The sequence below is a fragment of the Streptomyces sp. SYP-A7185 genome (assembly GCF_046103685.1).
GTDB lineage: Bacteria > Actinomycetota > Actinomycetes > Streptomycetales > Streptomycetaceae > Streptomyces.
The window spans coordinates 857808-1319180 of record NZ_CP122310.1 but is presented as its reverse complement, the minus strand read 5'-3'; the positions used below and the strand labels follow the sequence as shown (position 1 = coordinate 1319180).

At 71.8% G+C, this 461373-nt stretch carries 385 protein-coding genes and 4 pseudogenes (2 of these 389 running past the window's edge); 224 read left to right on the top strand and 165 right to left on the bottom strand.

The features are described from left to right. Positions 1 to 733, bottom strand: partial view of an NAD(P)H-dependent oxidoreductase gene (locus QBL25_RS05620; protein WP_409055866.1) — the 5' portion only. It extends 80 nt beyond the left edge of the window; 733 of the gene's 813 nt are visible here — the first part of the coding sequence; it begins with the start codon at positions 731 to 733; its stop codon lies beyond the left edge, outside the window. Positions 734 to 830: 97 nt separating this feature from the next. On the opposite strand from QBL25_RS05620, the gene QBL25_RS05615 reads away from it, so the two are divergent. Continuing rightward, positions 831 to 1790, top strand: a complete 960-nt coding sequence (locus tag QBL25_RS05615; RefSeq protein WP_409055865.1) for a helix-turn-helix domain-containing protein — start codon at positions 831 to 833, stop codon at positions 1788 to 1790. Here the strand turns inward: QBL25_RS05615 and QBL25_RS05610 are convergent. Continuing rightward, positions 1787 to 2437, bottom strand: coding sequence for a TetR/AcrR family transcriptional regulator (locus tag QBL25_RS05610; RefSeq protein ID WP_409055864.1), 651 nt, complete (start codon positions 2435 to 2437; stop codon positions 1787 to 1789). The two genes, QBL25_RS05615 and QBL25_RS05610, sit on opposite strands and share 4 nt — an antisense overlap. Before the next feature lie 119 nt (positions 2438 to 2556). Continuing rightward, positions 2557 to 2706, bottom strand: coding sequence for a hypothetical protein (locus QBL25_RS05605; RefSeq protein ID WP_409055863.1), 150 nt, complete (start codon positions 2704 to 2706; stop codon positions 2557 to 2559). A gap of 127 nt (positions 2707 to 2833) precedes the next feature. Here QBL25_RS05605 and QBL25_RS05600 point away from each other — a divergent pair, with 127 nt between their 5' ends. Both QBL25_RS05600 and QBL25_RS05595 read left to right on the top strand, forming a co-directional pair. Next, positions 2834 to 3139, top strand: a complete 306-nt coding sequence (locus QBL25_RS05600) for a hypothetical protein (RefSeq protein WP_409055862.1) — start codon at positions 2834 to 2836, stop codon at positions 3137 to 3139. Between the two features lie 125 nt (positions 3140 to 3264). After that, a complete protein-coding gene (locus QBL25_RS05595) occupies positions 3265 to 3930 on the top strand; it encodes an SRPBCC family protein (RefSeq protein WP_409055861.1) in 666 nt (221 codons plus the stop codon). 80 nt (positions 3931 to 4010) lie between these two features. Here the strand turns inward: QBL25_RS05595 and QBL25_RS05590 are convergent, their stop codons facing one another. From QBL25_RS05590 to QBL25_RS05575, 4 genes are all read right to left on the bottom strand, one after another. Continuing rightward, positions 4011 to 4502, bottom strand: a complete 492-nt coding sequence (locus tag QBL25_RS05590) for a glutathione peroxidase (protein WP_409055860.1) — start codon at positions 4500 to 4502, stop codon at positions 4011 to 4013. 237 nt (positions 4503 to 4739) lie between these two features. Next, positions 4740 to 4928 (bottom strand): hypothetical protein, encoded by a 189-nt coding sequence (locus tag QBL25_RS05585; RefSeq protein ID WP_409055859.1) that lies wholly within the window; start codon positions 4926 to 4928, stop codon positions 4740 to 4742. 101 nt (positions 4929 to 5029) lie between these two features. Beyond that, positions 5030 to 5740, bottom strand: coding sequence for a hypothetical protein (locus QBL25_RS05580; protein ID WP_409055858.1), 711 nt, complete (start codon positions 5738 to 5740; stop codon positions 5030 to 5032). A gap of 103 nt (positions 5741 to 5843) precedes the next feature. Next, positions 5844 to 6308, bottom strand: coding sequence for a hypothetical protein (locus tag QBL25_RS05575; protein ID WP_409055857.1), 465 nt, complete (start codon positions 6306 to 6308; stop codon positions 5844 to 5846). Between QBL25_RS05575 and QBL25_RS05570 the strand changes: the two genes are divergently transcribed. Beyond that, a complete protein-coding gene (locus tag QBL25_RS05570) occupies positions 6307 to 6633 on the top strand; it encodes a hypothetical protein (protein ID WP_409055856.1) in 327 nt (108 codons plus the stop codon). The genes QBL25_RS05575 and QBL25_RS05570 overlap by 2 nt on opposite strands. Here QBL25_RS05570 and QBL25_RS05565 read toward each other — a convergent pair. Together QBL25_RS05565 and QBL25_RS05560 are read right to left on the bottom strand one after the other, a co-directional pair. Then, positions 6573 to 7424 (bottom strand): helix-turn-helix domain-containing protein, encoded by an 852-nt coding sequence (locus QBL25_RS05565; protein WP_409055855.1) that lies wholly within the window; start codon positions 7422 to 7424, stop codon positions 6573 to 6575. The genes QBL25_RS05570 and QBL25_RS05565 overlap by 61 nt on opposite strands. A 19-nt stretch (positions 7425 to 7443) precedes the next feature. After that, positions 7444 to 8190 (bottom strand): DUF6879 family protein, encoded by a 747-nt coding sequence (locus tag QBL25_RS05560; RefSeq protein WP_409062558.1) that lies wholly within the window; start codon positions 8188 to 8190, stop codon positions 7444 to 7446. Positions 8191 to 8358: 168 nt separating this feature from the next. Between QBL25_RS05560 and QBL25_RS05555 the strand changes: the two genes are divergently transcribed. The 5 genes from QBL25_RS05555 (at position 8359) to QBL25_RS05535 (ending at position 10549) form a co-directional block, all read left to right on the top strand. After that, positions 8359 to 8568, top strand: coding sequence for a hypothetical protein (locus QBL25_RS05555; protein WP_409055854.1), 210 nt, complete (start codon positions 8359 to 8361; stop codon positions 8566 to 8568). Next, positions 8565 to 8786: a hypothetical protein gene (locus tag QBL25_RS05550; RefSeq protein ID WP_409055853.1), complete on the top strand. Its 222-nt coding sequence runs from the start codon at positions 8565 to 8567 to the stop codon at positions 8784 to 8786. Before QBL25_RS05555 ends, QBL25_RS05550 begins: the two co-directional genes overlap by 4 nt. A gap of 180 nt (positions 8787 to 8966) precedes the next feature. Then, positions 8967 to 9161 (top strand): hypothetical protein, encoded by a 195-nt coding sequence (locus QBL25_RS05545; protein WP_409055852.1) that lies wholly within the window; start codon positions 8967 to 8969, stop codon positions 9159 to 9161. Between the two features lie 137 nt (positions 9162 to 9298). After that, positions 9299 to 9817 carry a hypothetical protein gene (locus QBL25_RS05540; RefSeq protein WP_409055851.1) on the top strand — a complete coding sequence of 173 codons (519 nt, stop codon included), beginning with the start codon at positions 9299 to 9301 and terminating at the stop codon, positions 9815 to 9817. A 72-nt stretch (positions 9818 to 9889) separates the two neighbouring features. Beyond that, entirely contained in the window at positions 9890 to 10549 is a 660-nt protein-coding gene (locus tag QBL25_RS05535) for a class I SAM-dependent methyltransferase (protein ID WP_409055850.1), read from the top strand. Positions 10550 to 10609: 60 nt separating this feature from the next. On the opposite strand, the gene QBL25_RS05530 is transcribed toward QBL25_RS05535, so the two are convergent. The 3 genes from QBL25_RS05530 to QBL25_RS05520 form a co-directional block, all read right to left on the bottom strand. Then, positions 10610 to 10798 carry a hypothetical protein gene (locus QBL25_RS05530; RefSeq protein WP_409055849.1) on the bottom strand — a complete coding sequence of 63 codons (189 nt, stop codon included), beginning with the start codon at positions 10796 to 10798 and terminating at the stop codon, positions 10610 to 10612. An 84-nt stretch (positions 10799 to 10882) separates the two neighbouring features. Continuing rightward, complete coding sequence (locus QBL25_RS05525; RefSeq protein WP_409055848.1) at positions 10883 to 11575, bottom strand: hypothetical protein; 693 nt, start codon at positions 11573 to 11575, stop codon at positions 10883 to 10885. A gap of 165 nt (positions 11576 to 11740) precedes the next feature. After that, positions 11741 to 12526 carry an ABC transporter permease gene (locus tag QBL25_RS05520; RefSeq protein ID WP_409055847.1) on the bottom strand — a complete coding sequence of 262 codons (786 nt, stop codon included), beginning with the start codon at positions 12524 to 12526 and terminating at the stop codon, positions 11741 to 11743. 213 nt (positions 12527 to 12739) lie between these two features. On the opposite strand from QBL25_RS05520, the gene QBL25_RS05515 reads away from it, so the two are divergent. The 3 genes from QBL25_RS05515 (at position 12740) to QBL25_RS05505 (ending at position 15367) form a co-directional block, all read left to right on the top strand. Beyond that, positions 12740 to 13825: an S-(hydroxymethyl)mycothiol dehydrogenase gene (locus QBL25_RS05515; protein ID WP_409055846.1), complete on the top strand. Its 1086-nt coding sequence runs from the start codon at positions 12740 to 12742 to the stop codon at positions 13823 to 13825. Continuing rightward, positions 13825 to 14454: an MBL fold metallo-hydrolase gene (locus QBL25_RS05510; RefSeq protein WP_409055845.1), complete on the top strand. Its 630-nt coding sequence runs from the start codon at positions 13825 to 13827 to the stop codon at positions 14452 to 14454. Before QBL25_RS05515 ends, QBL25_RS05510 begins: the two co-directional genes overlap by 1 nt. A gap of 193 nt (positions 14455 to 14647) precedes the next feature. Beyond that, the gene (locus tag QBL25_RS05505) at positions 14648 to 15367 is read left to right on the top strand and encodes a DUF2470 domain-containing protein (protein WP_409055844.1); all 720 of its coding nucleotides are present in this window, start codon (positions 14648 to 14650) and stop codon (positions 15365 to 15367) included. Here QBL25_RS05505 and QBL25_RS05500 read toward each other — a convergent pair. Beyond that, entirely contained in the window at positions 15338 to 15628 is a 291-nt protein-coding gene (locus tag QBL25_RS05500) for a DUF1232 domain-containing protein (protein ID WP_409055843.1), read from the bottom strand. The two genes, QBL25_RS05505 and QBL25_RS05500, sit on opposite strands and share 30 nt — an antisense overlap. 252 nt (positions 15629 to 15880) lie before the next feature. On the opposite strand from QBL25_RS05500, the gene QBL25_RS05495 reads away from it, so the two are divergent. Next, positions 15881 to 17080, top strand: a complete 1200-nt coding sequence (locus QBL25_RS05495; RefSeq protein WP_409055842.1) for an amidohydrolase family protein — start codon at positions 15881 to 15883, stop codon at positions 17078 to 17080. Beyond that, positions 17073 to 17654 carry an isochorismatase family protein gene (locus QBL25_RS05490; RefSeq protein ID WP_409055841.1) on the top strand — a complete coding sequence of 194 codons (582 nt, stop codon included), beginning with the start codon at positions 17073 to 17075 and terminating at the stop codon, positions 17652 to 17654. Before QBL25_RS05495 ends, QBL25_RS05490 begins: the two co-directional genes overlap by 8 nt. A 37-nt stretch (positions 17655 to 17691) precedes the next feature. Here the strand turns inward: QBL25_RS05490 and QBL25_RS05485 are convergent, their stop codons facing one another. From QBL25_RS05485 to QBL25_RS05470, 4 genes are all read right to left on the bottom strand, one after another. Then, complete coding sequence (locus QBL25_RS05485; protein ID WP_409055840.1) at positions 17692 to 18477, bottom strand: SDR family NAD(P)-dependent oxidoreductase; 786 nt, start codon at positions 18475 to 18477, stop codon at positions 17692 to 17694. Between the two features lie 17 nt (positions 18478 to 18494). Further along, positions 18495 to 19169 carry a TetR/AcrR family transcriptional regulator gene (locus QBL25_RS05480; RefSeq protein WP_409055839.1) on the bottom strand — a complete coding sequence of 225 codons (675 nt, stop codon included), beginning with the start codon at positions 19167 to 19169 and terminating at the stop codon, positions 18495 to 18497. Between the two features lie 79 nt (positions 19170 to 19248). Further along, positions 19249 to 20856, bottom strand: a complete 1608-nt coding sequence (locus QBL25_RS05475) for an alpha-amylase family glycosyl hydrolase (protein WP_409055838.1) — start codon at positions 20854 to 20856, stop codon at positions 19249 to 19251. Between the two features lie 123 nt (positions 20857 to 20979). Continuing rightward, on the bottom strand, positions 20980 to 22173 hold the full coding sequence (locus tag QBL25_RS05470; RefSeq protein WP_409055837.1) for a lactonase family protein: 1194 nt from the start codon (positions 22171 to 22173) through the stop codon (positions 20980 to 20982). Between the two features lie 989 nt (positions 22174 to 23162). Between QBL25_RS05470 and QBL25_RS05465 the strand changes: the two genes are divergently transcribed. Both QBL25_RS05465 and QBL25_RS05460 read left to right on the top strand, forming a co-directional pair. Next, positions 23163 to 23549: an STAS domain-containing protein gene (locus QBL25_RS05465; RefSeq protein ID WP_409055836.1), complete on the top strand. Its 387-nt coding sequence runs from the start codon at positions 23163 to 23165 to the stop codon at positions 23547 to 23549. A gap of 31 nt (positions 23550 to 23580) precedes the next feature. After that, positions 23581 to 24318 (top strand): L,D-transpeptidase, encoded by a 738-nt coding sequence (locus QBL25_RS05460; protein WP_409055835.1) that lies wholly within the window; start codon positions 23581 to 23583, stop codon positions 24316 to 24318. Between the two features lie 83 nt (positions 24319 to 24401). On the opposite strand, the gene QBL25_RS05455 is transcribed toward QBL25_RS05460, so the two are convergent. Then, positions 24402 to 26225, bottom strand: a complete 1824-nt coding sequence (locus QBL25_RS05455; protein ID WP_409055834.1) for a choice-of-anchor A family protein — start codon at positions 26223 to 26225, stop codon at positions 24402 to 24404. Between the two features lie 132 nt (positions 26226 to 26357). Next, positions 26358 to 26528: a 50S ribosomal protein L32 gene (gene rpmF, locus QBL25_RS05450; RefSeq protein ID WP_409055833.1), complete on the bottom strand. Its 171-nt coding sequence runs from the start codon at positions 26526 to 26528 to the stop codon at positions 26358 to 26360. Between the two features lie 161 nt (positions 26529 to 26689). Here rpmF and QBL25_RS05445 point away from each other — a divergent pair, with 161 nt between their 5' ends. From QBL25_RS05445 to QBL25_RS05435, 3 genes and pseudogenes are all read left to right on the top strand, one after another. Next, on the top strand, positions 26690 to 28198 hold the full coding sequence (locus QBL25_RS05445) for a membrane-associated oxidoreductase (RefSeq protein ID WP_409055832.1): 1509 nt from the start codon (positions 26690 to 26692) through the stop codon (positions 28196 to 28198). Between the two features lie 24 nt (positions 28199 to 28222). After that, positions 28223 to 28373 (top strand): annotated as a pseudogene (locus QBL25_RS05440) (carbohydrate ABC transporter permease); the annotation flags it as partial. Positions 28374 to 28407: 34 nt separating this feature from the next. Continuing rightward, positions 28408 to 29424, top strand: a complete 1017-nt coding sequence (locus tag QBL25_RS05435; RefSeq protein WP_409055831.1) for a hydroxyacid dehydrogenase — start codon at positions 28408 to 28410, stop codon at positions 29422 to 29424. A gap of 56 nt (positions 29425 to 29480) precedes the next feature. Here the strand turns inward: QBL25_RS05435 and QBL25_RS05430 are convergent, their stop codons facing one another. Together QBL25_RS05430 and QBL25_RS05425 are read right to left on the bottom strand one after the other, a co-directional pair. Next, the gene (locus QBL25_RS05430) at positions 29481 to 31133 is read right to left on the bottom strand and encodes an amidohydrolase (RefSeq protein WP_409055830.1); all 1653 of its coding nucleotides are present in this window, start codon (positions 31131 to 31133) and stop codon (positions 29481 to 29483) included. A gap of 59 nt (positions 31134 to 31192) precedes the next feature. After that, complete coding sequence (locus QBL25_RS05425) at positions 31193 to 32656, bottom strand: purine-cytosine permease family protein (protein WP_409055829.1); 1464 nt, start codon at positions 32654 to 32656, stop codon at positions 31193 to 31195. A gap of 214 nt (positions 32657 to 32870) precedes the next feature. On the opposite strand from QBL25_RS05425, the gene QBL25_RS05420 reads away from it, so the two are divergent. Then, on the top strand, positions 32871 to 33440 hold the full coding sequence (locus QBL25_RS05420; protein ID WP_409062557.1) for a TetR/AcrR family transcriptional regulator: 570 nt from the start codon (positions 32871 to 32873) through the stop codon (positions 33438 to 33440). A gap of 65 nt (positions 33441 to 33505) precedes the next feature. Continuing rightward, positions 33506 to 33823: a hypothetical protein gene (locus tag QBL25_RS05415; RefSeq protein ID WP_409055828.1), complete on the top strand. Its 318-nt coding sequence runs from the start codon at positions 33506 to 33508 to the stop codon at positions 33821 to 33823. Between the two features lie 10 nt (positions 33824 to 33833). Here the strand turns inward: QBL25_RS05415 and QBL25_RS05410 are convergent, their stop codons facing one another. Further along, on the bottom strand, positions 33834 to 34103 hold the full coding sequence (locus QBL25_RS05410; protein WP_409055827.1) for a hypothetical protein: 270 nt from the start codon (positions 34101 to 34103) through the stop codon (positions 33834 to 33836). A gap of 89 nt (positions 34104 to 34192) precedes the next feature. Beyond that, positions 34193 to 35623 (bottom strand): cytochrome P450, encoded by a 1431-nt coding sequence (locus tag QBL25_RS05405; protein WP_409055826.1) that lies wholly within the window; start codon positions 35621 to 35623, stop codon positions 34193 to 34195. 204 nt (positions 35624 to 35827) lie between these two features. On the opposite strand from QBL25_RS05405, the gene QBL25_RS05400 reads away from it, so the two are divergent. Further along, a complete protein-coding gene (locus QBL25_RS05400) occupies positions 35828 to 36439 on the top strand; it encodes a TetR/AcrR family transcriptional regulator (RefSeq protein WP_409055825.1) in 612 nt (203 codons plus the stop codon). A gap of 62 nt (positions 36440 to 36501) precedes the next feature. Here the strand turns inward: QBL25_RS05400 and QBL25_RS05395 are convergent, their stop codons facing one another. From QBL25_RS05395 to QBL25_RS05375, 5 genes are all read right to left on the bottom strand, one after another. Next, on the bottom strand, positions 36502 to 36693 hold the full coding sequence (locus QBL25_RS05395) for a DUF5999 family protein (protein ID WP_409055824.1): 192 nt from the start codon (positions 36691 to 36693) through the stop codon (positions 36502 to 36504). A gap of 122 nt (positions 36694 to 36815) precedes the next feature. After that, complete coding sequence (locus QBL25_RS05390) at positions 36816 to 37271, bottom strand: hypothetical protein (RefSeq protein WP_409055823.1); 456 nt, start codon at positions 37269 to 37271, stop codon at positions 36816 to 36818. Positions 37272 to 37276: 5 nt separating this feature from the next. After that, entirely contained in the window at positions 37277 to 37978 is a 702-nt protein-coding gene (locus QBL25_RS05385) for a hypothetical protein (protein WP_409055822.1), read from the bottom strand. A gap of 127 nt (positions 37979 to 38105) precedes the next feature. Further along, complete coding sequence (locus tag QBL25_RS05380) at positions 38106 to 39383, bottom strand: helix-turn-helix domain-containing protein (protein WP_409055821.1); 1278 nt, start codon at positions 39381 to 39383, stop codon at positions 38106 to 38108. A gap of 140 nt (positions 39384 to 39523) precedes the next feature. Next, a complete protein-coding gene (locus QBL25_RS05375) occupies positions 39524 to 40837 on the bottom strand; it encodes a lipase family protein (protein WP_409055820.1) in 1314 nt (437 codons plus the stop codon). A gap of 168 nt (positions 40838 to 41005) precedes the next feature. On the opposite strand from QBL25_RS05375, the gene QBL25_RS05370 reads away from it, so the two are divergent. Then, a complete protein-coding gene (locus QBL25_RS05370) occupies positions 41006 to 42367 on the top strand; it encodes an AMP-binding protein (RefSeq protein WP_409055819.1) in 1362 nt (453 codons plus the stop codon). Between the two features lie 150 nt (positions 42368 to 42517). Here QBL25_RS05370 and QBL25_RS05365 read toward each other — a convergent pair whose 3' ends face one another. Further along, complete coding sequence (locus QBL25_RS05365; RefSeq protein WP_409055818.1) at positions 42518 to 43966, bottom strand: MFS transporter; 1449 nt, start codon at positions 43964 to 43966, stop codon at positions 42518 to 42520. A 245-nt stretch (positions 43967 to 44211) separates the two neighbouring features. On the opposite strand from QBL25_RS05365, the gene QBL25_RS05360 reads away from it, so the two are divergent. The 3 genes from QBL25_RS05360 (at position 44212) to QBL25_RS05350 (ending at position 51199) form a co-directional block, all read left to right on the top strand. Continuing rightward, complete coding sequence (locus QBL25_RS05360) at positions 44212 to 45996, top strand: fatty acyl-AMP ligase (RefSeq protein WP_409055817.1); 1785 nt, start codon at positions 44212 to 44214, stop codon at positions 45994 to 45996. Next, on the top strand, positions 45993 to 50093 hold the full coding sequence (locus QBL25_RS05355; protein WP_409055816.1) for an acyltransferase domain-containing protein: 4101 nt from the start codon (positions 45993 to 45995) through the stop codon (positions 50091 to 50093). Before QBL25_RS05360 ends, QBL25_RS05355 begins: the two co-directional genes overlap by 4 nt. A gap of 71 nt (positions 50094 to 50164) precedes the next feature. Further along, positions 50165 to 51199 (top strand): alpha/beta hydrolase, encoded by a 1035-nt coding sequence (locus QBL25_RS05350; protein ID WP_409055815.1) that lies wholly within the window; start codon positions 50165 to 50167, stop codon positions 51197 to 51199. Here QBL25_RS05350 and QBL25_RS05345 read toward each other — a convergent pair. After that, positions 51141 to 52124 (bottom strand): acyl-CoA desaturase, encoded by a 984-nt coding sequence (locus QBL25_RS05345; protein WP_409055814.1) that lies wholly within the window; start codon positions 52122 to 52124, stop codon positions 51141 to 51143. The genes QBL25_RS05350 and QBL25_RS05345 overlap by 59 nt on opposite strands. 266 nt (positions 52125 to 52390) lie before the next feature. Here QBL25_RS05345 and ccrA point away from each other — a divergent pair, with 266 nt between their 5' ends. Beyond that, positions 52391 to 53665, top strand: coding sequence for a crotonyl-CoA carboxylase/reductase (gene ccrA, locus QBL25_RS05340; RefSeq protein WP_409055813.1), 1275 nt, complete (start codon positions 52391 to 52393; stop codon positions 53663 to 53665). An 88-nt stretch (positions 53666 to 53753) separates the two neighbouring features. Here the strand turns inward: ccrA and QBL25_RS05335 are convergent, their stop codons facing one another. The 3 genes from QBL25_RS05335 to QBL25_RS05325 all read right to left on the bottom strand — a co-directional run bounded on the left by QBL25_RS05335 (position 53754) and on the right by QBL25_RS05325 (position 57775). Beyond that, positions 53754 to 54188, bottom strand: a complete 435-nt coding sequence (locus tag QBL25_RS05335; RefSeq protein WP_409055812.1) for a hypothetical protein — start codon at positions 54186 to 54188, stop codon at positions 53754 to 53756. Continuing rightward, positions 54185 to 55498, bottom strand: a complete 1314-nt coding sequence (locus tag QBL25_RS05330) for a hypothetical protein (RefSeq protein WP_409055811.1) — start codon at positions 55496 to 55498, stop codon at positions 54185 to 54187. The genes QBL25_RS05335 and QBL25_RS05330 overlap by 4 nt, the downstream gene beginning before the upstream one ends. 102 nt (positions 55499 to 55600) lie before the next feature. Next, positions 55601 to 57775, bottom strand: a complete 2175-nt coding sequence (locus tag QBL25_RS05325; RefSeq protein WP_409055810.1) for an ATP-binding protein — start codon at positions 57773 to 57775, stop codon at positions 55601 to 55603. A gap of 389 nt (positions 57776 to 58164) precedes the next feature. On the opposite strand from QBL25_RS05325, the gene QBL25_RS05320 reads away from it, so the two are divergent. After that, the gene (locus QBL25_RS05320) at positions 58165 to 59964 is read left to right on the top strand and encodes an ABC transporter ATP-binding protein (protein ID WP_409062556.1); all 1800 of its coding nucleotides are present in this window, start codon (positions 58165 to 58167) and stop codon (positions 59962 to 59964) included. Positions 59965 to 60092: 128 nt separating this feature from the next. Further along, a complete protein-coding gene (locus tag QBL25_RS05315) occupies positions 60093 to 60644 on the top strand; it encodes a DinB family protein (protein WP_409055809.1) in 552 nt (183 codons plus the stop codon). 79 nt (positions 60645 to 60723) lie between these two features. Here QBL25_RS05315 and QBL25_RS05310 read toward each other — a convergent pair whose 3' ends face one another. Next, positions 60724 to 61389 (bottom strand): TetR/AcrR family transcriptional regulator, encoded by a 666-nt coding sequence (locus tag QBL25_RS05310; protein WP_409055808.1) that lies wholly within the window; start codon positions 61387 to 61389, stop codon positions 60724 to 60726. A 131-nt stretch (positions 61390 to 61520) separates the two neighbouring features. Between QBL25_RS05310 and QBL25_RS05305 the strand changes: the two genes are divergently transcribed. Both QBL25_RS05305 and QBL25_RS05300 read left to right on the top strand, forming a co-directional pair. After that, a complete protein-coding gene (locus tag QBL25_RS05305) occupies positions 61521 to 62081 on the top strand; it encodes an NAD(P)H-dependent oxidoreductase (protein WP_409055807.1) in 561 nt (186 codons plus the stop codon). Between the two features lie 138 nt (positions 62082 to 62219). After that, entirely contained in the window at positions 62220 to 62741 is a 522-nt protein-coding gene (locus QBL25_RS05300) for an SRPBCC domain-containing protein (RefSeq protein ID WP_409055806.1), read from the top strand. A 66-nt stretch (positions 62742 to 62807) separates the two neighbouring features. Here QBL25_RS05300 and QBL25_RS05295 read toward each other — a convergent pair whose 3' ends face one another. From QBL25_RS05295 to QBL25_RS05285, 3 genes are all read right to left on the bottom strand, one after another. Continuing rightward, a complete protein-coding gene (locus tag QBL25_RS05295; protein ID WP_409055805.1) occupies positions 62808 to 63497 on the bottom strand; it encodes a YoaK family protein in 690 nt (229 codons plus the stop codon). Positions 63498 to 63577: 80 nt separating this feature from the next. Beyond that, complete coding sequence (locus QBL25_RS05290) at positions 63578 to 65158, bottom strand: carboxylesterase/lipase family protein (RefSeq protein ID WP_409055804.1); 1581 nt, start codon at positions 65156 to 65158, stop codon at positions 63578 to 63580. Beyond that, complete coding sequence (locus QBL25_RS05285) at positions 65155 to 66159, bottom strand: MBL fold metallo-hydrolase (RefSeq protein WP_409062555.1); 1005 nt, start codon at positions 66157 to 66159, stop codon at positions 65155 to 65157. Before QBL25_RS05285 ends, QBL25_RS05290 begins: the two co-directional genes overlap by 4 nt. Positions 66160 to 66402: 243 nt before the next feature. Between QBL25_RS05285 and QBL25_RS05280 the strand changes: the two genes are divergently transcribed. Further along, the gene (locus tag QBL25_RS05280) at positions 66403 to 67335 is read left to right on the top strand and encodes a helix-turn-helix transcriptional regulator (protein WP_409055803.1); all 933 of its coding nucleotides are present in this window, start codon (positions 66403 to 66405) and stop codon (positions 67333 to 67335) included. Here QBL25_RS05280 and QBL25_RS05275 read toward each other — a convergent pair. Continuing rightward, complete coding sequence (locus QBL25_RS05275) at positions 67332 to 68636, bottom strand: ROK family protein (protein ID WP_409055802.1); 1305 nt, start codon at positions 68634 to 68636, stop codon at positions 67332 to 67334. The genes QBL25_RS05280 and QBL25_RS05275 overlap by 4 nt on opposite strands. A 192-nt stretch (positions 68637 to 68828) precedes the next feature. Between QBL25_RS05275 and QBL25_RS05270 the strand changes: the two genes are divergently transcribed. The 4 genes from QBL25_RS05270 to QBL25_RS05255 are packed head-to-tail and all read left to right on the top strand — an operon-like array spanning position 68829 to position 73480. Beyond that, positions 68829 to 70148: an ABC transporter substrate-binding protein gene (locus QBL25_RS05270; RefSeq protein ID WP_409055801.1), complete on the top strand. Its 1320-nt coding sequence runs from the start codon at positions 68829 to 68831 to the stop codon at positions 70146 to 70148. Beyond that, on the top strand, positions 70145 to 71173 hold the full coding sequence (locus QBL25_RS05265; protein WP_409055800.1) for a carbohydrate ABC transporter permease: 1029 nt from the start codon (positions 70145 to 70147) through the stop codon (positions 71171 to 71173). The genes QBL25_RS05270 and QBL25_RS05265 overlap by 4 nt, the downstream gene beginning before the upstream one ends. Further along, complete coding sequence (locus QBL25_RS05260; protein ID WP_409055799.1) at positions 71166 to 72062, top strand: carbohydrate ABC transporter permease; 897 nt, start codon at positions 71166 to 71168, stop codon at positions 72060 to 72062. The genes QBL25_RS05265 and QBL25_RS05260 overlap by 8 nt, the downstream gene beginning before the upstream one ends. 29 nt (positions 72063 to 72091) lie before the next feature. Further along, on the top strand, positions 72092 to 73480 hold the full coding sequence (locus tag QBL25_RS05255; RefSeq protein WP_409055798.1) for a GH1 family beta-glucosidase: 1389 nt from the start codon (positions 72092 to 72094) through the stop codon (positions 73478 to 73480). Between the two features lie 85 nt (positions 73481 to 73565). On the opposite strand, the gene QBL25_RS05250 is transcribed toward QBL25_RS05255, so the two are convergent. After that, entirely contained in the window at positions 73566 to 74012 is a 447-nt protein-coding gene (locus QBL25_RS05250) for an SPW repeat protein (protein WP_409055797.1), read from the bottom strand. 218 nt (positions 74013 to 74230) lie between these two features. On the opposite strand from QBL25_RS05250, the gene QBL25_RS05245 reads away from it, so the two are divergent. From QBL25_RS05245 to QBL25_RS05235, 3 genes are read left to right on the top strand one after another with little or no spacing between them, the layout of a single operon-like run. Further along, positions 74231 to 74911, top strand: a complete 681-nt coding sequence (locus QBL25_RS05245) for an ABC transporter permease (protein ID WP_409055796.1) — start codon at positions 74231 to 74233, stop codon at positions 74909 to 74911. After that, positions 74908 to 75588, top strand: a complete 681-nt coding sequence (locus QBL25_RS05240) for an ABC transporter permease (protein ID WP_409055795.1) — start codon at positions 74908 to 74910, stop codon at positions 75586 to 75588. The genes QBL25_RS05245 and QBL25_RS05240 overlap by 4 nt, the downstream gene beginning before the upstream one ends. Further along, a complete protein-coding gene (locus tag QBL25_RS05235) occupies positions 75585 to 76577 on the top strand; it encodes an ABC transporter substrate-binding protein (protein ID WP_409055794.1) in 993 nt (330 codons plus the stop codon). The genes QBL25_RS05240 and QBL25_RS05235 overlap by 4 nt, the downstream gene beginning before the upstream one ends. Before the next feature lie 48 nt (positions 76578 to 76625). Here QBL25_RS05235 and QBL25_RS05230 read toward each other — a convergent pair whose 3' ends face one another. The 8 genes from QBL25_RS05230 to QBL25_RS05195 all read right to left on the bottom strand — a co-directional run bounded on the left by QBL25_RS05230 (position 76626) and on the right by QBL25_RS05195 (position 89095). Continuing rightward, the gene (locus QBL25_RS05230; RefSeq protein WP_409055793.1) at positions 76626 to 77789 is read right to left on the bottom strand and encodes an ABC transporter ATP-binding protein; all 1164 of its coding nucleotides are present in this window, start codon (positions 77787 to 77789) and stop codon (positions 76626 to 76628) included. Positions 77790 to 77793: 4 nt separating this feature from the next. Next, positions 77794 to 78465: a lactate utilization protein C gene (locus QBL25_RS05225; RefSeq protein WP_409055792.1), complete on the bottom strand. Its 672-nt coding sequence runs from the start codon at positions 78463 to 78465 to the stop codon at positions 77794 to 77796. Continuing rightward, positions 78462 to 80039: a lactate utilization protein B gene (locus QBL25_RS05220; RefSeq protein ID WP_409055791.1), complete on the bottom strand. Its 1578-nt coding sequence runs from the start codon at positions 80037 to 80039 to the stop codon at positions 78462 to 78464. The genes QBL25_RS05225 and QBL25_RS05220 overlap by 4 nt, the downstream gene beginning before the upstream one ends. After that, positions 80036 to 80797, bottom strand: a complete 762-nt coding sequence (locus QBL25_RS05215) for a (Fe-S)-binding protein (RefSeq protein WP_409062554.1) — start codon at positions 80795 to 80797, stop codon at positions 80036 to 80038. Before QBL25_RS05215 ends, QBL25_RS05220 begins: the two co-directional genes overlap by 4 nt. Before the next feature lie 83 nt (positions 80798 to 80880). Continuing rightward, positions 80881 to 82410, bottom strand: coding sequence for a rhamnulokinase (locus QBL25_RS05210; RefSeq protein WP_409055790.1), 1530 nt, complete (start codon positions 82408 to 82410; stop codon positions 80881 to 80883). Between the two features lie 239 nt (positions 82411 to 82649). After that, a complete protein-coding gene (locus QBL25_RS05205; protein WP_409062553.1) occupies positions 82650 to 84689 on the bottom strand; it encodes a bifunctional aldolase/short-chain dehydrogenase in 2040 nt (679 codons plus the stop codon). A gap of 5 nt (positions 84690 to 84694) precedes the next feature. Beyond that, positions 84695 to 85864: an L-rhamnose isomerase gene (rhaI, locus tag QBL25_RS05200; RefSeq protein ID WP_409055789.1), complete on the bottom strand. Its 1170-nt coding sequence runs from the start codon at positions 85862 to 85864 to the stop codon at positions 84695 to 84697. Between the two features lie 33 nt (positions 85865 to 85897). Next, entirely contained in the window at positions 85898 to 89095 is a 3198-nt protein-coding gene (locus tag QBL25_RS05195) for an alpha-L-rhamnosidase (RefSeq protein WP_409055788.1), read from the bottom strand. A 287-nt stretch (positions 89096 to 89382) separates the two neighbouring features. Between QBL25_RS05195 and QBL25_RS05190 the strand changes: the two genes are divergently transcribed. The 8 genes from QBL25_RS05190 to QBL25_RS05155 all read left to right on the top strand — a co-directional run bounded on the left by QBL25_RS05190 (position 89383) and on the right by QBL25_RS05155 (position 98191). Beyond that, entirely contained in the window at positions 89383 to 90879 is a 1497-nt protein-coding gene (locus QBL25_RS05190) for a sugar ABC transporter ATP-binding protein (protein ID WP_409055787.1), read from the top strand. After that, complete coding sequence (locus tag QBL25_RS05185; RefSeq protein ID WP_409055786.1) at positions 90876 to 91916, top strand: ABC transporter permease; 1041 nt, start codon at positions 90876 to 90878, stop codon at positions 91914 to 91916. Before QBL25_RS05190 ends, QBL25_RS05185 begins: the two co-directional genes overlap by 4 nt. Then, positions 91909 to 92910, top strand: a complete 1002-nt coding sequence (locus QBL25_RS05180) for an ABC transporter permease (RefSeq protein ID WP_409055785.1) — start codon at positions 91909 to 91911, stop codon at positions 92908 to 92910. Before QBL25_RS05185 ends, QBL25_RS05180 begins: the two co-directional genes overlap by 8 nt. A 38-nt stretch (positions 92911 to 92948) precedes the next feature. After that, positions 92949 to 94040, top strand: coding sequence for a rhamnose ABC transporter substrate-binding protein (gene rhaS, locus QBL25_RS05175; RefSeq protein ID WP_409055784.1), 1092 nt, complete (start codon positions 92949 to 92951; stop codon positions 94038 to 94040). A 57-nt stretch (positions 94041 to 94097) separates the two neighbouring features. Continuing rightward, on the top strand, positions 94098 to 95114 hold the full coding sequence (locus QBL25_RS05170) for a LacI family DNA-binding transcriptional regulator (RefSeq protein ID WP_409055783.1): 1017 nt from the start codon (positions 94098 to 94100) through the stop codon (positions 95112 to 95114). A gap of 68 nt (positions 95115 to 95182) precedes the next feature. Continuing rightward, on the top strand, positions 95183 to 96490 hold the full coding sequence (locus QBL25_RS05165) for an alpha/beta fold hydrolase (RefSeq protein WP_409055782.1): 1308 nt from the start codon (positions 95183 to 95185) through the stop codon (positions 96488 to 96490). Between the two features lie 40 nt (positions 96491 to 96530). After that, positions 96531 to 97283, top strand: a complete 753-nt coding sequence (locus tag QBL25_RS05160; RefSeq protein ID WP_409055781.1) for a PIG-L deacetylase family protein — start codon at positions 96531 to 96533, stop codon at positions 97281 to 97283. A 74-nt stretch (positions 97284 to 97357) separates the two neighbouring features. Then, on the top strand, positions 97358 to 98191 hold the full coding sequence (locus QBL25_RS05155) for an enoyl-CoA hydratase/isomerase family protein (RefSeq protein ID WP_409055780.1): 834 nt from the start codon (positions 97358 to 97360) through the stop codon (positions 98189 to 98191). Positions 98192 to 98225: 34 nt separating this feature from the next. On the opposite strand, the gene QBL25_RS05150 is transcribed toward QBL25_RS05155, so the two are convergent. Then, entirely contained in the window at positions 98226 to 99149 is a 924-nt protein-coding gene (locus tag QBL25_RS05150; protein WP_409055779.1) for an SDR family oxidoreductase, read from the bottom strand. A 132-nt stretch (positions 99150 to 99281) separates the two neighbouring features. Between QBL25_RS05150 and QBL25_RS05145 the strand changes: the two genes are divergently transcribed. From QBL25_RS05145 to QBL25_RS05090, 12 genes are all read left to right on the top strand, one after another. Next, a complete protein-coding gene (locus QBL25_RS05145; RefSeq protein WP_409055778.1) occupies positions 99282 to 99977 on the top strand; it encodes a helix-turn-helix domain-containing protein in 696 nt (231 codons plus the stop codon). A gap of 79 nt (positions 99978 to 100056) precedes the next feature. Then, positions 100057 to 101025 carry an NADPH:quinone oxidoreductase family protein gene (locus QBL25_RS05140; protein WP_409055777.1) on the top strand — a complete coding sequence of 323 codons (969 nt, stop codon included), beginning with the start codon at positions 100057 to 100059 and terminating at the stop codon, positions 101023 to 101025. Then, positions 101022 to 102203 (top strand): acyl-CoA dehydrogenase family protein, encoded by a 1182-nt coding sequence (locus QBL25_RS05135; protein WP_409055776.1) that lies wholly within the window; start codon positions 101022 to 101024, stop codon positions 102201 to 102203. Before QBL25_RS05140 ends, QBL25_RS05135 begins: the two co-directional genes overlap by 4 nt. Further along, positions 102200 to 103327 (top strand): acyl-CoA dehydrogenase family protein, encoded by a 1128-nt coding sequence (locus tag QBL25_RS05130; protein WP_409055775.1) that lies wholly within the window; start codon positions 102200 to 102202, stop codon positions 103325 to 103327. Before QBL25_RS05135 ends, QBL25_RS05130 begins: the two co-directional genes overlap by 4 nt. A 124-nt stretch (positions 103328 to 103451) precedes the next feature. Continuing rightward, positions 103452 to 105047, top strand: a complete 1596-nt coding sequence (locus QBL25_RS05125; RefSeq protein WP_409055774.1) for an ABC transporter substrate-binding protein — start codon at positions 103452 to 103454, stop codon at positions 105045 to 105047. A 32-nt stretch (positions 105048 to 105079) separates the two neighbouring features. Then, positions 105080 to 106045 (top strand): ABC transporter permease, encoded by a 966-nt coding sequence (locus QBL25_RS05120; protein WP_409055773.1) that lies wholly within the window; start codon positions 105080 to 105082, stop codon positions 106043 to 106045. Next, positions 106038 to 106913, top strand: a complete 876-nt coding sequence (locus tag QBL25_RS05115) for an ABC transporter permease (RefSeq protein ID WP_409055772.1) — start codon at positions 106038 to 106040, stop codon at positions 106911 to 106913. The genes QBL25_RS05120 and QBL25_RS05115 overlap by 8 nt, the downstream gene beginning before the upstream one ends. A gap of 89 nt (positions 106914 to 107002) precedes the next feature. Then, complete coding sequence (locus QBL25_RS05110) at positions 107003 to 107917, top strand: ABC transporter ATP-binding protein (RefSeq protein ID WP_409062552.1); 915 nt, start codon at positions 107003 to 107005, stop codon at positions 107915 to 107917. Continuing rightward, positions 107910 to 108623 carry an ABC transporter ATP-binding protein gene (locus QBL25_RS05105; protein WP_409055771.1) on the top strand — a complete coding sequence of 238 codons (714 nt, stop codon included), beginning with the start codon at positions 107910 to 107912 and terminating at the stop codon, positions 108621 to 108623. The genes QBL25_RS05110 and QBL25_RS05105 overlap by 8 nt, the downstream gene beginning before the upstream one ends. 146 nt (positions 108624 to 108769) lie before the next feature. After that, complete coding sequence (locus tag QBL25_RS05100; RefSeq protein WP_409055770.1) at positions 108770 to 109627, top strand: phosphatidylinositol-specific phospholipase C/glycerophosphodiester phosphodiesterase family protein; 858 nt, start codon at positions 108770 to 108772, stop codon at positions 109625 to 109627. Between the two features lie 135 nt (positions 109628 to 109762). Beyond that, on the top strand, positions 109763 to 109957 hold the full coding sequence (locus QBL25_RS05095) for a hypothetical protein (RefSeq protein WP_160503040.1): 195 nt from the start codon (positions 109763 to 109765) through the stop codon (positions 109955 to 109957). An 85-nt stretch (positions 109958 to 110042) separates the two neighbouring features. Next, a complete protein-coding gene (locus QBL25_RS05090; protein ID WP_409055769.1) occupies positions 110043 to 111620 on the top strand; it encodes a hypothetical protein in 1578 nt (525 codons plus the stop codon). A gap of 19 nt (positions 111621 to 111639) precedes the next feature. Here QBL25_RS05090 and QBL25_RS05085 read toward each other — a convergent pair whose 3' ends face one another. The 5 genes from QBL25_RS05085 to QBL25_RS05065 all read right to left on the bottom strand — a co-directional run bounded on the left by QBL25_RS05085 (position 111640) and on the right by QBL25_RS05065 (position 115491). Beyond that, positions 111640 to 112563, bottom strand: a complete 924-nt coding sequence (locus tag QBL25_RS05085; RefSeq protein ID WP_409055768.1) for a hypothetical protein — start codon at positions 112561 to 112563, stop codon at positions 111640 to 111642. Next, positions 112560 to 113114, bottom strand: coding sequence for an RNA polymerase sigma factor (locus tag QBL25_RS05080; protein ID WP_409055767.1), 555 nt, complete (start codon positions 113112 to 113114; stop codon positions 112560 to 112562). Before QBL25_RS05080 ends, QBL25_RS05085 begins: the two co-directional genes overlap by 4 nt. 94 nt (positions 113115 to 113208) lie before the next feature. Then, entirely contained in the window at positions 113209 to 114393 is a 1185-nt protein-coding gene (locus QBL25_RS05075) for a phosphodiester glycosidase family protein (RefSeq protein ID WP_409062551.1), read from the bottom strand. Positions 114394 to 114592: 199 nt separating this feature from the next. After that, positions 114593 to 114949 carry a DUF779 domain-containing protein gene (locus QBL25_RS05070; RefSeq protein WP_409055766.1) on the bottom strand — a complete coding sequence of 119 codons (357 nt, stop codon included), beginning with the start codon at positions 114947 to 114949 and terminating at the stop codon, positions 114593 to 114595. 104 nt (positions 114950 to 115053) lie between these two features. Then, positions 115054 to 115491: an ATP-binding protein gene (locus QBL25_RS05065; protein WP_409055765.1), complete on the bottom strand. Its 438-nt coding sequence runs from the start codon at positions 115489 to 115491 to the stop codon at positions 115054 to 115056. A 213-nt stretch (positions 115492 to 115704) separates the two neighbouring features. On the opposite strand from QBL25_RS05065, the gene QBL25_RS05060 reads away from it, so the two are divergent. Both QBL25_RS05060 and QBL25_RS05055 read left to right on the top strand, forming a co-directional pair. Beyond that, positions 115705 to 116433: a TetR/AcrR family transcriptional regulator gene (locus QBL25_RS05060; protein ID WP_409055764.1), complete on the top strand. Its 729-nt coding sequence runs from the start codon at positions 115705 to 115707 to the stop codon at positions 116431 to 116433. Between the two features lie 50 nt (positions 116434 to 116483). Next, positions 116484 to 117626, top strand: coding sequence for an FAD-dependent oxidoreductase (locus tag QBL25_RS05055; protein ID WP_409055763.1), 1143 nt, complete (start codon positions 116484 to 116486; stop codon positions 117624 to 117626). A 51-nt stretch (positions 117627 to 117677) separates the two neighbouring features. Here QBL25_RS05055 and QBL25_RS05050 read toward each other — a convergent pair whose 3' ends face one another. Further along, positions 117678 to 118466, bottom strand: coding sequence for an SAM-dependent methyltransferase (locus QBL25_RS05050; protein ID WP_409055762.1), 789 nt, complete (start codon positions 118464 to 118466; stop codon positions 117678 to 117680). Between the two features lie 584 nt (positions 118467 to 119050). On the opposite strand from QBL25_RS05050, the gene QBL25_RS05045 reads away from it, so the two are divergent. The 16 genes from QBL25_RS05045 to QBL25_RS04970 all read left to right on the top strand — a co-directional run bounded on the left by QBL25_RS05045 (position 119051) and on the right by QBL25_RS04970 (position 167146). Beyond that, positions 119051 to 121948, top strand: coding sequence for an ATP-binding protein (locus QBL25_RS05045; protein WP_409055761.1), 2898 nt, complete (start codon positions 119051 to 119053; stop codon positions 121946 to 121948). A 342-nt stretch (positions 121949 to 122290) separates the two neighbouring features. After that, positions 122291 to 122944, top strand: coding sequence for a response regulator transcription factor (locus tag QBL25_RS05040; RefSeq protein ID WP_371749363.1), 654 nt, complete (start codon positions 122291 to 122293; stop codon positions 122942 to 122944). A 1-nt stretch (position 122945) separates the two neighbouring features. Next, complete coding sequence (locus QBL25_RS05035) at positions 122946 to 124235, top strand: sensor histidine kinase (RefSeq protein ID WP_409055760.1); 1290 nt, start codon at positions 122946 to 122948, stop codon at positions 124233 to 124235. 106 nt (positions 124236 to 124341) lie between these two features. Further along, complete coding sequence (gene aroF / locus QBL25_RS05030; RefSeq protein WP_409055759.1) at positions 124342 to 125397, top strand: 3-deoxy-7-phosphoheptulonate synthase; 1056 nt, start codon at positions 124342 to 124344, stop codon at positions 125395 to 125397. A gap of 385 nt (positions 125398 to 125782) precedes the next feature. Further along, on the top strand, positions 125783 to 126760 hold the full coding sequence (locus QBL25_RS05025) for a ParB N-terminal domain-containing protein (protein WP_409055758.1): 978 nt from the start codon (positions 125783 to 125785) through the stop codon (positions 126758 to 126760). A 345-nt stretch (positions 126761 to 127105) separates the two neighbouring features. Beyond that, positions 127106 to 129052, top strand: a complete 1947-nt coding sequence (locus tag QBL25_RS05020; protein WP_409055757.1) for an ABC transporter ATP-binding protein — start codon at positions 127106 to 127108, stop codon at positions 129050 to 129052. Between the two features lie 27 nt (positions 129053 to 129079). After that, complete coding sequence (locus tag QBL25_RS05015; protein WP_409055756.1) at positions 129080 to 135646, top strand: amino acid adenylation domain-containing protein; 6567 nt, start codon at positions 129080 to 129082, stop codon at positions 135644 to 135646. Beyond that, a complete protein-coding gene (locus QBL25_RS05010) occupies positions 135643 to 140280 on the top strand; it encodes an amino acid adenylation domain-containing protein (protein ID WP_409055755.1) in 4638 nt (1545 codons plus the stop codon). The genes QBL25_RS05015 and QBL25_RS05010 overlap by 4 nt, the downstream gene beginning before the upstream one ends. Before the next feature lie 97 nt (positions 140281 to 140377). After that, positions 140378 to 154558, top strand: coding sequence for an amino acid adenylation domain-containing protein (locus tag QBL25_RS05005; protein ID WP_409055754.1), 14181 nt, complete (start codon positions 140378 to 140380; stop codon positions 154556 to 154558). Between the two features lie 99 nt (positions 154559 to 154657). Then, positions 154658 to 161185: an amino acid adenylation domain-containing protein gene (locus QBL25_RS05000; protein ID WP_409055753.1), complete on the top strand. Its 6528-nt coding sequence runs from the start codon at positions 154658 to 154660 to the stop codon at positions 161183 to 161185. Positions 161186 to 161232: 47 nt separating this feature from the next. Further along, positions 161233 to 161460 carry an MbtH family protein gene (locus tag QBL25_RS04995; RefSeq protein WP_409055752.1) on the top strand — a complete coding sequence of 76 codons (228 nt, stop codon included), beginning with the start codon at positions 161233 to 161235 and terminating at the stop codon, positions 161458 to 161460. Then, entirely contained in the window at positions 161461 to 162747 is a 1287-nt protein-coding gene (locus QBL25_RS04990; protein ID WP_409055751.1) for a cation:proton antiporter, read from the top strand. Between the two features lie 69 nt (positions 162748 to 162816). Beyond that, the gene (locus QBL25_RS04985) at positions 162817 to 164346 is read left to right on the top strand and encodes a tryptophan 7-halogenase (RefSeq protein WP_409055750.1); all 1530 of its coding nucleotides are present in this window, start codon (positions 162817 to 162819) and stop codon (positions 164344 to 164346) included. A 49-nt stretch (positions 164347 to 164395) separates the two neighbouring features. Then, a complete protein-coding gene (locus QBL25_RS04980) occupies positions 164396 to 165568 on the top strand; it encodes a cytochrome P450 (protein WP_409055749.1) in 1173 nt (390 codons plus the stop codon). Positions 165569 to 165575: 7 nt separating this feature from the next. Continuing rightward, positions 165576 to 166856 carry a cytochrome P450 gene (locus tag QBL25_RS04975; protein ID WP_409055748.1) on the top strand — a complete coding sequence of 427 codons (1281 nt, stop codon included), beginning with the start codon at positions 165576 to 165578 and terminating at the stop codon, positions 166854 to 166856. Beyond that, on the top strand, positions 166853 to 167146 hold the full coding sequence (locus QBL25_RS04970) for a ferredoxin (protein ID WP_409055747.1): 294 nt from the start codon (positions 166853 to 166855) through the stop codon (positions 167144 to 167146). Before QBL25_RS04975 ends, QBL25_RS04970 begins: the two co-directional genes overlap by 4 nt. Before the next feature lie 103 nt (positions 167147 to 167249). On the opposite strand, the gene QBL25_RS04965 is transcribed toward QBL25_RS04970, so the two are convergent. After that, a complete protein-coding gene (locus QBL25_RS04965; RefSeq protein WP_409055746.1) occupies positions 167250 to 168368 on the bottom strand; it encodes an alpha-hydroxy acid oxidase in 1119 nt (372 codons plus the stop codon). Then, a complete protein-coding gene (gene hppD, locus QBL25_RS04960; protein WP_409055745.1) occupies positions 168355 to 169452 on the bottom strand; it encodes a 4-hydroxyphenylpyruvate dioxygenase in 1098 nt (365 codons plus the stop codon). The genes QBL25_RS04965 and hppD overlap by 14 nt, the downstream gene beginning before the upstream one ends. 180 nt (positions 169453 to 169632) lie before the next feature. Between hppD and QBL25_RS04955 the strand changes: the two genes are divergently transcribed. From QBL25_RS04955 to QBL25_RS04925, 7 genes and pseudogenes are all read left to right on the top strand, one after another. Then, complete coding sequence (locus tag QBL25_RS04955) at positions 169633 to 171009, top strand: PLP-dependent aminotransferase family protein (RefSeq protein ID WP_409055744.1); 1377 nt, start codon at positions 169633 to 169635, stop codon at positions 171007 to 171009. Next, positions 171006 to 171908 carry a prephenate dehydrogenase gene (locus QBL25_RS04950; RefSeq protein ID WP_409055743.1) on the top strand — a complete coding sequence of 301 codons (903 nt, stop codon included), beginning with the start codon at positions 171006 to 171008 and terminating at the stop codon, positions 171906 to 171908. The genes QBL25_RS04955 and QBL25_RS04950 overlap by 4 nt, the downstream gene beginning before the upstream one ends. A gap of 124 nt (positions 171909 to 172032) precedes the next feature. Further along, positions 172033 to 172605 (top strand): hypothetical protein, encoded by a 573-nt coding sequence (locus QBL25_RS04945; RefSeq protein ID WP_409055742.1) that lies wholly within the window; start codon positions 172033 to 172035, stop codon positions 172603 to 172605. Then, positions 172605 to 173990 carry a peptidoglycan-binding protein gene (locus QBL25_RS04940; protein ID WP_409055741.1) on the top strand — a complete coding sequence of 462 codons (1386 nt, stop codon included), beginning with the start codon at positions 172605 to 172607 and terminating at the stop codon, positions 173988 to 173990. The genes QBL25_RS04945 and QBL25_RS04940 overlap by 1 nt, the downstream gene beginning before the upstream one ends. Next, positions 173987 to 174706: an ABC transporter ATP-binding protein gene (locus QBL25_RS04935; protein ID WP_409055740.1), complete on the top strand. Its 720-nt coding sequence runs from the start codon at positions 173987 to 173989 to the stop codon at positions 174704 to 174706. The genes QBL25_RS04940 and QBL25_RS04935 overlap by 4 nt, the downstream gene beginning before the upstream one ends. An 89-nt stretch (positions 174707 to 174795) precedes the next feature. After that, complete coding sequence (locus QBL25_RS04930; protein ID WP_409062550.1) at positions 174796 to 175968, top strand: ABC transporter permease; 1173 nt, start codon at positions 174796 to 174798, stop codon at positions 175966 to 175968. Positions 175969 to 176232: 264 nt separating this feature from the next. Next, positions 176233 to 176664 (top strand): annotated as a pseudogene (locus QBL25_RS04925) (PPOX class F420-dependent oxidoreductase); the annotation flags it as partial. Between the two features lie 130 nt (positions 176665 to 176794). Here the strand turns inward: QBL25_RS04925 and QBL25_RS04920 are convergent. Then, complete coding sequence (locus QBL25_RS04920) at positions 176795 to 177649, bottom strand: LysR family transcriptional regulator (protein ID WP_409055739.1); 855 nt, start codon at positions 177647 to 177649, stop codon at positions 176795 to 176797. 103 nt (positions 177650 to 177752) lie between these two features. Between QBL25_RS04920 and QBL25_RS04915 the strand changes: the two genes are divergently transcribed. The 8 genes from QBL25_RS04915 (at position 177753) to QBL25_RS04880 (ending at position 182913) form a co-directional block, all read left to right on the top strand. Continuing rightward, positions 177753 to 178664: an EamA family transporter gene (locus tag QBL25_RS04915; protein WP_409055738.1), complete on the top strand. Its 912-nt coding sequence runs from the start codon at positions 177753 to 177755 to the stop codon at positions 178662 to 178664. A gap of 153 nt (positions 178665 to 178817) precedes the next feature. After that, on the top strand, positions 178818 to 179768 hold the full coding sequence (locus QBL25_RS04910; protein WP_409055737.1) for a DMT family transporter: 951 nt from the start codon (positions 178818 to 178820) through the stop codon (positions 179766 to 179768). 9 nt (positions 179769 to 179777) lie between these two features. Then, on the top strand, positions 179778 to 179996 hold the full coding sequence (locus QBL25_RS04905; RefSeq protein ID WP_409055736.1) for a hypothetical protein: 219 nt from the start codon (positions 179778 to 179780) through the stop codon (positions 179994 to 179996). A gap of 111 nt (positions 179997 to 180107) precedes the next feature. Further along, a complete protein-coding gene (locus QBL25_RS04900; RefSeq protein WP_409055735.1) occupies positions 180108 to 180611 on the top strand; it encodes a methylated-DNA--[protein]-cysteine S-methyltransferase in 504 nt (167 codons plus the stop codon). 25 nt (positions 180612 to 180636) lie between these two features. Continuing rightward, positions 180637 to 181374, top strand: coding sequence for a 2OG-Fe(II) oxygenase (locus QBL25_RS04895; protein WP_409055734.1), 738 nt, complete (start codon positions 180637 to 180639; stop codon positions 181372 to 181374). Continuing rightward, entirely contained in the window at positions 181371 to 181697 is a 327-nt protein-coding gene (locus QBL25_RS04890; protein ID WP_409055733.1) for an Ada metal-binding domain-containing protein, read from the top strand. Before QBL25_RS04895 ends, QBL25_RS04890 begins: the two co-directional genes overlap by 4 nt. Continuing rightward, positions 181694 to 182257 (top strand): hypothetical protein, encoded by a 564-nt coding sequence (locus QBL25_RS04885; protein WP_409055732.1) that lies wholly within the window; start codon positions 181694 to 181696, stop codon positions 182255 to 182257. The genes QBL25_RS04890 and QBL25_RS04885 overlap by 4 nt, the downstream gene beginning before the upstream one ends. Then, positions 182254 to 182913: an alpha-ketoglutarate-dependent dioxygenase AlkB family protein gene (locus QBL25_RS04880; protein ID WP_409055731.1), complete on the top strand. Its 660-nt coding sequence runs from the start codon at positions 182254 to 182256 to the stop codon at positions 182911 to 182913. Before QBL25_RS04885 ends, QBL25_RS04880 begins: the two co-directional genes overlap by 4 nt. Before the next feature lie 22 nt (positions 182914 to 182935). On the opposite strand, the gene QBL25_RS04875 is transcribed toward QBL25_RS04880, so the two are convergent. Continuing rightward, positions 182936 to 183556 (bottom strand): L-threonylcarbamoyladenylate synthase, encoded by a 621-nt coding sequence (locus QBL25_RS04875; protein ID WP_409055730.1) that lies wholly within the window; start codon positions 183554 to 183556, stop codon positions 182936 to 182938. A 102-nt stretch (positions 183557 to 183658) separates the two neighbouring features. Further along, positions 183659 to 184417 (bottom strand): PP2C family protein-serine/threonine phosphatase, encoded by a 759-nt coding sequence (locus tag QBL25_RS04870; RefSeq protein ID WP_409055729.1) that lies wholly within the window; start codon positions 184415 to 184417, stop codon positions 183659 to 183661. A 178-nt stretch (positions 184418 to 184595) separates the two neighbouring features. Here QBL25_RS04870 and QBL25_RS04865 point away from each other — a divergent pair, with 178 nt between their 5' ends. The 3 genes and pseudogenes from QBL25_RS04865 to QBL25_RS04855 all read left to right on the top strand — a co-directional run bounded on the left by QBL25_RS04865 (position 184596) and on the right by QBL25_RS04855 (position 187955). Beyond that, positions 184596 to 185552 carry an AraC family transcriptional regulator gene (locus tag QBL25_RS04865; RefSeq protein WP_409055728.1) on the top strand — a complete coding sequence of 319 codons (957 nt, stop codon included), beginning with the start codon at positions 184596 to 184598 and terminating at the stop codon, positions 185550 to 185552. 170 nt (positions 185553 to 185722) lie between these two features. Then, a pseudogene (locus QBL25_RS04860) lies at positions 185723 to 186289 on the top strand (dioxygenase); the annotation flags it as partial. Between the two features lie 148 nt (positions 186290 to 186437). Further along, positions 186438 to 187955 (top strand): FG-GAP-like repeat-containing protein, encoded by a 1518-nt coding sequence (locus QBL25_RS04855; protein WP_409055727.1) that lies wholly within the window; start codon positions 186438 to 186440, stop codon positions 187953 to 187955. 113 nt (positions 187956 to 188068) lie between these two features. Here QBL25_RS04855 and QBL25_RS04850 read toward each other — a convergent pair whose 3' ends face one another. Further along, a complete protein-coding gene (locus QBL25_RS04850; RefSeq protein WP_409055726.1) occupies positions 188069 to 188653 on the bottom strand; it encodes a TIGR04222 domain-containing membrane protein in 585 nt (194 codons plus the stop codon). A 227-nt stretch (positions 188654 to 188880) separates the two neighbouring features. Here QBL25_RS04850 and QBL25_RS04845 point away from each other — a divergent pair, with 227 nt between their 5' ends. The 3 genes from QBL25_RS04845 to QBL25_RS04835 all read left to right on the top strand — a co-directional run bounded on the left by QBL25_RS04845 (position 188881) and on the right by QBL25_RS04835 (position 191547). Beyond that, a complete protein-coding gene (locus tag QBL25_RS04845) occupies positions 188881 to 189873 on the top strand; it encodes an ArsR/SmtB family transcription factor (protein ID WP_409055725.1) in 993 nt (330 codons plus the stop codon). A gap of 250 nt (positions 189874 to 190123) precedes the next feature. Further along, the gene (locus QBL25_RS04840; RefSeq protein WP_409062549.1) at positions 190124 to 190753 is read left to right on the top strand and encodes a peptidoglycan-binding protein; all 630 of its coding nucleotides are present in this window, start codon (positions 190124 to 190126) and stop codon (positions 190751 to 190753) included. 83 nt (positions 190754 to 190836) lie between these two features. Then, complete coding sequence (locus QBL25_RS04835) at positions 190837 to 191547, top strand: C39 family peptidase (RefSeq protein WP_409055724.1); 711 nt, start codon at positions 190837 to 190839, stop codon at positions 191545 to 191547. 258 nt (positions 191548 to 191805) lie between these two features. Here the strand turns inward: QBL25_RS04835 and QBL25_RS04830 are convergent, their stop codons facing one another. Beyond that, on the bottom strand, positions 191806 to 192393 hold the full coding sequence (locus tag QBL25_RS04830; RefSeq protein WP_409055723.1) for an RNA polymerase sigma factor: 588 nt from the start codon (positions 192391 to 192393) through the stop codon (positions 191806 to 191808). A 154-nt stretch (positions 192394 to 192547) separates the two neighbouring features. Between QBL25_RS04830 and QBL25_RS04825 the strand changes: the two genes are divergently transcribed. Then, on the top strand, positions 192548 to 193690 hold the full coding sequence (locus QBL25_RS04825) for a MerR family transcriptional regulator (RefSeq protein ID WP_409055722.1): 1143 nt from the start codon (positions 192548 to 192550) through the stop codon (positions 193688 to 193690). Positions 193691 to 193757: 67 nt separating this feature from the next. On the opposite strand, the gene QBL25_RS04820 is transcribed toward QBL25_RS04825, so the two are convergent. The 3 genes from QBL25_RS04820 to QBL25_RS04810 are packed head-to-tail and all read right to left on the bottom strand — an operon-like array spanning position 193758 to position 195925. After that, positions 193758 to 194825: an iron-containing redox enzyme family protein gene (locus QBL25_RS04820; RefSeq protein WP_409055721.1), complete on the bottom strand. Its 1068-nt coding sequence runs from the start codon at positions 194823 to 194825 to the stop codon at positions 193758 to 193760. Beyond that, a complete protein-coding gene (locus QBL25_RS04815; protein WP_409055720.1) occupies positions 194815 to 195195 on the bottom strand; it encodes a CDGSH iron-sulfur domain-containing protein in 381 nt (126 codons plus the stop codon). The genes QBL25_RS04820 and QBL25_RS04815 overlap by 11 nt, the downstream gene beginning before the upstream one ends. Then, entirely contained in the window at positions 195179 to 195925 is a 747-nt protein-coding gene (locus QBL25_RS04810) for a HemK2/MTQ2 family protein methyltransferase (RefSeq protein WP_409055719.1), read from the bottom strand. The genes QBL25_RS04815 and QBL25_RS04810 overlap by 17 nt, the downstream gene beginning before the upstream one ends. A gap of 372 nt (positions 195926 to 196297) precedes the next feature. Here QBL25_RS04810 and QBL25_RS04805 point away from each other — a divergent pair, with 372 nt between their 5' ends. From QBL25_RS04805 to QBL25_RS04795, 3 genes are all read left to right on the top strand, one after another. After that, positions 196298 to 197602, top strand: a complete 1305-nt coding sequence (locus tag QBL25_RS04805; RefSeq protein ID WP_409055718.1) for an acetyl-CoA carboxylase biotin carboxylase subunit family protein — start codon at positions 196298 to 196300, stop codon at positions 197600 to 197602. 84 nt (positions 197603 to 197686) lie between these two features. After that, positions 197687 to 199774, top strand: coding sequence for a CocE/NonD family hydrolase (locus QBL25_RS04800; RefSeq protein ID WP_409055717.1), 2088 nt, complete (start codon positions 197687 to 197689; stop codon positions 199772 to 199774). 152 nt (positions 199775 to 199926) lie between these two features. Further along, positions 199927 to 200283, top strand: a complete 357-nt coding sequence (locus QBL25_RS04795; protein WP_409055716.1) for a PRC-barrel domain-containing protein — start codon at positions 199927 to 199929, stop codon at positions 200281 to 200283. 231 nt (positions 200284 to 200514) lie between these two features. Here the strand turns inward: QBL25_RS04795 and cpt are convergent, their stop codons facing one another. After that, positions 200515 to 201057, bottom strand: coding sequence for a chloramphenicol phosphotransferase CPT (cpt, locus tag QBL25_RS04790; RefSeq protein ID WP_409055715.1), 543 nt, complete (start codon positions 201055 to 201057; stop codon positions 200515 to 200517). 74 nt (positions 201058 to 201131) lie between these two features. Beyond that, a complete protein-coding gene (locus QBL25_RS04785; protein ID WP_409055714.1) occupies positions 201132 to 201545 on the bottom strand; it encodes a hypothetical protein in 414 nt (137 codons plus the stop codon). A gap of 261 nt (positions 201546 to 201806) precedes the next feature. On the opposite strand from QBL25_RS04785, the gene QBL25_RS04780 reads away from it, so the two are divergent. The 3 genes from QBL25_RS04780 (at position 201807) to QBL25_RS04770 (ending at position 204492) form a co-directional block, all read left to right on the top strand. Then, positions 201807 to 203030, top strand: a complete 1224-nt coding sequence (locus QBL25_RS04780; protein WP_409055713.1) for a 4-hydroxybenzoate 3-monooxygenase — start codon at positions 201807 to 201809, stop codon at positions 203028 to 203030. Between the two features lie 137 nt (positions 203031 to 203167). Beyond that, the gene (locus QBL25_RS04775; protein WP_409055712.1) at positions 203168 to 203716 is read left to right on the top strand and encodes an isochorismatase family cysteine hydrolase; all 549 of its coding nucleotides are present in this window, start codon (positions 203168 to 203170) and stop codon (positions 203714 to 203716) included. Beyond that, the gene (locus QBL25_RS04770; RefSeq protein WP_409055711.1) at positions 203713 to 204492 is read left to right on the top strand and encodes a uracil-DNA glycosylase; all 780 of its coding nucleotides are present in this window, start codon (positions 203713 to 203715) and stop codon (positions 204490 to 204492) included. The genes QBL25_RS04775 and QBL25_RS04770 overlap by 4 nt, the downstream gene beginning before the upstream one ends. Before the next feature lie 28 nt (positions 204493 to 204520). Here QBL25_RS04770 and QBL25_RS04765 read toward each other — a convergent pair whose 3' ends face one another. The 4 genes from QBL25_RS04765 to QBL25_RS04750 all read right to left on the bottom strand — a co-directional run bounded on the left by QBL25_RS04765 (position 204521) and on the right by QBL25_RS04750 (position 206781). Then, positions 204521 to 205207: a DUF6766 family protein gene (locus QBL25_RS04765; protein ID WP_409055710.1), complete on the bottom strand. Its 687-nt coding sequence runs from the start codon at positions 205205 to 205207 to the stop codon at positions 204521 to 204523. Between the two features lie 83 nt (positions 205208 to 205290). After that, positions 205291 to 205713: a hypothetical protein gene (locus QBL25_RS04760; protein WP_409055709.1), complete on the bottom strand. Its 423-nt coding sequence runs from the start codon at positions 205711 to 205713 to the stop codon at positions 205291 to 205293. 288 nt (positions 205714 to 206001) lie between these two features. Beyond that, positions 206002 to 206196, bottom strand: a complete 195-nt coding sequence (locus tag QBL25_RS04755) for a CsbD family protein (protein ID WP_409055708.1) — start codon at positions 206194 to 206196, stop codon at positions 206002 to 206004. 123 nt (positions 206197 to 206319) lie between these two features. Further along, entirely contained in the window at positions 206320 to 206781 is a 462-nt protein-coding gene (locus QBL25_RS04750) for a VOC family protein (RefSeq protein WP_409062548.1), read from the bottom strand. 112 nt (positions 206782 to 206893) lie between these two features. Here QBL25_RS04750 and QBL25_RS04745 point away from each other — a divergent pair, with 112 nt between their 5' ends. Then, positions 206894 to 207892, top strand: a complete 999-nt coding sequence (locus tag QBL25_RS04745; protein ID WP_409055707.1) for a helix-turn-helix transcriptional regulator — start codon at positions 206894 to 206896, stop codon at positions 207890 to 207892. Positions 207893 to 207934: 42 nt separating this feature from the next. On the opposite strand, the gene QBL25_RS04740 is transcribed toward QBL25_RS04745, so the two are convergent. Next, on the bottom strand, positions 207935 to 208945 hold the full coding sequence (locus tag QBL25_RS04740) for a hydroxyacid dehydrogenase (protein WP_409055706.1): 1011 nt from the start codon (positions 208943 to 208945) through the stop codon (positions 207935 to 207937). A gap of 549 nt (positions 208946 to 209494) precedes the next feature. Here QBL25_RS04740 and QBL25_RS04735 point away from each other — a divergent pair. The 8 genes from QBL25_RS04735 (at position 209495) to QBL25_RS04700 (ending at position 218358) form a co-directional block, all read left to right on the top strand. Further along, positions 209495 to 210823, top strand: coding sequence for an extracellular solute-binding protein (locus tag QBL25_RS04735; protein WP_409055705.1), 1329 nt, complete (start codon positions 209495 to 209497; stop codon positions 210821 to 210823). Next, the gene (locus QBL25_RS04730) at positions 210820 to 211794 is read left to right on the top strand and encodes a carbohydrate ABC transporter permease (protein ID WP_409055704.1); all 975 of its coding nucleotides are present in this window, start codon (positions 210820 to 210822) and stop codon (positions 211792 to 211794) included. The genes QBL25_RS04735 and QBL25_RS04730 overlap by 4 nt, the downstream gene beginning before the upstream one ends. After that, positions 211791 to 212741: a carbohydrate ABC transporter permease gene (locus tag QBL25_RS04725; RefSeq protein WP_409055703.1), complete on the top strand. Its 951-nt coding sequence runs from the start codon at positions 211791 to 211793 to the stop codon at positions 212739 to 212741. The genes QBL25_RS04730 and QBL25_RS04725 overlap by 4 nt, the downstream gene beginning before the upstream one ends. Positions 212742 to 212805: 64 nt before the next feature. Beyond that, on the top strand, positions 212806 to 214146 hold the full coding sequence (locus tag QBL25_RS04720; RefSeq protein WP_409055702.1) for an alpha-L-fucosidase: 1341 nt from the start codon (positions 212806 to 212808) through the stop codon (positions 214144 to 214146). A gap of 62 nt (positions 214147 to 214208) precedes the next feature. Next, positions 214209 to 215645: a chondroitinase-B domain-containing protein gene (locus tag QBL25_RS04715; protein ID WP_409055701.1), complete on the top strand. Its 1437-nt coding sequence runs from the start codon at positions 214209 to 214211 to the stop codon at positions 215643 to 215645. Further along, complete coding sequence (locus tag QBL25_RS04710; RefSeq protein WP_409055700.1) at positions 215642 to 216457, top strand: sugar phosphate isomerase/epimerase family protein; 816 nt, start codon at positions 215642 to 215644, stop codon at positions 216455 to 216457. Before QBL25_RS04715 ends, QBL25_RS04710 begins: the two co-directional genes overlap by 4 nt. A 14-nt stretch (positions 216458 to 216471) precedes the next feature. Beyond that, on the top strand, positions 216472 to 217137 hold the full coding sequence (locus QBL25_RS04705; RefSeq protein WP_409055699.1) for an SGNH/GDSL hydrolase family protein: 666 nt from the start codon (positions 216472 to 216474) through the stop codon (positions 217135 to 217137). 93 nt (positions 217138 to 217230) lie between these two features. Then, positions 217231 to 218358, top strand: a complete 1128-nt coding sequence (locus tag QBL25_RS04700) for a S1 family peptidase (RefSeq protein WP_409055698.1) — start codon at positions 217231 to 217233, stop codon at positions 218356 to 218358. Positions 218359 to 218470: 112 nt separating this feature from the next. Here the strand turns inward: QBL25_RS04700 and QBL25_RS04695 are convergent, their stop codons facing one another. Then, a complete protein-coding gene (locus QBL25_RS04695) occupies positions 218471 to 218998 on the bottom strand; it encodes an NUDIX domain-containing protein (RefSeq protein WP_409055697.1) in 528 nt (175 codons plus the stop codon). Between the two features lie 44 nt (positions 218999 to 219042). Further along, entirely contained in the window at positions 219043 to 220149 is a 1107-nt protein-coding gene (locus QBL25_RS04690) for an agmatine deiminase family protein (protein ID WP_409062547.1), read from the bottom strand. Between the two features lie 287 nt (positions 220150 to 220436). On the opposite strand from QBL25_RS04690, the gene QBL25_RS04685 reads away from it, so the two are divergent. Further along, positions 220437 to 221018 carry a TetR/AcrR family transcriptional regulator gene (locus QBL25_RS04685; RefSeq protein ID WP_409055696.1) on the top strand — a complete coding sequence of 194 codons (582 nt, stop codon included), beginning with the start codon at positions 220437 to 220439 and terminating at the stop codon, positions 221016 to 221018. Between the two features lie 99 nt (positions 221019 to 221117). Here QBL25_RS04685 and QBL25_RS04680 read toward each other — a convergent pair whose 3' ends face one another. After that, positions 221118 to 221678 (bottom strand): DinB family protein, encoded by a 561-nt coding sequence (locus QBL25_RS04680; RefSeq protein ID WP_409055695.1) that lies wholly within the window; start codon positions 221676 to 221678, stop codon positions 221118 to 221120. Between the two features lie 289 nt (positions 221679 to 221967). On the opposite strand from QBL25_RS04680, the gene QBL25_RS04675 reads away from it, so the two are divergent. The 6 genes from QBL25_RS04675 to QBL25_RS04650 all read left to right on the top strand — a co-directional run bounded on the left by QBL25_RS04675 (position 221968) and on the right by QBL25_RS04650 (position 232562). Beyond that, positions 221968 to 223239: an alginate lyase family protein gene (locus tag QBL25_RS04675; protein WP_409055694.1), complete on the top strand. Its 1272-nt coding sequence runs from the start codon at positions 221968 to 221970 to the stop codon at positions 223237 to 223239. 167 nt (positions 223240 to 223406) lie between these two features. Next, a complete protein-coding gene (locus QBL25_RS04670; protein WP_409055693.1) occupies positions 223407 to 224648 on the top strand; it encodes a serine hydrolase domain-containing protein in 1242 nt (413 codons plus the stop codon). Positions 224649 to 224905: 257 nt separating this feature from the next. After that, complete coding sequence (locus tag QBL25_RS04665) at positions 224906 to 228196, top strand: family 78 glycoside hydrolase catalytic domain (RefSeq protein WP_409055692.1); 3291 nt, start codon at positions 224906 to 224908, stop codon at positions 228194 to 228196. Positions 228197 to 228469: 273 nt separating this feature from the next. Then, the gene (locus QBL25_RS04660; RefSeq protein ID WP_409055691.1) at positions 228470 to 229975 is read left to right on the top strand and encodes a hypothetical protein; all 1506 of its coding nucleotides are present in this window, start codon (positions 228470 to 228472) and stop codon (positions 229973 to 229975) included. Between the two features lie 153 nt (positions 229976 to 230128). Then, positions 230129 to 231544 (top strand): NAD-dependent succinate-semialdehyde dehydrogenase, encoded by a 1416-nt coding sequence (locus QBL25_RS04655; RefSeq protein WP_409055690.1) that lies wholly within the window; start codon positions 230129 to 230131, stop codon positions 231542 to 231544. 190 nt (positions 231545 to 231734) lie between these two features. Beyond that, entirely contained in the window at positions 231735 to 232562 is an 828-nt protein-coding gene (locus tag QBL25_RS04650) for an aldo/keto reductase (RefSeq protein WP_409055689.1), read from the top strand. Positions 232563 to 232687: 125 nt separating this feature from the next. On the opposite strand, the gene QBL25_RS04645 is transcribed toward QBL25_RS04650, so the two are convergent. Next, positions 232688 to 235177 carry a SpoIIE family protein phosphatase gene (locus tag QBL25_RS04645; RefSeq protein WP_409055688.1) on the bottom strand — a complete coding sequence of 830 codons (2490 nt, stop codon included), beginning with the start codon at positions 235175 to 235177 and terminating at the stop codon, positions 232688 to 232690. A 203-nt stretch (positions 235178 to 235380) separates the two neighbouring features. On the opposite strand from QBL25_RS04645, the gene QBL25_RS04640 reads away from it, so the two are divergent. The 4 genes from QBL25_RS04640 (at position 235381) to QBL25_RS04625 (ending at position 238032) form a co-directional block, all read left to right on the top strand. After that, complete coding sequence (locus tag QBL25_RS04640) at positions 235381 to 236442, top strand: hypothetical protein (RefSeq protein ID WP_409055687.1); 1062 nt, start codon at positions 235381 to 235383, stop codon at positions 236440 to 236442. Positions 236443 to 236663: 221 nt separating this feature from the next. Beyond that, on the top strand, positions 236664 to 237038 hold the full coding sequence (locus QBL25_RS04635; protein WP_409055686.1) for a PadR family transcriptional regulator: 375 nt from the start codon (positions 236664 to 236666) through the stop codon (positions 237036 to 237038). Next, positions 237035 to 237634, top strand: a complete 600-nt coding sequence (locus tag QBL25_RS04630) for an HAAS signaling domain-containing protein (protein ID WP_409055685.1) — start codon at positions 237035 to 237037, stop codon at positions 237632 to 237634. The genes QBL25_RS04635 and QBL25_RS04630 overlap by 4 nt, the downstream gene beginning before the upstream one ends. Positions 237635 to 237894: 260 nt before the next feature. Further along, positions 237895 to 238032 carry a hypothetical protein gene (locus QBL25_RS04625; protein ID WP_409055684.1) on the top strand — a complete coding sequence of 46 codons (138 nt, stop codon included), beginning with the start codon at positions 237895 to 237897 and terminating at the stop codon, positions 238030 to 238032. Positions 238033 to 238158: 126 nt separating this feature from the next. On the opposite strand, the gene QBL25_RS04620 is transcribed toward QBL25_RS04625, so the two are convergent. Beyond that, complete coding sequence (locus QBL25_RS04620; RefSeq protein WP_409055683.1) at positions 238159 to 240096, bottom strand: SMI1/KNR4 family protein; 1938 nt, start codon at positions 240094 to 240096, stop codon at positions 238159 to 238161. Between the two features lie 261 nt (positions 240097 to 240357). Here QBL25_RS04620 and QBL25_RS04615 point away from each other — a divergent pair, with 261 nt between their 5' ends. Next, entirely contained in the window at positions 240358 to 241542 is a 1185-nt protein-coding gene (locus QBL25_RS04615) for a zinc-dependent alcohol dehydrogenase (protein ID WP_409055682.1), read from the top strand. A gap of 94 nt (positions 241543 to 241636) precedes the next feature. Here the strand turns inward: QBL25_RS04615 and QBL25_RS04610 are convergent, their stop codons facing one another. The 5 genes from QBL25_RS04610 to QBL25_RS04590 form a co-directional block, all read right to left on the bottom strand. Beyond that, positions 241637 to 242854, bottom strand: a complete 1218-nt coding sequence (locus tag QBL25_RS04610) for a cytochrome P450 (RefSeq protein WP_409055681.1) — start codon at positions 242852 to 242854, stop codon at positions 241637 to 241639. A gap of 93 nt (positions 242855 to 242947) precedes the next feature. Next, positions 242948 to 243151 carry a hypothetical protein gene (locus QBL25_RS04605; protein ID WP_409055680.1) on the bottom strand — a complete coding sequence of 68 codons (204 nt, stop codon included), beginning with the start codon at positions 243149 to 243151 and terminating at the stop codon, positions 242948 to 242950. 120 nt (positions 243152 to 243271) lie between these two features. Next, a complete protein-coding gene (locus QBL25_RS04600) occupies positions 243272 to 243598 on the bottom strand; it encodes a plasmid stabilization protein (RefSeq protein ID WP_409055679.1) in 327 nt (108 codons plus the stop codon). 141 nt (positions 243599 to 243739) lie between these two features. Then, entirely contained in the window at positions 243740 to 245350 is a 1611-nt protein-coding gene (locus QBL25_RS04595; protein ID WP_409055678.1) for a phytoene desaturase family protein, read from the bottom strand. Next, positions 245343 to 245807, bottom strand: coding sequence for an SRPBCC family protein (locus QBL25_RS04590; RefSeq protein ID WP_409055677.1), 465 nt, complete (start codon positions 245805 to 245807; stop codon positions 245343 to 245345). Before QBL25_RS04590 ends, QBL25_RS04595 begins: the two co-directional genes overlap by 8 nt. Positions 245808 to 246136: 329 nt before the next feature. Between QBL25_RS04590 and QBL25_RS04585 the strand changes: the two genes are divergently transcribed. From QBL25_RS04585 to QBL25_RS04550, 8 genes are all read left to right on the top strand, one after another. Further along, a complete protein-coding gene (locus QBL25_RS04585; protein WP_409055676.1) occupies positions 246137 to 247126 on the top strand; it encodes an SDR family NAD(P)-dependent oxidoreductase in 990 nt (329 codons plus the stop codon). 159 nt (positions 247127 to 247285) lie between these two features. Next, the gene (locus tag QBL25_RS04580; protein WP_409055675.1) at positions 247286 to 248764 is read left to right on the top strand and encodes an aminotransferase class I/II-fold pyridoxal phosphate-dependent enzyme; all 1479 of its coding nucleotides are present in this window, start codon (positions 247286 to 247288) and stop codon (positions 248762 to 248764) included. 174 nt (positions 248765 to 248938) lie between these two features. Next, the gene (locus QBL25_RS04575) at positions 248939 to 249613 is read left to right on the top strand and encodes an ANTAR domain-containing protein (protein WP_409055674.1); all 675 of its coding nucleotides are present in this window, start codon (positions 248939 to 248941) and stop codon (positions 249611 to 249613) included. 115 nt (positions 249614 to 249728) lie between these two features. After that, entirely contained in the window at positions 249729 to 250475 is a 747-nt protein-coding gene (locus QBL25_RS04570; RefSeq protein ID WP_409055673.1) for an ANTAR domain-containing protein, read from the top strand. Positions 250476 to 250570: 95 nt separating this feature from the next. Beyond that, positions 250571 to 252145, top strand: coding sequence for an MFS transporter (locus QBL25_RS04565; protein WP_409055672.1), 1575 nt, complete (start codon positions 250571 to 250573; stop codon positions 252143 to 252145). A gap of 264 nt (positions 252146 to 252409) precedes the next feature. Continuing rightward, positions 252410 to 253009, top strand: a complete 600-nt coding sequence (locus QBL25_RS04560; RefSeq protein ID WP_409055671.1) for a hypothetical protein — start codon at positions 252410 to 252412, stop codon at positions 253007 to 253009. Further along, complete coding sequence (locus QBL25_RS04555) at positions 253006 to 254184, top strand: zinc-dependent alcohol dehydrogenase (RefSeq protein ID WP_409055670.1); 1179 nt, start codon at positions 253006 to 253008, stop codon at positions 254182 to 254184. Before QBL25_RS04560 ends, QBL25_RS04555 begins: the two co-directional genes overlap by 4 nt. Positions 254185 to 254312: 128 nt before the next feature. Next, on the top strand, positions 254313 to 254468 hold the full coding sequence (locus tag QBL25_RS04550; protein ID WP_409055669.1) for a hypothetical protein: 156 nt from the start codon (positions 254313 to 254315) through the stop codon (positions 254466 to 254468). A gap of 33 nt (positions 254469 to 254501) precedes the next feature. Here the strand turns inward: QBL25_RS04550 and QBL25_RS04545 are convergent, their stop codons facing one another. Continuing rightward, positions 254502 to 255263 carry a ZIP family metal transporter gene (locus tag QBL25_RS04545; protein ID WP_409055668.1) on the bottom strand — a complete coding sequence of 254 codons (762 nt, stop codon included), beginning with the start codon at positions 255261 to 255263 and terminating at the stop codon, positions 254502 to 254504. Positions 255264 to 255492: 229 nt separating this feature from the next. Between QBL25_RS04545 and QBL25_RS04540 the strand changes: the two genes are divergently transcribed. The 4 genes from QBL25_RS04540 to QBL25_RS04525 all read left to right on the top strand — a co-directional run bounded on the left by QBL25_RS04540 (position 255493) and on the right by QBL25_RS04525 (position 260301). Continuing rightward, a complete protein-coding gene (locus QBL25_RS04540; RefSeq protein ID WP_409055667.1) occupies positions 255493 to 257151 on the top strand; it encodes a catalase in 1659 nt (552 codons plus the stop codon). 100 nt (positions 257152 to 257251) lie between these two features. Beyond that, positions 257252 to 257428: a DUF4383 domain-containing protein gene (locus QBL25_RS04535; RefSeq protein ID WP_409062546.1), complete on the top strand. Its 177-nt coding sequence runs from the start codon at positions 257252 to 257254 to the stop codon at positions 257426 to 257428. Between the two features lie 338 nt (positions 257429 to 257766). After that, positions 257767 to 258654 carry a carbon-nitrogen hydrolase family protein gene (locus tag QBL25_RS04530; protein WP_409055666.1) on the top strand — a complete coding sequence of 296 codons (888 nt, stop codon included), beginning with the start codon at positions 257767 to 257769 and terminating at the stop codon, positions 258652 to 258654. Between the two features lie 66 nt (positions 258655 to 258720). Further along, a complete protein-coding gene (locus QBL25_RS04525) occupies positions 258721 to 260301 on the top strand; it encodes a hypothetical protein (RefSeq protein ID WP_409055665.1) in 1581 nt (526 codons plus the stop codon). Positions 260302 to 260309: 8 nt separating this feature from the next. On the opposite strand, the gene QBL25_RS04520 is transcribed toward QBL25_RS04525, so the two are convergent. From QBL25_RS04520 to QBL25_RS04495, 6 genes are all read right to left on the bottom strand, one after another. Further along, positions 260310 to 260630 (bottom strand): DUF6415 family natural product biosynthesis protein, encoded by a 321-nt coding sequence (locus QBL25_RS04520; protein ID WP_409055664.1) that lies wholly within the window; start codon positions 260628 to 260630, stop codon positions 260310 to 260312. Positions 260631 to 260878: 248 nt separating this feature from the next. Further along, complete coding sequence (locus QBL25_RS04515; protein ID WP_409055663.1) at positions 260879 to 261091, bottom strand: hypothetical protein; 213 nt, start codon at positions 261089 to 261091, stop codon at positions 260879 to 260881. Positions 261092 to 262145: 1054 nt separating this feature from the next. Continuing rightward, positions 262146 to 262616: a GNAT family N-acetyltransferase gene (locus tag QBL25_RS04510; RefSeq protein WP_409055662.1), complete on the bottom strand. Its 471-nt coding sequence runs from the start codon at positions 262614 to 262616 to the stop codon at positions 262146 to 262148. A gap of 41 nt (positions 262617 to 262657) precedes the next feature. Further along, positions 262658 to 263989: a hypothetical protein gene (locus QBL25_RS04505; protein WP_409055661.1), complete on the bottom strand. Its 1332-nt coding sequence runs from the start codon at positions 263987 to 263989 to the stop codon at positions 262658 to 262660. A gap of 346 nt (positions 263990 to 264335) precedes the next feature. Next, positions 264336 to 265499, bottom strand: coding sequence for a helix-turn-helix domain-containing protein (locus QBL25_RS04500; protein ID WP_409055660.1), 1164 nt, complete (start codon positions 265497 to 265499; stop codon positions 264336 to 264338). A 6-nt stretch (positions 265500 to 265505) separates the two neighbouring features. Continuing rightward, on the bottom strand, positions 265506 to 265928 hold the full coding sequence (locus tag QBL25_RS04495) for an NUDIX hydrolase (RefSeq protein ID WP_409055659.1): 423 nt from the start codon (positions 265926 to 265928) through the stop codon (positions 265506 to 265508). Positions 265929 to 266099: 171 nt separating this feature from the next. On the opposite strand from QBL25_RS04495, the gene QBL25_RS04490 reads away from it, so the two are divergent. From QBL25_RS04490 to fxlM, 6 genes are all read left to right on the top strand, one after another. Beyond that, the gene (locus QBL25_RS04490) at positions 266100 to 266909 is read left to right on the top strand and encodes a TauD/TfdA family dioxygenase (protein WP_409055658.1); all 810 of its coding nucleotides are present in this window, start codon (positions 266100 to 266102) and stop codon (positions 266907 to 266909) included. Then, the gene (locus tag QBL25_RS04485; RefSeq protein WP_409055657.1) at positions 266906 to 267085 is read left to right on the top strand and encodes a hypothetical protein; all 180 of its coding nucleotides are present in this window, start codon (positions 266906 to 266908) and stop codon (positions 267083 to 267085) included. Before QBL25_RS04490 ends, QBL25_RS04485 begins: the two co-directional genes overlap by 4 nt. 208 nt (positions 267086 to 267293) lie before the next feature. Next, positions 267294 to 267440 carry a hypothetical protein gene (locus tag QBL25_RS04480; RefSeq protein ID WP_398153808.1) on the top strand — a complete coding sequence of 49 codons (147 nt, stop codon included), beginning with the start codon at positions 267294 to 267296 and terminating at the stop codon, positions 267438 to 267440. 84 nt (positions 267441 to 267524) lie between these two features. After that, entirely contained in the window at positions 267525 to 270632 is a 3108-nt protein-coding gene (locus QBL25_RS04475) for a lantibiotic dehydratase (protein WP_409055656.1), read from the top strand. Then, positions 270629 to 271807: a lanthionine synthetase C family protein gene (locus QBL25_RS04470; protein ID WP_409055655.1), complete on the top strand. Its 1179-nt coding sequence runs from the start codon at positions 270629 to 270631 to the stop codon at positions 271805 to 271807. Before QBL25_RS04475 ends, QBL25_RS04470 begins: the two co-directional genes overlap by 4 nt. A gap of 86 nt (positions 271808 to 271893) precedes the next feature. Next, a complete protein-coding gene (fxlM, locus tag QBL25_RS04465; RefSeq protein WP_409055654.1) occupies positions 271894 to 273120 on the top strand; it encodes a methyltransferase, FxLD system in 1227 nt (408 codons plus the stop codon). Positions 273121 to 273653: 533 nt separating this feature from the next. Here the strand turns inward: fxlM and QBL25_RS04460 are convergent. Then, entirely contained in the window at positions 273654 to 274895 is a 1242-nt protein-coding gene (locus QBL25_RS04460) for an IS256 family transposase (protein WP_409055653.1), read from the bottom strand. Positions 274896 to 275053: 158 nt separating this feature from the next. Here QBL25_RS04460 and QBL25_RS04455 point away from each other — a divergent pair. Beyond that, positions 275054 to 275284, top strand: a pseudogene (locus tag QBL25_RS04455) (integrase); the annotation flags it as partial. A 160-nt stretch (positions 275285 to 275444) separates the two neighbouring features. On the opposite strand, the gene QBL25_RS04450 reads toward QBL25_RS04455, so the two are convergent. The 8 genes from QBL25_RS04450 to xylB all read right to left on the bottom strand — a co-directional run bounded on the left by QBL25_RS04450 (position 275445) and on the right by xylB (position 286166). Next, the gene (locus QBL25_RS04450; RefSeq protein WP_409055652.1) at positions 275445 to 276968 is read right to left on the bottom strand and encodes an aldehyde dehydrogenase family protein; all 1524 of its coding nucleotides are present in this window, start codon (positions 276966 to 276968) and stop codon (positions 275445 to 275447) included. A 315-nt stretch (positions 276969 to 277283) separates the two neighbouring features. Next, the gene (locus tag QBL25_RS04445) at positions 277284 to 278540 is read right to left on the bottom strand and encodes a GAF domain-containing protein (protein WP_409055651.1); all 1257 of its coding nucleotides are present in this window, start codon (positions 278538 to 278540) and stop codon (positions 277284 to 277286) included. A 191-nt stretch (positions 278541 to 278731) separates the two neighbouring features. Next, positions 278732 to 279331, bottom strand: a complete 600-nt coding sequence (locus tag QBL25_RS04440) for an N-acetylmuramoyl-L-alanine amidase (protein ID WP_409055650.1) — start codon at positions 279329 to 279331, stop codon at positions 278732 to 278734. Between the two features lie 63 nt (positions 279332 to 279394). Beyond that, the gene (locus tag QBL25_RS04435; protein WP_409055649.1) at positions 279395 to 280408 is read right to left on the bottom strand and encodes an acetamidase/formamidase family protein; all 1014 of its coding nucleotides are present in this window, start codon (positions 280406 to 280408) and stop codon (positions 279395 to 279397) included. Between the two features lie 295 nt (positions 280409 to 280703). Then, a complete protein-coding gene (locus QBL25_RS04430) occupies positions 280704 to 282119 on the bottom strand; it encodes a tetratricopeptide repeat protein (protein WP_409055648.1) in 1416 nt (471 codons plus the stop codon). Between the two features lie 268 nt (positions 282120 to 282387). Beyond that, complete coding sequence (locus QBL25_RS04425; protein ID WP_409055647.1) at positions 282388 to 283326, bottom strand: MerR family transcriptional regulator; 939 nt, start codon at positions 283324 to 283326, stop codon at positions 282388 to 282390. 94 nt (positions 283327 to 283420) lie between these two features. Continuing rightward, on the bottom strand, positions 283421 to 284623 hold the full coding sequence (locus QBL25_RS04420) for an ROK family protein (protein WP_409055646.1): 1203 nt from the start codon (positions 284621 to 284623) through the stop codon (positions 283421 to 283423). Positions 284624 to 284702: 79 nt separating this feature from the next. Continuing rightward, positions 284703 to 286166 (bottom strand): xylulokinase, encoded by a 1464-nt coding sequence (gene xylB, locus QBL25_RS04415; protein ID WP_409055645.1) that lies wholly within the window; start codon positions 286164 to 286166, stop codon positions 284703 to 284705. A 192-nt stretch (positions 286167 to 286358) separates the two neighbouring features. Between xylB and xylA the strand changes: the two genes are divergently transcribed. Then, complete coding sequence (gene xylA, locus QBL25_RS04410) at positions 286359 to 287525, top strand: xylose isomerase (protein ID WP_409055644.1); 1167 nt, start codon at positions 286359 to 286361, stop codon at positions 287523 to 287525. A gap of 277 nt (positions 287526 to 287802) precedes the next feature. After that, on the top strand, positions 287803 to 288138 hold the full coding sequence (locus tag QBL25_RS04405) for a hypothetical protein (protein ID WP_409055643.1): 336 nt from the start codon (positions 287803 to 287805) through the stop codon (positions 288136 to 288138). A 121-nt stretch (positions 288139 to 288259) separates the two neighbouring features. Here QBL25_RS04405 and QBL25_RS04400 read toward each other — a convergent pair whose 3' ends face one another. The 3 genes from QBL25_RS04400 to QBL25_RS04390 all read right to left on the bottom strand — a co-directional run bounded on the left by QBL25_RS04400 (position 288260) and on the right by QBL25_RS04390 (position 294277). Further along, entirely contained in the window at positions 288260 to 289612 is a 1353-nt protein-coding gene (locus QBL25_RS04400; protein ID WP_409055642.1) for an esterase-like activity of phytase family protein, read from the bottom strand. Between the two features lie 466 nt (positions 289613 to 290078). After that, on the bottom strand, positions 290079 to 291407 hold the full coding sequence (locus tag QBL25_RS04395; protein ID WP_409055641.1) for an SWF or SNF family helicase: 1329 nt from the start codon (positions 291405 to 291407) through the stop codon (positions 290079 to 290081). After that, on the bottom strand, positions 291404 to 294277 hold the full coding sequence (locus tag QBL25_RS04390) for a DEAD/DEAH box helicase (protein ID WP_409055640.1): 2874 nt from the start codon (positions 294275 to 294277) through the stop codon (positions 291404 to 291406). The genes QBL25_RS04395 and QBL25_RS04390 overlap by 4 nt, the downstream gene beginning before the upstream one ends. Before the next feature lie 247 nt (positions 294278 to 294524). On the opposite strand from QBL25_RS04390, the gene QBL25_RS04385 reads away from it, so the two are divergent. The 3 genes from QBL25_RS04385 to QBL25_RS04375 all read left to right on the top strand — a co-directional run bounded on the left by QBL25_RS04385 (position 294525) and on the right by QBL25_RS04375 (position 299520). Continuing rightward, positions 294525 to 295580, top strand: a complete 1056-nt coding sequence (locus QBL25_RS04385; protein WP_409055639.1) for a fatty acid desaturase family protein — start codon at positions 294525 to 294527, stop codon at positions 295578 to 295580. Between the two features lie 141 nt (positions 295581 to 295721). Next, positions 295722 to 295904 (top strand): hypothetical protein, encoded by a 183-nt coding sequence (locus QBL25_RS04380; protein WP_383264082.1) that lies wholly within the window; start codon positions 295722 to 295724, stop codon positions 295902 to 295904. A gap of 196 nt (positions 295905 to 296100) precedes the next feature. Then, positions 296101 to 299520, top strand: coding sequence for a hypothetical protein (locus QBL25_RS04375; RefSeq protein ID WP_409055638.1), 3420 nt, complete (start codon positions 296101 to 296103; stop codon positions 299518 to 299520). A 51-nt stretch (positions 299521 to 299571) separates the two neighbouring features. On the opposite strand, the gene QBL25_RS04370 is transcribed toward QBL25_RS04375, so the two are convergent. Together QBL25_RS04370 and QBL25_RS04365 are read right to left on the bottom strand one after the other, a co-directional pair. Further along, positions 299572 to 300447 (bottom strand): hypothetical protein, encoded by an 876-nt coding sequence (locus tag QBL25_RS04370; RefSeq protein ID WP_409055637.1) that lies wholly within the window; start codon positions 300445 to 300447, stop codon positions 299572 to 299574. Positions 300448 to 300587: 140 nt separating this feature from the next. After that, complete coding sequence (locus QBL25_RS04365) at positions 300588 to 300866, bottom strand: hypothetical protein (RefSeq protein ID WP_409055636.1); 279 nt, start codon at positions 300864 to 300866, stop codon at positions 300588 to 300590. Between the two features lie 100 nt (positions 300867 to 300966). Between QBL25_RS04365 and QBL25_RS04360 the strand changes: the two genes are divergently transcribed. Further along, entirely contained in the window at positions 300967 to 301872 is a 906-nt protein-coding gene (locus QBL25_RS04360; RefSeq protein ID WP_409055635.1) for an oxygenase MpaB family protein, read from the top strand. On the opposite strand, the gene QBL25_RS04355 is transcribed toward QBL25_RS04360, so the two are convergent. After that, complete coding sequence (locus QBL25_RS04355) at positions 301861 to 302382, bottom strand: PadR family transcriptional regulator (RefSeq protein WP_409055634.1); 522 nt, start codon at positions 302380 to 302382, stop codon at positions 301861 to 301863. The two genes, QBL25_RS04360 and QBL25_RS04355, sit on opposite strands and share 12 nt — an antisense overlap. A 100-nt stretch (positions 302383 to 302482) precedes the next feature. Between QBL25_RS04355 and QBL25_RS04350 the strand changes: the two genes are divergently transcribed. Continuing rightward, complete coding sequence (locus QBL25_RS04350) at positions 302483 to 303238, top strand: alpha/beta fold hydrolase (protein WP_409055633.1); 756 nt, start codon at positions 302483 to 302485, stop codon at positions 303236 to 303238. 81 nt (positions 303239 to 303319) lie between these two features. Here QBL25_RS04350 and QBL25_RS04345 read toward each other — a convergent pair whose 3' ends face one another. Then, complete coding sequence (locus tag QBL25_RS04345; RefSeq protein ID WP_409055632.1) at positions 303320 to 303919, bottom strand: class I SAM-dependent methyltransferase; 600 nt, start codon at positions 303917 to 303919, stop codon at positions 303320 to 303322. A gap of 151 nt (positions 303920 to 304070) precedes the next feature. On the opposite strand from QBL25_RS04345, the gene QBL25_RS04340 reads away from it, so the two are divergent. From QBL25_RS04340 to QBL25_RS04320, 5 genes are all read left to right on the top strand, one after another. After that, positions 304071 to 304844: an MHYT domain-containing protein gene (locus tag QBL25_RS04340; RefSeq protein ID WP_409055631.1), complete on the top strand. Its 774-nt coding sequence runs from the start codon at positions 304071 to 304073 to the stop codon at positions 304842 to 304844. Positions 304845 to 304956: 112 nt separating this feature from the next. Beyond that, positions 304957 to 307527 carry a nitrate- and nitrite sensing domain-containing protein gene (locus tag QBL25_RS04335; protein ID WP_409055630.1) on the top strand — a complete coding sequence of 857 codons (2571 nt, stop codon included), beginning with the start codon at positions 304957 to 304959 and terminating at the stop codon, positions 307525 to 307527. Continuing rightward, positions 307524 to 307958 carry a roadblock/LC7 domain-containing protein gene (locus QBL25_RS04330; RefSeq protein WP_409055629.1) on the top strand — a complete coding sequence of 145 codons (435 nt, stop codon included), beginning with the start codon at positions 307524 to 307526 and terminating at the stop codon, positions 307956 to 307958. Before QBL25_RS04335 ends, QBL25_RS04330 begins: the two co-directional genes overlap by 4 nt. A 19-nt stretch (positions 307959 to 307977) precedes the next feature. Then, positions 307978 to 308391: a DUF742 domain-containing protein gene (locus QBL25_RS04325; protein WP_409055628.1), complete on the top strand. Its 414-nt coding sequence runs from the start codon at positions 307978 to 307980 to the stop codon at positions 308389 to 308391. Beyond that, positions 308372 to 308974: a GTP-binding protein gene (locus QBL25_RS04320; protein WP_409055627.1), complete on the top strand. Its 603-nt coding sequence runs from the start codon at positions 308372 to 308374 to the stop codon at positions 308972 to 308974. Before QBL25_RS04325 ends, QBL25_RS04320 begins: the two co-directional genes overlap by 20 nt. Positions 308975 to 308999: 25 nt before the next feature. Here the strand turns inward: QBL25_RS04320 and QBL25_RS04315 are convergent, their stop codons facing one another. Beyond that, positions 309000 to 309428 (bottom strand): PPOX class F420-dependent oxidoreductase, encoded by a 429-nt coding sequence (locus tag QBL25_RS04315; RefSeq protein WP_409055626.1) that lies wholly within the window; start codon positions 309426 to 309428, stop codon positions 309000 to 309002. A 93-nt stretch (positions 309429 to 309521) separates the two neighbouring features. Here QBL25_RS04315 and QBL25_RS04310 point away from each other — a divergent pair, with 93 nt between their 5' ends. Beyond that, entirely contained in the window at positions 309522 to 309935 is a 414-nt protein-coding gene (locus tag QBL25_RS04310) for a roadblock/LC7 domain-containing protein (protein WP_409055625.1), read from the top strand. 110 nt (positions 309936 to 310045) lie between these two features. Next, the gene (locus QBL25_RS04305; protein ID WP_409055624.1) at positions 310046 to 311104 is read left to right on the top strand and encodes a DUF6397 family protein; all 1059 of its coding nucleotides are present in this window, start codon (positions 310046 to 310048) and stop codon (positions 311102 to 311104) included. Positions 311105 to 311134: 30 nt separating this feature from the next. Here the strand turns inward: QBL25_RS04305 and QBL25_RS04300 are convergent, their stop codons facing one another. From QBL25_RS04300 to QBL25_RS04275, 6 genes are all read right to left on the bottom strand, one after another. Continuing rightward, positions 311135 to 311650, bottom strand: coding sequence for a tetratricopeptide repeat protein (locus QBL25_RS04300; protein ID WP_409055623.1), 516 nt, complete (start codon positions 311648 to 311650; stop codon positions 311135 to 311137). 171 nt (positions 311651 to 311821) lie between these two features. After that, the gene (locus tag QBL25_RS04295; protein ID WP_409055622.1) at positions 311822 to 312850 is read right to left on the bottom strand and encodes a LacI family DNA-binding transcriptional regulator; all 1029 of its coding nucleotides are present in this window, start codon (positions 312848 to 312850) and stop codon (positions 311822 to 311824) included. Further along, positions 312847 to 315270 (bottom strand): glycoside hydrolase family 2 protein, encoded by a 2424-nt coding sequence (locus tag QBL25_RS04290; protein ID WP_409055621.1) that lies wholly within the window; start codon positions 315268 to 315270, stop codon positions 312847 to 312849. The genes QBL25_RS04295 and QBL25_RS04290 overlap by 4 nt, the downstream gene beginning before the upstream one ends. 65 nt (positions 315271 to 315335) lie before the next feature. Beyond that, positions 315336 to 316169 (bottom strand): carbohydrate ABC transporter permease, encoded by an 834-nt coding sequence (locus tag QBL25_RS04285; protein ID WP_409055620.1) that lies wholly within the window; start codon positions 316167 to 316169, stop codon positions 315336 to 315338. Positions 316170 to 316207: 38 nt separating this feature from the next. Next, positions 316208 to 317170: a carbohydrate ABC transporter permease gene (locus QBL25_RS04280; protein WP_409055619.1), complete on the bottom strand. Its 963-nt coding sequence runs from the start codon at positions 317168 to 317170 to the stop codon at positions 316208 to 316210. Next, on the bottom strand, positions 317170 to 318453 hold the full coding sequence (locus tag QBL25_RS04275; RefSeq protein WP_409055618.1) for an ABC transporter substrate-binding protein: 1284 nt from the start codon (positions 318451 to 318453) through the stop codon (positions 317170 to 317172). Before QBL25_RS04275 ends, QBL25_RS04280 begins: the two co-directional genes overlap by 1 nt. Before the next feature lie 258 nt (positions 318454 to 318711). On the opposite strand from QBL25_RS04275, the gene QBL25_RS04270 reads away from it, so the two are divergent. The 3 genes from QBL25_RS04270 (at position 318712) to QBL25_RS04260 (ending at position 322706) form a co-directional block, all read left to right on the top strand. Beyond that, entirely contained in the window at positions 318712 to 319761 is a 1050-nt protein-coding gene (locus QBL25_RS04270; protein WP_409055617.1) for a glycosyl hydrolase, read from the top strand. A gap of 159 nt (positions 319762 to 319920) precedes the next feature. After that, positions 319921 to 321645, top strand: a complete 1725-nt coding sequence (locus QBL25_RS04265) for a carboxylesterase/lipase family protein (protein WP_409055616.1) — start codon at positions 319921 to 319923, stop codon at positions 321643 to 321645. Positions 321646 to 321728: 83 nt separating this feature from the next. Further along, the gene (locus QBL25_RS04260) at positions 321729 to 322706 is read left to right on the top strand and encodes a hypothetical protein (RefSeq protein ID WP_409055615.1); all 978 of its coding nucleotides are present in this window, start codon (positions 321729 to 321731) and stop codon (positions 322704 to 322706) included. A 127-nt stretch (positions 322707 to 322833) separates the two neighbouring features. On the opposite strand, the gene QBL25_RS04255 is transcribed toward QBL25_RS04260, so the two are convergent. Together QBL25_RS04255 and QBL25_RS04250 are read right to left on the bottom strand one after the other, a co-directional pair. Beyond that, positions 322834 to 323739, bottom strand: a complete 906-nt coding sequence (locus tag QBL25_RS04255; RefSeq protein ID WP_409055614.1) for an acyl-CoA thioesterase — start codon at positions 323737 to 323739, stop codon at positions 322834 to 322836. A 66-nt stretch (positions 323740 to 323805) separates the two neighbouring features. Continuing rightward, the gene (locus QBL25_RS04250; protein WP_409055613.1) at positions 323806 to 326319 is read right to left on the bottom strand and encodes a DEAD/DEAH box helicase; all 2514 of its coding nucleotides are present in this window, start codon (positions 326317 to 326319) and stop codon (positions 323806 to 323808) included. Positions 326320 to 326440: 121 nt separating this feature from the next. Between QBL25_RS04250 and QBL25_RS04245 the strand changes: the two genes are divergently transcribed. Beyond that, entirely contained in the window at positions 326441 to 327235 is a 795-nt protein-coding gene (locus tag QBL25_RS04245; protein WP_409055612.1) for a metal-dependent hydrolase, read from the top strand. A gap of 68 nt (positions 327236 to 327303) precedes the next feature. Here the strand turns inward: QBL25_RS04245 and QBL25_RS04240 are convergent, their stop codons facing one another. Both QBL25_RS04240 and QBL25_RS04235 read right to left on the bottom strand, forming a co-directional pair. Continuing rightward, a complete protein-coding gene (locus QBL25_RS04240) occupies positions 327304 to 329085 on the bottom strand; it encodes an ABC transporter ATP-binding protein (RefSeq protein ID WP_409055611.1) in 1782 nt (593 codons plus the stop codon). Next, entirely contained in the window at positions 329082 to 330995 is a 1914-nt protein-coding gene (locus QBL25_RS04235) for an ABC transporter transmembrane domain-containing protein (RefSeq protein WP_409055610.1), read from the bottom strand. Before QBL25_RS04235 ends, QBL25_RS04240 begins: the two co-directional genes overlap by 4 nt. A 264-nt stretch (positions 330996 to 331259) precedes the next feature. On the opposite strand from QBL25_RS04235, the gene QBL25_RS04230 reads away from it, so the two are divergent. Together QBL25_RS04230 and QBL25_RS04225 are read left to right on the top strand one after the other, a co-directional pair. Next, positions 331260 to 331988: a L,D-transpeptidase family protein gene (locus QBL25_RS04230; protein WP_409055609.1), complete on the top strand. Its 729-nt coding sequence runs from the start codon at positions 331260 to 331262 to the stop codon at positions 331986 to 331988. Between the two features lie 271 nt (positions 331989 to 332259). Beyond that, positions 332260 to 333696 carry a cation:dicarboxylate symporter family transporter gene (locus QBL25_RS04225; RefSeq protein WP_409055608.1) on the top strand — a complete coding sequence of 479 codons (1437 nt, stop codon included), beginning with the start codon at positions 332260 to 332262 and terminating at the stop codon, positions 333694 to 333696. On the opposite strand, the gene QBL25_RS04220 is transcribed toward QBL25_RS04225, so the two are convergent. The 3 genes from QBL25_RS04220 to QBL25_RS04210 form a co-directional block, all read right to left on the bottom strand. Further along, positions 333635 to 335110, bottom strand: coding sequence for a Gfo/Idh/MocA family protein (locus QBL25_RS04220; protein WP_409055607.1), 1476 nt, complete (start codon positions 335108 to 335110; stop codon positions 333635 to 333637). The genes QBL25_RS04225 and QBL25_RS04220 overlap by 62 nt on opposite strands. 154 nt (positions 335111 to 335264) lie before the next feature. Continuing rightward, complete coding sequence (locus tag QBL25_RS04215; RefSeq protein WP_409055606.1) at positions 335265 to 338183, bottom strand: FAD-binding and (Fe-S)-binding domain-containing protein; 2919 nt, start codon at positions 338181 to 338183, stop codon at positions 335265 to 335267. 53 nt (positions 338184 to 338236) lie between these two features. Next, a complete protein-coding gene (locus QBL25_RS04210; protein WP_409055605.1) occupies positions 338237 to 338680 on the bottom strand; it encodes a MarR family winged helix-turn-helix transcriptional regulator in 444 nt (147 codons plus the stop codon). Positions 338681 to 338851: 171 nt separating this feature from the next. On the opposite strand from QBL25_RS04210, the gene QBL25_RS04205 reads away from it, so the two are divergent. Both QBL25_RS04205 and mltG read left to right on the top strand, forming a co-directional pair. Further along, a complete protein-coding gene (locus QBL25_RS04205; RefSeq protein ID WP_409055604.1) occupies positions 338852 to 340669 on the top strand; it encodes an ABC transporter ATP-binding protein in 1818 nt (605 codons plus the stop codon). A 46-nt stretch (positions 340670 to 340715) separates the two neighbouring features. Continuing rightward, positions 340716 to 341567, top strand: coding sequence for an endolytic transglycosylase MltG (gene mltG, locus QBL25_RS04200; protein ID WP_409062545.1), 852 nt, complete (start codon positions 340716 to 340718; stop codon positions 341565 to 341567). Between the two features lie 133 nt (positions 341568 to 341700). Here the strand turns inward: mltG and QBL25_RS04195 are convergent, their stop codons facing one another. The 6 genes from QBL25_RS04195 to QBL25_RS04170 all read right to left on the bottom strand — a co-directional run bounded on the left by QBL25_RS04195 (position 341701) and on the right by QBL25_RS04170 (position 347117). Next, positions 341701 to 342810, bottom strand: a complete 1110-nt coding sequence (locus tag QBL25_RS04195; RefSeq protein ID WP_409055603.1) for an NAD(P)-binding domain-containing protein — start codon at positions 342808 to 342810, stop codon at positions 341701 to 341703. Between the two features lie 51 nt (positions 342811 to 342861). Then, on the bottom strand, positions 342862 to 344070 hold the full coding sequence (locus QBL25_RS04190; protein WP_409055602.1) for an LLM class flavin-dependent oxidoreductase: 1209 nt from the start codon (positions 344068 to 344070) through the stop codon (positions 342862 to 342864). A gap of 2 nt (positions 344071 to 344072) precedes the next feature. Continuing rightward, positions 344073 to 345116 (bottom strand): ABC transporter substrate-binding protein, encoded by a 1044-nt coding sequence (locus QBL25_RS04185; protein WP_409055601.1) that lies wholly within the window; start codon positions 345114 to 345116, stop codon positions 344073 to 344075. Between the two features lie 56 nt (positions 345117 to 345172). Continuing rightward, complete coding sequence (locus QBL25_RS04180; protein ID WP_409055600.1) at positions 345173 to 345997, bottom strand: ABC transporter ATP-binding protein; 825 nt, start codon at positions 345995 to 345997, stop codon at positions 345173 to 345175. Further along, positions 345970 to 346911 carry an ABC transporter permease gene (locus QBL25_RS04175; protein WP_409055599.1) on the bottom strand — a complete coding sequence of 314 codons (942 nt, stop codon included), beginning with the start codon at positions 346909 to 346911 and terminating at the stop codon, positions 345970 to 345972. Before QBL25_RS04175 ends, QBL25_RS04180 begins: the two co-directional genes overlap by 28 nt. Before the next feature lie 122 nt (positions 346912 to 347033). Then, on the bottom strand, positions 347034 to 347117 hold the full coding sequence (locus QBL25_RS04170) for a putative leader peptide (protein WP_349817350.1): 84 nt from the start codon (positions 347115 to 347117) through the stop codon (positions 347034 to 347036). Between the two features lie 100 nt (positions 347118 to 347217). Between QBL25_RS04170 and QBL25_RS04165 the strand changes: the two genes are divergently transcribed. Then, complete coding sequence (locus QBL25_RS04165) at positions 347218 to 347643, top strand: secondary thiamine-phosphate synthase enzyme YjbQ (RefSeq protein ID WP_409055598.1); 426 nt, start codon at positions 347218 to 347220, stop codon at positions 347641 to 347643. A 375-nt stretch (positions 347644 to 348018) separates the two neighbouring features. Here QBL25_RS04165 and QBL25_RS04160 read toward each other — a convergent pair whose 3' ends face one another. The 5 genes from QBL25_RS04160 to QBL25_RS04140 all read right to left on the bottom strand — a co-directional run bounded on the left by QBL25_RS04160 (position 348019) and on the right by QBL25_RS04140 (position 358606). Beyond that, positions 348019 to 349836: a hypothetical protein gene (locus QBL25_RS04160; protein WP_409055597.1), complete on the bottom strand. Its 1818-nt coding sequence runs from the start codon at positions 349834 to 349836 to the stop codon at positions 348019 to 348021. A gap of 289 nt (positions 349837 to 350125) precedes the next feature. Continuing rightward, complete coding sequence (locus QBL25_RS04155; protein ID WP_409055596.1) at positions 350126 to 351406, bottom strand: TIGR02679 family protein; 1281 nt, start codon at positions 351404 to 351406, stop codon at positions 350126 to 350128. Next, complete coding sequence (locus QBL25_RS04150) at positions 351403 to 355659, bottom strand: TIGR02680 family protein (protein ID WP_409055595.1); 4257 nt, start codon at positions 355657 to 355659, stop codon at positions 351403 to 351405. The genes QBL25_RS04155 and QBL25_RS04150 overlap by 4 nt, the downstream gene beginning before the upstream one ends. Further along, positions 355656 to 356957: a TIGR02678 family protein gene (locus QBL25_RS04145; RefSeq protein WP_409055594.1), complete on the bottom strand. Its 1302-nt coding sequence runs from the start codon at positions 356955 to 356957 to the stop codon at positions 355656 to 355658. The genes QBL25_RS04150 and QBL25_RS04145 overlap by 4 nt, the downstream gene beginning before the upstream one ends. A 20-nt stretch (positions 356958 to 356977) precedes the next feature. Beyond that, positions 356978 to 358606 (bottom strand): TIGR02677 family protein, encoded by a 1629-nt coding sequence (locus QBL25_RS04140; protein ID WP_409055593.1) that lies wholly within the window; start codon positions 358604 to 358606, stop codon positions 356978 to 356980. A 752-nt stretch (positions 358607 to 359358) separates the two neighbouring features. On the opposite strand from QBL25_RS04140, the gene QBL25_RS04135 reads away from it, so the two are divergent. The 9 genes from QBL25_RS04135 (at position 359359) to QBL25_RS04095 (ending at position 368305) form a co-directional block, all read left to right on the top strand. Beyond that, positions 359359 to 360120 carry a hypothetical protein gene (locus tag QBL25_RS04135; RefSeq protein ID WP_409062544.1) on the top strand — a complete coding sequence of 254 codons (762 nt, stop codon included), beginning with the start codon at positions 359359 to 359361 and terminating at the stop codon, positions 360118 to 360120. Positions 360121 to 360742: 622 nt separating this feature from the next. Next, on the top strand, positions 360743 to 361663 hold the full coding sequence (locus tag QBL25_RS04130) for a hypothetical protein (protein WP_409055592.1): 921 nt from the start codon (positions 360743 to 360745) through the stop codon (positions 361661 to 361663). Positions 361664 to 361990: 327 nt separating this feature from the next. Further along, complete coding sequence (locus tag QBL25_RS04125; RefSeq protein ID WP_409055591.1) at positions 361991 to 363667, top strand: MFS transporter; 1677 nt, start codon at positions 361991 to 361993, stop codon at positions 363665 to 363667. A gap of 284 nt (positions 363668 to 363951) precedes the next feature. After that, entirely contained in the window at positions 363952 to 364437 is a 486-nt protein-coding gene (locus tag QBL25_RS04120) for a MarR family winged helix-turn-helix transcriptional regulator (RefSeq protein ID WP_409055590.1), read from the top strand. Between the two features lie 264 nt (positions 364438 to 364701). After that, positions 364702 to 365712, top strand: coding sequence for an AvrD family protein (locus tag QBL25_RS04115; RefSeq protein ID WP_409055589.1), 1011 nt, complete (start codon positions 364702 to 364704; stop codon positions 365710 to 365712). A 163-nt stretch (positions 365713 to 365875) separates the two neighbouring features. Continuing rightward, positions 365876 to 366466, top strand: coding sequence for a hypothetical protein (locus QBL25_RS04110; protein WP_409055588.1), 591 nt, complete (start codon positions 365876 to 365878; stop codon positions 366464 to 366466). A gap of 4 nt (positions 366467 to 366470) precedes the next feature. Next, positions 366471 to 366692 (top strand): hypothetical protein, encoded by a 222-nt coding sequence (locus QBL25_RS04105; protein ID WP_409055587.1) that lies wholly within the window; start codon positions 366471 to 366473, stop codon positions 366690 to 366692. Then, positions 366692 to 367396: a 3-oxoacyl-ACP reductase FabG gene (fabG, locus tag QBL25_RS04100; protein WP_409055586.1), complete on the top strand. Its 705-nt coding sequence runs from the start codon at positions 366692 to 366694 to the stop codon at positions 367394 to 367396. The genes QBL25_RS04105 and fabG overlap by 1 nt, the downstream gene beginning before the upstream one ends. 87 nt (positions 367397 to 367483) lie before the next feature. Further along, the gene (locus tag QBL25_RS04095) at positions 367484 to 368305 is read left to right on the top strand and encodes an ATP-binding protein (protein ID WP_409055585.1); all 822 of its coding nucleotides are present in this window, start codon (positions 367484 to 367486) and stop codon (positions 368303 to 368305) included. Positions 368306 to 368393: 88 nt separating this feature from the next. Here QBL25_RS04095 and QBL25_RS04090 read toward each other — a convergent pair whose 3' ends face one another. Continuing rightward, positions 368394 to 370841, bottom strand: a complete 2448-nt coding sequence (locus QBL25_RS04090; RefSeq protein ID WP_409055584.1) for a tetratricopeptide repeat protein — start codon at positions 370839 to 370841, stop codon at positions 368394 to 368396. 267 nt (positions 370842 to 371108) lie between these two features. Here QBL25_RS04090 and QBL25_RS04085 point away from each other — a divergent pair, with 267 nt between their 5' ends. Together QBL25_RS04085 and QBL25_RS04080 are read left to right on the top strand one after the other, a co-directional pair. Then, positions 371109 to 371564: a carboxymuconolactone decarboxylase family protein gene (locus tag QBL25_RS04085; RefSeq protein WP_409062543.1), complete on the top strand. Its 456-nt coding sequence runs from the start codon at positions 371109 to 371111 to the stop codon at positions 371562 to 371564. A 109-nt stretch (positions 371565 to 371673) separates the two neighbouring features. Continuing rightward, positions 371674 to 372165: an iron chaperone gene (locus tag QBL25_RS04080; RefSeq protein WP_409055583.1), complete on the top strand. Its 492-nt coding sequence runs from the start codon at positions 371674 to 371676 to the stop codon at positions 372163 to 372165. 56 nt (positions 372166 to 372221) lie between these two features. Here the strand turns inward: QBL25_RS04080 and QBL25_RS04075 are convergent, their stop codons facing one another. The 3 genes from QBL25_RS04075 to QBL25_RS04065 all read right to left on the bottom strand — a co-directional run bounded on the left by QBL25_RS04075 (position 372222) and on the right by QBL25_RS04065 (position 375268). Beyond that, the gene (locus QBL25_RS04075; protein WP_409055582.1) at positions 372222 to 373250 is read right to left on the bottom strand and encodes a hypothetical protein; all 1029 of its coding nucleotides are present in this window, start codon (positions 373248 to 373250) and stop codon (positions 372222 to 372224) included. A 116-nt stretch (positions 373251 to 373366) separates the two neighbouring features. Continuing rightward, positions 373367 to 374008 carry an NAD(P)-dependent oxidoreductase gene (locus QBL25_RS04070; RefSeq protein ID WP_409055581.1) on the bottom strand — a complete coding sequence of 214 codons (642 nt, stop codon included), beginning with the start codon at positions 374006 to 374008 and terminating at the stop codon, positions 373367 to 373369. 78 nt (positions 374009 to 374086) lie between these two features. After that, positions 374087 to 375268: an MFS transporter gene (locus QBL25_RS04065; RefSeq protein WP_409055580.1), complete on the bottom strand. Its 1182-nt coding sequence runs from the start codon at positions 375266 to 375268 to the stop codon at positions 374087 to 374089. A gap of 114 nt (positions 375269 to 375382) precedes the next feature. Here QBL25_RS04065 and QBL25_RS04060 point away from each other — a divergent pair, with 114 nt between their 5' ends. From QBL25_RS04060 to QBL25_RS04050, 3 genes are all read left to right on the top strand, one after another. Then, complete coding sequence (locus QBL25_RS04060) at positions 375383 to 376297, top strand: LysR family transcriptional regulator (protein ID WP_409055579.1); 915 nt, start codon at positions 375383 to 375385, stop codon at positions 376295 to 376297. Between the two features lie 74 nt (positions 376298 to 376371). After that, on the top strand, positions 376372 to 376929 hold the full coding sequence (locus QBL25_RS04055; RefSeq protein WP_409055578.1) for a PadR family transcriptional regulator: 558 nt from the start codon (positions 376372 to 376374) through the stop codon (positions 376927 to 376929). Between the two features lie 126 nt (positions 376930 to 377055). After that, positions 377056 to 378777, top strand: a complete 1722-nt coding sequence (locus QBL25_RS04050; protein WP_409055577.1) for an acyl-CoA dehydrogenase family protein — start codon at positions 377056 to 377058, stop codon at positions 378775 to 378777. Between the two features lie 125 nt (positions 378778 to 378902). Here the strand turns inward: QBL25_RS04050 and QBL25_RS04045 are convergent, their stop codons facing one another. Further along, the gene (locus QBL25_RS04045) at positions 378903 to 379334 is read right to left on the bottom strand and encodes a VOC family protein (protein WP_409055576.1); all 432 of its coding nucleotides are present in this window, start codon (positions 379332 to 379334) and stop codon (positions 378903 to 378905) included. Between the two features lie 193 nt (positions 379335 to 379527). Then, on the bottom strand, positions 379528 to 379941 hold the full coding sequence (locus QBL25_RS04040) for a Fur family transcriptional regulator (protein ID WP_409055575.1): 414 nt from the start codon (positions 379939 to 379941) through the stop codon (positions 379528 to 379530). A 448-nt stretch (positions 379942 to 380389) separates the two neighbouring features. Between QBL25_RS04040 and katG the strand changes: the two genes are divergently transcribed. Together katG and QBL25_RS04030 are read left to right on the top strand one after the other, a co-directional pair. After that, positions 380390 to 382609 carry a catalase/peroxidase HPI gene (gene katG / locus QBL25_RS04035; protein ID WP_409055574.1) on the top strand — a complete coding sequence of 740 codons (2220 nt, stop codon included), beginning with the start codon at positions 380390 to 380392 and terminating at the stop codon, positions 382607 to 382609. A 158-nt stretch (positions 382610 to 382767) separates the two neighbouring features. Continuing rightward, a complete protein-coding gene (locus QBL25_RS04030) occupies positions 382768 to 383259 on the top strand; it encodes a hypothetical protein (RefSeq protein WP_409055573.1) in 492 nt (163 codons plus the stop codon). 16 nt (positions 383260 to 383275) lie between these two features. On the opposite strand, the gene QBL25_RS04025 is transcribed toward QBL25_RS04030, so the two are convergent. Genes QBL25_RS04025 through QBL25_RS04015 form a run of 3 tightly spaced genes read right to left on the bottom strand, consistent with a single transcriptional unit; the run spans position 383276 to position 384895 of the window. Then, the gene (locus tag QBL25_RS04025; protein WP_409055572.1) at positions 383276 to 384127 is read right to left on the bottom strand and encodes a helix-turn-helix domain-containing protein; all 852 of its coding nucleotides are present in this window, start codon (positions 384125 to 384127) and stop codon (positions 383276 to 383278) included. A gap of 26 nt (positions 384128 to 384153) precedes the next feature. Further along, positions 384154 to 384669: a DUF6879 family protein gene (locus QBL25_RS04020; protein ID WP_409055571.1), complete on the bottom strand. Its 516-nt coding sequence runs from the start codon at positions 384667 to 384669 to the stop codon at positions 384154 to 384156. Next, positions 384641 to 384895 (bottom strand): hypothetical protein, encoded by a 255-nt coding sequence (locus QBL25_RS04015; RefSeq protein WP_409055570.1) that lies wholly within the window; start codon positions 384893 to 384895, stop codon positions 384641 to 384643. The genes QBL25_RS04020 and QBL25_RS04015 overlap by 29 nt, the downstream gene beginning before the upstream one ends. A 207-nt stretch (positions 384896 to 385102) precedes the next feature. On the opposite strand from QBL25_RS04015, the gene QBL25_RS04010 reads away from it, so the two are divergent. The 3 genes from QBL25_RS04010 to QBL25_RS04000 all read left to right on the top strand — a co-directional run bounded on the left by QBL25_RS04010 (position 385103) and on the right by QBL25_RS04000 (position 386803). Continuing rightward, a complete protein-coding gene (locus QBL25_RS04010; protein WP_409055569.1) occupies positions 385103 to 385327 on the top strand; it encodes a hypothetical protein in 225 nt (74 codons plus the stop codon). A gap of 231 nt (positions 385328 to 385558) precedes the next feature. Further along, on the top strand, positions 385559 to 385696 hold the full coding sequence (locus tag QBL25_RS04005; protein WP_409055568.1) for a hypothetical protein: 138 nt from the start codon (positions 385559 to 385561) through the stop codon (positions 385694 to 385696). Between the two features lie 360 nt (positions 385697 to 386056). Next, the gene (locus QBL25_RS04000; protein WP_409055567.1) at positions 386057 to 386803 is read left to right on the top strand and encodes a cupin; all 747 of its coding nucleotides are present in this window, start codon (positions 386057 to 386059) and stop codon (positions 386801 to 386803) included. Between the two features lie 55 nt (positions 386804 to 386858). Here the strand turns inward: QBL25_RS04000 and QBL25_RS03995 are convergent, their stop codons facing one another. The 3 genes from QBL25_RS03995 to QBL25_RS03985 form a co-directional block, all read right to left on the bottom strand. Continuing rightward, positions 386859 to 387611 (bottom strand): class I SAM-dependent methyltransferase, encoded by a 753-nt coding sequence (locus tag QBL25_RS03995; protein ID WP_409055566.1) that lies wholly within the window; start codon positions 387609 to 387611, stop codon positions 386859 to 386861. A 76-nt stretch (positions 387612 to 387687) separates the two neighbouring features. Beyond that, positions 387688 to 390387 carry a discoidin domain-containing protein gene (locus QBL25_RS03990; RefSeq protein ID WP_409055565.1) on the bottom strand — a complete coding sequence of 900 codons (2700 nt, stop codon included), beginning with the start codon at positions 390385 to 390387 and terminating at the stop codon, positions 387688 to 387690. 178 nt (positions 390388 to 390565) lie between these two features. Next, on the bottom strand, positions 390566 to 391237 hold the full coding sequence (locus QBL25_RS03985; protein WP_409055564.1) for a GntR family transcriptional regulator: 672 nt from the start codon (positions 391235 to 391237) through the stop codon (positions 390566 to 390568). A 339-nt stretch (positions 391238 to 391576) separates the two neighbouring features. Here QBL25_RS03985 and QBL25_RS03980 point away from each other — a divergent pair, with 339 nt between their 5' ends. The 5 genes from QBL25_RS03980 (at position 391577) to QBL25_RS03960 (ending at position 402258) form a co-directional block, all read left to right on the top strand. Further along, complete coding sequence (locus QBL25_RS03980; RefSeq protein WP_409055563.1) at positions 391577 to 393916, top strand: collagenase; 2340 nt, start codon at positions 391577 to 391579, stop codon at positions 393914 to 393916. Between the two features lie 157 nt (positions 393917 to 394073). Next, positions 394074 to 394970 (top strand): alpha/beta hydrolase family protein, encoded by an 897-nt coding sequence (locus QBL25_RS03975; protein WP_409055562.1) that lies wholly within the window; start codon positions 394074 to 394076, stop codon positions 394968 to 394970. Positions 394971 to 395160: 190 nt separating this feature from the next. Continuing rightward, entirely contained in the window at positions 395161 to 397773 is a 2613-nt protein-coding gene (locus QBL25_RS03970; protein ID WP_409055561.1) for a LuxR C-terminal-related transcriptional regulator, read from the top strand. 75 nt (positions 397774 to 397848) lie between these two features. Continuing rightward, the gene (locus QBL25_RS03965; RefSeq protein ID WP_409055560.1) at positions 397849 to 399111 is read left to right on the top strand and encodes a PucR family transcriptional regulator; all 1263 of its coding nucleotides are present in this window, start codon (positions 397849 to 397851) and stop codon (positions 399109 to 399111) included. Between the two features lie 153 nt (positions 399112 to 399264). Then, on the top strand, positions 399265 to 402258 hold the full coding sequence (locus QBL25_RS03960; RefSeq protein ID WP_409055559.1) for an AfsR/SARP family transcriptional regulator: 2994 nt from the start codon (positions 399265 to 399267) through the stop codon (positions 402256 to 402258). A 668-nt stretch (positions 402259 to 402926) separates the two neighbouring features. Here the strand turns inward: QBL25_RS03960 and QBL25_RS03955 are convergent. From QBL25_RS03955 to QBL25_RS03905, 11 genes are all read right to left on the bottom strand, one after another. Then, on the bottom strand, positions 402927 to 403451 hold the full coding sequence (locus QBL25_RS03955; RefSeq protein ID WP_409055558.1) for a hypothetical protein: 525 nt from the start codon (positions 403449 to 403451) through the stop codon (positions 402927 to 402929). A gap of 25 nt (positions 403452 to 403476) precedes the next feature. Beyond that, positions 403477 to 404076 carry a hypothetical protein gene (locus tag QBL25_RS03950; RefSeq protein ID WP_409055557.1) on the bottom strand — a complete coding sequence of 200 codons (600 nt, stop codon included), beginning with the start codon at positions 404074 to 404076 and terminating at the stop codon, positions 403477 to 403479. 29 nt (positions 404077 to 404105) lie between these two features. Next, complete coding sequence (locus QBL25_RS03945) at positions 404106 to 404711, bottom strand: exonuclease domain-containing protein (protein WP_409055556.1); 606 nt, start codon at positions 404709 to 404711, stop codon at positions 404106 to 404108. Then, positions 404708 to 405886 carry a radical SAM protein gene (locus tag QBL25_RS03940; protein WP_409055555.1) on the bottom strand — a complete coding sequence of 393 codons (1179 nt, stop codon included), beginning with the start codon at positions 405884 to 405886 and terminating at the stop codon, positions 404708 to 404710. Before QBL25_RS03940 ends, QBL25_RS03945 begins: the two co-directional genes overlap by 4 nt. Before the next feature lie 16 nt (positions 405887 to 405902). Then, complete coding sequence (locus QBL25_RS03935) at positions 405903 to 406940, bottom strand: nucleoside-diphosphate kinase (protein ID WP_409055554.1); 1038 nt, start codon at positions 406938 to 406940, stop codon at positions 405903 to 405905. Then, positions 406937 to 407956, bottom strand: coding sequence for a thymidylate synthase (locus QBL25_RS03930; protein WP_409055553.1), 1020 nt, complete (start codon positions 407954 to 407956; stop codon positions 406937 to 406939). The genes QBL25_RS03935 and QBL25_RS03930 overlap by 4 nt, the downstream gene beginning before the upstream one ends. Positions 407957 to 408171: 215 nt before the next feature. After that, positions 408172 to 408717: a hypothetical protein gene (locus QBL25_RS03925; protein ID WP_409055552.1), complete on the bottom strand. Its 546-nt coding sequence runs from the start codon at positions 408715 to 408717 to the stop codon at positions 408172 to 408174. Then, on the bottom strand, positions 408714 to 408908 hold the full coding sequence (locus tag QBL25_RS03920; RefSeq protein ID WP_409055551.1) for a DUF5999 family protein: 195 nt from the start codon (positions 408906 to 408908) through the stop codon (positions 408714 to 408716). The genes QBL25_RS03925 and QBL25_RS03920 overlap by 4 nt, the downstream gene beginning before the upstream one ends. Positions 408909 to 408961: 53 nt before the next feature. Further along, complete coding sequence (locus QBL25_RS03915) at positions 408962 to 409444, bottom strand: DUF6302 family protein (protein WP_409055550.1); 483 nt, start codon at positions 409442 to 409444, stop codon at positions 408962 to 408964. Next, on the bottom strand, positions 409437 to 409841 hold the full coding sequence (locus QBL25_RS03910; protein ID WP_409055549.1) for a DUF6415 family natural product biosynthesis protein: 405 nt from the start codon (positions 409839 to 409841) through the stop codon (positions 409437 to 409439). The genes QBL25_RS03915 and QBL25_RS03910 overlap by 8 nt, the downstream gene beginning before the upstream one ends. Continuing rightward, on the bottom strand, positions 409838 to 410200 hold the full coding sequence (locus QBL25_RS03905; protein WP_409055548.1) for an ATP-binding protein: 363 nt from the start codon (positions 410198 to 410200) through the stop codon (positions 409838 to 409840). The genes QBL25_RS03910 and QBL25_RS03905 overlap by 4 nt, the downstream gene beginning before the upstream one ends. 412 nt (positions 410201 to 410612) lie before the next feature. Here QBL25_RS03905 and QBL25_RS03900 point away from each other — a divergent pair, with 412 nt between their 5' ends. Beyond that, positions 410613 to 411941, top strand: coding sequence for a DNA-binding protein (locus QBL25_RS03900; RefSeq protein ID WP_409055547.1), 1329 nt, complete (start codon positions 410613 to 410615; stop codon positions 411939 to 411941). A 1-nt stretch (position 411942) separates the two neighbouring features. On the opposite strand, the gene QBL25_RS03895 is transcribed toward QBL25_RS03900, so the two are convergent. After that, complete coding sequence (locus QBL25_RS03895) at positions 411943 to 412959, bottom strand: NAD-dependent epimerase/dehydratase family protein (RefSeq protein ID WP_409055546.1); 1017 nt, start codon at positions 412957 to 412959, stop codon at positions 411943 to 411945. A 222-nt stretch (positions 412960 to 413181) separates the two neighbouring features. Between QBL25_RS03895 and QBL25_RS03890 the strand changes: the two genes are divergently transcribed. The 3 genes from QBL25_RS03890 (at position 413182) to QBL25_RS03880 (ending at position 415724) form a co-directional block, all read left to right on the top strand. Further along, positions 413182 to 413583 (top strand): hypothetical protein, encoded by a 402-nt coding sequence (locus QBL25_RS03890; protein WP_409055545.1) that lies wholly within the window; start codon positions 413182 to 413184, stop codon positions 413581 to 413583. Positions 413584 to 413762: 179 nt separating this feature from the next. Further along, positions 413763 to 414284, top strand: coding sequence for a hypothetical protein (locus QBL25_RS03885; RefSeq protein ID WP_409055544.1), 522 nt, complete (start codon positions 413763 to 413765; stop codon positions 414282 to 414284). A gap of 462 nt (positions 414285 to 414746) precedes the next feature. Next, entirely contained in the window at positions 414747 to 415724 is a 978-nt protein-coding gene (locus tag QBL25_RS03880; protein WP_409055543.1) for a tyrosine-type recombinase/integrase, read from the top strand. Positions 415725 to 416081: 357 nt separating this feature from the next. On the opposite strand, the gene QBL25_RS03875 is transcribed toward QBL25_RS03880, so the two are convergent. Both QBL25_RS03875 and QBL25_RS03870 read right to left on the bottom strand, forming a co-directional pair. After that, positions 416082 to 417527: a glyceraldehyde-3-phosphate dehydrogenase gene (locus QBL25_RS03875; RefSeq protein ID WP_409055542.1), complete on the bottom strand. Its 1446-nt coding sequence runs from the start codon at positions 417525 to 417527 to the stop codon at positions 416082 to 416084. 127 nt (positions 417528 to 417654) lie between these two features. Then, entirely contained in the window at positions 417655 to 418605 is a 951-nt protein-coding gene (locus QBL25_RS03870) for an SMP-30/gluconolactonase/LRE family protein (RefSeq protein ID WP_409055541.1), read from the bottom strand. A 318-nt stretch (positions 418606 to 418923) separates the two neighbouring features. On the opposite strand from QBL25_RS03870, the gene QBL25_RS03865 reads away from it, so the two are divergent. Then, positions 418924 to 420288, top strand: a complete 1365-nt coding sequence (locus QBL25_RS03865; RefSeq protein ID WP_409055540.1) for an FAD-dependent oxidoreductase — start codon at positions 418924 to 418926, stop codon at positions 420286 to 420288. Between the two features lie 72 nt (positions 420289 to 420360). Here QBL25_RS03865 and QBL25_RS03860 read toward each other — a convergent pair whose 3' ends face one another. Further along, positions 420361 to 421557 (bottom strand): acyl-CoA dehydrogenase family protein, encoded by a 1197-nt coding sequence (locus QBL25_RS03860; RefSeq protein WP_409055539.1) that lies wholly within the window; start codon positions 421555 to 421557, stop codon positions 420361 to 420363. A gap of 80 nt (positions 421558 to 421637) precedes the next feature. Next, on the bottom strand, positions 421638 to 423203 hold the full coding sequence (locus QBL25_RS03855) for a class I adenylate-forming enzyme family protein (protein WP_409055538.1): 1566 nt from the start codon (positions 423201 to 423203) through the stop codon (positions 421638 to 421640). 175 nt (positions 423204 to 423378) lie between these two features. On the opposite strand from QBL25_RS03855, the gene QBL25_RS03850 reads away from it, so the two are divergent. Further along, positions 423379 to 423975: a TetR/AcrR family transcriptional regulator gene (locus tag QBL25_RS03850; protein ID WP_409055537.1), complete on the top strand. Its 597-nt coding sequence runs from the start codon at positions 423379 to 423381 to the stop codon at positions 423973 to 423975. On the opposite strand, the gene QBL25_RS03845 is transcribed toward QBL25_RS03850, so the two are convergent. After that, on the bottom strand, positions 423942 to 425423 hold the full coding sequence (locus QBL25_RS03845) for an MFS transporter (protein WP_409055536.1): 1482 nt from the start codon (positions 425421 to 425423) through the stop codon (positions 423942 to 423944). The genes QBL25_RS03850 and QBL25_RS03845 overlap by 34 nt on opposite strands. A 247-nt stretch (positions 425424 to 425670) precedes the next feature. Between QBL25_RS03845 and QBL25_RS03840 the strand changes: the two genes are divergently transcribed. The 8 genes from QBL25_RS03840 to QBL25_RS03805 all read left to right on the top strand — a co-directional run bounded on the left by QBL25_RS03840 (position 425671) and on the right by QBL25_RS03805 (position 434589). Next, on the top strand, positions 425671 to 426969 hold the full coding sequence (locus tag QBL25_RS03840; RefSeq protein WP_409055535.1) for a serine hydrolase domain-containing protein: 1299 nt from the start codon (positions 425671 to 425673) through the stop codon (positions 426967 to 426969). Positions 426970 to 427113: 144 nt separating this feature from the next. Next, complete coding sequence (locus QBL25_RS03835) at positions 427114 to 427872, top strand: class I SAM-dependent methyltransferase (RefSeq protein ID WP_409055534.1); 759 nt, start codon at positions 427114 to 427116, stop codon at positions 427870 to 427872. A gap of 103 nt (positions 427873 to 427975) precedes the next feature. Beyond that, complete coding sequence (locus QBL25_RS03830) at positions 427976 to 429079, top strand: FecCD family ABC transporter permease (protein WP_409055533.1); 1104 nt, start codon at positions 427976 to 427978, stop codon at positions 429077 to 429079. After that, entirely contained in the window at positions 429080 to 429895 is an 816-nt protein-coding gene (locus QBL25_RS03825) for an ABC transporter ATP-binding protein (protein WP_409055532.1), read from the top strand. It abuts the gene before it with no gap. Next, positions 429892 to 430899 carry an ABC transporter substrate-binding protein gene (locus QBL25_RS03820; RefSeq protein ID WP_409055531.1) on the top strand — a complete coding sequence of 336 codons (1008 nt, stop codon included), beginning with the start codon at positions 429892 to 429894 and terminating at the stop codon, positions 430897 to 430899. The genes QBL25_RS03825 and QBL25_RS03820 overlap by 4 nt, the downstream gene beginning before the upstream one ends. A 65-nt stretch (positions 430900 to 430964) precedes the next feature. After that, positions 430965 to 432029, top strand: a complete 1065-nt coding sequence (locus QBL25_RS03815) for a pyridoxal-phosphate dependent enzyme (protein WP_409062542.1) — start codon at positions 430965 to 430967, stop codon at positions 432027 to 432029. After that, positions 432026 to 433252, top strand: coding sequence for an ATP-grasp domain-containing protein (locus tag QBL25_RS03810; RefSeq protein ID WP_409055530.1), 1227 nt, complete (start codon positions 432026 to 432028; stop codon positions 433250 to 433252). The genes QBL25_RS03815 and QBL25_RS03810 overlap by 4 nt, the downstream gene beginning before the upstream one ends. Beyond that, positions 433249 to 434589: an MFS transporter gene (locus tag QBL25_RS03805; protein WP_409055529.1), complete on the top strand. Its 1341-nt coding sequence runs from the start codon at positions 433249 to 433251 to the stop codon at positions 434587 to 434589. The genes QBL25_RS03810 and QBL25_RS03805 overlap by 4 nt, the downstream gene beginning before the upstream one ends. On the opposite strand, the gene QBL25_RS03800 is transcribed toward QBL25_RS03805, so the two are convergent. Continuing rightward, positions 434492 to 434959, bottom strand: a complete 468-nt coding sequence (locus tag QBL25_RS03800) for a DUF1348 family protein (RefSeq protein ID WP_409055528.1) — start codon at positions 434957 to 434959, stop codon at positions 434492 to 434494. The genes QBL25_RS03805 and QBL25_RS03800 overlap by 98 nt on opposite strands. Before the next feature lie 167 nt (positions 434960 to 435126). Between QBL25_RS03800 and QBL25_RS03795 the strand changes: the two genes are divergently transcribed. Both QBL25_RS03795 and QBL25_RS03790 read left to right on the top strand, forming a co-directional pair. Continuing rightward, positions 435127 to 435678 carry a TetR/AcrR family transcriptional regulator gene (locus QBL25_RS03795; protein ID WP_409055527.1) on the top strand — a complete coding sequence of 184 codons (552 nt, stop codon included), beginning with the start codon at positions 435127 to 435129 and terminating at the stop codon, positions 435676 to 435678. 28 nt (positions 435679 to 435706) lie between these two features. Next, complete coding sequence (locus tag QBL25_RS03790; protein WP_409055526.1) at positions 435707 to 436135, top strand: nitroreductase/quinone reductase family protein; 429 nt, start codon at positions 435707 to 435709, stop codon at positions 436133 to 436135. 32 nt (positions 436136 to 436167) lie between these two features. Here the strand turns inward: QBL25_RS03790 and QBL25_RS03785 are convergent, their stop codons facing one another. Continuing rightward, the gene (locus QBL25_RS03785; protein ID WP_409055525.1) at positions 436168 to 437547 is read right to left on the bottom strand and encodes an alpha-amylase; all 1380 of its coding nucleotides are present in this window, start codon (positions 437545 to 437547) and stop codon (positions 436168 to 436170) included. Between the two features lie 431 nt (positions 437548 to 437978). On the opposite strand from QBL25_RS03785, the gene QBL25_RS03780 reads away from it, so the two are divergent. Both QBL25_RS03780 and QBL25_RS03775 read left to right on the top strand, forming a co-directional pair. After that, positions 437979 to 438893 carry an AurF N-oxygenase family protein gene (locus QBL25_RS03780; RefSeq protein WP_409055524.1) on the top strand — a complete coding sequence of 305 codons (915 nt, stop codon included), beginning with the start codon at positions 437979 to 437981 and terminating at the stop codon, positions 438891 to 438893. A gap of 23 nt (positions 438894 to 438916) precedes the next feature. Continuing rightward, the gene (locus QBL25_RS03775; RefSeq protein ID WP_409055523.1) at positions 438917 to 440461 is read left to right on the top strand and encodes an FAD-dependent oxidoreductase; all 1545 of its coding nucleotides are present in this window, start codon (positions 438917 to 438919) and stop codon (positions 440459 to 440461) included. A 6-nt stretch (positions 440462 to 440467) separates the two neighbouring features. Here QBL25_RS03775 and QBL25_RS03770 read toward each other — a convergent pair whose 3' ends face one another. Beyond that, positions 440468 to 440680, bottom strand: a complete 213-nt coding sequence (locus QBL25_RS03770) for a DUF4287 domain-containing protein (RefSeq protein WP_409055522.1) — start codon at positions 440678 to 440680, stop codon at positions 440468 to 440470. 509 nt (positions 440681 to 441189) lie between these two features. On the opposite strand from QBL25_RS03770, the gene QBL25_RS03765 reads away from it, so the two are divergent. The 3 genes from QBL25_RS03765 to QBL25_RS03755 all read left to right on the top strand — a co-directional run bounded on the left by QBL25_RS03765 (position 441190) and on the right by QBL25_RS03755 (position 446500). Beyond that, positions 441190 to 444243, top strand: coding sequence for an AfsR/SARP family transcriptional regulator (locus QBL25_RS03765; RefSeq protein ID WP_409055521.1), 3054 nt, complete (start codon positions 441190 to 441192; stop codon positions 444241 to 444243). Positions 444244 to 444565: 322 nt separating this feature from the next. Beyond that, positions 444566 to 445222, top strand: coding sequence for a M15 family metallopeptidase (locus QBL25_RS03760; RefSeq protein ID WP_409055520.1), 657 nt, complete (start codon positions 444566 to 444568; stop codon positions 445220 to 445222). A gap of 75 nt (positions 445223 to 445297) precedes the next feature. After that, positions 445298 to 446500 (top strand): diguanylate cyclase domain-containing protein, encoded by a 1203-nt coding sequence (locus QBL25_RS03755; protein WP_409055519.1) that lies wholly within the window; start codon positions 445298 to 445300, stop codon positions 446498 to 446500. 31 nt (positions 446501 to 446531) lie between these two features. Here QBL25_RS03755 and QBL25_RS03750 read toward each other — a convergent pair whose 3' ends face one another. After that, the gene (locus QBL25_RS03750) at positions 446532 to 447092 is read right to left on the bottom strand and encodes a DUF6069 family protein (protein ID WP_409055518.1); all 561 of its coding nucleotides are present in this window, start codon (positions 447090 to 447092) and stop codon (positions 446532 to 446534) included. A gap of 197 nt (positions 447093 to 447289) precedes the next feature. Between QBL25_RS03750 and QBL25_RS03745 the strand changes: the two genes are divergently transcribed. Then, complete coding sequence (locus QBL25_RS03745) at positions 447290 to 450079, top strand: AAA family ATPase (RefSeq protein ID WP_409055517.1); 2790 nt, start codon at positions 447290 to 447292, stop codon at positions 450077 to 450079. Between the two features lie 12 nt (positions 450080 to 450091). Here the strand turns inward: QBL25_RS03745 and QBL25_RS03740 are convergent, their stop codons facing one another. Beyond that, positions 450092 to 450268, bottom strand: a complete 177-nt coding sequence (locus QBL25_RS03740; RefSeq protein WP_409055516.1) for a hypothetical protein — start codon at positions 450266 to 450268, stop codon at positions 450092 to 450094. 273 nt (positions 450269 to 450541) lie between these two features. Between QBL25_RS03740 and QBL25_RS03735 the strand changes: the two genes are divergently transcribed. The 10 genes from QBL25_RS03735 to QBL25_RS03690 all read left to right on the top strand — a co-directional run bounded on the left by QBL25_RS03735 (position 450542) and on the right by QBL25_RS03690 (position 460479). Beyond that, complete coding sequence (locus QBL25_RS03735; protein ID WP_409055515.1) at positions 450542 to 451135, top strand: flavodoxin domain-containing protein; 594 nt, start codon at positions 450542 to 450544, stop codon at positions 451133 to 451135. After that, a complete protein-coding gene (locus tag QBL25_RS03730) occupies positions 451132 to 451329 on the top strand; it encodes a hypothetical protein (protein ID WP_409055514.1) in 198 nt (65 codons plus the stop codon). Before QBL25_RS03735 ends, QBL25_RS03730 begins: the two co-directional genes overlap by 4 nt. 170 nt (positions 451330 to 451499) lie before the next feature. Continuing rightward, on the top strand, positions 451500 to 453026 hold the full coding sequence (locus tag QBL25_RS03725; protein ID WP_409055513.1) for a PHB depolymerase family esterase: 1527 nt from the start codon (positions 451500 to 451502) through the stop codon (positions 453024 to 453026). A 111-nt stretch (positions 453027 to 453137) separates the two neighbouring features. Continuing rightward, the gene (locus tag QBL25_RS03720; RefSeq protein ID WP_409062541.1) at positions 453138 to 454580 is read left to right on the top strand and encodes a 3-hydroxybutyrate oligomer hydrolase family protein; all 1443 of its coding nucleotides are present in this window, start codon (positions 453138 to 453140) and stop codon (positions 454578 to 454580) included. A 238-nt stretch (positions 454581 to 454818) separates the two neighbouring features. Next, positions 454819 to 456420 (top strand): ATP-binding protein, encoded by a 1602-nt coding sequence (locus QBL25_RS03715; protein ID WP_409062540.1) that lies wholly within the window; start codon positions 454819 to 454821, stop codon positions 456418 to 456420. Further along, a complete protein-coding gene (locus tag QBL25_RS03710; RefSeq protein WP_409055512.1) occupies positions 456417 to 456863 on the top strand; it encodes a roadblock/LC7 domain-containing protein in 447 nt (148 codons plus the stop codon). The genes QBL25_RS03715 and QBL25_RS03710 overlap by 4 nt, the downstream gene beginning before the upstream one ends. After that, positions 456860 to 457222 carry a DUF742 domain-containing protein gene (locus tag QBL25_RS03705; RefSeq protein ID WP_409055511.1) on the top strand — a complete coding sequence of 121 codons (363 nt, stop codon included), beginning with the start codon at positions 456860 to 456862 and terminating at the stop codon, positions 457220 to 457222. The genes QBL25_RS03710 and QBL25_RS03705 overlap by 4 nt, the downstream gene beginning before the upstream one ends. Beyond that, positions 457200 to 457856: a GTP-binding protein gene (locus tag QBL25_RS03700; protein ID WP_409055510.1), complete on the top strand. Its 657-nt coding sequence runs from the start codon at positions 457200 to 457202 to the stop codon at positions 457854 to 457856. Before QBL25_RS03705 ends, QBL25_RS03700 begins: the two co-directional genes overlap by 23 nt. Further along, positions 457853 to 459154 carry a cytochrome P450 gene (locus QBL25_RS03695; RefSeq protein ID WP_409055509.1) on the top strand — a complete coding sequence of 434 codons (1302 nt, stop codon included), beginning with the start codon at positions 457853 to 457855 and terminating at the stop codon, positions 459152 to 459154. Before QBL25_RS03700 ends, QBL25_RS03695 begins: the two co-directional genes overlap by 4 nt. A 62-nt stretch (positions 459155 to 459216) precedes the next feature. Next, a complete protein-coding gene (locus tag QBL25_RS03690; RefSeq protein ID WP_409055508.1) occupies positions 459217 to 460479 on the top strand; it encodes a cytochrome P450 family protein in 1263 nt (420 codons plus the stop codon). A gap of 27 nt (positions 460480 to 460506) precedes the next feature. Here QBL25_RS03690 and QBL25_RS03685 read toward each other — a convergent pair whose 3' ends face one another. After that, positions 460507 to 460902 (bottom strand): SHOCT domain-containing protein, encoded by a 396-nt coding sequence (locus QBL25_RS03685; protein ID WP_409055507.1) that lies wholly within the window; start codon positions 460900 to 460902, stop codon positions 460507 to 460509. 132 nt (positions 460903 to 461034) lie between these two features. Beyond that, on the bottom strand, positions 461035 to 461373 hold the 3' portion of the coding sequence (locus QBL25_RS03680; protein ID WP_409055506.1) for a 2'-5' RNA ligase family protein. 210 nt of this gene lie beyond the right edge of the window; 339 of the gene's 549 nt are visible here — the last part of the coding sequence; the start codon falls outside the window, past its right edge; its stop codon occupies positions 461035 to 461037.

Below are 461373 nucleotides of genomic sequence, written 5' to 3'. Positions count from 1 at the left end.
CGTAGTCGCCGCCGACGAGGGAGCGGAACGGGACCGGTTCGTCGGTGAAGAGGCCGTGGAGGCGTCGCGCGTACTCCCGCTTGGCGGCGGCGAACTGATCCGCCGGCAGGTCGTTGGCCTCGTACGCCGCGAAGGGTTCCAGGGGAGCCATGCCGGTGAACCAGAACAGGCCGTGCTGAAGGGGGTGGAGGACATCGGTCAGGTGCCCGTGGATGCCCCGGTCCGAGAAGGACGACTCCCGGGCGCCGAGCGTGACGGACAACAGTGCCCGCCGTCCCGCGAGGGGGCCCTCGCTGTAGGGCGGCGGTACCTCGGGGCCGTACGCGAAGCCGCTGGTGAAGACGCGGTCGATCCAGCCCTTCAGGATCGCGGGCGCGGAGAACCACCACACCGGGAACTGGAGGATCACCGCGTCCGCCCAGCGCACCTTCTCCTGCTCGGCCGCGATGTCGGGCGCCAGCCGGTCCGCGAGCGTGTCGCGCTCGGAGGCGGCCATCACGTGCAGGCGCTCGTCCGCCGAGTGGCCGGGGAAGTCGTCGGCGTCCACCGCCGCCTTCCACTTCATCGCGTAGAGGTCGGACACCTGTACGTCGTGCCCGGCCGCCCGCAGTTCGTCGACCGCGAAGGCGGTCAGTGAAGCGTTGAGCGAGCGGGGTTCCGGATGGGCGCTGACGACGAGGATCTTCTTCCGTGGTGACGGGATGGCTTCGTTGGAGGGTGTGGGTTCGTTCATGGAGCCACGTTCTCCCGGCGCGGGCGAGGCAGCCAGCACCCTGTTCGACCGTCGGAACGCCGATCCTGGTACTGCGAGGGCCACGCATAATTGCTTCATGAGCGGCGCGAGCCAGACAGTGAACGGTGACGGGACCGGCGAGGAGATCGGCGACCGAACCGGCGACCGTATCGGCGGCCGAACCGGCGATCGAGTCGGCGACGGAATCGGCGACACCCGGCGGGCGCTGGGCGGATTTCTGCGCGCCCGCCGGGGACGCGTCGCACCGGAGAACGTCGGGATCGCCGGCGGGCGTCGCCGACGCGTGCGCGGGCTTCGGCGCGAGGAACTGGCCCAGCTCGCCGGGATCAGCGTCGACTACTACGTCCGGCTCGAACAGGGCCGGGCCACCCAGCCGTCCCCCGAAGTGCTCGACGCGCTCGCCCGCGCGCTCGGGCTCGACGCGGCGGAGCGCGGACACCTGGCCACCCTCGCCGCCGACCGGCGCGATCCCGCTCCCACGGCCCGGCTCAGCCCGCTGCTGCGGCGGATCCTGGACGCCATGGGGGAGTTCCCGGCCTTCGCGACGGACCACCGCCTCGACGTGGTCGCCTGGAACGGTCTCGGCGCCGAGTTGATGGGCGGCCTGGCCGCACCTCCGCGTCGGGACCGGAACAACGCCCGGTTCCTCTTCCTCGACCCCGCCTCGCGCGTCCTCCACCCCGAGTGGGAGGACAGGGCGGCGGAGGCGGTCGGCCAGCTGCGGGTGGCGTCGGGGCGGTATCCCGAGGACGCGGAACTGGTCGCCCTCATCGGCGAACTGGCCGCGCGGAGCGCCGACTTCCGGCGGATCTGGGACAGCGGCGAGGTCGTGATGTGCGCGGCGGGCCGCAAGCGCCTGCGGCACCCGGTGGCCGGGCTGCTCACGCTGGACTTCGAGACCCTGCACGTGCCGGCCGCGCCGGGCGAGACGGGCCTGGTGGTGCACGTGTTCAGCGCCGAGGAGGACAGCGCGGAGGCCGACGCGCTCGCGGGCCTCGCCCGGATCCTCTCGGAGGTCTCGGAGGATTCCGCCTAGGACCCGGCCAGCAGGTCCTCGAGTTCGGCCTCGAAGAGCAGCGCGGGGTCGAAGCCCATCCCGCTGAAGTGGCCGGAGAGCTCCAGGGACAGGACGCCGTGCATGCGCGTCCAGAAGGACACGGCCCGGTGCAGGGCGGCGGCCGGGGCGGGGTGGCCCTGGGCCCACTCCTTGTGGTCTTCCAGGTGGGCCCCGAACGGTGTCGCGGGGCCGTCCGGCACGAGCTGCGCGCAGGCGTCGAGCAGGGTCGCCATGATCTCGGACGAGATGCCGGTGATCTCCTCGGGCGCGTGGTAGCCGGGCACCGGGGTGCCGTAGATGAGGAAGTACCGCTGGGGGTGCTCCAAGGCCCAGCCGCGCAGGACGTGCGCGAGCCCGGCCAGGTCGGCGCCGTCGGCGGCGGCCGCGTGGACGGTGTCGGCGAGGCTTCGGTACGCGTCCCGGATGAGGTCGGTGATCAGCTCGTCGCGGCCGGCGAAGTAGCGGTAGAGCGCCGGGCCGCTCATGCCCATCTGCTTGGCGATCGCGTTGAGGGAGAGCGCGGACGCGCCCGCGGCGGCGATCTGCTCCCACGCACGTTCCTTGACCTCGGCACGCACCTGGGCGCGGTAGCGCTCGCGCGGGGTGTTCGTGTCCGCCTTCGCCATGGCCTGCCGACCTTCCGTCCCGTACGGCTACAAGCTCAAGATTTAGTTAGAGGCTATCACTGAACCCATTGACCGCTCCGTCTCGACTGCGTTATACCTTCTAACGACCGCGTGAGCTTCTAGCGAAATACGCGGCCACCGCCGCGACGGACGAGGGGGTAAGCCATGCCGACCACCACTGAGACGACGCCACCCAGCACGCCACCGAGCACGATGGCGACCACGTCACCGAGCACGATGGCGACGAGGGCGACTACGACACCCGCCACGACCACAACGGTCGAGTCAGTCGCAGCCGCAGCCGCAGCCGCAGCCGCAGCCGCAGGCTCAGCCCCAGCCCCAGCCCCAGGCCCGGGTCCGACCCGCACCGCCCGGGCCGGGAGCGTCCCGCGCTGGGTGACCGTCTCCGCCTGGGCCATCCCACTCATGGTGGTCGGCCAGTTCGCCCTCCTCGCGGGCTTTCCCGTCGTGCTCGCACTGGTCGGCGCCTTCCGCCGGGTCGCGGACCGGGCGGTACGGAGGGCGGCCGCCCTGGTCGCGGTGACGTTCGCGATCCCGCTCGTCGTGTGGCTGACGCGGCCCGACGGGGCGCAGAGCCTGTCCAAGGACATGCACCCCGGGTTCACCGGCCTGATCGTCGCGGCGTCCGCCGTCTTCCTCGTGGCGCTGCACAGGGCCCGCCGGAGCCTCCGGGAACGGTGAGGCCGCGGCGTGCGGGGAGCTTTCCCGAAGACTCCCGTTCGCTAGTCCTATCCGCCCCCCTTGATCCGATCGCCCAACAAGCCTTTGCGTAAAGGGCTTTCACTCACCAAGCTACGGAGAACGCCATGATTGCCACCGCCAAAACCGGTGTACGCGCCAATGTCCGCGCCGCCCTCTTCGCGGTCCCACTCGCCGTTGCCGTCGCCGGTGTGCTCGGGACCGCCGCCGTACCGGCAGGAGCCACCCCGCAGCCCGCAGCGCCGGACAAGTCCCTCACCTGCCGCGGTCAGGGCGTAGACCCCGAGGCCGTCGTCCGCCACAGGACCGAGACCGTGATCCACGCACCGCTGAGCACCATCTGGAAGCTGCAGACCGACGTGGAGCGCTGGCTTTCCTGGCAGAGCCCGGTCACGTCGGTGAAGCGCCTCGACCACGGCCCCTTCCGCAAGGGCTCGGCGTTCCGCTGGACCACGCCGATACCGCCCACCCCGGCGACGCCCGCCACCAGCCTGGACATCACCTCCACCGTCGAGCAGCTCAAGCGCGGCGCGTGCATCCGCTGGACCGGCCCCGCGATCGGCGAGGGGCTGCGCATCGACGGCGTCCACGTGTGGACCTTCACCAAGGTCAAGGGAGGTGTCCTGGTGCGCACCGAGGAGACGCACACCGGGGAGCAGGTCGAGGCGAACGTGCCGGCCGCGACCGAGATCCTCGCTCAAGGCCTCGAAGGCTGGCTGGACGCCCTGAAGACGACGGCGGAGGCCCGAGCCGGCCACCACCACGACCACTGAACGACGAAGGCGCGGCACACCGGCGATGGCCGGTGTGCCGCGCCCTGTTGATGCGCGTGCGATGAGCTGGTTGCGACGCGCTACTTCGGCAGGTTCGCCTCGATGGCGGCGACGACCTCGGGGGCGTCGGGCTCGGTCTGCGGCGAGAACCTTGCCACGACGTCGCCACTCGCGTTCGTGAGGAACTTCTCGAAGTTCCAGCGGATGTCGCCGGTGTGCCCCTCGGAGTCCGCCGTGCCCACGAGGTGCTGGTAGAGCGCGTGCCGGTCGTCGCCGTTCACGTCGACCTTCTCGGTCATCGGGAAGGTCACGCCGTACGTCGCCGAACAGAACTCGGCGATCTCCTCGGACGTACCGGGCTCCTGGCCCATGAACTGGTTGCAGGGCACGCCGAGGACCGTGAAGCCCCGGTCCGCGTACTTCTCGTGGAGGCGCTCAAGACCCGCGTACTGCGGCGTGAGCCCGCACTTGGAGGCGACATTGACGATCAGAACGGCCTTGCCCAGGTACTGGCCAAGCTCCGCCGACCCACCCTGAAGGGCACCGATCTCTGCATCTTCGTAGACAGACATGATCCGGAGCCTACGCCCCGCCAGCAGGCTCCACCGCTGCCCGCACCGCGGGTCCAACATCACAGAGAGGTGATCACCAGGACCGACACGACCGCGGCATTCGGTGCCGCGTCCGGCTGCGCAAGTGTCGGCCGTCGCGGTCGATCGTGACCCCGTCGGCCGGTAGGGCGGCGGGGTCACGGAGTCCGTGAGTGCATACGGACCCGCGAACGAGGGCTCACGGGGCCTTACCTGGCACTACTGCTGGTGCCTCCACAGTAGCCAGGCCGCTGCGCCGACCACGGCCTGCACGGCGGCATTCGCCGTGCCGTCGATGCCGAAGGCGGCGGTGTAACCAGCCACGTAACCCGTGGCGAGGGCCACGAGCACGATCTTCGGGCTACGGGGCCCGTCGCCTTCGGCCGCGACGGGCTGCATACTTAACATGAGTTGCCTCCTGGTGAAATCCGGGTGTGTGACTGTCCGCCGCTCCCCGCGGTTGCTTCCTACGGCGCGAGCGGGGGCGGCGGAATCCTATGGCGGTGTGGTTACTCGTCTCGTTCCACTTGTCGCTCGAGAAGCTGGGCAACTTTTTCTTCGAGCGTCGAGATTCGCTCTTCGACGGTGCGGTTCGTTGCTGAGGTCACCATGGTCGAGACGTCTGCCGGGTCCAGGCTGCTGATGACGTGAGCGACCAGGTCTGACTTCCCCGAGCCGGGAGGGCCGGTAACGACGAGGTACGGCTCATCGCCTTGCGTGTTCCCCCCCAGCACGTGCCGAGAGGTGAGGTTGGTTGAAGGCGATCGGCCCCAGAATCCAACGTCGTCGCCGGCAGCGTCACAGTCTCGGTACGTAAAGCCCGCGTTGGCGCCTGAACCGGCTTCACCCTCGACGACTGGTGACGTCACCTTCAAGTATGAGTAGTCAGCGGTGATCCGGCCCACGTGGCGCCAGGCCTGGTGGAGCTCCCGAAGCGGCAGGAGCCGAAGGCTGTCCTGCTTCTCCGAGAGGCGACCGACCTCACGGCCAAAGCGCTGCTGGGCTGCTGATCGTGAGACTCCGAGCTTTTCGCCGATCTGTTCCCAAGAAGTGCCCTGTGAGCGCTCGTAGTTCACGGCCTGCAGCATGACTTCATCGGCCTGGTCGCGGAGCTTCTTCGCCAGCTCCACCGTGAACCCCGGTCGGGCCTGAAGCGCATCCGAGTCCTCCGCAAGGGGGTTGGAGGCTGCTGCGTTGGAGTCAAGGGGGGCCGAAGGCATGCGCTGAGCCTCCTGGGTAACCGTCCGTCATGTCAAGCCGACCTGGACGATACGTAGGGGCGAAGAGTGTTGACTTTGCAAACCCGCTGTAGCTGAACACTCGTTATTGCTGCTCTTGACCTGCGTCTTTGCTCAACTCGGCCTGGCGGCGCGCTCCCCAGGTCACAACCTGGAAGGAACGTACGGGGCTGTCCAGTTGGCTAATGCCACGCAAAACGCGATGGCTGACGCGGCCGTCGATCTGATCGACGGCGGAGCGGGCGCCCGGGACGATCAAGATTTTCACGGCCATCCAGCCCGCGAACGCCAACACCGCCGTGTCCTCGCAGGCGCTCTTGGCGACTTTCACGCTGGACGACCCCGTTCTCGGCTCCGCGTCGTCCAACGAGTGCACGTCGGCTGCGGTGCCGCCCGCCACGACCGGGGTGGCTGCCGGTACGGCTGCCTGGTTCCGCTGTGCGAGCAGCACGCCGGGCACGGTCATCGACGCCAGCGTCACCGCGACCGGGTGCGGCGGGCAGTTGCAATTTAATCCCACCACTATCTCGAACGGGGTCTCGGTAGGCATGCTGATCCTGAGGGTCTGCGTCCCCAAGTGGGTGGGGGTGGATCCCACCGTGCCCGGCTTCACGCAGAAGGCGACGGCGGACGGCGGCGGCACGGAGGACAACACCGTCGTGCTGTTCTATCGGCGCGCGAGCATTGAGCCTGCCTCGTACACCGTCACCCTGGACGCCACCTTCGGCAACGACGCCGCGATCTCGATGCTCCGCCAGAACGGAGTGATCTCCAGCGGTGACCCGTCTCGATGCCGCTCTGGCGGCAGGCGAGATCAGCGAGTATTCAAGCTGCGCCTGGCTGCGTTGATCACGTTGTGCGCGTCTGCGCCGTAGACGGCGGACTCGCGCAGGGTGTTCCAGACCTTCCCGTACAGGGCCACGGTGTCGGCGTCGTCCAGCCACAGCTCTGCGTGCCAGTCCTCCGTGATGACAAGTCGGTCGTCCAGCACCCAGAAGCCATTGGCAGGGGCGACTTTGACAGAGGCCGTGAACGGGACGACCCCCAGGTCGACGGTATCCATCCCGATCATGGCGGTGAGCCTGTCCAGCTGGATCGCCAGGACCGGGGGCGGGCAGATCAGGGAGCGCAGTGCCGCTTCCCAGATCAGCACGCGAAACCGGTGGCCCCGCTCGGACAGCCATTCCTGCCGCCGCGCCCGCCCGCGGACGGCGTCCTCGACGTCGTCTGAGGACCCGTGCAGATGCGCGTAATGGCGAAGGACGTACCGGGCATAGTCCGCGGTCTGGAGCATGCCCGGGATGACCGCTTCTTCCCAGGCGTGGATCACGCTTGAGTGGTCGACCTCCGCATTCCAGCGTTGTTGCACCGGCCCGTGCCCCTCTGCGAGCTGCCGGCGCCATGAGCGGATGTGCGTTTCGAATCCGGCCAGGCGCGCGGCCAGCTCGGCGAAGGCCTCGGGGCAGCCGACGGCATCCGACAGTGCGCGCAGGTCTTCGCGGGTGGCCGTCTGCTTGCCGCCTTCGAGCTTGTAGATCTTGGAGTGCGGCCAGCCGAGCAGGCTGGCGAGCTGGGGACCGGTGAGCTTGCCCCCGGGGTGCTTCTTGCGCAGCTCCCTGAGGCGCGCTCCGAGGGCTTCCCTCGCCTGCTGGTAGTCGGTGCTCACCGGTCACGCTCGCTGCCACTCAGTCGTGGACCTGATCCACGAAGTCCGCGTACGGGATGGCGTGATGCACGGCGGCGTCACGCGCCATGGAGTACCGCACGACGTCGGCGGGCTCCGTGATGGTCTCGATGCTGGTCAGGTGATCGGAGTCATCGAAGTACAGGACGGTGACAAGCCGTGAGTCGAAGATCCAGAAGTCTTCTTCGAGTAGACCGATCCGCTGTGCCTCACTGCGTCGCAGGCAGCCGACGTCTTCGCCGACCGCCACGTTGACGGCGCCGTAGCCGAGCAGGAAGCGCTGTCCCTCGGTCGGTGGGTCGTCGACCACGCGGACGCGGCCGACCCGCTTGCCGCTGGCGGTCTGCCGTTTGATGTTGCTGTTCCATTCACTGTCCAGGTCCCACGCCACTTGGCCGGTCTTCAGGAAGGCCTCGAAGTCCAGGTCTTCGCGGTCGGAGGCGTAGCCGCGACGGGTTTCCAGGTGCCAGGCCGTGTGCTCGAACGTCTCGAAGAGACGCCTGAACTCTTCCGGCCTGATCGTTTCTGGCACGCGGTCCGTCTCCTTTGGTGCCCAGTTCGCGAGCAGTTGGCGCGGGACGACGACGGCGACGTCATCGGCGCCGAAGTGCTTCAGCTGCGCCAAGTCGGCGCGGTCGGTCAGCGGTGTCCCCTGGACGATGATCTCCCCCGTACCCAGGTCTTCGTGCAGGGCGGGGCAGCCGCCGTTCTTGCTGTCGGTTCCGGTGAAGCGCAGTCGCCTCATGATCGTGTCCTTTCGGCGGACGTTGATCAACCCAGGATGGCCGTGGGCCGGACCCCGGACCACAGGCTGGCGCCTGCCGCGTGAGAACACCAGAGAACATTTGGCCAATGCGCGAGAACATCCGAGAACATTCGCTTTTCCGGTGAACATGCCCTGCCTACCGTCCAGGCCATGGCCATTACGAACGAGTCGCAAGGCGTCGATCCGGACGCGGTAACCGAGTCGCTGCGTGCGGCCCTGAGTGACGTGGGCATCGTCCTGCCGTCGCTGGGGGTGGACCACGCGGCGCCGGCCCTGGGGCTTGTGGTCCTGGGCAGTGTCCGCGCCGATGTGGCCATACGGCTTGCCGATCACCTGCGGCGAGGGGGCCGTGAGACATGAAGGCGCAATACGACATCGGCGCCCTGGTCGTGGACGAGAGCCGCGGCACGTCGGGGCGGGTGATGGGGCACGAAGGCCCGTACGTCCAGCTGCGGCCTCCGGGAGGCGGGCGCGAGTGGGACGCCGACCCTGCTCACGTCCGCCCCGCGGACGAAAACGAATGCCTGCGGGCAAGCGTGGCCGAGCAGAGTCTCATCCAGCGGGGGCGATCGGCATGACGACCCAGGCGCTGCCCGATCCCACCGAGCTGAGCAACCGTCAGCTCACCGAGCAGGCCTGCGCGCTGTGCGGCTGTTCAAGGACAGGCTGCTGGGTACCGTGACGTTCCGGGACCGCCTCGGCAGGGAGTGCACCGCGGATCTGTGGGCGTGCGCGCCCGAGTGCGAGACGCCGCGGCGGTGACCAAGACCTGCCGCGTGTGCGACATGGACACGGATGAGCCCACCGCGGTCGCGCTGGAACACACGAACAGCTGCGGGGGACGGGTCGTCCACCTGTGTCCGCCGTGCCGCGCGGAGCAGGGACTGATCCCTCTCGACCAGCACCCCGAGGGCAGCGACGGCTTCCCGCTGTACGAGGTGAGCGCCCCTTAGACCGGGCGGTGGCGGGTGAGGGCGGTCCCCCCGAGCAATCCCCGTCGCCGTCCACCGCTACCCGTTCCGGCTCCCCCGCCTCCCCAGGCGGACAAGCCGGAACGGAGCAGAGTTCGTCGAGAAAGGAGCACCACACCATGACCGTCATGGCTGACACCGCGCCCGCCACGGCGCTGCGTGATCCGCGCACTTTGCTCGATGCGGTCCGCCCGCACGTCAAGGAGTGCACCTACAACGTGTTCGACGCGCCCGGTAACGAGGGTGATCTGTGGGACCGTGAGGTCGCATTGCTCATGCGCGACAACCTGCTGGCCCGCCCCTGGGCGGAGGAGATCCTCGGCAACGCGGTGATGTACCTGATGACCGCGATGGAGCGGCCCGACCTCCACATCGGGGTCGGCAAGATCGTGGACGTGGGAGTCCATCAGATCATCCTCGACTCGCCGGTGTATTTCGCCTTCTGCGATCTCTACAACACCCGTCGTGGCGGCGGCTACAAGCATCACGCACCGCTCGTGCAGCGGCGCACCGACGGCCTCGTGCTGCGTACCGTGGACGTCATTCGCGGCCAGGGGTTCGAGCCGAGCGAGGAGCTGTGGAGCGTGGACGGCGCCGACTGCTCGCCGTGCGACGACAAGGTCCCCGACAGCCACTGAATGCCACGCCGCCTGCCCCCGCACCGGAACGCGGGGGCAGGCTTACGCCCGACGACCGAAGGAACCAGGCCCGTGCCGGTGCCCCACGACATCGCCGCAGAGACCGAACTCTGGGACGCCTACGCTCAGTCCGCGTTCAAGGACGACATGGAGCCGGTGTTCAACTGGACGCAGTACGCCGGGCACGGCCCCGGGCCCGAGGTGCTGGGAGAGCCGTCCAGTGTTCTGGAGATCGGCTGTGGTACCGGCCGCGCGCTCGCCTGCCTGGCCGGCCAGGGCATCAGCGCGCGCGGCGTCGACTTGTCCCCGGTCATGGTCAAGAAGACCGGCGAGCGATGGGCGGACACCGGCGCGGAGTTCGTCTGCGGTGAGGTGCTCGATGTCCTGAGGGAGGACACCCGGACCTACGATGCCGTGTACTCGATCTTCGGCGCCGCGTGGTTCACCGATCCGTCCCGACTCTTCCCGCTCGTTCGCGAGCGCCTGGCGCCTGGCGGTGCGTTCGTGTTCAGCCAGCCCCCGGCGATCCCTGGTGCGTACGGCCCCCAGGGCATGTACAAGGGCGGCTTCGCGGGCAAGGCGATGTTCACCTATCGCTACAGCTACAAGCCCGTGGTGTGGGAGCGGCTGCTTCTGCGGGCCGGGTTCGCACATGCCGCCGTGCGCGTGATCGATGCGCCGACGCCCGGTCATATCGGCACGCTGCTCGCGCGAGCCGTGGCGGCGTCGTGACCGGCGGCCCGGCTCATCGCCGGTACCTGATGTCCGTCCCCATCCCGTAGACGGCGGGGTTCACCATCGCAGGTTCAGGGGGCCGAACTCGACGTAGAGGGGTGTGCCCAGTCTGAGGGTGCACACGCAGTCCGGTGTGCAGATCGCCAAGGCGCGAGCCAAGCCGCTCAGGCGGGCCTCGGCGATGACCGGTCGGCGCTGCTCCATCCGTACGTCCCACATCCTGCTGCTGGCCGAATCGGCGTGCATGGACGGATTCGTCGGTCGGCGCGTCTTGGCCAGGTGTGGCCTCGTCCGGGGTGCGATGGGGGTGCCGGGGGCTGCCGGGCGGTCTCAGCCCGTGGTCCAGCGGACCATGCCGAGGATGATGCCGGCGAGGGAGCCGAGAGCTGCGAGAAGTCCCATGGAAATGCTCAGGGCCTCGAACTTGCTCGTCTTCTCCGACTCGATCCGCTTGGTGTCTTCCTCGAGCTTTTCCAGTCGGCTCTGCAGCCTCTCCACGGCGAACATCTCTCGGAGGTGTTTCATCTCCTTCAAGAGGGACGTGTTCTCTTCCGCTTCCTTCTCGATCTTGTTCGAGAGATCCTTTTCCTTCTCCGCGCGTTCGTCCAGCACCTTGAGCAGACGCTCTTGCATCTCGGGATCCGTCACCGTGTTGATGACTTCCTGCCGCAAGTCCCGCACCTGCTCCGTAGGGCGCAGCGCGGTGATGCGCTCGAGGATCAGAGCCTTGCGTTCCAGCAGGATGGGCAGGACGCCTACCTCGATATGCGCTTCGGCTTCGTTGCGGACGATGACCGCACCCATGTTGGCGGTCATTTTCAGCTTCAGGACGCCGAACGACTCAGGGTGATCGATGGCGTGGTTGACGGTGACGAGTGTCGCCTGAAGCTCTTCCAGGTTCTGCGCTTCGATCTTCGCCCGGGTCAGTCCGAGCTTCTCCAGCTTCGGTTCGAACATCCGCTCCGCGGCCTGCTCGGTGGGATCGGTGTTGAACTGCCCTCGGTCTGCACGCCCCATGGCCATGTCCCCCTGACATTTCCTCTGTCGCGGCGCCAGCATGTCATCTGCCGTGCGAGGAGCCGGGGGCTTTGCGTGGTTCGCTGCGCAGTTCGCTGCCGTCGACCACCCCGGCCCGGTCCGGTTCAGGCGAGCGGCCCCGCCCGGTTCAGGCGCCCGGCCCCGGCCGGTTCAGTTGGTCGGCCCCGTTCGGTTCAGGTGGTTGGTGGCCACCAGTTCTACCGTGAGCGCCACCGCGAGCGCCTGGATCGCCAGTAGGGCGAACAGGACGAACAGTTGCACCGCTCCCGCCATGACGGGGGACGCGCCGCCCAGGAGCATGCCGACGAAGGCTCCCGGGAGCGTGACCAGGCCCACCGTGCGGGTCTGGTCGAGGCCGGGGAGCAGGGCGTCGGACGCGGCGGGGCGTATCACCTCCAGGCGGGCGTCCTTGGCCGGCAGGCCCAGCGCGAGGCCCGCCTCGAACTCGCCCTTCCGGGAGTGGAGTTCGTCCAGGGCGCGGCGCCCGCCCAGGACCGTCGCGGTCAGCGCGCCGCCGATCAGGATGCCCGTCACGGGAATCATGGCGATGCCGTTCACCGGCAGCAGCCCGGCCAGGGCGAGTCCCGCCACCACCGGGACGACCGGACCCGCGACGGGCAGCACCGCCCACCACCAGGTGCCGTTGGCGGTCATGCGGCGCCCGGCCGTACGCGTGGCGACCGCGATCATGAGGAGGAGGAAGGCGAAGAGCGCCACCACGTGCTGGATCACCCAGCCGATCAGCAGGGACACCACGCCCAGCTGTACGGCCGCCCGCGCCCCGGCCACCAGGATCTCCCGCGCCCTGCCGTACGAGCCGTCGGGCGACAGGCGGAATACGGCGGCGGCCCCGGCGGCGGCGAGCAGCAGGACGAGGAGCGCCACGCCGAGCGTCGCGTTGACCGGAAGCAGGGTCTGAGCAGCGAGATCGCGCACCCGCCCACCCTAGGGGCCAGAGATGCGCGCGGACCGGGGCGGGGTGCGACCGGTGATCGGAGTGGGGCGCGACCGGTGATCGGACTCGTGTGCCCCGGGTCGTCGAACGCGTGCGTCCTGGGTCGTCGTGAGCGGGCCCGGTCTGTGAGGATGCGGGAAGCACATGTGTTGCCGGACGAGCAAGCAACGCCGGAAGAAAGAAGGGCTGACCTCATGGCGCAGCAGGTACAGGGCGTGATCGCCCGCGCGAAGGGCGAGCCGGTACGGATCGAGACGATCGTCGTGCCGGACCCGGGGCCCGGAGAAGCCGTGGTGCGGGTACAGGCCTGCGGGGTCTGTCACACCGACCTGCACTACCGCGAGGGCGGCATCAACGACGACTTCCCCTTCCTCCTCGGCCATGAGGCGGCGGGCACCGTGGAGTCGGTCGGCGAGGGTGTCACGGAGGTCGCCCCCGGCGATTTCGTGGTCCTCAACTGGCGTGCGGTGTGCGGCCAGTGCCGGGCGTGCCTGCGCGGCCGCCCCCAGTACTGCTTCGACACCCATAACGCCCGGCAGAAGATGACCCTCCTGGACGGCACCGAACTCTCGCCGGCGCTCGGCATCGGCGCCTTCGCGGAGAAGACCCTCGTCGCCGCCGGGCAGTGCACCAAGGTCGACCCCGAGGCCTCGCCGGCCGCCGCGGGACTCCTGGGCTGCGGTGTCATGGCCGGCATCGGCGCCGCCATCAACACGGGCGAAGTGGGCCGCGGCGACTCGGTGGCCGTCATCGGCTGCGGCGGCGTGGGCAACGCGGCGGTCGTGGGTGCGCGGCTCGCCGGAGCCGCGAAGATCATCGCCGTCGACATCGACGACAAGAAGCTGGAGACCGCCAAGAGCCTGGGCGCCACGCACACCGTCAACTCCCGCTCGGCGGATCCGGTCGAGGCGGTGCGCGCGCTGACCGACGGCAACGGCGCCGACGTCGTCATCGAGGCGGTCGGCCGCCCGGAGACGTACGAGCAGGCCTTCTACGCGCGCGACCTGGCGGGCACGGTCGTCCTGGTCGGCGTGCCGACGCCGGAGATGCGCATCGACCTGCCGCTGCTCGACGTCTTCGGGCGCGGCGGCGCGCTCAAGTCGAGCTGGTACGGCGACTGCCTGCCCTCCCGCGATTTCCCGATGCTGATCGACCTCTACCGGCAGGGGCGTCTCGACCTGGACGCCTTCGTCACGGAGACGATCGAGCTGGCGGACGTGGAGAAGGCGTTCGAGCGGATGCACCACGGGGACGTCCTGCGTTCGGTGGTGGTCTTCTGATGGCGGCGCGCATCGACCACCTGGTCACCTCGGGCACGTTCTCCCTCGACGGGGGCACCTGGGACGTCGACAACAACGTATGGATCGTGGGTGACGACAGCGAGGTCGTCGTCATCGACGCGGCGCACGACGCGGACGCCATCGCGGCCGCGGTCGGCGAGCGGCGGGTCGTGGCGATCGTCTGCACGCACGCGCACGACGACCACATCGACGCGGCCCCGGCGCTCGCCGCCCGCACGGGCGCGCCGATCCTGCTGCACCCCGCCGACGCGGAGCTGTGGAAGATGACCCACCCCGACCGCGCTCCGGACGGTGAGCTCGCGGACGGCCAGGAGCTCACCGTGGCGGGCACGGTGCTGCGGGTGCTGCACACCCCGGGCCACTGCCGGGGAGCGGTCAGTCTCCACGCGCCGGAGCTGGGCACGGTCTTCACCGGCGACACGCTCTTCGCGGGCGGACCCGGAGCGACGGGCCGGTCGTTCAGCGACTTCCCGACGATCGTCGACTCGATCAGGGACCGGCTCCTCACGCTGCCTCCGGAGACGGTGGTGCGGACCGGCCACGGCGACAGCACGAGCGTCGGCGCGGAGGCGCCGCACCTGGAGGAGTGGATCGCCCGCGGTCACTGACCGCACCCGCGGACGGAAGCCGCCGGCCGCACCAACTGGCGTACGGCCGGCCTGCAACTGACGTACGTGACCGGGCCCGTGCCCGGTGGATCCGATTGGCCCCGCGTGGTTCGCCGCGCGGGGCCGTTCGCGTACTGGCCCTGTTCCGCGATCTCCGATAAGTTAGGCAAGGCTTACCTAATGGAGGTTGAGAATGGGTGTCCGTCACGCCAGCACGACCATGCCCACCGCAGCGGCCCGCGCCCGCTCCCTGCTCACCACCGCGTGGTCCTGCGCGGTGACCACGGAGATCGGCAGGGACGAACTCGTCGGCGCGCACAGCGTCACGCCGGAGGGCATCCTCCTGCTGTCACCGCCCCCGGAAAGCGCGCTGGCCACCGCGATGATCTGCGCGCCGCGCGGCGAACCCTCCACCCTGGTGGAGTTCGCCGACGTCGCCCCCGTACCGGTCAGGGACCGGATCCGGGCCCGGCTGTGGCTCTCGGGGTCACTGGTGCCCGACGGCGAGGGATTCATCTTCGCGCCGACCTGCGCCGTGCTGCACGACTCGACCGGGGGCCGCATCGGCATCGACCTCGACGAACTCGCCCTGGCCGCCCCCGACCCGCTCGCCGAGGCCGAGGCGCGGCTGCTCACCCACCTCGCCGACGCGCACGAGGACGCCGTCGAGCAGCTGACCCGGCTCGTGTGCGCGGACAGCCTGCACGGCGTCGTGCGCGTCCGCCCGCTGGCCATCGACCGCTACGCCCTGACGCTGCGCCTGGAGAAGGCCCGCAGCCAGGCGGACGTCCGGCTCGCCTTCGACGAGCCCGTCGAGGACGTCTCCCAGGTGACCGAGCGCATGCACGTCCTGCTCACGAAGGCCCGCCACCTGCGCCGCCCGCTACTGCGCCCCACGTCCCCCGACGCCTGACTTCACCGGCTTCATGGACCGCAGCGCGAGCAGGAGCACCCCGATGTCGTCCAGAAACACGGGATCCGGCAGCAGATCGGCCGGCAGGACGAGATAGGCGATGGCCCCCCAGAAGACCCACTGGCGCTCGACCGGCAGCCCCGCCGCACGCAGCGTGCGGCGCGTGCGGACCAGCCGTACGAGCAGCGCGATCGCGACCGCGAGTGTCGCGGCCACCAGAACCGCGGCGGCGACAAGGAGGACCGTGACTTCCGTGCTCATCAGACCCTGACCTCCGTCCTGCGATGTCCGTCGATGTCCTGCGACGTCCTGGGACGCCCTGCCGTGTCCCGTGCGGGCACTTCGCCCAGGCTATGGGTACCCGCTGGGCGCCGCGCGAACATGTAGTACCCCCGCGCGGTCCCTGTATGGCCCCGCAAGGCCCTCGCACGACGGACGTTCCGCCCTCCGATGAAGGACGATGGAGCCCGGCGCCACCGCCAGCTCCTCCAACTCCTTTCCGGAAGGGCAGAGATGAGCCAGACGAGCCAGACGCTGATCACGGCAGGGCGGGTCCTGACCGGACCGAACGGCCGCCACGTCCTGGACGGTGCCGTGCTGACCGAAGGCGCGGACATCGTGGCCGTGGGCACCCGGGCCGAGATCGAGCCCCTGGCGCACGGCGCGGCGCGGCGGTACGCGCTGCCCGACGCCACGGTGCTGCCCGGGCTCATCGACGCCCATGTCCACCTGGTCTTCGACGCGAGCAAGGACCCCGTGGCGGTCCTGGACGCGCACAGCGACACCACCCTGCTGGCGGCGATGGAGGAGCGGGCGCTCCGGTTCCTGCGCAGCGGCGTCACCACGGTGCGCGATCTGGGCGACCGGGGCCGCCTCACCCTGCGGCTGCGCGAGGAGATCGCCGCGGCCCGGGTGCCCGGCCCGCGGATCGTCGCCGCCACGACGCCGCTGACCACGAAAGGCGGCCACTGCTGGTTCCTGGGCGGCGAGGTCGAGGGCGAGGACGAGATCCGCGCCCTGGTCCGGCGCAACGCGGAGCTCGGCGCGGACGTCATCAAGGTCATGGCCACCGGCGGCGGCCTGACCCGGGGCGGCCCGGCCACCTGGCAGGCGCAGTTCGACGCCCCCCAGATCCGCCTCATCGTCCGCGAGGCGCACCGGGCGGGACTGCCGGTCGCCGCCCACGGGCACGGCACCGCCGGGATCGTGGCCGCCGTGATGGCGGGCGTCGACACCATCGAGCACTGCACGTGGATGACGCGCAAGGGCCTGGAACTGCGCGAGGACGTCCTGGACGCCATCGTCGCCAAGGGCATCCGCATCTGCCCCACCATCAGCCCGAACTGGCGGATGCTGCCGATGTTCTTCGGCGAGGAACGGGCCAGGGCGATGTTCGACCAGGTGCGCACGATGGCGGAACACGGCGCCCGGCTCATCGCGGGCACGGACGCGGGCGTCCAGCGCGCGGGGTGCGACGGACTGGCCCAGAGCCTGGGTTTCTACCAGCATCTGGGCATCGAGCCGCACCGCGTCGTCGACATGGCGACCGCGGAGGCCGCCGACGCCCTGGGCATCGCCGACCACGTCGGACGCCTGGCCGCGGGATACCGCGCGGACCTCATCGCCGTGCACGGCGACCCGCTCACGGACGTGACGGCCCTGGGGGAGGTACGGCTGATCATGGCGAACGGCACAATGGTGGACCATGAGTGAGAGAACGTCACACACCATGGTCCCCGTCCAGGCACTGATCGTGGTCGACATGCAGACCGCCTTCGTCACGGGCGACACCGCCGTCCCCGACGCGGCCCGCGTCCTGGACCGGACGACCGACCTGATCACCCGGGCCCGTGCCGCGGGCGCCCTGGTCGTCCAGCTGCAGAACGACGGCGGGCCGGGGGCCGACGACGAACCGGGCACCCCGGGCTGGGAGATTTACCTCCCCGTGGACCACGACCGGGGTGAGGTCGTCGTCCGCAAGACCGTCGACGACGGCTTCGAGGGGACGCGGCTGCGCGAGCTCCTCACCGAGGCCGGCGTGAGCGATCTCGCCCTCTGCGGGGTGATGTCGGAGATGTGCGTCTCGGCGACCGCGCGTACGGCCCTGGAGCTGGACTTCCGTGTGGTCCTGCCGCACGACGCGCACGCGACGCAGGACATCCCCGCCGCCGAGGGCATCAGCGACATGGTGCCGGCCGCGATGGTGTCCCGGGTCGCCGAATGGGCCCTCGGCGACGAGGTCGAGATCGTCGCGAGGGCCCGGGACGTCGACTTCACCAAGCCGTAGCCGCGGTGGCGAAGAGGAGGGGCGGCGGGAAGGGGGATCAGCGGGCGGTGTACGCGCCGTCCACCAGGTGGTAGCTGCCGTGGATGAACGAGGCGCGCTCCGAGAGCAGGAACACGATCAGCTCGGCGACCTCCTCGGAGTGACCGAGACGGCCGGCGGGGTGCAGGGAGACGAGGGCGTCGTACGCGTCCTTCTCCATGTTCTGGAGGAGCGGCGTCTCGATGAAGCCGGGGCCGACCGCGTTCACGCGGATGCCCTTGGCGGCGTACTCGGCGGCGGCCGTCTTGGTGAGGCCGACGACGCCGTGCTTGGCGGCGACGTAGGCGGGGGAGCCGGCGAAGCCGACGGAGCCGAGGATCGAGGCGACGTTCACGACGGCACCCGCGCCCGCGGCCTCCAGGACCGGGAGTTCGTAGCGCATCGAGTAGAAGACGCCGTCGAGGTTCGTGCGTATGACGCGGTTGTAGGCATCGATGTCGTACGCGCCGGTCGGCTTGCTCTCTCCGCCGATGCCCGCGTTGTTGACCGCCAGATCGAGCCCGCCGAACGTGTCGACGGCGAACTGCACGGCCGCCTCGACCGACGCGGGCTCGGTGACGTCCACGGCGACCGCCGCGGCCTTGACACCCTCGGCGAGGAGCTGGGCGGCGGCCTGCTCGGCGCCGTCGGCGTTGTGGTCGGCGATGACGACGTTCGCCCCGCCCGCGCCGAGGCGGCGGGCGGTGGCCAGGCCGATGCCGGAGGCCGCGCCCGTGATGAGCGCGGTCTTGCCCGCGAACTCGGTGGCGTAGTCGGGAACGGTGGTGACGGGGGTGGTGCTCATGGTGCTCTTCACTTTCCTCATCCGAAGTGGGGGGCCGCGAGGGCGGCCTCCCCGGTCAGGACGGCGTAGGCCTGCTCCACGTGTGCGGCGAGGTCTGCGTCGTGTCCGTGCCCGCCGCGCGCCCAGCTGCGCAGGGCCGCGGTCAGGACACCGGCGGCGGCGCCGACGACGACGGCCGGGCGCTGGTCCCGGACGGGGTCGGTGCCGAGCCGGTCGGCGATGATCCGGACGGACTCGTCCTGGGCGTCGACCCGGACGCGTTCGTACGCGGCGAACAGCGCGGGCTCCGTGTCGACGAGCGCGAGCAGGGCCCGCGTCCGGGACCGGCGGTGCAGACCCGGGGACTTAGGGTCGGTGAGCCAGTCCCGCACGGCCGCGCGGTAGGCGGCGAGCGGGGGCTCGTCGGCGGGCCGCAGGCGCAGGGCCGCGTTGATGCGGTCGCCGTCGGCGCGGGTGAAGTCGAGCGCCGCCGCCTCCTTGCCGCCGAAGTGGCGGCTGAAGGTGCGGCGCGTGACGTCGGCGCGCTCGGCGACGGCCTCGACGGTGACGGCCGCGAGGCCGTGCTCCAGGATCAGGTCGATGGCCGCGTCGGCGAGCGCCTCCCGGGTCTGCCGGGCCTTGCGCTGCCTGCGGTCCTCGCCGCCCCGGTCGGTGGCCGGTGCTCCTGTGTCGGATTCCGTCGCCTTGTTCATGTCTTCGACTGTACACCTGTCATGTCCCAGTGGGACACCTGTCCCGTCGGGACTCCATCTGGTCCGCTCGGTCGGGAAGTCAGGAGGCCGGGCTCGGTTCCAGGTCGAAGACGCCGTACCCGAAGCCGTGCGCCGTCACGACGCCGTGCTCGGCCACCACGCCTCTGGCCTCCAGGGCCCGGGGTCCCGCCTCGCCCACGACGCCGGTGGGGAAGGCCGCCGGTGTGCTGCGGGGATTGATCACCACGAGATGGCGTCCGCCCCTGACGTACACGAACGGATAGCCGTGATGCAGCACCTCCACCGAACCCTCCGGGCCCAGCCCTGGGGTCGCCCTGCGCAAGGCGATCAGCCGCCGCACGAGGTGCAGCAGCGAGGTCTCGTCGGCCCGCTGGGCGGCGACGGTGGGGCGGTGCGGGTCGGGGTCGACGGGAAGGTAGAGGCGGTCGGCCCGCGCGGTGGAGAAACCGGCGTTCGGGCCGTCGTCCCACTGCATGGGGGTGCGCGAGCCCGCCCTGTTGTAGCGCGGGCCGAGCACGCTGCCCTCGGTGTCGGGCAGACCGGGGACGTAGCGCATGCCGATCTCGTCGCCGTAGTAGATCGCCGGGAGCGTGGGCCAGGTGAGCTGGAAGGCGAACGCCGCCGGGAGCTGCTCGGCGGTGCGCGGACCGCAGTTGAGGCGGGAGAAGTCGTGGTTCGAGGTGGGCAGCGCGACGTGCCCGGCGCCGCCGATGGCCGCGCGCGCCGCTAGCCAGGCCTCGACGAAGGGACGCGGTGAGCCCTTGCCGCCCGGGTCGAAGAAGCAGTCGAGCGGGTCCCAGCCCTCGGCGGCGGTGCCCTCGCCGTTGTTCCACAGGGAGCGCAGGGGCCCGCCGTTGGTGGGGCCGCCGAACTGGAGGAAGAAGTCGGCGTGGAACCCGGCGGGCACGGACACCGCGGGGTCGCCCCACTCCGAGAGCAGCACCGCGTCCGGATGGGTGGTGTCCAGCCAGCCGCGCAGCTCGGTCCAGACCGTGGCCGTCGCCCTGCGGTCCGGGTCGTCCTTGACGAGGGAGTGCGCCATGTCGACGCGGAATCCGGCGAGGCCCAGGCGCAGCCAGTGGTCCATGATGGCGCGCAGCGCCGCCCGGTTGGCGCGGGGGCCTTCGGCGTCGACGGGCTGCCGCCACGGCTCGTCCGGATGCTCGCGCGCGTAACCGAAGTTGAGGGCGGGCTGCGAGTCGAAGAAGTTCGGCAGATACGCGCCGGGGCGGCTCCCCGGCGAGCGCACGAAACCGTCCGGACGGCCTTCGGGCGCCCAGATGTAGCGGTGGTCGTCCGGGTCGTCGGCCGACGCCGTGAACCACGGATGCCGGTCGGAGGTGTGCCCGGCCACCAGGTCGAGCAGTACCCGGATGCCGCGCCGCCCGGCCTCCTCCACCAGCGCGGCCAGGTCGTCGTTCGTGCCGTAGCGGGGCGCGACGGAGAAGTGGTCCGCGACGTCGTAGCCGGCGTCGCGGAACGGCGAGACGAAGCAGGGGTTGATCCAGACGGCGTCGACACCCAGCCAGGCGAGATGGTCCAGATGCCGGGTGATGCCCGCGAAGTCACCGATGCCGTCGCCGTCGGAGTCGGCGAAGGACTGCGGGTAGATCTGGTAGAAGACGGCGTCGGAGAGCCAGGCGGGGACGGGACGGAACGATGTCATGGGGCGGACGCGACCTTTCCTTCGGACGGCTCCGGCAGGTCCCCGGCCGGTCTCTCGCGTGACCGCTGACCGCTCACCGAGACCGGGCGCGAGGTGCACTGCCACCTCTGGCGTGACCGTTCCCTACGACGGAAGCGCGCACACCGCGAGAGGGGCGGTGAACGGCTCGCCCGTCAGCGTCAGTTGGCCGCTTTCGCCCACCTGGAACACGCTCACGGAACCCGACTTCTGGTTGGCCGCGAACAGCAGCCGCTGCGACGGCGAGAAGGCGATGTGCCGGGGGAAGTTGCCGCCGACGGGCACCGTGTCGAGCAGCCGCAGCCGGGCGCCGTCCGCCTCGATCGCGTACCGGGTCAGGCTGTTGTGCCCGCGGTTGGCGAGGAAGGCGAAGGTGCCCTCGCGCGTGACGGCCAACTGCGCCGGATAGCTGGTGCCTTCGCCCGTGCCGGTGGACTGCGGGGTGCCGGGGGTCAGCCGTCCGCTCGCGGGGTCGTAGGCGCAGACGACCACCGTGTTGTCGACCTCGTTGGCGAGGTAGGCGAAGCGCCCCGACGGGTGGAAGGTGAGATGGCGCGGGCCGGCGCCCGGCCGCAAGGTCGCGTACGAGACCCGGGTGAGCTTTCCCTTCTTCGTGTCGAGGCGGTAGCTGTAGACGGTGTCGGTGCCCAGGTCGACGGCGAGGACGTGCCCGCCGTCCGGGCTGGTGACGATCTGGTGGGCGTGCGGGCCTTCCTGGCCGGGGCCGGGGGGCGGGCTGGAGTGGGTGACGACGTCGCTCGGCTCGCCCAGTGCGCCGGATGCGTCGATGGGATGGACGGCCACACTCCCGGAGAGGTAGTTCGCGCTCAGCAGCCAGCGCCCGCCCGGGTGCACGGACAGATGGCACGGCCCGGCGCCACCCGTGCTCCGCGCCCCCAGGATCTTGGGTCCGGCGGAGGTGAGCGCGACCGCGGTCACGGCACCCCGCTCCTGCTCGTCGACGGCGTAGAGCGTCTTGCCCGACGGATGCAGGCAGAGGTAGGAGGGGTCGGGGACGCCGGTCAGGGTGCCGGTACCGGTGATCCGCCCGGTCTCGTCGTCGTACGTCGCCAGTCCGATGCCGGTGCCGCCGCCTTGCTGGGAGGTGTATGTGCCGAGGAAGAGCTGCCCGGTGCGGCGCGGCGGCCGCCGGGGGGTCAGGGCGGCCGTGGAGGCGTGCGCGGGCGCGGCGAAGGCCGTGGCAGCGGCGGTGGCGGCGACGGCTCCGATGAATCCGCGCCGTCCCCAGCCGTCCGCCTCGGACCGGCCGTCGGACCCGCTGTTCGTCCCTGCCGTCATGTCCGCTCCTCGTGTGTCGGTAGTGACGTCCGTGGCAGACAGAGTGATGCCCACCCTCCTCACGTTCAAGAGGCGCAACCCAAGTTGCACCCCGCGCAATGGAAGGAAGGCGTCCGTCGGGCCTCGCCTGGCCCGTCCGGCGGCCATGGAAGGCCCCCGCACCGCACCGGCACCGCGGAGGCGCACCCTCGGGCGGCGCACAGACGGCTCCCGTCCGAATGGTTCACGCCGTTTTCTCCGCCGGCTCGGGCCCCGGAAACGATCGCCACGGATGCCCCGACCGGTCGTGGCACCGGTTTCTCGCCCGGGGGTGCCGATGTCGCGGCCCTGGCTCGATCGGCGCGAGCGCCCTTGCGCGGCAGCCGTGCGCTTGACCTGTACACGCCCCTGATGTCCGGTTTCCGTGCCGCCGGGGCGGGCTCCTTCCCTTGCCGCGCTCCTCTCCGTGCCCCGCACGACGATCTACGCCACGGGTGTCCCGTTCGCCCTGCCGGTCCCGACCGCTTGCACGGCGACGGACGAAACCCCTGGTCGTCCCACCGGAGTCCGCATGGGGCGCGTGGTTCGCCTCCGGCGCGCGGACGGTCGCGCTCCGGCGCCCGCCCCGGGCGCCGCCCCGGCATCTCTCGCCCTCGGCACCGCCCACGCCGGACCGGTCACCGGGCCCCGGGCGCCGCGGAACCACTCCTGCCCGACAGGATGGCCAGGGCACCTACCGCCCGCCTCCCTCCGCCACGCCACCCGCGCGGCGCCGCACATGCGACATGAATCACGGAGAGTAATCGGCCTGGATGGACCGCGAATATGCGCCGCGCGGTGGCCGGGGATGCCTCCCGGAGGTATGAACTAGCCCTGAGCGGGCAAGATGTAGATGCCATTCGCGGTGCCGCCCCAGTCCCCGGCGGCGTCGGGCGCCGGCTTCAAGGCCGCGCCGCTCGCGTTGTCGTAACTCTTCGTATGCGGGGTGTAGGGAAAATGGGGGGTGGACCATGGGCACGCCCGACCCGGGCTTTGGGCTGCACCACCGGGTGGTCGACGGATCGATCGTTCTGACGTTCCACGGCGAACTGGACGCCTGGGCGGATCAGGAACTCTCGCCGCGCATAGCGGAGTTACTGGCCCAGCCGGACACGGACGTGGTGGTGGACCTGCGGCAAGTGACCTTCCTGGACGCCGGTGGCCTGCGGCTCCTGGTGCGCATCAAAGGCCGGACCCTCGCCAAGCGGCGCACCTTACGGCTCGTGCGCAGCAATCCGCGCGTCTGGCGGGTGCTGCGCATCACCCGCCTGGACCGCAGCTTCACGGTCCTCGACAGCATGCCCGCCGCCCTGGACACGCCCGACGACTGCGAGGGAAACCTGAACAGACCAGCCTAGAACGGGAGCAATCGGCAAATCTGATGACATGATGAGCCGACTTAGCGCCCCTTCCGGGTCTGGCCCCCGCAGCCGCCCCGCCGCCCCGCGCCCCGTCCCGCGGTCCCTCCTGATCGCGACCGCCCTGCTGCTCGCCCTGCCCGCCGCCCCCGCAGTCGCGGCATCCGCCCGCCCCGAGCCCCCGTGCACGGCGGGTACCGCGCCTTACCAGCGCCAGCTGGAGCGGGAGGTCCGCAGACCCGTCGACGGCGTCCAGTCACCCGAGGACTGCGCGGCCATCCGGCAACTGCAGCGGCGGCTCGGCATCTCGCCCGCCGACGGCAGCGCGTCACTGCGCACCTACCGGCTGGTGGTCGCCGACAAAGTGGGCCGTGACCCCGCCGCCCGCAAGGGCTGTCCCTCCCGGGCGTACCGCGTGGTCTGCGTGGACCTGACCCGGCAGATCCTCTGGGTGCAGGTGGGACAGCGCCTCGTCTTCGCGCCGGTGCCGGTGCGCAGCGGCCGGGACGGGCTGGAGACGCGGCGCGGCTGGCACCGGATCTACTGGAAGCACCGGGACCACTTCTCGACGATCTATCAGGTGCCGATGCCCTACGCCCAGTTCTTCGACGGCGGCCAGGCCCTGCACGGCACCCGGCACGACCTGTTCTCGTCCGGGTCCGGCGGCTGCGTGAACCTGACGGTGGCGGACTCGAGGAGGCTCTACCAGCTGCTGCACAAGGGCGACCGCGTCTACGTCTGGGGCACGAAGCCCGGCACCGGCGGCTGAGGGACGCTCAGCCGCCGGTACGCGGGCCTCGTCCGGGGGTCACTTGAGTCTCACTCGGGGGTCACCTGAGTCTCATCCGGGGCTCAGCTCCGGCCGCCCTTCCCTTTGCCCGAGTCGTCCCGCACGTTGCTGAGCCGGACGGTGACGCCGTCGGTGGCGTTGTCCTTCGTCAGCCGGTACGGGCCGGTGACCGCGGGGGAGGGGAGGCGGTAGCCGTCCGGCACGGCGGTCTCCTTGAGGTAGTAGGTGCCCAGGCGCAGGGCGTTGAAGTCGCAGCGGCCCCGGCCGTCCGTGGCGCAGCCCTGCCCCTTGCGGGTGTCCGGGTCCGCTCCCGAGGTCTGGAGGCCGGCCTTGCCGTTGGTCTCGCGCCACAGCTCGAACACGGCACCGGCCAGCGGGCGGCCGGTGGTGCGGTCCTTCTTGACGACATGCAGGGCGCCCAGCGTGTTCGGGCGGGGCTTCTTCGTGTTCTTCGCCGTCACCTTCACGCCGTCGGCCGCGTTGGCCGCGGTCACGACCAGCGGCCCGAAGGAGGCGGGGGAGGGCAGGTCGTATCCGCTCGGGGCCTTGGTCTCCACCCAGTAGTAGGTGCCCAGCGGCACCGAGCGTCGGCACTCGCCCTGCGCGTCCGTGGTGCACGGGGCGTCGACCTGAGTGTCGGGGTCGGCCCCTGAGGTCTGCACACCGGAGACACCGTTGGTCTCGCGCCAGAGCTGGAAGACCGCTCCGGACAGCGCCTTGCCGCTCTCCTCGTCCTCCTTGGCGATCTCGACCACGCCGTTGGCCGTCGGCGTGGACCCGCACTCGGGCAGGTCCCCCACGAAGGGGTAGTTGTGGAACTCCTGGCCGCCTCCGCCGCTCGCCGAGCTGGTGTGCGTGAGGGAGCCGGTCGTGAAGAAGCGGCCGTTGATGCCCGGCACGCTGACCGTCGTGTCCGACGCGTTCTGACCGATCAGGATGCTGCCCTGGAACTGCCCGGTGCCCTTGATCTGCACGTCGGTCGCGTCGGGGAAGTTCCACAGCAGGCGCTCGCGCAGCCCGTTGAGCGGGTCGGTCGCGTCGTCGATGCCGCCGCTGTAGGTGTTGATGACCCGCTGCGAGCCCAGCATGTTGACCAGGACCGTGGCCCCGTCCGGGATGTTCACGAACCGGACGCCCTCCTGCCCGCCGCTCGCGCCCGCCAGGTCGAAGTCGACGTTGAACACCTGGAGGGCCGACGTGCCGTCCCCGGTGAACACCGTCTCGCCGCTCCTGTGCTCGGCGGTCCCGGTCGGTGTACGCGTACCGGCCTCACCGTGCGCGTAGCACTGGCTGGCCGCGTTGAGCTGACCGCGCAGGGAGGCGTACGGCGCGGCGGCGTCCGGGTCCTGCACCACGTCCTGGGCCAGCACCGTGCCGCTCGTCGCGCCGGCGTGGCGCACGACGCCGTCCTCGGCGAGGAGCCGCTCCCCGTCGGCGACCGTGACGGATCCCCCGGTGGTGAGCCAGTCGGCGCCGACGTCGGGCGCGACCTTGGAGCCGACGCCCGCTTCGCCGATGTTGTAGATGGCGCTGGCGCCCGCCGCCTTGTCCTGGTCGAAATCGCCGAGGACGACGACGCGTCCCTCGGCCTCCGCGGCGCTTCCGCGCACCCGGAAGTCGCCGCCCGCGAAGACGTTGATCGCGTTGTCGCGGTACGTGACGGGGTCGTTCGTGACGGGCGGGTAGGGGCCCGGCGGGCAGGAGCCCGGTACGCAAGGGCCGAGCCCGCCGGGCAGCGGCGCGGCCGCGGCCCGGTCGGCGGAACCGTCCCCCGCCGACGCGAAGGCGTCCGCGGACACGGACAGCGGGACGGACGCGGCGACGAACGCACAGCTCACAGCGGTGAGCAGGCGTCCGGCGCGGTGCGTGCGGAACAGTCCGGGCATGGCGATGACCAGCTCCTCAGGTGATCGGAAAGACTCCTCGCCCGCAGCTTGCGACAGCCTCCCGCCGCACCCGGTGCGGCACACCCGCGTCCCCCTGGACGGCGGCCGAACTTCCACTCACACGGCGGTCGGTCAGCCCTCCGGACGCAGCAGCCCGCGCTCGTAGGCCTTGGCCAGCCGCTGGGGCACCAGGTGGACGGAGCCGTCGACGGTGACCGGCACGAGCTGCGGGGTGGCGGCCTTCCACTGGGCGCGGCGGTGACGGGTGTTGCTGCGGGACATCTTCCGCTTGGGTACGGCCATGGTTCGGGTCCTTTCTCGACGGTGCGACGCCGAGGCTATATGAAAATGGATCCCATTTCGAATTAGGGTCGGGATTGCTCCTGTGGCCGCCCGCGCCCCCGAGTGGCGTCGCCCACGCCCCTGGTTGACAGCCCGGACGCGCCCGCGACAGCATCCCGCCGATGGAGATCACCGACCTGACACCGGCGGAGCACCGCGTCTGGCAGGCGTTCACGTGCGGCGAGGGCGTCGACTTCCGCGCGGACCCCGGCGACGACGCGCGGGACGGCGCCTCCTGGGGGCCCGAACGGACCGTACGCGCCCAGGTGTTGCGCGCCCTGCTGCTCAACGGGCCCACGCGCGAGGGTGAGATAGCCGGCGTCAAGCTCACGGGCGCGCGCGTCACCGGGGTGCTCGACCTCCGGTACGGAACGGTCGAGCACCCCGTGCGCCTTCGGTCCTGCCACTTCGACGAGACGCCCGAGCTGTACGGCGCCCAGGTGCGCGCGCTGGTGCTGAGCGACTCGGTCCTGCCGGGCCTGACGGCGGGCACCCTCCGCGTGGAGCTGGTCCTGCGGATCACCTGCTGCCGGATCACGGGTCCCGTACGGCTCGCGGGCGCCCAGATCAACGGGGCGTTCTTCGCCAACGGGGCGGAGCTCGGCATCCGGCGCGACCCCGACGAGCCGAACGCCCCCGACCCCGTCCCCGAGGCGACGGAACCGGTGCTCCAGCTGAACCACGCGGTGATCGGCACCGACGTCTGGGCCGTCGGCCTGGTGGCCCACGGCCAGGTCAGGATCAACGGCGCCACCGTCGGCGGCCTGGTCAACCTCGACGACGCCGAACTGCACTCCCGCGCCCCCGACGAGTCCGCCCTGCACGCCGAGACCCTGTCCGTCGGCACCGATCTGCGGGCCATGCGGCTGCGGGCCCACGGCACGCTCAACCTCAGCGGCGCCAGGATCCCGCGGCACGTCAACCTCGCCCACGCCCGCATCTCCCACCCCGGCGGCACGGCCCTGCGCGCCAGCAGCTGCGTCGTGGGGGAGCTGTGGCTGCGAGAAGCCGCGCCGATCCAGGGCACGGTGAACCTGCGCCGCTCCCAGCTGGACCTGCTGCACGTCCCTCCGGAGGTGTGGCCGGGCGAGGTCAAACTGGACGGGCTCGTCTACCAGCGGCTCGCCCCGCACCTGCCCGCCGAGGCACGGCTGCCCCTCCTGGAACGCGACGCGGGCGGCTATCTCCCGCACGGCTACGAGCAGTTGGCCGCCGCCTACCGCACGGTGGGCGACGAGGCCGCCGCCCGCACCGTGCAACTGGCCAAGCTCCGCCGCCACCGGCGGACCCTGCCCCCGTACGCCAGGATCTGGGGGCACCTCCAGGACGTGACGGTGGGCTACGGCTACCGGCCCATGCGGGCCGCCGGATGGCTGCTGGTGCTGCTGCTCGCCGGTGCGCTCGCCTTCGCCCTGCACCGCCCGCGCCCGCTGAAGTCCGACGAGGCCCCGGGCTTCAACCCGGTCTTCTACACCCTGGACCTGCTCCTGCCGATCATCGGCTTCGGCCAGGAGGCCGCTTTCGCGCCGGGCGGCTGGTACCAGTGGCTGTCCTATCTGCTGATCGCCACCGGGTGGGTCCTCGTGACCACCGTGGCCGCCGGCATCACGCGCTCGCTCAGCCGCCAGTGACCGACATGGCCGACCCGGCCGCCCTTCCGGCCCGCCGCCATCTGGAACAACTTCTTCCTGCCGATGGTGATGCTCTCGGACGACAAGCTGTACCCGGTCCGCCGCGGCCTCTACACATGGAACCCTGCTCCAGCGCTTCTGGACGTCGGACCCGACCGCGGGTTCGGTCAAGTGAGCCCCGCGCGGGGCCAGGGGAAGGGAATGCGCTGATGAACAACAGCCACCGGCCGTGCGCCGCGCTCGCCATGGCCCGGGACGCGGCGAAGGCCGTGCTCGGCCCCGACGCCCTGGCCGCACTCGCCCGGGTCTGCGATCTGGAGCCGCACACCGTCCTGGACGACTTCAGCACCCAGCAGGCGAGAACCGTGCTGCGGGACGTGGAGGTCCTGGTCACCGGCTGGGGCTGTCCACCGCTGGACGCCGCCGCGCTCACGGCCGCACCCCGGCTGCGGGCCGTGGTGCACACCGCCGGTTCGGTACGCGGCCACATCACCCCGGAGTGCTGGGAGCGCGGCATCGAGGTGTCATCGGCGGCCGCGGCCAACGCCCTGCCCGTCGCCGAGTACACCGTCGCCATGATCCTGCTCAGCGGCAAGCGCGTCCTGGAACGCGCCCGCGCGTTCCGGACCAGCCGCCGCCGCGACGAGTGGCTCGGCCTGTCCGAGGGCGTGGGCAACTACGGCCGCACGGTCGGCATCCTGTCCGCCTCGATGGTCGGCCGCCGCGTCATCGAACTCCTGCGCCCCTACGACCTGAACGTCCTGCTGCACGACCCGTACGTCTGTGACGACGAGGCCCGGGCGCTCGGGGTGCGCCCGGTCGGCATCGAGGAGTTGTTCGCGGGCAGCGACGTCGTCAGCGTCCACACCCCGCTCCTGCCCGCCACCCGCGGCCTGGTCGGCCGTGGGCTGATCGCCGCCCTGCGCCACGAGGCGGTGCTCATCAACACGGCCCGCGGCGCGGTGCTCGACCAGGACGCCCTCACCGAGGCCGCGCTGGCCGGCCGCGTCCGCGCCGTCCTCGACGTCACCGACCCCGAAGTCCTGCCCCCCGACCACCCGTTGTGGGAGTGCGACCACGTCACCATCACCCCCCACCTCGCGGGCTCGCAGGGCAACGAGTGGGGGCGCCTCGCCGACCTCGCCGTCGCCGAGCTCGCCCGCTGGGCCGCGGGCGACGGTTTCGCCCACGCCGTACGACGCGAAAGGCTGGCCTACCTCGCCTGAGTCATCCCCGCCCTGCCCGCGGAGGAGCGAACACGGGTGCGGCGCGGCGTCCTTGGCTACTCCACCGCCACCACGCCGCCCACCACCACGACCTCGGCTTTCGTCCCGGGGATGTCCTCGGGGCGGACGCGCAGGATGTCGCGGGACAGGACGACGAAGTCGGCGAGCTTGCCGACCGTGAGCGAACCCCGCTCGTCCTCCAGGAAGTTGGCGTGGGCGGAGCCCATCGTGTATCCGTGGACGGCCGTCTCCACGTCGAGCGTCTCCTCGGGCTGCCAGGCCTCGCCGCCGGAGAGGGGACGGCGGGTCAGGGCGGTGTAGATGCCGGCCATGGGGTCCATCTCGGCGACGTTCCAGTCGCTGGAGAGCGCGAGGACGGCCCCCGCCTCGTGCAGGCTGCGCATCGGCCAGGCCTTGTGCCACCGGTCGGCGCCGATGTTCTCGGCCCAGTCCTGGCCCGGGCCGGCGATCTCGGGGGCGCAGTGGCGCGGCTGCATGCAGGCGACGACGCCGAGTTCGGCGAAGCGCGGTGTGTCGGCCGGGTCCAGGCACTCGACGTGGACGACCTGGTGGCGGGCGTCGCGCGGTCCGTTCAGGGCGCGGGCGTGCTCGACGGCGTCCAGGACCGTGCGGATGCCCCGGTCGCCGGTGGCGTGGACGAAGCACTGGAAGCCGCGGGCGTCCAGCTTGGCCAGCAGCTCCGCGAACTCGTCCGCCGGGTAGAACGTGTCGCCCCGGTGCCGTCCGCATCCCGCGTAGGGCTCCAGGAGCGCGGCCGTGCGCGGCTCGACGACGTCGTCGATGTACAGCTTGAGCGGCCCCACCCGCAGCCGGTCGTCCGCGAACCGCCGTGCGGCCTCCGCGAAGTCGTCCAGGTCCGCGTCGGACGTGCCGCGGGGATGGAAGAGCGCCGCCACGACGCGCGAGCGCAGCCGGCCCTCGGCGCGGGCGCGGGTGAACAGCTCCAGGTCGTCCAGGGAGTTCTGCGGTTCGACGACGGTGGTGATCCCGAAGCCGATCGCGTCGTCCAGGCTCTTGGCCAGGCGCCCGTACTGCCGGTCGGGCGAGGCCCAGGGCAGACCGAGTTCGCGCAGCGCCCGGTGGCCGTCGCGGGAGAGGCCCTTGACCGCGAAGTCCCTGATGAAACCGGTGGGTTCGCCGGTCTCCGGGTCGGTCTCGGCGCGGCCGAACGGCAGCGACGTACGGTCGCGGTCGACGCCGAGGCGGCGCAGGGCGGCGGTGTTGAGCCAGGCGGTGTGCACGTCGTAACTCAGGACGAAGGCCGGGATGTCGCCGGTGACGGGGTCGAGGTCGGCGGCGTTCGGCATGCGGCCGCCGGGGATGGCGGAGTAGTCGAACGCCTCGGCCTCGATCCACTCGGCCGCGGGGTGCTCGGCGCGCCAGGCGCGGATGCGGGCGTGGATGTCGTCGAGGGTGCGGGCCCCGGCGAGCTGGACGCAGGCGTCGTCGGAGCCGAGGCGCACGTGGTTGTGGGCGTCGATGAAGCCGGGCAGGACCAGGCGGCCGCCGCCCTCGACGACCCGGGTGTGCGCGCCGGTCCAGGAGTCCGCTTCCGCGTCGGGCCCGAGCCATGCGATGCGCCCGTCCAGGACGGCGAGCGCCTCGGCCGAGGGGAGGTCCGGGTCGACGGTGTGGATGCGGGCACCGCGCAGGACGAGGTCCGCGGGCCGGGGGGTGGTGCTGGTCATGAGAGGTGAACTCCTGGGGCGGTACGGGTGGGTCGTGCGGATACGGGAGAGGGGCGCCGTCAGGCGGAGGCGGCCGGGGCGGGGCCGGCGGGAGCGGGGCCGGCGGGGCCGGCGGGAGCGGACGGAACGCCGCGGCGGGCCAGCGCCCCGTAGAGGAGTCCGGCGACCACCGAGCCGAGCAGCGTGAGGTCACCGCCGCCGAGCGGCGCGACCAGCGGTCCGGTCCACAGCTCCGAGTCGCAGGTCAGCGCGGCGAAGGCCATCCCGGCGGCCAGGGCGGCCATCCCGGCGGGGTGGAAGCCCGCGCGGTACCAGTAGGCCCCCGAGGAGTCGGTCGTGTGCAGGGCCTTGGTGTCGTACCGGCAGCGCCGCAGCAGCATGTCGGCCAGGAACACCCCGCCCCACGGCGCGAACACGATGATCAGGAGCGAGAGGAAGCTGAGCAGCGAGTCGGTGAAGTCGGTCAGGAACAGCGCCCCGAGCGAGCCGAGCGCCGTCACGGCGACGCTGATGACGATGGCCTTCGCGCGGTTCCACGGGATGCCGAGCACCTGGAGGTTGAGACTGGAGGAGTAGAGCGTGAGGATCGAGTTGGTGACCGACCCGCCGAGCACGAGCAGCAGGAACACCGGCTGGAACCAGCCCGGCAGCAGCTTCTCCACCCCCGCGACCGCGTCGGTCATGTCGGCCTGTGTGGCGGCGGCGACGCCCGCGATGCCGAGCGCCACGGAGGAGACGAGGCCGCCGAGCGCGCCGCTGACGGTGATCGACCGCAGCGAGGTGTCCCGGGGCAGGTAGCGGGTGTAGTCGGCGGGCATGGGCAGATACGAGAACGGGCCCGCGAGCATCACCACGAACGCGAGCGTCCAGCCGGACAAGCCCGCCCCGCCGTGCGCGGGCGCCGTGAAGTCGGCGCCGGGCAGCACGAACAGGAGCAGCACCCCGAAGCCGGCGGCGAGCACGTAGGCCATCCAGCGCTCGGCGAGCTGCACGGTGGCGTGCCCCCACATGGCCACGGCGAAGGTCATCGCGAGGGTCACCGCGAGCGCGAGTGCGCGGGCCGTGTCGCCGCCCGCCCAGCCGAGGTCGGTGAAGAGGGCTTCCAGGGCGAGCGTGCCGACCACGGTGTTGACGATGGTGTAGCCGATGGAGACCACCCAGTTGAGCAGTCCGGCGGGGAAGTTCCCGAGGATTCCGAAGGCGGCACGCGAGATGACGAGGGTGGCGGTGCCGGTGCGGATGCCGCTGAGGCCGGCCGCGCTGATGACGAAGAAGGAGAGGCCGCCGATCACGACGACGGCGGTGGCCTGCCAGAAGCTGAGGCCGAAGCTCACGGCGAGGGCGCCGTTGATGACGTAGGTGAAGGTCAGATTGGAGCCGAACCAGAGCCAGAACAGATCCTTGGCGCTGCCGTGCCGGTCCTCGTCCGGGATCGGGTCGATGCCGTGGGTCTCGACGCGGAACACCTCGTCGCTGGTGACGCCCGTGCCGATGCCGGTGGAATCCGGGGCCTGTCGCGCCATGCGAGCACCTCACTCTCCGGCACCCAGACTTTGAATGCCGTTCTAGAAATTAGAACGGCATTCAAAATGCGCCACGAGTCGTGGGGCCGTCAAGACCCTGCGGGAAATCGGCCGCGGAGAGCGGGGATAGGGTCGGCGGGTGGAGCAGGACGCGGGGACCGGAACGGGAGCAGGCGTGGCACGACGGCGGGACGGGCAGGTCGCGCGGGACCGGATGCTGGAGGAGGCGATGACGGCGATCGCCGAGAACGGCCTCGCGGCGCTCACCATGTCCGCGCTCGCCGAGCGCCTCGGCACCAGCGGCGGCCACATCCTGTACTACTTCGGCAGCAAGGACCGCCTGCTCCTGGAGGCCCTGAGCTGGAGCGAGGCCGCGCTCACCGAGGAGCGGCGCGCACTGCTCGCGGGCCGGGCGGCGCCCGCCCGCAAGCTCGACCGGTACCTGCGGATGTATCTGCCCAAGGGGCCGCGCGACCCCCGCTGGATGCTGTGGATCGAGCTGTGGGCGCGGGCGGGTGCCAACGCGCCGCTGCGCACCGCCCAGGACGACCTGGACCGCGGCTGGCAGGCGGATCTGGAGGCCCTGCTCACCCAGGGCGCGGCCCAGCAGGCCTTCGCGGTGGACGACACCGCGGGCCGGGCCGGGGAACTCCTCGCCCTCCTGGACGGTCTGAGTACCCGTGTCGTGCTCGGGCAGCGCGGGGCGGACCGCAAGGGGGCCCTCGCCGCCGCGCGCTCGGCCGCCGAGCGGCTCGTGGGACGCCCCGAGGCGACCGGTACGTAGCCCGAGCGGCCGAACGGGCAGGTCTTCGAGGTCATGACGGAGCCGCGGCGTGGAAGCCTGCACCCATGACCGAAAGTGCGTACCTCTACATGGCGAACCCCCGGATCACGGTCCTGGGCGTCAACCCCGGCCGACCGCCCTTCCGCATCGTGGAGCTCGACGGCGAGGTGGTCGGCGAGGCCAGGGAACTCGTCGACGTCCTGGAGGTGGCCGCCCAGGCGGGTGTCGTCGTGCACGACGTGGACGACCCGGATCTGGTGCGCTGGGTGGGCGGCGACAAGTTCACCTGGAAACCGAAGCCGGAGACGCTGCCGAAGGAGCCCGCGGAGCACACGGAGCACACGGAGCCCACGGATCGATCGGAGTCCTCGGATCCCCTGTAGCCCCCAGAGCCTAGGAGGCGGAGGGGGCCGAACTCGCCGAAGCGGGGCATGCCCGGGGATCGGGCCGGTCGGGCTCGAGGTCGTAGATCCTGTTCAGGAGCTCGGCTTCGTTGCCCGTCAGGCCCGCGCGGCGCAGCGCCTCGTCCGCCTCCGCCATGGGCCCCGCGAGCAGCGAGGCCGCCGCGGCCGGCGAGGGGCCGGACAGGGCGGCGCGTGCGGTGTGCAGCAGCCGCAAGCAGGCCTGGGCGGCGGCCAGTTCCGGGGTCGGCGTGCTGGTCATGTCGAGAGCTCCTCTGCGCGTGGTCGGTCGGACCGATGGCTCGCACCGGTGGACCCTCCACTCTTGCGCACGGGTCTGACAATCGAGCTTTACGCCGCCCTGGCGCGGCGGGTGAGCCGCAGCGTCAGGCCCTCCGGCATGAGGGTCAGACGCTCGACGACCCGCAGGTCGTAGCCCGGATCGGCGTGCAGGTCGTAGCGGCGCAGGAGCAGGCCGAGGACCAACGTCGCCTCGTGCAGCGCGAACTGACGCCCGATGCAGGCCCGCGCGCCCGTGCCGAACGGCTTGAAGACGTGGGCGGGCCGCGCGCGTACCGCCGAAGGGGCGAACCGGTCGGGGTCGAACTCCTCGGGCCGCTCGCCCCACGCCGCCGGATCGCGGTGCAGCAGCGTGGCGAGGACGAGGGCCCAGGCCCCCTCGCGCATCGGGTGCACGCCGCCGATCGTCGTGTCGTGCAGCGCCTGGCGCGAGAAGCCGGGCGCGGTCGGCCACAGCCGCAGCGACTCGTCCAGGACGCGCCGCAGGTAGCGCAGCTTGGCGACCTGTTCGTACGCGGGCTCCTGCGCGTCGCCCCAGACCTGGTCGACCTCCGCCCGGGCGCGGGCCAGGACCTCGGGGGAGCGGGAGAGGTAGTGCAGCGCGAACGACAGGGCGCCCGAGGTCGTCTCGTGCCCGGCGACCAGGAAGGTGATGACCTGGCGGCGGATGTTCTCGGCGGAGAGCCGCTCGCCGGTCTCGGGGTGGGCGACCTCCAGCATCCGGTCGAGCAGATCCCCGTCGCCGCTGCCCGAGGCGGCGCGGCGGGCGGCGACCACGTCGTCGACGGTGCGGTTGAGGTAGGCCATGTCGGCGGCGTTGCGCCGGTTGGCGCCGCGCAGCAGCAGCGGGGCGAGCGCGGGCGGCACGACGTTGCGGCGCTGGGCGTGGGAGAGCGTGCCCACCATGGCCGTGACGAAGGGGTGCGGCCGCGAGCGCTCGAAGGACCCGAAGTCGTGCCCGAAGCCGGTGCGGGCGATGGTCTCCAGGGTCAGCTTCGTCATGTCGCCGGGCACGTCCACGGACCGGCCGCTCTCCTCGCGCGCGTCCCAGCGGGCGGTCAGCTGCCGGGCGACGTCCAGCATCAGCGGGTGGTAGCCGGCCATCGCGTCCCGGCTGAAGCCCGGCGCGAGGACGTCGTGCGCCAGTTGCCAGTTGGGCTCGTGGTTGTACGCGGTGAACAGGCCGTCGCCGGCCACCGGCCGCAGGTTCGCCACGCCCAGGCCCACGTGCTTGGCGAAGCGTGACTCGTCGGCCAGTTCGGCCGCGAGCTCGGCGCCCCAGACGAAGACGATCTCCTTGCCGAACGCCTTGCGGCGGAAGATGGGCCCCAGGCCGCTGCCGATGCGCATCGAGTCCTGCACCGGGGTGCGGACGTTGGCGCCCAGGAGGTCCCCGACCAGGGGCAGGCGGCGCGGCGGGTGCGGGATGAGGTCGAGGCGCGGCCAGCCGAGCTCGGCGCTGCGGAACCCCTTGGGAGGCACCGCACCGGATCCGGCGGAAGTGGCCCCGGCGGCCCCGGAGGACCCGGCCGATTCGGCACCCTTTGTCCCCTGCGATGTCTGCGACACCTGCGCCATGTGTGCCATCTCCCTTGAGCCGCAGACCCGTTGAGCCTGTTGTACGCGGATTCAATAAGGGCTTCAGTCTGGTCCCGCTGTTGAATCCGCGTCAAGTAAGGTGCTCCCATGGCCGCGAACCCGCAGGAACGCACGCGCCGCAGACTCAGCACCGAGGAGCGCAGGGAGCAGCTGCTCTCGGCGGGGGCGCGGCTCTTCGCCCAGAATCCGTACGACGACGTGTGGGTCGAGCGGGTGGCGGAGATCGCCGGTGTCTCACGCGGCCTGCTGTACCACTACTTCCCCACCAAGAGCGATTTCTTCGCCGCCGTGGTGCAGCGTGAGAGCCGGCGCATGCTGCGCCTGACGGCGGCCGTGCCCGGCATTCCCGTCCGCGAGCAGATCGGCACGGGCCTGGACACGTTCCTCGCGTACGTCGAATCGCACGCCGAGGGCTTCCGCGCCTTCCACCGGGCGGAGGAGACGGGGGACGCCACGGTCCGCAGGATCTACCGCGAGGGCCTGGCGGCCCACGAGGACCAGATCCTCCAGGCTCTGGCCGCCGACCCCGAGACGGCCTCCACCCCGCACGAACTGCCCGCCCTGCGCTTGGCCGTGCGCGGCTGGCTCGCCTTCATGGTGACCGTCTGCCTGGAGTGGCTGGAGGAGCCGGAACTGCTGCCCCGCGCACAGGTGCGGGACCTGTGCGCGAGGGCGCTGCTGGGCGCGATCGCGCCCTGAGGCGGCGGGCCCGGGAGGGGAGCGGGTGCCTGCCGGATCGCCGTGCGTCGGAACGCGCCGGCTCAGGCCGCCATCGCCAGCGGCCGCGCCGCGCCCACCACGCGTCCGTCCGGCAGCAGCTCGCCGCTGTCGTCGAAGACGATCGCGCCGTTGCACAGCAGGCTCCAGCCCTGTTCGGGGTGGTCGGTGAGGACGCGGGCCGCCAGGTGGTCGGGGCTGTCGGCGCTGGGGCAAGGGGGCTGGTGGGCGCACATGGTGTACCTCCTCGTGGGGGTCGCGAACCTGGTGCGCGGCCCGGTCTCTTCGGTTTCTCCTTGCGTGAGTGATGACTCCCGCAGGGGTCCCAACTCATCGCATCAAGAGGTTACTTGTGGCGTCAGGCGGGGGAAAAACCGGCCCGGAAGTGCGCCAGCAGTGTGGTACGCGGCGACGCGTCCCCGTCCCGCAGGCGGCCCGCCGCCCAGAGGAAGAAGTCGTCGGCGTCCGCGTCGATCCCGTCGTACGTCGGGTCGAACGGGCCGGCATCCGGCGCTGGGTAGGTCAGGTCGAGGGCCGGTCCTCGCGCGTCGTCCACGGTGAAGTGACGGGTGCCGTCGTCGGATCCTGACCACTGGCGGACCGTCACCGTGGCGCAGTCCCAGCGCCGCCGTCCGTACTGGAGCCAGAGGACCGGCTCCGGGTCCGACGGATCGGCGTACAGGGCCGCCGCCTCGACGCCCGTGCGGACGAAGCCGTGGCAGCGGCCGGACGCGGGGGGCGCGGGGGTCAGGAGTCCCGTGCGGGGATCGAGGGCCCACGTCCGGCCGTGGTGGGCGTAGTCCTGGAGCGGCATCGACGTCAGGCGCGCGGCGGGATGCCGAGTTCCCGGTCGACGGCGGCACTGGTGCGGGTCGACGCCTCGATGACCGCGGCCCAGCTGCCGTACTTGGCGAACTGCTGGTCGGCCGTCGGGCCCAGGGGGTTGCCGTACTTCTTCATGTTCCGCTCCTCCAGGGCCGCCACCGCCTCGGGGGTCATCCCGGCGCGGGTGATGTCCTTGGCCTCGTTGCGCATGTCCACGAGGACACGGGCGATCTCCTCGTCGGACCGGCCCTCCTCGTGCATACGGTCCGCCACGCGCTCCATGGTGTCCAGGAGGTCGTGGTAGCGCAGCCGCACCTCACGGGCCCGCTCCCGCTCCTCCGGGCTCATCTGCCGGATCAGGCAGACCGCGGTGTCCTTGCTGGTGCACGGCTCCTCGGCCGTGGGCGGCGGGGCCGGCAGGCTGGTGGCGGCGGGGGCGTGCACCGGGGTGTGGCGCACCGACGCGTCCGCGTGGGCGTGCGCAGGGGCGAGCAGGGTGCCGCTCAGGGTGGTGAGCAGGGGAAGCAGGAGCAGGACGACGAGGCGGGGCAGGATCCGCGGGGGGATCTTGGAGGTCCGCTGCGGGGGCGTGACCTCGGGCGCGACGGCGGTGGCGGGCGCCCCGGGAGTGAGGGGCGTGACGGGCGTGATGGGTACGACGGGTGCGACGGGTACGGCCATGGGATGGGCACGCACGTAAGAACTCTCCTTCGCCTGGGAGTTGGGGCGAAGGGGACATTACGGCGCGATAACGGTCATGGACGGCCGCCCTCGCGGCGCGTCCGGGTGACGTACGGATCAGGGCCCCGCGGTGCGCGCCCGCCTACCGCACGGCGTTCGCCTGATCCGCGGCCGGCCGCAGGCTCAACGCGTGCAGCGCGAGCTGCATCTCGAACTGGGCCACCGGATCGTGCAGCCGGTCGCCGAACACCTCGTCCAGCTGCCGCAGGCGGTAGCGGACCGTCTGCGGATGCACGGCGAGCCGCGTGGCGACCTCGCTCGCGTTGTGCCCGCACCGCAGCCAGCACAGCAGCGTCTCGGCGAGGCGTTCCCGCTGCGGCGAGCGCACCTCCTGGAGCGGCAGCAGATGCCGCTGCGCGAGCGCGTCGATCAGGGCCTCGTCCTGGAAGAGCAGCAGCGTCGCCAGATGGTCGGCGCAGTGCAGCAGACCCGGGCGGGGCAGGATGCCGCGCCGGGCGAGGCCCAGGGCATCCAGGGCCCAGCGCAGCGAACGCGCTCCTTCGTGCAGCGCGACCGTGGGGCCGACCACGGCGCGCAGGCCCTGTAACGCGGCGGCGATCGACCGGCCACGGCCCGGGCCCTCCGGGTCGGGCACCACGATGCAGCCGGGCTGCTCGGAGAAGCGGGCGAGGAACTCCGGCGGCACGATGGGGCCGACGGTCTCCGGGGTGAGGGCGTGGTCGATGACGACGACGGCCACCTCGCGCGGGATGGGCCACTGGGCGGCCTGCGCGAGATCGGCGATGGCCTCCGCCGACGCGGGAGGGTCCGCGGTCAGCAGGTCGATGAGGCGCGAGCGGCGCTGCTGCAATTCGCCCGCCGCGTGCAGCCGGGCCGCGGTGTAGCCCGCGGTGGTCGCCGCGGCCATCTCGTCCAGGTGCAGGAACAGCGCCTCGCCGAAGGCGGCCAGGACGGTGTGCGGCAGGAGATCGGCGTCGACGAGGGCGTTGACCCGGCGCCAGGTGACGCGCGCGCCCAGGCGCAGCGCGGACTGGAAGGAGTCGAGGCTGCGGCCTTCGTCGGCCTCGCCCCTGCCGATGTTCTGGTAGGTGGCCTTCACCGACTCCCAGTCGGTGTCCGGGTGGGCCATGCGGGCCAAGAACCCCTCAAGGGCCTGCTCCACACCGCGATTCACGACATGCATGTACGTGTCGTCGGTGGGGCGCGCGTACTCCGGTATCTCCGTGCGGATCGCCCGCACCACCTCCGCGGTGATGTCGTCGAGGAACGGTCTCACGTGATCGTGCAGGCCCGAGGGGAAGGCCCTGAACGCGGCGTACGACTCCTCTGCCGGGGTGCCCGCGGACGCGGGGGCGCCCGCCGGAGGTATGCCGGGGGGCAGCGTCGAACCGTTCACCATGGGGTGCTCCCTCTGCGCGCCGAGGACAAAGGTGTGTGGTGAGGACACCGCCACGGGTCCGTGGCGGCCCGTCGAGGACGGACAGACATGATGCTGCCTCCTGCCACCCGGGTGACAAGAGGCAGCGCGTGCGAACTAGCTCACGGCAGCAGGCAGTTGCCGAACTCCGGTCTGCCCTCGAAGCGGTCGCCCAGCCATCTGACCGTGTCGTCCTTGGCCAGTTGATCGGTCGTCAGGTGCTCGCCCGGATAGACCTTCCACTGGGTGGTGACGTTCGCCTTGCAGTAGGCCTTGCGCGTCGCGTCCTCGGTCTCGACCGGCACGACCTCCTCCAGCGCCCCGCGGTACTGCAACACCGGGAAGTCGATCTCGTACGTGGCTCCGGACCCCTTGCGGCCGATGCCGACGCCGAGCTTCTGCGCGTCGACGACCTGGCCCCAGGTCCTGCCGTCCGCGCCCCTGAGCGCGTAGAGCTGCTCCAGGCTCAGCCGGTCCTTGGTGTTGTCCTCGATCTTCTGGCCCGCGAGGGTCGAGATCGTGCCCGCCAGGCAGTGCGACCTGGCCTTCTTGATCGTCTCCTGGCCCTGGTCGTTCAGGAGTTCCTCGAACGGCATCCGCGGGTGCGCGGACGAAAGCCCGAGGACGGCGTCGACCAGGAAGCCCGCGAACGGCCCGCCGTTCAGCCCCTTGGCGACCACCCTCAGATCGCCGGGCACGCCGCCGGACGCGTCGCCGACGACGTTGAGCTCGGGGGTGTACGAGGCGGCGAGCTGCGCCGCCCACAGGCTGGCCGCACCGCCTTCGGAGTAGCCCCACAGACCGACCTTCGTCCTCGGGTCGAGGCCGCTGCCGGGGATCGCGGGCGCGCTGCGCGCGATGTCGAGGAGCGCGTGTCCGGCGTCGGTGCCCGAGACGTACGGGTGGGTCTGGCCGTCCAGATAGCCCGCGCCGTCCGTCGCGGCGACGGCGTAACCGGCCTTCAGGAGCGCGGCGACGTTCTCGCCCTCGTACTCGTCCTGGAAGGCGCCCGCCAGCTGCTTGGAGAACGCGCACTGCGGACCGAGCCCCAGGGTCCCGGGGTTGAAGGCCACGACGGGACGGCTGCCCCGCCCCTTCCACTCCGCGTCCGGCACGGCGACGGTGCCGGAGACCGCCACCGGCTTGCCCGTGTTGTCCTTCGAGCTGTACTGCACCTTCCAGGCGCGCATCGGGATGGCGCCCGGCACGTGGGGGAGCGCGGTCGCCCGGCAGGCGATGACGCTGCCGGGCCGGCTCGGGACCGACCCCGGCACCCGGTAGATCAGCTCGTCCGGTGCGTCGCACGCCGCCGACGCGTCCGGGGCCGCGGCGGCGCCCGCCGTCAGGGTCGGCACGCCGAGGCCGAGGCCCGCGAGGGCGACGCCGGCGGTCAGCGCCAGCAGTCTCTTCTTCCGTTTCGCTCGTGGCCTGCGCACGTGATGCTCCTTCGCTTCGAGGGTCGAGTCCGAGGGGGACAGCTGTGCACGCCGAGAAGTTACGGAGCGGTAACCAGGCGTCGATAGTCAGCGGAGCCACAGCCCGGCGGGCCCGAACTGTGCCCAGGGGACAAGTGGCGAGCCCCCCTCCTGCGCCACGATCAGGTCATGACCGAGCCACAGCTGACGGCCCCGGACCCGGCACCATGGCTCCGCTTCTACGCCGCCGGAGTGCCGCACCGCCTGCACGTCCCCGACGTCACGCTCCCCGGCCTGCTCGACGCGGCGGCCCGGCGTCACGGCCGCCGGTCCGGCTTCCGGGAGTTGCGGAGTGCCGTGGCCACGTGCGCCGAAACGCTGCGGGCGCGAGGGGTGCGGCACGGTGACCGCGTGGCGCTGGCGCTGCCCAACTGCCCCTGGTTCGCGGTGGCCTGGCATGCGGTGCTGCGCCTCGGGGCGGTCGTGGTGGCGATCGACCCGACGGCGTCCCGGCAGGCCTTGCGGCATCAACTGGCCGACTCCGGAGCCGTGGTGGTGATCGCGGGCGAGGCGGTGGGAGAGCGGCTCGGCGCGGTGCGGGGGGACACCTGCGTACGGGAGGTGGTCACCGTTCCCCTCGACGAGCAGGGGCCGCGTGCGAGCCGCGCCGGGAGGCCGCGCCGGTCGCGGCCAGGTGGTCCGCCGTATCCGGGGGACGGTCGCGGGCCGGCGCCGGGTGATCTCGCCGTCCTCGCGTACGTCGCCGCCGAGGGGCCCGCGGCGATGCTCACGCACGCCAACGTGGTCGCCGCCGCCCATCAACTGGTGCTGTGGCATCCGCAGCTGCGGGACGGGCGGGAGACCGCGCTGGCCGTCACGCCCCTGTGGCGTCCGCACGGGATGCTGTTCGGTCTGGCCGCCCCGCTGCTCACCGGAACGCGCGCCGTGCTCCTGCCGGCCGCCGGGCCGCAGGCGCTCCTGCGCACGGCACGCCGCCGGAAGGTGACCCTCCTGTCGGCCGAACCCGCCGACTGCCGGCGCCTGCTCCAGTGCCCGGCGCACGAGCTGGAGGCCCTCGCCTCGGTGCGGACCTGGCTGACCGGGACGCTGGACGCCGGGACCGCGGACGGGCTGCGGGACGCGGTCGACGCGGTACTCGTCGAGGGCTACGGCGTGCCGGAGGCCGCGGGCGCCGTCCTCGCCAACCCGCGCGGGGCCAACGCGCGCCCGGGCACGTCCGGCCTGCCCCTGCCCGGTACCGAGGTCCGCATCGGCCAGGAGGGCGCCCCCGGCCTGGCGTCGCCCGCGGGGCACGCAGGGGAACTCCTGGTCCGGGGGCCACAGGTGTGCGCGGGCTACTGGGGCGACCCGGCCGAGACGGGGCGGCGGCTGCTGCCGGGCGGGTGGCTGCGTACGGGCGCCGTCGCGGTCCTGAGCCCGGACGGCTATGTCACCGTCATCGGCGACACGGACCCCGACCGCTCCGGCGAGGGAACCCCGGCCCCGGCGTCGCATCCCCTCGCCCCGGACCCGGCGCCGGACCCCGCGTGACATCCCCTCGCCCCAAACCCCACAACGCACCCCCGCCAGGAGCGCGCCCGTCCGTGCACCGCTCGCCCGTGCCGCAATCGCCCGGTGCTTGGCGCTCGAACGCCTGCGCCTGCGCCTTGTCGGCCGCGTCCGGACGCGGGTACCAGTGCGTCACTGACGCACCGTGGGGCGGGTCCGCTGGGCCGCGGCGGGTGGCCCCGGCCGTCGGTGCCGGGCTGGGCGCCGCAGCGTCACGGCGGTGACCACGGCGCCCAGCAGGACGCAGGCGGCGGCCAGTTGCAGCCCCGTGTCGTAGCCGTCCAGGAAGGCGCTGCGCGGATCGGCGCCGTCCCGCAGAGCCGTGCGCTCCGTGCGGGTCAGCACCACGCCGACCAGGACGACCCCGAACACCCCGGAGATCTCACGGGCCGCGCTCACCAGACCCGAAGCCATGCCGGTGCGCGTCGCGGGGACATCGGCGACCGAACGTACCGTCAGGGGAGTCGTCAGGGCCGACCCCGCGCCGATCAGGAGCAGCCCCGGCTGGAGATCCCAGTACTGCGCGTGCAGTCCCGTCCCCGACACCCACACCAGGCCTGCCGCGACGAGCACGAGCCCCCCGGCGATCGACCAGTGCGCCCCCACCGCCTTCGCCGCGCGCTCGGCGAACGGCGTGGTCACCAGCAGCGCGCCCGCCAGCGGCAGGAAGGCCAGACCCGCCTTGGTGGGGGAGAAGCCGAGCACGTGCTGGAGATAGAGCGCGGTGAAGAAGAACACGCCGTTGACGCCGATGCCCCACAGGACCTGAGCCGCGGCGCCCCCGCTCAGCGAACGGTTGCGCAGCAGCCGAAGATCCACCAGCGGCAGGAACGTACGCGACTCCACGACGAGGAACGCGATCCCGGTGGCCGCCGCGAGCCAGAGGCACAGGGGCACCGGCGACGTGCTGAAACTGTGCTCGCCACCCCTGACCAGGCCGTACGTGAGGAGGAAGAGCGAGGTCGTGGACAGGACGACGCCCGGCAGGTCGAGGAGCGGCAGCAGGCCGCGGCGCACGGGTGCGACGGCGCGGGGCACCGCGGGCACCAGGAGCAGGGCGAGGACGCCGAAGGGGACGTTGAGCAGGAACACCCAGCTCCAGTCCCACCGCTCGGTGACGAAGCCGCCCACCACCGGGCCGAGCGCCAGGGCGACCGCGAGGGCCGCCGTCCACAGGCCGACCGCCATGGCGCGCCTGCGGGCGGGCAGATCCGCGGCGACCACCGCGAGCGAGGCGGGGATGACGAACGCCGCGCCCACGCCCTGCACGGTGCGTGCCGCGATGAGCGTGCCGCCGCTGTCCGCGAGGGCCGCGGCCAGGGACGCGGCGGTGAAGACGACGATGCCCGCCGCGAGGACCGCCCGGCGGCCCAGCAGATCCGTGAGCCGGCCGCCGGCCGGCAGGAGCGCGCCGAAACTCAGCACGTAACTGGTGGCGACCCACTCCAAGTCGGTGACGGTCAGGCCGAGTTCGCGCTGCACGGTCGGCAGCGCGACATTGATGACGGTGTTGTCCAGCGTCGTGATGAAACCGGCGAGGGCCAGCATCGCCAGAAGAGCGGTCAGCCTGCCCCGGCCCACGTGCGGCTCCCCTCGATCGCGATGCGGTTCCGCTGCCGGATTCTCCGGGCCCGCGGCGGGCGTCGCTGCTGCCCGTGACGCCGAATCGGGTGCGGCGCCTTGTCAGAGAAGTGACAGAGGGTGTCAGACGATCTGTCAGCAGCCCGTCTTACTCACGGGTCACACCCGGGCGGAACCTGGTGCACCGCTCGTCCAGGTCCCCGCGACGCCCGTCCCGGCCCCCGCGCCGTCCAGTTGGAGCCGCCATGTCCAGCCCTCAGACCTTCCCGCCCCCCGAAGGCCCGCTGCTGACCGACCACTTGGCGCACTGGGCTTCCGCACGGCCGCACCAGCGCGCCTTCACCCACGTGGAGTTCCCCGACGCGTCCTCGCCCGGTCTGCACCACACCCTCGGCTGGCAGGGCCTCGACGCCCGCGCCCGCGCGCTTGCCGGACGGGTCGCGGCGATCGCGGGTCCCGGCGAGCGGGCGGCCCTGCTGCTCCCGCAGGGCCTCGACTACGCGGCGGCGTTCCTCGGCTGCCTCTACGCGGGGGTGATCGCGGTGCCGCTCTTCAGCCCCGATCTCCCGGGCCACGAGGGCCGGCTTGCGGCCGTCCTCGCCGACTGCGAGCCCACCTGTGTGCTGGCCGACGCGCGAACGGCCCCCGGAGTGGAGCGGTTCATGTCCGGGCAGGGGCTGCCGCCGGTGCCCGTGGTCCCGGTGGACCGGCCGGACGGGACGTCCGCGGTCGCGCTGCCCGAGCGGCTTCAACCGGACGACATCGCCTACCTCCAGTACACCTCCGGCTCCACGCGCAGCCCGGCGGGCGTCGTGATCAGCCATGCCAACGTGGTGGCCAACGCCCGGCAGGCCATCGAGGCCTTCGCGGCCGACGCGGCGAGCAACACGACGGTCGGCTGGCTGCCGCTCTTCCACGACATGGGACTCGTCCTGAGCGTGGCCGCCCCCGTCGTCGGCGGCTTCCCCTCGGTCCTCATGGACCCCGTCGCGTTCCTGGAACACCCGGTGCGCTGGCTGCGACTGCTCGCCGCCTACCCCGGCACGATCAGCGCGGCCCCCAACTTCGCCTACGACTACTGCGCGAGCAGGGTCGACCGGGACGAGGCCGCCGAGCTGCGCCTCGACCGGGTCAAGGTCCTCATCAACGGCAGCGAACCCGTGCGCCCCGGCACGATCGACCGCTTCCGCGAGGCCTTCGCCGACGCGGGACTCGCGCCCGAGGCGCACTGCCCGGCCTACGGCCTGGCCGAGGCCACCGTGTTCGTGACGACCGACACCTTCGACGCGCCCCCCACCGTCCTGGCGTGCGATCCGCTCGCCCTGTCCGAAGGACGCCTCGACGTACGGGAGCCGGCCGACCCCGAGGCGACCCGGCTGGTCGCCTGCGGCACCCCGGCGGGGCAGGAGCTGCGCGTCGCCGACCCGGCCACCGGCGCCGCCCGCCAACCGGGCGAGGTCGGCGAGATCCTGCTGCGCGGCCCCAACGTCGGCCTGAGTTACTGGAAGCGCAGCGGCCTCTCGGACGAGGTGTTCGGCTTCCGCCCGCCCGAGGCCACCGGCGGGGACGACGAGCCGGGATGGCTGCGCACGGGCGACCTCGGCGCGCTCCACGACGGCCGCCTCCACGTCACGGGACGGCTCAAGGACCTGATCATCGTGGACGGCCGCAACCACTACCCCCAGGACATCGAGGAGACCGTGCAGTCCGCCGTCGACCTCGTGCGCCGCGACCGGCTCGCCGCGTTCAGCGCGCCCTGGACCGGCACGCAGACCGAGGTCCTGGTCGTCGTCGCCGAGCACCGGCGCGGCGCGCAGCCCACCGAACAAGAGCTGCTCGCGGCGCTGCGCACCGCCACCTCGGCGGTCTCGGCCCGGCACGGACTGCGCCTCGCCGAACTGCTGCTCATCCCGCCGGGCTCCTTGCCGAGAACGAGCAGCGGCAAGGTCGCGCGGGCGGCGGCCCGCGCGCGCCATCTGCTCGGCGCCTTCGGCGACAGCGGCCGGAGCGGCGCGGAGGGCACGCGATGACGGAGGCGGGGCAGGCGGAGATCCGGGCGGTGATCGTCGACAGCCTGAGCGCCTGGTACGGCCTGGGGGCCGACGAGATCACCGACGACCGCCCGCTGGCGGAGCTCGGCCTCACCTCCCGTGACGCGGTCGTCCTCACCGCACGCCTCAGCGACCTCGCGGGCACCCGGCTGCCCGCGACGCTGCTCTGGGAGGCGTCGACGATCGGCGCGCTCACCGAGCGGGTGGCGCGCGGCGAGGCGGACCACGGCGGCTCACCCGCCGAGCCGGTGGCCGCGGGCGTGCCCCCGGTGCACGGTGACGCCCGGGTCGCGGTCATCGGCATCGGCTGCCGTCTGCCCGGCGAGGTGACGTCACCCGCCGCCTTCTGGCGGCTGTTGAGCGAGGGCCGCGATGCCGTGGGCACGGTCGGCGACGACCGCTGGGCGCCCTTCGTGCGGGAGGGGCGCAGCCTGCCCGAGGACCTCAGCAGGCACGGCGGGTTCCTCGGGGACGGGAGCACCGACGGTGTGGCGGGCTTCGACGCCGAGTTCTTCGGCATCGGCGCGGACGAGGCCACCGCCATGGACCCGCAACAGCGCATGCTGTTGGAGGTCGCCCGCGAGGCCGTCGACCACGCGGCGCTGTCCGCACCCTCCCTCGCGGGCACCCCTACCGGCGTCTTCGTCGGCATCAGCGGCAACGAATACGCCCATCTGACCACCGCCGACCCGGAGTCGGTCGGCGCGTGGACCCCGCCGGGCGCGGCCCTGAGCATCGCCGCGAACCGCCTCTCCTACCTCCTGGACCTGCGCGGCCCGAGCATGGCCGTCGACACGGCGTGCTCCTCCTCGCTCGTCGCCGTGCACCACGCGGTACGCAGCCTCGGCGCGGGGGAGAGCGACCTGGCGCTCGCGGCGGGGGTGAACCTGCTGCTTGCCCCCGCGGTGACCCTGGGCTTCCAGCGGGCCGGAGCCCTGGCCGCCGACGGGCGCTGCAAGGCCTTCGACGCGTCGGCCGACGGCATGGTGCGCGGCGAGGGGTGCGGGGTCGTCGTCCTCAAGCGCCTCGCCGACGCCGAACGCGACGGCGACCGCGTCCTCGCGGTCATCGAGGCGACCGCCGTCAACTCGGACGGCCGTTCCAACGGACTCACCGCCCCCAGCGCGGACGCCCAGCGCACGCTCCTGGAGCAGTGCCACGCCGCCGCCTCCACCCTCGCCGCGGCCCCCGCCGCCACGCCCGCGTCCGTGGACTACGTCGAGGCACACGGCACGGGCACGGCCCTCGGCGACCCCATCGAGGCGTCCGCGCTGTCCGCCGCGCTCGGCGCGGCGCGCGGGCGGGCCGCCGACCAGCCGCTGCTCGTCGGCTCGGTGAAGACGAACATCGGCCACCTGGAGGCCGCGGCGGGCATCGCCGGCTTCATCAAGACCGTCCTCGCCCTGCACCACGACGAGATACCGCCCCAGCTGCACTTCACCGCACCGGGCCCGCACGCCGACCTCGACGCGCTCGGCCTGCGCGTCGTCACCGGACCCGAGCCGTGGCCGCGCTACGCGGGCACGGCGCGCGCGGGCGTCTCCGCGTTCGGCTTCGGCGGCACCAACGCCCATGTGGTCCTGGCCGAACACCGCCCGCCACGCGGACCACGCCCGACGGCCACCGCCCCGGCCGTGACCCTGCTCGACGGCGTCACCGAGGACCGCGTCCGCGCGTACGCCGGTGAGCTGGCCCAGTGGCTGACCGGACCGGACAGCCGTGCCGTCCGGCCGGCGGACCTGGCCCGCACCCTGTCCGCCCGCGCCGGGCGCGGGCGCCACCGGGCGGCGGTCGTCGCACGCGACCGCGAGGAGCTGACCACCGCGCTCGCCCGCCTGGCGGAGCAGGAGCCCGAGGGGCGGGTGGTGACGGGGGCGGCCGGCAGCGGGGGCGGTCCCGGGACGGTGTGGGTGTTCTCCGGCTACGGGTCGCAGTGGCCCGGCATGGGAAGTGAACTCCTGGCCGCGGAAACGGAGTTCGCCGCCGCCGTGGACCGCGTCGAACCGCTGCTGCGCGAGCACGCAGGCATCTCCCTGCGCGACTGCATGGCCCCCGGCGCCGACCTGACCTCGCCCGCGGTCGTCATGCCCGCGCTCTACGGCATGCAGGTCGCGCTCGCCGAGCTGTGGCGGTCCTACGGCTTCACGCCCGCGGCCGTGATCGGCCACTCCATGGGGGAGATCGCCGCGGCCGTCGCCTGCGGCGCCCTCGACGCGGCCACCGGCGCCCGTGTCGTCGCGATCCGCTCCCGGCTCCTCGCCGGGCTCACGGGCGGCGCCATGGCGGTGGTGGACCGCCCCGGCGCGCACATCGCCGCACTGGCCGCCGACTTCCGCACGCTCCAGGTCGCCGTGCACGCCTCCCCCGCGCAGAGCGTGGTCACCGGCTCCGCGGACGACGTGCGCAAACTCATCGACCACGTCACCGGCGAGGGCGGCTTCGCCCGCTCCCTGTCCGTCACCGGCGCCGGGCACTCGCCCCACGTCGACCCGCTGCTGGGGGAGTTCGCCCGCCAGCTCGGCACCCTGCGCCCCGCCCGCCCCGCCTGCCGCCGCTACTCCACCGTCCTCGCCGACCCGCGCGACCCGGCGCCCTGCGACACCGCCTACTGGGTGGCGAACCTGCGGCGTCCGGTCCGCTTCACGCAGGCGCTACGGGCCGCCGCCGACGACGGCCACCGGACGTTCGTCGAAGTGGCGCCGCATCCCACGCAGTTGCACCCGCTGACCGAGACCCTGCGGGCCGCGGACGCCGCCGGCGACGCGCTGATCCTGCCGACCCTGCGCCGCGGCACCGACGACGCGCTCACCTTCCGCACGTCCCTGGCCTCCCTCCTCGTACGAGACGCCGGTGCGCCCGCATCCCTCCGGGGCCTGCATCCGGGCGCCCGCGTCGTCGACGTGCCCTCGCCGCGCTGGCGCCACCGCCGCTTCTGGGCGGGGGAGTCGCCCGGCCCGCGCGCGACGCCTTGGCGCCCGGCGGTCCGCACCGGCGCCACGGGGCCGCTCGACCGGCTCCGCGGCTGTGTGGCCGACGTCATGGGCTACACCCCGGACCGCATCGACGCCGACACCCCGCTCACCGACCTGGGCCTCGACTCGCTCACCGCGGCGCGGATCCGGGCCGCGGTGGAGCGGGAGTTCGGGGTCGAGGTCGAGCCGGGGGCACTCCTGCGGCAGGCGACGCTGAGGGGGGTCGCGGAGCTGCTGCCGGACCGTTCCGAGGGGCGTGAGGGGGAAGCGAGGAGCGCCCCCGGACCGCAGACGCCCGCCGAAGGGCCCCTGCGGGTGCTCGCCGACACGGGGCACGGCATTCCCCTCTTCCTGGCCCATGCCGCCGGCGGATCGTCGCAGGTGTACGCCCGCCTCGCCGACCGGCTGGCCGGCTCCCGTCCCGTGTACGGCTTCGACCGGCTGAGCGCCCCGGAGGACGTCCGGCCCCGCGCGGCGGAGTTCGCGGCACGCGTCCGCGCGATCTCCCCCGGCGGGCCCTGGCTCCTGGGCGGCTGGTCCTACGGCGGACTCCTTGCCCAAGAGGCCGCGCGGCTGCTCACACCCCACGGAGCCGTCGGCGCCCTGGTGCTGCTCGACTCGGTCCTGCCGCTGCCCGTGCCCCCGGGCCTGACCCCGGTGGAGGAAGTCCACCGCCGCTACGCCGACTTCGCCGCTTATGTCGCCCGCACCTACCGCGCCCCGCTCTTGCTGCCGTACGAGGAACTGGCCCGCCTGGATGACGCCGAGCAGATCGCCCTCGTCATGAAACTCCTGGAACAGGCCGTCGAGCTGCCCCAGGCCGTCCTCGACCACCAGCGCACCTCGGCGCTGGACCTGCGCAGCGGCGAACGTCACCGGCCTGGCTCCTACGACGGACGGACGCTGCTCTACCGGGCGACCGAACCGGCCCCGCACACCGTGCGCGACGTCCGCTACGAACGCGAGGACGAGAGCCTCGGCTGGGACGCCCACTGCACCGACCTCACGGTGACGCCCCTGCCCGGGCACCACCTCTCGCTGCTCGACCCGCCGGTCGTGGACACCCTCGCGGAACACCTGACACGCGACCTGCCCGACGCCTGACGCCCACCTGCTCACGCACCCGCGCCTGCGCCCGCGCACCCGCCCGCCCGCCCGAGAAAGAGGAACCCCTGATGCCGCAGAAGCACCGCAGACCACGCAAGAAACTCGCCGCCGTCGCCGCGGCCACCGCGCTCCTCGCCACCGGCGGAGCCCTGGGCACCTCGACCGCCCTGGGCGCGCCCACCCCGTCCCCGGCCGCGGCTCCATCGGCTCCCCGGGCCGCCGAAGGGCCGCGGGTCGTCGGCGAGAAGTGGCTCGACGCGCGCACCGTCGACCTCACCGTGGACTCACCCGCCGTGGGCAAGCAGCTCCCCGTGCGGGTCATCCTGCCGGCCCGCTTCGCCGAGCAGCCGCAGCGCACCTGGCCCGTGCTCTATCTCCTCCAGGGCGCCCACGACGACTACACCTCCTGGACCCGCGAGACGGACGTCGAGGAGTTCCTGGCCGACAAGGACGTCATCACGGTGATCCCGGCGTCGGGCCCCACCGGCATCCCCACCGACTGGTGGAACCACGGCAGCGCCACCGCACCCGACTACGAGGCCTTCCAGGTGGAGGAGCTGAGCGGGCTGCTGCGCGACACCTACCGGGCGAACGGCACCCGCGCCGTCGCCGGAGTCTCCACCGGCGGCTACGGCGCCATGGCGTTCGCCGCCCGGCACCCCGGCACCTTCGGCGCGGCGGCCTCGTACAGCGGGGTCCTGGACACCACCGCCCTCGGCATGCCGACGGTCATGAACGCCATCGTCGCCCGGGAGCTCCAGCTCCCCTCGGCCCTGTGGGGCAGCCCCTTCCTGCACCGCGCGAACTGGAACCGCCACAACCCGGCGGCCCTCGCCGAGCACCTGGCGGGGACGCGGCTCTACGTCTCCCAGGGCAGCGGCATCCCCAGCAGCGACTTCGGCAACCTCGAAGGGGCGGTCCTGGAGGGCACGCTGTGGAACCAGGCGCACGGTTTCACCCGGCAGCTGGAGCGCGCCGGTGTCCCGGCGACGGTCAACTTCTACCGCGGCGGCTCGCACGCCTGGCCGTCCTGGCAGCGGGAGTTCAAGGCCTCCTGGCCGACGCTGGCGGCGGGCCTTGGGCTTCCCCCGCGGACGTCCTGACGTCCGCGGACAGACGGGCCAGCCTCCGCTCGTCCGGCCAGCGCACGGCGCTGGCCCAGGAGGCCAGCTCGAAGAGGCGGATCAGACGGGCGCTGGAGTCGAGCTGGCCGCGCAGCACGCCGTGCCGGGCGGACGTCGGGTCGGCGTGGTGGAGGTTGTGCCAGGACTCCCCGCCGGACAGCGGCGCGAGCCACCACACATTGCCCGAGCGGTCGCGTACGCGGAAGGGGCGGTCCCCGCTGATGTGGCAGATCGAGTTGATCGACCAGGTGACGTGGTGGAGCAGACCGATGCGGACCAGACCCGCCCAGAAGAAGGCGGACCACGCGGCGCCGGAATCCCAGGCGCCCTCGCCCCAGAGGCCTCCCGCCACGGCGGGCGCACCGAAGGAGAACAGCACGATCAGCGGCTGCCAGCGCGCCACCAGGACCAGGTCGCGGTCGGCCAGGAGGTCAGGGACGTACCGCTCCTTGTTGGTCTTGTCGTTGTTGAACGTCCAGCCGACGTGTGCCCACGCCATGCCCTTGAGCAAGGCGCGTAGCGAGGTGCCGAAGCGCCAGGGGGAGTGCGGGTCCCCGGGCTGGTCGGCGAACTGGTGGTGGCGGCGGTGATCGGCGCACCAGGTGATCGCGTCGCCCTCGACGGCCAGCGTCCCGGCCACGGCCAGCGCGATCTTGAGGGGGCGGGCGGCCTTGAACGCCTTGTGCGTGAACAGGCGGTGATAGCCGATGGTGATGCCGTGCACGGCGACGGCGTACATCACCGCGCCGATCACCAGGTCGTGCCAGGTGACGCCCCATCCCCACAGCACGACGACGGAAGCGATCACCGCGACAAAGGGAATTCCGACGAACACCCCCACGACGACCCGGTCGGCTGTGCCCATCCGTTCGCCCCAAGCGGCGTTCGCGCTCTCTTCTGCCATGGGATTCTCTCACCTTCCAGTGCGGGTGAGCCGGACATTAGCGACGGAATTGGCGAGGTCTCTACTCGGAAAGTGATGACAGGGGTGGTGGTCGATTAGCGATCCTGATGAATCGACGCCGATCGGCTTGTATGTGGAGAGCGTCGCGCGCACTGTATGAATCCGCGACCACCGGTATCCGCCGACCCGCATCCGCACCGATGTACCCCGCACCGGATCAATCTCGGTCATTGGCCCACCCATTGGAAAGTCGAGGGAGGAACCTCATGGATGTGCTCGCAGAGGCAGTCGTCGCGGGAGCCGGCGCGGACGAACTGCGCCGGCTTCCCGTGCCCGCCGAATTCACCGCCGCGCATCTGCGGAGGGAGGATGTGGAGAGTTTCACGGGGGTGGCGGACAAAGATGTCCGAAAGACGCTCCACGTCGGCTCCGTGCCCATGCCCGAACTCGCCCCCGACGAAGTCCTGGTGGCCGTCATGGCGAGCGGGATCAATTACAACACCGTGTGGTCCGCGATGTTCGAGCCATTATCCACCTTCTCCTTTCTGCGGCATTTCGGCGCGAAAGGAGGATGGGCCGCGCGGCACGATCAGCCGTATCACGTGGTGGGCTCGGACGCGGCCGGCGTGATCGTCCGTACCGGCTCCGGGGTGCGTCGCTGGAACATCGGCGACGAGGTCGTGGTCACCCCCGCCTACGTCGACGACGAGGAGCCGGCGACCCACGCCGACGGCATGCTCGGCGACGGCCAGCTGGCCTGGGGCTTCGAGACCAACTTCGGCGGCCTCGCCCACTACTGCGTGGCCCGCGCCAGCCAGCTCCTGCCCAAGTCGGACCGGCTGACCTGGGAGGAGGCGGCCGGCAACCCGCTGTGCGCGGGCACCGCCTACCGCATGCTGGTCAGCGACCGCGGGGCGCGGATGACCCAGGGCGACATCGTGCTGATCTGGGGCGCGGCGGGCGGTCTCGGCGCGTACGCGGCGCAGCTCGTCCGCAACGGCGGCGGCATCGCGGTGGGCGTGGTCGGCAGCGAGGAGAAGGCGGAGCGCGCCCGCGCCTTCGGCTGCCACGCGGTGATCAACCGGGCCGAGATCGGTCTGACCGGAGCCGCTCCGGCCGATCCGGCGGCCGTCGGCAAACGGCTCGGCAAGCGCATACGCGCCGCCGTGGGGGAGGACCCGCACATCGTGTTCGAGCACGTCGGGCGGGCGACCTTCGGCGTCTCGGTGTTCGTGGTCCGCCGGGGCGGCGCCGTCGTGACCTGCGGATCGAGCACCGGCTATCTCCACGAGTTCGACAACCGCTACCTCTGGATGCGCCTCAAGCGCGTCATCGGCAGCCACGGGGCCAACCTCCAGGAACAGGCCGCGGTGGCCCGCCTCCTGGACCTCGGGCACATCCGGCCCGCCCTGTCGGTGACGTACGACCTCCAGGACACCGCAGAGGCCGCCCGGCTCGTCCAGGCCAATCGCCACACGGGCAAGGTCGGCGTGCTCGCGCTCGCCCCGCGCACCGGTCTCGGGAAGAGGACCGCCGACTGACCGGGCCGGGCGTCCCGGCGTGCGCGTGGGCCCTCCCGCCCAGCGGAAGGGCCCACCTCGTCGCGCCGGTCGGTCCGCCGGCCCGGGCTCAGCGCACCGTCACGTAGACGACGGGCGAGATGGCGCCGCCGCCCACGATGCGCAGGGAGTTGCGGCCCTTGAGGCCCAGCTTGACCCGCATGTTGTACGCCCCGTTGCGCGCGGTGTACACCGACGCGGGAAGGGACACCCAGCGCTTGCCCTGCTTCTGCTGGAGCGTGACGCGCGTTCCGGCGCGCATGTGGTGGGCGACCCCGTAGATGCGGAAGTCGTGCCAGGCCCGCACGCCGGCCACGGTCGACTTGGCCGTGAGTGTCGGCCGCGGAGCCGCGGTCGCGGCGGGGGCCGGCGCGTCCCCACCGTGCGGGGTCACGGCGCCGACTCCCGCCACGGCGGGGCCCGCCAGCACGGCGAGGGCCGCGATGCCCGCCACCGACACGTACTTCACCGATGCGTACTTCAGCTTCAACCGGTCAACGGTCAACGTTCCTTCTCCATCTCTGTGGTGTTTCCTCGCCCGGCCGCTCGGCCGAGAAAGCTTTTCCAGCCGCCTGCGGGCCGCTCGCCCACTTGGAGCCCCCGCAGCTTGGCCAGGACCTCGGGGTCCTGGACGTCGAGCCAGTCCACGAACTGCCGGAAGGAGACGAGACGCACGTCCTTCTCTCCGGCCATCGCCTTGAGGGCTTCCTCGACGGCGTCCATGTAGATGCCGCCGTTCCACTCCTCGAAGTGGTTGCCGATGAAGTAAGGGGCGCGGTTCGTCTCGTACGCCCGCCGGAAACCGGCGAGGTAGGACCGGGTCGCCTGGCTGCGCCAGCCGGGATAGCGGTACGAGGGGGCACGGGTGGAGTTCTTCGACTGGTTGGCCAGGACGTTGTAGTCCATGGACAGGACCTCGAAGGAGTGCCCGGGGAACGGGATCTGCTGGAGCGGCAGATCCCACACCCCATGCCTTTTCTCCGGCCAGCGCTGCATGCCGCCGGGCGACGAGGAGTCGTAGCGCCAGCCCCGCTCGCGGGCGACCGGCAGCAGGTTGTTCTGGCCGAGCAGACAGGGTGTGCGGCCGCCGACGAGTTCCTTGTCGTAGTCGAAAGGCAGCGACGCCAGATCGGTCCAGCCGGTGTTCGTGCGCCATTCCTTCACGAAGGCGGTGGCCTGGTCGATCTCGCTGTGCCACTGCGCGGGCGTCCAGTTCGCGACGCTGCCGGTCCCCGTGCAGAAATGCCCGTTGAAGTGCGTGCCGATCTCATGGCCCTCGAGCCAGGCCCGGCGGACGTACGTCAGCGTCTCCCTGATGTGACCGTCGGTCAGATAGCCGATGTCGGACGCGCCGACCGCGTTGTTCGGCGGCCGGTAGAGCCGCTTCTTCGACTCGGGCAGGAGATAGAGCCCGGAGAGGAAGAACGTCATGCGCGCGTCGTGCTCCTCGGCCAGCTTGAGGAAACGCGGGAACAGACCGTTGCCGACCTCGCCCGCGCCGTCCCAGGAGAAGACCACGAACTGCGGAGGCGTCTCGCCCGGCTCCAGCGGTACGGGCTCGCTCGGCTGACGCGGCTGCTTGCCCGTGTACGCCGTCGAGCCGTCGCCGATCGGTCTCGCCTTCGTCTGCTCCCGCTGCGCGCCGTGCCCGCCGCCGCCTTCGCCCTCGCGCCCGTTCCCCTGCCTCCCGCCGGACGGCGACGAGGACGCGGAATCCTCGGCCGCGCGCTCCTTGCCGCCGCACCCGGCAAGACCCACGCCCGCCGTCACCGCAAGTCCCAGCCCCAGCGCGCGCCTTCGGCCGACCGAGTGCATGCTCGCTCCGTTCGCTCGCTTCCTGGATGAACCATGTGTAGACCGCAGGAAGATGAACGAATCAGATGATTAAGGTCTTTTACGGAATTTGACCCAAGTGCCTCAAGTCCCCGGCGGGTCCCACCCGCACGGAGGGGCCCACTCGACACCGCCGAACGCCGGGCCGTGTTCGATCGCGGTGATCAGCTGCGTGACCGGAGCGGTGCCGACCGGCCCCGCCACGGAGACGACCCCCGCGAGCGCCTTGTGCGCGCGGCGCCACGCCCGGCTGCGCCGACCGCGCAGATGCTCGACGAGCGCATGTGCGTACTGCGTCATGGCGCGCGTCCATATGTCGTGCCGGGTCTGTGTGCCGGCCGACGCACGGCGGACGCTGTGCAGCGCGTCGGCCGGTCGGACACGCACCTGCGCCACGGCGAGCTCCGCCCAGCTGACCGCGGCGGGCGGCCCGTGGTCGGCGTGGGTGGGGACGGTGTGGGCCGCTTCCCGCAGATGCTCGATGGCGCGTTCGGTCTCGCCGTTGCGCAGTGCGATGACGCCTTGTACGTGGGCGACCCGGCCGATGGTCGCGTCGTCGCCGGAGAGCATGGCCACGCGCCAGGCCCGGCCGAGAAGTTCCTCCGCCTCGGGTGCGTCCGTGCAGGCGGCGAGCCAGCCGGCCAGCCACAGGGCCTGCCCGCACCCCGGGGTGTCCGCCCGGCCCAGGGGGAGCAGCCGCCGCAGATGCTCGCGTCCCTCGGCGGCGTGCCCGCACACCGCCCACCAGAACCACAGGTCCACGACCATGCCGAGGGCGGTCGCGCCCTGATCGGCGGTGCGCGGACCCCGCTCCAGAGCGGTCCGCAGGTCCGGCTCCTCGTCGCGCAGCAGCAGGGTCGCCTGCTCGTGCCGTCCGGTGCTCCACAGCTGATGGGCGCGGGAGGCGACGGTGCGGTACCAGGTGAGGTGGCGGGTGGCCGCCGCGGCGGACTCGCCCACGGATTCGAGACGTTCGGCGCCGAAGCCGCGGGCGGCGGCCGGGAGCCGGTAGCGGGGTTGCAGCACACCGCCGGGGTCACGCACCGGTTCGAGCACCGAGGCCAGGACCAGGCGGGCCAGGCAGGACGCCACCAGCTCCGGGTCGAGCCCGCCGCCCGCGCACACGAACACGGCGGCGTCCTCGTCGAACTCGCCCGTGAAGACGCTGAGCCGCGCCCAGACGCTGCGCTCGGCCTGCCCGCACAACGCGTAACTCGCCCCCACGGCGGCCCGTAAGGACCGGTGCCGCCGCAAGGGGGCCTCCGGCCTGCCGAGCCACCCCTGGGTGGGCCGCAGCATCCGGGCGAGCTGCACGGGCGGATGCCGGTCGGTCTGCGCGGCGGCCAACTCCACCGCGAGCGGTACGCCTTCCAGCTGGGCGCAGATGTCGCTCACGGCGCGGAGTTCTGCTTCGTCGGGAGTGGGGGGAGGGGGGTCGTCCGGGGGGCCGCCTGGGGTTTCGCGCGGGGAGTCGGCTTGGGGTTCGACCGGGGCGCCGCTCTGGGTTTCACGCGGGGAGTCGGCTGGGGGCTTGCCCGATGACTCGACCGATGACTCACCCGGGGGCCCGCCCGAAGACTCGCCGGGGGACCCGCCCGAAGACCCTCTTGGGGGCCCGCCCGGTGGCGCAGCCGTGGTCGCCGACCAGGCGTCCTCCGCCCGTGCCCTGCGGCGGACACCGTGCGCCCGCTCCAGGAACAGCCGCACCGCGGGCCCAGGTTGATCCTCCGCTCCCGGCATGCCGACGGCCAGCGGCTTGAGGTGCAGCACCAACTCCTGCCCCAGGCCCAGCGGTTGCCGCCCCGTGGCGAGCATCCGCACGCCGGGCGCGCACAGCAGCAGAGCCTGCACGAGACGTACGCACTCCTCTCGTACGGGATCGAAGTCGTCGAGCACCACGAGCACGCGACGCTCTCGGAGCCGGGCAACGAGCTCCCGCTCCCCGAGCCGCTGCCGGCCTCTGTCAGGGGGCGGTCCCTGCTCGCCCCCGCCCGCTTCTCCGTCCATGGCATCGACCACCGCCCGCGCCGCCGACCGGCCTCGCGCGGGACCGCCGTCCCACCAGCGGACGATGACGACGCCGTCCGGCAGCTGGCCGCCCACGGCCGCCGCGGCGTGCGCCGCCAGGGTGCTCTTGCCGACGCCCGCGCCGCCCGTCACCGTCACCAGTCTGCTCTGGGCCAGCAGACGCCGCAGTGCCGCCAATTCCGCCGCCCGGCCCATCAGGCCACCCCCGTGCCCATGCACTCGCCCCGTCATCCCCTTCACGCTCGGGCCCTTCCACGCCGCGAGCCCTGCCGCCCGCCCCGCGCCACACTGCCGTGCAGAATCGTCACTGCAATGAATTCGACAGATCCTCTAACTCCGTGCCCCGGTCTGAGTTACGGGGCGGAGAACCGGTCGGTCGGTCGGGAAGAGCAGCGGGGCGGTCGGGCCCGCCGGGCGCATCGGGCGGGGCGGACCAGTCAGGCAGATCCGCCGTCCACGGCGTCCTGTCCGACGTGACCGAGAACGAGCCGCAGCAGCCGGGCCGCGACCAGCCGGCCCTCGATCAACCGGGCCTCGATACGCCGGGCCCCGATCAGTCCGCCGTCGAGCGACCGACCCCCGCGCGCGAGATCCCCGGGCGGCCGGCCCCCGCACGCGAGATCCCCGAGCGACCGACCCCAGGAAGCCCCGCCCCGGAGCGGCTCTCCGCCGGTGAGACCTGGCGGGCGCTGTACCGCTACTTCCGGCCCCACCGCTGGGTCGTCGCGCTCGGCGCCCTGTGCACGCTCATCGGCGCCGCGACCGGCCTCGCCCAGCCGCTGGCCGCGAAAGCCCTGGTGGACAGGCTCGGCAGCGACGACTCGATCGCCGGGATCATCCTCCTGCTCACCGCGCTCGTGGTGCTCGGCACCGCCATCGAATCCGTCGGCGCGTACGTCCTCGAACGCACCGCGGAATCCGTGGTGCTCGCGGCCCGCCGCACCCTGATCGGACGGCTGCTGCGGCTGCGCCTGCCGGAAGTGGAGCGCACCCAGCCCGGCGATCTGATGTCCCGGATCACCTCGGACACGACCCTGCTGCGCGCGGTCACCACGCAGTCCGTGGTGTCGGCCGTCGCGGGCGGACTGACCTTCGTCGCGACGATCGTGATGATGGGCCTCATGGACGCCGTCCTGCTCGGCGTCACCCTCGGCGTGATCGTGCTCATCGGCGGCGTGGTGGCCCTGGTGATGCCGAAGATCGCGCGGGCGACGGAGCGGGCCCAGGAAGCGGTCGGCACGATCTCGACCGCACTGGAGCGGGCGTTCGGCGCGTTCCGCACGCTCAAGGCGTCCGGCGCCGAGGAGCGTGAGACCGCCGCCGTGCAGGCCGCCGCGCGGGAGGCCTGGCGGCACGGCGTGCGGTCCGCCAAGTGGCAGGCCGCGGCGTGGAGTTCGGTCGGCTTCGCCGTCCAGGTCTCCTTCCTCGCCGTCCTGGGCATCGGCGGTGCCCGCGTCGCGTCCGGCGCCATCTCGGTCTCGACGCTCGTGGCCTTCCTGCTCTTCCTCTTCTACCTGATCGACCCGGTCTCCCGGCTCGTCGAGGGCGTCTCGCAGTACCAGGTCGGCTCCGCGGCCATCGCGCGGATCGTACGGGCCGAACGGCTGGAGACGGAGGACGTCGCCGGACCCGTACCGCACGCGGGACCGCACACGGGGCGGCCCACGGGACGGCAAGGTCCCGCCGCCGTCGCCTTCGAGGACGTGACCTTCCGCTACCGGGACGCCCTGCCCTACGTCCATCACGGCGTGAGCTTCGCGATTCCGGGCCCCGGCATGACGGCCTTCGTGGGCCCCTCGGGCGCGGGCAAGACCACCGTCTTCGGCCTGTTGGAGCGCTTCTACGACGCCACGGGTGGCCGCGTCCTGGTCGACGGCCGTGACGTGCGGGAGTGGCCGCTCGCCGAACTGCGTTCCGTCATCGGCTACGTGGAGCAGGACGCGCCCGTCCTGGCCGGGACCCTGCGCGAGAACCTCCTGTTCGGAGCGCCCGGCGCGTCCGACGCCGAGATCCGGGACGTTCTCGTACGCGCCCGGCTCGACACCCTGGTCGACCGGTTGCCGGACGGTCTGGAGACGCTGGTCGGACACCGCGGATCCCAGCTGTCGGGCGGCGAACGCCAGCGCGTGGCGATCGCGCGGGCCCTCCTGCGCAAGCCACGCCTCCTGCTCCTCGACGAGGCGACCTCGCAGCTGGACGCGGTGAACGAACTGGCCCTGCGGGACGTGGTCGCCGAGGTCTCCCGCGAGGTGACGGTCCTCGTGGTGGCGCACCGGCTCTCGACGGTCACGCTGGCCGACCGGATCGTGGTGATGGACGCGGGGCGGGTCCGCGCGTCCGGCACCCACGAGGAGCTGGTGGCGGGCGACCCCCTGTACGGGGAACTGGCGGCGACGCAGTTCCTCGCGACACCGGCGTGACCCCCGGGACTCGTGACCGCCAGAGCCTGCCTGCATGACCCCCAGGCCCTGACGGCGGGGGCGGCCGGGCCCTGCCGCCCCCGATAACGGCTGGCCCCGGACCTCACGCCCAGGGTTGGATGGCGGCCATGACCAGCGGACGCAGACGCGCGGAACTGTTCGTCGACGAAGAGCGGGACGGTCGGCTCGCCGGGCGCACCACCGGCGACGAGCGCCGCATGCTCGTCGACTTCCTCGCGGCCCAGCGCACGACGCTCGAACTGAAGTGTGCGGGCCTGGAAAGTGAGTTGGCCCGGCGGTCCGTGGAGCCTTCCACGCTCTCGCTGCTGGGCCTGGTCCGCCATCTCGCCGACGTGGAGCGCCGCTGGTTCCGCCGGGTCCTCGCCGGTCAGGACGTACCGCCGCTCTTCGGCTCGGACGCGCATCCCGACCAGGACTTCGACGGCGCCGTCCCCGAACCGGCCGTCATCGCCGCGGCCTGGGAGGCCTGGCGCACCGAGGTGGCGTTCGCCGACCGCCTCGTCGCCGAGGCGCCCGACCTCGACGTCGAGGGCGAGGACGGGTGGCGCGGCACGGTGTCGCTGCGCTGGGTGCTCCTCCACATGATCGAGGAGTACGCGCGCCACAACGGCCACGCGGACCTGCTGCGGGAGCGGATCGACGGCGCGATCGGCGTGTAGCGCCCCGCGAAGGCGCACCGGCTCTCCTGTGCGGGCCCCGTAGAGGCGGCGGGCCACGCGGTCAGGTGGATCAGGTGGATCAGGCCGGTGTGGGCGGGTGCGTCGCCAGCCGGGTGACGAGGTCGTGCCACGCGGCGTCCAGACGGTCCAGCGGAATGCCGCGCTCGACGGTCAGGTGGTGCACGAGCACGCTGTCGATGGAGCCGAGCAGCGTGTGCGCGAGGAGCTCGGCGTCGCCCGCGATGCCCGCCTGGCGCAGCAGCATCGTGACGTGCGTGACCCGCAGCCGGTTCGCCGGGACGCTGTAGGCGCGCAGCGGGTCGGTCCGCGAGGACAGGATCAGCTCCTGGTGGTCCCGCTCGTGGCGGATGACGGCGGGCCCGAAGGCGTGCAGGCGCTCCAGGGGTGGGGCGTCCGGGCCCAGCGGGGCCGGGCCGGAGAGGAAAGCGGCCTGGAGCTGCTGCTCGCGGTGGTCGAGCAGGGCCACGAGGAGCCCGGTGCGGTCGCCGAAGCGCCGGAAGACGGTCCCTTTGCCGACCCCGGCCGCCGCAGCCACCGCGTCCATGGTCAGCTGCGCGGCACCGCACCCCGCCATGAGCTGCGATGCGGCTTCCAGGAGCCGGGTGCGGTTGCGGGCCGCGTCGGCCCTGAGCGCCGGCGGTTCACCGACCGGGGTGAGAGAGAGTTCGGTCGGCCCGCCGGCTTTCTCGGGCGAGGGGAGGGGTGAGGGAACGGAGCCGTTCATGAATGCAGCGTAACGCTTCACGGCGATAAGTGGACCGCGGTCCGAATAGGTGGTACACATTTAAACGGACCTCGGTCCGCTTGATTCGCTTCCGTATGTGAGTCCCGTCCGCACTTTTCAGGAGTTCCGCCATGTCTGTACGCATCGTCGCCCTCGTCGGCAGCCTCCGCGCCGGCTCGCACAACCGTCAGCTCGCCGAGGCCGCCGCCAAGCACGCGCCCGCGGGCGTGGACATCGAGCTGTTCGAGGGCCTTGCGGACGTGCCGTTCTACAACGAGGACATCGACGTCGAGGGCGGCGTCCCGGCCGCCGCGGCCCGCCTGCGCGAGGCCGCCGCCGGCGCCGACGCCTTCCTGCTCTTCTCGCCCGAGTACAACGGCACCGTGCCCGCCGTGCTCAAGAACGCGATCGACTGGCTGTCCCGTCCGTACGGCGCCGGTGCGCTCTCCGGCAAGCCGGTCGCCGTCGTCGGCACCGCCTTCGGCCAGTACGGCGGCGTGTGGGCGCAGGACGACGCCCGTAAGGCCGCGGGCATCGCCGGCGGTGTGGTCGTCGAGGACGTCAAGCTGTCCATCCCCGGCTCCCTGACCCGTTTCGCCGAGCTCCACCCGGCCGACGACACCGAGGTGGTCACCTCCCTCACCGAGGTCGTCTCCCGCCTCAGCGAGCAGGCCACCCCGGCCGCCGCCTGACGCTTCCCAGAGGCCCGGCCGGTGTCATCCCGGCCGGGCCTCGTGCTGTCCCGCCCGGCGCGGTCGAGCCCCTGGCCCGAGGCGGCCGCTCCCGGCGGGGACCACGTCCCGGGCGGTCGGCGTCCTAGAGTGGGACGCATGTACTCGACACAGGTGTCCGGGCATGTGAACGCCCCGCGTGCGGCCGTCTACCGAGCGCTCGTCGACGCCGACGCCATCGCGCGATGGCGCGTCCCGGACGGCATGAGCAGCCGTGTGCACGCCTTCGACGCCCGCGAGGGCGGCCGGTTCCGAGTCTCGCTCACCTACGACGATCAGTCGGGCACCGGCAAGTCGGCCTCGCACACCGACACGTACCAGGGCCACTTCGCAAAGCTCGTACCGGACGAGCAGGTCGTCGAGGTGCTCGCCTTCGAGACCGAGGACGCCGCCTTGGGCACCACCATGACGATGACGACCACGCTCACCGACGCCGACGGCGGGACCGATGTCCTGATCGTGCACGAAGGGATCCCGGACAGCGTGCCCGCCGCCGACAACGAGACGGGAACGCGCATGGCGTTGGCGAACCTCGCCCGGCTCGTCGAGGGCGAGGCCGAGGCCGAGGCGCAAGCGGAGGTCTGGGCGGAGGCCAGGCACGACGGGCGGGACGCCCGGTAAGGGGTACGGCACGCGCGAGGTGCCGGGGGCGCAGGTGCGGCTCAGGCTCGGCGCGGCTCCAGTCCGTCAGGGCGTGCGGGGTGCGCTCGCGCCGGGCAGGGACGCCGCCAGCGTCACGGCGGCGAGCAGCACCAGTGCGGGCGCGAGCGCGGCGGCCGTGCCGTGGCGGAGCTGCAACAGCCCGCCCGCCAGAGCACCGGCGAACATCGCCGCGACGGACACGGCCCTGCGGACGGACGCGGGGCCGAGCCGGTCCGAGGCCAGACCCGTCAGCGTGCGGGTGAGGACGGTGGTGGTCAGATCCGGTACGGCGAGCTTGCCGACGACGGCGTTCTGGAGGCCCATGCCGAGCGCGAGCAGCACGATCAGAACGTGCTTGGCGTCGACGGCGAGGTCGAGCACCAGAGCCGCCGCCACCAGCACGGCGTGCGCCCCGACCAGCAGCGCGAACAGCCGCAGCGGCCGCGCGACCCGCGGCGCGATCCGCCCGCCGAGCCACGCGCCCGCCACGAACGCACCGGCCGCGAGGAGCGAAGCGGTCGCCGAGAGCTGTACGTCACCGGCGAGCGCGAAGCCCAGGAAGACCACGTTGCCGGTCATGTTGGCGACGAAGACGCGGTCGAGGCCCAGATAACTGACGGCGTCCACCAGACCGGTCACGAAGGTCAGCAGGACGAGGAGCGGGGGCAGCACGCCGTGGTGGCCCTCGGTCCCGGGGAAGAGGAAGGCGGCGGCCCGGTCGAGCGATGAGTTCATACCGTTCCTTCGGCAGACACGTGCCGACGCCCGACCCGCAGGCGCCCTCCGCCCCCGCCGGCACACTCACCTCACGCCGGTCACCGCCCCTGCCGCCCTCCCCGCACGCCGGTCACCGCCCGCTGCCAGGCCCGGCGCACGTCGCCGCGCAGGTCCTCGTGCACCGCCCAGCGGGGCCCGATGACCATCGTGGCCCGGCGCCGCGTGTCGTACGGCGCCCAGCCGGGGTCACCGGAACGCGCGAAACGCACCCACGCGGCCTGCATGCGTGACGCCAGGTCCGGCGGCACAGCGCCGGTGCCGAACGGCGTGTCGGGACCGTGTGGCCGGGCCGGACCGAGCCCGAAGACGAAGGGCAGCTCCACCGTGTGGGTGGCGCCGAGCAGCCCCCCGAAGGCCGGGGAGCGCCAGTCGAAGCGATAGCTGTACGTCGCGCCGGACGACCGCTCGGCATGCGCGTCGGCCAGGGCCCAGCTTCCCCGGCCGAACAGCGCGTCCCCCAGGACGGCGGACCGCAACTGCCCGGCAGAGGCCCCGGGGTGGGCCGTGCGGTAGGTGTCGACGAGCAGGTCGGGCTCGGGGTGGGAGCGCTCGGCCGCGGCCCGGACGTCGGCCGCCGTCGATGCGGCGTAGGCACCGGAGGGGACGAGGTAGAGGTTGCCCTCCTCGGCGTTCGTGCCGACGAGCAGATCGATGTCGGAGCCGCCGGTCCCGGCGGCGACCGCGTCGGCGGGCTGCCGGTCCGCGACCACGCTGAAGGGGCTGAGCCCCGCCAGCGGATCGTACGCGGACGCGGTCCGCAGCTCGATCCCGCCGAGTCCGGCCGCCACCTCCACCAGACGCGCGTCGGGCACGCCTTCGAAGGCCTGGGCATCAGGGGCGATGCCCAGGGCCGCCGCTGCCGCCTTCGTCACGCGGGCGGCCTGCTCGGGCGAGAAGGCGCCCAGACCGCTGCCGCTCTGCACGATGGCGCGCCGCACGAGGCCCCTGCTCTCCGGCGCGGCGACGACGGCTCCCGTGAGGGTGGCACCGGCGGACTGGCCGAACAGCGTGACCAGGTCGGGGTCGCCCCCGAACGCGGCGATGTTCTGCCGTACCCAGCGCAGGGCCGCGAGGACGTCGAGGAGGCCGCGGTTGCGCGGCGCTCCGGGCAGGTCGAGGAAACCGCCGATCCCCAGGCGGTAGTTGACGGTCACCAGAATCACGCCGCTGCGCGCGAAAGCGGTCCCGTCGTACAGGCTCGCCTTGGTCGATCCCGCCACGAAGCCCCCGCCGTGCACGAACACCATGACCGGCAGGGCGGCCTGCACGCGGGGTGCGGTGACATCGGGTGCCCAGACGTCGAGCGTGAGGTAGTCGTCGCCCGGGATCCAGCCGGGACCGAAGTAAGGCGACATGTCGATGGTGTCCAGGTTCCGCTCGGCCTGCGGCGCGGTCGGCCCCGCCACGGTCGCGTCCCGGACGCCGTTCCAGGGAGCATGCGGCCGCGGCGCGGCGAAGCGCCCGGTGCGGACCGGCGGCGCGGCGTACGGGATGCCGCGGAAGACGGTGAAACCCTCCCGCCGGGCTCCGGCGACCGCTCCTTGGGCCGTGTTCACCGTACGGATGTCGCTGTCGCTGTCGCTGTCGCTGTCACTGGCGCTGTGGCTCTCGGCGGTCATGCCGTCGTCACCCGGCTCTCGTTCCCGCGAGCTGCCGCCGCAGTGTCCGCAGCGTCCGCAGCGTCCGATGTCTTCGCTGTCCGCTCCGACTGCGCACGCGCGTACGGCGTGAACGGCGCCCACCCCTTGACGGCGAACCCACTCCCCGAGCGCGCCACCTCGGCGGCGCCGTGACCTCCCAGGTGCGCGGGGACGACGAGCGCGTTGTGGTCCGCGGCCCAGCCGAGGACACGGCGGCGCGTGATGCGTGCGCGGACGGGGTCCTCGCAGAAGCAGCTGTTGTGGTCCGGGGCGACGAGCTGGACGGGGCTGTGCAGCAGATCGCCGACGAAGACGGCGCGGTCCGTCCCGCTGACCAGGGTCAGCACGCTCGATCCCGGGGTGTGACCGGGCGCCGCGTCGAGGCGCAGCCGGGCGTCGATCCGGTGGCTTCCTTCCCACAGCTGCACCTGCCCCGCCTCCTGTACGGGGGCGACGCTGTCCTCGAAGACGTTCTGGTTGCCGCGGCCGAGCAGCGGCTCGTGGCCGTTCGCGGGGTTCCAGAAGTCGTAGTCGTCCTTGGGCAGCAGATAGGTGGCGTTCGGGAAGGTGGGAACCCAACTCCGCCCCTCCAGGCGGGTGTTCCAGCCCACGTGATCGACGTGCAGATGCGTGTTGATCACGATGTCGACGTCCTCGGGCGCGACTCCCGCCCGCGCCAGATCGGCCAGGAAGCCGGTACGCAGGTGGCTCCACACGGGGGAGTAGGGGCGCTCCTTGTGATTGCCGACGCCGGTGTCGACGAGGATGGTCTTGCCTTCGCTGCGCAGCAGCCAGCTCTGGACCGCGGAGTTGACGATGCCGGTGTGCGGATCGAGGAAGTGGGGCGCGTGCCAGGCGGTGTCCTCACGCCACGCGCTCTCAGGGACGGTGGGGAAGAACTGGCCGGGCGTCATGCCGACGGGGCCGTAGTACTCCTTGACGCGCGTGACGGTGACGTCGCCGAGCTCGATCTGCTCGATCTGCTCGCCTCGCTCAATCTGCTCGGTCCGTTCGGTCAGGTCGCGCCGTTCGCGCCGTTCGGGCTGCTCGGTCTCGTCCGTCTGACGTGTCGTGTTCATCTGTTCCATCGGGGTGCTCCATGGCCGGGAATCGGGGCTCAGGGACACCACCGTCGTCGCGTCCGCGCAGGTCGGCCAGACCCGCCGCTGCCTACCCCGGACAGGGTCAGGCTGCCGTGGGCGCGCCGATGCAGACTGGAGGGCATGAGTGAACGCGGACGACTGGGCGACTTCCTGTACGCGCGACGCGCCCAGCTGCGCCCCGCGGACGTCGGCCTGAAGGACTACGGCGACCGGCGCCGCGTGACCGGCCTGCGCAGGGAAGAGCTCGCGCTGCTCGCCGGGGTCAGCGCCTCGTACTACACGAGGCTGGAGCAGGGCCAGTCGGTCGGGGCGTCCCCGGAGATCCTGGACGCCGTCGCGCGGGCCCTCTGCCTCGACGCGGCGGAGCGCCGGCATCTGCACGACCTCGCCGACGCCGGCCGACGGCGGACCCCGGCCCGCAGGCCGCGGCCCGAGCAGGCGGGGACCACGACCCTGCATCTCCTGAGCACGCTGGAGGACGTCCCGGCCCTCGTCAGCGGCCGGCGCACCGACGTGCTCGCCTGGAACCGCCTGGGCCACGCGCTCTTCGCCGCGCACCTGAGCCCCGAAAGCCCCGAGACGCCGGCCGAGCGCCCAAACCTCGCCAGGATGCTCTTCCTCGATCCCCACACCCGCGCCCTGTACGCCGACTGGACGGCGAAGGCCAAGGCCGTCGTGGAGAATCTGCGGATGGTCGCCGGACGCCACCCCGACGACACGCTCCTGACCTCGCTCATCGGTGAACTGACCGTCAAAAGCCCGGAGTTCGCCGCGATGTGGACCGGTCACCGGGTGCACCCCTGCGACTTCGCCCGCTACGAGATGCGCCATCCCCTCGTCGGCACCCTCACCGTCACCCAGCAGAGCCTCCACCTTCCCCAGGCGCAGGACCAGCACCTGGTGCTCGCCGTCACCGAGCCGGACTCGCCGTCGAGGGAGGCCGTGACCCTCCTGCGGCAGGCCGTGACGGCCGATGGCGACCGCACCCGGCCCGACACGAGTCACCGCCGCCCGGGTCCCGCCTCCGCCCGCTCCCGGACAGGGACCTCTTAGGACGGCAGTCGCCCCTCCAACGCCGTCTGCCAGCCCGGCAGTTCCGCCTCGCGCACCGGTGCGGCCCGGCGTCCGCCGCGGGCGAAGAAGTCGGCCAGCGGCAGGGTCGCGGCGCCCACCGTCACCGCGTCCGGGCCCAGGCGGCCCAGGTCGATGGTGACCCGCCCCGCCGGGTAGGAGAGCGCGTAGGTGGGGATGTGGCGCTTCACCGCGGTCAGGAAGCGCTGCCCGAGCTGGAGCCCGGCCCAGCCGCCGACGAGGATCCGCTCCGGCTGGAAGAGGTTGATCAGGTCGGCGAGGCCCGCGCCCAGGTACTCGGCGGTCTCCTCCAGCACCGCGAGGGCCGTCGGATCGGCCGCGCCGCCGCCTTCCGGGTAGGCGGCGTCGAGCAGGGCGGTGAGCGCGCTCTCCTCGTCCGTGTCCGAGGGCGGGCGTCCACCCGCCTCCTGCCACCGTTCGAGCAGCGCCTCGGCCCCCGCGTACGCCTCCAGGCAGCCGAGGGCCCCGCACCGGCACCGCCTGCCCCGCACGCGCACGGTCAGATGCCCCCATTCGACGGCCCGGCCCTGCTCCACGTCCTCGGTGACGACGCACGCGCCGACACCCGAGCCGAACAGGACCACCACCGCGTTGTGCGTCCCGCGCCCGGCGCCGAACCACATCTCGGCCTGCCCGAGGGTCTTGGCGCCGTTGTCGATGAAGTACGGGACGGAGGAGGGGAGATGGGACGGCCCTCGTCCCGGCTCCCGGAGCAGGGATTCCAGCGGGACCGCGTTCCAGCCGATGGTCTGTCCGTGCACGACGGCGCCGAGTTCGCCGTCGCGCGCGACGATTCCCGGTACGCCGATCCCGACGCCGAGGAGCCCCTCCTCCGTGCAGCCCGCGGTGCCGAGCACCTCGCCGATCCCGTCGCGGATGAGTTCCGCGATGCCGCCGACGTCGTGGTCCTTCAAGGTCAACGGGCGCTCGGCGCGGGCCAGTTCGGACAGGGAGAGGTCGAAGAGTTCGACGCGTACGCGGGTCTCGCCGACGTCCACGCCGATCAGCCGGCCGCGCCCTGGCGCGACCCGCAGCAGGGTGCGCGGGCGGCCGCCGTCGGACTCCACGCTGCCCGCCTCCTCCACCCACCCCTCCGTCACCAGCTCGGCGACGACATTGCTGATGGAACCTGAACTCAGCCCGGTGGCGGGGCCGAGGGAGAAGCGGCTCATCGGTCCCTCGAAGTACAGCCGCTGCAGTACGGCGGCGCGGTTCTCCCGCCGCAGGTCGTGCACCGTACGCCCGTTGCGCTGCCCAGCCATGTGGTTCCTTCCGGCCTGCTCTGCCTCGAAGTTGGTTCTGTGTGACCCCTTGACGGTATCTTCCCCGCCGGTTTAACTCACGTCCTAAATTAAGTCATGAGGGCCTTCAAGAGTTGAACGCGGCGCCTGCTTCATCCGGCGCTGGGCCAGCCGTCCTCCCCATGACTCCCTCCGGAAGGGACACCTGGAGCCATGCGCAGATTCCGAGCCGCCGCCGTCGGCGCCGCCACTCTCTCGCTCGCCCTCACCGCCTCCGCCTGTGGCGGCGGCTCGACGACGGGCGGGGCCGGGTCCAACGACTCGCCGAAGACGCTGACTTACTGGGCGTCGAACCAAGGCCCCAACATCGAGGCGGACAAGAAGATCCTCCGGCCCGAACTCGACAAGTTCGAGAAGAAGACGGGCATCAAGGTGAAGCTCGAGGTCATCCCCTGGTCGGAGCTGCTCAACAGGATCCTGACCGCGACGACGTCGGGCCAGGGCCCCGACGTCCTGAACATCGGCAACACCTGGAGCGCGTCGTTGCAGGCCAGCGGGGCCCTGCTGCCCTGGGACGAGAAGAACTTCGCCAAGATCGGCGGCAAGGACCGCTTCGTGGAGTCCGCGCTCGGCTCGGCCGGCGCGCCGGACAAGGACCCGGCCGCCGTACCGCTGTACTCCATGGCGTACGCCCTCTACTACAACAAAAAGATGTTCGAGGAGGCCGGCATAGACAAGCCGCCCGCCACCTGGGACGAGCTGGTCGAGGACGGCAAGAAGATCTCCAAGGGCGGCAAGTGGGCCCTGGGCGCGGAGGGCGCGAACCTCTCCAACAACATCCACCAGGTCTTCGCCCTCGGCAAGCAGCACGGCGCCGACTTCTTCACCGAGGACGGCAAGGCCGACTTCACCTCCCCCGGCGCGGTCGCGGCCGTGAAGCAGTACGTCGACATGATGGGGAAGGACAAGATCGTCGCCCCCGGCAACGCCGAGTACGCGCAGAACCAGTCCCTGAGCGACTTCGCCAAGGACAAGACGGCGATGGTGCTGTGGCAAGCCGCCGCCACCACCTTCAAGTCGCAGGGCATGAGCGAGGACGAGTGGGGCGTGGCCCCCGTGCCCGTCCAGTCCGGCACGCCGGGCCAGGGCAAGGCCACCAACTCGATGGTCGCCGGCATCAACATGGCCGTCTTCAAGAACACCAAGAACATCGACGGCTCGCTGAAGTTCGTGAAGTTCATGACGAGCGACGCGGAACAGAAGATCCTCTGCTCGTCCTACGGCTCCGTGCCGCCCGTCAAGGCGGCCCAGGAGGACACCGCCTTCGACCGCCCCGAGCTGAAGGTCCTGCGCGACACCCTCGCCAAGAGCGCGGCGCCGCTGCCCCAGGTGCCCAACGAGTCGCAGTTCGAGACCGCGGTCGGCACCGCCGTCAAGAACCTCTTCGCGAACGCCGCCGCGGGCCGTGAGGTGACCACCGCGTCGGTCAAGGCCGAACTGGTCAAGGCTCAGCAGCAGATGTCCAAGCAGTGAGCGACACGTCCGTGACCACCAAGACCACGACCCTCGTGCAGGACGCCGGGGGCGCCGAGCAAGCGGAAGGGACCGCCCCGGAGACGGGGCGGGGCTCCCGGCCCCGCCGTCCGGGGCGGCTTCGCCGCATCGGGCTCCCGTACCTCCTGCTGCTCCCCGCCCTCCTGCTGGAGCTCCTCGTCCATCTGCTGCCGATCGTCGTCGGCATCACGATGAGCTTCAAGGAGCTCACCCAGTTCTTCATCCGCGACTGGGGCGCCGCGCCCTGGTCGGGCCTGGACAACTACAAGGTGTCGGTCGACTTCGACGCGCCGGTGGGCGAGGCGCTGCTGCACTCGTTCCTCGTCACCTGCGCGTTCACGGTGCTCTCGGTCGGCCTCTGCTGGCTGATCGGGACGACCGCCGCGATCTACCTCCAGGAGACGTTCAAGGGGCGGGGCTTCCTCCGGGCGCTCTTCCTCATCCCGTACGCCCTGCCCGTGTACGCGGCGGTGATCACCTGGGGCTTCATGTTCCAGCGTGACAACGGCCTCATCAACCACGTGCTGCACGACCAGCTGGGCCTCACCGACAGCGCGCCGTTCTGGCTCATCGGCGACAACAGCTTCTTCGCGCTGCTCACCGTGTCGGTGTGGAAGGGCTGGCCGTTCGCCTTCCTCATCATGATGGCGGGCCTCCAGAACATCCCCAGGGAGATGTACGAGGCGGCCGCCCTGGACGGCGCCGGCATGTGGCAGCAGATCCGCCGCATCACGCTGCCGTCCCTGCGCTCGGTCAACCAGGTCCTCGTGCTCGTCCTGTTCCTGTGGACGTTCAACGACTTCAACACGCCGTACGTCCTGTTCGGCAGGTCGGCGCCCGAGGCCGCGGACCTGGTCTCGATCCACATCTACCAGTCCTCGTTCGTCACCTGGAACTTCGGCACCGGTTCCGCCATGTCCGTCCTGCTGCTCCTGTTCCTGCTCGGGGTGACGGGCGTCTATCTGTGGGTCACTTCGCGCGAGAGGAAGTCCGCTCATGTCTAGCGTCCGCATGGCCGCGCGGCCCCGCACGGCCCGCAGGCCCCGGTCGCCGATGGCGGCGCCCCGCTCGTTCCTGTGGTCGCGGCGGATCTTCCTCGCGCTGCTCACCGGCTTCGTGCTCCTGCCGGTGTTCGTGATGGTGTCCAGCTCGCTCAAGCCCCTGGAAGACGTCTCGGGCAAGTTCCGCTGGATGCCGAGCGGCCTGACGATCCGTCCGTACATCGACATCTGGCAGACCGTCCCGCTGGCGAAGTACTTCATGAACTCGCTGGTCGTGGCGGGCGCGGCCACCGTCTGCTCGGTGGTGATCGCCGTCTTCGCGGCCTACGCGGTCAGCCGCTACCAGTTCCGCGGCAAGCGCGTCTTCACGGTGACGGTCCTGTCCACCCAGATGTTCCCCGGCATCCTGTTCCTGCTGCCGCTGTTCCTGATGTACGTCAACATCGGCAACGCCACGGGGATCGCCCTGTTCGGCTCGCGGGGCGGGCTCATCCTCACGTATCTGACCTTCTCGCTGCCGTTCTCGATCTGGATGCTGATCGGGTACTTCGAGTCGGTGCCGCGCGACCTGGACGAGGCGGCACTGGTGGACGGCTGCGGGCCGATCGGCGCGCTCTTCCGGGTGGTGGTGCCCGCCGCGATCCCCGGCATCGTCGCGGTCGCGGTCTACGCGTTCATGACCGCCTGGGGAGAAGTGCTCTTCGCCTCCGTCATGACGAACGAGGCCACCCGCACCCTGGCCATCGGCCTCCAGGGCTACTCCACCCAGAACGACGTCTACTGGAACCAGATCATGGCCGCGTCGCTGGTCGTGAGCGTGCCCGTGGTCGCGGGCTTCCTCCTGCTCCAGCGCTATCTGGTCGCCGGCCTCACCGCCGGAGCCGTCAAGTGACCCACCCCCCTGCCGCACCTGCCCTTGCCATGACCCCGTCTGAGAGGACGTCCGTGTCCGAGCTCATCGACCTTGCCGCACTTCCGCACGACTTCGCGTGGGGCACGGCCACATCGGCGTACCAGATCGAGGGGGCCGTCACCCAGGACGGCCGTTCCCCCTCGATCTGGGACACCTTCTCGCACACCCCCGGAAAGATCGACAACGACGACCACGGCGACGTGGCCTGCGACCACTACCACCGCTGGCGCGAGGACATCGCGCTGATGCGGCAACTGGGCACCAACGCCTACCGGCTGTCCCTCGCCTGGCCGCGGGTGGTGCCCGGCGGCGACGGCCCCGCCAACGCCAAGGGCCTGGACTTCTACGACCAGTTGATCGACGGCCTGCTCGAAGCGGGCATCACGCCGTCGGTGACCCTCTACCACTGGGACCTGCCCCAGGTCCTCCAGGACCGCGGCGGCTGGCCCGAGCGGGACACGACCGAGCACTTCGCGGCGTACGCCTCCCTCGCCGCCGAACGCTTCGGTGACCGCGTCACCCAGTGGGCCACGCTCAACGAACCCCTCTGCTCGGCCTGGATCGGCCACCTGGAGGGGCGCATGGCGCCGGGCCTGACCGACCTGACCGCCGCCGTGCGTGCCTCGTACCATCTGCTGCTCGGGCACGGTCTGGCCACCCAGGCGATCCGGGCCGCCGCGCCCGGCGCGCAGATCGGCATCGTCAACAACCTCTCCACGGTCGAGCCCGCGAGCGACCGGCCCGAGGACATCGCCGCCGCCCGCCGCGTGGACGGTCACACCAACCGCTGGTGGCTCGACCCGGTCCACGGCCGCGGCTTCCCCGCCGACATGCGGGAGGTCTACGGGATCGAACTCCCGGAGCACGCGGGCGACCTGGAGACCATCGCGCAGCCGCTGGACTGGCTGGGCCTGAACTACTACTTCCCGGCCGTCGTCTCCGACGACCCCGCGGGACCCGCGCCCTACGCCCACCAGGTGCGCCGCGAGGGCGTGCCCCGCACGGGCATGGACTGGGAGATCGACGCGAGCGGCATCGAGACGCTCCTGCTGCGCCTGACGAACGAGTACGGGGCCCGCAAGCTGTACGTCACCGAGAACGGCTCGTCCTACCCCGACGTCGTACGCCCCGACGGCACCGTCGACGACCCGGAGCGGACGGACTACCTGGTCGGCCATCTCGCCGCCTGCGCGAGCGCGGCCCGCAAGGGGGCGCCCCTGGCCGGGTACTACGCGTGGTCGCTCCTGGACAACTTCGAGTGGGCCTACGGCTACGACAAGCGGTTCGGCCTCGTCCACGTCGACTACGAGACGCAGCGCCGCACGGTCAAGGGCAGCGGGCTGCGCTATGCCGACATCATCCGCGGCCACCAGGGACGCGTGAGCCGCGCCGCCTAACCCACCGCGCGCCTTGACGGCGGCCTCCGGTTCTCCGCCGGACCGGGGGCCGCCGCGCCGGTGTGCTTCCGCCTTCCTTCCTGCGTCAGGTGGTCCCGGTCTTCCGGCCCTCCTTCGCCGCCGCGCCGGTGCACACGAGGCCCAGCAGGAGGGTGAGACCGCCGATGATGACGTTGGTGAGGATGACGCCCATGTCCGGGCTGGTGCCGACGATCCACGGCGACACGATCATCCACACGCCCATGGCGCACATCGCCCAGCTCAGGCTGTACATCCTGGCCGGGGCGACGGTGAACCCGAGACCCAGCAGGGCGATCGCAATGCCCATGATGAGGTTGTGGGTCGTGAGAACGGGCTGACTCGCGGTGAAGTGGACCACCCAGGGTGAGATGGCACAGAAAAGGCCCGTGAGGAACACGGGCCCGTCCACGAGTGCCACGTCGTGTCCACCGAGTACGCGGGCGTACCGATCCCGCATTTCCGATACATCAGGGTGAGCGGCTATGTCTCCCCTGTGTGAGACGTCGGCCATGAGACTCGTCTCCTCTGCTTCTGCTGCGTACAAGCCTGATCACCTCGCGCGGCGGGATGTCGCGCTCATCCAGTGTGCTCTTATTTTTTCCTTATGTGTAGGTCTGGGGCATATATCGTTTACCGAGGGTCGCGGAGAGGCCCCGGGACGACCGGTCCCACGCCCGTACGGGTCACCAGAACGCGCCGACCCCCGCCCTCGCCCGCTGGAATGGACAGGTGACCGCGCCCCCGGACGACTGCCTCGCGCGCAACGAGTGGATCTGCGGCGAGTATCTGAGCACCCGCCGCCAGATCATCGTCGACGCGGTCCTCCAGCACCTGGAGCTGACCGCCGTCTCCGTCCTGATCGCGCTGGTCATCGCGCTGCCGCTCGCCGTCGTCGCCCGCCGCTGGGCGCTGGCGGCCGGCCCCGTCCTCGCGCTGACCACCGTCCTCTACACGATCCCCTCGCTCGCCATGTTCTCGCTGCTGCTCCCCGTGTACGGGCTCTCCGCGTCCCTCGTGGTCGCGGGGCTCGTCCTGTACTCCCTGACGCTGCTCGTCCGCAACATCCTGGCCGGGCTGCGCGCCGTCCCGGAGGACACCCGGCAGGCCGCCCGCGGCATGGGATACGGGCCGATCCGGCTGCTGCTCACCGTCGAGCTGCCGCTCGCGCTGCCCGCCGCCATGGCCGGTCTGCGCATCGCCACCGTCTCCGCGGTCTCCCTCGTCACGGTCGGCGCGATCGTCGGCTTCGGCGGGCTCGGCAACCTCATCTACGCCGGCATGAACACCTACTTCAAGGCGCAGGTCCTGACCGCGTCCGTGCTGTGCGTCGTCATCGCCGTACTGGCCGATCTGCTGCTCCTGGGCGTGCAGCGGATCCTCACCCCGTGGACGAGGGCGGTCCGCTCATGAACACCATCAGCGATGCCTGGCAGTGGCTCACCGACTCGGCGCACTGGGCGGGCGACGACGGCATCTGGCACCGGCTCACCCAGCACCTCGTCCTCACCGTGGTCTGCCTGATCCTCAGCTGTCTGATCGCGCTGCCGGTCGCGCTCGTCCTCGGCCACCTCGGCAAGGGCGGCGCCCTCGCCGTCAACATCTCCAACGTCGGCCGCGCGGTGCCCACCTTCGCGGTCCTCGTGCTGCTGCTCCTGACCCCCATCGGGAAGTGGGGCGAGGGCCCCACCGTCGTCGCGCTCGTCCTGTTCGCCGTGCCGCCGCTGCTCACCAACGCGTACGTGGGGATGCGTGGGGTCGACCGCAGCGTCGTCCAGGCCGCGCGCGGCATGGGCATGACGGGACGGCAGATGCTGTGGCGGGTGGAACTGCCGCTCGCCATGCCGCTGGTCCTCAGCGGCGTACGGATCGCGGCCGTGCAGCTCGTGGCCACCGCCACGATCGCGGCCCTGGCCGGTGGCGGCGGCCTCGGCCGGATCATCACGGCCGGCTTCAACCTCGCCAGCACCCCGCAGGTGGTCGCGGGCGCCGTCCTGGTCGCCGTGTTCGCGCTGATCGTGGAGGGGCTCTTCGAGCTCGGCGAACGGCTCGCTCCCGGATGGGCGCGGGGGAGAGGGCGGACCGGATGAGGCGGCGCGCGGGTCGGGGCGAGGACCGGAGCGGAGGCCGGGGCGCGGTCCGCGGCGCGGCGATCGCGGGGCCCGTGCTGGCCGCGCTGCTGCTGGCCGGCTGTTCTTCGGGGCCGTCCCTGGAGACCCAGGGCGAGGTGACGGCACCCCCCGGGGACAGCCACCACCTGGTCGTCGGGTCCGCAGGATTCACCGAGAGCGACCTGCTCGCCCAGATGTACGCCCTGCTCCTGACAGAGGCCGGATACAGCGCGGAGATCCTCTCCGTGGCCAACCGCGAGCTGTACGAACCCGCCTTGGAATCCGGGCAGATCGACGTCGTCCCCGAGTACGCGGCGACGTTCGCGGACTGGCTGAACGCCAAGAAGAACGGCGCCGACGCGAAACCGGTCGGTTCGCCCGACCTGGACGCCACGATGAAGGCCCTGCGCGGCCTCGCCGCCCCGCGCGGCCTCACCGTCCTCGATCCCGGGAAGGCCGTCGACCAGAACGCGTTCGCCGTCACCGCCTCCTACGCCGAGCAGCACCGCCTGAAGACACTGAGCGACCTCGGCAAGTCGGGCCTGAAGGTGCGCCTGGCCGCCGGTGACGAATGCGTGCAGCGCCCGTACTGCGAACCCGGCCTGAAGAAGGTCTACGGCATCGACATCACCTCCGTCGATCCCAAGGGCGTGGGCACGACACAGGCCAAGAAGGCCGTGCAGAGCGGTCAGGACCAGATGGTCCTGACCACGTCGACGGACGCCACGCTCGACGACTTCGGCCTGGTCCTCCTCAAGGACGACAAGAAACTCCAGAACGCCGACTACATCGTCCCGGTCGTCAACCGCTCCCGCGCGGGCAGCGAAGGCGTCTCGAAGGCGCTCGGCCGCCTCAACTCCGTGCTGACGACGGCGGACCTGGCGTCCATGAACGAACAGGTGGACAGCCGGCGCCGCCTGCCGCAGGACGTGGCGCGCACGTACTTGGAGGACAAGGGGCTGCTGTGAGGCCCGCCGGGGCGGCGTGCGCGGCGGGGCGGCCCCCGCCGCGTGCGCTCAGGCGTCGGCCACCGAGTCGAACTCCACCTGGTCCCGGGCCACGCCCTGCGCGTCCGCGTCCACCGAGCGGCGCAGGGCCTCGTGCAGTTTCGCCGGGGTCAGCACGCCCAGGAAGCGGGCCCCGTCCAGGACGGCGACCCAGCCCGCGTCGTGCTGGAGCATCACGCCGAACGCCTGCTTGAGGGGGGCGCCCACCGGCACCCACGCCTTCATGCGGTGGGCCAGATCGCCGACCCTGCCGCCTTCCCCGGCCAGCGCCACCTCGTCGATGCCCACCCAGCCGTGCAGATCGCCGTCCGTGTCCAGGACGACGGCCCAGCGGGCGTCCTGCTCGCGCAGCCGGGCCGCGGCCTGCGCGGCGGACTCGTCGAGCCGTGCCACCACCGGCTGCTCCAGGTCGTCCGCCAGGATCTCGGTCACCGACAGACGCTTCAGACCCCGGTCGGCGCCCACGAACCCGGCGACGTACGGCGTCGCCGGGGTGCCGAGCACCGCCCCGGGAGTGTCGTACTGCTCGATGCGCCCCTGCCCGTACACCGCGATCCGGTCGCCGAGCCTGACCGCTTCCTCGATGTCGTGGGTGACCAGGAGGACCGTCTTGCGGACCGTCGCCTGCATGCGCAGGAACTCGTCCTGCAACTGCTCGCGCACCACCGGGTCGACCGCCCCGAACGGCTCGTCCATGAGCAGTACGGGCGGATCGGCCGCCAGGGCACGGGCCACGCCCACGCGCTGGCGCTGCCCGCCGGACAGCTGCTCGGGGTAGCGCGAGCCGTACGTCGTGGGATCGAGGCCCACCAGGTCGAGCAGCTCGGCCGCCCGCGCCCGTGCCTTCGCCTTCTTCCAGCCGACCAGCGCGGGCACGGTCGCCGTGTTGTCGAGGATCGTCCGGTGCGGGAAGAGCCCCACCTGCTGGATGACATAGCCGATCCGGCGGCGCAGGCGCACCGGGTCGACGTCCGCGATGTTCTCGCCGTTCACGAAGATGCGGCCCGCGGTCGGCTCGATGAGGCGGTTCACCATCATCATCGTGGTCGTCTTGCCGCACCCGGACGGTCCCACGAGCGTGACCAGCTCCCCCTGGGCGACCTCGAAGGACAGATCGTCCACGGCCATCGTGCCGTCCGGGTAGCGCTTGCTGACCTGTTCGAACCGGATCATGCACTCACGCTAACCGCGGCTCTTGCACTCCGCTCACCAGCACCACCTCCAGGGTGCGCGGGCCGTGCACGCCCTCCACCCGGTCCAGTTCGATGTCGCTGGTGGCGGACGGTCCCGAGATCCAGGTCAGCGGGCGCGCCGGATCGAGCCGTTCGAGTGCCCGCGGCACCGAGGAGACCACCTGGTCCGGGACGCGCACGACGCAGATGTGATGGTCGGGGACGAGCGTGATGCGCCGGCGGCCCTGGTCGGGGCCGCCGTCCAGGACGATCGTGCCGGTCTCGGCGACGGCGACCGCGCAGCCGGTGACCACGCCGTCGACCTCGTCGAGCTCGCGCGGGGTGCTCGCGGCCCGGTCCTCGACGCGGGTCGCGCCGGAGGCCTCCAGCCAGTGCGGGGGCAGGCCCGGCGGCACGAGCACGGTCCGCGCGCCGCGTGCCGCGAGCAGGCGGGCCAGCAGACCCGGCAGCTCCTCGTCCGCGCAGCGGTGCACCAGCGCGCGGTAGTCGGCGAGGTTCTCCGCGAGCAGGTCGACGGTCTGCCCGGTGGTGCGGTCGCCGTGCTCGCGGCGGTAGTCGCGGGGCACCGCCCGGTCGTAGGCGTACGTCTCCCGGTCGTCCGGGACGTCGGCCAGCGCCCGCCGGACACGGCCCAGGATCTGCTCCCTGCTGCTCACTGCCCGCCACCCCTCTGCGTCTTCTGTGGCCCCTGGGCCTGCTGTGTCTTCTGTGCCTTCTGCGTCTCTGGAGTCGGCTGAGGCTTCTGCGGGGGCTTCGGGTCGTGTGCCCGGCCGCCGTTCGTCCGCCGCCACCAGTCGCGGAACGGCTCCGCGGGCACCTGGGGGAGATCCCGCGTGCCGCTCCAGGCCCGCCCCGGCCCGGGGAGCGTGCGGGGATGGAGGCGCCGGGTCGCGGACGCGAGGCGCTGCCCGGCCCTCAGCGCTCCCGGTCGGCCGAACGCCCAGCCCGCCGCACGCATCGCCGCCCGCTCCGCGGCGTGCCCCTTCGCGGGCCGCAGCGTCGCCTTCGTGCCGTGTCGTGTCACTTCGCCGCCCTGGACCACGCGCTCGCGCAGGTGGACGAGGACCTCGGGGATGTCGATGGCCACCGGGCACACCTCGTAGCACGCGCCGCACAGGGACGACGCGTAGGGCAGGGAGGCGTCGATCTCGCTCTGGGTGCCGCGCAGTTGGGGGCTGAGGATCGCGCCGATGGGGCCGGGGTAGACCGAGCCGTACGCGTGGCCTCCGGCCCGTTCGTACACCGGGCAGACGTTCAGGCAGGCCGAGCAGCGGATGCAGCGCAGGGCCTGGCGGCCCACCTCGTCGGCGAGCGTGTCGCTGCGGCCGTTGTCCAGGAGCACGAGGTGGAAGGTGCGCGGCCCGTCCTGTTCGGAGGTGCCGGTCCACATCGAGGTGTACGGGTTCATCCGCTCGGCCGTCGAGGAGCGGGGGAGCGTCTGGAGGAAGACCTCCAGGTCCTGCCAGGTCGGCACGGTCTTCTCGATGCCGACCACCGAGATCAGCGTCTCGGGGAGCGTCAGGCACATGCGGCCGTTGCCCTCCGACTCGACCACGACCAGGGTGCCCGTCTCGGCGACCATGAAGTTCGCCCCGGAGACGCCGACCTTGGCGCGCAGGAACTTCTCCCGGAGATGGAGCCGGGCGGCCTCGGCGAGTTCGGCGGGGGTGTCGGTGAGTCCCTCCGGGGCGGGCCGGCCCCACTCGCTCATCTCGCGCGCGAAGATCTCGCGGATCTCGCCGCGGTTGCGGTGGATGGCCGGGACGAGGATGTGCGAGGGGCGGTCCTTGCCCAACTGCACGATGAGCTCGGCCAGGTCGGTCTCGTACGCGCGGATGCCCTCGGCCTCCAGCGCTTCGTTCAGACCGATTTCCTGGGTGGCCATCGACTTGACCTTGACCACCTCGGTCTCGCCGGTGTCCTTGACCAGCGCGGTCACGATGCGGTTCGCCTCGTCGGCGTCCGCGGCCCAGTGCACGGTGCCGCCCGCCGCCGTGACCGACTCCTCCAACCGGACCAGGTGGCGGTCGAGATGGCGCAGCGTCTCGTCCTTGATGCGCTTGCCCGCCTCGCGGAGCTGGGCCCAGTCGTCCAGCTCGGCGACGGCCCGGGCCCGTTTGTCGCGGATGGTGTGTGTCGCGTGCCGCAGATTGGCGCGCAGGGTCTGGTTCCCCACGGCCTCGCGGGCCGCCGTGGGGAAGGCGGGCATGCCGACGAACGTGCCGCTCATACGAGGGGCTCCTCTTCCGTGCTCGCGAGGATCTCCGCGATGTGGACCGGGCGCAGCCCGCTCTGGAGGCGGGACAGCGTGCCCCCGATGTGCATCAGACAGGAGTTGTCCGCCGCGCACAGCGTTTCGGCGCCCGTCGACTCGGCGTTGCGGACCTTGTCCGTGCCCATCGCGGACGAGACATCGGAGTTCTTCATGGCGAAGGTGCCGCCGAAACCGCAGCACTCGTCGGCGCCCGGGAGATCGATCAGCTCCAGACCCTTGACCGACCGGAGCAGGCGCGTGGGACGGTCACCCAGGCCCAGGCTGCGCAGGCCGTGGCAGGTCGGGTGGTAGGTCACCGTGTGCGGGTAGTACGCCCCGACGTCCGTCACCCCGAGGACGTCCACCAGGAACTCGGTGAGTTCGTACGTCTTGGGCACCACGGGTGCCAGCGTCGTCGCCAGGCCGTCGCCGCGGCCCTCGGCACGGGCCCGCTCTCCCATACGGGGGTACAGCTCGCGGACCATCGCGCCGCACGAACCGGACGGCGTCACGATCGCGTCGTACTCCTCCGAGCCGAAGACATCGGAGAAATGACGCGCCAGAGGCTCTGCCTGGTGGCGGTACCCCGTGTTGTAGTGCGCCTGCCCGCAGCAGGTCTGCGCCATCGGGAAGTCGACCTCAACTCCGAGCCTGGTCAGCAGTTTCACCACCGCGCGGCCCGTGTCGGGATAGAGCGTGTCGTTGACACAGGTCAGGAACAGGGCGACACGCATCGCGGGTTCCTCCTCGTCGATCATCGGATGGATGCAGCGTATGCGCTCTGCGCGCTGAGCGGGAGTCATGCCACCGGGACACGTCATGCCGCCGATACGCGTCGGGCCGCCGCGTCCCACGCCGCCCGCTGCGTCGGGTCCGTCGTCGGCTCGTAGCGCGTCAGGTGCTGGGTGCGGGCCAGCAGGGCGCGCATCTCGTGCCGGTCCCGCAGGAGGCCGTGCGCCCTCGCCTGTACGAGGACGTTGCCCAGCGCGGCCGCTTCCGCGGGTCCCGCGACCACGGGCAGCCCGCAGGCGTCCGCGGTCAGTTGGCACAGGAGCGCGTTGCGGGCGCCGCCGCCGACTATGTGGACCACCTCCACGGCGCGGTCCGCGAGGCGTCGGGCGTCCTCGATGGCCCGGCGGTGGGCCAGGGCCAGAGAGTCGAGGATGCAGCGCGTGGTCTCCGCGGGCGTGCGAGGGGCCGGCTGGCCGGTGGAGGCACAGGCCCGGGCTATGCGGCGCGGCATGTCGCCGGGAGGAAGGAAGGCGGGGTCCGCCGCGTCGACCAGGGAGCGGAGGGCGGGGACGCGGGACGCCTCGCGCAGGAGGCCCTCCAGGGTGGCGGCGCCGCCCGGGGAGCCCGGTCCCTGGCCGGATCCCGTGCCGGTCTCCCAGGTGCGCAGACACTCCTGGAGCAGCCACAGGCCCATGATGTTGCGCAGGTAGCGGATCGTGCCGTCGATGCCCAGCTCATTGGTGAAGTTGGCTTCGCGGCTCTCCTCCGTGCGGACGGGGGCGGTCAGTTCCAGGCCGGCCAGGGACCAGGTGCCCGTGCAGATGTAGGCGAAGTCGTCGCTCGTCGCGGGAACCGCGGCCACGGCCGACGCGGTGTCGTGCGAGGCGACGGTCGTCACGGGGAGCGGCGAGGTCAGACCGGTGGCGTCGAGGACGTGGGGGAGCAGGTGGCCCGCCGGCTCGCCCGGGCGCCGCAGCGGTGGGAACAGCCCCAGGTCGATGCCCAGGCGCGTCGCCGTCTCCTGCGACCAGGTGCCCGTGGCGGGGTCCATCAGCTGGGTGGTGGAGGCGTTGGTCAGCTCTGTGCCGCGTTCGCCCGTCAGCCAGTACGTGAGGAGGTCGGGGACGAGCAGGAGGTGCCGGGCGGCGGAGAGTTGGGCCGTGCGCCGGGCCGCGATCAGTTGGTACAGGGTGTTGAAGGGGGCGTACTGGATGCCGGTGGTGGCGTACAGCTCGGTGGGCGGCACCTTCGTCCACGCCGCGGCGGCCACGCCCTCCGTACGGGTGTCCCTGTAGTGCACCGGGTTCCCGAGGAGCGCGCCGTCCGCGTCCAGGAGGCCGTAGTCGACGGCCCAGCCGTCGATGCCGACGGACGTGAGGGGAGCGGTGGCGCCGGCGGCGCGCAGGCCGTCGAGGATGCCGGCGTACAGGGACAGGATGTCCCAGTGCAGGGTGCCTGCGACGCGGACGGGGCGGTTGGGGAACCGGTGGGTCTGGTGGAGGGTGAGGGTGTCGGGGCCTGCCTTTCCCACCATGACGCGTCCGCTGGAGGCGCCGAGATCGATCGCCGCGAAGTGGTGTTCCGCGGAGCGGGGCTTGGGGGTGGCGAGGTGCATGGTGGCTCGCAGGGGTTGGTGGACGGGTGCGGGTGTGCGTGTGGGGGCGTGTGCGGGTGCCGGTGTGAGTGCGCGGGTGGGGTGTGGACGCGGCGCGTCGGGCTGTCGGCCCCCGCCCGTCCGCCCATTCGCCCGTCCGCCCTCCGCCCAGCGCTGCGGAACTGCGGGACTGCGGGGCGGACGGGTGAAGGGCGGGGAAACCCGCTCGTCGCGGGGGCCATGCGCGCCGGAGGAGGCCGTTACCTGAGGAACGCTGCCGCGACGCCCGCGTCCACGGGTATGTGCAGGCCCGTCGTGTGGGTCAGGTCGCCCGCCGTCAGGGCGAAGACCGCGTTGGCCACGTGCTCGGGCAGCACCTCGCGCTTGAGGAGGGTCCGCTGGGCGTAGAACGCGCCGAGGTTCTCCTCCTCGATGCCGTACGTCGCCGCGCGCTGCGCTCCCCAGCCGCCCGCGAAGATTCCCGAGCCGCGGACCACGCCGTCCGGGTTGATGCCGTTGACCCGTATGCCGTGCTCGCCCAGCTCGGCCGCCAGCAGGCGGACCTGGTGGGCCTGGTCCGCCTTGGTGGCGGAGTACGCGATGTTGTTCGGGCCCGCGAACACCGCGTTCTTGGAGGTGATGTAGATGATGTCGCCGCCGAGCCCTTGGTCCCGCATGACGCGGGCCGCCTCGCGGGAGACGAGGAACGAGCCGCGGGCCATGATGTCGTGTTGCAGGTCCCAGTCCCGTGCCGTCGTGTCGAGGAGGGGCTTGGAGACGGAGATGCCCGCGTTGTTCACCACCAGGTCCACGCCGCCGAAGGCGAGGGCCGTGGCGGCGAAGGCGCTCGTGATCTGTTCCTCGGAGGTGACGTCCATGGGGATGGCCACGGCCTTGTCCGGGCCGCCCAGCTCCTGTGCCACGGCCGCCGCGTTCTCGGCGTTCAGGTCGGCCACCGCCACGCACGCGCCCTCCGCCACCAGGCGGTGCGCGATCGCCTTGCCGATGCCGCTGCCCGCGCCGGTCACCAGGGCGATGCGGGTGGCCAGCGGCTTGGGGCGCGGCAGGCGCCGGAGCTTTGCCTCCTCCAGAGGCCAGTACTCGATGCGGAACTTCTCCGACTCGTCGATCGGGGCGTAGCTGGAGACGGCCTCGGCGCCGCGCATGACGTTGATCGCGTTCACGTAGAACTCGCCGGCCACGCGGGCCGTCTGCTTGTCCTTGCCGAACGAGAACATCCCTACGCCCGGGACGAGGACGATGGCCGGGTCGGCGCCGCGCATCGCGGGGGAGGCCGGGTCGGCGTGGCGGGCGTAATAGGACCCGTACTCCTCGCGGTAGGCGGCGTGCAGCTCCTTGAGGCGGGTGATCGCCTCCGGCAGGGGAGTGGTGGGCGGCAGGTCCAGGACCAGCGGCCTGATCTTCGTGCGGAGGAAGTGGTCCGGGCAGGACGTGCCCAGGGCCGCCAGACGCGGGTGCTGTGTGGCGGCCAGGAAGTCGAGGACGGTGTCCGTGTCGGTGAAGTGGCCGACCTGGGGCCGGTCCCGCGAGGCCAGGGAGCGGATGTGCGGGGCCAGTTCGGCAGCTCGCCGGTGGCGTTCGGCGGTGGGCAGTGGGGCGTAGCCCGCGAGTGGGGGGCCGAAGGGGGCGGGCTTTCCGCGTGCGGCGAGGAAGGCCTCCGCCGTGCGGATGATGTGCAGCGAGTTGCGTTCGCACTCCTCGGCCGTGGCGCCCCAGGCGGTGATGCCGTGACCGCCCAGGACGCAGCCGATGGCGTCGGGGTGGGCCGCCTGTACCGCGGCGATGTCCAGGCCGAGCTGGAAGCCGGGGCGGCGCCAGGGCACCCAGGCCACCGTGGGGCCGAAGCACTCGGCCGTCAGCTTCTCGCCGTCGGCCGCGCAGGCCAGGGCGATACCCGAGTCCGGGTGGAGGTGGTCCACGTGCGGGGCGTCCACCAGAGCGTGCATCGCCGTGTCGATGGAGGGGGCGGCGCCGCCCTTGCCGTGCAGGCAGTAGTCGAAGGCGCCGACCATGTCGTCCTCGTGCTCCGGTCCCGCATACACCTCTTTCAGCGCGTGAAGGCGGTCAAGGCGCAGGACCGCGAGGCCTTCCTCGGTGAGGGTGCCCAGGTCGCCGCCCGAGCCCTTGACCCACATCAGGTCCGTGTCCGCGCCGGTGACCGGGTCGGGGGCCGTGCCCTTCGCCGAGGCGTTGCCGCCGGCGTAGTTCGTGTTGCGCGGGTCGGCGCCCAAGCGGTGGGCGCGGTCGAGGAGTTCCTTGATCCGTGCGTGCTGTGTCATGCCGCTCATGCCCCCCATCCGGCCTGCTCGCCGCCCACGCGGTCCTTGACGATCTGCTCCTGCCAGCCTGACTCCCGATAGGCCCTCATGGGATCAGGGTCGAGCCCCGAGTCCTCCCTGACTTCTGCCAGTAGGGGGCGGACGTCCGTGTTGAAGGCGTCCATCAAGGCCGCGTTGGCGGTCAGCACGTCGCCGGTCCGCTGGGCCTGTGCCAGCGCGTCCGCGTCGACGAGTAGGGCTTTGGCCGTGGCCTCCTGCACGTTCATCACCGAGCGGATGATCGCGGGGATCTTCGCCTCGATGTTGTGGCACTGGTCGAGCATGAACGCGATGCCGGAGGTCAGGCCGCCGCCGCGGACGACCTCGTACATGATCCGGAAGAGCTGGAAGGGGTCGGCGGCGCCCGCCATGAGGTCGTCGTCGGCGTAGAAGCGCGAGTTGAAGTCGAAGCCGCCCAGGCGGCCCTCGCGCAGGAGCGTGGCGACGATGAACTCGATGTTGGTGCCGGGCGCGTGGTGGCCGGTGTCGACGACGACCTGCGCCTTGGGCCCGAGCTTGAGGCAGTGCGCGTAGGCCGTGCCCCAGTCCGGGATGTCCGTCGCGTAGAAGGCGGGCTCGAAGAGCTTGTACTCGATCAGCATGCGCTGGTCGTCGCCGAGACGGTCGTAGACGGTCCGCAGGGCTTGCGAGAGGCGGCCCTGGCGGTCGGCCAGGTCGTCCTGGCCGGGGTAGTTGGTGCCGTCGGAGAACCACAGCTTCAGGTCCCGCGAACCCGTCGCGTCCATGATGTCCACGCACTCCAGCAGGTGGTCGAGCGCCTTGCGCCGCACCGCCGGGTCGGGGTTGGTGACCGAGCCGAGCTTGTAGTCGTCGTCCTGGAAGACGTTGGCGTTGATCGCGCCGAGCGTCACGCCGCGCGCGGCGGCGTACCGCGCGAGCGCCCCGTAGTCGTCGACCTTGTCCCAGGGGATGTGCAAGGCCACCTTGGGCGCCACGCCGGTGTGGGCGTGCACCCGGGCGGCGTCGTCCAGCTTCTCCCGGGTCGTGCGCGGGACACCTGGCTGCGCGAAGACCTTGAAGCGGGTACCGGAGTTGCCGTACGCCCAGGAAGGGGTCTCCAGGGCCTGGGTGGTGAGTGCCGCTTTCACGGCGTCCTTGCTGGTTCCGGCGGTCATCGCGCAGCCTTCCGAAAGAGCGGTCGTGGTGGGTCAGTTGGAGAACCGGTGCGTGCCGGAGCCGGCGGCGAAGACGGCGCAGCCGTCCTCCATCCGCAGGAACTCCGTCGCCCCGTGGGTCACTTGCGTGCGCTTGGCGGCGGGGATCCACACCTCCGCCGTGGTGTTGGCCGGCAGGGTGAGGGTGAGACGGAACCCTTCGGCGTCCGCCTTCCAGTGGGTGGTGACCGGGCCGTACCGCGCGTCGAAGGTGCCCTGTGCCTCGGTCACGCCGCCGCCGGGGCGCGGACGGACGGTGATCTTGCGGAAGCCCGGGGCGGCCGGTGCGATGCCCGCGATGTTGGCGTACATCCACTCGCCCACCGAGCCGTAGGCGTAGTGGTTGAAGGAGTTCATGCCCGCGTCCTGGAAGCTGCCGTCCGGTTTGATCGAGTCCCAGCGCTCCCACATCGTGGTGGCGCCCTTGTCGATCTGGTAGCCCCAGCTGGGGAAGGACCGCTGGACGAGGAGGCGGTAGGCGACGTCCGTGTGGCCGGTGGAGGTCAGGACGGGCAGCAGCCGGGGTGTGCCCAGGAAGCCCGTCGACAGGTGCCATTCCTTGGACTTGATGAGCTCCACGAGGCGGGCGGCGGCCGGTGCGCGGTGGTCGTCGGCGAGCAGGTCCATGGACAGGGCCAGGACGTACGCGGTCTGCGTGTCGCCCTTCACCCGCCCCTCGCCGCTCACGTACGCGGCGCGGAAGGCGTCACGGACGCTGCCGAAGAGCTTCCTGTACGGGGCCGGGTCCTTGCCCAGGGCTTCGGCGGTGCGGGCGACGAGGTCGGCGCTGTGGGCGAAGTAGGCGGTGCCGATGACGTCCTTGGGGGTCTCGTCCTGGATGTTGAGCCAGTCCCCGTACCCCTCGGCGGGACGCAGATATCCCGAGCTGTGCTTCTCCAGGTAGTCGAGCCATTTCAGCATCGAGGACCAGGACTGCTCCAGGACGCGCTGGTCGCCGTACGCCTGGTACAGCGCCCAGGGCACGGTCACTCCGGCGTCGCCCCAGCCGGCCACGCCCTTGCCGACCGTGCCGACGAAGGGCGCCACGTCGGTGAAGGCGCCGTCGTCTGCCTGTCCGTCGCGCAGGTCGTCGAGCCATTTGGTGAGGAAGCGCGCCGATTCCATCGTGTAGGCGGCGGTCGGCGCGAAGACGTTGATGTCGCCGGTCCAGCCGAGCCGCTCGTCGCGGGCGGGGGTGTCGGTGGGGACGGAGAGGAAGTTGCCGCGCTGCCCCCAGGTGATGTTGCTGTGGAGCTGGTTGAGCAGGGGGAGGTTCGTCTTGAAGTCCATCGTGAAGGGCGCCGACGTGTGGAGCACGCGGCCCTTCACGGCGTCGAGGGGCGGCTTGCCCGGGTAGCCCGTCACCTCCACGTACCGGAAGCCGTGGAAGGTGAAGCGCGGCTCGTAGGTCTCCTTGCCGCCGCCCTTGAGCGTGTAGGTGTCGGTGGCGCGGGCGGACCGCAGGTTGGTGGTGTAGACGGTGCCGTCGGGGTTGAGGACCTCCGCGTGGCGCAGTTGGACCTTCGTGCCGGCCTTCCCGGAGACGGTGAGGCGGACGGCCCCGACCATGTTCTGACCGAGGTCGAAGACGAACACGCCGGGCTTGGGCTCGCTCACCTCGCGGGCGGAGATCTCGCTCTCCACGCGCGTGTGCCCGTCGATCTGGGCCACGACGGCGGCCTTGACCTGGTCGACGGCGTCGGCGGCGATCCAGCGCGAGTCGTCGTACCCGGCACGGGTCCAGCCCGTGGTCTCCAGGCGGGCGTCGTAGTCCTCGCCCGACAGGAGGTCGGCGGCGGTGACCGGGCCCGTGGCGGCGCGCCAGTCGGTGGAGGACAGCACGCGGTCGGTGGAGCCGTCGGTGTAGGTGATCTCCAACTGGCCGAGGAACGCCGGCCGGTCGCCGTACTGGTGCGGGCCGAACATGCCGACGTTGCCCGCGTACCAGCCGACGGCCACGGTCACGCCAAGCGCGTTGGCGCCGGACTTGAGCTGCTTGGTCACGTCGTACGTCTGGTACTGGACGCGCTTGTCGTAGTCGGTCCAGCCGGGTGCCAGCCGGTCGTCGCCGACGCGTTCGCCGTTCAGCCAGGCGTCGTAGAGGCCGAGGGCCGTGGAGTACAGCCGGGCCCGGGCGACGGTCTTGCCCGGGCGCAGGCGGAACTCGTGGCGCAGCTGGGCGGCGGGGCAGTGGTTGACGGCGACCTTGCCCCAGGGGCCCGACCCCCAGGCGGCGAGGGCCTTGGCTTCCTTCCAGGAGCCGTCGTCGTACTCCACCGACCGCCAGTCGCCCGCGGGCTCCTGGTCGGTGGTCCGCCAGCTGCCGTCGGTTTTGACGGTGCGTACGCCGTCGGCGGTCGTCAGTTCGAGCAGGCCGAGCAGGCCGGCGGGTCCGGTCGTGGCGTTGGTGGCGGAGACGGCGATGACCGCGGTGCCGGAGCGCAGCTGGTCGGTCACGTCGACGACCACGGGGCGGCGCCAGTTGTCGGCCGCGCTGTCCGCTTCGGTGTGCGCCACCCACGTGCCGTTCACGTACGCGGTGAAGCCGTCGTCGGCCGTGATGACGAGCCGCGCGCGGGTGATTCCTTCGGGGACGTCGACGCGGCCGCGGAACCACCGGGTGGCGGCGGGCGCGCTGGTGGCGGGGTCGCCCTCGGGGAACCAGATCCACGAGGCGCCGTCCGGGGCGGGCGCGCCGACGAGCGAGGCGGGGGCGCCGATCCACCGCGCGGTCCAGTCCTTCGCGGCGGAGAGTCCGGTCTCCCACCAGGAGGCCTCACTCCACTGCGAGGCCTTGCCGGCGCCGTCCCAGACGCGCACGGACCAGTGGTAGCGCGTACGGGACGTGAGTTCGGGGCCCGCGTAGGGGACCAGGACGGAGTCGCCGGAGGCGACCTTGCCGCTGTCCCAGACGTCGGGCTCGGTGAGGCGGCCGGGGGAGGTGGCCACGCGTATCTGGTAGGCGCTCTGGGTCTGGCCTTCCTCGGTGGACGCCAGGGGCCAACTCAGCCTCGGGCGCGGCACGTCGAGACCGAGCGGATGTCTCACGTACTCCACGGTCGGTCTGGTCACGCGGAGGGCCCGGCTCCCCGCGGTGGGGGCGGCCTGGGCCGCGGGGACGGCCCCGGCGGCCATCGCCGTGCCCAGGGCGGCCGTGGCGGTGGTGCTGAGCAGGCGTCTTCTGCTGATCACAACTCGACTCCGTAACGACTCGACGATGAATCGTTTCACGAGAGGCGAAGCTAGGGAGCGCGCTGCCCGATGTCAAGAGCCCTTGAGCGCAGGGGCCTTGGCCCGGCAAGTCGCGACAGGAATTTCAAGTCACGCCCATTGACGCGGCAGTTGGCGCGGGTTTAGCTTCCCTGAAAATTGATTGAAACCTTTCACCCCGGGTGTCCGGCGGGTGACTCCCGATGACGCCCTCCCTTGATTCCCGCGGCCAGCAGCCGCATGCCCTTCGTGACCGATCGGTGCTACCTATGAGAGAGCCCCCCGTCCTTGCCGTGCAGGGCCTGAGCAAGTCCTTCGGGGCCGTGCGCGCCCTGCACGACGTCTCCCTGGAGCTGTACGCCGGTGAGGCGCACGCCCTCGCGGGCGAGAACGGCGCAGGGAAATCCACCCTCATCAAGACCCTCGCCGGGGTCCACCGGCCGGACGCGGGAGCGCTGTCGCTCGACGGGTCCCCGGTCGTCTTCAACGGCCCCAAGGACGCCAGGGACGCGGGCGTCGCCGTCATCTACCAGGAGCCGACGCTCTTTCCCGACCTCTCCGTCGCGGAGAACATCTTCATGGGGCGCCAGCCCCGCCGCTCGCTGGGCCGCGTCGACCACAAGGCCGTGCACGCCGCCGCCCAGGCGCTCTTCGAGCGCCTGGGCGTGGACCTCGACCCCGAGCAGCCCGCACGCGGCCTGTCCATCGCCGACCAGCAGATCGTCGAGATCGCCAAGGCGCTGTCCTTCGACGCCCGGGTCCTGATCATGGACGAGCCGACCGCGGCCCTCACCGGCAGCGAGGTGGCCCGCCTCTTCGGCGTCGTCCGCACCCTGCGCGAACAGGGCGCCGCCGTGCTGTTCATCTCGCACCGCCTGGAGGAGATCTTCGAGCTGTGCCAGCGCGTCACCACCCTGCGGGACGGCGGCCTGATCGCGAGCGAGCCGCTCGAAGGTCTGACCGAGGACGAGCTCGTGCGCCGCATGGTGGGCCGCGACCTCGACGAGCTCTACCCCAAGCAGGACACCCGGGTGGGCGAGATCGCGCTGAGCGTGCGCCGCCTGACCCGCGAGGGTGTCTTCACCGACGTCTCCTTCGACGTGCGGCGCGGCGAGATCGTCGGCCTCGCCGGGCTCGTGGGAGCCGGGCGCAGCGAGGTCGCGCGGGCCGTGTTCGGCGTGGACCGGTGGGACGCCGGCACGGTCGAGGTGCAGGGCAAGGCGCTGATCAACGGAGCGCCCAGCACCGCCATGGCGGCCGGACTCGCGCTGGTCCCCGAGGACCGGCGCGCCCAGGGCCTCGTGATGGACATGTCGATCGAGCGCAACATCGGGCTCACCGGCCTGCGCACCACGGTACGAGCGGGCCTCATGGACCGCGGTGCCGAACGCAGCCGCTCGCTCGACTGGGCGGTGCGCCTCCAGGTGAAGTACGCGCGCATCGCCGACGCCGTCGGCACCCTGTCCGGCGGCAACCAGCAGAAGGTCGTCCTCGCCAAGTGGCTGGCCACCCGGCCCCAGGTCCTGATCGTGGACGAGCCCACCCGGGGCATCGACGTCGGCACCAAGGCCGAGGTGCACCGGCTGCTGTCCGAACTCGCCGCGGACGGCGTCGCGGTCCTGATGATCTCCTCCGACCTGCCCGAGATCCTCGGCATGGCCGACCGGGTCCTCGTCATGCACGAAGGGCGGCTCACCGCCGAGATCCCGCGCGCGCGGGCCACCGAGGAGTCCGTGATGGCGGCCGCCACCGGGAGGACGGCATGAGCGTGACCACCCAGACCCCGGCACCCGCCGTGGACCCGGAGAAGGCCGGGGCGACCCGCCTGGTCGACCGCGTGTTCAAGATGCGCGAACTGGCCATCCTGCTGGTCTTCCTGGTGATGATCGGCATCACCCAGGCGGGCAACAGCGAGTTCCTCTCCGAGCAGGGCATCAAGGACCTGCTCCTGAACGCCACCATCCTCGTCCTGGTCGCGACCGGCCAGGCCCTGGTCGTCATCACGCGCAACGTCGACCTGTCGGTCGGCTCGACGCTGGGGATCAGCGCCTTCGCCGCCGGCACCTACCTCCAGGGCGGCGGCGACCCGACGGTCGCGATCCTCCTGGCGGTCGTACTCGGCGTCGGCTGCGGGCTGCTCAACGGGGCGCTGGTCAGCCTCGGCCAGGTGCCCGCGCTCGTCGTGACGCTCGGGACCCTCTACATCATCCGGGGCATCGACTCCATCTGGGTCGGCTCCCGGCAGATCACCGCCTCCGACCTGCCGGACGGCTTCGTCGACTTCGGCTCCGGCGGGATCTCCGCCGTGCCCTACCTGGCGCTGATCGCGCTCGCCGTCCTGGTCGCGGTCGCCTTCTACCTGCGGCACTTCGGCGGCGGACGCGAGCTCTACGCCCTCGGCTCCAACCCCGAGGCCGCCCGGCTCGCCGGCATCCCCGTGCGCAAGCGCATCCTCGCCGCCTACACCGCCTGCGGAGCGCTCGCCGGCCTGGCCGGGGCGCTCTACCTGGCCCGCTTCGGCAACGTCGACTCCGCCACCGGCAACGGCTACGAACTCACCGTCGTCAGCGCCGTCGTGGTCGGCGGCGTCGTCTTCACCGGCGGCTCCGGGAGCGTCTACGGCGCGGCACTCGGCGCACTGCTCCTGACCTCCATCAACAGCGTGCTTCCCGCGCTCGGCGTCAGCTCCGTGTGGGTGCTCGCCATCAACGGCGTCCTGCTCGTCCTGGCCATCGCCGTCGACCGGATCGTCGCCCTGCGCGTCGCCAAGGCCCTGAAGAAAAGGAACGCCCGCCATGGCTGACTCCACCCGGCCCACGCTCACGCGCGCCGTCCGCTGGGACACCGTCGTCGGCGCTCTCCTGGTCGTCCTCCTCCTGATGTCGTTCTCCTACGTCGACGGCTTCGGCAACGCGCTCAACCTCTCCTTCCTCATCGGCAACACGCTGCCCATCGCCCTGATCGCCCTGCCGATGACGCTGCTCGTCGTCTCCGGAGAGATCGATCTGTCGGTGGCCTCGACGGCGGGGCTCTCCGGGGCCGTGATGGGCGCGCTCTGGAACGCGGGCATGGCCATCGAGACGATCATCCCGCTCGTGCTCCTCCTCGGCGTCGTCTGCGGCCTGGTCAACGGCCTCCTGGTGACCCGCCTCGGGCTGCCCTCGCTCGCCGTGACCATCGGCACCATGGCCGCCTACCGGGGCATCGCACAGATCGTCCTCGGGTCGGACGCCGTGACCGACTTCCCCGTGCAGTACCTGGACTTCGCGGCCGGACGCATCGGCGACACCTTCCTGCCGTACGCCTTCCTGCCCTTCCTCGCGCTGCTCGCGATCGCCGTCGTCGTCCTGCACGCCACGCCCTTCGGGCGCTCGCTCTTCGCGATCGGCGCCAACGAGGAGGCGGCGCGCTTCGCCGGCATCCGCGTCAAGCGGCACAAGCTGTGGCTGTTCGTCGCCACGGGTCTCATGGCCTCGCTCACCGGCGTCTTCTGGGCCCTGCACTACGCCAGCGCCCGCTACGACAACGCCACCGGACTCGAACTCTCCGTCGTCGCCGCCGTCCTGCTGGGCGGCATCGACTTCGACGGCGGCAAGGGGACCCTCGGCGGGGCCATCGCCGGAGTCTTCCTGCTCGGCGCCCTCCAGAACGCGATGAGCCTGCTGAACGTCTCCGCGCAGTCCCAGATCGTCGTCACCGGCGTGCTGCTCGTGGTGTCCGTGCTCGGGCCGCGCGTGGCCCGCCAGATCGCCGTCGCCCGGGCGGGCCGCCGTGCCGCGGCCGCTCCCGCCCGCTGACCCCTCGTACCGTCGCACCAGTCCGAAAGGGACCAACGATGCTCTCTGTCCGCCGCTCCGCCCTCACCCGTGCCTGCGTGACCCTGGCAGCCGTCACCTCGCTGGCCCTGACCGCCACCGCCTGCGGAGGCACCACCAAGGAGTCCGCCAAGGACGACGACGCGGGCAAGGCCTCGAACGCCAAGGCCGACCCGAACGCGGCGACCAAGAAGGGGCTCACGGTCGCCTTCCTGCCCAAGCAGGTCAACAACCCCTACTTCACCGTCGCCGACAAGGGCGGCGAGAAGGCGCTCAAGGAGCTCGGATCCTCCTACAAGGAGACCGGCCCCAACAGCGCCACCGACACCAGCGGGCAGGTCTCCTACGTCAACACGCTGACCCAGCAGCAGGTCGACGCCATGGCCGTCTCCGCACAGGACCCCGGCGCCCTGTGCACCGCCCTCAAGCAGGCCATGAAGAACGACATCAAGGTCGTCACCTACGACTCGGACACCAACCCCGGCTGCCGGGACGTCTTCGTGTCGCAGTCCAGCGCCGAGGCGCTCGGCCGCACCCAGGTGGAACTGCTCGGCAAGCAGCTCGGCTACAAGGGCGACATCGCGATCCTGTCCGCCGCCCAGACCGCGACCAACCAGAACACCTGGATCGGCTACATGAAGAAGGAGCTGAAGAAGCCCAAGTACAAGAACATGAAGCTGGTCAAGACGGCCTACGGCAACGACGACGCCCAGCAGTCCTTCCAGCAGACCCAGGGCCTCCTCCAGGAGCACCCGAAGCTGGCCGGGATCATCTCCCCGACCACCGTCGGCATCAAGGCCGCCGCCCAGTACCTCTCCGGATCGAAGTACAAGGGCAAGGTCAGGCTGACGGGCCTGGGCACGCCCAACGACATGCGCCAGTACGTGAAGAACGGCACCGTCGAGGGCTTCGAACTGTGGGACCCGGCCAAGCTCGGCGCCCTCGCCGCGCACACCGCCGTGGCCCTCAAGTCCGGCCAGATCACCGGCAAGAAGGGCGAGACGTTCGAGGCGGGCGACCTCGGCAGCTTCACCATCGGCGACAAGGGAGTCGTCGATCTCGGTGAGCCGACCGTCTTCGACAAGAAGAACATCGACCAGTACAAATTCTGAGGGGATCGCACGCGGCGGCGCACGAGGCGCCGCACGCGCTACGGAACAAGGGGACGCATGGTCGGCATCAAAGACGTGGCCAAGCACGCCGGCGTGTCGGTGGGCACCGTGTCGAACGTGATCAACCGCCCGGACGTCGTCTCCGAGGAGACACGCCACCGGGTGCAGTCCGTGATCGACCGGCTCGGCTACGTCCGCAGCGAGTCCGCCCGGCAGCTGCGCGCGGGGCAGAGCCGCATCATGGCCCTGCTCGTGCTCGACATGGGCAACCCCTTCTTCGTGGACGTCGCGCGCGGCGCCGAGCGTGCCGCGCGCGACGCGGGGCTGCGCGTCATGATGTGCAACAGCGGACAGAGCCCCTCCGAAGAGGCCGAGTACCTGGCGCTCTGCGCCGAACAACGGGTGCGCGGCGTCCTGCTGACCCCGGCGGACGCCACGGGCCGCAACATCGAGGCCTTCCGCAGGCACGCCATCCCGTTCGTCCTGGTCGACCGCGTGGCCGAGGGCGCCACCGAGTGTTCCGTCTCCGTGGACGACGTCCTCGGCGGGGCGCTCGCGGTGCGCCACCTCGTCGACGCCGGACACCGCGGCATCGCGTACGTGAGCGGCCCGCCCGGACTCAACCAGGTCAAGGACCGCAGGCAAGGAGCGCTGCAAGCCCTGGCCGAGGCCGGGCTGCCGGCCTCGGCGCTGCGGGAGCTGCCCACCGAGCGCCTCGACGTGGCCGCCGGGCGCGACGCGGGCGCCCGGGTCCTGGGGCTCGCCCAGCGGCCCACCGCCGTGTTCTGCGCCAACGACCTGCTCGCGCTCGGGGTGCTCCAGGCGATGTACGCGGCCGGGGTGAGCGTGCCCGAGGACATCGCCATCGTCGGCTACGACGACATCGAGTTCGCCGCCGCGGCCGTCGTCCCGCTCACCTCGGTGCGCCAGCCCGCCATCAAGATGGGCGCGATGGCCGCGGAACTGCTCCTGGAGGAGACCGAGTCGGACACCGACCCCGCCGGGCACGAGCACCGGCGCGTGGTGCTCCAGCCGGAGCTCGTGGTGCGGCGCTCCAGCCTGACGCCCCGCTGACCGCGCCCGGGGCGGGTGTGCTGAACTGGGGCGAAGTGTCCCCTTCCGTATGTCGCCCAGGAGTCTCCTTGACCGCCACCGCCTCCTACCGTCAGCCCGGCGTCGTCCTCACCGACCACCGCTTCTCCGTGCCCCTCGACCACGACGATCCGGCGGGAGAGCGGATCGAGCTCTTCGCCCGCGAGGCCGTGGCGAGCGCGCACGCCGACGCGCACCTGCCGTGGCTGGTGTATCTCCAGGGCGGCCCGGGCTTCGGCGCCAACCGTTTCGTGGGCAAGGAGGCGTGGCTGGGCAGGGCCTTGCAGGACTACCGGGTGCTGCTCCTCGACCAGCGCGGAACCGGCAGCTCCACCCCGGCGACGCGCCAGACGCTCCCGCTGCGCGGCGGCCCCCGGGAGCAGGCCGACTACCTCACGCACTTCCGCGCCGACTCCATCGTCCGCGACTGCGAGCTGATCCGGCGCGAGCTGACCGGCGGCGCCCCCTGGACCGTCCTGGGCCAGAGCTTCGGCGGCTTCTGCGCGACCCACTACCTGTCGTCGGCCCCCGAAGGCCTGCACACCGCGATCATCACCGGCGGCCTGCCCGCGCTGGAGGGCCACGCGGACGACGTCTACCGCGCCGCCTACCCGCGCATGGAGCGCAAGAGCGCCGCCCACTACGCCCGCTATCCCCAGGACGTCGAGCGAGCCCGCCGCATCGCCGCCCACCTGGCCGAGCACGAGCCGGTCCTCAACGGCGGCTACCGGCTCACCGTCGAGGCGTTCCAGTCCCTGGGCATGCTGCTCGGCTCGGGCGACGGCAGCCACCGCCTGCACTTCCTGCTCGAAGACGCCTTCGTACGGACCCCGGCGGGACACCAGCTCTCCGACGCGTTCCAAGAAGGCGTACAGGCCGTCCTCTCGCACTGGGGCCACCCGCTCTTCGCCCTCCTCCACGAGAGCATCTACGGCCACGGCGAGCGGCCCACCGACTGGTCGGCGCAGCGGGTGCGCGGTGAGTTCCCGCAGTTCGACCCCGGCAAGGCGCTGGCCGGGGACGCGCCGCTGCTCTTCACCGGCGAAGCGGTCCAGCGCTGGCAGTTCGACTGCGACCCGGCGCTGCGCCCGCTGCGCGAGACCGCGGACATCCTCGCCGCCAGCACCGGCTGGGCGCCCCTGTACGACACGGCCCGCCTCGCCGCGAACGAGGTGCCGGCCGCCGCCGCGATCTACCACGACGACCTGTACGTCGACACCGGCCACTCGCTGCGCACCGCCCGCTCCATCCGCGGCCTGCGGACCTGGGTCACCGACGAGTACGAGCACGACGGCCTGCGGGTGGGCTCCCCGCGCGTCCTCGACCGGCTCCTCGCCCTCGCCCGGGGGGAGGTCTGAGGCCCTCGGTGCGCGGGCCCCGCGCGGCTAGGCTGCGGGCATGACAGAGCCGTTGAACGAGAACGACCAGCTCACGCCCATGCCGGAGGACTGGCAGCGGGCCCTGGCCGTCGTCGCCCACCCCGACGACCTGGAGTACGGCTGCTCGGCCGCGATCGCCGGCTGGACGGACGGCGGACGCGAGGTCGCCTATCTGCTGGCCAGCCGGGGTGAGGCGGGCATCGACACCCTCGACCCCGCCATCTGCGCCCCGCTGCGCGAGCGCGAGCAGCGGGCGAGCGCGGCCGTCGTGGGGGTGTCGACCGTGGAGTTCCTCGACCACAAGGACGGCGTGATCGAGTACGGGACGGCGCTGCGCCGCGACATCGCCGCCGCGGTCCGCAGGCACCGGCCCGAACTCGTGATCACCCTCAACCACCGCGACACCTGGGGCGGCGTCGCCTGGAACACCCCCGACCACGTCGCCGTCGGCCGCGCCACCCTCGACGCCGTCGCGGACGCGGGCAACCGCTGGATCTTCCCCGAGCTGATCGAGGAGGACGCCCTGGAGCCCTGGGACGGGGTGCGCTGGGTGGCCGTCGCCGGATCCTCCTCGCCCACGCACGCGGCGGACGCGACGGCCGGCCTCGAACGCTCGGTGCGCTCGCTCCTCGAACACCGCACCTACATCGAGGTGCTGACCCAGGAGGACCCCGAGAAGTACTGCCGTGAGTTCCTCACCGGCACCGCGCAACGCGTGGCACCGCGCTTCGGCGGAAAGCCCGCGGTGTCCTTCGAGGTCTTCAGCCGCTGAGCCCGCGCCCCTATGCTGACGATGCGTCAGATGACTGACGCATCGTCAGAAGCGTGGGCAGGAGCTGGTGCTGGATGATCGACACCATCGGCACGGACATCCCCGAGGGCGAGGAGCGGCTGCGGCTCGACGTCGAGGACGGCCTGGGCGTCCTCACCCTCTGCCATCCGCGCAAGCTCAACGCGTGGAGCTGGGAGTCCACGCGTCAGCTGGGCATCATCGCCGACCGGATCCGCTTCGACGACACGATCAGGGCGGTGCTGCTGCGCGCGGAGGGACGGGCCTTTTGCGCCGGGATCGACGTCACCGCGCAGGGCGGCGCGATCGCAGGGCGGTCGGGTGCCGAGCGCACGCGCAACTACTACGAGGGGCTGCGCTGGGTCCACGAACGCTTCCGTGCCTTCGCCCGTCTTCCGCAGCCCGTCGTCGCCGCCGTACAGGGCTACTGCCTCGGTTTCGGCTTCGAACTCGCGCTCATGGCGGACGTGCGCATCGCTTCCGACGACGCGGTGTTCGCCCTGCCCGAGGCGCAGATCGGGGTCGCGGTGGACGCGGGCGGCGATCTGCGCATCGCGCGCGACGCGGGCGCGGGCTGGGCCAAGCTGCTCTCGCTCACCGGCCGCCGCATCGACGCGGCCACCGCCGAGCGGCTGCGGCTCGTCCAGCTCGTCACGCCCGTGGAGGGGCTGGCCAAGGCGGCTCGTGAGGTCGCCGCGGAGATCGCGGGGAACGCCCCGCTGGCCGTCCAGGGCATCAAGCGGGGCATCGACGCGTACGCCGACGCGGGGATGGACGCCGCCCTGGACCGGGTCGCGATGAACGCGGCGATCACGCTGACGTCGGAGGACTCGCGGGCCGGTTACGCGGCGAAGGCGCAGCGGCGGGAGGCGAGGTTCGAGGGAAAGTGACCCCGCACCCGTCGGCTACCCCGCGAAGGGCCCGCTACCCCGCGAAGGGCCCGCGCCCCATCTGCTCGCGTACCGTCGCCACCTCCGGGCTCACCAGGCCCCGCCGCTGCCAGTTCGCGCCGTCGACCACCAGGGTGTGCCCGGTGATGAAGCGGGCGTAGGGCGAGGCGAGGAAGGTCGCCGCCCAGCCCAGTTCACGCGGGGCGCCGACGCGCAGGGCGGGCTGACGCGCGTCCAACTGGCGCTCCTGCGATGCTCGTTCGGGGGCCGCCCGGTCGAGGTTGCCCCGGATGTCGGCGGTCATGTCCGCGTGCGGCATCAGCCCCGGCACCAGACCGTTGACCTGGATGCCGTACGGCCCCCACTCCACCGCCAGGCTCTCGACGAGGCTGTGCACGCCCGCCTTGGCCGCCGCGCTGTGCGCGAAGCCGGGGCCGCCCGTCCACGCGTACGACGCCCCGATGTTGATGACGGAGCCCGGTGTGCCCGCCGCGAGGTGGCGGCGGGCGAACTCCCGCGTCATGAAGAACGTCCCGGTCAGCGTGATGTCCACGACCGAGCGCCAGGCGTTGGGGGACATGTCCTCGGCGGGGACGGGGAAGTTCGCCGCCGCGTTGTTGACCAGGACACCCGGCAGTCCGTAGGCGTTCTGCGCCGCGTCGAAGACCTCGGCCACGCGGTCCGGGTCCCGGATGTCGCACGGCACGGCGGCCACCCGACCGCCGAGGGCGGCCAGCTCGTCCCGGGCCGCCTTCAGCCGTTCCTCCTTGCGGGCGGCGATCACCAGGTCCGCCCCGAGCCGCGCGAACTCCGCGGCGATCGCCTTGCCGAGGCCGCTGCCGCCGCCGGTCACCAGGACGACCGTGCCGTCGTACGTCCCTTCGGGCAGGGCGCTCGTGCCGGGCGGGGGAGGGGCCGGGAGTCCCGGTGGCGTGCCTTCGCGCGCGTGGTCCGTCATGGCGGCATCGATACCGCGTAACGCGCGAAAGCTCCATGCCCGTACGCGTGCGGGCCTCTCACCCCGCAGTGGCGGTGGCCCCCGTAGCAGTGCGTTATTGACAAACGGCTTTGCTGATCCTGCAATGGAGGCATGGCAGAGAAAAGCGCGCACAAGAAGGCAGAGAGCGGGGCGGCGGGCAAGACGGCAGGCAAGGGGGCGGGCAGCGCCGCGGACGTGGCCGAGAAGGGCGACGACGGCACGGATCTGGACGGCGTGCTGGCCGAGGTCGGCCCCCGGCTGCGCAGGATCCGCAAGGAGCGCGGGGCGACCCTCGCGGGTCTCGCCGCCGCCACCGGGATCTCCGTGAGCACGCTCTCGCGGCTGGAGTCAGGCCACCGCAAGCCCAGCCTCGAACTGCTGCTCCCCATCGCCCGCGCCCACCAGGTCCCCCTGGACGAGCTGGTCGGCGCCCCGCCCGTCGGCGACCCGCGGGTGCGGTCCAAGCCGATCGTCCGGCACGGCCGCACCATGTTCCCGCTGACCCGCCAGCCCGGCGGCCTCCAGGCGTACAAGGTCCTCGAACCCGCGCGCTCCGTGCGGCCCGATCCGCAGACCCATGAGGGGTACGAGTGGCTGTACGTCCTGTCGGGCAAGCTGCGGCTGGTGCTCGCCGATCACGACGTCGTCCTCACGGCCGGCGAGGCCGCGGAGTTCGACACGCGGCTCCCGCACTGGTTCGGCTCGACGGGGGAGGGGCCCGCGGAATTCCTCAGCCTGTTCGGACCGCAGGGCGAGCGGATGCACGTACGGGCGCGGCCCGCCGCGGGGAAGCGCGAATCGGACTGACGAGACGGTTCCCCCGCCTGCAAGCGACCGCTTAGTATGCGACGGAGCTCGGTCGACGAACGCCCAGTGGAGGCCCCGCATGCAGGCATGGCAAGTGCACCAGAACGGCGAACCGAGCGCGGTCATGCGCCTCGAAGAGGTGGACCGGCCGGTGCCCGGCGAGGGACAGCTGCTCCTCAAGGTCCGCGCCGCCAACATCAACTTCCCGGACGCCCTGCTCTGCCGCGGGCAATACCAGATCACGCCCCCGTTGCCGTTCACGCCCGGCGTGGAGGTCTGCGGCGAAACCGAGGACGGACGGCGCGTGATCGCCAACCCCGCCCTTCCGTACGGCGGATTCGCCGAGTACGCGCTCGCCGACGCGGCGGCCGTGCTGCCCGCGCCCGACGCCCTGGACGACGCCGAGGCCGCGGCGCTGCACATCGGCTACCAGACGGGCTGGTTCGGCCTGCACCGCAGGGCGCACCTCCAGGAGGGCGAGACCCTCCTGGTGCACGCGGCGGCCGGCGGCGTCGGCAGCGCGGCCGTCCAGCTCGGCAAGGCCGCGGGCGCCAAGGTCATCGGTGTCGTCGGCGGCGCCGCGAAGGCGGAGGTCGCCCGCGAACTGGGCTGCGACCTGGTCATCGACCGGCGTACGCAGAACGTGATCGGCGCCGTGAAGGAAGCCACCGGCGGCCGGGGCGCCGACGTCGTCTACGACCCCGTGGGCGGCGACGCGTACACCCAGTCCACGAAGTGCGTCGCCTTCGAGGGGCGGATCATCGTCGTCGGCTTCGCGAGCGGCGTCATCCCGACGCCCGCGCTCAACCACGCCCTGGTCAAGAACTACGCGGTGCTCGGCCTGCACTGGGGCCTGTACAACGCCAAGGACCCGCAGGCGATCCTGCGCTGCCACGAGGAGCTCACCCAGCTCGCCGCCAAGGGCGCCATCAAGCCGCTCATCAGCGAGCGCGTGCCGCTGGGCGAGGCGTCCGCCGCCGTCCAGCGCGTGGCCGACGGCATCACCACGGGGCGGGTGGCCGTGGTCCCCGCGGGAGGTGACGCATGACGGACGCCGCCGAACTGCGCCGCCGTACCCAGGAGTTCCTCGCCGCGCACCCGCCGGCCACCACGGAGCGCGCGGACTTCCTCAAGGCCCGCTTCGACGCCGGACTGGCCTGGGTGCACTACCCCGAAGGGCTCGGCGGGCTCGGTGCTCCCCGGTCCGCGCAGGCCGTCGTGGACGCCGAGCTGGAGGCCGCGGGCGCGCCCGACAACGACCCGCGCCGCATCGGGATCGGCCTGGGCATGGCGGCCCCGACGATCCTGCGCTTCGGCACCGAGGAGCAGAAGCGCAGCTTCCTGCGCCCGTTGTGGGTGGGCGACGAGGTGTGGTGCCAGCTCTTCAGCGAGCCGGGCGCCGGGTCCGACCTCGCGGCCCTGGGCACCCGAGCCGTCCGGGACGGCGACACCTGGGTGGTCAACGGGCAGAAGGTGTGGACGTCGGGCGCGCACGCCGCCCGCTGGGCCATCCTCATCGCCCGCACCGACCCCGAGGTGCCCAAGCACCGCGGCATCACCTACTTCGTCTGCGACATGACCGACCCGGGCGTCGAGGTGCGCCCGCTGCGCCAGATCACCGGCGAGGCCGAGTTCAACGAGGTCTTCCTCACCGATGTCCGCATCCCGGACGCGCACCGCCTCGGTGAGGTCGGCGACGGCTGGAAGGTCGCGCAGACCACCCTCATGAACGAGCGCGTGTCCATCGGCGGCGCCCGCATCCCGCGCGAGGGCGGGATGATCGGCCCGGTCGTCGAGGCCTGGCGCGAACGCCCCGAGTTGCGCACGCACGACCTGCACCAGCGCCTCCTCAAGCTGTGGGTGGACGCCGAGGTCGCCCGGCTGACCGGGGAGCGCCTGCGCCAGCAGCTCGTCGCGGGGCAGCCGGGTCCGGAGGGCTCCGGCATGAAACTCGGCTTCGCCCGCCTGAACCAGGAGATCAGCGGCCTGGAGGTGGAACTCCTGGGCGAAGAGGGGCTGTTGTACGAGGACTGGACGATGCGGCGGCCCGAGAAGGTCGACTTCGTCGCCCGTGACGCGGGCTACCGCTATCTGCGGGCCAAGGGCAACAGCATCGAGGGCGGCACCAACGAGGTGCTGCTCAACATCGTCGCCGAGCGTGTCCTCGGACTGCCCTCCGAGCCGCGCACCGACAAGGACGTCGCCTGGAAGGACCTCGCCCGATGAGTGCGCAGACCCCACGGATCGAGCAGCCCGCCCCGCGCGACCTGCTGTACTCCGAAGACGAAGAAGCGCTGCGCTCGGTCGTGCGCGGCCTGCTCGCCGACCACTGCGACGCCACCGCCGTGCTCACCCGCACCGAGTCCGCCGAGCCGCACGACCGCGAGCTGTGGAAGGCGCTCACGGACGGCATGGGGCTCGCGGGCCTGCTCGTGCCCGAGGAGCTCGGCGGCCAGGGCGCCACGCACCGCGAAGCCGCCGTCGTCCTGGAGGAGTTGGGCCGCGCGGTCGCGCCCGTCCCCTACCTGACCAGTGCCGTCATCGCCGTCGAGACGCTGCTCGCCTGCGACACCGACGAGGCGAGGGAACTCGTCGGCGCGCTCGCCTCGGGGCGCACGGTCGGGGTGCTCGCCGTGCCGCTGGTCACCGCCCCGGGCGGCGCCCTGCCCGTGCTGCGGGCGCAGGGCGGAACCCTGAGCGGCAGCGTCACCGGGGTCGCCGACGCGGTCGCCGCCGACGTGTTCCTCGTGCCGACGGGTGCGGGCCTCTTCGCGGTGGACGCCGAGGACGCCGGGGTGAGCGTCACGCCGCACACCTCGCTCGACCTCACCCGGCCGCTGGCCACGGTCACCTTCGAGGGGGCACGCGCGCGTGCCGTCGGACCGGAAGCCGAAGCCGCCGTGCGGCGGGGGCTGCGGGCGGGGGCCGGACTGCTGGCGTCCGAGCAGCTGGGCCTCGCCGACTGGTGTCTGACCGAGACCGTCCGGCACACGAAGGAACGGCACCAGTTCAACCGGCCCGTCGGGTCCTTCCAGGCGCTCAAGCACCGGCTGGCCCAGCTCTGGCTCGAAGTGGTCAACCTGCGCGCCGCCGCCCGCAACGCGGCCGACACCCTGGCCGCGGGCGGAAAGGACGCCGACGTCGCGGCGGCGCTCGCGCAGGCCTACGCGTCACCGGCCACGGTCCACGTCGCCGAGGAGGCCCTCCAGCTGCACGGCGGCATCGGCATGACGTGGGAGCACCCCGTGCACCTCTACCTCAAGCGCGCCAAGGCCGACTCGGTCGCGCTCGGCACGGTGGGGCGCCACCGGGTGGAGCTGGCGGCACGCGTGCACCTGCCGGCCCCCTGACCTCGACCGTCGATCCGGCCCCGTGATCCACTCGGTATGGACCACACGTTTTACCCACCCATTACATGAGGCATAATTGCGACCCGTTCGCAATAACGTTTGATCTTCAGTAGGGGTGTGGAGCATGAGGGCCCGATCGATACGGGGTACGGGCGCGGTGGCGGCGGCCGCCTCACTGGCGGTCGCCGCCTCGGCCTGTTCGGCGCCGGGCGACGGCAAGGACGCCGGCGGTGCCAAGGATTCCGCGGTCGTCGGCATCGCCTACGAACCCGACACCCTGAGCCCGCTCCTCGGCTACGGCAAGGACGGCAACTCCAAGATCTTCGACGGTCTGCTCACGCACGACGCCGACATGAAGCTCAAGCCCGCCCTCGCGGCCGCGCTGCCCAAGGTCGGCGACGACGGCAAGACCTACACGTTCAAGCTGCGCGAGGGCGTCAAGTTCAGCGACGGCAAGCCCTTCACGTCCAAGGACGTCGTCTTCACGTACGAGACGATCCTCGACAAGAAGACCAACAACGCCGCCAAGACCGAGCTGGACGCCGTCAAGGACGTCGAGGCCAAGGGCGACGACACCGTCGTCTTCCACCTCAAGTACCCCTACGCGCCGTTCGCCGAGCGCACCGTCCTGCCGATCGCCCCCGAGCACATAGCCGGCAAGCAGGACGTGAACACCGGGGAGTTCACCACCAAGCCGGTCGGCACGGGCCCGTACAAGCTGGTGAAGTGGTCCAAGGGCGAGAAGCTCACCTTCCGGGCCAACCCCGGCTACTGGGGCGGCGCGCCGAAGGTCAAGAACTTCACCATGGCGATCATCAAGGACGACGACATCCGCGCGACCCGGCTCGACGCCGGTGAGCTCGACGGCGCGATCCTGCCGCCCAACCTCGCCGCCAAGTACAAGAACGACGGCGACAAGAAGTCCTACGCCGCCCAGACCTTCGACTACCGCGTGGTGACCCTGCCCACCGGCAACAAGGTCGCGGGCGACACCGCCGTCCGGCGCGCGCTCGACACCGGCGTGGACCGCAAGGCCATGGTCGAATCGATCCTGGACGGCGCGGGCAAGGAGGCCTACGGGCCCGTCCCCACCGACAGCCCCTGGTTCACCAAGGGCACCGAGCGCAAGCACGACCTCGCCGCCGCCAAGAAGATCCTCGACAAGGCCGGCTGGAAGCCCGGCAAGGACGGCATCCGCGAGAAGGACGGCGTCAAGGCGACGTTCCCGCTCTGGTACCTCACCGGCGACAAGCTCCGCCAGGACCACGCGCTCGCCTACGCCTCCGACGCCAAGAAGCTCGGCATCAAGGTCGAGGTGCAGGCCGGCACCTGGGAGGTCATCGAGCCGCGCATGCCCAAGGACGCGGTCCTCGCGGGCGGCGGCTCCCCGGCCGACCCGGACTTCGACCAGTACACGCTCCTGAAGTCCTCGCTCGCCGGTGACGGCTTCAACAACATGGCCCACTACGACAACCCCAAGGTCGACAAGGCCCTGGACGAGGCCCGCGAGAGCGGCGACCACGCCGAGCGGCAGGCCGCGTACGACACCATCCAGCGCGAGCTGGTGAAGAACCCGGGCTACACCTTCCTCACGCACATCGACCACCTCTACGTCGTCGACAAGCGCTTCGGCGACCTGACCACCCAGACCGAGCCGCACGACCACGGCCTCGCGTCCGGCCCGTGGTGGAACGTCGAGGACTGGCAGCCGAAGCAGTGAAGTCTGCGCTCCACAAGCTCCCCTGGGGGCCCATGGCGCGCATGACGGGACGGCGGGCCCTGTTCGCCGTCCCGGTCCTGCTCGCCGTCACCTTCGGCGTCTTCGCGATCGCCGCCGCGTCCCCCTTCGACCCCGTCAAGGCGTACGCGGGCACGGCCGGGCTCACCGCGTCGCAGGAGAACCTCGACCAGCTGCGGGCCAACCTCGGCGTCGACCAGCCGCTCGTGCAGCGCTGGTGGGACTGGCTGACCTCCGCCGTGACCGGCGACCTCGGGGACTCCAGCACCCTGCGCCAGCCCGTCGCCGACGTCATCGGCGAGCGCATCGGCTGGTCCGTGCTGCTCGCCGCGACCGCGTTCCTGCTCGCGATCCTGGTCGGCACCACGCTCGGCGTCCTCGCCGCGCGCCGCCCCGGCGGCTGGCTCGACCGCGCCGTGACCTCGCTCGCCTACACCCTCGAAGCGGCCCCGCCGTTCTGGATCGGGCTGCTGGCCGTGTGGCTGTTCGCCCTGAAGCTCGGCGTGCTGCCCTCGGGCGGCCTCACGGACACCGCCAGCTCCACGGTGACCGCCGGGCAGGTCGCGAGCCACCTCGTGCTGCCCGCCGCCGTCCTGGCCATCTCGCAGCTGCCGTGGTTCGTCCTGTACGTGCGCCAAGGGGTCGGCGACGCGCTGGGCGACGACCCCGTCCGGGGCGCACGCGCGCGTGGCCTCGCCGAACGGACCGTGCTGCTCGGGCACGCGCTGCGTTCGGGCATGCTGCCGGTGCTCACGCTGATCGGCTCCCGGGTGCCCGAACTGATCACCGGGGCGCTGCTGGTGGAGACCGTCTTCAGCTGGCCCGGCATCGCCGCGGCCACCGTGTCGGCGGCGACCGCCGTGGACTTCCCGCTGCTGGCCGCGCTCACCGTCCTCGCCACGGCCGCCGTGCTCCTGGGCAACCTCCTGGCCGACCTGCTGTACGGCCTCGCCGACCCGAGGGTGGGATTCGATGGCTGACGTGACCTGGCGCGCCTCCCTCGGCGGCGCCTCCAAGAGCCGCTCCACGCGCGCGTGGCGGGTGCGTACCTCCGCCGTGATCGTCGCGGCGGTCGTCCTCGCCGTCCTGCTCGTGCCGCCGCTGGTGAACCTCGACGAACAGGCCGTCGACCTCGCGGCCAAGCTCCGGCCACCGTCCTGGGCGCATCCCTTCGGCACCGACGACGTCGGACGCGATCTCCTGGTGCGCTGCGTGTACGGGCTGCGGGTCTCGCTCCTGGTGGGCGTGGTGGCGGCTGTCGTCGCCACCGTCATCGGCACGGCGGTGGGCGCGCTCGCCGCCGCGTCGGGCGGCTGGGTCGACCGGATCGTCATGCGGCTCGTGGACGTCTTCTCGTCCGTGCCGCACCTGCTGCTCGGCATCTTCATCGTGGCGATGTTCCGCCCGGGCGTCTGGCCGGTGGTCGTCTCGGTGGCACTCACCCACTGGCTGTCCACCGCCCGCATCGTGCGCGCCGAGGTGCTCTCCCTGCGCTCGCGCCCGTACGTCGACGCGGCCATCTCCGGCGGTGCCTCGCGGCTGCGCGTGACCGTGCGCCATCTGCTGCCCGGGGTGCTCCCGCAGGCCGGACTCGCCGCCGTCCTGATGGTGCCGCACGCCATCTGGCACGAGTCAGCGCTGTCCTTCCTCGGACTCGGCCTGCCCACCCACCAGGCGAGCCTGGGCACCCTCGTGCAGAGCGCGCGCGGCTCACTGCTCGCCGGGGACTGGTGGCCGACCCTCTTCCCCGGCCTGTTCATCATCGTGCCCACGCTGGCGATCGCCGGCCTCGCGGGCGCCTGGCGGGAACGGATCAACCCCCGGCGCCGATCGGAGCTGATGCTGTGACCGAGCCCGCCTCGACCCCCTCGGCCCTCTCGACCCCCTCCCCTTCGTCCCCGGTGCTCTCCGTACGGGGCCTGTCCGTACGGTTCCGCATGCGCGGCGACACCTTCGTCTCCGCCGTCACCGACGCCACCTTCGACCTCGCGGCGGGGGAGTGCCTCGCCCTGGTCGGCGAGAGCGGCTGCGGCAAGTCCGTGCTCGCCTCGGCGCTCCTCGGGCTGCTCCCGCAGAACGCGCAGACGGCCGGATCCGCGCTCATCGGCGGCGCGGACCTCCTGGCCGCCGACGAGCGCACCCTGGCCCGCACGGTCCGGGGGCGGCGCGTCGGCCTGGTGCCGCAGAGCCCGGCCGCGCACCTGACGCCGGTGCGCACGGTCCGCTCCCAGCTGGAGGAGACCCTGCGGGAGCTGGTGGGCGTACGCCGCCCGCAGCTGCGCAAGGCCGCCGAGGACGCCGCCGAGCGCGCCGCGTTCCCGGCCGGGCACCTGGACCGCTACCCGCACGAGCTCTCCGGCGGCCTGGCCCAGCGCGCCGCCACCGCGCTCGCGCTCATCGGCGACGCGCCGCTGCTGCTCGCCGACGAACCGACCACGGGCCTGGACCGCGACCTCGTCGACCGCACGGTGGACGAACTGCGCAAGCACGTCGGCAAGGACCGCGCGCTGCTTCTGATCACCCACGACCTGGCGGCGGCCGAACGCATCGCGGACCGCGTCGCCGTCATGTACGCGAGCCGCATCGTCGAACTCGCCGACGCCGAGGACTTCTTCGGCACCCCCGGGCCCCGCCACCCCTACGCGCGCGGGCTTCTCGACGCCCTCCCGGAGCGGGAGTTCAGGCCCATCCCCGGCATGCCGCCCGAACTCTCCGCGCTGCCGGACGGATGCGCCTTCGCCGCGCGCTGCACCGCGGCGGACGAAGCCTGCGGGGCCGTGCCGCCGGCCGTGGACGGCGTCGCCTGCCACCATCCCCGTACGGCGGCCGTGCTGGAGGCACCCCGTGCTTGAACTCCTGTCCATCACCGCCGGATACGACCGCCGCGCCCCCGTCATGCGCGACGTGGACCTCACGCTCGCGCCCGGCGCATCCGTCGGCCTGCTCGGCCCCAGCGGCTGCGGCAAGTCCACCCTGGCCCGGGTCGCCGCCCTGCTGCACAAGCCCGACGCGGGCCGTGTCGTCATCGACGGCGAGCAAGCCCGCGGCTGGCGCCACCGCGCGCCCCGCGCCCAGCGCACCGCCTTCGGCGTCGTCTTCCAGCAGCCGCGCCTCTCCGCCGACCCCCGCCTGACCCTCACCCAGCTCATCGCCGAACCGCTCCGCGCGGCCGGACGGGGGAGCGAGGCCCCGGGCCGGGTCGAGGAGTTGGCGGTGACGGTCGGGCTCGGCGCGGACCTCCTTGGCCGCAGGCCGCACGAGGTCAGCGACGGCCAGCTCCAGCGCGCCTGCCTGGCCCGCGCCCTGGTGCTCCGCCCGCGCTGGCTGATCTGCGACGAGATGACGGCGATGCTCGACGCCTCGACGACGGCCGCCCTCGTGCACGCCGTGGAGGACTACCGGCGCGCGAGCGGCGCCGGGCTGCTCGCCGTCGGTCACGACCGCGTGCTCCTGGAACGGTGGTGCGAACGGACCGTGCACTGGGACGAGTTGGCCGGAAGCGGCCTGGCGGCGAGCGGCCGCGAGACAGCGGGCCGGCCCGCGCCCGAGGTGGCCTGAGGTGCCCCGCGGGAACGTGGTCCTGACGCGGTGAACGCAGGGCGTCGATAGCGCCAACTCCCGTCCCGAAGGGGTTTCTTGACGCGAGCATGGCCGCATACTCACTGAGGCCCGCCCGTCGTCCTCGCCCTTCTCCGGGAGTCTCCGTGGCACTCATCACCCGTCGTAGAGCCCTCACCCTCGGTGCCGCACTGGCCGGCACCGCAGCCGTCCCCGCGTACGCCCGGGCGGGCGAACGCGGGCACGGGCCCCGGCCCCTCGTCCGCGCCCACGCGCACAACGACTACGAGCACCCCCGGCCCCTGTTCGACGCGCTCGACCACCGCTTCGGCAGCGTCGAGGCCGACATCTACCTCGTCGACGGCCAGCTCCTGGTCGCACACGACCCGATCGACCTCGACCCCGCCCGCACCCTCGCGGCGCTCTACCTGGACCCCCTGGCGGCCCGCGTCCGCGCCCACCACGGCTCCGTCTACCGGGGATACCACCGCACCCCCTTCCAGCTCCTGATCGACATCAAGACCGAGGGCGCGGCGACCTACCTGGAGCTCGACCGGCAGCTGCGGCGCTACCGGCACCTGTTCACCACGTACGCCCACGGCAAGGTGCGCCGCGGACCGGTGACGGCCGTGATCTCCGGCGACCGGGCGGCCCGCGCGCCGATGGAGGCCCAGCGGGTGCGCCGCGCCTTCTACGACGGCCGGCTCGCCGATCTGGGTGGCGCGGCGCCCGCCTCGCTCATCCCGCTGATCAGCGACAACTGGACGCTCAACTTCAGCTGGCAGGGCGTCGGCCCGATGCCCGCCGCCGAGCGCGACAAGCTGCGCCGCATCGTCGCCACCGCCCACAAGCGCGGGCAGCGCGTCCGCTTCTGGGCGACGCCCGACCTGCCGGGCCCGGCCCGCGAGGCGGTGTGGGGCGAGCTCCTGGCCGCCGGGGTCGACCACCTGAACACGGACGACCTCGCGGGCCTGGAGGCGTTCCTCGTCGCCCACGGGCAGTAGGCCCCGGCCGGGCCGAAGCAACCCCCTGGCACATAACACCCGTTCGGAGGACATGCCGGTCGCCCGGACGGTCCCTCCGCTGCGCCACACTCGGCCCAGAGCCGCGGTGTGGACGTGGCGGAGGAGGTTGTCCCCATGGCCATTTCGGTCTCTGTCGTGCTGCTGCTGGTGATCCTGGCAGTGGTCTTCCTGCGCAACGGTGCGCTGAAGTTCTCGCACGCGCTGGTCTGCGCGCTGCTCGGTTTCTATCTGGCGAGTTCGAGCATGGCGCCGACCATTCACAACGGGGTCACGGCCGCCGCGGACATCGTCAGCGGCCTACAGCCCTGACCGCCCCGCCATGGTCATTGCGTGTTCATGAACAACTGTCACCTTTCCATGGACACTTCAAGGATCTGGCCCTAACTTCGGCCCCATGCCGCGTCGCAGAACCCTCAGCACCGCCCTCGCCCTGACCGCGCTCACGGTCTCGGCGGCGACCTTCGCCTCGCCCGCCGTCGCGGACGACATACCGAAGGCGCCGGGGCACCGGCTCGTCGCCCCGTACACCGGAGCACCCGCCGACGTCCGCCCGCTGCCCGGCGAACAGCCGCCCCAGCACCCCTACCTGGCCGCCAACGGCCGCAGTGGGATGCACGCGGACGCCGCAGGCAGCGGGACGTATCCCTGGAACGGGCCCCTGGGCAAGAATCCAGAGGTCGGCAGCGAGAAGATGGCGGCGCTCGGCGGTGAGTGCGCCACCGTCACCTTCGACAAGGCCGGCCGCATCGTCACCGTGTGCGGCACGTTCACCGGCTTCCTGGTCAAGCTGCTCGACCCGGACACGCTGACCACGCTCGCCGAGTACAAGCTCCCGCAGCGCCCCTCCACCGTCGAGGCCATCACGCGCCTGGACTTCTCGAAGATCTTCAAGGACACCTCGGGCGGCGCCTACTCCTACCTCGACGACCAGGACCGCCTCGTCCTCGCCGACTCCCGCCAGCACATCGTCCGCCTCGCGCACGAGCAGGCCGCGGACGGCAGTTGGCGGTTCGTCGTCGACAAGGACTGGGACCTGACGCCCCAGGTCCCGCACGACTGCGTGACCTGGGCCAATCTCTACCCCAGCGGCGAATGCGACCCGGTCACCTCGGTGATGCCCGACTGGGAGGGCCGCATCTGGTGGGTGACCCGGCAAGGACGCGTCGGCACCGTCGACCCCCGGTCCGGCGACATCCGCTCCATCCGGCTCGACGGCGAGGAGATCCAGAACTCCTTCTCCGTCGCCGAGGACGGCGTCTCGATCGTCTCCGACCACGCGCTCTACAGCTTCCGCGCCGGCGCCGACGGCACCCCGAAGGCCGTCTGGCGCCAGACCTACGACCGGGGGACCGGCACCAAACCCGGCTCGGTGAACCAGGGTTCGGGCACCACCCCCGACCTCTTCGGCCAGGGCGACGACTACGTGGCCATCACCGACAACGCCGACGACCGCATGAACGTCCTCGTCTACCGCCGGGGCGACGACGTCCCCGCCGACCAGCGGCTCGTCTGCAAGGTCCCCGTCTTCCGCTCCGGCGCGTCCACCACCGACAACTCGCTCATCACCTGGGGCAACAGCCTCGTCGTCGAGAACAACTACGGCTACGAGAACATCACCTCGCTCACCCTCGGCCGCAGCGTGGTGGGCGGCGTCAGCAGGATCGACGTACGCGAGGACGGCAGCGGCTGCGACACGGTCTGGGAGAGCGACGTCCGCGCCCCGTCCAACGTGCCCAAACTGTCCACCGCCAACGGGCTGCTGTACTTCTACACGAAGGAACCCAACAGCCTGGGCATCGACGCCTGGTACCTGACGGCCGTCGACTTCCGCACCGGCGCGACCAAGTGGAAGCGCCTCGCCGGCACGGGCGTCGCGTACGACAACAACTGGGCCCCGGTGACCCTGGGCCCGGACGGCACGGCCTACGTGGGCGTGTTCAACGGCCTGGTGGCGGTGCGGGACACCGAGTGACCACGCCCGCCGGGGACGATCAGCCGACGCGGGCCGCCGGGCCGACCTCGAGCCAGGTGTAGCGGTCCGCCGCAAGGTCCTGGCCACGGATCTTGTGGGTCGCCTCCAGGAGGAGGCCGGTGTCCGGGGCGACGACGTAGCGGTCGGTCGTCCGGAACGCCACGCCCTTCTCCGGACCGGTGCTGAACCCGGCCTTCCGCGTCATCTCGACCGCGACGCCCGGGCGCCCCTTGCTGTCCTTCACGTCACCGACCAGCCGCACGCCGGGCGTGTCCGCCAGGATCCGGAAGAGCGTGGCACGCAGCGCGGGGCTCGCGGGGGAGTCCTCCAAGAGGATCGTCACCTGGTCGAACCGGTTCTCGGCGTCCTTCGGGAAGAGCGCGGTCAGCGCCTTCTGGCCCGTGGGCAGCTGGTCGAGCGCGGGCCAGGTCAGCCACTTCTGGCCCACCGGCCACTTCTTGAGCTTGGAGTCCTTGCCCGCGGGCGGCCGGTGGACCGTGCCGTCCGCGTCGACCGACCAGATGCGGCCCGCGCGGTCGAAGAAGGTGGTGGCGGACCTCCGCCCGTCGTCCTGGTTCACCGTCTCCAGACGGACCTTCCAGTACGGGGTGCGGGCCGTCGGGGTGTCCGCCGCGACCTCCGCCATGTCGTTCAGGAACTGGGCGGCCGAGGCCGTGGCCGCCGGCTCGTCCCCGAGGTCGAGCACCGGGTACGCCACGGCGCCGGCGGCGATCGCGGCCACCGCGGCGGCGGCGACCAGCAGCCTGCGGCGGCGCGGGACGACGTGGCCGCGCAGCGGCACGACGACCGTGTCGCGCCGGGCCGCACTCGCCACCGCCTCCCGGGCCGACGCCACCACCTCGGGCGCGGGCGGCGCGACGCCACCCGCCGCGATCAGTTCGTCGGCTCCGGGAAAGTCGAGCAGGTCACCGTGTTCGGTCATGACAGGTCTCCGGTCAGTTTGAGGGGCGCGCTCGCGCGCAGCCGGGTACGGGCGCGGTGCAGCCGTGAGCGGGCCGTCCCCGCGGGGATGCCGACCGCTGCCGCGGCCTCTGCGGGCGTGAGCTGCTCCCAGGCGACCAGGAGCAGCAACTCGCGTTCGTCCGGCGGGAGGCCGGCCAGCAGCGCACGCAGCCGTGGGGCCACCGCGGCCGCGTCGAGGCGCGCGTCCACCGCCTCCCACGGGTCGTCGTCGCGGCCCTCGCCGGGCGGTGCGGCGCTCTGGTGGGCGAGCCCGCGCCAGTGCGCCGACAGCACGTTGCGCGCGACACCGAACAGCCAGGCACGCGCGGGCCCGCGGGCCGGGTCGAAACCCTGCCGGGCCGCGTAGGCCCGCAGCCACAGTTCGGCGAGCAGATCGTCGGCGGCCGCGGGGGCCCGGCGTGCGAAGTAGCCGTGCAGAGCCGTCGAGTGGCGCACCACCAGCGGTTCGAAGGCTGCCGGGTCCCGCGCCGTGCGGGCCAGCAGCTCCTCGTCGTCCAGGTCCGTGGTCACGGGACCTCCGTATCCGTACCGCCGGTCGGCGGTCTCACCCCCTACTTGTCGAGAACCCGGCCGAGCGTTCGCGCCCGCTCCGTCCTGAGGTCGGCTAGAGGACGGAGAACACGCCGATGCCGTTCGGTACCGGGCGTTCCACGCCGCCGCTGGGGTTGTTGCGTACGGTGACGGCGTCGGCGCCCGGCGGCCTGGCGACCAGAGTGGTGGACGCGGCCAGGGTGGAGGAGCCGCCGCCGTCCAGGCTGAAGCCCTCCCGCGCGCCCAGGCCGCGGAGCGTGTCCGCGACCTCGGCGATGGTCAGGCCCGTACGGAACTCGGGGGAGCCGTCCAGGGACAGGAGCAGGAGGCGCCTGCCGTCGTCGGAGATGCCGACGGCCGTCCGTACGGCGGAGGTGACGGAGTCGAGGCCGGGCAGCGGGACGCCGCCGCGCAGCACGGGGAAGCCGCCGAGCGCGAAGCGGAACGGCACGCGCGAGTGGGCCGCCACCAGGCGGTGGCTGACCTGCACCCGGTCGCCGATCGAGAGTTTGCGCAGCTCCTGGGCGCCCGCCTCGCGTCCGACGAGGACCGTGGTGCCCCGGGCCACCGGACCGCTGCCGGGCGTGCCTGCGGACTCCACGACACGGCCGCCGAGTACCGCCACCTCATGGGTGTCCGTGCTGCAGGGGGCGCCGCGGTTGGTGTCGGTGCCGCAGGTGGAGCGCACCCGCGAGGTGCTGCCCCAGTCGCTGGTGAACGCGCCGACGGAACCCACCGGGAGGGCGTACTGGTTGAGCCCGCCCAGCGGCAACCGGGACTGCGGGGTGCGCACTTCGCCGTCCAGGCGGAGGTCGTCCATGCGGGCCCGGCGGTCGACGCCCACGCCGAGCACCGCTTCCGTGGTCACGCCGGGAGGCATCGCGGGGCCGAAGCGCTGGCCGTCGGGCACCGCGCCCTTCAGGGCCCTGCCGCGGGCGATCGCCGGGCCGACGGGCGCGCCGGTGGGTTCGACGCCCGGATGCTGCGTCTCGGAGATGTTGAAGAAGTCGCCGTTGATGCCGCCGACCGCGCCCGCTCCGTCCGCGAGCGCGGAGACGACCGAACGTGCGCCCACGGCACCCGGATAGAGCAGTCCGACGGCCGTGCGCCGGTCGCTCAGGTCGACGTCGAGCACGTGGGCGCGGGCCGTGCCGCGGGAGGCGGGGATGTCGAAGTTCCAGTAATCGACGCCCGGCGAGATCCGCGACGCGGCCGCCTTGCCGTCCCCTTCCACGCCGCCGGCCGGTGCCGCTCCCATCAGAGCCGCACCGGCCAGCGTGCCCAATGCCGTCAGTACCGAGAGTGCGCCTCTCGCCGTTCTGAACCGTCCCACGATGCCGTTGTGCCGTGCTGCCACCCATGCCCCCTGAAGTCATTCCGGCCGACCGACCGCACCAGTCTGAGGGTCGGTCAGAAAGTGCACCAGAGGGCAGCGCCGGACGGGTACAGGCGTATGGCTAGCCGCCGACCAGACGGGAACGGATGAGGAAACGGACGCCCTCGGGGGCTTCGAGGGAGAAACCGCTGCCCCGGCCCGGCACCACGTCCACGATCAGCCGGGTGTGGCTCCACACGTCGTACTGGCTCTTCGACATCCAGAAGTCGACCGGCTCCGCCACGCCCTGAACGGCCAGGGACGCCAGCCGCACGTCGGAGCCGCCGGTGCGGAACTCGCCTTCCGGATAGCACATGGGCGCGCTGCCGTCGCAGCATCCGCCGGACTGATGGAACATCAGCGGGCCGTGGGCCTCCCGCAGCCGCCGCACCAGATCGGCGGCGGCAGGGGTCAGCTCCACGCGTGGGGTATCGGTCATGGGCTGCCGCTCCTTGGTCGCCGGGCCGCCGTCGAGGCGGGGGCCCAGTCAACCGCGGGATACGTTGCGAGGACGTTGCGGCCGGGGCCCGAGGTGGCGACCGGCTAGGCGAGGACCGCCCGCACGGACTTGCCGTGCCGGCCGCGCCCGACGACTTCCAGGCGCGCGGCGAGGTGGCGCACCATCGCAAGGCCACGGCCGCTGTCCCGCTCGGTGCTCGGCGCCAGCACGCGCGGCCCGTCGGGGCTGGAGTCGTGCACCTCGACGGTCACCTCGTCACCGGAGACCTGAAGGAGCAGGCGGCAGGGGCTGCGGCCATGCTTTGTGGCGTTGGCGACGAGTTCGGACACGATCAGCGTCGCGTCGTCCACCCGCTCGGCGTCCACTTCCGCCAGGTGCCGACGCGGCCGGGTCAGGAACGCGGAGGTCAACTTCCGCGCCCGACCCGCCGATGCGGCTTCCTGCGGAAGTGCGTACTCGACGCGGGCGACGTGCCGATGGACGCGCTTGGGAGCGCGTACGGCGTGCTGGTGCGCACGCATGGTGACTCACTTCCCTCCCCTGGGACGTCCGGCGTGCTGGTGACGGCTTCGCGCACCGGTGCCGCGCCTGTCGTGCGCGGCTGATCCTGCCCCACCGTGATGCCCGCCCTCGTTGATCCCCAATCAAGCTCCTGGAAGTGAGGCCGGACACTCGGTGACGAACGTGTTCGCTCCGAACGCGCTCGTAACGAACATGTTCGTTATGCTGGTCGTATGACCGCTCACCCCGAAGCCCCCCGCAGCCGCCGCGAACGCCCGGCGAAGCCCGCCCTGACCCGGGCCGGGATCGTCGCCGCCGCGGTGGAGATCATGCGCGCCGAGGGCCTGGGCAAGGTGACCATGCGCCGCCTCGCCCAGGAGCTCGACACGGGACCCGCGTCCCTGTACGTCTATGTCCGCAACACCGCCGAGCTGCACGCCGCGATCCTGGACGAGCTCCTCGGCACGGTCGAGGCGGCGCAGGACGGGGGCGGCTGGAGCGAGCGCCTGGAGGCGGTGCTCACCTCCTACACCTCGGTGCTCTTCCGCCACCGCGGGCTCGCCAAGGCCGCGCTGGTGGCCCGCCCCAGCGGGGAGCACTACCTGCGGCTCATCGAGACCCTGCTCGCCCTGCTCGACGAGGGCGGGGTCCCGCCGGGGCAGGCCGCCTGGGGCGTCGACCTGCTGCTTCAGTACGCCACCGCGACGGCCGCCGAGCACGCCCCGGACGAGCGGACCGGCAGCCGGGCGGGGGAGTGGGACGCGCTCTCCGGGGCCCTGAGGGGCGCCTCCGGGCAGAGCCACCCGCACGTGGCCGGGCTCTCCGCCGAGCTGCTGTCCGGCCGGCCCGAGGCCCGCCTCGCCTGGGGCTTCCGGGCGCTGATCGACGGCATCCTGCACACGCCCGTCCCGGCAGCCGACGGCATCGACGGCCCCGATGGCCCCGACGGCACTGACGGCTGAGTACGCCCCTCACCACGACCCCCACTCCCGTCACCCCAAGGAGCAGCGCCATGACCACGCACCAGCACCACCCCATCGCCATCGTGGGCGCGGGCCTCGGCGGCCTCACCCTCGCCCGCGTCCTGCACGTCCACGGCATCGAGGCCGCCCTCTTCGACCTGGAGGCCTCGCCGGCCGCCCGTGGCCAGGGCGGCATGCTCGACATCCACGAGGAGTCCGGGCAGGCCGCGCTGCACGCCGCCCGGCTGTACGAGGAGTTCCGCGCGCTCGCCCACCCCGGCGGCGAGGCCATGCGCGTCCTGGACAAGGACGCCGTGGTCCGCAGGGAGGAGGAGGACGACGGCGGCCGCGGCCGCCCCGAGGTCGAGCGCGGTCAGCTGCGGGACCTCCTGCTCGGCTCGCTGCCCGCGGGCTCGGTCCACTGGGGCGCCAAGGTCACCGCGGCGCGTCCGCTCGACGGCGCGCGCCACGAGGTGACCCTCGCCGACGGCTCCACCTTCACCACCGACCTGCTGATCGGCGCCGACGGCGCCTGGTCCCGCATCCGCCCGCTGGTCTCGGACGCCGCTCCCGCCTATGCCGGCATCTCCTTCGTCGAGGTGGACCTCCACGACGCCGACGTACGCCACCCGGACAGCGCCGCGGTCGTGGGCGGCGGCATGCTCTTCGCGCTCGGCGAAGGCAAGGGCTTCCTCGCCCACCGTGAGCCCGACGGCAGCCTCCACGTCTATACCGCGCTCAGGGTTCCCGAGGAGTGGATCTCGTCCATCGACTTCACCGCCGAGGACACCGGCCCCGCGAAGGCCGCCGTCCTCGAGCACTTCGCCGACTGGGACAAGAGCCTGCAAGCGCTGGTCGCCGACGCCGACGGCGCGCTGATCCCCCGCCGGATCCACGCCCTGCCGATCGGCCACCGCTGGGAGCGTGTCCCGGGCGTCACGCTGCTCGGCGACGCGGCGCACCTCATGTCCCCCTTCGCGGGGGAGGGCGCCAACCTCGCCATGCTCGACGGGGCCGAACTCGCCGGTGCCCTGGCGGCGCACCCCGGGGACACCGAAGCGGCCCTGGCCGCCTACGAGAGGGCGCTGTTCCCGCGCAGCGACAAGGCCGCCGCCGACTCCGCCGACGGCCTCGACCGCTGCTTCCGGCAGGACGCGCCGCAGAGCCTGCTCGACCTGTTCGCCGGCCACTAGCCCTTCCGGGGCACTGGCCCTTCCGAGCGACGGGCCCTCGCGGAACCCCGGTCAGGGAATGCGCGCCACGGCCGCGTAGATGGCGCTGCCCTTCGTGTCGTCCGGAGGCGTGGTGCCCTTGAACCACTCCGTGGCCGTCACCAGGCCCGGCTCCACCAGGTCGAGGCCGTCGAAGAAGCGGCTCACCTCGGCGCGGTCGCGGAAACCGAGCTTGATGCCGCCCTTCGCGTACTCGGCCGTGACCTGCTCGGCCAGCTCCGGGTAGATGTCGGACGAGGCGTGGGAGAGCACCAGGTGGCTGCCGGAGGGGAGCGCGCTCACCAGGGTGCGCACGATGCCGTACGGGTCCTGGTCCTCGGGCAGGAAGTGCATGAGCGCGATGAGGGAGAGGGCGATCGGGCGCTCGAAGTCGAGCAGGCCGCGGGCGTGTCCGAGGATCTCCAGCGGCTCGCGGACGTCCGACTGGATGTAGTCGGTCATGCCCTCGGGGCGGCTGACCAGCAGGGCCTCCGCGTGGCGCAGCACGATGGGGTCGTTGTCGGTGTAGACGACCCGCGCCGCAGGGACGATCTCCTGGACTATCTGGTGCAGGTTCGGCGCGGTGGGGATGCCGGTGCCGATGTCGAGGAACTGGTCCACGCCCTGGGAGGCGAGCCAGGCGGTCGCGCGGTTCATGAAGGCGCGGTTCTGCCGGGCGGCGTCCTTCGCCTCGGGCGGCAGCTTCTCGCCCACGGCTTCGTCGACGGGGTAGTTGTCCTTGCCGCCGAGCAGCCAGTCGTACACACGCGCGGGATGCGGCTTGCTGGTGTCGATCGTCGGCATGGGCTCACCTGCGGTCATGACGCACTCCGTTGCTCCTGCGGGACGCTTGGATCGCCGCAGTCTGCCACAGCAACATCACCTTGGGCACGGGGTGTTGAGAGCCAGGCCCGCGAGGTGTCGAGGCCTGCGCGTCCTGGGATGCCGAGCGCCGCAGCCCTCGGGATGCCGAGAGTCGCAACCCTCGGGGTGCCGAGAGTCGCGGATCCGGCTGCGCGCGGGCGGTGAATCAGTCACACCCCGTGTGACCGAGCCGCGCCGATCGCGCCAATTGTCCCGTCGCTTCACCCGTCACGGGCGTTCCCCGTCGCCTCCGCCGTCTCGTCGCGTGAGGCCCGCAGAGCCTTCCGGAATTCCGTCGGCTTCCGCACCATCGGCAATACGGCACGAGTTTCCCGCGGATATGGAACAGGGAAGTCCGCTCTTCGGCCAAGTGGCGCGTTCACGACGGTTATTCGACATCATTGAGTCAAATGACGCTGGTGGTTGATTTTCAGATATGGCAGAGTCTTCAAGTAAGTGGCCGGACAAGTCGAAAGATGAGAACCCACTGACCGTCCGGCCGCTCAGGGATCAGCCGTCAGGCGCGGGGGAGAAGTCGGCGCATGAACTTGGTGGACCGTGAGGAAGAGTTCTCGATCATGGACGGCATGCTCAGGGCCTGCGTGGCGGGGCATGGCGGAGTGCTATTGGTAAGTGGCGCGGTGGCCAGCGGGAAAACCGCGCTGTTACAGGCTTTCGGTGAACGCGCAACTGCCGCGGGCGCGTTGTTTTTGCAGGCCACGGCGGCGGAAGCGGAGAGCGACCTGCCCCTCGGCGTGATGGGGCAGCTGCTGCTCGGCGCGGATCTGCCCGGCGCCGACGCCCAGCGCGCGGCTCGCCTCGTGGACCTGATGGCGGTGGCCGCGCAGATTCGGCGCGCCGAGGGCGTGCTGCCCGCCGTCGTGATGAATGAGGTGCCCAAGCTCTGCGGGATTGTCCTCGAACAGGCCAGGGAAAGGCCGGTGGTGCTCAGCATCGACGACGTGCACCATGCCGACGGCCACTCCCTGGAATGCGTCCTGTACCTGGCCCGTCGACTCGACGCCAGCCGCATTCTGGTGGTCCTCGGAGAGAACAGCGGATTTCTGGCCGGAAATACGCGATTACACGTTGACTTGCTGCGTCTGCCGGGCTGCCGCAATATCAGGCTCGGGCCACTCGAGCGGCAGGGAGTGGCCGAAATGATCTCCGGATTCGGCAGCGAGGGGTGGGGGACGCGCCAGCTCGTGACGGATCTGCACCGCACGGGCGGCGGGAACCCGCTCCTCACCCGTGCGCTGATCGAGGACCGCCGCGCGTCGGAGAGCGGCGGCTGCGGCTCCGCGGCCCTGGTGCCGGGCGAGGCCTTCGCGCAAGCCGTCGCCACCGGCCTGTACCGCAGCGACGCGTCGACCCGGCACACTGCATGGGCCCTTGCGGTCGTCGGCCAGGACGTATCGCTGGCCGAGCTGGTGGAAGTCCTGGGAACCAGCCGGGAGTCGGTCCACCGCAGCCTGCGCGCCCTGAACGACGCGGGACTGCTCGACTCCGGCTGGTTCCGCCACGAGGCGGGCAGGGCCGCGGTCCTGCGGAGCATGGAGCCCGCACACCGCGCCCGTCTCGAGGCCCGCGTCGCCCAAGTGCTGCACGAGCACGGCGAGGCGGCGACCGTGGTGGTGCAGCATCTGATCGCGGCCGAGCCCATCGACGCCCCGTGGGCGCTGAGCACGCTCCTGGAAGCCGCCGAGCGGGCGCTCGCCGACGACGAGGTCGAGCTGGCCCTCACCTGCCTGCACGCCGCCCGCGACACCTGCACCGACGCCCGCCGGTCCGTGGCGATCAGAGAGGCGCTGACCCGGGCCGGCTGGCGGCTCAACCCGGCGACCGCCGCCCGGCATCTGCCCGAGCTCACCGCCGACGCGCTCGACGGGAACCTCACCGACCGGCAGACCGGCGAACTCGTCGGACACCTGCTCTGGTTCGGGCAGGTCGACCCGGCCCTGGAGATACTGGAGGCCGTCGAGCGCGACCCCACCGGCACCGAGGCCTGCGCGCATCCGGACACCGGAGCCGCGCGCCGGCTCGACTGCGTCCGCTCCTGGATGGCGTACGAATTCCCCGGGCTCCCCGGCTCCGCACGCGCCCGGGCCCGCCACCGCGACGCCGAGCGGCGCGTGCGCACCCCGGCGCGCAGCCCCCATCAGCGCGCGGCGACCCTGCTGAAGGCGGTGCTCGACGGGGCGGCCGAGGACGTGGTCGTCCGTGCGGAGCAGATCCTGCAGAGCACCCGCCTCGACGACGGCACGCTGACGGCACTCGTCGTCGCGCTGAACTCCCTGGTCCTGGCCGACCGCCTGGACACGGCCGCCCTGTGGTGCGACACCCTGTGCGCGGAGGCCACCGAGCGCCGGGCGCCCCTGTGGCAGGCGTTGCTGGCGGCGACCCGGGCGCGCGTCGAACTCCGGCTCGGAGCGCTCGGCGCCGCGGAGCGCTCGGCGCGCCTGGCGATGGCGCTCGTCCCGCCGGAGGGCTGGGGCGCGGCCGTCGTCTCGCCGCTCGCCACCGCGGTGTTCACCAACACCGCCATGGGACGCCTCGACGAGGCGGCGGCCCACCTGAGCGTGCCGGTACCGGAGACGGCGTTCCTCACCCCCGACGGGCTGCTCTACCTCCGGGCGCGCGGCCATTACTACCTCGCCGCCGGGCGCCCCTACGCCGCGCTCGACGACTTCCACACCTGCGGCGACCTCATGACCCGCTGGGACTTCGACCTGCCCGCGCTCGTCCCCTGGCGGACGGACGCGGCCGAGGCCCATCTGCTGCTCGGCGAGGACGAGCGGGCCAGGACGCTCGCGCAGGAGCAACTGGCCCTCGTCGGCCGGGGACGGCCCGGTCACGCCTGGACGCGAGGCGTCTCGCTGCGGGTCCTCGCGAGCGCGCTGCACCCGGCCCGCCGGCCCGTGCTCCTGGGTGAGGCCATCGAGACCCTGCGCGAGCGCGGCCACCGCGTGGAGCTGGCCCGCGCGACGGACGAGCTGGCCCGCGCCCATCGCGAGCTGGGCAACGGCGGGCAGGCGCGGGCCCTGGCCCGCAAGGCGCAGCAGCTGGGGCGCGAGTGCGGGGTCCCCGTCCCCCGGGCGCTGCCGGCGGCCGAGCCCGGCAACTCCCTGCCCGCCGAGCATCCGTGGCCCTCCGGCGCCCGCCGCAAGGCCGACGAGCTCAGCGACGCGGAGCTGCGCGTGGCGACCCTCGCGGCCCGCGGGCACACCAACCGGCAGATCGCCGACAAGCTGTTCATCACCATCAGCACCGTCGAGCAGCACCTCACGCGCGCCTACCGCAAACTCGCCGTCCAGCGCCGGGCGGACCTGGCGGCGGAACTCCGCCCCGTTCCCGTGCCCGTCGCGGGCTCCGGCAGGCGGGAGGGGCGCCGCGAGGAGCGGAAGGACGGCGGGGCCCGCGACCGGCTGCGGGTGGTGTAGGCGGTGCCGGAGGTGCAGGTCGCCGCGCGGGCTGATGACCACGGCCTGCATCTCCTCTCCCTGCCCCGGGGCGGTCGTTTCCGTATGCGCTTTCGTTTCTACGCGGCGTGCGGTCACACTGCGGTCCGCGAACCCGTGACCCGGAGGATCCGCCACCGCGGCGGTAGGCTTTCGACAGCAGCAGGTCGAACACGAGAGCGCGTCGACGGGGGGCCGTCGCCGGAGCTGTGACCGGTGTGTGACGTGGGATCGGGCAACGTGGTGCCGCATGATCAGCCTCTGCCGCGGCCCTGCCCGCGCTCCCTCCCCTCCGTCCGTGACGTGCCCGGCGAGGGGTGGGCGATGAGGGTACTGGTGGTCGAGGACCACGCCGAGCTCGCGCATTCGGTGGCGCGCGTGCTCCGCCGCGAGGGAATGGCGGTCGACGTCGTCTACGACGGCTCGGACGCGCTGGAACGCACCACGGTCGTCGACTACGACGTGGTCGTGCTCGACCGGGACCTCCCCGGGGTCCACGGGGACCAGGTCTGCGTCGCGCTGGCCGCCCAGCCGATGCACGCCCGCGTGCTGATGCTCACCGCGTCCGGCACGATCGCCCACCGCGTGGAGGGCTTCAGCCTCGGCGCGGACGACTACCTCCCCAAGCCCTTCGCGTACGCCGAACTCGTGGCCCGCATCCGCGCGCTCGCCCGGCGCTCGCAGCCGGCGCTGCCACCCATCCTCGTCCAGGGGGATCTGCGGCTCGACCCGGCCCAGCGGATCGCGTCGCGGGACGGGGTGCGCCTGGCGCTCACGCCCAAGGAGTTCGCCGTGCTCGAATACCTGCTCGCGGCCCAGGGCCGGGTCGTGTCGGCCGAGGAGCTCCTGGAGCGCGTGTGGGACGAGGCCGCCGACCCGTTCACCACGACGGTCAAGGCGACCATCAACCGGCTGCGCCCGAAGCTCGGCGACCCTCCCGTGATCGAGACCGTTCCCCGGGGCGGCTACCGGATTTGAGATGCCCATGCGCCTGTCCACGCTCTTCGCCCGGTCACCGGCGCTCGCCCGCCGACTGCTGCCACGGCGCGTCCGCGTCCGGCTGACCCTCCTGTACGGCGTGCTGTTCGTCGGCTCGGGCGTGGTCCTGCTGGCCATCACGAACCTGCTCGTGGCCCGCTCACCGGCCAACCTCGTCCTGGTGAAGAACCGGGGCGGCGAACCCGTGCTCGAACCCGGCGCCGACGGCCGCCTCTACCTCGGCTACCCCGAGAGCAACTCCTCGGTGCAGCTCAACGACATCACCCAGCAGCTGCGCGACCAGGCACTGCGCCAGCACGAGATCGAGATGGACCATCTCCTGGTCCAGTCGGGCATCGCGCTGGCGATCATGGCCGTCATCGCGATCGGCCTGGGCTGGGTGGTCGCCGGGCGCGTCCTGCGCCCGCTGCGCACGATGACGGGCACCATCCAGCGCATCTCGGCGCGCAACATGCACGAGCGGCTCGCCGTCGTCGGACCCGCCGACGAGCTCAAGGACCTCGCCGACACCGTCGACGGGCTCCTCGGCCGTCTGGAGACCGCCCTCGACTCCCACAAGCGCTTCGTCGCCAATGCCGCGCACGAGCTGCGCACGCCGCTCACCCTGGAGCACGCCCTCCTGGAGGAGTCCCTCATCGACCCGGGCGCCACCCGCGAGTCGTTCCGGTCCAACTTCGAGCGGCTCCTGGAGATCAGCAAACAGCAGGCCCGCCTCCTGGAGTCACTGCTCACCCTGTCCAGCAGCGAACGCGGCCTCGACCACCGCGAACCGCTCGACCTCGCGGTCATCGCCGAGGAGGTCGTGGAGGCCACCCGCGCGGAGACCGGCCGACGGGGGCTGCGCGTCGAGACCGCGATCGGCCCCGCCGACACCTCGGGCGACTCGGCGCTCGTCCAGCGCCTGGTGGCCAACCTCGTGGACAACGCGACCGGCTACAACACCCCCGGCGGGCGCGTGGAGGTCACCACCCGCACCGACGCCGGGCGGGCCGTGGTCGCCGTGGCCAACACCGGGCCCGAGGTGCCGCCGGACCAGGTGGAGCGGCTCTTCGAACCCTTCCAGCGGCTCGGCCGCACCGCGGGCGACGGCCATCACGGGCTCGGCCTCTCCATCGTCCGCGCCATCGCCACCGCCCACGACGCCCTGATCGCCGCCCGCGCCCGCCCCGGCGGCGGACTGGTCGTGGAGGTCTCCTTCCCGCCCCGCGCCGAAGCGCCCCAACACGTCCCGGACATTGCGCAGTTGGACGATGACCCGGTCGTCCGTTGAGCGCTCGACCGTGAACTCCTACCGTGGGTGCGGCGCCTGAAGGATCCCCCCGTCCCCAGGTGCCGCCGGACCGGGCGAAGCAGCCCCCAGCAACGGGAGGAACCCCATGGTCGTCGTGATGGCCCCCGAGGCCACGCAGCAGGACGTGGACGCCGTCGTCGCACGGGTGCGGGCGGCGGGCGGTGACGCCTTCGTCAGCCGCGGCGTGACCCGCACCATCGTCGGCCTGGTGGGCGACGTGGAGGCGTTCGAAGCCCTGAACCTGGCCGACCGCCGCGGCGTCCTCGACGTCGTACGGATCTCGGTGCCGTACAAGCTGGTCAGCCGGGAGCACCACCCCGACCGGTCCGTGATCCGGGTGGGCGGCGTGCCCATCGGACCGGACACCCTGACCGTGATCGCCGGACCGTGCGCGGTGGAGAGCCCCGAACAGACCCTGGCCGCCGCGCACCTGGCCAAGGCGGCCGGAGCCGCGCTGCTGCGCGGTGGGGCGTTCAAGCCGCGCACCTCCCCGTACGCCTACCAGGGGCTCGGCGAGAGGGGGCTGCGGATCCTCGCCGACGTGCGGGAGGAGACGGGGCTCCCGGTGGTCACCGAGGTCATCGACCCGGCCAGCGTCGAACTGGTCGCCCCCTACGCGGACATGCTCCAGATCGGCACCCGCAACATGCACAACTTCGCGCTCCTCCAGGCGGTCGGCGCGGCGGGGCGGCCGGTGCTGCTCAAGCGCGGCTTCGGGGCCACGATCGAGGAGTGGCTGATGGCCGCCGAGTACATCGCGCAGCGGGGCAACCTCGACATCGTGCTGTGCGAGCGCGGCATCCGCACCTTCGAGACCGCCACCCGCAACACCCTGGACATCAGCGCCGTGCCGGTCGTCCAGCGCCTCTCCCACCTGCCGGTGATCGTCGACCCCTCGCACTCGGGCGGGCGCCGCGACCTCGTCGCCCCGCTCACCCGCGCCGCCCTCGCCGTCGGCGCCGACGGCGTCATGATCGACGTACATCCCGATCCCGAAACGGCGCTGTGCGACGGCAACCAGGCCCTCACCCGGGCCGAGACCGGGGAGCTCGCGGACATCGTCCACGTCATGTCGCCGCTGATGGGTCGCACCCTCACCCGGCCCGCGGCGCGGGACCGGGCCGGCTCCGGCATCCGATAGGGGTGAATAGGGGTTTCGACACCTAGATCCATTCTGCTAGTGAGGGGTACCGGGCAGATAAACGCGTTGTTAGGGTGAGCGTGGTTCGGCCAGCGGGATTCCGCGCCACCTCAGGAACGGGGTGGAATCCCGACGGAGGGGAAGTGGCGCCGAGTGCGGGTGTAATTCTGCGACACGACGAGAGATGTGCGGCTCGGGCTCGTCACCGCGTGACGGTGATGTATTTCCGCGCACCTCGTCCTTCGCCCGGACACCGGGCGGACCAGTCTTCTGAGCGCGCATCACCTCTCACTTCATGGTCGATCTCTCCCGGATGACATGCCGTTCTTGACCGGCGGGTGGTCAAGTGCGTGCGGGAGACATCAGATCACTAGGGGGATTTCAGTTGGCAATACCCGGGCACGCGCAGATCGACCAACTCATGGTCGTCGAAGTGGAGATCGGTTCTCTCTCGACGGCCGACTCACCGCGGATCTCCGGAATAGACCAGGAACACGTGGAGGCGCTCGCAGTGGTGCAGAGCCCACTGCCGCCCATCACCGTGCACCGCTCGACCATGCGCGTCATCGACGGACTGCACCGGGTGCGAGCCGCCGAACTGCGGGGACAGCGCAAGATCGCGGTGAAGTTCTTCGAAGGGGACACGGCCGACGCCTTCGTCCTCGCCGTCGAGTCCAACGTCACGCACGGCCTGCCGCTGACCACGGCCGACCGGAAACGCGCCGCCGGGCGCATCATCGCCTCCCACCCGCAGTGGTCGGACCGCATGATCGCGTCCGTCAGCGGCATCGCCCCGGGGACCGTCGCGGAGATCCGCAGACGGGCCCCGGCCGAACAGGCCGGCGAAGCGAGCAGGATCGGCCACGACGGCCGGGTGCGCCCGGTCGACGGGACCGAGGGGCGCCGGGTGGCGAGCGAACTCATCGCCGAGAACCCCCAGCTGTCCCTGCGTCAGATCGCGCGCGTGGCGTCCATCTCCCCGGAGACGGTCCGCGACGTGCGCAACAGGATGATGCGCGGCGAGGACCCGCTGCCACGGCGCGCACAGCGCGGCCGCGACGTGCTCGTGAGCGCCCCGCGGAGCAGCGGCCCCACCGCCGTGCCCGACCGTGACCCGGGCCAGGACCGCGCCACGGTCCTCAAGCGCCTCAACGCGGACCCGGCGCTGCGCTTCAGCGAGACCGGCCGCACCCTGCTGCGCCTGCTCAACATCCACACGATCAGCGCCGAGGAATGGGACGAGATCATCGACAAGGCGCCGCCGCACTGCCGGCGGATCGTGGCCTACCTGGCGGGCGAGTGCGCGGAGATGTGGGCGGAGGTCGCCGTGCGCGTCCAGCGCAAGGTCGCCGAGACGGCCTAGGACACCGCGCACCGCGGGCGTCCAACCGGGCAGTCCGCCCGGTTGGACGCCCTTTCCGGAAGAACGCCCTCCCATATCCGGAGGAGCGCCTTTCCCGTGCCCAAAACAATTGGACATTCACCTGCCCAAGTGAGGCCTGGATGACGGGAATTCGCGAAGGTATCGTCCTGCGGGTGAGTGCATCTCACGACATTTCAAAGGGCCCCATTCCGTAATGCCGAGGCAGGAGGATTCCGTCGCGTGTTGATCACCCAAGGACCTGGTGGACCTACCGTCGGAGGGCCGCAATCAGGGGCCCAGAAGCAATCGCTCCGGCCGGGATCAGTACGCCGGGCGATGTCCTACATGAAGCCGCACAAGCTCGCTTTCGTCTTTCTGCTCCTGACCACCGCGGTGGATTCCGTCATCATCGTCTCGACGCCCCTGCTGCTCAAAAAGATCATCGACGACGGAATACTCAAGGACGACGCCGGGCTCATCGTGGCCGTCGCCGTCACCGTGGCGGTACTCGCCCTCGTCGACGCGGTCGCGCAACTCGTGCAGAGCTATTTCTCCGGGCGCATCGGGCAGGGCGTCAGCCACGATCTGCGGGTCGAGGCCTTCAAGCACGTACAGCGCCAGCCGATGGCGTTCTTCACCCGTACCCAGACGGGGCTGCTCGCCAGCCGCCTCAACGGCGACGTCATGCTCGCCCAGCAGGCCCTCACCACGATGCTGGTCTCGGCGACCAGCGTGCTGACCGTGGCCCTCGTCCTCACCGAGATGTTCTATCTGTCCTGGCTCATCAGCCTGATCGCCATCGCCATGCTGCCCGTGTTCATCGTCCCCGGCATCTACGTGGGGCGGCGCCTTCAGCACTACTCCCGGGCGCAGATGCAGGCCAACGGCGAACTGGGCGGCATCATCAACGAGCGCTTCAACGTGGGCGGGGCGATGCTCGCCAAGCTCTTCGGACGCCCGCGCGAGGAAGCCGCCGCGTTCGAGGCCCGGGCCGGCGAGGTGCGCCAGGTCGGGGTCGTCTGGACGGTGTACAGCAGGCTGTCGTTCATCTTCATGGCGCTGCTCGCGTCCCTGGCCACCGCCCTCGTCTACGGCGTCGGCGGCCATCTGGTGCTCGACGACGTGTTCCGCATCGGCACCCTGGTGGCCCTGGCCGCGCTGCTCGGCCGGCTCTACGGGCCCATCACCCAGCTGTCCAGCCTCCAGTCCAACGCGCTCACCGCGATGGTCAGCTTCGACCGGATCTTCGAGGTCCTCGACCTCAAGCCGCTCATCGAGGAGAAGCCGGACGCGCGCGCCCTCACCGCTCCGGGCGACGGACCCGCACCCGAGATCGAGTTCGACCAGGTCTCCTTCCGCTATCCGCGCGCCAGCGACGTGTCCCTGGCCTCGCTGGAGTCCAACGCGCTCTCGGCGGCCGAACGGGCCAAGGAGACGGCCGAGGTGCTCCACGGGATGACCTTCAGGGTGCCGGCGGGCAAACTCACGGCGCTCGTCGGCCCGTCGGGCGGCGGCAAGACCACCACCACCCATCTGGTGTCCCGGCTCTACGACCCGACGTCCGGCAGCGTCCGCATCGACGGCCACGACCTGCGGGACGTCAGCCTCGACTCGCTGCGCGACGTCGTCGGCGTGGTCAGCCAGGACGCGCACTTCTACCACGACACCATCCGCGTGAACCTCTCCTACGCACGCCCCGATGCCACGCAGCGCGATCTCCTGCGCGCCTGTGACGCGGCCCAGATCGGCGACCTGATCCGCTCGCTGCCCAGCGGCCTCGACACCGTGGTCGGCGACCGCGGCTACCGGCTCTCCGGCGGCGAGAAGCAGCGTCTGGCCCTGGCCAGGCTGCTCTTGAAGGCACCCTCGGTCGTGGTGCTCGACGAGGCCACCGCGCACCTGGACTCCGAGTCCGAGGCGGCCATCCAGCAGGCCCTGACCACCGCGCTGCGGGACAGGACCTCCCTGGTGATCGCCCACCGCCTGTCCACCATCCGCGAGGCGGACCAGATCCTCGTCATCGACGAGGGCGAGGTCCGCGAGAGCGGCACCCACGACGAACTCCTGGCCGCAGGAGGGCTCTACGCCGAGCTGTACCACACGCAGTTCAACCGCCCCGGCGCCAACGGAGCGGGCCCCGACGCCCACAAGGAGCGGGTCCTGCACGGTCCTGTCCTCGGCGGCGGCCCCGTCCTCGGCGGCGGCGGGCCCGTGCTCGGCGGCAGCGGTCCGCCGCCCGCGGTCGGCGGCGAGCACATCCTGCGCCTCGGCGCCGATCCGGACGAGCGCTGAACGCGCGTCTGCCTGAAGGGGGAGAAGGTGGAGTCGTCGGTGGTGGCGGAGCTGATCGCCGCACAGGTGGAGTCGTCGCCCGGTGCGGTGGCGGTCGAGGGCGAACGGACGCTGTCGTACGGGCAGTTGTGGGCGGAGTCGGGGCAGTGGGCGGCGCATCTGGCCGCCCTGGGCGTCGGCCGCGGCGATCGTGTCGCGGTGGTGGCGGAGCGGTCGGCGGACCTGGTGGTGCTGCTCCTGGGCGTGTGGCGGGCGGGCGCCGCCTACCTCCCCGTCGACGCGGGCTCTCCGCCGGGACGCATCGCCTTCCTCGTCGAGGACGCGGCACCCGCCCTCGTGCTGTGCACGCGGCAGAGCCGCAGCGCGCTCCCGGTCGGCGTCGCCGTGCAGGTCGTGGACGACCCGCGGGTGCGGGCGGCGGTCGCGGCCTGCGGCGGCCGTGCCGTCCAGGTGCCGGTGGGCGCTCAGGACATGGCGTACGTGATGTACACCTCGGGTTCGACCGGGGTGCCCAAGGGGGTGGCGGTGCCGCACGGGAGCGTCGCCGCCCTGGTGGGCGACGACGGCTGGGCGGTGGGTCCGGACGACGCGGTGCTCATGCACGCCCCGCACTCCTTCGACGTCACGCTGTTCGAGGTGTGGGTGCCGCTCGCCGCCGGTGGCCGCGTGGTGGTCGCCGGGCCGGGGGTGGTCGACGGCCGCCGGGTGCGCGAGCACGTGCGGCGCGGGGTGACCGCCCTGCACGTGACCGCGGGTTCGTTCCGCGTCATGGCCGAGGAGTCCCCGGACTGCTTCGCCGGACTGCGCGAGGTGCTGACCGGCGGGGACGTCGTGCCGCCCGGCTCGGTGGCCCGCGTGCGCGACGCCTGCCCGGACGTGGCCGTCCGCCACCTGTACGGGCCCACCGAGGCGACCCTGTGCGCGACCTGGCACCTCCTGGAGCCGGGCACCCAGGCGGCTCCCACGCTGCCGATCGGGCGACCGCTGCCCCGGCGGCGCACCTTCGTCCTGGACGCGGACCTGCGGCCGGTGCCCCAGGGCGGGACCGGGGAGCTGTACGTGGCGGGAGCGAGCCTGGCGCAGGGCTACTGGAGCCGGCCCGGTGCCACCGCGGAGCGCTTCGTGGCCTGCCCGTACGCGCCGGGGGAGCGGATGTACCGCACCGGAGACCTGGTGCGCGAGGCCGGGAACGGGGAGCTCCTGTTCGCCGGGCGTTCGGACGACCAGGTCAAAGTCCGTGGCTTTCGCGTGGAGTTGGGCGAGGTGGAGGCGGCCCTCGCCGCGCACCCCGCCGTGGCCCAGGCGGTCGTCGTCGCCCGCGCGGATGGGCGGGGCGAACGCCGCCTGGTCGGTTACGTCGTCCCCGCGGAAAGGCAAGGCCTGGACACCCCGGAAGACCTGGACACCCGAGGACCCTCCGGCACCCGAGGAGACCTGGCCGCCCGCACAGCCCCGGACACCCGGGCCCTGCGTGAGGCCGTCGCCGGAACACTGCCCGAGTACATGGTCCCGGCCGCGGTCCTCACCCTGGACCGCCTCCCGGTGACCCGCAACGGCAAGGTCGACCGCGACGCCCTGCCCGCACCCGACTTCGCGGCGAACGTCACCGGGCGCGCACCGCGTACCGAAGGCGAAACGCTTCTGTGCGCCCTGATGGCGGAGCTGCTCGGACTGGAACGCGTCGGGACGGACGACAGTTTCTTCGCACTGGGCGGCGACTCGATCATGGCGATGCAGCTGGCCGCACGGGCCCGCCACGGCCGGCTCTTCTTCAAGCCCGAGGACGTCTTCCAGCACCCGACACCGGCGGCCCTGGCCGCGATGGCCGACACCACCGGCGGCGGCCACGTCACCGGACCGCGCACGCACGCCTCCCTGACCGACCTGACGGCCGACCTCAGTCAGGACGAAGCCGACCGGCTGCGGGCCGAGGTGCCCGGCATGGAGGACGTGTGGCCCCTGTCGCCGTTGCAGGAAGGGCTGCTCTTCCACGCGACCTTCGCCGAGAGCGGTCCGGACGTGTACGCCAGCCAGCGCACGCTGACCCTCGACGGCCCCCTCGACGTGGACCGGCTGCGCGCGTCGTGGCAGGCCCTGCTCGCCCGCCACGCGGTGCTGCGCGCGAGCTTCCACCAGCGCGACTCGGGCGAGACGGTCCAGGTCATCACGTCCCGCGCCGAGGTGCGCTGGCGCGAGGCCGACCTGTCGCGGCTCGCGGAGGACGAGGTGTCCGCCGAGGTGGCACGCCTCGCCAAGGCCGAGCGGGCCGAGAAGTTCGATCTGCGGGTGGCACCGGCGCTGCGGCTGCTCCTGATCCGCCTGGGAGAGGGCAGGCACCGCCAGATCGTCACCGTCCACCACTCACTGGTGGACGGCTGGTCCACCGACGTCGTCTTCGGCGAGCTGTCCCAGGTGTACGCGGCGGGCGGCGACGGCAGCGCCCTGCCCGCCACGACGTCGTACCGGGAGTATCTGGACTGGCTCGGCCGCCAGGACGAGGAAGGCGCGGGGGAGGCCTGGCGCGCGGCGTTCACCGGCCTCGACGAGCCGACACTGATCGGGCCCGAGGGCGGCGCCGGTGCGCACATCGTGCCGGAGCCGATCCCCTTCGAGCTCTCCGAGGAACTCACCCGTGGGGTGGCGCGGTTGGCCCGTTCCCAGGGCGTGACCGTCAACACGGTCGTGCAGGGCGCGTGGGCGCAGCTCCTCGCCCGGCTCGTGGGGCGCACGGACGTGGTGTTCGGTACGCCGATGGCGGGCCGGCCCGCGGAGCTGCCGGGGGTCGAGTCGGCGGTCGGGCTGTTCCTCAACACCGTGCCCGTACGGGTGAGTCTGGCGGCGGACCAGTCGGTCGCCGGCATGCTCGCAGACCTGCGGGAGCGGCAGATCGCCCTGATGGCCCGGCAGCACCTGGGGCTGCGGGAGATACGGCAACTGGCCGGGCCCGGCGCCGTGTTCGACACGCTCGTGGTCTTCGAGAACCTCCCCGGGACACCGGCGGCGACCGGCACGGACCTGGCCATCCGTACCCTCGGGGAACCGGAGGACAGGGGCCATTATCCGTTGGCGCTGGTCGTGGTCCCCGACGCACGGCTGCGGGGGCTCCTCGTGCACCGCCCCGACGTGGTGGGGCGGGACAGGGCCGAGCGCGTGATCGCCTGGCTGCGGCGTGTCCTGGAGCAGATGGTGGCGGACCCGTCCGCGCCGGTGGGGCGGCTGGACGTCGCGCCCGAAGCCGAGGCGGCGCGCGGAACTTCGGCGCGGGAGCAGCAAGCGCCGGCCGCACCCGACCTGACCGCCCCGGACCTCTTCGCCCGGCAGGCGGTGGACACGCCCTTCGCGGTGGCGGTGGTGGACGGCACGCGCTCGCTCACGTATGGCGAAGTGAACGTACAAGCAGCGGCCCTGGCGCGGTACTTGGCGGGCAGGGGGGTGGGCTCGGAGACGCGCGTGGCCGTCCTGGCGGACCGCTCGGCGGAGCTGGTGACCGCGCTGATCGGAGTGTCGGCCGCGGGCGGCGTCTACGTCCCCGTGGACCCCGGGCTCCCCGCCGTGCGACTGCGCACGCTCCTGGACGACGTGGCCCCGCCGGTCCTGGTCTGCCTGCGCCAGACCCGCGACGCGGTGCCGGCCGACTACACCGGCCAACTGGTGGTCCTGGACGACCCGTCGGTCATCCGGGAGGTGTCCGGAGACGCGGACGGCGGCCCGGAGCAAGGCCTTGAACAGGGCGCGAAGGAGCGCGCACCGCTGACGGCGGCCAACGCGGCGTACGTGATCTACACGTCCGGGTCGACCGGCGTCCCCAAGGGCGCCGTCGTCCCCCACCGCGGCCTGCGCAACCTCGTCGACGACCGCATCGAGCGCTACCGCATCGGCCCTGACAGCGCGGTGCTCCAACTCGTCTCGCCGAGCTTCGACGTCTCCATGTCGGACATCTGGCCGGTCCTGTGCGCGGGCGGACGGCTGGTGCTCGCCCCGCCCGCGCGGCGCCACGCGACCGGCGAGGAACTGGTCGGCCTGATGCGCGCGCAGCGGGTGACGCACGTGGCGATGACGCCGACGCTCCTGGCGCAGCTGCCGCCGGAGGAACTGCCCGCGCTGCGCGTCCTGGTCATCGGCGGCGAACCGGTCTCCGACGAACTGCGCGGCCAGTGGTCGGCGAACCGCGAGATCTACAGCGAGTACGGGGTGACCGAGGCGACGGTCGCCTCGACGGTGAGCCGGGCCCTCGGCGCACACGACGAGCCGTCGATCGGCCGCCCGCTCGCCCGCACCTCCGCCCACGTCCTGGACGCGTTCCTGCGCCCGGTGCCCACGGGCACGGTGGGCGAGCTGTACGTGGCGGGCGCGGGCCTGGCACGCGGCTACCTGCGGCGGACGCAGCTGACGGCACGACGCTTCGTGGCCAGCCCGTTCGCGTCCGGCGAGCGCATGTACCGGACCGGGGACCTGGTGCGCAGGACCGGCACCGGCGACCTCGTCTACGCGGGCCGCGCCGACGCCCAGGTGAAGGTGCGCGGCTTCCGGGTGGAGCTGGGCGAGGTCGAGGCGGCCCTCGCCGGTCACCCCGCCGTCGACCGGGCCGTGGTGATCCTCCAGCCGGACGGGCGAGGGGAGCGCCGCCTGGTCGGCTATGTGGTCGGCACCGGCACCCGGTCAGGACCCGGCGCCGCCCCGCGGACACCGGACGGGCCGTCCGTACGCGACTACGCCGCGAAGGCCCTGCCGGACTACATGGTGCCCGCGGCCGTGCTCGCCCTCGACGCGCTGCCGGTCACGCCGAACGGCAAGGTCGACGTGCCCGCCCTGCCCGCCCCCGACTTCGCGGGGCAGGCGTCGGGCCGCGCCCCGCGAGGCGAGGCGGAGCAGCTCCTGTGCGCCCTGTTCGCCGACGTGCTCGGCCTGGAGCGGGTGGGGGCCGACGACGACTTCTTCCGGCTCGGCGGGGACTCCATCAGCTCGATGCAGCTGGTGAGCCGCGCCCGCCGATCGGGCGCCTCCTTCAGCGCCCAGGACGTGTTCGAGCACCGGTCACCGGAAGCCCTGGCCCGCGTGGTCAGGCTCGGTGCCGGGCAGGCGTCGGGCCCCGACACGGGCGAGGGCGAGGTGACCTGGACGCCGGTGATGCGCGCCCTGGGCGAGCGGGCTCTCGGCGGCGGCTTCACCCAGTGGATGGTGACGGGGACCCCCGCGGAGCTGCGCGCCGACGTCCTCGCGGCGGGCCTGGGCGCCGTACTGGACACGCACGCCATGCTGCGCGCCCGCGCCACGGCGGACGGCGACGCCGGACCGCGCCTGGTGGCGGGCGGGCCCGGGTCCGTGGACCCGGCACGCCTGATCACCCGGATCGACGCGACGGGGGTGGCGGCGGACGGCCTGGACGAGCTGGCGGGCCGCGCCGCACGCGAGGCGGCGGCGCGTCTTGACCCGTCCGCCGCGGTGATGGTCCAGGCCGTGTGGCTGGACGCGGGCCCGCGACGCGTCGGCCGGCTGGCCCTGGTGGTGCACCACATGGCGGTCGACGGCGTCTCCTGGCGGATCCTGGCCCCGGACCTGCGGGCCGCGTGCGAGAGCGCGGCCGCCGGACGGAAGCCGGAACTCGACCCCGTGGGCACGTCCTTCCTCCGCTGGTCCCGGCTCCTCGCGGCGGAAGCGACCGGCGCCGGCCGCGTCGCGGAACTCGGCGACTGGACCGCTCTCCTCGGCGACCGGGCGCGACCGCCGCTCGGCGCCCGCGCCCTCGACCCCGCACGGGACACGGCCGCGGGCATGCGCCACCGGACCTGGACCGTGCCGCCCCGGCAGTCGGCGACGCTCGCGGGAGCGACACCGGCGCTCTTCCACTGCGGCGTGCACGAAGTGCTCCTCGCCACGCTGGCCGGAGCGGTCGTCCGCGGCAGCGGGAGCGCCGACCGCACCGTCCTGATCGACGTCGAGGGACATGGCCGCAAACCGGTCGGCGGCGCGGATGTGCTGCGCACCGTCGGCTGGTTCACCGCTGTGCACCCCCTGCGCCTCGACCTGACCGGGGTCGACATGAGCGGCGCTGCGGCCGGCGGCCCAGCGGTGGGCACGCTCCTGAAGGCCGTCAAGGAACAGGCGCGGACCGTGCCCGGCGACGGCCTCGGATACGGGCTGCTGCGCCATCTGAACCCCGATACGGGACCGGTGCTCGCCGCCCTGCCGCGCCCGCAGATCAGCTTCAACTACATGGGCCGCTTCCCCGCGGCCGACACGGCCGACGCCGTCCGGCCCTGGCAGATGGCGGGCGAGGAGGCGATCGGCAGCTCCACCGACGACGCCATGCCCGCGACACACGCCCTGGAGGCCGGCGCGACGATCCGCGACACCGACGGCGGACCCGAGCTGACCCTGTCGCTGAGCTGGCACGGCGCGCTCCTCGACGAGGCGCGGGCCACACGCGTCGGCCACCACTGGCTCGGCCTGCTCGCGGGCCTGGCCGCACACACCACGGACCCGGCGGCGGGCGGCCACACGCCGTCCGACTTCCCCCTCATCGAGCTCGCCCAGGACGAGGTCGAGCAGTTCGAAGCGATGGCAGCAGAGCTCGAAGGAGGGCGTTCGCTGTGAAGACTCCCACCCCCGCCACGGGGCACGCGCCCGCGGACCACCGTCCGGCGGCCGGGCCCAAGGGCTCCGCGCTCGCCGAGGTGTGGCCGCTCTCGCCCCTCCAGGAAGGGCTGCTGTTCCACGCCGACTTCACCGGCCAGGGCCCCGACGTCTACACCGTGCAGAACATCCTGGCGGTCCAAGGGCCCCTGGACGCCGACCGCTTCCGCGCCTCCTGGGAGGCGCTCCTCGCCCGGCACGCGGCCCTGCGGGCGAGCTTCCAGCGCCGCAAGACGGGTGAGGCCGTACAGCTGATCACCCGCGAGGTCGTCCTGCCCTGGAGCCAGGCCGACGTCTCGCACCTGGCCGCACCCGAGGCGCGCGCCGAGATCGAACGCCTGGCCGCACGCGAACGCGCCCACCGGATCGACCCCGCGGCAGCGCCCCTGATGCGGCTGCTCCTGATCCGCGTCGGCGAGCGCGGGCACCGCCTGGTGATGACGAGCCACCACATCCTGATGGACGGCTGGTCGGCCCCCCTCCTCCTCGACGAACTCTCCGCGATCTACGCGGCGGGCGGCGACGCCTCGGGCCTCGCACCCGTCACCTCCTACCGGGAGTACCTGGCCTGGCTCGCCCGCCAGGACAAGGAAGCCGCCCGGGCCGCCTGGCAGGCGGAGTTGGCCGGAGCCGACGCACCGACGCTGGTCGTGGGCCCCGCGAACCCGACCCATGGCGACACACCGCCGCGGAAACGCTCCGCCCACCTGACCGGCGAGACGACCGGGGCGCTCGCCGCCCTGGCCCGCGCCCATGGTCTGACGACGAACACCGTGGTGCAGGGCGCCTGGGCGCTGGTCCTCGCGCGCCTGGCCGGGCGCACGGACGTGGTGTTCGGCGCGACCGTGGCGGGCCGCCCTCCGGAGCTGCCGGGCGCCGATTCCATGATCGGGCTGTTCATCAACACGCTGCCGGTCCGGGTCAGGGCCGACGGTGCGCGGCCGCTGCTGGACCTGCTGCGCGAGCTACAGGACCGCCAGTCCGCACTCCTGGCCCACCAGCACCTGGGCCTCGCGGAGATCCAGCAACTCGCGGGCCCCGGAGCCGGTTTCGACACGCTCCTCGTGTACGAGAACTACCCCCGGCCGCCCGGCCACGACCCCGCTCCCGACGCGCTCTCCCTCACCACCGAGGAGTCGCGCCAGGCGACCCACTACCCCCTGTCGGTCGGCGTCGTCCCCGGAGATCGGCTGCGGGTGGACGTGACGTACCGGCCCGACGTGGTGGACGAAGCGGTGGGCGACGCGCTGGCCGGACTGCTCGTGCGGGTGCTGCACCGCATCGTGGAGGACCCCGCGACGACGGTGGGAGGCCTCGGCGTGGCGCACGAGCCGCCGCCCCGCGTCAGGCCGCTGACACCCGCAGCCGAGGAGCCGGTCTCGGCGCAGGAGCCGGTGCCTCAGCTCATCGCGAGGCGGGTGGCGCAGGCGCCGGATGCGGTGGCCGTCCAGGGCGCACGCACGCTGTCGTACGGCGAGTTGTGGGCGGAGTCCGGCCGCTGGGCCCGGTACCTGGCAGGCAGGGGAGTGCGGCGTGGTGACCGTGTGGCGGTGCTGATGGAGCGGTCGCCGGATCTGGCGGCCGTGCTCCTGGGCATCTGGCGTGCGGGCGCCGCCCATGTACCGGTGGACGTCGGATGGCCTTCGGAGCGGGTGGCCTTCGTCCTGCGGGACGCGGCTGTCGCGCTGGTGGTGTGCACGGACGAGAGCCGCCGCACGCTGCCCGCGCACAGGGACGGGCGGCTCGCGGTCCTCGACGACCCACGGCTGCGGTCGGCGCTCGCGGCCCACGGAACCGACGCGCCGGACACCGCTGTGGTGGCGGCGCGGGACGTGGCGCACGTGATGTACACCTCGGGCTCGACCGGCGCCCCCAAGGGCGTCGCCGTGCCCCACGGGAGCGTCGCGTCCCTCGTGGCGGAGTCGCGCTGGGCGGTGGGCCCCACGGACGCGGTCCTCATGCACGCCCCGCACGCCTTCGACGTGTCGCTCTACGAACTGTGGGTCCCCCTGGCCGCCGGTGCCCGCGTCGTGATGGCCGGGCCCGGTGTCGTCGACGCCCAGCGGATGCGTGAGCACGTGACGGGCGGGGTCACGGCGGCCCACCTGACCGCCGGGTCCTTCCGGGTGCTCGCGGAGGAGTCCCCGGAAAGCTTCGCGGGCCTGCGCGAGGTCCTGACCGGCGGAGACGTGGTCCCGGCCGCGGCGGTGGCGAAGGTGCGCGAAGCGTGCCCCGAGGTCACCGTCCGGCACCTGTACGGGCCCACGGAGACCACGCTGTGCGCGACCTGGCATCTGCTGGCGCCGGGCGATGCCATGGGTCCCGTACTCCCGATCGGAAGCCCGCTGCCCCACCGCCGCACCCTCGTCCTGGACGCGTTCCTCCAGCCCTTGCCGCCGGGCATGACCGGCGAACTCTACGTGGCTGGGGCTGGGTTGGCGCAGGGCTACTGGGCCGCCCCCGGCGCGACCGCCGACCGGTTCGTGGCCTGCCCGTACGCGCCCGGCGAGCGGATGTACCGCACCGGCGACCTGGTGCGCGAAAGGAAGAACGGGGAGCTCGTCTTCGTCGGCCGCGCGGACACGCAGGTCAAAGTGCGCGGATACCGTGTGGAGCTGGGCGAGGTGGAGGCGGCCCTGAGCGCCCACCCGGCCGTGGCCCAGGCGGTCGTCGTCGCCCGCGCGGACGGCCCGGGGGAGCGCCGCCTCGTCGGCTACGTCGTCCCGGACGGCCGGACGGTGGACCCGCGGCAGCTGCGCGAGGACGTCACCCGTGTGCTGCCCGACTACATGGTGCCGGCCGTCGTGCTCGTCCTGGACGCCCTGCCGGTGACCCGCAACGGCAAGGTCGACCGCGCGGCCCTGCCCGCGCCCGACCTCGCCGGACGGGTCACGGGGCGTGAGCCGCGGACCGAGGCCGAGGAGACCCTGTGCGCTCTGTTCGCCGAGGTGCTCGGGATGGAGCGGGTGGGCGTCGAGGACAGCTTCTTCGAGCTGGGCGGCGACTCGATCATGTCGATGCAGCTCGCCGCGCGAGCCCGCCGCGCGGACCTGCTCTTCAAGGCGCAGGACGTCTTCGAGCACGAGACGCCCGCCGGGCTCGCAGCCGTCTGCCGGCGCCCGGACGAGACGCCGGCGGCACCCGACGTGGCCGTGGGTGAAGTGCCCTGGACGCCCGTGATGCGGGAACTCGGCCCGTCTGCCGCCCGCCCGAGGTTCGCCCAGTGGGCGATCGTCGGCGCCCCGTCCGGACTCCAACGACACGCCCTCGTGCCCGCGTTGAGCGCGCTCGTCGACACCCATGACGTACTCCGCTCCCGGGTGGTCGCGGACGAGAAGGGGCCGCGGCTCTTCGTCGAGGAGCGGGGCTCGCTGGACGTCGGCGCGCTGATCACGCGCGTGAACGCGACCTACGCGGTGGCGGGCACGCTCGACGACATCGCGGACGAGGCGGCGCAGGAGGCCGCGGACCGGCTCGATCCGTCGGCGGGCGTGCTGCTTCAGGTGGCCTGGGTGGACGCGGGCCCGGGCCGGACCGGCCGACTGGCCGTCGTGGTCCACCACTTGGCGGTCGACGGAGTCTCCTGGCGGATTCTGTTGCCGGACCTCCGTGCCGCGTGCGAGGCGGCGATCGCGGGGCGCGAGCCGCGACTCGACCCGGTGGGCACCTCCTTCCGGCACTGGTCGCGGCTGCTGGTCGAACAGGCTTCCCACGAGGTACGGGTCGCCGAACTCGACGGATGGGCGACCCTGTTGCAGCCAGGAGAGCCTCGGCTCACGGAGGGAGAGCTGACCCCGGTTCGGGACACCGCCGCGACCATGTGCCGCCGTTCTTGGACCGTGTCGTCCTCGCAGGCCGAGACGTTGACGGGCCGGACGCCGTCGGTCTTCCACTGTGGTGTGCACGAGGTGCTGCTGGCGTCGTTGGCCGGTGCCGTCGCCCTCTGGCGGCAGGACACGGATTCCGGAGTCCTGCTGGACGTGGAGGGGCATGGTCGGGTGGCGGCCGAGGGGGTGGATCTGTCGCGTACGGTCGGCTGGTTCACCGCTGTGCATCCGGTGCGGCTTGATGTGGGTGCGGTGGATGTACGTGAGGTGATGGCCGGGGGCACGGCGGCCGGGGCGTTGTTGAAGGCGGTGAAGGAGCAGGCGCGGGCGGTGCCGGGGGACGGGCTCGGGTTCGGCTTGCTGCGGCATCTGAACCCGGTCACGGCTCCGGTGCTGGCGGGGCTGCCGCGTCCGCAGATCGGCTTCAACTACCTGGGCCGCTTCACCGCCGACGCCTCGGGAACCTCGCTCGGCGGCTCGCTCGACCCGGCCATGCCCGCCACCCACACGATCGAGGCGGGCGCGGTCGTCGTCGACACGGCCGCGGGACCCAAGCTGACCCTCACGCTGAGCTGGGCCGCCGCGCTGCTCGACGAGACGGCCACGGAACGCCTTGGACGGCTCTGGCTCGACCTGCTCGGTGGTCTCGCCGCGCACACGACGGACCCCGGCGCGGGCGGCCACACCGCCTCCGACTTCCCGCTCCTCGACCTCGCGCAGGACGAGGTCGACGAGCTCGAAGCGGGCTTCGCCGACGGCATCCCGTGACCGCCGTGTCCCGCCGGCCCCGGCGTCCGCGCCGCACCCATCACCCAAAACCGCCACGTGAATCCGCCCGCAGCAACTCGCTCCGAGGAGAGAAGCGATGACCCGATCCCTTGTCGAGGACGTGTGGCCGCTGTCGCCCCTGCAAGAAGGGCTGCTCTTCCACGCCGCCTTCGACAGCGAGGGTCCCGACGTCTACCAGGGGCAGCGGCTGCTCGACCTGACCGGCCCGCTGGACGCCGACCGGCTGCGGGCGTCCTGGCAGGCGCTGCTGGCCCGGCACGCCGCCCTGCGGGCGAGCTTCCGCAGGCGGAAGACGGGTGAGGCGGTGCAGGTCATCGCGCGGGAGGTGGAGCTGCCGTGGTGCGCGGCCGATCTCTCCGGGCTCACGGAAGCCGATGCCCTGGCCGAGGCGGACCGGCTCGCGGGCCGGGAACGGGCCGAGCGCTTCGACCTGGCGACGGCTCCGCTGCTGCGGCTCCTGCTGATCAGGATCGGTGCGGAGCGCCACCGCCTGGTGGTCACCAGCCACCACGTCCTGATGGACGGCTGGTCGATGCCGGTCCTGCTCGGCGAGCTCTCCGCGGCCTACGCGGCGGGCGGCGACACCTCAGGACTGCCGCCGGTGACGTCCTACCGGGAGTACCTGGCCTGGCTCGGCCGGCAGGACAAGGAGGCGGCGCGGGCCGCCTGGCGGGCGGAGTTCGCGGGGGCGGAGGGGCCGACCCTCGTCGCGCCCGAGGACCCGGGCCGCACGCCCCTGCCCCCGGAGAGCCTGATCGAGGAGTTCCCCGCCGCACTGACCGCAGGCCTGCTGCGGTTCGCCCGTGGCCAGGGCCTGACGGTGAACACCGTCGTGCAGGGGGCGTGGGCGCTGGTCCTCGCGCGGCTCGCCGGGCGCACGGACGTGGTGTTCGGTGCCACCGTGGCGGGGCGGCCGATGGAACTGCCGGGCGTCGAGTCGATGGTCGGGCTGTTCATCAACACCCTGCCCGTGCGCGTCCGGCTCGACGCCGGGCAGCCGGTGGCCCGCATGCTGGCCGCACTCCAGGAGCGCCAATCGTCCTTGATGGAGCATCAACACCTCGGACTGCCCGAGGTGCAGGGGCTCGCCGACGCGTCGGGCGCGGGCTTCGACACCCTCGTGGTGTACGAGAACTACCCCAGCCCGCCCGCGGGGCCCCCGTCGCCCGACACCTTCGGCGTGCGGATCGCCGCCGGTCAGGAGACCGCGCACTATCCCTTCACGCTGGTGGTGGCGCCCGACGGGGACCGGATGCTCTGCAAGCTCGACTACCGCCCGGACCAGTTCGACCGCGAGACCGCGGAGTCGGTGTGCGCGTGGCTGGTGCGGGTCCTCGAACAGCTGGTGGAAGACCCGTCCGCCCCCGTGGGCCGGCTCGGTGTGCTCGCGGCGCCCGAGCGCGGCCTGGTCGTGGAGGGATGGGGCGGCACGGCGGGCGAGGTGCCGGGCGCACTGGTCCCGGAACTGATCGCCGGACGCGTGGCCGCGGCGCCGGACGCACGAGCCGTCGAGGGGGAACGGACGCTCTCGTACGGGGAGTTGTGGGCGGAGTCGGGCCGCTGGGCCCGCTACCTGACGGACGCGGGGGTGCGGCGCGGTGACCGCGTCGCGGTCGTGATGGAGCGGTCGGCCGAACTGCTGCCGCTGCTCCTGGGCGTGTGGCGGGCGGGCGCCGCCTATGTGCCCGTCGACGCGGGCTCGCCGCCGGAGCGCGTGCGTTTCGTGCTCGACGACTCGGCTCCGGCCGTCGTGCTGTGCACGGAGAAGACCCGGGCCGTCGTGCCGGACGAGGGCCCCGGACCGGTGGTGACCGACGACCCGCGCGTGCGGGACGCCGTGGCCGCCGCGTCGCCCGACGAGGGCGATAGGGGCGTTACGGGCGGCGCGGCCGGTCCGTCCGTGCTCGTGGGCGCGGACGACGTGGCGTACGTGATGTACACCTCGGGATCCACGGGTGTGCCGAAGGGCGTGGCCGTGTCGCACGGCAGCGTCGTGGCGCTGGTGGGGGAGCGCGGCTGGTCCGTCGGCCCGGATGACGCGGTCCTCATGCACGCCCCGCACGCCTTCGACGTGTCCCTCTTCGAGGTGTGGGTCCCGCTGGCGTCCGGGGGCCGCGTGGTCGTCGCGGGACCGGGCCCGGTCGATGCCGAGCAGGTGCGGCGGCACGTGGACCGAGGCGTGACCTCGGTGCATCTGACCGCCGGTTCGTTCCGCGTCCTCGCGGGGGAGTCACCGGCGTGCTTCACCGGCCTGCGCGAGGTCCTGACGGGCGGTGACGTGGTTCCGGTGGAGGCGGTCGCACGGGTGCGCGAGGCCTGCCCCGACGTGGTCGTCCGGCATCTGTACGGGCCGACCGAGGTCACCCTGTGTGCCACCTGGCGGCTCTGGGGGCCGCACGACGCCGTGGGGCCGGTCCTGCCCATCGGCCGCCCCCTGGGCAACCGGCGGGTGTTCGTCCTCGACGCGTTCCTCCAGCCGGTGCCCGCGGGCGTGACCGGGGAGCTGTACGTGGCGGGCGAGGGCCTGGCGCAGGGGTACTGGGGCCGCACCGAGCTGACGGCGGAACGCTTCGTGGCCTGCCCGTTCGTACCGGCCGGACGGATGTACCGCACCGGGGACCTGGTGCGCTGGTCCGACACCGGTGAACTGCTCTTCGTCGGCCGCGCGGACGCACAGGTCAAGGTGCGCGGGTTCCGCGTGGAGCTCGGCGAGGTGGAGGCGGCCCTGGCCACGCATCCCGCCGTGGCGCAGGCGGTGGTGGTCGCCCGCGAGGACGGCCCGGGCGAGCGCCGCCTGGTCGGTTACGTCGTGCCGAAGAGTCCGGCGGGCGTGGACCCCGGCCTCGTCCGCGCCCATGCGGCCAGGACGCTGCCCGACTACATGGTTCCGGCCGACGTGCTCCCGCTGGGCGAGCTCCCGGTCACCCGTAACGGCAAGGTCGACCACCGGGCTCTGCCCGCGCCCGACTTCGCGGCCCGGACCACGGACCGCGCGCCCCGTACGGAGACCGAGGCGGCCTTGTGCGGCCTGTTCGCCGAAGTGCTCGGCCTGGAACGGGTCGGGGTCGGGGACAGTTTCTTCGAGCTGGGCGGCGACTCGATCATGTCGATGCAACTGGTCGCACGGGCCCGTCGCGCCGGCCTCGTGATGACCCCCCGCCAGGTCTTCGACGAGAAGACCCCCGAGGGGTTGGCACGCGTCGCGGAGGCGCTGCGAGCAGGGGAGAGGGCGCGCGGCGGCGGTTCGCCGGGCGACGCGGGCGTGGGGGACGTGCCCTGGACGCCGGTGATGCGGGAGCTGGGGGAGCGCGGTCTGCGCGGCGGGTTCGCGCAGTGGGCGACCGTCGGCGCTCCGGCGGATCTCGGCCGGGACGTGCTCCTGGGCGGGCTCGGCGCCGTACTCGACGCGCACGACATGCTGCGGGCGCGGGTGGTGACGGAAGGCGACGGGCCCAAGTTGACGGTGACACCGCGCGGTTCGGTGTCCGTGGAGGGCCTGGTCGTGCGGGTCGACGCGAAGGCCGCGCCGACGGACTCGGTGAGTTCGGTTGATTCGCTGGACGGCGTCGCGGCGCGGGCGGCGCGCGAGGCGGTGGACAGGCTTGACCCGGCCGCCGGTGTGATGGTGCAGGCCGTGTGGGTGGATGCCGGTCCTGAGCGTGACGGACGGCTGGTCCTCGTGGTCCATCACCTCGTGGTGGACGGAGTCTCCTGGCGGATCCTGTTGCCGGACCTCCGTGCCGCGTGCGAGGCGGTGGCCGCGGGCCGCGCGCCTCAACTCGACCCGGTTCCGCACTCGTTCAAGCAGTGGGCCGACATCCAGATGGCGGACGCGAGCGGAGAGCGGCGGACGGCCGAACTCGCGCGGTGGACCGAACTGCTCGGTACTCAGTCCGAAGCGCCGCTGGGTGCAAGCGAGTTGGATCCGGTTCGGGACACCGCCGCGACCATGTGCCGCCGTTCTTGGACCGTGTCGTCCTCGCAGGCCGAGACCTTGACGGGCCGGACGCCGTCGGTTTTCCACTGTGGTGTGCATGAGGTGTTGTTGGCGTCGTTGGCGGGTGCTGTTGCTCTTTGGCGGCGGGACACGGATTCCGGGGTTCTGCTGGATGTGGAGGGGCATGGTCGGGTGGCGGCCGAGGGGGTGGATCTGTCGCGTACGGTCGGCTGGTTCACCGCTGTGCATCCGGTGCGGCTTGATGTGGGTGCGGTGGATGTACGTGAGGTGATGGCCGGGGGTGTGGCGGCCGGGGCGTTGTTGAAGGTGGTGAAGGAGCAGGCGCGGGCGGTGCCGGGGGACGGGCTCGGGTTCGGCTTGCTGCGGCATCTGAACCCGGATACCGCTGGGGTGCTGGCGGGGTTGGCGCGTCCGCAGATCGGCTTCAACTACCTGGGCCGCTTCACCGCCGACACGGCGACGGGCACGGTGGCCCCCTGGCACCTGGCGGGAAGCGAGGCGATCGGCGGCTTGATCGATCCCGGCACTCCAGCCCTGCACGCCCTCGAAGCGAGCGCGGTGGTCCAGGACACCGCCGAAGGCCCCGAGCTGACCCTCACGCTGAGCTGGCCCGGTGGGCTCTTCGACGACGCCGGCGCGGCGGAACTCGGCCGCCTGTGGGAGCAGGTCCTCGGCGGACTGGCCGCTCACACCGATGATCCCGCAGCAGGCGGGCACACCCCGTCCGACTTCTCCCTCATCGCCCTCACCCAGCGCAACGTGTCGGAGCTGGAGGCGGCGGTGCCGCAGCCGGCCGACGTATGGCCCCTGTCGCCGTTGCAGGAAGGGATGCTCTTCCACGCCACGTTCGACGAGGACGGCCCGGACGTCTACCAGAGCCAGCGGCTCATGGCGCTGGACGGGCCGCTGGACGTGCCCCGGCTGCGTGCCGCGTGGGAGGCGCTCGTGGACCGGCACGCGGCGCTGCGGGCGAGCTTCCACCGGCTCGGGTCCGGATCGGGCGAAGCCGTACAGGTCGTCGCCCGGCACTTGGAACTGCCCTGGCGCGAGGCCGACGTGTCGCGGCTGCCGGAGGCCGAAGCGCGGGCCGAGGCCGAACGCCTCGCCGAGCGCGACATGGCGGAGCGCTTCGACCTGACACGCGGGCCGCTGCTGCGCCTGCTGCTCGTCCGCTTCGGCGAGAACCGGCACCGACTCGCCGTCACCAGCCATCACATCCTGGTCGACGGCTGGTCCATGCCGGTCATCCTCGACGAGGTGTCCGCGCTGTACGCGGCGAGCGGCGACGCGAGGGACCTCAAGCCGACCGCCTCCTACCGCGACTACCTGGCCTGGCTGGAGCGGCAGGACAAGGAGGCCGCACGGGACGCCTGGCGGACGGAGCTCGCCGGTGCGGACGAACCGACGCTCGTCGCGCCCGCGGACCCCGGCCGGCCGCCGGTGATGCCGGAGGTCGGCTCGGCGGAGCTCGACCCGGACAAGACCCGGGCACTGGGCGCGTTGGCCCGGGCCCATGGGCTGACGGTGAACACGGTGGTGCAGGGTGCGTGGGCCCTCGTCCTCGCGCGGCTCGCCGGGCGCACGGACGTCGTGTTCGGCGGCACCGTGGCCGGGCGGCCCCCGGAACTGCCGGACGCCGAGTCGATGATCGGCCTGTTCATCAACACCCTGCCCGTCCGTGTGCGGCTCGACGCCGGGCAGCCGGTCCTGGAGCTGCTCGCCGGACTCCAGGAGCGCCAGTCCGCGCTCATCGCCCACCAGCACCTGGGCCTGTCGGAGATCCAGCAGCTGGCCGGCCCCGGCGCGGTCTTCGACACCATGCTGATGTTCGAGAACTACCCGCGGCAGTCGGCCGCCCTGACCGGCCCGGCCGGTGGCGCCACGGCCGACGACGTCACGATCACCCAGCTGCACACGCTGGCCGGGACGCACTATCCGCTGGCGGTCGGCGTCATCCCCGCCGAGCGGCTCCGCGTCCTGGTGACCTACCGGCCCGACCTGATCAGCAGGGAGAGCTCCGTCCGTACGGCACACCAGGTCGTCCGGATCCTGGAGCGGCTGGTGGCGGACCCGACGCTGTCGGTGGCGCGGGCAGACGTCCTGGACGCCGAGGACCGCACGGCGGTCGTGGAGGAGTGGAACGCCACGGGTGCGCGGACCCCTCGCGCGAGCGTGCCTGAACTGATCGCCGAGCGTGTGGCGTCGTCGCCGGACGCGGTGGCCGTCGAGGGGGAACGCGCCCTGTCGTACCGGGAGTTGTGGGCGGAGTCCGGACGGTGGGCCGACCGTCTGGCGCGGCTGGGTGTGGGCCGGGGAGACCGCGTGGCCGTCGTGATGCGGCGGTCGCCCGATCTGCCGTCCGTGCTCCTGGGCATCTGGCGTACCGGTGCCGCGTATGCGCCGGTGGACGTCGGGTGGCCGGTGGAGCGGATCGCCTTCGTCGTCGACGACGCGGCGCCGGCGGCAGTGGTGTGCACGACGGAGAGCCGGGCCTCGGTGCCGGACGGACTCACCACTCCTGTCCTGGTCCTGGACGACCCTCGATGGAGGACGGAGCGCGAAACCGACCGGCCGGTCGTGACACAGGCCCCCGAGGTCGTGACGCAGGCGCCTAGGGGCGTGCGGGACGCGGCGGCCGGTGCGGGCGCGGACGATGTGGCGTCGGTAGCCCACGACGCGTCGTACGGACCTCAAGACGTGGCGTACGTGATGTACACCTCGGGATCCACGGGCACCCCCAAGGGCGTCGCCGTGCCGCACGGGAGCGCGGCGGCGCTCGTGGGGGAGCGGGCCTGGTCGGTCGGGCCGGCCGACGCCGTGCTGATGCACGCACCGCATGCCTTCGACGTCTCCCTCTACGAGATGTGGGTCCCGCTGGCCGCCGGTGGCCGCGTGGTCATGGCCGAGCGCGGTGTGGTGGACGCCCAGCGGCTGCGCGAGCACGTGAAGCGCGGGGTGACGTCCGTCCATGCCACGGCCGGGCAGTTCAGGGCCCTGACGGAGGAGACCCCCGACTGCTTCGCCGGGCTGCGGGAGGTGCTGACCGGCGGTGACGTTGTCCCGGCCGGATCGGTGGCGCGGCTGCGGGACGCCTGCCCCGATGTCACCGTGCGCCATATGTACGGGCCGACCGAGGTGAGCCTCTGCGCGACCTGGCAGCTGCTGGAGCCGGGCGATGCCCTGGGCCCCGTCCTGCCGATCGGGCGCCCGATGAGCGGTCGGCGGACCTACGTCCTGGACGCGTTCCTGCAACCGGTGGCACCCGGTGTGACCGGTGAACTGTACGTGGCGGGGGCCGGGTTGGCGCAGGGCTACTGGCGCCGCCCGAGCCTGACCGGGGAGCGGTTCGTGGCCTGCCCCTACCTGCCCGGCGAGCGGATGTACCGCACCGGCGACCTGGTGCGCTGGATCGAGGACGGGCATCTGGTCTTCGTCGGGCGTGCGGACGCACAGGTCAAGATCCGTGGCTTCCGGGTGGAGCTGGGTGAGGTGGAGGCGGCCTTGGCCGCCCACCCCGCCGTGGCCCAGGCCGTCGTCGTCGCCCGCGAGGACCGGCAGGCGGAGCGTCGCCTGGTCGGGTACGTGGTCGCGGACGGCGGCGGCGCACAGCCGGACCCCGAAGCTGTCCGTGCCCACGTCGCCAGGACGCTGCCCGACTACATGGTCCCCGCCGTCGTCCTCACCCTGACGACCCTCCCGGTGACCCGTAACGGCAAGGTCGACCGTGCCGCCCTGCCCGCCCCCGACTTCGCGGGCAAGGCCACCGGGCGCGAGCCGCGCACGGGGCCCGAGGCGGTGCTGTGCGCGCTGACGGCCGAGCTGCTCGGCCTGGAGCGGGTGGGGCCCGACGACAGCTTCTTCGAGCTGGGCGGCGACTCGATCATGTCGATGCAACTGGTCGCCCGTGCCCGCCGCGCGAACCTGCTCCTCACGGCACAGGACGTCTTCGAGCACGAGACCCCCGCGGGCCTCGCGGCCGTGGCCCGGCGGGTGGATGCCGCGCCGGCCACTGCCGAAGCGGGCATCGGGGATGTGCCCTGGACGCCCGTGATGCGGGCACTGGGCGAGCGAGTGCTGCGCGGCAGGTTCGCGCAGTGGACGATCGTCGGCGCCCCGGCGGGGCTCGGCCAGGACGTGCTGGTGGGCGCCGTGGGGGCCGTGCTCGACACGCACGACATGCTGCGGGCCCGCGCCGTGGCAGGGGAGAGCGGCCGTCACGGGCCCCGGCTGACCGTAGGGCCGCGCGGCTCGGTCGACGCCGCGCCCCTGGTCACGCGGATCGACGCGACGGACGCGCCCGCCGACACCCTGGACGACCTCGCGGGCGAGGCGGCCCGGGCGGCCACCGAACGCCTGGATCCCGCGGCGGGCGTGCTGCTGCGTGCCGTCTGGGTGGACGCCGGTCCGCGGCGGACCGGCCGACTGGCCCTGGTCGTGCACCACCTGGTGGTCGACGGTCTGTCGTGGCGCGTCCTCGTCCCGGACCTGCGGACCGCGTGCGAGGCGTTGGCGGCCGGGCGGCGGCCGGAGCTCGACGCGGTGGGCACGTCCTTCAAGCAGTGGACGGACGTCCTGACCGAGCAGGCCGCCGGCGAGCCCCGGACCGCCGAGCTGGCGGGCTGGACCGCTCTCCTCGACACGGCCGAACTCCCGCTCGGCACACGGGACCTGGATCCGGAGCAGGACACCGCGGCCACCATGCGCCGCCGCTCCTGGACCGTGCCGACCCACCTCGCGGACACCCTGGCGGGCCGGACGCCCGCGGTGTTCCACTGCGGAGTGCGTGAGGTGCTCCTGGCGACGCTCGCGGGCGCGCTCACGCAGTGGCGCGGCCAGCCGGGCCCCGTACTCCTCGACGTCGAGGGGCACGGCAGGGAGCCGCTCGCGGGCGCCGAACTGTCGCGCACGGTCGGCTGGTTCACGGCCACCCACCCCGTACGCCTGGACGCGTCCGGGATCGACCTGGACGCTGCACGGACCGGCGGTCCGGCGGCAGGGGCGCTCCTGAAAGCCGTCAAAGAGCAGGCGCGGGCCATACCCGGCGGCGACGGGCTCGGATTCGGGCTCCTGCGCCACCTGAACCCCGACACCGCACCTGCCCTTGCAGACGTGCCGACCCCGCAGATCGGCTTCAACTACCTGGGGCGGTTCCCGGCGGAGGCAGCGGCGGGCCCCGTCGCCCCCTGGCAGCAGGCCGGGAGAGAGGCCATCGGCGGTTCGGTCGACCCGGACATGCCCGCGCTGCACGCCCTGGAGGCGGGCGCTGCCGTGCAGGACACCTCTGCGGGGCCGGAGTTGACGGTCACGCTGACGTGGCCCACCGGTGTGATCGGCGAGGCGGAGGCCGCTCGCCTCGCCCGGATCTGGCTCGACCTCCTCGCCGGTCTGGCGGCTCACACCACCGGCCCCGCCACCGACGCTCCCGTGGGCGGGCACACCCCGTCCGACTTCTCCCTCGTGGACCTCGCACAGCACGAGGTCGACGAACTCGAAGCCGCCGTGCCGGATGTGGTGGACGTATGGCCGCTCTCGCCGTTACAGGAAGGGCTGCTGTTCCACGCGGGGTTCGACGAGCAGGGGCCGGACCTCTACGAGGGGCTGCGCGTGCTCGACCTGGACGGCCCGCTGGACGTGGACCGGCTGCGGGCCTCCTGGGAAGCCATCCTCGCCCGGCACCCGATCCTGCGGGCGAGCTTCCACCGGCGTGCGTCGGGCCAGGCGGTGCAGACCATCGCGCGGGCGGTGGAACTCCCCTGGCGAGAAGTCGACTTGTCGGCACTCCCGGCTGCGGACGCCCGTGCCGAACTCGACCGGATCGCCGAGGAGGAGCGCGCCCGCCGACTGGACGTGACCGAAGCGCCCTTGCTGCGCCTGCTGCTGATCCGTCTCGGCGAGAACCGCCATGCCCAGATCGTCGTCAACCACCACCTCGTCACCGACGGCTGGTCGCTGCCCGTCCTCATCGCCGAGATGTCCGCGATCTACGCGGCCGGCGGCGACGGGCGGACCCTGCCCGTCGCGACCTCGTACCGGGAGTACCTGGCCTGGCTGGAACGCCAGGACAAGGAGGCGGCACGGGAGGCCTGGCGCAGGGAGTTCGCGGGCGCGGACGAACCGACGCTGACGGTGCCCGACGAGCTGTCCGCCGTGCCTGCCGTGCCCGACCGCGTGCCGTTCGAGTACGGCGAGGACCTCACCCGGAGCGTCGTCGAGCTGGCGCGCGGTCACGGCCTGACGGTGAACACCGTCGTGCAGGGCGCCTGGGCGCTGCTCCTGGCCCGGCTCGTCGGCCGCACCGACGTGGTCTTCGGCGCGACGGCCGCGGGCCGGCCCGCCGAGCTGCCGCGCGTGGAGTCGATGGTCGGCCTGTTCCTCAACACGCTCCCCGTACGCGTCGATCTGCGGGCGGAGCAGTCGGTCGCCGCCATGCTGACCGGCCTCCAGGAGCGGCAGGTCGCGCTCATGTCCCACCAGCACATCGGCCTCTCCGAGATCCGCGGGCTCGCGGGTCCCGGCGCCGCCTTCGACACGCTCGTCGTGTACGAGAACTACCCGCGCCCGCCGCTGGGCGAGCCCGCGCCCGACATCCTGTCCATCCGCCCCGGCGGCACACCGGAGGACACCGGTCACTACCCGCTGACGCTCATCGCGGTACCGGGCGACCGGCTGCACGGCGAGTTCATCTACCGGCCCGGCGTGTTCCACCGGGCCTGGGCCGAGGAGATGGTGGCGGCACTGGGCCATGTGCTCGAAGGGATGGCCGCCGATCCGTCGGCGCCCGTGGCACGGGTGGGGGTACTGGGCGCAGCGCGCCACGAACGCGTCGTCAGGCAGTGGAACCGCACGCGGGCCCCGGTGGCCCCGCGGACCTTGCCCGAGCTGCTGTGGCGACAGGTGGAGCGGTCGCCGGACGCCACCGCCCTGGTGTCGGGCGAGCGGACGCTGTCGTACGCGCAGGTGCAGACGGAGGCGGGCCGCTGGGCCCGGCATCTGATCGCGGCCGGTGTGGGCCCCGAGCGCCGGGTGGCCGTGCTGGTACCGGCCTCGGAGGCGACGGTGGTCTCCGTGCTCGCGGTGACGATGGCGGGCGGCGCCTTCGTGCCGGTCGACCCGGGATACCCGAGGGAGCGGGTGGCGTTCGTGCTCGCGGACGCGGACCCGGCGGTGGTGCTGTGCACGGGGCAGACGCGTTCCCTGGTGCCGCACGGGTTCACGGGCCGAGTGATCGTCCTCGACGATCCGGAGGTCCTGGCGGCCGTGGCCGGCCAGGACGCGGGACCCGTCGGTCAGGGTGAACGCAGCGGTCCGCTCGGTCCGGCCAACGCGGCCTACGTGATCTACACCTCCGGGTCGACCGGGACGCCGAAGGGTGTGGTCGTGCCGCACGCGGGACTGGCCAACCTGGCGCGGGCGCAGATCGAGCGGTTCGCGGTGGGCCCGGACGCGCGGGTGCTCCAGTTCGCCTCGCCGAGCTTCGACGCGTCGGTCTCCGAGCTGTGCATGGCGCTGCTGTCCGGAGGGGCGCTCGTGGTGGCGGGGCCGGACGCGCTGCCGCCGCAGGTTGCGCTGGGCCAGGCGGTCCGCGCGTGGGGCGCGACGCATGTGACGGTGCCTCCGAGCGTGCTGGCGGTGGAGGAGGAACTACCGCCGGAGCTGGTGACATTGGTGGTGGCCGGCGAGACGTGCCCCCCGGCGCTCGTGGACCGATGGGCCGCGGGACGGCGCATGGTGAACGCGTACGGGCCCACCGAGCTGACCGTGTGCGCGGCGATGAGCGCGCCTCTGTTGCCGGGCGGGCGGGGAGAGCCGGACGGGCCGGCGGAGGCGGCCGGGGAAGCTGAGACGGGCGGGGCAGGGAAGCCGGGTGGGCGAGCAGGCGGCGCCGCGGTGCCGATCGGCCGTCCGATGGCCAACGTCCAGGTGTTCGTCCTGGACCGCTTCCTCCGGCCCGTCCCGCCGGGTGCGCCGGGCGAGCTGTACGCGGCGGGCGCGGGAGTGGCCCGCGGGTACTGGGCGCGGCCCGGCCTGACCGCCGAGCGGTTCGTGGCGTGCCCGTACGCGCCCGGCGAGCGGATGTACCGCACCGGGGACCTCGTGCGCTGGACCGACGACGGTGAACTCGTCTTCGTCGGGCGCGCGGACGCGCAGGTGAAGGTGCGGGGCCACCGGATCGAACCGGGCGAGGTCGAGGCGGTCGTGGCCGCGCAGCCCGGGGTCGCCCAAGTGGTGGTCGTGGCGCGTGACGACCGGCGGGCCGGTGAGCACCGCCTGGTGGCGTACGTCGTCGTCGACCCGGCGCAGGCGTCGCGTACCGATGAACTCGTGGCCGCCCTGCGCGACGCCACGGCCGCGCGGTTGCCCGCCTTCATGGTCCCGTCGGCGTTCGTCCCCCTGGAGGCCCTGCCCCTCACCGCGCACGGGAAGGTGGACCGGCGCGCGCTGCCCGCCCCCGACTTCGCGGGGAAGGCCGCGGGACGCGAGGCGCGCACGGCGACCGAGGCGCTGCTGTGCGGCCTGTTCGCCGAGGTGCTCGGTCTGGAGCGGGTCGGCGTCACGGACAGCTTCTTCGAGCTGGGCGGCGACTCGATCTCGTCGATGCAGCTGTCCTCGCGCGCCCGGCGCTCCGGTCTCGTGGTGACGCCCCGGCAGGTCTTCGCGGAGAAGACCCCCGAGCGCCTGGCCACGGTGGCGGAGACGGCCGACGGGCACGGTGACGGTGCCGTCGAGGACATCGGCGTCGGCGAGGTGCCCTGGACCCCGGTGATGCGGGAGCTGGGTGAGTCCGCCCGCGGGCCGAGGTTCGCGCAGTGGGCCGTCGTCGGCGCCCCGGCCGGCCTCGGGCACGACGTGCTCCTGGCCGGTGTGGCCGCGCTCCTCGACACCCACGCCATGCTGCGCGCACGCGTGGTCACGGCGGACGGCGACAGCACCGGCGACAGCGTGGACCACGGCACGGACGGCGGCACCGATCGCGACTCTGATCGCGGCACCGTTCGCGGCACCGAGCCGCGTCTCGTCGTCGGCGAACCAGGGTCCGTGGACCCCGCCGGCCTGGTGACCCGAGTCGCCGCCGGGGACACGGCGGCCGGAGCACCCGGTGCGCTGGACGAGATCGCGGAACGGGCGGCGCAGGAGGCCGCCGAGCGTCTGGACCCGTCGGCGGGCGCGATGTTCCAGGTCGTGTGGGTGGACGCGGGCCCGGAGCGGATCGGCCGACTGGTCCTGATGGTCCATCACCTGGCCGTGGACGGCATGTCCTGGCGGATCCTGGTCCCCGACCTGGCCCGCGCCTGCGAGGCCGCCGCGGCGGGACAGGAGCCCGTGCTCGATCCGGTGGGGACGTCCTTCCGGCGCTGGGCGCACCTCCTGTCGGCCCAGGCCACCGGTCCGGAGCGGATGGCGGAACTCGACGCGTGGAAGGCCGTGCTCGACGGCGCAGAACCGCTCGTCGGCCGGCGCGCGCTCGACCCGGCGGTGGACACCGCCGAGACCACGCGCCGCGCGTCCTGGCAGGTCCCGCGGGAGGTGGCGGCCACGCTTGCGGGCCGGACCCCCGCGCTGTTCCACTGCGGGGTCCACGAGGTGCTCCTGGCGACGCTCGCCGGCGCCGTCACGCGCTGGCGCGGCGACGAGGGACCCGTGCTCCTGGACGTGGAGGGCCACGGCCGTGAACCGGTCGCGGGCGCCGAACTCTCCCGTACGGTCGGCTGGTTCACCAGCACGCACCCGCTCCGCCTCGCCGTCGCCGACGTGGATCTCGCCGAAGCCGCGGACGGCGGTCCGGCGGCCGGGGCACTCCTGAAGGCGGTCAAGGAACAGGCGCGGTCCCTACCCGGCGACGGTCTCGGATACGGCCTGCTGCGCCACCTGAACCCTGAGACGGGCCCCGTGCTCGCCGCGCTGCCCGGCCCGCAGATCGGCTTCAACTACCTGGGCCGGTTCACCGCGGGCGACCCGTCCCAGGGCCGTACGGCCGCGGCCTGGCAGCTGGCGGGGGACACGGCGATCGGCGGCTCGGCCGACCCGGACATGCCGTCCATGCACGCCCTGGAAGCGGGCGCGGCCATCGTGGACACTGCTGACGGGCCCGAGCTGACCGTCTCGCTCAGCTGGGCGGGCCGAGCCGTCGACAGTGCCGCGGCGCGACGCGTCGGACGGCTCTGGCTGGACCTGCTCGGCGGCCTCGCCGCCCACACCACCGATCCCACGGCCGGTGGACACACGCCCTCCGACTTCCCCCTCCTCGGCCTCGCGCAGAGCCAGATCGAGGAGCTCGAAGCCGGATTCAACCCGCTCTGAAGCCCTGAGGCCCCGGAACACCCCATCCCTGAAGCCCCGAAAGCCTGAGGCTCCGCGACGACGACGCCCCGAGACGACGAAGCTCCGAGGAGAGAAGAGATGACCCGATCACCGGTCGAGGACGTGTGGCCGCTGTCGCCGCTTCAGGAAGGGCTGCTCTTCCACGCCGCCTTCGACGACCAGGGTCCGGACGTGTACACCGTGCAGTCCGCGCTCGACGTCGACGGGCCCGTGGACCCGGGCCGGTTGCGGGCCTCTTGGGAGGCGCTCCTGGCCCGGCACGCCGCCCTGCGCGCCTGCTTCCGGCAGGTGAGCGGTGCCCAGATGGTGCAGGTCGTCGCCCGCGAGGTGGCGCTGCCCTGGCGCACGGAGGACGTGTCGGGCCTCGGCGGATCCGAACGGGCCGCCGCGCTGGAACGCCTGGCGGAGAGCGAGCGGGCCGAGCCCTTCGATCTGGCGGTGCCGCCCCTGCTGCGCCTGCTCCTGGTCCGCACCGGCGAGTACCGGCACCGCCTGGTCGTCACCAGCCACCACATCCTGATGGACGGCTGGTCCGCCCCGATCCTCATCGGTGAACTCTCCGCGATCTACGCGGCGGGCGGCGACGCCTCGCGTCTGGGCCGCACGACCTCCTACGGCGCGTACCTGAACTGGCTCGCCCGCCAGGACAAGGAAGCCGCGCGGGACGCCTGGCAGGCGGAGCTCGCGGGCACGGACGAACCGACGCTGGTGGCGCCGGCCGTCCCCGACCGGCTCCCGGTCTTCCCCGAGAACGTGGGCGAGGACCTCCCCGAGGAGGTCACGCGGGGCGTGGGGGAGCTGGCGCGTAGCCAGGGCCTGACGGTGAACACGGTGGTGCAGGGCGCGTGGGCGCTGGTGCTCGCGCGGCTCGCCGGGCGCACGGACGTGGTGTTCGGCGCGACGGTGGCGGGCCGACCTCCCGAGCTGCCGGGCGTGGAGTCGATGGTGGGGCTGCTGATCAATACGCTGCCCGTGCGGGTACGGCTCTCTGGCGATCAGCCGGTCCTTGAGATGTTGCGCGACGTGCAGGAACGCCAGTCCGCGCTGATGGCCCATCAGCACCTGGGCCTGTCACGGATCCAGAAGGCCGCGGGCCCGGGAGCGGGCTTCGACACGCTCCTGGTGTTCGAGAGCTTCCCCCAGCCTCCCGCCGACTCCGCGACGCCGGACGGCGAGCGTCTCTCGCTGCGCCCGGCGGGATTCACCCGCGAGGCGGCGCACTACCCGCTGACGCTGGTCGTCGGCCCCGGCACCCGCATGCACGTGAAGCTGGAGTACCGGCCCGACCTGTTCGACCGGCCGGTCGCCGCCGCGGCGCTCGCCGCGCTGGTGCGGGTCCTTGAGCAGATGGCCGCCGATCCCACCGCGCTGGTGGGACGCCTGGGGGCGATGGCGGCCGCCGGACACGGAGCTGCCCTGCGGCCCGCGCGCGAGGTGGTGCCGGACCTGATCGCCGGACGCGTCCTTGCGGCGCCGGACGCGGTGGCCGTCCAGGGCGAACGGAACCTCTCGTACGGGGAGTTGTGGGCGGAGTCCGGCCGCTGGGCCCAGTATCTGGCGGGCAGGGGCGTGCGGCGCGGCGACCGCGTCGCGGTCCTGACGGAGCGGTCGCCCGACCTGGTGGCGCTGCTCCTGGGCATCTGGCGGGCGGGCGCGGCCTATGTGCCCGTCGACGTGGGCTGGCCTGCGGAGCGGGTGGCGTTCGTGCTGGAGGACGCCTCCACGGTACGGGTGGTGTGCACGGCCGCGAGCCGTCATCTCGTCCCGGAGCCTGCCGCGGCCCGTCTGGTGGTCCTGGACGACCCGGGGGTGCGCTCGGCCCTCGCGGCCTGCCGGGCCGACAAGCCCGTCGTCCCGCCGGCGGCGCGGGACGTGGCGTACGTGATGTACACCTCGGGCTCGACCGGCACCCCCAAGGGCGTGGCGGTGCCGCACGGCGCCGTGGCGTCGCTGGTGGGGGAGCGCGGCTGGGGGACCGGCCCGACGGACGCCGTCCTGATGCACGCCCCGCACGCCTTCGACGCCTCGCTCTACGAGATCTGGGTCCCGCTGGCCGCCGGAGCCCGTGTGGTGGTCGCCGAACCCGGCGTGGTGGACGCCCAGCAGGTGCGCGCGCACGTGAAGGGCGGGGTCACGGCGGTGCATCTGACCGCGGGGGCGTTCCGGGTGCTCGCCGATGAGTGGCCCGACTGCTTCGCGGGGCTGCGGGAGGTGCTGACCGGCGGCGACGTCGTTCCGGCCGCGTCGGTGGCCCGCGTGCGGGAGGCCTGCCCGGACCTCACGGTCCGCCACTTGTACGGGCCGACGGAGACGACGCTGTGTGCGACCTGGCACGTGCTGAAGCCGGGCGACGCCCTGGGCCCCGTACTGCCGATCGGGGAGCCGCTGCCCGGGCGCCGGGCACTCGTCCTGGACGCGTTCCTCCGGCCCCTGCCGCCGGGGGTGACCGGCGAGCTGTACGTGGCGGGGCCCGGGTTGGCGCAGGGCTACTGGTACGGGCGAGGCCTGACCGCCGAGCGGTTCGTGGCCTGCCCCTACCTGCCCGGCGAGCGGATGTACCGCACCGGCGACCTGGTGCGCTGGACCGAGGAGGGGCATCTGGTCTTCGTCGGGCGCGCGGACGCACAGGTCAAGATCCGCGGCTTCCGGGTGGAGCTGGGTGAGGTGGAGGCGGCCTTGTCCGCCCACCCCGACGTGGCGCAGGCCGTGGTCGTCGCCCGCGAGGACGGTCCAGGGGAGCGCCGCCTCGTCGGCTACGTCGTCCCCGAGGGGACGCGCACCATCGACCCTCAGCACATCCGCGCCCACGCCGCCGCGACCCTGCCCGACTACATGGTCCCGGCCGCCGTACTGGCCCTGGGCGCCCTGCCCGTGACCCGCAACGGCAAGGTCGACCGGACGGCACTGCCCGCCCCCGACTTCGCCGAGCGCGTCTCCGGGCGCAAGCCCCAGACCGCGGCCGAGGAGACGCTGTGCCGCTTGTTCGCCGAGGTGCTGGAGCTGGAGCGGGTCGGGCCCGACGACAGCTTCTTCGATCTGGGCGGCGACTCGGGTCTGGCGATGCGTCTCGCGGGACGGGTCCGTGAGGAGTTCGACGCCGAGCTCGGCATCCGGCAGTTCTTCGGCTCGCCGACCCCGGTGGGCGTCGCCCGGCTGCTCGCCACGAAGGCGCGGCCCGTGCTGCAACCGGCCGAGCGCCGCGAAGAAGTCCCGCTCACCGCCGGGCAGTTCCGCACCTGGCTGATGTCCCGGCTGGACGAGAGGGCGGGAACCGACCGCATCCCGGTGGCGCTGCGGCTCGACGGCGAGCTGGATTGGGACGCGCTGCGGGCGGCCCTCGGCGACGTCGCCGCGCGCCACGAGATCCTGCGCACCACCTTCGGGGGAACGCGCGGCGGCGCCATGGCGCAGCGGGTCCTGGACGCCGCCGCGGCCCGTCCGGCCCCGTCCGTGGTGCGGGCGGCCGAGGCGCAGCTGCCGGACCTGCTGGCCGACCGTGCCGGGCAGGCGTTCGACCTCGGCCAGGAGGCGCCGTGGACGCAGACGCTCTTCCGCCTGGCGGACGGTGACCACGTCCTGCTCTTGGTGGTGCACCGGATCGCCGCCGACGAGACCTCGCTCGACGTCCTGGTCCGCGATCTGGCCACCGCGTACGGCGCACGCCGCGAGGGCCGGGTGCCCGAACGGGCCCCGCTGCCCCTCCAGTTCGCCGACTACGCGCTCTGGGAGCGCCGGCTCCTCCAGGGCGAGAAGGAACCCGAGAGCCTGGTCAACGACCAACTTTCCTACTGGCAGGACGCGTTGGCCGGCATCGACGCCGAGATCGAGCTGCCCGCCGACCGGCGGCGACCCGCCGTCGCCTCGCACCGGGCGGGAGCCGTCCCGCTGCGGCTCGGTCCCGAGGCCCACGGCCGCCTCGCCGACCTGGCCGAGGACGACGGCACGACGACGTTCATGGTGGTGCAGGCCGCTCTGGTGCTGCTGCTGGCACGCCTGGGCGCGGGCACCGACGTCACCATCGGCACGCGGATCCCGCGCCGGGACGAGTCCGGACTCGAAACGCTGGTGGGCCCCTTCGCGGGGGCGCTCGCCCTGCGTACGGACGCGAGCGGCGACCCCACGTTCCGCGAGCTGCTCGACCGGGTCCTGAGGAGCAACCAGGAGGCGCGCGAGCACCGGGACGTGCCCTTCGAACGCCTCGTGGACGCCCTGGAACTGCCGCCCTCGCTCGCACGCCACCCGGTGTTCCAAGTGCTCCTGGAGGTCGACGACAGCGTCGACGAGCCGTGGGACCCCTGGGAGCTGCCCGGTCTGCGCACCACACGCCTGGAGCTCGGCACCGAACCCACCGAGTTCGACCTGGCCTTCAGCCTCACCGAGCGCTACGAACCCGACGGTGACCTCGGCGGTGTCGACGGCCGGCTCCGTTACGCCACCGAACTGTTCGAGGAATCGACCGCTAAGGCGCTCGCCCAGCGGTTCATCGGCGTCCTGGAGCAGGTGACGGCCGATCCGGAGCGGCGGCTGAGCACGGTCGACGTACTGCTGGACGCCGACGAGGCCCGCCGCCTGGTGGCGGGCGCCGACGCCGCCGAGGCGGCTCGTCCGGAGCGCACCGTGGTGGAGATGCTGGCCGAGCGGACGGCCCGCACTCCGCACGCGGTCGCCGTCACGGATCCGCGGGGCTCCCTGACGTACGAGGAACTGGACCACGCGGCAAAACGCCTCGCCCGGCGGCTGACCGAGCGGGGAGCGGGCCCGGAGCGCGTCGTCCTGGTGGCGCAGCCGACCGGCAATGCTCTGGTCGTCGCGTTGCTGGGCGTGCTGAAATCCGGCGCTGCCGTCACCTTCGCCGACGATCCCGCACGTCCGCCGCGGCACGCCGAACTGGCGGCAGGCGCGCTCCTGGTCTGCTCCGGGCCGTACGCCGCGTCGCTGCCCGCCGACACCACGCTTCCGGTCGTGGTGCTCGACGAGCCGGTGCCGGAGGGGACCGGCAACGGGACCGGCAAGGATGCGGAGCTGGGCGGATCCGCGGGGCGCGCCCTGCCGGGGCACCCCGCGCTGGTCCTCGCGGGCGCCGTCCTGGAGCACCGCACGCTCGCCTCCCACACGGCGTACCGCATGCAGGCCTCCACGGCGTTGGGCGCGACACCGCTGCTGGACACCAGGGCCCCGTTCGCGGCGCTCGTGACGCCACTGCTCGCGGCGCTCTGCGCGGGAGGGAGCGTGCGGCTCGGCCTGCCCGGCGAGTTCGGGGCCCGGGAGGCCGCGCCCTGGGCCGTGACCACCCCCGACCTGCTCGATCCGGTCACCGAAGCCTTGGTCATGGACGTGGCAGGTGATCCGCGCGCCGTCGACCAGGTGCGCCACCGGCGGGAGAGCGCCCCCTCGGCCCCGCTGACGTGCGGCTACGGGGTGCCCGAGACGGGCGGCGTCTGGCTGGAGGACCGCACGCCAGCCGAGCCGGGAGCCGAGCCGGCTGCCGGGCGGGAACGAGCCGAGCAGGCCGCCGGGTGGGAGCCGCGCACCGGCACGCCGGTCCTGGACACCCGCGCCCTGGTGCTCGACGAACAGCTGCGTCCGGTGCCGCCGGGCGTCACGGGCGACCTCTACCTGGCGGGCGGCACGCTGGCCCGCGGGTACGCGGACGCCGCGGGGCGCACGGGGGAGCGGTTCGTCGCGTGCCCCTTCGGCGCTTCGGGAGAGCGCATGTTCCGTACCGGCGAACGGGCGAAGAAGACGAACGCCGGCCGTGTCGCCGTACTGCCCGAGGACCGGGCGGGGAAGCGGGACACCGGCACCGGACGGCGGCTGGGCAGGAACCGCGGCGATCTGGGCGTCCTGCTGTCCCTGCGGCCGGAGGGCGACCGGCCCCCGCTGTTCTGCCTGCACACGGGCATGGGCCTGAGCTGGACCTACGCGACGCTCCTGTCGCACCTTCCGCGGGACCTGCCGGTGTACGGCCTCCAGGCGCGCGGGATCGCGCGCCCCGAGCAACTGCCGGGCAGCATCGCCGAGATGGCGGCCGACTACGCGGACGAGATCCGCGCGGTCCAACCCGAGGGCCCCTACCACCTCCTGGGCTGGTCGATTGGCGGCACCCTCGCGCAGGCCGTGGCCTCCCGCCTGGAGGAACTGGGCCAAGAAGTGGCGCTCCTGGCGCTGCTCGACGCCTATCCCGGCAGCGGCGCGGCCAAATCGCGGTTCCGCGGCGAGGAGGAGGGAGAGACCTCGGAGGGCTACGGCGTGCTGCGTCAGGGGCCGGGCGCCGACGTGGCGTCCCTCTACCGGTCGTCGGGCATGAGCGAGCAGGCCCTCTCCAACCTGGAGACGGTCGTGCGCAACATGTCGGGCTTCGCGCCGGACCACACGCCCCGCACCTCCCGCGGGAACCTGCTGCTCTTCGTGGCCGCCGCCGACCGGACCGAGGACCGGACCGTGGCGGACGCCGTCGCGAGCTGGCGCCCCTTCGTCGAGGGCGACATCGAGACGCACGAAGTGCCCGTCGGCCATTACGACATGCTCAAACCCGAAGCCCTTACGCGCATCACGCGCGTCGTCACACAGAAACTCAACACAGGAAAGCAATCGAAACCGCAGTAACCGACACGGCAGCAACCGAAAAAGCAGCGACCGAAAAGGACTGAACGATGACCAATCCGTTCGACAACGAAGACGGCACCTTCCTTGTTCTCGTCAACGACGAGGGACAGCACTCCTTGTGGCCCGCGTTCGCCGAGATCCCCGAAGGCTGGACCACCGCGCACGGAGAAGGCACCCGGCAGGAATGCCTGGCCTACATCGAGGAGAACTGGACGGACATGCGACCCAAGAGCCTCGTCGCGGAGATGAACAGGAACGAGACGGCGGTGTCGTAGGTGGACACCGAAGCGCTGGTGACCGTGGCCATCGGCGACGTGGCGGTCATCGTCATCGTCTCGCGTCTCCTGGGGGCGCTGGCCCGCCGCTGCGGCCAGCCTGCGGTCATCGGCCAGATCGTCGCCGGTATCGCCCTGGGGCCGACGCTCCTGGGCCGGCTGCCGGGCGATCCGACCGCGCGGCTCTTCCCGCCGGACGTGCTGCCGTTTCTGACGGTGCTCTCCCAGATCGCCATCGTGATCTTCATGTTCGTCGTCGGGTACGAGATGGACTGGCGCCAGCTGCGCCAGGGAGGCAGGGCGGCGGCCACGGTGGCGCTGTGCGCGTTCCTGGTGCCCGCCGGTCTGGGCGTGGGTGCGGCCGGGCTGTTCCACGGGGCGTTCGACGCCGTCCAGCCGGGCCGGGCGGACGGCAGGGCGTTCTGGCTGTTCATGGCCGTGGCGGTGTCCGTCACCGCGCTGCCCGTGCTCGCGGCCATCGTCCGGGAAAGGGGCCTGGCGGGCACGCCCGAGGGCACGGTGGCGACCACGGCGGCCGGGCTCATGGACGTCGTGGCCTGGCTGGTCCTCGCCGCCGCGCTGGCCGGCACCGGACACGCCACCGGCCGGCCGTGGCAGCTGGCGCTGCTCCTGATCTGCCTGTTCGCCGCGGCCTTGTTCCTGCTGGTGCGCCCGGTGCTCGGCTGGTGGCTCCGGCGCTCCCGGGCGGTGATGTCCCACCAGCTCACGATCGCGCTCGGCCTCGCGCTCGGCAGCGCCTGGGTGACCGCGGAGCTCGGTCTGCACCCCGTGTTCGGCGGACTCCTGGCCGGGCTCGCCATGCCCCGCAGGGACGGCGTACCGGACGCGGACGTGCTGCGGCCCATGGAGCAGACCTCCGACCTGCTGCTCCCGCTGTTCTTCGTGACGACGGGGCTGTCCTTCAACATCGGCTCGCTGGACGGCGCGGGCGGCCTCCTGCTGCTGCTGATCCTCGCCGTGGCCGTCCTCGGCAAGCTCGGACCGGCGTACGCGGCCTCGCGGATCAGCGGCATGGACACCTGCCGTGCGGCGACCGTCGCCGCACTGGTGAACACCCGCGGCCTCACCGAACTGATCGTCCTGAACGTCGCGTTGAACGCGGGCATCATCGGACCGCCGCTTTTCACGGTCCTCGTCCTCATGGCCCTGGTGACCACTTTCATGACGGGGCCTCTGCTGTCCCTGATAAAGCGCGGGCACAAACAGGAAATCGCGCGCTCCCCGGAAAAGAAGACCGTTCCCGTACCGGCGGATGGACAGCCTTGACGGCCGAGCGGCGCGATTTCAGACTCAATTGAGCACCGGAAATCCGGAGCACCGAAAGGGGGAGGTGGGATGACCTTGCCGCATTCCGAGGAATTCGACGTGGTGGTGGTCGGCGGAGGGCCCGCCGGATCGACGCTGGCCGCCCTGGTGGCCATGCAGGGGCGGCGGGTCCTCGTCCTGGAGAAGGAGGTCTTCCCGCGCCATCAGATCGGTGAGTCGCTGCTGCCGTCCACCGTGCACGGCGTGTGCAGGCTGACCGGTGTCGCGGACGAACTGGCCAAGGCGGGCTTCCCGCGCAAGCGCGGCGGCACCTTCCGCTGGGGGGCCAACCCGGACCCCTGGACCTTCTCCTTCTCGGTCTCCCCGCGCATGAGCGGGCCGACGTCCTTCGCCTATCAGGTGGAGCGGTCGAAGTTCGACGACATCCTGCTCAAACACGCCCGCAAGCTGGGCGCCGAGGTGCGCGAAGGCTGCGCGGTCCTGGACGTCGTCGCCGACGACGAGCGGGTCAGGGGCGTCACGTACACCGACGCCGACGGCAGCGAACGCCGGGCGCTCGCCACGTTCGTCGTGGACGCCTCCGGCAACAAGAGCCGCATATACCAGCGGGTGGGCGGCACCCGCGAGTACTCGGAGTTCTTCCGCAGCCTCGCCCTGTTCGGCTACTTCGAAGGCGGCAAGCGCCTCCCGGAGCCCAACTCCGGCAACATCCTGTCGGTCGCGTTCCCGAGCGGCTGGTTCTGGTACATCCCCCTGAGCGACACCCTGACGAGCGTCGGCGCCGTGGTGCGGCGCGAGATGGCGGAGAAGATCCAGGGGGACCAGGAGAAGGCGCTTTTGGCGCTCGTGGACGAGTGCCCGCTCATCGGCGAATACCTCGCGGACGCCCGACGGGTGACCACTGGTCCGTACGGCCGGCTGCGCGTCCGCAAGGACTACTCGTACCACCAGACGACGTTCTCGCGCCCCGGCCTGGTCCTCGTCGGGGACGCGGCCTGCTTCGTCGACCCGGTGTTCTCCTCGGGCGTCCATCTGGCGACGTACAGCGCGCTGCTCGCGGCCCGCTCCATCAACAGCGTCCTGTCCGAACGCGTCGACGAGGACCGGGCGATGAAGGAGTTCGAGGCGCGCTACCGCCGCGAGTACGGCGTGTTCTACGAATTCCTCCTCTCCTTCTACGACATGCACCACGACGAGGACTCGTATTTCTGGCAGGCCAAGAAGGTCACCCATGCCGAGCGGCCCGAACTCCAGTCGTTCGTCGAGCTCATCGGCGGCGTCTCCTCCGGCGAGCGCGTCCTGACCGACGCCGAGATCCTCGCCAAGCGCTTCTCCTCCGGCTCCCAGGAGTTCGCCGCCGCGGTCGACGAACTCGCCGGCAGCCCGGACGGGAGCATGGTGCCGCTGTTCAAGTCCTCGGTGGTGCGCGAGGTCATGCAGGAAGGCGGCCAGGTCCAGATGCGCGCCCTCCTCGGGGAGGACGCCGAAGCGGAGGCCCCGCTGTTCGGCGGCGGTCTGGTGCCGTCACCCGACGGCATGTTCTGGCAGTTGCCCGCGACCACCCGGAGCGGACCCGCACAGGACGCGCACCCCGCCTGAAGGCCATCTGAAGACCACCTGAAGAACACTCGAAGAAGGAGGTCCGCGCATGGCGCGGCCGTCAGACCTCTCCATGCACAACCGCAGGGACCGGCTCGACCCGCTGCCCGAGTTGAGCGAACTCAGCGCGCGGGAACCGCTCTCCGAGATCGAACTCGTCGACGGTCCTGACGTGTCGACGGGCTGGCTCGTCACCGGCCACGACGAGGTGCGCGCGGTCCTGGGCGACGCGGAGCGGTTCAGCACGGCCCCGCCCGCGGGCGGCAGCAGGCCGGTCCAGGCGGGCAACCTCATCCAGTACGACCCGCCCGACCACTCGCGGCTGCGGCTGCTGCTCACGCCGGAGTTCACGGTCCGCCGGATGCGCGCCCTGGAACCCGCCGTCGAGTCCGTCGTGGCGGACTGCCTGGACTCCCTGGAGAAGGCCGGGCGGCCCGCCGACTTCATGCGGCACGTCGCCTGGCCCGTCCCGGGTCTCGTCATGTGCGAGCTGTTCGGCGTGCCGCGCGACGACCGCGCGGAGCTGGCGCGGCTGCTCAAGGTCAGCCGCCCCGCCTTCCGCGGCCGGCGGCTTCAGATGACCGCGGGCGCCGCCTATCTCGCGTACGTCGACCAGCTCGTGGCCCGGAACCGGCGCGCGCCCGGCGACGACCTCCTGGGCAGGCTGGTGCGCGCGCACGGCGACGACATCGACGACGACGAACTCGTGGGCCTCACGGCGTTCGTCATGGGATCGGGCGTCGAGAACATGGCCAGCATGTTCGGCCTCGGCGTCCTGGCGCTGCTCGAACACCCCGATCAGCTGGCCCTGCTGCGGACGTGCCCGCACCTGATCGACCAGGCGGTGGAGGAGTTCATCCGCTATCTGTCGATCATCCCGACCGCGTCGCCCCGGACCGCCCGCGAGGACGTCCCCCTGGCGGGCAAGGTCATCAAGGCCGGTGACCAGGTGGCCTGTTCGCTGTTCGCGGCCAACCGCGTCCGGCCCCCCGGCGCGCCACCGGACGTCCTCGACATCACCCGTGAGGCCACCGCCCACGTGGGGCTCGGCCACGGCATCCACTACTGCATCGGGGCCTCCCTGGTGCGGATGGAACTCAAGAGCGCCTATCTGGCGGTCCTGAACCGCTTTCCCGGGCTGCGCTCCGCCGTGCCGCCCCAGGAGATCCGCTTCCGGACGCAGGCGCCGTACGGCGTGGAGACACTGCCGGTCACTTGGTAGGAGAGTCATGACACCGACGACCGGGACGACAGAGACGAGCGGAACCACTGAGACGGCCGGGGCAGCGGGGGCGGCCGGGCCCGGCCTCGTCCACACCCGCCGCGCGCGCTTCGGCCCGGCCGCGGAGCTGCGCCGGCTGTCCGAGGGGCGCCCCGTCACCCGGATCGACGTGGGCCCCGGGACCGACGGCATGCCCGTCTGGCTGGTCACGGGCCACGCCGAGGTGCGCCAAGTCCTCGGCGACCACCGGCGGTTCTCCACCCGGCGCCGCTTCGGGCCGCGTGCGGCGGGCTCGTCGGCACCATCGGCGGGGAAGGGCGAAGGGCCGCGGCCCGACGAGCTGATCGGGCAGCTCATGGACTACGACCCGCCCGAGCACACCCGCCTCCGGGGCATCCTCACGCCCGAGTTCACCCTGCGCCGGATGCGCAGGATCGAGCCGGGCATCACCGGCATCGTCACCGAGCACCTCGACGCCATGGAGCGCACGGGCCCGCCCGCCGATCTGATCACGGCGTTCGCCTCGCCCGTCCCCGGCGCGGCCCTGTGCGAGCTGATCGGGATCCCCCGCGACGACCGCGGCGACTTCCTGCGCCGCTGCCACGCCTTCCTCGCCCCCGGCCGGGGACGGCAGCGGCGGGCGGCGGCCGGGGAATCGCTCTCGCGGTACGTCGCCGCGATGGTGGCCCGGCAGCGCACGGACCCCGACGACGGCTTCGTCGGCATGCTGGTCCGCGACCACGGCGACGCCGTCACGGACAAGGAACTGCGCGGCGTGTGCGTCCTGTTGGTGCTCGCGGGCCTCGACAACGTCTCCGGCATGCTCGGCCTCGGCACCCTGCTGCTGCTCGGCCACCCCGACCAGCTCGCCGCCGTGCGCGACGATCCCGGAGCGGTGGACGGCGCCGTCGAGGAGCTGCTGCGCCACCTGTCGGTGCCGCACGCCCCGACGCCCCGGACCGCCCTGGCGGACGTCACCGTCGGAGGGCAGCTCATCAGGGCGGGGGAGCACGTCCTGTGCTCGCTGCCGATGGCCAACCGCGACCCCGCGCTGCTCGCCGATCCCGACCGCTTCGACATCACGCGGGAGCCGGGCGCCCATCTCGCCTTCGGCCACGGCATCCACCACTGCCTGGGCGCGGCCCTGGCCCGGATGGAGCTGCGGATCGCCTACCCGGCGCTGCTGCGGCGCTTCCCCGGCCTGCGCCTGGCCGTGCCCGACGACGAGGTGCCGTTCCGTGTGCACGCGCTCGCCCACGGGGTGAAGCGGCTGCCGGTCACGTGGTGAACGACCCCCGGGCGGAGAGCCGCCCGGTCTCGGTGAACGCGGAGGAGAAGCAGATGGACGTACGGGTCGACCGGGACCGATGCGCGGGTTCAGGGCTGTGCCTGGCCCAGGTCCCCGCGGTCTTCGACCAGTCGGACGAGGACGGCAAGGTCCTGCTCACCACGCCCACGCCGGGCCCGCGGCTGACCGCCGCCGTACGCCTGGCGGCCGCCCGCTGCCCGTCCGGCGCGATCACCTTGCACGAGCACGAGCACGAGCAGGACCACGACCACGACACGGCCGGTCGCTGACGAAGAACGCCGTGAAACAGCGCAGAGGAAGTGCGCCGACGAAAGACGCTGACCCACGACGGATGGCCGCGGGGAAACGGCGGGTAGCGGCGCGCCCCACCGCTCACGCGCGGCGTGGCTCCCGTGCCGGCCGCACCGTCCGCAGTTCCCTCGCAGCCCCGACCCCGGCGCACCCCGCAAGGCCCAGCGCGTCACGGAGCTCGGCGGCCAGCAGATCGAGGACCTGCCGTACGCCGGACTCCCCGCCCGCGGCGAGCCCCCACACCGGCGGCCTTCCCACCAGGACCCCGTCCGCCCCCGACGCCAGCGCCTTGAGCACGTCCGTGCCGCTGCGGATGCCGCCGTCCACCCAGACCTCGCAGGCGCCGCCCACGGCCTCGGCCACCTCGGGCAGGGCCTCGATGCCGGGCAGCGCGCCGTCGAGCTGGCGGCCCCCGTGGTTCGACACCACCACGGCGTCCACTCCCAGGCCGGCCGCCCGCACCGCGTCCTCCGGGGCCAGGACGCCCTTCACCACCAGCGGCAGACGGGTGGCCGCCCGCAGTTCCTCCACGCAGGACCACGTCACCGCGGGCGAGAACGCCTGCGCGGTGTGGGCGGCCACCGCGGAGCCCCCGCTCGCCGGGGAGCGGTGCGCCGTCGAGGCCGCACCGCCGTCGAGATGCACCGCCCGTACATGACCGGGCAGCGCGAAGCCGTTGCGCACGTCCCGCAGCCGGCGGCCCATCCAGGGCACGTCCACGGTGAGCATCAGCGCCTCGCAGCCCGCGTCCTCCGCCCGGCGCGCCAGATCCAGGGAGCGCCGCCGCTCGCGCAGCCAGTACAGCTGGAACCACACCGAGCCGCCCACCGCCGTGACCTCCTCGACGGGCACACTGCTCAGCGTGGCCACCGTGAACGGCACCCCCGCCGTCTTGGCCGCCCGCGCGGTGGCCAACTCGCCCTCGGGGTGCGCCAGCCGGTGGTACGCGACCGGCGCGACCGCCACCGGCATGCGCACCGGACGGTTCAGGAGCGTCGCGTCCGTCGTGCATGCCGAGACGTCCCTGAGCACCCGGGAGGCGACGAAGATGCGGTCGAACGCCTCCCGGTTCGCGTCCAGGGACCGCTCACGGCCGCTGCCACCCGCGATGAAGTCCCACACCTCGGGTGACAGGGTCGCGGCCGCGGCGCGCTCGACGTCGCTCAGGTCGTGCGCGCCCGCCGGATCACCGGGCCACACGCTGCCCGGTCCGTTCCAGCTCCACGGCCTCGTACAGCGCCTTGATGTTGGAACTGCCGAACGTCTGGGCGCCCTGGCGCTCGATGACCTCGAAGAAGATCGTGCCCCGCGGGTGCGTCGACGCGGTGAAGATCTGGAAGAGCTGCCCGTCGTGGTCCTCGTCGACCAGGAGGTTCGTGGCGCGCAGTTCGTTCAGGGTGTGGGACTTGAGCCCGATCCGTTCGGAGAGCAGGTCGTAGTACGTCGACGGGGTCCGGAGGAAGGCGACACCGCGCGCGGACAGCGCGCGCACCGAGCGGACGGCGTCCTTGCTGGAGAAGGCCAGGTGCTGCACGCCGGCGCCGTGGTGGCTCTTGAGGAATTCGTCGATCTGCCCGGGCTGCGCCAGCGGGTCGGGCTCGATGAGCGTCAGTGTCACCGCGCCGGTGCCGGCGCTCTGCACGACCTTGGAGTCCATCGCCTGCGCGCCGACGACGATGTGCTCCTGGAAGACCTCACGGAATCCGAGGGCCTGCTGGTAGAAGCGGGCCGTCGCTCCGAGGTCTCCCGCGTTCAGGCACACGGCGATGTGGTCGATGTCGAGGAGTCCCACCTCGCTGGTGCGCGCCTGGCGCGAGCCGAGCGCGGGGACGAAGCCGGGCGGGAGGCCGGGGCCTTCCCCCGGGGCCCGTTCGACCAGTGTGTGCACGACGTCGCCGAAGCCGGCGACGGCCGCCGTGACCGCCGGGCCCTCGCCCGCGTGCCGTGTCGGCTGCCGCACAGGACGCGCGCCGCCGGCCACCGCGGTGGCGAAAGCCGCCGAGACGTCGGCGGTGCGCAGGGCGATGTCGGCCACGCCGTCGCCGTGCGTGGTCACGTATGTGGTGGCGGGGTGCCGTCCGGCGGTCGCCTCGGTGAGCACCAGGGTCATCCGCCCCTGGCGCAGGGCGATGCTGCGGTGCTCGGCGGATCCGCCGGTGCCGACGACCGTGAAGGCGTACTGGTCGGCCCAGGCGAATACGGCGGCCTCCAGGCCGTCGACGTACATCTCGACATAGTCGATCGCGAGGTCGTCAAAGGGAGCCGTTGCGGGTAAATCCGTCATCGGAGTCCTCGTGGGAAGGAGAATGTGGATTCTTCGCTCTCGCACCGCGTCTCGGAATATCCGGACAGGAATAGGGGCGAGGCTGAATTCGCTTTGCGGCACCTATGCTACGACCGCCGCCTTTGTGTCCGCACCTGTCAAGGCATTGCCGTCGATCTGTTGTCAGGAGACGCTGAAGTGATGGAAATCCTGCACCCCGAAATCGCCGTCGCGGAGTTGAACGCGGCCACGCTCCACGCGTCGCTCTCCGACGTGTCGATGGAGTCCATGAACCTCCTCAACCAGATCGCCGACACCTATCCGGACGCGATCTCGTTCGCGGCGGGCCGCCCCTACGAGGGCTTCTACGACGTGGACCAGATCCACGCGTACCTCCGCGTCTTCTGCGACCACCTGCGCACCCGGCTCGGGCTGAGCGAAACGGCCGCCGCACGCACGCTGTTCCAGTACGGCGCCACGAAGGGGATCATCGGCGACCTGGTGGCACGCAGCCTCGCGGTGGACGAGGGCATCGACGCCGCCCCCTCGTCCGTGGTCGTCACGGTCGGCTGCCAGGAGGCGATGTTCCTGCTCCTTCGCGCCCTGCGCGCCGACGACCGTGACGCCGTGCTCGCGCCGAGCCCGACCTATGTCGGCCTGACGGGGGCCGCGTTGCTCGCCGACATGCCGGTTCTGCCGGTGCGCACCGGGGAGCACGGCATCGACCTCGACGACCTGCTGGTCCAGCTGCGCCGGGCCCGCGCCGGGGGAAAGCGGGTGCGGGCCTGTTACGTGACGCCGGACTTCGCCAATCCGGTGGGTGTCAGCCTGCCGCTCGAGGACCGGCGGCGGCTGCTGGACATCGCCGCCGCCGAGGACCTGCTGCTCCTGGAGGACAACGCGTACGGCATCCTGGGCGGCGGCACCGAACGGCTGCCCACGCTGAAGGCCCTGGACCGCCACCGGCGCGTCGTCTATCTGGGCTCGTTCGCCAAGACCGTGATGCCGGGCGCCCGCGTCGGGTACGTGGTCGCCGACCAGCGGGTGACCGGCCGCGGCGGCGGCGCGGTGCAGCTGGCCGACGAGCTGTCGAAGCTCAAGAGCATGCTCACCGTGAACACCTCGCCGATCGCCCAGGCCGTGATCGGCGGCAAACTCCTCGCCCACGAGTGCAGTCTGGTCGCCGCCAACCAGCAGGAGACCGAGGTCTACCGCCGCAACCTGAACCAGGTCGTCGACGGCCTCGGCCGGCGCCTCGGCAGCCGTCCCGAGGTCACCTGGAACCGGCCCACCGGCGGGTTCTTCATCGTCGTCACCGTGCCGTTCACCGTCGACGACGCGCTCCTGGAACACGCCGCGCGCCACCACGGCGTGCTGTTCACGCCCATGCACCACTTCTACGGCTCCACGGCCGGGTTCCACCAACTGCGCCTGTCCATCAGCACGTTGACGCCCGACCGCATCGAGAAAGGCCTCGACGCGCTCGCCGCGATGATCGGCGAACAGCTGGACGGGGCCGCTCTGGACGGGCCCGGTGAGGACGGGCCGGGTCTGGACGGGGACGGTGAGGTCGCGTGACGATCCGCACCCTGACCGTCGTCGGCACCGGCCTGATCGGCACCTCGGTGGCCCTCGCGGCCCGGCTGCGCGGTGTGACCGTCTACCTCGCCGACCGCGACGCGTCCGCCGTCCACGCCGCCGCGGTGCTGGGCGCCGGCCGCCCCGAGCCGCCGCCGGCCCCCGTGGACCTGGCCGTCCTCGCGGTGCCGCCCAGCCAGATCGCCCCGGTCCTGGCCGAACTCCAGTCACGCGGGCAGGCGTCGAGCTACACCGACGTGGCCAGCGTGAAGGCGCTCGCCGAGCGGGAGATCCTGGACACCGCACCCGACCCCTCCCGCTACATCGGCGGCCACCCGCTGGCGGGCCGCGAGCGGTCGGGTCCGCTGGCCGCCCGCGCGGAACTGTTCCGGGACCGGCCCTGGGTGCTCACCCCGACGCGCCTCACCTCCCGGGCCGCCTTCGGCCGCGCCCTGGAACTGATCGCGCTGTGCGGCGCGGTGCCGCGCGTGATGCGGGCCCGCGCCCACGACGACGCGGTGGCACTGACCTCCCACGCCCCTCATCTGGTGGCCAGCCTGATGGCGGCGCGCCTGGGGGAGGGACCACCGGAGGCCGCCCAGCTGGCGGGGCAGGGCCTGCGCGACACCACGCGGATCGCCCGCGGTGACGCGCGGCTGTGGAGCGACATCGTCGAGTCGAACGCCGCCGCGGTGGCCGACATCCTCACCCGGCTCCAGGAAGACCTCTCCAGCGTCGTCGCCGCCCTGTACGACCTCGCCGACCGCGACCGGGGGCGGGAGCTGTCCGGCAAGAGCAGGCACACCCTGGTGGACCTCCTCGACCGCGGTGTCGCCGGGGCGGGGGGACTGGACGGGACGGCCGCCCCTGGACGGCCCACCCCTTGCCCGCCCCGGTGAAGTCGCCGTATCCGCAGGTGAGATGGGGTGCCGGCCGCGCCGACGGCCGGGGACCGGGCGAGCCTGTACGGGCGGCGCCGGTTGTATCCGCCGTGTGACCGGTCCCCGCGTAGAACTTGGCCCCATGTCCACCACACACAAACGCACCGCACAGACCCTGCTCGCGGCGTCGGCGCTCGTCGCCGGCGTCCTCCTCACCGGATGCTCCGGTGACTCGTCGGCCGCCTCGTCGGACGACCCGAAGAAACCCGACGCCTCACCCACCAGCCCCTTCGACCAGGCCCTCGCCTTCTCCCGGTGCATGCGCGAGAACGGCGTCACGGGCTTCCCCGACCCGCAGAAGGACGCGGGCGGCGGCATCGCGCTCACGCCGGGCGGCGACGTCGACCCCAACTCGCCGGAGTTCCAGTCCGCCACGGAGGCCTGCCGCGACAAGATGCCGCAGGGCGGCCAGCTCGGCGGCGGCGGAGGCGGCGGTGAGCCGCTGGACTCGGCCAAGGTCGCGGCCTGGGCGAAGTGCATGCGCGAGAACGGCCTGCCCAAGCTGCCCGACCCGGAGATCAACGGCGGCAACATGGCGCTCGACTTCGGCGCGAGCGGCATCGACCCCGGCAGCGACGCGTTCCAGAAGGCCAGGATCGCCTGCCAGGACAAGTGGCCCGGCGGCGGTCTCACCGGCTCCGGCGGCGGCGCCTGATGACCGCCCCGGACGAGACCCGTGAGAGGGAACGGGAAGCAGGCACAGGCAAGTTCGACGAGGCGAAGGAGCAGCCCCGCGGCGCGGGCGAGGGCTCCGGAGCCCTGGAACTCCACACGCCCGGCGAGGTCTCCGAGCGGGACCCCGGCGCGGTCGCCACCGCACGCGAGGAGACCCTCCCCGAGGAAGCCGCTCCCGCGCCCGGAGGCGGCGGAGGGGACGAAGAGCGCGGCGGAGACGAAGGCGGTTCGCCCCCGCAGGCCGGTGGCCGCAGGCGCCGCCCGCTGCGGACGTCGCTCATCGTGGCCGCCGCGATCGCTGTGGTCGCTGCGGCGGGCGTCGCCACCACCGGGGTCTTCGGGGACGACGGCTCGGCAACCGCGGGGGACGCGCCCGCCGGGCCGCCGAAGACCGCGACCGTGGAGCGGACCACGCTGACGCGCACCGAGACCGTGGACGGGAGCCTCGGCTACGGCGACGCGACCGCCGTACAGGCCCCGGCCGCCGGCAAGGCGGGCGCCGGGATCATCACCTGGGTGCCGGGCGACGGCGACACCGTCAAGCGCGGCGGGACCGCCTACCGGATCGCCGAGCAGAAGGTCCCGCTCCTGTACGGCTCCACCCCCTTCTACCGCCCGCTGACGCCGGGCACCGAGGGCAAGGACGTCGAGATGCTGGAGAAGAACCTCTCCGCGCTCGGCTTCACGGGCTTCACCGTCGACGACACGTACGACGCCGCGACCGCCGCGGCGGTACGGGACTGGCAGGACGACCTGGGGCGCCCGGAGACCGGGACCGTGCAGCCGTCGGACGCCGTGGTCGCCCCCGGCGCCCGGCGCGTGGCCGAGGTGAAGGCCACGGCGGGCGCGCCCGCGAACGGACCCGTCCTCACCTGGACCGGCACCGAACGCACCGTCACCGTCGACCTCGACGTGCAGTTCGAGGACCTGGTCGACCAGGGCACCAAGGCCACGGTCACCCTCCCCGACGACAGCACGGTCCAGGCCGAGGTGACCGACGTCGGCACTCCCACCACGCCCTCCCAGGACGACGGCTCCGGAGGGTCCGGCGCGGGCGGCCGCTCGGGCGGCGACGACAAACCGACCCTGCCCGTCGAGCTGAAGGTCAAGGACCAGAAGGGCCTGGGCCGCTACCAGGCGGCGGCCGTGGAGGTCTCCCTGAAGGCGGAGACCCGTAAGGACGTGCTCGTCGTTCCGGTCAACGCCCTGGTGGCGCAGCAGGGCGGCGGCTATGCCGTGCAGGTCGTCGCCGCGGACGGCGAGGTGACGACACGGAAGGTCAAGGCCGGCATGTTCGCCGACAGCATGGTCGAGGTGTCCGGAGCCGGCATCGGCGACGGCACGGTCGTGGGGGTCCCCAAGTGAGCGCCGCCGCCCACCCGGTGGTCGACCTGGCCAACGTCTCCAAGACCTATGGGGAGGTCGAGGCGCTCAAGGGCGCCGACCTCGTCATCCGGCGCGGGGAGCTGCTCGCCGTCGTCGGGCCCTCCGGTTCGGGCAAGTCCACGATGCTCAACATCATGGGCACCCTGGACCGCCCCACCACCGGGACCGTGCACATCGACGGGCACGACGTCGACCAGCTCAGCGACCGGGAGCTCTCCGCGCTGCGGGCGGGGACGATCGGCTTCGTCTTCCAGCAGTTCCATCTCGCCCCCGGCGTACCGGCGCTGGACAGCGTCGCCAACGGCCTGCTCTACAGCGGCAGACCGCGGGGCGAGCGGCGTGCCCTCGCCGAGCGCGCCCTGCGCCGGGTCGGCCTCGGCCACCGCCTGCACCACGAGCCGCACCAGCTCTCCGGCGGCGAGAAGCAGCGCGTCGCCATCGCCCGCGCGGTCCTCGGCGACCCGCCGCTGCTGCTCGCCGACGAGCCGACCGGGGCCCTCGACTCCCGTTCCGGGGCGGTGGTGATCGAGCTGCTGCACGAACTGCACCGGGCGGGGACCACGGTCGTGGTCATCACCCATGACCGGGACATCGCCGGCTCCCTGCCGCGCGAGGTCCGGATCAAGGACGGCCGCATCGAAGCCGACGTGGCCGAGGCGGCCGTGCCGCTGCTCCCCGAGGAGGCCCTGCGATGAGCCCGACCAAGGAGTCGCGTACGAGCGGGGAGCGGGGCACGGCCCACGAGCTGCCCCGCCCCGCGCCGCCGCGTCCCAAACCGGCCCGGATGGGCCCGGCCGACGTGCTGCGGGTGGGCGGGTCGGGGCTGCGCTCACGCCCCATGCGGGTGCTCCTCTCGGCGCTCGGCATCGCCATCGGCATCGCGGCCATGGTCGGTGTCGTGGGCATCTCCACCTCCAGCAGCGAGGACCTCGACCGGCGGCTCGCCGCCCTGGGCACGAACCTGTTGACGGTCTCCCCGGGCCAGTCGTTCACCGGGGACGCGGCTCATCTGCCCGCCTCGTCCGTCGACATGATCGGCAACATCAAGGACGTCGATTCGGTCTCCGCCATCGGCAAGACGAGCGCCAAGGTCTACCGCAACGACCACATCAAGAAGGAGGAGACCGGCGGCCTGAACGTCTACGCGGCCCGCACGGACCTGCCGAGGACGGCGGGCGCGCAGGTCGTCGACGGCCGCTGGCTGAACGCCGCGAACCAGCGCTATCCGGCCGTCGTGCTCGGCCCCAAGGCCGCCGAGCAGCTGGGAGTCTTCCGGGCCGGGCCCGGCACGAAGGTGTGGCTGGGCGGCCAGTGGTTCACCGTCGTGGGGATCCTCGCGCCCAACGAGCTCGTCCCCGACCTGGATTCGGCCGCGCTTGTCGGCTGGCCCGTCGCGGAGAAGGAGCTGGACTTCGACGGCTATCCGACCACGGTCTACACCCGCGCCGAGGAGTCGGCCGTCGGCGACGTGCAGTCGGTGCTCGGCGCCACCGCCAACCCACAGAACCCCAGCGAGGCCAACGTATCGCGCCCCTCCGACGTCCTGGAGGCCAAGGAGGCCACCGACGACACCCTCAGCGGCCTCCTCCTCGGCCTGGGCGCGGTCGCCCTGCTCGTCGGCGGGGTCGGCGTCGCCAACACCATGGTCATCTCGGTCCTGGAACGCCGCTCCGAGATCGGCCTGCGCCGCTCTCTCGGCGCCACGCGCGGCCAGATCCGTACGCAGTTCCTCTGCGAGGCCCTGCTGCTCTCGGCCCTCGGCGGTCTGGGCGGGGTCCTGCTCGGCATAGCCGTCACCTCCGGCTACTCGGCCTACCAGGGCTGGCCTTCGGTGGTGCCCGTCTGGGCGATGGCGGGCGGTGTCGGCGCGACCTTGGTCATCGGCGGGCTGGCCGGTTTCTATCCGGCCGTCCGCGCGGCTCGGCTGCCTCCCACGGAAGCACTGGCCACGACGTGAACGAAAGAGGTGCCTCATGAAGATGGGCCCCGTGCCGACGCGACCCCAGAAGGACGTGATGCCATAAACGACCGTGCCCCATGGACGCGGTGCCTTCGTCAGCCCAAATCCCCCGCGGGCGACGAGGGCATCGCTTTTCTCCGCGGCAAAAGCAGAATACGCACACTCCCTTCGATCGTAGCGAGCGAATTCGGCGAAGGCGGCTGTCCATTGAAGGAGAGGTTCCGCTGTCTGGACGGCTCGCTTCCCTCCTATTCTCGCCCCATGACTGAGCATTCAGGGAACGTCGGTGAAAGCGCCCTGCTCGATCTGCTCCAGGAGCAGCGCATCGGCACGCTGGTCACCCTCAAACGCGACGGCCGCCCGCAACTCTCCAACGTCGGCTACGCCTACGACCCCGAGGACCGCGTCATCCGCCTCATGGTCACCGACAGCCGCGCCAAGACGCGCAATCTGCGCCGCGATCCGCGCGCGAGCTTCCTCGTCACCGACGGCGCGGGCTTCTCCTACATGATCGCCGAGGGGGACGCCGAGCTGACGCCGGTCGCGACCGACCCGCACGACGCGGTCGCCGACGAACTGGCCCTGGTCTTCCGGGGGTTCCAGGGCGAGCACCCCGACTGGGAGGGCTTTCGCACCGCGATGGTGCGCGAGCGGCGCCTGGTGATCCGGCTGCACGTGCAGCACGTGTACGGAGCCGCCGGAAAGCGGATCCTCGCGGGGAGCGCCCCCGCGGGAGCCGGCAACGGCGGCCCGGTGCCGGCGGGCCGCCCCGGACTGCAGCTCGGCACGGACGGCCCGCCGCCGCACATGCGGTAGAGACGTCTCACGACGTGCGGTAGAGATCGGACAAGAGGGCCACCGACGCGTGCGTCATCGGGTGCGGGTCGTGGCGGCGCCAGATGAGATGTACGGCGATGGGATCGGCGCCCCGCAGCGGGCGGAACACGACCCCGTCGCGGCGGTACTGGTTGGCGGTGCTCTCCGGGGTGAGGCCGACGCAGCGGCCGGACGCGATGATGGCCAGCCAGTCGTCGATGTCCTGGGTGTACTCCACCGGGGGACGGGCCTCCTCGGGCCACAGCTCGGCGGTCGTGGTGCCGGTGCGCCGGTCGACGAGGAGCGTCCGCTCGCGTATGTCGGCCAGCGGGACGGAGCGCCGCTTGGCCCACGGATCGTCGTCGGCCAGGGCGCAGAAGCGCCGCTCGTGGCCGACCACGGCGCTGGCGAACCGGGTCTCGTCGAAGGTGGTGCGCACGACGGCGAGGTCACACAGGCCTTCGGCGAGGCCGCCGGTCGCCGAGTTCGTCCGGATCAGGTACAGCTCGACGTCGGGGTGGTCCGCGGCCCAGCGGCGCTGGAACTCCGCCGTGTGACGGCCCATCGCCGACCACGCGTGGCCGATGCGCAGCCGGGTGTGCCCGGTGGTCGCCTCACGGATGAGGTCGTCGGCCTCCGCGAGCAGGTGCCGGGCGCGGGCGAGCACCTGCACGCCCGCGGTCGTGGGCGTGATGCTCCGGCTGGTGCGGTGCAGCAGGCGCACCCCCAGGACGTCCTCAAGCCCGGCCAGGGTGCGCGAGACGGCGGCCTGGGAGACGCCCAGCTCGGCGGCGGCATCGGTGAAGCCGCCGGAGTCGACGATGGCGACCAGGCAGCGCAGATGCCGCAGTTCCAGATCCATGCCCGCAGTCTAGGGACCCCCGGATCGCATGGATAACCAAAACGCATGGATGAACACTCGCATGCATTTTTCGTATGCGTCCGGGTGACGCATCCTGCGGTGCATGCGAACGTCCCGGAACCCCGCCGTGCCCGCCGTCGTCCAGGGCGTCGAGGCCGCTCCGACCGCCCCGGCGGGCGGAGCCCGAAGCCGCCTGCCGGGCATGGCGCTGATGCTCGGCAGCGGCCTGTCCAACCAAGTGGGCGCCGCCACCGGCGCCTTGGCGTTCGGCGTCATCGGCCCCGCGGGCGTGGTGGCCGTCCGGCAGTGGGTCGCGGGAGCCGTGCTCCTCGCGGTGGGCAGGCCCCGGGTGCGCGCCTTCACCTGGCGCCAGTGGTGGCCGCTGCTGTGCCTCGCGGCGGTCTTCGCCACCATGAACCTCTCGCTGTACACCGCGATCGACCGCGTGGGCCTCGGTCTCGCGGTGACCCTGGAGTTCCTCGGCCCGCTCACGGTCGCGCTGGCCGCGTCCCGCCGTGCGGTGGACCTCGGGTGCGCGGTCGTGGCGGGTGCGGCGGTGGTCGCGCTGGCCCGTCCCCGGCCCAGCACGGACTACGCGGGCATCGCGCTCGGTCTGCTCGCCGCGGCCTGCTGGGCCTCGTACATCCTGCTCAACCGCACGGTGGGGGCCCGCTTTCCCGGTGTCGAGGGGCCGGCCGCCGCGGCGGGGGTCTCCGGGCTGCTCTATCTCCCGGTCGGCGTCGTGGTCCTGCTCCACCATCCGCCGACGGCCACGGCCCTGGCCTGCGCGGCCGCCGCAGGCGTGCTCTCCTCCGCGGTGCCGTTCCTGTCCGACCTGCTCGCCCTGCGCCGGGTCGACGCCCGCTTCTTCGGCATCTTCATGAGCGTCAACCCGGTCCTCGCGGCCCTGGTGGGCCTGGTGGTCCTGGGGCAGTCCCTGGGCTGGGTGGAGTGGCTGGCCGTCGCGGCGATCGTCTCGGCGAACGGCGTCAGCGTCATGGCGCCGCGCAGGTAGGGCACGGCTGGCGGCCCGGCGCGCCACGCACGCCGTATGTAGGCGCGCTCCGTATGTAGCTGCGCTTAACGAAAGTTCAGAACTTGTTGCTTGTCCTTTCAGGTCCGCGACGGCATCGTTCACCGACAACGGCCCCGACCAAGGAGAGCGACAGTGAACGGCGTCCCCGGAACCACCTGGGCAGCGGCAAGAGTGGGCGTGCTCGCCCTCCTGTGGGGGTCGACCTTCCTGTGGATCGAACTGGCCCTGGAGGGGCTGACCCCCGTGCAGGTCACGCTCCTGCGCTGCGCGCTGGGGGCGGCCACTTTGACGGTGGTGCTCTTCGGTACGCGCAAGCGCCTTCCCCGGGGCGGCGCGACGTGGAAGCACGTCTTCGTCGCCGCCTTCTTCTGCAACGCCCTGCCCTTCGGCCTCTTCAGCATCGGGCAGCAGAGCGTCGACTCCGGCGTCGCGGGGGCGCTGAACGCGACGACTCCGCTGTGGTCCGTCCTGATCGGCCTCGCCATCGGCACGGAACGAGGGCTGCGCCCCGTCCGCCTGGCCGGGCTCCTCCTCGGCTTCGCGGGTACGTCACTGATCTTCGCCCCGTGGCAGCAGTCGGGGCTGACGAGCTGGGGCGCCCTCGCGATCGTGGGGGCCGCGGCGAGTTACGCCGTCGGCTTCGCGTACATGGGGCACCATCTCGTCGGCAAGGGCGTGCCCACGCTGTCCCTCTCCGCCGCCCAGCTCATGGCGGCGACCGGTCTGACGGCCCTGGCCCTGCCGGCCGGCGGCCTCGAGCCGCTCCACGTCGATCCCACGGCCCTGATCGCCGTCGCCGTCCTGGGGATCTTCGCCACCGGCCTCACCTTCCACCTCACCTACCGGATCATCGCGGACGAGGGCGCGACCAACGCCGCGACCGTCGGCTACCTGCTGCCGGTGGTCTCCGTGGCCCTCGGCGCCCTCGTGCTGGACGAGGCCTTCAGCTTCCGGGTCGCCGCGGGCATGACCGTCGTCCTCGTCGGAGTGGGCATGACGCGCCACCGCGAACGCACCCCGCTCGCGCCCGTGCGGGCACCGGCAGTCGAGGATCGTCCGGCTGGACCGCGTGCGCGTGGGTAGGTTCCCCGCATGACTGATGTCGTGGATGCCGGCGAACTGCTGCGTCGAATCCAGCGGGCCCGGGACTGGGCCCAGCAGGAGGAGCGGCACTGGAAGACGCGGTCCGACAAGCTGGAGACGGAGGATCCGAACGAAGCCCTGGGGGCGGAGATCTTCGCCTCCGCCTATGAGGCGGTCCGCAAGGTCCTGGAGGAGGTCATCGAGCCAGGGGTCAACGACGGCGACTAGACCGTCAGCGCGGCGTCCGAATCCCGCCGGCGTCGGTGCTCTCACCACCCCACTGTTGAGGTGGAAGAAAACAGAGAGAACCCACGCAGGAAGAAGGACGAGGAGGTCGCCATGACCGTCCATGCCACCATCGCCAGCCCGCTCGGCCCGTTGCTGCTCGTGGGAGAGCCCACGGCCGACGGCGTCTCGCTGACGTCACTGTCCATGCCCGGGCAGAAGAACGCACCCTCCGTCCGCAGCGGCTGGGTCCGCGACGACGACCGCTTCTCGGGGATCGCCCGTCAGGTGTCCGCCTACTTCGCCGGTGAACTCACCGCGTTCGAGATCCGGTTCACCCCGGGCGGCACGGAATTCCAGCGGCGCGTCTGGAGCGCCCTGGAGGAGATCCCGTACGGCACGTCGACCACCTACGGCGCACTCGCCGGGCGGATCGGCGTGGACCGCGGCCGGATCCAGGCCCTGGGCGCCGCCGTCGGCGCCAACCCGCTGCTTCTGGTGCGCCCGTGCCACCGCGTCATCGGCGCCGACGGCTCCCTGCGGGGCTACGCGGGCGGCGTGGAGCGCAAGGTCCGCCTCCTCACCCACGAGGGTGCCCTGCAACCCACCCTCGTCTGACCCGCACCCCACCAAGGACCCCCTCATGACCGACACCACCACGCACCCGGCGGCCACCCGCGTCACCGAACGCGTCGCGGCACAGGACTGGGACGCGCTGGCCGCCGAACTGGACGAGCACGGCCACGCCCTCACCGGTCGGCTCCTTACCCCCGCGGCCTGCCGCGGCCTCGCCGCCCTGTACGACGACACCGACCGCTTCCGCTCCACCGTCGAGATGGCCCGCCACCGCTTCGGCTCCGGCCAGTACCGCTACTTCACCCACGAACTCCCCGACGTCGTAGCTGAGTTGCGCGAGGCCTTCTACCCCCGGCTGCTGCCCGTCGCCCGCGACTGGGCCGCGCGGCTCGACAAGGCCGCCCCCTGGCCCGACGGCCTGGGGGAGTGGGTGGAGATGTGCCACGCGGCCGGGCAGGCCAAGTCCGCGCAGATCCTGCTGCGTTACGGCCCCGGCGACTGGAACGCCCTGCACCGCGACGTCTTCGGCGACCTGCTCTTCCCGCTCCAGGTCGTCATCGGCCTCGACGTGCCGGGAGCCGACTTCACCGGCGGCGAGTTCCTCATGACCGAGCAGCGCCCCCGCGCCCAGTCGCGCGGATCGGCCACCACCCTGCCGCAGGGCCACGCACTGATCTTCACCACCCGTGACCGGCCCGTGGCCTCCCGGCGCGGCTGGTCGACCGCGCCGATGCGGCACGGCGTGAGCACCGTCCGCTCCGGACGCCGGCGCACCCTCGGCCTGGTCTTCCACGACGCGGCATGACGCCCTCGCCGGCGGTCGAGGGGGAGGGGTCGGACCCGCTTCCGGGCACCCCGCGCCCGTACACGCTGTGCGGCCCGGACGGAAAGCCGTACCCCGGCACCACACCGGGCGCCCTGGGCGGGCACCGCCGAGGGCGCTTGTACGGCCGCCTCGACTGCCCCTCCGCGCTGCGGGCGCTCGCCCGCGGCCCCTACGCCACCCACCGGGTGTTCTTCCCCGACGAGGCCACCGCGCGCGCGGCGGGATACCGCCCCTGTGCGGTCTGCCTGCCCGCTCAGTACGCTCGATGGAGAGCAGACCCAGAAAGCACCGGCACACCATGAGCATCCTCAAGGATCGGGAATCCTCCCGCTCGCCCCTCGTCGGCGCCGCCCAGGCGGCCGCCCACGCGGACCTTCCCGCGCCCGCCCCGCACACCGAAGCCGAACTGGCCGCCCTCATCGGCCTGATGACGCCGGCGAAAGCGCGGATCGACGCCGTCGCCCTCGGGCACGGCCGCGACACGGCCTCCCGCGCCACCGCCGCGGCCTTCGCCGCCGCGTGGACCGCCCGCGGCGGCACCGTCCTCACCACGGTGAGCTGGCCCGAGACCGCCGCGTCCTGGCTGCGCCCCGCGCTCCGGCTGACCGCGCAGGCCCCGGACGCCTGGGTCCTGGCCGCCGCACCCCTCGGCTTCGCCCAGCTGGCCCGCCGCCTGCGCCACTCCACCGACTGGACCCCGGCCCGCAGCTACGCCTTCGCCTCCTTGCGGGACTCCCGCCTCCCCGCGCTCGCCGGGGACGACGTCCTGCACGGTCTGCGCGGCGCCACCGCCGACGGCGCGACCTGGGACGTGCGCCGCCGCTGGGTCACCACGTACCTGCCTCCGGAGACGATCTCGTGAGCGCCCTGATCCCCCGCCCGCCCAGGGAGATCGCCCCCGGGGCGGTGCACGTGCCGCAGTGGCTCACCCTGGAGCAGCAGCGCGAACTCGTCACGGCCTGCCGTGCCTGGGCCACCGGACCGGTGCCGATGCGCCACACCACACTGCCGCGCGGCGGGGTGATGTCCGTGCAAACGGTGTGCCTGGGCTGGCACTGGCAGCCGTACCGCTACACGCGCACCGCCGGTGACGTGAACGGCCGGCCCGTCGCCGCGTTCCCGCACTGGATGGTCGAGCTGGGCCGCCGGGCGCTCACCGCGGCGTACGGCGACGCGTCGGCCGCGGCCGGGTACACGCCGGACACGGCGCTGATCAATTTCTACGACGGGCAGGCCAAGATGGGCATGCACCAGGACAAGGACGAGCGCTCCCCGGCCCCGGTGGTCTCGCTGTCCATCGGTGACACCTGCGTCTTTCGCGTGGGCAACACCGAGACGCGTACCAAGCCCTGGACCGACGTCGAACTGGCCTCGGGCGACCTGTTCGTCTTCGGCGGCCCCTCGCGGTACGTCTTCCACGGCGTGCCCAAGGTGTACGAGGGCACCGCGGACCCGGCCACCGGCCTGACCTCGGGCCGCCTGAACATCACGATGCGGGTCACCGGCCTGACCGACTGACCCGGGCCCGCGGGCCGCGCGGCTACTCGAAGCGCGAGACGTCGCCCGCGCCGCGGCGCACGATCACGGCCTCGCCGTCGGAGAAGTCGATGACCGTGGTCGGGCTCGTGCCGCAGTCGCCGGAGTCGAGCACGGCGTCCACGACGTGGTCGAGGCGCTCCTTGATCTCCCAGCCCTGGGTGAGCGGCTCCTCCTCGTCGGGCAGGAGCAGGGTGCTGGAGAGCAGCGGCTCGCCGAGCTCGGTCAGCAGGGCCTGGGTCACGACGTGGTCGGGGATCCGGACGCCGACCGTCTTCTTCTTCGGGTGCAGCAGCTGGCGCGGGACCTCCTTCGTCGCGGGCAGGATGAAGGTGTAGCTGCCCGGCGTCGCCGCCTTGATCGCGCGGAACACGTCGTTGTCGACGTGCACGAACTGGCCCAGCTGCGCGAAGTTCTGGCACACCAGGGTGAAGTGGTGGCGATCGTCGAGGTTCCGGATCTTGCGGATCCGGTCGAGGCCGTCGCGGTTGCCCAGCTGGCAGCCGAGCGCGAAACAGGAGTCCGTCGGATACGCGATCAGCGCACCGGAGCGGATGCTGTCGGCCACGGTGCTGATGCTGCGCGGCTGGGGGTTCTCGGGGTGCACGTCAAAATACTTCGCCATCCGGCGAGCGTACGTGATCGCATCAGCCGCCCCTTGCTTCTCGGCCGACGCAGCGCCACCCGCGGCCCTCGGCGTGCCCCCGGTGCTCCCCGGGCCGTGCGGCTAGTCGTCGTCGACGACGGTGATCAGCGCGAGCGTGATGTTGTCGGGGCCGCCCGCGTCGATCGCCGCCTTCCACAGCTCGAAGACGGCCCGGCCGCCGTCGTGGGCCGCGAGCAGCTCGTTCAGGGTGTCCTCGGGCACGGGATCGGTCAGGCCGTCGGAGCACACCAGGAAACGTTCACCCCCGACGAGCGGCAGCGTGCTGACGTGCGGCGTGACCGCGCTGAAGCGGGGCGCGCCGCCGAGCGACTGCGTGACGATCGAGGTGGTGCGCCGGCCGGGCGCGGGCGGCGGGCTGTCGTCGACGCTCACCTGACGGAGTGAACCGCCCCGGCCGCACCGGCTCACGTCGAGGACGCGGCTGTCGCCGACGTTGAACACCAGCAGCTCGTGCCCCAGGAGGACGACGCCCGCGACCGTGGTTCCCATGGTCGTCAGTTCCGGATCGCGCTCGGCGGCCGCATACACGGTGTGGTTGCAGGCGTTCAGCGCGTCCCGGACGGCTTCCTCGCTGTCCAGCACGGTGCCGATCGACGCCAGCTGCCGCACGACCAGGCCGCTGGCGACCTCGCCCCCCGGCTGGCCGCCGATCCCGTCGGCGACCGCCACGACGAGGGGGTTGCCGAGCGGGAAGCCCAGGGTCTGGGGGTTCTCGGTCACCGTCCCGCACAGCGTCCAGGGGCCGACGGCCAGGCTGTCCTCGTTGTGATCACGTACGAGCCCGGGGTGGCTCAGCGCGGTGACGGTGATGTGCGGCATCCGTGGACCCCCTCTCCGCTTCGGCAGGTGTGTTCGGCACCCCCCATTGTCACGCCGCGAGCCGCTTCCGGCTCAGTGGCGGCCCGTGGCCACCCCCTGCCCGCCCGTGACCGCCCGTGCCATGGTGGGGGCGTCGATTGGTCCGGACCAGCTTGCGGTCGTGGTGAGGAGCGTACGCATGCGCGGTACAACGGTCTTGCCCGGTGAGGGGAACAGCGGATGGCCCGGCGAGGAGGGCATGCCGACCCACCGCCTGGAAGTGCCCATGCCCAACACGCTGCCGTTCGCCATCGGCACGTTCGACACCATCGGGCCGATGTCGCGCGCCGCGTTCCCGCACCGCCACACCTTCCACGAGATCGTCCACGTCACCGGCGGCACCGGCAGCCACGTCGTCGACCTGGCGCGTTACGTCCTGCGCCCGCCGAACCTGTGCTTCATCGCTCCCGGCCAGGTCCACCACTGGGAGAACGCCACCGGTCTGGAGGGGCACGTCATCCTCTTCACCGACGACTTCCTCCTGGACCACCCCGCGGACCGTGAGGCCCTGCGCGGGCCGGGGCGGGGCTGCTGGCTCGAACTGCGGGACGAGGCCGCCGACCGGACGGCGCGTCTGGTCGCCGACCTGGACGGTGAGTACCGTGCGGGCGCCGAGGGTTTCCCGAGCGTGCTGCGGGCGCTGCTGCACGTCCTGGTGGTGCGGGCGGCGCGGCTGCCCGCCCGCCATCCGGCGGCGGCCCCGCCCGCCCCGCGCACACGGCCGGGCTCCGTCGCCGCCGACTTCATGGCCTTGCTCTCGGCCCCGGAGGATCCCCTGTGGTCCGTACGGGGGTGCGCGCGGCAGCTCGGCGTCTCCGAGAGCTACCTCAGCGAGACGGTGAAGGCGTCCACCGGCCGCACGCCCGGCGAGCTGATCCGCCAGGCGCGGATGCACGAGGCCAAACGCCTGCTGCTGCGCACGGAGTTGTCGGTCCGTCAGGTGGCAGGACGGGTCGGTTTCGCGGACCCCGCCTACTTCTGTCGCTTCTTCCGCCGCGAGACGGGCGCGAGCCCCGGGGACTTCCGGCACGGCCACGGCGATATTCACCACGACCACCGCCTTGAGTCCATCGCCCGCGCCCGGCCCTCCGCATAGCTTCGGAGCCGATCCGGAACCCACCCCACCCCCCAGGAGGAGCGATGGAGCGCGAGATCGGCACGAGCGCGGACGGCACACCCGACGACGGCGCGGCCGGCGGCACGAAGGGGCCCCGCGAGGGCGGGCCCAGCCGCAAGACCGTCCTGAGAGCGGCCGCGGCGGTGGGCATGGCGCTGCCCGTGGCCTTCATGGGCGTCCCCGCGCTGGCCCGCACCGCGAGCGAGCGGGGCATCGAACCGGAGGTGACGCCGGCCTGCGACGACGGCGACGACCCGACGCCGCCGCAGATGGAGGGGCCGTACTTCAAACCCAACTCGCCGCAGCGCACCTCGCTCCTCCAGCCCGGCACGCCGGGCGTGCGGCTCACGGTCACCGGCTATGTCTTCGGGCGCGCCTGCCGCCCGATATCCCGGGCTCTGCTGGACTTCTGGCAGGCCGACACCTACGGGACGTACGACAACGCGGGCTACCGCTTCCGGGGCCACCAGTTCACCGACGCGAACGGCGCCTTCCGGCTCACCACGATCGTGCCCGGCCTCTACCCGGGCCGCACCCGGCATCTGCACGTCAAGGTCCAGGCCCCGGGGCGCCCGGTCCTCACGACCCAGCTGTACTTCCCCGGTGAGCCGCGCAACAACACCGACGCGCTCTTCGACGCCCGGCTGCTGATGAACGTACGCACCGTGGGCAACACGAAGGAGGCGGACTTCGACTTCGTCCTGAACGTGCCGCAGTAACGGGTGGGACCTGTAGGGCCAGCGGGGCGCGAGGGGCGTCGTACAACCTTTGGCGGGCATGAGGGGTCAAGTGATCGGCGGCGTGAACCGGTGGTGAATTCCGCCGGGCAGCCAACCGACCGCACTCTGAACCGAGGGAACCCGTATGTCGCGAGCCAGTCGCAAAGCCCGTCGTGCCCTGCCCCTGATGGCGGCCTCCCTGCTCGTGGGCAGTGGCCTCTCGGCCCTGGCCCTCGGGCAGGGCATCGCCCAGGCGGCCACACCGGCCGCCGCCGACGCCGGGCGCGCGAGCGCCGCCGCGCAGGTGACGGATGACCTGAACGGCGACGGTTACGCCGACCTGGTCGTCGGCGCCCCGGGCGGCACGGTCTCCGGCAAGGCCAAGGCCGGGTACGTCGTGGTGACCTACGGCTCCGCCAACGGCCTCGACCCCGCCAAGAAGAAGATCATCAGCCGTTCCACGAGCGGCGTGCCCGGCGCGGCCACCGCCAAGCAGGAGTTCGGCAGGCACGTGACCAAGGCCGACCTGGACCAGGACGGACACGCGGACCTGGTCGTCGGCACCGGTGTCCCCGGCGGCGGCTCGGTGATCCTGTGGGGTTCCGCGAGCGGCCCGACCGGCGGCACCGCCGTCAGCACCTTCGGGTTCGCCCCGCAGGCCGGGGACTTCGACGGTGACGGCGTCACCGACCTCGCCCTGTTCGACCTGGTGGGCTCGCACGGCGACGACCCGGTCGCGCAGAAGGCCCGCCTGTGGAAGGGGCCCATGGCGCGGAGCGGCACCCCGGCCGCCACCCTCGACTTCATGGACAAGTCCGAGTGGTCGAGCTACGACAGCGACGAGCGCCCCTACCCGGGCTGCCGCGAGCGGCCCGAGGTCTGCGTCGACGGACCGCTCTCCGTGAAGGGCCCGGTCATCCCGAAGGCCGTCGGCGACATCAACGGCGACGGCCGCACGGACATCGCCGTCAACGACTACGCGGGCGACGGCCAGTGGGGCAACAGCGTCCTGTACGGCAGCCCGACCGGCTTCACGCGCGCTGACGCGCCGGGGTCCCGGGGAGCGATGGGCATCGGTGACATCAACGGCGACCACTACGACGACGTGGTCGTGGGCGGCAGCGATGAGGACGAGTCCGAGGTCGCGGTCGCCTACGGCTCGGCGGACGGCCTGAAGGGGGATGTCCAGAAGTTCGACCAGGACCTGCCCGGCATCCCCGGTGCCGAGGAGGAAGGCGACCGCTTCGGCAGCTCGCTCTCGGTCGCCGACGTGACGGGCGACGGCTACGCGGACATCGCGCTCGGCGTCGTGGGCGAGGACGTCAAGACGGTCGCCGACGCGGGTGCCGTCGTCCTCGTGCACGGCAGCGCGAACGGCGTCACCGGCACCGGCGCCCAGGCCTTCCACCAGGACACGGCGGGGATTCCGGGGGTCGCCGAGAAGGACGACCAGTTCGGCGAGGCCACGGCCCTGCTCGACGTCACCGGCGACGGCCGCCGCGACCTCGCGGTGTCCTCCGCCCGGGAGAACGCCCTGGCGGGTGCGATCTGGTCGCTGCGCGGCACGTCCACCGGACTGACCGCCACCGACTCCGTCGCCTTCGGCCCCAAGGACGTCGGGGCGCCGGACGCCGCGGCGCTCTTCGGGAGCACCCTGCGCTAGGAACTCCGGCTCAGGCAGAACCAGTTGCGCGTGGGCCCGTGGGTGAGGGGGATTGCTCCCTCGCCCACGGGCCTTTTGCGTTCCTCTTCCCTGCCCGTCGCCTCCGTGCCCCCTCAGTCGCCCCCGCCCCCGCCGCCTCCACAGCCGAAGCCGGAGTCCGCGTGGTCGGAATCCGTGAGGTGGTCCAGGGCGTTGCCCATGCGGACCATGGCCCGGCCGAGACCGGACGGGACCAACTGCGCCTCCATGACGCCCCGGCGGACCGTGCCCTTCGGCAGGACCTCGGGCCCCGCGAACACGTACGCCGGGAGGCTCGCCTCCTCCTGGGCCGCCTGGAGCCGCCGCTTGCCGGTCCGGGTCAGCTGGTGGCGGCCGCGGGTCACCAGACCCCACTCGGCGAGCCGGTCGCCGATCTCCTGCACCTCGGGCGCATCGCGCAGTTCGGCGCAGACGGACGCCGCGCTGCGCCCGGCCGGGCACGCCGTCATCAGGGCGCGCTCGACCGGCGGCCCGGGCAGTTCCCCGCCGACGGCGCGTATGCGCGACGCCCTGAGTTTGACCAGCTCACGCTCGGCCAGCGCGATCACCGCGCACTCCACCACGCGTCGTGGCCCGCCCGCCAGATACGCGACGTCGTACACGTCGAGGGCCCGGCGCGCTCCCGCCGCCGTCGTGGCCCGTTTGAAGGACAACCGCATGTCCTCACCCCCTTCGGACACCCCGTCTTTCGGCTGTGGTGCCCGACGGCGGGAGCGCACACCCCTGCCCCGCGTCTCTTCAGAGCAAAACTCGAGGGTCCCGGCCCCATCGGTCTCTCTTGACACTCTCTTGACAGCGACCGGCCCACGGCGATCGCCTGGAGCCCTGCCGCGCGCCGTCGCGGCGGCCATCGAACCGGGCACGGGGCACAGGGGGAGAGCGGGCCATGCTGCGGGTGTACTTCACGGCCGAGGACCTGGCGCGGGTGCGGGTCGCCTCCGGGCCGGACTTCCTCTGGGAGATCAGCAACAGCGTACAGACGCTCCAACGGCGTGACGGAGCGCGGGTGTTCGGGCAATGGCGCCGGTGGGCGAGGCCGCGTCTGTCGGACAGCTGCCGGCTGCTCTCACCGCTTCTGCCGCCGCACGGCTGTTCCCCGGATTTCCTCACCCCCACCCATGGGGCGGGCGAGACGCTCCATGCGGCGGTCGACACCCTCGTGCGCACGCCCCGGCCGCGGCTGCGCACCGACCTGACGCGGGTGGCCGCCTCACGGCCGCTGCCCGGCTGGACGGAGGCACTGGCGCAAGGCGACACCGACGCTCTGCGGCGGCTGGGCCGGGCGCTCCACACCTACCACCTGGAGGCGCTCGCGCCGTTCTGGCCCCGCATCCACGCCCAGATCGACGCCGACCGCATCCTCCGTCTGCACAGCCTTCTCGACGGCGGGACCGACGGGCTTCTGGCCGGGCTGGGTCCGCAACTGCGGTGGTGTCCGCCGGTGTTGGAGGCCGATTACCCCGTGGACCAGGAGCTGCGGCTCGACGGCCGGGGGCTCACCCTGCAACCGTCGTTCTTCTGCTGGCCCACGCCCGTCACGCTCGCCGACGGCGAACTGCCGCCCGTCCTGGTGTATCCCATCGACCACGCCGCGGACTGGACCGGCCCGGCGTCCCGGCCCACGCCTCCCGGCCTTCCCGGCGAGGGTGCTCTGGGGCCGCTCATCGGGCAGACCCGGGCCGCCGTCCTCAAGGCGGCCCGCACCGGCGCCTCCACGGTCGAGCTCGCGCGCCTCCTGGCGGTCACCCACCCGGCCATCAGTCAGCACGTCAAGGTGCTGCGCGCGGCCGGGCTGCTGACCACGGTCCGCGGGGCGGGACGGTCGCTCCATGTCGCGACGGCCGAGGGCCGCGCGCTGCTGCGCGGCTGCGGGCCGTAAGTCTGGGCTTTCATCGATTGCGTCTGGCATGGGCATGCAAGGAAGCTGACCGGGCTGTCGCACACGCATCCCCCCACCGCGCCGCGTCTCCGTCCCTCACCCCGTCCCACGCGCCGTTCGACGCGCGTCCACGTGTGAACTCCCGTGCATCACGGAGGGCTTGACGACGCGACGTCGATCCGATGAAGGAGTGGCGTTGCACCCTACTCGTACGTTCATCCGCCGCGCGGCCGTGGCCGCCTCACTCGCCGTGGCCGCGACCCTCTGCGCCGTGCCCGGCGTCGCCCAGGCCTCCACGCCCCCCACGGCGCCCGCGGCCTCCTCCACCGGGCACGGTCTGCGAGGGTTCCAGGAGCGCCACGGACTGCCCGCGACCGGTTCCGTGGACGGCCCGACCGCCGGAGCCCTGCGCCAGGCGTCCGACGCCGAACTGCACCGGACCTTCCGCACGGCGGCCGACCTCGGACCCGAGGAACTCGCCAATGCACGCACCGTCATCGGCGTCGGCAAGGGCGCGCAGATCCCCGAACAGGGCCTGGTCATCGCCCTGATGACGGCCATGCAGGAATCCAAGTTCGTCAACTACCTGACGCCGGTGGACCACGACTCCCTCGGAATCTTCCAGCAGCGCCCCAGCACCGGCTGGGGCACCCCCGAGCAGATCACCGATGTCGCCACCTCGTCCATGTCCTTCTACGGAGTGGCCCCCTTCGGCAACAACCCGGGTCTGATCCAGATCGACGGCTGGCAGACCATGCCACCGGGCGAGGTCTGCCAGGCCGTACAGGTCTCCGCCTTCCCCGACCGCTACGCGCAGTGGGAGCAGTTCGCCCGCGACCTGCTCGCCCAGGAAGGGCCCACGGTCCCGCCGATCCCGTGACGCACGGGAAAGCCCGCCACCACTCCAGGCCCGCACGTCCCGGCCGGACGTGCACTCCACCCCTCACCTCATCAGGAGACCCCATGCGCAAGAGACTCCTCTCCACAGCGATCGCCGTCGCCGCGGTCGGAGCCCTCCTCACCCCGGCCACCGCCCAGGCCGACGCCGCGCGCCCGCACGGTGTGTCGGTGCTGGGGCACGGCTCACGGGCCGGGACCGCGGTCGTCAGCGGCCTCAACGAGCCCGGCACCAAGCTGCGCGTCGACGGCGCGCGGACCCGCAGCGCCCACACGCTCCAGGTCGACTACCAGGTCCAGGAGACCGGCTACTGGTGCGGTCCCGCCGCCACCCGCATCGCGCTGTCCGCACGCATCGCCCCGCCCGGCCAGGGCGCGCTGGCCGCGCAGCTGGGCACCACCGAAGCGGGCACCGACCACATCAGCCAGGTGACCGGCGTGCTCAACGCCAACCTCGGCACCGGCTGGTACGAGACCAAGGAGATGCCGAACGACCCGCCCACCCAGGCCCAGAAGGACCTGCTGTGGAACGACGTCGTCCTGGACATCGACAACAACTACCCGCTGGTGACCAACATCGTGGCCCCGCCCGGCAACCAGCCGCCCGGCTACCCGTCGGACCAGACGATCTACCACTACTTCACGGTCATCGGCTACGACGACGCCAACCGCACCGTCCTCATCGCCGACCCGGCCTCCTTCGGCGGCAACCAGATCTACTGGCTCTCCTTCGATCAGCTCGCCACGCTGATCCCGCCGAAGGGATACGCGGCCTGAACAGACGACTGTGGGCGGCGCCACCGAACCATGCGCCGCCCACAGTCCGCTCGGTCGCCGTCTCGGGGACGGGCGGCGACAGCCTCAGCGGCACCGACTCCGCTGAGGCCGAACAGGAAAGCAGGGTCCGGGCGAACCTGCCGGCCTCGGGCTCGGCCGGTCACGACGGGGCACTGATTGCTTCCGTCGGGGCCGGGTGCGTGGATGCACCGGAGCCCGAGATTTCTCAGCGGCCGTCCCTCGGTCGGCGGCCGTCTCTCAGAGGTCGTCCTCGTCGACCTCCAGCCGCACCCGCAACGAGCTGAGCCCGCGCCGGGAATGACTCTTCACCGTGCCCAGCGGCCAGCCGGTGCGCTCGGCGATCTGCGGATGGGTCAGGTCCTCGTAGAACGCCAGGCGCAGCACCGTGCGCTGGGGCACCGGCAGCCTCGCCAACTCCTGTGAGATGAGGGTGCGGTCGACCGCCCGGTCCATCCCCTCGTGACCGCGGTGGTCCCTGGTCGCGTACAGGGCCTCCGCTCCGGCGACGAGCGCCGCTCGCCGGGTGCGCGCGTGGAGCGCGTCCGCGATCCGGTGCCGGGTGATGCCCGTCAACCAGCCCGCCAGACTGCCCCGTTCGGGGCGGTATCCGGCGCGACCGCGCCAGGCGGCGAAGAACACCTGCTGCGTGATGTCCTCCGCGTCGCGGCTGTCGCCGAGCGCGCGCTGGGCCAGGGCGTGCACCAGCGGCCCCCAGCGGCGGTAGACCGCCGCGAGGCTCGCTTCGTCGCCACCGGCGAGGCCCCTGGCCAGATCTGTGGTCCGCTCCCCGGGAGCGCGCACGGACTGCGGCACCAGTGTGCTCATCGACGCGTCGTCAGCTCCTTTGCCGATCACAATCGCCGTACGACCGAAGGGAAACGGGCATGCGCACCATGCCCCCCGGCCGCGATCCGGTCATCCTGGAAACACTCGTCGGCACCCGGCAACTCGCATCGGTTGTGCGTCGTATCGTGTCCGCATGAGCGAGGGGCGAGACCGCGATCAGGACGGCGAACCGGCTGGTACGGGAGTCACCACCGGCGCCCTGGCGCGGAGGCTGGGGGTGTCACCGACGACCTTGCGGACCTGGGACCGCAGGTACGGCCTGGGCCCCGCCCGGCGCGACGCCGGGCACCATCGCCGCTGGTCGGAGCAGGACATCGCCATGGTGGAGGAGATGGGCCGGCTCACCGCCTCGGGGATGCCGCCGGCCGAGGCCGCGCACAAGGCGCTGACACTGCTCGATCCTGACGCGGGCCCCGGAGCGAGCCGCGAACCGGAGCTCGATGGCACCGCCGGGCCCGGCGCCACCGAGGCGGCAGCCACCGGGTCGGGCGCCCCCGGGTCCGAGGCCTCCGAGACCGCGGCTTCCGAGTCCGCGGCTTCCGGTGCCGCCGTGCCCCGGCAGCGGCGTGCCGCGCGTCCCTCCGCGCCTTCGTCGCCCGACACGTTCGTCCGCCGCCGGCGTGGCCTCTCGCGGGCCGCCGTACGGCTCGACGCGCCCACCGTGCAGGATCTGCTGGCCGACGCGGTCGAGCACCACAGCCTGGTCACCGCGTGGCAGGAGGTGATGGTGCCGACGCTGCACGCGGTGGGACGCAAGTGGGAAGAGGCGGGCGACCGTTACGTGGAGGTCGAGCACATGCTGTCCTGGCACGTCTCCCGCACCCTGCACCGCTGTGCGGCGGCCCCCGCCGCACCGGCCCCGCAGAGCGCGCCCGCACCGGAAGCCCCCCTCGTGCTGGCCTGCGTCCCGGGCGAGCAGCACTCGCTGCCGCTGGAGGCGCTCAGCGCGGCGCTGGGTGAACTGGGCGTCCCGCAGCGCATGTTCGGCGCGGCCGTGCCGGTCGAGGCGGTCGCGTCCGCCGTGCGCAGGACGGGCCCCGCCGTCGTCGTGCTGTGGGCGCAGGCCCGCTCCACCGCGAGCGTCCCGCTGGCCCGGCACATCGCCGACACCCGCTGGGGGGTGCGGGGCGCCCGCGGCCGCCCGGTGGTCATGCTCGCCGGGCCCGGCTGGGCGGGAGCTGCGGTGCGCGGCGCGCTGCGGCCCAACAGCCTGCGCGAGGCCCTGACCCAGATCGGCAAGGTGCGGGCAGGGGCCGCCGCCGGCCCGGGGAAGTGACCCACGCCGGCGGCCCGTCACCGCCACCGGCGCCGACCGTCAACGCCCTGCCCTCCGCGTACCCCTGTCAGCTTGCTGTTGCCGTCAACGGCGTGCGCAGAGCGCTCCGTTCGTCGCGCCACGCGGCCAAGAGCCGTGCGCCGAGGCGGTCCTCCAGGAAGCCGGTGGCCTCGATGCCGAAGACCACATCGGACTCCAGGCCCGGTTCGCTCGCCAGGAGGCCGCCGATCACCTCGCGGCGCACCACCTGCTCATGGACCGCGTCGGCCTCCACGTGCTCGTCGTAGAACCGCTCGGCCGCCTGTCCCGCACCGCTCCTGCGCATCGCCTTGGCCAGCCGCCGCGAGCCCGGGGACGACGTCACCTCGACGGCGGCGAAGTGCCCGACGAGGGCGCCGCGCAGCGCCCGGTGCAGGCCGAAGAGGGACATCAGGTTGACCGTCGCGAGCGCCTCGCCCGGTGCGGCGTCGACGTAGTGTCCGTACGCCGTCTCCAGCGAGAGGTCCGCCATGAGGTCGGCGAAGAGCCGGGCATGGATGTCCTCGGCGCGGCCGGCTCCGAACTCGTCGAACTCGATGGCCACCATGCCCGCCTTGGCCCGGCCGTGCAGCCGGGGGATGACCCAGGCGTGCGGGTCGGCCTCCTTGAGGTGGTAGAGCGAGCGCGCCGCGGCGTACTCCCGCAGCTGCCACAGCTCGCCGTCGCGCTGGAGGTGGTGGCTGACGCTGTCGGGACGGTGGCCGACGGGCTCCACCAGGAGGTCGGCCAGGGCGCGTTCGGCGCTGTCCGTGGACCGGCAGTTGGCCCGCAGGGCGCCCAGGAAGCGCCCTTCGAGCGCGCGGCGCAGTCCCAGGAGTTCGGGGTCCCACTCCAGGTCCTCGCGCACGCCGTCGAAGCCCTGGTAATGCAACTCGTACAGCGTGTAGAGGGCGAGCTGGAGGTCGTCTCCGTAGGGGTCGGCGTCGTGCGTGTCGAGGGGCAGCGGGCCGGGGCTTCCCCCGGAGCGCAGGGTGTCGATCACGAGGCGGGAGAGCGGGCCGCGCGGTTCGGGCAGGGCGGGGCTCGCCCGGCGCGATTCGCGGAACCCGTCGGAGGCGCCCTGGGCTTCGGCGTGCTCGGTGCTCTCAGCTTTCACGGCGGTCTCTGTGCTCACTGCGTTCGCTGTGTTCGCTGTGTTCTCGGCGTGCTCGGTGTTCTTGGTGATCATCGGGTGCTTCCTCCCCCTTCGTGTGCTCGTCGTTTTCGGTGTCGGACCCGGCCGCCGCCGACGGGGTGGCGTCCTCGGCCTTCACCCGGCGGCGGTGGCTGGTGTCGCACCACGGATAGGTCCGGCTGCGCCGGCAGGTGCAGATCGCGGCGGTGAAGCGCCGCGAGGCGACGACCGTGCCGTCGTCCTTGACCACCTCGACGGGCCCCTCGACCAGCAGCGGCCCCTCGGGGTCGATGGTGACGCGGCGTGGCCGCGGGTCCCGTGCGGCAGGCTCGGGCTCAGGTGCGTTCGGCACGGATGACCACCAGCTCCTCCATGTCCCCGCCGTCCCCGCCGTCCCCGCCGTCCGCGCCCTCCGCGTCGTCACCGCTGTTCCCGCCGCTCAGGTCGTCGCCCAGCAGCCCTTGTTTGCGCAGGAACGCCCGGCGCGAGCGCAGGACCGGACCGAACGGGATCAGGGCGCGGTCGGCGACCGAGGTCTCCAGGCCCGCCTTCGACAGACGCCGCAGCGTGTCGTCGGTGCCGCACAGCGCCGAGTGGACCATGAGCAGCACACCCCCGGGGCGCAGGACGTCGGGAGCCGCGTCGCAGATGCGGTCGACCAGCGCGCGACCGTCCTGTCCAGCATCCCAGGACCGCGCCGCGCCATGGCGGGGCAGTCGGCAGGAGGGAGAGGGAACATACGGCGGATTGCTCGCCACGACGTCGTAGGACCGCCCGGGCACGGCTTCCGCGAGGTCGCCCCGCAGCACCGTGATGTGCTGTCGTGCGGCCAGCGCGTTGAGGCGGGCGGTCAGGACGGCGCGCCAGGCGATGTCCACCGCCGTCACCCGGGCACCGAGCCGCGCCGCGTGGACGGCCAGCGCGCCGCTGCCGGTGCCGAGGTCCAGTACGTCCGTGTCCGGACCGATGTCCTCGCGGCCCAGTGCGCGGGCGAGGAGGCCCGTGTCGTCCTGTGGCGCGTAGACGCCGGGGAGGGTCAGCAGGCGGCCCGGGGACGCACCCGCGGTCGTATCGGCGATCACCACGCACCTCCGGTCGTCTGGGGGCCGGCCGAATGGAATCCCTCCCTGCTCCGCCCTCCCACCACCCTCCGCTGTTCCGGCACGGGCCACCACTCGGGTGATGACACACAGTGACATGCCGTTCCGACTGCCTGCCGTCCTTGCCTCATGGGTTCCCTTGGTGCTCGGGGCTCGCTCCCGCGACTGTCGTGCGTCCCAGGTGCCCGTCGAATCCTGAACCACACGTAAGGGGCCCGCCGGGGTGATCAGGCGGGGGAGCGGGGCCGACGCGGCGGACGGGGTGGTGATTGCGCCACTGCGGCATGGGTACGCGGGCATCCCTGCCACGACAGCGCACCAGCTGCGGGCGCCCCCCAACGACGAAAGGACGTCATGCCGTACAACATCTTCGTTCTCGGTCTCGACGAGGCGAATCTACCGACGCTCCGTGCCGTGCCGGACGCCCAGGACTACGTCTTCCACCCCCTCCTCACCATCGAGGAACTCCAGGGCGGAGAGGTCTCGGTCCCCGGGCTGCTCGCCGAGGCCGAGCGGATCCTCGACGCGTTCGACGGCCACATCGACGCGATCGTGGGCTACTGGGACTTCCCCGTCAGCACGCTCGTGCCGATCCTCAGCGAGCGCTACGGGACGCGGAGCACCAGTCTGGACTCCGTGGTCAAGTGCGAGCACAAGTACTGGAGCCGTCTGGAACAGCAGCGGGTCACCGACGCGCATCCGCCGTTCGGCCGGGTGGACATGGAGAGCGCCGACCCCAAGCCGCCGGAGGGCATGGACTTCCCGATGTGGCTCAAGCCCGCGCTGTCCTACTCCTCGGAGCTGGCGTACGGCGTCGGGGACCAGGCCGAGTTCACCGAGGCGGCCGACCGCATCCGCGAGGGGATGGGGCGCATCGGCCGGCCCTTCGAGGACATACTCGGGCGCGTCGAGCTGCCTCCGGAGATGGCCGACGTGGGCGGCCAGGTGTGTCTGGCCGAGGGCGCGCTGAGCGGCATCCAGGTCGCGGTCGAGGGATACGTCCACGAGGGCGAGGTCACCGTCTACGGCATCCTCGACTCGATCCAGTACCCCGACTCGTCGTGTTTCCTGCGCCACCAGTACCCCTCCACGCTCCCCGAGCCCGTGCTCGAGCGGCTGCGGGACGTGTCGGAGCGCGTGATGCGTCAGATTGGCATGAACGCGGCAACCTTCAGCATCGAGTACTTCTACGACCCCCGCAACGACGCGATCAATCTGCTGGAGATCAACCCGCGCCACTCCCAGTCGCACGCGGAGATGTTCGAGTACGTCGACGGCGTGCCCAACCACCACTGCATGCTCAGCCTCGCCCTCGGCAAGAACCCCGAGCTGCCGCACCGCAAGGGCGAGTACGCCACGGCGGCCAAGTGGTACTACCGCTGGTTCGCCGATGCCACCGTGCACGACGTGCCCTCCCGCAAGGACATCGAGAGCATCGAGCGCCGCATCCCCGGAGTGCGCATCGACGTCCTGGTCGAGGAGGGGCAGCGCCTGTCGGAGGTGTCCGAACAGGACAGCTACAGCTACGAACTGGCGCACATCTTCACGGGCGGGGAGAGCGAGGAGGACATGCGGGCCAAGTACGACCAGTGCGTGGCCGCCCTCGGCCTCACGTTCGACGAGGCCGAACCGGGTAGTCGTGACATGAAGAACGACTGAACCATCGCACTACTGCACTACTGCACTACTGCACCACCGGCGGCTGAACCGAGAGCCGCCGCAACATGAAGGAGCGAACCCGGCTTGCGCTATGTGAGCGACCTTCCGTACGAGACCAAGGAAGAGGAGAACGTCACCATCCCCGTGGCGGACGGAACCCGCCTCGCGGCCCGCATCTGGCGGCCGACGTCCTCCGACCAGGACCCCGTCCCCGCGGTCCTGGAGTACATCCCCTACCGGCAGCGCGACCTGACCGCCGAGCGCGACTCCATCCACCACCCCTACATCGCCGGGCACGGCTACGCCTGCGTCCGCGTCGACCTGCGCGGCACCGGCGACTCCGAAGGAGTGCTCAAGGACGAGTACCTGGAGCAGGAGCAGACCGACGCCGAGGACGTCCTGGCCTGGCTCGCCGACCAGCCCTGGTGCGACGGCACCACCGGCATGATGGGCCTCTCCTGGGGAGCCTTCGCCGCGCTCCAGGTCGCCGCGCGGCAGCCCGAGAGCCTGCGGGCCATCGTCATCGCGTCCTTCACCGACGACCGGTACGCCGACGACATGCACTACATGGGCGGCGCCCTCCTGTCGGACAACCTGGCCGAGGCGGGCACCATGTTCGCCTACGGCACCATGCCTCCCGACCCGGCCATGGTGGGGGACCGGTGGCGCGACATGTGGCACGAGCGCATGGAGGGCACCCGCCCCTGGGTGCTCGAATGGCTCAAGCACCAGCGGCGCGACGACTACTGGCGGCACGCCTCGGTCTGCGAGGACTACCGGGCCGTACGCTGCCCCGTCCTCGCGTCGAGCGGCTGGGCGGACGGCTACTCGAACGCCGTCACACGTCTCCTGGGCAACCTGGACGTGCCGCGCAAGGGGCTGATCGGTCCCTGGTCCCACAAGTTCCCGCACCTCGGCGAACCGGGCCCCGCCATCGGCTACCTCCAGGAGGTCGTCCGCTGGTGGGACCACTGGCTGAAGGGCGTCGACAACGGCGTCATGGACGGTCCGATGCTGCGGACGTGGATGCAGGACAGCGTGCCGCCCTCCACCTCGTACGAGGAGCGTCCGGGGCGCTGGGTGGGGGAGCCGTCCTGGCCGTCCCCGCACATCACTCCCGTCGTGCGGCGCCTCACGCGGCACGGGCTCTCCGCGCCGGTCACCGATGACCCCGCGATCTCCGAGGTCTCCGAGGAGGCCGCCGGATCGTCCGGAGCGCCTGATCCGGAGGGGACGGGCGAGGGTCTCTCAGTCCAGTCACCGCTGTCCGTGGGCCAGTTCGGCGGGAAGTGGGCTTCCTACAACGCGCCCCCCGACCTGCCCTACGACCAGCGTGAGGAGGACGGCGGCTCGCTGGTCTTCCAGACCGAGCCGCTGACCGAGCGCACGGAGATCCTCGGCTCGCCCTCCGTTGAACTCGACCTGAGCGTGAGCGAACCCGTCGCCATGGTCGCGGCCCGCCTGTCTGACGTCGCCCCCGACGGCAGCGCCACCCGCGTCAGCTACGGCCTGCTCAACCTCACCCGCAGCGAGGGGCAGGAGGATCCGCGCCCGCTCGAACCGGGGCGCCGCTACCGCGCGGTCATCCCGCTCAACGGCGTTGCCCAGGCCTTCCCGCCGGGCCACCGCATCCGCGTGTCGCTGTCCACCTCGTACTGGCCGCTGGCCTGGCCGCCGCCCAAGCCGGTGCTCCTGACCGTCTACGAGTCGTCCAGCACCCTGACGCTCCCGGTCCGCCCGATGACGGAGCCCGACGCGCTGCCGGAGCAGCCCTTCGGTGAGCCCGAGGGCACGCGGCCGCGCAGCCCCGTGCAGCTGGTCGCCCCCGAGGAACGCTGGCAGGTCAAGCGTGACCTGGTCGACTACGCGGCGGAGCTGGAGATCGTCAAGGACCGCGGGACGATGCGCCTCGAGGACATCGGCCTCGACGTCGGCCGCAGGGCCTACGAGCGCTACACCTCGATGGCCGAGGACTTCACCTCCGCCACCGGCGAGTCCGCCTGGACGATGTCCTTCCGGCGCGACGACTGGGACGTGCGGGTGGAGACCCGCACGGTCCTCAGCTGCGACGAGGAGCAGTTCCGGGTGGACGCCACCCTGGACGGTTACGAGGGGGACCGCAGGGTCTTCTCGCGCACGTGGAACGAGACCGTGCCCCGCGATCTGCTCTGACGCGGGGGACGGAAAGACCCCGCCTCGGTGAAGCGGCCGGAAGTTTCTGTTTGGCCCCTATCCGGCAGGGCACTCGGTGCGTTGGAGGTTGATCATCTCCTCCCGCTATGTGAATCCCTGCGGTTCAGGGAAAACCAATTGAGGAGTTCTCGATGAGCAACGACATGTGGAACTACGCCCCTACCGCCGGACACGGTCCGGACGCCGATCTGACCGGGTACAAGGTCGAGGCCGCGGACGGCCACATCGGCAAGGTCGACAAGCACTCGAACGAGGTCGCCGACCAGTACATCGTCGTCGACACGGGTGTGTGGATCTTCGGCAAGGAGGTGCTGCTGCCCGCGAGCACCGTCACCGCGATCGACCACGAGGCGCGGAAGATCCTGGTCTCGCGCACGAAGGACCAGATCAAGGACGCGCCCGAGTTCGACAAGGACAAGCACCTGGGCGACCCCGCCTACCGTGACCAGATCGGCGGCTACTACGGCGGTCTGGGCCCGGGTCACTGACCCGCGCCGGGGCGTGAGAACGCCGCCCCGATGACGGACGAGGTATGACACCGATGGCGTCCGAGGCATCAATTGCCTCGGGCGCCATCAGTCATTGATCGCTCCGATGCAGTGTGAACGGATGGGGCGTGGAGTGAGGCCCGGGGTGTATTTCGGCGGGTGAATTTCCCGGGCCCAATTCCCGGGGCGGACATATCCGCGGGCGTATCCGCGATGGCGCCCTCGGACCATTCAGACGGCGCGGGCCGCGATGGCCCGCGCGCACTCCAGGGACTCCGCGTGCGTCGTGTCGACCTCCAGGTCGTAGAGCACGCCGCGGTGGACCGCGTCGGCCTGCGAGGCGGCCATCCCGGCGACCCGGTCGCCCCGCGCGGTCTCCCGGCCCGCGGCCACCGCGCCGTCGCAGCGCACGCCGACCCACAGGACGCCCAGATCACCCAGGGCCTCGCGCCACCGCTCCTGGGAGGCCGGACCGCCCAGGAAGACCTCGTCGACGATCACCCGGGCTCCGCGGCGGGCCATCGTGGCGATGCCCTCGATCCACGCCGCCTCCAGCGCCCGGAACCCGGGGCCGACGGTCACCTCGCCGTCCGGGGCGACCTCGATTCCTCCCGATCCCTCGGAGGCGGTCCGCAGGGCGAGGGGGAGCGCGTCGACGAACGTGTCGCAGCCGAAGGTCAGCCACGGGTCCGGGAGCACCGCCTGCAGGCACCGCGCGATGCCGGACTTACCGGAGCTCGACCCGCCGTTGAGAACGATCACTTGAGTCGTCATCGCGCCACAGTAAGAGCGTCCGCGCGCCACCGGAAACGATTTCGGGCCGGCCGGGTCCGCCCGGCCCGTGCCGGTCAGCTCGTGCTGTCGTAGGGGCTGACACGGCGGTAGGCGGCGCGCGCGTGCAGGACGCGGCCGGCCGCCGTGCCGACGAGCGCCGCGACCAGCAGGCACGTGATCCACTCGGGATCGCGGTGCCCGGCCCAGGAGATCTCCCCTATGGGGTGGGTGGCGAAGACGTTCAGGAGCATCCAGCACACCAGGGCCGTCCCCGGTGCCGCGACGAAACGTCCCCGCACTCCCAGCAGCGCGGCCAGCACGGACAGGGCCGCGAGCGCGAGCCCCGTGCGGTCGAGGGCGCCGAGCAGATCGAGGACGGTCACCAGCGCGAAGGCACCGGCGTACGCGCCCGTCCAGATGAAGGGTGTGGCCACGGGTTCGGGAACGACCCGCACGCCCTTGGCGATGTACCGCCACTCCACCACCATCGATTCCTCCCCACCGCCGGCCCGCCGGGGCGCCGCTGCCCCGGGGACGTCCGTGACCGGCTCTTCCCGCAACGAGGCCGACGCGCCGGAGACCGGGCACGGGCGTGGCCTTCGGCAGATTGTCGCACCACATCGGACGACCTCCGTCCGCAGCGGTGCGGACCACGGCTGCGGCACCCTCGCGTCGCCGCGTACGACGACCGCGACCCGCTCCCTCGGGGGCGGTCTCCGATCTCGTCGTGTCCCCGTCATAATTCCCGGATGAACCTCGCCTCCCCTCCCGAGCCGTCCGCGTCGCGACGGCGTACCCGCGTCGTCGTCGTGGGAGCCGGCCCGGCGGGACTCACCGTCGCCAACATCCTGCGCGCCGCCTCCGTCGACTGCGTGGTCCTGGAGACGCAGAGCAGGCAGTTCATCGAACAGCGGCCGCGCGCGGGCTTCATCGAGGAGTGGGCCGTGCGCGCCCTGGAGCGCCGAGGGCTCGCCGACCGGCTCCTGGCCCACGCCCAGACGCACGCCGAGTGCGAGTTCCGCTGGGCCGGCGAGCGTCATCGGTTCGCGTACGGGGAGCTGTCCGGGCACCGTCATTTCGTCTACCCCCAGCCCCTGCTGGTGACGGATCTGGTGCGCGCCTACGCCGACCGGGCGGGCGGCGACATCCGCTTCGGCGTGCGCGACGTGGAACTGCACGGCATCGACACCGACACCCCCGCGGTGTCCTACACCGACCCCGACACCGGCGAGCGCATCCGTGTCGACTGCGACGCGATCGCGGGCTGCGACGGCGCGCGCGGCGTGACGCGCACCCACCTGGGGCCGGAGCGGGCCACCGTCGCCCGCCACGACTACGGCATCGGCTGGCTCGCCCTCCTCGCCCAGGCATCGCCGTCCTCCGATTGCGTCGTCTTCGGCCTCCATCCGCGCGGCTTCGCGGCCCACATGGCGCGCAGCCCCCAGGTCACCCGCTACTACCTGGAGTGCCCGCCCGGCGACGACCCCGCGAACTGGCCGCACGAGCGCGTCTGGGCGGAGCTGCACGCCCGCCTCGCGGTGGCAGGTGCCCCGCCGCTCACCGAGGGCCGGCTGATCGAGAAGCGCGTCCTGGACATGCACAACTACGTCGTGGAACCCATGTCCGGTGGGCGGCTGTACCTCGCGGGCGACGCCGCGCACCTCGCCGCCCCGATCGCCGCGAAGGGCATGAACCTGGCCCTGCACGACGCCCTGCTGCTCGGCGACGCCCTCGTCGCCTCCTGCGCCGACGGGGACGACAGCGGCCTGAGCGGCTACTCGGAGGCCTGTCTGCCGCGGGTGTGGCAGTACCAGGAGTTCTCCCAGTGGCTCTCGGAACTGCTGCACGGGGCGTCGTCGGGTGTCCCCTTCAAGGCGGGCACGGCATCCGCGCGGCTGCGCCGGATCCTCGGCTCGCCCGCCGCCGCGACCGCGTTCGCCGAGCTCTACATCGGCAAGGGCGCCGAGGTCTGAGGCCCGGCCCCGGACGCACGCGGGAGCATCTCGCCGACGTGGCCCGGCGCGCCGTCCATCTACGGGAGAAATCGTGCGTGATCGGGCCCCAGGCGGGGCACCCGAGGTTCCGGCCACCCGCATGATGAACTCGGAGCATGGTTGTGAAGGCTCTCATCGTTGTCGACATGATCAACATGTACGACCACCCCGACGCGGAAATCCTCCGCAGGTCGGTCAAGGAAGTGCTGCCCAACGTCCGCAGGCTGATCGAGCGCGCGCGGGCCGAGGGCGTCGCCGTGATCTACGTCAACGACAACTTCGGACAGTGGCGCTCGCACCACGACGAACTCCTCGACATCGTCCTCAGCGGCCCGCACGCCGACCTGGTCGCCCCGATCCGCCCCGACGACGAGTCGCTCTTCGTGGTGAAGGCCCGGCACTCGATCTTCTACGACACCCCTCTGGAATACCTCCTGCGCCAGCGCGGCATCGAGTCGGTGCTCCTCTGCGGCCAGGTGACCGAGCAGTGCATCCTCTACTCGGCGCTCGACGCCCACATCAGACACCTGGACGTCGTCGTCGCCGAGGACGCCTGCGCGAGCATCCACGGGGACCTCGCCGACGCCGCGATGCAGATGATGGAGCGGAACATGCAGGCACGCCTGGTCCGTTCCACGGACGACGCGCTCTTCGGGCCGGGATGAACCCGCTGGACGAACTGGACGCACGGATCGCGGGGTGCGCGGCCTGTCCCCGGCTCGTGGCCTGGCGCGAGGAGGTGGGCCGGGTCAAACGCGCCGCCTTCCAGGACTGGACGTACTGGGCCCGGCCCGTGCCCGGGTTCGGGCCGCCGGACGCCTCGATGGTCGTCATCGGGCTCGCGCCCGCTGCGCACGGCGGCAACCGTACGGGCCGGATGTTCACGGGCGACCGTTCCGGGGACGTGCTGTACAAGGCGATGTACGAACTGGGTCTCGCGTCGAGCCCGTTTGCGGTGTCGATGGACGACGGCCTGACTCTGCGCGGGGTGCGGGTGACGTCACCGGTGCACTGCGCGCCGCCGGAGAACAAGCCGACTCCCGGCGAGCGCGACATGTGCAGGCCGTGGCTGGTGCGCGAGCTGGAGCTCCTTGCCCCGCGGCTGCGGTCGGCGGTGATCCTCGGGGCGTTCGGCTGGCAGGCCGCCCTGCCCGCCTTCGCCGCGGGGGGATGGCGCGTGCCCAAGCCACGGCCGCGGTTCGCGCACGGCGCGCGGGTAACCCTGGAGCGAGCGGACACGCGGGTGACCGGCGGAGGTACGCGGGCCGCCGCTCCCGAAGCGTCCGGCCCGGGGTCCGTCACCCTGTACGGCTGCTTCCACGTCAGCCAGCGCAACACGTTCACGGGCCGGCTGACCCCCGACATGCTCAAGGACGTCCTGCGGGCGGCGGCCGGCGAGGCCGGCATCGCGCCGTACGCACCGGCGGACGAGCGGGCCTGACCGGCGGAACACATCCGGCCGGCGCGCCTCAGCCTCCCTCGACCCCGGTCGAGTCATGTGCCGAGCCGACAGGCTTCGACTCCGGTGAGCCGCGCTGGCGCAGATAGACGGAGAAGATGGCCATCGACCCGACGGCCAGGAGTTCGGACTGCCAGTTCTGGAGCGTGCGGTTCCAGAAGTCCGCGGCGCCCAGGTACTGGAACCAGCTGATCGGCGCCTGGAGGCCGCGCAGGTGTTCCTCGTTGTACGCGGCCACGCCGGTGACCGACTGCGCCAGCCAGGAGAACAGGAAGAACGTGCACATGAGGGTGCCCAGGGAGCGGGAGTACCAGGCCTGCCGCACCCCGCCCACGGCGGCCCAGCGCGGCGAGTCGGGCCGGGCGTACCGGCCGACCTTCTGGTCCTTGTCCGCCTCCGGACCCGCCTTGTCGAGCTCCTTGGACTCGGGCGATCCCCGCTGGAGCAGCCAGACCGTCCCGAAGATGTAGAGGAAGAACTGGAGGTACTCGGACTGCCAGTTCTCCGTCACGTCCACGGCGAAGTCGGAGGTGAGGAGGTAGCCGCCGAAGCTGACCGGTTGCAGTTGCTCGTCGAGCAGGTGGTTGTTGAAGTCGGCGTGCCCGGCGATCGCCTGTCCGGCCAGCGTCAGGAGGAAGCCCGCCCCGAAGACGAGGGTCAGCCCGTTCTCGCGCACGAAGCGCCCGCACCGCGTCATCGCTGCATCAGCCCCAGCGTGAGGCAGTAGACGAGGCCTCCGGCCACCATCAGGACATACAGCGTGAACAACGCCCGCACCCGTCAACCACCCTTGATCAGACACTGGTAGGGCAGATCCGGGCGCTCGGTGCAGCCCGTCGCCGTGATCTTCCACCCGCCCGGGAAGGACGACAGGAAGAGCGTGTCGTGGTCCGTCACGACACGGGCCTGCCGGCCGTACACGTCCACCACGCGCACGGCGTCCGCCGTGTCCGCCGCGGGCAGCCCCGCGTCGGACAGGGCGCGTGCGCAGGGCAGTTCGGCGTTCTGCTCCAGTTCTTCGCGGGTCCCGGGGGCCAGGGCGGCGCAGCCCCGCGCGCCGTGCGTCGTACGGAGGGTCTCCCGGAAGCCGAGCGCCGCAGCCGACGCGGCGTCCGCGCGCTCCTGGACGCTGCCGCAGCCGCTCAGGACGGCGGCCAGCACCGCCACCAGCGCGACCGGTCCCGCTCCGCGCACACCGGGCACCAGATCTGCTCTCCTTCGCGGCCGTCGGTCTCTGCGCCGCGGCATCGCGCGGTGCTCCGCGCGGCCACGACGTGTGCCGACGATGCCGCATGCCGGACCGGCGGGCGCCGCCCGCCCGTGCGACACGCTGGGGCGAGCGGACCGATTCAGCGCGGCGGCCTAGAGGCCCCCGGCGGCGGACCGATTCGGCGTGGGGGCCTGGAGCCCCGGCGGCGGATCGCGCGGGGAGCCGTCAGGACAGGCCGAAGCCCCCGCACGGGAGTGGGCGGGGGCTTCGGCGAAGTCAGGTCAGGCGTCGTCGCGGCGCTTCATGGCGTCCCGCGCGTCCTCGGCGCGGTCGCGGGCACCGCCCATGGCCTTCTTGGCCTCGCCCTTCGCCTGGTCCATCTTGCCTTCGGCCTGCTTGCCGCGGTCGCCGGTGACCTTGCCGGTCATCTCCTTGGCCTTGCCCTTCATCTTGTCCATGCCGCCCTTGTCAGCCATGACCACTCCTTTGTCGATGCAGCGCCCACCGGTGTCACACACGGTGTGGGCCTCTGCGTTCAACGTAAGCGGGACAAGGAGACCCCGCCCGTCCAGCCGTCACACACCGTCACGGCGGGGGAGTCAGTCGAGGCAGAACTCGTTGCCCTCGGGGTCGGTCATCACGATGAGTCCGGCGCCCATCGGCGGCGCGGGCTCCTCACGGCGCTGCCGCTTCGCCCCCAGCGCCACGAGGCGGTCGCACTCGGCCTCCAGTGCCGCCATGCGTGCCGCTCCTTCGAGGCCGGGAGCCGCACGGACGTCGAGATGGACGCGGTTCTTGGCGACCTTGTCCTCGGGGACCTGCTGGAAGAAGACGCGCGGACCGTTGCCCGCCGGGTCCTCGATCGCCGACCTCGTGTTGCGCTGGTCCTCCGGTACGCCGATGCGCGCGAGGAAGTCGTCCCAGGCAGCGAGCGGGTCGGCGCCCTCGGGCAGGTCCACCCCGGGCGGGCCGGGGTGGACGTACCCCAGCACGTCGCGCCAGAAGGACGACAGCGCTCGCGGGTCATGGGCGTCGAAGGTGATCTGGAGGTGGCGGCTCATCGGCTTGCTCCGTTCGTGCACGGTGGTGGTGTGCGGGTGGCGGTCGTTCATGGAGCCACCGTGCCATTCCTGGCGGACAGGATCGGTCCGCCTCTCTGGCAGGCTGAGCGACATGGACGAAGCGCGCGCGGACGAGCTGGGCACGACGGAGCGGGTGCTCACGCTCCTGGGCCTGTTGCAGCAACGCCAGGTGTGGTCCGGCCCCGAACTCGCCGCCCGTCTGGGGGTCACCTCGCGCACCGTGCGGCGCGACGTGGAACGGCTGCGCACGCTGGGCTATCCGGTGCACGCGGGCCAGGGCGTCGGCGGTGGCTACCGGCTCGGGCGGGGGCGTGACCTGCCGCCGCTGCTCCTGGACGACCAGGAGGCGATCGCCACCGCGGTCTCGCTGCTCGCCGGTGCGGGAGGCGCGGTCGCCGGGGCGGGGGACGCGGCGCTCCAGGCGCTGACCAAGCTCGACCAGGTGCTGCCCGCGCGGCTCCGGCACGAGGTGCGCGCGCTCTCCGGTTCCGTGGAGTTCTTCCCCGGCGGTCGCGCGTCCGTCGATCCCGAGGTGCTCATGACGCTGGCCAGGGCGTGCCGGGACGAGGTCGAGGCCGGTTTCGACTACCCCTCCCGGGGCGAGGTGTGCAGGCGCCGGGTCGAGCCCTACCGTCTGGTCGCCTCCGACCGGCGCTGGTACCTCCTGGCCTACGACCTCGACCGCCGGGCCTGGCGCAGCTTCCGCGTCGACCGGATGACCGACGCGGCCGCCCGGACCTTCCGCTTCCGCCCGCGTGAGGCGCCCGACGCGGCGGCGTACGTGCAAGAAGGCGTGGCCAGCCGCGTCTACGCGCACCAGGCACGCTTCCTGGTGCGCGCCCCGGCCGACACGGTGCGCGCACAGATTCCGGCGTCGGCGGCGGTCGTACACCCGCGGGGGAGCGGGCACTGTGAAGTGCTCAGCGGCGGCGAGCGCCTCGACGCCGTGCTCCTGCACATGCTGCTGCTGGGGCACGACTTCGAGGTGCTCGACCCTCCTGAGCTGGCCGAGCGCTGTCGCGTCCTGGCGCGCAGACTGCTCGCGGCCGGCACCACCCAATCGCCGCCGGCGGACGCCGACGCGCCCTGACCCGCGCCCGCCGGGCCGGACACGCGCCTTGGTCCGCGCCCGCTAGGCCAGGGACGCGGCCTGCGCGGGGTCGATCGCGTGCCGCAGGGGCTGGCCCCGCAGGAGACGCCCGAGTTCGTCGCGCACGAGGTGCCCGAGCCGGTGGCGTTCGGCCCCGAGCGCACCGGCGAGGTGCGGCGTCAGGACGGCGTTGGGGAGGGTGAACAGCGGCGAGTCGGCGGCCGGGGGCTCCGGGTGCGTGACGTCGAGGACGGCGGTGAGATCGGGCCGCGCGTGCAGGACCGCGGCCAGTGCCTCCTCGTCGATCAGCGCGCCGCGGGCCGTGTTGAGCAAAGTCGCCCCCGGCAGCAGGGAGTTCAGGAGGCGTGCTCCGACGGCGCCCCGCGTCTCGGGCAGGAGCGGCGCGTGGAGGCTGACGACGTGGCAGGTGGCGAAGAGCTCCTCGATGCCGACGAGCCGTACACCCATTTCCCGTGCGGTGTCCGGGCGGGTGAGGGGATCCGTGGCCAGGAGTTCCACGTCGAAGCGGCGCAGATGGGCCGCGACGAGCCGGCCGATGTGGCCCAGGCCCATCAGCCCCACGCGGGACCGGTAGGCGCCGGGGACCTCGGGGTCGTGCGGAAAGCGGCGGTCCGCGGTCACCTCGCGGCCGATGCGGTGGACCTGCTTCAGCCCGAGGAGGACCTGGGCGAGCGTGAACTCCGCGACCGGTACGGCGTTGGCCGCGGCCGCGGAGACGATCGGGATGCCTCTTTCCCAGAAGGCGGGCGTGGTCAAGTGCCGTACGGAGCCTGCCGCCACGAGCACGGCCCGCAGGTGGGGGGCGTGCGCGAGGAAGGCGGCGTCGAGGACGGGAGCGCCCCAGCCGGTGAGCAGGATCTCGGTGTCGCCCAGGAGGCCGGGACGCTCCGCGAGCTGCTGCCGGGTGAGCGGCGGGCCCTGCCGGTCCACGAGCAGGTCGATGCCGGCGAGCACTTCGGGCGGATAGACGTCGGGCCTGCGTTCCTCCTCCATGACCAGCAGGGCTGTCGGTCGGCGTGCGGTCTCGTCCATGGCGATGACGCTCCTCGGCTCTCGCGCCGACGTCCCGTCGGCGCGGCGGTCCAGACCCCCGGTGGTCGGCCGGGCGTGTGGGCGTGTGGGGAAAAGTCCGTCTGGGTGTCGAAGGTTGGCGCAGCTTGTTCGAAATTTCGAAAATTCGCCGCTCCGAGCGACGATACATCGGATGACTGCGGATGGCCGATGTGTCGGCGAGGAAAGGGGAGTTGGCCGCTTCCGAGCTGATGCCGGGCCGGTGCCGGGCTGCTGCGGGGCTGTCCGTACAGGGCGTGGGCGGTGCGTGTACGCACCGTGAACGCGGTGGATCGTTGCTCTGTACAGCAAGAACGCCGCGCCCCTGGGCGGGAGTTCGGCGTATCCGTCTCGATGGGGACGTGCTCGGCCGCAGGGTGGTGTACGGGGTGAGCGTGCGGCCGGTCCCGTGGGGGCCGCTTCGGGAAATTTTGTATTCATCGGAGTATTGACCGGGGATTTGCCGCGCCGTTAGCGTCCCCGGCAAGCGCTTACTAGGGGCGGCTGTGACGCAGTGAAACGGGAGTTGTGATGCAGAGATCACGGTGGATCGGTGCGGGGTTCCTCGCGTCGGCTCTGGTCCTCACCAGCTGTACTTCGGGTCCCGCGGGGGCGGACGTCGAGCAGGACTCCAAGGCGCCGCTCGAACTGTGGACCCGGACGACACCGGGCGGGCCGGGGGAGAAGGGCACGCTCGCACTGGCCGCCGCCTTCGAGAAGTCCACCGGCCTCAAGGTCGAAGTCACCGCCATCTTCGACGACTTCGAGACCAAGCTGCAGCAGCGGGCCGCGCAGAAGGATCTCCCCGACATCGTCATGAACGACGTGACGCAGCTCGGCGCCCTGCACGGGCAGGGCCTGCTCCGGGAGATCGACCTGGACAAGATCAAGAGCAGCGGCCAGATCACCGCGCAGGGCCTGGACTCCGGCAAGAGCCTGGACGGCAAGCAGTTCGGCCTGCCGTACTCCGCGCAGGCCACCGGGCTGCTCATCCGCAAGGACTGGCGCAAGAAGCTGAAGCTCGACGTCCCCCGGGACTGGGACGACTTCGCCGCGATGGCCAAGGCCTTCACCACCGAGGACCCGGACGGCGACGGAAAGAAGAACACCTACGGCCTCGCGGCCCCGCTGTCCACCAAACGCGGATACGCCTCCTGGTACTTCTCCAACTTCCTGTGGGCCGCGGGCGGGGACTTCATCGCCGACACCGGAGACGGCAAGTACCGCCCGGCCATGACCACCAAGAAGTCGGTGGAGGCCGTGCAGTGGTTCCGTGACCTCGGCTGCCGGGCCAAGGCCATCCAGCCCGGCGCGGTCACCATGGACACCCCGCCCACCAACGAGACGTTCGAGGCGGGACGGACCGGCATGTTCGCCGTCGGCCCCTACCTCCTGCCCCGCTTCGACGAGGTGCTCGGCAAGGACAAGTACGAGGTCGTGCCGATGCCCAAGGGCCCCGAGGACGCGACCGTGCTCGCCGAGGGCGGCTCCGTCTACCTGATGGCCGGCTCCGAGAACCGCGCGGGCCAGGACGCCTTCGCCGACTTCGCCGTCTCCGCCGAGGGGCAGCGCACCGGCATGCGCGGCGAGACCGGGTTCACCGTGCAGCTGCCCGTGAACAAGACGGTGGACGTCTCCAAGGTCCGCCCCGACCCCCGCTGGCAGACCTACGCCGAGGTGTACCGCTCCTCGGGCCGCTACGCCCCCTCCATCCCGAACTGGACGGCCGTGCGCCAGACCACCGCGGAGACCATCAACGCGCTGATGGCCGACTGCGGCCTGAACACCCGCAAGGAGCTGCGCGACCTCGACAAGCAGCTCGCCGGCCTCCTCAAGGAACAGGGAATCGCCGCGTCATGAGCCTCGACCAGGTGAGGCGCGCCCCGCTCGGCGGCGGCCGTGGCGCCTCCGGCCCACCCGGTCTCCCGGACGGCTCGCCCGCGGCGGACCGCCGAAGACACAGCCGCCGAGCCGGCCGGTGGTGGACCCCCTGGCTGTTCCTGGCCCCCGCGCTCCTGCTCTTCCTGTACTTCAAGTTCATCCCCATGGCCAACGCCCTGACGATGTCCTTCCAGGAGGTCCAGCCCTATCTGGGCAACCGGTGGGTCGGCACCCAGAACTACGCCACCGTGCTCGGCTCCGACGGCTTCCGCGAGGCCGCCTGGCACACCGTCGTCCTCGCCGCCGGACAGACCGCCGGTTCGATGCTCCTGGGTCTCGGGCTCGCGCTGCTGATGGAAGGACAGGGCCGCCGTCTCGGCTTCGTGCGCTCGGCGGCGTTCCTGCCGGTCGTGGTGCCGATCGCCGTCGTCGCCGAACTGTGGCGCATCATGTACCACCCCACCGGGGACGGGATGCTCAACTCCCTGCTCGGCCTGGTGGGCTTCGGCCCGTCCGGGTTCATCAACGACCCCGACTCGTCGCTCGCGTCCATCATGCTCACCGGCATCTGGCGCGGCGCCCCGTACGACATGATGATCTTCCTCGCCGGGCTCGCGAGCGTGGACCGCGGGCTGTACGAGGCCGCGAAGGTCGACGGCGCCTCCCGGTTCCAGCGGGTGTGGCACGTGACGGTGCCCGGGCTGCGGTCGGTGTTCTCGATCCTGTTCATCCTCGCCGCGATCCGCGGACTGCGGGTGTTCACCGAGGTGTTCCTCCTGACGAACGGCGGACCCGACGGTTCCACCGAGGTCGTCATGACCCTGATCTACAAGCTCGGCCTCGAACAGAACCGGCTCGGCGTCGGAGCCGCGGGCGCCGTCCTGCTGTTCGTGATGACGCTGATCCTGACGATCGTCGTCCATCTGGTGCGACGCAGGGAGAGCAAATGAAGGCGCCGACCAAGACCGCGCCCGCACGAATCAAGACCGCGCCCGGAAGGACCCGGGCCGCACCCGCACGGACCAAGGCCACGCCCGGACTGACCGAGACCGCCCTCGGCCTGACCGAGAGCAGGAGCACGGCAGGGCGGCTCCTGAAGGCCGTCACCTACCTCCTCGTCCTGATCGTCTTCGCGGGACCGCTGCTCGCCCTGCTGGTCAGCGCCTTCAGCAAGGTCAAGGACCCCACCCAGCTGAGCGTCATCCCCTCGGGCGCCACCCTGGACAACTTCAAGATCGCCTTCGATCAGGGCGTGCTCGCGTATCTGCTGAACTCGTTCTTCGTGGTCGGCTTCGGCCTGCTGCTCCAGGTGGCCGTCTCCGTCCTGGCCGGATACGCCCTCGCCCGCAAGGTCTTCCCCGGGATGACGGTGGCGCTCGTGGCGATCCTGGCCACGCTGATGCTGCCCGAGGAGATCCTCGCCCTGCCGCTGTCCCTGATCCTCGCGGACCTGCCGGTCCTGCACTTCAACCTCATCGGTACCCTCGCGGGCATGATCGTCCCGCTGGGCGCCTGGGGATTCTCCATCCTGGTGATGACCGAGTTCATGAAGGACGTGCCCAAGGAACTCGAAGAGGCGGCCCGCATCGACGGCGCCGGTGACCTGCGCATCTTCGCCCAGATCATCCTGCCGATGTGCAAGCCGGCGCTGGGCGTCATCGGGGTCTTCGGCTTCACGATGATCTGGGACCAGTACCTGCTGCCCCTGCTCGTCGCCACCGACTCCTCCTCCTACACCCTGCCGCTGGCGCTGCGCACCCTGCGGATCGACCCCGACGTCACCCCCGGAGTGGTCCTCGCCGCCGCGCTGCTCGCGCTGCTCCCCTCCGTGATCGTCTTCCTGTTCTTCCAGCGCTCCTTCGTGCACGGACTGTCCTCCGGCGCCCTGAAGGGATGACCGGAACCGGTCCGGCGCCGGCCGGCGCACGCCACCACCCGCCCACGACAAGGAGCGAGACACCATGACCCCGACCGCCGACACCCGGCCGTCGCACCCGCCCGCGCCCGCCCCGGCCCCGGCCACCGCCCCGGACACCACCTGGTTCACCACCGACCGGTTCGGCATGTTCGTCCACTGGGGCCTGTACTCCCTGGCCGCCCGCCACGAGTGGGTCAAGAACCGCGAGAAGCTCTCCGACGAGCAGTACCAGGTGTACTTCGACCACTTCGACCCCGACCGCTACGACCCTGTCCGGTGGGCGCGCACGGCCAGGGCCGCCGGGATGCGGTACGTGGTGCTCACCACCAAGCACCACGACGGCTTCTGCCTGTGGGACAGCGCCCTCACCGACTACAAGGCCACCAACACCCCCTGCGGCCGCGACCTCGTCCGGCCGTTCGTCGAGGCGTGCCGGGCCGAAGGGCTCAAGGTCGGCTTCTACTACTCGCTCATCGACTGGCACCACCCGTCGTTCCCCGTGGACGGCACCCACCCCCAGCGCGACGACGAGGAGTTCAAGGCCGCCACCGCCGCCCGCGACATCCGCGACTACCGGCGCTACCTCCACGGCCAGGTCCGCGAGCTCCTGACCGATTTCGGGCGCGTCGACTACCTCTTCTTCGACTTCTCCTACGCGGGCCGCCACTGGTGGGGCGGCAAGGGCGCCGACGACTGGGACGCGCCCAAGCTCCTGGAGATGATCCGCGAACTCCAGCCGCACGTCCTCGTCAACGACCGGACCGGCCTGCCCGGCGACTTCGTCACGCCCGAGCAGTACCAGCCCGCGGGCCCGATGACCAAGGACGGACGGCCCGTCGTCTGGGAGGCCTGCCAGACGCTCAACGGCAGCTGGGGCTACGACCGCGACAACCTCGACCACAAGAGCGCCGACCTGCTGGTGCGCATGCTCGTCGACGGCGTGTCCAAGGGCGGCAACCTGCTTCTCAACGTCGGTCCCACCGGCCGCGGCGACCTCGACCCGCGCGCCGTCGACACCCTCGCCGACCTCGGCCGCTGGACGGACCTGCACGAGCGGTCGATCCGCGGCTGCGGACCGTCCCCGTACACCGCGCCCGCCGACTGCCGCTACACCCAGCGCGGCGACCGGCTCTACGTCCACCTGTTCTCCTGGCCGCTGCGCCATCTGCACCTGCCGGGACTCGCGGGCCGGGTGCGCTACGCCCAGCTCCTGAACGACGCGTCGGAGATCACCCGGATCGAGATCGCCCCCGGCGAGCCCGCCCTCAACACCGAGATGGGCGGACAGCCCGCAGGCACCCTCACCCTCCAACTCCCGGTCCAGCGCCCCGACACACCCGTACCGGTGATCGAGCTGTTCCTGGACACCGCGGCCGTCGGCTGAAGCCGCGCGCTCTTCCCCTTCCCCGCACGCCCCATCCCCTCGTCACCCCCCACGGAGGCACCATGAAACGCCGCACCTTCCTCACCGGCACGGCCTTAGGAGCAGCGCTCACCGCCGTGCCGCTCGCCACCCTGCGCACGGCGAACGCAGCCGAGAAGGGGGCGACCCTTGCGGTCGGTTCCCTGAACGAGCTCCAGAAAGCGATCAACGGGGCCACACCCGGTGCCAAGATCGTCCTGGCCAACGGCACCTACACCGTCCCCTCCGGCACCTCCATCGACGTCTCAGGCAAGAACGGGACCCCGGACGCACCCATCACCATCTCCGCGGCCTCGCGCGGCGGCGCGGTGCTCCGCGGCGAGCGCGGCTTCACCTTCAGCGACTCCAGCAACATCACCGTCACCGGGTTCTCGTTCCGCCAGAGCACCACCCTGGAGATACCGGCGACCTGCTCGCGCATCCGGCTGACCCGCAACGACTTCCAACTCGCCGACGTCGAGGGCCTGCACTGGGTGATGGTGCGCGCCGACGACAGCAAGGTCGACCGCAACCACTTCCACGGCAAGACCACTCTCGGCGTTTTCCTGTGCGTCGAGGGCGCGGGCAGCACCGCCATGGCCCAGCGCGTGCACATCCTCAGAAACCACTTCTCCGACCACAGCTTCGCCGGTGCCAACGGAGGGGAGCCCATCCGCCTCGGCGTCAGCTCCCGGGCGCTGTCCGGCGCCCGCGCGGTCGTGGAGTACAACCTCTTCGAGCGCTGCGACGGCGACCCCGAGGCCATCTCCGTGAAGTCCTCGGACAACACCGTGCGGTACAACACGATCCGCGACAGCGCCGGCGGCATCGTCCTGCGCCACGGCAACCGCACCCGGGTGGAGGGAAACCACCTCCTCGGCGGCAAGGAGGGACTGCGCCTCTACGGCAACGACCACCTGGTCCTCAACAACTTCGTGGCGGGCCTGTCGGGGCGGGCCCTGGTGGTCGGCAGCGGCAGCACCCGCGACCACAACTCCGCGGAGACGCCCGAGCAGCGGCGCGGCAACGACGCCTGCGACCGCGCGGTGATCGTCCACAACACCCTGATCGGCAACGCCGGCACTCTGTCGGGCGAGACCCGCGACTACGAACCCCAGAAGGTGGTCATCGCCGACAACCTCCTGGTGGGGGACTCCGGCGACCTGGTCGCGATGGGCAAGACCACCGGCTTCACCTGGCAGAGCAACATCCTGTGGGGCGGTGCGGCCAACGGCAACATCCCCTCCGGCACCTTCACCCGGGTCGACCCGCTCCTGCGCGAGGACTCGGACGGGGTGTCCCGTCTCACGGCGGGCAGCCCCGCGATCGGCAAGGCGACCCTGGGCAGCCCTGCCGTGACCGACGACATCGACGGCCACCCCCGCGGCAGCACCCGGGACATCGGCGCCGACGAGTACGCGACGACAGCGCCGGTACGCCGTCCCCTCACGGCGGCGGACGTCGGCCCGAACGCGTCATGAGCGAGGGCGGCGAGACCGTGAGCAGGCCGGGGCTCTGCTCCGTCACCTTCCGGCAGCTGCCCGCCGCCGAGGTCGCGCGCCGCGCGGCCGACGCGGGGCTGGCCGCCGTGGAGTGGGGCGCGGACGTCCACGCGCCCGCGCGGGAGCGGGACACGGTCCGCGCCGTCCGTGACGTCTCCGACCGCTACGGGCTCGCCTGCTGCTCGTACGGTTCGTACTTCCGCGCCGGAGCGGGCGAGTTGGCCGGGTTCCCGGCGCTCGCCCGCGCCGCGGTGCTGCTCGGTGCGCCGCGGATGCGGGTCTGGGCGGGCGGCGCCGGATCGGACGAGGTCACGGCGTCCGAGCGGCAGGGGACCGTGCTCCGGCTGCGGGAGGCGGCCAGGATCGGGGCCGACCACGGCCTCGAACTCGGCCTGGAATTCCATGCGAAGACCCTCACCGACACCGTCGCGTCGACCCTGCGGCTGCTGGAGGAGGTGGGCGCGCCCCAGCTGCGCACGTACTGGCAGCCGCCGCAGGACGCTCCCGACGAGGCGGCGCTGGCCGGGCTCGCCGCGCTCGGCGACCGGGTCTGCGCGGTGCACGTCTTCTCCTGGTGGCCGGGGAACCACCGGCTGCCCCTGGCCGCTCGTACGGACCTGTGGACGGCGGTCTTCGACCACCTGGACGCACGGCACCTGCACCCCGACGCACTCCTGGAGTTCGTGCCCGGCAACGACCCCGCCCTGCTCGCCCGTGAGGCCGACACCCTGCACCGTACGGTGGCGCGCCGGCCACGCCGGTCGGCGAAACCGGTCGGGCGCCCGCACTGAGGAGCAGCACAGCCATGTCCCTCACGCCAGACGACACCCTCCTGTTCATCGGCGACTCGATCACCGACGCGGGCCGCGACCGCGCGGACCCCGCCTCGCTCGGCCACGGTTACGTGCAGCAGATCGCGCGCACCCTGCGCACCGGGTCGGAGGGCACCGGTCCCGGCCCCGAGATCATCAACCAGGGCGTCAACGGCCATCGCGTGTACGACCTGGAATCCCGCTGGACCACCGACGTCATCGACCGGCGGCCCACCGTGCTCACGGTCAAGATCGGCATCAACGACACCTGGCGGCGCTATGACCGCGTACTGCCCAGCCCGGTCGCCGAGTTCGAGGCGTGCCTGGAGCGCGTCCTCGCGCACACCAGACAGAAGCTGCCCGCCGCCCGCCTTGTCGTCATCACCCCCTTCCTCCTGCCGGTCACCTCGGACCAGGAAGGCTGGTACGAGGATCTGGCGCCGCGCACCGAGGCCGTCCTGCGCGCGGCGCGCGGCACTGGCGCCCAACTGGTGCGCGCCGACCAGCTGTTGCCAGCCGCCGCGGAGAAACACGGAGCGGCGGCACTGGCCCCGGACGGCGTCCATCCGAGTCCGCGCGGCCACCGGCTGATCGCCGAAGCGTGGCTCACCGAGATGAGGAAAGGCCACGAACATCGCGGTCGCCGCGGTATCCGATGAACGCACCTCGCGTCGCACCCGTATCTAGGGCCGGAGATGTTCCCGGCCCCCGGCCGGTGATCGGATGCGGAAACCCCCACAGGAGGCGACGAGTTGAGGCACAAGCGAATACCCAAGCGGAAGGCCGTGCTGGCAGGGGCCGCGGCCATGGGCATGGTCGCGACGGCCGTCCTGCTGCAACAGGCCAACGCCTCGCAGTCCGGTTCGGAGACGGCCTCGGGCTCCGCCGTCAAGAGGCTCAGCGCGGCCTCGGCGACGAAGCTGGTCGAGCCGCTGGCCTCGCAGCTCGGCGACGCCTACGCCGGGGCGTACTACGACGACGCCGAGCAACAGCTGGTCGTCAACGTCGTGGGCGACGACAACGCCGTGAACGTCCAGGTGAACAGAGCGGGAGCGGTCGCGCGGAACGTCGACAACAGCGCCGGCGAACTGGGCGCGGCGACCCGGACGCTGACCAGCAAGGCCACCATGGCGGGCACCGCGTGGGCCACGGACCCCAGGACCAACCAGATCGTGGTCACGGCCGACCGCACCGTCACCGGGGAACGCTGGGACAAGCTGGAGGCCACCGTCGAGTCGCTCGGCTCGGGCATGGCCCGCATCCAGAAGTCCGCGGGAGAGTTCAAGCCCTTCGCCGCGGGCGGTGACGCCATCTTCGGGGGCGGCGCGCGCTGCTCGCTCGGCTTCAACGTGACGACGGACGACGGAGCCCCCGGCTTCCTCACCGCGGGACACTGCGGGGTGGCCGCCGAGAGCTGGTCGGACGCGCAGGACGGGGCGGCCATCGGCACCGTGCAGGCCGCGACGTTCCCGGGCGACGGCGACTTCGCACTGGTCACGTACGACGATCCGGCGACCGAGGCCCCCAGCACGGTCGACACGGGTGACGGCCAGACGGTGGACATCGTGCAGGCCGCCGAGGCGGCGGTCGGCCAGGAGGTGTCCCGCATGGGCAGCACCACGGGCCTGCAGAGCGGCGTCGTCACCGGCCTCAACGCCACGGTGAACTACCCCGAGGGCACCGTCAGCGGCCTCATCCAGACCGATGTCTGCGCCGAACCGGGCGACAGCGGAGGCTCCCTGTTCACCGCCGACGGCAGCGCGATCGGCCTCACGTCCGGCGGCAGCGGCGACTGCACGGCGGGCGGCGAGACCTTCTTCCAGCCCGTGACCACGGCACTGGAAGCGGTCGGCGCCCAGATCGGCACCGGCGGCAACTGACCCCCCCTTGGCCGGTCGGCGGCGGCCGACCGGCCAAGACCCGGCGGCGCGGAGAGCGGCCGACGCGGAGAGCGGGAAAGGGCGGAGACGACGGGCAGGGAACGGAGAGAAATCAGAGCCAGACGTAGTTCCGGTCGGTGATCGCTTCCAGGGCGGCGTCCGGCACACCGGCCCGGGCGTGCGGCAGCCCGGACAGACCGCGGCCCACCGGAGGGAACAGCGCAAGCCCGCTCGCCTCGCGGTAGTCGACCCACTCGACCGTCCCCACGTCGTACGTGCCGTCGGGCAACTCGTCGTGCTCCTGCGTGGCCAAGGCCGCGCGGACGCTCTCGTCGACGTGGAAGCGGTAGACCATGTGCAGCTTGCGGGGAGGTGGCGTGGCTCCGGGCCGGGACACCATCTGGTCGATCACCCAGAGCAGCTCGCCGCCTTCGGCCCTGTCGACGTCCAGGGCCAGTTCCTCGTGCAGCTCGCGGCGCAGCGCGTCCACCAGGCCTTCGCCGGGCTCGGCGTTGCCGCCGGGCAGGCTGTGCACGACCGAGCCCGGGCGGGCGCGGCGGATGAGGGCGATCTCGTCACCGCAGAACACAAGCCCGGCAGTACGGATCTTGATCCGGGAGAACGGCGGCGGCACGGTCATGGGAGCGACTGTAACTGCCCCCCCTCCCCTCTCCCGCGCGGACCTCAGTCGACCGGCGTGCCCGGCTGGTCGTGGGTGGAGCAGTGGATGCCGCCACCACCGGAGGCGATGGTGTCGATGGCGATCGGCACGACGTCGCGCTTGGGGAAGTGCTCCTGGAGGATGCTCTTGGCGCGCTGGTCGGCCTTGCGGTCGCCGAACTTGGGCAGGAACACGGAGTCGTTGGCGACGTAGAAGTTCGCGTACGTCGACACGAAGTCGTCGCCCTCGCCGGTGATCTTGTCCAGGTCCGGCTGGGGCAGATCGATGACCTCGAAGGAGCGGCCCTTGGCGTCGGTCGCCTCGCTGAGCACGGCCTTGGCCTGATCGGCGGCGCGTGACCACGAGTCGGCGGGCGTGCCGGGGTAGGCCCGGTCGAGGAGCACCACGCCGGGCGCGGTGAACCGCACGAGACTGTCCACGTGCGCGTCGGTGATGTCCTCGCCGCGCACGCCGGCCAGCCAGATCACCTTCTTGATGCCCAGGGTCCGCTTGAGCTCGGCCTCGATCTCGTCGCGACTCTTGCCCCGATTGCGGTTGTCGTTGACGATCGAGCTCTCGGTGATGAGGAGGGTGCCCTCGCCGTCGGTCTCGAAGGAGCCGCCCTCGGCGACCAGAGGCGCCTTCCTGCGCGGGATGTCGTACGCCGGCAGGAGGGTGCGGCCCACCCGGCCGTCGTTCGTGTGCTCCTGCTTGCCGCCCCATCCGTTGAAGTTGAAGTCGACGCCGAGGACCTCACCGTCCTGCTCCACGAACACGGGCACGGTGTCGCGCGCCCACAGGTCGTCGACGGCGAGCGGGATGACCTCGACGTCGCGCCCGCAGGCCTTCTGGGCGGCCTTCTGCTGGTCGGGCCGGGCCAGCATCACGACGTACTCGTACTCCGCGACGGCACGGGCGATGCCCGCGATGTCCGCGCGCACGTAGGGGAGCTCCTCCGCCCATACGGACTCCAGAGCCGGCCACGCCATGAAGGTGCGCGCGTGACTCTCCCACTCGGCGCCCATGCGCAGCCCCTTGCCGGCCGTCCCCACGTCCGCTGCGGCCGTGGTGCTCCCCGCCGGCCGGTCCTCGGGGCCGCAGGCCGAGGCCCCGAGGACGGCGGCGCCGATTCCGGCGACCGCGCGGAGGGCCGAGCGGCGGGACGGGAGAGATGCGAGAGCCGTGAGAGCCGTGAGGGAGGAGCGAGACGGCACGAGGGGGTGGGGGGACACGGTGACTCCGATCATCGTGAGGGGGATCAAGCTATCCACCCGCGGAGCGGGACGCGACGCGGACGGTCCGAGGTCGACGGCGTAGCTCGACGCTGGCCTGACTCTGACACAAACTGAAAATTCAGTCAAAGAAGTCGGATGCCCGAGATCACCCGGCCGGGAGAAGCCCGGTAGGGTGCGGATCCATGGCGTCTCGCACCACTCAGATCCTCGAAGCGGCCGCACGGCTCATCGCCCGCCGTGGGGTCCGCGGCCTGCGCGTCGAAGAACTCGCCGCCGAGGCGGGCGTCTCGACCGGGTTGATCTACTACCACTTCAAGGACCGCACCGGGATCCTTCGGCACACCCTGGAGTTCATCAACGACCGGGCCGAGCGCTACACCACCGACCGCGCCGCCGGCGCCGCACCCCTGGCCCCGCGCGAGGAACTGGCCGAGACGCTCCTCCTCGAACTCCAGGACACCCAGATGGTCAGGGAGAACAGCACCGCCTGGGGCGAGCTGCGGGCGAGCGCCGTCTTCGACGAGGAACTGCGGGAGGACCTCGCCCGAGCGACCCTGGTGTGGGTGCAGGAGGTGGCGGCCCTCCTCGGCCAGGTGCGGCCCACGGCCCCGGCGCCCGCCCTGGCGGAGGCGGGGGAGCGGCTCACCGCACTGCTCGAAGGGCTCAGCATGCGCTGGCTCAGCGGCGGACTGCGGATCGACCACGCGCGCGACCTGCTGCGCGGAGCGATCGACGCCGAGCTGGCGCTGCTTCAGGAGAAGTGACCAGGGGGCGGGCCGATCCCGACCGCACTGAAAATTCCGTCAGGAAGGGCGGCCCGCACGCCCATCCCAGGTCCCGGACTCAGCCCTGCTTCCCTCGTCTCAGCCCATGCTCTTCGCGCCGTCCAGGGACTCACGGATGATGTCGGCGTGACCCGCGTGCTGGGCCGTCTCGGTGACGACGTGCATCAGCACGCGGCGAGCCGACCACTGCGCGTCGGCCTGGAACCACGGAGCCTTCGGCAGGGGCCACGTGACGTCCAGGTCGGGCAGTGTGGACACCAGTTGGTCCGTGCGGCGGGCGACCTCCTCGTAGCGGTCGAGCACGCCGTCCAGCGTCTCGCCCGGCAGCAGCCGGAAGCTGTCCGCCCGGCTGGCCCAGTCGGCCTCGGTCATGGACGTGAAGTCGCCCATCGTCGCCGGGCCGTCCAGGATGAAGTCCACCCAGGCCTTCTCGACCTCGGTGACGTGCTTGATCAGGCCGCCGATGCACAGCTCGCTGGCCGTGGTCCGCATCCCGGCCTGCTCGTCGGTGAGTTCACGGGCCGTGAAGCGCAGGAAGTGCCGGTGATGGGCGAGCGCGTCCAGCCATTCGGCACGCTCTCCCGTGACGGCCGGTACGTCGGTGTGCTCGGTCGTGAGGGTCGGCTCGTTCGCAGTCATGGTCTCCGCCTTCCGATGGTGCTGCCCTGCCGGACGGGGCGCTGTCCCGCCGGTCAGGAACACCTTAGGAGCCGTATAGGTCAGATCCCGTCCTATATGAGACGTCGGCTTCCGCGGGGTCTCGGAGCCGGACGCGGGCGAGTACCCAGCTGAACGCTCGCGTCTCACCCCGTCGCACCCGTTGCCCGGGAAGCTCGTGAGTTCTACGCTCGGCGGGTCCACATGGCGAACAGAGTTCATATATCTGTACGCACGGCTCGTGATTCGTCTCTCGTGACTGGAGTGTGTGATGCGCGCAAGATCCCGGATACGGTTCGGCGCCTTGCTCACCGCGGTGGCCGCCCTCGCCTCCGTCCTGACGCCGGCCGCGACCGCCTCGGCGCACGAGAAGGCTCCGCGGACCGCCGTACTCGACGGTGAACGGCTCCTGCGGACCAAACTCCGCCTCGACCGCGGCGATCCTCGATTGAAACGCGCGCTGGAGGACTTGACGGCTCGTGCCGACGCCTGGATCGGACAGGGCCCCTGGACGGTCGTCGACAAGCCGAAGCCCGCGCCCGGCGGGGACGTCCACGACTATCTGAGCCAGGCGCCCTACTGGTGGCCCACACGGCCGCCGACCGCCGACAATCCGTGGGGCTGCCCGTACGAACAGCGCGACGGGCAGCGCAATCCGGAGGTCGACACCGGGACCGACCGCCAGGACGTGGAGAAGGTCTTCGACTCGGCCTACGACCTCACCCTGGCCTGGTACTACACGGGAAAGAAGCGCTACGCCGAACAGGCCGCCTCCGTTCTGCGCACCTGGTTCCTCGACCCGGCGACGAAGATGAACCCGAACCTGGACCACGCGCAGTTCATCCCGTGCAAGTACGACGGCCGGGCCATCGGCATCATTGACTTCTCGCAGTCGTACACGAGCGTCGTGGACGCGATCGCGATCCTCGGCACGGGCGCGCCCGGCTGGTCGAAGAGCGACCGTTCCGCGATGACGAAGTGGAACAAGGATTTCCTCGGCTGGCTCGTCGACAGCGACTTCGGCAAGCAGGAGAGCGCAGCGCAGAACAACCACGGCACCTTCTACGACCTGCAGGTCGCCGCCCTGGCCTATGCCACGGGTGACACGGCGCTCGCGCGGCGGACCGTCCTCGACGCCCGTGCCCGGCGCATCGACCCCCAGATCGCGGGCGACGGCAGCCAGCCGCAGGAGCTGGCCCGGACGCGGAGCTGGCACTATTCGACGTTCGACCTGGTGGCCTACACCCGGCTCGCCGCCATCGGCCGGAACGTGGGCGTGGACCTCTGGAAGCACCAAGGCCCCGCCGGGCAGAGCTTGTTCAAGGCCGTCCACTACCTGCTGCCCGCGGCGACGGGAGCGGCGACGTGGCCGCACCCCGAGCTCGCATTCCACCGGTTCGCCGCGAGCGACGTCGTCCACGCGGCGGCCGACGCCGGGGACACGGCCGCTCGCAGGGCGGTTCCGAAGCTGCAGACGCCGCCCGGCGGTGACCTGTGGGCGCTGCGTCCCGCGGCCGAACAACTGGACTCGATCGCGGGCTGATGCCGAAGGGCCCGGCGCTCGGTCAAGAGCGCGGGAGTACCCGGGTACCGGGGGATAGCCCCACCCGGGCTCGGCAGGTAGCGGGATCGTTCCGGGCAAGCGCCTTCGGAAATGCTGGAGATCGGCGCAGATACCGCCGGTTTCCAAGATCCCGCAGGAGTAAGCACGTGCGTGAGCAGGTAGGGCAGAAGTCCCGTTCCAGTCGGTCCGGCGGGCAGCCGCAGCAGTCCCGGCAGTCCCGGCAGTTCTCCCGGCGGCGGGGCGGTCTGCGGGGAGCCGCACCGGCCGTGGCCGCGCTCGCCGTCGGTGTCATGGCCCTGGGCGCGCTGGCACCGCCCGCGGTGTCCGCCGCCGGGCCGGACACCGGCGGGCCGCACACCGTCGGCAGCGTCCAGCAGGGCCTGAACGGCCTGGTGAACTCCGACGGTCTGCCTGCCGCGCTGGCCAGCGTCACGGACGGCAGGGGGCACAACCGCACCTATACGGCAGGGGTCGGCGATGTGGCCACCGGCTCGGAGGTGCCCGGGGACGGACAAGTGCGGATCGGCAGCAACACCAAGGCGTTCACGGCGGTGGTCGTGCTGCAACTGGTCGGCGAGGGGAAGATCCGCCTCGACGCGCCGGTCGACCGCTACCTGCCGGGCCTCGTCCGCGGGAAGGGCAACGACGGGCGGCGCATCACCGTCCGCCACCTCCTGCAACAGACCAGCGGTCTGCCCAACTACACCAACTACCTGGGCGAGGACGTCCGGTACTTCGCGCCGCGCGAGCTCCTCGACCTCGCGCTCCAGCACGAGTCCCTCTCCCGCCCCGGAAAGAAGTGGGCGTACAGCAACACGAATTACGTCCTGGCAGGCCTGATCGTCGAGAAGGTCACCCGGCGCCCGCTCGCGGAGGAGCTGGACCGGCGCATCATCGAGCGCATCGGACTGCGCCACACCTACTTCCCCGCGCCCGGAGACGCCACGATCCGCGAACCCCACCCCCACGGCTACTACCGGAGTGCCGCCGGCGCGCCCCTCCAGGACATCACGGAGATCGACCCGTCCTGGGGCTGGGCGGCGGGCCAGCTGGTCTCCACCAACTCCGACCTCAACCGCTTCTACTCCGCGCTCCTCGGCGGTGGCCTCCTGCACAAGGCCCAGCTGGACCAGATGCGCGGCGCCACCCTCCCCGCCGAGGACACCTTCGGGCCGGGCGCCCGCTACGGCCTGGGACTCGTGAGCAAGCCCCTCCCGTGCGGCGACGGCCTCTACTGGGGGCATGGCGGCAGCTTCCCGGGCTACGAGACCCGGGGCGGAGCCACGGACGACGGCCGCGCGGTGAATGTCGCGGTGACCATGCAACTGGACGACGAGGCGGGCAGGGAGCGCGTCGACAAGGTCGTGGACGCGGGACTGTGCCGATGAACTGACCGTCCACACAACTGGCGCCCGACGTAACCCTAGTGATGGCTCGTCAGCTAGTTGCATGGGTGGCCCCGCCGTCCCTCGCCGAGCAGCCCTCGGTGAGGGGGCGGCGGGTCCCCTCGTCCGGTCGGTTCCGGATGGCCGTCCCTGCACACCCCTTGAGTTGCCCGCAGAGGGCGACCTAGGCTTGCCGGGCCTCGAATGAAACGTTTCATTCGTAGGTGAGGCACTCGGAATCACCATCCAAGGGACGTGTGATGAGCGAAGAGCGTGAATCGACGCGCGGCAGCGCGTGGAACCGGCGGGCCTTCCTGAGGACCTCCGCCATCGGTGCCGGAGTCGGCGTCATCGGCCTGAGCCAGGGCCAGGGTCTGGAGCCCGCCGCGGCGAACGAGCGCGGCGACCAGGGGAAGGAGGCAGGGCCCCTGAGAGTCGAGCGCACCACGGTCGAGTACGCGACGTCCCTCCTCGGTACGGACGTGGCCGAGCCACGGCTGAGCTGGGAACTGTCCGCCCCGGGCCAGGGCGCCGAGCAGAGCGCGTACCAGATCAGGGTCCAACTCGCCCCGGGCGGCGGCAAGAGCGAGAAGGTGGTGTGGGACTCCGGTCGTGTCTCCTCCTCGCGGACCCTCGGAGTCCCCTACGGCGGCCCGGCGTTGCGGCCCCGGACGCGGTATCACTGGCAAGTGCGGGTCTGGGACGGCGCGGGCCGGGCCTCCGCCTGGAGCACCTCGCGCTGGTGGGAGACCGCGCTGGCGAAGGACGCCTGGCGGGGGCACTGGATCGGTGCGGACGCCGCGCCCAAGCCGCCGGGCTTCGACGGCGCCTCGTGGATCTGGTCGCCGGGCTCCACCGTGGAGGACGCGCCGGCGGGAGCGCGATGGTTCCGGGGCGTGCTCGACCTGCCCGAGGGGACCGAGGTGTCCGCCGCTCAGGCCGTGGCCACCGCCGACGACGACTTCACCCTCTACGTGGACGGCGAGGAGGTGCTGCACGCCCCGGAGCAGACCGACGGCTGGCGGACCGCACGGCTGGCCGACGTGACCGAGCGCGTGCGGGGCGCCGGACGGCGTGTGGTGATCGCCGCCCGCGCGACGAACCGCGGCAACGCCTCGGTGAACCCCGGCGGCCTGCTCGTCCGGCTGCTCGTGCGGTCCGGCGGCACGGCCCATGAGGTGGTGACCGGGACCGGATGGAAGTGCGCGGAATCGGAGCAGGAGGGCTGGCAGGAGGCAGACTTCGACGACAGCGCCTGGCCCGAGGCGAAGGTGCTCGCGCCGTTCGGCGAGGGGCCCTGGGGCAGTGACGCGCAGGTCCCGGCGGTGGAGCGGCCCGCGCCGCTGCTGCGCCGGGGGTTCACCGTCCGCAAGGCCGTGACGCGTGCCCGTCTCTACGTCAGTGGACTGGCCTACTACGAGGCCCACCTCAACGGACGCCGAGTCGGCCGTCAGGTCCTTGACCCGGGCTTCACGGACTACGAGGAGACCGTCCTCTACGCCGTCCACGACGTGACGGACCAGATCCGCCGGGGCTCCAACGCGATCGGCGTCACGCTCGGCCGCGGCTTCTACGGCATGACGACACCGAACGTGTGGAACTGGCACAAGCCGCCGTGGCACGGGGAACCCCAGCTCCTCGGCCAGCTCGAGATCGACCACCCGGACGGTTCCCGCACCACCGTCGCGACGGACGGCTCATGGCGGATGACGCAGGGCCCGACCCGGACCAACTCCCTCTACGCGGGGGAGACGTACGACGCGCGCGAGCACCCCGGGGACTGGACCGAGCCCGGCTTCGACGACGGGACCTGGCAGCGGCCCGTACGCCGTGAGCCGCCGAAGGGAGGGCTGCGCGCGCAGCCGCACGACGCGATCGAGGTCATCGACACCGTGCGCCCGGTGGCGGTGACGGCACACGGCGAGGACTGGATCGTCGACATGGGACGCACCATGGCCGGGTGGACGCGGCTGCGCGTGCGGGCCGGCGCCGGCACGCTCGTCCGGCTCGCGCACGGCGAGAAACTCAAGGACGACGGCAGCGTGCACGCCGAGACGGGACACGTGCCCGGCCGCTTCCAGACCGACGAGTACATCTGTGCCGGTGGCGGCGCCGCCGAGGTGTGGGAACCCCGCTTCTCGTACAAGGGCTTTCGTTACGTGCAGATCAGCGGGCTGCCGGGCAAGCCCGACCCGGACGACGTGCTCGGCCGCCTGGTGCACACGCCCGTCGCCGACACCGGCACCTTCACGTGCTCCGAGCCCTTCTACGAGCGGCTCGAAAAGGCGATGCGGCGCACGATCCAGAACAACCTGCACGGCATTCCCACGGACACGCCGATGTACGAGAAGAACGGCTGGACCGGCGACGCGCAGGTCGGCGCGCCCGTCATGATGTACGCCCTCGGCATGCACCGGTTCCTGGGGAAGTGGCTCGACGACCTGAAGGACAGCCAGAACAGGGACGGCCAGCTCCCGGTGATCGTGCCGAGCGGAGGCTGGGGGTACGGCGATCTGGGTCCGTCCCCGGAGTGGACCACGGTCTACCCGTTCCTCGTGCGCGAGATGTACCGGGTCTACGGCGACGAGCGCGTCATCGACGACCATCTGCCGTCCCTGGTGACGTATGTGGACTGGGAGATCGACCGTCTGAAGGACGGCCTCGCGGTCACGGCCCTCGGCGACTATCTCTCGCCCGGCTATGGCGGCAACCCGCCCGAGGACACCCGGCTCACCGCCACGGCCTATCTCCACCGGGCTCTGACCGACACCGCCGAGCTGGCGCGCATCGCGGGTGACAACGATGTCCGGCAGCGTTTCCTGACGACGGCCGAAGCGCTGAAGAAGAGCCTCAACGCGACGTTCCTCGCCCCCGAGGGGCATTACCGCACGGCCAAGGACCCCGGCTACCGGCAGACCAGCAACTGCATACCGCTGGCCTTCGGTCTGGTGCCGCCCGGCGCACGGGCGAGCGTCACGGCCTCGCTCCTCGCGGACATCGAGAAGCGGGGCAACCACCTCAACACCGGCTGCCTCGGCACGAGCGTGCTCCTGCGCTGCCTGAGCGCCCAGGGCCACTCCGACGTGGCCCACGCCATCGCCACCCAGCGGACGTACCCGGGCTGGGGCCACTGGTTCGACCAGGGCGCCGACACCATGTGGGAGATGTGGCCCCTCGACTCCCGCTCCCGCGACCACTACTTCCAGGGCACGGTGGTGCAGTGGCTGTACGAGAACGTGGCCGGCCTGCGTCCCGGTGACGAGGGGTACCGCACCTTCACCGTGCGCCCCGACGCGCGGACCGGCGTCACCTGGGCGCGCACCGAGTTCCACACCGTGCGGGGACCGGCGGAGGTGTCCTGGTCCCGCGTCGACGAGACGGTACGCCTCACGGTGCGGGTCCCGGTGGGAGCGACGGCGGAGATCCACGTACCGGCGGCATCGCGCAAGGCGGTGGGGGCGCCGAAGGGCGCCGCGTTCGTGCGCACGGAACCGGGCTATGCGGTGTACCGGGCGCCGCACGGCACATGGAGCTTCAGCGGGCGTCCGTGATGTCCGCCCCCTGAGGTGGCGCGCCGCCCTGCGGGGGAGTGAGGAGAGCGCCACCGAAAGGCGCCTGACGGGTCGAAGGTCCGCGTCGGGCGCCTTTTCTCCTGCCCGCCCTGCCCTGGGCCCGCCCTCACCGTCCTCCCCTTGGCGGATCTCCGTGCTGCGCGTCCCGGCATCCCGGGTTAGCTTGACCACGTTTTTCCTATTTACGTCTTTCGTCCTGCCCTCCGTGGGCCGGAAGAAGAGCCCTGCTGCTGGTAGGGGGGAAGGCAGGCGATGGTCAAGACCTTGAGTGCCCCGCTCGTCGGACTGGAGAGCCGGGGTCCGACCCCGGCCGTCCGCATCCCGCGACGCACCGCGGGCCACGCCTGGCTCGCCGCCGTGGCGGTGGCCTTCACGGTGGCCCAACTGGTCCTCGTGCGGCCCGGAATGGGGCTCGGCTGGGACGAGGCGGTGTACGTCAGCCAGGTCAGCGGCGACACCCCGGCGGCGTTCTTCAGCGCGCCCCGCTCCCGGGGGATCTCCCTGCTGGTCGCGCCGATCGCCTCCTGGTCGTCGTCCACCTCGCTCCTGCGGGTGTATCTGGCCGTCCTGTCCGGCCTCGGCCTCTTCCTTGCGCTGCGCGTATGGCGGGGGCTCTTCCCCGAACGGGTGGTGGTCCTGGCGGGCGTCCTGTTCTCGACGCTCTGGGTGACCCTGTTCTACGGCCCGGAGGTCATGCCCAACTACTGGGTCGCGATCGGTGCCCTGGCCGCTGTCGGCTGCGTCCTGCGCGTCCAGGCCGACCACCGCGACCGGGCGGCGCTGTGGGGTGCGGGCGCGAGTGCGGCGCTGCTGGCGTGGATGCGGCCCACCGACGCCGTATGGGTGGTCCTCCCGCTCCTCGTGCTGCTGGTCTGCGGACGCCGGTGGCGGCGGCCGCGCCTCCTCGCGGCCCTCGTCGCGGGGCTCGGATCGGGAGCCGTGGGCTGGGTGGTCGAGGCGTACGTCAGCTTCGGCGGTCTGGGTGCGCGCCTGGACGACGCCTCCCGCATCCAGGGCGGCCTCGGCTGGAACGTCGCCGTCCTGGACCAGCTGCGCGGCCTGGGCGGCCAGACCCTGTGCCGCCCGTGCGACAGCCCGCTGCCCAACCCGGGGCTGGTCGCGTGGTGGTTCGCGGTGCCGCTGCTCGCCGCCGTGGGCCTCGCCGTCGCGGTCAAGGGCCGGCGCACCGCGCGCACGCTCCTGCCGCTGGCCTGCGCCACGACGGCGGGCATCCCGTACCTGTTCATGATCGGATACGCCGCGCCGCGCTTCCTGCTGCCCTTCTACGCGCTCGCCGCCCTCCCCGTCGCCGACGCCCTCGTCCATCTGGTCACCGGCGTGCGCCGGGCCTGGCGGCCGGTGGCGGTGACGCTGGCGGCGCTCGCCTTCGCCGGGCATCTGGCCGTGCAGTACGTGGTCCTGGAGGACACCGTGGCCCGCTCGACCGCGGGCCGCCAGGCGTGGGCCCGCACGGCGGCCGAGCTGCACCGGCTCGGCGTGCGGCCGCCCTGCGTGCTGAACGGGCACGAGGCGCTGCCGATCGCCTTCTACGCCGGGTGCTCCTCCGCCCAGATCCAGGGGCACAACGCCAGCACCACCCGGGAGGACTTCCTCCGGACCGCGCGGCGGACACCGACGGCCACCCTCACCACCGAAGGGGAGCGGACACCGGCGTACGCGCGTGACTGGCCCTCGCGTCGGTTCGGCGACCTGCGCCTCCATGTGGGTCCCGCGGCGCGGGCGGGCGGTGGCCGGTGACCTGCGCCGCTTGTTCTCGGCGAAGGTCCTTACGCGCCCTTTTTGGCATATGAACTGTTTGCGCTTCGCGAGGTCGGGTACCCCGGGATGGGGTCGGAACGCCACGTTCCGCCCGATGCCCTCATTGCCCTCATCCGTCGCTCTGGAGAGTTCATGTCAGATCAGCGCAAGAGTTCGTTTGCGACCGTGAGCCCGTACACGGGGGAGACCCTCGTGGAGTTCCCGGTCATCGAGGGCGAAGAAGTCGACGCCACGCTGGAGACGGCGGGCCGGGCCTTCGACGCGTGGCGACAGCGCCCGATCGAGGAGCGCGCCGCCCTCGTCGGGCGCGCGGCCGGCCTGATGAAGGACCGCAAGGAGGAGCTGGCTCAGCTCATCACCCTGGAGATGGGCAAGCTCATCTCCGAGGCCCGCGGAGAGGTGGACCTCGCCGCGTCGATCCTGGAGTACTACGCGCACAACGGGCCGGACTTCGCCGCCGCCGAGCCGCTCGACGTCGACGAGGGCGAGGCGTACCTCGTCAACGAGCCCCTCGGCGTCCTGCTGGGCGTCATGCCCTGGAACTTCCCGCTCTACCAGGTGGTCCGCTTCGCCGGGCCGAACCTCGTGCTCGGCAACACCGTCCTGGTCAAGCACGCCGGCATCTGCCCGCAGTCCGCGCTCGCCCTGGAGACGCTCTTCCGCGACGCGCAGGCCCCCGAGGGCGTCTACACGAACCTGTTCGTGAGCCACGAGGAGATCTCGCGGATCATCGACAGCCCGGTGGTCCGCGGTGCCTCCCTGACCGGCAGCGAAAAGGCGGGGGCCCAGGTCGCCGAGCGAGCCGGGCGGAACATGAAGCCCAGCCTCCTGGAGCTCGGCGGCAGCGACGTCTTCATCGTCCTGGACGGCGAGAATCTGGAGCGCACGATCGGCGCCGCGGCCGCGGGACGGTTGGCGAACACCGGCCAGAGCTGCGTGGCCTCGAAGCGGTTCATCGTCCTGGAGGACGTGTACGACGACTTCGTCGAGGGCCTGCGCCGCAAGTTCGAGGAGCTGCGGCCGGGCGACCCCGCGGACGAGGCGACCACCCTGGGCCCGCTCTCCTCCGAGCGGGCCGCGGCGGACCTGGCCGACCAGATCCGCGAGACGGTGGGCCAGGGCGCGGAACTGGTCACCGGCGGCCACCGGATCGACCGTCCGGGTGCCTTCGTCGAGCCCACGATCATCACCGGCGTCAAGCCGGGGATGCGCGCCTACGCCGAGGAGCTCTTCGGGCCCGCCGCGGTCGTCTACCGCGTGGCCGACGAGGACGAGGCCATCGCCCTGGCCAACGACAGCCAGTACGGGCTCGGCGGATCCGTGTTCTGCGCGGACGTGGAGCGGGGCCGCCGGGTGGCCGAGCGCGTGGAGACCGGCATGGTCTGGGTGAACCACCCGACCTCGACCCAGCCCGACCTGCCGTTCGGCGGCATCAAGCGCTCCGGCTACGGGCGGGAGCTCTCGAAGCTCGGCATGCAGGAGTTCGTGAACCGCAAGCTGGTCCGGGTCCTGCCGCCCGACGCGGAGCTGCGGGGGATCGCCGGCTGAACGCTGTCCCGCCGCGGACGCCCCCGGCGGGACAAACACTGACCATACGTGTGTTTTGCGGCCGAGTGAGCGGAGAGGCGTAGTGGCAGACAGCCCTTCGCACCAACAGGGATCCGCACCGGCAGAGCCCCCCTCGGCCCCCTTCACCCACAGATGAATGCCCGCGAAACCAGCGACGCAAGGAGCCACCGTGACCGCAGTACCCACCATCACCCTCAACAACGCCGTGCAGATTCCCCAGCTCGGCTTCGGCACCTTCCAGATCGAGCCGGAGGAGACGAAGGAGACGACGCTGGCCGCGCTGGAGGCCGGCTACCGCCACATCGACACCGCCGAGATGTACGGCAATGAGAAGGAGGTCGGCCAGGCGGTCCGTGACTCCGGCATCGACCGCGCCGACATCTTCGTGACCAGCAAGCTCAACAACGACGCCCACGCGCACGACGACGCCCTCAAGGCGTTCGACCGCACGATGGAGGACCTCGGCCTCGACTACCTGGACCTCTTCCTGATCCACTGGCCGCTACCCGGCAAGGGCGACTTCGTGGAGACCTGGAAGGCCCTGGAGGAGATCTACCGCTCGGGACGGTCCAAGGCCATCGGCGTCTCCAACTTCCAGCCGCACCACCTGCGCCGGCTGCTCCAGGGCAGCGACGTGGTCCCCGCGGTCAACCAGATCGAGGTGCACCCGTACCTCACCCAGGACGACGTCAGGGCCTTCGGCGCCGAGCACGACATCGCCACCGAGGCCTGGTCGCCCATCGCGCAGGGCAAGGTGCTCGACGACCCGACGATCAACCGCATCGCGCAGCGCGTGGGCAAGACGCCCGCCCAGGTGACCCTGCGCTGGCACATCCAGCGCGGCGACATCGTCTTCCCCAAGTCGGTGACCCAAAAGCGCATCGAGGAGAACTTCGACCTCTTCGACTTCGAGCTCAGCGAGGGCGACATCGGTGAGATCTCCGCCCTGAACCGCGACGAGCGCACCGGCCCGGACCCGGAAACCTTCAACGGCTGAGCACGGAGCGAGCAGCCGGCCGAAACACGCACAGGGCGCCTGACGGGCCAAGGCCGCGCCAGGCGCCCTCTGCCTGTCTCCAACTCCCCGGTCTCAAGTCGGAGTCGGAGTCGGGGTCGAGGCCATCACCCCGAGGCGGGGAAAGCCTGTTCGGTCCAGATGGTTTTGCCGGAGCGGGTGTAGCGCGTGCCCCAGCGCTGGACCAGTTGCGCGACGATGAACAGGCCGCGGCCCCCTTCGTCCTCGTCGCCGCTGTGGCGCAGGTGGGGGGAGGTGTGGCCTCTGTCCGCGACTTCGCACAGCAGGGTGCGGTCACGGATGAGGCGCAGTTGGATCGGCCCCTCGGCGTATCGGACCGCGTTGGTCACCAGCTCGCTGACGACGAGCTCCGTCGCGAAGACCAGGTCCTCCAGGCCCCAGTCGTGCAGCTGCTGGGTGGCCAGCTCCCGGGCGCGCCCGGGAGCGACCGGTTCCGCGGGCAGTTCCCACTCGGTGACCTGCGAGGCGTCCAGTTCGCGGGTACGGACGAGCAGCAGGGCGGTGTCGTCGGCCGTCGAGCCACTGGGCAGCAGCTGCGCCACGGCCCGGTCGCACAGCTCCTCGAGCGACGCGCGCCGGTTGCTGAGCACCTCGGCCAGGGTGTCGAGCCCGTGGTCGATGTCGCGGTCCCGCGCCTCGACCAGACCGTCGGTGAACAGAGCGAGCAGGCTGCCCACCGGCAGCTCGATCTCCAATGACTCGAACGGCAGCCCGCCCAGCCCCAGGGGCGGGCCGGCCGGCAGATCCGGGAACGTCGGTTGCCCGTCCGGGGTCACCACCGCCGGCGGCAGATGTCCGGCCCGGGCCATGACGCAGCGCCGCGACACCGGGTCGTAGACCGCGTAGAGGCAGGTCGCCCCGGTGGTCACGTCGGCGTAGGTCCCGTCGGGCGTGCCCAGTTCGCTGCGCTGCTCCTCGGCCGACTGGGCCACCAGGTCGTCGAGCCGGGAGAGCAGCTCGACGGGGTCCATGTCCATCTGGGCGAAGGCACGCACCGTCGTCCGCAGCCGGCCCATGGTGGCGGCGGCCTGGAGGCCGTGGCCGACCACGTCCCCGACCACGAGTCCGACACGGGTGCCGGACAGCGGGATGACGTCGAACCAGTCGCCGCCGACCCCCGTCACGTCGTCCGTGGGCAGGTAGCGGTGGGCCAGCTCGACCGCTGACTGCTCCGGCACGTGCCGCGGCAGCAACTGGCGCTGGAGGGCGAGCGACGCGGTGCGCTCGCGGGTGAAGCGGCGGGCGTTGTCGATGGACACGGCCGTACGGGCGACCAGCTCGTCGGCCAGGGCCACCTCGCCGCTGTCGAAGGCCGAGCCGCTGTCACGGACGAAGGTGACGAGGCCAAGAGTGTTGTTCCCGGCCCGCAACGGCACGACCAGGGCCGTGTCGTCGAGCACGAGACCGCCCGAGGAAAGGCTGCGGTACTGCGGCGAGCCGGGCGGGTACTCCACGGGGGCCGGGGGAGCGGCGCGACGGCGATCAGCGGCCCTGTCGGTCTCGTCCTGCCCGTCGGTCCCATCGGACCCGCCCATCCCGCCAGACCCGTCAGCAGCGGCGGGTCCGCAGCGCGAAAGCCGTCCCCCCGGCTCCGCCCGCTCGGCTTCCTCGGCCGAGCAGCGCGCGACCCGCACCAGAGAAGTCGCCGCCGCGCCGCTGGTGGCCGGCGCCTCGCCTTCCAGCACCGCCGCGGCCAGGTCGACGGTCACGGTGGTGGCGAAGTCCGGTACCGCGACCTCGGTGATCTTCTCGGCGGTGACCCGCACGTCGAGGGCGGTCCCGATGCCGCGGCCCGCCTCGACCAGCAGGGCCAGGCGCTGCTGGGCCTTGTAGCGATCGGTGATGTCGAACGCGTCCTCGCACACCCCGATGACGCGCCCGTCGGCGTCCTGGAGCCGGTAGTAGGCGCAGGACCAGAGGTGGTCCGTCTCCGGGTCGCTGGGCGGCTTTCCCTTGAAGTGCAGGTCCAGGAAGGGCTCGCCGGTCTCGAGCACGTGGCGCATGACCGCTTCGAGCGTGGGCGGATGCCCCTTGGACACGAATGTCCCACCGGAGTACAGCTGGTCGGCCCGAAGCCCCCGGAACTCGGCGAACGGCCGCCCTATCTCGCGTTCGTACGCCGCGTTGCACCAGCTCAGGCGCAGATCGGTGTCGTAGATGCCCAGGCCGACGGGCGACTGCGTGGCGAGGCCCTTCAACAGGGCCTGCCGGGATTCCCACAGCCGCAGATCCTTCAGCTCCGTCGCGACCAGGACGCGCGCCGCCGCGCCCGCGCCGGGCAGGGGGCACATCGCGGTGGCGACGACCAGCTCGTGCCCGTCCCGGTGCTGGGCCACATGGAGCTGGTTGCCCCGGAACTCGGGAGGCAGCGGGACGAAGGAGGGCGTCGGCCCGGGCGAGAGGAAGGAGTCCAGGGGCCGTCCCACGATCTCCTGCGGCTGATATCCCAGGAGCCGCTCGGCGGCGGGACTCCAGCCGATGACCGTGTCCTGGGCGTCGACGACCGCCGTGGCCGCCCTGGTGACATCGAGGGGCCCACGAAAATCAGCACCTTGCTCCGCGTTCAACGCCGTCATGCCGCCACACCAGCCCCGTTCATCCCCTACAGAATCCGCCGTCCCCGGGCCCGGCACAACCGCGGTACGCCCACTCAACGGAACCGTGACCCTCCGGCGACCGGGCGGCGGAGACATTTCACGCAGGAATGAAAGACGTTGCTTACGCCTCAGCCCCACCTCCACAGTGGTCCGGCAACAGACATCGCAAACCGGGGAGAACGATGAGACGTACGAATGGTGTGGGCCGCGCGCTGCTTCCGGCGTTATTGACGGCGGCGATGGCCGGGGTCGTCGCACCCACCGCGGTGGCCGCCGGACCAGCGGCCTGCGCGTGGACACCGGCCGGTCTGCCGCTGCCCACGGGCGCCCTCACCGGCGACGTGGAGGCGGCCGACGGAAGCGGTGGGTACGCGGGCACGATTTCGTACGGCGCGGATTCCGCGCGGGGCGGCCGCGCGGTGCTGTGGAAGAACGGAGAATTGACCGACTACGGCAATCTGGCCGATCCCGCTTACCAGAACTGGGTCGAAGTCACCGGGGTGAACGTGACCGGGACGGTCGCGGGAAATGCGTACCGTGACGCGGACGGATATCCCAGTGCCATCCACTCGCGTGGCGGCAAGATGGAGCGACTGCCCGAGCTTCCCCGGGCCGAGAGCTCGACGGCGGAAGGCATCAACGCGCGCGGCGACATCGTCGGAGGCGTCGAGGTCACGGTCAACGGAGAGCCGACCCGCAGGCCGGTCATCTGGCCCGCGGACAAGCCCGGGACCGTGGTGAAACTGACCGGCTTCGCCGGCAAGCGGGCCACGGCCACCGGTATCGACCAGGACGGCACCGTGCTGGTCGAGGTCGACGGCGACGACGGCCGGGTGCCGTACCTGTGGAAGGACGGCCGGGCGCGCAAACTGCCTCTGCCCGCCGGCGCCTACGACGTCATCAACCGCGGCATAGCGAACGGCCGGGTCATCGGGCAGGTCTCCTACGACTCGGGGGACACCTCACGCGGCGTGCTGTGGGACCGCGACGGCCTGCCACGCGTCGTGGCGGGGGCCGACGACGTCCGGGGCATCAACCGCGACGGTCAGATCGTCGGGCGCACGGACGACCCCAGCTGGCACGAATTCGGCGTGTGGCAGCAGACGACGCTGGGACACACGCTGCGCTACGCCCCCGACCGTGGGCTGGAACTGCGGGCCTCCGGTGACGACGGCACGATCGCCGGGGGCAGCTGGACGATCCCCGGCGGCCGCAACGTGCCGACGGTCTGGACCTGCCGCTGAGCACTGCGCAGCTGCGCGCCGCCTCCTTGTGAGCTCCTTGTGAGCGCCGGAGCGCGGCATCGGCCCGGTCACCCGGGCGCACTTTCAAAGCTCCATCGGACGGGCAGGCGCATGGCGCCTGCCCGTCCGATCGTTGCGGCGGCCGCGTGGCCATGGCTCCGCCACGAGAGCGGCAGGACCCCCCTTCCCGGCCACTTGTGCGACCAGGTATCTTGCATCGCATGGAACCAGGTGATTCGACCAAGCAGGCGAGGGCAGCCGCCCAGCTGCGCAAGGGCGTCCTGGAGTACTGCGTGCTCGCCCTGATGCGAGACCGCCCCCGATACGGCGTGGAGCTGCTCCACGCCCTGGAGGACTCCGGCGCCCTGGCCACCAGTCAGGGCACGGTCTACCCGCTCCTCTCCCGGCTCCGCCGGGACGACCTGGTCACCACCACCTGGCAGGAATCCGCCTCGGGACCACCGCGTCGCTATTACGCGCTCACCGACAGCGGCCGCGCCGCGCTCGATGAGTTCACCCGCGTCTGGCCCGGATTCCGCAATGCCGTCGACGCCTTCCTGACCGCCCCCACCCCCCCCACCGGAGACCTCGCATGAAGACCTCAGCCGATCCCATACGCGACTACCTCTCGGCCGTCGAGCGCGAGGCCTCCGCACTCCCCGCCGACCGTCGCCAAGAACTCCTGGCCGATCTCGCCGAGCACATCGAGGTGACGCGCGCGGAGCGCCCCGAGACCACGACCGGCGAGATCCTGGCGGAGCTGGGGGACCCCCGCACCATCGCGGCGACGGCGCTGGCCGAGTCGGGACACGCCGCGGCCGGGGCCCCGGCCCGGGGCGGCGCCGACGTGCCCGCCCCGCGCGGAAAGGTGCACCCGCTGGTCCCGCTCCTGATGCTCACCGTCCCCTTCCTGCTCGCGATGCTCCTCCCGGACATCCCCGCCGTGCAGTTCTGCAGCACGGTGTTCCGTGTCGTCGGCGCGGTGCTGCTGTGCACCTCGGTGCACTGGACCACCGTCCAGAAGACCACCGGCGTGCTGCTCGCCGCCGTTCTGCCGACGGTCGCCATCAGCGTCTGGATCGCCTCCAGTGCCGTCCCGGAGGGCAGTACCCCGGCCCTCGTGGCGAACCTGACGATGCTCGCCCTGCTCGTGGGCACGGCGGCCTGGCTCTGGCGGACCCGCCGCGCCTGAAAGCGCTGCTCCCCGCACCTCCTGGAGCGAGCATCCGCAACCGAGTGAATCTTGATCAGAACACCGCCAGGCGCTCACGCAGAGTGAACGGGCGCAGCCATTCTGTTCCAGGAACCATCCCTGCCTCAGAACGGAATCCTCCTATGCGCATGCGTCGTTCGCTCGGACTTCTGGCCGTCACGGCCGTCATCACGCTCGCCGGTGGTGCGGGTACCGCCTACGCAGAGTCAGCTCCGCCGGCGCTTGGCCACGTTCAGGCCATGGGCATGGAGGGTGAGGACACCCTTCAGGTGGTCGACAACGCCGAAGAGCGCATCGTGGTCGGGGACGTCGTGGTCGAGGGCCGCGCCATCCGCGGCACGTGTGGCGGCTCCGCCTGCGGGCCCGGCTGGCTCTGAGTCTGCCCCGCGCAACCACGCCGGGGACCTGAAGTCCCGGTAGGCGCACGCTTCCTGGCCGCCGCGACGCGGCGGCCAGGCACATTTCAGGGCGCAGCCGCACAGGGCAAGCTCATGCGGACGGCCCTATCCCCGGCTCATGCGGACGACCGCGTAGGTCTCGCCGTCCCGGGGCGGGCGCGTCCAGGAGCGGGTGAGGAACGTGTGCAGCCGCCCGTGCGCGATGGCATGACGCGGCAGCGATACGCCGAACTCCCGGGCCGCCGCCTCCAGAAGAGACCGTTCCGCATGCGCGCCGTCCGGCCGTGTTCCGTCCGCCAGGGCGCCGAAGAACCGGCTCGGCTCCAAAGCCCGCGGTATCTCCCCGCTCTGCACCAACTCCCCGTCCGCGTAAGTGAACGCGTACTGCTCGGCCCCGTCTCGCGCCACCGAAAGGTGGAAGGACGGCCGCCCGTGCCCTGCCCTCAGGTCGCTCCACACCACCACCGCGCGGGTGCCCGCCGCGGCCGCCGCGGCGGGGGAGACGAACCGCTGCCGGTGGAACGGGGCGGGATCGCCGTCGAAGGCGAAGCTCCAGCCGGGCCCGGCCCGGCCGACCGCCATGAGGGCCCTGTCGTCGAAGGACGAGAACTCCTTTTGGTTCTCCCGCGCCCTGCGGCGCGCATCCCACCAGGTCATCGGCGGGTTCAACCCGATGCTGCTCCCTTCCCCGCCCTCCCCGCCTTCGCCGTCCGTGAGGCGTCCGGCCAGGTCCCGGGGCTCCACGCCCTCCACCAGCACGAACCGATAGGACGTGCGGTTGTTGCCCGGGTCCGGCTCCGCGAGCCAGGCCAGACCGCCCGGGTCGAGCCCGGCCGCCGGTGCGACCGCCGCTCCTGACTGACCGCCCCTCGGCGTGGACAGCAGCTCACGCCCGCGCTCCGGCGTGAGCAGCGGCCCGAGCAGGGGATCGGCCACCCACCCCAGCGGCGCCAGCTGATCCGGACCCAGCGGCGCCCAGAAGCGCAGATGGCCCAGCAGCGTCCGCCAGGCCCCGTCCGTGTCCCCCCACCGCGCCAGCTCCCGCGCCCGCTCGACGGCTTCCCCGAAGGGGCCGGGAGCCGTGTACCGGTACGTGCCGTTCCTCATGTGGCTCAACGTGGTGTGGGCGATTCCCATCAGTTCGTCGTCGGCGCCCGGCAGCTGGTACGCCAGCGTGGAGTCGTCCCGGTACGCGTGCGCCGCGTGCTCGGCCAGCAGCGCCGGGAGCAGCTCGGAGGCGTACGTCGGGTCCACCGCGAGCCCGCCGAAGTGCCCGCCGGAGGGCTGGCCGAGCAGACGGCTCAGCTGGTCCTTGAGCCCCGCGGCCCGCGGTCTGCCGTACCCCGCGGCCTCGTCCAGCATCCGCGCCGCCTGCTCCCAGCCGCCCCGCAAAGCCTCCAGGCGCGCCTCCTCCACCAGCGCGTCCAGCTCGCGCGTCGTGGCGTTGGCGAACACCGGCGCCCCGCCTCCCCGGCCCGCCCGCAGACTGTGGAACTCGCGGTACACGTCCTGCATGAAGTCGTGGAAGTTCGCGAACCGCCGGGGCGACGCGGCCCGCCAGCTCGCCCACGTGTACACGGGCCACTCACCGTCCTGGTCCACGTCCTCGGGGTCCATCAGGACGTAGAGGGCGTCGGACGCGACGTCGAGCTGGAGCCCGCGCCGCCAGATGTCCGCCTCGCGCCGCTCCTCGGGCCCCGCGTCCTCGTCCATGTACTCCTCGAACATGGCGCCGAGCCCCGAGTCGTCGTTGTGCCAGCGGGCCTCCTCGGTGCCCGCGAGGAGCCACACGAACCCGCCCGCATGCCGCCAGCCGTCACTGACCTCGAGGAACGCGCGGTACGACGGCGGCATCCGGACGCCCAGACGCTTCTCCAAGGCCACGATCCGTTCCTCGGGCGCGGGCGGGAACCCCAGCCAACGAGCTTGCCGCGCGGCCTCGTTGTCCTCGTACTGCGTCTCGTCGTCCGGCAGGGAATCCGCCCACTCCCCGCTCCACCGGAGCAGGAAGGACCGCCAGTCGCATGCCGTGGTGTGCGTCATGCGTCCGATGCTGTCACCCACCACTGACAGCGCCCGCGCCCGCTCTCGCCGACCCCTCGCACCCGGGGGAGTACGGGTGCGGTTGCGCCGGCCTCTGCCTACGGTGGATGTGCGGGCCGAGCGGACGGCGGGGTACTGACCTCGCCTACTGCGAGCGGCCGGAGCGTGGCGGTGCGAACGCATGGCCGCGCGTACGCATGGCGTCGCCCTCACGGGAGACTCGCGAGGGGTCAAGCGTCGCGACTACCGGAGGAGATCCTGATGCGCGCCCTTACCTGGCACGGCAAGCGAGACGTCCGTGTGGAGACCGTCCCCGATCCCGAGCTGCGGGACCCGACCGATGTCATCGTGCGGGTGACGTCCACCGGCATCTGCGGTTCCGACCTGCATCTGTACGAGATCCTGGGCCCTTACCTGGATCCCGGCGACATCCTGGGCCACGAGCCGATGGGGATCATCGAGGAGGTCGGCGCGGACGTCACCGAACTGGCCCCGGGCGACCGTGTGGTGGTTCCGTTCAACGTCTCCTGCGGGCACTGCCACATGTGTGACCGGGGCCTGCACTCGCAGTGCGAGACCACGCAGGTCAAGGAGCGCGGCATGGGCGCTTCCCTCTTCGGATACACCAAGCTCTACGGGCAGGTGCCCGGCGGGCAGGCGGAACTCCTGCGGGTGCCGTTCGGCAACACCCTGCCCATCAAGGTGCCGGAAGGCCCCGCGGACGACCGCTTCGTCTTCCTCTCCGACGTGCTGCCCACCGCCTGGCAGGCCGTGGAGTACGCCGACATCCCGCCCGGCGGCACGGTGACCGTCCTCGGCCTTGGCCCGATCGGCATCATGGCCGCACGCATCGCCCTCCACCGCGGCGCGAGCCTCGTGGTGGGAGTGGACCTGGTGCCCGAGCGGCTCAGCCGTGCGCACGCGGACGGGGTCAAGGCCCTGGACCTGCGCCGCCACGGCAAAGACCTCGGCGACACGATCCGCGATCTGACGGACGGACGCGGTACGGACGCCGTCATCGACGCCGTCGGCATGGAGGCGCACGGCGCGCCGCTGGCGAAGGCCGCCCAGTGGGGCGTGGGCCTGCTGCCCGACGCGCTGGCCGAGAAGTTCATGGACCGGGCCGGCCTCGACCGGCTCAACGCCCTGTACTCGGCGATCGACATCGTCCGCCGCGGCGGCACCGTCTCCGTGGTCGGCGTCTACGGCGGCGCGGTCGACCCCCTGCCGCTGCTGACCATGTTCGACAAGCAGATCCAGCTGCGCATGGGCCAGGCGAACGTCAAGCACTGGGTGGGCGACATCCTGCCGCTCCTCACCGACGAGGACCCGCTGGGGGTCGACGACTTCGCCACCCACCACATGACCCTGGAAGAGGGCCCGAAGGCGTACCAGATGTTCCAGGACAAGGAAGACGGAATGATCAAGACACTGCTGAGGCCCTGAGCTTCACGGAGCCGGCAGCGGCGCTGGGGCGAGCCAACTGGGCTCGCCCCACCGCTGCTGCCGTCAGGTCCGTCCCGGGCGAAGGGGGTGTGCGCTATGGCAGCGGCGTCAGGACGAAGCCGCTGCGGGGTGCCGTCGGCATGCGTCGCAGGGGGATGGCGAGGTCCTGGTCGGGCACGTCGTAGCGCAGGGCGGCCAGCTTGGGGACGAGGGTTTCGAGGACCGTCAAGGTGACGTCCTCACCGGGGCAGCGATGGTTGGCGGCGGGGTCGCCGCCGCCCTGGGGCACCAGTTCGTCCCGCTCGGGCTCGCGGCCCACGAAGCGGCCGGGGTCGAAGGTGTAGGGCTCGGTCCAGAGCCGCGGGTCGTGGTTCTGCCCGTACAGATCGAGCAGGACCATGCTGCCCACGGGGATGTCCTGCCCGTCCCAGAGCAGATCGACCGCGGCCAGGCCGCCGATGAAGGGGGCGAAGGGGTAGAAGCGCCGGACCTCGTGGGCGAAGGCGCGTGCGTAGGCCCGGTCGCCGTCGGCGAGGAGCTTGCGATGCTCGGGCCAGCGGTGCAGCGCGTGCGCGGCGAAGGTCAGGAACCAGCTGACCGCCACCGTCGGGCGCAGCACGTTCAGGACCTCGACCGCCGCGGTCTTCGGATCCAGTGGATTCCCGTCGGCGTCACGGTGGGCGGCCACGGCCGCCAGGACCGAACCCTCGGGGGCCGCTTGTGCCCCGCTCCTGACCTCTTCGACGAGGTGGGCCAGCCGTGCCTCCTGACGGCTGCGGGCGCGGCGGGCCCTCAGGTGGCGGGGTCCGGCCGAGGCGAACCCGTCGACCATGGCCACGAGATCGCGGGCCATCTCCTCGGCCTCGCCGTCGTCGAAGGGGATGCCGGACCAGGCGCAGACCGCGCGGGTGAGCAGCAGGCTCGACTCGTCGAAGAGCACGACGTCGTCGCGGCGGGTCCACCGGTCCCGGGCGAGCTCCCACTCGACCGCGAGGCGGTCGGTCAGGGCGTCGAGGCCGCCCCGGTCCTTGAGCAGGGACATGAACAGGGATTTTCGGACCTGATGGGGCCGGCCGTCGAGCGTGTGCACGGCTCCGCGGCCGAAGAGCGTGTCGAGGACGGGCGCGGGCAGCGCGCCGTGCCGCTCGATGTGGCTCTCCTCGTAGAAGAAGCGCACGGCTTCGGGGCCGTGGATGGCCACGGCGTTCTTGCCCATGAGGCGGGTTTGCACCGGCTTGCCATGGCTACGGCGGCGCCGGTCGGGCAGCCACGCGTATCCCTGGGTCATCAATGCCAAGGTGCTGTCGAACACGTATGAACTCCGTCCTGCTGAACCGGGTGCTGAGACGCACGGGTATCCCGACGCTGACGTGCGGAAACGCACGAAGCCGGGAGAGGGCGGCCGTCAGGCGCCGGGGCGCTGGACGTCTTCTTGCGCGTCCTCGTCCGGGGACAGCGCGTCGGCCGCCTCGCCGTCCTTGCCGCGCCGTTCGCCGTCGTCAAGGACGGCCGTCTCGGCGTCCTCCGCCTCGTGCAGCACCTCCTCGGCGGCCGTGTCGGGGGTCTTGCCGTCCTGCGTGTGATGGTGCTTGTGGCTGGCGGTGCTCATGGGTCTCCTCACGTGTGCGGTGCCCGCCGAGTTATGTGTGCGCCCGGCGAGTCACGTGTGCGGGCCCGCCGGGCGGGACGGCGGGCCCACTTGCTTGCCGGCGGGTGCGGCGGCCGTCGGTCAGTGGCCGAGGGCCTTGGCCAGCTGCTGCTTGGTCATCGACGACCGTCCGTCGATGTTGCGCTTCTTGGCCTCCGCGTACAGCTGGTCCTTCGTCGGTCCCTGCGATCCGCTGTGCGAGCGTTCACCGCCGCGCTGCGACGCGGACTTCTTGTCCTGCGTGGAGGTCTTGCTCGCCGTCTTCGACTCTCCGGAGCGCGCCCGCTCCTTGTTCACGGTGCGAGCCGCGATCTCCTTCGCACGGCCCTCGGAGGTACCGCGCTTCTCCGCGCCTTCCTTGATGTGCTCGTACTGGCGCTCACGCTTCTTGCTGGAACCCTGCGGCATGACGTACTCCTTCCAGACCGTCCGCGGTCCACCGGACGGGCTGTCCGATGGGTGTGCGATGTGTGTCCGATGGGCTTTCGCGTACCCGTCGGCGGGTCTCTCATCCGGTCCCTCCGTCCAGCCCTTCTCGTGCCCCCCATGTCACCCTCGCCGGCGGCCGAGCGCACGCTGGGCGGCCACGGCGGCGGTGTGGACGGGGCCACGGGCGCGCAGGGCGGAGCGGGCGGCGTTGGCTCCCGGCGCGCCGTGCACGCCGCCGCCGGGATGCGCCGACGCCGAGGCCAGGTACAGGCCGGAGACCGGGGTTTCGGGGCGGCCGGTGCCCGGCGTGGGGCGGAAGAGGAGCTGCTGGTGCAGGGCGGCGGTCCCGCCGTTGATCGCACCGTCGTGCAGGTTGGCGTCGGCGGCCTGGAGGGTGGGCGGGGAGAGGATGCGACGGCCGCGGATCCGCTCGCGGAAGCCCGGTGCGTACCGCTCGACCTGTTCCTCCATCCGGTCGGCCATGGCCTCCGTCGCGCGCTTGTTCCACCGGTCGGTGATGCCGTCGTCGCCGGCGTCACCCCGCACCTCGTGCGGCACGTGGGTGTAGGCCCACGCGGACTCCGTGCCGGCGGGGGAGCGCGAGGGGTCCGCGGTGGTCATCTGGCCGAAGAGCAGGAACGGGCGATCGGGCACCTGACCGGTCGCCAGCTGGGCGGCGAAGCGGGTGAGGGCGTCGACGCCGTCGGCGATGTGGACGGTTCCGGCGCCCGCGGCCTCGGACGCGGTCCACGGAACGGGCCTGTCCAGGGCCCAGTCCACCTTGAACGTGGCGAAGTCCCAGGTGAAGCGGCGCAGGTCCTCGCGCACGCGCGAGGGCAGATGCTGTTCGCCGACCAGGTCGCGGTACAGATGGGGCGCCGAGACGTCGGCCAGCACGGCGTGCCGGGCCCGCTGCGCGTCGCCGTCGGCGGTACGCACGCCGAGCGCCCGGCCGCCGCGTACGACCACTTCGGTGACCCGCTGCCCGCAGCGCACGCTGCCGCCGCGGTCCCGCAACCGTGCCACCAGGGCATCGGTCAGCGCTCCGGCACCGCCGACGGGCACCGGGAAGCCGTGGCTCTGGCCGAGCATCGACATCAGCCAGCCGAACCCGCCGCTGCCCGCGGCCTCCGGGGCGAGGTCGGCGTGCAGGGCGTTGCCCGCGAGCAGCAGCCTGCCGCCCTCTCCGGTGAACTTCTCCACGCCGAGCCTGCGCACCGGAAGCAGCATCTCGCGCACGAACCGCAGTCCGCCCGCGGCCCGTACCCGCGCGGCGAGCGCGGCACCGGCACGCACGGGCGGGAACGGCGTGAAGAGCGCGTCCAGTACGGGACCGCCCACCTGCTCCCAGCCCCGGCACAGGTCCAGCCAGGCCTCCCCGTCGCCGGGCGCGAAGCTCTCCAGGTTCGCGGCCGTGGTCTCGGGGTCGCGATCGAGCACGGCGCACCGGCCGTCCGGCAGCGGGTGCGCCAGGACGTGCGGGGCATGGCTCCAGCGCAGGCCGTAGCGGTCAAGGCCGAGGGAGGCGACGATCGGCGAGGCGGCGGCCAGCGGATAGAACGCGCTGAACATGTCGCTCACGAACTCCGGGTCGACCCCGCGGTCGCTGCGCACCGCGCCGCCCGGCTCGTCCTGCTCCTCCAGGACCGTCACTTCCCATCCCGCGTCGGCCAGCAGGTTCGCGGCGACCAGGCCGTTGGGTCCGCTGCCGATCACCACCGCGTCAGACATGGACGGCGTCCCCGTCCCGCTCGGGCTGCGACTGTTCGACGACGCGGGCCAGCTGTGCCAGCAGGCGGCGGTGGCGCAGCTGCAACAGGGCGTCGAACGCGCTGTTGTGCAGGGCGCCGCCCACGCCGCGCAGCGGGTGCTCGTCCAGGATGACCAGCGTGTGCTCGCCCCACGGCCGGATGTCGAAGGCGATGCGTGCGGTGCCGAGCGGCCCGCTGTACGCCTCGAGCTCCAGAATGCGCGGAGGCTCGTGGCGGCGTACGACGGTGAACCCCTCGAACTCCTTGGGGCCGATGCGCACCGTGTAGTTGAGGGTGGAACCCGTCTTCGGCCAGTCGCCTTCGCCCGGGGACGTGGAGTGCGTGCCGGTCACCCATTCGTGGAAGCGGGACTCGTCTTCGAGCACCGCCCACAGGGCGTGCGGTGGGCGGCGGACGAGCTGGTGCCGTACTGCCATGGCTCCTCCAGAGGGTGTGCCGTGCGTCTGTTTGCCTGCATTGTTTTGCCTGAATTGCCGACGGCATTGCTTGAACTTCTGCCGGCGCGAGCGCCGTGTCGGCCGGGACCGCCTGTCCGCCCGTCCGTCTGACCGCCGCTGATCGTCGCGCGGGGATCGGGTGACCACCTGTGCCCGGTTTACACCCCCTTCCCCGGTGTGGACCTGATCGCCGACCGTCGCGTGTGGCGTCGCGCGGTGACGGGTACCCCAGCCGCACCGCCGCGCGGGAGCCGGGCGGGGCAGGGGCGAATCAACGCAGGGGCGAATCAACGAAGGGAGCCGCACCGGTGGCTGCTGACCTGGACAGGGTTGTCGTGATCACGGGGGCATCGAGCGGGGTCGGCCGCGCCAGCGCGCTGGCGTTCGCCGCACGCGGGTGTTCGCTCGTGCTCGCCGCGCGACGGGCGCAGGTGCTGGAGGAAGTCGCCGAGGAGTGCCGTACGCGCCACGGCGCCCGCACGCTGGTGGTGCCCACGGATGTGACGGACGCCGAAGCGGTCGACCATCTCGCGCAGCGGGCCGTCACCGCGTTCGGGCGGATCGACGTGTGGCTCAACGACGCCGCGGTGGCGGCCTTCGGAGCGCTGGAGGACATCCCGCGGGAGGTGTTCCGGCAGGTCGTCGACGTGAACGTGCTCGGCTGCGTGAACGGCGCGCGCGCCGCCCTCGCGGTGATGCGCGGGCAGCGCCACGGCACGATCGTCAACATGTCCTCCGTGGTCGGCGCCGCGGTCGTCCCGTACAACACTCCCTATGTGCTGTCCAAGGCGGCGGTACGGGCGCTGGGCGGCACCCTGCGCCAGGAGCTGCGGCTCGCGGGGCAGCACGGCATCCACGTCTGCACGGTGCTCCCGGCGACCATGGACACCCCCTTCTTCCGGGATGCGGCCAACTACTCGGGGCGGGCGGTGACCCCCATGGCCCCCGTGTACACCCCGGAGCGCGCCGCGAAGACCGTGGTGCGGCTTGCGGTGAAAGCGCGCAGGGAGGCATATGTGGGGCCCGCGGGCCAAGCCCTCGGGATCCTGTCGAAACTGACCCCGCCGCTCGTGGAGCGCGTACTGGCCCACCAGATGGACCGCGCGCACCTCTCCCGCGAGCACGCCGCCGAGCCCACCGACGGGAACGTCCTGGAGCCGTCCGCCGACCCGGCCTCGGTGGGCGGCGGCTGGCACGGCCACCGGCGCACCGCCCTGCGCAGGCTCGGCGCCGCGGGCCTCGTGGCGGGGCTGGGGGCCGGAGCCGTCTACGTACGCAAGGCGGGCGCCGCGGGCTAGGCAAACCCGGAAGAAGAGAACCTGGCGCAGGAAACCTGGAAACCCTGGAAACCCTGGAAACCCTGGAAACAAGGGAACCCGGAAGCGAGGGAGGGCGGCGGCAGGAGCCCCCCGGACAGCGGAGTGTTTCGCCCACCACACAAGGGAAATCCGAACAGCATGGATCATTCAGAAGCTCCTGTGCTCGACGCTCTCAGGGCCTATCAAGAACAGGAGCACCTGCCTTTCACTCCGCCCGGCCACAAGCAGGGCCGGGGTGCCGACCCACGCGTGCGGGCCGTGCTGGGTGACGCCCTCTTCGGCGCGGACGTGCTTGCCGTGTCCGGCCTGGACGACCGCACCATGTCGGAGGGAATTCTGGCGCGGGCGCAGGAACTGATGGCCGACGCGGTGGGCGCCGAGCACACCTTCTTCTCGACGTGCGGCAGCTCGCTTTCGGTCAAGGCCGCCATGCTGTCCGTCGCCGGGCCCCACGAAAAGCTGGTGGTGGGCCGCGACGCCCACAAATCGGTCATCTCAGGGCTGATCCTCGCCGGCATCCGCCCGGTGTGGGTCGACCCCCAGTGGGATCCCGAACTGCACCTGGCCCACCCTCCGTCCCCTGAGGCGTTCCGGGCCGCGCTGGACGAGCACCCCGATGCCCGGGGGGCGCTGCTCACCAGCCCCACGCCGTACGGCACCTGCGCGGACATGGCGGCCATCGCGACGCTGTGCCACGAGCGGGGCGTGCCGCTGATCGTGGACGAGGCGTGGGGGGCCCATCTGCCCTTCCACCCCGACTTGCCCACCTGGGCCATGGACGCCGGCGCCGACGTGTGCGTGACGTCGGTGCACAAGATGGGTGCCGGGCTCGAACAGGGGTCGGTCTTCCACCTCCAAGGCGATCTGGTCACCGCGCCGACCCTCGCCGCCTGCGCCGACCTGCTGCACACCACGAGCCCGTCCGTCCTCGTCTACGCCGCCCTCGACGGATGGCGGCGCCAGATGGTGGAGCAGGGCCGGGGGCTGCTGGACGAGGCCCTGGCGCGGGCTCGCCGCGTACGCGCGGCCATCGAGGACATCGAGGGCCTGCACGTCAACGACCGCGACGACTTCTGCGGTGAGGGGCGCGCCTTCGACCTGGACCCCTTCCAGATCTTCATCGACCTGGACGAGGTCAAGTTCAACGGCTACGACGCCGCCGACTGGATGCGCCGCCACCACCGGATCAACCTGCACACCTCCGACCACCGGCGCATCAACGCCCAGCTCACCCACGCCGACGACGACACGACGACCGCACGGCTCCTCGACGGTCTGCGCGACCTGGTCGCCCACGCCGACGAGCTGCCGCCCGCCCCGGACATCCGGGTCCCGGCCCCCGGTGACCTCCGCCTCCGGCAGGTGTCCCTCCCGCGTGACGCCTTCTTCGGTGAGGTCGAGCAGGTGCCCGCGGAACAGGCGGTCGGCAGGACGTGCGCGGAGATGCTCACGCCCTACCCGCCGGGGATCCCGGCGGCTCTGCCGGGCGAACGGCTCGACCAGGCCGTGGTGGACTACCTCCGGACCGGAGCCGATGCGGGGATGCTCATTCCCGACGCCGTCGACGCGACCATCGGCACGATCCGCGTGTCCGTGCACGACGTGGACGCTGACTGAGGCGTTGAGCCGCTGAGCTGCCGGGCCGCCTGCCCGGCCGCCGAGAGCAACTGACCGCCCGCATAACGGGGTTGTGCGCAGGGGCTGTCACCTGGCGGGCCCACGCCTACGCTGAGAGGGAGCAGTGGGCGCGGATTGTGCCGCGCGCGCCGCAGCGACGAAGGCGTGGGCGCGATGGGCTCCACGGTCCGGGAACTCCTGGACAGGCTGCACGCGGTGGCGGGTGAAGAGGGGCGCCGGGCGTGGGCCAAGGCCTGCGCGGATGCCCTGGGCCTCGGCGGGGTCGCCGTCACCTTGGGGCAGGAGCTGGTGTGGTTCAGCGACGCCGCCAGCGCACGCCTCGAAGACCTGCAGTTCGTCCTGGGGCAGGGCCCCGGCCTGCTGATGCAGGGCGAGGCGACGCTGCGCGAACTGCCCGACCTCGAACGGCTGCTGGACCGCCAGTGGCCGCAGTACGCCGCCGAGGCGGAGGAGCTCGGGGTCGCGGCCCTCTTCGTCTGGCCCGTGCACATCGGCACCGTGCAGATAGGCACGATGACCGGTTACCGGCGGACGGCGGGTCCGCTCACGCAGGAGCAGGCCGCGGAGGGCTGGCTGGTCGCCGACGCGCTCGCCCAGCACGTACTGAACCACTGGCCGACCGGCAACGGCAACGGCAACGGCCCCGGCCACGTGGGGGCCGTGGACCTGCACCGGGCCGAGGTGCACCAGGCCACGGGCGTGCTCAGCGAACGGCTCGGTGTGTCGCCGGCCGAAGCCCTGGACCGGCTGCGTGCCCGGGCCTTCGCGTCGGGGCTGCCCCTGGTGGACGCCGCCCACGCCCTCATCCGGCAGGAACTGCCGCGATGACCGCGATGACCGCGATGACCGCGATGACCGCGATGACCGCGATGACCGCGATGACATCGAGCAGCCCGGTCCGCCGCACGGGCCACGCTCCGCGCGGGAGCGAAGGAGTATGCCCATGAGCAGGGAACAGCACATCGCCCGCACTTTCGTGGAACTGGCCGACACCCTGGTGGACGACTTCGACGTCGTCGACTTCCTGCACCAGATGACGCTCCGCTGCCGGGAGCTCCTCGACGTCACCGACGCGGCGGTGTTCCTGGCGCACCCCGGCACGCAACTGCACACCCCCGCGCCCTGCGACCCCGGCCCCGCCCTGCTGCGCGTACTGGAAATCGCGTGCAGCGAAGGTCCCGCCGTGGACGCCCACGCGGCGGCGCAACCCGTCACCGAGCCCAGCCCGGCCGACGCGGAGGCACGCTGGCCGCAGTTCACCCTCCAGCTCCGGAACGCCGGCTACGGCCGTGCCACCGCGGTGCCGATGCGCTTACGCCAGGACAACGTCGGCAGCCTCCTGCTGCTGCACACGGGAGACGAGCCCTTGAACGCCGAGGATGCCGCCCTGGCCCAGGCGCTCGCCGACGCCGCCACCATCGGCCTGGTCCAGGCCCGCACCATCCGCCAGCAGCACACCGTCAACGAACAGCTCCACACCGCCTTGCAGAGCCGCATCGTCATCGAGCAGGCCAAAGGCGTCCTCGCGGCCCGCAGCAACATCACCCTCAACCAGGCGTTCGAGTCCCTGCGCCGCCATGCCCGGAACCACCGCATCCTGCTCAGCGAGGTCGCGCGCGACGTCATCGACACCGGCTTCACGCCCGCCACCGTGCCCGGGCGCCCCGGAGCCCCTGACCCGAACCGCTGATCGCGCGGCCGCGGGCGGGGCGGCGCGTCGCGCGGGGCTCCCGGCTCGGGCTCCTGGTGCTGCCGGATGCGGTGGTTCGTGGTGTTCTGTTGTGCATGGGTAGCTCCGAAGAGCACAGTTTCGCTGGTCAGGTGGGTTCACCCGGGCCCGGGTCCGGATCAGGCACGGGGAACGGGCCCGAAGCGGAGGCGGACAGCCGGCGCTGGTGGGCACTGGCCGTGATCGCGCTGGCGCAGCTGATGGTCGTCCTGGACGCGACCATCGTGAACATCGCCCTGCCCTCGGCGCAGCGGGAACTGGGCCTCACCAACGGCAACCGCCAGTGGGTCATCACCGCCTACACCTTGGCCTTCGGCGGTCTGCTGCTGCTCGGCGGCAGGATCGCCGACCTGGTGGGGCGCAAGCGGACGTTCATCGTCGGTCTTGTCGGCTTCGCCGCCGCCTCGGCCCTGGGCGGCGCGGCCACGGGCCCCGGCATGCTCTTCGCCTCCCGGGCCCTCCAAGGCGTGTTCGCGGCGGTTCTCGCCCCCTCGGCCCTGTCGCTCCTGACCACCACCTTCAGCGACGGCAAGGAGCGGGCGAAGGCATTCGGCATCTACGGAGCCATCGCGGGCGCCGGCGGCGCGCTGGGACTCCTCCTCGGCGGAATCCTCACCGAGTACCTGGACTGGCGCTGGTGCCTCTACGTCAACGTGCCCATCGCCGCGCTCGCCGTCTTCGGCGCCCTCTCCCTCCTCCACGACCGCGCCGGACACAGGGAAGCCAAGCTGGACATCCCCGGCGTGATCCTCGGCTGCGGTGGACTCATCGCCGTGGTGTACGGCCTCAGCGAGGCCGAGTCGCGCGGCTGGACGTCGGCCATGGTTCTCGCCCTGCTCGTCGGCGGCGCCGCTCTCCTGGCGGTGTTCACCTGGTGGCAGTCGCGCGCGGCGCATCCGCTGCTTCCGCTGCACATCGTCAAGGACCGCAACCGCGGCGGCTCGATGCTCACCATGGGCCTGGCCACGATCGGCATGTTCGGCGTGTTCCTGTTCATGACCTACTACCTTCAGAGCATCCTGGGGTACTCGCCGGTGAAGACCGGCTTCGCCTTCCTGCCCATGTCGCTCGCGATCATCATCGGGTCGACGCAGATCTCGGCCCGGCTGCTCCACCACGTGCCCCCGCGACTCCTGATGGGCCCCGGACTGCTGCTGGGAGCGGCCGGACTGTTCACGCTGACCTTCCTCGGCACCCATTCGAGTTACGCCGGGCACATCCTGCCCGGCATGCTGATGCTGGGCCTCGGCCTGGGCCTCACCTTCATGCCCGTCATGGCGACCGCCACGGCGGGAGTGGCCCCGAAGGACGCCGGCGTCACCTCGGCGACCGTCAACACCGCCCAGCAGGTGGGGGGTTCGGTCGGCACGGCCCTGCTCAACACCATCGCGACGACGAGCACCGCCACATACGTCACCTCCCACCTGGGGGAGGCGCAACGCACCGGGCAGCTGACGCCCCGGGCGAAGGCCGCGATCCTCGACTCCGGCGTGGTCCACGGCTTCACCGTCGCCACCGGCTGGGCCGCCCTGATCATGCTGGCCGCCTCCGCGGTCGCCTTCGTCCTGGTCAACGCCCGCGCCCCACGCCACCGCGAAACACCACCGGCCCCCGAGGCCACGTCGGTCTGAGCGGGAGCCGGGGGCGCGGCGGAAGTGATGCCGCCGGCATGACCACGGCGGGATGTCAGGGCCCCGGTCATCCCCGGGACGTTGGCCGGAACGCCGGGTTTTCCCCGACGGCGGCAGGGCACCCGTCAGCCTCCGTCGGACAAGGCGTGACGTACCCAAGGGGTGACGTACATGAGGAAAGCGCGGAGGACGAAGGCAAGGCGTTGGGGGAAGGCCGCCGGCATGACCGGGAAGGCCGCCGGTAGGACAGGGAAAGCCGCCGGCATGACAGGGAAAGCCGCCGGCATGACGGGGAAGGCCGCCGGTCTGACGGCGGCGATCAAGACCGTCGGCCCGAAGACGGCCGCGACGGCCGTGGGGACGAAGACGGCGACGAAGACCGCCGGGACGGGCGCGGCCGCGAAAGCCGTCAGCGCGTCGACGGCGACCGCGGTGGCCGCGGCAGGGGCCGCGGTGTATCTGCGGGCCAGGAAAGCGGCCCGCGCCGAGGGGACGCAGGAGGGCCCGTGGCACGTCGTGACGGTCGGGCGGCCGCGCGCCGAGCTGATGCCTGACGGCAAGCTGCCGCCCCCGCTGGACGGACTGGGGGACGGCGTCGAGATCCGGGCCGCCGACGCGCCCGGCGGACGCGGCACCGAGATCGCGGCCCGGCGAACGGCGCCGCGCGGAACCGCCGAAGGTCTGCGCTCCATGGCCGGCTCGTCGACGGACCAGCAGATCCGCGAGGCCCTGCGCGAGTTCAAGCAACTGACCGAGACGGGCGAGGTGTTGCGGACCGAAGGCCAGCCCGCCGGACGCCGGAAGCCGGGCGGTATGCCACTGGGCCTTGCCGCTCGCCGCGCACGCAAGGAGGGCCTGCTGTGAAGGCGTTGTGCTGGACCGGGGTCGGTGACCTGTCCGTCGAGACGGTCCCGGAACCGACGATCCTCAACGACCAGGACGCGATCGTGAAGGTCACCGCCAGCTCCGTGTGCGGCTCCGACCTCCATCTGATCAACGGGTACGTGCCCGCCATGCGCGCCGGAGACGTCATCGGCCACGAGTTCGTGGGCGAGATCGTCGAGACCGGGCCCGGAGTGCACCGGCACCAGGTCGGCGACCGCGTCGTGGTCTGCTCGATCCTCGGCTGCGGTCGCTGTCGGCCGTGCGAGGAGGGCTGGTGGTCGCTGTGCGAGAACTCCAACCCGCAACCGGCCTTCACCGAGGTCGCCTACGGCCAGCCGACCGCCGGCATCCTCGGCTACTCGCACGCGATGGGCGGCTTCGCCGGCAGCCACGCCGAGTACATCCGCGTACCCTTCGCCGATCAGGGCGCCTTCGCCGTGCCCGGGCAACTCACGGACCAACAGGCGGTGTTCGCCTCCGACGCGGTGCCGACCGGATGGATGGGCGCGGACCTCGGCGGGGTCACACCCGGTGACGTGGTGGCGGTCTGGGGCGCGGGCGGCGTGGGCCAGATGGCGGCGCGCGCCGCGTCGCTGCTCGGCGCCGAGAAGGTCATCGTCATCGACCGCCTGCCCGAGCGCCTGGCGCAGGCGGAGCAGTACTGCGGAGCCACCACCACCCTCGACTACTCCGAGGTCGATGTCGGCCCCGCCTTGCGGGAGTTGACCGGAGGACGCGGCCCCGACGTATGCATCGAGGCCGTGGGCATGGAAGCCCACAAGAAGGGACCGCAGTACGCCTACGACCGGTTCAAGCAGGCACTGCGGCTCCAGACGGACCGCTCGGTCTCGCTGCGCGAGGCCATCCACGCCTGCCGCAAGGGCGGCACGGTCTCCATCCTGGGCGTCTTCGGCGGCGTGCTCGACAAGTTCCCGCTCGGCGCGGCCATGAACAAGGGGCTGACCTTCCGCATGGGGCAGCAGCACGGCCAGCGCTACATCCCGATGCTGCTCGAACGCATGGCGGCGGGCGAGATCGACACCGGCCACCTGGCCACCCACCCCATGCCGCTCTCCGAAGGACCTGACGGCTACCGGATGTTCCAGGAGAAGAAGGACGGCTGCGTACGAGCCGTGTTCCTGCCCCATGGATGAGCGTACGGCGGCTTTCCGGGCACGGGGCGCCTGTGTTCGGGGCTCGGCGGACGGAGTGGCGAAGAGCACGGTGAAGGAGACCGCGGTGGGGGCGTGCCCGTGAGGGAACGTGCGATCGGGGCGAGCCCGTGAAGGAAAGGCGCGATCGGGGTGAGCCCGCGAAATGGGCCCCGATCGAGGCCGGCTTCCGCGGGCTCGCCCGCCTGCGCGGCGCTCCCGCGCTGCACCCGCTGGGACTGACCTGCACGGCCGAACTCGACGTCCTCGCGGCCTCAGGGACATGATCCAACCGGAGGGAGGGATGTCAGCAGGAGGTGTCAGGCCCGGGAGAGGGCGAAGGAGATCAGGAAGCCGCTGACGGTGACCAGGCCTACCGCCAGGTGGGCCCGGTCGAACGCCTCGGGAATCATCGTGTCGGACACCATGGCCAGGATGGCGCCGCCCGCCACTGCCGTCACGACGGCGACCGCGGCCTCGGAGAATCCCCCGACCACCGTGTAACCCAGGATCGCGGAGAGGGTACTGGCGGCGGCGATGCCGCCCCAGACACCGAACACGTAGCCCTTGCTCCGGCCGGCCTCCCGCATGCCGGCGGAACTGGACAGCCCCTCGGGGATGTTGCTGATGAACACCGCGGCCACGGTGGCGGTCCCGACCGCCCCGCCGTCGAGCAGTCCGACCCCGATCACCGCGGACTCCGGTACGCCGTCGAGCAGCGCGCCCAGCGCCAGAGCGAGACCCGAACCGGAGCTCTGCTCCTCGGAGGGCTGTGTCTGACCGCGGTGGTGCCCCGACCGTTTGCGATGACGGGCGCCCTTGCGGGCCAGCCAGACGTTACCCAGGGTGTAGGCCGCCGCTCCGGCCAGGGTTCCGCCGACCGCCGGACCGAGCCCGCCCTGCCGGTAGGCCTCGTCGACCAGCTCGAAGGAGACCGCGGCCAGCAGGACCCCGGCACCGAAAGCCATCACCAGGGCGATGACCTTGCGCGGCACGCGCAGCCGGTAGCCGACCGCGGCCCCCAGCAAGAGGGCCGAACCTCCCAGCAGCCCCCATCCTCCCGCCTGCACCACCACTGGCATACGGTCCGACCCCTCTCCTCGTCATCCCGCCGTCCCGACCGGACCGGTGGGCGGCGTACCTTCCGCCTCGCGAGTACCAGCAGCACGCCTTCTCACACGGCTCACCTCCGATGGCCGCTTTCGAGGGTGTGTTCGTGTCACGCGCGGGTACTCCGGCAGACCGTTCAGCCCGCCGCGTGCCCGGGCCGTCGCCGTGGGGCACGCACGCAGCGCGAGGAGCCGAGAGACAGTGACTGACACAGCGAGCACGGGATCACCGGCGGACGACCCCCGCCCGGTCCTCACCGACCGCCAGGGCCACCCGGTCTACGACAACCAGAACCAGCGCACGGTCGGCGCGAGGGGCCCGGCCACCCTCGAGAACTACCACTTCCTGGAGAAAATCAGCCACTTCGACCGGGAGCGCATACCCGAGCGCGTGGTCCACGCGCGCGGTGTCACCGCCTTCGGCCACTTCGAGGCGTACGGGAAGTGGGGCGACGAGCCGATCGACCGCTACACCCGGGCCAAACTGTTCCAGGAGCACGGCAAGCGCACCGATGTCGCCGTGCGGTTCTCCACGGTCATCGGCGGCCGTGACTCCTCCGAGGCGGCCCGCGACCCGCGCGGCTTCGCCGTGAAGTTCTATACGGAGGACGGCAACTGGGACCTCGTCGGCAACAACCTCGGCGTGTTCTTCATCCGGGACGCCGTGAAGTTCCCCGACGTCATCCACGCGCTCAAGCCGGACCCGGTCTCGCACGAACAGAAACCCGCCCGCATCTTCGACTTCATGTCGCAGACGCCCGAGTGCATGCACATGCTGGTGAACCTGTTCAGCCCGCGCGGCATCCCCGCGGACTACCGGCACATGCAGGGCTTCGGCGTGAACACCTACAAGTGGGTGAACGCCGACGGCGGCACCGTCCTCGTCAAGTACCACTGGATGCCCCGGCAGGGCGTCCGCAGCATGACGGAGGAGGACGCGGCCAACGTCCAGGCCGGCGAACTCGGCCATGCCACGAAGGACTTGTACGAGGCCATACGGCGCGGTGATCACCCGGAGTGGGAGCTGCTCGTCCAGATCATGGAGGACGGCGACCATCCGGAGCTGGACTTCGACCCGCTCGACGACACCAAGACGTGGCCGGAGCAGGAGTTCCCGCCCCGGGCGGTCGGCCGCCTGGTGCTCGACCGCACCGCCGACGACTACTTCGGCCAGAACGAACAGATCGCGTTCGGCACCGGCGTCCTGGTCGACGGCCTCGACTTCTCCGACGACAAGATGCTGGTCGGCCGGACCTTCTCGTACAGCGACACCCAGCGCTACCGAGTGGGCCCCAACTACCTGCAACTCCCCGTCAACCAGGCGAAGAACGCCGAGGTGCGCACCAACCAGCGCGACGGGGCCATGGCCTACGACAACCGGGCGGCCAACGAGAACCCGGAGGTCAACTACGAGCCCTCGATCACCGGCGGCCTGCGCGAGGGGCAGTACCCGACGCACGACGAACAAGGGCCGGAGATCCGGGGGCGTCTGACGCGTAAGCGGATCCCGCGCGCCAACGACTATCTGCAGGCCGGCCAGCGCTATCTGCTCCTGGAGGACTGGGAGCGGGACGACCTCGTACACAACTTCGTGGACCTGATCTCGCAGTGCGAACGGGCGGTCCAGGAGCGCATGGTCTGGCACTTCCTGCTGGTCGAGAACGATCTGGGGCTGCGTGTCGGCGAGGGACTGGGCATCGGCCCGTCCGACGTGTCACATCTGGAACCGCTGGCCGGCCAGACGCTGACGGACGAGGACCGCAAGCGCCTGGAACACCTGGGGGACAATCCGCCGCGTGACGTGTCCGGACTGACCATGACCCACTGCGTGCCGGACGAACGCCATGTGGTGACCAGGTGACACCGGGCGAGGGCAGTGCCGCAATGACCACGAACCATCGCAGCGCGCATGAGGCCCGTACGCCCGTCCAGCAGGGGACACCGTTGGTCCCGGAGGGGCCATCTACCTGGTGTTGTGGCTGTACGGCCTGTTCGTGGGCCACGACAGCAGCGCCAACTTCGTCCCGCTGAACACCCCGGACGACTGGCTGCACTTCGCACTGGGCCTCGGCATGATCGCGCTGGGCGCCCTGCTCACCCGCGACCGGGCTTCCGCTTCCGCTTCCGCGAGGAGGTGACACCGGCGCCGTCACTCGCACGCCCGGCACGCACCCGGTGCTGAACGCACAGCCGCGAAGCACAGCCAAGGATGCGCAGCCAAGGAAGCACAGCCCAAAGAGCGCAGTCATCGGCCGTGGCTGGAGGGATGGCGACATCCCTCCGGACACGGCTCCGTCATCTGCGGGTCGGCGCCGGTGCAGACGACGTGGCGTCCGACGGCCGCCGAAGGCCGTGCAGCCACAGGAAAGTCCTGCGGCTGCCGCAGGGATCAGGCGGGTTGTCCCGTGAACGGTGCGGTGATTGGCTCGTGCGCGTTCCCCCGTACGACTCGTTGCCCGGAAGGCGACCGCCGCCGATGACCGACCCCCTGCCGATCTGCCTCGTCCAGTCGGCCGCCCATCACCACGCCGACGTCGCGGCCCCGGACGCCTTCGAGGCGGAGGTCCGCCGCGTCACCCGCATCCACCCGGGCGCCCGCCTCCTGGCCTTCCCCGAGCTGCACCTGTGCGGTCACCGGCCTGACGAGGACCCGGCGACGGTGATGACGGCAGCGGCCCAGCCCTTGGACGGCCCGCGTGGCGCCCGGCTCGCCGCGCTCGCCCGCGAGTCCGGGGTGTGGCTCGTGCCCGGCAGCGTCTACGAGCGCGGCGACGACGGCCGGATCTACAACACCGTGCCGGTGTATTCGCCCGAGGGCGTACGGGTCGCCGCGTACCGGAAGATGTTTCCCTGGCGGCCCTACGAGACCACGGCCTGCGGCACCGAATTCGTCGTCTTCGACATCCCCGGGCACGGGCGCGTGGGCCTGTCCATCTGCTACGACGCGTGGTTCCCCGAAGTCACCCGGCATCTGGCGTGGCAGGGCGCCGACCTGGTCCTCAACCTGGTGCGCACGCCCACCGTCGACCGCGCCCAGGAAATCGTCCTGGCACGGGCCAACGCGATCGTGAACCAGGTCGCCATGGCGAGCGTCAACGCGGCACAGCCCGACGGCATCGGCCGCAGCGTCGTCGTCGACCCCGAGGGACGGATACGCGCCGAAGCCGAGTCGGCCACCGGGCAGATCGTGACGGACGTCCTCGACCTCACGGAGGCTCACCGGGTCCGCACCCACGGCACGGCGGGCCTCACCCGAGTCTGGGACCCTTTCGCCGAGGGGCAGGCACCACTCGAACTACCGCTGTACGAGGGCCGAATCGACCCGGCACGGTGGCGGCGAGGTCTCCCGGACGGCCCACGTTAGGAACGCCGCCGACGCCGCGCACTCCCTGTCCGCGCCGAAGGGATCATGGAACGATACGCTCCTGCGATGCGCCTGATACCCGACGATCCGTTCCCCGAGGTCGGCAGCCCGTACACCACCTGCGCAAGTGCGGACGGCCGCTGGATCGCCGTGAGTTGTCAGGCGAGCGGTCGTGGCGGCCTTGGCCGGATCGTCGTCTACAGAGCGAGCGATCTGGCCCTGTGGGACCAGATCATGCTGGAGCAGGGCGTCGAAGGGCTCGCCTTCCATCCCGCCGTGTCCGTGCTCGCCGTGGGCACGGAGGACGGCGACGAGTTCGACCGCCGGGGCGGGCTGCACCTGTACGAGCCGGAAACCCGGCGCCGGACCGACGTGGCCGTCGCCGAGGCCGGCGTCACCGCCCTGCGGTGGCGGGACGCGCGTCGCCTGGAGGTGACGTTCGCGCGGCCCGTCCTCGACTTCGAGGACCTGGGGCGGGAGACGTACACGCGATCCGTGGCCGAGTGCGACGACTGGCACGACGTCACCGCCGACACGCTCGCGGCACTGGTTTCCGGGCCGCGAAAGCCGGTCGACGTCGACTGGAGCGCCGTCAAAGGACCGGACATCGACCACCCTCGGCGCTACCTCGCCGATGTCGCCGCCCAGCAGGGCCGGGCCTGGACGCGGCGGCGCGGGGCGGAGGTCGTGGAGCTGCTGCGGGACGGCCGGATACTGGCCGCTCCGTACGGTGAGGTCCTGCTGGAGTGCTGGTCACCGGAGGGCACCCTGCTGTGGTCCGTGCCGGTGCCCGACGATCGGTGGCAGCGCAGCGGCTGCCGGCTGTACGTCACCCCGGACGAGGAGAGCGTGTGGATCACCGTCCTCGAAGGTGACAGCGGCGACCGGCGCACCCTGCTGCGTCGCTTCGCCCTCGCCGACGGCGAGCAACTGGCCGAGCTCCGCCTCGACTTCCCGGTGGCCATCGCCCGGCGCACGGATGGTGCCTGGGTGGCACGGGACTCCCGAGAGCTGTTCCCCGGGCCGCGCTGGCCGCCGTACGAGAGCGTCGTCCTCACGCCCTCCGGGCGGCAGCTGGCCACCCTGGCCTTGGGGGAGAGCGACAGTTCCTACGACTTTCCGGTACGACGCTCGCCCCACCTGCTGTTCCTCTACGGCGTCGGCGGCGGGGAGGTGCCGACGGAGATACTGCAAAAGTGGGTCGTGCGGGCGGATCCGGAGGGGATCGAGCGGCTGTTCCCGTTCGCCTGGGACGACTCCCTCGGCCCTCACCTGATCGGTGGCCCCGCCGTGTACGTCGACGACGAGGCCGGCCCCGGTCTCATCCACACCTGCACGGCGCGCGACGGCACCCACCTCGTACGCCGTGCCTACCCGAGCGGCGCCGTGATCTGGGCGCACCGCTTCGACGCGCGGGTCCCCGGGGTCGACGCGCACGCCGGCCTCGTGCACGCCGTGACCGGAGCCGGAGCCTGCGAACTGCTCACGCTACGAGCAACGGAGGGCACGGAGGTACGTCGCAGACCGCTCACCCTCGGCGGCCACACCTACACCCCGACCAGCCTGAGCACGGGCCCGAACGGAGACCTGGTGATAGGCACGGCGGAGGGACGCCTGATCAGCATGCAGTCGGATGGGCGAGAGTAGAGCGAGCCTCACGCACGATCACCCCCGAGACCCTCGAAGTGATCCACGAGGGCGTTCAGCACGCGGGCAAGCTTCTGCGCATGAGCGATAGCGGCGGGCAGCCCAGGACGGGGTTCCGTTCCCAGCTTCATCCTGGCTTCGCCGATGTACGCGAGAGCGCACGCACGGGGAACGGCATCCTCGGCAAGGCTCCGGGCTGCCGACTCCACCTCCGGGATGGTCAGCATGATGTGGCCTCGAAGCGTCAAGGTGGGGGCGTCGAGTTCTTCGGGGGCAGGCACGTCGGCCGCCTCCCCGATCAGCCGACGGGCGGTCGCGCGCAGGGTCACGACGTCAAGCGGAATCGGGCAGCGCCCCGGACCCGGGATTCTCTCCGGACCCGGACGTGGGTGTTCAGTGCTGCGGGAGACAGCGGGACGGCGCGCCATGGTCGGCTCCTGGCTGGTCGGCTAGCCGCCGGAGCACGCTGCTGGGGCCCGGCGGTCCTGCGTTCGCCGCTCTGCGGCAGGTGACGTCGAGTACCTGGCCAGCGGCAGCGCTCGACGTCACCTCAAACTGCTTGCGGCAGCTACGCGGGCTACTGCTGCAGGGGCCTCACCGGGTGGTGGGATTCGGACACCCGGCGGTAGCGGACACACCGCAGAGCGACCATGGCGATGACGAACGCGACCCATTCCGGGGCCTGCGGGGACTCGTGGATCAGCCAGAACAAGGCCGCGGCGATGACGAGGTCCGGGATGTCGGGCCGCCGGTACTCGATCCCCGAGCCTTTCCAGCTCTGTGATTCCATTCGGACATGCTCCTCATGGGGGCGACAGGGCGCTGACCTGCGCTTCTAGCGCCGAATCCGCGTGGATTGATAGGGCTGTATCGACTACGCCCCCCAAGGCGAATCGACAATGGCTGAATATGTGCGCTGTTGGTACCCCTCGGGCATGAGAGACGGGCCGCCGGTTGCGGGGCAGCGGTCGGCGCATTCCTCGCGGCGACGATATGGAAGACGATCTACCAGAACACGTCATGCAGGGCGGGAGGCCCCGTAGATCGATCACGACTCGATACGCGGCCTAGTAGAGGCATTGAGAGATCACATCCTCCGTCGCTGCCGAAGCGCGCCAACAGCAGGTCGGTGGCGGGCTTCCCGGGCCACTGCACGGAGAGACTGGTGGAGGGGCTCATGGGGAGGTGATATCGAGGTGCGGCCTCGCCGCACCTGCGAACGCCCCCTGCGCCTGCATCACTGCGCTGAGATCTGTGTTCCAGTCAAATTGGGGTAGGCCAGCGTCCCTTACCCATCCTTCAGCACACATGGACAGATTCACACACGCACGCTCCACTGTGTGCGCTGCGTTAGCCACTTCTTGCGGACCGTATAGCTCGATCACTGCCAACGTATCCCGCATACGTCTCAAGGTCTCGCTGATCTCGGCTTCCATGCGAGACCCATTCCGCCGGTAGCGGCGGCATCGCCGAACGCCGCCATGCTCGGCAACCCGCTCCCTCTCGAAGTTGAGATGGAAGGTCTGATCCCTCAACTCCAGCGTCAGGGCTAGGAACGCGGAGCAGGCCGCCCCTCTCCCTCCACGCACCCACTGCATGTGAGCGGTGTCCGCCTGATGCTTCGCTGCCGCCCGGGAGGCATCAGCTTGGGCTCGGGCGCTGCGAGCTTGTGCAAGTGCTCCAGCAAAGCCGAAGGCACCGCCGATCGCTGCGCCAGCCAACGCGGATAAGACTTCATTCATGCCGAACGATGTTGCCGCACGGCGACGGCATCGGGGCAAGGTTCGCCAAGGAGCAACCGCGGCAGGTGATGGTGAGCACCTGGCCGGCGCGCGTGCTCGCCGTCAGCACTCGGGCAGGACGGCGGACATCCGCATGCACGCCGGGTCGACCTCGAAGCCGAGGGTCCGGTAGAGACCGGCGGAGCCGCCCTTGGCGTACACCTCGAACAGAGTGCAGCCCCGGTCGCGGCACCAGTCGACCAGGGCTGACGTGACGGCCGTAGCGTACCCGCGCCGCCGGTAGGCGGGCTCGGTGGCTACCGCGTGGACCCGCCCGGCCAGCCCCTTCGGGTAGCGGGGGCCGGGCAAGACCCGGTAGGCCATACCGAGAGCCGAGGAGACCAGGCCCCGGCCGTCGGGGGCGTCGATGACGAACGCGGCGAACAGCGGATCGTTGGTCAGCCGCTCGCGCAGGTCCTCTGTCAGGACCGCCGTCCAATGGGCATCCACCGGGCGGGACAGGAGCAGAGTGCTGCGCATGCGGACCAGCTCCGCCGCATCGTCGGCCTTCGCCCGTCGCAGGTCGGGCGTCATCGGTTGAGTACCCGGTCAGCGTGAGTGCAGATCACGACCTTTCAGCTCGCGAGGCTCAGGGCGTCGGCGAGTTGCCCGATGCCAGGGGTGTCGGCGGGCAGTGTTCGGTAGAGGGCGAGCGCTCGCGTACGGGTGAGGCCGCTTCGGTATGAGGCGGGCAGTTGCCCGTACGCGGAGGCGGCGAGGCGGGCGGCGCTGGCTCGGTCGCCGTCGTGTGCGTGGCAGGAGGCCGTGTCGATGGTGATGAGCGCGCGCGTCATCAGTGACGGGGCTCGGGACAGCGCCAGTGCCTCCTTCTGCGTCTCGTAGGCGCGCTCGGTCTGGCCCAGGATGGTGAGGGCCTGGCTCATGTGGACGTGGTGCTTTTGCATCGGGTAGCCGAACCAGGTGTCGGCGTGCTGCTGCGGGGAGAGCCGGTCGGCCAGCGTCTCGACGTCGGCGATGGCGGCGAGGGCCTTGTCATTGTCGCCGCTGACGGCGTAGGCGCGGGAGGCGACGGCGGCGGCGAGCGCGGCGGCGGCGCTGGGCTTGTCCCCGGCCAGGTGGCGGGCCTGGTCGGCGAGCTTGGCGGCGGCCTGCGGGGCGCCGAAGTTCAGCGGCACCATCGCCTCGCGCCCCAGCACCCATGCGTGCAGAAGCTGATCACCGGACTTCTTCGCGGCCCGGGTCGCGGTGGCGAACCACCGGTGGGACTCGTGATGCTGGCCGAGGTCGTGAAGGATGATCGCGACCATCCCGGCCATCTGCCCGGTCACGTGGGACAGCGTCGTACGGTCCTTGTCGGTGTGCCGTTGGGCCAGGAGGGGCTTGAGTTCGTCGAAGTCGTCGAGGATGTCGGCGAGGACTTCGTTGGGGGCCTGGCCGTGATAGCCGTAGCTGTACCGCTCGGCGGTGGATTCCCAGAACCCGAGGTCGGAGCTGTGGTCGGCGGCGAGGGCGGCGTCAAGGTCGTTGCGGGTGGTCGTTAAAGCGGCGAGCCCGGAACCTGCCAGACCGGCAGCGAGCGCGCCGCGCAGAGCGTCACGGCGCTTCATCGGATCGTCTCCATCCTCCGTGTGCCATTGGTGAGTTGGGGCGGGTTGTCTCTCCCATGGCCTTGCTGTCAAGCCTAAGTCCCGGCCCGGAATTCGCAGCCCGTCGGCGACTTTCTCCAGGCCCTGGAGGGTGGTCACGCTGCCGTCGCCCTTGGCCAGGCGGCTGACGCGCTCGGGCCGGATGCCGCACGCCTCGCCGATCCGGTTGAAGCTGATGCCCGCCTCGCTGTGAGCGAGGTCGAAGACGGTTCCGATGTCGCGGCGGGCGAGCGCTCCTACGACGCGGGGGTCGGTCCTGAGGGCGGCGGGAAGCGCCGCCGGTGACTTCGGAAGATCCATGATGTGACCCTCCGTCGACGGCGGCACCCCCCTCGTATGTACCCACCGTAGGGGCCCCTTCATGGGGTTACCGCCTGTTGCCCGCCGTTCTTAACTGACCGTGCTGCCCGATCTTCGGTGCCATCAACCTCCGTGCGAAGGGCGGCAGTTGGATGTGTCCGACTTGCGACCCTGCGGACGGTGATCTCTCATGCAATCCACCACGGCTCTTGGCCGAAGCCAAGGCCAAGTGACGGGCAGCACCGCGGCCGGCCGTGTGCTGGCGAGCACCTGTGACGCAGTCCCACTGGGGCGGGGTGGCAGGTCCGTGTGTCGTCACAGGGCGCCACGCGGCCGTGGAGGGCGATCACGCGGCCATCTCCTGGCGCATGCGGTCGAGGGCCATTGCGGCGGCGTCGCGCACCTCGGGCAGGCGATGTGCGGCGGTGCGGATGATGCGCTGCAACTGGTGCGGGAGGCGCTGGCGGACGGCTTCGCCGAGCGCGCCGTGAAGGCACACGGCGGCCCCCGAGGCGTCGTCGCCGAACAGTCGTACATCGGCGACGGTGACGAGCTCGATCACACGCCACTGCGGCGCCACGGTCATCGTCGGGGCGGGTGCGTGGTCGGCGAGCTGTATGGCGGCGCGGGTGCGGCCGGTGGCGATCAGGCCGCGCAGTCGGATCTCGTGCAGGGAGTACGGGTTGAACAGGCTGGTGTGCTCGGCGTGGTCCAGGAGCTGGTCGGTCTCGCGCAGGACAGCGTCGAAGAGGGGCCCGTCGTGGAGGGCTCCGGCGGCGCGGGCGAGCAGGGGCAGGACGGCGGCGCGAGCTTCTCGGTTGGGAGCGATGGCGGCAGCGTGTTGGAGACGTCGTACGGCGGCGCCGGTCAGGCGGGCTTTGCGCAGCTCGTTGCCGTGCATGCGCAGCACATTGGCAGTGAACGCGGGGTCGTCGAAGTAGCGGGCGATTTCCAGGCTTTTGGCGGTCCAGCGGGCTGCGGTGGGCAGGCGCTCTTCGGGCAGGACATTGCCAAGGGCGACGCCGAGGCCGACGCGGGCCTGGGCGAGCAGGCGCAGGACATCGCGCTCGGCATGGCCGTCCTCGACGCGGGCCTCCAGCCGCGCCACCAGCGGCCAGAGTTCGGCGACGGCTTCGGAGGCGTGTCCGGACTGGCGGGCGATCTCGGCGAGGCGGACGGCGGAGGCGCCGAACTGGAGCATGGCCCGGTGGTCGGTGTCGGCCGGGTCGGTGACGCCGAGGATGTGCGCGGGAAGGCGCAGGCGCTCGGCGACGTGACGGCGGGCGTCAGTGTCGTTGACGGAGCGCTTGCCCAGTTCCATCGCGGAGACGGTCGTCTTGTCGTAGCCGAGGAGGGTTCCCAGCTCGGTCTGGTTCAGGCCGTTCACGGCCCGGTAGAACCGCAGGATGGCGCCCAGATCACGGGTCGCCAGGACCGTTTGGGCCTGTGGGGTGGCCCAGTGCCACAACGCGTGGTGGGCCGAGGGACGCCGCGCCAGCTCGCCGCCCATGGCCGATCAGCCTTGGCGCCGGTACCAGGCGGCGATGGACTGCTTGTAGCCGTCGGGCATCGTCAGGCCGGGTACCTCGTCGGCGGCGAACAGGCCGATCTCCTTGTGCTCGTGGCTCAGGGCCGGTGCGGCGTCGGGGGTCAGGACGGTGCACCCGTAGGTGATGATCACCACGCGGCGTTCCGGCAGCGTCTCGGGAAGCGGCTGGTAGATCCACACGTCCAGCAGCGGCCCAGCTTTCACGCTCCATCCGGACTCTTCGCTGATCTCCCGCGCGACGGTGACCTCGGGGGTGGGGTCGTCCGTCTCCAGGCGGCCGCCGGGCAGCTCCCACTCCTTACGCTCATTCTTCAGCAGCAGCACGCGCCCCCGTGTGTCCAGGGCGACGCCCTTGACGGAGACGGGCCAGGTGGGCGGTACGTACGCCATCGCAGTCCTCGAAAGTCGCGGCCGGTCGCGGGTGTTCGGAACGTAGCACGCCGTCACCAACTCGCCGCTGACGTGGGCGAATTGCCCGAGTCGACAATCTGTCGCTTTACCCGTCGGCCGATCACTCCGAACAGTTGGTGCACCACCACCTTGATGCGAAGGAGTTCCGCGATGCGCCATGCCTCCGCCCACCCAGGTGACGTGTTCGCCCGCCATCGCATCGACCCCCACCGGCCCGGCGCACCTGCGCGCATCGCGGCCCAGCTGCGCGAACACGGCCTGGTCACGGTCACCGGCCTTGCCTCGCGCACGGACGTCCTGGCACTGGCCAGCCGCATCATGACCGTCACCGAGCACCGGGATTCCGACTCCGACGGCATCACCACGATCCGCGACACCGGCCACCACGCCCACCGGGCAGGGTTCGCCGGGTTCGGTCACGGTGCCCTGGACCCGCACACCGAGCGCTCCGGAATCCCGTGCCCGCCGCGCCTGATGCTCCTGGTGTGCGGGCAGGTCGCCCAGGCGGGCGGGGAGTGCGTGCTCGTCGACGGCCGCGCCGTGCACGCCGACCTGACGGCCGTCTCGCACGAAGCGGTCACCGCGCTGGCGCAGCCGCGCAGCGCCTACTTCGGCGCCGGGGACGGGCACCCCAGCCAGGTCTTCACCGCCCACGCCGACCACACCATAGCGATGCGACTGCGCCTTGACGGGCTGGCCCGCTTCAGCCCGATCGTGCAGCCCTACCTGCCGCAGCTGCGGGCCGCGGTCACCCGCCACAAGGCCACGGTGCGGCTGGAGCCGGGGCAGGGCTATCTGCTGGACAACCGCCGCTGGCTGCACGCACGGACCGCGTTCACCGGCGACCGCGTGTGCTGGCGCGCGCTGGGACAGCCCCGCTTCCCGATGCCTGACGGCTTCACCCCCGACCCCGTGAGTGCCCTCCAGCGGCTCCCTTCCATCGCCGGGGCCGAGCGATGAGCCGCCACCGGTTACACGTCGACGGCGACTGCGTCGCGGCCGTGACGTGGTGGTCGGTGATCGCGGCCGGGCTCGCGCTGCTGGGCGTGAGCGTCCACCACGACGTGACCACCGAGGTCGCCCCCGCATCGGTGTCCGCCCCGGACACCGTGCCGGACGAGTCCGGCAGCGCCTAGAACGCTTCGGCCCCGGTAGCGCACCACCGCCGGAGGCCGGAGCCACCACCCGGCCGCGAGGTACCGCCCGCGGCAGGTGACGAGGAGCACCTGCGCCGGCCGGGTGCTCCGCGTCACCTCACAGACCGCCCTGCCCGGCACTGTGCCGCGTACGGCCCGCCAGCCGGGTCGGGGCTTGTTCCATCCATCCGAGAGAGAAGAGGAAGCGATGCGTACCACCGCCAAGGACAAGTCCGGGGACGTCTTCAACCTGGACGTGATCGTGACGACTGACAGCGCCGACCCGGATGAGGGCTGCGACACGAACGACGGCTGCGACCCCACCTGCGCCTCCTCCTGCAACAGCAGCGTCTGACGCGGTCCGTCACCGGCGGGGTCGGGCAAGCCCGGCCCCGCCGCACGCTCCACTGCCCGCTCGCTCTTCGCCTGGAGGAACGTCATGACGCCGCTGTACCGGCATACCGGGGTCGCCCTGCTGCGGTCCACGGCCATGCCGCTCACCAAGGCCCCAGCCCGCTGGCCCGACCTCGGCGACGAGGCCGACTGCCGCAGCTGGCTGTGCGAGGTATGGGCGCGGCCCGGTCTGCCCGACGTGATCGAACAGGCAAGTCCCGCGCTCGCCGCACGCGTCGGCACCATCTTGGACGGCCGCGCCGTGACCGGGCGCGGTGTCCGCCGCGCGGCGTCGGCCATCATGCGCTACCTGCTGCGGGCCACCGGCCGCCCTACTCCCTTTGGCCTGTTCGCCGGGGTCGCCCCCGTGACGGTGGGCGACGGCGCCCACGTCGTCTGGGGCGACGAGCACCGGCCCGTGGTACGTGTCGGCGCCGAGTGGCTGGCCAGCATCGTGGAACGGCTGGAAGGTTGCCCGGAGTTGCTGGACCGTCTGGAGGTGGTGTTCAGCAACGCCGCCGTACGGCGCGGCAGTCGGCTGGAGGCACCGCACGGCCCGAACCGGGTGACCATCAGCCACACCAGCGCCGTGCAGGCCGTATGGGACGCGATGACGGCCCCCGCCCGCTTCGGGGCGGTCCGCGACAAGGTCGCCGAGGAGTTCCCCGGCACCCCGCGTGAGCGGGTCCACGGCATGCTCGCCGAGCTCGTACGGCGCGGCTTCCTGATCACCTGCCTGCGTGCCCCGTTCACCGTCACCGACCCTTTGGCCCATGTCCTGGACCGTCTGCACGAAGCCGGAGCCCCGGCGATCACTCCGGTGGTCCCTCTGCTGCGGACGCTGGAGGCCGTCCACGCCGATGTCCGCCACCACAACGATGAGGCCACCAGCATTGCGGGACAGGCCCGGCTGCGCGCCGACCTCACCCGCCAGATGCGGGAGGTCTCCGAGGCCGGGCGCACCCCGCTGTCCATGGACCTGCGGCTTGACTGCCACGTGACGATCCCCGCCGCCGTGGCCGGGGAGCTGGAGCAGGCCGCGAGCATCCTTGCCCGGCTGACCCGCACGCCCACCGGACAACCTGCCTGGCGGGCTTTCCACGCGGCGTTCCTGGACCGGTACGGCACCGCAACGCCCGTGCCGCTGCTGGAGGTCCTCGACCCGGACACCGGGCTGGGATACCCGCCCGGCTACCCCGGCAGCACCCAGCCCGCGCCGACGGGCGAGGGGCCCGGGGAGCGGGACGAACGGCTCCTGGCCCTGGCCTGGCAGGCCCTCGCCGACGGCAGCCGCGAGATCGTCCTGACCGAGGAGACCATCACGCCGCTGGCCGGACCCGTCAGCTCGGACGCGCGGCGCATCCCGCCGCACGTCGAGGTGTCCGCCCGCATCCACGCCACCAGCACACAGGCCCTGGAGCGCGGGCAGTTCACGCTCACCGTCGCGCCCGCCCGCGCGGCGGGCACCCTCACCTCACGGTTCACCGCGACCGCTTCCGGCTCCGGCCTGGAAGAGGTCTACCGGTCTGCGCCGACCGCCACCGCCGGGGCGCTGCCCGTGCAGCTGTCCTTCCCGCCGCTGTACGCCCACGCCGAGAACGTGTGCCGTGTGCCCGCCTACCTGGACCACGTCCTGCCGCTCGGCGAGCACCGCGGCTTGTGCTCCGCAGCACCTGGCCGGCGCACGTGCTCTACAGCACACGGGAAGGACGAGGTAGTGCCCGAACTGCTCGCACTGGAAGACCTCGCGGTGACCGCGACCGGCACTGCGCTGCACCTGGTCAGCGTCTCCCGGGGCCGAGTGGTCGAACCGCAGGTCTTCCACGCCCTGGCCCTGGAGAAGCAGCCCCCGGCACTGGCACGGTTCCTCGCCCACCTGCCCCGCGCCTTCACCGCCGGATGGCACGAATTCGACTGGGGCCCGCACACCCAGCGCCTCCCGTATCTGCCACGGGTCCGCCACGGCCGCACGATCCTCGCCCCGGCCCGCTGGTACCTCACCGCCGCCGACCTGCCCGGCGCGAGCGCCGAGGGCGAGGCATGGGCCGGGGCGCTGGACCGGTGGCGCCGCCGGTGGCATCTGCCCACGGTGGTGGAGCTGCGCGACGCGGACCGCACGCTGCGCCTCAACCTCGACGAACGGGCCCACACCGCGCTCCTGCGCTCCCACCTGGCCCGTCACGAGTCGGCCCAGCTCACGGAGAACGCCCCGGCGACCGAGTACGGGTGGATGGGCGGCCACGCCCACGAGATCGCCCTGCCCCTGGTCACCACCCGCCCCCCTGCCCCGGCGCCGCTGCCCGCCGCGTCGTTGGTGACGGTCGGCCGCTACCGTGAGCAGCTGCCCGCAGCACCGGGGGCGGCGTGGCTGTACGCGAGGATTCCCGCCCACCCGGAACGGCAGTCCGAGATCCTCGCCGACTACCTGCCCGGCCTGCTGGCCACCCTGGACGGCGACCCGGCCTGGTGGTTCGTGCGCTACCGCAGCCCTCACGAAGCCGATCACCTGCGGCTGCGTATCCGCACCGGCCGGGGCGAGTTCGCGGCGCACGCGGCAGCCGTCAGCCGGTGGGCCGCAGCCCTGCGCGAGCACGGCATGTCCGCTGGCCTCACCCTCGACACCTACCGCCCCGAGACCGGCCGCTACGGCGGCCCCGAGGCCATGGAGGCCGCCGAGGCGGTGTTCTGCGCCGACTCCCACGCCGTCGCCGTCCAGCTCCGCTACCAGCCGCACCGGGACGAGTTCGACCCGGCCGCATTGGTCGCGCTCGACATGGTCGACATCTGCCGGGGCCTGCTCGGCAGTCACGAAGCGGTTCTGCGGTGGCTGGCCGCCCGGCCCGCGCCGGACGTCGTCGTGGACCGCACGATCGCCGCCCAGGTGACCGGCGCGGCCGGCACCGGGCAGTGGGGCGATCTGGGCCGGTGGCCCGAGCCGGTGTCCAAGGCACGGCAGGACCGTGCGAGCGCGCTGGATACCTACCGGCGTGCTCTGCCCTGTGGGGTGGACGTGGGGGCGGTGCTGGAGTCGCTGCTGCACATGCACCACAACCGGGCACTCGGCATCGACCGGGACCGCGAACGGGCCTGCCGTCGCATGGCCCGCCAAGCTGCCCTCACCGCGCGCGCCCTCCAGGCCGGGGCACCCCGGTGAAGGCGGCCACCGCACTCGCGCCCGTCTCCACCGAGGCGGGGCCGTGGTGGCACCAGTCCCTGGGCACCGGGGCGCCGGGCATCGCGCTGCGCCACATCGCCAACGCCCGCACTGGTGCGGGTGCGTGGGAGACAGCGCACCGGTGGGCGGCCGCCATGACCCGCCACCCGGTGAACGCCCACTCCGAGGTGGCCGGGCTCTTCCGGGGCGCCCCGGCCGTCGCCTTCGCCCTGCACACCGCCGACCACCCCGCCTACGCCCACGCTCTGACCGGCCTGGACCGCACGGTCAACGTCCTGGTCCGCGAACGCCTCGCACGCGCCCACCAGCGCATCGACACCGGACACCCCGCACCGCTGCGGGAGTTCGACCTCATCAGGGGCCTGACCGGTCTCGGGATCTACCTCCTGCACCGCCGCCCCAGCTGGCACCTACTGCGCGACGTCCTCGCCTACCTCGTACGCCTGGCCGAACCCCTGGACGGCGGGCAGATGCCGGGATGGTGGAGCGGTGACGGCCCCGAGGGGAGACCGTCGGACCAGTGGCCGCACGGGCACATCAACTTCGGGCTCGCCCACGGCATCGCCGGGCCCCTCGCGCTGCTCGCCGCAGCCCAGCGCCGAGCCATCGTCGTGACCGGCCAGGCGGAGGCGGTCAGCCGGATCATGGACGTCCTGGACCAGTGGCAGCAGGGCGAAGGCGCCACGGCGTGGTGGCCGGGCCTGATCACCCCCGCCCAGTGGCAGGCGGGCACGGCAACGAGCAGCGGCCCGCAACGCCCCTCGTGGTGCTACGGCACACCCGGCCTCGCCCGAGCCCAACAAGTCGCCGCCCTGGCCCTGGGCGACCCCGCACGCCAACAACGAGCTGAACGGGCACTCGCGGCGTGCATACGCGACGAGAAGCAGTTGTCGCAGCTCACGGCCGCCTCTGTGTGTCACGGCTGGGCCGGGCTCATACAGACCGTGCACCGGGCAGCCGCCGACGACTCCACCGGCGAACTCGCCGTCCTGCTCCCCGACGTGCACGCCCGCATGGGCCACTACCTCGACGTGCACGGCCTCCCGGAGCACGGTGGCCTCCTCGAAGGCGCCGACGGCATCCACCTGGCCAGCGCGAGCGTCAACACGCCGCCCGCCACCGACTGGGACGCCTGCCTCCTCCTGAACGGCTGACCCGTGCGGAACCAGCCGCCCCCACAAGCCAGCTCACTACGCTCGGCCCGCCGAACCGATGGACGGGCCACAAGGAAAGGACCCGCATGACCACCACCCCCACCGCTGCCAGCACGTCGCCCGAGGAGCTGCGCAACCGCATGGTGGACCGCATCCGCCAGGCCGGGCATGCCCGCGATCCGCGCGTGGAAGAGGCCATGCGGACCGTGCCCCGCCACGCGTTCGTCCCCGACGCCGACCTGGAGAACGCGTACGCCAACAAGGCCGTCATCACCAAGCGAGCCGAAGACGGCAAGGCCCTGAGCTGCGCGTCCGTGCCGACCGTGGTCGCGATGATGCTCGACCAGCTCGCCGTCCGCGAGGGACAGAGCCTTCTGGAGATCGGCGCGGGCACCGGTTACAACGCCGCCCTCCTCGCGCTCCTGGCGAGCAAGGGGGAAAGGGTCGTCACGATCGATCACGACGAGGAGGTGACGGCCGGGGCGCGCAAGAACCTGGACGCCACCGGCTACCACGACGTCACCGTGGTCACACGGGACGGCGCACTCGGCGCCCCGGAGCGGGCCCCGTACGACGGCGGGATCTTCACCGTCGGCGCGTGGGATCTTCCCTGGGACCTGCTGAACCAGTTCGCCGATGGGGCACGGCTGGTAGTGCCGCTGCGCTGGCGCGGCCAGACCCGCAGCGTCGCCTTCGTCCGCGACGGCGACGCGTGGCACTCGGACTCCGTGGAGCTGTGCGGGTTCGTGCCGATGATCGGGCAGGAAGGCGAACGCACCGCCACCCTCGACGAGGCCGGGGACGTCACGCTGCGGTGGGACGTAGACCAGGACATCGACCCCGCCCGCCTGCGCTGCGTCCTCGGCCAGCCCAAGACTGTCGCGTGGTCCGGGGCGACGCTCGGTTCCAATGAGTCGTTCGACGGGGTGTGGCTGCGGCTGACGGCCACCGAGGCAGGTACGTGCGGCATCGCCGCGACGCGTGCCGCCGTGGAGGCCGGGATCTGCACGCCCGCCACCACCGCGGTCCAAAGCCCGGCGATTGTGGAAGGCGACTCGCTCGCCTACTTCACCCAACGCCGCTTGGAGAGCGAGACCCCGCGCTGGGAGTTCGGGTCCATCGGCCAGGGCCCGGACGGCGAGCACCTCGCCGGGCGGCTGTGCGAGCGCATCCGCGAGTGGGGCCAGGACCACGAGGCCCGCCCGGCCATCACCCTGCACTCCTCGTTCACATCAGCCTCCGAACTGCCCAAAGGGCTGAAGATCGACAAGGGACACCTGCGTTTGACTCTCGCCCTTCCTGCCGGGTTGTAGCGGCCTGGCCCGCAGGAGGTGGCGGGGAGCACCTGGCTGGCGCGGGTGCATCCGGTCACCTGACTGTTTGGGGCTTCGCAGGGGTGCCTGAATGGTTGATCTCTAAAACAAATCGGATGTGACGCTGCCGTCATCAAGCCGACCCATCGAAACGTTCATCCACGAATGGGCGATGCCTCGGCTGCCTGGGGTCGTAGCTGGGACCTGCCGTGACAGCTCTCTCAGATGGTGGAACCGGTACTCGCAGCCCGCGTCTGAATCGCGTTGGGCTTGGTGCCAGAGGCGTCGAAAGGGCTGGCGTTGGAGCTGAGGCCAGATCGCACCCGCCCATTCCTCCCAAGTTTGGTCAGAAACCCAGCCTTGCTGACGGAGGTCAGCTTGGTCCTCACTGAGGCGCAAGTACAGCCGGATCGCCTGCTGCTCGGCACCTCGGAGCCGACGGCCTCGGTCGAGGCCACGTAAGGTCTCCACAGACATACGATCCACTAGGTCCCAGTACCGGCGGATAGATGGCGTCCCGCCGAGTGGTGTATTCAGTCGAGCTCGTGTGGTTCCGGTTTTGCGGGGGTCTGCCGCTGCGGGGTGGTCTGGTCTGCGAAGAGTTCGGCCATGGAGCCTTCGGAGAGGTAGCGGCGGTCGAAGACCTGCCACTCGTCGTGGAGTTCGGCCAGGACCGCGGTGGCGAGCCGGTCCAGGGCGGCCGGGTTGGGGAAGACCTGGACGACGTCGGCCCGGCGTTTGATCTCCCGGTTCAGCCGCTCCAGCGGATTCGTGCTCCAGATCTTCTTCCAGTGCGCCGGAGGGAAGTCCGCGAACGCCGTGATGTCAGCGGCCGCTCCCAGCAGCATGGACTTGACCTGCGGGAACTGCCGTCCGAGCATGTCCGCCACGACGTCGAGCTGGCTGCGGACCTGGTCGGCGGTGGTCTGCGCGAAGATCGTGCGGATGGTCGCCGCGACCATCTCCGCCGAGCCCTTCTCGATCACCGAGAACACGTCGCGGACGAAGTGCAGCCGGCACCGCTGCCAGGCCGAGCCGAGGAACACGGTGCGGATCGCGGCCACCAGACCGCTGTGGGAATCGGAGATCACCAGCTGGACGTTGTCCAGGCCGGGGGCCCGCAGACTGCGCAGGAACCTGGTCCAGAACGGCTTCGACTCGCTGTCGCCGACCATCACCCCCAGGATCTCGCGGTGCCCGCCGGCGGAGATCCCGGTCGCGATGACCACCGCCTGCGACACGATCCGGTGATTCACCCGGGCCTTGCAGTAGGTCGCATCCAGGAATACATAGGGGAACACGGTGTGATCCAGCGGCCGTTCCCTGAACGCGATCAGCTCTTCGTCGAGTGCGCCGCAGATCCTGGAGACCTCGGATTTCGAAATTCCGGAGTCCGCGCCCAGCGCCTTGACCAGGTCATCGACCGAACGCGTCGAGACACCGTGCACGTATGCCTCCATCACCACCGCGAACAGGGCCCGGTCGATCCGGCGCCGGCGTTCCAGCAGCGAGGGGAAGAAGGACCCGGTCCGCACCTTTGGGATCTTCAGGTCCAGGTCGCCGGCCTGCGATGTCAGCAGTCGGTCGCGGTGCCCGTTGCGCCAGGTGGTGCGCTCGCTCGTGTGCTCGCGCGGGGCGGCCCCGATGGCTTCGGTTGCCTCGGCCTCGATGAGTTCCTGCAGGATGCGCTCGCACAGCGCCCTGATCGACTCGACTCCATCGGCCGCGCGTAGTGACTCCAGCAGCCGCATCAGGTCAGACTGGGACAGGGCCATCGCGTCCTCCTCCGGTTGAACTGGCCGTTCACCAGGGAAACTTGCGCGATGGCCCGCCTCTGTTCAGGGAGCAGTCACTGTCAGCAGGCGCACGCCCCGAGCAGACAACCGCGCATTCCAACACCCGACCGCCTACACCACTCGGCGGGGCACCATCCGCCCTTGAGCTGGCGAAGCGCCCATACGATCTACGCCACGCAGGGATCTCGTTCTGGCTTGCCTCCGGTGTCGACCCAGCGGAGTGTGCGCGCCGCGCCGGGCAGAGCATCCAGGTCCTCTTTCGCTACTACGCCAAGTTTCTGGCCGAGGCGCGGAACCACGCCAACAGCCTGATCGAGGAGTCGATGCGAAGGTGGGAGGGGCAGGACCGCAGTGCAGAGGACACATGAGCCGGGCCTTGGCCCGGAAATGCCCCGGAACAGCTGGTCAGAGGTGGGATAGCAGTGGGAGATATCGGGAGTTACCTCGCGATCCACCCAACGGCTTAAGGTGCGCTCAGGGAGGGCGCCTGACAGGTGAAACACCTGTTCAGGCACCCTTTTCTAATGCCTAGAAGAACCCCAGCTTCTTCGGCGAATACGACACCAGAAGGTTCTTCGTCTGCTGGTAGTGCTCCAGCATCATCTTGTGTGTCTCGCGGCCGATGCCGGACTGCTTGTAGCCGCCGAAGGCCGCGTGGGCGGGGTAGGCGTGGTAGCAGTTCGTCCAGACCCGGCCCGCCTGGATCGCGCGGCCCGCGCGGTAGGCGGTGTTCATGTCGCGCGTCCACACTCCGGCGCCGAGGCCGTACAGCGTGTCGTTGGCTGTCTTGATGGCGTCGTCGAAGTCGTTGAACGACGCGACCGAGACGACCGGGCCGAAGATCTCCTCCTGGAAGATCCGCATGCGGTTGTCGCCCTCGAAGATCGTCGGCTGGACGTAGTAGCCGCCCGCCAGCTCCCCGTCGTACGTCACCCGCTGGCCACCCGTCAGGACCTTCGCGCCCTCCTGCTGGCCGATGTCCAGGTAGGAGAGAATCTTCTCCAGCTGGTCGTTGGAGGCCTGGGCTCCGATCATCGTGTCGGTGTCCAGCGGGTGCCCCGCCACGATCTGCTCGGTGCGGGCGACCGCCGCTTCCATGAACTCGCTGTAGTGGCCCCGCTGGACCAGGGCGCGGGACGGGCAGGTGCACACCTCGCCGTTATTGAGGGCGAACATCGTGAAGCCCTCGAGCGCCTTGTCGCGGAAGTCGTCGTTCGCGTCCCACACGTCGTCGAAGAAGATGTTCGGCGATTTGCCGCCCAGCTCCAGCGTCACCGGCTTGATGTTCTCCGAGGCGTACTGCATGATCAGCCGCCCCGTCGTGGTCTCCCCGGTGAAGGCGACCTTCGCGACGCGCGGGCTTGACGCGAGAGGCTTGCCCGCCTCGACGCCGAAGCCGTTGACGATGTTGACGACACCCGGCGGCAGCAGATCGGAGACCAGGCTCATCCAGTAGTGGATCGAGGCCGGGGTCTGTTCGGCGGGCTTGAGCACGACCGCGTTGCCCGCCGCGAGCGCAGGCGCCAGCTTCCACGTCGCCATCAGGATCGGGAAGTTCCACGGAATGATCTGCGCCACGACGCCGAGCGGCTCATGGAAGTGGTACGCGACGGTGTCCTCGTCCACCTCGCTCAACGATCCCTCCTGCGCCCGGATCACTCCCGCGAAGTAGCGGAAGTGATCGATGGCGAGCGGGATGTCGGCGGCCAGCGTCTCGCGCACCGGCTTGCCGTTCTCCCAGCTCTCGGCCACCGCGAGCTGTTCGAGGTTCGCCTCCATGCGGTCGGCGATCTTCCGCAGGATGTCCGCGCGTTCGGTGACCGAGGTGCGCCCCCACGCGGGAGCGGCGGCGTGCGCCGCGTCCAGGGCGCGCTCCACGTCCTCGGCCGTACCGCGGGCGATCTCGGTGAAGGGCTGCCCGTTGACCGGGCTCGGGTTCTCGAAGTACTGGCCGCGGGCCGGCGGGACGTACTCACCGCCGATGAAGTGGTCGTAGCGGGACTGGTAGGAGACGATTGCGCCGTCGGTGCCGGGCGCTGCGTAACGGGTCATCTTGCTGGCCTCCCGAGGAAGGCTGCCCGCCGTTGGGCAGCTCTCGCCCGGAGGTTAGGAGCACGGACGTTGCAGGTACGTTGCGGTCGCCGACCAGGCTGGGGCTCCATGGGGCGGCGTCTGCTCGGGGTGGGTAACGTGGATGAGCCGCCGTGCCGTGGTGCCGTAGTGGAGGAGGCCTGTTTTGGGCCGGGGGAGGGCTGTCGCTTCAGATCCACCAGTCAGGTCGATCATGCCAACCACGTCGGCCACGCCCGCCGTGTCAGTTGCGGGCCGCACCCTCGCGGGCCGGACCCCGTCGCCAGATGGACTTTCCTACCCCGCGTCCGTCAACTCCGCGTCCAACTGCCGCAGCCGGGCCAGGAGCGGCGGCGTCGGCCGTACCTGCGCCAGCGCCCGCCACACCGGCAGGTCATCCTCGCCCCACGGGGTGTGCACCCAGTCCGTCAGGAGGTCCGGGTCGCGGCGTGCGATGAGTGCGGCCCGCAGCTGATCGGCCAGCCTGCGCCGCAGCCGGGCGACTGCGGGCGCCTGTGAAGCGGGCAGGAGCGGACCCGCGTACGCGGCGGCGGCCGCGGTGACCGCTCCCGAACCGAGCCGTCGCTCCACCGCATCGACATCCGACTCGACCGGCACCGAGATCCTGTACGGGCGCGACCGCAGCAGCTCCGGCCCCAGAAGTCTCCGCAGCCGCGCCAGCTCCGCCCGCAGCGTCACGGGCGTCACTGACTCGTCCTCGTAGAGCGCGCACAGCAGCTCGTCGCCGGTGAGCCCTTCCGGGTGGCGGGCGAGAAGGACGAGGATCTCGCTGTGCCTGCGGCTGAGGCGGACCTTGCGTCCGCCGGTCAGCAGCAGCGCCTCGTCACGGCCGAGGGCGGTGAGCCCCACGGAGTCTCGGCTCTCCACCGGCGGCGACAGCAGGGCCAGCTGCGACTCCGCTGCCCGAGCCACTGCCTGCACGAAGGCGAGGCTGTGCGGGTGCGCGAGACCGTCACCCCCGGTGATGTCCACCGCTCCGAGCAGTCGCCCCGTCCGCGGGTCGTGCACCGGAGCCGCCGCGCAGGTCCACGGCTGCACGCGCCGGATGAAGTGCTCGGCCGCGAACACCTGCACCGGACGGTCCACCGCGACTGCCGTCCCGGGAGCATTGGTCCCCATCGCGGACTCCGCCCACCGCGCGCCCGGCACGAAGTTCATCCGTCCCGCCTTCTGCCGGGTGGCGGAATGACCCTCGACCCAGAGCAGCCTGCCGTGGGCGTCGCACACCGCGAGGAGGTGCTCACCGTCCATCGCGAACGTGCCCATCAGCTCGCGGAACAGCGGCATCACCCCGGCCAGCGGATGCTCGGCTCGGTACGAACCAAGATCCCCGTCGGTCAACTCCACTGCCGCGCCGGTGTCCTCGGGGCTGACCCGCGCCCTGGCCGAACGCCGCCACGAGTCGGCGACCACGGAGCGCACCGGCCGGGTGAGCGTCCCTGCCTCGGTGAACCTCTCGTGGGCACGTCGCAGCACCCGTACGCGCTCGGCAGGGTCGGCACCGGCCTCCAAAGCCACCCATGGTTCGGTCAACTCGGCCTCCCGGGACGGCGATGGGGTGCTGCCATCGTCGCCCCGTGAGCGTGCTCCGACAAGCACTGCGGCACGTGCCCTGACGATCGCTTCAGCAATCGCCACAGTGATCACTCGGCGACTACTCAGTGATCCCTCAGCGTTCCCCTCGCGGACCGCCCCCGCGAGGGCACAGCGTGGGGCGGTCGGCGTCAGGCGGAGTTGACCAGGCGGATGTAGCGCGTCCAGTTCCACAGCGGGCCCGGATCGGTATGGTCGCTGCCGGGCACTTGCACGTGCCCGATGATGTGCTCACGGTCCTTGGGAATGTCGTACGTCTCGCAGATCGCCGCCGTCAGCAGCGCCGACTGCTCGTACATCGCGTCGGTGAAGTACTCCGGTTTGTCCACCCATCCTTCGTGTTCGATGCCGATGCTTCGGGTGTTGTAGCTCCAGTTGCCGGCGTGCCAGCCGACGTTGCGCTCGCGCACGCACTGGGCGACATGGCCGTCCGTGGAGCGCACCACGTAGTGGGAGGAGACCTTCTTCGCCGGGTTCTGGAAGATGGCGAGCGTGTCGGCGTAGGTCTCCTGGGTGACGTGGATGATCACGTAGTCGACGGGATAGGTGGTGGGCCTGTTGGCCGCCGTGTAGTTGGACGTGCTGGCCGGAACCCACTCGGCGAGCGGATAGTCGACCGCCTGGGGCCGGGCGGCGGCGCGGGTGGCGGGGAGGAGTGCGGCGGGGACGGCGGCCAGGGCCGCTCCCTGCAACAGCGTTCGCCTGCTGGGGAATCGTCTTGCTCGATCCATGGCTGGCCTGCCTCTCGGTGGGGGGAACAGGTGGGGGAGCCGTGTTTCTCGTAGCCGTGCTTCTCAGTGGGGCAGCAGCGCGGCCGTCTCGCGCAGCCGGGCATGCACTCCCCGGTGAGTCTCGCGCGCGGGCAGCCACTCCTTGCGGAGCTTGGCCACGCACGTGTAGTTGGTGTCGCAGACATTGGCGAGCGGCGACTCGACGGTCTGGGTCGCGAACTGGTAGGCGTCGAGTTCACTGAAGCCGTAGTCCCGCACGAGCCAGTGCACCAGGTCGAGTTGGGATATTCGGAAGGCGTCCTCAAGAGGGCGCGCCGAGCCGGTGGAGATGATGTGGGTGTCGGACTCCAGACGTGGCCAGGGCGTGGAGATCCCCTTCAGGAGTTCGACGATCACGACTGTGTTCATCGCGCACTCGACGGCGACCCCGCAGGTTTCTCCCTCGCCCTGCCGTGCGTGTCCGTCGCCCAGGCTCAGGAGCGCGCCCTCCACGTTCACTCCGAGATAGCAGGTGACGCCTGCCCGCATCTCGGGCGTGTCCATGTTGCCGCCGTGCGCGTCGGGCAAGAGAGCCGAGCGCACTTCCAGGTTGGCCGGTGCGACGCCGACCGTGCCGTGCATCGGATCCATCGGCAGCGCGATCTCGAAGTCGCCGTCACGAGCGGTGAAGTGTGCGGTGCGCCGGATCCGGTCGAGCTGCCAGATCCAGACGGTCTCGGGCAGCGGAGGGTGCAGCGATGCGGTGGTGTGGGTGGAGGTGAGCGCGCCGAAGAGGGGGACCGTGGTGGACGCGGCCCAGTCGCGGGCCGGTTCGATCGACACGAAGTGCACGGCGACGGTGTCGCCCGGCTCCGCGCCCTCGACATGGAAGGGGCCTGTCTGTGGATTGAGGAAGGGGAACTGGCAGACCTCGGACACCAGGTCCTTCTCGGAGCGCACCTTCCCCGCGAAGCAGTCCTCGGTGTACAGGTCGAGCACTGTCCCCGGCGCGATCCGCGCTATGGGTGGCACGCCGCCGAAGGTCCACGCGTACTCATCCGGCTCGGGCCGCACGGTCAGGACGCGAGGCTGGCCCACGGCTGAACTGCTGCTTGCTCCCGACATCTGAATCCCCCGATCCGCGTGGACCCCTCACCACCGGCCGGCAACGTGGTCTCGCGTCAAATACGTTACGGCGAGAGCTGGTTGGGTCGGAAGGGCAGCGTCTGAATCTGTGTACAGCACCGTGATTGTGGATAACACCGTCACCCTTGTGGGTGCCAAGGAGAAGCTGCGAGGAGTGTGCTGACGTGGAGCTGCGAGGAGCGTGCCGAGGTGAGAGGGACGAGGTGGGTGCCAGGGTGAGAGTGCCGAGGAGACGAACAGATCACCATCAGCCCAGCGCGGCCGCACCGACGGCGGCCTGCTCCTCCGCACGGGCACGGGCGGCCACAGCCTGAGCCGGATCGCCGAGCCGGTCGGCCAGCCGGGCACGGGCCTGCCAGTTGTAGGGGCAGATGGGGCGCAGGCTGACGCGCTCGCTGAGCAGGGCGCGGGCCAGGTCGTGCCGGCCGGAACGGATGGCGGCCTCCACCAGCGTCCGCTGGACGGCGTCGCGCTGCGCGTGGCTGCCGCCGAAGGAGTGGAGACGGTAGCGGATCGGAGTCAGCAACTCGACCACGCGCTCGTACTGCCGCTGCCGGTAGGCGATGAGGGCGCGGCACACCGGCAGACCGATCTCGCGGGTCATCGCCCGGTTCGAGACCGAGGCGTCGGTCCGGGCGAGCCACTGCTCACGGTCCTTCACCAGTCGTTCGGCGTCGGAGAACCGCCCCGCGCCCACGTACGCCATCACGGCATGGACGTCGTTGAAGGCGTAGTAGGCGCCGACCTCGCGCCCGGCCCACGCCTGGGCGAGCGTCGCCCAGCGGGGCTCGACTTCGACGTCGGCGAGGAGCAGCCGCCACAGCAGGGCCGAGGCGTCCAGGAGCTCCATGGCGATCGCCTCGGACGCCTCGTTGTGCAGGGTGTTGTCGTAGACGCCGAGGACGCGCTCGATGCTGCCCGCCTCCAGCGCGTACAGGGCGTAGTGCCACGCGTTGTGCACGGAGAGGTAGTTGCCGTCGGCCCAGTCCTCGGTTCGCGCGTCCAGATAGCGGATCCCCTCGCCGAACAGCCCGCGCATCTCGTAGGTGTGGACGACGGCATGGATGCCCCACACGTCCCGCGGGTGGCGTTCGACCGCCTGTAGCCCGATCTCCTCGGCATGGCCGTAGTGCCCGGCCTCCTCGAGCCCGAACGCGTACATCCCCAGGAGCGGCCCGAAGTGCGGGTCTTCGCTGTCCCACCCGGAGAGCGCGCCTCCGATCCGGTCGCGCAGCCGCTGTGCGTCCCCGGTGAAGAAGTCGATCTGGTGACCGACTGCCAGTGCGAGGGCGTCTCGGGGGAACGCGATGCTGATCTCGGCGAGGATCTCCCCGGCCCGCAGCATGTCCCCGTCCAGCCAGGCCTGGGCAGCCGCCGCGTGCATCTGCTCGCGCGAGGAGAGCCCGCCGGGATCGACCGCGCGCCGGAAGGCGCTGAAGGAACGACGCGCGTCGGCCGCGTCCTTCTCTTCGGTTCCGAGCAGCCCGAGATAGGCGCCGAAGACGTGAGCCATCGCGGAATCCGGAGCGGCCGCCAGCATCGCCTGCGCTTCCCCGGCGACTTCGGGGCGGAAGAACAGCAGCGCGTCGAGCGCGCGCTCGTAGTGACGGGCTGCCTCGTCGCTCGTGCCACTCAGGATGTGGGCATGCCGATCCATCTCCATCGCTGTCCCCTCTTTCGCCGACCCTGTCCGGTCCATCGGAACTGCCCGGTTTCGGTTCGCTCTGTCCTGCCGCTCCAGTCTCGCGATTCTGCCCGTGGGATACGAGGACGACGCTCGGTTCACCGGATCGACATACTGCGCAGCGCCACGCGGGTGGTGAGGCCTCGCGACCCCGTCACATCCTGCGCCCCGGGGTTTCCACGCTCGCAGAGGCGCTGTGCCCGGTCGGTTCAGCGGGGCGGTTGGTCGATCGAGCTGGCGCGTGCCACTACCGGGGCAGGCGAGCGCGCAGGGCGCGGGCGGTCCAGTCGAGTATCGGCGCCAGGCTTTCGGGCGCCGGCCATCCATTGATGACCGCGAGGAGGAACAGGTAGCGGTCGCGCCGCGGGTCGTTCATGGATTCCATGCGGGACAGCAGGTGGCGCCGAAGGGAGTCGTCGTCGGGGAGGCCTCGTATGTGTGCGTAGTGCGCCGCGAGCGCCGTGACGATCGGTTCGGCCTCGGGCGAGGCCGGATCGGTGCCCGCCGCGAGGGCCGGGACGACCTGCGCGCGTACGGCCTCGGCGAGGATGCGGGGGAGGCCGGTGCGGTCGTCCGGGGCGCGGTTGACCGCCAGTTCTCTGGCCATGCCCTGCATGGTGGAGCGGAACCCCGGGTCCTGGAAAAGCTCGGCCAGTTCCACCCACGCCTCGACCTGCTCGGCCTCGGGGTTGTCCGGCAGTTCGGGAGTGAGGGAACGGGTGACCGCCGCGAAGGCCGGATGGTCTTCCAGGCCGTCGAACACGGAGCCCAGGAAGTCGTCGATCAGGTGTTGGCGTTCGTCTTCGGAGAGCTTGGCCAGCTTGTGCATGAGATCCAACTCCTCAGGGGTGGAGCCGCACCTGGCCACCGCCGTCAGGACCGCGCGCCGCAGGCGCAGCACGCGGATCTGCACCTCCAGCGCGTCCGCGTGGGCCGCCGCCACCTCGGGGAGCGAGATCTCCCGGTCCACGACCTTCCGGATGGTGGGGAGGTCGAGTCCCAGATCGCGCAGCGTGCGTACGAGGTCGAGGCGGGCGACGGCGTCCGTGCCGTACAGGCGGTAGCCGGCCGGGCTGCGGTCGGTGGGCGGCACGATCCCCGCATCGGAGTAGAAGCGGACGGTCTTGACCGTCAGGCCGGTCCGTCGCGCCAGGTCACCGATCGCGTAGAGCGTGTCGCCGTTCATGGCCCCACCTTCTTGTCTCCCCCTACTGGAGACTCAAGTCGTTTCGTCAGCCGTGCTCGGCTACCGAACCAGGGCCCTGACCCGGCAGCCGCCCCTACACCACCGCCCCCGCCGGATCATCGAGCACCCCTCGGACGACCGAGTGCGCCGCTCCCAGCAGCGGGCCGTCGGAGCCCAGTCCGGAGACGGCCACGGCGCATGCCGTGCCCGCCGTGCGCTGCCCCAGCTCGTCCTCCAAGGAGGGCAGCAGCCATGGTGCGAGCCTCGACAAGGCTCCGCCCAGCACCACCGATCGCGGGTCGAGCAGATTCACCGCGCCGGTGAGCGCCACGCCCAGCGCGGCTCCCGCACCGCGCAGCGCCTTGCGTACGTCCTCGTCGCCCTGCTCGGCGCGCTCCGCGAGAAGTCCGACGCGGTCCGCACCCGGATCGAGGCCCGCCGCGCGCAACACCGCCTCCTCGCCCGCGTACTGCTCCAGACAGCCACGGCCACCACAGGGGCACGCCGGACCGTCCGGCCACACCGGCACATGCCCCAACTCGCCCGCGAAGCCGCGGGTCCCGCGCAGCAGCTGCCCGTCGACGACCAGCGCGGCGCCGATGCCGATCTCCGCCGACACATGGAGGAAGTCCTGGGGCACCTCGTCGCCGAGCCACAGCTCGGCCAGTGCGCCGAAGTTGGCCTCGTTGTCCACCGTGAGGGGCAGACCGCCGGGGAGCAAGGCGTCGAGTTCGACGTCGTGCCAGCCGAGGTTGGGGGCGCGCACCACCACGCTCTTGGCGCGGGAGACCAGGCCCGGGACTGCGACGGCCAAGCCCGCCGGACGCAGCCCCGCCTCCTTGGCCTCGTCGCTCACCTGCCGCACCAGGGCGAGGAGTTCCCTCAGGACGGGTTGCGGGGCGCGTCCGCGGTTGTCTCCCTGTCGCACGGCACGCGCGCGTACCTCTCCGCGCAGATCGACCGCGCACACCGAGAGATGGTCGACGCCCACCTCGGCGCCGATGCCGGCCGGTCCGCTTCGGCTGACCGCGAGCGCGGAACCGGGGCGCCCCACTTTGCCGGGGCGCTCGGGCCCCAGCTCGTCCAGGAGCCCGGAGCGGATCAATTCGTCCACCAGGGTGGAGACGGCGGCACGTGTCAGCCCGATCCGGGTGGCCACGGCGGCACGGGACAGCGGCCCGTGCGCTGCGACCGCGTGCATGACGCGCGAGAGATTGCGGCGTCGCATCCCCCGCTGGGTGTCGGGCAGCGGAACTCCGGCGGTGCCCCGGCGCGCGTCGTGCGGTGGTGCGGTCATGCCCCCGTGAGTCCCTGTTCTTCCGTCTTCGTGGCCGTACGCGGCCGTACGTTCTCGCGGCCGTGCGTGGCGTCGGGCTTCATGGCCGTACGTCCTCGCGGGCCCTGGCGCCGAGCAGCGGCGCCGCGTCGGAGACTACCCCGGCGATGCGCGCGAGCGCCGAGTCGTCCCGCTCCACAGGAGGCAGCACGGGCCCTTCGGCCGTACCCCAGCGGCGCGCGACCGCCGCGGGGTCCTCGCCCGTGAGGAGGCCCGCTGCCTGTGCGGCGGCACCGAGCGCGACCAGTTCCTTGGCCTGGGGCACCTGGACGGCCCGCCCGGAGAGCCGGCGCACGGTGTCCTGCCAGGCCGTGCCCCGCGCCCCGCCGCCGATCAGCAGGAGCGGCGCCGAGCGGTCGGCGTCCGCGTCCAGGACGAGATCGAGGGCGCCCAGAAGGGAGTGCACGGCGCCGTCGTAGGCCGCCTGGAGCAGCTGCCCCGGCGTCGTGTCGTGCCGCAGCCCGTGCAGCAGCCCCGAGGCGTGCGGAAGGTCGGGGGTGCGCTCGCCGTCCAGGTAGGGCAGCAGGGTGACGTCGCCGCCCGCCTGCACCGCCTCACGGTCCAGGCTCAGCAGCGCGGCGACCCGGTCCACGGCCAGCGTGCAGTTGAGGGTGCAGGCCAGCGGCAGCCAGTCGCCGTGCGCGTCGGCGAAGCCGGCCACGGTGCCCGTCGGATCCGCCGGGCGCCGCGTGGAGACCGCGTACACCGTGCCCGATGTTCCCAGGCTCAGCACGGGGGTGCCGGGGCGCAGCCCGAGTCCGAGTGCCGCCGCCGCGTTGTCGCCGGTCCCGGGCGCGACCAGTGTGCCCTTGGAGAAGGGCAGTTCGCCGCTGCCGCGCACGGTGCCGGCGACCTCGCCGGGGCGGACCACGCGCGGCAGCAGCTGCGGGTCCAGGCCCACGAGCCCCAGGATCTCCTCGTCGTACGCCTCGGTCGCCGATGCCCACCATCCCGTTCCGGAGACGTCGCTCCGGTCGGTGGTGCCCGATCCGGTGAGGCGTTCGGTGAGGTAGTCGTGGGGGAGTCGTACGGCTGCGGTGGCGCGGGCCGCCGCGGGCTCGTTCTCGCTGAGCCAGGCCCACTTGGTCACCGTGAAGGAGGGCCCGGGCACGCTGCCGACCCGCTCGGCCCACGCCTTGGGACCCCCCAGGCGGTCCACCAGGGAGCGGGCCTGTTCGGCCGAGCGCACGTCGTTCCAGAGCATCGCGGGCCGCACCGGCCTGGAGTGCGCGTCCAGGGTGACGAGTCCGTGCTGCTGCCCGCCGACCGACACGGCGGCGGCTTCGCGCGCCGCGCCGCCGCACTGTTCCAGGGCCGCGCACAGGGCGCTCCACCACTGCTCGGGGTCGCTCTCGCGGGCGGCGCCCGAGCTGACGTCGTGCGGGGCCTGACCGCTGGCCACGACCCTGCCCGTGGCGGCGTCGACGACCAGGACCTTGGTGGACTGCGTGGAGCTGTCCACGCCGACGACGAGGGGTCCGTCGGCTGCTGGCGCTGATGACATCGGGGGTCTCCGTTCCCGCGGCTCTTTCCGGGTGTGCCCGGACTTCTTTCCGTCCGACCTTCCCAGGGATGCCTTCGGATACTAATTTGTTAAGCGCCATGACGAAATAGTCGCGGTAACCGCACATGAGCGGGCACGCACCCGTGCCCGCTCGGCCACACCGCCGTGCACCAGTCATCTAGGGAGCCGCACATGACGTACCAGCCCACTCCTGAGGACAAGTTCACCTTCGGCCTGTGGACCGTCGGCTGGCAGGGCAGGGACCCGTTCGGCGACGCGACCAGGGCGGCCATCGACCCGGCCGACTCCGTGCGGCAGCTGGCCGAACTGGGCGCCTACGGAGTGACCTTCCACGACGACGACCTGATCCCCTTCGGCGCCACGGACACCGAGCGCGAGTCGCACGTCAAGCGGTTCCGGCAGGCGCTCGACGCCACCGGCCTGGTCGTGCCGATGGCGACCACGAACCTCTTCACGCACCCCGTCTTCAAGGACGGCGGGTTCACCGCCAACGACCGGGACGTCCGCCGCTACGCGCTGCGCAAGACCATCCGCAACATCGACCTGGCGGTGGAGCTGGGTGCCCACACCTATGTCGCGTGGGGCGGCAGGGAAGGCGCGGAGTCCGGCGCCGCGAAGGACGTGAGCGTCGCGCTCGACCGCATGAAGGAGGCCTTCGACCTGCTCGGTGACTACGTGACGGAACAGGGGTACGACCTGCGCTTTGCGATCGAGCCCAAGCCGAACGAGCCGCGCGGCGACATCCTGCTGCCCACCGTCGGGCACGCCCTCGCCTTCATCGAGCGCCTGGAGCGGTCCGAACTGTTCGGCGTCAACCCCGAAGTGGGGCACGAGCAGATGGCCGGGCTCAACTTCCCGCACTCCATCGCCCAGGCCCTGTGGGCGGGCAAGCTGTTCCACATCGACCTCAACGGCCAGACGGGCATCAAGTACGACCAGGACCTGCGCTTCGGGGCGGGCGACCTGCGCAGCGCCTTCTGGCTGGTGGACCTCCTGGAGAGGGGCGGTTACGAAGGCCCGCGGCACTTCGACTTCAAGCCGCCGCGCACGGAGGACTACACGGGCGTGTGGGCGTCGGCCGCCGGCTGCATGCGCAACTACCTGATCCTGCGCGAGCGTGCGGCCGCGTTCCGTGCCGACCCGGAGGTCCAGGAAGCCCTGCGGGCCTCGCGTCTGGACGAGTTGGCCGTGCCGACCGCCGAGGACGGCCTTGCCGGGCTGCTCGCCGACCGCGGAGCCTTCGAGGACTTCGACGTGACGGCGGCCGCGGAGCGCGGCATGGCCTTCGAGCACCTCGACCAGCTGGCCATGGACCACCTCCTGGGGGCGCGAAGCTGACGGAGGCTCCCGCTCCGTTCTCACCCGGGAGGCGGCAACTTCCGCAAGGGGGTCGCGCCGTGACCCTTTCGAGGCGACTCTGGACGGTATGGCCATGCCGCCCGTACCTCCGCCGCCGCCCCCTCCGCCGGGTGACTCATCCCCTCCGGGCGATGGCGGTTACGGCCCGCCGGGAGGGGGCTACGGTCCGCCCGGGGGAGGGTATGGCCCGCCCCCGGGCGACGGATACGGGCCGCCACCGGGCGACGGGGGGTGGCCTCCTCCGGGAGGCGGTGGGATGCCCCCTGGTGGAGGCGGTTTCCCGCCCGCTCCGCCGCCGGGTGGGCCGTCCGGGCGGCGCGGCGGGCCCTTGGTCCTGCTCGCGGTGCTCCTCGCGATCGGAGTCGTCGTCGCGGTGGTCCTGGTGGCCACCAGCGGCGACGGTTCGGACGACAAGAAGGGCCCCTCCCAAAGCAGCGAGAGCTCCAACGGCACGCCCCGCCCGTCGCTGAGCATCCCCTCGCAGCTTCCGTCCGAGCTGCCCACGGAGCTGCCGTCCAACCTGCCCAGCGGCCTGCCGTCGGACTTCCCCAGTGACCTGCCGAGCGGCCTGGAGTCACTGGTGCCGCAATGAGCGGACGCCGCGGGCAAGGAAGCGCCCTACTGCTTCCTGCGGGCGGACGTCATCCGACCAGGGTCTTGATCGGCGTGTTGAACGGCTGACCGCGCGCTCGAAGGCCCGCCGGAGCGGCCTTTCAAAACCGCTGCGGGAGCCGTACGTAGGTCACGGTCGTCTCCACGTCACTGTCCACCAGGCGGCCCTCCTGGTCGAAGGCCTCCGCCCCGTCCGTCATGCCGAAGTCGTTGTCGTTGATCAGGGCCAGGGTGTGGCCGTTCACACGGGCCACGCCCTCGATCTTGTCGGGCACGCCGTCGACGGCGCCCAGGTCGACCAGGAGGCGCTTCTTCAGGACGGGCACTCCGGCGGCCGCCGGGTCGTCGAGCTGCTCCAGGGACGGCGTCGTGGCCGCGTTGTCCCACTGCTCGCCGAGGATGTCGGAGCGTTGGTCCAGCTTCACCGTGTGCAGCCGCGCGGCTTTGTCGGTGCGCTCCTCGACCAGAAGGCGGTCACGGCCCACGGCCACCACGGAGGAGATCTTCAGCTCGGACGTGTCGTCCTCGCCCGGATCGACGACGTCCACCGCGTCGAAGCGGTACGCGTACTCGGCGGTGACCGCCTGCTTCTTCGGCGAGAAGCGCAGGAGCCGCGTCGTGCGCGACGCGGCTCCCGCGTCCTCGTCCGGCAGGGACAGGGGGCTTTGGAGCGCCATCACCAGATCGCCGCCGGGAAGTTGGGCCAGGCCCTCGAAGCCGCGGTTTCCCTTGCGGTGCGCCAGGACACCGGGCAGCGCCTCGACGACCGGGTAGTCGGCGCCCGACAGCTTCAGGCCGCGGGGGACGTAGCGCTTGAGGACCTTCCCGCGCGCGGAGACGTGGACGAGCGAGGGGCCGTACTCGTCGACCAGCCAGAAACTGCCGTCGTGCGCCCGCACGATGCCCTCGGTGTCCAGGCCGTTGGGGTCATGGGCCAGCGGCGTCTTCGCGTCGTAGGTGTAGGGCGCCTCGTCGCGTCCCTTCTGGTTGGACAGGCCGGTGACGGGCTTTCCGGAGGAGGTCGTCAGGGCCAGGGCGTCGATGACCTTCACGGTGTCACCGGAGACGCGGATCTTCACGATCGCCGGGTCGAATCCCGGGACGGGGAAGGTGCGGCGCTTCTTGCCGTCCATCTTGATCTGGCCGTTGGGCCCGCGGTCGGTGACCGTCCAGAACTCGCCCTTGCGTCCCGCCGGGTAGATGTCGCTGCCGATGCCGCCGAGATCCACACCGCGGTCGTCGGTCACCGTGCCGGGCAGCAGGGAGTTGCTGAACGGGCCCAGCGGGACGTCGCCGAGCGTCGCCGTGGAGGTGATCCGAGGTGCCTTTGGCTTGGCGCCGGTCGGGGCGCCCGTGGCGGTACCGGTCACCGCGACGGCGGCGAGCAGGGCGATCGGCACCCCCACGGCGACGGAGCGGCGGACGCGACGCTGACGGGCGGCGTGCGGGGACATGGGTGCCTCCTGGGGCGCAAATGTGCGGTGACAGCGATCAGACTTCGCCGTCGCCGCGAACGGGAGGAGGCAGAGAGGTGAACGTGAGGGAGAGTGCTGACGGCGCCTCCCGCGAGGGGCAGGAGGCGCCGCCGTCACCCACGGGCCGGTCAGCGGCTGTCGGGCACCTGGCCCCTCGTCCCCCTTCGGCTGGATCGCGCTGACGTACTCCCTCACGGCGGGCCCTGCGGAACGGGGGAGACCAGTCGCGGTCGGCTCCCCGGAACCGATGTGATCCACACTCGCGGGTGTCATGCTCGCGCTCAATCGCTGAGCCGGGGGAGTGCCCGCGCCCGTGTTCCCGGCGCGCGTGTGAGCGGTGTGGCCACGCCGGTGGCCGCCGCGCGCGTTCCGGCCAGGTGCAAGAGCGCCCCCCCCAGGGGCCTTGGCCCGGTGCGGGGCGTGGCTCGCACCGGACCGGTCCGGTCTATTCGGCGCCGGTCACCACGGCCAGTGCCGTCGCGGGGTCGTGGGCGGCGGGGCCGGCGGGGGTCCAGCGCCCGCGTTCCTTGCGGTAGGGCCACCACCGGCCGTCGGCGCCGTGCCGCAGCTGGGCGTCGCTCCCGACCACGGTCCAGCGGTTGCGGGCGGCGCGCAGCTGCGGCCGCTCTCCGTCGTCCCAGGCCGCGTCCAGCGCCGCACGCGCGCGTGCCAGGGCGTCCGCCTCGGGCGTCCACTCCTCCTCCAGGGCGGACAGCGCGGCAGGGCCCCCGTACCCCCAGGCCCGGACGGCCAGCGCGAGGCCGTCCTTGCCGCGGCCCGCGGCGGTCGCCAGGCGTGCGGCCACCGGCGTGGGAGCCGCGGCGGCGAGGCGTACGGCATCCTCGTCCGGCGTCAACTCGTGCGCTATCGGCTGCCGCTCGTGCCCGGGCGAGAGCGCCTCGGCCAGCATCCGGTGTGCCTCCGCGGCGCCTTGCGCGGCCAGGAACTCCAGCGCCGTCACGTCCAGACCCGGCGCGGGCTCGGTCTCCGTGTCGAGGGACGGCGGCAGACCCGGCTCAGGCGGCAGCGGAGGCGGCTCGGGCAGCGGCGGCAGGAGAATCCCCTCCGCGTACGCCTCGGCGGCGTCCACGCCCTCCTGGGCCCCTTCCTGCTCCTCGGTGGGCGTCTCCACGGCCTCCGACCGGGCCACGCTGCGCACTTGCAGCTCGTCGAGCAGCTCGCGCTCGGCGCGGCCGCGCATGAGGAACAGGACGAACGGGTCCTGGTCCAGGAGCCGGGCCACCTGATAGCAGAGCGCGGCGGTGTGCCCGCAGTGGTCCCAGGCGTCGCAGTCGCACTGTGGTTCCAGGTCGCCGATGCCCGGCAGGAGTTCGACGCCTGCCGCCGCCGCGTCCTCCACGAGGTGCGGCGGCATCTCGCGGTCGAGCAGTGCCGCGATGTGCCCGGCGCGCTCGACGGCCATGTCCAAGAAGCGGTCCCATGCGTCCTCGCCGAGCCGTTGCAGCAGGACGTCGGAGCGGTGGGTGGTGCCGTCGCGGTTCTGGACGAGCGCGGTGATCCGGCCGGGGCGCACCGAGACCGCGCCCACGGCCCCCGCGCGCGCGAGCCTGCGCCCGGCCTTCAGCTGCTGAAGGTCCAGGGCCGTGTCCTCCAGGGCCTTGAGCCAGGCCTGGCCCCACCAGCTCTGCGCGAAGCCCCGCCCGTGCGTGGCCGGCAGCGCGGCGAAGGTGCGCTCGTGTTCCCCGGCGCCCTCCCCGCCGCTCCCGTCGCCGTAGGTCTCGCCGGGTGTCTCGTCGTACAGGTCGTCGTTCATCGCGTCCCCCCTCGCAGCTCCACCAGGTCGGCCAGTTCGGCGTCGGTCAGTTCCGTCAGCGCCGCCTCGCCGGAGCCGAGCACGGCGTCGGCCAACTCCCGCTTGCGCACCAGCATCTCCGCGATGCGGTCCTCGATCGTTCCCTCCGCGATCAGCCGGTGCACCTGCACCGGCTGCGTCTGCCCGATGCGGTACGCCCGGTCGGTGGCCTGTGCCTCGACGGCCGGGTTCCACCAGCGGTCGTAGTGCACGACGTGCTCGGCGCGCGTCAGGTTCAGGCCGGTCCCCGCTGCCTTCAACGACAGCAGGAAGACCGGGACGTCGCCGTCCTGGAAGCGCTCCACCATCGCCTCGCGCGCCGCGATGGGTGTCCCTCCGTGCAGGAACTGCGACGGGGTGCCGCGCGATGCCAGGTGCTGCTCGATGAGGCGCGCCATCTGGACGTACTGCGTGAAGATGAGCACGCTCGCGTCTTCGGACAAGATCGTGTCGAGCAGCTCGTCGAGCAGTTCCAGCTTTCCCGAACGGCCCGCGATCCGCGGCTTGTCCTCCTTGAGGTACTGCGCGGGATGGTTGCAGATCTGCTTGAGGCCGGTGAGCAGCTTGACGATCAGACCGCGCCGGGTGAAGCCGTCGGCGCCGGCGATCTCGGCGAGGGTCTCGCGCACCACCGCTTCGTACAGGCCCGTCTGTTCCGTGGTGAGCGACACCGCTCGGTCGGTCTCCGTCTTGGGCGGCAGCTCGGGTGCGATGCCCGGGTCGGACTTGCGCCTGCGCAGCAGGAAGGGCCGGACGAGTTGGCCGAGCCGCTCGGCGGCGGCCGGGTCCTTGCCGCTCTCGACGGCCTGGGCGTAGCGGGTGCGGAAGGTGCCGAGCTTGCCGAGCAGGCCCGGTGTCGTCCAGTCCAGGATGGCCCACAGCTCGGAGAGGTTGTTCTCCACGGGGGTGCCGGTGAGCGCCACGCGCGCGCGGGCGCCGATGGTCCGCAGCTGCTTGGCCGTGGCCGAGTACGGGTTCTTGACGTGCTGGGCCTCGTCGGCGACGACCATGCCCCACGGGGCGTTTCCCAGGCTGTGCGCGTCGAGGCGCATCGTGCCGTAGGTGGTGAGCACGAACTCCCCGTCGGCGAGGCCCTCCAGGCTGCGCTGAGCGCCGTGGAAGCGGCGTACGGGCGTGCCGGGGGCGAACTTCTCGATCTCGCGCTGCCAGTTGCCCATGAGGGAGGTGGGGCAGACGACGAGGGTGGGTCCCGCGGAGTCGCTGTCGGTCTGGCGGTGCAGATGCAGGGAGATGAGCGTGATGGTCTTGCCCAGGCCCATGTCGTCCGCGAGGCAGCCGCCCAGGCCCAGGGAGGTCATCAGGGCCAGCCAGTTCAGGCCGCGCAGCTGGTAGTCGCGCAGGTCCGCGGCGAGCGCCGCGGGCTGGCCGACGGGCTCGGTTCCCTCGGGGTCGGCGAGGCGTTCGCGCAAGGCGGCGAGCCAGCCGGTCGGCTGGACGTCCACGCGCCGCCCGGCCACTTCGGTGGTGCCGGTCAGGACGGCGCTCAGGGCGTCGATCGGCGTGACCTTGTGGTCTTGGTGCGCACGGGCGCGCCGGGCCTCTTCGGGGTCGATGAGCACCCACTGGTCGCGCAGCCGCACCACGGGCCGGTTGGCCTCGGCGAGGCGGTCGAGCTCCGCGCGGGTCAGCTCCTGACCGCCCAGCGCGAACCGCCAGTTGAAGGAGAGCAGCGCGTCGGCGGAGAGGTACGACGGGGCGTCCGAGGACGGCTTGTCGGGCTCCTTGGTGGTGTCGTCGTCGGGCGGGCCGATGACCGCGCGGGCGGTCAGCTCGCGCGCCAGCTCCCTGGGCCAGTGCACCTCCACGCCCGCGGTGGCGAGCATGCGGGCGCCCTCGCCCAGGAGCGAGGTGACCTCGTCGTCGGCGAGTTCGATCGCGTCGGGGACGGTGGCCGAGAGCAGGGGGGCCAGCGGCGGCCACGCGCGCGTGGCGCGTCGCAGGGCCAGCAGGGCGTCCATCCGCGACCGCGCCCCGAAGGACTGCCCCGAGGCGCCGGAGCCGGCCCAGGCCTCCGCGGCGTCGGCGACGAGCGAGGGGTCGCTGACGCTGTGCAGCTGGAGCACGGCGCGGAACGGCAGGCGGGTCCCGTCGGGGGTGTCCGACACCAGGCCGGGCACCTCGACGCGCAGCGAGATCCGTACGCCGGCGTCGTGCCCGGCGGCGACATCGGTGGCCCAGGGGCGCTGTTCGGGAATGTGCTGGGGCCGCGGAGAGGCGAAGGCCGGTGCGCCGGCGGCCAGCGAGGCGGCGGGGGAGCGCGGCAGCGTGTCGGCCACCGCGTCCAGGAACTGGCGCAACAGCCGCTCGGGTTCGGGCAGCCGCAGGGGCTCGGCGCCGCCCTCCAGGGGCAGCGCGTGGGCGGCGGGGGGCATCGCGGCGGCGAGATCGCGCAGACGGCGCAGATCGTCGGCGCCCAGAGGGCCGGCGCGCCATGCGTCGTGATCGCTGGGGGTGAGTCCGGGCAGCAGCAGTCCGCGCGCGGCGAGTTGCAGCGCCAGCAGACCCGCCGCGCCCCAAAAGGCGGCCGTCGGGTGTGCCCCTGCCGTCGCACGCGCGCGTGTCAGGACGGGCAGGGCCGTGCGCATCGGGAGAACGAGCGCGGACACGTCGCCGAGCTGCACCCCGTCGGCGCCGGGCAGCGCGATGGTCAGGTCCTCGACGCTGCCCGCGGAGCAGGAGGGCGGTGCGTCGCTCTCGGGGTGCCAGAAAGCGACCCGGCCGGCGCGTGCCGGGTCGGCGGAGACGAACAGGACGGAGCAGCGGGACAGTTCAGAGATCTCGGAAGGTGACGCGGCAGAGGGCCTGGGCACGGCGATGGCGCATTCCTCAAACTTGACTACTGGGTGTGGAGCGGCCGAGAGTACAGCACGCCGCACCGCAGACGTGAGCGATTCTGAAGTGATCCGCGTCACTGCGTTGCAGGGGTGTAGCTAACCCCCCTGTCCCACGGTGCTGACCCCCTCCCAAGAGGGGTGAAGGCGCCATGGATGCCCCAGGTCACGGGCTCATACGTTGATTCACCTCAGCCCGATCCAGTCAGAGACCGGAGACCTCACCATGTCCCAGGCCGCCGCAGCAGTCGCGGAACGTTCCCCCGGCACCACCCCACGGCAGCCCGCCGGGAGCGATTTCGCGCCTCTCCTGCGCACCGTCAAGGAGCAGGGGCTACTGGGCCGCCGCACCGGCTGGTACGCGCGCACCATCGCGATCAACACCCTGGCGCTGGCCGCCGTGGCGACGGGGATGTTTTTCCTCGGGGGCTCGTGGTGGGTGCTGCTCCTGGCGCCTGTCCTGGCCATGCTGTGCGCCCGCACGGCGTTCATAGGCCATGACGCGGGCCATTCGCAGATCACCGGCGACCGCGGGGTGAGCCGCGCCATCGGGCTCATCCACGGCAACCTCCTGCTGGGCATGAGCTCGGCGTGGTGGAACGACAAACACAACCGCCATCACGCCAACCCCAACCACCTCGACAAGGACCCCGACGTCGCCGCGGACGTCCTCGTCTGGACCAGCAAGCAGGCCGCGGTCCGCGTGGGATTCCGGCGCTGGCTCACCCGCAACCAGGCCTGGCTGTTCTTCCCGCTGACGCTGCTGCAGGGCCTGGCCATGAAGCTCTACGGCTTCCAGGACCTGCGCCGCCAAGCGCCGCGCGAGCGCCTGCTCGAGGGCTTCTTGCTGGTGGCGCACCTGGCCGGATACGTGACGCTGCTGCTCGTCACCATGCCGGTGAGCCACGCCCTCGTCTTCGCCGCCATCCACCAGGCGCTGTTCGGCCTGCACCTCGGCCTGGCCTTCGCCCCCAACCACAAGGGCATGGAGATGCCCGACCCCGACGGGGAACGCTGGGGCCACCTCAGCCGCCAGGTCCTCACCTCGCGCAACATCCGTGGCAGCGCGCTGACCGACTGGTTCCTGGGCGGACTCAACTACCAGATCGAGCACCACCTGTTCCCGAGCATGCCCCGCCCCAGCCTGCGGCGCGCCCAGCCCCTGGTCCGCGCCCACTGCGCCGAGCTGGGCATGCCGTACACGGAGGCCGGCTTCATCGACTCCTACCGGCAGGTACTGCGCCACATGTACGAGGTCGGCGAGCCGCTGCGGGTCGAGTAGCCGCCGCGAGGCGCGGTGCGGCTCAGGGTTTCGTCAGGGTCGCTCCTCAGGGATCTCTCAGGGAAGCATCTGGAACCGTGGGCGTCCCGAGCCCGTTTCTCAAGACAGAGAGCGGCAGCAGCCGCGAAGGAGGCGACACACATGTCGAAGAACGCGAAGATCGCCGCAGGAGGTGTGGCGGCCGGCATCATCCTGTTGATCTGGCTGCCCTGGTGGGCCGCCCTCCTGATCGTGCTGGGGGTCCCGGCCGCGGCCTATCTGACCCTCGACCCCGGACAGCGGCGCAGGCTGCGCCGCGTCTCCCGCAAGGAACTCGGCCGCTGACCCGGCACCCCGCAGCGGACACCCCGCCGGTGAGCGGATGCCGGGCACAGGGCGGCTGACGGCTCCTCTGCTCGCGGTCCCGCCTCTGCCCGGCGGTACCGCGAGCGGAAAACCTGTTGCGCCCCAGCAGTCCGGGCCTGACCATGGCGCACATGACTTCCCGAAAGGAGGCCCGGCGACACCACGGTGATCGCTGATGGCCGCACACGAGGCGTCGCAGACGCCCACCCCCCAGCCGCAGCCCGCGCCCCTGACATCCGCCTGGCTGAAGGCCCACTTCGACTCCCTGCCCTTCCCCGCCCGCATGAGCGCCCTCGCCCGCTACGCCCGCGCGCTCAGCGAGGACGCCTACGGCACACTCCGGACCGCTCTCGCCGCCGGCACTCCCGACGAGCGGCACACCGGCCTGTTCCTCGCCGTCGCCCGGCGCGATCTGACCACCGTCGCCGACGCCCTGGCCGATCCCCTCCTGCGCCGCCGCGCCCTGGCGGCCGCCATCCGGCTTCCGGTACCGCAAGCAGCCCTGGAACAACTCGCGCTGAGCGACGTCGGGGCAGCCCGGCTCGAGACCTTCCGCGTCTTGCGCCTGAGCCGACGGCGTGCCCTGGCAGCACGCCTGCTGCCCGAGGTCCACGAACGGTTCGGGCCCCGGGACGCCGCCCTGCTGCTGCCCGCCTGCCCCGCCGAGACGGTCGGCGCCTGGCTGCCCCGACTCGACCCACCCCCCGGCGTCCTGCACGCCCTGACCCGCACCGCACCGCTCGCCGTGGCCCATTTGCTCATCACCCGTACCGAGAGCCGCGTCGGCCGCGACCGCGCACGCCCCGCCCACCACCGCGCGCTCGCCGGCCTGGCCGCGGAACGCGACCTGGACGCGGGGCTGCTGCTTTTGGCCCGGACCCCGGAACTCCTGCCCCCGCCGGCGGCCCGTACGCTGCTGCGCCGGCCGGCCGCCGTCCTTGCCATCTTGCGCGCCGCCCCACCCGAACCCGACGGCTCTCCGCGCGCCCTGCAGATCTCGGCCGGGGTGCTGCCGCCCGCCACGACACGGGCCCTGCGCGCCCTTGCGCCCGCGGAGCTGACGGACCTCGCCCGCCACTGCCCCGCGACCCAGCCACGGCACCGCCGGCCCGGACGCCACACCATCGCTCCCGACGGCCTGCTGGCGCTGCTGCCCGCATCCGAACGACGCCGCCTGGTCGAGGAACGCACCGCCCGGCGCCGTTCGGTACGCAGCCTGCCCCTGGCCGCCCTCACGGCCCTGGAGCCGGCCGACAGGGCCGCGCTCGTCATGCCCTGGATGGAGCGCGTGTCCCGGCAGGAATGGACGGCGAGCCGCCTGGCCGTCGCCCTCCCGCTGGCCCTGGGAGAACCCATCCTGCGCGACATGGCGGGGCAGCACCGCCTCGACCACCGCCTGGTGGCCTGGCCCGCCCTGCTCGCCTGCGCGGAACTCGAAGCAGCACCGGCTGAGTTCGCACGGATCGCGCAGGACTGCGAGCGGGCCTGGCACGACCAGGAACCAGTACGCAGAGCCGCCCTCCAACAGCTGGCGGGCGCGCCACCGCGCCTGCTCGGGGCGCTGCCCGACCGGGTGCTGCGCGACGCGACGCTGACCACCGTCCAGTCCCGCGACTCGACCGACCACACCCTGGCCGCGGCGGAGCACCTGCTGCGCCGCGCGGCGGAGAGCGCGGCGGCCACCGGCCGGTTCGACCGTGCGACCCACGCGGCGCGACTGCTCTGCCATGTCGTGTCCGACCCGCGCTCATCCACCGCGGTCACCCCGCTGCGCGTCGGCGAGGACGCGGCACGCGCCCTCTGGTCGGCCGCCTCATCGGAGCCGCCGACCCACCCCGACCTCCACACGGCCCTGGCGGAACTCCTCGCGCCGCACCTCACCGCACTGCCGGACCTCGACACCTGGGTGCGGGCCCTGGCCCGGGAGTCCGAGGACCCGGACAGCGCGGCCCGCGCGGCGGCCGCCTGGGTCAGCCCCGCACCGCTGCGCGAGCGACGCACCGCCGAACTCATCCGCCAGGACGCGTCGTTCGCCACGGTGCCGCTCATCCTGCGCACCGTCACCACCCGGCGCACCGACCTGCTGGACGCCGTGCTGCTCGCCGCCCGGGAAGGGCTCACCGGGCGGGCCCGGCCCCGGGCCGGAGCCTGGGCCGCGGCGGTGCGGGCCGGTGTCACCGGCCGCTGGCTGCCCGCACAACGCCGCGCGTGGGACCAACACCACGCGCGTGTGGCCGCCGATGAACTGGCACCCCTGCGCACCCGCGCGGATGCGGCCGCCCAGGTGCGCCGACCAGAGCTCCTGACCACACTCGCCGCATCAGCGCCACAGCCCGTCGCTGCTGCCGCGATCGGCGCGCTGGGCGACCTCCTCGGCCCGGCGCACCAGGGCACGCCTCCTGCCACCGAGCCGTTGCTGGGCGCCCTGTTGCGGCACGCCGCGACGGGCGGCGTCCGGGGGCGAGCCGCCATGGCCTCCGTCCGCCGACTCCTGCAGGCGGTGCCGGACCCACAGGCGGCCGCGCTGCTCGCCCCCGTCGCCTGCGCACCGGATGCTCCCGTCGGCTCCCGCAAGGAAGCCGTGCGCGCCTTGGGCGCGCTCACCGGCGCCGCGGCGTTCGAGGCGCTGCTGGCCGCCTGGGACGCGCCGCGGCAACACCGTGACGTACGCGCCGTCCTGGCGCGCCACCTGCTGCCGGCGATCGACCGTCCCGCCGTCGCCGACCGCCTGGTCGGGGCGGCGGACGAGCCCGCCGTCCGCGAAGCGGTCGTCCACGCGCGCGTGGGGCCCGTGCGCGAGACGGCGGGGGAGGCCTACGCGGACTTCCTGGCCCGACTGGTGCGGGAGGGTGACGCGGAGACCGTGGTCGCCGCGTGCCGGGCCCTGCCCGCCTGGTTCACACCGCGATCGTCCGGTCCGATGCGGGCCGTGGCGGACGTCGTCACGGACCCGGGGCGCCCTCGGCGCGAAGGGGAGGTGGCCGCTCGGCAGTTGGCCTGGTTCCCCCCGGGGCCGGTCGGAGAACAGCTCCTGAAGGACACCGTCCGGCGGCTCCAGGAACTCGCCGGCACGCCGGATCCGACGGTGCGCGCCGGCATGCTCCGCCGCCTGTCCGGCCTGGGCGAGGCCCTGCGCGTCCCCCGAGGATCCGCCCAGACCCTCCGCGTGGCCGACGCCCTGGCCCTGTCCCTGCACGCCGTCGGCCTGTACGCCGATGAGGCGGCCCTGACCTGGGACACGTCGCTGACCGCCATGCGCCACGGCGAACACAGCGCGGCACGCTGGCAGCGGTTGCTGGACCTGGTCGAAGAACGCCCCCAACGACTGCCTCTGGGCGGCGGATTCAACCCCGATGTCCCCACGCCACGCGCGCGTGCGGCCTTCCTCGCGGCAACCCGGCTGCTGCGTGAGCGGGGCACCCCGGTGGCCGGAGTGATGGCGGTCGCGCTCGTCCGCGCCGGCGGCCGGGCGGCGTCGTGGGACGCGACCTGGCGCGGTGAACTGGAGGCCCTGCGCGGTCACGCGGACCACGACACCGCCCTGGCGGCGTTCCTGCTCACCGCCGACCTTCCCGTCGTCGAGCCGGCCCCCTGAGGGCACGCGTTCTTTCAGGGGGCCGGGCGAGGATCAGGGGCCTGAGGGGTGTCAGACGGGGCGCACGGCCATCTTGTCCAGCGCGTCGAGGAGCGAGGGGAGTTCGGGACCGCGACCCACCGGGAGCACCTCGCCGGGCTCCTCGTCCAAGAGCACGAACGCGATGTCGTCGGTTCTGGCGACCATGGACCAGCCAGGGCCGTCGGCCCGCAGGGTGCGGGCCTGCCCGGAGGCGAAGGAGGACCGCACGCGACCCAGGGGCGGGGGCGTACTCACGTACGCCCGTGCCTCCGCCAGCACGCGGCGCACACCTGTGAGCGGAGCCGGAGCACCGGCGGAGCCGGCCTGCTCGCCATCGCCGTCGGCCGTGGGAGCGTCGGCGCCCTCCGGGCCGGGTCCCTCGCCCTCCTCCGTGTCGTCGGTCAAGAAGTCGGCGTCGTCGATCTGCTCGCGCCACGCCGCCCACTGCAGCGCGATCTCGTCGGCGCCGAGCCTGCGCTGAGCGGGACCCCACGTGTCGGACTGCGGGGGTGACAGCGGCTGCTGGTCCGCTTCCTCGGGTTCGGGATCGTGGGGAGCGGGCACGTTGGGCGCCGCGACGGCGACCGCGAGCGGCCAGCCGGGCAGTGCGGCGACCACCGTGCGTTCGTCGGGCGACAGATCGTACTCCATGCCGCAGTCCCAGGAGGCGATGGCGACGGCCACGAGTGACACGTCGTCGACGACGACGGTCCACCGGGCGCCCTCGCCGTCCTGCCCGAGCACCAGGCCGTACCCGTCGGCGAGCGGCGCCAGCCCCAGGGCGTCGCACGCTTCCGGGTAGTCGTCACCGAGCACGCTGGGGAACTTCGCGGGTGTCAGCAGCACCGCGGTCAGTACGTACAGCGCGTCGTCCTCGGCGGCGACCACGTCGTCCGTTCCGGCCATGCCAGCCTCCCCATCGCTTCATCCGTCGGCGCACCCTAACCACAGGTCTGCGTGATCGTCGAGGGGGGCTGTGACCAGCAGGGGCTCTGGCGGTGGTTCTTTTGACCCCCCGCACACGGATGAGCCCACGCACCCGGACGTCAGGCGGCAGGCAGACCCAGGAGCGTGCGCGCCACGTCATCGGGTGTCTTGTCGCGTTCGCGGGCCAGGGTGATGACCGCGCGGCAGGCGAGCTCGCTGACCCCGAAGGACAGGGCCTCCGGGGAGACCCACCCCGTGGCCTCGTCGATGCGGTCCTGGTCGTCCTCGGCGCACGCCGCCACATAGGCGGCGGCCGCCTCGAAGAGATTGTGCGGACGCTCCGACTTGGCCCGTGCAGCCTCGTCCGTGCGCCACAGCTTGCGGAACTTGTCGAACATGTGGGCCACCTTCCCCCGGTTGTGGTTGCCGCTGACGATCTCTCATCTTCTCTACTCCAAAGTAGAGTTGGAGCTCCGGCGACAGAAGGGGGACCGTGCGGTGAAGCGCTATGACCGCCTCAAGGAGATCCGGCGTCTGGACCCCGAGAAGGACGCCCTGACCATCTACCGGCTCAGCGCGACCTACGAGTTTCCCTGGGACTACACCCGCGCTCTCGAGCTCGCGCTCTACCGCACGTACGCCGTTCCCAGCATCGGCCGGCTCCTCGCCCAGACGGCGGAACTGACGGAGCGCCCGCAGAAGCGATACGACGACACGGCCCTGCTCCTGGACACCGTCGTCGAACACGGATTCGGCACGGACGAGGGCCGCACCGCGATCCGCCGCATCAACCAGATGCACCGCAGCTACGCCATCAGCAACGACGACATGCGCTATGTGCTGTCCACGTTCGTGGTGGTGCCCAAGCGCTGGATCGATGCCTACGGGTGGCGCAGACTGTCGCGCCACGAGGCGACCGCGGCCGCCGTCTACTACCGCACCCTGGGCCGTCACATGGGGATCCAGGACATCCCGGAGTCCTACGACGCCTTCGAAGAGTGTCTCGACGCCTACGAAGAGGCCCACTTCGGGTGGGACGAAGGCGCGCGCAAGGTCTCCGACGCGACCCTGGCTCTCATGGCCTCCTGGTACCCGCGTCCTCTGGCGCCCCTGTTGCGCACCTCCACCCTCGCCCTGCTCGACGACCCCCTCCTGCGTGCCTTCCGCTACGAGCCGCCCCATCCCGCCACCCGCGTGCTGGTCAGGCGCGCGGTGCGGCTGCGCGGCCGTGCCGTGCGCCTGCTGCCGCCACGGCGCGCTGCGCACTACGCCCGGCAGAACCGGGAGATCAAGGGATATCCGACGGGGTATCGGGTCGGCGAGCTGGGCACGTTCCCGGTGCCCGGCGCCGGGGGCTGCCCGGTGATCCACACGGACCAGTCCGCGGCCTCGTCAGCGCAGTGAGCTCAGTGTCGTCCGCAGCCAGGCGAGTTCCGCACGGCTGGTGGCGCGGGCGATGGTGAGGATGCCGCGCCGGAACGGATCGTCCAGGTCCTCGGCGCGCAGCGGCTGCTCGCCCTCGTAGAAGAAGCTGGCCGGCTCCTCCAGGAACGCCAGACGGCGGTCGAGCACCGCGGCTTGGGCCGCCTTGTCGTCGAGGTGGCGGAGAAAGGCCAGAACCGTGAACCAGCGGTTCTCATCGGTGATGTCGGCCTGCTGCGGTTCCGTGAGCCTGCGCCGCAGCTCGCTCCTGCCCTCCGGGGTGAGGCTGAGGACATGGCGCGGGGCCGCCACCGAGCCGGGCTGCGTCTCGCGGGCCAGCAGGCCCGCCTTCTCCAGTCGTTTGATGGCCGGGTACAGCGTGCTCTCCGCTACCGGGCGCACGTGTCCGGTCAGTGCGGTGATGCGCTTGCGCAGCTCGTAGCCGTGCAGGGGCGTGTCGCAGAGGAATCCGAGGATGGCCAGTTCGAGCATGACGTGCATTCTGCCGCACCGGCGGTGTACCTCCTAGGCGGAATACATCGTGAGCGATGTATTCTCGGTCGGGAAGAGCAGCCGAAGAGGGGGAGGGGCGATGCGGCAGGCACGGTTCGACGCGCACGGCAGCTGTATCCGCTGGACGGAGAGCGAAGGAGTCGGCCCCGCGCGGGTCTATGTGCACGGCCTGGGTGCGGCGTCGAGCGTCTATCACGCGCACATCGCGGCCAGGCCCGAACTGGCCGGACGGCGTTCGCTGTTCGTCGACCTGCCTGGTCACGGCATCAGTGACCGGCCGGCGGACTTCGGGTACGCGCTGGAGGATCACGCCAACGCCCTGGCCGCGGCGCTGGACGCGGCCCAGGTGACCGGGGCCGAGATCGTCGCGCACAGCATGGGCGGATCCGTCGCCATCGTGCTCGCCCACCTCCGCGGCGACCTGGTGTCACGCCTCGTCCTCACCGAGGCGAACCTCGACCCCGACCCGGGCGCGACGGCGGGCAGCAGCGCGATCGCGGCCTACGAGGAGGAGGACTTCGTGACCGACGGCCACGCGCGCGTGCTCGACAAGGTCGGCCCCCTGTGGGCGGCCACCATGCGACTCGCCGATGCCCGTGCCCTGCATCGCAGCGCGAGCGCACTGGTGAGAGGGACACGGCCCACGATGCGCGCGATGCTCCTGAAGCTGCCCATGGAGCGCGTCTACGTGCAGGGCGCCCGAAGCGGGCAACTCCAGGGAGCGGACGAGTTGGCCGCCGCCGGGGTACGCGTGGTGAGCGTGCCGGAAGCGGGGCACAACGTCATGTTCGACAACCCGGAGGCGTTCGCCACGGCCGTCGCCGGCCGCCCGTGACCGTCACGATCGTTCGGGCCGGACCGTTGAGGGTCGTCAGGGGCTGGCCGGGTCGCTGCCGGATCCGATCCAGGAAACGGTCTAGCCCTCCCGAACGGCCAGGGCCAGGAATCGCGCGTCCTCGTCCACGTACGACGTCAGCTGCCAGCCCGCGCCGGCGAGCAGCGGGCGCAGGTTCGCCTCGGCCCGCAGGTCGTCCGCCGTGATCTGGCGGCCCTGTCGCGCCGCGAGCGCCGCCCGCCCGATGGGGTGGAAGAGGGCGAGGACCCCTCCGGGACGCACGACGCGCCGCAACTCCCGCAGGTTCTGTGCCGGATCGGGCAGATGCGAGATCAGGCCCGCGCCGAACACGGCATCGAGCGATGCGTCGCGCACCGGAAGCCGGGTCACGTCCGCGAGCAGGAGTTGCCCGGCACGGTCCCTGCCCGCGTCGGTGGCCGCCTTCAGCATGGCGGGCGTCAGATCGGCGCCCAGGACGATCCCGGCGGGCCCCACGACCTCCCTGAGCGCGGGCAGTGCGCGCCCGGTGCCGCAGCCGGCGTCCAGGACGCGGTCGCCCGGGCGCAGGCCGAGTGCGGACGCGGCGGCCCGGTAGGCGGGCCCGTCATCGGGGAAACGGTTGTCCCAGTCGGCCGCTCGGGCGGAGAAGAAATCACGGACACGCGTGTGGTCGTCGCTCATGTGGCCATGATTGCGCAACGACTCGCATGCGCGTTGGGGGCACACGTTCGAGCGTGACGCGATCGTTCAAGGTCCCGTCTCTGTCATCTTCCAACACCTTTCGAACTGCGCCCCCGTTGTGCGCCCCTGCCCGGACTAGCGTCCCGGAGCCATGGGACACCTGGACCACGCCACCTTCGGCTGGCTGACCCCCGTGCTGTCGTACGCGATGGCCTGCATCGGCGCCGCCCTCGGGCTGCGCTGCACCGTCCGTGCGCTCGGCGCCACGGGCACGTCACGCCGGAACTGGCTCATCACCGCGGCCTCCGCCATCGGCACGGGCATCTGGACCATGCACTTCGTGGCCATGCTCGGCTTCGGTGTCACCGGTACCGAGATCCACTACAACGTGCCCCTCACGATCCTGAGTCTCGTCGTCGCGATGGCCGTCGTCGGCGGCGGCGTCTTCGCCGTCGGCTACGGGCATGACCGCGGGCGCGCGCTCGCACTCGGCGGGCTCACCACCGGGCTCGGCGTGGCGAGCATGCACTACCTGGGCATGGCCGCGCTGCGGCTGCACGGCGACGTGCGCTACGACCCCGTTCTGGTCGGCCTCTCCGTCGTCATCGCCGTCGTCGCCGCGACCGCCGCCCTGTGGGCGGCACTCAACATCAAGTCGCCGCTCGCCGTCGCCGGCGCGTCCCTCGTCATGGGCGGGGCGGTGAGCAGCATGCACTACACCGGAATGCTGGCCGTCAGCGTGCGGGTCACCGAGCCGGGCGCGGCCCTGACCGGCGCGACGACCATGCAGTTCATCTTCCCCCTCGCGGTCGGACTCGGCTCCTACCTCTTCTTGACCTCGGCATTCGTCGCGCTCTCCCCCACCACGGGGGAGCGCGAGGCCTCCGTGGCCGCTCAGCGTCCGGCGGAGGGCGCCGCCGGATAGCGGCGCCCCCGGGCCCGGTCACCCGGGCCCGGGCCCGGTCCCGGCCGCCCGGCCCCGGTCACCCGCCACAGCCGGGCGGACGCACCCCGACATCTCACCGAGCGAGGAGGCCATGCGCACACCCCGTAGGACCCCCGACCCGGCCGACGGCACAGCGCCGCCGCAGCCCGGGGCCCCGGCACGCGGTCGACGCGCGCACGCGGGACCGCCCGCCGACGAACGGCCCGCCGCGCCAGCCGCCTCGGAGCCCGAAGCGCCGGCCATCCCCGCGGCGCGTGAGCGCGCGAAGCGGCTGCGCCCCCGCACCGTACGAGCCAAGATCGTGTGCCTGCTGATGGTGCCGGTCGTCTCCCTGCTGGGGTTGTGGGGGTACGCCACGGTGAGCACGGCCCAGGACGTGGCGCACCTGCGGCAGGTACAGCGCGTCGACACGCAGGTGCGCGGCCCCGTCGCCACCGCCGTCGCCGCACTGCAGGCCGAGCGCGTGACCGCCGTGCGCCACGCGACCCGACCCGCGCCCGACGCAGGCAGCGCACTCAAGAGGCAGGCGGACCGCACGGACCGCGCGGTGGCGAAATTGCGCCGGGGCGAGGGCCGGACGGTCGCCGAGGGCGCCGATCTGCCCGCCGGTGTGGCCTCCAGGCTCGAAACGTTCGTCTCGGCCGCCGAGGGCTTGCGCACGCTACGGGCCGACGTGCTCGACGGGAGCACCGGCTGGGACGCGACCTACGGCCAGTACACCAAGACCATCGCGGACGCCTTCGGGGTCGGCGGCGCGCTCACCGGCATCCAGGAGGCCGAAGCGGGTTCCGACGCGCGCGTGCTGCTCGAATTCTCCTGGTCCGCCGAGATGCTGGCGCGCGAGAACGCCCTCCTGTCCAGCGCCCGGCTCGACGGCTCCCTCGACGGCGAGCGACTGCGGCAGTTCACCGGCGCCGTGGAGACCCGGCGGACCCTGGCCAATGCGGCGGCGGACCTGCGCGGACCCGAACGAGCGGCCTGGCAGAGCCTCGTTGAGGGCAGCGCGTACGCCGACGTGCGCGCCGTCGAGGACAAGGTGCTCCTCGCGCCGCCGGGCAGCGAAGCCGCCGAAGCGTCATCGGCCGCGAAGTGGGACGGCTCCCACGCGGTCGTACGGGACGAGCTGCGCGCCATCGACGCCGGCGCGGGCCGCGGCGCCGTCGACCGGGCCGACCCCTTCACCCGCGGACTGCTCACCTCGGCGGGCGCCGCCGTGCTGCTCGGACTCGTGGCCGTGGCCGCCTCGCTGGTCATCTCCGTACGCATCGGGCGCGGCCTGGTCGTCGAACTGGTCAGCCTGCGCAACGGCGCTCTGGAGATCGCCCGCCACAAACTCCCGCACGCCATGCGCAGGCTACGGGCGGGCGAGGAGATCGACATCCACGCCGAAGCGCCACCAGGAGCGCCCGCGGAAGACGAGACGGGACAGGTCTCCGAGGCCCTTGGCACGGTGCACCGAGCCGCCCTGCACGCCGCCATCGAGCGCGCCGAACTCGCCAGCGGCATCTCGGGCGTCTTCGTCAACCTCGCCCGCCGGAGCCAGGTCCTCGTCCACCGCCAGCTCAGTCTCCTCGACAGCATGGAACGCAGGTCGGACGACCCGGACGAACTCAGTGACCTCTTCCGCCTCGACCACCTCACCACCCGCATGAGGCGACACGCCGAGAGCCTGATCATCCTCTCCGGAGCCGCACCCGGGCGCGCCTGGCGCCTGCCCATCTCCCTGACCAACGTCGTGCGTGCGGCCGTCTCCGAAATCGAGGACTACGCGCGCGTGGAGGTACGCCAACTTCCCACCGCCGCCGTCGCCGGCACGGCCGTCGCCGACCTCACCCACCTCTTGGCCGAACTGGTCGAGAACGCCGCCCAGTTCTCCCCGCCCCACACCAAGGTGCGGGTCAACGGCGAACCGGTCGGCAACGGCTACGCCCTGGAGATCGAGGACCGCGGTCTCGGCATGGGCCCGGAGAGCCTGGCCGAGGCCAACCACCGCATCGAGCAGTCCCAAGCGCTCGATCTGTTCGACAGCGACCAGCTGGGCCTCTTCGTCGTCAGCAGGCTCGCCGCACGACACGGGATCAAAGTGCACCTCAGTACGTCCCCCTACGGCGGTACCACCGCGGTCGTCCTCCTGCCCACCGCACTGCTGCAGAGCACCACGCCGGAAAGTCCCGGAGCCCACACCATGGAACGTGACCGCGAACAGATCGGGCACGCGCGCGTACCCGACGCCGTACCGATGAACGGCAACTCCGTGCCCGCCCAGGCCGCCCGCCCCGCGCTGGCCGCGACGACACAGAGCACGGCGGCGACGCCCCCGGGCGTCACCACCCTGCGCCCGCACAACCCCCCGGGCCCGGAACCCGAACGCCCGAACGCGGAACCCGTCAGGACCCCCGAGCCGTCGGACGATCTCCCGCGCCGAGTGCGCCAGACCCACCTGGCCCCCCAGCTGCGCGAGCGCCCCCACCCCGGCGCCAGCGGATCCGTGGACGTCCGCGCAGAGACCGAACGCAGCCCCGAAGCGGTACGCGACCGCATGACCGCCTACCGCGACGGCTGGACCCGCGGCGGCGGCCGACGGCCGGGCATCGTCGGCGCGGTCCCCGACCCCCCGGGGCCCGCACCGGCCAGCGACAGCACCGAAGGAGATCACTCATGATCCAGGACCAGAGCGTCACCGCCGGCCGGTCCGGCGAACTCGACTGGCTGCTCGACGACTTGGTGCTGCGCGTCGGCGAGGTGCGGCACGCCGTGGTGCTCTCCAACGACGGCCTCGCCGTCGGCGCCTCCACTGCCCTCACCCGGGAAGACGCCGAACACCTTGCCGCGGTCGCCTCCGGATTCCACAGCCTCGCCAAGGGCGCCGGACGGCACTTCGGAGCCGGGGGAGTGCGGCAGACCATGGTGGAGATGGACGACGGCTTCCTGTTCGTGGCGGCTGCGGGCGACGGCTCCTGCCTGGCCGTCCTCAGCTCCGTCACCGCCGACATCGGCTTGGTCGCCTACGAGATGGCGCGCCTGGTCAAACGGGTGGGCGAGCATCTCTACCTGCCCTCGCGTTTCGCGTCGCCGCCACCGGTCGTCGGCTGACCCAGGGCGGTCGACGCAGATGACCGAGGACAGAAGCGGCGCCGCGCGCGACGCGGGCAGCCAGTGGTACGACAACGAGGCCGGACCACTGGTCCGCCCCTATGCGATGACGGGCGGACGGACCCAACCGGGCCCCAGCGGAGTGCGGTTCGACCTGATCGCCCTCGTCACGCTGGACCGCAACGCCCCGGGCCCCGGAGACGACACCGCTCTCGGCCCGGAACACCGGTCCCTCATCGAACTGTGCCGCATCGAGACCCAGTCGGTCGCCGAGCTGGCGGCCGACGCCGATCTGCCCGTGGGCGTGGTCCGCGTACTGCTCGGCGACCTGCTGGAAATGGGCTGCGTGAAGGTGGACCGACCCGTGCCACCCGCACAACTTCCCGACGAGAACATCCTGCGAGAGGTGATCGATGGGCTCCGAGCACTCTGATGCCGACGGCGACACCACCGCCATGGCACTGAAGATTCTGGTCGCGGGCGGCTTCGGGGTGGGCAAGACCACCCTGGTCGGCGCGGTCAGCGAGATCCGCCCGCTGCGCACCGAGGAACTCCTCAGCGAGGCGGGCCAGTCGGTGGACGACACCGGCGGAGTCGACCGCAAGACCACGACGACCGTCGCCATGGACTTCGGCCGCATCACCATCAGGTCGGGCCTGTCGCTGTACCTCTTCGGTACGCCGGGCCAGGACCGCTTCTGGTTCCTGTGGGACGAGTTGTCCCAGGGCGCGCTCGGTGCCGTCGTCCTCGCGGACACCCGGCGGCTCGAGGACTGCTTCCCCGCCGTCGACTACTTCGAGCACCGGCACATCCCGTTCGTGGTGGCCGTCAACTGCTTCGCGACCGCGCGTACGTACGGTGCACATGAAGTGTCACGGGCCCTGGACCTCGACCGCGGCACCCCCGTGGTGCTGTGTGACGCACGGGACCGCGATTCGGGAAAGGAGGTGCTGATACGCCTGGTCGAGTACGCCGGGCGGATGCATACCGCCCGGCTGCTCGACACGGTGGGCTGAAGCGGGTCGCGGGAGCGAGGCGCCGTCAGTCGGCGACCGCGCCCTGCGCGATCACCTTGTCGATCTTGACGCGTACCAGCAGCTCGCCCGGTACGCCGTTGCGCTCGCCGAACTCCTCGGCGCGCCCCTCGCCCATGTAGCGCGCGCCGAGCCGGCCGGCCCAGTGGCGCACCTCGTCGAGGTCGTCGCTCAGCCGTGCCTGTCCCTGCAGGACCACGAACGCGAACGGAGGCTTGTCGTCGTCCACACATAGGGCGACACGCCCGTCTCGCGCCAGATTCCGCCCCTTGACGGTTTCCGCCCCGGTGTTGAACACCAGCTCGTCCCCGTCCAGCAGGAACCAGATTGGGGCGATATGGGGGCTTCCGTCTGCCCGAACGGTCGACAGTTTCGCGGTTCGGGTGCCCTTTGAGACGAACGCCCGCCACTGGTCCTCGGTCATCTTCTGTGCCATGTCCTCATCATGCTTGCCGGGGGGCCGATGGTGGGGAAGGCTGGCAGGTCAGTTCCTCCAGGCAGGGGGAACAGAAGGCGGGGAGACGGGAACATGGCGCAGAACACGGGCCTCGGCTGGCTGCTCGACGACTTGACCAAACGCATGGAGCCCGTGCGGCACGCTCTGGTGCTGTCCAACGACGGCCTCGTGACCGGTGCGAGCTCGGAACTGAAGCGCGAGGACGCGGAACATCTGGCGGCGGTCTCGTCGGGGCTGCACAGTCTGGCCAAGGGCTCGGGGCGGCACTTCCGGGCGGGCAGCGTGCGCCAGACGATGATCGAGTTCGACGACGCGGTGCTGTTCGTCACCGCGGCCGGCGACGGCAGTTGCCTGTGCGTCCTCAGCTCCGCGGAAGCGGACATCGGTCAGGTCGCGTACGAGATGACACTCCTCGTCAACCGAGTCGGCGAACACCTCGGCGTCGGCGCCCGCCAGCCGGAACGGACCCCGGTCGTGGACGTCTGACCAGCGGAAACGCGGGCCCGGCGAGAGTTATCCACAGGCTCGACGCGAGTTGCGGTGATCGCGCTACGGTTTTTCCCGAGAGCAAAGACGCCTCACGGGGGAGAACCACCATGACAGGTCACACGATCACGCAGGACAGCGCGGACACGGTAACGGGGACGGTCGCCACGGCAGTGGAGAGCGTCGACACGGCCGTGGGGACGTCGGTCACGCCGGGCCGCGCAGCCCGGGAACTGGGCGTGAAACGCGGCGAGTTCGAGCTCGCCGTGCTGCTGGGGCACGTCCGCACCATCAGTGACTCGGCCGGCGGTCGGCGCCGCGTCACACACGAGGAGATCGAGCGCGTCCGTGCGGGAAAGGGTTTTCCCGAGGCGTGGCTGGAGCGCGTCAGGGCCGTGGGGAACACGGAGGGCGCGGCTCTCATGGGCATCTCCACGGCCCGGTTCACCCGCCTCTCACGGGCCGGCTTCATCGTCCCGGTGAAGGTCTATCTGAACCGCTATCGCGCGGTGGTCTGGCTGTATCTGGCCGAAGAACTGAAGCGCTTCGCCGAGGCCGAGGCCCACGCCGGCCTGCTCACCGGTCGAGCCCCCGCCCCGATCCGCGCCCAGCTGGACGCGGGCATCGACCGCCGGGCACGGAACTGGCGAGGCCGCCAGGCGGGGGCGCTGCTGCGGCAGTCCGACGATCCCTGGGAGCGCGCCGCGATCGTGGCCGCACTGCTCGACCCGGTCCAGATCGCGGAGATCATCAAGGATCCGTACGAACGCGCCTACATGCGAAGGCTCATGCCCGAGGCTTTCGGCCAGGGCACCTCGGAGACACCGGCGGGACGGATCGTCCAGAAGATCATGACGGCGGACGACCCGGACGAGATCCGCTGGCTCCGGGCCCATCTCACCATCGGCCTCTCGCAGGCCCGAGGACAGCGCCCGGCGCCGCGACCCGCGCCGAAGTCCGAGTCCCATCCGATGCAGACGGTGCCGACGGCGCCCGAAACCGCCCCCGCCCCGCGCCGGGATCTCGAAGCCGAGCCGAGCCCGCACTCGGCGTCACTTCGCGAGGCGTCCGCCGCCGTCTTGTCCGACGACGATGGCGATGGCGACGGGGCTGGGCGGGCGCCGGAGCCGAGAGGTCTGCTCAAGTGGATGCGCCGCCGGGGAGCGTAGGGCAAAACTCGCCCCCCGCGGGTCGCTTCGCTACACCGTGGTGTCCAGGTCCTTGGCGTAGTGCTCGATCGCGGGGCGGTAGACGGCGAGGCCCGGGTCCTGGCTCGTGGTGGCGAGCAAGGTCAGCAGGATCTCCATCGCGTCGTGCGCCCGGCCGGTGTTGTAGAGAGCCATGGCCAGGAACGTCTTGAGCGCGGCATCGTCGGGAAACTCCGCCACCGCGTCGCTCAGGACCGCCACGGCTTCGGGATAGCGGCCCAGGACGCGATAGGTACTGCCCAGACCCAGCAGCGCGCCCCGGCGGTCATCAGGAGAAAGGCCCGCGGACTCGACCGCGCGGACGTAGTGCGGCACCGCCTCGGCCTCCAGGCCGAGTGCGTCGTGCACCCAGGCCGTCTGGTAGGCCACCTCGGCGTCCGAAGGGAACTGCTCGCACAGGGCGACCAGCCGCTCCCGGGCCTCCTCGCGTCGACCGCCCTCACGGAGCCGCACGGCCTCGGCCAGCAAGCGCTCACGCTGCCCCACCACGTCCTCGTCCCTCGTCAACGCCTGTTTCCTCTCTCGGCCGTACCCGACTTCGCGCCCTCCCCGAAACGATCGGAGGCACCCATGTCATCCTGCCTGAAACGAGTCCCCCGCGACTCGCACACCCCGGACACCTCGTACACGCCCACGGCCCGCACCCCGCACCACTCGCGCACTCCGCACGCGCCGTCCCTAGGGACGCACCGGGGGCGGGCCCGTGGAACCCCGGGGAGTCAGGGTGGGGGTGGGCACCTGGTGGGGTGCCACGCGCCCGCCGGACAAGACCTCGTAGAGGGTCCGGGCGACATCCGCTCCGAAGGCGTGGATGTCGTGGCTCATCGCGGAGAGCGTGGGATGGGTCAGTTTGCACAACTGCGAGTCGTCCCAGGCCAGCAGGGAGATGTCGGCGGGCACCCGCAGACCCATCTCGGCGGCTACGGACAGGCCGGCCACCGCCATGAGGTCGTTGTCGTAGATGATCGCCGTGGGGCGCTCGGCCGCGGTGAGCAGCGAGCGTGTGGCTCGGGCGCCCGCTTCCCCGGAGAAGTCCGTGGCCAGCTGACGGCCCGCGGGCAGGCCCAGGTCGGTCATGGCCGCGGTGAAGGCGGCGCCGCGGATGACGCTGTGGCCCAGCTCGGCGGTGCCGCCGACCCGGGCGATGGTTCGATGCCCCAAGGCCGCGAGATAGCGCACCGCTTCGGTGACGGCGGTGGTGTCGTCGGTCCACAGCGAGGTGAACGGTCCGGTGAGCGAGGGGTGGGCGACGGCGACCACGGGCATCCCCAGCTGGGAGAGCACGGGGACGCGCGGATCGTGCTCACGGAAGTCGACCAGGATCGAGCCGGCGATCTGCCCGGAGCGCCACCAGTGCCGCTGGAGCTCGATCTCCTCGTCCAGGCTCTTCACCAGGCGCAGGAGCAGCGCGCTCGACTGGTCGGACAGGACGCTTTCCAGGCCGGAGATGAACTCCATGTAGAAGGGTTCGAGGCCGAGTTGGCGTGCGGGGCGGCTGATCGCGAGCCCGATCGTGCCCGTTCCCTGCTTGTTGAGGGCGCGTGCCGAGCGGTTCGGTTCCCAGCCCATCGACTGGGCGACCTCCAGGATGCGGGCCCGTGTCGCCTCCGACACGCCCGGCTTGTTGTTGAACGCCAGCGAAACGGCCGCTCGTGACACCCCGGCACGGGCGGCGACGTCCCGGATGGTCAGTCTCGGTTCGCTCATGCGGGCTCCACCGCGAACAGGGCTGCCGTGACCGTGGCGAGGTGATCGGTGCCATCGGGGTCGGGGCTCCAGCCGCGTACGCCGATCGTCACGCTCTCGCCGGGCAGCAGGGTCACCAGGCCTTGGTCCGCCGTGGCCGTCGGCGCGAGCCGGTCGGCCTGGAGCAGCAGGTCACGCAGGAGCGTGCGGGCAGTCACCACGACGTCGACCCTATCCTCGTGCCGGACCACGTCCAGCTCGAAGGCGGGAACGGGGTAGGCGAAGTCCTTGTCCGGCACGGGAAGGTGTACGGCGCGCAGTCCGTCCGCGTCGGCGATCAGGAGTTCCTTGCCCGCCCCGGCATCGGGCAGCAGGTCGTCGGGGATCTCCACGCAGGCGACGGATCGCTCCGCGGCCCACACCAGGACGGTCGTCTCGGCCAGGGTGCGTCCGTCCGCCGTCATCCGCCGCAGCCGGACGTCGATGGCCCAGGACGCGGCGGACTGGTTGACGGCGGCCACGACGGGGCGGCCGGCCCGGGTCTGGACGGTGAGCAGGCGGTCCGCGTAGAGGCGGCGCAGCTCGTGGTACAGGGGCTTGAGGCGGCCGTCGCCGTCGATGGCGGACCAGGAGGTGACCGGCCAGCAGTCGTTGAGCTGCCAGACGACGGTGCCCGCGCAGCGCGGCCAGTGGGAGCGCCAGTGTTCGATCCCGGTGGCGATGGCGCGGGCCTGGTTGACCTGGGTGAGGTAGTGCCAGCGGTCGAAGTCGTCGGGGAGGGCGAAGTGGTGCTCGAGTCCGCGGTTCAGCTTGCCGTTTCCGTCGTCGGCCTTTTGGTGGTGGAGCATGCCGGGCGAGTCGGGCCGCAGCTGCTCGCCGGGCAGGGCGCGTCGCACGGTGGTGTGGGCGGGCGGCGCTTGCCAGCCGAACTCGGCGACGAAGCGGGGCACGGTGTCGAGGTAGTCGGTGTAGTCGGTGCGGTTCCACACCTCCCAGGAGTGCGTGGTGCCGTGGCGGGGGTCGTTCGGGTGGTGGTCCCAGGTTCCGGACCAGGGGCTGCCGGCCCAGTAGGGGCGGGTGGGGTCGGTCTCGGCGACGATGCGGGGGAGCAGGCCCAGGTAGTAGCCCTCGCCCCAGGACTCGCCGGCGAGTTGTTCCTCCCACTGCCAGTCGCGAAAGCCCCAGAGGTTTTCGTTGTTCCCGTTCCACAGGACCAGGGAGGGGTGGGGCATGAGACGGGTGACGTTCTCGCGGGCCTCGGCCTCGATCTCGGAGCGCAGGGGCTGTTCCTCCGGGTAGGCGGCGCAGGCGAAGAGGAAGTCCTGCCAGACCATGAGGCCCAGTTCGTCGCAGAGGTCGTAGAAGGCGTCGGCCTCGTAGATGCCGCCGCCCCAGATGCGGATGAGGTCGATTCCCGCGTCGGCGGCCTGGGTGAGACGGGTGCGATAGCGCTCGGGGGTCACGCGGGAGGGGAAGACGTCGTCCGGGATCCAGTTGACTCCGCGGGCGAAGAGCCGCTCGCCGTTGACGGCCAAGGTGAAGCCGGTGCCGTGTTCGTCGGGCGTGGTGTCGAGGGTGACGGTGCGGAAGCCGAGCTTGCGCTCCCAGCGGTCGAGGTTCTGCCCTGCTTCGTCGAGCAGCTGGAGCTGGGTCTCGTGCAGGATCTGCTCGCCGTATCCGCGGGGCCACCACAGGTCCACGTCCGGTACCTCGACGGTCAGGGTGGCGCTGTCGCCCTCGAAGGTGACGGTCGCGGTGTGCTCGCCGATGTGGGCGCGGGCGGTGAGCGGGCCGCTGCGGGTGCGTTCGACCTCGATGCGCAGTTCGGCGCGGCCGGTGGTGCCGTCGACGGTGACCAGCGGGCGGACCTGGGCGAGCCGTGCGGTCGACCAGTGTTCCAGGCGCACGGGCCGCCACATGCCGGCCGTGACCAGGGTCGGCCCCCAGTCCCAGCCGAAGGAGCAGGCCATCTTGCGGATGAACTGGAAAGGCTCCGGATAGGAGTTGGGGCGGTCGCCCAGGGATAGGCGTACGGCTTCCGCCTCGGTGTAGGCGGAGGTGAAGTGGACCGACAGAGAGGTCTCGGCGCCGGTGTTGGCCTGCGGGAGTCGGCGGGTGATGTCGAAGCGGTAGCCGCGGTGCATGTTGCGGGTGCGGCCGATGACCGTCCCGGCCAGGGTGATCTCGGCGACGGTGTCGAGGCCGTCGAAGACCAGGTCGGTGCGCTCGTGGGAGGTCTCGCGCGGGCCGAGCACGGTGTCATAGGTCCAGTCGGTGCGGCCGATCCAGTCGACCTGCCGTTCGTTCTGGTTCAGGAAGGGGTCGGGGATGCGGCCTGCGGCCAGCAGGTCGGTGTGGACGCACCCGGGGACCTGGGCGGGTATCGCGGAGGTGTCGTGCCGCAGGGTCCAGCCTTCGGTCAGGGTGGTGACGTCCTTCATGAACCGTGCTCCATTCAAGGCGGTCGGGGGGTGTTGCACGTGCGGGTGCGGGTCGATCGGTGGGCTCATGACTTGACGGCCCCGTCGACGAGGGCGTTCTCCATGCGGCGTTGCAGGGCGATGTACACGGCGTAGACCGGGGCGAGGGTGATGAGGCAGGCGGCGGCGAGGGTGCCGTACTGGATCATCGTGGCGGAGGTGAGGGAGGGCAGCGCGACCTGGACGGTGCGCAGTTCGGGGTCCGGGCCGAGGATGACGAGGCTGAAGAGGTATTCGTTCCAGAAACCGAGGAAGTTGAGGATCGCCACGGTGATCACGCCGGGTGCCGACATGGGGACGTAGATGCGCCACAGGACCGTCCAGCGTCCGGCGCCGTCCATCATGGCGCTCTCCTCCAGTTCGGCCGGGATGGTGCGCATGAACTGGGTGAGCAGGATGACCGAGAGGGGCAGGGCGGTGGCGGGCAGGAAGAGGATCAGGAACGCCTGCATCTGAAACATGCCCAGCTCGATGGCCAGCAGCACGGTGGGCACCAGGGCGGCGAAGGCGGGGATGAGGAAGCCGAGGCCGAAGATCCGCTCCATGACGGCCGCGGTGCGTCCGCTGCTGCGGGCCAGGCCGTAGGCGGCGGGGAAGGCGAGGGCCAGGGTGATGGCTTCGGCGCCGGCGGTGATGAGCAGGGAGTTGCCCAGGGCGGGGCCCAGCGAGGCCAGGTCCCAGGCGTCGGTGAAGTTCTCGACGAGCCAGTTGCCGGGCAGGGCGAAGGGGTGGTCGAAGACTTCGGGGTTGTTCTTGAGGGAGGTGGTGAGGAGGTAGTAGAGCGGCAGGATGAGGAGCAGGGCGTAGAGCCAGGCCAGGATGTGGCCGGTCAGCGGGCCGCTGCTGCGGCGGGATGCCATGGGCAGCCTTCCGGAGTGGGTGGGGCCAGGGGCGCTGGCTAGTGGTTCTGGCGGAGGAAGCGGCGGATGACGACCATGCCGATGAGTCCGACGACGAAGAGGAAGACGCCGACGGCCTGGCTGTAGCCGACGTCCTGCTGGAGGAAGGCGCGTTGGTACATCAGGTAGGACAGGGTGGTGGAGGAGGTGCCGGGGCCGCCCTTGGTGAGCATCAGCACGGTGGCGGCGGAGCTGAAGAGGGTCCACAGGAACTGCAGCATCGTGGCGACGCCCACGAAGCCCTTGCAGATCGGGTACGCCACCTGCCACATCCGGCGCCAATGCCCGGCGCCGTCCAGGGCGGCCGCTTCGTACATGGCCTCCGGGACGCTTGCCAGGCGGGCCGCGAAGAGCACTGCCGTGTAGCCGATGCCGCCCCATACGTCGACGACGATCACGGTGGCGAGGGCCGTCGAGGGGTCGGCGAGCCAGGGCGTGGTCGCCGTGCCGAGGCCGAGGGATTCCAGCATGCCGTTGACCCCGCCCTCGGGGGCGAACATCCCCACGAAAATCATTGCCTTGGCGGAGATCGAAAGGAGGCCGGGGGTGAAGCACAGGACGCGCAGAGTGCGGTGGCCCGGTGGCTTGAGCTGGAGGTAGTACCCCAGCATGAAGGCGAGCGGGATCATCAGGGGCAGGGCGACGGCCAGTTGGATGACGGTGTTGTGGACCGCGTCCCAGAAGACGGGGTCGTCGAACATCCGCCGGTAGTTGTCCGTCCCGGTGAATGCGTGCGGCGAGATGAGGCTCGCCCAGTCGTGGAAGCTGATGACGAACATCGCCACGACGGGGCCGAGCATGAACACGCCGTACCAGGCCAGGGCGGGCACCGCGAAGAGTGCGGGGCCCCGTCCGCGCCGCCGACGTCGGACGGCGGCGCGGACGGGAGGCGAGGGGTCCGGCCGCGCGGGCGCCTTCGCGGTGGGCGGGCCGGAGTGGGAGCGGGTGAGTGCCGGGGTCATCACTGGACCCCGCGGTAGGCCTGGTCGAGGGCGCCGCAGATCTGCTGGGCGTCCTTGCCGGGCCCGAAGGCGAGCGAAGTGGCCTGGATGAGGGGGGTGTTGGCGGCGGCCGGGATGTGCAGGTCGGGCAGCTGGGCGTCGGTGGTGGTCTCGGGGATGTCGTTGACGGCGCTGTTCAGCAGCGGGTCGTCGCTCTTGCGGTGCTCGGCGTCGAGCTTGACGGCCGGGTAGATGCTGGCGTCGGCGACGAACCGGCCGGCGACCTCGGGCTGGTAGAAGTGGCTGACGAACTGCTTCACCGCGTCCTGCTTCTTGTCGCCGTTCGGGCTGATCCAGAAGCCGGTGCTGGTGTAGCCGGTGAACACGGTCGGCTTGTCGAAGGCCGAGCCCCGCGGCAGCGGGAGACCGGCCAGTTCGGTGGTCTTTCTGACCTTGTCCGGTACCTCGCTGAACGCCCAGGAGCCTTGCGACATGATCGCGGCCTTGCCGCCGTAGTACTGGTTTTGCATCGCGTCGAAGGTGAACCCCTGGGCCTTGTCGGCGAAGACCCCCGCGTCGCGCAGCTGGGTGAAGAGCTTGATGCCCTTCATCGCTCCGGCCGAGTCGCAGTAGCCGCCCTTGGCGTCGAGTTTCTGGGCCGCCGGCTTCGTCACGTACGACTGGGATATCTGGAGGAAGAGCTTCTGTCCGCTCCAGTCGTTGCCGCCCACCGCCATCGGCTGGATGCCCGCCTTGCGCAGCTTCTTCGCCGCGGAGATCAGCTCGTCGGTGGTGGTGGGGATGTCGTCGACGCCGGCTTTCTTCAGGAGGGCGGTGTTGTACCAGACGGGCCAGGAGAAGCCCGCGAACGGGAAGCCCATCGCCTTGCCTTCGGGGTTGGTCCACTCCTTGAGGGCCTGGGGCTCGGTCTTGTTCCGCAGTCCCCAGTCGTCGAGGTATTTGTCGACGGGGACCGTGGCGTCGTTCTTCGTCCAGGCGAGGGTCTTGTCGAAGAGGTTGACGAAGACGACGTCCGCCTCCTTGTCGGCGGCGAGGGAGGTCTCGTAGGACTCGTCGAGGTCCTCGCCGGCCTCGACGATCTTGACCTTGATGCCGGATTCCTTGGAGAACGCGGCGACCTCGTCGTAGAAGACCTTGCCGCCCGGTGTCGCCTTCAAGTACTGGGAGAGCACCGTCAGTTGCTTGGGGTCGTCGGCCGTCGCATCGCCGCCCTTGCCGCATCCGGTCGCCACGGCGAGCAGGGAGAGGGTGCCGACGAGGGCGACGGCGGTTTTGCGTGTCATGTGCCTTGTCCTCCAGGGGAGTTGCGGGCGGCTCTGGCGCGGCCCGCTGACCTTGGCGCACAACCTAGACAGGAATTCAGGACCTCGTCCATAGACCGGTTCAGTTTTCTTTTGCGTGCAATATCAACGAACTGAAAGTGCATTACTGAACCTTTACTTAATTTGACAAGCATCTAGACAACGTTGTCTCCGGTGGGCAGAGTGTGCGCTCGACCGCGGGACGCTCCGGTCTCGCATCCCCGACAGAGGGGCTTTCCCATGCACGGAAAACGCATCACCGCGTTTCTCGCAGCCGCGCTGCTCGCGCTGTGCCTCACCCCCGACGCACAGGCGTTCCCCGGCAGCTCCAAGCAGCAGGTGATCAACTACCTGCGCTCCATCTCGGGTTCGAACATCGTGTCCGGCCAGCACAACAAGGAACCCGCGAGCAACCCCGGCCAGTACACGCAGCAGGTCAAGGACGTCACCGGGCAGTACCCCGGCCTGTGGGGCGGGGACCTGATGTTCCGGGCCGCGGACGTCGCCAACCGGCAGCGGGTGATCGACCAGGCGAAGACGGAGTGGGCCAACGGCTCGCTCGTGTCGCTGACCTGGCACGTCTGTCCGCCGACCATGGGCAGTTCCTGCGAGTTCGAGGGCGGCGTCAAGTCGCGCATCACCGACGCCCAGTTCTCGCAGGTCGTCACCGACGGGACCGCGCTGAACAATGCCTGGAAACGCCGCCTCGACGAGGTCGTGCCCTATCTTCAGCAGCTCAAGTCGGCCGGCGTGCCGGTGCTGTTCCGGCCGCTGCACGAGATGAACGAGCAGTGGAACTGGTGGGGCCACCGGCCGGGCGCGAACGGCGGCGCACGGCTCTACCGGATCACCCACGACTACCTCGCGGCCAAGGGCCTGGACAACCTCATCTGGGTGTGGAACGTCCAGGACAACCCCGAGGGCGGCTGGTCCAGCTACTACCCCGGGGCCGCCTACGTCGACGTGGCCTCGCTCGACGTCTGGTACAAGAACTACCCCAGCTCGTCCGACTACCAGCAGTTGCAGAGCATCGCGGGCGGCAAGCCGATCGCCCTGGCGGAGATGGGCAAGGTCCCCGACGCCGCCCTGCTCACCAGCCAGACCCGCTGGTCGTACTTCATGATCTGGTCGGAGCAGCTGAAGGGGAACAACACCAACGCCGAGATCCAGGCCTGCTACTTCCATCCCCGCGTCCTCAACCAGGGCGAGGTGAAGTTCCCGGCCGCGGCGGCGCGGGGCAGTGGCCTGGTGCCCCGCACCGCATCGGCCCCGGGTCCCGCGGGCACCTGACGCTCTGACCCCGCCCGAACCGGCCGCCGGCCGCCCGGCGGCCTCCCTCGTGCGGGACCGGGGCCCCCTGCCCGGACCCCGGTCCCGCACCCCCTTGCCCACCTCCCAATGCCCACCCCCCTTGCCCCGCCCATCCCCCCGACCAGGGAAGAGGATCAGGTGAGACACCCCTCCATGCCGTTCCCGCGCAGCCGCCGCCTGCTTTCCGCCGTTGCCGCGCTGTGCGGCATGGCGCTGTCCACGGCCGCCGCGCCGTCCGGCCCGTCCGCCTCCGCCCCGTCGGACCCGGGCGACGCGACCCGGGTGACCCGGGCAGCCCAGTCGCCGGGCACCGCCCACGCCCCGGCGGGCGCCGCCGCCTCCCGATCTGCTGCCGCCCCCGCCTCGCTCCTGGTCCGCACCGCACAAGGGCGCGTCCAGGGCCGCCGACTCGCCGACGCCGCCGCCGCCGACGACGCCGACGTCGACTTCTTCGGCCGGATCCCCTACGCCGCCGCCCCGACCGGCCCCCTGCGCTGGCGCCCCCCGCAGCCGCCGCGCACCTGGAACGGCGTACGGGACGCCGGTGCCCCCAGCCCCGCCTGTCCCCAGACCGAGAACAGCAACGGCCCCCGGTCCGAGACAGAGGACTGTCTCCACCTGGACGTGTGGCGCCCCGACACGCCGGCCGCCCGGGCCGGGAAGGCGCCGGTGCTGTACTGGATCTTCGGCGGCGGAGGCATCAACGGCTCCGGCAGCCAGTACGACGCCCGGAAACTGGCCGCCGAGACGGGAAGCGTCGTGGTCACGGTCAACCACCGCCTGGGCTGGCTGGGCTTCCTCGCCCTGCCCGAACTCACCGCGTCCGCACCCGACCAGGTCTCCGGACAGTTCGGCTTCCAGGACCAGATCGCCGCACTCGGCTGGCTGAAGAAGAACGCCACGGCGTTCGGGGGCGACCCGCGCAAGGTGACGGTGGCGGGCCAGTCCGCCGGCGGGCGCGCGGTGTGCCGACTCCTCACCTCGCCGAAGGCCGCCGGTCTGTTCCGGCGCGCCGTCATCCAGAGCGGCGCCTGCAACGCCGACGCACTGGCGCCCAGAGAGCGCGCGGGAGAGGCCTTCGCCGACGCCGTCGGCTGTGGGAGGGGCAGGGCCAAGGCCGCGACGCTCGCCTGCCTGCGCGGCAAGGACGTGAGCGCTCTGCTCGACCGGCAGGACCCGCCCGGCACCCCCACCATCGGCGGCACCGCACTCCCGCACGACCCCCAACGGGCCATCGAGACGGGCCGGTTCACGCGGGTGCCCGTGCTCATCGGCAACACGCACGACGAGAACCGCCCCTATCCCGGCATCAGCCAGCCCGCCACCGCCGCCTCGCTCAAGGCATGGATCGACCGCACGTACCCGGACCTCGCGGACGAAGTGGCCGAGCAGTACGCCACCATGGAACCCCCCGACGCGGCAGGCGCCATCGCCTCCGACACCGACCGGGTCTGCCGTGCCTGGAAGATCGAGAACGCGCTGGCCCGGCACACCGCCGTGTACGCCTACGAGTTCAACGACTTCACCGCACCCGCCGAGGCCGAGACGCCGGGCTTCGCCTGGGGCGCGTACCACACGACGGAGCTGGAGTACCTCTTCCGGTTCACCCGCTCCGACGGCTCCGAGAAGTTCCTCACCGGCCTCGACGCCCGGCAGCGGAAGCTGGCCCGCCAGATGCGTGAGCGATGGGGTGCCTTCGTCGAGGACGGCAGACCGGCGCCGAGCGCGGCGTGGCCGGCGTACCGCCCGGGCCGACCTGCGGTGCTCCAGTTCCAGCTGCCGGGTCCCCGGGTGACCCACACCTTCGCCGACGACCACCGCTGCGGTTTCTGGGACGAGCGGGGGCTCATCAAACTGAGGTGATCGGGCGTGGGTACCCTCGGCTGTCGCAAGGCGCCACGCGTACGGCGCCGGCCGGAACGGGATCGACGGAGGCGGGGCCTTTCATGAGCGGGAACAGGGCAGGGGGTCCGGTGGACCGGGCAGCCGTCGAAGAGCGCGTGCTGCGGGAGTGGGGTTTCGAACTGCCCGATTCCCTCTTCCGGTTCTGGGACTTCCTGGGATCTCTCGGTCCGGCCGAGGAGCGAGCCCGCCAGGATCTGATGGTGAGTCCGGCCGGCATCCTGGACCTGTTCGCCGACCCCGGTCTGCTGCCGCGTGACGGCATCGACGGGCGGGTGCACGGGCGCTACTACCGCGATCCGCCGGAGTTCCTCACCTTCCTGCACGGCGGTTCCGACGGGCTGCACTTCGGCCTGTGGTTCGACGACGGCCGCACCTGCACGGGAGTCGCCTCCTACTACAACAACGACGGCGGTGACATCGACACCCATCCGGCCACGCCCCTGGAGGCGCTGCGGTCGGTCATCGAACTCGCCTGGCGCGACCTCGCGGACGACATGCAGGAGGAGGGCACGTCCGGCCGGCTGGCCGACCTGGGCTTGCTGCGCGATGCCCTGACCGCCCTGGAGACCGGGGACAGGTCAGAGACAGGCCTCGCCTACTCCCAGGCGTACGCCTGGAACCGCCGGCCGGTCGACCCCGGCCGCGTCACGACGCTGGACGGCGCGGGTGCCCGCGTCTCCGGCGAGACCGCACTGGGCCGCCCCGCCCACCACGGCGCCGACGCGTACACGTTCGCCACGCATCTGTACGCCCTGTTCGACGACCCCGCGGCCCTGGAAGCGGCCGTCCGGGAGGCGCGCGGCCGATGCGCGGCGGGCGACCCGGCCGAGGCGCTGGTCCTGGGCCGCGATCTGCACTGGGCGTCAGGGGGAGACCCGGACCGCGAGGCGCTCGCCACGGAACTCCTCACGACGGCCTACCGCGCACTGGGCCGCCCCGGGCTCGCGGAGATCGCCGAGGCCCACCACCGCCACCGCTCGCTGCCGCACGTGACCGTCCTGGAGCCACGGCCGGCCTGACCCGCGGACGGAGATCCGACCAGGTCCGACCGGCTCCGACCAGGTCAGATCAGGTCGGACCGGGGCTCGACCGCATGGACCTGCGCGCCGCCCTGGGCGCCCCGTTCACAGGACGCCCGCCGCTCGCTCAGGCCTGCGGTGAGGGCCGCCCGTCCATGTGGCGCTCGCCGTAGGGCCGGAAGAGGCCTTCCTGGACGACCGAGACCAGCAGCCGGCCCTCGAGGTCGTAGATGCGGCCGCGGGCCAGGCCCCGGCCGCCCGTGGCGATCGGGGACTCCTGGTCGTACAGGAACCACTCGTCGGCGCGGAAGGGACGGTGGAACCACATGGCGTGGTCCAGCGAGGCCATGTCGAAGCCGCGCGGGCCCCACAGCGGCTCCACCGGGATGCGGACCGCGTCCAGGAGCGTCATGTCGCTCGCGTACGTCAGCGCGCAGGTGTGGACGAGGGGATCGTCGCCCAGCGGACCGACCGCCCGCATCCAGACCGCGCTGCGCGGCTCCGCGTCCTTGATCTCCTCGGCGGTCCAGCGCAGCCGGTCCACATAGCGGATGTCGAAGGGCTGGCGTCGGGCCATGCGCTCCAGCTGCTCGGGGAGCGCACCCAGATGCTCGGTGATCTCCTCGGCGACCGTCGGCAGGGTCTCCGGGTCGGGAGCCGTGATGCGCGGCGGCAGCTGGTGTTCGAAGGCGCCTTCCTCGGGCTGATGGAAGGAAGCCGTCAGGTTGAAGATGGTGCGGCCCTGCTGGACCGCGGTCACCCGGCGCGTGGTGAAGGAGCGCCCGTCCCGTACCCGCTCGACCTGGTAGACGATCGGCACGCCCGGACGGCCGGGCCGCAGGAAGTACGCGTGCAGCGAGTGCACCGGGCGCTCGCCCTCGGTGGTGCGCCCCGCGGCCACCAGGGCCTGCCCGGCGACCTGCCCGCCGAACACCCGCTGCAAGGACTCCTGCGGGCTGCGGCCACGGAAGATGTTGAGTTCGATCTGCTCGAGGTCCAGCAGGTCGACAAGACGGTCGGCGGGATTGTTCATGGCGGTTCCTCGACTCCTGTCCGGGAAAGGCGCACGGCGATCAGCGGTCAGATCAGGGTTCAGCCGTCAGAGCTGGCCGACGTCGGTGACCCGGACGACGGCGCGGCCCTCCTCGTCGGAGGCCGCGAGATCGACCTCCGCGCTGATACCCCAGTCATGGTCGCCGTTCGGGTCGGCGAACGTCTGCCGGACGCGCCACAGACCGTGGTCCGGGTCCTCCTCGATGAGCAGCAGCTTGGGGCCGCGCGCGTCGGGACCGGTGCCGAGATCCTCGTACTCGTCCCAGTACTTGTCCATGGCCGCGCCCCACGCGTCCGCGTCCCAGCCGGAGTCGGCGTCCAGCTCGCCCAGCTCCTCGACGTGGTCGAGCGCGGCGAGCTCGACCCGGCGGAAGAGCGCGTTGCGCACCAGGACGCGGAAGGCGCGGGCGTTGGCGGTGACCGGCTTGACCTGGTCGGCGCGCTCCTGGGCCTCCTCGGCGGTCATCACCTCGGGGTTGGCCAGCTGCTCCCACTCGTCGAGGAGGCTGGAGTCGACCTGACGCACCATCTCGCCCAGCCAGGCGATGAGGTCCTCCAGGTCCTCGGACTTCAGGTCGTCCGGGATGGTGTGCTCAAGGGCCTTGTACGCGCCGGCGAGGTAGCGCAGGACGATGCCCTCGGTGCGGGCGAGCTCGTAGAAGGACGTGAACTCCGTGAAGGACAGCGCCCGTTCGTACATGTCGCGGATCACGGACTTGGGGGAGAGCGGGTGGTCGCCGACCCACGGGTGGCTCGTCTTGTAGGTGTTGTAGGCGTGGAAGAGCAGCTCCTCCAGCGGCTTGGGGTAGGTGACCTCCTGGAGCCGCTCCATGCGGTCCTCGTACTCGACGCCGTCCGCCTTCATCAGGGCCACGGCCTCGCCGCGCGCCTTGTTCTGCTGGGCGGCCAGGATCTGGCGCGGGTCGTCGAGCGTCGACTCCACGACGGACACCATGTCCAGGGCGTACGAGGGGGACTCCTGGTCCAGCAGGTCGAAGGCCGCCAGAGCGAACGTCGACAGCGGCTGGTTGAGTGCGAAGTCCTGCTGGAGGTCGACCGTCAGGCGCACGATGCGGCCCGAGGCGTCGGGCTCGTCCAGCTTCTCGACCACGCCGCCGTCGAGCAGCGAGCGGTAGATGGCGATGGCGCGGCGGATGTGGCGCAGCTGCTGCTTGCGCGGCTCGTGGTTGTCCTCAAGCAGATGCCGCATCGCCTCGAAGGCGTTGCCCGGGCGGGCGATCACCGCCAGGAGCATGGTGTGCGTGACGCGGAAGCGGGAGGTCAGCGGCTCGGGCTCGGAGGCGATGAGCTTCTCGAAGCCGGACTCGGTCCACCCCACGAAGCCCTCGGGGGCCTTCTTGCGCACCACCTTGCGGCGCTTCTTGGGGTCGTCGCCCGCCTTGTTGAGCGCCTTCTCGTTCTCGATGACGTGCTCGGGCGCCTGCGCCACGACCAGGCCCGCCGTGTCGAAGCCCGCGCGGCCCGCGCGGCCGGCGATCTGGTGGAACTCCCGGGCGCGCAGGGTGCGTACCCGCGTGCCGTCGTACTTGGTCAGGGCGGTGAACAGCACCGTGCGGATCGGGACGTTGACGCCGACGCCCAGGGTGTCCGTGCCGCAGATGACCTTCAGAAGGCCGGCCTGGGCCAGCTTCTCGACGAGGCGGCGGTATTTGGGCAGCATGCCCGCGTGGTGCACGCCGATGCCGTGGCGCACGTACCGCGAGAGGTTGCGGCCGAACTTGGTGGTGAAGCGGAAGTTGCCGATCAGGTCGGCGATCTTGTCCTTCTCCTCCCGCGTGCACATGTTGATGCTCATCAGCGACTGCGCGCGCTCGACGGCCTGTGCCTGCGTGAAGTGGACGATGTAGACGGGCGCCTGCTTGGTCTCCAGGAGCTCGGTGAGCGTCTCCGTGATCGGCGTCAGGCGGTACTCGTACGAGAGGGGGACCGGGCGTGTCGCGGAGCGGACCACCGAGGTGGGGCGGCCGGTGCGGCGCGTCAGGTCCTTCTCGAACATCGAGACGTCGCCGAGCGTGGCGGACATGAGGATGAACTGGGCCTGCGGCAGTTCGAGGATCGGGATCTGCCAGGCCCAGCCGCGGTCGCCCTCGGCGTAGAAGTGGAACTCGTCCATCACGACCTGGCCGATGTCGGCGTGCTTGCCGTCCCGCAGCGCGATGGACGCGAGGACCTCGGCGGTGCAGCAGATGACGGGCGCGTCGGAGTTCACGGACGCGTCGCCGGTCAGCATGCCGACGTTCTCGGTGCCGAAGAGCTTGCACAGGTCGAAGAACTTCTCCGAGACCAGCGCCTTGATCGGGGCCGTATAGAAAGTGACCTTGTCCTGGGCCAGTGCGGTGAAGTGCGCACCCGCCGCGACCAGGCTCTTTCCGGAGCCGGTGGGCGTGGACAAGATCACGTTGGCTCCGGAGACCACCTCGATCAGCGCCTCCTCCTGAGCCGGATAGAGAGTGATCCCCGTCTCCTCGGCCCACGAGGAGAAGGCTTCGAAGAGGGCATCGGGGTCGGCATCCGGCGGCAGCTGATCAATGAGTGTCACACCCCCATCTTGCCTTCCTTCTCACCCGATCAGGGAACCGGCGGTCCGTACGAAGATCACGAACGCTACGCTGTGTCGCCAACGGGGCGTCAGGACAACGGGAATGGGGCGGGGAACAGCCATGATGGGTCCGGCACACTCACTGTCGGGAGCGGCGGCCTGGCTCGGCGTCGGGGCGGCAGCGGCGGCCTGGGGGCACACGATGCCCTGGCCGGTCCTCCTCGCCGGAGCCCTGATCTGCGCCGGGGCCGCGCTCGCGCCCGACCTGGACCACAAGTCGGCGACCATCTCGCGGGCCTTCGGACCGCTCTCGCGAGGCCTGTGCGAGATCGTCGACAAGCTCTCGGCCGCCGTCTACAAGGCCACCCGCAAGCAGGGCGACCCGCGCAGAGCGGGCGGGCACCGCACCCTCACGCACACCTGGCTGTGGGCCGTCCTCATCGGGGCGGGCGCCTCCGCCCTCGCCATCTTCGGCGGCCGCTGGGCGGTCCTCGCCCTGCTCTTCGTCCACATGGTGCTGGCCATCGAAGGCCTGCTGTGGCGGGCCGCGCGCGGGTCGAGCAGCGACGTGCTGGTGTGGCTGCTCGCCGCGACCAGCGCCTGGATCCTCGCCGGTGTCCTGGACAAGCCCGGCAACGGCGCGGACTGGCTGTTCACCGAGCCCGGCCAGGAGTACCTGTGGCTGGGCCTGCCGATCGTGCTCGGCGCGCTGGTGCACGACATCGGGGACGCGCTCACGGTCTCCGGCTGCCCGATCCTGTGGCCCATCCCCGTCGGCCGCAAGCGCTGGTACCCCGTCGGGCCGCCGAAGCTGATGCGGTTCCGGGCGGGCAGCTGGATCGAGCTGAAGGTGCTGATGCCGGCGTTCATGCTGCTCGGGGGAGTGGGCGGCGCGGCCGCGCTCAACTTCATCTGAGGCGGACCCGGGATCTGGGGTGGTCAAGATCCCGGGTGCCGCGGCCGCCCGGTGGCCCCGAGCGGTGATCAGCCGTGCCAGGAGCGCCACAGTGCCGCGTACGCGCCGTCGGCCCCCACCAGCTCGTCGTGGCTGCCCAGCTCGCTGATCCGGCCGTTCTCGACCACCGCGATGACGTCCGCGTCATGGGCGGTGTGCAGCCGGTGGGCGATGGCCACGACCGTGCGGCCGTCCAGGACGCGGGCCAGGGAGCGTTCCAGGTGCCGGGCCGCGCGCGGGTCCAGCAGGGAGGTCGCCTCGTCCAGGACCAGCGTGTGCGGGTCGGCGAGGACCAGGCGGGCCAGCGCGATCTGCTGGGCCTGCGCCGGGGTGAGGGCGAAGCCGCCCGAGCCCACCTCGGTGTCCAGGCCCTCGCCCAGGGCACGGGCCCAGGTGGCCGCGTCGACGGCGCCGAGCGCCGCCCACAGCTCGGCGTCCCGCGCCCCGGTCCTGGCCAGCAGGAGGTTGTCGCGCAGGGAGCCCACGAAGACGTGGTGCTCCTGGTTGACCAGGGCCACGTGGGTGCGCACGTCCTCCGCGGGCATGGCCGACAGCTCCGCCCCGCCCAGTGTGACGCGGCCGTCGCGCGGGGCGTAGATCCCGGCGAGCAGCCTGCCGAGCGTGGACTTGCCCGCGCCGGACGGGCCGACCAGGGCGACCCGTGAGCCCGGCTCGACGGCGAGGGTCACCTCCCGCAGGACGTCGACGCCCGCGCGGTAGCCGAAGTGCACGTCCTGCGCGAGAACGGCACGCCCGTCGGGAGCGAGGGAGGCGTCACCCCGGTCCGGTTCGATGTCCCGCACGCCCACCAGGCGGGCCAGGGACACCTGGGCGACCTGCAGCTCGTCGTACCAGCGCAGGATGATGCCCAGCGGGTCGACGAGCATCTGTGCGATGAGCGCGCCCGTGGCCAGCTGGCCGACGCCGATCCAGCCCTGGAGGACGAAGACACCGCCGATCATCAGGACGGAGCAGAGCACGAGGGTGTGGGTGAAGGTGATGACGGGGAAGAGGACGGAGCGCAGGTAGAGCGTGTGCCGTTCCCACGCCGTCCACTCCTTGACGCGGCGCTCCGACAACTCCACGCGGCGCTCGCCGAGCCGGTGCGCCTCCACCGTGCGTCCCGCGTCGATGGTCTCGGCGAGGGCGGCGGCGACCGCGGCGTATCCGGCGGCCTCCGAACGGTAGGCGGAGGGCGCCCGCTTGAAGTACCAGCGGCAGCCGACGACGAGCAGCGGCACCGCGACGAGGAGGGCGGGCGCCAGCGGCGGCGCGGTCACGGCGAGACCGCCGACCAGGAGCGCGACCCACACCACCCCGATGGCGAGCTGCGGCACCGCCTCGCGCATGGCGTTGGCCAGCCGGTCGACGTCCGTGGTGATCCGCGACAGCAGATCACCGGTCCCGGCCCGCTCCAGGACGCCCGGCGGCAGCCCGACCGAGCGTACGAGGAAGTCCTCGCGCAGGTCGGCCAGCATCCGCTCGCCGAGCATCGCGCCGCGCAGCCGTACTTGGTGGACGAAGAAGGCCTGGACGACCAGCGCGGCGGCGAAGAAGCCGATGGTGCGGCCCAGATGAAGGTCGCGGGCGCTGTCCGAGACGTTCTCGATCAGGTCGCCCAGCAGGTAGGGGCCGGCCATCGAGGCGACGACGGCGCAGGTGTTGACCGCGATGAGCAGGGCGAAGGCCCGGCGGTGCCGCTTGACCAGTTCGCGTACGTAGGCCCGCACCGTCGCGGGCGCGCCCACGGGCAGGGTGTCGGCGGTGGTCGGGGCCGCCGGGTCGTACTCCGGTGGCGCCAGGCCGATCATGCCGTCTCCTTGGTGTCGAGGGTGTCGAGGGTGTCGAGGGTTCCGAGGGAGTCGCGGGTGGCGCGGGTGAGGGTGGCGCCGGTGTCATGGGCGCCACCGGCCGAGGACGCTTGTTCCTGGTCCGTCTCGCGGGTGACGACCGCGCGGTAGCGCGGTTCGCTGTGCACCAGTTCGCGGTGCACGCCGACCGCCGCGACCTCGCCCTCGTGGAGGAAGACCACGCGCTCGGCCCGGTTGAGGAGCAGCGGGGACGAGGTGAGGACCACGGTCGTGCGCCCCTCGCGCAGCCCCTTGACGCCGTCGGCGACCCGCGCCTCGGTGTGCGAGTCGACGGCGGAGGTCGGCTCGTCGAGCACGAGGACCTCGGGATCGGTGATCAACGAGCGGGCCAGGGCCAGCCGTTGGCGCTGGCCGCCCGACAGGGAGCGTCCGCGCTCGGTGACATGGGCGTCCAGCGGGGCCTCGCCCACCGAGGCCTGCGCCAGGGCGTCCAGGACGTCCGCGCACTGGGCGGCCTCCAGGGCCTCCTCGGCGCTGACGGCTCCCGACGCGGGGACGTCGAGCAGGGCGCGCAGCGTGCCGGAGAGCAGTACCGGGTCCTTGTCCTGGACCAGGACGGCGGTACGGGCGGTGGCCATCGGAGCCTCGTCGAGCGCGACACCGCCGAGCCGCACGGACGGCAGCTGCTCCGCGTCGTCGAACGCCGCGTGTCCGCCCAGGCGTTCGGCGAGCCGCCCCGCCTGGTCCGGGTCGCCGCAGACGACGGCGGTGAGACGGCCCGCGGGGGCGAGCAGCCCGGTCGCCGGGTCGTAGAGATCGCCCGAGGGTGTCTGTGCGGCGTCACGCGGCCCGTCACCGGGGTGCCCGTCGGCCGCCTGGTGCGCGTCGCCCGCGTGCGCGTCGCCCGCGTGCGCGGTGCGCTGGAGCGAGAGCACCCGGGCGGCGCGCTGGGCCGAGGGACGCGAGAAGCTGTAGGCCATCGCGATCTCCTCGAAGTGCCGCAGCGGGTAGGTCAGCATCGTGACCGCGCTGTAGACGGTGACCAGTTCGCCGACGGTGACGCGCCCCTCGCGGGCCAGGTGCACGCCGTGCCAGACGACCACGATCAGGAGCAGCCCCGGCAGCAGGACCTGCACCGCCGAGATCACCGCCCACATCCGGGCGCTGCGCACGGCGGCCGTACGCACCTCCTGCGAGGCGCGGCGGTAGCGGTCGAGGAAGAGTTCCTCGCCGCCGATGCCGCGCAGCACCCGTAGCCCCGCCACGGTGTCCGAGGCCAGTTCGGTCGCGCGCCCGGCCTTCTCCCGCTGGTGGTCGGCGCGCCGGGTGGCGCGCGGCAGCAGCGGCAGCACGGCCAGCGCGAGGACGGGTACGCCCACGGCGACGACGACGCCGAGCGCGGGCTGGTAGACCACGAGGCCCACGCAGACCAGGACGACGGTGAGCGCGGCCGCCGCGAACCGGGAGGCCGCCTCCACGAACCAGCCGATCTTCTCGACGTCCCCGGTGGAGACCGCGACCACCTCACCGGCGGCGACCCGTCGGGTGAGCGCGGAGCCGAGCTGTGCGGTCTTGCGGGCCAGGAGCTGCTGGACCCGGGCGGCCGCGGTGATCCAGTTGGTGACCGCCGTGCGGTGCAGCATGGTGTCGCCCAGCGCGATGGCGATCCCGCACAGGGCCATCACCGCGCCGGCCCAGGCGAGGCGTCCGCCGGAGCGGTCGATGACGGCCTGGACGGCGAAGCCGACGAGGTAGGGGAGCACCGCGATGGAGCCGAAGTGCAGCAGGCCCCAGGCGAGCGACCTGAGCTGGCCGCCGAGCTGGTTCCGGCCCAGCCAGCGCAGGAAGTGGGGGCCCGAGCGGGCATCCGGCATGCCCGGGTCGGTGTAGGGAAGATCGCGGATCTGCATGACGTATGACGTCCTGGGGTCGGAGAGAGGGACCGTCGGTTCGGCGGAGCGTGCCGGCGGGAACGGACGGTGGTGAACGGTCGGGGGAGCGGCTCCGAAGGCGAAGGCGAGGGCATCGCTGGGCGGTAACAGGCCGTGAAAGGTTCGCGTCGGACGGTCGCGCGAAGCAAACGGTTTTCCGTCGGGGAGTAAAGATTCGGCCCCTTCTGCGCCCCGGGCCGGGCGTCGCGGCGGCTCCCGCGGGCGGAATGCGACCATGGACGGATGCGTATAGCCGGTGCGGTGCGAACGGCGGCCGCCCTTGCGGCCTGCGGGGTTCTTCTGACGTCCTGCGGAGGCACGGACGACGGTGGCAAGAACGACGAGGGCGCGGGCCGCGCGAAGAGAGCCGGGGCGACGGCGACGGCCGACCTCAAGCGCATCCCCGATGTGGGCGATTCCCTCCAGAACAAGATCCCCAAGAACTCCCGGCAGGTCGTGGCGGTCTACGGCGAGGGCGAGGACTCGGCGAAGTCCACCGTCGTCCTGTACGAGAAGTCCGGCGCGACCTGGGACAGGGCCCGCAGCTGGTCCGCGCACAACGGCAAGAAGGGCTGGACGACCGACCACCGGGAGAACGACAAGCGCAGCCCGGTGGGTGTCTTCACGCTCACCGACGCGGGCGGTGTCCTCGCCGACCCCGGCGCCGGACTCCCGTACACCCAGAGCGCGTCGATGCAGGCCCCGCGCTACTGGGCCAAGTCGCACTGGCACGACTTCGACTACGTCATCGCCATCGACTACAACCGCGCCAAGGGCACCCCGCCCAACGACCCCAACCGCCCCCAGGGCCAGTCCAAGGGCGGCAGCATCTGGCTGCACATGGACCACGGCAGCGGCACGTCGGGCTGCGTGAGCCTGTCGAAGGCGGGCATGGAGTACCTCCTCAAGAGCCTGGACCCCAAGCAGCACCCGGTCGTGGTGATGGGGGACAAGGAGAACCTGAAGGCCTAGTTCCGCCGATGTCCACCGGGCTTCGGGCCCGTGACCGTGGCCGAGGCGCCGTTCAAGACATGCCCCGACGGGGGCTGCTTGAGCCGCGCCTCGGCCTTTTTGCGTGGTGGGGTCGCGGGTCCTGCCGCCGGGATTTGGAGCAAGATCCAAGATTTACGCCGATGTGATCTGTAGGTCTTTTGCGGAAGCAGGCACTCCGCCATAGTGGCGCCTCGCGGAAACAAATTTCCGTATGGCAGAAGTCAGTTGACGCCTCATCACAGGAGTGCCCGTGCCGCAGTCCGTACCGTCCCTACCGCGACGCGTAGCACGCACAGTGCGAACCTCACTGTTCGCGCAGGTCGCCTGCGCGCTGGTCCTCGGAGTCCTCGTCGGACGGCTGTGGCCCGACGTGGGCACCGCCGTCCAGCCGCTCGGCGACGGATTCGTCCGACTCATCAAGGCGATGATCGCCCCGCTCGTCTTCTGCGTGGTCGTCGCCGGCATCACCAAGGCCGGAGACCTCAAGGCCTTCGGCCGCATCGGGGTCAAGGCCCTCATCTGGTTCGAGGTCGCCACCACGGTCGCCCTCGTCGTCGGCCTGGTCGCCGGCAACCTCGTCAGCCCCGGCTCCGGCATGAACGTCGACCCCGCCAAGCTCGACGCCTCGGCCGTCGACGAGAAGACCGGCGGCGGCGAACTCCCCTCGACCAGCGAGTTCATCCTGCACTCGCTGCCCGACAGCGCGATCGGCGCCTTCGCCGAGAACTCGCTGCTCCAAGTCCTCGTCCTGTCCTGCCTGGTGGGCGCGGCCCTGCTGCACCTGGGCACCACGAAGGTCCCCGCGATCCTGCCCGCCATCGAGCAGGGCCAGGAGATCGTCTTCGCGATCGTCGGCTTCATCATGAAGCTGGCGCCGCTCGCCGTGTTCGGCGCGACCGCGCACCTGGTGGGCGAGTACGGCCTGGGCGCCCTGTCGACCTACGGCAAGCTCATCGGCGTCTGTTACGCGGTCGCCCTGGTCTTCCTCGTCCTGCTCGGCGTGGCCCTGAAGGCGCTGACCGGCCTGAGCCTGTGGAAGTTCGTCCGCTACACCCGCGAGGAGATGCTGCTCGCGCTGGGCACCGCCTCCAGCGAGGCCGTCATGCCGCGCATGATGCAGAAGCTGCGCCAGGCCGGCTGCCGTGACGACGCGGTGGGCCTGGTCCTGCCGACGGGGTACTCCTTCAACCTCGACGGCGCCTCGATCTACCTCTCGGTCGGCACGCTGTTCATCGCGCAGGCCGTGGGCGTGGACCTGAGCCTGGGCCAGCAGATCACGGTCGTCCTCGTCCTGATGCTCACCAGCAAGGGGATGGCGGGGGTGCCCGGTTCGGCGTTCCTCGCGCTGTCGGCGACCGCCTCCGCGCTCGGGGTCATCCCGGCCGGCGCGGTGGCCCTGCTGCTGGGCGTGGACCGCATCATGGACGCCATGCGCGTCGCCACGAACCTGCTCGGCAACTGCGTGGCCGTGTTCGTGGTCTCGCGCTGGGAGGGCGCACTGGACACGGCACGGGCGAAGAAGGTCCTCGCCGGGGAGATCGCCTTCGTGCCGGAGCAGACGGAGGCCGAGGGCCGGGCCGTGGAGCCCGGCGGCGCCGATGCGGACGCCGCCGGGGCCACGTCGCTCACGCCTTCGGCTTCTCCGAGTCCACTCCCGGCCGAGCCTTCTTCCACAGCCCGCGAGTGAAGTCGGGGATGGCCTGCGGCGCGCCCTTCGCCTTGATCGACAGATGGCTCAGGGGGACGGGCGACGTCCAGGTCGCGGCGTCGTAGACGTCGAAGTCCGGCACGAGGCCGAGCTGCATGGTCTGCATCAGACGGAAGATCATGATGTAGTCCATGCCGCCGTGCCCGCCCGGCGGGTTCGCGTGCTCCTTCCACAGCCAGTGGTCGAACTGGTCCGCGTACTTGGCGAAGTCGCCCCACTCGTCGTTCGTGTGGTCGGGCTCGATGTAGATGCGCTCGGGGTAGTCCTCGAAGACACCCTTGGTGCCACCGAGGCTGTTGATCCGGGAGTAGGGGTGCGGGGTGCTGACGTCGTGCTCCAGGCGGATCACCCGACCCTTCGCCGTCTGCACGAGGCTGATCGTGCGGTCGCTCTCGATGTAGGTCTCCTTCCAGCTCGGGTCGCCCGCCGGCATGTGCGCCTTGCGGTACTCGGCGAGGCCGAGGGCGGGCGTGCCGAAGCTGGAGATGTGCGTGACGCGGTCGCCGCGGTTGATGTCCATGTAGTTGGAGACCGGGCCGAAGCCGTGGTTGGGGTACAGGTCGCCGCGCAGCCGCGTGTGCCACAGGCGCCGCCAGGGGCCCTCGTAGTAGTCCGGGTCGAACATCAGGCCGCGCAGGTCGTGGTTGTAGGCGCCCGCCCCGTGCAGCAGGTCGCCGAACTTGCCCGCGTGGGCCATGCGCAGGACGCGCATCTCGTTCTTGCCGTAGCAGCAGTTCTCCAACTGCATGCAGTGTCTGCGGGTCCGCTCGGAGAGGTCGACCAGTTCCCACAGCTGGTCGAGCTGAAGGGCCACGGGACACTCCACGCCGACGTGCTTGCCGTTCAGCATCGCCGTCTTGGACATCTCGAAGTGCCAGTCCCAGGGCGTTGCCACGTACACGAAGTCGATGTCCCCGCGCTTGCACAGGTTCTCGAAGTCGTGATCGCCCTTGGTGTAGGTCGCCGGGGCGGGCTGGCCCGCGGCGGTGACCTTCTTCGCGGCGGCCGCCGTCTTGTCCTTGACCGGGTCGCAGAGCGCGACGACCTTCACGCCGGGGACCGCGAGGAACAGGTCGATCATGCTGCCGCCGCGGTTGCCGAGCCCGACGATGCCGACGCGCACCGTCGAACGCCCCTCGAACGGCACGCCGACCATGGTCTTGCCCTTGCGGGGCGGCGCCTGCGCGGACGTCGCCGCGGCGGGCGCGCTCAGCGGGGCGTCGGCGTGGGCGGTGCCCCCGGTGAGGCCACCGAGACCGAGCCCGGCTCCGGCGAGGCCGGCGGTGCGGAGGACGGCGCGGCGGGAGGTGCCGTCGGCGGAGTCGTCAGGGGTCGCGGAGTCGGCGGGACCCGCGGAGTCGTCGGGGTTCGCAATCGCGTGCTCGTCGTGCATCGGACCTCCGTGGCTGGGATGCCTGCGCTGGAACGGAAGCCACCCTGATGGGAGGTGCGGGTGTGGCGCAAGGGACCGAAGTGGCCAGGGAGTTGGACTTATGTGTCACGCCCCTCCGCGGGGCGGCGCGTGCGGAGGGGCGGCAGGGGCGTGCTCACGGGCGCGTGGCGCGCTCCAGTTCCAGGAGTACGGAGTAGTAGGCGCGGCCCGTGGCGTGGTCCATGCCCACCTCGCACATGCGGTTCGCCGAGAGGTGCGCGTCGAAGGGGCGGGCGGTGACCTCGGCCGCTTCCTTGCGGGTGGCCGACTCCGTCAGCTCCTTGTGCAGCATGCCGCGGTCGCCCGCGAAGGCGCAGCAGCCCGCGTCGTCGGGGACCACCACCTCGTCCGCGCAGACCTCGGCGAGGGTACGCAGCTGGGCCTCGTCCCCGAGGTGGCTCATCGAGCAGGTGGGGTGCAGGACGGCGGAGCCGACCGTGCGGTGCACGGTCAGCTGGGGGAGCAGCTCGTCGGCGGCCCAGACCAGGGAGTCGACGACGGTCAGCTCCCGGTGCAGCTGACGGTTGTCCTCGGTGAGGTAGGGCACGACCTCGTGCGCGATGCCGAGCGTGCAGGACGAGGCGTCCACGACCAGCGGCAGCCTGCCGCCGGCCGTCCAGCCCCAGGCCGCCTCGACGATGCGGTTGGCCATCACCGCGTTGCCCTCGTCATACCCCTTGGAGTGCCAGATCGTCGCGCAGCACGTCCCCGTGACATCGTCCGGAATCCACACCGGCCGGCCGGCGCGGGTGGAGAGGGCGACCACCGCCTCCGGCAGGGAGCGGTCGCCGGGGCTGCCGAAGATGCGGTTGACGCACGCGGGGTAGTACACGGCGCTCGCGCCCACGCGCGTGGTGCGCGGCAGCGTGCGGGCGGCGGCCCCCGGGATGTCCGGCAGCCACTCGGGGACCAGGTCGGGCCGCACGGCCCTGCGTGCGGCGCGCGTGACCGAGGTCAGGAGCCGGTCGCTGATCCGGTCGGCGGCGGCCACCGCGAGCCGCGCGGCGGTCTCGACCGCCTTGAAGTTCCGGGCGGCGAGGGCGGCGGCCTTCTCCTCGCGCGGCGAGTGCCGGGCGTGCCGGAAGTCCTTCATCAGGGCGCCGGTGTCGATGCCCACCGGGCAGGCCAGCTTGCAGGTCGAGTCGCCGGCGCAGGTGTCCACGGCGTCGTAGCCGTACGCCTCGATCAGACCGTCCTCGACCGGGGAGCCGGCGGCCTGGCGCATCATCTCGCGGCGCAGGACGATCCGCTGGCGCGGAGTGGTCGTCAGGTCCTCGCTGGGGCAGGTCGGTTCGCAGAAGCCGCACTCGATGCAGGGGTCCGCGATCAGCTCCACCTTGGGGATCGTCTTCAGGCCCCGCAGGTGGGCCTTGGGGTCGCGGTCGAGGACCACGCGCGGCGCGAGCACGCCGTCGGGGTCGATGACCTGCTTGGTGCGCCACATCAACTCCGTGGCCTTGGGGCCCCATTCGAGCTCAAGGAACGGGGCGATGTTGCGCCCCGTGGCGTGCTCGGCCTTGAGGGAGCCGTCGAAGCGCTCGACGGTGAGCGCGCAGAACTCGTCCATGAACGCGGCATAGCGCTCGACGTCCGCCGGCAGGCCCGCGTCGAAGGCGAGCAGGAAGTGCAGGTTGCCGTGCGCGGCGTGCCCCGCGACGGCCGCGTCGAAGCCGTGGCGCGTCTGGAGTTCCAGCAGGGCCGCGCAGGCGTCGGCGAGTCGGGAGGGCGGCACGGCGAAGTCCTCGGTGATCAGTGTGGTCCCCGAGGGGCGCGAGCCGCCGACCGCCGTGACGAAAGCCTTGCGGGCCTTCCAGTAGCCGCCGATCGTCTTGGGGTCGCGGGTGAAGGCGTTGGTCACCGAGGCGACCGGCGCGACGAGGTCGAGACCTTCGACGACCTCGGCCGCCGCCGCCTCGTACGCCTCCTGGCGCGTCTCGTCCGGTGCGCGGAACTCCACCAGGAGCGCGGCCGTCGACTTCGGCAGCCGCGCCCAGTCGGCGGGCACTCCCGCCACGCTGGTCGAGGCGCGCAGGGTGTTGCCGTCCATCAGCTCCACGGCCAGCGCGCCCGCCGCGTTGAACAGCGGCACGGCCGCCGCGGCGGCCGGCAGCGAGGGGAAGAACAGCAGGCCCGTGGTGACCCGCCGGTCCAGCGGAAGCGTGTCGAAGACGACCTCCGAGATGAACCCGAAGGTGCCCTCGGAGCCGACCATCAGGCCGCGCAGGATCTCGACGGGCGTCGTGCCGTCCAAGAAGGCGTCCAGGCGGTAGCCGTTGGTGTTCTTGATCTCGTACTTGGCGCGGATGCGGGCCGTGAGCTCCTGGTCCGCCTCGATCTCCCGCTTGATCGACAGCAGGCCCGCGCACAGAGCCGGTTCGGCGTGTGCCAGCTGTGCGTCGGCGTCCGGGTCGGCCGTGTCGACGACCGTGCCCGTCGGCAGGACGAAGGTGAGCGAGGCCACCGTGCGGTAGGAGTTGCGCGTGGTGCCCGCCGTCATCCCCGACGCGTTGTTGGCGACGACCCCGCCCACCGTGCAGGCGATGGCGCTCGCGGGGTCGGGGCCGAGCACGCGCCCGTGCCGGGCGAGCGTGGCGTTGGCCCGCAGGACGGTCGTGCCGGGGCCGATGCGCGCCTGCGCGCCGTCGCCGATGACCTCCACGCCCGCCCAGTGCCTGCGCACGTCGACCAGGATGTCCTCGCCCTGGGCCTGGCCGTTGAGCGAGGTGCCCGCCGCGCGGAAGACGACCTCGCGGCTCTTGCCGTGCGCGTAGGACAGGATCGCGGAGATGTCGTCGAGGTCCTCGGCGACGACCACGACCTGCGGCACGAAGCGGTAGGGGCTGGCGTCGGAGGCGTACTTCACGAGGTCGGAGATCTTCGTCAGGACCTTGTCCGCGCCGAGCAGGGCGCACAGCTCCGAGCGCAGCGGCTCGGGGGTCCCGCTGGCCTGCCGGTCCGGCACCCGGTCGTGGGCCGGGCCCTGAGGGCGCGTGGCGGGGCGCAGGGCTTCCGGCTTGGGCTCCAGGAACGGCATGAGCTCTCCTCGGCGGGGTCGTACGGTCGTCAGGGGCCAGGGTGCGGGCGGCGTCAGCAGCGGCGGACGTCGGGCACGTCGAACAGGGCGTCCAGGAGACCGCTCAGCTGCTCGCGCTGTCCGGCGTCCAATGGAGCCAGGATGTCCTCCGCGGCGGCCCGGCGCGCGCTGCGCAGCTCGCTCAGCGCCTTGCGTCCCGCGTCCGTGAGCTCGATGCGGATCACCCGGCGGTTGGTCGGATCGGGGACGCGGCGCACCAGATCACTCGCCTCCAGGCCGTCGACCAGGCTCGTCACGGCGCGCGGGACCACTTCGAGGCGCTGGGCGAGGTCGGCCATGCGCGGCGGGGTCTCGTAGTGCACGAGGGTGCGCAGCAGGCGGGACTGGGCCGGGGTGATGCCGATGGGCACCAGGTGGTGCTTTTGGATGCGGTGCAGCCTGCGGCTCAGCCGCAGCAGCTGTTCGGCGAGCAGTCCGTCGGCGTCCGGGGTGGTCATGCGGGAACATTATCAGGACCTTGTGCATTGTGAGTATAGGTAACAGTGAGCTATGCTCCCTCAGTCACCGTCGGCCGTTTCCGTACCTCGCCGACCGTCCTCGTCGGCTCCCCGGCCGACCGCCCCCGCCGGCCCGCGCGCCGGCCGCCGTCTCACCTCCCGTAGGAGCCCATGCCTCACGACGAACCCAAGTGGACACCGCAGCCCCTGGCCCCCGGCCAAGAGGAACAGCCGCGGCAGATCCGCCGCATCCTGCGCCTCTTTCGCCCCTACCGCGCCCGCCTCGCCATCGTCGGCCTGCTGGTCGGCGCCGCCTCCCTGGTCTCCGTCGCCACCCCCTTCCTGCTCAAGGAGATCCTCGACACCGCGATCCCGCAGGGCCGGACGGGCCTGCTGAGCCTGCTCGCCCTGGGAATGATCCTCAGCGCGGTCGTCACCAGCGTCTTCGGCGTCCTGCAGACCCTGATCAGCACGACGGTCGGGCAGCGCGTCATGCACGACCTGCGCACTTCCGTCTACGGCCGGCTCCAGAGCATGTCGCTCGCCTTCTTCACCAGGACCCGCACCGGAGAGGTCCAGTCCCGCATCGCCAGCGACATCGGCGGCATGCAGGCGACGGTCACCTCCACCGCCACCTCCCTGGTCTCCAACCTCACCAGCGTGATCGCCACCATCGTGGCGATGCTCGCCCTCGACTGGCGCCTGACCGTCGTGTCGCTGCTCCTGCTGCCCGTCTTCGTGTGGATCAGCCGCCGGGTCGGCCGCGAGCGCAAGAAGATAGCCACCGAGCGGCAGAAGCAGATGGCCGCGATGGCGGCGACGGTCACCGAGTCGCTCTCGGTCAGCGGCATCCTGCTGGGCCGCACGATGGGCCGCGCCGACTCGCTCACCAAGACCTTCGCCGACGAGTCCGACCGGCTCGTCGACCTGGAGGTCCGCTCGAACATGGCGGGCCGCTGGCGCATGGCCGTCATCTCGATCGTCATGGCCGCCATGCCCGCCGTCATCTACTGGACCGCGGGCCTCGCCTTCCAGATGGGCGGCCCGACGGTCTCGATCGGCACGCTCGTCGCCTTCGTCTCGCTCCAGCAGGGCCTGTTCCGCCCGACCGTGAGCCTGCTCTCCACCGGGGTGCAGATCCAGACCTCGCTCGCGCTCTTCCAGCGCATCTTCGAGTACCTCGACCTGCCCGTCGACATCACCGAGCCCGCGCACCCGGTGCGCCTGGACAAGATCAAGGGCGAAGTGCGCTTCGAGGACGTCGCCTTCCGCTACGACGGGGACGACGACCGCGGCCGCCCGATCCTCGACGGCATCGACATCACCGTGCCCGCCGGCGGCAGCCTGGCCGTCGTCGGCCCCACCGGATCGGGAAAGTCGACCCTCAGCTACCTGGTGCCGCGGCTGTACGACGTCACCGGCGGCCGCGTCACGATCGACGGCGTCGACGTGCGCGACCTGGACTTCGACACGCTGGCCCGCGCGGTCGGCGTCGTCTCCCAGGAGACCTACCTCTTCCACGCCTCGGTCGCCGAGAACCTGCGCTTCGCCAAGCCCGACGCCACGGACGAGGAGCTGATCGCCGCGGCCGGCGCCGCCCAGATCCACGACCACATCGCGTCCCTGCCCGACGGGTACGACACCGTGGTCGGCGAGCGCGGCCACCGCTTCTCCGGCGGCGAGAAGCAGCGCCTGGCCATCGCCCGGACCATCCTGCGCGATCCGCCGGTCCTCATCCTGGACGAGGCGACCAGCGCCCTGGACACCCACACCGAGCACGCCGTGCAGGAAGCCATCGACGCCCTGTCGGCCGACCGGACGACGCTGACGATCGCCCACCGGCTCTCCACGGTCCGCGGCGCCGACCAGATCGTGGTCCTGGAGGCGGGCCGCGCCGTCGAGCGCGGCACGCACGAGGAACTCCTGGAGAAGGACGGCCGGTACGCCGCCCTGATCCGGCGCGACGCGCAACTGGAGCCAGCGACATGAAGATATGCTCGGAATGTCTGCATTTGCGGGATAATGTGCCCGCATGCTGCAGACCAAGACTCCGCGCCGGGGCACGATTCGACTGACGCGTCGGGGCCGGATCGCCCTGATCGCGACCGGAGCCGTCGCGGCGGTCACCGCCGTGTCGGTGCCGCTGCTGCTCCCGGACGACAGCGCACGCCCCGAATCGCTGACCATCCCCGAAGGCTGGCGCTCGACCCAGGTGTACGGGGCGGTCGACAAGACCCTCGGCGTGCCCGCGGGCACCACGAAAAAGGCCCTGCCCAAGGCGGGCCTCAAACTCCCCGGTGACGCGGGCGGCAACCCCGAGGGCTACCTCTTCCCGGCGACGTATCCCATCAGCGACCAGTCGACCCCCGAGTCCGTGCTCTCGTACATGGTGAACACGGCCACCAAGAAGTTCGGCGGGACCCACATCACGGCGGGCGCCGACCGCAACGCCGTGAACGTCTACCAGACCGTCACCATCGCCAGCATGATCGAGGCCGAGGCGGGCTCCAAGGCGGACATGGGCAAGGTGGCCCGGGTCATCTACAACCGCCTCGACCAGGGCATGCCGTTGCAGATGGACTCGACGATCAACTATGCCCTGAACCGCTCCACGCTGAACACCCGTGACCGCGACACGAAGATCAACAGCCCGTACAACACCTACGCGCGCATGGGTCTGCCGCCCACCCCGATCGGCAACCCCGGCGAGGAGGCGATGCGTGCGGCGACCAGCCCCACGCCGGGCGACTGGCTGTACTTCGTCACGGTGAAGCCGGGCGACACCCGCTTCACGTCGAGCTTCGAGGAGCAGCAGAAGAACGTGGCGGAGTTCAACAAGAACAACGCCAAGGACGGCAAGGACGACAAGGACGACAGGGACGCCTAGGACGCCGAGAACGCCGACGAGCAGGACGGCTGAGGCGGGGCGTCCTGCCGGCCTCCGGCGCCCGGAGGCCGGCACGGTCCGCGCGGGCTCCCGGACCGGACCGTGCCGGCCCCGCACCACCCGCCCGCCGGTGTCACACCGCGGCCGGCGTGTCCTCCAGCAACCGCTTGATGTCCCGCACGGCCGCCCGCCCCGCGCGGTTCGCGCCGATGGTGCTGGCCGAGGGCCCGTAGCCCACCAGGTGGATGCGGGGGTCGGCGACGGCGCGGGTGCCCTCGACGCGGATGCCGCCGCCCGCCTCGCGCAGCCGCAGCGGCGCCAGATGCTCGATCGCCGCCCGGAAACCGGTGGCCCACAGGATGACGTCGGCGTCCACGCGCCGCCCGTCGTCCCACTCCACGCCGCTCGGCGTGATGCGGTCGAACATGGGGAGCCGGTCGAGCACCCCGTCGGCCCGCGCCTGCCGGATCGCGTCGTTGACGGGAAGACCGGTCACCGACACCACGCTCTGCGGGGGCAGCCCCTGCCGCACCCGCTCCTCGACCATGGCGACGGCCGAGCGCCCCCAGTTCTCGTCGAACGGCCCCTCGCGGAAGACGGGCGGGCGCCGGGTGACCCAGGTGGTCCGCGCCGCGTACGGGGCGATCTCCATGAGGTGCTGGGTGCCCGACGCGCCGCCGCCCACGACGATCACCCGCTGTCCGGCGAAGGCCTCGGGCCCGGGGTAGACGGCCGTGTGCAGCTGCCGTCCGCGGAAGGTGTCCTGGCCCGGGTAGCGCGGCCAGAACGGCCGGTCCCAGGTGCCCGTGGCGTTGATCAGCGTGCGCGTGGACCAGTCCCCGGCCGTGGTCTCCACCAGCAGCCGCCCGCCGTCGCCCTCGCGTACCCGCCGTACGTCGACGGGCCGGTGCACCCGCAGGCCGAAGCGCCGCTCGTACTCCTCGAAGTACTCCTGGATGACCTCCGAGGAGGGGCGGGCGGGGTCGGCGCCGGTCAGTTCCATGCCGGGCAGGGCGTGCATGCCGTGCACTTTGCCGTACGTGAGCGAGGGCCAGCGGAACTGCCAGGCGCCGCCGGGACGCGGCGCGTGGTCCAGGACGACGAAGTCCCGGTCCGGCTCGAATCCGACCCTGCGCAGGTGATAGCCGCTGGACAGACCCGCCTGCCCGGCGCCTATGACGACCGTGTCCACCTCTTGTGCCGCTTGGTCTGCGGCCGCGTCCCGTGCCCCGATGTCGTTCACGCTTCTACCAACTGCATCGGGGCGCGGGATCTTCCCGCGCGTCCGCGCGGGTCAGCGCCCGCCGGCCACCAGGAGCGGGGCGCCGCCCGGAACCGGGGCGCGGCGGCCGTTCGCCGCGGGCGCCCCGGCCGTCGGCGACGCCGGGACGCGGGGCAGCAGGCCGCGGGCCGCCAGATCCGGGATCACGCCCTCGCCGAACCAGTAGGCCTCCTCCAGGTGCGGATAGCCCGACAGGACGAAGTGCTCGACGCCCAGCGCGTGGTACTCCTCGATGCGGTCGGCGACGTCCGCGTGGCTGCCCACGAGCGCGGTGCCCGCGCCGCCCCGGACGAGACCGACGCCCGCCCACAGGTTCGGGGAGATCTCCAGCTTGTCGCGGGAGCCGCCGTGCAGCGCCAGCATCCGCTGCTGGCCCACGGACTCGCTGCGGCCGAGCGCCTGCTGGGCGGCGGCGATGGTGTCCGGGTCGAGGTCGTCGAGCAGCCGGTTCGCGGTGGCCCACGCCTCGGCGGCGGAGTCCCGCGAGATGGTGTGCAGCCGGATCCCGAACCGGACCGTGCGCCCCTGCTCCTCGGCCAGCCCGCGAATCCAGTCGATCTTCTCCTTGACCTGCTCCGGCGGCTCGCCCCAGGTCAGATACACGTCCGTGTGGCGGGCGGCCACCGGCCCGGCGGCGGCCGACGAACCGCCGAAGAAGATCTCGGGCAGCGGGTCCGGGGGCAGCGCGGTGAGACCGCCTTCCACGTCGTAGTGCTTGCCGTGGAAGTCGAAGGGCTTGCCGCCCCACACGCCCCGTACGACGGACAGGAACTCGTCGGTGCGTTCGTAGCGGTGATCGTGGTCGAGGTGGTCGCCGAAGCGCCGCTGCTCGGTGGAGTCGCCGCCCGTGACGACGTTCAGGAGCAGCCGTCCGCGCGTGATGCGCTGATAGGTGGCGGCCATCTGCGCGGCGAGCACCGGCGAGATGACGCCGGGCCGGAACGCCACCAGGAACTTGAGCCGTTCGGTGTGCTGGGCCAGGGCGACCGTGGTCAGCCAGGCGTCCTCGCACCAGGTGCCGGTCGGGGTCAGCACCGCCTCGAAGCCCACCTGCTCGGCCGCCTTGGCGATCTGGATCAGATAGTCGATGTCGGGGGCCCGGACCCCGCTGACCGGAGTGACGCGGGAGCGCTTGACGCCGCCGTCGGTGTAGGCGTGCCGGTCCACGAGGGTGCGGCCGTCGCCGCCGGTGGGCAGGAACCAGTTGAGGTGGACGGTCATCGTCAGGACTCCTTGCGGTACGTGCGCGGCTTGCTGGTCGAGGGCGGCAGGTCGCCGTTGAAGCGGGTGTCGACGAAGTCGCCGAAGTCGACGCGGCGCGGGATCAGCTTCAGGCCGGTGAAGGTGTCCGCGATCTCCTGCTCGGACTTGATCACGTTCTTGTCCACGGCCACCGGGACGCGGGTGCCGTTGCTGCGCTTGACGGCGGCCAGCGCGACCTCGTAGGGCAGGCCGGTGTCCTTCGACCAGACCTTGGCCCAGGCCTCCGGGTGGTCGAAGACCCAGTCCTGGGCCTTGCGCAGCCGCTTGAGGTAGTCGGCCACCGCCGCGGACTTCTTCTTGTCCTTGAGCGCGCCCGGCGCCGCCACCTGGAAGGAGAGGCCGTTCACCAGGCCGTCTCCGTCCGTCAGGACATGGCCCTTCTTGCTCTCCAGGACCTGCGAGGTGTACGGGTCCCACACCGCCCAGGCGTCCACCTTGCCGCTGGTGAACGCGGCCAGCGCGTCGGCCGGCTGGAGGTACTTGACCTCGACGTCCTTGAAGCTGAGCCCGGCCTTTTTGAGGGACGCGATGAGCTGGTAGTTCGCCGACGAACCCTGGGCCACGGCGACGGACTTGCCCTTGAGGTCCTCGGTCTTCTTCAGGGGCGATCCGTTCCGGACGAGGATCGCGTCGCCGGAGGCGGTGCCGTGGTACGCGGCGACCACGGAGATCTTCGAGTTCGCTCCGGCGGCGAACACGGGCGGTGTGTTGCCGACGCCGCCGATGTCCACGGCCTTGGCGTTGACGGCCTCCAGGAGGGGCGGCCCCGAGGTGAACGTGGACCAGCGGATCTTGTACTTCAGGTCGTCGAGCTCCCCGGCCGCACGCAGCACGGCTTCCGAACCGCCCTTCTGGTCGGCGACGTTGAGGGTGAGCGAGCCCTTGCCGTCGGTGCCGCCGCCGGAACCGGCGGACGAGGTGTTGGCGGAGGAGGCTCCTGAGCAGGCGGCCAGCAGCAGGGCCAGGGGCAGGAGCAGGGCGGGGGCGGCCAGATGCCGTCGCATGGTGAGTCCGTTCGGTCTGTTCGTGCCGGGCACGGGGGAGGGGAGGTGCGGGAGGTTCACGCCGCGGCGGCGTCTGCCGCATCCGGCGTGTCGACGCCGAGGCGCTGGAGAAGTTCGGCGCGCAGTTCGCCGAAGCGCGGGTCGGAGATGCCGCGCGGCCGGTCCAGGTCGATCTCGGTCTCGTACGCGATGACCCCCTCGTCCATGACGAGCACCCGGTCGGCGAGGAGCACCGCTTCCTCGACGTCGTGCGTGACCAGCAGGACGGCGCAGCCGCGCCGCTGCCACAGTTCGTCGACCAGCCGCTGGGCCTTGATGCGGGTGAGCGCGTCGAGGGCGCCGAACGGCTCGTCGAGCAGCAGCAGATCGGGCTCGCGCACCAGGGCGCGGGCCAGCGAGGCGCGCTGGGCCTCGCCGCCGGAGAGCGTCTTGGGCCAGGCGTTGGTGCGGTGCTTGAGTCCGACCTCCTCCAACGCCCGCTCGGCGACGCCGCGGTCGGGCTTGCCCGGCAGGCCGAGCAGGACGTTGCGCCAGACGCGCTTCCAGGGCATGAGCCGGGGCGCCTGGAACGCGACGGCCTTGCGGCGCGGCACCAAGACCGTGCCTTCGATGTCCCGGTCGAGGCCGGCCAGGATGCGCAGCAGGGTCGACTTGCCGCAGCCGCTGCGTCCGAGCAGCGCCACGAACTCGCCCGGCCGCACGTCGAGATCGAGGTGGTCGATGACGGCACGCCCGTCGAAGGAGCGGGTCAGGCCCTTGACCCGTACGGCCGAGCCGGTCTGGGGTGTCTGCTGCGTCGGCGCGGTGGCCGCGGGAGCGGTGGTGGCCGCGGTGGCCGCGGCGGCGGTGGGGGTCACCGGCCCGTGAACGTCGGTCGCCATTGCAGCAGCAGCCTTTCGAGGGTGCGGACGATGAAGTCGGCGATGAGGCCGAGGAAGGCGTAGACGATCAGGCAGACGACGATCACGTCGGTCCGCAGGAAGTCACGGGCCTGGACCATCAGGAAGCCGATCCCGGAGTCCGCGTTGATCTGCTCGGCGAAGACGAGGGCGAGCCAGGCGATGCCCAGGGAGTAGCGGAGGCCGGTCATCGCACCCGGCAGCGCGCCCGGCAGGATGACGTGCCGCACCAGGCCCCACCGGGAGAGCCCGAGGGACTCACCGGCCTCGATGAGCTGGGAGTCGACCCCGCGGATGCCCGCGTAGACGTTCAGATAGAGCGGGAAGGAGACGCCGAGCGTGATGATGGCGACCTTGGGCGCCTCGCCGATGCCGAACCAGATGATGAACAGCGGGATGAGTCCGACGAACGGCACGGTGCGCAGCATCTGCACGCTGGCGTCGACGAGGTCCTCGCCGACGCGGAAGAGCCCGGAGACGAGGGCGAGCGCGATGCCCACGACCGTGCCGAACAGCAGCCCCACCGCGACCCGTTGCAGCGAGACGCCCATGGCGGAGGTCAGTGAGCCGTCGGCGAGGAGGTCGCGGGCGACGCCGGCGATGGTGCCCGGCGAGGCGAGCACGTCCGGGGTCAACGCGCCGGTGCTGCTGAGGAGTTGCCACAGGGCGAGGAGCGCGAGAGGGCCGGAGGTGCGGCGCAGCCAGCGCGGGACACGGGCGCGGCGGGTGGACGACGGGACGATGGGGACGAGGCCGGGCTCGGCCGTCCGGGCGCCCGCGGCGTCCTTGAGGCTGTCGCTTTTCTTGGTGTCCCCGTCGACCGGGGCGGAGTCGTCGGACTTGGATATTCCCGAAATGTCGGATGCGGGATCCGGCGGGGCATGGCTGATGCTCATGGGTGTGCTCCACGGCAGGAGGGAGGGATGCCTGCAGGGCCCGCGCGCGGGACGGTGAGGTCAACCGCGCGAAGGCAGTAGGGCAGACAAGTGCGAGAGGAGGAGAGCGGGCTGAGAGGGCGTCAGCAGCCGCGGCGACACGCAGCAGAAGCCACCCGCAGCAGGTCGATGTGACCGCGCGTGGTGAGCAGAGCTGAACGCAACATGCCGCAGAACGTAGCCAGGTCGTCCGCGTACGGTCAACGCCGTCTCGAAGGGCGGACGCCGCGTATCAAGAACGGGCAGGTGGTGAGGGAAGATGGACCCATGTCTGATGCTTTCACCACACGTGTCCTGAACGTCACCACCGGCTCGTCGGAGAAGGTCTTCGACCTCACCGGCGACATCGAGAGCTTCCTGAGCGAGGCGGCGGCGGGCCGCGACGGCCTGCTCAACGTCTTCGTCCCCCACGCGACCGCCGGTGTCGCGGTCCTGGAGACGGGCGCGGGCAGCGACAACGACCTCCTGGCCGCACTGCACACCCTGCTCCCGGCGGACGACCGCTGGCAGCACCGCCACGGCAGCCCCGGCCACGGCCGCGACCACGTCCTGCCGGCCCTGGTGCCCCCGCACGCGACGCTGCCGGTGGTGGGCGGCCACCTGGAGCTGGGGACGTGGCAGTCGGTGTGCCTGGTGGACACCAACGTTGATAACAGCAACCGTCACGTTCGGCTGAGCTTCTTCGGGGGGTGAGCCGAGCTGGCTGAACGATAGTCGGGAAGTACGGCCGCACCAACTGGACGATCGAGCCGCGTGCCTGAACCTGCTGGCCAAGCCTGTAGCTGGTCTGTTGGGCGTTTCTCTGTCGGCGCGGGATTTGAACCCGGGAACTCTTCGTCCTGAATGAGGTTCGGTTGCTGAACTTGTAGGCGCGGCTGGCGTTTTCGCCGTCCTGGGCGTCGGGGTCTCGCGGTGTCGGGTGGTTTCGAGGGGGCTCGGGGAGCGGATTGGCTCCCCGATGGCTCCCAGGGATCGAGCCGCCGCCCCCTGCCGTTGACGCCCCTACATACTTGGCGCGGCGCCCGGGGCGTAAGTCCACGAGGCTGAGGCTGATCGACACGGCGGCCGTCAGCGTCCCGGCGGAGGCGCCGACCACGCGAACCCCTCGACGGCCGCGCCGAGGAGGTCGCCGAGCCGGTGCCAGGCGCCCGGGCCGGCGTGCGACATGGGGCTCGCTGCGAACCGCTGCCAAGCCGCGTCACTGTCTCCGAGTACCTCGGACACGTAGGCTGCGACTGCGGGATGAGTGGTGTCATAGCGTGGGCCGCGGGCTTTGACTGCTGACCAGGCAGGCAGCAGCCGGAGCAGCTCAGGAGAACACTCGGGCCGGGCCAGCATGATCTCGGTCCAGCTTTCGCGTAGTTCGGGTCCGCCGCCTAGGCGCCTGCGCAGGTGCAGTGTGAGGTCGAGCAGAGTCTGCTGTGGGGCGGAGTGGCGGGCCAGTACGTCGTCGAAGGTGAGGGACTTTCGGTAGGAGCGGGCGGCGAAGGAGAGCAGGGCCTCCTCGACGAGCGCGTCGTTTCCCGTGTGCCGGTCCAGGTACGCGACGAGAACGGCCTCATCGGCGTTGGCAAGCTGTCTGAACCGGATGCTCAGTGGGTCGCCGAGGGAGGCCGTGCGTCGGCCCGGCAGGGCAGGGACGGGATCCGTGACGAGCGGCATGATGGTGGCAATCAGTTCCTCGGCGCGTTGGTTTTCCTCCCACGCGGAATGGCTGGTGGGGTAGCGGTGTGCACGGGACCGTGTGGCCAGCGACCGCCTGGTGTCCTCGACTACGAGGCGCGCCTTCTGCCGCGCCTCCTCCGGGACTTCGGGGAGATGTACGAGGAGTGCGTGCAACCAGCCGAGGTCGCGCACGGCCCGATGGACCGAAGCAGGTTCGGGTTCCCAGAGGTCCAGAGCGGTAATGCAGATGGTTGCGAACCGAGCGCCGAGGGCGGCGACGAGGTCCTGGGACGCCAGCCATTCTCGGGGCCGGCCGTAACGCCGGGCCTCGCCGGGGTTGAGGAGGAACCGCCAGGTCTGGCTTGCTGTCCGCTCTACCCAGTCGATGGCGGAGCGGCAGAGAACGGTCTGGATGTACCCGGACTGCATCTCCCCGTCGAGAAATTTTTCCACGTAGTCTCGCTCCTGCTGGGACGCGGCCGCCAACGCGTCGGCGTAGCGCTCCCGTGCCTGCGCGGGGGTCAGGCCGTCCCGGCAGGATCGGAAAATCCGGGTGGCGAGGACCGCACGCTCGAAGGACTCCAGATCGTGTGCCGCGACTTCCTCCAACAAGGTTGGTTCTACGTGCCACGGTATGGAGCCGAGCAGGTGTTCACGCACCACGCGATCGGCGGCAGGCTGCTTCGCGGACCAGGCCAATAGACGGCGGTGATGTTCGGTCTGGGCCCGCAGGACGCCGTCCCACATGTTTTTCCATGCGTCGGTTGCGGCGCGGTGGCGCTCCATCCACGCATCGACGTCTTCTTCGCCGTCATGCTTGTCCGGCCCGAGCGGGAGGCAGCCGAGGGCTGCGGCGAACACGTCCTCGTGCAGGGCGTGTTCGCCAAGGACGACTTGGGCGGGCGTCGGCTCCGCCAGCAGCTCGGGGGTGATGGGAAGGTGCGATTTCGAGCGGCGGCGGAGCTCGGCGGCGACGGCGTGGATGAGTGCTACGCCGCCCTCTCTCCGGCCAAGTGCACCGAGTTGCTCCTCGGTGCACTTCTCCAGTACTTGCGCCCTGTATGCGCCCGGGCAGTCTTGGTGCGACAGGGCGACGCGGGTCAAGTCCATGCGCCCGGTCGCCATGTGCGGGCGCGGTTCGCGATCGAGGTCGCTCTCCACCGCCAAGGCCAATAGCCACTCGGGCGCCGACTTTGCGAGCGGTCCCGTAAGTAGGGACATGGCCAAACCGTCCCGATCCGTGCCCGGGGGCGCCGTGCGTATCGCCTCGATAGCCATGCGGGTAGGCGGGGAATCATCGGACGCCTGCGCGATGACCGTACGCAGGAAGTCGTATGGAAGAGACAAGCGTGATTCCGGTGCGGGCATCGGACTCCAATCGTCGACACCGCCCCGCGACGTGATCCTCTGGTCAGAGTCACCCGGGAGCGGCGTCGTATCAGGTGTGAGCGTCAATCATGCCGAAAAGGACTGACAATCCAGGTGAGTTCCGCATGATGCCGACGTCGCTCTACACCTGGCGTGACAGGTCTGCCACCAAGAGATCGAGCGTGGCCTCCTCATGGAGCGCGACGCCGAGGGCGGTCATGGCAGGGGCGAGGTCCGGGTCCCAGTCTGCGTCGACCGGCTGTCCGTCGAGGGCCAGTTGAGGGATGCCTTCGGCCTGACTGCGGGCGGCCAGGCGCTCGTAGTCCGCCGTGCCCAGGCGCCACGGCAGGGCTTCGTAGCGGCGGATGACCCGGTTGGCCAGAGCGATCCCCGGCCAGTCGAAGTCGCCGTGGTACGCGAAGCGGCAACCCGTGGCGGCGAGGGCGTCGAGAAGAGTGAAGACCACGGTGGCCGCGCTGCCGGAGGTGCACACCAGGGGCTGGACGCAGGCCGCGTCCGCCGCGGCTTCCACCACGCGCGGATTCTCACAGATGTGGATGAGCGTTCCGGCGGGGAGCTGCGGCCGGAGGCCATGCAGGTCGCGTGGTGTGACGTGCACTTCGGCGTGATGGTCGGCTCGCTCCCGCAGAGCACGCTCCCGCCAGCCCTCGCCGTCGGGTCGCAGTCCGTACGTCAGCACCGTGCTGGAGACCTCGTCCGGCGTGACGGACACCAGCCGCCACAGAGCGCGTCGGCCGGCCGCGTCGTCGGGGAACTCGGTGCCATGGGCGAGGGCGACCCCGCGTTGGACGAGGCGTGCGAGCCAGGTTCCGTCGTCCAGGCCGTGCGCGGAGCCGGTCGTCATGGCGGCGAGTTCTCCTCGGCCGCGTGTGCCGTTGCGTTCATGTCCTTCGGGTCCGAGAAGAGCGGTGAGGACCTGGATCGCCTGCTGAAGTGTCCATATCGCCGCTTCGGGCGTCACTCCTCTTGGAACACCGGCACGGCGCAGCAGGTCGTACCACTGCCGGGGCCATTCCTGGTCGGCTAGTGGGGAGGCGTCCAGTGACGAAGCAAGGGACGACCACACTTGTTCCCGCCGTGTGGCCACGTCCGCACGGGCGGCACGGCGGTCGGTGAGTGGCGGGCCGAGTTCCTCCAGGGTCTGTCTGAGGCCGAGTCCGGCGGCCGAAGCGCGCAGCCGTGCGTCGAGCACGTCGAGCCGTATGGTCACGGCGGCACTTGTGAGGGGTTTGCCGAGCAGAAGAGACAGGTCGTTGCGTTCCTGGGCGTTCATCGCGGTCAGCCGGAGTGAACCCGTGGCCTGTACGCCGTTGCTTTCCAGGCGTTTACGTACCCCCTGCCAGAGCCGGGTGAGTCCAGGTCCCGTCAGCCAGTCGCGCGTTGCGGCGGGCAGCCCGCTCATACGGACACCAGACGCCGGTGCCGACCGTTCCAGGTGTAGTGCAGGGTGGCCACCCCGCGTACGTGGGGATCACGGAGGCACTCGTAGATGTGCAGGGACGGAACCTCGGGCCAGTTGCCCATGAGCCGCTCGCTGGTGAGGACGAAGTCGAGATCGAGGTCGACGAGGATACGGCCCAGCCGGCCATGGGTGGGTTCGTCGACCTTGGCGAAGGCGTCGTCCAGGAGGATCAGCCGCGGCGCGTGCGGTGCCGACTCGGCGAGGCTGGTGAAGTGGGCGGCAGCCGCGGCGAAGAGTACGAGGTAGGAGAGCACGCGTTGTTCGCCCTGGCTGAGACCGGTCCGGCCGGTCAGTTTCCTACGGCGGCCCGGGGCCGCGTCTTCGACCACGAAGGTGTGGAAGCGGAACCAGTCGCGGTAGTCCAGCGCGGTCCGCAGATGGGCGGCGTAACCGGCTGACGGGTCGGCACGGCGGGCGTCCTCGATCCGGCGTTGCAGCACCTCGCGCAGCTGCTCTGTCTGGTCGCGAGTCCTGAGGCTCGACGGACTGCGCAGCAGCTCGACGGCCGCGCGCACATCCGCGTCCACGTCCTCGTCCAGCTTCCACAGCAGCTCGACACCGAGGCCGTGGGAGGTGCGCACAGTCCGCAGGGTGTCGTTGAGAGCCGCGACCAGGTTCGCCGCGGTGATGACCTGTGCCGAGAGGTGGTCGCCGAGCTCGCCGGTCAGGAACCGCTGGAAGACCTCACGTTCGCGCTCGGTGAGCCGTCCCCGGGCCTCCGCGGCCTGAACCGCGATCCGCTCGCCCACGGCCGCGACGTCATGGGACCCGTGGTCGTCGACCAAGCGGCACACCTTGATCCCGTCACGCTCCTCCAGCTGCGCGTCGAATCCGCCGGCCAGTTGGTCGCGCAGATCGGTGTGGCGGTTGAGCAGGGTGCTGTCCGAGACCTCGCCCTTCGGGCGGCCGAGGGCCTGCTCCACGGCTTCGGCGAGGGCCCGCAGCGCGCGCAGACGGCTGCGGACGTCCGCGCCGGGATCGTCCGACACGAACTCGGGGAGCGAAGCCCGGTCAAGCCCGGCGCCGCGCACCACCTCGGGTCGACTGAGAGCGCCGCGAAGAGCGCTGCCGACGTCGATGACCGCGGTCTCCTGATCCACCAGGCTCCCGCGCAGGCGCTTTTCGTCCTCTTCCGCGCGTACGCGCAGGTCGTGGAAATCGTCGCGAGCTCGTTGTGCCGCGGGGAGCGCTTGGACGGCGTTCGCGATGCGCTGCTTGGTCTCCTGCTCGCGGGTGAGGATCTCCTCCTCGGACGACCCGATGGCCTCCTCGCGGGTGCGCAGGTCCTGCTCGGCGGTACGCAGACCGGTGAGGTGGACCCGGTAGCCCTCTTCCGCAGCCAGGCGATCCTCGCGGGCGCGTCCGTACCGGTCGGCATCGGTCTGGTTGGTACCGAGTCGCTCTCCCGTGCCGCTGACCGCCCTGCGCAAATGCCCGATACCGCTGAGCAGGCCGGCCAGTGCGGTGCGCACACGGTCCAGGGCGGCGGGGTCGCCGGGCAGATCGTGGGCAGTCGCGGTGGCATCCGCCTCGGTCCGCGCCGATACCGCCAGAGCGCGGGCCTCCTCGGCCAGCCGCGCCGCCCGGGTCGCCTTGGCGGTCAGGTCGCGCAGCGTCCGCTCGGCTGATTCAGTCCTGCTCCATGCGTCCGCGAGATTCCGTGCCCTGGGGAAATCCCGTTCCGCGATCGTGAGAGCCCGACGCATGGCATCGGCTACGGCGAGTTCCTCGCGGACATCGGCCAGCCGCTGTTTCGTATGCGCGATCCGCTCCTCCAACTCGGCGAGAATGCGTCGCCGAGTCTCGGCGCGTACGGCGGCCCCCACGTACTCGGTGTCGCCCTTGTCATGACGACCGCTGAGTACGCCCAGACGCCAACTGCCGTCGTAGAAAACCGCGTTGTGCGCGGAGGTCTCCTGTGCCGATGCGAGTGCGATGGTGGCCAGGAGACTCTCCACCTGCTCGGAGGTGACGCCGCAACCCGGTTCAGGGGCCGGGCGCAGGGCCGAGGCGAGAGTCCGCCCGCCGGACAGCACGGGACCCGGCTGGAGAAGGGTGTCCCGGGTGCGCGGATCGAGAAGGACGCCGCCCGCACTCACCCACGCGTCCAGGATTCCACTCGCCTCCAGCGCCCCTTCCAGACCGGCTCGGTCGGCCGGAGCCAGGTCGTCCACGAAGTCCACGAGCCGATAGAAAGGGGCTCCACTGCCCGGCGTCCTTGCGGCGGCACGATGGTGCGGGGCCGGCGGCTCGGGGTCGGTACGTTGCTCCCAGTCCCGCTTCTGCTCCGCCAGGTGGTCGACTTCCTCGCCGAGCCGGTTGACGTCGAGTGCCAGGGCGTCCCGGCGCCCGGTGAGTTCCTCGCCGTACGGCTCCAACGCGGCCTGAGCTGTCCGCCACGCCTGGCTGTCGATGTCGGGCGGCAGTGTGCGGTCCGCGAACGGCGCGTCGGTAGAGGTCTCGTGGCCGACGGTGGCGTGGACAGCGTCGAGTGACGGGCAGTCGATACCCAGCGCAGTCCGCGTGCGTGCCGCCCAGTCGGCGACTTGGCGGGCGTAGGCGCCGCTCTCCTCGGCGACCTTCTGACGGCTGCCCTCCAGATGGCCGGCGGCCTCTTCCGCCTCGCCCTCCAGCCGTTCCCGCTCGCCATCGGCCTGAGCCGCCGCGGTCCGGGCCTCGTCCGCCCGTGAGATGAGGCGGGTCACCTCCTGAACCATCCGGGCCCGGTTTCTCGCGACCGCCTCGGCGTCCTCCAACTGGTACTGCCAGGACCGCAGCCCCTCCTGCGCCGTGACCGTGTCCACGCGGGCCACCGACCGGTGCCGTACGGTACGCGACTCCCCGTCCGGAGTCGTCAGATCGGTCTCGGTGGCCTGGGCGAGAACCGTGCGCGGCAGAGCCACCGCCTCGCCGAGATGACCGGTGGGAAGCCCGGCCTTCTCCGCCTGCGTCAGCAGCTCCCGGTGTTCGGTTCCCAGCTCGGCCAGCCGGCTCCCCAGGTGTTCGACCCCTTCGGTGAGCCGCTCCGCCGTGTTCTCCTCCGCGTCGTGTGCGTTGCGCAGGGTGGTGAAGGCGGCCTCGGCGGCGGTGTGCAGCGCCTCCACCGTGCTGCGGCGCTCCGACAGTTCGCGCAGGCTGCGGTAGGCGTGACTGGCGTGCAGGGCGGCCAGGTCGGTCCGGGCGTTCTGTTCCTCGTCGTGCAGGGTCTCCAGTCGGCCCTCCGACTCCTCCTCCTGCGTCCGCAGGTCGCTCGTCCGCTGTGCGGCGTCTCCGGCCGCCCGGCGCCGGTGCGCGAGGACGCCCAGTTCGTGGCTCACTCTCTGCGCGGAGGTGCGCAGGACTCCGGCCAGGTAGCCGCGGTAACTGGTGAGGAAGGTGCGCAGTGCCGTGTCAGTGCGTTCCAGGCGGCCGAGTTCGTCCCGTACGGCGTCGAGGTCGTGCAGGTTGCGCGCCACCTTCTCGACCACGTCCTCGTCGAGCCCCGGCAGGGTCTCGCTCAGCAGGGAGACCAGGCCCCCGTGTTCGATCCGGTCGCCGACCGTCGGGCGCCGCAGCCGGTGGAGGAGCTGGGTGAGATTGCGGTAGCGCGTCGCGTCGGTGATGCCGAACAGGTCGCGGGCCACGCGCGAGCGGTGCTGGACTGCACGGTCGGTCGTGTTGTCGGAGCCGACGATCTCCTTGAGCCGGTCGACCGGCAGCGGCTTACCGGCCTCGACCAGGTGCAGGTCCTCACCGATCCGCAGCGGGGTGACGAAGAACGTCGGCAGCGCCTTCTGCGTCGACTTCGAGGCGCGGATGGCGGCACCGAGCGTCAGGTGGCGGTGACCGCCGTCGTCGGCCGTGCCCTGGAACTCCACCCACAGGTACCCGAGACGGTTGGTCTGCTCGAACCCGTCCAGCATCAGCCAGGCGAGCGTGGTGCGGCCGGTGCCTGTCGCGTCCAGTGCCCGGGAGTCGCCGTCCAGAAGATACGGGAGCAGCATCTCCAGGGCCTTGGACTTGCCCGCGCCGTTCTTGCCGCGCAGCAGCAGGCGTCCGTCGCCGAAGGAGAACTCCTGCTCGTCGTACTGCCAGACGTTCTGGATGCCCGCCCGGTGCAGCCGGAAGCGGGTGCCGGCGGTCGTCGCTGGGCCGGTGGGTGTCGCAGCGCCGGAACGCGGCAGCGGAACGAGGCCACGCCCGTCGGTGGTCATAGCGGCAACTCCTCTTGTACGTCCGCGCCTTTGCCGGCTGCGGTGGCCGGGCGCACCGTGACTTGGGTGGCGTAGCGGGCCGCTGCGGCCAGCAGCACCCAGCCGTCGCCGCCGGGCCGTGCGCCATGGACATCGGTCACCGTGCGTCCTTCCGACGCCTCTTCGACGTACCCCTCCGGCAGTCCTTCGCCCTCGGCGCGCAGCCGGCCCGCGCGGGCCATCAGCCGCATGCGGACCAGCAGGTCCAGTACGGCCTCTCGCAGGGAGGGAGGGTCCTCCAGGTAGCCGCGTTGCCAGTTGCTGCGCTGCCCGTACTCGGTGATGAGCTCGGCGAGCACCTCGTCCACCAGGCCGTCTGGGACGGCCACCCCGATGACGAGCGTCCCGCCGGTCGCCGGATGCCCCGGCTCATGCGGCCGAAGGCGTTTCACCAGCCGTTCCGCCAGCAGCAGCGCGGCCTGTGCGACGGTCCCGGTGCCCGGCAGGTGCAGATCCGTCAGCTCCTCCTCGGGGTCCACCAGCGCCACGCCCTCGGCACGGATCTCCATCTCCAGACCGAGGAGTTCGAAAAATGCCTGGGCCTCCCGGCGCTGCCGGGTGCGCAGCCAGTCACGCTCGGCGTCCGTCAGCTCGTCGAGGTGGACGACGGGTGTCTCGACGAGCATCCGGCGCACGTAGGTGCGTGGTCCGCCGAAGCCCGGGTCCGCTGCCCGCCGGACCAGGTCGGCGCCGTTCCGTGCCTGGGAGAGCGGGCCGGCGACGACCACGCGTGCCAGCTCCCGGTCTATCGTGATCAGGGCTTCTCCGCCCGCCTCCTGCGCAAGTGCGGCCACATGACCCTCGGTCTCGATGAGCACGTCCCAGTCGACGAGCTGGCGCAGAGCCGCGACCAGGGTCCGCTTCCCGGCCGCTCGGCCCGTTTCCTCCAGCTCGATTCCGGCGTCGGCTGCGGCAGCTCTGATCTCGGCGACCAGGTGTGACAGGAGCATCTGCTCGGGCGCGGTCACCAGCACGGACAGGGCGAGCGCGAGGCAGGCGTATGTGTGTGGGGTGAACGGGGTGCCGGTGGAGCGCTCCAGCCGATGACCCGAACCCGTCCCCAGCCCCGCCTTGAACAGGCGGGCGTAGGAGCTGTCGACCAGCAGGCGGTAGCCGAGCACCTGCTGGAACCGTTTGCCCAGCCAGTCGGCGTGCCTGCGGATCAGCGGGAAGAGGTCGGCGTGGGGGCCGTCCGATGCGATCAGCGGGTGAGCGAGCAGCAACCGGGCGGCTGTGCGGCGCTCGGCTGTCAGGGCCACGTCGTGAGTCGAGGGGAGGGTCATGACACGCTCGCCTCCGTTTCGCCGTCGACCGCGGCGGAGGTGCGACCGATGTCCAGCTCCAGGTCGTCCAGCAGCAGGTCGCCGTCGGCCGAATACAGCACCGTTCGCGTGCCCGCCGTCCGGCGCACGGTGAGGCGGATACGCAGTTCGGCGTCTTCACTGCTGGCCGAGTCGAGGTCGAACCCCGCCGTCCTCTCCCCGTCCGTGCTGACGGGCCGGCTGAGTTGTGCGTTTCCGAGCGCTGTGGCCAGCAGCTCCAGGAGCAGGCTGAGTGCCGCTGACGTGAGGCGTACCTCGGCGAACCGGCCCGACGCGCTGCGCAGTTCGTCTGCCGCTGCTGTTCTGGCCGCTGCCCGCTGACGGGCTGCCTCCCTCAGCAGCTGCTTCTGCGCAGAGTGGTCCTCCACCGTTGAGGCCCGGCCTCGCTGGGCTCGGCTGCCTCTTTCGCGCAGGGCCACCGGCACCTCGACCACCGGGCCGGTCCACCAGCTCGTGTAGGCGGGCACCACTTCGTCGGTGGCCGGAGGTATACCCAGATGGCGGGCGCCGTACAGCCCGAAGGCGGCGACGGCGATGTCGTGCGCGTCTCGCGGCGCCGCTTCGTCGAACCAGCGGGCCAGCCGCAGCAGATCCTTGCGCCGGGACATCTCCCCGGTGGCCGACCGCAGCATCCGCTTGGCGTTGGCGAGCAGCGACTGCAACGCGCGCAGGGTGGCGTCGCGTAGCTGGTCGACCTGGCTGCCCTGGCCGTCGGTGTTGCTGAACCAGCCGCGCAGGCCCTCCCAGTCCGCGAACTCACGGCCCCGGCTGCGCTGGATCCGGACCTCCGGGCGGCTTTCGCCCTGCGCCTGCGCCGAGAGCCCGGTCAGCCCCTGGGCGTGGGAGTCCAGCCGGTCCAGCAGAGCCGGGATGTGCGGCCACAGAGTGTCCAACGCCGCCGAGATCCGGGGCGCGCGGAACGCCACGTCCTCCGTGATCGCCTCGACGTAGTCCAGGAGCAGTTCCTTGAAGCCCTGGTACTCGGCGCTGTCCAGGTCGTAGCGGGACAGCACCTGGCCGAGGTAGGCGTAGAAGTCGCGTATGGAGTCCGCGAACTCGGTGAACTGCACGAACAGCGTGCTGATCCGCTCCAGTCCGTCCTGCGGCTCGACGCCGCCCGGCGCGGTCACGAGGTCGGCCAGCTCCCGTAGTCCGCGCTCGACCAGGGCCAGCAGTTCGTTGCTCACCTCGCGGGCGGCGTCGGCTTCCGCCAGGACTCCGTCGGCGTCCCGCTGGATACGCTCGCCCAGTTTCGACAGCTGGTAGCGCGAGCGGGAACGTTGGTACTCGCTGATGCTGGACGCGTTCACCGTGTGGCTGCTGCGGAGCAGGTTTCCCCACTGGACCAGCTGTTCCAGCCGGACCGTGAGGGTGTCGGCGTCAAGTCCTGCGGCGGAAGCACCGGCCTGGCGCAGCTTCGCCATGATGTCCGGGACGGCGAGATCCGCCAGCAGCGTCCCGCAGAAGACCCGCATGATCGCGACGTGCTCCAGCCGCTCGGGCGCGCTGAGGTACGTGTACGCGTTCAGCCGCCGCCGCGCCTCCTCGTCAGCCGCTTGTCCTGCACCGGATGTTGACTCCCCCATGGCCGTGAGATTACGCGGAGCAGCCGGCCGCCGTCGTTGAGTGGCCGAAAATGCCGCGGACGCGTGCCAGGTCTCTGAACGGGCCGTTCGGGTTTAAGCGTGGGAGCGGTAGTCAGGGGGCCCTCTACCCCAGGGAGCGCCAACAATCCTGCTGAGAGCAACTCAAGCCTCAAGTGGTGGACGTCCTCTTGCAGCTTGCAAGTCTGATAGGCCAGCGGACGCGAACCAGCAGCTCAAATGAGGTCGGGTGGATCCGTTCCACGCGACCCATGCGACATCCATAGCTGGACAAGCTCTCCCTACCCGTCGGGTTGCATCGAAGCGGCCGAGCTGCAGACGGTCTCGCGGCTTGTAAATCTTTTTGGCCGCAATCCCGCTCACTCCGGCGGGATGCCCCTGAGGGTTCGGTCAAGGGCGACGACGGGACAGTTGGCGGACGGCGCCCGACGCCGTGAATCTCCTCGTGCCCGGTGGGGTGGGGACCACACGAGGCTTGGCGCGGCGCAGCGAGGCGCAGACGCCCTTGTGCTGCTGAGCGTGGCAGGCGCGGCGGGCACGAGAGGGCATCTCCTGACTTTAGGACTTCTGGTCAATGAACCGGCCCAAGAGTGGGTGACCTGGTTCAAACAGCGGAAGGACAACTCATGCAAGCGCGAGTAACCCAATGGGCATCAGAGGGGTCTCGGGACGAGAACAAGACCCCGGGCAGGATCCGGGCGCATGACGCCTGGGGGCTGGAGCTCCCGGTGCTGATGGAGGCGATGGACGCAAGGGTGGTCGAGTTCGACCTGGGGGAACAGAACATGCACGCGGCGCTGGGCCTTATGGCAGAACGGCTATGCATCCTCGTGCGCCCCGGACTGAGCGATATCCAAGTCGCATTCGCCATCCGGTCTCTGCTGGCTCACTACATCCACCGACCCTATCCCGTCCTGAGCTTCTGGCCGGAGACGGACGTGCAAGGCGCGACGGTGGAGGAAGTGGATGACCTGCCGGATTCAGTGCGAGCAGAACCACCGGAGGCCACGTCAGATGTCCTGGACCTCTACGGCGACGGGAACTGGGCGCCGAAGGATGGCTGGCGATCTGACGAGGAGGTGTTCGCAGAGTTGAAAGACGTTGCTGTGCTCCATCTCAAGGGCGTCGTGGAGGACATCCCCAAGGAGATGTACCCGTTGCCTATGGGGCTCGGTGCCGTCATGGCAGCTGGCTACGACGACGAAGGGATGGCGCATCCGCTGGTGTTCCTCCGCAGCGACCTGCCTACTGGGCTGCAGGCAGACCTCCTCGGTTTCTGCCTCGCATCGGTTGCCGGAAGCGAGTACGAGAATTGGCAGCCGGACGAGAACGGCCTGATCTTCGTCGGTACTGAGGCAGGACCGGTACGCGGACCCGGAGCCGCGCTTCTGGGGGCACTGATGGTGCAGCGATTGGGGCGGCGCCCGGGGGACTGCGCGTTCACGCTTCTCGACCCGCCGGAGGGAACCATCCCGGGTTCGGAGATGATTGCTTGATTCATTCCCGGGAGATTCGGGACCCGGATCTGGTGGCTGGATCCCGAATACCTCCCAAGACGACCTCAGAAACCACTCAGGGGCCTGACCCGCTATGCGGACCAGGCCCCTGACCTCGTGGTTCAGCTGTCGGGGTGGCGGAATTTGAACCCACGACCTCTTCGTCCCCGGATGCCACAGACGGTCGCTCGCCTCACGCAACCAGGGAGCGTTGTCCTGCATGACCGAGTTCTTGGTTGCCTGGCAGAGTATCCACGCTGCGGCCTGCGACACGGTCTAAATCCGCAGGTGACGTCATCGAGTTCGGCTGCGACGAGGGATCGCCAGTCACCTGTCCTTGCGCCAAGAGGAAAGAGTATCTGCTTGCGAAGCGCAGGGGGTGCGCTAGCCTGCGGGCAGGAATGGAGCCTGGGACGGTGCCTGGGCCACCTCCGGTCGTCTTGAGGTACGGAGCGTCGGAAAGCGCCCTCGCCACCACCTCCTTCCCGCTTCCTGCGCAACTGCTCTGTACGGCTCTCGTGTGCCGGACAGCTGAAAGGCGTTCTCCTTGACCATCTACTCTCAGCACGCCACCCGTGGCAGGACCCAGATCCTGGCGACCTACCAAGGTCCGGACGGCGTCGTGTCCAAGACCGTGACGAGCGTTGCCGAACCTCGCGTCGCGGTTCCGGTCGTCGACGCCCTCAATCGAATCTCCGCCTTCGCTACCGCCCCTGTCAGCATCCACGACCGTCGAGAGCGGCGTGTGGGCTATTACCCGCGCACACACCTCGCCGCGCTGACCGACCCTGCCGCCCGCACCTCTCTGCTCGGCGGCGCCCACAGTCTGTGGTACGAGTACGTCTGCCTTCGGCTTCACCAGGCGCTCGCCGACCTGGAAAGTGCCGTGGCGGCTCTCCCGGACACGGTCAGTAGGGCGATCCGATCCGAACTAGAGGCAGAGAGGCACGGGCTGGAGACAGGACTCGCGGACTTCTCGGGAACTTTCTCGGAGGAGGAGCCCGAGGCCGAGCGCTGCTGGGAGTTCGGCCACCCCTTCGTGAAGTACGACGACGGGCAGGACACGTTGAGCGACGAGACGCGCGAGCAGCTCGACCGACGTGAATCGGGATGCACCCCGAAGGAACGGGAGAAGGCGGTTGCCGCCCTGCGGGTGCTGGTCGCCGCGCACTCCCAGGGCGGCGACGTATGGGCTTCGCTCGACGACCCCAGCTGTCGCCTCTTCGTGGAGCCGTACGACTCCGACGGCTTCTACCTCACGATCGAAGCGCCGGAACCAGGCGACGACGAGGCTTTGTGGGAGATCGAGATCGGCCGTTGGGTGCCGGACGATCCTGAGGAGGAGCCCGGGGAGCACACCAGCGCGACAGGCCACGACGTGGTCGGCTGTGCCCTTCCGGTCGCGCCGACCGCCGAGGAGATCGCCCATCTGCTGAAGGCCGTGGACGAGAAGCCGCTGCTGCTTGCCGAGTGGGCTGAGTCGCACGTGGGAGCAGTACTCGCAGGGACGGCGATGGTGGTGACCGAACGCTACGACTCGTGATTCTGGGTCGGCAAGGAAGGCGTGACGCTGACGGGGGTGGGACTGGGAACGGCTCGCCGCCGCATTGGATGAGGATGCTTCAGCCGTGCGTTGTCACCTGGATGGGCTGGGGTTGTCTTAAAGGAGTTTCGTGGACACCAACCGCGACAACCCCCGGCGCGAGGTGCGTCTGTCCTTCCTCGGCTGAGGTTTTGCCAGGTGGTTTTCGGTCGGATCATGGCCGAGAGGTGAGCGGTCCGTTGACAGGTTTCCGGGGTGTTCGTAATTTTTCAAATCGTTGGAAACATCGATGATTTGAGAACTAGATCATCCGATCTCGGGGGAGCGATGTCCGGACGAACGACGACGGTGGGCGGGCGAGGGTGGACCCTGGCCGTGGTGTGTGTGGCCACGTTCATGCTGCTGCTCGACCTGACCGTGGTGAATGTGGCGCTGCCCGACATCAGGGACGCCTTCGACGCGAGCTTCACGTCGCTTCAGTGGGTCCTTGACGCGTACGCGCTGGGCCTCGCCGCCGTCCTGCTGACGGCGGGGTCGCTGGCCGACCGGCTGGGGCGCAAGCGGGTCTTCAACATCGGCTTCGTCGTGTTCCTGGCGGCGTCGCTCGCCTGCGGCCTGGCGAACGACGCCGTCGTCCTGTCGGTGGCCCGGGGGATCCAAGGCCTGGGCGGAGCGGTCCTGTTCGCCGTCGGGCCCGCGCTGATCGGGCAGGAGTACCAGGGCAAGGACCGCGGCAAGGCCTTCGGGATCTTCGGCGGCGTGGTCGGCCTGTCCATCGCCTTCGGGCCGCTCATCGGGGGCGCGCTCACCGACGGGCTGAGCTGGCGCTGGATCTTCCTGGTGAACGTCCCGGTCGGACTGCTCGCCATGGCCGTGAGCGTCCTGCGGATGCGCGAGTCGCGTGCGGAGTCGGCCCCCGCCGTGGACTGGTGGGGCATGGTGCTCTTCACCGGTGCGCTGACGCTGCTCGTCCTGGGACTGCTGCGCGGCGAGGCCGAGGGCTGGGGCAGTGCGCCCATCGTCGGGATGTTCACGGCCGCCGTGCTGCTGCTCGTGGTGTTCGGCGCCGTGGAGAAGCGGCGCGGCGAACAGGCCATGTTCCAGTTGTCGTTGTTCCGGAACAGGACGTTCAACGGCGTGTCCGTGGTGACGCTGCTGTGCGCCGCCGCGACCATGTCCGCGATCTTCCTTCTCGTGTCGTACGTCCAGAACGTGCTGGCGTACTCGCCGTGGGAGACCGGCCTGCGGTTCCTGCCGCTGACCGGGACGCTGTTCGTGGCGGCCGCGATCTCCGGGTCGCTGACCACCCGGGTGCCGCAGCGGCTGCTGATGGGAACGTCCCTCACGCTCATCGCGATCGGGCTCTCCCTGGTCGCGCTCACCGGCCCGGACACCGCCTGGACGGCGCTGCTGCCGAGCATGTTCGGGATCGGCCTGGGCATGGGGCTCTTCAACCCGCCGCGCGCCTCGCTGTCCATCGCCGTCGTGGAACCGTCCAAGGCGGGCATGGCCTCGGGGATCAACGAGACCTTCCAGCAGGTGGGTGTCGCCATCGGCATCGCGGGCTTCGGCGCGGCGTTCCAGGGCAGGGTGACCGACCTGTTCGTGCAGTCCGGGACGGGGCGTCAGCTGGGCTCGACCGCGCACGAGTTCGGCGAGGCCGTGGCCGCGGGCGGCGGCGCGGAAGCCGCGGGCCGGGCGCCCGCCGGGATGGGCTCCGCGCTCGAAGCCGCGGCCCGGACCGCCTTCGTGGACGGGCTGACGGACGTGATGTGGGTGTGCGCGGCCGTCGCCGCCGTCGGCGCGCTCGTGGGATTCGTCTTCATCCGCACGCGCGACCTGCACGAGAGCGCCCGGGGCGACCTTGCGGCAGCCGAGGACACCGTGAGCCCGGCGGCCCGCCCCGCGCTGAAGGCCGTCGGCGCGCACGGGCTCCCGGAGGACGCGGCCGTCGCCGGAGCCCCGGTCGCCGTCCAGTCCGCTCGCGCCGGGGGAGAGGCGTGAGCCACCGTGCCGGGGGAGATGGGTAACCCGGTCGGACACGGCCGGGCTACCCGCCCCGTTGCACGAAGCACCCTGAGTGGCACCGGCCTTGGAGGCCGGTGCCACCACCAGTACCCTTGACGTGACCGACGATCGGCACGGGGGATGCTCGGCACCGCCGAGAGGCCTCACCCCTTCGCCCGGCCTCCTCGCCGAGACGCCGGCAGCACGTCTCGGCGGCGTGTCCCAGCAGCGGACACGGCAGCGAAGTCAGCAGGAACTCAGCAGTAAAGGGGAACGGCCGGATGACAGAGGCGACGCCCATCCCGGCGCAACCCGCGGTGCTCGACTTCCCCCTCGTCCGCAGGACCGGCTATCTGCTGAACAAGGCCGGATCGATCCTGATGGAGGACGCGGAGCGGGCCCTCATGGCGCAGGGCATGCGCCTGCGCTACTTCTACGTCCTCGCGGCGCTGGAGAGCGACCTCAGTCTGTCCCAGCAGGACCTGAGCAGAATCCTCCACCTCGACCCGACGACGATGGTCGCCCTGATCGACGAGATGGAGCGGGCCGGCCACGTGGAGCGGCGGCGCAACCCCGCGGACCGCAGGCGCTACATCCTGAGCCTCACCGCCGATGGCCGCGAGGCCCTCGAACGCGCCGGGCACGCCGTCGACGCCGTGGAGCAGGACTTCCTCTCCGCCGTTCCCGCGGAGGACCGTGAGCGGCTGCGCGCCCTGCTCGGCGATCTGCTCGCCGACCGCTGGCCGCGCGTGATCGCCTGCGAGTGACGCGCGGGTGCCTGCGGACCCGCGCGCCCGGTGATCAGGCGATCGGGGGGTTCAGGCGATCAGATGGGCCGCTGATCTTTTGCGAATTCGCGAAATGATCCACCGGAACTGGAGTTAAAGAATCCCCATCTGAGGTTCCCTTTGGGTTTATGTGTGCAGGCCGTCACAGAATCCCTGCGTTAATTGATTTCCCCTTGATGTCCCGGTTAGTGTTTTTTCTGTCCGGGCCACGTGGCTCGCGACACGGGGGAAGGTAAACGGGGAATGACCGACAAGGAATTACTGTACGGATCTTTGGACAGCTGCCTCGGACCCGGCAGCTCCCGCTTTTTCGGAAGCGGGTACAAGCGCGTCACACAAGCACTCACGGACATCACCACCGACGGCTCCGCCGCACCGGGCGCGCTCGTCACCGCACGCGGCACGCTCACCTATCCGCGCGACTGGTCCCGCAAATCCGGCGCCGGTGAGCTGCGCCCGCACCTGAGCAGCATCGATGCCCTGGTGCTCGCCGCGAACCTCGCGGAGACCCACCTCGGCCGGGCCTTCGGACTCGGCGCCGCCGCGCGCCGCAGGATCTGGCTGCGCAGCGCCGACGTACGGGCCGGGAGCGCGCCGCACGAAGACCTGGAGGACTTTCCCGTGCGCGGCACGCTGGTCGCCGTCGAGGGTCCCTCCGGGGCGCACGCCACGCTGGCCAGCACGTTCGACTGCCGGGTCGGAGGCCTGAAGGTCCGCTGCACGCTCGTGCACGAACCGGGCGACGGGGCGGGGAGCCCGGCCACGTACTCCGACGAGAAGCAGGCGCTCGGACCGGCGCGGGCCCGGCACTACGGCGTGGGCTACAAGCAGCGCGAACAGTCCTCCGAGCAGGTCCGCGTCGACCTCGACCGGCAGGTGGTGCGCGGGGTGCAGCGCGTGGTCGCCACGGAGGAGGAGGCACACACCTGCGGGGCGGAAGCGGCGTACGGACCGTCGGTCTCCCTGGTCGACGCGCTCGTGGGCGTCGCCCAGCTGGCCCAGATCCTGCTCTACGCGCAGGACGGCCTGGCCCGCGGCAACACCGACACGCTCTGGATGCGGCGCTTCGTCATCAACGCCGACACGCCGGTGCGCCCCCTGGGGCACCGCTTCGTCCCGACCGTCCGCACCGCCAACTCCCGGCTGCTGTCCATGGGCGAGGCCCGCTGGCGCACCGCGGAACTGGCGGTCGAGGACTTCGCGGGGATCGACGGGCGCTGCTGGCTCGCGCACCGTCTGCCGGCGGCCGCCTAGCAACTCCGTACCCATTGCCGCGTCATTACCGCGCTCCCCCTGCATTCCGGTGCGCCGGATTGCGGGGAGGGGCGCGCGGCGGATTGGTTGCGCCCTGGACGGCTTTTTCACGCCGAATTAGCACCAGAGTTACCCGCAAGAAAAGCAACGGGGGAAATTGATCATGCGTTTTACGCCCACGCTCCGATTAGGGGACGTGCTCGTCGTGCTCGAAGGTCCGGCCCGCATGCTCTGGGAAGAGCACGTACCCGGCCTCGAAACGCGGCACTGGACACCGAGGGAACTGTGGCCGGACGAGGAGCAGCACGCCGAGGTCCGTGAGCACCTGGACCGGCGACGGCCGCTGCTCGTCCTGCTCGACGAGGCCCGCTGCCGCGTGCCCATGCTGCGCGAGGAATGGCGGGCCGCGCCCTGCCGGCTGCTGCGCGACCAGGCGGGCGGCGGCACCGAAGACCCCGGGGACGACGACGTCGTCGAGGTCGGACTGCCGTTTTTGGACTGGCTGCCCGAGGCCGACCGGGAACGCGCGGCGCGCTTCCTCGTGGAGAGCGACGCGGAACTGGCCCGTACGCCACTGGCGTTCCTGCCGCCGCTGATGACCGAGGAGCAGCGGGACGGAACCCCGCTGAACCCGCGCTTCGCCCGGCGGCTGCTGCCCCACGCCCTGACGGCCGACCGCCTCGCGGCGGCCGTCGAGCACCTGTTCGCCGAGGCGCCGCGCTCCTGCGCGGCGGCGGCCGGCCCGGCGAGGTGACCCGGTGAACCAGCCACGGCACACCGACGGCCGGCCGCTGCTCGCCGTACAGGCCGAGGACGGGCCCACCGACCCCACGCATGCGTACGGCGCCTTCCCCAGCCTGGGGGAGATCGGACGCCTCATCGTCTCGACGGCCACCCAGAATCTGGCACACACCGGCCTGCGGACGGCGGAAGAACGCCGTCCGCAGGCGCGGGACGCCACCGCACCGAGGAGTCACTGATGTCACGTTCGGTCATGGTCACCGGCGGCAACCGCGGCATCGGTCTCGCCGTGGCGACGGCACTGGCACAGGACGGCGACCGCGTCGCCGTCACCCACCGGGACAGCGCACCGCCCGAGGGACTGCTGGGCGTACGCGCCGAGATGACGGACGCCCGCAGCATCGACGAGGCCTTCGGGAAGGCCGAGGCCGCGCACGGGCCGGTCGAAGTGCTCGTCGTCAACGCGGGCATCACCCGGGACGCGCTGCTCCTGCGCATGGACGAGAAGGACTTCACGGACGTCGTCGACGTGAACCTGCACGGCGCCTTCCGCACCGTGCGGCGTGCGGTGCGCGGCATGGTGCGGGCCCGCTGGGGCCGGATCGTGCTGATCTCCTCCATGACCTTCGCCTACGGAGCGCCGGGCCAGGTCAACTACGCGGCCGCCAAGGCCGGAATGCTCGGCATGGCCCGCTCCCTCGCCTGGGAGTTGGGCCCGCGGAACATCACGGTCAACATCGTCGCCCCCGGCCTGATCGACACGGACATGAGCCGCGAGATCACCGACCGGCGACGCGACCACCTGCTGTCCATCACCCCGCTCGGCCGCGTCGGGGACACGGACGACGTCGCCGCCGCCGTGCGCTACCTCGCCGGCGAATCGGGCCGCTTCGTCACCGGAGCGGTCCTGCCGGTCAGCGGAGGCCTGGGCCTGGGCGGCTGACCACCACACCTCACCCCCGGCTCCGGCTCGCCCCACACCGGGCGCGGCGGACGCCGGGCCACTCACGACGGGAAGAGAGCACACCCCATGGGGAACACAGACACCCCGACCACCCCCGCACCGCACGCCGGCGCCACGGCCGCGGGGCGCGGACTGCACCTGGCGATCTCCGGAACGTACTCCAGCGGCAAGAGCACCACGACCGAGACGCTGTCGATGGCGACGGGCATCCCCCGCACCCACGCGATGACGTCCCGGGAGATCCTCGTGGACCTCGTGCCGGGCAAGCAGGTCCAAGAGCTCAGCGCGATGGAACTGACGATGCTCGGCTTACGCCGGCTGGAGGAGCGGATCCACCACGAGGCGGGCGAGGGAGCGTTCATCTCGGACGGCTCGGTGATCCACGAGTGGATCTACGGCGAGGCCCGTATGCGGGTCGGCATCAACCCCGGCGCGAACGTGCTCCTGCGGGCGGTGAAGAACGTCGCCGGGCTTCCGGTGAAGCGGTTCTACCGCCAGTACATGGACGCCTACGGCGCGATCGCCAAGGCGCGTGCCAAGCGGATCTACGACGCCTACGTGCATCTGCCCGTGGAGTTCGAGATGAAGGCCGACGGCCACCGGCCGGTCTCCGAGAAGTTCCGCGCGATGTCCGACGACCTGCTCATCGAAACCCTGGACGAGCTGGAGATCCCGTACCACGTGGTGGGCGGCAGCGTCCGGGAGCGCGTGGAGCGGATCGTCGAGATCTTCGACCTGCCCCTGGTGATGCCGCTCGACGAGGCGATCGAGCGGGCCGGCGCCAAGGTGCGCCGGGCCACCGAGGTCCTGGAGCAGGACGCCCGCTTCCACGAGGCCCAGCGGGCCAAGTCCCTGCGGCGGCGCGTGTCGTACGCGGTGCGCTTCTGACCAAGACGCGGCTCACGGGCGCGAGGGGCCCGACCCCGGCCCTCGCGGCGGACGGCTTCGGCCGCCCGCCGCGAGGGCCGGCACGGCATCAGGCGTCGAGGTCCTCCAGGACGGCCCGTCCCGCGGCGCGATGTTCGGCGGCCGAGGCCGGCTCCGTCGCGTCGAGGACGCTCGCGATGCCCTCGTGCGCCAGGGCTTCCTCGGTGCGGTACCCCAGGCGTGGCGCGATCTCCAGCGCCTGGCGGTGCAGGCGCAGGGCCTCTTCGGGCAGGCCCGCGAGGCGGCAGGTCTCGGCGTAGCCGTTGAGGAAATGGATCTTCCAGTGGTCCTCGAAGAGCTCGTCGAGCAGGGCGAACGCCTGCCGGTGGCTGCCCAGCGCCTCTTCGTAACGGCCCATCCGCCGCAGCGCGACCCCCAGGCAGTTGAGGCACCACGCCTCGTTGTGGAGGTGTCCGTCCTCGCGGGCCAGCGCCAGCGCCCGGTGCAGATGCTCCGCCGCCTCGTCGGGCTCCTCACGGGCGATGGCCACGCCGAGGGTGATCCGAGCCGTCAGCGTCGGCGGCGCGGCGGGGTCGGCGTGCGGGATGGCGAGCACCTCCCGGGCCCGCTGGGCCGCCTCCTCGCGATGCCCCAGCTGAAGCATCGCCCAGGCCTCCGCCGCGACCGCGCCGGCCGTGCCCGAAGGGCACCCGGCCTGCTCGTACAACTTCCCGGCCAGCCCGAAGAGTTCGAGCGGCTCGTCCACATACCCCTCGTCCCACTTCAGATAGCCGAGGCGCAGGGCGAGCTCCGCCTCCGAGCCCAGGTCCCCCGCCCGCGACAGCCACGGCTGCGCCGCCTCGTACGACGCGGCGGCCTCCGCCATACGGCCCGCGTTGTAGCGCGCGAAGCCCAGATCGCTGTGCGCGCAGGCCAGTTGGAGCGGATCGCCCAGCCGCTCGGCGGCGGCCAGCGCGCGTTCGAACAGGACGTTGAGGTGGGTCGTGCCGCAGCGGCGCGCGAAGTACGCCCGCAGGAAGCGCGGCAGTTCGCACACGTGCTGGTCGGCGCCGACGGCCGCCGCCGTCTCGAAGGCGGCCACCAGGTTCTCGTATTCCGCGACGAGCCAGGAGAACGCCGCGTTCTTGTCCGCGAACCGCGGCAGCGAGGCCGGAGCCCGGCCCGCGGAGGGCGCACGGCCGGGCGCCAGGAACGGCATCGCGGCGTCGGCCGCTGCCGCCGCGTGCACGTAGTAGTCCAGGAATCGGCCCAGGGCCCGCTGCCGCTCGGCCGGTGCGTCCTGCTCCTCGCCCGCCCGGCGCGCGTGCTGGTGCACCAGGTCGTGCAGGCGGTACCGGCCCGCCGTCGACTCCTGGACGAGGTGCGCGTCGACCAGGTCCTCCAGCATCGACCGCGCGGCGCCCAGCGGCACGTCCGCCAGGGAGGCCGCCAGATACGCGTCGAAGGAACCCCCGGGCAGCAGACCAAGGAGCCGGAACAGGCGCGCCTGGGACCGGTCCAGCTGCCGTACGGACATGGCGAACGCCGTGTCGAACTCGCTCGCCCCCTCGGCCATCCGCTCGACGAGGATGCCCACGGTCCAGCCGGGCCGGTGCCGCAGCCGGGCCGCGGCGAGGCGCAGGGCCAGCGGCAGATGGCCGCACAGCCGCAGCACCTCGGCGGCGGCATCCGGGTCGCGGGCCAGGCGGCCGTCGGGGCCGCTGGGGTCGCCGCTCGCCCGCGCCAGCAGTTCCGCGCTCTCCTGCGGGCTCAGCACGTCGAGGGAGACCGGCGGCACCTCGTCCAGGCCGATGAGCCGGTTCCGGCTGGTGATCAGGGCGACGGACGGGCCGGCGCCGGGCAGCAGGGGCCGGACCTGCTCGGCATCGGCGGCGTTGTCGATCACCACGACGACCCGGCGGTCGGCCAGCTCCGAGCGCCAGCAGGCGGCCAGTTGCTCGACGCCCTCGCGCGGCACCTTCTCGGAGGGGACGTCGAGCGCGCCGAGCAGCATCCGCAGCGCGGATTCGGGGTCGAGCGGCTCGCGGCCCTCGGTGAAACCGTGCAGGTCCACATAGAGCTGGGCGTCGGGGAAGCCGGCGGCGAGGCGGTGTGCCGCGTGCATCGCCAGACAGGTCTTGCCCACCCCCGCCATACCGTCGACCGCGACCACCCGGTGGCTGTCCACCGCCGCCAGCACGGCGGCGAGTTCAGCTTCGCGGCCGGTGAAGTCGGGCACGTCGCGCGGCAGGTCGTTGCGGGGCCTCGGCCGGCCCTGGCGGCTGGACTTCGGGGGCGCGGGCAGCGGGTTGGAGGATCGCTCCCACAGGGGGCGCAGCGGCCGGGGGTCGCGCTTGACCAGGCGGCACAGCGCGACCACCGCGGGCCAAGGCGGCAGGGTCTGGCCGCTGAGGTAGCGCGAGAGGGACGAGGAGCTGAGGCCCGCGTCCCGGGCCAGGGCCCGTACGCCGAGTCCGGACAGCTCTTGGACCAGACGCAGCCTGGCCGCCAGTTCGTGCTGCGGATCCGTCTGCGCCGTGCGGTGCGCCTCATCCACCAGATACCCCCCGATGTCCCGTGTCGTCAGAAACCTACCGGGCCGCGTCGTGGCTGCTCAAGGCCGTTCCGCGTGTCCCACGGTGTCCCACCGCCGTGGTCGTGGCGAGCGGACCGGGCTGAGATGGAGTCACGCCCCGAGGGAACAGGGGCGGCCCGCAAGAGCCAACAGACCCGCAAGCCCCGCACGACCCGCAAGCCCCGCACGACCTGCACGACCCGCGAGAGCCGGAAGTACCGGCAGCACCGGAAGAAGGAGCACACCGAGATGCAGTCCCGTATGCAGAACCCCGCCGTCGTCCTGTCCGACGCCATGCCGGCCATCCAGAGTCTCATCAAGGCCGTCCACTCCGGCGGGGTGGAGGGGCAGACCCTGGAGCTGGTGCACCTGCGGGTCAGCCAGATCAACGGCTGCAGCGCGTGCGTCGACGGCGGCGCGAAGTCGTCCCGCAAGGCGGGCGTGAGCGACGAGCGCCTGGCCACGGTCGCCGCCTGGCGCGAGGCCCCCTACTTCACCGAGCCGGAGCGGGCGGCGCTGGAGCTCGCCGAGGCCGCGACGCGGCTGGCCGACCGTGCCGACGCGGTGAACGACGAGGTGTGGGACGCCGCCGCCACCCACTTCGACGAGAAGCAGCTGGCCTCGATCGTCCTCATGATCGGCGTCACCAACCTGTTCAACCGGCTCAACGCCACCACCCGCCAGATCGCCGGTGCGTGGGGCTGACCCACCCCGTCGGGTGGAGCCGCCGCGGCGGCTCCACCCGGGCCCGACGCTTCCCCTCCCGAGCCACACCGCCCCTCACGTCCACACCCCTCACGTAAGGAAACCCGCCATGACGACCACCCAGAAGCGCGCCGAGTCCGCCGCCACGTCCGCAGCCAAGTCCCCCGCCACGTACGACGGTTTCACCGACGAGGAGCGCGGCGCGATGAAGGCGCGTGCCCAGGAGCTCAAGACGTCCGCGCGCCGCGGATCGCGCGCCGACAAGGCGGCGGAGGAGGAGGCCGCCGTGGTCGCGAAGATCGCAGAGATGCGGGAGTCGGACCGGGTCATGGCCGAGCGGATCCACGCCGTGATCAAGGAGAGCGTCCCGGAACTCGCGCCGAAGCTCTGGTACGGGATGCCCTCCTACGCCAAGGACGGCAAGGTCGTCTGCTTCTTCCAAAGCGCCCAGAAGTTCAGCGCGAGGTACGCGACGTTCGGCTTCAGCGACAAGGCGAACCTCGACGAGGGCGCCATGTGGCCGGCCTCCTACGCCCTGACGGAACTGACCCCCGAGGGCGAGGCAAGGATCGCGGACCTGGTCAGGAGGGCGGTGCGCTGAGGCGGGCGGGGGTCTCGCGGCCGGACGGCGGAGCCGCGGTGGCACCCCGGTGGAACTCAAGGGCCTGGTCCGCGTGTCCTTCTCCGGAACGCGGACCGGCCCTCGCCACGTGTCTCGGCGGTGAGGAGCCACAGGCCGCGCAGGCTGTCCACCAGGACCTGAGCGGGCCGGGAGCCCGGCGGATGCACCTCGCGGGCGCTGACCCACTCCACGAGCATGCCTCCCGCCTGGCGGGCCGTCGCGGCCGATCCGATGTCGTAGTGGCGGTGCCGTCCTTCGGTCGCCATGAACCACATGGCGTCGAGCGATTCGCGCACTTGCTCGCACAGGCTCCTCAGATCGTCGTCCGTGACGGACATCAGGGTGGCGAGCCGCTCCCGCCCGCATGTTTCGCGGCGTTCGGCCCGCTGCTCGCCATGGCACAGGGCAGCCAACAGCCAGGCGGCGCGGGAGCGTTCGGGAGGAGCGTCGAAGGCCATCGCGCTGCGCAGGTCGGCCATGTAGACGGCGTCGTGAGTGGGCAGTGAAGGAGCGTTGAGCCAGATCAGCACGGCGCGAACCCGTTCGTCGAGCTCCGCGCGGGTGGCCGTGGCGAGGTCGCGGCGGCGCTTCAGGTTCGCCCTCATCTGCCGTACGGCCTCCGGGTGCCGGGTCATGTCCAGCTCCGCCGCCGCCTCGGCCCAGTTGTACTCGGGCGGGTCGGCCTCGCGGTGTTCCGCCGGCACGCTGTCCAGGACCTCCTGCTCCTGCTCCCGCCGTTGGACGTACGTGCCGAAGTACGTCTTGGCGAGAGCGACCCGTACGGGAGCGGCCGGCACGGGGACGTCGTTGAAGAACGCCAGGAGCACGAGATCGTCGACCGTGCGACAGCGCCGGGCACACTCCAGGAGGCCCAGGGCGAGGGCGGCGGTCTCCAGGGGATAGACCCGGGCGCCGCCGATCCGGACCAAGGTGTCGGGCCCGGGCCGGGGGATGAGCCCGGCGGCCCGCCACCGCTCCAGCCGAGCGGCACTCAGCTCCAGACCCGCGTCGGCCGCGATGCGGATCAAGTGCTGGTCGGCGGCGTTGGGCGTGTTCCTCACCATGAGTGTCACGCTACGGAAGCCGCCGTCGCGTTCTGCGGCGCCGAGCGCGGGGAAGCTGCCCACCCGACGCCTGGAAATGGCGCCCGACCAGCACGGGAAACCCGGAAAGATCAGGTTCAGTACGCCGCCGTGAACCGGGTGCGATGGTGCTTGGGGTGTTCGGCCTCGTCGAGCAGGGCTACGGCCAGGTCCTCCATCGAGAGCGCGGAGACGCCGTGGGCGTCGACGATCAGCTCGTCGGCGCCAAGACGGAAGCGGCCGGTCCGCTCGCCCGGTTCGAGGAGGAGGGGCGGGCTGAGGTAGGCCCAGTCGACGTCGTGGACGGTGGCGCGGCAGACGGCGAGCTGTTCGTTGCAGGCCAGTGCGATGGGGCGCAGGGACGGCGGGAAATCGGGGGCGTCGACCACCATGGTGCCGCCGGTGCCGGGTACGGAGAGCGCGGCGGCACCACCGACGAGCAGGAGCCGTACACCGGTGGTGTGCAGTCCGGTGAGCAACGACCGTGCGACGGCGGCCAGTTCGGACTCGCGACCGGGAGCGGGGCGGGTCGCGGAGATCACCACGTCCTGACCCACTGCGAGTGCCGCGACGGTGTCCGGGTCGGCGGCGTCGCCGGTGCGGACATGCGCGGCGGGGGAGAGCCCGGTCGCGCGAGCCGGGTTCCGGACGGCCGCGGTGACCTGGTGGCCGCGGGCCACGGCCTCGGCGACGACACGGCGGCCGGTGCTGCCCGCGGCTCCGAAGACGGTGATGTTCATGGGGGTGCTCCTCAGGTGAGTGGCCGGTGGACGGGCCGGGAGGTGGGTGAGCAGGTGGGGCATGGGTGGGGCAGCGGTTCAAGGGGTGGGGCGGGTGCGGTCCCAGACCCCGACGGCGACCGCTCCGGTGGCCAGTGCCGCGCCCAAGGCGCAGATGCCGGGCCAGCCCCTAGCAGGCCATACGGCGGAGGCGAGCGCGGAGCCGAGTGCGCCGCCGACGAAGAGGCTCGTGGCGAACGCGGAGTTGATGCGGTTGCGGGCCTCGGCGTCGAGCGCGAAGAGGAGGGTCTGGCTGCTGTTGAGGACCGCCTGCTGGCCGATGTTCAGGGCGACGACACCGCCCGCGAGCCAGACCAGGGACCGCTCTCCCGCCAGCAGGATCAGCCAGCCGGTGAGCAGCAGCGCGGTGGCGCCGCCGGTGACCTGCTGGGCGCGGCCGTTGTCGCTGAGGCGCGCCGCCGACGACATCGACAGGATGCCCACGGCGCCGACCAGACCGAACAGGCCGATCGCGGGGGCGGACCAGTGGAACGGGGCGCCGGCCAGCAGGAACGTCAGCGCCGTGAGCTGGACGCTGTACGACGCGAAGGACAGCGCCCCCAGCAGGGCCCGACGGCGCAGCACGCCTTCCTGCCGCAGCAGAAAGAGCGTGGAGCGAAGCAGGGCCGGGTACCGCAGATCGGCGGAGACGGCGAGGTGCGGCAGCCGTCGGTGCAGGACGACGGCGGCGCCCGCCATGAGGACGGCGAGCACCCAGTACGCGGTGCGCCAGCCGCCCAGTTCGGACAGGCCGCCCGCCAAGGTGCGGGCCAGCAGGCCCCCGAGCAGGACCCCCGACATGACGGTGGCGACGGCACGGCCTCGGGTCGCCGCGGTGGCGAGCGCGGCGGCATGGGCGACGACGACCTGCGCGCCGACGGAGGTGAGGGCCGCGAGGACGGCGCCCGCGAGGAGGACCGGCCCGCTGGGGGCGAGAGCTGAGACGCCCAGGAACAGGGCGGTGGCCAGGAACAGGGTGACCGCGAGGCGGCGGCGGTCGATGACGTCACCGAGCGGGGCGAGCAGGAGGAGCCCGAGCGCGTACCCCGCCTGCGAGGCGGTGACGACCAGGCCGGCCAGGGCGCTGCCGAGGTGGAGGTCGCGGGAGATGAGGTCGAGCAGCGGTTGGGCGATGTAGTTGCCCGCCACCGACAGGCCGGTGGCGACGGCCATGAGGAGCAGAAGAGCTCGGCCCGGGGTGCCGTTCGTCTCCGGATCCACGGCGCGAGGGTGGTGAAGTCCCGTCTGTGTCATGGCAGTCAGCCTGCGGCCGGCTCCATTGATGAGTCCAACACATCCTTGTCATGCGAACGATCGCACTGCACGATGGATCGCATGGAGTTGCAGCAGCTGCGCTATGTCGTCGCCGTCGCCGAGACGGGCGGGTTCACCCGGGCCGCCGAGCGCTGTCTGGTGGTGCAGTCGGCGCTCAGCCATCAGATCGGCAAGTTGGAGAAGGAGCTCGGTGCGCGGCTGTTCGAGCGGACGAGCCGACGAGTCGCCCTCACCGCCGCGGGCGAGGCGTTCCTGCCCGCGGCGCGGCAGGCGTTGGAGGCCTCGGAGCGGGCGCGCGCCGAGGTGGCGGCGGTGACCGGGGAGATCCGGGGGCGTCTGGCCATCGGGGCGATCTCGACGGTGACGGCGGTCGACGTGCCGGGGTTGATGCGGGCCTACCACGCCTCGTATCCGCAGGTCACGATGCGACTGGTCGACGGCATGAGCGAGGTCTTGGTGCGCGGGGTGCGTGACGGGGCCCTCGATCTGGCCTTTCTGGGGGTGCCGCCCTCCTTCCGTACGGACGATCCCGCTCTGGACAGTCGCACGCTCGTGGTCGACCGCCATGTGGCGGTGGTCGCCCCCGGCCATCGGCTGGCGAAGGAGGGGTCCGGCGAGCCGCTGCCGCTGGAGCGGTTCGCGGACGAGGTGTTCGTCGACTTCCCCGCGGGCATCGCGGCGCGGGCGCAGACCGACGAGGCGTTCCAGGCCGCGGGGCTGCGGCGGGACGTGGCGTTCGAGGCCAAAGGGCTCGACTTCTTCGCCGACCTGGTGCGCGGCGGTCTGGGCATCGCGCTGCTGCCGTCGCGCCTCGTGCCGCGCCTTCCCCGGCTGACGGTGGTGCCGGTGAAGGGCGGGCCGGTGCGCGAGGAGCGGCTGGTGTGGCGGCGGACGCGGAACTCGCCGGCGGCGGCCGCGTTCCTGGAGTCGGTGCCGGACGGGCCGGCGAGCGGGAGCGGGAGCGGCGCCACATGATCACCTGGGTGAGCCGTGTCTCACCCGGGTGGCGGCCCTTGTTTATGCAACGAGTTGCATAGCAGGATCGGGGCATGGCGCTAGAGCACGCGATCCTCGTCTCGCTGCTTGAGCAGCCGGGCTCCGGCTATGAGCTGGCCCGGCGGTTCGAGCGGTCCATCGGCTACTTCTGGACCGCCACCCACCAGCAGATCTACCGCGTGCTCAAGCGCATGGAGAGCGACGGCCTGATCGACGTCCGCGAGGTGCCGCAGCAGGCGCGGCCGGACAAGAAGGAGTACTCCGTCGCCGCCCTCGGGCGGACCGCGCTCTCCCGGTGGCTGCACGAGCCGATCGAACCCGAAAGCGTGCGCCACGAACTCGCCGTGAAGATCCGCGGCGCCGCCTTCGACGATCCGGGCGCACTGATCCGCGAGGTGGAGCGCCACCGCCAGGCGCACGCCGACCGCCTCACCCGCTATCGCGCGGGCGAGGCGCGCGACTTCACCGGACCCGAGGCGCCCGCCGTGCCCGACGCCGGGCAGGAACTCCAGCACGTCGTGCTGCGCGGAGGCATCGCGTACGAACGGATGACGCTCGCCTGGCTCGACGACGTGCTCGCCACCCTGCGCCGGCTCGCTCCCCAGGGCTGAGTCGGCGGCTACCGGCATCACTGCGGCCTCCGCTCCCGCCACCCTTCATCGCACGAAGACTCTCGAAGCCACCCGAATACTCCCAAAACCTTCTGAAACCCTCCCGAACCGGAAAGGCGAACATCCATGGCCGACCCGCTGCTGTTCAACCCGCGTACCTACGACCCCCAGCAGTTCGACCCCGAGACCCGCAGGCTGCTGCGCGCGACCGTCGACTGGTTCGAGGCCCGCGGCAAGCGCCGGCTGATCGAGGACTACCGCGACCGCGCCTGGCTCGCGGACTTCCTGGAGTTCTCCGCCAAGGAGGGGCTGTTCGCGACCTTCCTCACCCCGGCCTCCGCCGCCGAAGGCAAGCAGGACGCACGCTGGGACACCGCCCGGATCGCCGCCCTCAACGAGATCTTCGGCTTCTACGGGCTCGACTACTGGTACGCGTGGCAGGTCACCATCCTCGGCCTCGGCCCGGTCTGGCAGAGCGACAACGCCGCCGCCCGCAAGCGCGCGGCCGAACTCCTCGACCAGGGCGAGGTGTTCGCCTTCGGCCTGTCCGAGAAGACCCACGGCGCCGACATCTACAGCACCGACATGCTCCTGGAGCCGGCCGGTGACGGCGGCTTCCGCGCCAGCGGCTCCAAGTACTACATCGGCAACGGCAACAAGGCCGGCCTCGTCTCCGTCTTCGGCCGCCGCACCGACGTCGAGGGCCCCGAGGGCTACGTCTTCTTCGCCGCCGACAGCCGCCACGAGGCGTACCACCTCGTCAAGAACGTCGTCGACTCCTCCAAGTACGTCAGCGAGTTCCGCCTCGAGAACTACCCGGTCGGCCCCGACGACATCCTGCACACCGGCCGCGCCGCCTTCGACGCCGCGCTCAACACCGTCAACGTCGGCAAGTTCAACCTGTGCACCGCCTCGATCGGCATCTGCGAGCACGCGATGTACGAGGCCGTCACCCACGCCACGGGCCGCATCCTCTACGGCCGCCCCGTCACCGCCTTCCCGCACGTGCGCCGCGAGCTGACCGACGCATACGTCCGCCTGGTCGGCATGAAGCTGTTCAGCGACCGTGCCGTCGACTACTTCCGCTCCGCGGGCCCCGACGACCGCCGCTACCTCCTCTTCAACCCCATGACGAAGATGAAGGTGACCACGGAGGGCGAGAAGGTCATCGACCTGATGTGGGACGTCATCGCGGCCAAGGGCTTCGAGAAGGACAACTACTTCGCTCAGGCGGCCGTCGAGATCCGCGGCCTGCCCAAGCTGGAGGGCACCGTCCACGTCAACCTCGCGCTGATCCTCAAGTTCATGGGCAACCACCTCCTGAACCCGGCCGCGTACGAGCCCGTCCCGACCCGCGTCGACGCGGCCGACGACGACTTCCTCTTCCGCCAGGGCCCGGCCCGCGGTCTGGGCGCCATCCGCTTCCACGACTGGCGCACCGCCTACGACGCGTACGCCGAGGTGTCCAACGTCGCCCGCTTCCGCGAGCAGGCCGACGCCCTCTGCGCGTTCGTCGCCACCGCCGCCCCCGACGAGGAGCAGAGCCGCGACCTCGATCTCCTGCTCGCCGTCGGCCAGCTCTTCGCCCTGGTCGTGCACGGCCAGCTGATCCTGGAGCAGGCCCGCCTGACCGGCCTCGACGCCGACGTGCTCGACGAGCTGTTCGCCGTTCTCGTACGCGACTTCTCCGCGCACGCCGTCGAGCTGCACGGCAAGGACTCCGCCACCGAGCAGCAGCAGAACTGGGCCCTGGGCGCGGTGCGCCGCCCGGTCGTCGACGAGGCGCGCTCGGCACGGGTGTGGGAGCGCGTCGAGGCGCTGGCCGGGGAGTACGAGATGGCGCCGTAGCCACTGAGCCCGCCGGTTCCGTCACCTCGGGGGTGTGACGGAGCCGGCGTTCCTCTGCCGGGCCGCCCGCGCCCTGCGCGCCCCGCGCGGCCTGGTCAGACCCGGTCAGACCCCGTCAGGCCGGGTCAGGCGGCGAAGACCTGGGAGTCGTCGGCGAACGCCTTGAACTCCAGGGCGTTCCCGGCCGGGTCGAGGAGGAACATCGTCCACTGCTCGCCCTTCTCGCCCTCGAAGCGGACGTACGGGTCGATGACGAACTCCAGGCCCGCCGTACGCAGTCGGTCCGCGAGTTTCTGGAACTCGGGCACCGGCAGGAGCAGTCCGAAGTGCGGCACCGGCACCTCGTGGCCGTCCACGGGGTTGTGGATGTGCGGGGCGGGCTTCGGCGAGAGGTGGGTGACGAACTGGTGGCCGTGCAGGTTCCAGTCCACCCAGGTCTCCGCACTGCGGCCCTCCTCCAGGCCGAGCACCTCGCCGTAGAACAGGCGGGCCGCGGCGAGGTCGTCGACCGGCACGGCCAGGTGGAACCGGGGGACGGGGGAGCCGGGAACGGTCATGGCGCAGCCTCCTGTGGCGGGGCCCGGGCGCAACCTCGGGCGTAGTCGTGACGTGCTGTCCGCAGGGGTACGGGGTACCCCGCGGAGCGGGTCTGCCCTCATGACCCTCCGGGCCCGCCCGCCGCACCGTGCCGATCCCCGGCGACCGAGCCCTCGCCGGAGTCCTCCCCTGAGCCCTCCCCGGAGCCCTGCCTCACCCCCGCGCGCAGTCGGGGCACACCCCCCGGTACGTCACCTCGGCCTCGGACACCGTGAAGCCGAAACGCTCGGAGTCCGGCAGCGTGGCCAGGGGATCACCGTGGGGATGGACGTCGCGTATGGCGCCGCAGCCCGAGCACACCAAATGCTGGTGGGGGTGATGGGCGTTCGGGTCGTACCGCTTCGCCCGTCCGGTGGACACCTCGATGACCTCGCCGAGGGAGACCAGCTCACCGAGGGTGTTGTAGACGGTGGCGCGAGAGATCTCCGGCAGCCGTACGGTGGCGCGCGCGAGCACCTCGTCCGCGGTCAGGTGGACGTGTTCGCCGTCGAGTACCTCGGCGACCACCCGGCGTTGAGCGGTCATCCGCCACCCACGTCCGCGGAGCCGCCCCAGAAGATCGCTCATGCGTACCAGCCTAACTGTGCGTGGTCTGACGACTGAATTCGTACGGACCCGTCTGTCGTATTGACTTGGACTTGGTCCATCGTAGGATCAGTTCCGGCCGACGGCCAAGGGACAGGGCAACAGCAGGGAACAGCAGGTGACTTCAGCAGTCGGGTCCGTAGCCCCGGCATCCGGTACCCCGTTCGCGGAGAACCAGTCCGGCGAGCAGGCGGACGTCCCGTGCGCGGGCGTCTTGTGCCGGGAGCCGATCCGGGACCCGGCCGCGCCGGAGAAGCCTGCCCACCTCGGCCGCGAGCGCACCGCTCACGCGCGCACCGGTCCTCGGACGGCGACCGCCTCGGCACCGGCTTCCCGGCCGCCGAGGCCCGCGCCGCCCCTGGGCGCCCCCGACCGTTTCGCCGTTCGCAGTTCCTGAGCACCGTGATCCGCCCCGTCCGGAAGGATTCCCATGACTGAGAACCATGACGCGATCGTCACAGACCCGAAGCCGGAAGAGACTGGCGGCTGCCCGGTCGCGCACGGTCGCGCGCCGCACCCGACCCAGGGCGGGGGAAACCGCCAGTGGTGGCCGGAGCGGCTCAATCTGAAGATTCTGGCCAAGAACCCCGCCGTGGCCAACCCCCTGGGCGAGGAGTTCGACTACGCCGAGGCGTTCAACTCCCTGGACCTGCCCGCCGTGAAGCGGGACATCGCCGAGATCCTCACCACCTCGCAGGACTGGTGGCCGGCCGACTTCGGCAACTACGGCCCGCTGATGATCCGCATGGCCTGGCACAGCGCGGGCACCTACCGGATCAGCGACGGCCGCGGCGGCGCGGGGGCCGGCCAGCAGCGCTTCGCGCCCCTCAACAGCTGGCCCGACAACGTGAGCCTGGACAAGGCCCGCCGTCTGCTGTGGCCGGTCAAGAAGAAGTACGGCCAGAGCCTCTCCTGGGCCGACCTGCTCGTGCTCACCGGCAACGTGGCCCTGGAGACGATGGGCTTTGAGACCTTCGGCTTCGGCGGCGGTCGCGCGGACGTCTGGGAGCCCGACGAGGACGTGTACTGGGGTCCCGAGACCAACTGGCTCGACGACGAGCGCTACACCGGCGACCGTGAGCTGGAGAACCCCCTCGGCGCGGTCCAGATGGGCCTCATCTACGTCAACCCCGAGGGCCCCAACGGCAACCCGGACCCGATCGCCGCGGCCCGCGACATCCGCGAGACGTTCCGCCGCATGGCGATGAACGACGAGGAGACCGTCGCGCTGATCGCGGGCGGCCACACCTTCGGCAAGACCCACGGTGCCGGCCCGGCGGACAACGTCGGCGACGACCCCGAGGCCGCGCCCATGGAGCAGCAGGGCCTGGGCTGGAAGAGCACGTACAACACGGGTGTCGGCAAGGACGCCATCACGTCCGGCCTCGAGGTCACCTGGACCGAGACGCCGACCCGGTGGAGCAACCACTTCTTCAAGAACCTCTTCGAGTACGACTACGAGCTCGGCAAGAGCCCGGCGGGCGCCCACCAGTGGGTGGCCAAGGACGCGCCGGAGATCATCCCCGACGCCTTCGACGCGTCGAAGAAGCACCGTCCGACGATGCTGACCACGGACCTGTCGCTGCGCTTCGACCCGATCTACGAGCCGATCTCCCGGCGCTTCTACGAGAACCCGCAGGAGTTCGCGGACGCCTTCGCCCGCGCCTGGTACAAGCTGACGCACCGCGACATGGGCCCGGTCGTCCGCTACCTCGGCCCGGAGGTCCCCTCGGAGGAGCTGCTGTGGCAGGACCCGCTGCCGCAGCGCACGGGTGAGGTCATCGACGCCGCGGACATCGCCGGCCTCAAGGAGCGGATCCTCGGCTCCGACCTGACCGTCTCGCAGCTCGTCTCCGCCGCCTGGGCCGCGGCCTCCTCCTTCCGCGGCAGCGACAAGCGCGGCGGCGCCAACGGCGCCCGCATCCGCCTGGAGCCGCAGCGCAGCTGGGAGGTCAACAACCCGGACCAGCTCGAGCAGGTGTTGCGCACGCTGGAGGGCATCCAGGAGTCCTTCAACTCCGCGGGCGGCAAGCAGGTCTCCCTGGCCGACCTGATCGTGCTCGCCGGCAGCGCGGCCGTCGAGCAGGCGGCCAAGGACGCCGGCGTCCAGGTCGAGGTGCCCTTCGCGCCGGGCCGCGTGGACGCCTCGCAGGAGCAGACCGACGTGGAGTCGTTCGCCGCGATCGAGCCCGCCGCCGACGGGTTCCGCAACTACGTCGGCAAGGGCAACCGCCTGCCGGCGGAGTACCTGCTGATCGACAAGGCGAACCTGCTGACCCTGAGCGCCCCGGAGATGACGGTCCTGGTCGGTGGCCTGCGCGTCCTGGGCGCCAACCACCAGGGTGCCAAGCACGGTGTCTTCACCACCGCGCCCGGCACGCTGACCAACGACTTCTTCGTCAACCTGCTGGACCTGGGCACGCAGTGGAAGTCGACGTCCGAGGCACAGGACACGTTCGAGGGGCGCGACGCCGCCACGGGCGAGGTCAAGTGGACCGGCACCCGCGCCGACCTGGTCTTCGGCTCGAACTCCGAGCTGCGCGCACTGGCCGAGGTGTACGCGAGCGACGACGCCAAGGAGAAGTTCGTGAAGGACTTCGTCGCGGCCTGGACAAAGGTCATGAACCTGGACCGGTTCGACCTGGTCTGAGTTCCCTGATCGCGCTTTCCTGACCGCGGTTCTCTGATCGCGTTGTCCGGGGCGGCCCATATGGGTCGCCCCGGACGATCCGGCCATCGGATGCCGGCCGCAGCGACGTCGAACCCCACCGTCCAGCGCTGGATCGTTCGATGGTGGAAGATCGGACGATGGACCAGGCGGTAGCGGCGCTCTGCGGGGCGGGCATCGGAGTGGTAGGAACCGTGGGGGCCTCCTGGCTGACTTATGTCGGTACTCGGCGGCAGGCCCCAGATCAGGGACGAATCGAGCACGCACGTCAACTCAGAACGGAGCGTCGGGAAGCGTACCTGTCGTTCATGGAGCTGCTTGAGCCCATGGACCACGTACCCACTGAGGCGCCGGCGGAAGTCGCGCCCGAGCAGTACGCAGGCCTGGACTCGCAGCTACAGACAATCCGAACGCGCGGTGAGTCCTTGCTTGCTCGCATTCAACTCTGCGGTCCCGCAGAGATCATTGATCCGGCATCGGGACTGCTGGGCTCGGCTGTACGTGTGGCGCACCTGTTCCTCAGCAGATCCCAGGAGCAGGAAGAAATTGATCTTGCGTTTGAGTCGTTCGTCGATGCCCAGACGGCCTTCATCGTTCAGGCCCGGCACGTCATGCTGCAGCCTCCGGACTGACGAGGCGTCGGCCGTGTCAGCCGTCCAGTGCTCTGAGCGCCGCCGTGATCAATGCTCTTGCTTCTGATCCGTGGACAGCCAGGTGTGCCAGCTCTTCAAATGCTCGGGTGTACAACGCCACTTCGGTGGGCTGGGTGAGTGTGACGGCCGCGCTGAGCGAGTCCGCGTGGACCCGGCGGCCATCGAAGATCGTGAAGGTCTCCAGGGGCCACATGGAGCGGGGTGCGTTGAACGGGATCACGCCGAGGGACACCGACGGCAAGGCTATGGCGGAGAGTAGCGAGCCGAGTTGGGCGGCCATGGTGGCGGTGTCGCCGATCCGGTAGCGCAGCACGGCTTCCTCTACCAGGACGGCGAATCGGTGGTTGCCCTCGTGTACGACGCGGGAGCGTTCCATGCGTGCCGCAACGGCCTCGCTGACGTCGTCGGGGGTGCCACGGAACGCCGCGATGGACGACAGTAACGCCGTCGCGTAGCCGGGACCTTGCAGGAATCCGGGCATCACGTTGGAGCAGTAGACCCGGAAGAGTTGGGTGCGTTGGTACAGGGCCGCGCCTGATTCTTGTAGCTGGCGAAGTCCGCTGCGTTGCAGGCGTCGCCACTCCACGTACATGGCGTCCGCGTGGCGGTTGGCCGCGATCAGGTCGGCGGTCTGGCCCTCGGCTTCGCACGCGCGGCACCAGGCGCCGATGTCGGCGTCCGAGGGAGGGGTCTTGGCGTGCTCGATGCGCGACGACTTGGACTCGCTCCACTGGCACCGGGTGGCCAGCTCACGCGCGGTGATCCCGGCATCCAGGCGCAACTCGCGCAGCCGCGCGGCGAGCGCCTCTCGCGCTTGTTGTACGCGGGCTGAGGGATGTGTGGGCATGGGCTGGCTGTCCGGTCCTCCTGTGATCAGATGTGGTAGTCATCGTGTGGGATGGCGCGCCCCCACACCGCCTCGAACGCCGAGACGCACAGTCTCACCGTGGCAGGATCGTCCGTGATCTCGTCCTCGACGACGGCCCCGTCCCCCGAGAAGTGATGGATACGTAGGAGTGCGCCGTCGAAGGCCCAGAAGTCGTTGCCGGGCAGGGCTAGACCTGACGCCATGCGCCGCGGCAGCCAGCGGACTTGCTCGCCCGCGGTCGTGTTCGCGCGGGTGACGTAGTGCTCCCACCTGATGTACTCACTCACCGGCTCGGACACGATCCGAGCGCGCCGGATCGCCACACCCCGCGCAACCGTGTCCGCGATCAACTGGTCGTAGGGATGCCACCAGGACGCGCGATCGTCCCAATTGATCCGCACGCCCCGCCGCCACGCTTCGAACCGCTCGTTCGTCGCATAGCTGTCGCGCATCTCCAAGTGCACGGCTGACCGCTGGCAGTTGGCCAGCAGCTCACCGAAGCTCGGGACGCTCAAGGGCATCGCACGCCTTCCTGATCGAGGGCACCAGGCGGGCCGGGACGCGGATGATCGCTTCGCTGTCAGGAACCGGTCCGATTCCCGGACTGGTTGCCTCGCACGCGGCCTGCGTCCGGGCCTCGGGCTTCCAACCCTGGACCAGGAGTTCGCCGGCCTCGGGGTCCACCCACACAGTGGGGCAGTGATCGCGATCGGTATCGGGGTCGATGCCGATGAACTGTACGGCCATGCCAGCCTCCCGCGCCCGAATACTTGCCTTGACTTGCATTACCGTCTTGCCTCACGGACGAGACGTCAAGGTTCCGAACTGGGCCAACAATCGCTGTGCAAGCTGCTGCAAGTACATAGAGCGTGATCTTGAGGTCCCTCTAGCGTCTTCCCCGGGCAAGCCCCATCGGCGGTACGCCAGGTGCCGTCGACAACGCCGGGAGTGCAGATGGACAGCGAGGCCGTGCCGGACGTCGGGGCCGTGGCCGTCGACACCGCCACCGGACGCGTTGGCGTGGTGATGGAGAAGGGCCCGTCGCGCGTGTACCTGCGTCCGCCAGGTGGAGGCAAGGAGTGGGAAGCCGAGCAAGGCAGCGTGCGGAGGGCCGACCGACACGAGGAATTGCAGGTGAAGGTGGCCAGGGTCAATGCAGAAAGCAGGTGGCCCCGGTGAGTACCCCGTCGCTCGCGCTCGTCGACTGGCGCACGTTGAACGGTGACCAGCTGCGGGGTTGGGCGTGTGCCCTGTGCGGGGCCCGGTTGTACGCAGACCGACCCATCGGCAAAGTGACCACCCGGTTCAGCGGCAGGGAACCCGAAGACATCGAACTGTGGGCTTGCGCGCCTGCGTGCAGTGGCGTCGCTACGTGACCGAACATTCCCCGAGACGGAGCACGACTTCTCGGTGGACTACATCGTCACGCCGGACAGGGTGATCTTCTGCCCCAACCGCCGACGGCCGGCCGGCCTGGTGTGGGGCGACCTCACGCCAGAGAAGATCGCGGCGATCCCGGTGCTGGCGCAGCGGAGAGCCGCGGAGTAGAAGCGTCCGGAACTTCAGGAGTGGTCCGCGGCCTGGGTTCTCCCAACGGCGGCCATGCGGTGCGCGGTGCGTCGCGGCGCAGCGGCGGCCGCGTCATGGTGAGGCGGCGAACGTGGCGCGACAGCCGTGGGCGTTGCCGCTCCCGGGGCGGGCGTCCGCCGGTGAGACGGTCATCTTTCGGCTCCGGGGTCTTGTCCTGACATTCGTGGGGTGCCTAGGGTCGGCAGCGGCGCGGCGCAAGCGCTTTCTAAGCTCGCCGCCCGGCACGTCCTTCGCCTACCGCCACCACTACCGCCACCGCGTCGTCGCCGACGGGGCCCGGGACCACGACCGCGTCACCACGCATCTGAAGGGACTGACATGGTGAGCCTGCCGCACCCGCTGCCCGGGGCCATCGGCCTCTCGCACCTGACGGCGTACGAGTGGGAGGCGGCCGACGGGGTGTGCGGCGGCAGCCCCCATCTGCACCTGGTGTGCACGGAAGCGTACGTCGTCACCGGCGGCAGCGGTGCCGTCCAGACGCTCGGCCCGGGCGGTTACCGCGAGGTGCCCCTGGCAGCGGGCGCGGTCGCGTGGTTCACGCCCGGCACCGTGCACCGAATGGTGCAGGGCGGTGACCTGCGGATCACGGTCCTGATGCAGAACAGCGGACTGCCCGAGGCGGGCGACGCCGTCTTCACCTTCCCGCCGGACGTGCTGGCCGACCCCGAGCGGTACGCCGCCGCGGCCAGGCTCCCCGCCAAGACCGGCCCGGAGGCCGAAGCCGCCGCCCGCAAACGCCGTGACCTGGCCGTCGAGGGATATCTCCCGCTGCGTGATGCGCTCAGGGCCGGGGACAACGGCCCCTACCTGGAGTTCCAGCAGGCGGCGGCCCGGCTGGTGCGGGACAAGGTCCCCACCTGGCGCGAGCTGTGGCGGGCCGGGGCCCTGGCCACCGCCGAGCGCACCGGCGCCCAGCTGGACGCACTGGAGTCCGGCAGCCCCCACTACCTCGCGGGAGCCGGCTCGTACGACACCCGGCCTTCGCGCCTCGGCGGCTACGGCATGTGCGGGCGTCGCGACGAGTACGAACTGCCGGGCACCACGCTCCCGTACCACGGGGAGTGACCGACCCGGCCCCGCCGACCGCCCGGCAGGGAAGCCGTCACGCTGTCCGAGCCGGTTACTCCGGGACCGAAGCGCTCGGGGGCTCCATGCGCCGGGCGAAGAAGACGAACTCGCGCCCCGGGCGGTCGGGGGCGTCGCGGATCTCGTCCACCACGTAGCCGTGCGCGGTGAGCGAGGCGGTCACCTCCTCGCGGCCGCGGAAGCGCAGGGTCGAGTCGGAGACCAGCGTCTCGCCCGTCGCGGTGAGCACGACGGTGCGGCGGAAGGTCACCAGCGGCAGGGAGACGTCGGTGACGTCCAACCAGGTCTCCACGTCACCGAACTCCGCCACGGCGACCGTCTTGCGGGTCGCGGCGCGGGTCCAGTCCTCCCACGCCCGCCGGGCCGGGTCGCGCGTCTCGAAGACGAGGCGCCCGCCGGGCCGCAGTGCCGCGTGGACGCCGCGCAAGGTGGCCTCCCACCCGCCCGGCTCCACGATCGCCTGGGCCACGTTCGCGGTCATGAACGCGACGTCCGCCCGCATCGGGGGGAGCGCCGTCGCGTCGCCGTGGATCCACCGCACGCGCTCGCTGCCGGGTTTGGAGCGTGCCACGTCGAGGGAGGCCCCGGCCGGGTCGACGCCGGTCACGTCCAGCCCGCGCGCCGCGAGGAGCAGCGCGAACGTACCGGTGCCGCAGCCCACGTCGAGCACCTGACGTGCCTTCAGTTCCGTTGCCACAGCGGCGTAGACGTCCAGGTCGCCGCGATCGGGGTCGAGCGGATCGTAGAGCACCGCGAGTCGGGGATTCTCGTACGCCTCGTCTGCCACGCCCGGCACGCTACCAACGGGAGCGGCGGTGGAAGCCCTCCTTTTCCCGTGCTTCCACCGCCGCTCCCCGCGTGCTCTACCGGTTGACGGTCAGCTCCCGGATCCCGGCGGGCTTCTTCGCGTCCTTGGAGGTGAACGTCACGCGGACATAGCGGGCCGTGTCGGCGCCGGGGCCTGCGGTCTTCCAGTGCTTGCCGTCGCGCGAGGTCCGCACCGTGCTCTTGGCCGGCTTCACGTCGGTCCAGTGCGGGGTGATCCGCGCGACGCGTGCGACCTTGCCGAGGTCGGCCGTGAGGGTGGCGCGGGCGGTGTCGGGGACCCAGGCGGTGGCGGTGCTGCCGTCGAGCGCGGCGTCCGCGTACTGACCCGGCTGTTCCGAATTCGCCTTCGCGTCGCGGCACCTGGCGAGGTTGCCGGTGGGCTCCAGGTCCGGGCGTCGGGTCTTGACGTGTGCGGGGGCGCCCTGGCCGACGATCTGCTTGCCCTGCGGCGTCTCGATCTCGAAGGGCTCGCCGTGGGTGAGGCGCACGGTGGTGTCGTGTGCGCCGATGGCGATGTCGTAGGTCCGGCCCTGCCAGCGCAGACCGTTGAGCTTGACGCCCTGCGACAGCTGCGGCGGCAGCATCGGGTCCAGGTGCACGCCGTTCTCGCGCATCCGCTGTCCGGTCAGGCCGTTGGTGAAGACCTGGAGGAAGCCGCCCTGGCCGGTGGTGAAGTTCTGCGCGGGCGAACCCGACAGCGGGTCGGATGCCCCCGCCTTGTCGCCGCGCGCCTCCGAGAACAGGTCGAACGGGCCGCGTACGAAGGGCCGGATGGAGCGCGTCAGATAGGTGTACGCGGAGCAGCCGGGTTCGCCGATGGCGGCGGCGTCGACCGCGTGCACCGAGTCGGTCATGGCGGGTCCGTCGGGGTCGGTGCGGGCCGCGTAGTAGTCCAGGGTGTTCGTGGCGGCCTTCTTCGACATCGGCCACTCCAGCGGATACATCAGGAGCACGGTGTCCGCCTGCTTGATCACTGAGCCCTTGTAGCCGTCGTACTGCCGGAAGACCTGCTGCTTCTGGTCGTAGGGGATGCGCAGCTTGTCGGCGACGGTGTGCCACTTCGCCGGGGCGTCCTCGCCCAGGAGCCGCGCGGCGCGGGCGGCGGTGCGCAGGGTGGTGGCCGCGCCCGCGTTGGTGAAGACGCCGTCGTCGACGCCGTTGCTGTACTCGTCGGGGCCGGCGACGTCCTTGATGGAGTAGCTGCCGTCGGTGTTGCGCGTGGCGCGGTCGGCCCAGAAATCGGCGATGCCCTTGAGGACCGGCCAGCCGCGGTCGCGCAGCCACCGGGTGTCCTTGGTCGCGAGGTAGTACTGCCAGGCGGCCAGGGCGACGTCGCTCTGGAGGTGGTTCTGGGTGCGGCAGTGCGGCGGGTCCACGCTGTGGCACTCGGAGGTGAGATCGCCCTTGCTCGCGCTGGTCCAGGGGTAGAACAGGCCGGGGTGGCCCAGCTTCTTCGCGTTGGCGCGGGCCGCGCCGCGGGTGCGGTAGCGGTAGTCCACCACGGACTTGGCGAGGTCGGGGTGGGCGGCGAGCAGCGCCGGGTACATCCAGGTCTCTGCGTCCCAGAAGACGAGGCCCGCGTAGTTGTCGCTGCTCAGACCGGTGGGGGAGATGCTGTCGGCCGAGCCTGGCCGGGTGCTGGACAGCAGGCCGTACTGGGCGGAGCGTACCCAGTCCTGGAGTTCGCCGTGGCCGCGCACCTCGATGTCGCCGCGCCACAGCTCGCGCCAGGCGGCGGTGTGGCCGGCGAACAGCGCGTCCCAGCCGCGCTCGGCGGCGCGGCGTGAGGCCGCCACGGCGTCGTGCCCGGGGGAGCGGGAGGTCAGGGCGGTGTCGACGCCGACGAACTTGGTGAGTTCGTAGGTCCGGCCGGACCGGACGGGCACGGCGACCGACTGATGCGCGCTCAACTTACGTGCGGGAGCGGAGGTTTGTTCATTTCCTGTAGGGACCCCGTCGTCCGCGCGGAGGGTCGAGGCGACCGTGCCCGCGGTCTTGGTGCCGTGCGTGCGAAATCCCACGGCCATGGTCCGCTCTCCGGAGCGGGGGCCGCTTCCGGTGGCGGTCATGCGCCGGGCCCCGCGTCCGTCGATGCGGTCGGTGACCTTGGCCCGGCCGTTCCAGTGCGGGGTCATGCGCAGGCGTACGGCGCCGACGTGGGGGTCGGCGCGGTCGGCGAGGACGTCGTAGACCAGGTCGGTGGCCCGGCCGTCGGCGGCCGTCCAGGTGAGCTCGGTCCGCACCAGGCCGCGGCGCAGGTCAAGGCTCTGGCGGTAGTGGGAGACGCGGGCGGCCGGCGTCGAGGAGGTGAACGTCTCGGAGGCGGATCCGCCGGTGGACACCGTCAGCGGGCTCCAGGTGGGCAGGGCCGCCGCGACCTGGCGGTTCTCGGTGGTGTCCTTGTTGTGCGCGTAGAGACCGGAGACGAAGGAGCCGTCGTAGCGGCGGCTGAACAGCGGCCAGCCGGTCTTGGCTGCAAAGTCGGCGTACCCGGCTCCGTTGGGCGCGACGCGCTGGCCGAGATAGCCGTTGCCGACGAAGGCGTGATAGGTGTCCTTGGCGTCGATGCGCGTCGACGTCAGCGTCCAGTCGTCCTGGGGGGAGGGCGTGGACGTCGCGGGCTTCTCGGTTCCGGGGGACGCGATGCCGGCCGCCGCGGTGGGGGGAACGGTCGCGGCCAGCACACCCACGAGGAGGGGTGCGATGAACCGGGCCGTGCGGGGGAGGGACCTCATTGTGCTCCGTTGCGGGGTCGCCGGGGAAGGTCAGGCGACCATAAAGAGGTGAACGGTCCGCGTCAATGAATCGCGCGATGTGTTGAAGAATCAAACGAACTCGCGGGTAGATCGGCCCCGCCGACGCCGGTGGCCCGCCCTGCGCCTTGGTGTCTGGCCCACGCCTTGGTACCCCGACCTACGCCTTGGTGCCCCGCGCCCACAGCGAGCGCACGTGCCCGAGGTGCCGGGCCATGCACTGTTCGGCCCCTTCCGCGTCACCCGCCACCATCAGGTCCAGGAGTTCGAGGTGTTCCTGCGCCGAGGGGATCAGCCGGCCGCGCTCGTCCAGTGCCGTCAGACCGTAGAGGCGGGAGCGCTTGCGCAGGTCGCCCACGGTCTCGACGAGCCGGTCGTTGCCGCCGAGGGCGAGCAGGGAGAGGTGGAACTGCCGGTCGGCCTCGAGATAGCCGATGAGGTCGTGCTCGCGGGCCGCGCGCACGATCTCGTCGGCGACGGGGCGCAGCCGCTCCAGCTCCGCGGGGGACGCGGACCGGGTGATGCGGCCGATCATCGGGACCTCGATGAGGGTGCGGATCTCGGTGTACTGGTCCAGGTCGCGTTCGTTGACCTCGGTGACGCGAAAGCCCTTGTTGCGGACCGGTTCGACCAGCCCCTCGCGGGCCAGGTCGAGCATCGCCTCGCGCACGGGGGTCGCGGAGATCCCGAAGTCCTCGGCGAGCACGGGCGCGGAGTAGACCTCACCGGGCCGCAGTTCGCCGGATATCAGCGCGGCCCGCAGGTGGTGGGCGACCTGATCGCGCAGCCGCTCCCGGGGAGTGACGAGGGTGCGCTGTGTGAGGTGACCCATGGTGGTGATCCCTTCGTGGCCCCGCAGGTCGTGGCCCGCGCGCCCGCCCCGGGTGATGCACCAGGGTACAAGGTCACTTGACTCGCGCTCCGGGATTCGAAGCGCGTCAAGGGATCACAAGGACAGTCAACAGCCGCGCGCTGCAGGGGAGTTGCGTGACATCCCGTCGTCTGAGGGGTTGTCAGTGCCATTTCACATTACTACGTTACGCATCACATGGCGCAGTCGGCGGTCCCCAACTCCCGTGGCCCATAAGGTGGTTCACGCTCCGGGTGAGGGGTCTCCGCGTCGTGCGCGCACGCACTGCTTGCGCCACCTCCCACACCTCAGGAGCCTGTCGTGCATCAGCCCCGTACCCTGCGCAGATCCGTGGCCGCCGCGGCGATATCCGTGGCGCTGTGCGCCACGGCCGCGCCGGCCGCCCCTGCGGCCACCCCCGGCCTTGACCCTCGCCCGGCCGTCTCGCCCGCCGCGCCGGGACCCGAGGCGCCGAACCCGCAAGACCACGTCGACCGCCGCGCCAAGGCCCCCGCGCCCGCCGCCCGGAAGCTCCCCGCCCCCGCCGGTCTCGCCGACGGCCGCGTCCCCGGCCCCCGTACGGGCAAGGCGAAGACCACGGGCGAGGTGCCCCGCGCCACCGTCGGCAAGAAGTCGGTGCCCTGCACCCTCGACGGCGTCACGGGCCTGTCACCCGACCAGTTCACCGACTTCCTCGCCGACCCGGCCGTCACCGCCGACGGCTGTCTGCGCGGGCTCATCTGGACCTGGGACCGCCGCCTGGCCCCGGTCATGTCGGGCGCGCACATCCAGGCCGTCTCCCGGCGCGCCACCCAGCTGGCCGCCGCCCACGACGGCACCAACGGCCGCCACCTGCTGGAGATGTTCACCTACCTCCACGCCGTGTCCTACCAGGGCTTCTCGCACGACGAGGTCGACATCACCGACCCGGCGACCCTGGCCGCCATGCGGCGTGCCGTGGACGCCTTCGGCGCGGCGGCCCACGCCTTCGACGTCACCCCCTCCAACGCCGAGACGCTCCGCGAGGCGCTGACCGCGGCCAGCGCGGCAGGCCTGCGCCGGCATCAACTCCCGTTCGTCAAGCGGGTCCTGGCCACGATGGACGCCGCCCACCCCGCCACCGCCCAGGACACCCGGTGGGCCGGTGCCGCTCTCGCCGCGCTCACGCTGAACTACCTAGGCGTGTACCCCGGCAACCAGGACGCCGCCTTCCGTGCCGCGGTGGCCGCCGACCCCTCCTACCGCGCCGCCTTCAAGGCGTTCGCCGGGCACACCCACCTCAAGGGCGGACCCAACGCCTGGGTGGTGCGCGACGCGGTGAGCGAGTACGGCCGCATGGGGCAGATCGACGCCCTGCGCTCCGAGATCGTCGCCGGGCTCGGCCCGCTCCTGGACACCCTCACCCGCACTTTCGGGGACGGCAGCGCCCCGTGGGCCAAAGCCGTCACCTGGCTGATCGAGTTCGACGCCTGCAAGCCCTACCAGGTGTGCAGGGACGACATCGAACGCCGCCTCTTCCCGCAGACCTACACGTACGACGAGGGCGGCATGAAGGTCCGCACCGCCCTCGGCCGTGACACCGTCGACCAGCTCTACTACGCGAGCAAGCAGGTCAAGGCCCAGTTCCACCGCGTCGTCGGCACGCAGGAACCGCTGAAGGGCGACCCGAACACGGCCCTCAGCACGGTCCTGTACGCCTCCCGCGCCGACTACGAGAACTTCCATCCGCTCCTGACCGGCATGGGCACCGACAACGGCGGCGTGTACATCGAGCGGGGCGCGACCTTCTACACCTACCAGCGGCGCGTCCCCCAGGACTCCTCGCTCACCCTCGAAGAGCTGTTCCGCCACGAGTACACCCACTACCTCAACGGCCGCTGGGCCGTACCGGGCTTCTTCGGCGAGGGCCCCTGGTACGAGGGCGACCGGACCACCGCGATGGACGAGGGCACCGCGGAGTTCTTCGACGGCGCCACCCGCGACGACGGCGTCAAGGTGCGCAAGTCCCTCGTCCAGGGCATCATCGACGACACCGCGGGCGGCGGCCCGCGCATGAGCGTGAACCAGCTCCTGCACGCCACCTTCGAGGGGGACGGCTTCCGCTTCTACGACTACGCGGGCACGTTCTTCGAGTTCCTGTGGACCGAACGCCCCGCGCTGCTCAAGGAGATGTACCGCCACCTGCGCGCCGACACCCCGGCAGCGTTCGATGGCTGGCGCGACCGCCTCGGCCGGGACGCAGGACTGCAGCGCGCCTACGACGCCTTCCTCGACCGGCAGATCGCCCATGTCGACGACCTGTTCGTCCCCGACACCACGTACGTGCCCGTCGGTCAGCTGCGGGACAGCACGGCCGGACAGGTCCGCTCCTCGTTCGTCGCGACGACCGGCATCACGCCCGACTGCCGCTCCACCGGCGCGGCCGACCGCCCGCGGTTCGTGTGCACCGGCCGCGTCACCGCGAACCTCGCCGACGCGGGCAGCCCCGACCTGGTCTTCAAGGACATGTCCGAGACCGTCGACGCCTTCATCCTTGACCGGGCCGCGGGCGGCGACAACAACCTCACCGACATGAACTGCGCCTTCGGCGAGGTGGAGATCTGGACCAACGGCCGCGCCGGCACCTCCGACTACACCTGCGAAGGCCCCCTGCGCGGCTGACGCGCCGGGGCGGACAGGCCCACGACACCGGTGATTTCACCGATGTCCCCACCCCGTTCGCACCGCCACGGTGGGGACCGCCAACGAACACGGCGGTCTCCACCGGGGCACACCTCCTCTCCCGCGTGGCTCCCGCCCCGACCGAGAGGACCCCTCCGTGCGCCTGCACGTCTTCTCCCGCCCCGTGGTGCGGGCCTGTCTGGCCGCCGCGGTCGCCACCGCCGGCCTCTTCGGCACGGGGCTCGCGCCCGGTGCCCAGGCAGCCGCCGACAACCCCTACGAGCGCGGCCCCGCCCCCACCGTCTCCAGCATCGAGGCCTCGCGCGGCTCGTACGCCGTCTCGCAGACCAGCGTCTCCTCGCTGAGCGTCTCCGGCTTCGGCGGGGGCACCGTCTACTACCCGACGTCCACCGCCGACGGCACCTTCGGCGCGGTCGTCATCTCCCCGGGCTTCACCGCCTACCAGTCGAGCATCGCCTGGCTCGGACCGCGGCTGGCCTCCCAGGGCTTCGTGGTCTTCACCATCGACACCAACACGACGCTCGACCAGCCCGACAGCCGGGGCCGCCAACTCCTGTCCGCGCTCGACTACTTGACGAATTCGAGTTCGGTACGGGGACGCGTCGACGCCTCCCGGCTCGGCGTGATGGGGCACTCGATGGGCGGTGGCGGCACCCTGGAGGCCGCCAAGAGCCGCACCTCCCTGAAGGCGGCGATCCCGCTGACCGGGTGGAACCTCGACACGACCTGGCCCGAACTGCGCACGCCCACCCTGGTCGTGGGCGCCGACGGCGACACCGTCGCCCCCGTCGCCAGCCACTCCGAGCCGTTCTACCAGTCCCTGCCGAGCAGCCTGGACAAGGCGTACCTGGAGCTCAACGGCGCCACCCACTTCACGCCGAACTCGTCCAACACGACGATCGCGAAGTACAGCATCTCCTGGCTGAAGCGGTTCATCGACAACGACACCCGCTACGAACAGTTCCTCTGCCCGCTGCCGAGGCCGAGCCTCACGATCGAGGAGTACCGGGGCAACTGCCCCCACACCTCCTGATCTCCCGAGCCACCTGACCCGTCATGGGGGCCCGTCGTCCGTCGCCGGTCAGCCGGCGGCGGACGACGTGTGTCGTGCCCCGGCCCCCGATTGTGCTCGCGCACAGCGGGGCGCGGGTGTCGCTGGTGACGTGCCCAGTGCGGCGGACGCGAGGCTTCCGGGCCGTGTTACGCGGAAGTAACGTGCGGGCGTGACCCTATCGACGACCGAACCCGGCGCGCTCAGGGCCCCCGAGCTCCATGGCCGCCGCGAGGAAATCACTGCCGTGGAAGCCCTGGTGGGGCGCCTGCGGGCCGGGCGGGGCGGGGTGCTCGCGCTGGCCGCGCAGCCCGGCCTGGGCCGGACCGCGCTCCTGCGGTACGCGCGGGCCGCCTGCGCTCCGATCCCCGCGGTCCAGGTGACCGCCCCGGCGCCGCTGCCGCGCGAAGGACCGCTGCTGGTGTGTGTCGACGACGCCCACACCTGGCACCCCGCCGCCCGGAGCGCCCTCCTGGCCGATCTGCGCCGCCTGTCCGCGGAGGCGCCCGTGGCCGTCCTGCTCACCGTCACCGAACACCACGCCCGGTCGGGCGAGTTGCACGGCATCCCGACCCTGCGCCTGGGGCCGCTCGACGAGCGGGCGGCCTGCGCCCTGTTCGAGCGGCTGACCGACGGCCGCGCCGACCCGGTCGTCGGCGCCTGGCTGATCCGCGAGGCGGCCGGCAACCCGCGCCTGCTCTGCGCGTTCCTCGCGGCCCTCACCCCCGACCAGCTCACCGGACGCACCCCACTGCCCGACCCCTTACCCGGCGGCGAGGCCGTCCTGCACGACCACGCATCCCACCTGGACGCACTGCCCGACGCCACCCGCACCCTGCTGCTGCTCGCCGCGGCCGCCGGGGAACACGAACCCGACGGCGCGGGCGCCGACCTCGCCCTGCTGCTGCGGGCTGGCGGCGACCCCGCGGCACTCGCACCGGCCGAAGCCGCCGGCGCGGTCGCCGGAGCGGGCGGGCGCGTGCACTTCACCCACCCCCTGCTGCGCCGGGCCGTGCTGCACGGCGCCCCGCTCGCCCGCCGCCGAGCCGCCCACACCCGCCTCGCCACCGTCTGCCGCGACCGCCTCTCGCGCCTGGTGCAGCTGGCCTGCGCGGCCGGGGACCACGACGCGCGGCTCGCCGCGGCCCTCGCCGACGCGGCGGCCACGCCGCGTGCCCCCGCCGAGCGTTCCGCCGCCCTGGCCCGCGCCGCCGCACTCACCGCCGACCCGGCGCTGCGCACCGACCGGCTCGCCGCCGCGGCCGAAGCGGCCCGGCGGGCGGGGGACCCCGTCCGGGCCCGCGCCCTGCTCGCCCGCGCCACGGGCGCCCCGGCCCACGGCGGCGTCCACCAGGTGCGCGGCCTCCTGGCCCTGGCCGACGGACCCGTCGCCGACGCCCGGGAGGACCTGCTCGCCGCGGCGGCCCTGCTGCCCCCCGAGCCCGCGCGTCACGCGCTGATCGGCGCGGCCGAGGCGGCCTGGGCGATGGGCGACGCCGCCGCCTACCGGGAGGCGATGACACGTGTCCCCGTCTGCGCGGACGATCCCTGCCTGGAGGCCTACCGCGCCGGAATGTGCGCCGTCCTCGCCGGACGCGTCACCGAGGGGCACGCCCTGCTGCGCCGCTGCCTGGACACACTGCCCACGACGTGCGAACCCGCCGGGCTGCTGCGCACGGCGGCCGCCGCGCTGGTCGTCGGCGAGGTCGAGACCGCCTGCGGGGCGGGCGCCCGCGCGCTCGCGGCCGTGCGCGCCCACGGACCCGAGGTCCTGCTGCCGCGCGCCCTGGAACACCTGGCCTACGGAGAGCTGCGCGCGGGCCGGCACACCACGGCCCGCGCCCACGCCGTCGAAGGCCTGCGGGCCGCCCACCGCATCGGACAGCCGAACGTCGCCGCCTGCCTGCACGCCGTCCTCGCGCTCGCCGCCTCCGTGGAGGGGGACACGGAAGCCTGCACCGCACATGCCGCGGCCGCCGCCGACGGCGCGGGACCGCACGGCCTCCACCAGGCCGCCACGCTCGCCGTCTGGGCCGTGGCCCGGGCGGATCTCGCGGCGGGACGCCCGGGCGACGCGGCGGCCCGCCTCGCGCCCCTGGTCGCTCCCGGCCCCCGGCGCGGGCACTTCGCCGTCAGGATGCTGGCCATCCCCTGCTTCGTCGAAGCGGCCGTCCGGTCGGGGCGCACCGCCGAGGCCCACAGCGCCACCGCCGAGTTCACCCGCTGGACCGAGGCCACCGCCGACCGGCTCGCCCCGGCCCAACTGGCCCGCTGCCGCGCCCTGCTGGCCCCACCGCAGCAGACGGCGGCCGCGTACGAGATGGCGCTCGCGCACCACGACCGCACGCCCGGTGAGTTCGAACGTGCCCGTACGCAGCTGCTGTTCGGGCAGTGGTTGCGCCGCAGGCGCCGCACCCGCGAGGCCCGCGGCCCGCTGCGGGACGCGCTGGTCGGCTTCGAACGGTGCGGCGCCCGCGCCTGGGCGGACCGCAGCCGCGGCGAGCTGCGCGCAGCGGGCGAGGCGGTGGCGGGCGAGCCGGGTGCGGGCCCCGGGCCGCTCGCCTCGCTGACCCCGCAACAGCAGCGCATCGCGCGTCACGTGGCCGAGGGCGCCACCAACCGGGAGGTGGCCGTGCGCCTGTCGGTGAGCCACCGCACCGTCGACCACCACCTGCGCAATGTGTTCGCCGCGCTGGGCGTGCGCTCCCGCGTTGAGCTGTCCCGGCTCCTCGCCGACGACCGAGGGTTGCCGGACCGTGATGAGGAGATTGCCGCACACCCCTAGGTACCGACCGGGCGGTATGCCATTCTTCGGGCGTCAGGAAGATCCGGCAGCGCGCACACTCCCCGTGGAGGACCCATGCCACACGTCCTGCGGTCACGGGTCGGGCCCCTGCACGAAGTGCCCGCCATCGCTCCGCTCGCAGCGGGCACCCGCTCGCTCCTCGACGCCGAGGCCGTCGCCGTACTGCACCGCGCGGCACGTGCCCTGCTCAGGGACCTGGCCGCGATGACCGACCGGCTCGTCGCGGAACTGCGCGAGCAGGAGCCCGCCTACCGGGCGGACATCGAGGCCCGCCCCACCGAGGTGTGGCAGGAGGTGCACCGCTCGCTGCGGTACAGCGTCACCTCCCTCCTCCAGCCGGGGGAGACCAGGGAGGCGGCCCACCGCACGTCTATCCAGATCGCCGGGGTGCGGGCCGAACGCGGCCTGCCGCTCGACGCGTTGCTGCACGCCTTCCGGCTCGGCGGCGCCATGGTGTGGCAGGGCCTGGTCGAGGAGGTCTCGCGCGGCAACCCCGACGACATGCGCCTGCTCATCCATGTCGCGACCGACGTGTGGAACTTCGTGGACGAGCACTGCGGAGTGGTCGCCGACGCCTACCGGCGCACCGAGCGGCGCATGGCCTGGCGCCACGAGAACCGCCTGCGGCTGCTGACCGCGAGCCTCCTCGACGGCAGCGCCCGCCTGACCGACCTGCCCACCGCCGCCGACGTCCTGGGCCTGCCCGAGGACGGGTGGTACGCCGTGCTCGCCCTGGCCGGGGAGGGCGGCGACCTCACCCTGCCGCCGGGTACGCGGGCACTGCGCCACTCCGGGCCCGGGGTCCAGTACGCCCTGGTCCTGCTCGGGGACGCCGAGGGCGACCCGGCCGCCGAACTCTCCGCGCTCGGCGCCGGTCTGGGCCTGCCGCCCGGGGCGCGCGCGGGCATCGGCTCACCCGTGGAGGGGCTGGCGGCCGTCCCCCACGCGCGCCGCCTCGCCGACACGGCGCTGCGCGCCTGCCCCCGCTCCGGCGGGACCGTCCTCCTGGACGAACGCCTGCCCGACGCGCTGGTCGTCTCGTCGCCCGAGCTCGCGGAGGCGCTCGCCGAACGGGTGCTCGGCCCGCTGGGCTCCCTCGACCCCGCCGACCGGGACCTCCTCCTGGACACGCTCGTCGTCTGGCTGGAGACCGACGGCTCCGCGCAGCGCGCGAGCACCCGGCTCTACTGTCACCGCAACACCGTCCTCAACCGGCTGCGCCGCGTGGAGCAGTTGACCGGCCGCAGCCTCACCCGGGTCGGCGACCTCGTGGAGATCTCGCTGGCCCTGGGGGCCCGCAGGCTGCTGGGCGGCTGAGGAGAGGCCGGACACCGGGACCTCCTGGTCCGTGACGCCGTCACCGGATGGTGGGAGATCTTTCCGACCATCTCCCGGTTGTCACGCAGTGCGATAGCTTCGTCACGTTCTGCTGATGACGCGTGCTCGGGGCGGGTGCGGACGGGGGGCTCGATGGGCTGGGAATTCGGGTTGCTGGGACCGGTCGAAGTGGTGGCGGACGGCGTCGTCGTGCCGCTGCCGGCCGCAAAACAGCGGATCGTGCTCGCCACACTTCTCCTCGACGCCAACCGCGTCGTACCGCTGGAGACCCTGGTGGACCGGCTGTGGGACGAGGATCCACCGGGCGGCGCCCGCAACACCCTCCAGAACCACGTGCTGCGCCTGCGCCGCGCCCTGGGCGGCGCGGACGGCCCCGGCCCGGTGCGGACCCATCCGCGCGGCTACGCCATCGCGGTGGCCGACGGCCGGCTCGACCTGCGGCGGTTCGATCTGCTGATGGGCCGCGCCAAATCGGCCCTCTCGGCGAACGACGCGGAAGGGGCCGCCGGGCTGCTGTCCCAGGCCCTCGGCCTGTGGCGGGGGCGTCCGCTCTCCGACGTCCCCTCGGCGGCGCTGCAACGCGACGTCGTCCCGGCCCTCCTCGAACGCAGGCTGGTGGCGCTCGAACTGCGGATCGGCGCCGACCTCGTCCTGGGCAGGCACACCGCGCTGCTGCCGGAACTGGCGGAGCTGACCTGCTCGAACCCCTTGCAGGAGCCGTTCTGGGCCCAGCGGATGCTGGCCCTGCACCGCTCCGGGCGCCAGGGCGAGGCGCTGCACTGCTATCGCACGGTCCGGGCACTCCTGGCGGAGGAACTGGGCGTGGACCCGGGCGCCGAACTGCGGGAGCTGCACCGCCGGATGCTGGCCGACGACCCCACGCTCGCCTGGGCGGGGGCCGGTCGCGGGGGGATCGCCGCGTCTCCCGTTCTCCTCACGCCGGCCGCCGGCCGCGCGCCGGACCCGCATCCCGGGATCGGCCGGGCAGACGGGAGCCGCAGCGTGAGGGAGGGCAAAGGGCTGCCGGCCGAGACGACCTCGTTCGTCGGGCGGGACCGCGAGAGGGCCGAGGCGGCGAGGCTTCTGGAGGCCGCGCGCCTGGTCACGCTGACGGGCGTGGGCGGGGTCGGCAAGACCCGGCTCGCGCTGCGGGTCGCCGCCGACGCGGCGCGCTCGTGCCCGGACGGGGTCTGGGTGGTGGACCTGTCCCCGCTCACCGACCCGACCCTCCTGGACCGAGCGGTGTGCGAGGCGCTGGGGTTCCAGGACCAGTCCGCGCGCCCCGGCCGGGAGGTGCTCGTGCGCAGGCTGCGGGACATGCGCACCCTGCTGGTCCTGGACAACTGCGAGCACGTGGTGACGGCCGCGGCCGAACTGGTCCACACACTGCTGCGCGCGGCCCCCGGCCTGCGGGTCCTCGTGACCAGCCGGCACCTCCTGCGGGTCCCGGGGGAACACGTCCTGCCCCTGGCCCCGTTGACGCAAAAGGAAGCCCTGCGGCTGCTGGCCGACCGTGCGGCGGCGTCGGCCCCCGGCGTGCGGGTGGCCCCCGCGGAGGGCGGCGCGGCCCATCAGCTGTGCCGGCGCCTGGACGGCATCCCGCTGGCGATCGAGCTGGCGGCGATCCGCCTCGCCACGCTCTCGGTGGAGGAGATCCTGGAGCGCCTGGACGACCGCTTCCAGTTCCTGGCCGGCACCGGCCCGGGGGTGGAAACGAGCGGCGCCCCGACGCCACCACGCGGCACCTCCACCCCCTCCTCGCGCCACGTCCGCACGCTGCTCGGGGTCGTCGACTGGAGCCACGACCTGTGCACCGAGCCGGAACAGGTCCTGTGGGCCCGCCTCTCCGTCTTCTCCGGCGACTTCGGTCTGGAGGCGGCGGAGACCGTCTGCTCGGGCGACGGCATCGACCGCGAACACCTCGTGCACGTCCTGTCGGGCCTGGTCGACAAGTCGATCCTCAGCATGGGCAGCAGGGGGAGCCGCACCCGCTACCGGCTCCTCGAAACCATCCGTCAGTACGGCCGCCGCCGACTGCGATCGCTGGGGCAAGAAGCGGTGCTGCGGCGCCGGCACCTCGACTACTACCGGTCCCTTGCCGCCGTGACGGCGGCGCAGTGGTGCGGCCCCCGGGAAGTCGAATGGCTCAACGGCCTGGGCCGTGAACTGCCCAACATCCGGGCGGCGCTGGACTTCAGCGCCACCCACCCCGGGGGAGCGGCCGCCGGGCTCGAGATCACGGTGAACCTCACCCGCACCCGCTTCTGGTTCTTCAGCAGCACGCTCGGCGAGGGACGGCACTGGTTCGAGCGCACCCTCGCACCGGCCGTGCCGTCGGCCGCGCCCGATCCCGCACTGATCGGAGCCGCGACGCTCCGGGCGTGGACCGCGCTCTGCCAGGGCGACCAGACGGTGGCACGCACGTATCTGACCGACTGCTACCGCATGGCCGGTTCCCTTCCCGACGGCGGCCCGCTCCCGTTCGTCCTCTTCATCCAGGCCGCCGACGCCATACTGATCCACGGCTGCCCCACGTCGATCGCGCTGTTCGACCGGGCCCGCCGCAGCATGCGGGCGGCCGGGCTCACCGGCGACGCGCACATGGCGACCATGATGTGGGCCATGGCCTGCGCCTTCCTCGGCGAGCGGGACGCGGCGTTCGCGGCCTGCGCGGAGTACGTGTCCGACGGCCGCGCCCGCGGCGGGCCTTGGGCACGGTCCTGGACGCAGTGGGTGCACGGCCTGACCGAACTGCTGCACGGCGACCCGCACGACGCGGCCGGACTGTTCCGCGCGAGCCTCGGCCCGCAGTGGGAGATCGACGACCGCTGGGGGCCCGTATGGGGCGTGGAATCGCTCGCCTGGGCCACGGAAGCGACCGGTGAACCGGACTACGCCGCCCAGCTCCTCGGCGCGGCGGCCCAGTTGCGCAGGCTGACCGGGGTCGCGCTCGATGGCCTGGCGCCCTTCCACGACGTGCACACACGGACGGTCCACAGCGTGCGCCGGGCGCTGGGGGAGAGCGCGTACGTGGCCGCCTTCGCCCGGGGGACCGCGTCGGGCGCGGCGGGTGTGCCGACGCTGGTCCTGCGCCGGCGCGTCCCGGAGGGCGGCGGCCTGCGGTGAGACGAGAGAAGCGCTGCCGGATGCCGAGCGGCGTCCGACAGCGCTTCCGTCACCGTGCCGGGATCAGACCACCGGCACCGGGTAGGTCGGATACTCCACGCCGGAGCGGGCCTGACCTGCGTCGAGTGAGCCAAAGGCTGCTGCGACCTGGCGGTTAAGCGTTTCTGGGTGTTTCTCGGTGTTCCGCGATCTTTCGCGCCTAAACCCCCTGACAACCCCCCGTGGCAGCGGGAACCCCCTAAGAACTCCCTCAGATCACCCTCCCAGATAGGGCTGTGAGCTGCGGAAATAGGAGTCCCCTTACGTCGTATGGCGACGTAGGGAACTTCCTCCCGTCGTGGTCGGGGTACGGTGCTGCCTCACCTTCCCACAGGTGCGGCACGCGCACTCCGTCGACAGAATCGGGTCCGAGCAGGCCCCACACACCGGCTGGGGTCGACCGGTGTCGGGGGTGGTTTCCTCGTGCGCGGTCCGGCGGCCGTGGGTGCCCCAGCACATGCGGTTCTGCCCCGTCGCGCCGATCACGGCCTCTGCGACTTCACCCGTCTCCTCCTGGATCTTGAGGAGCTGGAGGAGCATCCGCGATTCGCGCGGCAGTTTGAAGTTCTCGTCGTGACGGTTGACCAGGCCCCAATCGTCGGCCACGGATCGAGCCTGTGAGTCCTCGCTTACGTGTCGGGGAGTGCATCGTGAGGTCGTACGTCTTCCAGTCGCTGGATCTCCCCGTCCCGGACGTAGACCAGTGCTCCGATGGCCAGGGCCTGAAGGCTGAGGAGAGCGCGGGTGCGGGCGCGTTCCGGCAGGATGTCGACAGCCTGCGCGGTGGGCAGGATGCGCACCGCGGCGCGGGGGTCCCGGTAGGTCAGCGTTCCCGCCACGGCACGCGTGAGGGGCCCCGTCACGACGATGTGGGTGATGACCTTCCGGCGTCTCATCTGAACTTGGAGCACGGCGACTCTGCGCTGAACCGGCAGACCGCCGGGCAGGCCGGTGAGGACGGCTTGCGCGGCTTCCTCCGGGCTCTGGTCGTGTCCGACCGCCCCGGTGGGCAGGGCCAGAGTGCTGCCCGGCCCGGACACGATAAGGAGTTGATGGGCCCCGACGGGGACGAGGACACTGACGCCGATGACCGGGGGACGCCAGTCCTCGTAGGGCGCACGCATGGTCAGAGCGGGTGCAAGGGCCGGCATCATGGCCGGTCGCCTCCCTCCACCGCGTTCACGACGTCGGCCAGACGCTGTGGGCAACCGGCCTCTGCGGCATGCAGATCTGGAGAACCTGCTCGATGGCGTGCTGTTGGCTGGCCGCCTCGCTGGTGACACGGATGTACCCGAGACCTTCCTCCCGCAGCAGGTCATGCGTGTGACGATCCACCATCTTGCGGTAGCGGGGGTCGTAGTGGCCCTTGTCCTTCACTGGGAGGTCGGGGTCCAGGACGGTCGCCAGGAGCAGGTCATAGGCGGGGCCGTGCGCGCTGGCGAGCTGGTCCACCGCCTCGCGGTCCGCGCGCGTGGCGGCCTGCTGACGCCACTCCTGTGCGGCGCGGAAGTAGCTGATTGCGTCCCAACAGGCCCGGCCGGCCAGCACGACGCGGACGGGGCCTTCCTCCAGGCCGGCCGCAGCGACAACCTCGTCGGCGATGCCGGTGGCGATGACCCACTTGGTGGATTCGGCGGTGTGGTACTGCATTTTCGGCAGTGGCACGGCGGCGGCGCGTCGGCCGAGCCCGCCGGTGCGGGCCACCGCGGCGCCCTGGCCGCGCAGTTCCATCTCTATGCGGCGCATCAGCAGGCTCTTGCCGGTGGAGTGGGCTCCCATTACGCCTATGCGGATGGGAGAAGTCGAGGTCACCACAGGGTGGGCTCCTGTTCTGGTTCGGGGGCCCCGGGCAGGCCGGGTGGGACGGCGGCAGCGACGAGCTGCTCCCAGCTCTCGTAGCAGCTGGCCATGTCGACGAGGAGCTGCGCCGTCGCGTAGGCGTCGAAGGTGGCGCGGTGCCGCCCTGACTTCGGGGCTTGGCTCAGGTCCGGCGCTACGTGCTTGATCAGCGCGTCGAGGCTGTACTTGGGCAGGTCGGGGTAGATGGCCTTGGCCAGCCGGAGTGTGTCGATGACTCCGGCCGGCTGCCACTGCGGCAGGTGGGCGGACAGCACGCGGTAGTCCACGTGCGCGTTGTGGGCGGCGATCCACGCGGTGCCGAGGCACGCCTGGACCGCGCCCTTGATCTCCTCCCAGCCCGGCTTGTCGGCGAGTACGTGATTGGTCAGGCCGTGCACCCGCGCGGCGAAGGGGGTGACGGGGCGCTCCGGCTTGGTCAGCCACGCGCCCGCAGTGCTCGTGTCGGGGCGCCCGTCGCGGACGGGGAGGGCGGCAACCTCGACCAGGTCGGGCGGGTTGGTGCCATTGCCTTCGACGTCGACAACCAGCAGTTCGGGCCAGGAGGAGAAGTTCATGCGAGCTCGGGTCCGTCCTCCGCCTGCCAGCCGATGGGGGCCCGGCCGTGCTGGCGGTAGTGGTGGGGCTTGGCGCGGTCGTGGCACTGGTAGCCGAAGCCGTGCTGAAGGAAGTAGCGCGGCGGCTCGTCCAGTCCCTCCACGACGATGGCACGGTCGTTGACCTCGATCGGGCCCGTCGCGCCGAGACCTCGTGCTATCGGGGTGACCACCGTCGGATCGGGCTTGACCCACGCGGCTTGGCACTTCGCGAACTGCGCGGGCGGACAGATGTCGCACAGCTCCTGGACGCCGAAGTGGCCGTTGTAGTCGGCTTCCCCGTGGGCGTAGGCCACGCCGCAGGAGGTCTTGCGGAACAGGGCTCCCCACGAGCCGTCTTGCTCGAAGGCGTCCAGGATCCGCCGCTCGGCGGTCTCGGGCAGGATCTTGCGCCGGGCTGTTTCCCCGTAGGGCATGGTGAGGCCGTTCGCCTCGTAGTACGCGGCGATCTCGTTGCGGAAGAACAGACCGGTGAAGACGGTGGCGTGCGCATGCCGGGACAGTTCGCGGGCGCGTGCGATGTCGGCGGCGGAGTCGTTGAGGCCGGGCACGATGGGCCGCCAGTACAGCACCGTGCGATACCGCTCGGCGTGTTCGTGGAGGGTGCGCAGGCTTGCGGCGGCGATCGTGCTGTCCACCGGCTCGACTTTGGGGTCCTGGATGTTCGAGTGCGTCACCAGGACGGTCAGGCGCAGGTTCGTGAAGCTGTTGAGGACGGCGCAGTCCTCCGGTGTCACGCGCCAGCGGGTGATGATCAGGACGTGGTTGGTCAGGCCGAGGTCGTCCAGCTGCCGCAGCACGTGGAACAGGTGGGGTTTGACCACGGGGAGCATCGGGTCGGTGGCTCGGTTCAGGAGCTGGATCGGCGTCTTGTGCGGCACGAAGTATTCGTGTTCGACAAGGAGGCGCACGGCCCTCTCGTCACCCATCAGGCGCTTGGGCACTTTCATCTCGAAGTTGGCGAAGGTGTGCCGGATGCAGTAGCCGCAGTCGAGCGGGCAGCCTACGATCCAGTTCAGCGAGAGCCCCGACTTGCGGTACTCGATCACGTCCGCCAGCCCGGGTCCCAGGCCACGGATCTCCGGGGTGGTCAGGATCGGAAGGGCTCGGCGGTCACCGAGGGTGGGAGTGCTCATCTTGGTCTCCTGGGGGTCAGGCGTCGCCGGATGTGCTCTGGGCCGGAAGGTGCGGTGTGAGGAGGTCGCGGCGGCCCGCGCCGTACCAGGTGCCGAAGTCGCGGCGGGCTGCCTCCGGGTCGTCGCTGGTGTGGGCGAGGTTGCGGACGAGGCGCTTCGTGGCGAGCGCGGCGTTGAGGCTGTCCTCGCCCAGGTCGCCGCGGATCGTGCCGGGTGCGGCACGGGTGGGGTCGAAGTGGCCCAGCGCATCCCGCAGGCGGGCGTGCAGGCCCGGTTCGCCGTAGGCGAGGGCGACGGTGACCGGGCGGCCCGCGTACTCCTTGTCCAGGCATGCGGGGATGTCCCGGCCGGGGAAATGATCGGCGTCCACCAGCAGGTCCCAGTAGTGCACGTGGGCCTGCCAGGGCTGCACGATGACTTCGCGCCGGTAGCTGACCGTGGTGGCTTCCATGGCGATCCGCTCCAGCACCTCCCCGACCAGGCCGCGGTCGGTTGCGTCGGGCTTGCACAGGATGACGGCGCAGCGGGCGAAGTCGGAGACCTTCAGGGTTCTGCCTGCGCTGTACCAGATGCCGTACTCGCGCAGGGCCGCGGCCGGGTCGTCGCTGGTGTGGACGAGGTTGCGGACGAGACGCTTTGCGCGGGTTGCGGCCCGGACGCTGTCGTTGCCCAGGTCGCGGCGGATCGTGCCGGGCGCGGCCCTGGCGGGGTCGGTGTGCCCGATCAGGCGGCGCAGGCGTGCGTGGATGTCGGGGCCGCCGTTGGCGAGGGCGACGGTGACCGGCTGCCCGGCGTACGCCTTGTCGAGGCGGGCGGGCATGTCCGGGGGGAGACGGGCGGGGTCGGCCAGCAGATCGCGGTAGGCGACGTGGGCCTGCCACGGTTCGGCGATCAGTTCTGTGCGGGCATGCACGGTCATCCCCGCGCCCTCGATCCGCTCCAGCACGGCGTCGACCAGGCCGCGGTCGGTCGCGTCGGGCTTGCACAGGACGACGGCCCAGCGGTCGAAGTCGATGCCTTTCACGACGGCGCCGGACGGCGGTTTGCGGGTCACCGGGCGCCCTCCGCGGCGGTGCAGGCCGCCCACTTGTGTCCCAGCAGCCACCGCAGGCCAGGATGCAGAGCGTCGAGCACGTCGCGGCCGACTGCCTCTGTCTTGTCGTGCCGGATCTGCCGGTAGGCCTCGAAGAGCAGCAGCACCTGCTGCCAGTACGGATCTACGCCCAGGCCCGCGACGGCGCGGGCGCTGTAGCGCGCCAGATTCGTCCGCATCAGCTCTTCGTGGCCCAGGAGGTGCGTGATCTCGTCCTGTGTGGTCCCGGCCGGCATCGCAGGGAACGGAAAGTGCTGGGGAGCGGAGCGGGTCTGCGCTTCGTGCAGCACCCTTTCGACACGCTCGGCGTCGTGGTCGTTGACGTGCGCGGAGCCGATGAAGTGGGTGTAGGTGCCCAGCTCCAGGCCGAGCCGCACGGCCGCGTACTCCTGGATCATCGTGAAGGAGAAGACGTCGGACAGCAGGCCGCAGTCCAGATCATTGGCGCGCATATGGCACACCATGTGCAGCCGTCCGCCGCGGGCCAGGAAGTGCAGTCCGGCCAGACACGCCACGTCGGGATTGTCGCTGACGATCAGCTCGGCGGGAGAGAAGACGGGAAGGTATCCGCGCTTGCTGTCGGTCTCCCTGCGGAGCAGGTCAAGGACGCGCTCGAACGGCGAGGCGCTTTCGCCGTCGGCGGGGTTGAAGATCGTGTAGCCGTAGGCGGAGCCGCCCAGGCTGCTGCCGTCCGGCGAGCTGGCTCGCATGGAGGGCGCGTAATAGCCGATCATTTCCAGGTCGCGGCGCCCGCCGAGGTACCAGAGCGCTTCGGCGAACTGGAAGACCGGGTTGGCCTTGCGTGCTGCCAGGTAGGGGAGTCTCTGTCGGGGGTCCGGCAGTTGGAAGCCGACGCCGATGACCTCGCTGGCGGCGTTTCCGCGGGCGGCGATGTGGTGCTCCGCCTTGGTCGTGGCCAGGTCAAGGCAGGCGAGGTAGGCGTCTTCCACGCTGCGGTAGGTGGGTGTGGTGAGCATCGTTTCTCCAGGTCGCCGACAGCCGTTGGGGCGGCTGGTGGACAGGGGCTGTGCTCTGTACTGCCGCCCGGCGTGTGCTTGCGGACGGACGGACCGTGATCTAGGCGGCGGGCACGAGTTCGTCGAGATCGACGACTCTGAACGCCCGCAGGGTGCGCACGAGTTGCGAAGCCAGGACCCATCGCACGGCGGGGTCCTCGTAGGAGATGGGGACGTCATCGACGGCAAGGGCATTTGATGCCGTTTTCTGAGTACGCGTGACGCGTTCCGATGACGCCGAACAGGGGTGCGCTCTGTGTCAGCAGCGCAACGTGCCCGTGCGCCGCGAGGTGGGGGCACCGCTCTGTTGCAGTGCGCGCGTGCTGTCGGCAGACCGGGGGCTGGGCAGTCCGGACCGTGGCACTCAGGGTAGAAACGGGGACGCCGTCCTTCTTGCTCTCCAGGAACAGAAGCCCCTCGGGGCTCCGAGCGTCACCAAGGCACACCTGGCACCTGAAGTTAAGCATGCACTCGCGCTGCCGGGCCGGGTGGATCAAACGCCATCTCGGCGCACCGGTCGGCAACCGGTCGGCGCCGAGCGACTGCGTGACTCGGGCCCAGAGGACACCGCGCACATCGCGGTCCTGCGCCGTCTCGTCCCAGTAGCTCAGGCGGGAAACCCCCGCCGCGTCGAAGGACGCACGCAGGGCGGGGAGACTGTCGGCCTCTTCCCCCTCGCGCGCCGTGATGTAGGGAATCACGGAACTCTGCATCGTGCTCACGCGGCTGCTCCCGCCATGGGGCGGTGCGGAGCGATGATCTGGCCGTCCGGAAGCACCCCGCCCCGGTCGTCGAAGAGCACGACGCCGTTGCAGAGCAGCGTCCAGCCGGTGACGTAGTCATGCGCCTGGGGAGTAACGGCCTCGCGATCCGGCCGATCGGCCGTGGGGCAGGGAGGTTGGTGCTGGCACATATACGTCGCGCTTCCTCTCGGACGTGCGGAGATTGGGGCCCTGCTCGGTGGACTTACTGACCCGCGGGGAAGGGGAATGGGTACACCGAGCAGGGCGTCTGGGGGGAGGGCGCCGCGTCTGCGCAGCGAGCCATGTAGCGAGCGATGGCGGCTTCGCTGTAGCCGTAGAAGCGCCCGAGGGCCTCGTCATCGCAGAGCGAGGGCGGGTTCTCTCCCCACTCGACGACGACGCCGCCGGAGTCCGGGGCGGTCGACCAGTTCACGCGCGGGCGCGGGAAACCGGCCCGGCCCTGGAGAACATCGCGGACCCTGAGGGCAATGCAGAAGCAAGCCACGGGGTAGTACCCGCCGCGGCGCGACCCGCCGACCGGCACCGCCAGGAAGGGCATGCGCAACGTGCGCACAGCCAGACTCGCGTCCAGAAGCCATGCGTCGGTGAGCCGCTGCTCGAAGTACTCGAAGTCGTACGCGTCTCGCGGGGCCTGTATTACGACGATGCTCACCGGCGGATGGCCGTCGATCGCGGGGTCATGCATCGTTGGCCCCCTTGATGCCGCAGGCCTCGATCAACGTCTCGACTAAGAAGGCCTGGCGCCGGGCGAGACCGACGGCCTCCTGGTGGTCGGCCGGCAGGCATTCAGCCCTTACGAGGTGGCCCCGCTCGAAGAGGGGACCCAGCTTCGGGTCAGCGCCGGCGATGTCACACAGCCTTTTCAGGTGGCCGCGAAGCCGCTCCACCAGCGCCGCAATCGTGGCCGGGGGCGGAGGCTGGTTGCCGATCGCTGCGTCGAGGTCGTCGAAGATCAGTTCCAGATTGAGGGGTGTGTAGGCAACGAGGCCGTCCCGGATTCGTCGCAACCGGTCGCTGCTGAGGGGAGGGGTCCACTTTTCGCCGCGCTGGGTGGCCTGCGGGTCGGCCATGGCGGCGTTCACCGCTCGCTCACCGTCAGTTCGGCCCAGATGATCTTGCCCCACGGGTGTCTCACAAAGCCCCAGTGGGAGCTGAGCGAGTCGACGAGCCGGAGGCCCCGCCCGTGCTCGGCGGTGGCGCTGGCGGGCCGGATATAGGGAGTGGTGGACGAGGAGTCGGCGACCTCGATGCGTACCCGGTGGTCGCCGTGCTGAATGGCGACCGTGGTGAGGTCCGTCGAGGTGTGATTGACCACGTTCGTCATCAGCTCCGACACGATGATCTCTCCGACGTCGGCCAGCTCTTCCCTCATGCCCCAGGTGTCCAGGGAGTCGGAGACGAATGCGCGGGCCCGGCCCACGGCCTCGGGTTGACACGGCACTTGAGCGGTGTAGCCGGACACACCGAATGCGCCCGTCGCGGCAATCGTGGGGACGGCTGTGCCTGCTGTGCTGGATGCCATGGATTGACTCCGTAGGTCCGGACGGCTTTCGTCCTCATCACGCCCTCTGGGGGAAGGTCCATCGCCACCGCAGTGACCACGGCCCTGTGTGCAGTCGGACACTCTCAGCGAGGGTGCTGATCAGCGTGGACCCGCTGGCGATGCCATCGCCATGTCAGGGGGCTGCCGTTTCACCGCCATCGGCACGGCCGACTGCCACCTCCCTGCCATCCAACTGCCATCTAGAGCCCATGTGTTGCACTGGACGGGTACGGCGGTATCCCCTTTCGTGAAAGGGGGCCCATCCGTAGGTCGGCCACCGAAAGGCCAACGCGCGATAGCTGGGGGCGATGTGACGGAAAAACCCGAGACGCTGCTCAAGGCCCTATGCGAGAAACGCAACTTGGGCGTGCCCGCGTTCGTGGAGCTGTTCGAGAGAACCGCTGAAGAGATCGTCGGTAAGGGACTCAACAACCCGACGTGCTCTCCGAGGACGGTCTTCCGCTGGAAGGCAGGCAAGGCCCAGCCCGAGACACTGTCCGCCGACACCCGGCGCGTATTGCAGGCCATGTTCGGCGGTTATGGCGTCGCGGTTCTGTTCGGTCCTCCGCCCGTCGCAGATCCCCAGGCACCCGCGTTCAATTTGGAGAACGAAATCAAAATGACTGCACGCGACGCTCAGGACGACGCCAGCGCAACAGCCGCGGCGTCCGTATCCGACACCAGCCTCGACCAACTCACCGATGACGTGGCGTCGCTCGCGCGCGCTTACGCCTCGACTCCGCCGCTGACGGTGTTCCGGCTCGGCCGGGCGCTCCAGGAGGAGCTTCAAGAGCACCGCGACCGCACGCAGATTCCCACCCAGCAGCAGCGCCTCCTTGTGCTGACCGGTCAGACCATGGCCCTGCTCGCCGCGTCCGCCTTCAATCTCGGCTCGTTCGACAATGCCCGCCGCCTGGCCCGCGCGGCTGACCTGTACGGCGAGAGCGCCCGCTGCGACCCCTTGCGCGCGTATGCGGACGGCATTCTCGCCTACCTCGCGTACTACACGGGCATGCCGGGCGAGGCTGTCAGCAAGGCACGCCGCGCCCAGACATACGGCGGGCTGGGCGATGTAGCCCAGCGCCGGCTGCTGGCCATCGAGGCACGCGCGCACGGCCACCTCGGCGACATCGACTCCGCCCGTCAGGCCTTCCGGCGCTCGCTGGAAACCCAGAGCGGAGCCCACGACGATCTGCACGACGGCGTCGGGGGCGAGTTCGGGTTCACGTCGGAGCGATTGGCCATGTCCACCAGCTCCACGGCTCTCCTGATTCACGACGGAGCGGAAGCGGAGGAGTCCGCGCGCCGGGCGCTGGATCTCGTCAACCAGAGGCCGCAGGCCAGCCGGTCGGCGCATGTCCTGGTGGGTGCAGCTGCCGATCTTGCCATGGCCCGGCTGCTGATGAGCGACGTCGAGGGAGCCGCCGCAGCGCTCGACCCTCTGTGGGACATCCCAGGCGATCAGAGGGTGACGGGCGTCCTCGTACGCACGGCACAGGTCCAGCAGTTCCTCGCACAGCCGCGCTACCGCGCCTCAGCGCTGCCGCGCGATCTGCGCGACCGCGTCGAGGACTTCGCCCGCGGCGCGCAGACGCATCAGCTCGCCACCCGTTCCGCACTGCACCAAGTGGAGTCCTGAGTCAGGCCAGAGAGGCGAGAATCTCCGCCTCCTTCTGCGGAACAATCCCGTGGTCTGCCCACCTGGGGTGGTCCACGGGGCGCCCGTCCGCGGCCAGCCACGCCCACGTGTCACGGATCGAATCCACAATCGGCCGGCACTGAAGGCCCGCGGCCAGAGACCGACTGGAGTCGACCGCCCACACGCCCGCATGCGTGCGCCACAGCGGGATCTCGGTCCACTGGGCCACGCCGTGGCCGGTTAGAACACTCGGCTCCACCCACTCAGGCTTCCCGACCCCACCAGTGACGGCTAGGCACGCACCGAGGAACTCGGAGAAGGAAATGCCCTCCGGGTGAGTGACGTTGTAACCCCCGCTCGACGTGCTGACGGCCTGAGCGAGCGCGAAATCGGCAACATCGCGAACGTCGACGGGCTGAATCTTCTGGCTGCTCGGCGCAGGCGCCACGATGCGCCCCCCGCGCTTGGCCCGGGACAGCCACCATGGGAGCCGCCCGACGTACTCACCGGGCCCCAGAATGACGCCAGGACGGAGGAACACCGAGGCAGCGCCGAACACTTCGGCCACAGCCCGCTCGCCGCCCGCCTTCTGGAACCCGTAGACGGTGGGGCTTCCGTCGGCCCCGGTGAAGCCGTACGACCCATCGGCGTCGGCCGGGCAGTCCAGCAATGGCGATTCGTCCGTGAGGGCCTGGTGGGGCCAGTCCCGGTAGACGGACACGGTGGAGACATGCACCCAACGCGCGACCGCATCGCGTAGTGCGGAAGCCGCGAGCAGCACGGTACGGGGCGGGAAGTCGGAGCTGGAGGTGTCCACCACGGCGTCCCATGGTCCTTCCTCGGCCAGCCGTGCCAAGTCTGCGGCCTCGGTGCGGTCACCGCGGACCGTTCGCGCTCCATCTGGTGTGGTCCCGGAACGGCCGCGGTTGAAGAGCGTCACCTCCCACCCGCGGTCAAGGGCTGCTTGCGTGACCGCCCGCCCCAAGAACCATGTGCCGCCGAGTACAAGAAGCTTCATGTCGGCGATCCTGCCGTGCGTGACCGCCAGGCGAAAGGAGTGACTCTTCAGGCTGTTCCTGACGGGCCTGGGCGACGGCGTGGGCGGGGCCGCCGTACTGCGGGACGGGTGCCCACGCCGTGGCGCACGAGATTTCAATCTCCTACGCCGCCACCAGGCTCAACGTTCAGACGTGAGTGGACGATCGAGTGTGTTGTCAGTGGCTGGAGGGATGATCTGTTAGTGACTTCACTGCTGGATAACGTGCGTACGAGTGCGGATTGGATCGCTTCCGCTCTCGACTCTTCGGGATACCAGGCGGATTTCTCCCTGGGCAGCGTGCGCGATGTCGAACGATTCATGACAGAGCACGGCAAGTCGGGCACGGCAGTGGAGGGCGGCCTCTTGGCCGCTGGTCTCGGGGCCCGTCTGTTCGGCGTGGGCTGCTATGTCGGCGCAACGATCCGGCTCAGTCTCGGCGGTGTCTGGGAGGCGGACGACTCCGACCCGGCAGGCGAGCTGAATGTCAGGCTCCGGCTCGCCAGCGGATCAGTGAGCTGGCCGGTCCAGCGCGTCCAGAATGGCCCTGAGGACAGCCTCACCGCCTATGCGGTCTTCCTCGGTCTGGACGTGCCTGTCGCCTGAGAAGGCAGTCAGTCCTTCACAGTCGCCGGTTTCCTCGGCAAGGCCCGGTGGCTCGCGAGGGTGACGCGAAATCTTTTGGGTGCGGTTCCTTTCGGGGGGATGAGTGACCTGGGAAGACGCTGATCGGCGGTGTCGGGACGGTGGCTTGCTTCTACCGTGTTGGGTGGAGGTGGGGCGCCATGGTGTCTTTGCCGGAGGAGCTCGAGGTGCGGGAGGCCGCGGCTCGGCGCCGTGTCGAGGAACTGCGTTCCGAGGCAGCGGAGTTGACGCTGCGGCTGGAAGCGGCTCAGGAGGATCTGTCGCGGTTGGAGATCACGCGGGAGACCGTCACGAAGGTGCTGGTTGAGCTGTCGGCCGCGGAGATGAAGACCGATGCGGATGTGCCGGTGGGGCCCGGGCAGGAGTCGCATGTGCATGGGGCGGGGGTGGTGATGGTTCCACAGTGGCGGGAGGGTCTGGTGGCCGCGGTGCTGCCGGATGTGTACCGGGACATCATGGAGGTTGTTGCTGACGCGCCGGGCCCGTTGCAGGCCAAGCAGATCGTGCCGCGGATCGGGCTTGCGGCGACGGCCGGGAAGATCGAGGGCACGCGGGCCAAGCTCAAGCGGCTGGTGGAACGGGGCTGGCTGGCCGAGGACGCGCCGGGACGCTTCTCTCCCGCCCGCCGCGATGCGGGCACCGACCCGCTCAACCCCCGGTGACCAAGGGGCTCTTCTTCGTAGAAGAAGGGCAAGTCCACCACCGGACACGGCAATCCGTACCTTGCCCAGGTCCTCGGCAACGCCGCCGTCGCCGCGGGCAAGACCAACACCTTCCTCGGCGAACGCTATCGGCGCATCGCCCGACGCCGCGGACGCAAGAAGGCCGTCGTCGCGGTCGGCCGATCCCTGCTGGTCGTCATCTGGCACCTGCTCGCCGACCCTGAGGCACGATTCCACGACCTGGGCACCGACTACTACGACAGCCACCGGCACAAGCCCGACCGCGTGAAACGCACCGCCATCCGCCAACTGGAAGCCCTCGGCTACCGGGTCGTCATCGAACCCGCAGCCTGACTCGACAAATGCACGTCGCCGACCCACAGGCCGCACGAACGGCAGGCGGGACGACGCCGCACGCCCTCTGGAGCTCTCATTTTCGGATCAGCTCTCATTTTCGGATCAGTGCAGAGGGTAAACGCATCAAGCAGAACCCCTGTCGCGCTGCCGCCATCGGCGTCCGGCCGAGAGCGGGGAAAACGAAAGCACGCTCCTGGACCAGTCGCGAGGCCCACGCCATCCGGGAGGCGATGCCCCGCCGCTTACCAGCTGGTTGCCGACCTGGGCGTGCATGCAGGGCTGCGGCAGGGAGAGGCGTTCGCCTTCAGCCTTGACGACATTGACGAAAGCCTGATGGTCATGCGCATCCGTCGTCAGTTGCAGTGGAGCAAGGACGGCAAGACCGCGTACTTCAAGCTGCCGAAGAACCTGAAGGAGCGTCAGGTCCCGCTGTCATCGGGCCTCCTCAAACGCATCAACGAGTACACGAACGACTTCCCCTCCGTCACGGTGACGCTGCCGTGGCAGGGGTTGGGAAACTCCGGGCGGGCGACGGCCACCGTCAGCCTGCTCGTCACAACGCAGTGGCGGAACCGGGTCCGTCCCGGCACGTTCAATGAGAAGACGATGAAACCTGCCCTCGCGGCAGCCGGCCTCATCAAACCGCGGCGAGAAGACGAGGCCTGGGGCTGGGAGCCCAGCCGGGAGATGATGCACCACCGGTGGCGACACACCTACGCCAGCGTGCAGCTCGGTGCCGGGGAGGATCCGGTGTCAGTGTTGCACTGGATGGGGCACGCCTCGGTGACCATCACGCTGGAAACGTACGCCCACTTCCTGCCAGACAACGGGATGCGGGGCCGGACCGCCATGGACGCGTGGCTGGACAACGGCGCGCCCAACCCCCCGGCTGCCGTGGACCTACGCGCGTGGGCGCCCCTCGGCTACACCGAGACCAGCACTCTGTCGCTGCCGACCGACGGGGTAGGGGAGCTGTCCGAGTTCCTCTTGGCGGGGGTTCGTTACGGCGGGGCATGGACCGTGGGTGTACAGGCATCCGCCGATGCCCCTCTTTGGGGGGGAGATCCGGACGGACCCCGGTGACGGAGACGCTGCGCTGGCGGCCGGCCTCGCGTGGGTGGAAGAGTATTGTCAACGCGAAGGGCTCGCCGTGGCCCAGGCGCTGAACCTGAACGCTGATTTCCCGGAGACGGTCAGGCCGTATCAGACGCTCGGACGGCTTCGGATCGAGCCTCGCGAGGAGGGCGCGCGCGTTCCCGCGGAAACCCCCTGAGAACCCCCCAGGCCTTGTAGACGATCACTGAGGGCCGCCGCCTGACTTGCGGGTGGCGGCCCTCGCTGTGTACGTCGATCTTGCCTATCAGTGCAGTTCAGGAGCCATCCTCAAGAGCCCTGAGACAGCTCCGGCTGCACCTGCGCAGCAGAGGTGCGCCGCGGTGATCAGGCCACCGGCACCGGGTACGTCGGGTACTCCACGCCGGAGACGTGCTGGACGACGCGGATGACCTGGCACGAGTAGCCGAACTCGTTGTCGTACCAGAGGTAGAGGATCGCGTTGTCGCCGTCGACCTTGGTGGCGCCCGCGTCGACGATCGAGGCGTGCCGCGAGCCGACGAAGTCCATGGAGACGGCGTCGGGAGCGGTCGTGAAGTCGATCTGACGCTTGAGCGGCGAGTGCAGCGAGACGTCGCGGAGGTGGTCGAGGACCTCCTCGCGGGTGGTCTCGCGGCCCAGGCGCAGGCTCAGGATCGCGATCGAGACGTCCGGGACGGGGACGCGGATGGAGCTGCCGGTGATGGGCGCCTTGAGGTCGGGCAGCGCCTTGGCGACGGCGGAGGCCGCACCGGTCTCGGTGATGACCATGTTGAGCGGCGCGGAGCGGCCGCGGCGGTCGGCCTTGTGGAAGTTGTCCAGGAGGTTCTGGTCATTGGTGAACGAGTGGACGGTCTCCACGTGGCCGCGCAGCACGCCGTACTCGTCGGCCATCGCCTTGAGCGGCGGGACGATCGCGTTCGTGGTGCAGGAGGCGCAGGACAGGATCTGCTCGTCCGGCTTGATCATGTCGTGGTTGACGCCGTGCACGATGTTCGGGACGTCGCCCTTGCCCGGCGCGGTCAGGACGACCTTGTCGACACCGGGACGCAGGTGCTGCGAGAGCCCCTCACGGTCGCGCCACTTGCCGGTGTTGTCGATGAGGATGGCGTCCTTGATGCCGTACGCCGTGTAGTCGACCTCGGAGGGGTCGTTGGCGTAGATCACCTTGATCTCGTTGCCGTTGGCGATGATCGTGCTGTTCGCCTCGTCGACCGTGATCGTGCCCTGGAACTGGCCGTGGATGGAGTCGCGGCGCAGCAGCGAGGCGCGCTTGACGATGTCCTGCTCGCCGCCCTTGCGGACGACCACGGCACGCAGGCGCAGTCCGTTGCCGGAGCCGGCCTTCTCGATGAGCAGGCGGGCGACCAGGCGGCCGATGCGGCCGAAGCCGTAGAGGACGACGTCGCGGCCCTCGCGGCTCTCGATCTTGTTCTCGCCCGTGGCGCCGGCGACGGCCTCGGCGGTGAACTCCGCCACGGAGAGGCCGCGGTCGTCGGCACGGTAGTCCGCGGCGAGCAGACCGATGTCGATCTGCGAGGGGCCGAGGTCGAGCGTGGTGAGGACCTGGAGGAACGGCAGCGTCTCGGTGACGGAGAGTTCCTCACCGGCGATCTGCCGGGCGAATCGGTGGGTCTTGAGGAGGCTGACCACCGACTTGTTCACCAAGGAGCGGCTGTGGAGCAGGACGGTGACGTCCCGCTCCCGGTGCAGCTTCCCGATGATCGGGATCATCGACTCCGCGATCTCCTCGCGGTTCTTCCAGTTGGTGAACGAGTCGTCATTGACAGTCACAGGTTTATCTTTCGAGCTAGGCGGCGCTCATATGCTAACCCGGAGCCACTTTGATCTTTCAATCGGTGCCGCCCGGCGCCCTGGGGCCTCGTTTCGAAGGGCTTCGAGGATTCGAGGGGGGAGCGCCTCACAGGGGGACGGCGACGGCGTTGAACGTCGTCGTGGGTTCCTGCGGGCTCGTGAAGCGGGCGTTGACGAGGTAGAGGCGGTCGCGCCAGCGGGCCGCGGTCGTGGGCACGTCGAAGCGGGGGTCGGTGATCGTGCGCCGCAGGGTGGCGGTCCGTGCGCGGGCGTCCAGGTGGAAGACGCTGACGAGGTTCAGCCGGTTCTGTACGACGTACAGCGTGCGGCCGATGCGCAGGAGTCCGTCGCCGTTGACCACGTTCTCCGCGCCGACCAGCGTGATCTCGGTGGCGTGTCCGGTCGTGAGCGGGACGCGGTAGAGCTTGCCCGGAGCGCTGCTGACGACGATCAGCCCGCGGCCGTCGGGGGTGCCGACGATGCCGTTGGCGTTGATCGCGTCCGGTGTCTGCACCCAGTCGCCGCCGAGCGGCAAGGCGCGCACCGTGCCCTTGCGGCCGCGCGGGACTCCGTGGAGCACGCTGTCGCGCGAGTCGGTGAACCAGGCGCGGTCGCCGAGCAGGGCGACGTCGTTGATGAAGTGACCGGCGGCTTCCGTCAGCCGGTAGGTGGTCACGAGCCTGCCGCTGCGGGCGTCGTGGACCCGTGCGACGCCGGTGTTCCCGGCCACGTAGAGCAGGCCGTCGTCGTCCGCCTTCAGGCCGACCGCGACCTGGCCGGCGGCGCCCTCGTACAGGATCTCGCCCCGGCCGGTGCGCAGGTCCGTGCGGTAGAGGGCGCCGTTGGCGCGCGAGCCCAGGTAGGCGTAGGGCCGTGTGCCGATGGCGATCCCCTCGGGGAGGAAGCCGTCGGGGAGCGGGAACTCGGTGGGCCAGGCGGCGCCCCGGGTGGCGGCGGCCGTACCGGCGCCGGTCGCCGCCGCGAGGGACGCGAGGGTGGCGCCGCCGAGGACGGCGCGCCGGGAGGGCCGGGCGTGATTCCGGTGATCGCGGTTCATGGTTCCGTGCCTCCGTGAAGTGCGGAAAAGGGAACGGCGAAAGCGCTGACACGACAACTCGACACCGTTCGGCGCCGCGACGGGCGCGGGGCGCCGGGTGGATGCAGCCTCAACTCTTGTGGGAGTGGGGTGAGTTGACAACGGGGCGGGACATACCAGAGTTCCCGCGCGGTCGGCCCGCGCGACTCAAACCCTGCCTTCGCGACCTCATAAGCTGTCCTTATGAGGTCATAGGTCCAGCCCGAGTACTAACTTAGGATTGCCTTAGTTTAGGCTTCCCCACGAGCCCCATGTCTTCGCTCGAAGGGAAACCTGATCATGTCTCGCCCTCTGCGGGTAGCCGTTGTCGGAGCCGGTCCGGCCGGCATCTACGCCGCCGACGCGCTGCTGAAATCCGCAGCGGCGGTCGAGCCCGGTGTGTCGATCGACCTCTTCGAGCGGATGCCCGCGCCCTTCGGCCTCATCCGCTACGGCGTCGCCCCCGACCACCCGCGGATCAAGGGCATCATCACGGCCCTGCACCAGGTCCTGGACAAGCCGCAGATCCGCTTCTTCGGCAACGTCGACTACCCGAACGACATCGATCTGGACGACCTGCGCAGCTTCTACGACGCGGTGATCTTCTCCACCGGCGCGACGGCCGACCGGGCGCTCGACATCCCCGGCATCGACCTCGACGGCTCGCACGGCGCCGCGGACTTCGTCTCCTGGTACGACGGGCACCCGGACGTCCCGCGCACCTGGCCGCTCGACGCGGAGAAGGTCGCCGTGCTCGGCGTCGGCAACGTCGCCCTCGACGTGGCGCGCATCCTGGCCAAGACCGCCGAGGAGCTCCTGCCGACCGAGATCCCGCCGAACGTCCACGAGGGGCTCAAGGTCAACAAGGCGCGCGAGGTCCACGTCTTCGGCCGGCGCGGTCCCGCGCAGGCCAAGTTCAGCCCCATGGAGCTGCGGGAGCTCGACCACTCCCCGAACATCGAGGTCATCGTCGACCCCGAGGACATCGACTACGACGACGGCTCGATCGCGACCCGGCGCGGCAACAAGCAGGCCGACATGGTGGCGAAGACGCTGGAGAACTGGGCGATCCGCGACATCGGCGACCGCCCGCACAAGCTGTTCCTGCACTTCTTCGAGTCGCCGACCGAGATCCTCGGTGAGGACGGCAAGGTGGTCGGTCTGCGCACCGAGCGCACCGCCCTCGACGGCACCGGCAACGTCAAGGGAACCGGCGAGTTCAAGGACTGGGACCTCGGTGCCGTCTACCGCGCCGTGGGCTACCTCTCCGACGAGCTGCCCAAGCTGCCCTGGGACGTCGCGTCGGGCACGGTGCCCGACAAGGGCGGCCGGGTCATCGAGGAGACCGGCGAGCACCTTCAGTCGACGTACGTCACCGGCTGGATCCGCCGCGGGCCCGTGGGCCTCATCGGTCACACCAAGGGCGACGCCAACGAGACGGTCGCCAGCCTCCTGGACGACCACGCGAACGCCCGTCTGCACACGCCCACCGCCCCCGAGCCGGCGGCCGTGGAGGCCTTCCTCGGCGAGCGCAACATCCGCTTCACCACCTGGGAGGGCTGGTACCGCCTCGACGCCGCGGAGAAGGCCCTCGGCGAGCCGCAGGAGCGCGAGCGCGTGAAGATCGTCGAGCGCGAGGACATGCTCAAGGCGAGCGGCGCCTAGAAAGGCCCGCCCCACCGGTGCTCCGGCGCCCCGCCCGGGACGGAACCCGAGGCGGGGCGGTGGCAAGGCGGCTCAGGGCTGGAAGGCCAGGAGTTTGGCTATGCCGTTGCGCTGGATCTCCGAGGTTCCGGTGAGGATGCGGAACATGCGGATCTTGCGGAACAGGAACTCGATCTCGTGCCCCTGGGTCAGGCCCTCCTTGCCGTGGATCTGCACCGCCTCGTCCAGGATCCGGAACGCTGACTCGGCCACGAAGAGCTTGCACATGAAGGCTTCGGCGTGCGCGTCCTCGCCCCTGTCCAGCGAGGCCAGCGCCGCGTACGTCATGGAGCGGGCCGCGTAGAGCTCCGTGGCCATGTCGGCGACCTTGTGCTGGATGGCCTGGAGCGCGAGCAGGGGCTTGCCGCCGGCGACCTTGCGGTGCCGGGTGCGGTCCAGGGTCAGGGCGAGGGCGCGGCGGGTGGCGCCGATGACGGTGGGGCAGTGCAGCAGCCGGTTGGTGGTGACGCGGCCGAGCGCGATGCGCATGCCCTTGCCCTCCTCGCCCAGGAGGTTGGCGGCCGGGACGCGGCAGTCGTCCAGGACGATGTCGCTCTCGATGTGTTCGCCGGACATCGGGGTCGCGCCGTCCTCGACACGGCACCCGGGGCTGTCCAGGTCGACCAGGAAGGCGGAGAACAGCGGCTTGTCGCCCTCCTGTTCACCGGTGCCGGCCATCCGGGCCACCACGATGGCGAAGTCGGCGAACGGCCCGGCCGACGAGAACACCTTGTGGCCGGTCAGCCGGTAGCCGTCACCGTCGCGGACGGCGGTGGTGCGCATCGAGCGCACGTCGGAGCCCGCGTCGGTCTCCGTGAGGGAGAAGCAGCAGGCCCGCTCGCCGCGGACCAGGGGCAGCAGATAGGTGGCGAGCTGGTGGTCGGTGGCGTGCTTGAGGATGTCACCCGCGCGCAGGGGCCCGCCCATGTCGCCCAGGACGCTGTGGGCAAGGACGCGACCGCTGGCTCCGATCTCCTCCTTGAGGGCGGCGAGCTGGGTGTAGGTGAGGTTCCGGCCGCCGTACTCCTCGGGCAAGTGAACGCCGTAAAAGCCCAGTTCGCGGCTGCGGCGCCAGACGGGTTCGAGGTCGGCGCGGGTGAGGCGGCTCTCGTGGGTGAGGCCGCGCTCGCGTTCGTGGTCGGCGAGTTCACCGTCGAGGTAGTCGCGCAGCCGGCCGACGAGATCGGCCAGCTGCGGGTCGTCGTAGGCGGGGCGCAGGGAGAAGGTCATGGCGGCTCGTTCCTTGTTGCGGGGCGTTGCGGGGCGTCATGGGGTGACGTGGGGTGGCGGGGGCGTGAGGGGCTGACGGATCAGTTCACGCGGCGGACGGCGTCGGCCCAGAACGGTTCGCGCACGGCCTTGCGGTCGAGCTTTCCGTTGCGGTTGTGGGGGAGTTCGGCGACGAAGTCGACCGAGCGCGGCTTCTTGAGGCGGTCGAGCCGCTCGGCGCAGAAGGCGATGAGCTGGTCCGCGCCCACGGCGGCGCCCGGCTCGGTCACGACGACCGCCTTGACGGCTTCGCCCCAGGTCTCGTCCGGCACCCCGACCACGCACGCTTCCAGGACGGCGGGGTGCTCGTAGAGGGCGGACTCGACCTCGGTGCAGTAGATGTTGAAGCCGCCGGAAATGATCATGTCCTTCTTGCGGTCGACGAGGAAGAGATAGCCGTCCTCGCGCATCCAGGCCAGGTCACCGGTGTGCACCCAGCCGTCGCGGAAGGTCTCGGCCGACAGCTGCGGCTCCTGCCAGTACTCCCGTACGCAGTCGGGTCCCCGCACGATGACCTCGCCGATCTCGCGCGGCGCCACTTCGCGGCCGGCCTCGTCGACGACGCGGATCTCGGTGTCGTACGACGCCCGGCCGCAGGACTGCAGCAGTTCCGGGTCCTCCTTGACCGCGCGGGCGATCTCCTCGCCGCTCAGTCCGGCGACGACGCTGGTGGTCTCGCCTAGGCCGTACCCCTGGGCGACGACCGGCCCGAAGAACTCCACCGCGTCGCGCAGGCGTTGGGGCGAGATGGGGGCGCCGCCGATCCGCACGCTGGTCAAAGACGACAGGTCGTGCCCGGTGGCGCCGGGGTGGGCGAGCACCATGTTCAGCATGGCCGGCACGAGGAAGGTCGCGGTGATGCGCTCCTTCTCCACCGCCGCCAGGAACGCCTCGGGGCTCCAGGTGGGCAGGACGTGCGTCGTCGACCCGCCGAACACCCCGGCGAGCAGGCCCATGCCGGTGGCGTGGGTGATGGGGCCGCAGGCCATGTAGCGGGTGCCGGGCCGGGGGCGGGACTCGTCGCTCATCAGCTGCTTGCGCATGTTGGCGAGCCGGTTGCCCACCGTCTGCACGGCGGCCTTCAGGGCGCCGGTGGAGCCGGAGGTGAAGTTCAGGACGCAGGGGGAGTCCTCGTCGACGTCGACGCTGATCGGGTCCGCACCGCCTTCCGCGAGGAGCGCCTCATAGGCGATGCCCGGTGAAGCGCCGTCGGGTGTGCCGTCCAGGTGGACCGGCAGGCAGTCGGTGCCGGCCTCGGCGATCGCGGCGAGGGCGTCCGCACGGTGGGCCTCGTCGAAGATCAGAGCGCGTACGGGGGCGTAGCGCAGGATGTGCGTGATTTCCCCGCGCCCCAGGCGGGCGTTGACGGGAGCGCGCATCAACCCCGCCTTGTAGAGGGCGAACTCGGCTTCCACCAGCTCGCCCCGGTTCCAGGCGAGCGAGGCCACGGCGTCGCCGGGGCGCAGCCCGCGGGAGACCAGCGCGGAGGCCAGCCGGTTGGTGGTCGTCTCCAGGCGGTCGAAGGTCCACGAGCGGTCGCCGCAGACGAGGGCCGTGGCCTGCGGCCAGTAGCGGGCGCTGCGGGTCAGATAGGTGCCGAGGTTCATCGCGTTCTCCGAAGCGGGGCGGGGGATGGGCGGGAAAAGGCAGGGGAGGGCAGAACGGAAACGTGAAAGTAAACAGAATGACTAATTACGAACAGAGTGTTCAGTAACCTCTGGACTGTCAAGAGTCTTCTAGACTGGGTCCGCAATCACGACCACGCGGGCGAGGAGGGCCTCCATGGCCGAAGACAGGCGGACACGAAGGTCGCGACGGGCGCTCGGCTCGGCGCTGGTGGAACTGGTCCTGGAGCGTGGCTTCACCGCGCTGACCGTGGAGGACATCACCGAGCGCGCCGACGTCGCCCGCGCGACCTTCTACGCGCACTTCAAGGACAAGGAAGGCCTGTTCGCGCGCGTGACGTCCGACCTGCTGCAGGAGCTGGGGGAGCGGCTGCTGCCGACCATCGCCGACAGCGCCGTGGGCTTCACCGGAAAGCCGGTCCTCGAAATGCTGCGGCACGCGCGCGAGGAGCGCGATCTGTACCGGATCGTGCTGCGCGGCGAAGGCGACGGAAAGCCGCTCCAGATGTTCGTGGACACCTGTGCGCGGACCACCGCCGAGGAGTTCCGCGCCCGCGCCGAGCGCAACGGCGTGGAGCCGCGCATCGACGCCGACCTCCTCGCCCGCGTCTGGGTGGGCGAGCAGGTCGCCGTCCTGCGGTGGTGGGTGGAGCAGGAGACGCCGCCGATGCCTCCCGAGGAGGTCGTGCGCCAGCTGCTGGACCTGGCCCTGCGCGGACGCTACTGGGCGAGCGGCTTCGACGCGCCGGTCTGAGTCCGGGCCGGGCCCCCGGGGGCCAGGCCCAGCCGCCGGGCGTCGCGCTCCGGCCGGATGCACACCAGCGCGGTCAGGCCGGACAGCAGCATCACCGCCGCGGAGACCAGGAACGAGATGGTGTAGCCGGCGCCCTGCGAGCCCGCGCTGTCCAGCAGATGCCCGGTCAGGGAGGGGGCGATGAGGCCGGGCAGGGTCCCCGTCGCGGCCACGATGCCGAAGAGGGCGCCGCGCTGACGGGTGGGGACGACGGCGGCCGTCGTCATGTAGTGCAGGGGGAAGACGATGGCGTGCCCCCCGAACGCCACCGCGATCAGCAGGATTTGCAGCCGGCCGTCCCCCGCGAACGGGAAGCTCGCCATGGCGAGCCCGGCGACGATGACCGCGATGCCCTGCGGCGCGCCGGTCGCCCAGCGGGTGGAGACGCCTCGGCGGTTCAGCGCGTCGGCGAACGGTGACACCGCCAGGAGCAGGACGAAGCTGAAGGCGGAGATGCCGCTGATGAGGGTCGCCGCACCGCCCGGCGTCATGTCGAGCTGGGTCCTGAAGTAGGCGGGCAGCCAGGCGTGGCTGACGGCCAGCGCCCACGAGGCGCCGAAGGCACCCGCGATGCTCCCCACGACCGTGCCGTTCAGGAGGAGTTTCCGGTAGGGGAGCGGGAGTTCGTGCGGCTGGGCCTCGGGCTCGGGCTGGGCCTCGGGCTCGGACCGCGGTTCCGGCTCGGGCCCCGTCAGCCGTGTGGTCGTGTCAGGGCGGCTGGTGCGGCTGGTGCGGCTGGTGCGGCCACGGCGGCTGGGGTGCGCCGCCGCCTGACCGTACGGGCCGTCGTGTCCGACGCGCCACCAGATCAGACTCCACGTCAGGCTGGTCACGGCGAGCGCCGCGAAGGCCGAGCGCCAGCCGAAGGCCGTGATGAGCCAGGTGACGACGGGTGCCGCGATGAGCGTGCCGAGTGCGGCGCCGCTGATCTGGAGCGCCGACGGCAGGCCGCGCCGGTCGAGGGGAAACCACTTGTACAGGGCGTGCATGGACATCGAGGCGGCCGGCCCTTCGGCGGCGCCGAGCAGCACGCGCCCCGCGATCAGCGTCGGGACCGCCGCCACGACCAGCACCGGCAGCTGGGCCACCGCCCACAGCGCGGCCATGGTGAAGAGCAGGGCCCGGCTGGAGACGCGGGACGACACGAATCCGACAAGGAGCCCGGAGAGGCTGAACAGGATCGAGAACGAGCTGGAGATCATGCCGTACGTGCTGTTGCTGATGTCCAGCTCGTCCATGATCGGCACGGCGGCGAGCCCCAGGACGGACTTGTCGGCGTAGTTGATCAGCATGAACGCGACGATCATCGCGGTGATCAGCCAGGCGCGCCGCCGGTCGAACTCGGGCGGCGCCGAGGCGTTTTCGAGGGGCGGCGCCGAGGTGTGCGGCGAGACGTGCTCAGTGGCCATGGGAACTCCTGCGGTCGGGGAGCAGGCGCGGGTGCGGCGAAAAGGGCATGCGGAGGAGAGGGCTGCGGAGGCCCGGATCTCGGGGTCGCGGCGATGTCAGATTACTGAACACTCTGTATGTTAACGATTAGAGTGAAGTGAATCTACGGCTAGCTCAGGCCGACCTGACCGTCGGCCCGATCCTCCCGAGGGGAGCGAGCCACCGCGATGAGAGGGGCGCCCCATGCCGCGAGACGAAGCACGATCCATGACGCGGGACGAAGAACACGCCACGCCGCGAGACGCCGCACGATCCACCCCGTCCCACGAAGCGCGCACCACCCCGCGATACGAGCCACGCGCCGCGCCGCGAGCCACGCCCGATGAGCAGCCGCTGGGCGACCTCCGCTGGACCCGCGGCTACACCGACCCCGCCTGGGTCCGGCGCTACACGGCCGCGGGCCGCGAGATCTCGCCAAGCCGCCGGGTGTGGCGCGGCGCGGCCCCCGCCCGTGATCTGCCCGGCAGGCCGCGCGACCTGGACACTCTGGAGATCTCCGTGCCGGGCGGATCCTCGCTCAAGCTGCCGGAGCTGTTCGCCGCCGCCGAGACCGACGCCGTCGTGGTCCTGCACCGCGGATCCGTCGCCTACGAGCGCTACTTCCACGGCACCCGGCCGCACACGCCCCACTTCAACGCCTCCGCTGCCAAGTCCTACCTGGGGCTCGTCGCGGCGACCCTCGCGCACGACGGCCTCCTGGACCGCACGGCCCTGGTCTCGCACTACGTGCCCGAGCTCGCGGGCACCGCGTACGGGGACGCCCGGGTCGACCACCTGCTCCACATGGGCACCCAGGTGAGCTACGCGGGCCGCCGCTTCGACAAGTCCATCGAGGCGCAGCGCTACTTCGCGATCGTGGGACCCCAACTGCGGCCCAACGGCTACAGCGGACCCACCAGCATCCGCGAACACCTGGCCACCGCACGGGCCACCGGCGCGCCGGGCACCGAGTTCCGCTACGAGAACGGCAACGTCGAAGCCTTGGCCGAAGTCCTGCGCCGGATCACCGGGATCAGCACGTCCGCCCTGCTCGGCGAAGTGATCTGGTCGCACCTGGGCGCGCAGGAGGACGCGTACTACATCCTCGACGGTGAAGGCGTCGAAGCCGCCTGCGGCGGATTCAGCGCCACGGCCCGTGACGTGGCCAGGCTCGGTGAGGCGCTGCGCCGCGGCGGAGCGGTCGGGGAACGGCAGGTCGTGCCGGAGGCCGTCGCCACCACCATCGTCAGTGGAGTGCCCGACGGCTACCCCCGGCGGGTCCGCTTCCCGGCCGCGCCCCCCGAGGCGCCCGCCACGCTCTCGTACCACGACCTGTGGTGGGTCCTGAACGATCCCTACGACTCCTTCATGGCCAGCGGGATCCACGGCCAGCGCCTGTTCGTCTCACCCCGACTCGACCTGGTGATCGCCCACTTCGCCTCCCAGATCGTCTCGCCCGCGGTGCCGCCGGCCTCGCTCGTCCCGGCCTTCCTCCAGATCGGCGCCCACCTGAACGCCGAGGGCTGACCCCGCGGTTCCCCGCCCCGACCCTCCCCGCCCGGGAACCAGAGCCGCCCCGCGGCCGACCACTGGTGCGCAAGTCCCCTGCGCCCGGCCCGCACGGCCGCACGCGTACGGGCCGGAACACCACGGGAGCGAGGGCGCGGCAGCATGCACTGGTACGAGGACGACGGATTCTGGTCCGACTTCTCCGAGACGATGTTCTCCGAGCGGCGGCGGGCGCAGACGGCCGAGGTCGTCGCCCGCTCGCCGCTGCTCGGCTTCCCGCCCGGCAGCCGCGTCCTCGACCTGTGCTGCGGGCCCGGCCTCTACCTGGTGCCGCTGGCGCACCGCGGCTACACGGTCACCGGCGTGGACCTCAGCGCGGAGCTCCTGAAGCGGGCCCGCGCCGTGTGCGAGGACGCCGCCGTCGACGTCCGCCTGATCCGGGCGGACATGCTCACCCACGTCGAGCCGGAGTCGTACGACGTGGTGCTCAACGTCTTCACCTCCTTCGGCTACTTCGACGACGCGCGGGACAACGTCCGGGTGCTGCGCAACGCCTATGAGTCACTGGTGCCCGGCGGGCGGCTGCTGATCGACGTGATGGGCAAGGAAGTCCTCGCCGGCTGGATCGGCCGCCCCCAGATCGTCGAACTCGACGGCGCCTACGTGGTGCAGCGCGACACCGTCCTGGACAGCTGGTCGCGGCTGCGCACCGACTGGACCCTCGTCCGCGACGGAGCCGCCCGGGAGGCCTCGATCACCTCCTTCCTCTACAGCGCCGCCGAACTGCGCACGCTCTTCGAGGACGCCGGGTTCACCGACGTGCGGTGCTTCGGCGGCTTCGACGAGGAGCCCTACGACCAGCACGCGCGCCGTCTGATCGTGCGAGGTACCAAGCCCGGCAGCGCCCGGGGCAGTTCGTGAATCCGCGGGAACCCGGCGCCGCCGCCCGCCGACTACTGGAGCGTGCCGCCCCGGGCAGGGGCGGCCGGACCGCCGCGAACCGTCCGACGGGTGAAGGGACTTCATGACCGAGGCCACTGCCGGGACCGCGCCCCCGGAGACAGACCTCCCGGAGACGACGGCCGGAAAAGCGGGCCGGGGACGGCTCGTGACCACGCTGACCGTGCTCTCGGTGGCGCTGGTCGTCTCCGTCCTGGCCGGGATCGCCCTGGGACCGACCGTCGTGCCGCCCGGCGACGTCGTGCGGTTCCTGACCGCCGCACTCACCGGCGGCGGCATCGGGGCCGACGACGTGACCGGCTACTCCATCGTCTGGCACGTGCGCACCCCGCGGGTGCTGCTCGCCGCCGTGGTCGGGGCCGGGCTCTCGGTCGTCGGCGTCGCGATCCAGGCATTGGTGCGCAACGCCCTCGCGGACCCCTTCGTCCTCGGCATCTCCTCCGGCGCCTCCGTGGGGGCCACCGCGGTCGTGGTGTTCGGGGTCTTCGCCGGTCTCGGGGTCTACGCGCTGTCCGCCGCCGCGTTCCTGGGGGCGCTCGGCGCCACCGTGCTGGTGTACCTCGCCGCGCGCGGGCCGCTCGGTCTGACGCCGCTGCGCCTGGTCCTCACCGGCGTCGCTTTGGCCTACGGGTTCCAGGCGCTGATGAGCGTGCTCGTCTTCCTCTCGCCCAACGGCCAGGCCGCCCGGACCGTGCTGTTCTGGCTGCTCGGCAGCCTCGGCTCGGCGTCCTGGGAGTCGCTGCCGCTCGCGGCCGGGGCCGTCCTGGTCACGGTCGTGGTGCTGCTGCGCCAGAGCCGCTCGCTCGACGTGCTGTCCCTGGGGGACGAGACCGCGGCCAGCCTGGGCGTCGACGCGGAGGCACTGCGCCGCCGCCTCTTCCTCCTCACGGCGGCGGTCACCGGTCTCATCGTCGCGGTCAGCGGCGCGATCGGCTTCGTCGGGCTCGTCCTGCCCCATGTCGTGCGCATCCTCGTCGGCTCGACCCACCGCCGGGTCCTGGCCGTGGCACCGCTCGCCGGAGCCTGCTTCCTGGTCTGGGTCGACCTCGTCGCCCGCACGGCGTTCGCCCCCGAGGAACTGCCGCTGGGGGTGATCACCGCGCTGATCGGCGTACCGGTGTTCATCGTGCTGATGCGCCGCCGCGGCTATCTCTTCGGAGGGCGCTAGATGAGTCTCGTCCTGCGGGATCTGACGGTCGAGGCGGCGGGGCGCGCTCTCGTCGACCGGCTGCACATCGAGGTGGACGCCGGCCGGATCGTCGGGCTCGTCGGCCCGAACGGCAGCGGCAAGTCCACCGCGCTGCGCTGCGTCTACCGGGCGCTGCGGCCGACGTCGGGCGCCGTGCTCCTGGACGGGGCCGACCTGACGTCGCTCAAGCTGCGCGACAGCGCCCGGTCCATCGCCGCGCTCACCCAGGAGAGCCACACCGACCTCGACTTCACCGTGGCGGAGGTCGTGGCTCTCGGCCGCGCCCCGCACGCTCGCGGCAACCAGCCCCTCACCGCCCGCGAACGGGCCCTGTGCCGGCAGGCGATGGACCGCCTCGACGTGACCCCGCTCGCGGACCGCAGCGTGCTCACGCTCTCCGGCGGCGAGCGCCAGCGCGTGCTCGTGGCGCGCGCCCTCGTCCAGGAACCCCGCGTCCTGGTCCTCGACGAGCCGACCAACCACCTCGACATCCGCCACCAGGTGGAGCTCCTCTCCTTCCTGCGCGGCTCGGGCCTCACGGTGCTCACGGCCCTCCACGACCTCAATCTGGCGGCCGCGGCCTGCGACAGCATCGCCGTCCTGAGCTCCGGCTCCCTGGTCGCCACGGGCACCCCGGCCGAGGTCCTGAACCCCGAGCTGATCCGCAAGGTGTTCGGCGTCGACGCCACCGTCGTGCACCACCCCCGCACCGGGACGCCCCACCTCGTCTACGACCTCACCCCCGTCGGCGTCCCGGCCTGCGCCGACGCCCCGTCAGAAGGACCGCACTCATGATCCGACCACCGCTGTCCCGCGCCCTGGCAGCCGCCGTACTCCTGACGACCGGGCTCCTGACCACCGGCTGTGGCGCCGACATCGAGCCGACGGCGAAGAACAAGGCGAAGACGGTCACCGTCTCCAACTGCGGCAAGGACGTCACGTACAGCCGGCCTCGGCGTCCGGTGGCCTACGACGTCAGCGGCGCCGAGAAGATGTTCTCCCTCGGCCTCGCCGACCGGATGCGCGGTTACGTCATGAACAAGCTCGGCGACCCGTCCATCAAGGGCTCGCCCTGGCGCCAGGACTACGCCGACGTGGAGCGCCTGGGCACCGAGCGCATCACCCGCGAGATCGTGGCCGACGCCAAGGCCGACTTCGTCCTCGCCGGGTGGAACTCCGGCTTCAGCGAGGAGCGCGGCATCACGCCCGCGCTCCTGGAGAAGGTCGGGTCCGCCAGCTATCTGCACACCGAGACGTGCTGGGACTACGGCGACAAGAGCGTCGACGTCACGCCCCTGGAGGCGCTCTACACGGACCTGGACAACCTGGGCCGGATCTTCGGCGTGGAGCAGCGCGCCGAGAAGGTCGTCACCGGCCTCAAGGCACGCGTCGGCGCCCTGAAGAAGACCTGGCCCGACCGGGGCGACCCGGCCAAGGTCTTCGTCTACGACTCGGGCACCGACCAGCCCTTCACCGCCGGACGCCACGCCGCACCGAACGACATCATCAAAGCCGCGGGCGCCACCAACGTCTTCGACGACCTCGACAAGGGCTGGACGACCGTCGGCTGGGAGCCGGTCATCAAGGCCAAGCCCGAGGTCATCGTCGTCATCGACTACGCCGACCAGCCCGCCGAGAAGAAGATCGCCTACTTGAAGTCGCTCCCCGGCCTGAAATCGGCGCCGGCCGTCAAGGAGGGCCGCTTCTTCGTCCTGTCCTACGGCGACGCGGTCAGCGGCCCGCGCAACGTCAAGGGCGCGGAGCGCCTGGGCGGCTACCTCCGGTCGGTCGGACGGTGACCGCCGTACGCACGCCGGCGGCCCCCGCGGCCCCCGCCACCGTCCACGGGCACATCACCGACGCGATGAAGGCCCCCGACCTGCTGCGGCTCACCGACAACGTGGTCCTCGCCCGCTTCGAGACGATGAAGGTGTACGCCGCGCTCGGCGCGGTCCGCACCCTCCTGGAGCGCGGGACCGTACGGCCCGGCCAGACCCTCGTCGACAGCTCCAGCGGGATCTACGCCCTCGCCCTGGCCATGGCCTGCCACCGCTACGGGCTCGGCTGCCACATCGTGGCCTCCACCACCGTCGACGCGGCGATGCGCGCGCAGCTGGAGATCCTGGGGGCCACGGTGGACCAGATGCCGCCCTCCGACAGCCTGCGCCTCGACCAGGAGCGCCGGGTCCGCCGGGTGCGCCACCTGCTGGCCGGGCGCACCGATCTGCACTGGATGCGGCAGTACCACGACGGCGTGCACTACGCGGGCTACCAGGAGTTCGCGGATCTGGTCGACGCCGCACTGCCCGACACCCCGCTGACCGTGGTGGGCGCCGTCGGCACGGGCGCCTCCACCGGCGGGCTCGTCCAGCCGCTGCGCCACCGCGGACGCGAGGTGCGGTTGGTGGGCCTGCAACCGTTCGGCAGCGTCACGTTCGGCAGCGAGGACTTCAGCGATCCGGAGGCGATCATCGCCGGGATCGGCAGCTCGATCCCCTTCGACAACGTCCGCCACGACCTGTACGACACCCTCCACTGGGTCGACTTCCGGCACGCCATGGCGGGAGCCGTCGATCTCCTGCGCGCCCACGCGGTGTTCGCCGGGCTCTCCACCGGTGCGGCCCACCTCGTCGCGGGCTGGGAGGCGGCCCGGAACCCGGACCGCGTGCATCTGGTGATCGGCGCCGACACGGGACACCGCTACACCGAGCGGGTCTTCTCCCGCCACCAGGAGGCGCTCGACCCGCGCGCCCTCAAGCCGCACCAGATCACGGACCTGACGGGCCTCGCGCCGCCGTGGTCGGCGATGGAGTGGAACCGGCGGAGCTACGACGTGCGAGCGAAGCAGCACACCGAGCACACCGTGCACACCGAGCACGCGCAGCACGACACGAACGACCGGCACGAGAAGGAGGGGAAGGCATCGTGACGATCGCCGCCCTGGAAGCACTCACTTTCGGCCTGGGCCGCCTGGTGGAGGCGGCCGAGGCCGCCGGGCACCGGCTGTGCCTGCTCACCGGCGACCGCAGCGTCTACCGGCACGAACTGGAGCGCCTGCAGTCCGGCGCCCTCGACGTCGTCGACGTCGACACCCACGACGCGGCCGCGTCCGCCGCGGCCCTGGCCGCGGTGCCGGGCCTGAAGGGACTCATCAACCAGACCGACACCTGGAGCGTGCCGGGCGCCCATCTCGCCGCCGAACTCGGCCTGCCGGGGCCCGATCCGGCCGCGGTCCGCGTCCTGCGGGACAAGGCGCGGGTGCGCAACCTCCTGCACGGACAGGGCCTCGGGGGCGGCCCCGCCCGCATGGTCGCGGCCGGGCCCGCGGCGGCCGACGAGGTGCTCCGGCAGGTCGGTCTGCCCCTGGTCCTCAAGGACTCGGCGGGGACCTCGTCGCGCAACGTCTGGCTGATCCGTGACGAGCGGCAGCTGCACGCAGCCCTCCGGGAAGCGGCCCGACGCCCCTTCACCGGGCGGCTGTTCGCGGAACCCTTCTTCGCCGGGCCCCTCTACAGCGCGGAGACGCTCAGCTGGGCGGGGGAGACGAAGCTCCTCGGTGTGCTCAGCCGCCGGCTGGCGCCCGAGCCGTCCGTGCGCGAGGAGGCCGCCGCCTTCCCCGTGGCCCTGCCGGAACCGGACCTCGCCCTCATCGAGGACTGGGTGGCGCGCGTCCTGGCGGCCGCGGGCCATGACGCGGGCTTCGCGCACGTCGAGTTCGTCCTCACCGCCGACGGCCCGGAGCTCGTGGAGATCAACCGCCGCATCGGCGGCGCGCTCGTCGGCGAGGCACTGTGCCGTGCCCTGCGCACCAACGTGTACGACGCGATGGTCGCCGTGGCGCTCGGCCTGCGTCCCGCCCTGCTCGACGCACCGGCGGCCACGGGCCCCGCCACGGGTTTCGTCCTCGTCTACCCCGACCGCCCCGGCACCCTCACCGGCTGGAGCGGCCTGGACGGCCTCTCCGTGTTCCCCGGCTCGCCCGAGTGGTATCCCACCGCGGCCCCCGGCGACCGCCTGGAGCACGTGCACGACCAGCGGGGCTGCACCGGCATCGTCCTGGCCGAGGGCGCGACCTCGGAACTGGCCCTGCACCGTGCGCTGAGCGCGGCCGGCAGCATACGGCCGCTCGTCGCCGCCGACGCCCCGGAGTGACGCTCCCGGGGAAGCCGCGCGGGCGCCTGCGAGCGGGCCTCGCGCGGCTCACCGGGCCGCAGCGCTTCCTGCTGGCCGGGTCGTTCCTGATCCCGCTGGGCAGCTTCGCCGTTCTGCCCTTCATGTCGGTGCTGCTCCACGAGCGGCTGGGCATGGGGCTCGGTGCCGTCGGCGTCGTGCTCGCCGTCGCCTCGCTGGTGCAGTTCTCGGGCGGGGTGGCGGGCGGCGCGATCGCCGGGCGCCTGGGGCTCCGGCGCACGATGCTGCTCGCCCTGGTGATCCGCACGGCGGGCTTCGCCTGCTTCCTGCCGGGCCTGCGCCATCCTGCCGCCGCGGTCTTCGCCCTCCTGCTGGTGTCCGTGGGCGCCGCGCTGTATCTGCCCGCGAACAAGGCGTACTTGATCCATGCGGCCGGCGAGGAGCAGCGGCCCCTCGTGCTGTCCGCGAGCAGTTCCGCGCTGAACGCGGGCATCGCCCTGGGCCCGCTCGCGGCGGCCCCTTTCGTGCTCAGCGCCTCGGCCGGACTCTTCACCGCGGTGACCGTGCTCTTCGCGGCGATCACCGTGGGCCATGCCCTGCTCCCCGCGGAGGGCCCCGACCGCGGGGACGAGCCGGGTGCCGGGGCCGAGCTACCCGCCCGCCGGACCAGGGCGTTCGCCGGTCTGGCGGTGCTGCCGTTCGCGACGACCGTGCTGAGCCTGTACGTCTTCATGTTCTTCCAGCACTACCTCGCGCTGTATGCGGTGCCCCGCACGTCGACGACGTACTACGGCCTGGTCCTGGCGTCGTACGCCCTGGTGCTCGTCGTCGCGCAACCGCTCCTCTCGGAGTGGATCGCACGGCTGCCCTACGCCCGTGCCCTGTGGCTTGGCTTCGGCGCGATGGCCGCGGGGATGGCCACGCTCGCCGTCGGCAACGGCGTGGCGATCATGGCCGGGGCTTTGTGCGTCTGTCTCGGCGAGGTCGTCCTCTTCTTCAAGAACGACCTCGAGGCCCTCGCCCGCTCGCCCCGGGCGCCGGCGGTGGTGTTCGGTCACCAGCGGCTCGCGGCCGGTATCGGCGCCTTCGCCAGCGGGATCGTCGGCGGGGAGGGCTACCGGCTCGCCGAACGGTCCGGTGGCGCGGGCCTGTTCTGGGTCGCGGTCGCCGCGCAGTGCGCCCTGCTGCCGTTCCTGCTGCGGCCGCTGACAGGGCCGAAGCCGCCGAGACGGCCGCGGTGTCGGGGGCGCCGGTCCGCGGTCACAGCCCGAGGTCGCAGAGGCCGGGGTGGTCGTCCGGGCGGCGGCCGAGCGGCCAGTGGTACTTGCGGTCGGACTCCTCGATGGGCACGTCGTTGATGGACGCGTGCCGGGCACGCATCAACCCGTCGTCGTCGAACTCCCAGTTCTCGTTGCCGTACGAGCGGTACCAGTGGCCGGAGTCGTCGTGCCACTCGTAGGCGAACCGCACCGCGATGCGGTGGCCGTCGTGCGCCCACAGCTCCTTGATCAGGCGGTAGTCGAGCTCCCGGACCCACTTGCGGGAGAGGAAGGCGACGATGGCGTCGCGCCCGGTGACGAACTCCGCGCGGTTGCGCCAGCGCGAGTCCGCGCTGTAGGCGAGGGCGACCTTCTCCGGATCGCGGGAGTTCCAGCCGTCTTCGGCCAGGCGGACCTTCTCGGCCGCGGTCTCGCGGGTGAACGGCGGTACCGGCGGGCGTGCGGTCATGGCTCTCTCCTGAATCGTCGACGACGCGAGAACGGTCGTTCTCCGCAGGGCGTCCACGATAGGAGAACGCTCGTTCTCGCGCAATGGTGCGTACGGATCAGCGTCCGTAGTAGGCTCAGAGAACGATCGTTCTCAGGTCGTTGGATCCTCACCCCACCGGAGCCCGCATGGACCGCGCCGAAGCGGAAGTCAGCCTCCTCGACGCCGCCGAGCAGCTCTTCTACGAGCGCGGCATCCAGGCCGTGGGCATGGACCAGGTGCGCGCCGCCTCGGGCGTCTCGCTCAAGCGGCTGTATCAGCTCTACCCCTCCAAGTCGCAGCTGGTCGTCGCCTGTCTGGAGCGACGCGACCTGCGCTGGCGCACCCGCCTCGCCGCTTCCGTGGAGCGCGAGCCGGCCGGGGTGGAGCGGATCCTCGCCGTCTACGACTGGCTCCACGCCTGGTTTGGTGAACCGGACTTCCGGGGCTGCGCCTTCATCAACTCCTTCGGTGAACTCGGCGCCGTCGACGCGGCGGTCGCCGACGCCGTCCGGGCGCACAAGAGCGCCTTCCACGACTACATGGCGGGACTTGTGGCCGCCGCCGGCGAATCGCGGCAGACTGTCGGCCCGTTGGTCCTGCTCGCCGAGGGGGCCATGACCGCGGCCGCCGTCTCGGGCTCACCCGAACCGGCGCGCCAAGCCCGCCGGGGCGCGGCTCAGTTGCTGGCCGCGCGGTGACCGCGGGCGCTCGACAGGAAGAAGGCTGATGGCCAAGACGTATCGCCTCGGGTTCGGCACGCGTGTGATCAACGGCGTGTTCCGGACGATGACCCGGCTCGGGATGGGCAAGAGCTACCGGTACGTCCTGACCGTGCGCGGCAGGAAGTCCGGCCGCCTGTTCTCCACCCCCGTCGACGTGATGTCGGCCGGGGGCGAGCGCTGGGTCGTGGGTGCCTACGGGGTGAGCCAATGGGTGCTCAACGCCCGCGCCGCCGGTCAGATCGAGCTGAGCCGGGGCGGCAGGTCGCAGACCGTGCGCGTGGTCGAGCTCGGCCCCGAGGAGAGCGTTCCCGTCCTGCGCCAGTACTGGCGCGAAGTGCCGGTCACGCACGCCTACTTCGACGTGACGGGCGACTCGACGGACGAGGAGTTCGCCGCCGAGTCGGCCCGCCATCCGGTGTTCCGGCTGGTCTAGCGGCGGGGCCGGGAGCGCCGGAGCGCGCCGGGTCAGCCCTGCTTCGCCCCGGCGTGCAGGGCGAGGGCGCCGCGCGCGGGCAGGGTGACCTCGGCCTTCCCGTCGTCCTCGACGGCGACGGTGTTGCCCTCGCAGCTGTCGGGGGACGCCTCGGCGACATTGCAGTAGGTGCCGCCGGGCAGCGACGTGGTGAAGGTCCGCGTCAGCTCGCCGTCGCCGTTGTTCAGTGCGACGAAGCCCTTGCCGCCGCGGCCGAAGGCGAGGGCACTGCCGCCGTTGTCCCACCAGTCGGTCAGCTCGGCGGCGCCCACCTCGTTGCGGAACCCGACCAGGCCGGTGACCGCCTGCCGCGTGTGGGTGTCCGTCCAGCCGTCGGCGCCGCCGGGCGGGCCCGCGTCCTTGTCGGACCACTCGTAGCCGGAGTACACGTTCGGTGAGCCGTAGGGCGACGCCAGCATGAAGACGTTGGCCAGGGTGTAGGCGGCGCCGTCCTTGTAGGTGAGCGTCGAGCCGTTGCGCTCGGTGTCCCAGTTGTCGACGAAGGTGCGGGCCGAGCCGCTGCCCAGCTTGCCGTCCGCGACCGACTTCAGCTGTGCGATGTTCCCGCCCTGGAAGGCGCTCTTGAGGTGTCCGCCGTAGCGGAACTCGTCGACGTCCCCGACGCCGGTGTACTCGTCGGGCTGGACGGCCTCACCGCCGCCGTGGATGACCTCCGAGACCCAGAAGCCGGGATCGCTCATCTTGCCCTTGACGGCGGCGATGTCATCGGCCGCCATGTGCTTGGCGGCGTCGATGCGGAAACCGTCCACGCTCAGGGAGCGCAGGTCGTCGAGGTAGGCGGCGATGGTGCCGCGCACCGCGTCGCTGCCCGTGTCGAGGTCGGCCAGGCCCACCAGTTCGCAGTTCTGGACGTTGTCGCGACTGGTGTAGTCGTCGATGCTCGTGCGGCAGGTGTGGAAGTCCGCGTCCCGGAAGAAGCCGGGGTACTCGTACTTGCCGTACTGCGTGCCGCCGGTGCCCGTCCCCGACCCGGCCGCCATGTGGTTGATGACGGCGTCCGCGATGACCTTGACGCCCGCCTGGTGGCAGGCGTCGACCATGCCCGCGAAGGCGGCGCGGTCGCCGAGCCGTCCCGCGATCTTGTAGCTGACGGGCTGGTAGGAGGTCCACCACTGGCCGCCCTGGATGTGCTCGGAGGCGGGCGACACCTGGACGTATCCGTAGCCGGCCGGGCCGAGCTGCTCGGTGCAGGCCCTGCCCACGTCGGCGAACGGACGCTCGAACATGGTGGCGGTCACGGTCTTGTCGCCGGGCGGTGTCGCCTGCGACTGCGAGGGGGCGAAGGTCGCGAGGCCGGCGGCGGCCAGGACCCCGGCCGACGTCGCGCCGAGCAGGCGGTGACGGTGTTGCATGTGCGGCTCCTTCATGATCGGGCACGGAGTGCCCACAGAAGGCAACTACTCGTGGGGGAAGCTGCCGTGGGGGGATTCCGGGAGGGAGCCTGCCGTCCACTCATGTACGCGTCAATGCTTTCTGCAAGATATTTCAACTACTGGTGTCGGAAACGACTTTGCCGCCCGGTGCGGCTGGCCGATGCCTCCCTGTCGAGGCCCGGAGTGCGTGTTCGCCCGGCGTGACCTGCACGGAAGCGTTCCTGCAAGAACTTGCGCCCGGGTGGGGTGGGCGGGTCCGCGAATTCACTTCTTACTCAGGGGTAGGCTCGCCGCCGCCCTTGTTATACGGTCTGTCTAACAAGCGGGTCGCGGCGCGTCGCGGGACGGCGCCCCCGCCCGTTTCCTGTGCGAACAAGAGAACGTACGCAGCAGAGTCAAGGAGCCGCAGCATGGCAAGCAGCACTGTTCGGCCGACCTCGCAGGACCGCCCCGAAGAAGACGACGTGGCCCGGCGGTTGCTCGACTCGGCCGCCGTGTTGGCCTACGACCCGGCCACCGAGGTGGACTGGGACACGCCGCTCGACCGGGACTTCCACGGCGCGAGCCCGGAATGGAGCTCCCTGTACGGCACGGCGTACTGGCAGGAGCTCACCGAGGCCCAGCGCAAGGAACTCACGCGGCAGGAAGCCGCGTCGGTGGCCAGCACGGGCATCTGGTTCGAGATGATCCTCCAGCAGATGGTGCTGCGCGACGTGTACGCGAAGGACCCCACCAGCGACGAAGTGCAGTGGGCGCTCACCGAGATCGCCGAGGAGTGCCGGCACTCCATCATGTTCGCCCGCGGCGCCGAGAAGCTGGGCGCACCCGCCTACCGGCCGCACCGCATCGCCGTCGAACTGGGCCGCGTGTTCAAGACGGTGGCCTTCGGCGAGGCGGCCTACGCCGCGATCCTGGTCGCCGAAGAGGTCCTCGACGTCATGCAGCGCGACTGGATGCGGGACGAACGCGTCGTGCCCTTCGTCCGCACGATCAACAACATCCATGTCGTCGAGGAATCGCGGCACATGAAGTTCGCCCGCGACCAGACGACCAAGCGCATGGCCGGGACGGGCCGGGTGCGCCGCCAGATCAACGCACTGGTCATCGCGATCGCCTCGTACGTCATCGTCACCAGCATGGTGAACCGCAAGGTGTACGCGAACGCCGGGCTCGACGAGAAGCGCGCGCTCACCGAGGCGAAGGCCAACGAACACCACAAGTCGATGATGCGGTCCAGCTGTGCGGGCCTGATGGAGTTCCTGGCCTCGTCGCGACTGCTCACCAAGCCCGCGCTGGCCTTCTACAAGCGCGCCAACCTCATCTGAACCGAGCGAGTCGAGCCGACGACATGACCTCCTACGCCATCACCCAGACCTGCTGCAACGACGCCACCTGCGTCGCCGTGTGCCCGGTCAACTGCATCCACCCGACGCCGCAGGAACGGGCGTTCGGCAGCACGGAGATGCTGCACATCGACCCGGCCACCTGCATAGGCTGCGGCGCCTGCGCCGACGCCTGCCCCGTCGAGGCGATCTTCCCGGTGGACAGCCTGTCCGCCGCACAGCAGGAGTACGCGACGATCAACGCGGCGTACTACGCCGACCGGAAGCCCGAACCGGCCCCGGCAGGACCGAACTTCCACGCCTGGGACGAGCCGTCGTTCCCCCGCATCCTGCCCTCCGACTTCGCGCCGCTCAAGGTCGCCGTCGTGGGCACAGGACCGGCCGGGATGTACGCGGTCCAGGACCTGCTCCTGCACACCAGCGCCGAAGTGACGCTGATCGACCGGCTGCCGGTGACCGGCGGCCTCGTCCGCTTCGGCGTGGCACCGGACCACCCCGCCACCAAGAAGGTCGGCGACACCTTCGCACGCTTCCACGCGCACCCCCGGGTGCGCCTGCACCTCGGACTGGACGTGGGCGCCGACGTCACCGCGCAGGAACTGTCCGCACACCACGACGCGGTCATCTACGCCGTGGGCGCGTCGGCCGACCGCACGCTGGCCGTGCCGGGGGAGGAACTGCCCGGCAGCATCTCCGCGCGGGCCTTCGTCGCCTGGTACAACGGCCACCCGGACGCAGCGCCGGACGCGATCGACCTGTCCGCCGAGCGCGTGGTCGTCGTCGGCAACGGCAACGTCGCCCTCGACGTCGCCCGCATCCTGCTCGCCGACCCCGACAGCCTGGCCCGCACCGAGATATCCGGCCACGCCCTGGCGGCCCTGCGCGGCGCGAAGGTGCGCGAAGTGGTCCTGCTCGGGCGGCGCGGTCCCGAGGACGCCGCGTACACCAAGTCCGAACTCCTCGCCCTCAAGCACGTCCCGGGCCTGGACCTGGTCATCGACGATCACGACCCGCGCATCGCGGCGGCCGTCGACGAGACCGACCCGGCGACCGACCCCAAGGGCAAGGCCGCCCTGCTGCGCGGCGTCGCACGCGAGCGCTTCGACTGGACGCGGGCACCCGCCCCCGGACGGCGCATCGTGCTCCGCTTCCACTCCACCCCCGTCGAGATGGTCGGGGAGGAAGCCGTCGAGGGCGTCCGCGTCGCCGAGGCGTCGGGGGAGCGGACCATCCGGACGGACATGGTGCTGCGCGCGATCGGCTACCGAGGTGTTCCGGTGGCCGGGCTGCCCTTCGACGAGACCACCGGAACCGTCCCGCACGAGGGCGGCCGGGTGACCGGACGGCCCGGAACCTACGTCGTGGGCTGGATCAAGCGGGGCCCCAGCGGCGGCATCGGCGCCAACCGCACCTGCGCCGCCGAGACCGTCACCACGCTCCTGGCCGACGCGGTCGCCGGCGCCCTGCCCGCCCCGCCGAGCGCGCCCAAGGCCTTCCACCGCCTGGCCAAGCGCCGGGGCGGAAAGGGCAGGGCCGCGCTCGGCCGGTAGCGCCCCTCACTCGGCGCGGGCCTCGGCCAGGGTGTGCGCGACCAGCGCGTTGGCGTGGCCGTGGCCCAGGCCGTGCTCGGTCTTGAGCCAGTTGACGATCTCCATGTGCTTGGTCAGCGGCGAGGAACGGATGAGGTCCTTCCATTCCGCGACCGGGCGCCCGTACTTCTTCTCGATCGAGGGGAAGTAGCTGGCAGGGCCCTTGGTGGCCTGGTTCATGGTGACGCCGTCCCGTCTTCCGCAGTGCTGTTGCCCATAAGACGGGCGGGGCGCGCGAAAGTCATCGGCGGTCCGAAGTGTCGTGGATCACACGCACGGCGGGTGTGGCGCCGGCCGCCGTGGGGCGGGGCCGGCTGACGCCGCGCCGCAGACCGGCGGGGGCCAAGACCGGGCGGTGGCGTTCCGCTCGCGCCCGGACGGGCCGGGGCGGGAGCGACGATCCTGCCCGCGGCGCTCCTCCCGGCTCCGGCCGAGTCGCCCTCACCGCGCCTGCCTCAAGCCCGCATCGCGCCTGCCTCAAGCCCTCCCCGAGCCTGACTCGAGCTCGCCCGGACCCGGTCCGGAAAGCCGTTCCGACGTCCGCCCGCGCCCGCGCGGCGCCCTGTCTCCGGATGGCCTGATTCCCTTGGTGCACAACCGAGTTGCTGGGGCGCGGACGTAGAATGACCAGCCGATCGGCAGCGGGGACGGGTGGGGGCGGCGCGGGGCAAGGACCCATGGAGACGGGCTTGGACACGGACACCGACTACCGCTTGCTGGGCCCTGTCGAGGCATGGCGCGCGGGCCGCCGCCTCGGTCTCGGCGGACCCAAACCGCGGGCCCTGCTCGCGGCCCTGCTCCTGGAACCGGGGCGCGTGGTGTCCGCCGACGCGCTCATCGACGCCATCTGGGGCGAGAACCCGCCGGACACGGCGCGCTCCCTGATCCAGTCCTACGTCTCCGCGCTGCGCCGCGCGCTGTCCGCCGACGCCATCGAGACCCGGCCGCCCGGCTACCTGATCCACGCGGACCCCTCCCGCATCGATCGCGCCGCGTTCGAGCGCCTCGCGGTGGAGGGCCGGCAGGCCGCCGCCGAAGGAGACCACGCCGCCGCCGCCCGGCTGCTCAAAGAGGCCCTCGCCCTGTGGCGCGGCCCCGCACTCGGCGGGATCGGCGAATCCCTGCGCGCCCTGGCCGGCCAACTGGACGAGGCACGGCAGGCGGCCCTGGAGGAGCGGATCGCCGCGGAACTCGCCCGGACCGGCCGGGAGACCGAGCTGGTGGCCGAACTCACCGCGCTGGTCTCCACCCACCCCACCCGGGAACGGCTCCGCGGCCAACTGATGCTCGCCCTCTACCGCTTGGGCCGCCAGGCCGACGCGCTCGCGGTCTACGCGGAGGGCCGCACCGTCCTCACCGAGGAACTGGGCATCGACCCCGGCCCCGGCCTCCGGCGGATGTACGAGGCGATCCTGCGGGCCGACGCGGAGCTGCTGCCCACCGCGGCGAACACCCCCGATTCCGCCCCCGGGCAGCCCGCGCCCGCCCCGGTGGCCGCCCTGCTGCCCCCCACCATCGGCGACTTCACCGGCCGGGACACCCAGCTCGCCGCCATGCGTACCGCACTCTCGGGGCCCCGCGACGCCATGCCGGTCGTCGTGCTCTCCGGCCCCGGCGGCGTCGGCAAGTCCACCCTGGGCGTCCGGGCGGCACACCAGGTCGCCGACGCCTACCCGGACGGACAGCTCTACGCCGAACTGCGGGGCGCCACCGACCCCGTGGCTCCCGGCGAGGTCCTCGGCCGGCTCCTCTACGCCCTGGGAGCCGACCCGCCCGACGGGGACGCCGAGCGGCGTGACCTCTTCCGCAGCCTGGTCGCCGGGCGCCGCGTCCTGCTCGTGCTCGACGACGCGGCCAGCGAGTCCCAGGTGCGACCCCTGCTGCCCGGCAGCGCCACCTGCGGGGTCCTCATCACCGCGCGGTCCCGCCTCGGCGCCCTGCCCTGCACCCACCGGACCGACCTCGACGTGCTCGACACGGAGCCGGGAACGCAACTTCTCGGCCGAGTCGCGGGGGAGCGGCGGGTCAGGGACGAGCCGGACGCCGCGCGCCGCATCGTCGAGCTGTGCGGCGGGCTCCCGCTCGCCATCCGGATCGCCGGCGCCCGCCTCGCCACCCGCAGACACTGGACCGCGCGGATGCTGGCGAACCGGCTCGCCGACGAGCGCCACCGCCTGGACGAACTGGCCGTCGGCGACCTGGAGGTACGCGCCGGCCTTGGCCTGAGCTACCGCGCCCTGGACGCCCCCGCCCGCACCGCCCTGCGCCGCCTGGGCCTGCTCGCGGCCCCCGACGTCGCCGCCTGGGTGGTGACCGCCCTGCTCGACGCGCCGGAGGCCGAGGCGGACCGCGTCGTGGAACAGCTCATCGACGCCCAGCTCCTGCACTGCACCGGCGTCGACCGGGCCGGCCAGCCCCGCTACCGGCCCCACGACCTGGTGCGGGTGTACGCCGCCGAGCGCGCCGACGCCGAGGATCCGCCCGCCGAACGGGCCGCCGCCGTCGGCCGTGCCCTGGGCGCCTGGCTCTGGCTCACCGGCCTCGCCGCGTCCGCCACCCCCTCGGGCGCCGTCGAGCTGCACCGCGGGCTCCTCGACGCCGGCCCGAACGGATCCGCCGGCGCCCTGCGCCAACTCGTGCGGCCGGTCGGGCCGGAGGCCACCCAGCGGGCCCTCGCCGACCCGGCCGCCTGGTTCGAGGCCGAGGCCGACGCGATCGCCGCCGCCGTCGAGCGTGCCGCCGCCCTGGACCTGCACACCCTCTCCTGCGAGGCCGCCGCGGCCCTGTGCTCCTCCGCGTACACCGTCGGCAACCGGTTCGAGGCGTGGTGGCGCACCCATGACGCGGCCCTGGCCGCCGCCCGCCGCGCCGAGGACAGGGCGGGGGAGGCTCTGCTCCTCATCGGCCTCGGCCAGCTCCGCTACGAGCAGGACCGGTTCCCCGAATCGCAGGGCTACTTCAAGCAGGCGGCCGGGCTCTGCGCCGAACTCGGCGACGTCCGCGGGCAGGCCGCCGCCTTCGCCGGGCTCGGCAGCGCCCTGCGCGAGGCGGGACGGCTGCGCGCGGCGCAGGAGACGCTGGTGCGCGCCGTCGACGGGTTCCGCGAACTCCACGACGACCCGGGCCTCGGCCTGTCCTGCCGGTACGCCGGATCCGTCCAGCTCGAACTCGGCGACTTCGCGGCATCCCGCGCCTTCCTGGACGAGTCGCTGCGGGCCTACCGCAGGCTCGGCAGCCGCCGGGGCGAATCCCTCACCCTGCGCTCGCTCGGCCTGGTCCACCGCGCCCTTGGCGAGTACGCGGCGGCGGAGGAACTGTCCGGGCGCGCGGTGGACCTCCTGAGCACCCTGGGGGACCCGCTGATGCTCGCGTACGCGATGCAGGCACGCGCCAAGTCCCGCATCAGACTGGGGCGATCGGCCGAAGCGGAGGCCGAGATCCGCGAGGTCCTGGACATCTGCCGCGGCCAGCGCGACCGCTTCGGCGAGGCACTGGGCCTGCGCACCCTCGGTGAGTGCGAGCTGGCCGCGGGCCGCCTCGACACCGCCGGACAGCACCTGACCACGGCCGCCGCCCTCTGGGACGACCTGGGGCTTCCCCTGCCCCGCGCCCGCACCCTGCGCGATCTCGCGGCGGCCCGCGAGGCCGCGGGCGACCGGGCGGCGGCCGGTGCGCTGCGCGCCGAGGCGCGCGAGGTCTTCACGGCGTACGAAGCGCGCGAACGGAACGAGCCGGGGCTCTGAGGCCGCCGTCGGCGGCCTGTAATCCGCTTGGCCCGGACTTGCAGAGAACTTGCAGCGGACTGCGCCATTCTGTGGATGTCGGCGGGTGAACACGCCGGCACCAACGGGGGATCGCAGGAAACAACGGGGGACTCAGCGGATTCATCGGGGGAAGCACGGGGGAAGGCCACTGATGCCTCGTACGGCCCACACCACCGACATCGTCGGTCGTGTGGGCCGCTCGTCGCGTAGCGCCCCTGCCAGGGCACGGAGGGGACTCCGGGGGCGGGCGGCAGCCCGTCCCCGGAGCTGTGCCCGCAACCGTCGCCACGAAGGGGCAGACATGTCGTCGATCATCCTCATGAACGATCCCAGAGTCGTCGGCATCCCGGTCCGCGACTGCGGCGAAGCCCTCGTGGACCTGCGCCAACTGCCGTTCCTGGACATCGACGACCGCCTCGCCGACCCGGACGGCGCCTATGCCCAGCTGCGCGAAGGCGTCGCCTGGCGGCTGGCCCGCGCAGCCCGGCTGCTGCCCGAGGGCCTGCGCTTCCTCGTCACCGAGGGATACCGGCCGCTGGCCCTCCAGGTCCAGTACTTCGAGGAGTACGCGGCCGAGCTGCGGAAGGCCAACCCCGACTGGTCGGACGCCTACCTCCGCCAGCAGACCAGCCGTTCCCTGTCGCCCCCCGAAGTGGGCCCGCACGTCGCGGGCGCCGCGGTCGACCTCACCCTGCGCACCGCCACCGGCGCCGAACTCGACCTCGGCACCCCGGTGAACGCCAGCCCGGAGGAGAGCGACGGCGCCTGTTACATGGACAGCGCCCTGATCTCCCCGGCCGCCCGCCGCAACCGCCGCACCCTCACCGCGGCCCTCGAAACCGCGGGCCTGGTCAACTACCCCACCGAGTGGTGGCACTGGTCCTACGGCGACCGCTACTGGGCCCTCACGACCGAGGCACCCGCGGCCCGCTACGGCCCGGTGTCCCCGGACGCCTAGGCCGCGCCGCTGGTGCCACCGGCGTGACGGTAGCCTCAACTCCCCTTGATAGATGCGAGTTGGACGACGGGGGCGATGTCGATGAAGATTCTGCTGGTGGCCGCGAACCCGGCCGACACCGGACGGCTGGCCCTCGACGAGGAGATGCGCCTGATCCAGCAGCGCACCGAGCAGAGTCCCCATGCCGGGCAACTGGAGTTCGTGCCGGTCTGGGCCGCACGCGCCGACGATCTGCTGCGGGAGATCAACCGGCACGCCCCGACGATGCTGCACTTCTCCGGGCACAGTTCCCTCAGCGGCCTCGAACTGGTCGGCGACGACAAGCGGGCCAAGGTGGTGTCCGGCGAGGCCGTGCTGCGGCTGCTCGATCTCCCGGCGGCCGCCTCCGTCAAGGTCGTTCTCCTGAACTCCTGCTACTCCTCCACGATGGCCAAGGCCATCGCGCACGAGACCAGGTGCGCCATCGGCACGATCGAGCCGTGGGGCGACGAGCAGGCCGCTCTCTTCTCCGCGTCCTTCTACCGCGCGTTCGGGTTCGGCGCCAGCGTCACGGAAGCCGTGGAGCAGGGCTGCACGTCGATCCTGCTCGAGGGGTACACGGGCGCTGACGACGTACGGCTGCACGGCGGAGAATCCGCCACGTCCCTGCGTTTCGTCCGCCCGCCCGCGTGGAGCGCCACGGCGGCGCCACGCACGGCGTGGTCACCGGACGGCCGGCGGGGCGGGCAGCAGGCCGGGCCCATCCCGCTCTTCAACGAGAGCGAGTGCGCCGACTTCGTGACGAGCTTTTTGGAGGACGCGTCCTCGGCGGCACTGACCTACCTCGACGTCGACGGACTGCTGGGCATCAACAACGTCTACGGCGAGCACGTGGGCGACCTGGTGATCCAGCGGTGCGGCGAGCTGGTGGCCGCGCACTCCGCCGAGTCGGCCGCGCTGTGCCGGCTCAGGGGCGATCAGTTCGTCGTGGTGGAGCGGAACGTGGACAGGGGCGCGGCGGAGGAGCGAGCCGGGAAACTGGTCGCGCGGATACGCCGGCACAAGTGGTCCCACCTGTCCAGGGACCTCCACGTGAGCGCCACCGGCTCCCTCGCGCACTGGCGTTTCCCCGCCGAGGACGCCCCCAGCCTGATCCTGCGCGCGGTCCTCGGCGTCAAGGAGGCCAAGACCACCCACCGTGCCTCACTCGCCGCCGCGCCCCTCGCGCTGCCCAAACTCGTCGGTGATTTCGAGCGGCGCGAGGACAAGATCTCCTACCTCTCCTCGTACCTGTCGTGACACGCCCGCACGCGCCGGACGGAGCCGGGCCTCACTCGCCCCCGCGCACCGCGCCGCGCGCCACGGCCGACAGGAGCGAGCCGATGGCGGCACCGATGGCCAGGTAGACGGCCGCGGTGCCGATCTGGGCCTTGAGGGACAGCGCGAAGGTGAAGGGCAGCAGCACCATGACGCCGGTGGCCAGCGTGACGATCCAGATCAGGAACCGGTCGGCCTGAGGCGTGCCGAGCAGCAGCAGGTGCACCAGCAGCGTCGCGGCGAGCGCGGCCACCGCGGCGCCGCCTGCCAGTACCGCCGTGGAGGCGTCGCCCATGACTCCGTCGCCCTCGGGAGCGAAGACCGCGATCCCGAGGACGCCGCGTACGAGCAGGAGCCCGACGACGGCGGTCAGGGCGGCGACCAGAGCGGTGACCAGACCGCCCACCCACAGCCGCCCGGCGTCGACCCGGTGACGTGCGGGCCGCCGGGGCGCGTGGTCGGAGGAGGGCCGGTAGGTGGAGGCCTGTCCGTAGTCGGAGGGTCCCCCATAGCCCCGCGGCGCTTCCGGCCCGTAGCCCTGCTCATGACCGTAGGACTGCCGTGGTGGCTCCATGTGCCTCACCCCTCCTCGCGGGACCCGTTCCTACCGATCGTCCAGGGCTGAGCCCCCACCACCAGCGGACCGCCGCCACACGAGTGGAGCCCGTCCGTGCGACCGGCGGTCACACCGCCGTCACGACTCGCCGGGCGCAGGCGAATGCGCGCGGAGACAACCCGCTGCCCCGCTTCGGCGCTGGCTAGGCTGGTGGCATGTTGTCGGGGCGGGAGCCGGAGTGCTCCAGGATCGACGCGCTGCTCGATCTGGCCCGGGCGGGCCAAAGCGGCACGCTCCTGATCTCCGGTGAAGCGGGCATCGGGAAGAGCGCGCTCCTCCTGTACGCGGCCCAACGCGCCGGTGACATGCGGGTTCTGTCGGCGTGTGGCGTCCCGGCCGAGCGTCAGCTCCCGTACGCGGGCCTCTCCGCCCTGACGCGTCCGGTGCTCGATCGCCTCGACACGCTGCCGAGCCCAGCGGCCGGGGCCCTGCGCGGCGCACTGGCGTTGGGCCCCTCCGCGGCGGGGGACCGGTTCGCCGTCTACGCCGGATTGCTCGCCCTCCTGGCCCATACGGCGGAGGAGCGTCCCGTCCTGGTGGTCCTCGACGACCTGCAGTGGTGGGACGAGCCCAGCTACGAAGCCATGCTGTTCTCGGCCCGTCGCCTGGACGCCGACGCGGTGGCCGTGGTGGGTGCCTTCCGCGACGGGTGGCGGGCAACGGGCGCCGAGTCGGCCACGGGACGTGACGAGTTCGAGGAACTCCGGCTGGGCGGGCTCGCCCCGGGGGCCACCGAGGCCGTGATCGCCGCGAAGACCGGCCGGGCCCTGCCCGGCCCGGTGCTGCGCCGGCTCACTGATGAGACCAACGGCAACCCCCTGGCGCTGTTGGAGGCCCTCGACTCGCTGGAGGAAGCACAACTGGCCGGCTGGCAGCCGTTGAACGCCCCGCTGCCCCGGATCAGGACCGCTCAGGACATCTTCGCGCCCCGGGTCTCGGCCCTCCCCGCCGCCGCCCGCCACGCCCTGCTCATCGCCTCGGTCCACGGCACGGGCGAGCTCGCCCCGGTGCTCGCCGCGGCGACCCGGGCGGGTGTGTCCGCCGAGGCCTTCGAGGAACTGGAGCACCGGGGGCTGATCGGCCTCAAGGGCGGTTCGCTGGTCTTCCCGCACCCGCTGGTGCGCTCCGCGGCGTACGCGCTCTCCTCCGCCCGGGAGCAGCGAGCGGCTCACCACGCGCTCGCCGAGGTCCTGACCGCTCCGGCGGACCGGGAGCGCAGGATCTGGCACCTGGCCGAAGCGGCCGTGGCCCCGCACGAGCCGACCGCCCGGTCCCTGGAAACGATCGCCGCACTGGCCAAGGACCGCAGTGGCTACGCGGCGGCCGCTCAGGCACTGGAGCGTGCCGCCCTGCTCAGCCCGGAAGCGCACGAGCGCACCCGCAGGCTCTTCGACGCGGCCGAGATGGCCCGCCTCTCCGGTGCGACGGCAGAGGCCCTGCGACTCCTCGACGCCTGCGGCCGCGCCGCGGCACCGCGCGAGCCGGGGCAACTGCGCGCCAGGATCGAGCACATGAAGGGCCGGATCGAGATCTTCGCCGGGCATCCGGCCGAGGCGGCCCACCGGCTGCGGCGCGCCGCCGAGGCCTGTCGCGAGGAGGCTTCCGCACAGGAACTCCTCCTGCTGACCGACGCGGCCATGGCGGCCCTGCTCGCGGGCGACGCCCTGACGTCCCTGGTGATCGCCGACCAGGTGCGGGCCCGCACCGAGGACGGCGAGAGCAACAGCCGGCTGATCAGCACGCTGATCATCGGGGCGGCCTGCATGCACACGGGACAGATCGCGGAAGGTCTGCGCCACCTCGCGGACGCCTCCCGGCTGGCCTCGCGCGAAGGCACCGAGCGGCCGGACATCGAGTACGTCATCTACACGGCCATCGTGCTCTCGTGGACGGCGGACTACACGGCGGCTTTCGCCCTCATCGAACCGCTCCTGGACGAACTCCGCACAGGAGGAGCGCTGGGCATTCTGCCGCTCGCGCTCTACGCCTCGTCCTACGCCGAGATCAGGGCGGGCCGCCTCTCCACCGCCCATGCCCGCGCGACCGAGGCCTCGGGCCTGGCCCGGGACACGGGCAACGACCTCTGGCAGTACTTCGCGTTGGGCGTGCTGGCGCTGGCGGAGGCACATCAGGGTGAGGAGGCCGCCTGCCGGGAGCACGCGGCCATGGCCCTCGACCTGCGGCGCGGGCTCACCATCGAATATCCCCGGGACGCGTATGACGCCCTGGGACTGCTGGAACTGACTCTGGGCCATGTCGACGCGGCCGCGACCCAGTTCGACGCGGCGCACTCCCCTCTCGACGCCGGCGTCCCCGTCCTGGACTGGCCTTCTGCCGCCGACCTCGTCGAGGTGTACGTGAAGGCGGGGCGCCCCGTCGACGAGGCGATGCGGGCCGAGATCCTCAGGCAGAGCGAGGACAGGGAATTCCCCGCCAACGCCGCGCTCGCCTGGAGGTGCCGCGGACTTCTCGCGCCGGACGAGGGCTTCGCGCCCTGCTTCGACACATCGCTCGCGCTGCACGCCGTCGGCGGGTCCGCGTTCGAGGAGGCGCGGACCCTCCTGTGCTACGGCGAGCGGACACGGCGCCACGGCAGCCGCCGCGCGGCACGGCGCCACATCCGGGCGGCCGAGCTGCGCTTCACGAGAATGGGCGCCCGTCTGTGGGCGGATCGCGCCCGGGCGGAACTGCGTGCGGCCGGAGAGACGGCGCGGCGGCCGGACGCCATGCGCCAGCCGGAGCTGACCTCGCAGGAACTCAACACCGCGCTGACGGTCTCCCGTGGGTTCACCAACCGGGAGACCGCCGCCGCCCTGTTCATCAGTCCCAAGACCGTGGAGATGCACCTCAGCAGCGTCTACCGCAAGCTCGGGATCCGTACCAGGACCCAACTGGCCCGCCATTTCATGGAACCGCCGTTCTCCGGCGGCCCCCGGCACGCCTAGGCCCGCGGCCTCTCACTCGCCGCCGTCGGTGTCCTCGCCGCCGCCGTCGTCCTCACTCGTGAGCTGTGCCGCAAGCGCCCCCGCGCGCCAGCCGCGATAGGCGCCGTGGACTGCGTCCAGGGTGTCTGCTGCCTCCGGGAAGGCCCATTTCAGCGCGCGAACTCCTAACCCCACCACCGGGATCAACACGTCACTACCTCCGTCGAACGCGCGGACCCTCCGCGCGATCCGACCCGACGCTCCCACCGGGGCGCCGCCTCCCGGTACGGGGAAAACCCTGGACCGCCAGGGCACCCGTACCCGGGTTCCGCATGGTTTCCCTGCTCTGTTCGAGACACTTATGGCCACTGTGGCTGGCAGACATCTGTTCGACCTTGGCGACCCGACCTATGGTGACGACAGCCCCAGACCTCGGCTTTCTACCTTTCTGTGTCGTTTTCAACTGACCGTGAGGAAGCCGCGATGTCGTTGTCAGGGGATCGGAACGCACCGGACGGCAGCAGAGCGTCCGCCGCCCGGCCGCCGCAGGCCCTGAACATCCTGGTCGGCTACTCGGGCGTGCACGGCTCCACCCACGGCGTGGCGGAACGCCTCGCGACCCGGCTCGCGGAGTGCGGGCACGTGACGGTCGTCGTCCCGCTGGTGGCCGAGCAGAAGACGGGCGGCTACGACGCCTTCGTCCTTGGCAGCGCGATCCACCACGGTGCCTGGCTCGCCCAGGCCACCGACTTCATCCGCAGCCACCCCAGCACCCTGGCCACCCACCCCACGTGGCTCTACAGCGTCGGTGTGCCGCCCCACGCGGGCCGCTGGCCCGCCCGGCATGCCGCCGAGCCCCGGCAACTGGCCGGGATCCGCTCCCTCATCCGCCCCTGGGACCACCAGATGATGGCGGGAGCCATCTACCGCGACCACGTCCCGGGATGGCGGCACCTGGCCTTCCGGGCGCGCGGCGGACGCTACGGCGACCACCGGGACTGGAAGGCCGTCGAGGGCTGGGCCGAGCACATCCACCGCCGCCTCGTCACCGCCGACGGCACCGCCACCGGCCTGTGACCCCGCCGCGCGGGACCGAGCGGCGCGGACCGGGCCCCGCCGCCCCCGCGGCGCACGGCGAGCCCACCGGCGCACCCCTGGGCGGAACCCGCAGCCTGCTGGAGGCGGTCCTGCGGGAGCTCAACGACGGCCTGCACCACCAGGCCAAGGCGGAGCCGATAGCACGCACGAAGCGGAAGCGGCAACAGGGCTGACACCAGCGGTCGTTGACGGTGATGTGGCGTCCGCCGCCATTCTGCCCCGCTCACGGTGGCTCCTACGGTTGCCGTCACCCCGGCGTCTTGCCCCGCGGCAGCAGCGGAAGAGCTCCGGGGTCGCGTGATCCGCCCCGGAGACCGCGCACCGTCCTCCGTCGGGAGCCGCCATGCCGTCGTACGAGAGATGTCCCGAGCCACAGCCGTTCGCGGAACCCGCGCCCCGCGGGACCCGCGGCGGGCGCTGGCGCCGGGCCCTTGGCCGGATGGCCGCCGTCGTGGGCCTGGTCGTGGCCGGCGCGGTCGTCGCTCCCTCGCCCCCGGCGCAGGCGGCCCAGGCGGCCGTCGCCCTGGAGAAGGTCGGCTCCTTCGGCGCCAATCCCGGCGGTCTGAACATGTACGTGTACCGGCCGGCGACCCTGACGGCGAACCCCGCCGTGGTGGTGGCCCTGCACGGGTGCACGCAGAGCGCGCAGATCTACGCCGACAACGCGGGCCTGGCGACGTTCGCCGACCGGCACGGCTTCCTGCTCGTCTTCCCCGAGCAGACGTCCGCCAACAACAGCAGCAAGTGCTTCAACTGGTTCCAGCCGGGGGACACGCGGCGCGGCCAGGGCGAGGCCGCCTCGATCCGCCAGATGGTCGCGCACGCCGGATCCGCCTACGGCGCCGACCCGGAACGGACCTTCGTCACCGGCCTGTCGGCCGGCGGCGCCATGACCTCGGTGATGCTCGCCGCCTACCCGGAGGTGTTCACGGCGGGCGCGGTGGTCGCCGGCCTCCCGTACGGCTGCGCCGACGACGTGGTGTCCGCCTACAGCTGCATGAGCCCCGGCGTCGACCGCACGCCCTCGGCGTGGGCGCAGAGCGTCCGTGACGCCCACCCCGGATACACGGGCCCCTGGCCGCGGGTGGCGGTCTGGCACGGCGACAACGATCCCACCGTCGCCAAGAAGAACGCCGACGAACTCCGCGACCAGTGGACGGCCGTCCACGGCCTGGACCAGAGCCCGGACCGCACCGACACCATCGGCCCGAACGCGACCCGCAGGGAGCAGTACCTCGGCGCGGGCGGCACCGTCGCCGTGGAGGTCGACCGGGTCCCCGCCATCGGCCACGGCACCCCGGTCGACCCGGGAACGGGCGCGACGCAGTGCGGGGCGACCGGGACGGCGAACTTCATCGACTCCATCTGCTCCAGCCACTGGATCACCGGCTTCTTCGGCCTGGACGGCGCCGCCCCGGTCCCCGGCGGCCTGCCGGCTCCGAGCGGTCTGGCCGCCACCGGCGCCACCGACACCTCCGTCACCCTGACCTGGAACGGCGTCACCGACGCGGCGTCCTACGCCGTGTACAGGGACGGCACCCGCATCGCCACCCCGGCAGCGCCCCCCTTCACGGACACCGGCCTCAGCCCCGGCGGCAGTCACACCTACAGCGTCGCCGCCCGCGACCCGTCCGGCCGGGAAGGGGCGCGCTCGTCCCAGGTGACCGCCGCGACCACGGGCTCCGCCGCCACGTGCTGGACCGCGAACAACTACCAGCACGTCCAGGCGGGCCGGGCGACCACCAGCGGCGGCTACACCTACGCCAAGGGCTCCGGCCAGAACATGGGCCTCTACAACGTCGCCGTCACGCACACCCTCAAGGAGTCGCCGGCCGGCCACTACGTCATCGCCGACGGCACCTGCCCCTGACGGACCCGGCCCACGCCGGTGCGGCAGCGGTGGCGGAGTCCGTGCCCCGCCACCGCTGCCGCTCCCCACGGCCCCCGCACGTCCGCCCCACGCCCACCGGAGGAACCCGTGATCGATCCGCCGAGCCGCCCGCCCCGCACAAGACGCCCCGCCCGCTCGCCGATCGGCGCCCTCGCCCTGACCGCGCTGCTCGTCACGCTCGCCGCGGTCCCGGCCGCCGCCGGACAGCCCGGCGCGGCCAGGGACGGCGGCGCGGGGCACTGCGCGGCCTCGAAACGCCTGAAGGTGCCGGGCGCCGAGCGCCAGGAGACCTCCTGCCTGGCCGAGTTGACCACCGCGGGCACGGTCTCCTCGGGCCACACCGACCCGGCCGACTGGGCGGGGCTGACCCCCGCCGGGCTCACGACACCGCGCGGAGTGCCCGGCATCCAGATCGACGGCTACTTCCCCGACGGCTCGGCGACCAACACGAACCACGGCTGGCAGCACGACGCGCAGTTCGTCATCCGGCTGCCCGACCGCTGGAACGGCGGCCTGGTGGTGGCCGGCTCTCCCGGGGTCCGTGAGCAGTACGCCAACGACCGTGCGATCGGCGACTGGGTGCTGTCCCAGGGCCATGCGTTCGCCTCGACCGACAAGGGCAACACCGGCGCCGCCTTCCACCGCGACGGCTCCGCGCCGGGCGACGCCATCGCCGAATGGAATCAACGCGTCACCCAACTCACCCGCGCCGCCCAGGCCGTGGTCGCCCGCCACTACCACCGGCCCGCGGCCCGCACCCTGGCCACCGGCATGTCCAACGGCGGTTATCTGGTGCGCTGGCAGCTGGAGAACCACCCCGAGCTCTACGACGGGGGAGTGGACTGGGAAGGCACCCTGTGGCGGACCGGGGGACCGAACCTGCTCGACTTCCTGCCGCCCGCGCTGCGCGCCTACCCCCTCTACGCGGCCGGCGGCGAAGGGGCCGACAAGGCCCGCCGGCAGATGGTGGCCGCAGGCTTCCCGGCCGGCTCGGAGTTCCTGTGGCCCTACCACCACCAGGTCTACTGGGACTTGACCCAGCGGATCTACCGCGAGGAACTGGACCCGGGCTATGACGGGGCGACCGAGGCCGGGACCCCCTTCTGCGCGTCGGGGACACCGCGGTGCGACGCCGACTACGCGTACGCGACCCGGCCCCCGGAAGTCCGCGAGGCCGTGAAGAAGATCGCCCTGACCGGGCGCATCGGCAAACCGCTGATCACCCTGCACGGCACCCTGGACGTCCAATTGCCCATCGGCCAGGACTCCGACGTCTACGCGAAGATGGTCCGCGACGCGGGCCGCGGCGGCCTGTTCCGTTACTACCGCGTCGAAGGCGGCACCCACGTCGACTCGCTCGTCGACACGTTCCCCGACAAGCTGCGCCCCCTGGTGCCCTGCCACCGCTCCGCGTTCACGGCGATGGAGGCCTGGCTCGCCCGGGGGGAGCAGCCTCCGCCCAGCCGCACGGTGCCCCTTGAGCAGGCCGCCGACCCGGCGGATCTGCTCACCCGGTGCTCCCTTACCGGGTAGTGATTCCGGCCAAGTACCGGCAAGGACCCCAGCACCGGAAGGCAGGCTTCCCCAACGGCCAGCCAAGAAACGCCGAGTTGACCTAAGATCGCCTCGCTCCCCATTCGTAAGGGAGTTCGGTGCTTTTCGGGGAGGGTTCGTTCGACGTGGTGAAGGTGTGCAGGATCGCCGGGGCAAGTACGCCGTGGTGAGCCGTCTCAAGCGCGGCTCCGTGGGCCGCGAGGCCGTCGTCTGGCTGATGGCGGTGATCCTCGCGATCGCCGGTGCGGTCCTCGCCGCCCTGGACGCCGCGGCGGAGTGGCGCCAGGTGCTTGCCGGCGGCTGCGCCGCGGTCGCGGTGCTGCTGCTCGCCTGGGTCATGGTGCTGGTCCGGCAGTTGTCCGCCGAGCGGGCCGACCGCGCCCGCCAGGAGCGGCTCGCAGCGGTCCGGGAGGCCGAGATCACCCACCTCGCCGGGGTGCGCCTTCCGGCGATCGCCGAGCGCGTACGGGCCGGGCAGCGGCTGGAGGGCGTGCCGGGGCCGCTGGCGGCGCCGGCCGAGACCGGTGAGGAGTTCGCCCGGGCGCTGTCGGCCGTGACCGTCGCCCTGGGGTCGGACGAGGCGGTGCGGCGCGAGCGCGGCCTGCGCGACTCGGTGCAGGCCGCCTTCGAGTCCGTCGCCCGCACCATGCACGCGATGGCCACCGTGCAGCAGCAGGTCCTCGACCGGGTCGAGCGCTCCATCGACGACCCGCACCTCATGGGCGAGGTGATGAAGGCCGACCACGCCGCCGCGCAGATGACCCGCAAGGCGCAGACGCTCCTGGTGATGTGCGGCATCTGGCCCGCCCGCCGCGAGACACGGCCGGTCTCCCTCTACGACTGCGTGCGCGGCGCACAGTCGCGGATCGTGGAGTACGGCCGCATCGAGGTGCACGGCGGACAGACCCTGTACGCCGTGCCGCCCGCGGTCGAAGGGCTGATGCACGCCATCGCCGAACTCCTGGAGAACGCCACGGTGTTCTCGCCCTCGCGCTCCCAGGTCGTGGTCACCATCCGCGAGGTGGGAGCCGGTGCGGTCCTGGAGATCGACGACGCCGGGCTCGGGATGCCGCCGGACGTGCTGCACCGGGCGATGGGCCAGCTCCGCGACGACCAGGACCTGGCCCGCCTCGGCGCGGTGCCGCGCCTGGGCCTGGCCTGCGTGGGCCGCTGGAGCCGCGAGCTGGGCTTCAACGTCGAGCTCAGCGGCGCCTCGGCCTACGGCGGCACCCGTGCGGTGACGTTCGTGCCCTTCCGCCTGCTGACCGAACCGCCCTCGCAGCTCACGGGCTCCCACCGCACGGGCGCCCACCCGCTGCCCCCGCAGCAGCCGGCCGAGCCCGCGCCCCGGCCCGCCGCGCCACGCGTGCCCGAACAGCCCGTCCACCAGGAGCGGTTCGACCAGCCCGCACCGCACGGGCCGTACGACCGGTCCCTGCCGCAGGAGCCCTACGACCGGCACGACCCCGCCGAGCAGCCGGATGCGGCCGTCCGGCCGACACCCGGCGTGCCTCCCGAGCGTGAGACGGCGGCCGGCCTGCCCCGGCGGCGCAACCGGCGCCAAGCGGCGCCCGGCACTCCCCGCCGGCCGGTGCCCGAGAACCGGCAGGCGCCCCCGGCCGCGCCCACGACCCCCTGGACGCCGGAGGCGGCGCGCGCGTCGATCGCCAGCGTCGTGTCCGGTTCGCTGCGCGGCCGCGCGGCCCTCGACGCGGAGCGGTTCACGCCGCACGAGCCGAACCCGCCGGCCGAGTCCTCGCAGGCCGCGACATCGTCCCAACTCCCCACCCCCGACGAGCAAGACGGAGGCCGGCAGTGACCGGAATCATCACCCCCCTTCCCGACCTGGGCTGGATGCTCCGCCCGCTGATCGAGATCCCCGGGGTCCGGCACAGCGTGGTGGTCTCCGAGGACGGCCTGCGGCTCGGACACGCCTCCGCGGAGAATCTCTCGGGACCGGTGTCCGACCTGAGCGTCGCCGAAGCCGAGTCCCTCTCCGCGGCCTGCGCGGCGATGACCATGACGGGCAGGTCCACGACCGCGCTGCTCTTCGGGTCCGGCGCCGACGTACGGCAGCTGATGCTGGAGTCCGACCACGGCTTCGTGCTGTTCACGCACGCCGGCGTGGGCGCACACCTGGGCGTCGCCACCGACCTCCAGGCGGACATCGGTCTGGTGGCCCAGCAGATGCAGCTGCTCGTGGTGAAGATCGGCTCGCACCTGAGCAGCCAGCCGCGGGATCCGGCCGCCGCGACGTCATGACGGGCCCGCGGCCGGAGGAACCGATGGCCTCGGCCGTCCGCCCGTACGTGATCACTCGCGGCCGGGCGGCATCCGACACCGAGGCGCTGGCCTGGGAGTCCCTGGTGATGGCGACGGACGCGGCGTTCCCCTCCTCGCTCCAGCCCGAGCACCAGACCATCCTGGCGCACTGCCAAGGACTCCTGTCGGTGGCCGAGGTGGCCGCCCACATCGGCCAGCCGCCCTCGGTCGTCCAGGCGCTGCTCTGCGATCTCCTCGAATGGGGACTCATCGTGACCCGGCCGCCCGTGCCTCCGGCCGAATACACCGATGTGACCATGCTCAGAAAGGTCCTCCATGGTCTCGAAAGCCGCCTCTGACGCGCCGTCCCCGGCGTCCGGGACCCCGCGACCGGCCGGCCACGCGGCCGCGGACGCCGCGTCCGGCAAGTACCTCACCTCCAGCGTCGCGGGCGCCGCGAAGATCCTGGTCGTCGGACCGCTCGGGGTCGGCAAGACCACCCTGATCGGCACCGTCTCGGAGATCAAACCCCTGTCCACCGAGGCCGTCATGACCCAGGCGGGCGCCCGGGTCGACACGGTCGTGACGGGCGGCAAGACGACCACGACCGTGGCCCTTGACTTCGGCCGCATGACCATCGACGGCGAGCTGGTGCTCTACCTGTTCGGCACCCCCGGCCAGCAGCGGTTCCTGCCCGCCTGGCGGGACCTGGCCAAGGGCGCGCTCGGCGCCCTGGCCCTGGTGGACACACGGGACCTGGAGGCGGCCTTCGACGCCCTGGGCAACCTGGAGGATCTCGGGCTGCCCTTCGCGGTGGCCGTCAACATCTTCCCCGGCAGCCCGCAGCACGACGTCGACGACCTGCGCGCCGCCCTGGACCTGCTTCCCGGCACTCCCGTGGTGACCTGTGACGCACGCGACCCCGCGTCCTCGGTCCGGGCACTGATCGCGCTCGTCCAGCACCTCATCCACCTCGCCACGGAGACCCCATGACCTCGCCCCACGCCGCGGCCGGACCGCCCTCCCGCTGCCCGGTCACCGGAGCCCCGGCACCGGCGGCCGCGCTGTACGGACCCGACCTCGACGGCGACACCATGCCCGCCCTGTACGAGCAACTGCGCGGCGCCCACGGACCGGTGGCGCCCGTGGCCATCGCCCCCGGCGTCGACGCCTGGCTGGTCATCGGCCACCGCGAACTGCTCCAGCTCACCCGCGACGAGCAGGACTTCTCGCACGACCCCCGCCGCTGGAGCCTGCTGCGCGAAGGCCGGGTGCCCGCCGACTCGCCGATCCTGCCCATGGTCGGCTGGCGGCCCGCCCTGCTGTTCGCCGACGGCCAGCAGCACCGCAGGATGCGCGCCGCCGTCTCCGCCGCGCTCGCCGGGATCAACGGCCACGAACTGCGCCGCTCCGTACGGGCCGAGGCCGAGCAGGTGATCGTCTCGTTCGCGGAGCGCAGCGAGGCCGACCTGGTGGCCGACTACGCGCGCAAGCTGCCCATGCGCGTCATCACCGCGCTGCTCGGCCTGGACGAGGGGACCGGCCGTCAGCTGGTGGAGGCCGTGGCCGGCACGGTCTCGGCCACCAGCGCCGCCGCCGACGCCAGCAAGCGCATGGGCGCCATCCTGCTCCAGCTGATCGAGGAGAAGCGACGCCACCGCGGCAACGATGTCACGTCGGCCCTGCTGCACCACCCCGCCCAGCTCAGCGACGAAGAGGTCCTGCACAACCTCGTGGTCATGTTCGTCGCGGGCAACCAGACCACCGTCAACTGGATCGCCACCACCTTGCGCATCCTGCTGTGCGACCCGCAGTTCCGCTCCTCGCTGACCGGCGGCCACCTCAGCGTGGACGACGCGCTCGACCTGGTCCTGTGGCGCTTCCCGCCCACGCAGAACTTCCCCGCCCGCTACGCCACCCGCGACATGACCTTCGGCGGGCAGTCCATCCGCACCGGCGACATGCTCATCCTCGGTCTGGCCGGCGCCAACGCGGATCCGCAGATCCTCCCGGACGACGGCACTCCGGTCGTGGGCAACCGCTCGCACCTGGCGTTCGGCGCGGGCCCGCACATCTGCCCCGCCCAGGACCCCGCCCGGCTCATCACCCGCACGGCCGTGGACACGATCCGCCACCGGCTGCCCGACCTCGAACTGGCCATCCCGCAGGGCGACCTGGAGTGGATCAAGTCGCCCTGGAGCAAGGGACTGGCCGCCCTCCCGGTCAGCTTCACCGCCCCGGTCCTCGCCCAGCACCCCGCCCCGTCGCCGGAGCCGCAAGCCGTGCTCTGAGCACCCGCCCTGCCGGCCCCGCACACCCGCCGCCGATCCGCCCCCTCGCCCAGGAGAGCCCGTTGAACACGCCACCGGTGAACACCGCAGCCAGCCAGCCGCACCGCTTCGACCCGGCCGGCGGCTGCCCGCACGCGGACAACGCCCGCCTCCTGGCGGGCGGCGCCGTCGCCCCCGTGGTCCTGCCCGGTGACGTCCAGGGCATGGCGGTCCTGGGCCACGACGCGCTCAAGGAATTCCTCGCCCACCCCGACGTCGCGAAGAACGCCCGGCACTTCGCCGCCCTCCAGGCGGGTGAGATACCCGACGGCTGGCCGCTGAAGACGTTCGCGACGGTGCAGGGCATGACGACCGCCGACGGCACCGACCACCGCAGGCTGCGCTCCTTGATGGGCAAGGCGTTCACCGCGCGCCGGGTGGCGGAACTCCAGCCGCGGATCATGGCCCTGACGACCGAGCTGCTCGACGGCCTCGACCGCGCGGCCGCCGACGGTGAGGGCGTCGCGGACTTGCGGAAGCACTTCGCGCTGCCGCTGCCCATGGGGGTCATCTGCGAACTCCTGGGCGTGGACGCGGAGTACCACGACCGGCTGCACCATCTGTCGAACCAGATCGTCGCCACCGACATCGGCCCCCAGGAGGCCATGGCGGCCAACAAGGAGATGGTGGAGGTACTCGGCGCGGTCGCCGCCGCCCGCGCGGCGGACCCGGGGGACGACCTGACCACCGCCCTGATCGCGGCCCGGGAGGAGAACGGCGACCGGCTCAGCCCGCACGAGCTCCTGGGCACCCTGATGCTCACGATCATCGCCGGTCACGAGACCACGCTGAACCTCATCACCAACGCCGTACGCGCCCTGTGCACCCACCGCGAGCAGCTCGCCCTGGCGCAGTCCGGCAAGGTGAGCTGGGCGGACGTGGTCGAGGAGACCCTGCGCTGGGACAGCCCCGTCAGCTACTTCCCCTTCCGGTACCCCACCCGTGACCTCACGCTCGACGGCACCGTCATCCCCCAGGGCACCCCTGTGCTGGCCGGCTACTCCGCGGCGGGCCGCGACCGGCAGGCCCACGGCCCCGACGCCGACCGCTTCGACGTCACCCGCGACAACACCACCACCCGGCACCTGTCCCTGGGCCACGGCGCGCACTTCTGCATGGGCGCCCCGCTGGCCCGCATGGAGGCCACCATCGCCCTGGAGCAGCTCTTCACCCGCTTCCCCGACCTCGACCTCGCGGTCCCGGAGCCCGAACTGCCCCGCCACGCGTCCTTCGTGGGCAACAGCGTGCAGAAGCTTCCCGTACGCGTGGGCGGCCGACGGCCGTAGCACCGCGCCCGGGGGCGGGAGCACGGCTCAGGCGAGGATCTTCTCCTTGGCCTTCTCGTACTCCTCGGCGGTCAGGTCACCGCTCTTCTTGAGCTCGGCGAGCTTCGCCAGCTCGTCGACGTGGCCGCCGCCGGGGCCCGAGCCCGCCGCCTTCTGCACGTAGGCACGGAACGCCTGTTCCTGTTCCTTGACCTGGGCCACGTCCCGCTCGCCCATGCTGCGTCCACGGGCGATGAGGTAGACGAAGACGCCGAGGAACGGGAAGACCAGCACGAAGATGAGCCAGCCCGCCTTCCACCAGCCGCTGAGCGTGTGATCGCGGAACAGGTCCGTGATCACCTTGAACAGCAGGAAGAACCACATGATCCACAGGAAGAGGTACAGCATCGTCAGGAACAGGTTCAGCAGCGGGTAGTCGTCCATGGAGGGTGCCCCTTTCACGGAATCCGCGAGGCCGCGGATGAATTCCGATGCATCAGGCATATCCCTGAACGAGTGCTCCCGCATCTCGGGCCGCGGGGCGCGGCCCTCGCCGCCGCGGCCGGCGTGCGGCCCTCAGCGAAGGCGGTACGCGGCGCGGTCCTGCCAGCGTGTGCCGTCCCAGGCGATCAGATGGACCGCGCGGACCCGGCAGCTCAGCGGCAGCCGGGGCGCCAGTTCGGCCTCCAATGCGTCATACACCGCGTCCTGGGTCGCGGGGCCCTCGCTGTTCGCGAGCGTCAGGTGCGGGGCGAGCGGAGGGTCGAATATCCCCCGGTAGGGCACCGCGTCCGGCCAGCGGTCCTGGAGGGCTTTGGTCAGGGCCGTGACGGGGGCGTGCGGCCACGGGTCGAGGTAGAGCACGCCGGGGTAGCGGGCGAACTCGGCGAAGGTCAGCGTGAAGGCGTCATGCGC

Excerpts from the sequence above, each read along its gene's own strand:
- QBL25_RS05615 (WP_409055865.1), top strand. The coding sequence starts at position 831 with ATGAGCGGCGCGAGCCAGACAGTGAACGGTGACGGGACCGGCGAGGAG.
- QBL25_RS05610 (WP_409055864.1), bottom strand. The coding sequence starts at position 2,437 with ATGGCGAAGGCGGACACGAACACCCCGCGCGAGCGCTACCGCGCCCAG.
- QBL25_RS05595 (WP_409055861.1), top strand. The coding sequence starts at position 3,265 with ATGATTGCCACCGCCAAAACCGGTGTACGCGCCAATGTCCGCGCCGCC.
- QBL25_RS05590 (WP_409055860.1), bottom strand. The coding sequence starts at position 4,502 with ATGTCTGTCTACGAAGATGCAGAGATCGGTGCCCTTCAGGGTGGGTCG.
- QBL25_RS05585 (WP_409055859.1), bottom strand. The coding sequence starts at position 4,928 with ATGTTAAGTATGCAGCCCGTCGCGGCCGAAGGCGACGGGCCCCGTAGC.
- QBL25_RS05580 (WP_409055858.1), bottom strand. The coding sequence starts at position 5,740 with ATGCCTTCGGCCCCCCTTGACTCCAACGCAGCAGCCTCCAACCCCCTT.
- QBL25_RS05570 (WP_409055856.1), top strand. The coding sequence starts at position 6,307 with ATGCTGATCCTGAGGGTCTGCGTCCCCAAGTGGGTGGGGGTGGATCCC.
- QBL25_RS05575 (WP_409055857.1), bottom strand. The coding sequence starts at position 6,308 with ATGCCTACCGAGACCCCGTTCGAGATAGTGGTGGGATTAAATTGCAAC.
- QBL25_RS05555 (WP_409055854.1), top strand. The coding sequence starts at position 8,359 with ATGGCCATTACGAACGAGTCGCAAGGCGTCGATCCGGACGCGGTAACC.
- QBL25_RS05550 (WP_409055853.1), top strand. The coding sequence starts at position 8,565 with ATGAAGGCGCAATACGACATCGGCGCCCTGGTCGTGGACGAGAGCCGC.
- QBL25_RS05540 (WP_409055851.1), top strand. The coding sequence starts at position 9,299 with ATGACCGTCATGGCTGACACCGCGCCCGCCACGGCGCTGCGTGATCCG.
- QBL25_RS05530 (WP_409055849.1), bottom strand. The coding sequence starts at position 10,798 with ATGCACGCCGATTCGGCCAGCAGCAGGATGTGGGACGTACGGATGGAG.
- QBL25_RS05525 (WP_409055848.1), bottom strand. The coding sequence starts at position 11,575 with ATGGCCATGGGGCGTGCAGACCGAGGGCAGTTCAACACCGATCCCACC.
- QBL25_RS05515 (WP_409055846.1), top strand. The coding sequence starts at position 12,740 with ATGGCGCAGCAGGTACAGGGCGTGATCGCCCGCGCGAAGGGCGAGCCG.
- QBL25_RS05510 (WP_409055845.1), top strand. The coding sequence starts at position 13,825 with ATGGCGGCGCGCATCGACCACCTGGTCACCTCGGGCACGTTCTCCCTC.
- QBL25_RS05505 (WP_409055844.1), top strand. The coding sequence starts at position 14,648 with ATGGGTGTCCGTCACGCCAGCACGACCATGCCCACCGCAGCGGCCCGC.
- QBL25_RS05500 (WP_409055843.1), bottom strand. The coding sequence starts at position 15,628 with ATGAGCACGGAAGTCACGGTCCTCCTTGTCGCCGCCGCGGTTCTGGTG.
- QBL25_RS05495 (WP_409055842.1), top strand. The coding sequence starts at position 15,881 with ATGAGCCAGACGAGCCAGACGCTGATCACGGCAGGGCGGGTCCTGACC.
- QBL25_RS05490 (WP_409055841.1), top strand. The coding sequence starts at position 17,073 with ATGAGTGAGAGAACGTCACACACCATGGTCCCCGTCCAGGCACTGATC.
- QBL25_RS05485 (WP_409055840.1), bottom strand. The coding sequence starts at position 18,477 with ATGAGCACCACCCCCGTCACCACCGTTCCCGACTACGCCACCGAGTTC.
- QBL25_RS05480 (WP_409055839.1), bottom strand. The coding sequence starts at position 19,169 with ATGAACAAGGCGACGGAATCCGACACAGGAGCACCGGCCACCGACCGG.
- QBL25_RS05475 (WP_409055838.1), bottom strand. The coding sequence starts at position 20,856 with ATGACATCGTTCCGTCCCGTCCCCGCCTGGCTCTCCGACGCCGTCTTC.
- QBL25_RS05470 (WP_409055837.1), bottom strand. The coding sequence starts at position 22,173 with ATGACGGCAGGGACGAACAGCGGGTCCGACGGCCGGTCCGAGGCGGAC.
- QBL25_RS05465 (WP_409055836.1), top strand. The coding sequence starts at position 23,163 with ATGGGCACGCCCGACCCGGGCTTTGGGCTGCACCACCGGGTGGTCGAC.
- QBL25_RS05460 (WP_409055835.1), top strand. The coding sequence starts at position 23,581 with ATGAGCCGACTTAGCGCCCCTTCCGGGTCTGGCCCCCGCAGCCGCCCC.
- QBL25_RS05455 (WP_409055834.1), bottom strand. The coding sequence starts at position 26,225 with ATGCCCGGACTGTTCCGCACGCACCGCGCCGGACGCCTGCTCACCGCT.
- rpmF (WP_409055833.1), bottom strand. The coding sequence starts at position 26,528 with ATGGCCGTACCCAAGCGGAAGATGTCCCGCAGCAACACCCGTCACCGC.
- QBL25_RS05445 (WP_409055832.1), top strand. The coding sequence starts at position 26,690 with ATGGAGATCACCGACCTGACACCGGCGGAGCACCGCGTCTGGCAGGCG.
- QBL25_RS05435 (WP_409055831.1), top strand. The coding sequence starts at position 28,408 with ATGAACAACAGCCACCGGCCGTGCGCCGCGCTCGCCATGGCCCGGGAC.
- QBL25_RS05430 (WP_409055830.1), bottom strand. The coding sequence starts at position 31,133 with ATGACCAGCACCACCCCCCGGCCCGCGGACCTCGTCCTGCGCGGTGCC.
- QBL25_RS05425 (WP_409055829.1), bottom strand. The coding sequence starts at position 32,656 with ATGGCGCGACAGGCCCCGGATTCCACCGGCATCGGCACGGGCGTCACC.
- QBL25_RS05420 (WP_409062557.1), top strand. The coding sequence starts at position 32,871 with ATGCTGGAGGAGGCGATGACGGCGATCGCCGAGAACGGCCTCGCGGCG.
- QBL25_RS05415 (WP_409055828.1), top strand. The coding sequence starts at position 33,506 with ATGACCGAAAGTGCGTACCTCTACATGGCGAACCCCCGGATCACGGTC.
- QBL25_RS05410 (WP_409055827.1), bottom strand. The coding sequence starts at position 34,103 with ATGACCAGCACGCCGACCCCGGAACTGGCCGCCGCCCAGGCCTGCTTG.
- QBL25_RS05400 (WP_409055825.1), top strand. The coding sequence starts at position 35,828 with ATGGCCGCGAACCCGCAGGAACGCACGCGCCGCAGACTCAGCACCGAG.
- QBL25_RS05395 (WP_409055824.1), bottom strand. The coding sequence starts at position 36,693 with ATGTGCGCCCACCAGCCCCCTTGCCCCAGCGCCGACAGCCCCGACCAC.
- QBL25_RS05390 (WP_409055823.1), bottom strand. The coding sequence starts at position 37,271 with ATGCCGCTCCAGGACTACGCCCACCACGGCCGGACGTGGGCCCTCGAT.
- QBL25_RS05380 (WP_409055821.1), bottom strand. The coding sequence starts at position 39,383 with ATGGTGAACGGTTCGACGCTGCCCCCCGGCATACCTCCGGCGGGCGCC.
- QBL25_RS05370 (WP_409055819.1), top strand. The coding sequence starts at position 41,006 with ATGACCGAGCCACAGCTGACGGCCCCGGACCCGGCACCATGGCTCCGC.
- QBL25_RS05360 (WP_409055817.1), top strand. The coding sequence starts at position 44,212 with ATGTCCAGCCCTCAGACCTTCCCGCCCCCCGAAGGCCCGCTGCTGACC.
- QBL25_RS05355 (WP_409055816.1), top strand. The coding sequence starts at position 45,993 with ATGACGGAGGCGGGGCAGGCGGAGATCCGGGCGGTGATCGTCGACAGC.
- QBL25_RS05350 (WP_409055815.1), top strand. The coding sequence starts at position 50,165 with ATGCCGCAGAAGCACCGCAGACCACGCAAGAAACTCGCCGCCGTCGCC.
- QBL25_RS05345 (WP_409055814.1), bottom strand. The coding sequence starts at position 52,124 with ATGGCAGAAGAGAGCGCGAACGCCGCTTGGGGCGAACGGATGGGCACA.
- ccrA (WP_409055813.1), top strand. The coding sequence starts at position 52,391 with ATGGATGTGCTCGCAGAGGCAGTCGTCGCGGGAGCCGGCGCGGACGAA.
- QBL25_RS05330 (WP_409055811.1), bottom strand. The coding sequence starts at position 55,498 with ATGCACTCGGTCGGCCGAAGGCGCGCGCTGGGGCTGGGACTTGCGGTG.
- QBL25_RS05325 (WP_409055810.1), bottom strand. The coding sequence starts at position 57,775 with ATGACGGGGCGAGTGCATGGGCACGGGGGTGGCCTGATGGGCCGGGCG.
- QBL25_RS05315 (WP_409055809.1), top strand. The coding sequence starts at position 60,093 with ATGACCAGCGGACGCAGACGCGCGGAACTGTTCGTCGACGAAGAGCGG.
- QBL25_RS05310 (WP_409055808.1), bottom strand. The coding sequence starts at position 61,389 with ATGAACGGCTCCGTTCCCTCACCCCTCCCCTCGCCCGAGAAAGCCGGC.
- QBL25_RS05305 (WP_409055807.1), top strand. The coding sequence starts at position 61,521 with ATGTCTGTACGCATCGTCGCCCTCGTCGGCAGCCTCCGCGCCGGCTCG.
- QBL25_RS05300 (WP_409055806.1), top strand. The coding sequence starts at position 62,220 with ATGTACTCGACACAGGTGTCCGGGCATGTGAACGCCCCGCGTGCGGCC.
- QBL25_RS05295 (WP_409055805.1), bottom strand. The coding sequence starts at position 63,497 with ATGAACTCATCGCTCGACCGGGCCGCCGCCTTCCTCTTCCCCGGGACC.
- QBL25_RS05290 (WP_409055804.1), bottom strand. The coding sequence starts at position 65,158 with ATGACCGCCGAGAGCCACAGCGCCAGTGACAGCGACAGCGACAGCGAC.
- QBL25_RS05280 (WP_409055803.1), top strand. The coding sequence starts at position 66,403 with ATGAGTGAACGCGGACGACTGGGCGACTTCCTGTACGCGCGACGCGCC.
- QBL25_RS05275 (WP_409055802.1), bottom strand. The coding sequence starts at position 68,636 with ATGGCTGGGCAGCGCAACGGGCGTACGGTGCACGACCTGCGGCGGGAG.
- QBL25_RS05270 (WP_409055801.1), top strand. The coding sequence starts at position 68,829 with ATGCGCAGATTCCGAGCCGCCGCCGTCGGCGCCGCCACTCTCTCGCTC.
- QBL25_RS05260 (WP_409055799.1), top strand. The coding sequence starts at position 71,166 with ATGTCTAGCGTCCGCATGGCCGCGCGGCCCCGCACGGCCCGCAGGCCC.
- QBL25_RS05255 (WP_409055798.1), top strand. The coding sequence starts at position 72,092 with ATGACCCCGTCTGAGAGGACGTCCGTGTCCGAGCTCATCGACCTTGCC.
- QBL25_RS05250 (WP_409055797.1), bottom strand. The coding sequence starts at position 74,012 with ATGGCCGACGTCTCACACAGGGGAGACATAGCCGCTCACCCTGATGTA.
- QBL25_RS05240 (WP_409055795.1), top strand. The coding sequence starts at position 74,908 with ATGAACACCATCAGCGATGCCTGGCAGTGGCTCACCGACTCGGCGCAC.
- QBL25_RS05235 (WP_409055794.1), top strand. The coding sequence starts at position 75,585 with ATGAGGCGGCGCGCGGGTCGGGGCGAGGACCGGAGCGGAGGCCGGGGC.
- QBL25_RS05230 (WP_409055793.1), bottom strand. The coding sequence starts at position 77,789 with ATGATCCGGTTCGAACAGGTCAGCAAGCGCTACCCGGACGGCACGATG.
- QBL25_RS05220 (WP_409055791.1), bottom strand. The coding sequence starts at position 80,039 with ATGAGCGGCACGTTCGTCGGCATGCCCGCCTTCCCCACGGCGGCCCGC.
- QBL25_RS05215 (WP_409062554.1), bottom strand. The coding sequence starts at position 80,797 with ATGCGTGTCGCCCTGTTCCTGACCTGTGTCAACGACACGCTCTATCCC.
- QBL25_RS05210 (WP_409055790.1), bottom strand. The coding sequence starts at position 82,410 with ATGCACCTCGCCACCCCCAAGCCCCGCTCCGCGGAACACCACTTCGCG.
- QBL25_RS05205 (WP_409062553.1), bottom strand. The coding sequence starts at position 84,689 with ATGACACAGCACGCACGGATCAAGGAACTCCTCGACCGCGCCCACCGC.
- rhaI (WP_409055789.1), bottom strand. The coding sequence starts at position 85,864 with ATGACCGCCGGAACCAGCAAGGACGCCGTGAAAGCGGCACTCACCACC.
- QBL25_RS05190 (WP_409055787.1), top strand. The coding sequence starts at position 89,383 with ATGAGAGAGCCCCCCGTCCTTGCCGTGCAGGGCCTGAGCAAGTCCTTC.
- QBL25_RS05185 (WP_409055786.1), top strand. The coding sequence starts at position 90,876 with ATGAGCGTGACCACCCAGACCCCGGCACCCGCCGTGGACCCGGAGAAG.
- QBL25_RS05180 (WP_409055785.1), top strand. The coding sequence starts at position 91,909 with ATGGCTGACTCCACCCGGCCCACGCTCACGCGCGCCGTCCGCTGGGAC.
- rhaS (WP_409055784.1), top strand. The coding sequence starts at position 92,949 with ATGCTCTCTGTCCGCCGCTCCGCCCTCACCCGTGCCTGCGTGACCCTG.
- QBL25_RS05170 (WP_409055783.1), top strand. The coding sequence starts at position 94,098 with ATGGTCGGCATCAAAGACGTGGCCAAGCACGCCGGCGTGTCGGTGGGC.
- QBL25_RS05160 (WP_409055781.1), top strand. The coding sequence starts at position 96,531 with ATGACAGAGCCGTTGAACGAGAACGACCAGCTCACGCCCATGCCGGAG.
- QBL25_RS05155 (WP_409055780.1), top strand. The coding sequence starts at position 97,358 with ATGATCGACACCATCGGCACGGACATCCCCGAGGGCGAGGAGCGGCTG.
- QBL25_RS05150 (WP_409055779.1), bottom strand. The coding sequence starts at position 99,149 with ATGACGGACCACGCGCGCGAAGGCACGCCACCGGGACTCCCGGCCCCT.
- QBL25_RS05145 (WP_409055778.1), top strand. The coding sequence starts at position 99,282 with ATGGCAGAGAAAAGCGCGCACAAGAAGGCAGAGAGCGGGGCGGCGGGC.
- QBL25_RS05140 (WP_409055777.1), top strand. The coding sequence starts at position 100,057 with ATGCAGGCATGGCAAGTGCACCAGAACGGCGAACCGAGCGCGGTCATG.
- QBL25_RS05135 (WP_409055776.1), top strand. The coding sequence starts at position 101,022 with ATGACGGACGCCGCCGAACTGCGCCGCCGTACCCAGGAGTTCCTCGCC.
- QBL25_RS05130 (WP_409055775.1), top strand. The coding sequence starts at position 102,200 with ATGAGTGCGCAGACCCCACGGATCGAGCAGCCCGCCCCGCGCGACCTG.
- QBL25_RS05125 (WP_409055774.1), top strand. The coding sequence starts at position 103,452 with ATGAGGGCCCGATCGATACGGGGTACGGGCGCGGTGGCGGCGGCCGCC.
- QBL25_RS05120 (WP_409055773.1), top strand. The coding sequence starts at position 105,080 with ATGGCGCGCATGACGGGACGGCGGGCCCTGTTCGCCGTCCCGGTCCTG.
- QBL25_RS05115 (WP_409055772.1), top strand. The coding sequence starts at position 106,038 with ATGGCTGACGTGACCTGGCGCGCCTCCCTCGGCGGCGCCTCCAAGAGC.
- QBL25_RS05110 (WP_409062552.1), top strand. The coding sequence starts at position 107,003 with ATGCGCGGCGACACCTTCGTCTCCGCCGTCACCGACGCCACCTTCGAC.
- QBL25_RS05095 (WP_160503040.1), top strand. The coding sequence starts at position 109,763 with ATGGCCATTTCGGTCTCTGTCGTGCTGCTGCTGGTGATCCTGGCAGTG.
- QBL25_RS05090 (WP_409055769.1), top strand. The coding sequence starts at position 110,043 with ATGCCGCGTCGCAGAACCCTCAGCACCGCCCTCGCCCTGACCGCGCTC.
- QBL25_RS05085 (WP_409055768.1), bottom strand. The coding sequence starts at position 112,563 with ATGACCGAACACGGTGACCTGCTCGACTTTCCCGGAGCCGACGAACTG.
- QBL25_RS05075 (WP_409062551.1), bottom strand. The coding sequence starts at position 114,393 with ATGGGAGCGGCACCGGCCGGCGGCGTGGAAGGGGACGGCAAGGCGGCC.
- QBL25_RS05070 (WP_409055766.1), bottom strand. The coding sequence starts at position 114,949 with ATGACCGATACCCCACGCGTGGAGCTGACCCCTGCCGCCGCCGATCTG.
- QBL25_RS05065 (WP_409055765.1), bottom strand. The coding sequence starts at position 115,491 with ATGCGTGCGCACCAGCACGCCGTACGCGCTCCCAAGCGCGTCCATCGG.
- QBL25_RS05060 (WP_409055764.1), top strand. The coding sequence starts at position 115,705 with ATGACCGCTCACCCCGAAGCCCCCCGCAGCCGCCGCGAACGCCCGGCG.
- QBL25_RS05055 (WP_409055763.1), top strand. The coding sequence starts at position 116,484 with ATGACCACGCACCAGCACCACCCCATCGCCATCGTGGGCGCGGGCCTC.
- QBL25_RS05050 (WP_409055762.1), bottom strand. The coding sequence starts at position 118,466 with ATGACCGCAGGTGAGCCCATGCCGACGATCGACACCAGCAAGCCGCAT.
- QBL25_RS05045 (WP_409055761.1), top strand. The coding sequence starts at position 119,051 with ATGAACTTGGTGGACCGTGAGGAAGAGTTCTCGATCATGGACGGCATG.
- QBL25_RS05040 (WP_371749363.1), top strand. The coding sequence starts at position 122,291 with ATGAGGGTACTGGTGGTCGAGGACCACGCCGAGCTCGCGCATTCGGTG.
- QBL25_RS05035 (WP_409055760.1), top strand. The coding sequence starts at position 122,946 with ATGCCCATGCGCCTGTCCACGCTCTTCGCCCGGTCACCGGCGCTCGCC.
- aroF (WP_409055759.1), top strand. The coding sequence starts at position 124,342 with ATGGTCGTCGTGATGGCCCCCGAGGCCACGCAGCAGGACGTGGACGCC.
- QBL25_RS05020 (WP_409055757.1), top strand. The coding sequence starts at position 127,106 with ATGAAGCCGCACAAGCTCGCTTTCGTCTTTCTGCTCCTGACCACCGCG.
- QBL25_RS05005 (WP_409055754.1), top strand. The coding sequence starts at position 140,378 with ATGACCCGATCCCTTGTCGAGGACGTGTGGCCGCTGTCGCCCCTGCAA.
- QBL25_RS05000 (WP_409055753.1), top strand. The coding sequence starts at position 154,658 with ATGACCCGATCACCGGTCGAGGACGTGTGGCCGCTGTCGCCGCTTCAG.
- QBL25_RS04995 (WP_409055752.1), top strand. The coding sequence starts at position 161,233 with ATGACCAATCCGTTCGACAACGAAGACGGCACCTTCCTTGTTCTCGTC.
- QBL25_RS04985 (WP_409055750.1), top strand. The coding sequence starts at position 162,817 with ATGACCTTGCCGCATTCCGAGGAATTCGACGTGGTGGTGGTCGGCGGA.
- QBL25_RS04980 (WP_409055749.1), top strand. The coding sequence starts at position 164,396 with ATGGCGCGGCCGTCAGACCTCTCCATGCACAACCGCAGGGACCGGCTC.
- QBL25_RS04975 (WP_409055748.1), top strand. The coding sequence starts at position 165,576 with ATGACACCGACGACCGGGACGACAGAGACGAGCGGAACCACTGAGACG.
- hppD (WP_409055745.1), bottom strand. The coding sequence starts at position 169,452 with ATGACGGATTTACCCGCAACGGCTCCCTTTGACGACCTCGCGATCGAC.
- QBL25_RS04955 (WP_409055744.1), top strand. The coding sequence starts at position 169,633 with ATGGAAATCCTGCACCCCGAAATCGCCGTCGCGGAGTTGAACGCGGCC.
- QBL25_RS04945 (WP_409055742.1), top strand. The coding sequence starts at position 172,033 with ATGTCCACCACACACAAACGCACCGCACAGACCCTGCTCGCGGCGTCG.
- QBL25_RS04940 (WP_409055741.1), top strand. The coding sequence starts at position 172,605 with ATGACCGCCCCGGACGAGACCCGTGAGAGGGAACGGGAAGCAGGCACA.
- QBL25_RS04930 (WP_409062550.1), top strand. The coding sequence starts at position 174,796 with ATGGGCCCGGCCGACGTGCTGCGGGTGGGCGGGTCGGGGCTGCGCTCA.
- QBL25_RS04920 (WP_409055739.1), bottom strand. The coding sequence starts at position 177,649 with ATGGATCTGGAACTGCGGCATCTGCGCTGCCTGGTCGCCATCGTCGAC.
- QBL25_RS04915 (WP_409055738.1), top strand. The coding sequence starts at position 177,753 with ATGCGAACGTCCCGGAACCCCGCCGTGCCCGCCGTCGTCCAGGGCGTC.
- QBL25_RS04905 (WP_409055736.1), top strand. The coding sequence starts at position 179,778 with ATGACTGATGTCGTGGATGCCGGCGAACTGCTGCGTCGAATCCAGCGG.
- QBL25_RS04900 (WP_409055735.1), top strand. The coding sequence starts at position 180,108 with ATGACCGTCCATGCCACCATCGCCAGCCCGCTCGGCCCGTTGCTGCTC.
- QBL25_RS04895 (WP_409055734.1), top strand. The coding sequence starts at position 180,637 with ATGACCGACACCACCACGCACCCGGCGGCCACCCGCGTCACCGAACGC.
- QBL25_RS04890 (WP_409055733.1), top strand. The coding sequence starts at position 181,371 with ATGACGCCCTCGCCGGCGGTCGAGGGGGAGGGGTCGGACCCGCTTCCG.
- QBL25_RS04885 (WP_409055732.1), top strand. The coding sequence starts at position 181,694 with ATGAGCATCCTCAAGGATCGGGAATCCTCCCGCTCGCCCCTCGTCGGC.
- QBL25_RS04875 (WP_409055730.1), bottom strand. The coding sequence starts at position 183,556 with ATGGCGAAGTATTTTGACGTGCACCCCGAGAACCCCCAGCCGCGCAGC.
- QBL25_RS04870 (WP_409055729.1), bottom strand. The coding sequence starts at position 184,417 with ATGCCGCACATCACCGTCACCGCGCTGAGCCACCCCGGGCTCGTACGT.
- QBL25_RS04865 (WP_409055728.1), top strand. The coding sequence starts at position 184,596 with ATGCGCGGTACAACGGTCTTGCCCGGTGAGGGGAACAGCGGATGGCCC.
- QBL25_RS04855 (WP_409055727.1), top strand. The coding sequence starts at position 186,438 with ATGTCGCGAGCCAGTCGCAAAGCCCGTCGTGCCCTGCCCCTGATGGCG.
- QBL25_RS04850 (WP_409055726.1), bottom strand. The coding sequence starts at position 188,653 with ATGCGGTTGTCCTTCAAACGGGCCACGACGGCGGCGGGAGCGCGCCGG.
- QBL25_RS04845 (WP_409055725.1), top strand. The coding sequence starts at position 188,881 with ATGCTGCGGGTGTACTTCACGGCCGAGGACCTGGCGCGGGTGCGGGTC.
- QBL25_RS04835 (WP_409055724.1), top strand. The coding sequence starts at position 190,837 with ATGCGCAAGAGACTCCTCTCCACAGCGATCGCCGTCGCCGCGGTCGGA.
- QBL25_RS04830 (WP_409055723.1), bottom strand. The coding sequence starts at position 192,393 with ATGAGCACACTGGTGCCGCAGTCCGTGCGCGCTCCCGGGGAGCGGACC.
- QBL25_RS04825 (WP_409055722.1), top strand. The coding sequence starts at position 192,548 with ATGAGCGAGGGGCGAGACCGCGATCAGGACGGCGAACCGGCTGGTACG.
- QBL25_RS04805 (WP_409055718.1), top strand. The coding sequence starts at position 196,298 with ATGCCGTACAACATCTTCGTTCTCGGTCTCGACGAGGCGAATCTACCG.
- QBL25_RS04795 (WP_409055716.1), top strand. The coding sequence starts at position 199,927 with ATGAGCAACGACATGTGGAACTACGCCCCTACCGCCGGACACGGTCCG.
- cpt (WP_409055715.1), bottom strand. The coding sequence starts at position 201,057 with ATGACGACTCAAGTGATCGTTCTCAACGGCGGGTCGAGCTCCGGTAAG.
- QBL25_RS04785 (WP_409055714.1), bottom strand. The coding sequence starts at position 201,545 with ATGGTGGTGGAGTGGCGGTACATCGCCAAGGGCGTGCGGGTCGTTCCC.
- QBL25_RS04780 (WP_409055713.1), top strand. The coding sequence starts at position 201,807 with ATGAACCTCGCCTCCCCTCCCGAGCCGTCCGCGTCGCGACGGCGTACC.
- QBL25_RS04775 (WP_409055712.1), top strand. The coding sequence starts at position 203,168 with ATGGTTGTGAAGGCTCTCATCGTTGTCGACATGATCAACATGTACGAC.
- QBL25_RS04770 (WP_409055711.1), top strand. The coding sequence starts at position 203,713 with ATGAACCCGCTGGACGAACTGGACGCACGGATCGCGGGGTGCGCGGCC.
- QBL25_RS04765 (WP_409055710.1), bottom strand. The coding sequence starts at position 205,207 with ATGACGCGGTGCGGGCGCTTCGTGCGCGAGAACGGGCTGACCCTCGTC.
- QBL25_RS04755 (WP_409055708.1), bottom strand. The coding sequence starts at position 206,196 with ATGGCTGACAAGGGCGGCATGGACAAGATGAAGGGCAAGGCCAAGGAG.
- QBL25_RS04750 (WP_409062548.1), bottom strand. The coding sequence starts at position 206,781 with ATGAGCCGCCACCTCCAGATCACCTTCGACGCCCATGACCCGCGAGCG.
- QBL25_RS04745 (WP_409055707.1), top strand. The coding sequence starts at position 206,894 with ATGGACGAAGCGCGCGCGGACGAGCTGGGCACGACGGAGCGGGTGCTC.
- QBL25_RS04740 (WP_409055706.1), bottom strand. The coding sequence starts at position 208,945 with ATGGACGAGACCGCACGCCGACCGACAGCCCTGCTGGTCATGGAGGAG.
- QBL25_RS04735 (WP_409055705.1), top strand. The coding sequence starts at position 209,495 with ATGCAGAGATCACGGTGGATCGGTGCGGGGTTCCTCGCGTCGGCTCTG.
- QBL25_RS04730 (WP_409055704.1), top strand. The coding sequence starts at position 210,820 with ATGAGCCTCGACCAGGTGAGGCGCGCCCCGCTCGGCGGCGGCCGTGGC.
- QBL25_RS04725 (WP_409055703.1), top strand. The coding sequence starts at position 211,791 with ATGAAGGCGCCGACCAAGACCGCGCCCGCACGAATCAAGACCGCGCCC.
- QBL25_RS04720 (WP_409055702.1), top strand. The coding sequence starts at position 212,806 with ATGACCCCGACCGCCGACACCCGGCCGTCGCACCCGCCCGCGCCCGCC.
- QBL25_RS04715 (WP_409055701.1), top strand. The coding sequence starts at position 214,209 with ATGAAACGCCGCACCTTCCTCACCGGCACGGCCTTAGGAGCAGCGCTC.
- QBL25_RS04710 (WP_409055700.1), top strand. The coding sequence starts at position 215,642 with ATGAGCGAGGGCGGCGAGACCGTGAGCAGGCCGGGGCTCTGCTCCGTC.
- QBL25_RS04705 (WP_409055699.1), top strand. The coding sequence starts at position 216,472 with ATGTCCCTCACGCCAGACGACACCCTCCTGTTCATCGGCGACTCGATC.
- QBL25_RS04695 (WP_409055697.1), bottom strand. The coding sequence starts at position 218,998 with ATGACCGTGCCGCCGCCGTTCTCCCGGATCAAGATCCGTACTGCCGGG.
- QBL25_RS04685 (WP_409055696.1), top strand. The coding sequence starts at position 220,437 with ATGGCGTCTCGCACCACTCAGATCCTCGAAGCGGCCGCACGGCTCATC.
- QBL25_RS04680 (WP_409055695.1), bottom strand. The coding sequence starts at position 221,678 with ATGACTGCGAACGAGCCGACCCTCACGACCGAGCACACCGACGTACCG.
- QBL25_RS04675 (WP_409055694.1), top strand. The coding sequence starts at position 221,968 with ATGCGCGCAAGATCCCGGATACGGTTCGGCGCCTTGCTCACCGCGGTG.
- QBL25_RS04665 (WP_409055692.1), top strand. The coding sequence starts at position 224,906 with ATGAGCGAAGAGCGTGAATCGACGCGCGGCAGCGCGTGGAACCGGCGG.
- QBL25_RS04660 (WP_409055691.1), top strand. The coding sequence starts at position 228,470 with ATGGTCAAGACCTTGAGTGCCCCGCTCGTCGGACTGGAGAGCCGGGGT.
- QBL25_RS04655 (WP_409055690.1), top strand. The coding sequence starts at position 230,129 with ATGTCAGATCAGCGCAAGAGTTCGTTTGCGACCGTGAGCCCGTACACG.
- QBL25_RS04645 (WP_409055688.1), bottom strand. The coding sequence starts at position 235,177 with ATGACGGCGTTGAACGCGGAGCAAGGTGCTGATTTTCGTGGGCCCCTC.
- QBL25_RS04640 (WP_409055687.1), top strand. The coding sequence starts at position 235,381 with ATGAGACGTACGAATGGTGTGGGCCGCGCGCTGCTTCCGGCGTTATTG.
- QBL25_RS04635 (WP_409055686.1), top strand. The coding sequence starts at position 236,664 with ATGGAACCAGGTGATTCGACCAAGCAGGCGAGGGCAGCCGCCCAGCTG.
- QBL25_RS04630 (WP_409055685.1), top strand. The coding sequence starts at position 237,035 with ATGAAGACCTCAGCCGATCCCATACGCGACTACCTCTCGGCCGTCGAG.
- QBL25_RS04625 (WP_409055684.1), top strand. The coding sequence starts at position 237,895 with ATGGGCATGGAGGGTGAGGACACCCTTCAGGTGGTCGACAACGCCGAA.
- QBL25_RS04620 (WP_409055683.1), bottom strand. The coding sequence starts at position 240,096 with ATGACGCACACCACGGCATGCGACTGGCGGTCCTTCCTGCTCCGGTGG.
- QBL25_RS04615 (WP_409055682.1), top strand. The coding sequence starts at position 240,358 with ATGCGCGCCCTTACCTGGCACGGCAAGCGAGACGTCCGTGTGGAGACC.
- QBL25_RS04605 (WP_409055680.1), bottom strand. The coding sequence starts at position 243,151 with ATGAGCACCGCCAGCCACAAGCACCATCACACGCAGGACGGCAAGACC.
- QBL25_RS04600 (WP_409055679.1), bottom strand. The coding sequence starts at position 243,598 with ATGCCGCAGGGTTCCAGCAAGAAGCGTGAGCGCCAGTACGAGCACATC.
- QBL25_RS04595 (WP_409055678.1), bottom strand. The coding sequence starts at position 245,350 with ATGTCTGACGCGGTGGTGATCGGCAGCGGACCCAACGGCCTGGTCGCC.
- QBL25_RS04590 (WP_409055677.1), bottom strand. The coding sequence starts at position 245,807 with ATGGCAGTACGGCACCAGCTCGTCCGCCGCCCACCGCACGCCCTGTGG.
- QBL25_RS04580 (WP_409055675.1), top strand. The coding sequence starts at position 247,286 with ATGGATCATTCAGAAGCTCCTGTGCTCGACGCTCTCAGGGCCTATCAA.
- QBL25_RS04575 (WP_409055674.1), top strand. The coding sequence starts at position 248,939 with ATGGGCTCCACGGTCCGGGAACTCCTGGACAGGCTGCACGCGGTGGCG.
- QBL25_RS04570 (WP_409055673.1), top strand. The coding sequence starts at position 249,729 with ATGAGCAGGGAACAGCACATCGCCCGCACTTTCGTGGAACTGGCCGAC.
- QBL25_RS04565 (WP_409055672.1), top strand. The coding sequence starts at position 250,571 with ATGGGTAGCTCCGAAGAGCACAGTTTCGCTGGTCAGGTGGGTTCACCC.
- QBL25_RS04560 (WP_409055671.1), top strand. The coding sequence starts at position 252,410 with ATGACAGGGAAAGCCGCCGGCATGACGGGGAAGGCCGCCGGTCTGACG.
- QBL25_RS04545 (WP_409055668.1), bottom strand. The coding sequence starts at position 255,263 with ATGCCAGTGGTGGTGCAGGCGGGAGGATGGGGGCTGCTGGGAGGTTCG.
- QBL25_RS04530 (WP_409055666.1), top strand. The coding sequence starts at position 257,767 with ATGACCGACCCCCTGCCGATCTGCCTCGTCCAGTCGGCCGCCCATCAC.
- QBL25_RS04525 (WP_409055665.1), top strand. The coding sequence starts at position 258,721 with ATGCGCCTGATACCCGACGATCCGTTCCCCGAGGTCGGCAGCCCGTAC.
- QBL25_RS04515 (WP_409055663.1), bottom strand. The coding sequence starts at position 261,091 with ATGGAATCACAGAGCTGGAAAGGCTCGGGGATCGAGTACCGGCGGCCC.
- QBL25_RS04510 (WP_409055662.1), bottom strand. The coding sequence starts at position 262,616 with ATGACGCCCGACCTGCGACGGGCGAAGGCCGACGATGCGGCGGAGCTG.
- QBL25_RS04505 (WP_409055661.1), bottom strand. The coding sequence starts at position 263,989 with ATGGATCTTCCGAAGTCACCGGCGGCGCTTCCCGCCGCCCTCAGGACC.
- QBL25_RS04500 (WP_409055660.1), bottom strand. The coding sequence starts at position 265,499 with ATGGGCGGCGAGCTGGCGCGGCGTCCCTCGGCCCACCACGCGTTGTGG.
- QBL25_RS04495 (WP_409055659.1), bottom strand. The coding sequence starts at position 265,928 with ATGGCGTACGTACCGCCCACCTGGCCCGTCTCCGTCAAGGGCGTCGCC.
- QBL25_RS04490 (WP_409055658.1), top strand. The coding sequence starts at position 266,100 with ATGCGCCATGCCTCCGCCCACCCAGGTGACGTGTTCGCCCGCCATCGC.
- QBL25_RS04485 (WP_409055657.1), top strand. The coding sequence starts at position 266,906 with ATGAGCCGCCACCGGTTACACGTCGACGGCGACTGCGTCGCGGCCGTG.
- QBL25_RS04480 (WP_398153808.1), top strand. The coding sequence starts at position 267,294 with ATGCGTACCACCGCCAAGGACAAGTCCGGGGACGTCTTCAACCTGGAC.
- QBL25_RS04475 (WP_409055656.1), top strand. The coding sequence starts at position 267,525 with ATGACGCCGCTGTACCGGCATACCGGGGTCGCCCTGCTGCGGTCCACG.
- fxlM (WP_409055654.1), top strand. The coding sequence starts at position 271,894 with ATGACCACCACCCCCACCGCTGCCAGCACGTCGCCCGAGGAGCTGCGC.
- QBL25_RS04460 (WP_409055653.1), bottom strand. The coding sequence starts at position 274,895 with ATGGCCCTGTCCCAGTCTGACCTGATGCGGCTGCTGGAGTCACTACGC.
- QBL25_RS04450 (WP_409055652.1), bottom strand. The coding sequence starts at position 276,968 with ATGACCCGTTACGCAGCGCCCGGCACCGACGGCGCAATCGTCTCCTAC.
- QBL25_RS04440 (WP_409055650.1), bottom strand. The coding sequence starts at position 279,331 with ATGGATCGAGCAAGACGATTCCCCAGCAGGCGAACGCTGTTGCAGGGA.
- QBL25_RS04430 (WP_409055648.1), bottom strand. The coding sequence starts at position 282,119 with ATGGAGATGGATCGGCATGCCCACATCCTGAGTGGCACGAGCGACGAG.
- QBL25_RS04425 (WP_409055647.1), bottom strand. The coding sequence starts at position 283,326 with ATGAACGGCGACACGCTCTACGCGATCGGTGACCTGGCGCGACGGACC.
- QBL25_RS04420 (WP_409055646.1), bottom strand. The coding sequence starts at position 284,623 with ATGACCGCACCACCGCACGACGCGCGCCGGGGCACCGCCGGAGTTCCG.
- xylB (WP_409055645.1), bottom strand. The coding sequence starts at position 286,166 with ATGTCATCAGCGCCAGCAGCCGACGGACCCCTCGTCGTCGGCGTGGAC.
- xylA (WP_409055644.1), top strand. The coding sequence starts at position 286,359 with ATGACGTACCAGCCCACTCCTGAGGACAAGTTCACCTTCGGCCTGTGG.
- QBL25_RS04405 (WP_409055643.1), top strand. The coding sequence starts at position 287,803 with ATGCCCCCTGGTGGAGGCGGTTTCCCGCCCGCTCCGCCGCCGGGTGGG.
- QBL25_RS04400 (WP_409055642.1), bottom strand. The coding sequence starts at position 289,612 with ATGTCCCCGCACGCCGCCCGTCAGCGTCGCGTCCGCCGCTCCGTCGCC.
- QBL25_RS04395 (WP_409055641.1), bottom strand. The coding sequence starts at position 291,407 with ATGAACGACGACCTGTACGACGAGACACCCGGCGAGACCTACGGCGAC.
- QBL25_RS04385 (WP_409055639.1), top strand. The coding sequence starts at position 294,525 with ATGTCCCAGGCCGCCGCAGCAGTCGCGGAACGTTCCCCCGGCACCACC.
- QBL25_RS04380 (WP_383264082.1), top strand. The coding sequence starts at position 295,722 with ATGTCGAAGAACGCGAAGATCGCCGCAGGAGGTGTGGCGGCCGGCATC.
- QBL25_RS04375 (WP_409055638.1), top strand. The coding sequence starts at position 296,101 with ATGGCCGCACACGAGGCGTCGCAGACGCCCACCCCCCAGCCGCAGCCC.
- QBL25_RS04370 (WP_409055637.1), bottom strand. The coding sequence starts at position 300,447 with ATGGCCGGAACGGACGACGTGGTCGCCGCCGAGGACGACGCGCTGTAC.
- QBL25_RS04365 (WP_409055636.1), bottom strand. The coding sequence starts at position 300,866 with ATGTTCGACAAGTTCCGCAAGCTGTGGCGCACGGACGAGGCTGCACGG.
- QBL25_RS04355 (WP_409055634.1), bottom strand. The coding sequence starts at position 302,382 with ATGCTCGAACTGGCCATCCTCGGATTCCTCTGCGACACGCCCCTGCAC.
- QBL25_RS04350 (WP_409055633.1), top strand. The coding sequence starts at position 302,483 with ATGCGGCAGGCACGGTTCGACGCGCACGGCAGCTGTATCCGCTGGACG.
- QBL25_RS04345 (WP_409055632.1), bottom strand. The coding sequence starts at position 303,919 with ATGAGCGACGACCACACGCGTGTCCGTGATTTCTTCTCCGCCCGAGCG.
- QBL25_RS04340 (WP_409055631.1), top strand. The coding sequence starts at position 304,071 with ATGGGACACCTGGACCACGCCACCTTCGGCTGGCTGACCCCCGTGCTG.
- QBL25_RS04335 (WP_409055630.1), top strand. The coding sequence starts at position 304,957 with ATGCGCACACCCCGTAGGACCCCCGACCCGGCCGACGGCACAGCGCCG.
- QBL25_RS04330 (WP_409055629.1), top strand. The coding sequence starts at position 307,524 with ATGATCCAGGACCAGAGCGTCACCGCCGGCCGGTCCGGCGAACTCGAC.
- QBL25_RS04325 (WP_409055628.1), top strand. The coding sequence starts at position 307,978 with ATGACCGAGGACAGAAGCGGCGCCGCGCGCGACGCGGGCAGCCAGTGG.
- QBL25_RS04320 (WP_409055627.1), top strand. The coding sequence starts at position 308,372 with ATGGGCTCCGAGCACTCTGATGCCGACGGCGACACCACCGCCATGGCA.
- QBL25_RS04315 (WP_409055626.1), bottom strand. The coding sequence starts at position 309,428 with ATGGCACAGAAGATGACCGAGGACCAGTGGCGGGCGTTCGTCTCAAAG.
- QBL25_RS04310 (WP_409055625.1), top strand. The coding sequence starts at position 309,522 with ATGGCGCAGAACACGGGCCTCGGCTGGCTGCTCGACGACTTGACCAAA.
- QBL25_RS04305 (WP_409055624.1), top strand. The coding sequence starts at position 310,046 with ATGACAGGTCACACGATCACGCAGGACAGCGCGGACACGGTAACGGGG.
- QBL25_RS04295 (WP_409055622.1), bottom strand. The coding sequence starts at position 312,850 with ATGAGCGAACCGAGACTGACCATCCGGGACGTCGCCGCCCGTGCCGGG.
- QBL25_RS04290 (WP_409055621.1), bottom strand. The coding sequence starts at position 315,270 with ATGAAGGACGTCACCACCCTGACCGAAGGCTGGACCCTGCGGCACGAC.
- QBL25_RS04285 (WP_409055620.1), bottom strand. The coding sequence starts at position 316,169 with ATGGCATCCCGCCGCAGCAGCGGCCCGCTGACCGGCCACATCCTGGCC.
- QBL25_RS04280 (WP_409055619.1), bottom strand. The coding sequence starts at position 317,170 with ATGACCCCGGCACTCACCCGCTCCCACTCCGGCCCGCCCACCGCGAAG.
- QBL25_RS04275 (WP_409055618.1), bottom strand. The coding sequence starts at position 318,453 with ATGACACGCAAAACCGCCGTCGCCCTCGTCGGCACCCTCTCCCTGCTC.
- QBL25_RS04270 (WP_409055617.1), top strand. The coding sequence starts at position 318,712 with ATGCACGGAAAACGCATCACCGCGTTTCTCGCAGCCGCGCTGCTCGCG.
- QBL25_RS04260 (WP_409055615.1), top strand. The coding sequence starts at position 321,729 with ATGAGCGGGAACAGGGCAGGGGGTCCGGTGGACCGGGCAGCCGTCGAA.
- QBL25_RS04255 (WP_409055614.1), bottom strand. The coding sequence starts at position 323,739 with ATGAACAATCCCGCCGACCGTCTTGTCGACCTGCTGGACCTCGAGCAG.
- QBL25_RS04245 (WP_409055612.1), top strand. The coding sequence starts at position 326,441 with ATGATGGGTCCGGCACACTCACTGTCGGGAGCGGCGGCCTGGCTCGGC.
- QBL25_RS04240 (WP_409055611.1), bottom strand. The coding sequence starts at position 329,085 with ATGATCGGCCTGGCGCCACCGGAGTACGACCCGGCGGCCCCGACCACC.
- QBL25_RS04235 (WP_409055610.1), bottom strand. The coding sequence starts at position 330,995 with ATGCAGATCCGCGATCTTCCCTACACCGACCCGGGCATGCCGGATGCC.
- QBL25_RS04230 (WP_409055609.1), top strand. The coding sequence starts at position 331,260 with ATGCGTATAGCCGGTGCGGTGCGAACGGCGGCCGCCCTTGCGGCCTGC.
- QBL25_RS04220 (WP_409055607.1), bottom strand. The coding sequence starts at position 335,110 with ATGCACGACGAGCACGCGATTGCGAACCCCGACGACTCCGCGGGTCCC.
- QBL25_RS04215 (WP_409055606.1), bottom strand. The coding sequence starts at position 338,183 with ATGCCGTTCCTGGAGCCCAAGCCGGAAGCCCTGCGCCCCGCCACGCGC.
- QBL25_RS04210 (WP_409055605.1), bottom strand. The coding sequence starts at position 338,680 with ATGACCACCCCGGACGCCGACGGACTGCTCGCCGAACAGCTGCTGCGG.
- QBL25_RS04205 (WP_409055604.1), top strand. The coding sequence starts at position 338,852 with ATGCCTCACGACGAACCCAAGTGGACACCGCAGCCCCTGGCCCCCGGC.
- QBL25_RS04190 (WP_409055602.1), bottom strand. The coding sequence starts at position 344,070 with ATGACCGTCCACCTCAACTGGTTCCTGCCCACCGGCGGCGACGGCCGC.
- QBL25_RS04185 (WP_409055601.1), bottom strand. The coding sequence starts at position 345,116 with ATGCGACGGCATCTGGCCGCCCCCGCCCTGCTCCTGCCCCTGGCCCTG.
- QBL25_RS04180 (WP_409055600.1), bottom strand. The coding sequence starts at position 345,997 with ATGGCGACCGACGTTCACGGGCCGGTGACCCCCACCGCCGCCGCGGCC.
- QBL25_RS04175 (WP_409055599.1), bottom strand. The coding sequence starts at position 346,911 with ATGAGCATCAGCCATGCCCCGCCGGATCCCGCATCCGACATTTCGGGA.
- QBL25_RS04170 (WP_349817350.1), bottom strand. The coding sequence starts at position 347,117 with ATGTTGCGTTCAGCTCTGCTCACCACGCGCGGTCACATCGACCTGCTG.
- QBL25_RS04165 (WP_409055598.1), top strand. The coding sequence starts at position 347,218 with ATGTCTGATGCTTTCACCACACGTGTCCTGAACGTCACCACCGGCTCG.
- QBL25_RS04160 (WP_409055597.1), bottom strand. The coding sequence starts at position 349,836 with ATGTCCCTACTTACGGGACCGCTCGCAAAGTCGGCGCCCGAGTGGCTA.
- QBL25_RS04155 (WP_409055596.1), bottom strand. The coding sequence starts at position 351,406 with ATGAGCGGGCTGCCCGCCGCAACGCGCGACTGGCTGACGGGACCTGGA.
- QBL25_RS04150 (WP_409055595.1), bottom strand. The coding sequence starts at position 355,659 with ATGACCACCGACGGGCGTGGCCTCGTTCCGCTGCCGCGTTCCGGCGCT.
- QBL25_RS04140 (WP_409055593.1), bottom strand. The coding sequence starts at position 358,606 with ATGGGGGAGTCAACATCCGGTGCAGGACAAGCGGCTGACGAGGAGGCG.
- QBL25_RS04135 (WP_409062544.1), top strand. The coding sequence starts at position 359,359 with ATGGAGGCGATGGACGCAAGGGTGGTCGAGTTCGACCTGGGGGAACAG.
- QBL25_RS04125 (WP_409055591.1), top strand. The coding sequence starts at position 361,991 with ATGTCCGGACGAACGACGACGGTGGGCGGGCGAGGGTGGACCCTGGCC.
- QBL25_RS04120 (WP_409055590.1), top strand. The coding sequence starts at position 363,952 with ATGACAGAGGCGACGCCCATCCCGGCGCAACCCGCGGTGCTCGACTTC.
- QBL25_RS04115 (WP_409055589.1), top strand. The coding sequence starts at position 364,702 with ATGACCGACAAGGAATTACTGTACGGATCTTTGGACAGCTGCCTCGGA.
- QBL25_RS04110 (WP_409055588.1), top strand. The coding sequence starts at position 365,876 with ATGCGTTTTACGCCCACGCTCCGATTAGGGGACGTGCTCGTCGTGCTC.
- fabG (WP_409055586.1), top strand. The coding sequence starts at position 366,692 with ATGTCACGTTCGGTCATGGTCACCGGCGGCAACCGCGGCATCGGTCTC.
- QBL25_RS04095 (WP_409055585.1), top strand. The coding sequence starts at position 367,484 with ATGGGGAACACAGACACCCCGACCACCCCCGCACCGCACGCCGGCGCC.
- QBL25_RS04085 (WP_409062543.1), top strand. The coding sequence starts at position 371,109 with ATGCAGTCCCGTATGCAGAACCCCGCCGTCGTCCTGTCCGACGCCATG.
- QBL25_RS04080 (WP_409055583.1), top strand. The coding sequence starts at position 371,674 with ATGACGACCACCCAGAAGCGCGCCGAGTCCGCCGCCACGTCCGCAGCC.
- QBL25_RS04075 (WP_409055582.1), bottom strand. The coding sequence starts at position 373,250 with ATGGTGAGGAACACGCCCAACGCCGCCGACCAGCACTTGATCCGCATC.
- QBL25_RS04070 (WP_409055581.1), bottom strand. The coding sequence starts at position 374,008 with ATGAACATCACCGTCTTCGGAGCCGCGGGCAGCACCGGCCGCCGTGTC.
- QBL25_RS04060 (WP_409055579.1), top strand. The coding sequence starts at position 375,383 with ATGGAGTTGCAGCAGCTGCGCTATGTCGTCGCCGTCGCCGAGACGGGC.
- QBL25_RS04055 (WP_409055578.1), top strand. The coding sequence starts at position 376,372 with ATGGCGCTAGAGCACGCGATCCTCGTCTCGCTGCTTGAGCAGCCGGGC.
- QBL25_RS04050 (WP_409055577.1), top strand. The coding sequence starts at position 377,056 with ATGGCCGACCCGCTGCTGTTCAACCCGCGTACCTACGACCCCCAGCAG.
- QBL25_RS04045 (WP_409055576.1), bottom strand. The coding sequence starts at position 379,334 with ATGACCGTTCCCGGCTCCCCCGTCCCCCGGTTCCACCTGGCCGTGCCG.
- QBL25_RS04040 (WP_409055575.1), bottom strand. The coding sequence starts at position 379,941 with ATGAGCGATCTTCTGGGGCGGCTCCGCGGACGTGGGTGGCGGATGACC.
- katG (WP_409055574.1), top strand. The coding sequence starts at position 380,390 with ATGACTGAGAACCATGACGCGATCGTCACAGACCCGAAGCCGGAAGAG.
- QBL25_RS04030 (WP_409055573.1), top strand. The coding sequence starts at position 382,768 with ATGGACCAGGCGGTAGCGGCGCTCTGCGGGGCGGGCATCGGAGTGGTA.
- QBL25_RS04025 (WP_409055572.1), bottom strand. The coding sequence starts at position 384,127 with ATGCCCACACATCCCTCAGCCCGCGTACAACAAGCGCGAGAGGCGCTC.
- QBL25_RS04020 (WP_409055571.1), bottom strand. The coding sequence starts at position 384,669 with ATGCCCTTGAGCGTCCCGAGCTTCGGTGAGCTGCTGGCCAACTGCCAG.
- QBL25_RS04015 (WP_409055570.1), bottom strand. The coding sequence starts at position 384,895 with ATGGCCGTACAGTTCATCGGCATCGACCCCGATACCGATCGCGATCAC.
- QBL25_RS04010 (WP_409055569.1), top strand. The coding sequence starts at position 385,103 with ATGGACAGCGAGGCCGTGCCGGACGTCGGGGCCGTGGCCGTCGACACC.
- QBL25_RS04000 (WP_409055567.1), top strand. The coding sequence starts at position 386,057 with ATGGTGAGCCTGCCGCACCCGCTGCCCGGGGCCATCGGCCTCTCGCAC.
- QBL25_RS03990 (WP_409055565.1), bottom strand. The coding sequence starts at position 390,387 with ATGAGGTCCCTCCCCCGCACGGCCCGGTTCATCGCACCCCTCCTCGTG.
- QBL25_RS03985 (WP_409055564.1), bottom strand. The coding sequence starts at position 391,237 with ATGGGTCACCTCACACAGCGCACCCTCGTCACTCCCCGGGAGCGGCTG.
- QBL25_RS03965 (WP_409055560.1), top strand. The coding sequence starts at position 397,849 with ATGCCACACGTCCTGCGGTCACGGGTCGGGCCCCTGCACGAAGTGCCC.
- QBL25_RS03960 (WP_409055559.1), top strand. The coding sequence starts at position 399,265 with ATGGGCTGGGAATTCGGGTTGCTGGGACCGGTCGAAGTGGTGGCGGAC.
- QBL25_RS03955 (WP_409055558.1), bottom strand. The coding sequence starts at position 403,451 with ATGATGCCGGCCCTTGCACCCGCTCTGACCATGCGTGCGCCCTACGAG.
- QBL25_RS03950 (WP_409055557.1), bottom strand. The coding sequence starts at position 404,076 with ATGGGAGCCCACTCCACCGGCAAGAGCCTGCTGATGCGCCGCATAGAG.
- QBL25_RS03945 (WP_409055556.1), bottom strand. The coding sequence starts at position 404,711 with ATGAACTTCTCCTCCTGGCCCGAACTGCTGGTTGTCGACGTCGAAGGC.
- QBL25_RS03940 (WP_409055555.1), bottom strand. The coding sequence starts at position 405,886 with ATGAGCACTCCCACCCTCGGTGACCGCCGAGCCCTTCCGATCCTGACC.
- QBL25_RS03930 (WP_409055553.1), bottom strand. The coding sequence starts at position 407,956 with ATGCTCACCACACCCACCTACCGCAGCGTGGAAGACGCCTACCTCGCC.
- QBL25_RS03920 (WP_409055551.1), bottom strand. The coding sequence starts at position 408,908 with ATGTGCCAGCACCAACCTCCCTGCCCCACGGCCGATCGGCCGGATCGC.
- QBL25_RS03915 (WP_409055550.1), bottom strand. The coding sequence starts at position 409,444 with ATGCATGACCCCGCGATCGACGGCCATCCGCCGGTGAGCATCGTCGTA.
- QBL25_RS03895 (WP_409055546.1), bottom strand. The coding sequence starts at position 412,959 with ATGAAGCTTCTTGTACTCGGCGGCACATGGTTCTTGGGGCGGGCGGTC.
- QBL25_RS03885 (WP_409055544.1), top strand. The coding sequence starts at position 413,763 with ATGGTGTCTTTGCCGGAGGAGCTCGAGGTGCGGGAGGCCGCGGCTCGG.
- QBL25_RS03870 (WP_409055541.1), bottom strand. The coding sequence starts at position 418,605 with ATGAACCGCGATCACCGGAATCACGCCCGGCCCTCCCGGCGCGCCGTC.
- QBL25_RS03865 (WP_409055540.1), top strand. The coding sequence starts at position 418,924 with ATGTCTCGCCCTCTGCGGGTAGCCGTTGTCGGAGCCGGTCCGGCCGGC.
- QBL25_RS03860 (WP_409055539.1), bottom strand. The coding sequence starts at position 421,557 with ATGACCTTCTCCCTGCGCCCCGCCTACGACGACCCGCAGCTGGCCGAT.
- QBL25_RS03855 (WP_409055538.1), bottom strand. The coding sequence starts at position 423,203 with ATGAACCTCGGCACCTATCTGACCCGCAGCGCCCGCTACTGGCCGCAG.
- QBL25_RS03850 (WP_409055537.1), top strand. The coding sequence starts at position 423,379 with ATGGCCGAAGACAGGCGGACACGAAGGTCGCGACGGGCGCTCGGCTCG.
- QBL25_RS03845 (WP_409055536.1), bottom strand. The coding sequence starts at position 425,423 with ATGGCCACTGAGCACGTCTCGCCGCACACCTCGGCGCCGCCCCTCGAA.
- QBL25_RS03840 (WP_409055535.1), top strand. The coding sequence starts at position 425,671 with ATGACGCGGGACGAAGAACACGCCACGCCGCGAGACGCCGCACGATCC.
- QBL25_RS03835 (WP_409055534.1), top strand. The coding sequence starts at position 427,114 with ATGCACTGGTACGAGGACGACGGATTCTGGTCCGACTTCTCCGAGACG.
- QBL25_RS03830 (WP_409055533.1), top strand. The coding sequence starts at position 427,976 with ATGACCGAGGCCACTGCCGGGACCGCGCCCCCGGAGACAGACCTCCCG.
- QBL25_RS03825 (WP_409055532.1), top strand. The coding sequence starts at position 429,080 with ATGAGTCTCGTCCTGCGGGATCTGACGGTCGAGGCGGCGGGGCGCGCT.
- QBL25_RS03820 (WP_409055531.1), top strand. The coding sequence starts at position 429,892 with ATGATCCGACCACCGCTGTCCCGCGCCCTGGCAGCCGCCGTACTCCTG.
- QBL25_RS03815 (WP_409062542.1), top strand. The coding sequence starts at position 430,965 with ATGAAGGCCCCCGACCTGCTGCGGCTCACCGACAACGTGGTCCTCGCC.
- QBL25_RS03800 (WP_409055528.1), bottom strand. The coding sequence starts at position 434,959 with ATGACCGCACGCCCGCCGGTACCGCCGTTCACCCGCGAGACCGCGGCC.
- QBL25_RS03795 (WP_409055527.1), top strand. The coding sequence starts at position 435,127 with ATGGACCGCGCCGAAGCGGAAGTCAGCCTCCTCGACGCCGCCGAGCAG.
- QBL25_RS03790 (WP_409055526.1), top strand. The coding sequence starts at position 435,707 with ATGGCCAAGACGTATCGCCTCGGGTTCGGCACGCGTGTGATCAACGGC.
- QBL25_RS03785 (WP_409055525.1), bottom strand. The coding sequence starts at position 437,547 with ATGCAACACCGTCACCGCCTGCTCGGCGCGACGTCGGCCGGGGTCCTG.
- QBL25_RS03780 (WP_409055524.1), top strand. The coding sequence starts at position 437,979 with ATGGCAAGCAGCACTGTTCGGCCGACCTCGCAGGACCGCCCCGAAGAA.
- QBL25_RS03775 (WP_409055523.1), top strand. The coding sequence starts at position 438,917 with ATGACCTCCTACGCCATCACCCAGACCTGCTGCAACGACGCCACCTGC.
- QBL25_RS03770 (WP_409055522.1), bottom strand. The coding sequence starts at position 440,680 with ATGAACCAGGCCACCAAGGGCCCTGCCAGCTACTTCCCCTCGATCGAG.
- QBL25_RS03760 (WP_409055520.1), top strand. The coding sequence starts at position 444,566 with ATGTCGTCGATCATCCTCATGAACGATCCCAGAGTCGTCGGCATCCCG.
- QBL25_RS03755 (WP_409055519.1), top strand. The coding sequence starts at position 445,298 with ATGTCGATGAAGATTCTGCTGGTGGCCGCGAACCCGGCCGACACCGGA.
- QBL25_RS03750 (WP_409055518.1), bottom strand. The coding sequence starts at position 447,092 with ATGGAGCCACCACGGCAGTCCTACGGTCATGAGCAGGGCTACGGGCCG.
- QBL25_RS03745 (WP_409055517.1), top strand. The coding sequence starts at position 447,290 with ATGTTGTCGGGGCGGGAGCCGGAGTGCTCCAGGATCGACGCGCTGCTC.
- QBL25_RS03735 (WP_409055515.1), top strand. The coding sequence starts at position 450,542 with ATGTCGTTGTCAGGGGATCGGAACGCACCGGACGGCAGCAGAGCGTCC.
- QBL25_RS03725 (WP_409055513.1), top strand. The coding sequence starts at position 451,500 with ATGCCGTCGTACGAGAGATGTCCCGAGCCACAGCCGTTCGCGGAACCC.
- QBL25_RS03715 (WP_409062540.1), top strand. The coding sequence starts at position 454,819 with ATGGCGGTGATCCTCGCGATCGCCGGTGCGGTCCTCGCCGCCCTGGAC.
- QBL25_RS03705 (WP_409055511.1), top strand. The coding sequence starts at position 456,860 with ATGACGGGCCCGCGGCCGGAGGAACCGATGGCCTCGGCCGTCCGCCCG.
- QBL25_RS03700 (WP_409055510.1), top strand. The coding sequence starts at position 457,200 with ATGGTCTCGAAAGCCGCCTCTGACGCGCCGTCCCCGGCGTCCGGGACC.
- QBL25_RS03695 (WP_409055509.1), top strand. The coding sequence starts at position 457,853 with ATGACCTCGCCCCACGCCGCGGCCGGACCGCCCTCCCGCTGCCCGGTC.
- QBL25_RS03685 (WP_409055507.1), bottom strand. The coding sequence starts at position 460,902 with ATGGACGACTACCCGCTGCTGAACCTGTTCCTGACGATGCTGTACCTC.